We start from the raw sequence: 461,373 nt of genomic DNA, 5'->3' as shown, positions 1-461,373 counted from the left end.
TAGTACTTATTTTTGCTGCTGATACTCCTATCCCACTATCTATCACTTCAAATACAATATCGTGTCCAATATCCGTAACGAAGAAAGAAACACTCTTTTCCTCTCGTTCACTCACCGCATCAAATGCATTGTCGATTATGTTGCCAAGGATTGTAATAAGATGCGAAACTTTTATATGATCTGGTAACGGATGAAGCGCACTATCTCCTTCAATATGAAAATCAATTTTCTTCTCAGATGCTGTTCCGATTTTCCCTAATAAAATAGCTTGTACTTTCGCATCATGAATTTGATGGAATAAAATGTGGTTTTGGCTTTGATGAATGTTAGATTCTTGCTGAATAAATTCAATCGCTTCTTTGTAATGTCCTAACTGAAGTAATCCTGATAAAACGAAAAGCTTATTTGTAAATTCATGTGTTTGAGCGCGTAAATCCTCAGAATACTTTCTTACCTCAGATATTGTGTTCACAAGGTTTTGCAGTTCTGTTTTATCTCTAAAACTACATACAACTCCTACCGTACTGTTATTTTCGAGTATCGGTGTCATGTTTAAAATAAACACTTTATCTTGAAACGCGATTTCTTGATCGTTTTCTAGCACTCTCTCCATATTAAATTCCGGTAAAACATTTGAAATGTGCCGCTGCATATAATCGCCATTTACATGAAGCATTTCCTCTGCTGATGTGTTCATCATCGTAATAAAACCGTTTTGATCAATAGCGATAATCCCTTCTTTTATAGATAGTAGTATTGCGCTTCGTTCCCGGTATAACGCTGCGATTTCATTCGGCTCTAAACCGAGTGTATCTTTACGAATGCTACGTGCTAAAAGAATTCCACCAACAATTCCAGCTAGTAATACAGCTAAGGAAAAGAGTATAATTTCTTTCGTTCTGCTCAATATGTTAGATTCAATACCTTTTATTAAAAACTCTACTGTCACAACGCCTACTACTTGATCGTAATCTCCGTTATGAACAATAATAGGTGCCTTCGCCATTAAAGCCGGACCACTTTCACCATTTCCTTCCAGCGTATAATAGCCACCAAGAGTGAGTGCTTCATAGTTATATGGATTGTTACTCTTTGTACCAATTAACTCAGAATTAGAATGGGAATACATAACCCCATAACGATCTTCTATAATGACATAATCTGCACCAGCTTGCTCACGAACTTGTTCCGCAATGGATTGAATCGTACTTTTATGCTCGTTGTATTGAAAAGCATCTTTTATAGCTGGCATAAAAGAAAGGGATTTAGCCGTTTGCAGTGCTAGCTGCTCTACTTGGCGCTTCGTATCAACGGACTGAATGTAAACAAATATTCCCGCTAACAGAAGAACGACAAATAAAATTAATGTAATAATTAAGCTTACTATTTTCGTTTGTAATGACACTTTGCGTGATTTCTTCATACTCCATATCCTTTGATAAAATATTCAAAACTATCAATCTCCTTTTTCTATTATTATGACAAAACTAATAATGAAGCAACTATTAAAACTCTCCATGTACATAAAGTACAAAAAGAATAAAATTGTCGTAATATTGAGATTTCATCCCGAAGACAGTACAATTCAACTACAATGAACACGCTTTCATATATACCTTTTATTACTAAGCAAGAGGAGGAATGATTATGGCTCAAGCAAAATCTAATCGAGTCGCCGGCAATATTTTCAAAGGTTCTGTCGGTAATTTAATTGAATGGTACGACTGGTATGTTTACTCTGCTTTCGCTGTTTATTTTTCAGCAGAGTTCTTTCCTAAAGGTGATCCAACGAGTCAGTTACTGAACACTGCGGCTATTTTCGCAGTTGGGTTTTTAATGCGCCCTATCGGAAGTTTATTAATGGGACGCTATGCAGATCGGCACGGACGCCGAGCAGCATTAACGCTTTCGATTACAGTTATGGCCGGTGGTTCTTTAATTATCGCCTGTACACCTAGTTACGAAAGCATCGGTATTATGGCACCCATTATTTTAGTTCTTGCCCGTTTACTGCAAGGATTATCACTCGGCGGAGAGTACGGAACTTCCGCAACGTATTTATCTGAAATGGCTAGTAGTGGTCGCCGAGGCTTTTATTCAAGCTTCCAATATGTCACGCTCGTCGCTGGACAAATGGTTGCGTTAGGCGTTCAAATTGTTCTTCAGCAATTGCTAAGCGAACCCGATATGAAAGCTTGGGGTTGGCGCATTCCATTCATTATTGGAGCGATGGGCGCAGTAGCTGTATTATGGCTTCGCCGCACGATGGATGAATCAGAGCAGTTCGCAAACATAAAATCACAAAAACGCGAAAGCGCAGGAACCGTTCGCGCGCTTATGAAACACCCGAAAGCAGTATTAACAGTAGTCGGCCTAACATTAGGAGGTACTGTCGCATTCTATACGTACACAACATATTTACAAAAGTTCATGGTAAACACAGTCGGTCTTCCGAAAGAAGTTGTAAGCTGGATTAACTTTGTCGCACTACTTATTTTCGTCGTACTTCAACCAATTGCGGGGCTACTATCCGATAAAATTGGACGCCGCCCACTATTAATGGCTTTCGGTATTCTCGGGACATTACTCACAGCACCAATTTTCTTCTTCATGGAAAAAACGACAGAACCAATGGTAGCATTCTTACTTATGATGGTCGGTCTCATTATCGTTACTGGTTACACTTCCATTAACGCAATTGTAAAAGCCGAACTCTTCCCAACTGAAATTCGCGCACTAGGCGTAGGTTTACCATATGCACTAACTGTTGCGATATTTGGCGGAACAGCCGAGTTCATCGCATTGTGGCTAAAAAGTATCGGAATGGAATCACTATTCTACTTCTACGTAGCTGGATGTATCGCGATAAGCTTCATTACGTATCGGCGTATGGATGAGTCATCGAAGACTTCGCAGATTGAGGCGGAGCTTGGTGGTGGAGATAAACTAGCTAATAATAAATCTAGTTAAAATTACGTATTCTATGTTCTTCGTTTACCCGAACTCGATTTGCTTTATCTAAAAAAACATAATTCATTAATATACACTTTAAAAACCTCTACTTATATGTAGAGGTTTTTGTATGACGAAAAAACTCGTAGTTCCATTGTTATTTTACAGCCCCAAAATTCTTCCTCATCTTAAAGTGGAACAAATTTATTACTTAGAGTGTCTAATAAGTGTATTTCTAATATTAGTTGTCCAGATTGGATACAACGTATCTCGTTTGACATCTATTTTTATGTATTACAAAAAAAGAAAGGACTTATTATTCCCAAAAGCAAAAAATATGTATTGTAATACTTTCACAGGTGAACCATTACAAGTGGAAACAAAAAAGAAACAGCCCAAACCGTGACTTATCAATCATATAAACGTTTTGGATATCCTTTAACCTGTGAAAATTTAGCTGCAGTAGTTTACCCTATGCCATCTTTAATTGCATTGGTATTTAGAATACCTAGACAAAATCCATATATTCTTGAAAGAGGTTGAAAATTTATGTTCGTTTTAAACAAGTTCTGTAACATTTTACATTACACAAAGATTGTACCTGTAGTATTACTTTCATGTGTATCACTTATAGGCTGTTCCAATAGTAATGCTCAATCTGAACCACCTAAACAAACGAATCAAGCTAATCAAATTAAACAAGAAAATACAGTTAATCAATCTTTCGCTAAACTTGAAAAAGAATATGATGCTAAGCTTGGTATTTATGCAATGGACACAGGTACGAATCAAACTGTTGCTTATCATTCAGATGATCGTTTTGCATTTGCATCTACATCTAAATCATTAGCTGTGGGCGCTCTTTTACGCAAGAACTCATTAGAAGCTCTTGATCAAAGAATTACGTATACTCATGAAGATCTTTCTAATTATAATCCAATTACTGAAAAGCATGTTGATACAGGAATGACGTTAAAAGAACTTGCAGATGCTTCAGTTCGATATAGTGACAGCACAGCACATAATTTGATTCTTAAACAGTTAGGAGGTCCCTCTGAATTTGAAAAAATCTTGAGAGAAATGGGAGATACTGTTACTACTTCAGAACGATTTGAACCTGAATTAAATGAAGTGCATCCAGGAGAAACACATGATACCAGTACACCAGAAGCAATAGCTAAGACGCTTCAATCATTTACATTAGGGACTGCACTTCCAATAGAAAAACGTGAACTATTAGTAGATTGGATGAAGAGAAATACAACTGGAGATAAATTGATTCGTGCGGGCGTACCAAAAGGATGGGAAGTAGCTGATAAAACTGGCGCGGGATCTTACGGAACAAGAAATGATATCGCAATTATTTGGCCACCAAATAAAAAGCCGATTGTTCTTGCTATACTTTCTAATCATGATAAAGAAGATGCTAAATATGACGATAAACTTATTGCAGACGCAACCAAAGTCGTGTTAAATACCTTAAAGAGGGTGTTGCAAAACTAAAATAAATATGCAATGTTATGAATCAGAAAAACTAGCTGAACATGTAATAAATAGCGATTTTGACCATACCAACGTGGCTGTTCCAGCCCTTTATCTTTGAGATGACCAAACTGTTGTTCAATTTTCCCACGCTCTTTCATCAACTGTTTGCCAAAGATGGTTTGTGCAAAATGAGATAATACACGGCGATGTGTACTTTTGCTTTGTTCGCCATTACGTGGGTTAATTGGATTCACCGCAAAAATATCACATGTTTTTGCAATTTCATAAATGCGCTGACTATCATAAGCAGCATCTGCAATGGAAAATAACACATTTTGATTTTGTATATCTTGAAGCAATACAGGAGCCATTTTGCTATCATGTACGTTCGCTGTTGTAAATGCATACGACAATACAACACCTTCTGGTGTAGAACAGACATGAGCTTTATATCCCTTATACCAACCATAACGAGTAGATTTCCCCCATTTTGCTTGGGAATCATATAAACTACTCCGTAAGGCAGTGCTATCAATTAAAACACACGGAATTAATCCTAAATTCATTTCTTCAAGAGTTTGTTTATGAATCAACGGAATACCTTCATTGCGAAACCAAGTTCCTACACGTGAGAAAGTGGATATATGAGGAACAAAGGAAAGACCACAAGATACACGAAATGAAGGATATTGATGCAAAAAGCGAGTTAACTTACGTAATGAATTGATTTGGAATACCGTTTTCACAAAAAAACATTTGAGTAAAGCTTTTCTACAGATAGGTGGGCGGCCTGTAATAGGCGGAACGCCTCCAATGGTTAAACTGTCTACGTAGGCAAATAAAATGTGTAAAATGGATTGATTGTGATCAAAATTGGTTATCATACTAGTAAATCCGTCCTTTCTGGAGATAGTTTAGGGTACTATCATTCTTCCAGGAAAACGGATTTTTTTATGCATTTATTTTTGAATATTTATGAGTTTTGCAACACCCTCCTTAAAAGCTACGGAATAGAGGATAATAGGTTAAAAGTTTTCTATTTTAGGCGGTGTTTTCTCTAGTAGGAGTTGCACCGTATTTTCATCAACTAAAAATTTAATAGTGCCCCAAAAATGAAATTTGGTGTTCCCCCTAAAACATCTGGACTGTAATAGCCAATTAAAAAAATGCAAACAAAACGACCCTTAATCAGTCGTTTTGTTTGCATTTCCTTTTTCTAAAACCACAGAAAAGATAAGTACTATAGTTAACAGCATAATAAACCTTACTTCACTTCCGTCACTTACAAAAAATGAATACAAAGTATATATTAAAATTAATATTCCATAAATAATTTTGTGCAATGTACTCCCTCCTTTTTGCCCTATATATTTTAGTATAAAAGTTTGATTCAAGTCCTATATCCAAATGAAAATACTTTTCTCTTGTTAATTTACCTATTTTCTTTTTATAACTCAAACTTCTTCGAATCGTACTTTTCTAGAGTTTGCTGCAATTCATCTTGTTCATATGGAATATGCTTATCTGTCTGTATATCTTCAACATTTGCTCCACCTGCTAATAATCTCCTGTACATAAAAGAGTGCCCTGTTAATACTGTTTTAATCATTTTGTATCGCCCTCCTTTTGTTTGATTACTTGTATCATAAAACAAGTATCTGAAGTTGATATGTAGTCTATCTAGAGTGTATGTAAATTTAGAAAATCTCTAATAAAATGTTTGTATTGTAACGTTACCACCAAAACTATTGCCCTAAACACCATGATTTGAAGAGATAGGCCCCCATGTTCTAGTCTCAATTCCTCCTACAGTTCTATATTCAGTAAAACTGGTTAATCCCTATAATATAAAAAGAGCACCACTTTTTGGATGCTCCTCGTTATAACTATATATTATTTAATTTCCTTCTTTTGCTGGTACCATTTTTCCTTCTTGAGAGTCTGTACCCTCTGTTCTTTCAACAGTTTTTGCATGTTCTGGTTTTTCAGGGGCTCCCATTTCAAATCCAGATTGAGAATCTGTACCTTCTTTTGCTGGTACCATTTTTCCTTCTTGAGAACCTGTACCTTCCGTTCTTTCAACAGTTTTTGCATGTTCTGGTTTTTCAGGGGCTCCCATTTCAAATCCAGGCTGAGAATCTGTACCTTCTTTTGTTGGTACCATTTTTCCTTCTTGAGAACCTGTACCTTCTGTTCTTTCAACAGTTTTTGCGTCTCCTTTAGGAGTTGCTGGCACTGCATCTTTAGGTAAATCAAAGTTTTGTGAGAAAGACGTTGTTCCATCTGCACTTTGTGTAATTACTTGATTTGAACTATTTTCATTTGACTTTAAATTGTCCATTTTCGCATCATCTGCACCTACTGCACCTACTGCACCTCCCGCTACCAATCCTGTACTTAAAAGTGCTCCTGCTAATAATGTTTTAATCATTTTTCATTACCTCCTGTTTATTTGTAATATTCATCAAAAAAGTATCTAGAGTTAATGTTTTAGTCATTATCTTTATCTACTTGCTTTTTGATTACATTTAGCATAAGACAAGAATCTATAGTTGATATGGACTGTATCTGGAGATTATGTAAAGAAAAATAGATGATCAATTGTATATCCTAATGGATGCTTAGACAAAATTGAAACTTTATATGAGTTTGAACAATTGAGTTCCCCTTTGTTTTTGGGTGTGAGGTTTTTAGCTGGAGTGGAGTGAGGGACTAACCTTTTCTAATTTGAAAGCAAACTTTTTATTATTAGTTTACATTCATATTTTCAACTCTTTTATTTTTCTATAATAAAAATAAAAGAGTAATCGCAAAGATTACTCTTGTTTCTTTTTCTTCTCTTCTTTTTGAATTTCAGATACTGATTTTTCAGGATTTTTTATAAGTTTCCCTAATTTCCCAGAACGCGTAAATTTGTCTTCAAAGTTTTCAGTTGTACTTATACTTGCTATAAAATCTAATTCTTTATTATTATTTATATAACCTTTTATACGAGGAACTCCCATTGGACTTATCTTATTTTCTGTAAATGTAATAGATTTTACATCCTGAATATTATAACGAATATACTTTTCTACTCGTACTTCTTGTACTTTCCAAAACTTTTCCTCTTCTTCTTTTTGTTTTAAGTATTCCATAGTAAAATAACCTCCTGCCATGAGCATCACAGCAGATACAACCAAAATCATTACTTTCTTCATTCGAAATCCCCTTATATTCAAGGCTAGTTAACATATGCTCTTTCTAAAATAGGGTACAGAAACCAAGAGTAGTTGCAAGAACTACTCTTGGTTTTTTGCTTTCTCTTCTTTTTCAATTTTAGATACCGATTTTGCTGGTTTTTTCATGTAGTTATCATATAGTTCTCCAGAACATCCAAAATGATCTTCAAAATTCTCTGTGGTACTAATACTTGCTACAAACCACAATTCTTGATCACCATTTATATATCCTTTTATAGTAGGGATTCCCATCGGATTCAACTCTTGTTTTGTAAACGTAATAGATTTCACATCTTTAATATTGTAATGAATATATTTTTCTACTCTTGTTTTTTGTGTTTTCCAAAACTTTTCTTCTTTTTCTTTTTGTTTTAAGTATTCCATTGTAAAATACCCTCCTGCTATGAGCACTATAGCAGATACAATCAAAATGACTATTTTCTTCATGGAAAATCCCCTTACAAAAAACGTAACTACTCAGCCACCTTTTGGTGTCTTTTTTTATTTTACTTGTTTCATATGCCTCCCATTTGTAAATACTGAGTATATCAAACAGGGAGGTGAATAGGATGATCCATCGAAAAATCATTTTAGATGCATATAAAAAAGGACCTGAAGCTGTTATTTCTTTATTTGAAGAAACATTTTCTAAGTTAGAAAAACGTATACAAGAACTAGAAAATGCTTCAAAAAAAAACTCCAAAAATAGTCATAATCCACCTTCTACAGATGGTTTGGGTAAGCCCGTTACAAAAAGTTTGCGCAAACCGTCTCATCGTCAAACCGGTGGCCAGTTGGGCCACAAAGGACATACGCTTTATTTGACAACGACTCCGGACCATACGATTACCTATTCTCCTACACATTGTACTTGTTGTAACACTTCCTTACACCAAGAACCTGTAAAAGGATACCGCATTCGCCAAGTGTATGATTTACCACCTATCCAGATAGAAGTGACAGAACATAAAGTGTCACAAAAAGAATGCCCACATTGCCATTCTATCCAAGAATCACAATTTCCTTCTACTGTCTCTCGTCCTGTTCAATATGGTCCAAATATAAAAAGACTGATTCCCTATTTAACGCATTATCAGTGTCTTTCTTTGAAACGAACGAAAGAATTCTTTCAAGATTATTTTGGGCATTCGATTAGTGAAGGAACGTTAGTCAATCATACAAACAGTTTTTCGGCTCAATTGCAGCCCTTTCTTCAAGAAGTAAAAGACAAGATCCTTCAGTCTTCTGTTGTCCATTTTGATGAAACCGGTATGCGAGTAAAAAATAAAACACAATGGTTACATACCGCTAGTACACCGGAGGTGACCTTGCAACATATTCATCAAAAACGCGGAAAAGAAGCAATGGATGCAGGCGGAATTTTACCGTCTTTTTCTGGAATTGCGATGCATGATGGTTGGAAATCGTATGATGCGTATACAGATTGTCGACATGTATTATGCAATGCCCATCTCTTACGAGATTTGCAAGGAATTATAGATAGTACGGGGCAAAAATGGGCTCAACAGATGCAGAAATTTCTCACGCAAGCTTTAACGCTGAAAAAACAATACAAAGGAAGTCTGCCAAAAGCAAAGCAACAGAATCTGTTTACTGTCTATCAAGCCATATTGAAAGAACAACCAGTCTTTTCTGCAAAATTAAAAAAGAAAGGAAAGCAGACGCCTGCTCAAAATTTATGGAATCGCTTCGTCAAATATGCTGATAGAATTCTAGCATTCTTGGAACATCCAGACATTCCATTTGACAATAATCAAGCGGAACGGGATATTCGAATGACGAAAGTCAAACAGAAAGTGTCTGGGACTTTTCGAAGTAAGAAAGGCGCAGAATCCTTTTGTCAGATACGAAGCTTTATAACTACCATGAAAAAACAAAAACAATCTGTCTTACGAGCAATAGGCCAGGTTATAGAAACCGGAACGGTTCCTTTGAATCGCACAACTTCATAAGAGAAATTCTCTATTTGATCTAGATTCTTTCTCTTATTGGAGTATTTTCTTTTCATGTTTTCGAATCGGAAACATGTATTTGGCCTGTTTTTTTATTTGAAGAAGCTGAGTAGTTACCAAAAAACTTACCAATGCATTCTTCTTAAAATGAGACGGAGAAGAAAATAGTAGTACAAAGACTACTCTTGTTTCTTTTCCTTCTCTTCTTTTTCAATTTCAGATACCGACTTTTCAGGGTCTTTTATAAGTTTTCCAAGTTCTCCAGAACGTGTGAAATCATCTTCAAAATTTTCTGTAGTACTAATATAAGCTATAAAATCCAATTCTTCATTATTATTTATATAACCTTTTAATCTGGGAACACCCATTGGACTTACACTGTGTTCTTTAAATGTAATCGATTTTACATCTTGAATATTGTAATGAATATACTTTTCTACTCTTGCCTCTTGTGCCTTCCAAAACTTTTCTTCTTTTTCTTTTTGTTTTAAGTATTCCATAGTAAAATATCCTCCTGCTATGAGCACCACAGCAGATACAATCAAAATGACTATTTTCTTCATGGAAAATCCCCTTATAAAAAACTTACCAATGCATTCTTCTTAAAATAGGATACAGAAGACAAGAGTAGTGCAAAGACTACTCTTCATGTTTTTCTTCTTTTTCGATTTCAGATACTGATTTTGCTGGTTTTTTCATGTAGTTATCATATAGTTCTCCAGAACATCCAAAATCATCTTCAAAGTCTTTCGTTGTACTGATACTAGCGCCGAACCATAATTCTTGATCACCATTTATATATCCTTTTATAGTAGGGATTCCCATCGGATTTACCTCATGTTTTGTAAACGTAATAGATTTCACATCTTTAATATTGTAATGAATATATTTTTCTACTCTTGTTTCTTGTGTTTTCCAAAACTTTTCTTCTTTTTCTTTTTCTTTTAAGTATTCCATTGTAAAATACCCTCCTGCTATAATACAAATAATGGATATGAAAATTACCAACTTCTTCTTCATAAGAAATCCCCTTATATTTCAATATAGTTAAAATATACCATGAAATGAGTTGAAAAATATGAGTGAATTTAAAAAGAATACCATTGCGACAGATGAAGATTTTTTCAAACTATCAAGTCGTGTTTATGACGATGAATATCTTCACAAAGGTGCCTCAATAGAAGGGGTTAATGGTCAAACCTGGAGGGTCATAGAATCAATAGATGCAGATTGCCAAAAAGTAAAAAATGGATTAGAAGCTATCGCGGTAGTACCAGCAGACAAATATGATAAAAATGCAACACATTATGATGAGATAATCCTAGCATTTCGTGGAACAGAGCCTAACCAATTAGCAGATTTCGAAACAGATATCGATCAGATTACGTTTGGAATTAAAACACATTCTAAAGTAATTACTCCAAGTAACAGTCAAACTATAAAACCTGATTCAGAAACATCATTTAATACTGGATTAAAATGGGCAAAAAATGACATCGTAGCAAAATATAACCCTTCTTCTCTTCATACCACTGGACATAGTAAAGGTGGTGCAGAAGCGGCCCTTATTGCTGCAGAATTAGATTGTTATACAACTACATATGCTGCACCGAATCCCTATGGTTTACTAAGTTCTGAAGCAAAAAAACGAGTAAATGAAGGGAAAATGGAAAATAAAGGAATTGATTATACACATGAAAATGACCCAATTGGTAACCACACTCAATTCGGTGCACCTCTAATTGGTAAGCAATACACGATGAAACAGAACGATACAGAACAAGGATTTCTTACACGTTTAACTATGGACGGACACGGCAGAGATACATTTATGGGATCCTTTCATTCAAATGGAAGTCCCATATTAAAATTAGAACCTGAAGACATTATAAGACAAGCAGAAAAAATTCAAACACTCAGCAATCGATTATCAGATATCGCAAAAAATATAGAAGAGTTTCAAAGAAACGAAGCTGAAGCAGTTCAAAAGTTAAAAAATCAATTAAAACATGAAACAGGGCCAGGTGGAAGATATCATTTATTAGAAGAACACGAAGTAGATGAAGCCATCTCACAAATTGCTAAAATTAGAAAAGGTGGAAATGACTATTTTCATGACGCAAACCTAGCAGAAGAATTAATCCATCTTTTAAAAAAAGAACAAAAGAGTTTAAGCCGATTCGGAGATGATATTAGTGATGCAGCAAATTCACTAAGAGATAAAGACAACCAATTAGCATCAAATTTTCAAATTAAATAAGGGGATAATTATATGATCGATTTTATGGGAGAAATTAAAAAGATAGAAAAACAAATCGAAAATGCTGCAGGAGATTTAGCAAATCAGGTTGTTGATGAATTACAAGCTGCTAAAAAACAAATTGAAAAAGAAATGCAGCGTATGATGTTAAAAACAGAGGTAGAGTTTAAATCAATAGATATTATAAAAGAAGATACATATGCTCTTCAAAAAAACATAGGGATATTTCACGATTTACAAACAAATACAAGAGATATAGCATCAGAACTAGAGAAAAGTTTCGAAAGTAAAACTGGTAGTAAAATAAATGAAACATTAAAAAAATATGAAAAACAAATTAACAACAAAATTTTTAATGAGCATGTTCACTTGGCAAACAGTTGCGGAAAAAAATAAGGGAAATAGAAAAAAAGTCCTCTTAATACAGGACTCTTTTTTTGTTATTCCTGAAAGTAAAACATATTAGTTTACTTTCAAACCCCTGAAAACATTAACTTTTCTCCAATTCTCCTGATATCCTCAAAATACACAATAAAAGTATACATTCAAAACACTATTAATAAAGAGGTCAAAAATCCATGAACAAAAAACAACATCTCATTGATGTCCAACCCATCCGTAGCAAAGAACAAATTGAAGATATGAAATGGGCTCTTAAACGTCATTGTTCTGAACGAGACTATATTCTGTTTCTTATCGGCATCCATACCGGATTACGTGTGAGCGATCTACTTCAACTTGAAACACAAACCATATTGAAATTAAAACGCAAAAAAAGAAAAGAATTCAAAATCAAAGAAGGAAAAACGAAGAAAGAACGTATGATTAACCTTACTTCTATTTTTGACGAAGTATACTCTTATAGCCAAATACTAGAAAGTACCTGGTTATTCCCTTCTCGAAAAGGAGATCAACCAATTAGTAAAATCCAGGCTTATCGACAATTGCAAAAAGCCGGAGATTTTGCCGATGTAGAATCCATTGGTACCCACACCATGCGAAAAACCTTCGGCTATTGGTTCTATAAACAAACAAAAGATGTTGCTATGTTACAAGAAATTCTTAACCATAGCACACCACACATCACCCTGAAATATATTGGAATTAATAAAGAAGAAAAAGATAATATTCTTGATATATTTCAAATTTAATTTATTTAGAATTACTATTTTTTTAATTATATTTTCGAAAAAACGTTAGATTATACATTTTTTCTTTGTTATATTTAAAGAATAATTGGAGTATTAAAATCAACTGATAGAGGTGTTTGCGTGGAATTATTTGAGTATTATAAAAAAAAGGGGAAGTTTAAGTGTTTAATTGGAACTGGGCTTTTTCTTTATGGATTAATTGGTATGTATAATACTTGGGGTAATATTAATTGGGGACCAGTAATCTTAATTATTATAGCTTCTATTGTATTTTTTAGTATTGGATTTTGGCAATTAAGAAAAGGAAATTTACTAGAAAAAAATATAGTTAAAAATGATTTAAAATTTTGGGATATTGATACTTATGTTTTGTTAGAATTACCCGGCAATAATAAACATTTAGGTTTATATACTCCTGATGGAAGATATGTAGCAGGAACAAAGATGATTTCTTCAACATTACCTATTTTAAAAAATAAAGAAGTTTTTGGATTAGAAGCAAGTGATGGAGAAATTCTTGCATACTTTCATAGTGAAATTGAAAATTATGATTGGGCTATTTATGATTCAAATTATAATTGTGTAGGCATGTTTAAAGAAAATATTATACAGGGATTTGGAATGGTACGTGGTTCTTTAATAAATGAAAAAGAGATAAAACTTTCTGAGATAGAAGTTGAATTTGATTTTTTTGAAACATCTTTTCGTACAATAGATGATCGTATATTAATAAACTGTAAAAAAGGATATATGCCTTTAGAATGGAGTGAAAAATTCGGATTAAATGTACCTATTATTAAATTAGGTAATAATATTTCTAATGCTGAAAAAATATTTGGTTTAGGTATTCTTCTTTATATTTTAGAAACAATTAAAGTAAGAAAAAGTAGGATTGTTAATGATTAGAATTAAATATTTATATTATGAAATTTATTAAATCTTTTATTAGAGATTACATCGCCGAAAGTGAAATATTGTATATTTTAGAATTACTTTACGTTCACTTCTTAAAATTGATGAGCATTTGTTATGCCAGAACCAACTGGAAATGGAAACGGCAAGCGAGTATGCTCCGCTTGCCGTTTTTTCATAGCTTCGTATGTATTTGAATTCCTTTCGCTTTCTCTTCTTTACCCTTCACGCGTACAATTAAATCATATGATCCGGGTTTTGGCGCTTCAAAAGAAAGCAAACCTTCTTTTTGAGAAGTGACTTCTTCTTCATAAATGACCTTATCATCTTTTGTGACTTGCAATAAAATCGTACCTTCTTCAACTGCTGCCTCATAAGGAATTTCCACATTTCCTTTTTCAGCTTTAAGCGTTTGTACATCGTAATACCCCTGCAAAGAACCAATTGTTAAAGTCGTTTCGCCATTTTTTTGAACCTTTGTGACTTTTGTTGCTGTATTACATGCACTTAACAATACAACAAGAGTGAAAATCAGAAATAAACGCAGTAATTTCATAGAGATCCCCCTTTCTTTAAATATATACGTATTAAGATTCATTCTTTAACTATTTCAAAAACGCCAACAGCTTAAAAGAATCACTGCTTTTCTTCAACTTCTTTTTTAAATAATTTTTGAAACTCTAATTCTGTTTCATTAATAAAACCAATATGTAAAACATTGGAAATATCTTCATGGTTCAAAAAGAAATTGTACTCCGAAGAAATATTACCATGAGGAAAATAACAACATACATAATCCCATGTTTTTTTTGTTTCAGAATCCATCTGTCTTCTTCCATAAACCATTAATGGATGTTCCCAATCTTTAAACATTACAACAGAACCTATTGGAAGTAATTCTAACTCTAAATTTTGTCCCATCTTATTTTCCCCTTCTTAAAATAGCTTTTTTTACAATAAAATAAATAATAGAGAATAGTAAACAAGCTCCAATTGTACCGAAGGTTGCAACTGAAATTTTCCCTGCTAGTGATTCATTTGGATCTAATGCATTAGGTAAAACTGTACCGAAAATTGCAATGCAAGCTAATATAATCATAAAATATTTTAAAATTTTAACTTTCTTAGTCATACTAATTTTCTCCTTTATTCTTTAATAACAAATTCTCCACCAAATCCCCATAAACCTACACCAGGACCAAATGGTACATGGAATTTCACTCCGCTTTTTCCAGCTTCTAAAGATCCTCCGACTGTCCCAAGCGATGCTGATCCCCCAATTTGTAATTTTTTATTAGAAAATGGAAGAGGGATTTTTATAGCACTCTCATATTTTACTAGAGTAGCTTCAGCTCCTATATGTAAATTTCCATTTTCCACATGAGCACCTAACTCTGCAGTAGCAAGAGCTACTTTAGCCTCAGCTCCTATTCCAAATCCTTTAATATTCTCTTGTTCTATTCCGGCTTGGGCTACTGTAAAACCAACCATAGGTCCATAGGTTTGTTCTCTCTTTTCTTTATCTTTTACATCAAATCTATCATAAGTACGAGAACTTACAAATGGCTCTGCTTCAAGTGTAAGACCTTTAATAAATATACCACCATATCCCTTTTCCTCAGTAAATGATTTTTCATACTTTTTACCATTTATTATACTACCAATTCCTTTTACAACTACTCCAGTAACTGTGGCTACTCCATTAGCTGTTTCCTCAGCTTTTTCCTTTACCTCTTTTGAATCCATCAAAAACCAATCATTTTTAACAGCTGATTTTTCAATTTGAACAGCATGAACTTTATCTGCTGATTTTTTTTGAATAGCTACTGTCCATTCCATATTTAATTCTTTCACACTAAATATCCCTGTTAAAGCATTAAAACCTTTTCCACTTTGGACTTCCGCAAGACCTGCAGCAATGCTAGTTGCTAATTGAATTGCCGTACTATAATTATTACTAGAGGTCTGATTGAATTGATACAAATGATCCAGCTTTTCTTGCAGTTTTTGCCTCATAACAATAAAAAGATTTACCATGGCATCCATACCCGGCATTGGCATAGCTTGATTGACAGCTTCCATACTTGCTTTCATTCGGTCAATTTCTCGAATTTGTTCTAATATTTCTTGTTCAATAACATCAGTTGAAGCTACCTGTGACTGAAATTGACTTGGAAAGGCATTGTTTTGACGGATTAGCTCTTCACATAAGTAAATAATTCCTTGCGCTAAAGGACGAAAGGTTTGTACAAAAAATGCTTTTGCACTGCTATATGTTTGCCCCTGTAACACAGTATCCGTTGCAAAAGCATCAATCGACTGAATTGCTTGTTCCATACCTTGAATGGTGGCCGCACATACAGCATTCATACTTTGAGTTTGGTTCTGTACTTCTCCCAAATACATATTTAAACTCATGAATTAGCCTCCTTTACTAATTGTTGTTGCTGATATGAAAGATCATTTTCTAATTCACTAAGATCTCGTTTCTCTTTAAACAATGTTTCTTTTTGGCTTTCCAATTCAAATGTAAGTTTTCGTTCGATGTATTGTGCTTCTTGACGCATATCCATAAAAAACAATGACATTTCTCTATCTTTATGCCAAGTTCCTAAAATACGATCAAACAAACGATGGTTTTGATTCTTCCATACATGAAAATCTTCTTCTACTTTTTCCTGTTTTTGAATCGCAGATTGATTTCGGTCCTGTTCTTCAAATACATTTCGTAACTTTAGATTTAACTCTTTCATTTTGTTTTCAATATCTCGACCCATCTTTTTCCTCCTACTATTTTACTTTACGTAGGTTGTCACATTAGCGAAAAGTGTTGTGAAGTTCGTTATCTATTCTCTCAAACTCGTTAGCTACCGAATGAATATTATCAACCGCTTGCTGGAAGGCAGCGGAAAATTGTTTCGTCAAGTCTAAGACTTGCTGATTCGCTTCTTGTGCTTTGAAATTAACAGACAACGTTGTACGCGTCGCCTTTGTTATAGAACGACTGGTTGCACTTTGAATCCTATTAGAGGCTGATTCCATTTTCGTAGCAATTTGCGCTGCTGTTTGTAAATTACTTTGAAATTGTCCCATTCTTTCAAACCCTTTCTATAAGTTTTCCAAACGCATCAAAGAAATCTCATAAAATATATATCCCTATCAATATCACTCGCTCTAGGCATGCAATCAAATGAGCCATACAATATAAGCTGTATGGCTCATTTGAAATGCTTGTTATATAGAGCATGACAATTTTTATTTCAAACCGAAATTACGTGATAATTCTTCATCATGAGAAGCAACAGCCTCTGCAGTTTTATTCAGCTGCATATTAATTTCTTGCAATAGCTGTGCAAAGTTTTGTACTTTTGGCTTTAATTCATTGAACTGTTGATCAAAACCTTCGAAAGCACGACCTTCCCATTCTCCTCTTAATTCATTTTGTAAGTTTTGTAATTGACTTAAAATATCCTCAATTTGATTTGCACCTTGTCCATATCGAGTCGCTTTTGATTTAAGCTCCTCTGGTGACATACGAATTTGTCCAGCCATTTTCATTTCCCCTTTAATACATAATAAGCAAAATATGTTTTGGTTAATTTTACTAAATATATTATAATGTATTATTTTGAACTTTTAAACATTTTATCTTTCTATTGAATATTAGAATATTAATATTCTACTTTTTCTTGCTTTACAAGATTTTATGCAAAAAAGACCACCAAAAGGCAGTCTCTCAGAACGAAATTCTGTGTTAACTTATAACAAAAAAAGAGGAGCCATCTCCTCTTCATAAATAAACACTATTTAATTTGTTCCTTATACTCATGGTTAACAACTACATACCATTTTCCTGTATCAAATTTTTCTTTATTAATCACGTAAACTTTACTTTCTCTCCTTACCTCCCCTGGTTTTAATTCCTTAATAATACTAGAGGTCTCACCTTTTTCAACATCATAACTACTAGCTGCCCACACATCACTTTGGTAAGCATTATCATTTTCATCCACTAAATCCACTGATGGTAAAACGGCTAATTTCATCGATTCGTTTGTGATATTTTTTCCTTCTGCTTCTACAACAATAAAGACATGTCCATCTTCAGGTTTTTGGAATCCTATACTCTCTTTACCAACCTTATCTCTTTCTACAACTCTTTTTACAGTTACATCAAATTTAGGTGTATGAAAATCCTTGTTTACAGCATACTCTTTTTCTTTTATTTTTGATTTCTCTTTTGTTTGTTCTGTATTTTTCTGCTTTGTATTCTCTTTCGTTTTCGCCTCATCATTTGTTTGCACTTTCTTTTCTTCTTGTTTAGAATTGGTTTCTTTAGATTCTGAAGAAGTTTTTTCGGATGCATTGCCGCAACCAGATAAATTGAATACTAAAGCGCCACCTAAAATACATGTAGTAAATTTTTTCAACATCTCTTTTTATCCCCCAATAACACGATATGTAAATTCCTTACTTATCATAGCAAAAAATACAATCTTAAATTGTTGCATCTTGTCGAATGATTAAGAATGATCAATTGTTTTTATTGCATATAAAAAACATGATTTTGATGTAGTACGAAGATCATGTTTTACGTTGATGTTATTTATCAAACACTTTATTCACATTATACTTCGCTTGAAATTCGTTAATCATATATGTTTCGTAAATTCCTCTTTCCATCGGATTTTCTACAATACATACATCAATACGATACACTTCATCACGATGATTTTTAATACGTTGTCTTACTTTACGTGCTTTCCCAACAAAAAGAAGTTCGTCATTCAAATTATAGTTAAACAATAAGGAAAATTATATGACAGGAGATGCAAATATAGACAGTCGCTGATCATTAGTCTACAACCAATCCCACTCTTTACAAAAATATATCAACGATTATTCAATTATATCGATCGTAACTCCGAATATATCGACGATTCGACACAACATATCGACTTACCGACAAATTTCGTGAAAACTATAACCAAAACCACCAACCAATCCCACACCGGCACCCACGCTCCCTACAAAAGAAAGAAACACCTTCAATTTGTCGTTTACATCTACATACTACAGACTGGATGTTCTATCCTTGTCTCACTTTATTGGGTCACTCCAAAGTATGCCAATTCAATCGGTGCATTCTTACTCATGATGATCGGTGCTACACTTCCATTAACGCAATTGTAAAAGCAGAACTCTTCCCAACTGAAATTCGCGCACTTGGCGTAGGTTTACCATATGCGCTAACCGTTGCGATATTCGGTGGAACAGCTGAGTTCATCGCATTATGGCTAAAGAGTATCGGAATGGAGTCACTATTCTACTTCTATGTAGCTGGATGTATCGCGATAAGCTTTATTTCGTATTGGCGTATGGATGAGTCATCGAAGAATTCGCAGATTGAGGCAGAGCTTGGTGGTGGAGATAAACTAGCTAATAATAAGTCTAGTTAAAATTATGTATTCTATTATCTTCGTTTATCTGAACTCGATTTGCTTTATCTAAAAAAGCATAATTCATTCATATATAATTTAAAAACCTCTACTTATATGTAGAGGTTTTTGTATGACGAAAAAACACGTAGTTTCATTTTTAATTTACTTAAAATTGCTATTTCAATCATCATAAAAAAGACCTTTTATTTTAAAATAAAAGGTCTTTTTTATGAACATATATGTATTAAGATTTATATTTTTTTACTGTACAAGGAATAGTTACAATGTACAAATCTATAGCATAGATTGTAACCCAGATACCTTTACCTTCAGCTTCTAACTTTTTATCTAGTTGAGACAAATGCTCTGAAACTTTTCTTTTTCCCCATCTTCTAGGAAACCATTGAAAAACCTTAGGAACATTATATTTTTTATTATACCAAGTATTCAATCTCCAAAAAATGAAAAAAACCAAAACAATAATTATGATACGAAAAATATCAGAATATGAAATTCCTAAAACCATATTATATTTTCTCCATTCCCACCACAACTCAGATAATTTACTTCTTAATTCTAATTCATCCTCTGTTTCGAAACCCTTAAATAATAAATGAATTATTTGATTATGATTAAAAAACACATTATATTCTTTTGATAAATTACCATGAGGATATGGACAAGAAACATAATCCCATAATTTATTATCAGCTTGTTGTTGCTTTCTTCCATAAATCATAAGAGGTTGATTAATTTCTTCTATAAGAGCTACAGAACCAATTGGTAATAATTAGCCTCCAATTGGAAAATAAGGGACAAACAAAGACAATCTACTCAGATCCCCTAAGGTTTTAATGGTTTAATATTTTGATTTTCAAGTTTGCCTTCACAAATTCCTGTTAACACTGATAATAAGAAAAACAGGCCGTAAAACGGGCGATCAATTTGGTCATAAAGGTCATACGCTTCGCCAAGTGGAACATCCGAATCATGTGGTTGTTCACCCTATAACAATTACTAACAGCGCGTAGAAAACGTTTGGATAAATACGAAGCAAATAAATTATTAAAGGGTTGTAACCCCTACTATAAGAAATACTATTATTACCAAAGGAAGAATGATAATCATAAAGGACACTATTATTGTTAATAATGCTTTCCATGCTGAAAATTGGTGTGCTTCTCCTAAACATTTTAAGGAAATAATGATTGTCCAAATTCCAATAACTATATCAATTATGGCAAAAATAAGAAACAAAATCGTTAAAGTTATGCTACTATCCATTTCCGGTGTCTCACTCGTAAAGTTTTCTATCCCAAACAAGAAAAATGAAGGCATCCAAACTAATATAAGAGAATAAACGTAAGGGATATAAGAATAGGCAACTGAGTAACGTGTTTTTTCAAAGGTACCTTGTCCACCAAGTTTTTTTGCCACCCAATTAAATAACGCTGGTAGCAAAAAATAATAAATTAAGAAAGCAACGAAGGTACCGAATATAACCATTGAGATTATTGAAAATGGACTACTTATTGAATCCGCCATATTTTTAGAAGATGCTCGATCTAAAGTCTGTACGAATGAGCCTAATAAAATGAGTAAAAACACATTCTTAGGTTTGGATATAAAAATTTCTTTCATTGTATCACGTGGTTTTGTCCAAATGGAGAACCAAGGATTAAGTGCACGTTTAAATTGATTTTCTGGAGTTTCCATAAAAAAACATTCCCCTTCCTTAAAACATATCAAATACAAATCCCTAATTATCCCAGTTAAGTATATAAAAATATTAAAGCATAAATAGTCAATTATTTAAATATAAATATTCAATTATTTAATTTCATCTGAAATTTAGGGGGAGTGCTTCTTAGCAATTCCCTCTATATTGTCTTGCATTTTTAACTATGGGCTGAGTAGTTACTTTCATTTTTGAGTACCTCACATTCTTTAATACATTGGATAAACAGTTATAATCTTATCATTAATAAGAACAAACCTAATTTCCATTCCTTCAGATGTTTTACTAGAATATAATCTTCCACTTATACATCTTTTATTGCTATAAGTCTCGTGAATGGCTTCCATAAGAAGAATGCGATTATATACTTGAAATGCAACAAATCCTCTTTAAAAGCCTATACGTATTTTTCCTCCATCTTCTATATGCTTCCGTAAATAATAATACTTATGGAGTTCTATAATCATATAAAACAAACCAAACGAAAACACTGTGCATGCACACATAAATACAATTGCCCCCATCTGTTGTGTTGCAATGCTAAGAATTATATTAGCAATTAACTGCCCCGATCCCGCTGCAATAGCTGCTACTTTTACACCACCAGTTCCTTTCGATGATTTTGATTTTTTTCTTGGTTCCTGAAGTTTTTCAATATGATTTTTATAAAAATAATACAAAGCAAAACCATACAAACCAAATGAAAGAATAAAATAGATGGGAGTTTGTAATTGTAACACTTCATAAGCATATTTTTGAGTTATAACCAATAATCCGACTGAACATATGATGCCATATACTCCTCGAAATAGAGTGTATTGTAATTGTCGTTTCCGAGGATTGATAGCAATCCATATCGCCCACAAATTTAAAAAAATAACTGGAGGAGTTACTATATATACATAGAGTAATTGAAAAGGATTCGCAAAGGCAGGCAAAAGAACGAACACGTCTGCCCCCAAAAGGACAAGACCAATTACGTGGACTCTTATTTCATTTACAGGATAAAGAGCCATATAATGTGCAAAAGCTTTCTTATTAAAATCTATACTTTTTTTCATGTTAATTAAACCACCCCGCTATTGTTGACCAAGTTTGTTTCATTTCCCCTTTACTACTATCATCTTCACCATCACCATCTAAATCAACATCCCATTTTACACCTTCTGTGAAATATCATTCCCTTCTCGAAAAGAAGATCAACCCATTAATAAGGTCTAGGCTTATCAAAAAATTCAAAAAGCCGTAGAGTTTGCTGGTATCGAATCTATTGGGACTCACACTATGCGCAAAACCTTCGGCTATTGGTTCTATAAATAAACAAAATATTTCACTATGTTGTAAGAAATACTCAATCATAGCACCTCATAAATTACACTTAAATATATTGGCATCAATAAGGAAGAAAAAGAAAAAGATAATATACTAGATAATTTCTATATCTAATCATATATGATCAACATAAAGAAAAATTTGATATACAATCAGATTTAAAAACATTACTTAATAATTCTTTGAATTAAATTAGAGCTGATTCTCTACTTAAAAAACATGATTACTATATATTTCACCAGAATACAGATTCAAAACTATTTAATCCAAAAACTATTTTTCTTTTTTCCATGATATTCGAAATTCCCCACCATGTTCTTCCGTTTTAATTTTAACCTTATATGTATCATCCTTAGGCACTTTAATATTTTTTTCGCCTTCGCCACTATTAAACTCTAGTATTGTATTATCATTTGAATCCACAACATAAGCAATTATAGTTCCTTGTTTAGTTTTATCATCAAAAGAAAAAATCCAATTCTCACCTTTTTTAACTTTCCTATCTTGAGTTGCAGATCCATTAAATTTTCTATAATCTCCAGATATACTACCTGATACACTATCTGAAGAACCATGAACTTTACCACCAACAATAGTTCCCTCTCTTGTAAAACAACCACTAAGAATTACTAAACACAAAACAAATAAAATTGTATTTTTAAAAATTTTCACCATCATTACCCCTTCTATTCCCAATAAAATTTTCACCATTAAACTTATAAAAATAACTATAATAAAAAATTATATCCATTAAGACATATATATTTTATTATAGTTATAAATTTCAAATTATTATTTCAACTCTTCACACAACTTAATTTCATCCTCATTTATGTAACCAGTAAAAATAACTTCTGATATGTATTCATGGTTAAAAAACATATTATATTCAGTTGAAACATTTCCAATAGGAATATTATTCAGTTGATTATCATTTGCGCCTTGGTATCCTTGTAAAGGTACATAGAAATCATGCAGTTCAATTCCTGGTATAACAGGATTTAATTCAAAATCATAACCTAAATAATTACCTCCTAAGTCTAAAAACCAATAAGAATCATAATATTCTTTAATTGAATTATATAATTGTATCCCCAAATCTTTTTCTATATTAGAAAAATCATGAATTATATTTTTTCTAAAGGTTTCCAGAATACGTACCCCTCTGTATCTGGTTCTCCTTCATAGATAAAAGCCTCTGCTTCTTCTATCCATAAAGATTTTGGCAATGAATTATTACAATTTTGCCACTCTCTAATTATTTTATCAAAACAATTTTTCATTTTTTATTTTTTATTTACCTCCTAATTTATGATGTTCAATAAATTTCTGAAGCATTTCTGCATATTCTGCATCTTTTCCCCATGCTCTAATCGCTTTTTCTGCGTTATGAATCCCTCCAAAACCAGGATGTAGTGGCATCGGAACACCAACAGCTTAACCACTACCAATATGGTAATGGACTAATTTAGTTCCACGTAATCCGGTAAAATCATATTGTGGAAATTCCCCTCTAAATCCTTAATGATTTATTCATATTTTGAATTCCCCTATCACATATGTAATATCATTTCTTATCAAATTTACTGTGTATCAGTTCAAAGAATTTATTTGCACCAAATGAAATTGCGCCAATAATAAGAACACCAATAATAAAATAAATCTTTTTAAATAAGTTGTAAGGAGATAAAATAGCAACTACAAGAAGTATTATAATTGCAACCAATGTGACTAATCTTCCAACTTTAAATGCTTGCATATCAGCTTTCCTCCTTCTGGATAAAAACAGCCAATATAGTCATACATCACAGGTTCTTTAACCATAAGTTTTTGTTTCCTTCCATAAATCACAATACTTAAAATTCAATAAACCTCTTTAAAAGGTTTCATGTGTTCTACCCCCATCTTCTATATGCTTCCTTAAATAATAATACCTATGGAGTTCCATAATGAAATGAAACAACATAAACGAAAGCATGGAGTATACACACATTAATACAATTGCTACCATCTTTTGTGTTGCAAAACCAAGGCTGATATTAGCAATGAGTTGACCCAATCCTACAAAAGCCAATACTCCGAAACCAGAGTTTTTTTTCGATGACTTTGATTTTTTGATTGGTCCCTGAAGTTTTTTAATATGATTTTTATAATAATGATTCAAAGCAAAAATATACAAACCAACTGAAAAAACAAAATAGATGGGAGTTTGTAATCCTAACATTCCATATGCAAACTTTTGGGTTATAACTAATAATCCTACTGAACATACGATGCCAAATCCCCCACGAAATAGAGTGTATTGTAATTGCCGTTTCCTAGGATTTATAACAATCCATATTGCCCATACATTTAAAAAAGCAACTGGTGGAACTATTATGTACATATATATCGGTTGAACAGGATTCGCAAAAGCAGGCAAAAGCACAAATATATCTGCTATCCCAATGACAAGAGTAATTATAGTTGATCTTATATCATTTGCAGCATAAAGAGCCATATAATATTCAAAAGCTTTTTTATTAAAATCTGTATTCCTTTTCATGTTAATTAAACCACCCCGCTACCGTTGACCAAGCTTTTTTCATTTCCCCTTTAATACATAATGAGTAAAGTATGCATTGGTTAATTTTACTAAATATATTATAATACTTTATTGTGAATTTTTAAACATTTCGTCTTTCTATTGAATATTAGCATATAATCAATTCTAATCATGAAACATTCTACTTTCCTTTGTTTTAATTATTTATAAAATACTGAAAATAACCCCTAAATCAAATATTTTTCAGCGTTAGAGATATTATTCCCGAATTTAATAATAGGTGCATTTAATCCAAATCTTTCATTCCATTAATTAATCTTAATACCCAATCACCCTTTAAATATATTAAGAACGGAATATACAATCTAACATGTCATTAAAAAAGCTTATGCAAGTTATACATAAGCCTTTTTACTCATGATTAGATATTTTTCAAATGCTACACCTTAAAGCAAGTCTTAAAAAGATTAAATATAATAGTCAGGATTTTCATCCATTTTAATTAAAAATTCTTCTAAAGAATCCGCTATTTTCTCATCCTCAGAGTAAATAGGACATTGACCTAATTCATTTCCCTCTTTAAATTTAATGGTTAAAAAGTTAAGTTCTGTTACTTCAAAAAACACTAATGATTCATCATCATCTACATCATCTACATCATCTAGGTTTGGATTATATTCATAAATATCTTGCCTTAAACGGAAATCTGCAACTGAAATCGGGTCCATAAATCTGTTGAAAAACGTTCTTTTATCAGACTTTAAAAACCCACAACCTATTTCTTGATAAAAGCGTTTCAGTTCTTTTGGAAGTTCCATTTGTAATAAGCTTTCTGCCTCATCTATCTCATCTTGATATATAGGATAGAAAATAGGTTTTTGTTTAGAACGGACACTTCTGTCTGCTACAACATATTCTTTCAAAAAATTAAACATAATTTTTACTACCTCCTATTAAAGAAGGGCTGTTTTCAATGCTTCCTCAAGCATTGTGTTGCAATCATTATATGTACTCATCACTGTACCTGATGGTTTATCAAGTTCTAAATAAGTACCGTCTGATAAGCTTTTACAAAACCACGCAATATTTGAATCGCCAAAGAAAAGATACTCTTTTTGAAATTCATTTTCATACCAAATCTCATTGGTTTCTATAAGCCCGCAAATTGATTCGTCCCTTTCTGTATCTAACAAATAAGAGTCAACTCCATAAAGTACTAGCCCGTTAAAATCTAATCCATTTACAGTTTTAAGAAACTCCTCATATTCACTCGGTAGGTCAACATTAAAACTCTTTTTCATGCGTTCTCTTAATTTCTTAACTTCACTATCTGTTGCTGGTGTATTCAGTTTATCATTAAAACTTTTCTCTATTTTTTCAATTTCTAAAATCAAATTTTTCCACATATAAAAAACTTCTTTCTAAGAGTATTTATTCACCTTTAGGATAGGTATTATATTTGGGTATAGACCAAGTTATATCTGCACTATCTCCATCTTGTAAGTGTCTAGTTAATGTAAACCATTGCTTCAACTTCTATCAGTTATTTTAGGACTTTCTTTTACATATTTGCCTCTGAATCCCATACCTCTACAAATTCAAAACCCTCTAAATCACTCTCTAAAACTACATTTCTAAATTCGTCAGACACAAAAACAGCAGTAGGATGAATCCTTTTATTTACATATACTTTAAAAATCACTTCATTTTGAATAACATTAGGAGTAAATGCAAATTTTTCACACCCTATTATTAAACCTGTAATTAGTTTTTTAAAAATTGCTTTATCACTATCAATTGCATCTAATACATTTAAAACATGAACTACATAATATACTTCACCTGTTGTATTGTTAATAAGTGGAAGAAACTCAACGTTAGCACCTATTAAAGGTTCTAATAATTTTTTCGCTTGTTCACTAACCATTGGTGCACCAGTTTCCCCAAAAAAATAAGGAAAATCACTATGATTTCCTTCTTCTAGACATTCAATAAATATTTCTCCCCATGAATCTAGTAAAATTGTAGTGGAGTTGAATTTTCCTTCAAAATATTTCTTATCCTTTTTATAATTTAATAGTTGGAAAGACTCATAGTTATTAGATGAGCTCTTCAATTCCCAAATTTTCATTTTCCTTCTCCTTTATATTTAATCTATTCATAAATTATTTCGGGCTATTTAATTTTAAGCTGCCATCTAATAAACGTGTTCTTATGTCATGTAAAGCTGCAACAGCGTCTGCTTGAGTACCACCATATTCTTTAACTTCTTTTAGTACCTTAGTTACCTCTTTCATATAATCCGTACCATGGTTACCTATATGTAACACTTCAGTAGTCACATATTCATTTACTTTATACGGTAAAAATACTCCATTAGCAGCAGAATCATGGTGTATTCCAAATTCTTTTAATAATTCTTGTGCTTCAATAGCCCTTTTATCATTCCAAGGTGTTAGGTGATGTGCTGCATTAGAATATGGGGGTGGTTCAATCCCTGCATCCTTAAGTTCTTCACATAATATTTTAGATGTTGTATACGAATCAGGTTTTAATGAAGTATACTCTTATGCCCAAACACTAGAAAGTACCTGGTTATTCCCTTCTCGAAAAGGAGAGCAACCCATTAGTAAAATCCAGGCTTATCGACAATTGCAAAAAGCCGGAGATTTTGCCGGTGTAGAATCCATTGGTACTCATACCATGCGCAAAACCTTCGGTTATTGGTTCTATAAACAAACAAAAGATGTAGCCATGTTACAAGAAATTTCGAATCACAGCACACCACAAATTACACTTAAATACATTGGTATCAATAAAGAAGAAAAGGATGATATCCTTGATACATTTCTCCTTTAATTTCTTTTAAAATATATATCAACCTATTAAAAAGCAAATAGTAGTCTTCTTTTTCTAATTAAAATATTAAAAACCAAAAAACTAGCTTTTTTGTGACCAATTAGCACAAAATCTCGTTCTGGGGGTACAATAAAATTTTAGCTTGATGGCAATGTGGCGGTAACCCTTTTATAATGATTTTGGGTAAGTTATAAATATTCTCTACCTATTAATATTGTATAATTCAATAAATTTGTTAAGACTGTCTTCTAATCTCTTAATTGTGTTTGGATACTTTTTTGAATAATCCTCACACATTTTTTTTAAATAATGATAAAGTGTTTGATAATCAATTATTACCTCATCACCACTGTATAATGCAAATTCTACACCTTCAAATGAATCTCCATTGGCAATATCATACTCATCCAAATCTCCTGGAAAAGTACATGCGCCATATTCCTCTCCAAATCCTACTCCTTCACAAACTGAATTGATTACCTTTAAAAATCTTTCATCATCTACCATATTAAACACTGCTTGTATAGGGAAATGAGTTAAATCTAGTAAATCCTCATCTTTTAATCTAAATTCTCTTTGCATACATATCTCTCCTCGTATATCTTTAATTTATTCTGGAAAAAAAGAAGAAATTTCTCCATCTTTATGGTATCCTCTCCAAGTTATCTCTTTACTGTCAATACCTGTCCATTCTCTTGAAAGAACTCCATCACTAGTTTTTAATTTAGCGTCATTAGCTGCTTCAATTCCACGGTTAATAAATTCCTTATCACTTATAATTTTAGGATCATAAATGGTTTTTGTGAATACTTTATTTCCATACTCTCCTGTAGGAGTGCCATCCATATTTAACTTAGGCATATTGTATTCTACTGTTTTTACACCTGGAATTTTTGAACGTGATTCACTGACTATTTTTATATCGTTTTTAAAGAACTCTTCACTGTTGTGTGCTCCACCATTTAGAGCCTGATCATAGCTTTTCAGCGTTTTAGTCGATAAGTTTTTACTTGAACAGTACAGCATAAAATTACCTAGCTGTAATTCAAATTCAGTCAAAACAAAAAACACCGCCTCTCATTAGTTTGATTTACAAACCAATAAAAGACGGTGTTTATTAAAATGCATTAACATTATTTGTTGGTACGAAAAGAAATTTGTTGGTAACTTTACATTACCGCTAAACAATCAAAAACACTGTTATATCAGCGTTTACGAAGCCTTACATTCAAGTCTCAGCTTATCCTCAACCATTGCGATGAACTCAGAATTCGTAAGTTTTTCTTTTGACATGGATACTGTATAACCATCACTATATCAAGGCATTGTATATTTCATAACAATTATTAAAAACTTCTATTTATTGGTTAGAAGTATAAAGTTTATTGCTTACCTAAATTTGATCGAATCATCTATTCAAAGTACTTTCAATTAAAAAAGTAATGGACATTACAAAAGCTTATGCAAGGTTATACATAAGCCTTTTTACTCATGATTAGATATTTTTCAAATCCTACACCTTAAAACAAGTCTTAAAAAGATTAAATATAATAGTCAGGATTTTCATCCATTTTTATTAAAAATTCTTCTAAAGAATCCGCTATTTTCGTTGAACCATAATATATAGGACATTGACCCAATTCATTTTCCTGCTTAAATTTAATTGTTAAAAAGCTAATCTCTGATACTTCAAAAAATACTAGTGATTCTTCATCATCGACATCGTCCAAATTAGGATTATATTCATAAATATCTTGTCTTAAACGAAAATCTACAACAGAAAATTGGTCCATGAATCTGTTAATAAGAGTCTTATTAGTCTTTAAAAATCCATAGCCAATTTCCTCATAGAAACGCTTTAGTTCTTTTGGAAACTGCATTTTCAACAAATCTTCTGCTTCTGCTATCTCTTCTTTTGGTAAGGGATAAAAAATAGGTGTTTGATTAGATTTAACACTCTTGTCTGCCACAACATATTCTTTCAAAAAGTTAAACATAATTTTTACTACCTCCTTACTAAAGAAGAGTTGGTTTCAATGCTTCCTCAAGCATTGTATTGAAATCATTATATGTTTCCATCACTGTACCAGATGGTTTATCAAGTTCTAAGTAAGTACCTTCGGATATGTTTTTACAAAACCATGCTATATCTGAATCTCCAAGGAAAAGGTACTCTTGTTGCCACTCATTCTCATACCAAATCTTATTATTTTCTAAAAGTCCATAAACTGTTTCATCTCTTTCTGTTTCTAGTAAAGAAGGGTCAACTCCATAAATTATCAGACCATCAAATTCGAAGCCATTTACAGTTCTAAGAAATTCCTCATACTCATTAGGTAAATCAATATTAAAGCTTTCTTTAACAAGTTCTCTTAATCTTTGAACTTCAGTATCTTTTGCTGGTTTATTCAGTTTGAGGTTAAAACTTTTCATTGTTTTTTCAACTTCTAAAAGCGTATCTTTCCACATATAAAAACCTTCTTTCTCAATTTATTCCCCTTTAGGATAAATATTATATTTTGGAATAGGCCAATCTATATCAATACTATCTCCATGAGTTAAGTCTTTAGTTAGTGTTTTTTGTGTATTAGTAATAGCCTTATGATATGGATGATTTTGTATTAAAGTTAAATTTTCAAAGTCATTTGTCCCCCCATCATCTAAGGGGAGGTTATGATGTACTTGCCACCCTGATGGATTTTTTCCTTTTTTCATATTTTCTATTTCAAAATCTGGTATACCCGCTTTCTTAAGTTCAAGAATCTTCTCAGGATTAGTTGCCAAACTGTAAAGGAATTCCTTTTTTACAGTATTTTAAAAAACCTTTCTAAGTTTTGCAGCTTCTTCTCGAGTTCTCTTAGAGTAAGTAATTTCATCAACTTTAACATCTTTAAGAATTACATCTTCTCCATATAATTTACCAACAAAAATGTCACCATCCGTAGTCCTTTTAGTATATTGATAAGGTGATAGCTTATCCTTAGCTGTTTGATAAGTATCAATAAAGCTAGATTTTAAAGAACTTCCCCCAATACCAGCATAAGCAAAACGGTTTCCAATGTTTAAATTAAAATTATTTAATACGTTTATTGCATTTCTATATGTAGCAGAATTAGTTACTCTGGACATACCTTTTGTTAGATTTGCAGTAGTTGCTACCTTCGATACTTTACTTAATCCTTTATCACCAATAGATTTTCAGGTAGCTTACCACACATTTCACCTTCTTCAATTGAATTGGCAGTTTGTCGTGCCCTCTCTTCTCCAATAGCTTGAATAGAAGTTGTCCACTCCATATTCAACCCTTGCGTACTAAATGTACCACTTGCAGGACTAAAACCTTTTCCACTTTGTACCTCTGCTAAACCTTGTGCGATACTAGCAGCTAGTTGAAGAGCCGTACTATAGTTATTACTGGATGTATATTCAAATTCATGTAAATGCTCTACTTTTTCTTGCTTTACAAGATTTTACGCAAAAAAAGACCACCAAAAGGCAGTCTCTCAAAACTCAATCCTATTCCCCACTCCGCGCTCCACCGCTTTCTCATACAAATACTTTGCAACGATAATATCGACTACCGCCAAACCAACCGATTTAAAAACAGTAATCTCTTCATCGTTCTCTCTACCAGCTCTTTCACCACTTATAATTTGACCAAGCTCGGCGTAAATGTTGCTTGCCTCAAATAGACCTTCTTGCACTGGAACTTGAAGGTCACCTGTTTCTTCTAATGCTGCTTCTTTTGACTCGACTACTACTTTGTTAGCACCCGCGATAGCGTGAGATGGTAATTCTTGCATGTTTGGCCTGAATGAGCCAACGGCGTTTACGTGGACGCCCTTTTGTAGTTTTTCTGAGAAGACTGGTGTGGATGCGTTCGTAGCTGTGACAATAATGTCAGCTTCGCTTATTGCTTCATTTGCATTTGTGTGAACATATGCAGGTTTATTGAATCTTTCTTGTATATATTGCGCAAATGCATACGCTTTTTCTTCTGTTCGATTGTATAAAATGACTTTGTCGATATCTCTTACCGCAAATACAGCTTCAGCAATTCCCTTCGCCTGTTCTCCGGTCCCGATTATGCATAAAGTTTTTGCGTTATGACGAGCTAAATGTTTTGTCGCTACTCCTGATAGAGCCCCTGTTCGAATCATCGTTAAGTAGGATCCTTCTAAAAGTGCGAGCGGTTCTCCCGTTTGAAAGTCTGATAGCATCACAATCCCGTTTATCGTTTTCTTTCCTATCTTTTTGTTCTCGGGGACTACTGTTACTACTTTTAAGCCAAGTGCCTCAAGTCCTTCCGCTACTGAAGGCATAATTAATGCAGTGTTTTGCTCGTTCGCAAATGGTAATGAGCTGCGAATTGGTGTAATCGTTCTTTCTGCGGAAAATTCTTTTAAAGCAAGCGCTGCGTATTCAATGACTTCGTTCATATTTACTAAGTTTCTTTGTTCGTTCGCGCTTATGACTAACATATCTTTCCACCTCCTCCTCTTATCCTAACAAAAATCCCCGATTCAAATCATCTCTCGGATCTATAACGAACTGATGAAACCCTGTAATAAATGCATGCCCCGTTACTTTCGGAACGACAGCTTCATATGTATGTACCGCTGTTACCGACAATACTTCTCCTTCGAATTTCCCGTCAGTAATGCATTCGTGGACGAAAAGTTCTCCCTTTTGTAAAGCATCTTTTTCAAAAAGAGTTGCGATTCTTGCGGAAGTTCCTGTGCCACAAGGAGAACGATCTACTTGCCCATCAGCAAAAATCGTTACATTTCGTAAAGTTGCGCCTTTCCCTTTCGGTTCATCTGAGAAAATAACGCCGTATATTCCTTTTAATCCTTCTTCAAGTGGGTGCTTTACCTCCATTTGGCTCTCGATGTAGTGCTTAATTTTACCGCCCCACGTTTGAATAGCAGATAAGTCTTTGAAATCGACTTTCAAACCAAGTTCTTTACTATCTACTACCGCATAAAAAGCTCCGCCAAACGCGATATCTACTTGAAATTTATAGTTATCTATTTTAATAGGAACATCTTTCTTATATACAAATGAAGGAACGTTTTCAAATGATACAGACTCTACTTCGCTCCCGTTATATTTTGCGTACGCAATCACTTCCCCAGCAGGGCTATCAATAATGAATTTTTGTTCCTCACCTGTCACTTCAAACATACCTGTTTCAATTCCGACTGTAATAACAGCAATAATGCCATGACCACACATCGTACTCCAGCCTTCATTGTGCATAAATAATACACCAAAATCAGCGTGAGCACTTGCAGGTGGAGTAATGATACAACCGTACATACCGTGATGTCCTCTCGGTTCATACATAAGAACTTCGCGAAGATGGTCCAAATTCTCCATACAGTACGCGCGTCTTTCTAGCTGCGTTTCTCCTTTTATTTCTGGCACGCCGCCTGTAATAATTCGAAGCGGTTCCCCAGCTACGTGAGCATCAATTGTCGTGTACACTTTACTAACCTTCATTTCTATCTCTCCCCTATATGTTGATACTATTTTTATTGCAAATATCATGCCAACGCATAGGGGGATAAATTTGTATACATTGTGTAAAAAAGCATACACTACTGTCTATTTTTTTATACATGGACCGGACGCTATGTTATGGAACACCTTGGTACAACCAGGCTTATTATTTTCAATGGAAAGTTACTTCCATCCCCAACATATACTGTTCAAAAGCAAAAAGGAAGTGATCCAATGTATTACGGAACAAAGGGTTGGTACGTAGCTGAATTAAAAAAATTAGGCGTGCGCTATCATGAAGGACGAAAACTAGAAAGTTACCGCGGACACGTCTTACGCAATTTATTACTTGCACAACAAGAGAAATTAAAAGAACAGTAATATACTAATGTAACGATATATACGATTCTCGGAATATATCAGCGATTCAACACAATATATCGGCGATTTTTTAAATTTATCGACGATTCGCCATGGAATATCGACTTACCGACAAATTTCGCTAATTCATCTATCTAAACTACCAACCAATCACACATCAATATCAAACAAAAAAAGGTCACCCAAACGGGTGACCTTCTTTTCTTATTCACAAACAAGAATTTGTCTAGAAAATGATCCTTTTCTTGTAATACAGCGATCTGTAATTTCAAATCCTGCTTCATGGATCATGTCGTCCATTGTTTCCATCGTTACAACGACTACCTTTTTAGCGATGCGGCGCGCACTTGAAAGAATAGAGAACTGGTCTTCTGGTGTTGCATGCGTAAATAAGTCGTACGGCATATCGATAATTGCAACATCGTAGTTCTCAGTAATTTCCTCGATTGGACCTTTTGTTACTGTTCCTTCAAACCCGAAATGTGCAATGTTTTTTCTCGTTCCAAGAACTACAAGTGGGTTTATATCTCTACCAACGATGTTAATTCCCATAGAAAGTGCTTCTACTACTACTGTTCCAATACCACAGCACGGGTCAATTGCTCGTACTCCCTCTGGATTTGGTACAGCGATATTTGCAACCGATCTCGCAACACGTGTGCTAAGAGATGTCGAATAACTATGCGGTTTTTTTATGTGATGATACCAAACTGGTTCACTTTCTACATAATGTCCGAAGTACCAGCGTCCTCCAAGAGGAACAATCCCGAATACACGCTCTGGATTACGAACATCCGCTTCTCCTTCAATATGCATACCGAGGTCGCGTTCAATGAGACGTCTTTCCCCATATTCAATTTTATTTTCTCCAACCAGGTCATTGATTTTAACGAAGATAACTTTAAACGACGCTCCCGCCAAATCAATTTGTTCCACTTGTTTTAAAATACTTTCTAAGTCGTCTCCTTCATACATAACCTCAACGCGCTCTTTAATAAATGCACTTCTACTCGGGTCAATTTTGACATCACTTTTCAAAATATTAACGTGAGACTCCATTCCAAAGAACGAGCGCATTTCCAAATAACATAAAGCACGCTCCTCCTCACGAAATGCATACGTATATATACATGCAGGTGTTGTACTATGATTACTCAATCTATTATCATCCTTTATCGTTTAAAATTATTATGATTACAATTATTCGAATATCTTTTTTACGTAAAATTAAATGATATCACATGCCGGAAATAAAGAGAAACGTTAATAAATAAAAGAGACTGCCTATTGGCAATCTCTTTTGATTTATTAGCGGAAAGAAGATACTTTATTACCCTTTGCTTCGTAATAATCTAAAATCCCTTGATAAATTGCTTCTGCTGCACTTTGTTTCTGTGCTGCTGTAGCGAGTTTATTTGCATCATTCTTATTATCTACAAATGCTAATTCTGTTAGTACAGCTGGCATTGTATTATATTTTATTACGTACCAAATATCCTTTTTCACACCACGGTCATATGTCCCAAGTGCTACTACAAGGCGTTTTTGAATTTTGTCTGCTAATAAGCGACTGTCTTCCGAATGTGGATTCGTTGATCTTGTCGGTGCTGCTGAATAATAGAATGTTTCTGTACCGTGTCCATTTTTTTCATCCGAACCGTTACCGTGAATACTTACGAAAATATCACCCTTATTTTCATTAGCAAATTCTACTCTTTTTCTTAAAGAATCACTAGAATCTACTCCTGGGCGTGTATCGTTCGTACGTGTTAACTTAACAGTAAATGTTGTCTTTTTCTCAAATATTTTTTTTAATCGTAAAGATGTGTCTAATACGATATGAATTTCTTTCTCATAATAACCAACATTACCCGAGTCAATTCCACCGTGACCTGGATCAATAATAATTGCTTTACCTTCTAAGAAGTTTTCTTGTTTTACTGGGTTTAATTGATTTGTATCCACCCATTGGAAGCCACTATTTGTACGGATACGAATCCAGCTATCTTTTTCTTCAATAACTACTACTTTTGGCGCATACGTATCACTTGTCATACCGCTAATTACATCTCGATCTACTAAATAGTAAATTGCGTCTTTTGCAAATGAGTCGTCTCGAACATCTGAAAACTTCTTCGTTTCTGCTAAACTACTAACTGGATAAGCTAGTAAACTTGCTGCTAACATACCAGCAGCTATTGCCTTGTACTTCATAAAAATAATATTTAAAATATTAACTGGTAAATAACTCCTATAATAGTTTATAACATTCTATCACTGTAATAAATACGTTTTCTACCTATATTATTAAAAATAAATATATAAGGAATGATAAATATAAATACATTTCAAAAAGCGATTAATTACCCATCAAATGAAAAGCTGATTAAAAATAATATTTTTAATCAGCCCTCTCTATTTTCTATGAAATTATTCTTCAATTAAATGAGACATTACATATGCATATACTAACGCTTCTGTATGTGCAATCGAACTTTCATGTGTACGCTCAAATGCATGAGAAGAATCAATACCCGCCCCAATTAATGCATGTTTCACATCAAATCCAGCGTGAATCGCAGCTGATGCATCCGATCCATAGTAAGGATAAATATCTACTTTATATTCAATATTGTTCGTTTTCGCAAGCTCTACTAAATGTTTACGCAGTGCATAATGATACGGACCGCTAGAGTCTTTTGCACAAATAGATACTGTATATTCGTCAGATGCTTGACCATCACCTAACGCTCCCATATCAACCGCTAAATACTCAACCGTTTCTTCTGGAATGTTAGAGTTACCACCGTATCCAATCTCTTCATTATTAGAAATTAAGAAATGCGTTGTATATGGTAATGTTACGTTTTCGTCTTGTAATCTCTTAATTAATTTTAATAAAATCGCAACACTTACTTTGTCATCTAAATGACGTGATTTTATGTATCCACTCTCTGTAATTTGAACGCGCGGATCGAATGAAACGAAGTCTCCTACTTCAATTCCTAATTCACGTACTTCATCAGCTGAAAAGACACGCTCATCAATACGAACCTCAATATTTTTCTCGTCGCGTTTCGCTTCACCTGCATCTTTATATACATGCACAGATGTTTGATGCATTAAAATCGTTCCTGTATAAGTCTTACCGCTTGATGTTTCAATTTCGCAATATTCCCCCTCTACAGAGTTCCAGCGAAATCCGCCAATCATAGAAAGACTTAGACGACCGTCAGGCTTAATTTCTTTCACCATCGCCCCTAACGTATCAACGTGTGCCGTTAATAAACGGTGCTGTGCATCATTTTTCCCTTTTACCGTTAAAATAAGAGCGCCTTTATTGTTACGCTTCGTTTCTACGTTCCACTCACTTACATAGTTTTCAATAAAACGAATGATTTTCTCTGTATTTCCAGACGGACTCGGAATAGAGACAAGCTCCTTAATAAGTTCCATCGTTTCTTTCGTATGATGTGCCATTGTCGTTTCCTCCTCATTTTCTCTACTATTCAGTATACCGAATTTACTATAAATCCTCTACTCATATAGCTTAATTTTCTAAATTGTATTAAAATTCACTTTAACAAAAAAACATAGCGTTATTCATAAACACTATGCTTTCTATCAAACTATTCTTCTGACACATCTAATAAATAAATGCCTCTTTCAAACCCACCGCGCTCTATTTCTTTTTGCTTTCGTAGACGTTCTACATCTTCAATTGTTGCACCTTCTGCACGCGCTAAAGAGATAATTACTTCCAGTGCATCCGCAAGTGAATCTAGCGCATGTTCACGTTCTTTCATAGAAGTGAATTCACGAATTTCTTCCGTTCCAATTTTCGCTAAAGCTTGTATGTATGCTTGTCCTGTTAATTTTTGTGCTGTATATGTTTTTCCAGACCTTAAAATCTTCTCTGGAACACGATCTCTTACTAACTTGTTATATGCTGACATCATTCAACCTCCTATATTTAATAACATCCGAGCTCTGCTTTATAGAAAAACCATTTTTTATTCACGCACGCACTAAGCATATCAATTCCTGACCCATGTGCCCTTACGTGAGGAAAGAAATAGTGTTCTGATTCTTCTTCCTTACTATATAAAGTTTGGTACTCAGCTGGAATTGCTTCTTTTTTCACATCTTTTTCTTTCGTCACCTCGCCAGAAAACGCAACGCTTGGATGTCCTTCAAAAAACAAAGCAGTTCGCACCGCCATAGATGGTGTACTATGTAAAGCATAATATGCTATTACAACCATGCCGATAACACCAATAATTTTCTTCATACATTACTCCTAAAAAAAAGTGCTAACACAATTATACTAAAATGTGTTAGCACTTTCTCCCCTTTACCTTAAATTAACCGGCAGTAAAACTACCATTAATTCAAATTTCACTTTATTCCCCTTTAAATGCAGGCAAACGTTTTTCTAAAAATGCAGCAATGCCTTCTTTATGATCCGCTGTTTGTCTCATCGCATATTGGCCGCGCTTTTCAAGTTGCAATGTTTGTTCTAAATTAGAACGATTTACTTCACATAAAATTTGCTTCGTTTGAATCATCGCTTTAATCGGCTTTTGTGACCATTCACTAATTTTTTGCTTCACAGCCGTTTGGAAATCCTCACCGATTACTTCATCAATTAAACCGATATCAAGCGCTTCTGTTGCTGATAATTTCTTTCCTTCCCAAATAATTTGCTTCGTCATATTTTCACCGACGCGCTTTTGAAGGAAGAAATGGCCGCCACCATCTGGAATTAAAGCGATTCCAATAAAGTTCATCGCAATAACGGATGATATATCTGCCATCACATAGTCAGCTGTTAACGCAATACTTAACCCAAGACCAGCAGTTGGTCCATGAATCGCACTAATAACAAGCTTCGGCATCGTATATAAAGTTACAACAACTTCAGAAATGGTATTCATAATGCCATCAAACTTGCTTTCATCATTACTTGAAAGCATCGATTTAATATCTCCACCCGCAGAAAAACCGCGGCCGTTCCCGCATAGCACCACAATATGCGCTGAACTCTCCGCAACTTCTTTCAGTTTTTGTAATAGCTCTTTTAACGTTGGTTCATCTAATGCATTTAACACCTCTGGGCGATTGACCATAACCGTTGCAACGTGCCCTTCATATTTCACAATGACAGATTCTGTTTTACTTGTTACTTCCATTATATATACCCCTCTTTTCTACATAAAGATTATACTTATATAATTATAGAAAGCAGGTGAAAAACCCTTCTTTTTTCTTAATTTTCTGTCTAATAATCTCGTAATTTGTAAATAGCCTCGTATAAAACATACAATTCCGTTAAAAAATATAGCAATTAAAGTCGGTTTATCCATACTTTCCATCTATTTACCATTTATATATAGAAGTGCTGAAATAAAGGAATGTAGAAATGGAGGCACATATGGTTACTAAGTTAAAACAGATGGATAACTACTTCCCGCATTTCCTCCCTACTCTCCTCCTTAGTTATATCACTTCTCTTATCTCAAAATTACTAACTCCTATAAAGCATTCAAATACCTTCTTTCCATTATATTAAAAGAAGATATGGATCTATCTTCTTGGAAAGCTTTCGTACCGCAAGACTAATAATAAAGAGAGGCTGCTTTGGAAGCAGCCTCTCTCATTCTTCATACAAAAATTCTGTTCAAAAAGATGGTCATCACACCTCTTTGGACAGGATTTTTCTTTATGTAAAATTTATTTCGTTACTAATAAACGTTCAATATAATATTCAGCTTCTAATTTGCACATGTCATCTACATGCTTCACTTTATTTCTCTTTAATTGCTCTACTTGCTCTTCGCTCGGTTTTTCATTCATACATTCTTTAATTTTTCCATTTACTTCCATTGTTAATGCTTGATGGAAATCTGGATGTCCTTTCAACTCATCATCTACTTTATTGATCCAAGTTGATTTTGTGTATAAATACTGTTTCCACTCCGTGTGGTAACTGTTGTACATCAATTATTCCCCTCCAGCTTAAAGCTTTTCCTTCTGAAAAAAGGAATTCTCAAAATTCATATACATTTTTATAATATCAAGTTCCTAATCTAGAATGTTACTATAATGCTAAGATTAACAAACTTCAATAACCGCAAAACATTGTGATATAAAGATGTTGAATACAATAAAAAAACACTCTCATTGAAGTGAACCCGAATAGTGGTACATGAAAAAAACACCTCCTGAATTCGCATACTAAGTATGCAAATTCAATGGAGGTGTTTTTTCGTATGACGACAAGAGTTCATTACCCAGAAGAAACAAAGTGGAAAGTAATTGAAATGAAGAAAGATGGTTATTCAAATCGTACAATTATGGAGAAACTCGGAATTAAAAATGTTTCCCAAATTAAGACATGGATGAAATGGTATCGTACAGATCAAACGTATCGTTTTCAACAACCTATAGGAAAACAATATTCTTATGGAAAAGGACCAAAAGAGCTCAGTGAATTAGAACAACTACGTTTAGAAAATAAGCATCTAAAAACAAAATTACTTGTATGGGGAAAGTATCTGGAAATCGAAAGGGGCTGAAACCAGAAACTGTAGTTACTTTATGGAAAAATGTAAAAACAAAAATAACGATAAAAGAATTGTGTAACGTATTAGAATTACCCCGTTCCACATTTTATCGCTGGTTACAACGAACGGAAGATCGGAAAGATGATATAGAAGAGAAAGTAAAGGACGTCTGTCTTAGGCATAAATTTCGGTATGGATATCGAAGAGTGACGGCTACTCTTCAAAAAATGGGACTGTGTGTTAATCATAAAAAAGTATTACGAATCATGAGACAAAATCACATTCTTTCAAAAGTACGTCGAAAGAAAAAGAAATATATCAATGGTGCGGAACCAATGGTAGCCCCTCATCGATTGGAGCGTGAATTCGATGCATCCAGACCAAATGACAAGTGGTTTACAGATGTGACGTATCTCTTATTTGGAGAGCGTACCTTGTATTTATCAACGATCATGGATGCCTTTAATCGTGAAATTATTAGTTGTGTCATCAGCGAATCACAAACACTGGCATTAGCGATGAAGACATTGAAACAAGCAATGAGAGGGCGAAGAGTAAAAGATGTCCTTCTTCACTCGGATCAAGGAAGTATTTATACAGCAAAAGAATTTCAAGCGTATGCCAAAGAAAACGGCATTATCACCAGCATGTCCCGGAGAGGAAATTGCCATGATAATGCCGTCATGGAAAGCTTCTTTGGTCATTTGAAAAGTGAAGCTTTCTATTCACAAGAGATAACAAAAGTATCCAACACAACTGTGCGAAAGATTGTGCTAGAATACATTCATTACTACAATTGTGTGCGAATTCAAGAAAAATTAAACCACCTATCCCCTAAAGAATTTAGGGAACAAGTGGTTTAGGTGTTTTGATTGGTGTCCCGTTTTCGGGGTTCACTTCACATACGAGGGTGTTTTTTATATAGCCTCAGCTTTTACAAACTGTAATTTATCTTTCTGCTCATTACTCGCCATCGTTACTAACGTATTTTCAATATGAGCAGGCACTTGTTCTAGCGTCACACTCGCACCTACTTTATCCGATTGCTCAACAAAGTTTAACAATGCCATCGCTCCTGATACATCCATATAGCGCACATCTTTCATACGTAAAACAACTGGAGACTTTACGTCTTGTAAAGTATGAAAAACACGATCCACTGTTAGGAAAGAAAGTGGACCTTTAATTTTATACGTCGCTTCCTTTTCTTTTACAATAAAAGCTTTACGTTCTTTACATTTCACCATGTATATAATGAACGAAAGAATAATACCGAATGCAACAGCGATCATTAAATCAAACTTCACTGTGACAACCATCGTTACAAGCATAACAATGACATCACCTTTTGGTGCTACATGCATCTTCTTCATGCTTTCCCAATCAAACATGCCAATACCAGTTAAAATTAAAATACCTGACAATACAGCAAGCGGAATGTATTGTACGACCGATCCAAGTCCCATAATGAAAATAAATAATATAACACTATGCATACTTGCTGAAAGCGCCGTTTTACCGCCACTTCTTATATTAACGATAGACCGTACAGTCGCCCCTGCCCCTGCTAATCCACCAAACAATCCGCTCACCATATTACCGATACCTTGTCCGACCAGTTCTTTATTACTTTTATGACGTGTACCCGTCACATTATCCATTACGACCGATGTTAACAACGAGTCAATCGATCCTAATAAAGCAATACTAAGCGCTGGTAAAATAAGTTCTGCGATGCCTGTTCCACTTAAAGATGGAATATGAAGCGTCGGCATCGCTTCTGGAATCGTCCCAATCTTCTCAATCATCTTATTTAATGATAAGTTTCCGATAATCGGCAACTTCACTGTAAGCCCTTCTAACGCAGAAGAAAATAAAGGAAGCAAAGCCGTCACACCAACTAATGCAACTAAACTAGATGGAATGGCTTTAATCCATTTTCCAGAAACAATCATTACAATAATCGTTAATACTACGAGTAGAAAACTATTTTGCACATGCTTTATTTCACCTAAAATAATAATTAATGCGATACCGTTCATAAATCCTGAAACGACAGGATACGGAATATATCGCACGTAAGAGCCAAGCTTACATACACCGAATAAAATTTGAAACAGTCCCGCCATCATAAATGCTATAAAACTCGCCTCTAACCCGTGCGTCGCAATTACCCCTGTCGCAATTACCGTAATCGGTCCAGTTGGCCCGGTAACCTGCCCCGGTGTCCCGCCAAATAAAGCCGCAAATAAACCTGCAAAAATCGCACCATACAATCCGACTAGTGCTCCCTCAGACGTTCCTGTTGCAGCAATACCAAATGCAATGGCAAGTGGCAACGCAACAATCGCAACCGTAAAACCCGCTAAACATTCCTTTGCTATTTTTTGAAACATATAATAACCACCTTCATATAAAGTCCATTTTCCATTGTACACCTAAAAGAATACATTCGTTAGCCCACTTTTTACAGTATCGTGACGTAAACGCATTCAATTGTAAGCTCACACCGCATCTTTGGAAACTATTATAACTATGCTATAATAGATAAATTAAATCTTTTATTATATATTTGGAGGCACTATGCTAACTTTTGAAGAAAAATTATCGATTATTGAATCTTTCCCTGAATTAGAAAGAAAGAACGTATCATTAAAACGCGTGAACTTTCACTTTGAAGAAAGTCGTTTAGATAAAAAGAACGTTGTATATCATTTACATCCAAATGGAAACGGCTTTGTATATGCAAACTTCATTAAAGGTTATAAAACAGATGATAAAGGCATGATTAATATCCGTGAGTTTTCAGAAGAAGAACTGCGTTCATTAATTGAAAAAGTAATTGAACGTCTATCACAGGAGCCAGAAGAAATTGTTACACCAATGGAACCTGCTGCAGAAGAAGAATGGAAGAACGAAGACGGCCACATCCTAACTCTTATTCAAGAGGATGATATGTGGAACGTGTACGCTGGTGTAAACTTAGACGGTACATTCAACTCTTATCCAGAAGCTGCAGAATACCTTGATGAAGAAGGATTTTCACGTAAGTAAAAGTAGAAAATGGGCATCCCAACATGACCATCAAACAATGTTGCGAACCCCATTTAATTCAACGATTTTTATAACAGTAAAAACCCCTCAAGCATTCATATGCTTGAGGGGTTTTCAATTAAAAGATAGAACAGCTAAAATTCCTTATATTAAGAACAAAGTGGAATTATTCCTAGACCAATTAATAGAGCTGCAGCAGCCGCTGGAATTGGTACAGGAATCTGGATACCTTCTACAAATAAGAAATATTGACCACTTACTATTTTAAAACAAACTAATTGTATGGCTATTCCTCCCTTCTGTTAGATTAATACATTATATTAATTAACCTTATTATTAATATAACTAAATTATTTGTTTTTCAAAAAGTTACTATGTTACAATCTCTCCAATCAAAGAAAGCATCTTAAAGTTTCTTTTTTGGCTATATAAACTCCTTCCTCACACTATCTCTAGTAATTTTCATAAAATGATTTAGAGGAGGATTAAAAATGAATACAACTGCTAGATTAGTAAATTGGAAAGAACATGGGGATATGATTATTTTGGAATGTGAATCCAATGGAAAACGCTTCGAGATATCAACATATAAACAACGAATATATAATGCCCACCTTTTGTCAGATGACGTATATGTTCGTTTAGATTCATCTGATAATATAATTGGAATAGATATCTATAAGAAGTAAGAAAAGCCCTCTATTTTTTGTAGGCGGGCTTTATCTTTATTACAAAATACCAAAGTATACTCTCTTTTTCTCATGAAGTTTATGTAATTATACATATTCACAAAAAATAAACTAAATGAATATTACATGTAGTAAAATATAACTTGTGGACACGTTCTATAAAGCAGATTCTTTTAAAAGGCGTAACATATCAATCATTATAGGGGATGTGGCGTTACTCCGATACTGATCTCAGATCTCTTATATTTTGTGAACTAATAATCTAGTGTATATAGACGATTCTGTTTTATAGTATGTGTTTACACTTATAACAAAGGGGTAATACGGATAGATTCGTATGAAATGAAAATGGTTCAAGTCGGAGAGAGGCACCTTAGGGTGTCTTTTCTTTTATACATTACATCCCTTTTGTTCTTTCACCTTACTTCAAATACACGAATCACTCTTCATTAAGAAAAAACGAGAATTAAGTGAAGATCAATTGACCTTCACTTAATTCCCCACCTCTACAAAAGAGCAAAGATATTGCTTCGTCTATTTAATCGCTTACAGACAAACAGGCGGAAATCATGTAGGCATCCCACACTTTCTATTTTTTCGCACCTTTCAAAGACTCTCTAAGCACAAACTTCTGTAATTTTCCACTCGCATTACGAGGCAGTTCATCCACAAATAAGTAATGACGTGGACGTTTATAATCTGCTAATTCATCACTTTCTTTACAATATACTTCTAAATCTTCTTCTGTAATCGCTTCATCTTTCATTACAACAACAGCCACAACACGTTCTCCCCATAATTCATCTGGCTCACCAAGCACCGCAACATCTAATACACCAGGATGACTATGAAGGAAATCTTCAATCTCACGTGGATAAATATTAACGCCTCCGCTAATTACCATATCATCCACACGATCTGCGACGAATAAATAGCCATCTTTATCGAAGTAACCTAAATCACCAGAGTGATACCATCCTTTATACATCGATTTTGCATTTGCTTCTTCTCGGTTATGATAACCAGCCATCATAGTTGGGCCGCGCAAAATAATCTCCCCAACTTCATAAGGCGGCAATACATCATCTGGCTCTGCTGGTGCATCATCGCTTGGTTTTACAATGCGAATTTCATGACTAAAGCATGGTGTTCCCGCTGAACCTGCTTTCGTAATTTGATCTTCTTCTACGAGAAATGCAACAACTGGCCCCATTTCTGTCATTCCGTAAATTTGTACAAGATCAATATAAAGACGTTCTTTACATTCCTTCACTAATGCTGGCGCCATCGCCGCTCCACCATATATACCAATCTTCATCGACGTTAAATCGTACTGTGTTAAATCTTTTTGCAGTAACATATTCCACATCGTCGGTGCTGCAAAAAACGTCGTAATCTTCTCTTCTTGAATCGTATGTAATACTCTATCCGTATCAAAATGATGCAAAATAACATTCTTTCCGCCAACTTGAATGCGCGGAATGATTCCAGCATTTAACTCGCCGCAATGATATAAAGGTGCTACAACAAGTCCGGCACTATCTCTATTATATTTTAAGAAATACGTACAAATCATACTATGCTCAGTCATTTCACGATGACGATGCAATACGCCTTTCGGATGACCTGTCGTACCGCTCGTATATAACATAGAACAATAATCCATTTCATCAATTTCGATATGTACTTTGTCAGAAGATGCCGCATTAACTTTTTCATGGTAAGAACTAGCATAGGAAGGTGTATCGTCTTCTACATACCAAAAAGACGAATTTGGAAAATCTCGTTCAATGATAGCAACAGTTGATTCAACCGCTTTTTCAAAGATTACTACTTTCGAGGCTGCATCTTGAAGGATATACGATAATTCTTTTGCTTTTAAACGGAAGTTAATCGGGTTAAAGATCGCCCCAATTTTCGCACAAGCTAAGTAAACGTTTACAAATTCACGGCAATTATATAAGTAAACAGATACAGTATCTCCCTTTCTTACCCCTTCTTTCAACAGAGCTTGCGCCGTTTTATTTATTTGCTCATCCCACTGTTTATATGTCCAGCGAATATTTTTTTCCGGCTCTACTAACGCCTCTTTATTCGGATACTTACCAACCGCTAAATCAAATATTCTCCCTATCGTCATGTACATGCCAACAATTTCCCCCTTTTCTCTTTCATAAATCTATCATTTCGTCCATAAGTAGACATTGTCCTCTAATGATTTGACTAATTTTTCTGATTATTATCGACATAGTTTTACAAACAGTGTGGTTTCTTGGTAAATGAAATTATAGCAACTTACTCACAACAATATAAAAAGAGGCTGTTCCAAATGGAACAACCTCTTTCTTCTTATACAAATAGCTCTTCTAAAATTTTCAGTTTGTCTTCTGTATATTTTACGAAGCCATCGTTATATGATTTTGGATCTTTCGGATTTGCGAAGTGCGTAATTGCACCTGTCTTCGGATGAACAAATTTACTTGATGCACCACAACCAAGTCCGATAATTGATTGAACTTCTTCCATAATAACAATGTTATAAATACTTTCTTGCGTCGGCATTGCATAACCAACGTTCTCTAAGTTACCTAAAATATTTTTTTGACGATATAGGTAATATGGTACGTAATTATGCTTTTGCGTCCACTCTTCTGCTTCATGCATCATCGCTGTAATTTCTTCGCGACCTGCAACTTTATATTTACGTTTGTTTTGCGTCATTTCAGAAGCACGTTTGAATGATAACGTATGAACTGTTAACGATTCTGGCATTAACTTTTCTGTTTCATCTAACGTATGCTTGAAAATATCTAGCCCTTCACCAGGAAGACCAATAATTAAGTCCATATTAATATTGTTCATTCCCATTTCACGAGCTAAGTGATACTTCTCAATTGTTTCTTCTACAGTATGGTGACGTCCAATTGCTTTTAGTGTCTCTTGATGGTATGACTGCGGATTAATACTAATACGGTCAATGTTCCATTTATTTAACACTTCTAGTTTTGCTGGCGTAATTGTATCTGGGCGACCTGCCTCAACTGTTACTTCACGCACATTTTTCACATCTGGGAACGCTTCATACATTTCTTCATACAGCATATCCATCTCTTCTGCTGTAATACTTGTCGGTGTACCGCCGCCGTAATAAATCGTCGTAACTGTTACACCTTTTTCTTTTAAAAACTTACCAATTTCACGAACTTCATAATGTAAACCACCTAAGAATGAATCAACAGAGCCTTGGCGTCCGTTAATTGCATACGCCGGGAATGTACAATATGCACATTTTGTTGGGCAGAATGGAATACCGATATAAATACTTACTTCCTCTTTCAAACGGTATAAATCCGGAACTACCGCTAATTGGCAATCCACAATACGCTGAAGAAGTTCAATTTTCTCTTCATGAATTAAATAGCTTTCACGAAGTTCTTGGTGTGCTTCTTCTTTTGACATACCACTTTGAAGCATTTTATGAAGGAGTTTCGTCGGACGAACTCCTGTTAAAATGCCCCAACTTTGTTCAAGACCAGTTAACTGCTGAAGAACAGAAAGATATACATAAGAAACAACGTGCTTCACTTGCTTCATACGCTCTTTTTCATCTGTGAAAGCAGATAAATCTTTTGCGAAAGTTTCTTCATACACATTTCCAGTAGCAACATCTGTTAAACGAGCAAATGCTTTCACATTCTCTTCAATGTGTATATCAACAATAAGATTTGCTTCCTCTTGTTCAAATCCAATCGTACTATCTTCAAAAAATAAGCCGCCAATATTTTGCAGCGGACGTAAAAAACGATCATCTTGTAGCGTTTTAATTGAAATTAACAACATTATCACCTTTTCATTTGCAAACTCTCTTTAGTTTACTTGAAGGGCGTTTGCAGGTCAATACAGAAGGTTTTACCTTATTTCTTCTATTTAAAAACTTAAAGGCAGAAGAGATGACATTTCTCTTCTGCCTTTTATAAATCTATTAGCTATTTTTAGTCATAAATCTTAAACGCATTCCTAATAACACAAGAATTACACCTATAAATGGAAGGTAATTTGTATTATGCCCTGTAGCTGGAAGTTTTTGATCATTGGAACTGCCTTGCTCTTTTTCTGGTAAGTTAGGCTTTCCTACTTCTTCACCCGGCTTCTCTGTTTCTTCACCTGGTTTTTCTGTTTCTTCACCTGGCTTCTCTGTTTCTTCACCTGGTTTTTCTGTCTCTTCACCTGGCTTCTCTGTTTCTTCACCTGGTTTTTCTGTCTCTTCACCTGGTTTCTCTGTTTCTTCACCTGGTTTTTCTGTTTCTTCACCTGGTTTCTCTGTTTCTTCACCTGGTTTTTCTGTCTCTTCACCTGGTGTTCCTGTTTCTTCACCTGGTTTCTCTGTTTCTTCACCTGGTTTTTCTGTCTCTTCACCTGGTGTTCCTGTTTCTTCACCTGGCTTTTCTGTTTCTTCGCCTGGTTTTTCTGGACCTTTTTCTTGTTCTTTTTCATTTGTAATTTCAAGATTTTTAACTTCTACTTTTTCATTAGAAATCTTAAATTTAATTTCCTTATCAGATAATTTATATCCTTCTGGTGCATGAACTTCTTTTAAAATGTAATCTCCAGGTTCTAACTTCTTAGAAATTGCTTTACCATTCTTATTTGTTGTTAATGTGTCTATTTTTGTTCCATCTTTCCAAATTTCAAACACTGCGCCAGCTAATGTTTTACCTGTATCATTAGCATCTACTTTTGTAATTTCTAATTGACCTGTAATTTCTTCTTTCACTTTTTCATTCAATACTTCTCGTTTCGCTACTTCATTTGCTACAACGTTTACTTCTACTGTAACTTCTATCGCTTTGTAGCCTTCTGGCGCTCTCGTTTCTTCTAACGTATACTTACCTGGCTCTAAGTTTTCGAATTTCACAATGCCGTCTTTATTCGTTGTTTTCGCCTCTCCAACTACTTGACCAGTTTCATTCTTCAGCTTAAATTCTGCACCTTCTAGAACTTTTCCACTCTCTGCATCCTTTTTGATTACTTGTAAGCTTCCTAGTTCTTTTGCGTTTTCTACTTGTACTTGTACTACTTTGTTTGCTTCCACAACGACTTCAATTTCTTCTTTTAATAATGTATATCCTTGTGGTGCTTTCGTTTCTTTTAATGTGTATGTTCCTGGCTCTAATTTCTTAGAGGTTACTTTACCTGTTTTATCTGTTCGTAACGTCTCTACTTTTTTACCATCTTTGTACACTTCAAATTCTGCATCTGATAATACTTTCGCTTTATCTTCTGCATCCACTTTTACGATTTCAAATTGACCTGTAGCTTTTTCAACAATTTTTTTATTCAACACATCTACAGTCACTGTTTTATTAGCAGCTACATCAACATGAACTAAACTAGATGTTAGTTCGTAACCTTTTGGTGCTTCAACTTCTTTTAATGTATATGTTCCAACTGGAAGTTGTTTTGATAAAGCCTCACCTTTACCATCTGTAATAATTGTTTCGATAACGTTCCCATCTTTATCTATAACATCAAATTTTGCACCTGGTAAAAGTTGACCAGATTCACTATCTTTTTTCAATAATTTAAATTGACCATTCTCTACTTTTTTCGTATTCTTCATAACAAATTCAATTATGTTTGTATTATCAATTGTTACTTTTACTGGTGTATCAACTTTTATATATCCTTCTGGTGCACTAATTTCTTTTACAAAATAATCACCAAATGGTAAATCTTTAACTTCCGCAATACCCTTTTCGTTTGTTGTAACAGTAGCCACAACATTATTATCTTTGTCTATAACATCAAATTTTGCATCTTTTAAAACAATGTTTTCATCGTTTTCATCAACTTTTTTAATTTGTAAATTTCCTTTTTCAGCAGCCGGCTTTTTCCACTTTGGCCAGTTAAATTTAAAATTATGAACCTCAAATCCATCTCTTTGGTGTAACCCACCAACAAAGGCTTGTCCGTTAATAGAGCCACCTTTTGTCTCTACAACTGCATTAGGCGCAAATACACTTCCTACTACACCATATCCTTTAGTTGTTATCTTTGTAGCATTAGGGAACACCCAAATGACTTTACTAGCTAACTCGGTAAAAAAGGAATTAGGATCATATGCTTGAGATGTATTAACTAATGTGAACCCGCCCTTATCTGTTGTATCATACAAGATTGCACCGCCACCAAAACTCACTTCTTCTGCATCTGAATGAATAACAATAAAGTCTTTATTACTTACATTCGGAAGATAAACATCACTTACATTAAATGTTTTCTTTCCATTTTGGCCTGAAGAAACATAAATATTAGGGTTATTTACATCTTCACCGATTCCAAAAGTCATACCAGGTTTTGGTTTATCAGTATGTAATTGGCCCGCATCCTCAATTACACTATCAACGTCTTTTCTAAACTCTTTAAATTTAGCATCAATCTCCGCTTGCTCTTTATATGAGATACGGTCATATGATGATTTCATTGCACCTTCTGGATCACCATCTTTTGTCATCGCCACTGTTCCATCTTGAATAATTACTTGTCCTGTTCCCGCTTTCGTAAATTGACCACCTAGTAATAATGATGGATATCCTTCCTCTACCCATGTTGCTCCAGCTAAGTTATGTGCTCCTGTTGCAGCCGCTAAGACTGTATAACTTGATGCGTTCATATTTTTTTGAATAGCCATCGCACCCTCAATATCCGCACTCGTTGCACTATGATCTCCAAAAATGATTGCATTGTAATAAGATACATCACCTAAACCTTTTAACTCTGTTGTAGCTGCCTCTGCTTTATCTGGTAAATGGATTAAAAAATTCATACATACTAGTAACATAACTATAAAACTACTACTTAATTTTTTTATTTTTTGATTAAATGATTTCCTCAAAAAAATCATTCCCCCTTTTATGATTCCTAAATTTATGAAAAGAAGCTCATTTCATATGTACCAAGTCTTACTCACATTAACTTAAAATAATCCATTTAAATAAACCAAAGAAACTCTACAACGAATTAATAACATTACTACAATTCATTTTTGAAATAATACGTGAACTAAACTAACATGCGGAAATGTTTTTACTTATGGGAGCTCAATACAATTAATCTGAAGAATATTTCATGTGGTGTAAATTTTTGGCAACATCATCCACTTTACAACAGTTTTCTAAAGGATTCAAGTAAATTGTATAGATTTCAGACACAATTAACTCGAATAAAACGCTTTCAACCTTAGGATAAAACCAAAAGAAAAACGTAGCAAAAAGCTACGTTTTTCTTTTATCGTTTCGGTGTATTTTTATGATTTTTCAAAAACGGAAGCGGGAATTGCTTACGGAAATGTTCTTTAATCATATACTCTACACCGTTCTCGCTATTTGAACGTGTAATCCAGTCTGCTGCTTGTTTTAACTCTACAGGTGCGTTCCCCATCGCTACCCCGAGCCCTACATTTTCAATTACTTCTAGATCTTCTAAACTATCTCCAATCGCAACCATTTCGTTTAGCGAAATATTTAAATGCTCTCCAAGCAATTGTAATCCGCGTAATTTTGATACATTTTGCGGCAAGATTTCTATTCGTTTTGAATCACACTCAACATACTCTATATCTTGGAATGCTTTTCGTAATGTATTTAGCCCTCGTTCTTTTTCACCTTTACTTTGGAAAATCACATCAATTTTCGGAGCAGCTACTGGATGATCCCGAAGCGCATCACCTAACGAGTCTACAAACTGAACCGGATAAAATAACGGATCTGCGCTTGATAATACAGTACGCGCAATTAAGTTTGGTGTATTTCTCTCACGATTTCCGATTGAAAACCGTTCATGAGAAATGCGGACGTTACAATCGAAGTGCTCTAACACTTGCACAATGTTAAACGTCTTCTCTTCAGATAATCTTTTTTGAACGTACGGCTTATCTAACGTTGCTGAAACGAAAGCACCACCGTGTGTCACTAATATAGAATCTAATTTTAACGCCTTTGCTACTTTATGAGCAGACTGAAAATTACGGCTCGTAAATAATGTAACGTATACGTCTTTTCTTTTCACAAATTCAATTGTTTCTCTTAATCCTTTTGCAATTTTTCCGTTGTTGTATAGTAGTGTCCCATCTATGTTAAGAGCTAGTAAGCGATAAATCATGTCGCACTCCCCCTCTTCGCTGTTGTACTCTATCCATAATTTATGAAATAAATGTAGCAAATAGAACGAGTTAGAATTACTACTGAAAATTTGGTTTACTATATACATATACACTCAGTAAAGGAGATAGTACAATGCAGGCACCTCCTTCCTTTTATGAAGGCGATACGTTAGAAATAGCAAAGAAATTAATTGGGCAGAAGCTTGTTCATATTGTAGACGGAATAAAACGAAGCGGAATCATTGTAGAAGTAGAAGCATACAAAGGTCCCGATGATAAGGCCGCACATAGTTACGGCGGGAGACGAACAGATCGCACAGAAGTCATGTTTGGCGAACCAGGTCATGCTTACGTATATTTGATTTATGGTATGTATCATTGTTTTAACGTCATTACAGCGCCAGTTGGCACCCCACAAGGTGTTCTCATTCGAGCCCTTGAGCCAGTAGACGGGATTGAAGAAATAAAACTAGCGCGCTTCAACAAAACCGACATTACAAAAGCGCAGTATAAAAATTTAACGAACGGCCCTGGCAAACTATGCCGTGCCCTCGGAATTACTTTAGAAGAACGAGGTGTATCCTTACAAAGTGATACATTACATATTGAACTCGTTCCAGAAGAAGAACACATGTCATCACAATATAAAATAACAGCAGGACCTCGTATTAACATCGATTACGCAGAAGAAGCTGTGCATTATCCGTGGCGTTTTTATTATGAGGGGCATCCGTTTGTTTCAAGGAAATAAACGATATTAACGATTTTCCGAATATATCTATCGTAACTTACAATATATCAACGATTTTTCAAATATATCTATCATAACTCAAAATATATCAACGATTCGACAAGGAATATTAATAAAAGAAGACTGTTCCACAATGGAACAGTCTCTCCTTTTTACTCCGCGCCTTCCGCAGTCGCTATATTATCCTCTAAGTTTTCTCTCGATAATTCAGCTGCCATAAAATCAGCTGTTTCTGGAAGTGCTAAATGCATATGAGCTTTTTGACAAATTTGGATCGTACAGTTTTCTACAACATAATCGAAAACATGTCCGCCTCCGCTTCTTGCATCGTCAATGTAATGTAAGTGGAAACCAGCTACACCAATACCTTGCGCGTAATCTGGTGTCCAAAATCCAGCAAGCGTACCTTCTGTATGTTTAAATGAAAAGATTGGTTGTGATTTCGTCACTTCAACGAGCGGTGTATACGGTTTTTCTTGTCTTGGAACAGTTCTCGTTCTTACTTCACGGAATGTACCGTCCATTCGAATCGCGTAAAATAAGTTTTTACTTGGCATTAATTCATGTAATAATGCCTCAATTTCTTCACGATTCATCGAGCGCTCTACTGTATAACTCATTTCTTTTTCAAAAAACGTTACAGTCGCAAACGGTGTTGTTTCTTCCGGTTCTACTTTTTCTGCTGAACCGTCTGAACGTAAATGATAAAACTCATTATCGAATGCAATCATTTCACCATCTAATTGATCAAATGTACCTATGCCGAAATCACCACGTTCTTTCAATTCCTCAAAGCTAATTACACCATCATATATACCATCTAATAGCGCAAGCATTGTAGATGTTTGATATACTTCATTACTCATTTTCGTTCTTTTTGCATCAATATCAATTAATTGTGCAACAGTCATCTCAATCATGCCTCCATCAGTTTAATTGGTTTGGTAATAATTTTTCACTTAATTTAATGTTATCACGGTAATCAATTGGAACATCAATAATGACAGGACCATCTGCTGCTAGTGCTTCTTTTAATACACCTTCTAATTCATCAGGCGTGTTAACGCGAAGACCTTTTGCACCGAAGCTTTCTGCATATTTCACAAGATCGACATCGCCAAACTCTGTAGCTGATGTTCTACCGTATTTCATCATTTGTTGGAACGCAACCATATCATACGTACCGTCTCTCCATACAAGATGTACGATCGGTGCGTTTAAACGTACCGCTGTTTCTAATTCCATTGAAGAGAATAAGAAACCACCATCACCTGACACGGAAACAACTTTCTTGCCCGGTTCAACTAAAGTAGCAGCAATTGCCCAAGGAAGTGCAACACCTAACGTTTGCATACCGTTACTAAATAATAATCTACGTGGTTCATAAGAACGGAAACATCTTGCCATCCAAATAGAATGTGAACCGATGTCACATGTAACGGTTGTATCGTCACTAATTAAAGAACGAAGTGTACGAATCACTTGAAGCGGATGCGTAACACCTTCTGAAGCACGGTTTGGAACTTCTGCTTGTTCTGATAATTTCGCGCGTAATCGTTCTAACACTGCTTCTGATTTCGTACTTAATACAAGTTTCGGTAATTTTTCTGCAATGCTATTTACTGTTAAAGCGATATCGCCAATTAATTCACGCTCTGGTTGGTAATCATGGTCGATATCCGCTTGATGGTCATCAAGATGAATGATCGTTCTGTCTCCAAGTTTATTCCAGAATTTCGGATCATACTCAATTGGGTCATAACCGATTGAAATAACAAGATCTGCTTCTTCTAGTAAAATATCACCTGGTTGGTTACGGAATAATCCAACGCGGCCGAAGAAATGATCTTCTAACTCACGCGAAATTGCACCAGCTGCTTGATATGTTTCAACGACAGGAAGTTCTGTATCCGCAATTAATTCACGAACGGCTTTCGTCACTTCATTTGTGCTCGCTCTCATACCGAGTAAAATAACTGGTAATTTCGCCGATTTTATTTTTTCTACTACATATGTAATTTCATGTGTGGGAGCGATTCCAAGCTGTGGCTTAGAAAGCGCACCGATAGACTCTACAGTCGTTTCCGCAGTCATAACGTCTTGCGGAAGACTTACTAAAGTAGCTCCTGGATTAGTGGAAGTCGCACTTCGGAATGCATTTGATAGTGCTTCTGGCACATTATCAGGATGTTCTACTTCTACGCTATATTTTGTGATTGGTTCGAATAGTGCAGCATTATCCATAGATTGATGCGTACGTTTTAATCGATCCGTACGTGGAACTGCACCAGCTAAAGCAACAACGGGATCACTCTCCGCATTCGCAGTAACAAGACCTGTTGCTAAATTCGATGTCCCTGGTCCTGAAGTTACAAGACATACGCCCGGTTTCCCTGTTAATCTACCAATAGCAGCTGCCATAAATGCTGCGTTTTGTTCATGACGACAAACAATTAACTCTGGTCCTCTTTCTTGCAGTACATCAAATACAGAGTCAATCTTCGCTCCTGGAATACCGAAAACATGTGTAACACCTTGTTTAATTAAACAATCAACAACAAGATCTGCTCCTTTTGTTTTTGTCTTCACGTCGTTTGCTTTTACACCTGTACTCAAACTAATCATTCCTTTATTTCATAATGTGTGTAATAAAGATTTTTAATTTCACCTAGTTAATTAATGTGGTGAAGTATTATTTATCATTATATTACAAATGCATTATTTTTCCAACAATATGAATTTGACATTATTTTGACAACTGCTAAGGAATACGCTTACAACCCTTTGTTTATCCTAAAATAATATTTTTATATCTTCTCTAAAAATGTACAAAAAAACTTTCATCTCATCACAGTATTAATAAGATTATAGTACCTTGCAAAGAACACTACTAAATGATATATTTGTAAATATTGGAATGCCCAATAATTGGAACATACTTTTTAATTCGTATCCCCCTTTTCAAAAGATAGGATTCTCAGCTGTAATTCATCATTTTATAAAGGAAAGTGATTGTTATGAACAAAAGTGAATTTTTGGAACAACTTAGTTCTGCTCTGCGAAATATGCCTAATGTAGAAAAGAAAGATATTCTTTCAGAGTACGAAACTCATTTTATCAGTGGTAAACAAGATGGGAAATGTGAAGAAGAAATTTCTAGAAAACTAGGAAACCCTAAAACGATCGCTAAAGAACTTAATGTTTCCTATGCAATAAGCAATGCTGACAAGAAACGCAGCTTTAAAAATATGATAACTGCACTATTTTCTGTTATGAGCTTAAGTATTTTAAACTTTGCCTTTATCATTATCGCCTTTTTCGTACTACTCTTTTTATTACCTATTATTCTAGCACTGATCATTGCCACTCCATTATTAATAATTTCACCTATTTTATTAATAGGATTAGGATTTTTTAAAGGGTTTCAGCAAATTAGTTATTCCGATGTTTATAATGTGTTCATCGCTTTTTGCGTCGGTTTACTCATATCCGTCATATGTTACCAAATGGTAAAACATCTATACGCTACTTTAGTAAAGTATTTGAAATGGAATGTGGCTATTTTACAAAGACACTAATGAATGTAAAAGGAGATTAATATGAAAAAGTATATTTTATACCTACTCACGTTACTTACAATTTTATTTCTATCAGCTTGTTCAAACAGTGCACAACCTAAGGAAGAAGACGATGTACAATCTATTAAAGATGTTACGATTAAAATTCCGGAAACTATATTCACTTCCTCAAAAAAGAATGAAACGATTAACGAAGACGAAATGAAACAAAATATAAAAACGTATTTAAATTATAGCGGAGAGTTATACGAAAACATCGTTCCACTTTCGTCAGCTATATCTGACGAGAATGTCACGGAATCCAATCGGAAGAAATTAAAACAACTAGTAGATTTAGCACAACAAAACGATACGAACTTCCATAATTTTATTAGTAACAATACGATCCCTGATGATTACAAACAGCCTTCGAAGGAAATTCATGATTACATTTCAGCATCTACGGCACTTTCAGTAGAACTAGATCAAGAACTAGAAAAACTCGCTGAAGATGGTAACTTATTCAAAACTGATTTTTCTTTTACAAAGCGCTTTGAGAAAGTTAATGGTAGGAAGCAAAAAGAAATTGAAAAGTTTTTGAAGGAAAAGAAGATTGAGACTGAGTATTTCAAGAAGTAACAAATAAAAAAGACGCCCCTATACAGGGGCGTCTTCCACTATTACGCTTGTTGTTGCGCGTTATATAATTCTTCAAGTGGCTGCATGATAATTTTGTTAACGTCAGTGATAACGATGTTTAAACGTTGCTCAGTTTCCATTAACTTTGTGATTTTAGCATCTTGTTGAATGCGAGCTACAACTTCTTGTGCTTTTTGGTTATCTTCTTCAGTGATTTCTTGACCTTGCATCATTTTTTGTTGTAAGCCAAGTTGCATTGTACGGAACTCATCGAATAAGTTCTTTGAATTTGCATCACCTTGTACTGCTGCGTAGCTTGCTTTTAATGTTTGGAAATCTTCGTTTTCAGCGATTGCTTTTTGTAATTCATATGCAACATCATGAATGTTTTTTGTCATTTTATTTTTCCTCCTTTAGAAGGCTAGCGCTTTTCGCTCACACTGCCTTTTAAGTGCATTTACATACGCACCTCTTCTTACCATATCAAACTATGCAAGAGATGTGAAGAAATTTCACTTTTATTTCTATGTACTTATCTTTACTACATAAGGAACAACAGTAATAGCCCTTGCACGAGTCCAATCATTCCGCCTAATAAGGCACCTAAATACGTAATCATTTTTAGCTCATTTTTTGTAATGGACAGAACTAAATCTTCTAGTCTCTCTGTTGAAAATGTGGATACTTCTTGCTGGACAATTTCTGCAAGATGAAGATTGTTTAATATACTCGCTACGTTTTCTGTCCCCCACTTCAAGCCTTTCGTTACTGCACTTGGAACTACCTTTTCCATAATTATTTCTCGAACGGGCTCACATACTTGCTGCACAGATTGATTTAAAAATTTACTCACTGTTTCTTCAACTTTAACCGCTGACAATATGGAGCTTACAATCATTTCTTTTTCTACAAACGTTTCTACTTCTTTTACATCTCTTCCTTTTAACTTTTCCCACTCTTTTTGCAGTACGTCAGTTAAAAGTTGCTTTGTTCCATCTTGCCCTAAAAACTTAATGACTTCTGGTTGCACACGATCCACTACACTTACATTCCCTAAAAACATTCCGACTAAGTTAAGCAGCGTTCCCCTAGAAGCAAAGAAATCATCAATCATTTTTGAAAGACGTGCTTTTCCTTCTTCACTTTCAAAAAAATGAATTCCTCGCTCTAAAATAAATGCCGAGACATTTGGGATCGTATTCTCTATTTTTTCATGAACAGAATGAGGTAAAGCCTGTTCCCATGTATATGTATAGTACTCTGCTAAAAATGCCTCTATTTTTTCTGTAATCACATGTTCGATTTTCCCGGTCGCTTCTTTTTCTACATACGCTACATTCCATTTTTCTAACATATGTCGTAACGACTGTTCATTCGTAATTACTTTATCCACTTCTACTTGTGTCCATTGAATTAAACCTTTTTGAAACTCTTCATTTGTTAGCTTCTTTCCGATTCCTTCTGGTGTTAACAAATGCTCGACAACCATTTTTCCTAATTGAACAGCAAGCTCATCGCGGCGCTTCGGAATTAACCCTGGTGTAAATGGAACTTGAAACTTCCCAATATAAATAGGACGATGAGGACGAAATAACATTTTTATCGCTAAATGATTTGTGAATCCTCCAATAATCGCTCCGAGCCCTGTCGTCGTTAACATACTTAACCATATATTCATTACAATCAACCTTTCGCTTCTCCAAAACTATAGCATATCATCATACGGACAAAAGTATAATGGTATAAAAAAGTATTTGCAATATATAGCTATGCCTATTATGCCAACATTTTGTTAGTAAAGGAGTGATTTCGTTGGTTCTCGGTATTTTAACTTCTCACCCTCATTATGAGCAAATGTATTACACCGAAATCGCTAAACGCGCTCGGCTTTATCATAATGTCGTGGCCCAGTTTACGCCATTTGGTATTGATCCTAAAACAGACCTTTTCTCTGGTCTTATTTATGATACAGATACAGGAAAATGGAAAGAGCAAATATTCCCTATTCCTTCTTATATTTACGATCGTTCTTCTTTTAACGAGGAAACAGACTTCGACAAAGCAAAATCAATTATTCACTCATTACACAACCGTCCTACCACTACCTTTTTAAATAACACACTTATTGACTTAAGCGAACTTCATGATTTATTTCTCACGAATAAAAAATTATCTCCTTATATACCAAAATTTGAAATAGCAACGATACAAAACATTTTCAAACTGTTATTAAAAACAAAAGATATTATTATACGGCCTACTAACACACATTCCAATGAAAGTCTGTACCGGATCACTTATAAAAGCAAAACGTTTCATATCGATACGATAAATGATGACTATCATACTTCTACTCCAATCAAACGGACAGATGAATTTATATCTTGGTACAAATCTAACATACGATCAGCACGTTACATCACCCATACAATGCTGCAACCACCAAATCAATTAACATACCCACTCCATATTCGAACCATTTTGCAAAAAAATAAAGAACAGAAGTGGACTGCTATCGGCCAATTTATACAAAAAAGCTCATTTCCGAATCAACTTTTACTTTCGGCAACGGACGATTCCTCGCTGCATTCATTTTCAAAAGTTAAATACGTATTATCTAGTACCGGTGTACAATTATTACAAGACGCTTTACATGACATTATAAATGAAGTGTTTCAAACATTAGATGAATCTTATTCTTCGTTATTCGAGCTAGAGCTTTCCACCATTATGGATCAAAAAGGGGCAATTTGGCTTATGTATGTCAACACGATTCCCCCGTATGAACATTACATTCGTCATAGTGATGCACTTGCCAAAAAAATATATCACGGACCACTAAAGTTTAGTCGCTTCACACCATAATGAAAGGAGGTAACACCATTTTGAAAGAGCACATATATACATTAAATATTTCAGATGAGCATCCAAATAGTATTACTTTACCTTATATTTTTTCCATTACACCACCAATTGCATCTCTTTCCTTCGGCGTACGCCATGTTGCAAGTGAAGAGGTGAAAATTCATTATTCCTTTACTCGCGAAATCATTATTGGAAAACAAATTGCAGAGAAACTTTTACTTCCTCATTCCACTACCATTCATGCATTCACACAAAATGAAACCATTATTTTCGGACCATTAATCGGGATTTTTACAACTGGTTTTAACGATGACTCTTCTAATCCTTTAGGAAACCGTTCAACTTCTCTTGGCGAGTTACTAACGCCACCATTCACCTTGCGACCATTTGTATTCGTTTTTGGTGTGCAACATATAAACTGGGAAGACGAAACAATTGAAGGATATTTCTTTCAAGAGGAACAGTGGATAAAGAAAAAAGTCCCTTTACCGAATGTCATTTACGATCGATTACCAAATCGTAAAGCCGAAAATTATAAACCGATCGTAAGAGCAAAAAGAAAGTTAGAGCATGACTACTCCATTCCGTGGTTTAACCCAGGCTTTTTCAATAAATGGGAAGTGCATCAACTTCTTATGAAAGATGAATCCATTATGCCTTTATTACCAAACACAGAAACATTTCAACACTTCGAACAAGTAGAACGATTTCTCGGTACGTATAAATCTGTTTACATGAAACCGATTCACGGCAGCTTCGGTAGAAATATTCATCAACTATTTTATTCTCAAACAGAGAATTGCTACTACTGTCGTTATCGCGAAAATGAAGAAAATAAACTAAGAAAGTACCAATCGTTAGAAACACTTCTGAACCATGTGTTAAAAGGACATGATTTAAAAAAATTTATCGTACAACAAGGTATTTCCTTACTTCGCTTCGATGGGCAACCTGTTGATTTTCGCATTCATACAAATAAAAATCATTTTGGCCAATGGATGGTCAGTGCAATCGTTGCAAAAATTGCTGGCAAAGGTAGCTTAACAACGCATGTAAATAGCGGTGGCGATACAAAATTACTGCAAGAACTTTTTCCAGATTCAACGAAACAAGTTCAAATTGAAAATAAATTAAAACATACAGCCTTACAAATCAGTTACGCGCTCGATGAACAAGTAACCGGAAATATTGGAGAAATTGGTTTTGATATCGGTTTAGACACGCAGGAAAACCCGTGGCTCTTTGAAGCAAACTCTAAACCTGGGCGAACTGTATTCCAAGATGAAAAGTTAAAAGAACAAAGTGAACTGACGCGCCAATTATTTTACGAATATGCCATCTACTTAACTGAACATTCTTTGCGCGATGCAAAAGAAAAAATGTCTCAAATAAAATCCGGAACTCCATCAAACACCGAACATATCCCATCCCCTATGATTCACTCACAAATACAAAAACAAAAACTTCCACCTCATTCATAAGGTGGAAGTTTTCTATTTACACAAGTTTCACTACAACCTCTGTTTCCACATTACACATCCCGCAATAAAAAATATGATTGCAGTACTCTTGTGAATTACTATGTGTTAAACCATCTACTGCACTTAATAATTCTTGATCCATATACGCACTATAATCGTCTATGTAATCTACAGTTTTTCCATAATCTTGGAGTATACCTTGGCAATTTTGACAAGAATATGTTTGTAATTCTAATGCGTTGCAAAGCGGGCAAATTCCCATCACGATTCCTCCATACGTTATCATTTACAAGCAGATTGAAGAGAGCATCTAGCCGTGCATAGGAGCGTCCTGTCCCCCCTACTTAAAATAGAACTATAAAGTTGCTGCCGATTTAATTTTAGTAAGTCATAAATAAGAAGTTAATGATTTGCCCCACAATAGCGGGATACAAAAAGAAAAACATATTTCATATCGCTCTTAGTTTAGCCTTCTTTCTAAAAAATACAACGATTACTCTTATTTCATAATTTACGAAATCACTAAGATTTTTTTACAAAATTTACAAATTATTATTTCGTATATCTTTCTAGGTAACATCCATACTATGAGTACAAACTTAATTACCGATGGATTAGCGCCAAACGGGGCGATAATCTGGTTCAAATCCAGCTAGTCCAACCAAAAAAAATTTTTATAACTCTAAGGAGGATATATTCCTATGGCAAACCAAAATTCTTCAAATCAATTAGTAGTACCAGGAGCAACAGCTGCAATCGACCAAATGAAGTACGAAATCGCTCAAGAATTTGGTGTACAATTAGGAGCAGATTCTACGGCTCGTGCTAACGGTTCTGTTGGTGGAGAAATTACAAAACGTCTAGTTGCAATGGCTGAGCAAAGCCTTGGCGGATTCCAAAAATAAATATATATGGCAAAAAGGTCTCAAGGCATATGCCTTGAGACCTTCCTTCATTTATTGCAACATTTGTAAAAACTTCTTCGTACGTTCTTCTTTTGGATTTGTAAATACATCTTCTGGTGTACCTTGTTCGACAACGACACCGCCATCCATAAAAATAACACGGTTCGCAATTTGATGTGCAAAGCGCATTTCGTGCGTTACAATAACCATCGTCATGCCTTCTTTAGCAAGTTCTTTCATTACTTTCAGAACTTCTTGAACGAGTTCAGGATCAAGTGCTGACGTCGGTTCATCAAATAGTAATACTTCCGGCTCCATCGCAAGCGCGCGAGCAATTCCAACGCGCTGTTGTTGTCCGCCTGATAATTGGAACGGATATAAGTCTACTTTATCCGCAAGTCCAACTTTTTCAAGGAAATAGTTTGCTTTTTTCTTCGCTTCTTCTTTCCCCATCTTTTTCACTGTAACGAGCCCTTCCATTACATTTTGAAGTGCTGTTAAATGAGGGAATAGATTATGTTGCTGGAATACCATACCTGTTTGCGTACGAAGATTGACAATATCTTTCTTCGATACTTTTTGAGAGAAGTCGAGCTCTTTATTACCGATGCGAATATTACCAGCGTTCGGCGTTTCTAACACGTTGAGACAACGCAGGAATGTCGTTTTACCAGATCCCGATGGCCCGATAATAACAACAACCTCCCCCTTCTCAACTGATAAATCTATATGTTTTAGTACGGTATTATCTCCGAAACTTTTTTGTAAATGTTGAATTGAAATCATAAAAACAAAAACTCCTTTTATGAAAGGGTTATTTTAGAGTGTAACGTTCTGAACGTTTTTCTAATATTTGTTGCACAATAGATAATAAGAAGCAAATTGCCCAATAAATTAGACCTGCTTCGAAATAAACAATTAAAAACTCATAGTTCATTGCCGCAATTTCCTGCGCTTTTCGGAACATTTCTGTTACTAAAATTAACGATGCTAATGAAGTATCCTTCACTAAACTAATAAATGTATTCGAAAGCGGCGGAATAGATACACGCGTTGCTTGCGGTAAAATAACACGTTTTAACGCTTGCGGGTATGTCATCCCAATTGTGTAAGCTGCTTCCCACTGCCCTTTCGGAATGGAAAGGATAGAAGCACGAATAATTTCAGATGCATACGCACCAACATTTAACGAAAATCCAATAACTGCTGCTGTATATGGCTCAACTTCAATATTAAGAGTTGGAAGACCATAGAAAATAATAAATAACTGTACAAGAAGTGGCGTTCCGCGAATGATAGATACATAGATACGAGCAATCCATTGTAAAATACGACTACCTGAAATACGTGCAAGCGCCGTTAACGTCGCAAGTATAATCCCGATAATAAATGTAATAAGCGTTAATGGAATTGTCGTAAACACAGCTTCCTTCAGCATAGGCATGAAGGAAGACTGCATAATATCTATCCAAGTAGACAATCGATCTGAAACCAACGCACTACTTAGATACATTTTCACCGAACCATTTTTTCGCTATTTTATCGTACGTACCATCTTTTTTCATATCTTCTAACGCTTTATTTACTTCTTGTACTACCTTGTCGCTACCTTTACGGAATAAGAATCCACTTTGTGACGCTTCTTTTTCTGTATCTACAATTTTAATTTTTGCATCTTTTTTCGTTTCTAAGTAGTTTAATACTGATAATTTATCATTAATTGTGAAATCAACGCGTCCAGTATTTAATAATTCTGCTGCTTGGCTAAATCCTTCTACATTCGTGATTTCCGCACCATTTTTCTTAGCAATATCTGCATAGTTACTTGTTAAAGATTGTGCTGCTTTTAATCCTTTTACATCAGCAAATGTAGCAGGTTTATCTTTATCCTTCGCAATAACTAATACCGCTGAAGATGAAACATATGGGCTAGAGAAGTCATATTTCTTTTGACGATCTTCACGAATACCAACTTCATTCGCAACCATGTCGAAACGTTTTGCATCTAGACCAGCAAGTAAGCTATCCCATTGTGTTTCTTTAAATACAGGTTTTACTCCTAAACGTTTTGCAACTTCTTCTGCTAATTCAACGTCAAATCCAGTTAATTTATTACTTGAATCGTGGAATGTGAACGGTGGATATGTACCTTCTGTTCCAATTACAAGTTCACCACTTTGTTTTATCTTTTGTAACGCATCTTGATTAGCTGTATCTTTTTTCTCTTCTTTACCGCAGCCCGCTACAATCCCGATTGCTAATGTAGTTACTGCAAGTACTGAAAATAATTTTTTCATAATGGTAATCCTCCAAGTATTCTGATAGGAATTTAAAAACTATATTGATTGTATGCAATCTTGAACAATTTTTCAATGAAAATGTTCTTATTTAGTTTATCCTTTTTCTTCATAATCAAACAAAAGGGGAAAATAACGCTACATACAAAAAATAAGTAACATTTTTTAATATAGCATTTATAAAGAAAAAGGTAAAACAATACTTCTTATTTAACTTTCGCGATTCACTAAAAAAGAACTTGTGAAAATCACAAGTTCTCCTCCATACATATTAAGCGCTCTGATTACCTTCCATTTGCGTTTTGTACATATCGTAATAACGCCCGCGCTTTTTCATTAGTTCATCATGAGAGCCTTTTTCTAAAATTGTTCCTCTATCAAGTACAATAATTTGATCTGCGCTTTTAATTGTTGAAAGACGGTGAGCGATAATAAATGTCGTTCTACCTTTTTTCACAACTTCTAGCGCTTGTTGAATCATCGCCTCTGTTTCTGTATCAATACTAGACGTTGCTTCATCTAAAATTAAAATGGCTGGGTCAAAAGCGAGTGCCCTAGCAAACGAAATAAGCTGACGTTCTCCGGTTGAAAGTGTGCTTCCTTTCTCCGTAATTTCTTCATCTATATTGTTCGCAAACCGTTCAGCACCAACATCACGCAATGCTTTTACAATGCGCTCTTTTGAAATTTTTTCGTTCTCTAAGCTTACATTAGAAGCGACCGTCCCGCTAAATAAAAACGGATCTTGCAGTACGATTCCCATATGTTCACGTGTTGCTTGTTTCGGCATCGCTTTTACATCGTGACCATCAATCGTAAGCTTCCCTTTTTCAAACTCATAAAACTGGAAGAGTACATTCATAATGGAACTTTTTCCTGATCCAGTATGACCGACAAGTGCCACTGTCTCTCCTTGTTTCGCTTCAAAAGAAATATTTTTTAGTACTTCATCTTTTCCATTATAAGAAAACGACACATTATCAAACTTTACATTTCCTTGTAAGCGAGGCATACGTTCCTCTTCTACTGCTTCCCCTTTTTCCTCTAACAATTCAAAAACACGTTCTGATGCAACACGCGATTGTTCTAAGTTAGCAAGTTGATTTACCATATTTGTAATTGGTGAGAACAATCGTGTTAAATAATCAACGAATGCATACAATATCCCTAGAGAAATGACGCCTGAAGCACTTAATGAAGCACCACCGAAGTACCAAATCACACCTGTAAAAGCGATATTTCTCAATACAGACACTAAATTATGCGAAGTTGCTGCATTTAAATTCAAAATTTTATTTTGATATTTAAAATAATCACCATTTAATTCTTCAAACTCTTTCTTCGTTTCACGCTCTTGACGAAACGCTTGAATAATTGGCATACCTTGAATAGATTCATTCACTGTCCCATTAATATCAGATAAACGTGAACGCATTTTATGATTGTATACAGACGCATACTTTCTATAAAGAATTGCCCAAACAATTAAAATCGGGATGATAAGTAAACATAACGTCGCCAATTTTACATCGAGTAAAAATAGCGCAGCGAATATCCCGATAATATAAATGATACTAGAAACGAATGTCGCCAGTACCGTTACGTATAAATCACGAATGGCTTCCGTATCATTCGTTACACGCGATACAATTTTCCCTGCTGGTAAATGATCGAAATAACGAATCGGCAACGTTTGAATATGAGAAAAGACATCTTCCCTCATAATTTGAATAATTTTGTTCGCTGCTTTCTGTAAGAAAAATTGCTTTCCATATGCAAATAATGAGACAACTACTAATAAAGCGAAATAACCACCACCAAGTAATAATAGGGGGTTTATTTCTGGTTTATAAAACGCAAACACTTCTTCTTTCGTTAATGCTTTCGCTTTATACACTTGCACTGCCTTACCATTTTGGACGGTAATCATATCATCTTTTACAGTACGTGATCCTTCAGCATTCACTTTATTCGGTACAAAATAATATTGAAAACCGACTTGCATCACGCGTACTTCTTTTCCTTTTTTCTCACCTTCCTGGAAGCGATCACTTCGCTTATAAAAGGCGCCATTATACGAAACAGCCTCTTCACTCTTTTCTGTTTCATACCACGGTTTCTCTATCCCGACGATATGATCGTCAATCATCGTTTTCGCGACGAAAGGACCAGCAAGCTCTGCGATGACGAAAATAAATAACATTAGCATCGCTGCAAAAATTGTCCCTTTTACTTTCATCGCATATTGGAACAATCGTTTTGATACACTCATATTTTCACCCCACTATCCGCACTTTCATTTTCCCCTTGTTGTCTTTCAAACTGCTCCGCATACCAGCCTCCGCTTTGAATAAGCTGTTCATGCGTCCCCTCTTCCATTACTTCACCTTCATCCATAACGAGAATCCAATCCGCATGTTGTACGGCAGATAAACGGTGCGTCGTAATAATCGTCGTTTTTCCGCTTCTTTCTGTTCTTATATTTTCAATGATTGCTGCTTCCGTACGAGCATCAACAGCTGATAACGAATCGTCTAAAATTAAAATTTCTGGATTTTGAATGACAGCTCGCGCAATCGAAATCCTTTGCTTTTGTCCTCCTGATAAAGAAACACCTTTCTCTCCAACGAGCGTTTCTAACCCCTCTGGTAAAAACTCTAAATCCTTTTTAAACGCCGCGATTTCAATCGCTTTCTCAAGTTCTTCTTCCGTCGCTTCTCGGTTTCCGAATAAAATATTTTCCCTCGCTGTTTTTGAGAACAAAATATGTTCCTGAGGTACATACCCAATCCATCCGAGTACATTTTCATTCGTTATGTTATCTAACGTCACATCAGAGACTGCAATATCCCCATCTCCAAGCGGATATTGACGAAGAAGCTGACGTACGAGCGTCGTTTTTCCGCTTCCTGTTTTTCCAACAACCCCAAGCGTTTCCCCTTGTTTTAATGTAAACGAAACCTTTTTCAAATTTTCTCCAGTCGATGAAGGATATGAAAAGGAAACATCCTCAAACTGAATATAATCTGGCTCTTGTACAAGCTTTGGATTTTTCGGGTCCTTGACATCTGGTTCATACGCTAACGTTTCATTCACACGGTCTAACGAAGCGTTTCCTCTTTGCATAACATTAATTAATTCGCCAATTGCAAACATCGGCCAAATCATCATCCCTAAATACACGTTAAATGAAACAAGTTCCCCAAGTGTTACCTTTGATTGAAATACAAGATATGCGCCGTACACTAAACCAATTAAATAACTAAGACCGACAAGCATTTTCACAGTCGGCTGGAATAATGCATCAATTCTCGCTACTTTCATATTTTTTTCGTAGACGTCATCTCCTAAATGATGAAACCTTTCCTCATCTGCATTCTCTTGTACGTATGCACGAATAACGCGCACGCCAGCAATCGATTCAAGTACTTTATCATTCATATCTCCGAACGCATCTTGCGCAACTGTAAATCTTTCATGCAATTTCTTTCCATATATGTTCATCGCATACGCCATAATCGGAAGCGGTATAAGCGCCGCAAATGTAAGCTCCCAACTGATTGTAAATCCCATCATAAAGACAATCGTAAGCATATATAAACTCGAATCCACGAGCGTTAATATACCGAAACCAGCTGTCATAGCAATTGCTTTTAGATCATTTGTCGCTCTCGCCATTAAATCACCAGTACGATTTTTATGATAAAACGTCGGTGTCATCTTAAGTAAATGCCCCATAAATTTAGAGCGCATCGTCCTCTCCAGTACGAATGCACCACCAAACAGCTGATGTTGCCAAACGAAAGTAAGACCATATCCAATTACCGTAACCCCTATTAAAATGAGAATAAATTGCATAATCGCTGCATTCGTTAACGTTCCTGTTTTTATATTATCAATCGTAACCCCTAACACCTTCGGGGGAATAACTTCAACTATATTCACAATTAAAAGAGCTCCAATGGCGATACTATATCTCTTCCAATGCTCTTTAAAAAACCATTTTAACTTAAGTAATACTGATAACAATGTAACCTCTCCCTTCTCGTTCTCGTTTCACTCCCAATTCTTTACCCACTATCCAGATCCATCACATTTACATTTCGTAACCCATACAATCTCATCACATTTTTCCACCTTCCAAATTTTTATATAGTAACGTGGAAAATAAACAAAAAAAAGCATACCGCCGCTTGACGATATGCACAAAAATGCATAAAAGCGTACGTTACGATATACGCAACGTACGCTTTTTATAAGACAAAGGTGCCCTATATATCCGCACGGGTTGCGTAATGATATGAATGTTTTCTGCCATTTGACAGAGCTAAGCCCATTACATTTACGATTACAATCATTACGCACACCCCCTTCATTTATTTTCCATTTATAATCTTACAACTTTATTGAGTATTCTGTCAATTGTTTTTTTACACACCGAATAAAAATATACGCTACATCATTTTGAAATAAGGGAATCTTCTGTAAGAAAGGGCATACAAAATAAAAAAAGAATAAGAAATCGTTTTCACAAACATTTCATTTGAAAAATGTTATCAAACCCCCTACAATCACCTTATACTCACTCTTACAAGTTGCTATTTTAGGAGGACTAATCATGACAACTAGCAATACGTACAAATTTTATTTAAACGGAGAATGGAGAGAAACCTCTTCAGGAGAAACAATCGAAATTCCATCTCCATACTTACACGAAGTAATTGGACAAGTACAAGCAATTACTCGCGGAGAAGTAGATGAAGCAATTGCATCTGCAAAAGAAGCTCAAAAATCATGGGCGGAAGCTTCTCTACAAGATCGCGCAAAATATTTATATAAATGGGCTGATGAGCTCGTAAATATGCAAGATGAAATTGCCGATATTATTATGAAAGAAGTCGGTAAAGGATATAAAGATGCGAAGAAAGAAGTTGTTCGTACAGCTGATTTCATTCGTTACACAATTGAAGAAGCTCTTCATATGCACGGAGAAAGCATGATGGGCGATAGCTTCCCTGGCGGAACGAAATCTAAACTTGCGATCATCCAACGCGCACCACTTGGTGTTGTATTAGCAATCGCACCATTTAACTACCCAGTAAACTTATCTGCTGCAAAACTTGCACCAGCATTAATTATGGGTAACGCTGTTATTTTCAAACCAGCAACTCAAGGTGCAATTAGTGGTATTAAAATGGTTGAAGCACTACATAAAGCTGGCCTTCCAAAAGGTCTTGTAAACGTGGCTACAGGACGTGGTTCTGTAATTGGTGACTACTTAGTAGAACACGAAGGCATCAATATGGTATCGTTCACAGGTGGTACAAATACAGGTAAACATTTAGCGAAAAAAGCTGCAATGATTCCACTTGTATTAGAACTTGGTGGTAAAGACCCTGGTATCGTTCGTGAAGATGCTGACTTACAAGATGCTGCAAACCATATCGTAAGCGGTGCATTCTCTTACTCTGGTCAACGTTGTACAGCTATTAAACGTGTACTTGTACACGAAAACGTAGCGGACGAGCTTGTTGGCTTATTAAAAGCGCAAGTAGCCGAACTATCAGTTGGATCTCCAGAACAAGACAGCACAATCGTTCCATTAATCGACGACAAGTCTGCTGATTTCGTTCAAGGCTTAGTTGACGATGCTGTTGAAAAAGGTGCAACAATCGTTATCGGTAATAAACGTGAGCGTAACTTAATTTACCCAACATTAATCGACCACGTAACAGAAGAAATGAAAGTTGCTTGGGAAGAGCCATTCGGCCCAATCCTTCCAATCATCCGTGTTTCTTCAGATGAACAAGCAATTGAAATTGCTAACAAATCAGAGTTCGGTCTACAAGCAAGTGTCTTCACAAAAGACATTAACAAAGCATTTGCAATTGCTAACAAAATCGAAACTGGTTCTGTTCAAATTAACGGACGCACAGAGCGCGGCCCTGACCACTTCCCATTCATCGGTGTAAAAGGTTCAGGTATGGGCGCACAAGGTATTCGTAAGAGCCTTGAGTCTATGACACGTGAAAAAGTAACTGTATTAAACTTCGTTTAATCTTATATGTAGAAGCTGATCTAGTTTTAGATCAGCTTCTTTTTATATCAAATAATTATTCATTCCTAATAACAAACTCTTCTCTATAATCTGATTATTACTATATCCATTGACGTATAAAAATACATTTGTTACTCTTAACTACGTTAATTTAATATTTAAATCCTCATTCGTATCTCGGTGAGGTAGAGGTTGCAATCATTAAGAGTATCGTTTCAGGAGATGTAGTGGCATTGATGAAGGAATGAGAAAGGAATGATTGCCGAAGTAAGTCGTGTCCACCATGCACACTTGCTGGGTCTGCATTTAATAAGTGCAGAACTGTCACAAACGAAACGTTTCGTTTGTGGAGAGCTATCGAGAGGTATGTCGTGGGTTTCTTATAAGATAGAAAGCATGTAGCGGCAAATTACGTGCTTTTTTTGTTTTGTTTGGGACTTCTCTTCTCTACTAAGAAGACATACATATCTCCTCGCTTGACTTGGTTATACTAACTTTGGAGGTATTTTCTATGCAACAAAAAAAATGGGGCTTTTGGGTACTAACAGCTTTCGTTGTCGGTAACATGGTTGGCGCTGGGATTTTCATGGTGCCAAGTACGTTGGCACAAACAGCAAGCCCTCTCGGTGTCACTTTAGCTTGGTTAACAACAGGGTTTGGTGTTTTAATGCTAGCTCTTGTTTTCGGTAATTTAGCAATTCGTCGTCCTGATTTAACGACAGGACCACAAAGTCATGCATATGCTTTATTCTCATCACCAAAAAAGAAAAAAATGGCTGGTTTCAGTATGGTATGGGGATATTGGGTTGCAAACTGGGCAAGTAACGTTGCCATCATTACGTCTTTCGCGGGATATTTATCACTCTTCTTCCCAATCATGAAAGATACACGACTACTATTTTCAATCGGTTCTTTTAACATAGAAGTCGGAAAACTAATTACATTTACTATTTGTTCCATCTTACTTTGGGGAACTCATATTATATTAACAAACGGTGTAAGCGGAGCTGGAAAGCTAAACTTCTTAGCAACAACAACGAAAGTAACTGGATTCCTTTTATTCATCGTCGTTACGTTATTTGCATTCGAGGCTTCTAAGTTTGGACAATGGTACACACCGATGATCGATAAATCAGGTGTATCACATGGCCTTCTTTCACAAGTAAATTTAGCCGCTCTTACAACGCTTTGGGCATTTATCGGAATTGAATCAGCAGTACTTTTATCAAATCGTGCTACCTCTCCTAAAACAGTAAAACGCGCAACGGTTGCTGGATTACTTATTACAGTTGCGATTTACTTAGGAATTACAATTTTAACAATGGGTGTACTTCACGTTGATAAATTACAAGCTTCTGAACGTCCATTAGCAGACGCATTAAACGCTGCAATGGGGCATGGTGGCGGGAAACTGATGGCATTACTTGCTCTTACTTCCCTATTCGGTTCTATATTAGGATGGATTTTATTAAGCTCAGAAGTGCCGTATCAAGCAGCAAAAGAAGGTTTCTTCCCTTCCTTCTTCACGAAAACAAATAAAAAAGGAAGTCCAATTTATTCATTACGATTAACAAACATTATGTCGCAAGTGTTCTTATTCTCAACATTATCAGGAACCATTGCGGAAGCTTATACATTCGTTATTACCGTATCAACACTAGCCTACCTCATTCCATATCTCGTTTCACCAATCTTCCAGTTAAAACTAGTCGCAACTGGTGAAACATATAAAAATGAAATGCGGGCAAGAATTACAGATGGTATAGTCGCAGTAATCGCACTTTGCTACGCACTATGGGTTATTAAAACCGGCGCAGCCGATATCAAAACGTTCCTTCTCGGAATTGGTTTATTCGTAATCGGATTTGCTTTCTATCCATTAATGAATCGTGATGAGAAAAAAAATAACAAAAAGAAAAACGGGCAAGTTGCATAACGCAATTTGCTCGTTTTTTCTTTTATAAAACATATATAATAGAACAAAGAGGTGAAAAACATGTCAATTGAATCACTATGGAGCAGCCGCTTCCAACAACATATGCAAAATATCATTACATACTTTGCACGTATGATTAACGGTTTACTATATAGCTTTATCTTCGTTGCCTGTATAGGTGCTTACTATTACGCAAAGTTTCTTAAGACAGCTCCTTCTAAAGGACTATCTTTATTACTTATTACAATCGTCCTAACAGCGATTATAACGAGATGCCCTATCCGTACATTTATTCAAAAACCTGATGCTGTCTATTTGCTTGCATTAGAAGAGAAACTAACATCTTATTTTAAAAAATCTCTTCTATATAATTACATCATTCAGCTTTTCCCATTATTATTTACGTTCCTTATTCTCGTTCCACTTGCCCTGCAATCATTACAATTAACTGTACCTTTTTTATGTACAATCTTTATCGTTTTAATGATTACGAAAGCTTGGAATATATACACACATTGGATGTGGCGTGATGGTCATGAAAAAAACATATGGTTAATTATTCGTATTGCTTGTAACGCCTTAATCATTTACATGCTGTTTTACTCAGCAAATGTTCTCATATTGGGCGGATTACTCTTACTACTTGCTTTCCTGCTTCTATATACGAAAAAACAGCCTACAAAACGAATACCGTGGGATTACATAATTGAACAAGAAGAAAAAATGGACGTTCGTTTTTATCAATTTGCTAGCATTTTCACCGATGTTCCGCAACTGAATAAGCAAGTAAATAAAAGAAAATGGCTTACAAATTGGATTGAACCTTTATTACATAAAAAAGGAGCAACTTTCTTCTATTTACATACACTAGCATTTTTACGCGGGAATGATTATTTCGGTATATATATTCGTTTAGGGTTGATCGGTGCCTTCGCCTTATATTTTATACCAAACATATACGTAAAAGGTGCTATCGTTTACATCGTCCTATATATGATCTCTATGCAGCTCCGTTCCCTGTGGAAATATTTTTCGGGAAATATTATCGTAGCATTATATCCAATTGATACTGAAAAACGAATGAATCAATTTCTTCGTTTAATCTTTATATTGCTAATCATTCAACTCATTGTATTTTCAATTGTTATACTCATTGCTACGGGACAATTTTTACATAGCCTTATCATTATGATTATCGGGTTACTCTGGATCAAATTTGTTATTGTACCAAAAACGAAGCAACGCGTTTCTTCATTTTAACGAAAAAAATCATCTTAAAAGCCAAGGAGAAAATAAAGTATCTCCTTGGCTTTTTTATTTTTCTTCCTCAAACAAGAATCACTGAAACAACCGATATTTTTGATTTTTACATACAAAAACGATAATACATGTTTACATCCTAATAAAAAGGGTATGTATTAAATTAACAGGGCAAAGGAACTGGAGGGAATGAAAAAACATGAATTAAAGTTTCACTTTATAAAAGGCATTGCTCAAAGATGATTCTGGAACCGATACTATAATGTAAGGAGCTGACTGCAATGAGTAAAAAAATTGCTATTTTAATAACGGATTATTTCGAGGATACAGAATACACAGAGCCAGTAGAGGCTTTTAATCAAAAGGGATATGAATTAACAACTATTGAAATGGAAAAAGGTAAAACGGTACACGGTAAACAAGAAAAAAGTGAAGTCGTAATTGATAAAAGTATTGATGATGTTTCTCCAGAGAACTTTGATGCCCTCTTCATACCAGGCGGATTTTCCCCAGATATACTTCGTGCAGATGAGCGTTTTGTTCGCTTTAGTAAAGCATTTATGGATGCGAAAAAACCTGTCTTTGCTATTTGTCACGGACCACAGCTACTTATCACTGCACAAACACTTGAAGGACGCGATGTGACTGGATATAAATCTATTGAGGTCGATTTGAAAAATGCCGGTGGAAATTTTCATAACAAAGAAGTAGTCGTATGCCAAAATCAGTTAATCACAAGTAGACAACCGGAAGACATTCCCGCGTTTATTAAAGAATCGTTGCGTATATTAGGATAGTTATTATAGATTAACCAAAGTAGCTAAATGGCTACTTTGGTTAATCTTTTTTATTTGTATGAAAAACAAGATTCACACCATATAAGACATTTTTTCATCCATATAAAAGTAAATAAGAAGAGCGCATCTCCAAATTTCTAATCACTCTTTATAGGCAACTCTCATATAGTGAAAATGACTATATAATTCTTATCCATAAGCTAAATAATGATTTCACACATATATAAATAAAAAAGATGGGAGCCTTATTATGAACAACACTCCACCTTCAATGCCCCCAACGCCAACGGCAACGAATAAGCGTGAAATAACCTTACAAACGTTACGTGTCGTTGGACTTATTGTACTTATTAGTGGCTACATATTAGTCGCTCTTTCTGAAGTCGGTACATTAAAAAATCTTTTGCTACAACCTAGCACTACTCCAAATTTAGCTGCAGTTGATCCGTTTTAAACTTGAAATACCAATTATTTTATTTTCAGTTTCCCTTTTGTTCTTCTTGAATAGTACCAGCACCATAATCAAAATAATAATCCATTACTTGTGCTAACCATGTATCTTCCTCTTCTGTAAATGGAGATGGAGGCATTTCACCTGTCTCTTCTCCCTCTATCTCTTTCAGCTCTTTAACCATTCCTTCATCCATAAGTGACAATGTAGAACAAACAGCTTCATTAGCCTTTTCCATCCACCATGCAACCAACTCCTGCACTTCTAAATCATCAACTGGTCTCCCAGCTAATTTCTTCACTCTTTTTACATAGTGAAGAAATTCTTTATCACCTTGTACTACAGTTTCTTCCGAATGATCAAATAGAAGGCTCACTATTTCTTCTGGAATATGTTTTTCAAGTCTTTTCCGCTCTAGGTTCTCTACTTCTATACTTCTAATTAAATATATTAAAACTGTACTATCTATTTCCGCTTCGTCTTCTAATAATACCTGTATACGATGAATAGCACCCAATACAAGCTCAATATGCTCTTTTTTATTCTTCAAAGCTTTTTGTTGTAATTTCAGGCTTTCACGAAAACTTAAATCTACAGTAGATTTATCCATCATCTCACTTATTTCATCTAAACTGTAGCCTAAAAATTTAAAGGTCACAATTCTTTGTAACGTTTGTACATCACATTCTGTATATAACCGATGACCTGAACGAGGATTTTTCTCGGGATTAAGTAGACCTATTTCATCATAATAATGTAACGTCCGAATAGATATTCCTGTTTTTTTTGAAAATTCTCCAATGGAAAAGTACTTTTTTTCATTCATCTTATATTACTCCTTACATTATCTTGTTGCCCTTCTGTGTCTTCATCATAATACCTCACGTAACTGTAGATTCAAGGAGAATTTATTACAATAAATCCTCTTATTATTTCCCGAAATAATTATTTATATAATTTTTAACCAATATGAGAAATATCATCTCTCTCATACCCCTTCTCTTTCCCTATCGCCTTCATAAATAATAAAATACTGCTCATACCAACGATAAAGTACAGAGCACTCATGCCCCAAGATGCAATAAATGAACCTAGCATAACACCTAATGCCCCGTTCATTTTTGCCACTTGAAAGACCATTCCGTTAATCGCCATATATGAACCTCTCGCCTCATTTGGCACCATATCTGCCATAATAGATTGACGTACTGGCACATACATCATCTCTCCGACCGTTTGGAAAAGCCCTGCAAATAATAAAATCCATAAACTATTGCTCGTTCCGAGTATTGTAAATCCAATTGTGTAAATGAATAAGCCTACATATAAAATTTTCAAATCGTTGAAGCTTTTTAGCATTTTAATAAGAAGTGCTGAACATAACACAACTAAAATTGTATTCTCTGCTGAAATCCAGCTCAGCATACGAATACCTGTTAAATCAAACGTAAAACCATTCCCGAAGAAAAAGTGCACCGTTTCAAATTCCTTCTGCAAACGTACTTTGAAACTCTAACGATAATGTACATATACTCGCTGCACAAAAAATTAAAAATGCTCTATCTTTCATCACGACTTTATAACTATCTGCCATATCTTTTAATACATTTTTCTTCTCTACTGTTTTTCGTACTACATACACCTCTTCCATATATACAGCCATCACATATAAAGTAATAACGGCAATAACTGTTAATCCGATAAACAATTGCAATCTATAGTTCTCAAATAGTAATCCGCCAAATATCGCTCCAATTGCAATTGATAAATTAATTGTCCAGTAGTTAATGCTGTACATCACCTTTCGATTCTCAGGTGTACTCACATCAATTAACATCGCCTCTGTCGCAGGATTCATAAGTCCAGACCCTAAACTATTCACTAACATAAACACAAATGTTAGCAACGGTGAATCTACGTAATCCGAATTCGCAACTCCCATACAAGCAATGGAAATGACTTGTATACTTTGACCGATAATCATTACCTTTTTACGTCCAAGTCGATCTCCAACATATCCACCGTATAAGCCAATTACTAATGAAGCTATGACATTAATGAGTAGTAACGCACCAGCCATCGCACTACCTAACTTTATTGAAAAATAAATCGCCATAAATGGAAAAATCATCGTAGACACAGTACGTGTTAAAAATGAAGTTATAATTCTAATCTTTATATTTCGATGCATACTCCAAAATCCCATTGTTTCCCCCTCCTTATGCTTACTTATTTTACTTTGAAAAAGAGGAAGAAAAAGGTTAGAATATTCTAAAGAGTTTCCCCTTTTATTATAGAAGGAAGTGTATATATGAAAATTATGGACTATTACATTCGGTTAAGATTACATGCACAAGATCAACATCATATCCGAAATAGCTTACAAGAATTAGCGGATGTTTTATATTGCAGTACAAAAAACGTAAAGATTTTATTAAAGAAAATGAGCGAGGAGCAATTAATTAGCTGGACTCCAGGGCGAGGACGCGGAAATAAAACAGAAATTCTATTTTCACATAATTTCGTAGAAGCAATTGAATCCTATACAGATGAACTGTTAGCGCAAGAAAAATTAAAGGACGTTTTTCTTCTTTTAAAAGAACCCCTACCCCTTGCACTTCAAAAAAAGATAGAAAATAAACTACATCATCATTTTGGATACGAACCTTCAAATGATATGTACGACATATTAAAGATTCCTATATCGAGAAAGATATTCCCCTTAGATCCGGCTTTTGTGGCTGTAACTACAGAAAGCCATCTTACGAGTCAAATTTTTGATATGTTAGTCGTTTATAACGATGTTACGGAAAAAATGGAACCACACATTGCGCATACGTGGGAATTAAGTGAAGACGGGCTTACGTGGACTTTTTATTTACGAAAGGACATTCATTTTCATAACGAAACAGTTTTAACTTCTAAAGATGTACAATTTTCATTTGAAAGACTAAAAGAAGTCCATTCCCCTTTCGAATGGTTAACAGAAGAAATTGTTCAAATTGAAACACCATCACCACTGCAAATACGGTTCCATTTAGCAAAACCCAACCTTTTCTTCTTACACTATGTAAGTTCCATACAACTAGCAATTTTACCGCGTGATGTGAGTATCGAAAATCATCATTATATAGGTACGGGACCTTTCAAACTTGCTCATTACTCTGAAGATAATATCGTACTCGAAGCATTCACTCATTATTTTAAAGAGCGCGCATTATTAGACCGTATTGAATTTTGGGGTATTCCTGATCATGTACAAATCGATGCTGATTATGAACTACCAAATGAAGAAGAAAATGAAAGACATAATATACAAATAGAAGAAATAGGTTGTATTTATGCTGGCTTCAACTTTACAAAACCTGGTCCTCATCACGATATTTACTTTCGAAAAGCTTGGAGAGAACTATATGATGTTGAAATGATACTTCGTAACATAGAAGGAAGACGAACAATTGCTGCATCAAGCTTTTTCCCTGAAAGAAGTCGCCAAGCTTCTAAAAGGTCTTACTCTTTAGAAAAAGCGAAAGAGTATTTAAAAAAGAGCACTTATAATGGAGAGACGATACATATTTACTTCTTCGCATTTAAAGATAGTGCAAATGATGCATATTTCCTAAAAGAACGATGTGAAAGTTTAGGTATACAAGTAGAGCTTCACCCATTTCTCGTTTCAGATTATATGGATCGTTCTATTGATCAACATGCCGATATTATTTTCATGGGAGAAGTATTTGCTGCCGATCATGAACTTGCATTCTTAAATGTATTTAAAAATAAAAGCTGCTTCGTAAGCCGGTTCATGGACCCGCACTATGAAAAACAAATTAACTGTTTGTTAGATACATTTTTATTAGAAGAAAATAAAGAGAAACGCTATGAGCTCATGTATGAGATAGAAGAATTTTTACAAACAGAACACATCATTTTATTTAACTATCACGTTTTAAAAAGAAAAACATATCCTTCTTCTTTAAAAAACGTAACGATTGATTCATTCGGTTGGGCAAATTTTGCGAAGTTGTGGATACAACCATCCACGTATTAAAATGTGAGTCATTACAAAAGGAGAAGAACCATGAAACGCACCCTAGAAAAAAGACTTTCCTATCTATACACAGGTGAGTTATTTTCAGTCATTACTTTTATTTTCACAAGTTACTTACTTAATTATGCTTATCCTACGTTACATTTATATTCTCTATATTCTTTTTGGGTCTCATTTCTTCTTTTAGAGTTTATCTTATTACAAGGAGTAATTTACTGGTACGTAAAGTGGAAACGACTAAAAAAAGAGAAAACATCTGTTACCCCTATTAGGGTGGTTCAATATTTAAAAATACTTCAAAAGATAAATATAGCATTAATTATCACGGGATTTGTTACGTTTACTATTGATTTTGTAATTTGGTATCCCCACTTACCTTTAGGCGGACTATCATTCACTCTATTTATTTATATTTTTGCATTACTTGAGTACATTAACTATTATCATACTCAGCTTTCATACGATAACATCTCTGATATTAAACATTTAATCAAATCAAAAAAACTAAAACAGTCCTGTATAAGTAAAGATTTTCAACGTATTTCACAACATGAAACTTAATTAGTGAGAGTTTTGTTCATCCCACTAATTATTCACCCCCCACAAATAGCAGGATAAAACAAAAACCCCTTACCATCGTAAGGGGTTTTATTACTTCGCAAAACTTTCAGCTAGCTGTTTCTCTCTCCACATAAATGTAATGCCGAGACCAACTATTAAAACAACTCCTGAAAATGCATATGGATAATGAATATTTATATCAAATAATATTCCGCCCATCGCTGGTCCTGCTATATTTCCTAAACTCGTATAAGTTGAGTTCATACCAGCAACGAATCCTTGCTCTTTTCCAGCTGCTTTTGATAAAAACGTCGTTAAAGCCGGACGCAGTAAATCAAATGCAAGGAAAATAAAGCAAGTAACGAGAAGTACAATCCAATAATTAAAGACTACAGTTGAAACGAACGCTAATACTGCACCTACAATTAAACATATTTGAATTAATACTTTTTCACCAAACATGTCAACTAATTTTCCAAACATAAATACTTGCACAACTACCCCAAAGATTGAACTAATTGTAATAATTGCCGCAATATCTTTCGGTGTGAATCCAAACTTATGATCAGAAAACAGACTAAACACAGTTTCATACGCTGATAATCCGAATGCAAGTACAAATACGATAATAAATGCGATTGCATACATTGGATGTAATGATTTCTTTAAATCTCCAATAAAGCTTGATTCTTTCGTATTAGAAGAAATCTCTGCAAGCTCTTCTTTCGTTAACGGTTCTTTTAAAATAAAGATCGAAATCACACATGCCACAAAGGCAATTACTGCTGCTACAAAGAACGGCACACGTATACCGTATTCTGCAATAAATCCGCCAATTCCAGGCCCTATAATAAATCCGGTACTAATTGCTGCAGACAAGTATCCCATCGCCTTTGGACGTTCCTGCATAGATGTAATATCAGCAACATATGCCGTAACACCAGGCATAATAAACGCAGCACTAATTCCGCCTAACAGCCTCGCTGCATAGAGCATCCATACATCTGTTCCTAATCCAAAAAGAAGCTCTGAAACACCAAAAATAAATAAGCCAATGATTATCATTTTCTTCCTACCATAAAGGTCGACCCACCGGCCTGTGATAGGTGAAGCAATAAGCTGAGCCATTGCAAACACTGCAACGAGATAACCCATCGTCTTACCTGTTAAATTCATGTCATTCATAAAGGACGGCATAACCGGAATGATTAATCCAATCCCTAAAAAAGCGATAAATATATTACTCAAAAGAATGACCAATACCATCTTTTGTTCTTTTATCGGTTTCTTCACTTTTTAACACCTCTTCCCGAAAATTCCTCTCAAAAAATAATGCCCAAGAAGCTTTTTATTTATCCTGCTCCTTGTGAGCTAATAATGAGTGGAGATGCCCCACTCATTAGAATTTCACTCTATCCTTCCACACATACATAAGTATTAGGTGAATGACTATCATTCATTTTTCCTCAAAAATGAACCTACCTTCTCAGACAGGTTCATCTTACTACTTCTTTATATGTAGTGCATGTGTTAAAAAATCTAGTACTTCTGCCTTTTGTAGCTCGACTTGCTCATCATCTTTATGATCATATAAATAAACTTGTTCCGCTGCTGATTCAACAAGGTCGATAAATAACTTCGCTGTTCGCTCTGCATGAACCGAATCACGAATTTCACCAGCTTCTTTCGCCTCATTTAAAAATTCACTTAGCCACATATAAAGAGGCTCATACACAGCTTCCCATTCTTTTATATGTTCTGTAGATGCAAGACCTGCATACATTAAAGCTTGTATTTCACGATATTCAGCTATGAAGTTAAACACCGCATCTATCACTTGCGTAACCTTACTTGAGAAAGGCGCATCATTTTGCACTTTTTCTTTCACTGCAAGTATCATCTTTTCAACCATCACTTCTGCTATTGCAGGCATAACAGATAACTTAGAAGGAAAATATAAATAGAAGGTTCCTTGTGCAATGCCAGCCAATTTCACGATATCAGAAATCTTCGTTTTTTCAACGCCCTTTTCCTGAAACACTTCAATAGCTGCATAGACAATTTTCTCTTTTTTATTCATCATCTAAACCCTTTCACACGCGTATTGAATGACTGTCACTCATTTTATAAAATAATTAGCTGTACTGTCAATTATCGTGCACTTTTTATAATAAAAATCTCCTAACGACTTGTTAGGAGATACAGTGTATCTTTACGAAAGAGCCTTTAATCCTGTCACACCACATACAATAAGAGCCACACTGATCAAACGTGCCTTACTTTTCGATTCACCAAACAGGAACATATTTAATAAAACGGCACCGGCTGTTCCAATACCAATCCAAACTGCATACGCAACACTGACTTGTAAAAATAAGAAAGATGTATACAAGAATGCGAAGGATGTAGCAAATCCACCTATATAAAGCGCTCCATTTGCTAATGTTTTATCTTTACTATACATTTTTAAACCGATTACACCGACTATTTCACTAATTGCAGCACAAAATACGAAAAACCAACCCATCTTTAAGCAGCTCCTTCCACAGTTTCTTCTTTATTATCAGCTAGCTTTAAACCGATAACGCCAGCTACAACCATCACGATAAAGAATAGTTTCCCTACACTGAAACTTCCACCGAAAAGGAATACATCCATTAAGAAAGTACCTACCGTACCAGCTCCGGCAAAAATGGCATATACAGTTCCTGTCGCGAGATGTTCACAAGCTTTAGAAAGGAAGTGAAAATCAACAGCGATAACTCCTAAAATAATAATCCAATGCCACCAAGTATCAGCGGTATTAACACCAAACACCCAAAAAATTTCAAAAATACATGTTAATATGACATATAACCAAGCTCTATTCTTCATACCTCTCACCTCTTATGACTGACTATCAGTCATTTTTGTTTTAAAAAAATATTCCCTTTCATCACTACTATATATAAACAACTATCATCCTCATTTACCATTATATTTGTGCCATTTCTAAGCTAACTACATCCTGTTACACAAAATGACTGAATGTCATTCATAAATATTGTACATGAATATTTTAAGAACTGTCAATACCGAAAGATTATTTAAAATTTCTTTCCTCTTATTTGTATATTTCCTAATAATCTGCCAATACTGCTAGTAACATAATATTTTCTCCACTCCCCCTTGGAGAGATCCCTTTAATAGAGCAGTTAGCTTTTGCTAGCTGCTCTTTTTTACTTTTGTTTCACCCAACATACCGAATCATCGCCACCTCATCACAATAATCAACCTTTGGACAATGTCTACAATCAATCCATACTTTCTCTGGTAACGCCTCTCTATTCACAAAATCAAAACCGCACTTTTGAAAAAATTCCGTTTCATATGTTAAAGAAATGACTCTACTCACTTTTATTTTCGCTGCCTCATTTATTACATGGTTCACTAACATACGCCCGATTCCTTTTCCTGCATATGTATGCGAAACGACTAATGACCGGACTTCTGCAAGGTCCTCCCCTAACACATGTAAACCAGCAACTCCAACAATGTTCTCTCCTTCTTTCATGACATATAAGCACTGTAAATATTGATAGAGAGATAAAAGAGAACGTGGTAAAACCACTCCCTCTTTTGCGTAAATTTCAATGAGGCTATAAATTTCTTTCACATCACTCGTAACCGCATTACAGATTTTCATATGGTATCCCCTTGCCCCCAATATTAATATTTATAACTTATAATGAATTTTAATACATAATTTTATATAATAATACATCTCTCTTTTCTTCCCGTCAATCACTTTATACAACAAAAAACCAAGCAATCTAATCGATGCTTGGTTCCTCATTTCGTATCGGTAATACTGTCGAATATTTAATTTCACGAAGTGCTAAACTCGTCTGTATCCGTGTAATCCCAAGCTTATTTAGCTTTCTAATAAACTGCTCCAGCTCTTTACGATCACGATTTGCAACCTTCAATAAATAATCATACTCTCCTGTTAAACAGTGACATTCTAACACTTCCGGCATCGCTTCTAACTCTTTCTCCAACACGTCAAGTTTATCCGATTGATGAATATTTGTACTCATAAAAATGAAGCATAACAAATCAAAACCAAGTTTTTCTTGATTTAAAATGGCTACTTGCTTATCAATGAACCCTTCCCCATCTAATCTTTTTATTCTCGCATGCATCGCAGCTGGTGATAAATTAACGCGTCTTGCAAGCTCTGCATTACTTACTTGTGATTCCTTCTGCAATATATCTAAAATTTGTACGTCTAAATCATCTAACACTTTAATAACTGATGACTCCATCAAAATTCCCCCTTTTTATTACCGATGATTATTCGAAAAAACACACCTTAACCTATATAAAACTGAACCTTTTATTATGAAATACATCTATAACGAAATATTTTATTGATTTTTAACCATTATACAAAAGAATATATTACATAATAAAGAAAAATGCTAAAATTATTTACAATTCACATTGATTACAACAAAGGGGATTTTAATATGCCTTATTTTTATGTCTTTTTACTATTATTAACGAGCTTATTATGGGGAGGAAATTTCGTCGTTGGAAAATCGCTCGTTAATCACGCGTCTCCGATGACACTTACAAGTTTAAGATGGATGATTGCGATCGTTTGTTTATTACCGATCGTATGGTTTAAAGAAAAGAAAATCATTCCACCTCGTGCCGCAATACTTCCGTTAATACTAATGGGGATCTCAGGGGTCGCTCTTTTTAACATCTTTCAATTTTTAGCACTAGAAAAAACATCCGCAACGAATGTAGGGCTTATTTCTACATTAAATGCGATTTCAATTGCATTATTTTCTGTTTTATTTCTAAAAGAAAAAGTAAATACACTTCAAATCCTATCCATGGTTCTTTCATTCTTTGGGGTTATTCTTGTCCTATTAAAAGGTAACTTTGCACTTTTATTTTCACTACATTTTAATAGCGGCGATTTATGGATGATTGCGGCTGTTTGTATTTGGGGAATCTATTCTGTTTGTAGTAAATGGGCAACAAAAACAACGACACCACTCATGGCAACATTATACTCAGGAATTTTCGGCGTTATTCTATTACTGCCCTTTAACATAGGGAGCTTCACTGTTACAAACATAAATACTTCTTTCCTAACATCACTTTTATATACTGGGCTTATTTCCACAGTTCTTTGTATGGTGTTCTGGAATATTGGCGTGCAAAAATTAGGGGCTACGACATCCGGTATTTTTCTAAACTTCAATCCAATTTTCACAGCTATTTTAGCATTCCTTTTCCTCGGAGAAGAACTAACGTGGATACAAATTTTCGGGACAATGATCGTTGTGACGGGATGTTATTTATTTTCTCATTTCAAAACGGTTACTGTTCAGCCAACTAGAGCTTTAATGCGAAAACATTCTTAATGAAAAAACATCGTCATCTGAGTTGGCGATGTTTTTATTTATTCTTCATTTCTTTTATATACTGCTTTTCCTCTTCTGGTGATAAACGTTCAGTTGCCTTGCCAGTATCTCCACCTTGAAGTCTCCATAAAAAGTTGTGCTCCTCAACAGTTTGAGAAAAATCTCCTTTTTCCCATCTATTTATAATAGAAAATAACTTCATTTTATATTGAAAACCTGTACTATTTTCAATATCTCTTTTTACATTAGAAATTTCCTTTTTTGTCATCTCTACAAATCCCCATTTTTCAGAGGATTTTACCTTTTGGTGTACCATTTTGTGCATAGTAGAAATAATTTCACCTTCACTAACTTGTGGAAATTCTTCTGCAACTTTCTTCTCTTTTTCGTTTGCCACTTGCTGGGTTTGAATATTTTTATTTTCTTTTTCCACATATGCAAGCAATTTCTTTCCGCCAACTATAGACGAGAAAATTACTATAATTGTAATGCATATACCTACGATCCATTTAAAAAGCATTAGCTCTTCATCGCTTCCCTAACAAGATGACTATCTACATACTGCTTAAACTTCACAATTTTTCCGTTCTTAAGTTGCCATACATGAACAAACTCTGCTTCAAATGATTTTCCCGTTTCTTTATAAACCCCTGAATAAACACCTTCAGCAATAATTACATCTTTTTCGTTTACTTCATGGTACGTATTTACACTCGCTTTATAATCACCCCATTCTGATCCTAATCGGCTAAATACATTTTCCATTATTGCTTCTACACCTATATAAGTTCCCCCGTATGGAAATCCTTCTGCCTCTGTCCATTCTACTTTTTCAGAGAGGGCTTCTACTAAATGTTTTGCATTTGAAGAAGCTGACCCTTCATACGTGCTTCGAATAATTTCTAAATTTGATTTAGGCATATTACTTCCTCCCGTTTTATTTATTTTTCACACAAGATGTAACCAATAATGTTACATCTTGTGTGAAAAAATATTTAAATTGTTTTATTCTTAATCTACTAGTTGTAATTATTATAGTTACAACAATGGTTCAAGTCAACAATTTATAAATAAGTTTACTTCGCTTTCATTACTTTCTCTTTTACGAAACGATCTACATATCCTTCTGCTTTTACAACAAATAAATACGCACCCATTGCTAATAATGCAAGATCTAATTCATATCCTGGATTCTTTCCATCTCCTAATAAACCTGCTGCTCCATTTACCTTTACGATAGCTCCAGCTAAAATAAGAGCGAATAACAATCCTACATATCTTACGCCTAAACCGATAATTAATAATATACCACCAACTAATTCAACTGTTGCTACGCCATATGCAAGACCACCTGGTAAGCCGATGCTTGTAAACCATCCTGCTACGTTATCGATACCTGATTGAAACTTCGCTAAACCGTGTGCAAAGAACGTTACTCCTAACACAATACGAATAATTAAATTCCCAATATATTGGTTCATTTTAAACTCTCCTTTTTGTTTTGTTATGGTGAACTTTTATTTACAAGTCAAAACAATACGGTATTTCATTTCATTCGTCAAATACTTTTTTTAAGAAAACAAAAAACATTATCCCTTTTACGGATAATGTTTTCTTACAAAGTAGCGCTAATTCAAGCTTTTACTCTATCGCACAAAAAAGTTGAAACATTTTTCCAGCGCTAACATACGGCAATAAAGACAAGTCTTCTTCCACAACCATTCCAACAACGTTCACTTTCTCATCTGCAGGTAAATCATGTGTGGCAACTTGCATCTCTCCTGCATATCTACCGTACAATTCATTATCAATTGTAATGCTGCCTTTCTTTCTTGAAATGGTAGACACCGGCTGTAACACGACTTTATTTTCTTCTCGCGATTCTACAGAACGAATGACATCACGAGCTGGATCTAGTCTATTTGTATGCACTCGTTCCACCACTTTTAATGCTTCCTTATCAGATATAAACGATTTGTACCGCAGCGGAATAATTCCTCTGCTCGCACTCGCGATCTCTTGTACACTTTCTAGACTTCCGCTTATATCCCCAATTAACACCTTATCGACACCACAACCTTGTACAAGTTCTAAGTACGCTTCAAGCGGGCGCATATTGCGGTGCTTTTCTAACGTTGGTAAGCCTTCATATAACGGACCTCGTTTTTCACCATCTCCCGGAATAAATGCCATCGTTTTTATTCCGCACTCATGTAAGTATTCGTTTTGTTTTTGTAAAAAGGACTTTGCTAGTCCTGTTTCTGGACGCGGATAAAAATTATGCCAAGCTTCCACATTCTCTACTTTTATATTTTCTATGATTAACTCTTTCCAAAATGAATCTGTAATCGTACTCGCATTTAAAGCTACTTTCATTTTATGAGATACGCGTGCGATTTCTTTCGGCGTGATGCCGTAGTCCATTCGTAAACCAGTAATGCCCCAGTCTACTAACTCTTCGACATTTTCGTACGTCATTCCTAAATGGTGTAACGATTTTGGAGAAACATCGACCATTAATTCCATTTCATTTTCAAGAGCCTGTTTCCCAAGTATTTGAATTAACTCTTTATACGTACCAGGATCATCCTCTGGTATATGAAGTGATGTGAAAATAGATGAAAACCCGTTTTCCTTCGCCACTTTTAGCCACTCTTCTTGCTTCTTAACTCGTTCTTTTGCAAGATAAATTGAAACTCCTATCATATAAATCTCCCTTTCTATGAATAGAAAAAGAGAAAGGAATCCCTTTCTCTATATGTTTTCTGCCATTTCTTCTTTGAATCCGAAGAAGTACGTAAAGATGAATCCGAACGTATATGCCACTACTAATCCAAGGAAATATAATAAATAGTAACTACTCAGCTTCCTCACGGAGGCTTTTTTCATTTACTAGTCTGATATGTACTTTTTGTGTGAATACTAGATATATCATACAAGGAGGTGGTATTTATGTTGAAAAAACAAGAAATTCTAGCTGTCTATCAAAAGGGACCTCAAGCTATTTGCGATTTTGTTCATCAATTAGAAAGTCAAATACAGAATTTAAAAGAGCGTATAGAAGAATTAGAAAATCGTTCAAAAAAAAACTCTACAAATAGTCATAAACCACCCTCTACAGATGGTTTTCGTAAGCCTATTACAAAAAGTTTGCGAAAATCATCCCAGCGTCAAACCGGTGGCCAGTTGGGCCACAAAGGACATACTCTTGGTTTGACAGCGACTCCAGACCATACAATTACATATTCTCCTACCTATTGTACTTGTTGCTATACTTCTTTAGACCATGAGCCTGTAAAAGGATACCGCATTCGCCAAGTGTATGATTTACCACCTATCCAGATAGAAGTGACGGAACATAAAGTGGAACAAAAAGAATGCCCACATTGCCATTCTATTCAAGAATCCCAGTTTCCTTCTACTGTCTCTCGTCCTGTTCAATATGGTCCAAATATAAAAAGACTAATCCCCTATTTAACGCATTATCAGTGTCTTTCTTTAAAAAGAACAAAAGAATTCTTTCAAGATTGTTTTGGACATTCTATCAGTGAAGGAACGTTAGTCAATCATACAAACAGTTTTTCGGCTCAATTGCAGCCTTTTCTCCAAGAAGTAAAAGACCAGATCCTTCAGTCTTCTGTTGTCCATTTTGATGAAACCAGTATGCGTGTAGAAAATAAAACACAATGGTTACATACTGCCAGTACACCGGAGGTGACATTGCAACATATTCATCAAAAACGCGGAAAAGAAGCAATGGATGCTGGAGAAATCTTGCCGTCTTTTTCTGGAATCGCGATGCATGATGGTTGGAAATCATATGATGCGTATACAGATTGTCGTCACGTATTATGTAATGCCCACCTCTTACGAGATTTACAAGGAATTATAGATAGTACCGGAGAAAAATGGGCACAACAGATGCAGGAGTTTTTAACGCAAGCCTTAACGCTAAAAAAACAATACAAAGGACTCCTGCCAAAAGCAGAGCAAGAGAATCTGTCGACTGCCTATCAAGCTATATTAAAAGAAAAACAAGTATTTTCTTCAGAACCAAAAAAGAAAGGAAAACAGACGCCTGCTCAAAATTTATGGAATCGCTTCGTCAAATATGCTGACAGAATTCTAGCATTTTTAGAACATCCAGACATTCCATTTGATAACAATCAAGCAGAACGGGATATTCGAATGACGAAAGTCAAACAGAAAGTGTCTGGAACGTTTCGAAGTAAGAAAGGCGCAGAATCTTTTTGTCAGATACGAAGCTTTATAAGCACCATGAAAAAACAAAAACAATCTGTCTTACAAGCGATAGGTCAGGTTATAGAAACCGGAACGGTTCCTTGGAATTGCACGATTTCATAAGAGAAATTCTCGATTCGATCTAGATTCTTTCTCTTATGGGCATATTTTTTTTCATGTTTTCGAATTGGAAACATGTATTTAGCATGCTTTTTTGTCTGAGGAAGCTGAGTAGTTACAATAAATATTTATTATCAGCAATTAACGGAATTAATGATAATCCTGATACACCGATTCCGAGTGCGGCTGTTTTCATAACTGCTTGGAATGCACCGCCAACTGCTGCACCTAAACAAGCTGTAAGAAACGGTTTCCCAAGTGGTAATGTAACCCCGTATAATAACGGTTCGCCAATTCCTAAAAATCCAACTGGTAATGCACCTTTAATTACGTTACGAAGTCGTTTGTTTTTTGTTTTTACAAAAATCGCAATCGCTGCTCCTACTTGCCCAGCCCCAGCCATTGCTAGTACTGGTAATAAAGGTGTTACGTGCGTTTGATTAATAAACTCCATATGAATTGGTGTTAAACCGTGATGTAATCCGACCATAACGAGAGGTAAAAATGTTCCAGCAAGCACTGCTCCAGCAAATGCGCCGCCAATACTTAAAATACCATTAATTCCGCTTGTAATTCCTTCAGATAAGAAACCTGCTACCGGCTGAATGGCTAACATCGTTACGATACTCACCACTAACACAGTAATAAGCGGCGTTACAATAATATCAACTGCATTTGGCACTGCTTTTCGAACTTGTCTTTCTACTACAACCATAAGCCATGCTGCAAAAATAACTGCAAACAATCCGCCCCGTCCGGGTACGAGCGCTTCACCGAATAATTTTACGTTCGCCATCGCTGGGTTAAAAATTAAAATACCAGCAATCGCCCCAAGAACTGGTGTCCCGCCAAACTCTTTCGCTGTATTCCAGCCGACCAAAATTCCTAAGAATGTAAAGATACCGCCGCCAATAAGTAATAGCATTTGTAGCCACGTTGCATTCGGATCAGCACCTGCGTTTTTCGCAAAGTTAGCGACCCCGTTTATAATACCTGACGCCACAAGACCAGGAATTAACGGAATGAAAATACTTCCTATTTTTCTTAAAAAGTTTTTCACTGGTGTATTATTTTTCTTCTTAATCTCTGACTTCATTTCTTGCCCAAGGTCTTCAAGGTGATGATCTGCCACCTCACCAATTCGCAGTCCTGTTAAGCCTTCCATTTCGGCTGCTACTTTATTTACTGTCCCTGGGCCAACAACAACTTGAAGCGTCTCATCTTCAATAACGCCCATAACCCCTTCAACCTTTTTTAAAAGGTCCATATTCACTTTACTTTCATCATGAAGCGTTAATCGCAGTCTCGTCATACAATGAGCAATGCCACGAATATTTTTTACTCCCCCCAAGTTGCTCTGATATTTCTTTGGCCATTCTCTCTTCTTTCTTCATAATAGAATCCCCCTCCCTATTATTTTATAGTGCCTTCTTCACAAACCCTTTCGCTTCTTTTAATTTCTCCAGTGCTTCCCCATACTCACACTGTAGTAACACCATAACAATCGCAGCTTTCACATTACGTTCTGCCTTTTCATAATACTCTGCTGCTACTTCATAACTAACCCCTGTTGCTTCCATAATAATTCGCTTTGATCGTTCTACTAACTTTTCATTTGTAGATTGAACATCTACCATTAAGTTTTTATATACTTTCCCCACACCAATCATAGAAGCTGTTGAAATCATATTAAGTACTAATTTTTGCGCTGTACCAGCCTTCAAACGCGTTGAGCCTGTTAAAATTTCTGCGCCTGTTTCTACTTCCACATTTAGTTTTGCATATTTACTTATTTCAGCATTTTTATTACAAGAAATACTCGCCGTGCTCGCTCCGACGCTAGCCGCGTACTTCAAACCGCCAATGACATAAGGAGTTCGACCACTTGCCGCAATTCCAATCACTGTATCTTTCTCGTTTAATCCAATACTTTTTAAATCTTCTTCTGCTAACCCTTCGCGGTCTTCTGCACCTTCTACCGCCTTAGTAAACGCTTTCGATCCACCTGCTATAAACCCTTGCACCATTTTATTATCTGTGCCAAATGTCGGCGGACATTCCACCGCATCTAAAATACCTAAACGGCCACTCGTACCAGCCCCAATGTAAATTAAGCGGCCCTCATCTTCAAAGGATTTAATAACAACACCTACAACCTTTTCAATTTCTTCTATTTCATTTTCAACTGCTAACGCAACAGTTCGATCTTCTTCATTCATACTTTGCAGAACTTCTTTTATGCTCATCTCATCTAAATTCGTCGTCTTCTCATTACGATGTTCTGTCGATAAATTTTCTAACATATTATCACCCACTTTGAAATTTAATTTCATACTTTCATTATAACTTCAAGAAATTTAAAATCAACACTACTTTATTATTTTATGAAATTTTATTTCTCTTCATGACGAATTTATCCCACTTTAACTGGCAGTAAGATCCCCATCTCAAATTCAGCGAAAGCAAAGAAGATAGGTGGGGGATCAACTGCCTGTAAAAGTCCGATTGGTGAGGGCTGATAATAAGTGGGGGATGAACACCCCCACTTATTAAAGTTTCACTTTATGGCAGTATACAAAAAAAGATGGGTTTCCCCATCTTCTCATTTTAACTTCCGTAACCGCAAAGCTTCTTCTCTTGTCTCCATAAATTGATCCAACACTTTATTCCCAATACGATTAAAAGTAATCACATATAGAGCATCTATCATGTTCAATTGCGTCATTCTTGAAGCAATACTTGCAATACGATGATCTTGCTCTACATCTGGCATACAAAGACGAATATCGCCCTCTTTATATAACGGTGATGATTGATCGAGCTTTGTAATCGCAATAACAGTTGCACCTTGTCTCTTCGCATATTGCGCCATTTCAAGCACATCTTTCGTTCGACCAGATGTTGAAATCGCCACAAATATATCGCCCTCTTTTAAATTCGTCACAAGCGGCAACATCATATGAAAATCAGATAGCGTCATCGCTGTAAATCCGAGCCTTGTAAATTTATAAGCCCCGTCCATCGCCGGAGTAGCTGATCCGCCTACTCCGTAAAATATAATTTTATCTGCATTTACAATACGATCTGCAGCTTTCTCAAGTTCCTTTTTATCTATTGCAGTAACGCTCGCCTCAATTGCAGCTTTATTCACATATGTAACTTTATTAAACAAATCATACGGGCCATCTTCCGTATTCATCACTGAAAAATCGTTAATATTATAATCAGCAATCGTTAATTCACGAACGAGCGCTATCTTAAATGCTTTAAAACTCCCAATCCCAATCGATTTACAAAAGCGAACAACACTCGCCTCACTTGCGCCTGCATTCGTTGACACTTCTTTCGTCGTTAAGTTTGGAACAATCTCTGCATTCTCCATTATATACATGGCAACCTTCTTTTCAGCTGGTGAAAATTGATCCATATTATTTTCAATTTTAAATAGTAACGTTGAAGCTTTCACTATTTAACCTCCACTTCTTACGGTTGCGTATATTCTCTAATATCATTTGTATCATATAGATAAAAACCATCATTACCAGGTGGATGGTGAACAATTACAGTTCGATCCCCTTTTTTATATGACGTTATTTCACCTTCAGATCGCTGTTTTTCCCATCCATGTATCCAAATTGCAAAGTCAGGTACAAAAGCAGTGTACTTATAATCTTTCGGGTTTTCGTCTTCTACATAGGAAGAAAAAATAGACACAGGAAAGTCTTTCACTTTTGACTCTTTCCATGCAGTAAATGGTATACATAGCGCAATAAGTATCATTACACCGATAACCTTCCCCTTTGTAATCCTCACACTTTTTCTCCCCTCGACTTATCATATACGTAGATTTTACCATAATTACAACCTATTCACGCTATACGACTATTGCTTTTTCCAATAAAAAAAGAGCTTACCTACATCAGATAAGCTCTTCCTCACTATACAAAATATTTTTTCAAAAGCGGCGGCGTAATAATCGTCGTTAATATAACAACAATAACTATCGCTGTGAAATTTTCTTTCGCTAATAAATTCGCCGCAAGTCCATTCGCTGCGATGATAAGCGCCACTTCTCCACGCGAAACCATCCCCGCACCGATACTAATAGAAGATTGCAGGTTGAATCCTGTCAATCTTGCACCTAAACCTGATCCGATTAATTTTGTGAATATCGCAATAAGAGTCATGATGATAATGAACCAAATCTGGCTTCCGATACCTTGAAATGTAATTTCCATTCCAATACTTACGAAGAACACCGGTACAAATATCGCATAAGCAATCGGTTCAATTTTATGTTCTACTTCATGCTTGTACTCTGTTTGAGAAATGGCAATCCCTGCTGCAAAAGCCCCAATAATACCTGCAATCCCCATCATTTCACTGTAATACGAAAAAGAAAAACAAATAATAAGAGCCGCACTAATTAACGCTTCTGTTACGCGAAGTGGTACGAGCATTTTCATAATCCATGGAACAACTTTCCAAGAGATGAAAACGATACTTACAAAAAAGATAATTTTCTTTGCAATGACAAGCGTTACATTTACATCTTGTGTACCTAAAAAACTCATCACAAATGCTAATAAAATAACAACAATTACATCATCAAATACAGCTGCCCCTAAAATCGTCGTACTTTCTCTCGTATTCATTTTCCCTAAATCTCTTAGTGTTTGAACAGAAATACTAACGGAAGTGGCACAAAGTAATAATCCTAAAAAGATCGCATGCGACTGTAACATGCCAAACGCAAGTCCTGCCAAATACCCACCAAGGAATGGGAAAATAATTCCTCCCATCGCTACTGCGAATGCAGATTTTAAATTCCGATTTAACTCTTCTAAATCTGTTTCAAGCCCTGCCATAAACATAAGTAGTAAAACACCAATTTCACTCAGTTCATCAATCAATTCAGAACTATTAATAATACCAAGCACAGCAGGACCGATAATAATACCGACAATTAATTTACCAAGTACAGAAGGCTGGCCAAGTCTCACGCTAATATCACCAGCTAATTTCGTACAAAGTAAAATGACGACAAGTTCAAAATAAAATAACATAACATCTTCTCCTACTTTATAAAGTGAAACTTTAATGAGTGGTTTTATCACTCCGTTAACCCTCGTCCATTCCTGCCAGTAGTTTCCCCTATTCATTCGCATTTTATTTGTCACATTTTTATTTGACAAAATATTCTGAATTATATTAAGATTAATCCAGCAATTTTAAAAACTAGACACCATAACTGTACCTCCATTTACTTACATACTCTTTTCTAGTGGGCTCATACTATATTCGCAGTTATGGAAATGAAAAACGGGGGGAGAGTCCAAAGTGAAGTCATTATTACGAAAAAAACCGCTTAGTACTGAATCACCACGGCAGTTAGATAGAACATTAACGGCACTTGATTTAACTTTCTTAGGAATTGGCGCCGTAATTGGGACAGGGATTTTTGTATTAACAGGTATTGTCGCAGCGAAACATTCTGGTCCTGGTATTATGCTATCATTCCTTATTGCTGCATTTACTTGTGCTTGTGTAGCCTTTTGTTATGCCGAATTTGCTTCTTCTATTCCTGTCTCAGGAAGTGTGTATACTTACGCATACATGACAGTCGGAGAAGTCGTCGCTTTTATCGTTGGCTGGTGTTTAATGCTCGAATATTTACTTGCAGTCGCGGCAGTAGCTGTCGGTTGGTCTGGTTATTTACAATCTTTACTACAAGGATTTAACATCCATCTGCCCACCATAATCGCCTCGGCCCCTGGCGTAGGAAAAGGCGGCATTATCGATTTACCGGCTGTTTGTATTTTACTACTCATTACGGGACTTTTAAGTTTCGGTATACGCGAAAGCGCACGCATTAATAATATTATGGTTCTTATCAAGCTGGCTGTTATTATCGCCTTTATCGTAGCAGGCGCAAAATATGTAAAACCTGAAAATTGGACACCGTTCATTCCGTTCGGATACGACGGTATCATTACTGGAGCTGCCACTGTATTCTTCGCCTTCTTAGGCTTTGATGCAATCGCAACCGCTGCGGAAGAAACGAAAAAACCACAGCGCGATTTACCAATCGGCATTATCGGTTCCCTTCTTATTTGTACTGTTTTATATATGATCGTATCTTTCGTTTTAACAGGTATGGTTCCTTATACACAATTAGATGTTTCTGATCCAGTTGCGTTTGCCTTACATTTCGTTGGTGAAGATACCATTGCAGGACTACTTGCTGTTGGTGCGATGACTGGAATGACAACCGTCCTCTTAGTCGTTATGTATGGACAAGTTCGCGTGTCATATGCGATGAGCCGTGACGGTTTACTTCCAAAAGCGTTAGCACGTGTAAATAAAAAAGTAAAAGTCCCTTTATTAAACACATGGATCACTGGTGTTGTTGCCGCTTTATTAGCAGGACTTTTAGACTTACATTTACTAGCGAATTTAGTAAACATCGGTACGCTAACAGCCTTTACATTCGTTTGCTGCGCAGTACTCATTTTACGAAAAACACATCCTGATTTAAAACGTGGATTCCGCGCACCTTTCGTACCTGTATTACCAGTTGTTGCAATTCTTTGCTGTTTATATTTGATGATCAATTTGTCTAAAACGACATGGATAAGCTTTGCAGTTTGGCTTCTAGTCGGCTTATGCTTCTATTTCTTCTACTCTAGAAAACATAGCCATTTAGCTACTGAAAGAACAAATGATGAAGAGAAAAAAGCATAACAAAATAGCTCGCCGATAAAACGGTGAGCTATCTTTCTGTATTATTATATTTTTTCGTTAACGATTGTAAAATGAAAAATATGCCGATGCAAGCTGTAAACGATGCCCAATTTCCTATCGGTGTAGCATATTTAAAAACGCCAATACCTACAAGCAATAGGAAAATAATCACCTGATATATAAGCTTCCACTTTTGCATATATTCCCTCCTTTACTTCGTTCCCTTCTTTTTCTTCTTCCATGCATTTAAACTATCAAAGAAGAAATTAATAAATAACGTGCCTAAACCCGCTAATAAAAACGTCATTAAAAATAGAACCCATATACTTTTCTCTTTTAAGAAATAATATCCTACAAGGAGCACAACCGCGATCCATACATATTCAAGAATTCTTTTTAGCTTTTTCTCTTCCAAATTATTCGCTCCTTCATTCTATACTATTTTTAGTATAACAAAAAAGAAGCCTATCATGATAAGCTTCTTTTTCTTCTCTCTTATTTGTTTATGCTTTTTTCAACGAGTGAAATCACATATTCCACCGTACGATTCATCGTTTCTACTTGTGCATCTTTTACTTTCGCATCTTTTAATACAGCTTCTGCCACTGTAATTTTTTGACTCAATGATTTCACTGAACCATCCGTTACATTTGCAGCTTGCGCTTTTTTCACCACTGCTTTTGCAGTTTCAATATTGATTTGTAATTTTTCTTTCGGTGTTTTCGGTTGTTCTTCTGCTACTTTAGATTGTATAAATGTTACATTAGCTGTTTTTAATTCGTTATACGCTTGAACGATTTGCTCTCCAGTACTTCCTACATTTTCAAATGCTTGCTTTGCAGTGTTATAGCTTTTCTCTAATGCTTGAAATGCTTCCTTTGAATATTGACCTGGTTTGTCACCAAACTCATACGTACCAGCTAACACTTCTTTTACTTTTCCAAGCTCTTCATATAACGCGTTTACTTGCTCTAATTTTGTACGATTAGAAAACTCATTATACGCTGCTAATACTTCTGAAGAACTTAACGCTTTACTATATAATTTCGCAAGCGCAATTTGTCCATTTAACGGAATACCACCATTCCCGTTGCTATCTGGATCTGCACCAAGTGCAAATGGTACGTTCGGGTGATATACTTTCCCTGTAGCTGGTTGGCTATTTACTTTTTTACCATCTACGTAAATGGCTACTTCACTTCCATTATACGTTCCAGTTAAATGGTACGTTTTATTTGCCTCTAATTGAACGCCAACACGCTTATAGCTACCGCCAATATGAGCCCATAATTCTACATAACCACTTCCTGTAGATTCAAAGCCAATTCCGCCGCTCTCTGTATTTTGTAAAATACCTTGCCCACGGATTTCATTCATTGAAAACACAGTTTCTAACGTAAACGTATTTGCTACTTTCTCTTTTTGTGCTGCTGAAAATGGAAGGTATCCAAATGTATTTGCTTTTCCGTTTAGCTTCATAACATTCTTTTTCAATGCTTTATCATATTCAATAGTCACATTACCCTTAACATCACCTTTTGTACCAAATGATGAATTGTCTTTAAATGTACCATCTGCAAAGTTCACATCAAAAACATCCGCCTTTGGTACTTTCACATTCGGGTCAATATTATCTTTTTTCGTAGTAATTTCTGCCGTTAATGGTTGTACACTTTCATTGCCGAATGAATCAATCGCAACGACTTCCAGTGTATATGTTTTCCCACCATCTAGTCCTGCAAGCGTAAATGTCAGTTCTTTCGGCACTGGATCACGATAAAACTCTGAGAATGCTAACAATTTATTCTTTATTTCTCCCGTTTGCTTATCTCTCGCTTGTACACGGTAAGAATGAACAAGAAGGTTGTCCAATGCTTGCATAAATGTTACTGTTGCTGCATTTTCTGTTACATTGGATACCGATAACTTCGCATCTTTTGCAAAGTATGGCTTCTCTTTATCACGATCTTCTACATGTGTAAATGTGTCTTTCTTTGATGGTAATTTAATTTTCCAAGGCTCGCCTGTCCAAGAATTTGTATGGAAATCACGGCGATTAATTGTTACTTCTTTATCATCTACTTCTACTAATAAACCTTGGCTTAATGTACTAGCTCCTGGCGGTATATTCCCTTGTACTTTACCACCTTCAACTTCCATATAACTTACAGAAGATGTACCAACTGATGTAAAGTCTTTTTGATGAATCGACCTTGGATCATCTAACGGATAATGCGAATGACCTGAAAACGTAATAGCTTGCGGATATTCTTTTAATACCGCATTAATTTTTGCGCTATCTTTTGTTCCCCATTCATGACTACCGTAAACTGTCTCTTTAATGTGTTGGTGTAAAAATACGAAAATTGGTTTTTCTGGATCATCTTTTTGTGCTTTTGCCATTTCTTCTTTTAACCAATTAATTTGCTTGTCTGAATAATATCCATGAGTTGTCCCGTCCTCTGGAGACATAACAAGGAAGTGATACCCTTTCACCACTTTATGATAATAAATTGATTCCATTCCTGTCTTTTCTAAGAAACGCTTCTGTGCTCCTTCTACAGATAAACCGTTCCAATAATCATGGTTTCCTAGAGAATTCATTCGTACTGCATCTTTGTTTGCATTTTCATTATATACTTGCATGAAACGATCGTATTGTTGTACCGATCCTGAATCAGTAAAATCTCCCACAATTACGAACGCATCTTGTTTAGGTGCAAGTGTATTGAGTTGCTCGATTGCTCGTTTCCAGCGAAACGTATCATCCGTTCCACTATTTTTAATATGTACATCACTTACAACTGGAAAAACTATCTTCTTTTCACTTGGTGCCTTTTCTTGCTTCTTCTCTTCTGCTTTGACTGATGTACTCCACGGAAATGATACGAATGCTAATACAAAAACCATTAATAATCCAATAAGACCTCTTACTTTTCGTAAAGCTGTTCTTTCCACGTGAATCCTCCTCATAATAATTGATTCATTACAAGGGCTATTTTATCTAAAACATGTTAATGTCGTTTAAATAACAAATGAATTTTATTGGATTTTTGTAAATATATAGTTAATTAAAAATGAAGTCCAACATTCCTTGTATTATCTTATACAACCACTTTTTGTCTAAAAGAGTCTGAGCATTCTTTTCACATGTCTATTCACATATAATCTTTTCTATAACATGAATAATAATTTAAGCTTTAAGCCTATTAGACAATCTTAATTTTTAACATTTTCTTCTTTTTTTAACACATCGGCCATGCTTCTACATTTAATAGTAGTAAAAGACTACTTAAAAAGGAGGGGGTTGTATTGAAGAATAAAAAAAACATTGGCTGTTTTGCTCCTTTGTCTATCATTTGCCCAGACCCTTGTCCACCGACCCCTCCTCCAAATCCAAATTGCGAGCGAGTAATCAATGAATTTGCAGGAAATTTCCTCATAACGAATAACACCATTCCCTCTGCCAAAGGTGCATCACAATCGATGATACTGTGGCAGAGTGATGGGATACTACTTATATCAGGCACTGTCTCGGTTTACAATAGTACTAGCAGCACAGAAGCAATTACAATTGAAATCGTTGGAGCAGTAACCAATATTTTCACTGTGTTTCCTGGTAATACAATATCGTACACAGGAAAAAATTTACAGTCAGTCAGTATTACTAATATACAAAATAATCCTTCACTATATTTAGAAGGCAAGTACTGTTGCCAGTTTACATGTTGCTTATAGAATACCAATTTCATTACTTTCTTAATTAAAAAAGCATACCATTTACGGTATGCTTTTTTATGAAATCGGATAACGTACTGTAATACAAAACTCGCCTTGATTAACAGTTGTTCCTGTTGTAGTAATTCGAACAGTCGTAAAATAACGTACAGTGAAAGTACCACTACTTTGTGGTTGTACAGTAATTGTGTCAACTACTGTAGCACCTACTAAAAAATCAACTGTAATCGGAGCCGCACCTACATCATATTTCACGTAACCTGAACCATATACTTCTTGCGTAATATTATTCGTATATACAATTTGAGTACCAGCACCTGTAATAGACCAGTCTGTACATACTTGATCTTGCACAAGTGTTTTATTAGAACAACAAGACAAACCGGAACTTCTCATTCCCATTTCGATCCTCTCCTATTCTGCTATGAAAGCGGATAACGTGTTGTAATACAAAATTCTCCTTGATACGTTCCAGCAGGTGTCGCAGGTAACACAACTTGTATACTATCAAAGCGGCGATACGTAAAAGCAATACTCGTTCCTGGGTTTAATGTTTGTGTATCAATTACAGTACCAGTAGAATCAAGTGCTTCTACAGTAATTGGACCTGGTCCAACATCATATTTAACAAAACCAGTCCCAATTACGTTTTGGTTAATATTATTTGTATAGAGAACATTATCAATTGCTGTTGCAACTACAGTAGCAGACCACGGACTACACACTTTATCTTGTACATAATTTTTATCTGGACAACAAGTTAATGCTGACCCTGAGCACTCACAAGACATAGTTGTTTCCCCTCTCTCTTTTATATTCCCTATATGTGTATGTCCTTCAGAGTCTTTTGCCTGTACTATTCATCTATTTTCAAAAAATATGCAAATTTCAGTACCAATGACTAGATAGATTCAGTTTTATTTCGTTTTTTCATAAATTTATAGATAAAGATACTAGCTACGATAAGCAGAACGCCTCCTAATATCGGTAGCATATATTGCCCAACAACATCCGCCGCTTTTTCCCAATGCGGACCTAATTTCATCCCAAAATAAATATACAACGTCGTTAACGGGAACATTGCTACAAATGTATATATGCTAAATTTCCATATGTTCATTTTCGCCATACCACATGGAACGGAAATAAGTGTTCGAACTCCTGGAACGAAGCGTCCAACAAATGCTACAACCGGTCCGTATTTCTCAAAGAAATCATCTGCTTTTTGAATTTGTTCTTCTTTAATAAAGAAGTATTTTCCGTATTTTATTAATAGAGGACGACCACCGTAATAACCGAGGGCATATAGCGTTAATGGTCCTGTCGTTCCCCCCAGTGTTCCAGCTAATACAGCTAGCCAAAAATTCATATCACCCTCGTATACCCAATATCCAACCATGGGCAAAACTACTTCTGCTGGAATAAATTCAAACGTTAATGCTAACACAACTCCAAAATAAGAAAACTGCTTTAAAAACTCGATTATATCTAAAATAATTTGCTCCATATTTTTAACTCCTATCCTACGTTTACATTATGCTTTTCTTGTAATTGAACTGGCGCCATCTTTACAATTCGGTTCAAAATGAATAACACAATTCCAATATCATCTAAAATACCGATAAACGGCAGGAAGTCTGGAATTAAATCAAACGGCATCGCAACATACCCAACTAAAAAAGCAACAGATAAAATTTTCTTCTTTATTGAAACCTCTTTTGAAGTAAAAAAGTCAAATAAAAATGGAACGAAACGGCGAACATGAAATACAACTCTTAATCTACTAATAAGTTTTTTCATTTTTATTTCTCCTCTCTTTGTATACAAAAAGGACCCTACCAAATATGGTAAGGGTCCTAAAAAAGACAATAAGGGGCCTTTACCAGTGCCGGTAAAGGTCTCACTAACAACGAAACGTTGCCAATAAAGCCGAGGGTTTCTCCCTGTAATGACGACTTTACTGTAATAAGTTACTCCCCTTTATATACACAATTTTATACAATCACATTAAAATATTTTGGAGGGCTTGTCAATATAATTTATATCCCAATCCCTCCTGCTTACCCTTCCGTAAAAACAAAAAACGTATAGGAAATTTCTTACTACCTCATAATATACATACTCATTCTTTTAAATGAAAGGAGGAATTTCATGTGCATACCGTATGGAAAGGTGCACTTTCACTTGGACTATTAAATATAGGAATTAAACTATATAGCGCCGTAGAAGAAAACGATATAAAGTTTTTAAGTCTCCATAAAGAATGCTTAACACCTATTAAATACAAAAAATTTGCTCCTGATTGTACGGATGAAGAAATTGATGATAAAGATATTGTAAAAGCCTATGAATACGCACCTCATAAATACATCATTATTGATGAAAAAGAATTAGCTGCGTTGCAAAAAGCTCACGAACCACGATCCATTCGGATTATATCTTTTGTTCAAAATAACGAAATCGATTCTGTTCTTTATGACCGCTCTTATTTTATAGGCCCTACCCCAGGACATGAAAAATCATATTTATTATTAAAAGAAGCTCTTGAACGTACAAATAAACTTGGGCTTATTCATATTTCTATTAGAAAAAAACAACACTTAGCTATTATCCGTAACTTTGAAGATGGACTTATGTTACAAACCATCCACTACCCTAATGAAATTCGCGATATAACAAATACACCTAACTTACCAAGTAACGAAAATTATCCTATCCAAAAACAAGAACTCACCGCAGCAATTAATTTAATCCACCATCTTACAAATCCTTTTGAACAAGAAATGTATACAGATGAGTATAAAGAAGCTCTTACCGAATTAATCGAAGATAAAATTGAACAACAGGAAAAAACTGAAACAATCTCTCCAGCTCCAAACATCATTAATATTATGGAGACATTACAGGCAAGTATTGAACAAGCAAAAATAAAAAGAGAAAATAAAAAAGAACAAGAGGCCAAATAAAATTGACCTCTTGTTCTTTAAAGCGGATTACATTTCGGCATTTCCAGTCCAGCTGATTGAGCTAATTTTAATAAATAATAACATTCTTCTCTTGCCATATGATCTGCCATTCTAGCTGATAATACACTTAATACTTCATTTGATAACTCCAGTTCTTCAACTTCATGTAAAAAATGCGAAAATAATTTCAATTCAAGTGAAACATCTTTTGTAAACTTCTTTAATGCAGGAAAATGATGAAGCTCTGTTCTTAAATACCCTGTCATTTCAACTGCCTTCAAATAAAATTGTTCAAAGTGCTTCGTAAATTCTTCACTCTTCTCTTTCAATCTTTTTTCAACGAGATCTAACCCACCAGAAATAGAGCCCGCATGACCAGCTGCATCCGTTAACCAAACGAGATGATAATGCAATTCATGAAAAACAGGTGGAACTTCCCCTTTCTTCAAAAACTCTAAAACCGTTATATACTCTTCCACTTCGTTTACCATATGATTAATAAAAGTTGGCGTAAAATGAATGGTAATTTTCCCTTCCAACTGCTTCTGTATAACATTTAATTTAAACGTCCGAATTTCCTTAGCAGCTTGTTCTGCCTCTTTTGAGAATGCCATCAGATTCACATTCTGAACTTTATTTAACAAATTCTTAAATGTTTCAACAAAGTAAGTAGCTTTTTTTATATCCTCTTTTTCCTTTGGAGCTAACGCATCAAGTAAAAATTGCGAGTGATCACTTAGCACTTTTAGCCAAAATTGATGCTCAAATAACGCACTTTCTTCATAATTCCTCTCCACTAAATCCCCTCCGTTTATTCATCCTTTTCTATTACTTCAAGTTTATATCCATCGGGATCTTGTACTACAATACTCTTCTCACGTTTATTTTCTGTATATAAAATTTCATAAAATGCTAGCTTCTTTTTTAACTTCTCTATGTTAGAAATCGAAAATGTTATAACCTCACATGAATTCATAACACTCTTCTCCTGTCCACCCAACATGCGATTCATAACAAAACTAATTCTCGCTGAATCAGCATCATACCAAACCCCTGTTACATCTATTTGTGGTCTTTCTAAACTAGGTTTGATTCCTAAAATCCCTTCGTAAAAATACAAAGTTTCCTTTAAGTTTTTCACTTCCAATACAATGAACTGTTTCACAGTCTCCACATTCATTCCCCCCGTACCTATTACTTTTTTATATGTGTCATAAATGCTCATTATGTCTGAATACAATACGTAGTAATGAACATTTAAGGAGGTTTATTCATGAATAAATATATGCGATCATTCGTGCCCTATCATAGTCCTCTTGATCCTTGCCCTCCTATCGGAAAAAAATATTATTCTACTCCTCCTAATTTATTTTTAGGTTTTCAACCGCCAAACTTACCGCAATTCACGCCAAAAGAAGCGCTCCAAAAAGGGACTTTATGGCCTGTTTTTTATGATTATTATGAAAATCCTTATAAAAAAGGGCGGTGACTACTGACGTGACTCAATCGCTACCAGAAGAATACTATCAACTTTTACTGGAGCTTCAAGAACTTGACTTTGTACTAGTCGAACTCACTCTTTATTTAGATACACATCCAGACGACACTGCTGCTATTAATCAATTTAATGACTTTTCCTATAAGCGGAGAGTATTAAAACAAAAGATAGAAGAAAAATACGGGCCACTCCAACAGTTTGGAAACAGCTACTCTAATGCACCTTGGGAATGGAGCAAAGGTCCTTGGCCATGGCAAATATAAAGGAGAGAAACTATGTGGATTTATGAAAAGAAATTACAATACCCCGTTAAAGTGGGAACTTGCAATCCAGCACTAGCAAAATTATTAATTGAGCAATACGGCGGTGCAGATGGAGAACTAGCTGCTGCGCTACGTTACTTAAATCAACGTTATACAATTCCTGATAAAGTCATTGGCCTCCTTACCGATATTGGTACAGAAGAATTTGCTCACCTTGAAATGATTGCTACAATGGTTTATAAGCTGACGAAAGATGCAACTCCTGAACAGATGAAGGCAGCTGGACTTGACCCTCATTATGTTGATCATGATAGTGCACTTCATTACCATAATGCTGCCGGCGTTCCATTTACTGCAACCTATATACAGGCTAAAGGCGATCCAATTGCCGATCTATACGAAGATATTGCGGCTGAAGAAAAAGCACGTGCAACATATCAATGGCTCATTAACTTATCAGATGATCCAGATATAAATGACAGCCTGCGTTTCTTACGTGAACGAGAAATTGTCCATTCACAACGTTTTCGAGAAGCAGTTGAAATTTTAAAAGAAGAACGTGATAAAAAAATTTTTTTTTAAAACACGTATCCTAGCGATATGTGTTTTTTATGTTAAAGGTTAAATCCTTCTTATTAAACATACAAATAGTATATTTATTCGATTTAATGCATTATTTTTTAATATTTTCAAAATTCCCTATTGCTTTCTAGTCATCAGACCTTTAAAATAGTAACAGTTACTCGACAAATTATTTGAATTTTCGACAAAAACACTCATTAGGAGGATTTTCTTTATATGCGTACAACTTTAAAACCAGCGCAAATACTTTCGATTAGTTTATTACTATTCGCAGTTTTCTTCGGTGCTGGTAATATGATTTTCCCGCCCCTTCTCGGTCTTTCTTCCGGAGAAAATATGTGGATTTCCATTACAGGGTTCATTATCACAGACGTCGGTTTATCTTTACTAGCTATCGTCGCTGTTGCCCTTGCTGGTGGTAGTTTCAACACTTTAGCAAGCCGTGTTCATCCAAAGTTCGCAGCAATATTCGCTATCATTATTTATCTTTCAATCGGCCCACTATTTGTTATTCCACGAACTGGATCTGTATCTTACGAAATTGGGATTGCACCACTTTTCCCGGACCAATGGTACTCTATGTTAGTCTTTAGTGCGATTTTCTTTACAGTCGTCTACTTCTTATCATTAAATCCATCAAAATTAGTAGATCACATTGGAAAAATATTAACGCCAATTTTACTAGCAATTATTGCAATTATGGCAACAAAAGCGATTCTTTCACCAGGAACGTTTGCAGAACCTGTTGGTGACTATAAAGAAATTCCATTTTTCAAAGGATTTCTTGAAGGATTTTTAACGTTAGATGCAATTGGAGCACTTGTATTATCAACGATTGTTGTAAATGCAATTCGCCAAAACGGTATACAAGAGAAAAAATCGATTGCAAAATATACAATTATTTGCGGAAGCATTGCAGCCCTATTCTTAACAATTGTTTATTTCTTACTCGGTTATATCGGTGCTTCAAACGGAAACTTAGGACAATTCGAAAACGGTGGTCAGCTATTAGCTACTGTTATGTATCAATTCTTTGGGACAAGCGGTAATATTTTATTAAGTATCGCCATTATCTTCGCTTGTTTAACGACAGCAATCGGCGTTGTAAGTGCATTCGCCAACTATTTCGCAACAGTATTAACAAACGTTTCCTACAAAAAGCTCGTACTATACGTTTGTATCTTTAGCTTCGTTATTTCAAACTTAGGATTAAGTTTATTAATCGAAATTACATTACCTGTGTTAATTATTTTATATCCAATTACAATCATTTTAATTTTCGTATCATTTATTGATAAATATACGAAACGTAAACCTTCTGTCTACATCGGAGCAATGATCGCAGCATTCCTTATTAGCTGTATTCATGCACTTGATAATGTGGGAATGATACCAAGCTTTATTGCTAATATCGTACACACCATTCCTTTTTATAACTTAGGAATTGGCTGGATTGTTCCAGCAATAATCGGCGGTATAATCGGATACTTTATTCCGCAAACAGAAGCTGAAGGTGAAGTTTCTACAAAATAAAGAAAAGAAGCAAGCATGAAATCCGTGCTTGCTTCTTTTTCTCTTCACATCGTATGTTTAAACGTAAACAGCTCTTCTTTTGACTGCACAGCAGATTGTTCCTCTTCTACAACATCCTTCTTTAACTCTCCTCCTAACCTTACTTTCATCATCGCCTCTTCGATACTTTTTACAATCATATTTCCTGAAAAAATAGTAAGTCCAAAAAATGTAATTGGAGCGAGCGGAATCCACGGATTCACTGTTAATGATCTAAAATAGACTCCAATTAAGCCTGACCATTCATGTGTGTATGATTCTATTTCTTCTATCGGTCCTAAAAACTGAACTGTTCCACCAAAGAATATTTCCAGCAACCCTAAGTGCAGTAAAATAGTAAGAGTTTGCGTAAACTGCTGAAAAAACACAAGTATAAACGTCATATAAAGATGCGGAAAAATATGTTTTATAACAATATGCCTTCTCGATCCACCTAATATTCGCGCGGCATCAACAAATTCTTCGGTTCGCAATTTACGAACTTCCTTCGCAACATACAGTGCAATAACTGGCATCACAAGCATTACAAGTAATAAAACTTGAAACGAAGCCCTTTCAAAAAAGGTTGTTGTTTCCTCTCCACTCCCAAATGCATTTGCAGATTGAAGAAAAAAATACGCAATCATAACTGTTGGAATAACTGTAAAACTATCAAAAAAAGCCTCAATCTTCGAAAAGCCTCTTTTTATATACGTTCCGAGCACAACACCGAAAAACACACCTATTACCATTCTAAGTCCCGCAATTAAAATAGATATACCAATCGTCCACTTCGCGCCCTCAATGACTAAATGTAACAGGTCATATCCTTTCCGGTCTGTCCCAAGTAAAAATTGTAATGAAGGTGAAAACGGTGGCACTTGTGGATTTTCATCCGCATCATATTGCAATGTAACTTGTCTAATATGCCCATCATTCCATAACGTATTTCCAATGCTCAAAAGAACTAATAGGAGAAGAAACCCAATGCTTATCCAAAATCTTTTATCACGTTTTATATACGTCCACATATTATAGCCTCTCCTTCATCGCAGCTGGAATGAGATAATGAAACAATTTAAACAAAATAAAAATCGGAATATAAATAAGTAGCACACTAACGATGAAAACCTCAATCCTAATACCTTCATACGATTTCAAAAACATAAAAATACCACCCGTATTAAAAATCCATTCTATAATATATAAATTAGATAACATAAAAAAGATATTCGTTTTCGCAAAGAATAATGTACTAAGCAACACATTTCTTAAAATATGACGATTTAAAATATGAAAACGATCCAGCCCTTTCGCCTTAGCAAATAGTACATAATCTTTTTCTAGTTCATTTTCAAAACGAAGCACTACCATTTTTACAAACATAATCGTAGTCGGGATGCTCAAACACAATATTGGCAACCCCCTAATCGACTCGCCTCCAATTGAAGCAATTTGAAAAGGTAAAAAACCTGTTCTTTTAAAAAACCATACAACTAAAATTTGTGATACTAAAATAAGAAGAATATCTGGAATGGATTCTAGGAAGATAAGAAATGATTTAATTCGATGTTGTATACGAGGTGAACTACTCATAATCACATAAACAATACAAAATGCTACAAATAATGAAATGAAAAAAGCAGCTAAAAATATAACAATTGTTTCTTTATAATGGACAAACAACTGCGGAAATAAAAATTTATCTCCCACATATTTAAAATTGGAGATGTCCATTAAATTCACAAACACTTCTTGTAAACTCTTTATGTACTGTGATGCATGCAGCTCAAATCCGTAAAATAACTTTGGCAGTGCCCCTAAACAAATAATACCCAAAATCGAAATAATAAATTGAACCGTCACTTCCATCCCATTCAGAAAAACTTTTTTGACCACGTTTTCCCTTCTCTCTTTATATAATTTACCCCTTAATTTTATTCCCAATTTTCTGAATTGTAAATATTCAAACAAAAAAATCACTAAGTTATGATCCTAGTGATTCTTTATGCGCATGCCCTTCTCTTTTCGCAAACGGCATATACAAAATAAAACATCCAATAAGCGCAGCTATTTCTAATGAAATAATATAGTAAGGGTGTGGCCCTAACATATCGAGTAATGAAGCAGTTTCTGGCTTACGAGCTAAAAACATATAATTGCCACCCGTTTTGTAATTCACAAACGAAACAATTGGAATCAATATGTTTAAAAATATCATCGTGCGTTTAATAGATTGTAATGTTGGACGATATCCTTCCACCCAAGTCATAAAGAGTGGTGCCCAAATGAGCAATATATGTGCGATAAAATATTCAATGAAACGAAAATGCGGAAAAGCATACTGCAAGTTTGGCGTTAACATAGCTTGTGAGGCACCAATAATTCCCGTAAAAAATACAATCTCATATATGCGGTAACTTTTCGTTACAATCATAATCGATGCTAACAATAAACTAATCGTACATAATTCAAATGGTAATGAAGTGCCTAGCTCAAAAATCCCCGCTTTCCATTCCCACATATGAAGTCCAATTTCACTTCCTATAAATAGAAATGCAATCGCATATCGAACCGTTATATTCCACTCACTTTGCCGTAATACATCTTGGTATTGATATAGAAAAAATATCCCCACCAACATAATAAATAATATAAGGACGTGTTGCCTTGAGTATGGAATAAATGGTTTTAATGGATGCGCACTAAAATAAGCTTCCATCTTCCCTCCTCCTCTCCTTCATACAATATTATTGTAAGAAAGAAACGGCGAGTCAATTCATTTGCTTACAATAGGACAAGCTCTACCTTACATTTACATATTCATACCTTACAAAACTGTAAGGTTATTGTAAGCTAAAACGATTTGTCAGATTCTTCACCTCTTCTATACTTAATGTAGATACTAAAACGAACGAAAAGGTGATAAATAGATGAAGAAGAAAAATAAAGTGTTAATTACTAGTGTAGTAGCAATCGGTATTGCAGCTGGATCATATTTTGCATTTGCTGGCGGCGGTTCAGAAGTAGCAATGGCATATAGCGGATATAAAGTAACAGAAAAACAAATTGAAAACGCGCAAAAATTTGGCGGTGAAGTCATTCCAAACGGCATCGAAACAATTTCATTTGATCCAACAAAAGGTATGTATGAATTAGCTGTAAAAAAAGGTGATGAAGTAAAAAAAGGTCAACTCCTTTTTAAATATAATGACCCTACTGCGAAACAAGGTGTAACAGAAGCAGAAATGCAAAAGAAAATCGCACAAAAAGAAGTAACATTGTTCCAAAAGCAAATTGATGCAGCGAAACAAAAATTACAAAAAGATAAAAATGCAGGCCTTCCCGCTGAAGCATTAAAAGCATCGGAAGTCGAAGTGCAACAATTAGAATCGCAACTTGAAATGAAAAAGTTTGAAGTTGAAAAATCTGATGAAATGATTAAAGCAGCAAAAGAGAAAGTAAACACACTTTCTGTAACAAGTCCTGCTGATGGCGTAATTGATGATATCGTGAAAACTGCTGATGAAAAAACAGGTATGAGCGGCATTACACTTCGCCACGCTGGGCCATTTAAAGTAAAAGGTCAACTTTCTGAATATGAGCTTGCTAGTATGAAAGTCGGGCAAGAAGTAACTGTTTCCTCAAAAACTGTCGCTGGTAAGACTTGGACAGGAAAAGTAACAGAAATCGGTTCTACACCATTAAAGAGCATGGATGAAAACAAAACAGTTTCTAACTATCAATTCACTGTCACATTAGATAATAGTGAAGAATTACAAAACGGCTTCCACGTTTACGTAACAAGTAAATCTGGCGAAGCAACTGGTACGATTGTTCCGAAAAGCAGCATCGTGAAAAAAGGTGACAAAAATATTGTCTTCGTTGTAAAAGACGGTAAAGCGAAAGAACAAGCGGTTACTGTTGAATTCGAAACAGATAGCGAAGCGAAAGTTTCTGGAGTGAAAAAAGGAGAGCAAATTATCTCTAAACCTGAAAAAGACTTAAAAGATGGTATGGAGGTTGTCGTTGAATGATTAACTTAAAAGGCATCACGAAATCATTCCAAAATGGTGCAGAATCCGTTCAAATATTACACGGCATTGACTTAACACTGAACCAGGGAGAATTCACTTCTATTATGGGACCATCTGGTTCTGGTAAATCAACATTAATGAACATTATCGGGTGCTTAGATAAGCCAACGACAGGTGCGTATGAACTAGCTGGTCAAAATATTTCAAACATGTCTGAGACAGAACTTGCACGCGTTCGTAATAAAGAGATTGGGTTCGTATTCCAAAACTTCATGTTATTACCGAGACTCACAGCACTTCAAAATGTAGAGCTACCTCTTATTTACGCTGGAGTTGATAAAAAAGAAAGACGTGAGCGCTCATTAGCTGCTTTAACAAAAGTCGGTTTAGCTGATCGCGCTACTCACCTACCGAACGAATTATCAGGTGGTCAAAAGCAGCGTGTCGCAGTCGCACGTGCAATCGTAAATAATCCAAAGTTCATTTTAGCCGATGAACCGACGGGGGCACTTGATACGAAAACAAGTACACAAATTATGGACCTCTTTTATGAATTAAACAAACAAGGCTCAACAATCATTATGATTACACACGATCGTGAAATTGGGGAAGCCGCAGCACGTCAAATTGTAATTCGTGACGGAAATATCGTCCAAGATTGGAGAGGTTAATTGTGAACACGAGTGAAAATATACGCATGGCCCTTTCCTCTATCTTTGCCCACAAAATGCGTTCTATCTTAACGATGCTAGGAATTATTATCGGTATTAGTGCCATTATTACTATCATTTCAATGGGTGATGGTACAAATGCAAAGTTTAAAGAAGAATTAGGCCAAGGAAAAGATAATGAAGTAACGATTTACTACAACAATCCTGATTATGGAACAGATAGTGCCAAAATCACACCCGATATGCTAAACCGTCTTCAAACCGTACCAGGCGTTAAAGATGTGTATCCAGATGTAAGTATGAAAGTAAAAGCATCTGCTGGTTCAAAAGATGTAAATCTTGATTTAAAAGGTGGAACAGGCGCCTTTATGACAGATTCGAAAATAAAATTAGTTCACGGTCGTGAATTAAACGACAGCGAATTAAACCAAGCAATCCCTGCTGTTATATTAAATGAAGAAGCTTTCAACAAATTATTTAATGGTTGGGAATCAAATCAATACACAGATATAAAAGGAAAGCCGTATAAAATAGTCGGTGTATACGAAACGAAAAACGAATTTGGAATGGCTATGCCTGAAGGTTACACATCACTTGAAAACGCGCCTGTCATTTCAGGAGTAAATGAGTATGACTCTGTAAGATTAACGATGACCTCTCCGACAGAACGTAAAAGTGTAGAAAAACAAGCCGTTTCTGTTTTAAACGAAATGAAAGCTCCGAAATTTGAGCACAAATTCGAAGCACAAGACTTAGGTGAATTTACGAAGCAATTAGACGAATCCATTGGTATGATGAAAATGGTATTCGGTGGTATTGCCGCTATCTCATTACTTGTTGGTGGTATCGGCGTAATGAACATCATGCTTGTATCTGTAACAGAACGTACACGTGAGATTGGTATTCGTAAAGCACTTGGTGCAACACGTGGTAAAGTATTAACACAATTCTTAATTGAATCTTGTATTTTAACAGGACTCGGTGGTTTCATCGGATTCATGCTCGGTATCTTCTTCGCTTGGATCGTCTCAATCTTTGCTGGATGGCCACTCGTTGTCTCAAAAGAACTTGGACTTCTTGCAGTAGGTATCTCCATGTTAATCGGTATTATATTCGGTTTACTTCCAGCTAACAAAGCTGCAAAACTGGATCCAATTGAATGTTTACGATATGAATAAACAAAAGCGTAGGAGTTTACACTCCTACGCTTTTTATTTATCTATTAAATCGTGTTTCTTCTATTATATATGTTTCATGCTATACATACCTTTAACTATTTCAACCTACTAAAGCTATTATAGAATCCTATTATTGCAAAAATACTATGTGACAGACCAAAATCAAGGCGTAATTTTTTCCATACCTCGACTTATTTTGTAACAATTATAGCGATATTTTATTAAATTTCACCTCATTTCTATTTCTCCACAACTGAAATAGTTATTTTTGCATAACTACTTTTCTGTTCCGACAGCAAAATACGCTATTTTTGTAACACTTAAGAAACAATTACGTAATATAACCGAAACATTATTAACCCATTAGAAATTGAAATACTCCTCTTTTTATGTATCATATGCTCTAACATCCCCTAAAAACTATATGAAAGCGCTTTTAGGATATTACTGGAATTATTACAGAATATTAACGCCCCGTTACGAAAGCTTTGTAATTCTATGTTTTTCGCAAATAAGAAAATAATGGTTGCTATAATGAGGTCAACGAAAACAAATGCAATGGAGGCTATTATGAAAAAATTTATGGGTATAGCAACAGCAGCGGTTTTTGGTCTTGGGATTTTCACAACATCTGCTAAAGCAGAAACAATCGTAACGACTGATGTACTAAATGTACGAGAAAACCCAACTACTGAATCAAAAGTTGTAGGAAAATTATTAGATGGATATAAAGTAAATGTTTTACATACAGAAAACGGATGGTCAAAAGTGAAATTGAATAGCGGTAAAGAAGCTTTCATTAGCGCTGACTATACAAAAGACACTTACTACGTAACAGCTAACGTATTAAACGTACGTGCTGGTGCAAACACAGACTCAGAAATTCTTGGTAAATTGAAACAAGATGATGTAATTGAAACAACACACCAAGTTGAAAATGATTGGATCCAATTTGAATATAACGGAAAAACAGCTTATGTTCATGTTCCTTACTTAACAGGTAAAGCTCCAGTTAAAGTTCAGCCAGCAGTTAAAGTTGAAAAAACAACTAAAGTTCAAGATACAGCTAAAGTTCGTGAAGCAGTTAAAGCCGGTGAGGTAGCTGAAACTCAAGCAAAAGCTAAAGCACAAGAAGCAACTAAAGCTCGTGAAGCAGCTGAGGCTCAAGCAGAAGCTAAAGCACAAGAAGCGGCTAAAGCTCGTGAAGCAGCTAAAGCTCGTGAAGCAGCTAAAGCTCAGGCAGAAGCTAAAGCTCAGGCAGAAGCTGAGGCTCAAGCAGAAGCTAAGGCCGGGGAAGCAGCTAAAGCTCGTGAAGCAGCTAAAGCCGAGGCAGCAGCTGAAGCTCAAGCAGCGGCTAAAGCTCAAGAAGCAGCTAAAGCTCGTGAAGCAGCTAAAGCCGAGGCAGCAGCTGAAGCTCAAGCAGCGGCTAAAGCTCAAGAGGCAGCTAAAGCTCAAGAGGCAGCTAAAGCTCGTGAAGCGGCTAAAGCTCAAAAACCAGCTACACAACAACCTGTTGCAAAAGAAACTGAAACAAGTGCACCATCATCTTCTCGTGAGTTACGTGTTGTAGCAACAGCTTACACAGCAGATCCACTTGAAAATGGTTATAAAGCAGGCGACCAAGTAAAATCAGCTTTAGGTCACAACTTAACAGCTAACCCAAACATGAAACTAATCGCAGTTGATCCAAGTGTCATTCCATTAGGTTCAAAAGTATGGGTTGAAGGTTACGGAGTAGCAATCGCTGGTGATACTGGTGGAGCTATTAAAGGAAATAAAATCGACGTTTTAATGCCAGACAAAGGTACATCAAGTAACTGGGGACGTAAAACAGTTACAGTTAAAGTATTAAACTAATTCGTATAAAAAAAGTCAGTCTCATCGTTGAGGCTGGCTCTTTTTTATGTTTCTTACATGCTTGCTTCTCTCCCGTCTAAATTAAATCTATCCTTTTGAATTCTATCTACATTAAATATACCTTTCAATTCATAAAGTGATAGACTAATTTCTCTAATATTTGCTATAACTACAATCAACTTCCCCTTAATGATCTTAAAGTTTCTTCTCTCTTATAACTTCTAAATTTTAATCTGCAACGATAGATCCTTTTCCGACAATGGAATAGATATAGTCCACCCTCTCTTAATTCCTCGTAAGCACGTTTTATCTTTATAAAACTAATTTGTAAATTCTTTACGAGATTACGCATGCAATGAATTCCTTTCCCCGCCTATAAGTTCTCCTGCTAAAATAGATACTTTAATTTGATTGGTAATTTGTTCATAAATCAACACCTTTGAACTGTTAGAAATAATTATTTTCATACCACTCACTCTTCTTCACTTTTTTAAAAGTTTATATGAAATAATGTCATGTACTGCTAGTATGAACATAGCAATAACGTGAATTGTCATAAGCATATTAAAAAATGGGTAAGAATAAGGGGCAATCCATTCATTAAAGAACTTTGATTCCAAAACCCAACTACCTATCCTAGGAATTAAGTCCCCACTATCGTTCATCTTTGGCTCCAGGGAAGTACCATCAACAGCTATAAATATCAATTGAACACTTAAAAATATACCAATTGTGATTATCCAGCGTCTAGCTAAATTAATATTATGAGTTTTTTTTGTGCCTCCCATTTAAACATGTCTCCTCTCATGCTTCATCATTTTGAGTATTTACAAACTTTAAACTTTCTTATAGTAGAAGTACAGTGGTTATTATCCTTGGATTCCATAAGCATATAACAAACTGTAAAATACCCTTAATTGACCAAAAGACCTAACAACCCCATATTTTACGATAAATGAAAGCATCTATATAAAAGTTGGGTTCAAACTATTAATTATTCAGCTGTACCTTCAGTAGGTTGCCCATTTTTTATTCTAAAGAGGAAAAAGGTTATTTTTGGAATGATTTAATCTTTCATACTTCGTGCCAATACGCATGACTTCAATTTTATCATTCGTGACCTCATCCTTTTGTAGATTTAATATACGGTATTAAACAATTTTATTTTTACTGCATACCAACTTCATTAACCTATTTATTAATTTTATATTTTCTAGTTACTTTAGACAGAAAAAACACCCCTGTAGATAATCTTATTCAACGGGGTGAAATGGTTCAATTTTTTAAAGCGGTTAAACTTTGTTTCACAGTCACATCGAAAGTGTTAGAAATTGTTTGTTGGTCGACTAATTTTTGATATAACTGATTTGTTTTATATAGTTCATGATGCGGGCCATAACCAGATACTTTACCATCTTGTATAACAACGATGCAATCTGCGTCCATAACCGTTGAAAGACGATGTGCAATAATTATTGTAGTTCTATCTTTCATTAAATTATTTAAGGCTTCTTGAACAAGTGCCTCAGATTGAACATCCAAATGAGCAGTAGCTTCATCTAATAGTAGAATTTCTGGATCTCGTATAATAGCCCTAGCTATTGCAATTCTTTGTTTTTGCCCACCTGATAAACGAATCCCTCTTTCACCAACTTCCGTATCTAGGCCTTGAGGTAGTGATGAAACAAAAGAATCTAGATTGGACTTTTTTAGAGCATCAAAAATATTGAACTCACTTATATCCCTCTTTACTCCATATACTAAATTCCTCCTAATACTCCCCTCCATAATAGGTGAATCCTGACTAACATATGCAATTTTTTCTCTCCATTCATTGAGCTGATAGGAATATATGGACTTCCCATTGTGATGAATATCCCCATTTGCAACATTATAAAATCTTTCAAGTAAAGAAAATAAAGTCGTTTTTCCTGCTCCACTTCCGCCTACAATTGCCGTTTTTTGACATCCTTTAGCTATAAAGCTAACATTATTTAATATTTCTCTTTTATCACTATATGAAAACGCAACATTAGAAAATGTAATTCCAACTTCATTTTCTTTATTTGCATTATCCTTGTTTGTTATAATACCTCCTTCAAGTTCCTCCTCTAATAATGAATTAACACGTTCTGTTGCTCCCATTGCTCTTTGAGAGTGAGTAAAAAATTGAGCCATTGATGTTACTGGAGCCATAATCTGAAATAGGTAAAACACAATAGCTACTAGTTCTCCTGTTGACAAAGAACCCATTGCAACTTTATAGCCTCCATAACCAAATATACAAACCAATACCATAAGAATTGTTGTTGTAATAAGAGGGAGTACCATCGCCATTATCTTTCCAGATTTTAAACCATACCTATACAATCTTCTTGCACGTTTCCCACCTTGAGCTGCTTCTTCATTTTCAGCAACTGAAAGCTTTACTAAACGAATATCACTTAACACTCTACCAAGATCTCCTTGGAATGATGCAGTTTCATTTTGTAAATTTTTTGAAACACTATACATCCTTTTACCCAGTGGGCTTAAAACCAAAAATGCTAAGGGAAAAACAAGTAGAAAAATAAGCGCAATTGTCCAATCTATAAGAAAAAGAATGATCAAAGAACCTACAATAGTAATCAATCCAGTAAAAAATGGAATCAAGTGATCTACGAAAAAACTTTTCATTACATTAGTATCATTCGTAATTCTACTCATAATTTCACCTGAATTATTTGCATCATAAAATTTTACTGGAAACCTTACTATCCTGCTCCACAAATCTTCTCTTAGACGTACAATTATTTTTTCACCAATATACATCATCATATAAAGAGAAATACCAGAAAGTGAAACTTGTAAAATAAAAACAAGTATTAAGCCCAATATAATAAGCACATTAAATTCATTAACAACTAATATATCAATAAGTTCCTTAGAAATTAATGGAACCACAAGTGATAAACCAGTTTGAATTATTGATAGTATAAACGCTATGCTGAGTAGCCACTTAGAAGGTCTGTATCTATTTAAAATATCTATGAATTGCTTAACAGATAGTGTTTTCATATTTGAATTATCCTTTTCTTCACAGTTTTTTTATGCAGCTTATTAAACACTTATAATATATATGTAAAATTTATATTTTCATAGGATACTAATACCTTTTTACTTTAGGATTCAGTGTTAGCATAAGCATTGCATTATTCATCTATTATGGCTAACACTGGATTCTAACGATTCTTAACCATTAAATGCACTCGTTTTAGATATAAATGTAATATCGAAAGTCCTATTTAAAATTCTAGTTGAGAAAAATACATATTCTATACCCTTGTAATTAACTGATAATTTTCACTTTTTTCATTTCTTCTTTAAAACTACCGCAAAGGACTCGCTATCGATTACGTAATCTCCCCCATTAACATCTGCATACACCTTTTGAAGAGTAAATCCAGCATCATTCACTTCTTTTTCTAGACTTTCAATACTGAAATGTTGATTCCAATAATTATAATTCACTATCTCGCCATCACCAAAAGCTAGAACATTTTTTGCCAAAGTAACGTTATTAGGGTATTTAAATGCAGCGTATAAAGTTAAATGTTTCCTATCCGAAAATAAATTATCTTTTCTAGATAGAGACCACATTAAATTCTCTTGGAAGTTTTCATAACCAGCATCTGATAACACATCTAAAAGAACTAACCCACCAGGTTTTAAACCACGATAGATATTGCTAAGAATTTTTTTCCTATCCTCTGGACTAAAGACACTATAAATCTGATAAATAAGTAGAGCAAGATCAAACTCATTTTGACTCTCAATGTTAGTAATATTTTCAATCCTATAATCTATAGTTAAACCCTTCTTTCTCGCATCACTAATTGCATATTCAATTGATTTTTCATTAAAATCTACACCAACAACGTCGTACCCTTGTATTGCTAACCTTTGAGAATAGAGTCCTGGGCCACAACCTAAGTCAATAACCTTTTTAAACTTCTCTACTGGTGCAATCTTATTAATAAAATCAACAGTTCCATCAATAAAACTGCTCTCCCTACTCCCACCAGGAATATTCTCATCAAAATGAGACTTCAAAACAAGGTCAGCTCTATCTGGATCAAGCCAAATTTCTTGCGTTCCTTTCTCAAATGGTTCAGGGTTTTTTGCTATTTCTAATAACTTTTCCATCTCGTTCACCTTCTATTGATTTTTTTATAGTTTATAAGTATAGTAAAAGAAATCATTGTTTGCTTAGCTGGGGGTCAACTAAGCAAACAAGGGGTAATTAGTAATTGTTATTTTGAGTTAGTCTCAAATAACAATTACTGTATTCATCTTTTTCATCTCAGTTGAATTATATGTAATTAACTGAATACTCATTTAACAATGATTACTTACTGTTGAAGCCCAAATACTAGTTGATGTTACTGTCACTGTAGTGATCGTCGCATCCGCCGCTTGACCTTTTCCGTCTGTGTCATTCGCTAATTTTTGTAATTCTAATACTGCGTTCATCTTGTTCACCTCCTTTATTTGATTAAAGGCATTTATTAAATTTGTCCGCTAGTTACTGATAATTCCTTAGCTTTTGTTCTCGCTAAAAATTCATCTGAATTTATCAAAGGTAACCAATAGATTGGATTATCTTTGACTACTCCCATTAATGCTAAAATTATTCCTGAACTACCTGTATAAACATCATCGGATAATCTATAAGAAAATTGCCCTGGATATACATAATAACCTTTTTTCTCAATTAAAAAGAGATTAAGTAAATTCAATACCTCATTAAGGATCATCTTACGTTCTTTATCGGTTTTAACCATAACAGGAAGTAACATGAAGCTACCTGCGCCATCAAATAAGCCACCACTAATTGTGCAACGTGTCTTTGATAATTTTAAAATCGCATCCATCTCTTCTCTATAAAGGTCTTGTCCACTCACATGGTTTAAAAACCAAATTGAAATAGCAACTCCAATAGAGCCTCCAGAAAGGTATGGCAATAGGCGATTTTTATTATCGACTGTTTGTAATACACCCGTTACATCATCTTTTTTTGTCGATTCTAAATCTTTTTTTAGTAATGCCTCAGCCTTTTCTTGATACTTTTTATTATGGGTAGCCGAATAAAGTGCTGAATAAAACAGGGATACACCAGATAGTCCATCAATTAAGCCTATATCAACCGCCATCCAATCATTAACTCTTAGGGGTTCATTTTTAACTCTGTTTATTTCAATTAAACTACCTAACTCTTCTGCTAAATTTAAAAATTCAGTATTTTTAGTTTCCAAGTATAAGCTAATAATGAATATACCTATCCCAGAAAGGCCTGATCGCAAAGAAATATCACTTTTGTTACTATTATCCTTTAAATTATTCAACTCGTTTATGACAACTTCTTTATAACCTCTGTCGTAAAGTAAAGCCAATATGCCTGTTTTCCCAGTAAATAATCCAGTTTCTTTAATTAGAGAAAGATTATTCAACAAAACACTTTGAATCCATTTATCTATTTCTGTACTGCTAGAGCTATTTTTAGTTAGTGCAAAGGCAGCTCCACTTCCTCCTGTTAAAAAATTAAATTTCCCTCCATTCATCTCAAACTGACGAATATCACCATTAATAAACCTTTCATCATTTGTTAAATTATTCTCAACACCTATTAATAACTTATTAATAATAGAAGTTAAATCAAAATCACTTATCTGATCACTTAGGTTAATTTCTTTAGGATTATATGTTTGATAATCCTGTATTCTCTTATCACATTGCTCTTGTAAATTCAAAATAAAACTATAAAATTCTTCTCCATAATTCTCCTTTATCCAATTAAGGTGATTATATTGTAAATAACCCTCTAAATCTTCTGAAGACAGTAACGGAAGCGCTAAATACCTTATCAATTTCTTAAATCCAAACCAATCTCTTGCACCACTAACCTTCATTTCCTGTGAAACAAATCCAATTGCTGCCAGAGTAGGTCTATCTTCAGATTTTACAGGCATAGCAGTTTCAAAATCTATTATCCTAACAGTTAATTCCTCAGTTACCATTATATTTGCTGGTTGTAAATCACCCATAGCAATCCCATTATTATGCATGCCATCTATTAGAGTGAACAGTTGTAACAGTATTTTTTTTACATTTTCAGCATGATTACTCATACTATTACTATCTCTAAAGAACGGAAAATCTTGGGCAATCCATTGTCTTAAGTCTCGCCCTTCAATAAATTCCTCTACGAGAAAATAATGTTCCCATTCCTGAAAATAATCAATCAAGTTAACAACACCAGGCACATCTTTAAGCTTTTTCAAAGCATCATACTCAATTTTTTGCCTTGCTAAAGCGTCTTGAGCCGCCCCATCTAAACCGGCGCTCGGTCTCGCCTCCTTAATAATTACCTTCAAGTTATCTTTCTTTCGAGTCGCAAGGTATACCCCACCAGCATTACTAAAGCTAAGTGCTGTTTCAATCTTATATTGCTCAAGTCTACTCTCACCTTGGGTTTCCAAATCTCCAGAATTATTAATTGTATTCAGATAATCATCAAAGTCTTTCACAAATTCAGGCACTTGGTAAAAGGGGTTTCTTTGATCCTTAATTAAATTACCTTTCTCATCCCTAATACAATGCTCTCCATGTTTATTAATGATACCTTTAAATCCTCCATATCTATAGAATACATTGCTATTTTTCCATCTCTTATCGTTAAGAATATAAGGTCCTTTTTTAAAATCTTGGATTTCTGAAGAAATCATTTCTAACAATTCAACAAAGACTTCGTTATTTTTAGGGTATATTGTTATAAACTTCCCAGAAGAAGCACGATTAGCATTTTTCGAATTCATCTTCATAAAACTATCTTTATTCTTAAGATGCTTGAACTCAATCTTCTTATCTATGCATAACCTTGCTACCTTATCTAGTACACTCTTTGAATCTTCTAATGATGAAGTTACATGAATTTTCCACCCCTGTTCTGGGAGTATTGAGCCCTTAACATGATAGTGCTTCCAAACTGAGTCATTGTTTAATATAACAGCATATGTATCAGGAATGTCATTTAGTTCGTATATAGAATCCTGTTCTCTCTCACTCATTTTACCGTAATATTCAGAATTCGGTTTTAAGTAGCGATGATAAAGCATATTACCTTCCATAAAAAGACCTCCATTTAGCTATCTATAATTATTGTTTAGCTTCTGCAAAAGATGATCATAAATGATATCTTGGCTGTAAAACTAAAAAATTCAACCATATTAAGAGAAAATCCGCTAAAACACTCTGATTTTACTAGCACGTTATTTAATTTTAATTAACATATTTATTTTTCAATTTATTATAAATAATCCATTATTATCGTAAGTGCTATAGCTAAAATTATATTAGTTATAGCACCTTCACACCAATACTTGATTTCTCTTCTGACTAAGTATCTACTTACAACCAATGCCACTTCAATAAGAGTAAATATATTTTGTTTACATATTAAAATTCTTTCTTATGATATATAAGTATAGAAATAAGAAAAGAAAGAATATATATGATAACACCAAATATTGTATATAGAATTGAAATATATATAACTGGACTTAAGTTTGATAGTGGTAATTGTTCTATTAGATATCCAATCACGCCCTGCAATCCAAAATATGCTAGAAGGCCCCCACATGCACTTCCAATTGTAATAGCATCAGATTTTTCTGCACCGAAAACATAGAGGAGTGGATAAGATATTGCACCTGCATTAAGGATTATGAAAATCCCCAAAGAAATGCCCTTAAATATACTATCATCGATTGTTGCACCTGAAATTAAACCATATACATAAAATATGCCACATGATAATAAAGTACCAATAATTACAACTAAAAAATAGAAAAAGTAGTGACTTTGTACAATATTACCCCTAGTAACCGGTAAAGTAAGTACGTATTTATCATAACCAGACTTACTCTCATGTTTAACAACTTCAAGTGCAGGAATCGCCGCAAATAATATAGTGCATACAGCAATCAAATTGTACATTGAAGCATCTCCAAAATAAAAAATTAATCCAGACCCCAATATAGCTACTGCCATGAACATTAAAAAAGTTCGATAAATTAGGTAATAGCTTGTCAATAATAAACCTCTCACTTATTTTCACTCCTTGTTAATAAAACACTAATTTCTTCCATTGAGACATTTCTAAAAACAAAATCATTTGGTAATGTATTTACATCTGATACAAGTACACTAAAATAAGATCCATAGTTTCTTTTCGCCACAATGATGTCTTTGTTGATTAAGGATAGTTGTTTTCCCTCAATATCTACAATCGCATAGCTTTTCAAAACCTTATCTTTCTCTTCATTTAATATAATTTCTCCATCTTTTATAATGACAAGATGAGTAGCTATTTTCTCTACATCACTCATAATATGAGAAGAAAGTAATATACCACAGTTATTCTTACTCGCAAAACTTTTTAATTCATCTAGCACTTCTTCCCTTGATGCGGCATCAAGCCCTCCCGTCGCTTCATCTAAAATTAATAATTTTGCATTATGCGACAACGCAACAGCTATAGACAATTTCATTGACATCCCACGTGAGAATTTATCTACCTTTTTATCTATAGGTAAAGAAAAAGAATTAACTAATCTATAAAAATTATCTTGGTCCCAAGATTCAAACATTTTTTCAAAAACTTTACTTAATTGTTTTATTGTAAGATGAGCCGGTAGATTCATAGCATCAAATACGACCCCAATCTCTTCCTTAATCTTGGCATGTTTATTTATATTTTCTTCTCCTAATATTTTAACTGTACCGCCATCTTTAGAAATTAATCCTAGTACTGTTTTAAATGTTGTTGATTTACCTGCCCCGTTATTACCGATGAATCCAACAATTGATCCTGAAGGCACATTGAATGTAATATTTTTTAGGACAACTTTATCGTCATAAGATTTTTGAATGTTTTTAATTTCTAAAAGGTTTGACATCGTTTCACTCCTGTCATAATAAATAGATTGCTTCAAAAAAAATTCGAGTTGATTTGAAATCTTTTTTTATAATTTATCCAAGTTAGCATTGTAGCTTCCTCATCTATAAATATGATTGTTTTATCCCATATTTATTTGATAGGAAATTCTAGGTGAATTTTATCTATTATTTATATTGTCTATTGGAGCACCTTCTTTCAAGATATACGATTAAAAATTAAAAACTGGCCAAGGATAAGGAGCACTCTAGTATTTGACTCTGTTATTTTTACAAAGTGCTTATACCTTCTCCTAGAACCAAAAACCTACAAGTTTGTATCAAAATGCCGCTTTTTTCTTTAAGTAAACTTTAGTTTAGAGCAAACCTGCCCGGTTCATTATTGAATGTTTAACCAACTGGTTGCGATGCTATAACAGAAATAAATGTGCTACTCTAGATGGACTAATAAAACTGAAGGTTATTGAGTTTATCACAAAATGCTTGTTGTTCATTTTATGAAGCGGGATGGAATCTACCTCCTCAATTTTTCTATTTCTAATGTAATAACTATAGTATCGCTATCAGGGAAAACTAAAGCCTAAGCCATTAATACAATATGTAATATGAAGCGATAAAAAATCAAAATGTCATGGGAATAAAACACCAAATTAATTTCCAATTTACCAATTCTATGGGATTTACATATCACTATCTGTTTTTTACAAATAGTAAAAAACTGGAGTTTGCATCGCCTTTCTTTGTATATTGTATATATATATTATATATAATAATATGAATTCCAGCTTATTTCAATATTTTTACTGAATTTTACAATATTTTTTTAAAATGAGTCTGAAAAATCAAGCTATATACTTACTTTCACTTTCCTTGAAGAAATTTATGAATATTTCTATCATGTTTTAATTAAAAAGAATTTATTATCCCCCTTATATTTCGATGGACCGAAAATAAGAAACAGTTATTATCCAAAATCTCAATAAAACCAATTATTATAATATTGTATATTTATATTTTTATTGTTAGTTTTAGATGTCTAACAATTTGCCACTCACTTACTCGACTAATACGTAAGCGGATTCAATTTTAGTACTGAGTACTTGGTTAGATTCTGAACCTATCTATAACTTGTATTAATACAAGAATTTTCTTGTAATTTATTTTATTCCCCTTTTACAATTAGCGTTGTTCTTGATTCATCAGAAAAATGTAAATGTAGTACTTCTTCAAGATCTTTTTCGGTTAGATTTTCAAGCATTGGCAAAACGTCAAATAAATCCATATCATTAAAACGATAGCGTGTAAATTGATTAGCGATAAATTGAGGAGAGTTAATAGCACTTAAGAAGTTGCCAATCTCTTTCTTAATTACACGTTGTGCATCTTCTTTCTTTATTGATTCCTTCTTAAACTCAAAGATAGTTTCATTGACAATTTTTATAATTTCTTCAGGCTCTTGGCTACCTCCACCAATTACCGAAAAACCAAAATACTTTTCATTTGTATAATCAAAAGTAAACGATTCATCCAAATAACCATTATCATACATCTTCTCGTACGCTTTAGAGCCCTTACCAAACATTAGCTCCAATAAAACATTTAGAGATAGCTCATATTTAAGCAACTCTTTACCTTGTCTCATAGGATTAGCTTCCTTATATCCAATAAAAACTTTAGGTATTTGAACTGGAAGTTTCATAATACTTGACCTTCTATTCACTTTTGCATCTTCATTAGGGAATATGCGTTGAATCTCTTCAGGGTCTGGAAATGTTTTTCTCCCTTGATTTTCCCGAATGAGCTTTATTACTTCTTCAGGAACTACAGGTCCGATAATAAAAAGTAACATATTGTTAGGATGATAGAAAGTATTATAGCAAGAGTATAAATTCTCTTTAGTGATTTGATTAATAGAATCTATTGTTCCCGCTATATCAATTTTCACAGGATGACTCTTATACATATTTTCTAAGATTCCAAATCGGGCACGCCAATTCGGATTATCATCATACATTTTTATTTCCTGTTCAATGATGCCTCTTTCCTTTTCAACCGTTTCATCTGTAAAATATGGATCTTGAACAAAGTCTAGAAGAGTTATAAGATTTTTGTTTATTTCAGACGTAGCTGATACTGTATAGGCCGTACGAGTAAAATTTGTAAAAGCATTAACAGAAGCTCCTTGCTTTGCAAATGTATGAAAAACATCACCCTTTTCACTTTCAAACATTTTATGTTCTAAGAAATGTGCTATTCCATCTGGAACTTGAGTGGAACATTCTTTCCCTAGAGATGAGAATTTGTTATCTATTGAACCATATTTTGTTGTGAATGTCGCAAATGTTTTATGAAACTCTTTCTTAGGAAGTATGAAAACTTCAAGACCATTGGCGAGCTTTTCTTGATATATTGTCTCTCCTAATTTCTTATAAATTATTGAATTCATTTTATTTATCCCTTTCTATTTAAGAAGTAGATAGTATCTAGTTCCCATTTATTAGCAGCTCGAATAACATCGCTTTTTGATACCATACGAATTCTTTTAATCTGATCATTTATTTTATTAGATAATCCACTATCAACCGATTGAATAGATATATCCATAATTCCTAGAGGAGTATCGTATGCTTCTAGGAATAGATTAATCAACATCGCTTTACCTTGTTCAACTTCAGCATCAGTAAAGTCCCCCTCTTTCATCGCATACTCTTGTTTTCTCATAATTTCAATTGCACGTTCATAATTATCAAAATCAATTCCAGCCATCGTTGTTAATATTCCTTTATTGCTTTCTATTTGTGAAAGTACAAAATAAGCAAGGCTTTCCTTTTCACGTAAATTAACGAATAATTTAGAAGATGGAAACCTACCAAAAATTGCGTTCGCTACCCTTGTAGCTTCATAATCCTCATCTTGTATTGTCGAAAAAGTTCTATAGCCTAAAAGAAGTCTCCCTTGCTTCACATCCATTTTATCTTGAATAATCTTGACACCATTTACAGCTTTCCTATCTGAAGAAATCGTCTTTATAAGTTTGGTGTCATGTTGTTCAGAAAAAACATCTTGTACCATTAATTTAATCTCATTCTCATTCAAGGTACCAACGATGAATAAATCAAAACAAGCGTTTTGAAGTAGTTCTTCATATACTTGATAAATAGATGCAGCATTAAGTGAAGCAATATCTTCTTCTCTCCCAAATACAGACAGTTGATACGGTTCATCTTTAAACATCTCTTCTATCAAACGAATATTGGCGTATAGCATTTTCTCATTATACACTGAAGCAAGTCGGTGCTTTAATGAACGTTTCTCTTGTTCAACAATTGCGGAATTAAATACTCCATTTTCAAGCAGTGGACTGTAAACAACCTCGTGCAATAAATCTAAAGTAACTACTCAGCTTCCTCACGGAGGCTTTTTTCATTTACTAGTCTGATATGTACTTTTTGTGTGAATACTAGATATATCATACAAGGAGGTGGTATTTATGTTGAAAAAACAAGAAATTCTAGCTGTCTATCAAAAGGGACCTCAAGCTATTTGCGATTTTGTTCATCAATTAGAAAGTCAAATACAGAATTTAAAAGAGCGTATAGAAGAATTAGAAAATCGTTCAAAAAAAAACTCTACAAATAGTCATAAACCACCCTCTACAGATGGTTTTCGTAAGCCTATTACAAAAAGTTTGCGAAAATCATCCCAGCGTCAAACCGGTGGCCAGTTGGGCCACAAAGGACATACTCTTGGTTTGACAGCGACTCCAGACCATACAATTACATATTCTCCTACCTATTGTACTTGTTGCTATACTTCTTTAGACCATGAGCCTGTAAAAGGATACCGCATTCGCCAAGTGTATGATTTACCACCTATCCAGATAGAAGTAACAGAACATAAAGTGGAACAAAAAGAGTGCCCACATTGCCATTCTATTCAAGAATCCCAGTTTCCTTCTACTGTCTCTCGTCCTGTTCAATATGGTCCAAATATAAAAAGACTAATCCCCTATTTAACGCATTATCAGTGTCTTTCTTTAAAAAGAACAAAAGAATTCTTTCAAGATTGTTTTGGACATTCTATCAGTGAAGGAACGTTAGTCAATCATACAAACAGTTTTTCGGCTCAATTGCAGCCTTTTCTCCAAGAAGTAAAAGACCAGATCCTTCAGTCTTCTGTTGTCCATTTTGATGAAACCGGTATGCGTGTAGAAAATAAAACACAATGGTTACATACTGCCAGTACACCGGAGGTGACATTGCAACATATTCATCAAAAACGCGGAAAAGAAGCAATGGATGCTGGAGAAATCTTGCCGTCTTTTTCTGGAATCGCGATGCATGATGGTTGGAAATCATATGATGCGTATACAGATTGTCGTCACGTATTATGTAATGCCCACCTCTTACGAGATTTACAAGGAATTATAGATAGTACCGGAGAAAAATGGGCACAACAGATGCAGGAGTTTTTAACGCAAGCCTTAACGCTAAAAAAACAATACAAAGGACTCCTGCCAAAAGCAGAGCAAGAGAATCTGTCGACTGCCTATCAAGCTATATTAAAAGAAAAACAAGTATTTTCTTCAGAACCAAAAAAGAAAGGAAAACAGACGCCTGCTCAAAATTTATGGAATCGCTTCGTCAAATATGCTGACAGAATTCTAGCATTTTTAGAACATCCAGACATTCCATTTGATAACAATCAAGCAGAACGGGATATTCGAATGACGAAAGTCAAACAGAAAGTGTCTGGAACGTTTCGAAGTAAGAAAGGCGCAGAATCTTTTTGTCAGATACGAAGCTTTATAAGCACCATGAAAAAACAAAAACAATCTGTCTTACAAGCGATAGGTCAGGTTATAGAAACCGGAACGGTTCCTTGGAATTGCACGATTTCATAAGAGAAATTCTCGATTCGATCTAGATTCTTTCTCTTATGGGCATATTTTTTTTCATGTTTTCGAATTGGAAACATGTATTTAGCATGCTTTTTTGTCTGAGGAAGCTGAGTAGTTACAATCTAAAGATGATTTTAACAAAGGGTTAGATACATTAAGAAATTTATCTGCAGGTAGCTCCATTCTAAAAGCAATAATTTGATTCTCACCCTTTTTTAGGACATCTGTTGAAAGAGTGGCTCCATACATCTCATCAAGTTTTTGTTTTAATAGCTTACGATTTGGGTAATTTATTGATCCTCCATTCAGAATATAAGGAATTAATGCTCTTGCGGTAGTTAAATCCTCTTGAAGAGGTGCTTTTATCATCAACATTATACTAATTGTCTTAAATTTATCTGTGTTACATAGGTGTAGCTGTAACCCGTTTTGTTCACTGGAACTTATATGTATATCTTCCATCTTTCATATCCCTCTCCTCATATATTATTACTTTAATTTGGTTATTATTACGCCCATTCTGTATACCCCTAAAAATATATTAAGTAAACTTCTACTTTTATTGTTAGAATCTCTGTATTGAACAAGAAATATATACTAATCTTAAACTCAGGTTTTGTATATTATCATATTTTAATGTGAAATATTAAGGAGACACATATATTTATAGAATTCCCTTAATATATAAGGTATTTACATTTAAACAATTTTCATACACTATCCAATACAACGTCTTTAAAACTACTGCAATAAAAGAAAAGCAATCAAAAGGGCAATCCAGTAATAAAATTCGTCATTTTCCTCTAGTAACAGGCTGTTAAGCTTCCTGATCAAAGTATTTAATACATAATAAGCAATAAAATATCCCTACTTATCCCCACATTTAATGGTATCTAAAAATTAACATGTAGATAGTGATAAAACGCATATATGTAATAAACCTCCCTTCAATGTATAGCGCCTTAAATAAAATCCGTTACGGAATTTATTTTATTTAAAAATTTTAACTTTATACAATTTTACAATAACTTAACCTGGTAATATAAGTCAAATGAAATTCATTTCGTTTTAAATTCGATAAAAATTCATGTTTCCTACTTGTTTTTATTTCTTTTAAATAAATTGAACAACCTTATTGGATATATCTTGAATCTTTAACTATAGCTTTATAATTCACACCTCTTCTGAAACCCAACCTTGTTTAATCTACTTTTCAATTTCAGATGTTCTTTTTCTTTTAGATATAAAAACACCCCTCTCAACAAAAATGCCTAAAGGGGTAAAATAGTACTATTTTCTTTTAAATCCACAATAATATTATTAATGTTCTTCCTTCTACTGTAAATCTTTCCAGAGCATAGTCTCCCTTTTTCTATACAATCAAACATCTACAATTAAAAGCACAAGCTCTACACCTTTTGGTGCGATGGGAGAATTCTTAAATGGCTTTGCGTTCGCATCCCATTTTTGTTTTGAATAGCCTCAAGATAAGAGGGCTCATTCCTCCTCAGATAAGGAACTTACAACATCTTTTGATTAAGTTATTTCCACTTTTATATTTATCTTGCTATTACATATTTATTTTAATCAAGGTACGTATCGATAGGTGTACGAAAATGATGACTTTCCCCGTAATAAATCGCAATTCAAAGATTATACATACAATTTCTTGCCTCATTCAAGAATATACTTGAATAAAAGAAGACACCACCTTACTTAAGAATGGCGTACTTTTCTTGAATAACATTATTTCTAATGTTTAAGTATTATATTAAAATTCAATATCTAAGATGCGTTACACCAGAGGCCCCAATCAGTATCTAGCCCAGCAGCATATATAAAAACTCCATCGAAACCCGTGTAGGACCAACCTCCAGAAAAATTGATTCAAAGTTTACTTCTCCCTGTCGACCAATGATTATTAAAGGACCATTATTACACTTTCAGTCATATAACTTTATATCCCAAAAAAGAATATTGCTGCTTCTTGCATCATACATCTAATCGAATTTCACTTGAATTTTTCAGTTGGTACAAAGAACCCACTTAGAACGCTTTTCGCTGGTACATAGCTGTGGTAATCCCCCAAGAAATAACATAGACTCCCACAATAACAAGTGTCGCTAACGTATATAAAGCCGGGATAGATAAATTGACAGTAAAATCAGTTATTACTGTTGAGTGTTCAGTTATAAACGATGCAATAGGCCGTGCTATCCATGTTAAAATAATAAAGCTTATGAGAACAACTGTTGTAATATAGCCTGGTTTAAATATATAAAATAATGGGAAGGTAAACGCAACAAATAATAAAAATAAGCCGCTGCCAATCGCAATATCAGTAATCGTAAAAGGTTCATTGAAAGTAAATAATACTAAACTTGTCACCCCAATGGATAGAATCATATATACGATAGCGCCAATATAGCGTGATGCGATAATTTCCCTACGTGTGTAAGGTAAGGAATTTAATAATATATTTGTCTCTACTTTTTCATCGTAAGCATATGTATTAAAGGGAATAAAAATACTGGCAACCAGAAAAATCAAAACTGGAGGTACGCCCAAAATGATAAAGATTACGATAAAGGGAATAAAGATTAATAGCTGTTTCTTCTGTAGTATGACATCACGTCTGATTAAATTAAACATGGGGTCTGCCTCCCTTTAAAGTAATACATGATATCTTCCAGAGAGGCGCGTTCAATGACAACTGTATCCCCGAAAGTACTTTTCACTTCTTTAATATTATCCGTTAATGCTTCAAACCCTGTTGGAGCACGATGAACATAAACAAATGCCCTTTCAGTGTCTCTATCTAGCAGATCCAATCCTCCTTTAACGAGCGCATAGTTTTCAACTACATCGTGAATGGACTGATTAAATACTAATTTCCCATTCTGCATAAAAGTAATATAATCTGCGATGCGATCTAAATCTGTTGTAATATGTGTAGAGAAGAAAATGGTACGATTACCATCAATCATTGATTCCTGTAAAAGATCCAACAGCTCTCGTCTAAATATGGGGTCTAGGCCTGCTGTCGGCTCGTCCATAATAATTAGCTCTGCATGATGTGATAGTGCTATCGCCAATGAAGTCTTCATTTGCATCCCTTTTGAGAAAGTTTTTATCGCTTTATTTAGCGGTAATTCGAATTTTTCAACATATTGATAAAATAATGTATCATCCCAGTGTTTGTAAGCTGGTGCAACAATACGTTTTATATCTTTTAAGTCCAGCCCTTCAAAAAATACATTCTCATCGTATACAAACCCAATGCGTTCCTTGATCGCCTTCTCATGCGTCTTGTAGTCCAATCCGAAAAGCTTAACTTCTCCGAAATCCGGTTTTAATAGATTCATCATCATTTTTATGATTGTAGACTTACCGGCCCCATTTGCTCCAATAAATCCCGTTACAAAGCCTTGCTTCACTTGTAAATCAATATTTTCAACGGAAAAATCTTTGAATTTCTTCGTTACATTTTTTAATTCAACCACATTTCCCATTCATTTCACTCCTCATATAAAATCTTCAATAATTGCTGTATTTCATCAAGTGGTATCCCAATTTCTTTACTATTCGTTATGACCGCACTCAATTGTTCTTCAATGACCTTCAGCTTCTTCTCTCTCATGACCTCTAGATTTTGCTCTGCGATAAAAGAACCTTTTCCTACAATGGAATAAATAAAGCCCGCCTTTTCCAATTCCTCATAGGCACGTTTCGTCGTAATTACACTAACTTGTAAATCCTTTGCAAGATTACGCATGGAAGGTATTGCTGTCCCCTCCTGTAGTTCACCTGCTAAAATATACGATTTGATTTGATTCGTAATTTGTTCATAAATCGGCTCCTTTGAACTGTTCGAAATAATTATTTGCATACCAATACCTCTTTTGTATTTTTTTGTAAGAACATTTGAAATAATGTCCTGTACTGTGGCTTCAGGAAAATGCCCTCAACGCAATATAAATCAATTATATAATTAAAAATATAACAAGGGGAATCATCTAGCAATTTGCATAACTAATATAGTATCACTTTATTGTTCCTGACATCTGAAAATCTCTCCACTCACACTTCATCATTTTGAGTAGTTACTAATTTCAAATTCTCTATAAAATATTAGTAATGGTCACCCCTCCATTTATTATCATCGAAAACTTATTTCAATATAATTCCTCATATAGTTTATATACATTATATAAACTATATGAGGAATTATATACACACTTAAAACATCGTGCAACTACTTTTATTTGAATAGAAAGAAAGTTATATACCAACCTTGAAGCAATAGAACAGAAGCTTAGTACAAGAACGTTTACATTAAAATTGGATAATAAATTAAATGAATTATTATAAATCATTCTAAAAAAGGGAGATTCTCCATCTTTAAACATTGAAAATACGTAAATAAGCTAACTAAATAATTATATATTATTCACCTCTAAATATTTGATTAAATTAGCACCATCAGTTTTGATAAATAAACATGCTCTTATTAGATGTACAATATTATTATTAGCCATTTTCTTAATTTAAAATTCTAGTTGTGTTAACTTGGATTGGTTTAAAACAATCCTTTACAGACTTTATTTCAAAGCCACACCACATCCAACCCTTAAACCAAAAGATATATTGTTAGCAGCAATAAACTACAACAGAAAAAAGAGGATGCCATAGCATCCTCTCCTGCCCTTCCCTATTCCACACAAGTAAACTGCGTCCAAGCTCCTACATAATCTAGTAAGAATAACTCTTCTTCTGCAATTGTACCGACAATATTTTTCCGTTCATCTATCGGCATCTCTTTTAGAATGATTTGCAGTTCACCTTTATACTTACCAAATGAGTTGTTCCCAATTACAACTTGCCCTCTTTCCTGTAATACACTTTCGCGCACTGGGAAGTCATAGTCTTTATACTTTTTACGTACTTCTGTAGAACGTACCATATATTCTGTTATGTCGCCGCGTCTTACGTGTAATTCTTGCAGTGTCGCTTTCTTCTCTACTTCCGTCGCTTCGTCTACAAAGTGTACCTTTAGCTGTAACATGTAACGATTTAAGTTTCCTAGTTTCTCTAACTCTTCTTCACTCGCATAAGCATTTCCGATAATAACATCATCAATAAGCCCTGTTGCCCATAAATGTTTCGCTTGTACTTCAATCGGTAAGTTACGATGTTGTTCTAACGTACATAATCCGTCATTAATATCCCATGGACCAATGTCGGCTACATGTGACGTAATAAATGCTGCCGTGCGAATACCGTGTTTTTTAAAGCGTTCACTACAGCGAATGAAATAATCATACGGAAGTCCAGTAAATTTTTGCGGATAGAAGTTATGACAACCAATTAAAGCTGGTTTATTCGCCTGATGCGAAAGAATATTTTCTAAGTATGCAATATCGTTACTTACGTTCAGTTCAATTTTTAAGCCATACGGATTATTCGTCATTTTCGCTTCTGTTAATCCATCAAAACCTAAATCTAAACGAATACCATCTGCACCTAACTCTGCAAAGAATGATAGATCGCTATAGCTAATACCGAGTTGATCGAATACTGCCGGAGCTACATCTAAAATAACTTCCATATTGTTATCTTTTGCATGATTAATAATTTCTTTAAATTCAGCTACAATTTCTTCTTTTGGACGATTCACAGATAATAGACATGTGAATATTCTTGAAAAACCGTGGCGTGCCGCTGCCGAAATGTATGCCATATCTTGTTCTTTCGTTGAATGCTCTGGATAAAGTGAAATTCCTAATTTACGCTCCATGCTTTTGCATCTCCTTCACACGTTGTATTAATGCCATGCTCGTAAATCTATATTTTGCAGATAAACATGTGGCACATAAAATCGTTGGTACAATAATTACGTACGGTGATTGTAAGCTTAGCATTACATATGCACCCATTGAACTACCGATAAATAAAATTGATATGAGTAGTAACACTAATAAAGATTTACTTTGTACCCATTTTGAATAATGTGCAATACACTGCCCCGCTACGAATGTAATTAAGATGATAATTGCTCCGAGCATTCTGTTTTCTCCTCTCCTGCTAATTGCTGTTTCTCATACATTTTGAAGAATGGATAGTAAATAACGAATGAGATCACAAAGTTAACAAGTACAAGTACACCAGCCATAATTGTCCAGTCTGTACTAATAATCGCTGCAATTGGTGCTAACATCGTAAATGGCAACTTCGCCATCATGAGCGGAATCATGCCTGAAACAACTGCGAAATATGATACTGTCGTTGTCACTAACGGTGTAATAACGAATGGAATAATTAAAATTGGGTTCATTACAATTGGTGCCCCGAAAATAATCGGTTCGTTAATATTGAATAAACCTGGCACGAATGATAATCTACCTAACTCTTTTAGGAATTTAGATTTAGAGAACATAAACATAATAACTAAAGCTAATGTTGAGCCTGATCCACCGATCCATACGAACCATTGAATAAATTGCTCTGTAAATAAGTTTGGCAATTGATGTGCATTTCCTGTAGCTGTGAATACTTCCATATTTTCAAGAATTGCTGAATCCCACATCGGACGAATAATTGGTCCTAAAATCGCTGGGCCATGTATACCGAATGACCAGAAGAACACGATTAAGAATACTGTTAATAAACCGCCGAATAAATTATTTCCTACTAATACTGATTTTAGTGGTGCGATTAAATATGTGATTGTTGTATTTACATCAAATTTTAAACCGTAACGAATACCCCAGAATAAAAGAATAACGACTAAAGTTGGAATTAATGCTGCAAACGAGTTTGCAACTGCTGGTGGTACACTATCTGGTAATTTAATCGAGATATTATGCTTAATCATAAAATGATAAATTTCTACTGCAATTAAAGCTGTAACAATTGCGCCGAATAAAGACGTTGCACTTAATGTTCCTACTGAAATATATCTTCCCGCATCAATAACACCTGGTACAGCTTTCGTAATTTGAATTGGTTCAACTGATGCTAGTAAAAAGGCGAGTACAGATAACAATCCTGCACTTAACTGATTGAGCTGATAAAAGTTTGCGAGTGAAGCTCCTACCCCAAATGCTGCGTATAACGCCATTAAACCTACTGTGAATCGGAATGGAATATCTAAAATATGGCGAAATGGTGCAATCCACTCCATATACGCATCAATTGGTAAATTTAAAAAGATAACGAAAAATGATCCGACAATCGTTAACGGCAATGTAGAAATAACTCCGTTTCGAATTGCTAATAAATGTCGTTGTCCTGCAATCTTTTGCGTTGTTGGCATAATCTTTTGTTCCATAAAACTCATAAAACCATTCATCAATATCCCTCCTCTTTCTCTTCACTACGAAAGAACAAAATAAAGTTATAACATTATAATGTTTATATTTAAAAAAATATAATTATGCTAAAACTAATTGTTCTGCTTGTTTCAGTACTTTTAAACCGTCACACATCCCATAATCTCGTTGTTCTATTATTGCAACCGGTATATCGTATGATTTCGCAAGAAACTGTACCGCTGGAAACAAATACTTCACCTGTGGCCCGATTAAAACAACATCAGCATTTTTTATTTCCAGTTTCACAAGTTCTGAATCAACTGCTTTAATTTTATAATCCTTCCCTTGTTCCATTGCCTCTTCTTGCATTTTTCTTACAACCATACTCGTTGACATGCCTGCTGCACAACATAATAAAATGTACATCTTATACTGTCACTTTCTCTTCTACTCGTTTATGAAGAGTGATAAATTCTTCAGCAAGTTCTTTCACTGTAATTGCATTCATTAAATGATCTTGTGCATGCACTAACAGTAAACTGATTTCTGCATGATTTCCTCTTGCTTCTTCTTGAATTAAGTCTGTTTGAATGCGATGAACTGCTGAAATCTCTTCACTAGCAAGTTTCATCTTTTCACTCGCATTCTCAAAATCTCCTTGTCTTGCAAAAGCAATTGCTTCAAGCGCCGCGCTTCTCGCATTGCCACCATGTAAAATTAACGCAAATGGAGTTTGCATATCAGGCATTTTAAATTCCCCCAAGCTATCTTTTTTCTATATTGTTATTTTATTATGAAAACGCATACAATTAAACATAAAAAACTTCCGTTGTGTAACGGAAGTTTTTATATACTTTTTCAAAACGATAGTAAAATCTCTTGAAATTCTTCAATCATTCCAGCCTGAGTTAATTTCTCTATCGCACTTTGACTAGACATAATATCATATAAAAAATCATAAAGCTTTTGTAAATCTTCATTATTATTGCGCTTTACACTAAATAAAATAATAACTTGTACTTTCTTATCTCCCCAGTCAACCGCTTTATTAAGTGTACAAAACATCAAAAATGTTTTCTCACTTAATAACTGCATCGGATGTGGAATTGCAACTAAATTCCCAACGGCTGTAGGAGATGTATTTTCTCTTTCCATAACAGAATCATAAAAGTTTTCTGGTACATAGTTTTTCTCAGCAGCTTTCTCACATAAAAACTGAATAACCTCTTCCTTCGTAGAAGCGCTATGATTTAAAAAGATTAAATCTTCCTTTATATACTGCTGCACACTAATATTCACATGCGTAAACAACTGCTGACCTATTGACTTAATCTCTTTATCATCAAATATTGAGTTCACTTTTATAACAGGCACAGGCAAACCACTCGGTATATGAATCGTACTAATAATACAATCTATTTTATCTTTATAAATGTCTTCTACTTTCAATTGATAATAACCTGTAATACCTACAATCTCTAATTTATCTCGGAACTGTGATAAAATTTTATATTTCAATAGCTGAGCGCTTCCTTGACCAGTCGCACAAACTAGTAAACATCTTTTCTTTTGATTCTGTTCCTGTAAACGACTCATCGCTCCGCCGAAGTGAATCGCAATATAACCAATTTCACTTTCCGGAATCGATTCTCCCGTATATTCACCAATTATATCTCCTACAAGAACTGCAATTTCAAAAGCATACGGATAATTCTTTTTCACTTCTGCCAATAGAGGATTTCTCGTATTTAACTTATACTTCAAACGGTTTAATAACGTTTTTAAATGAACACCAAATCCAAATAATAATTCTTCATCATAATAAAAAATAAGATTCCGTTCTTCCGCTACTTTAAAAAGAATATGTTGCATAAATGCATATAGATCTTTCCCTAATAGCTCTTCCACATTTTCATAACGATCTTTCGCTGTAACAGCAGTACTTAATAAATGCATCGTCACATATAAAACTTCTTCTTCTGGAAATGAAAGATGCAACTCTTTCTCTAAATCCCCTACAATCTGTTTCGCAATTGTATATTCTTTCTTTATGATAAGTTCTGATTGCTCCGCATTCAGTCCTTTCATATAATGTTGATCTTCACAACGCCTTAATGCAATTGCAATATGAATGACTAAATTATCAATTTCAATATCTGATAAATATATCGTACCTCCCTCGATATACTTTAAGATAACCGAACGGATAAATGGGATATGAGGTAACGATAAATATGTATCCCTCTGCTCAAATTGCTCATGAAACGGAGTATGATCATAGCGCGGTAAAGCATATTGTGATAAACAAGAACGAATATGAAACTCCTCTCCCACAATACGTATACCATAATACGGTCTCTTTTCAATTTGTAATTGATAGCGACCACATATATCTGTCACATCTTTCATAATTAAATTTACAGTCGATTTACTCACATAAATCTCCTCTGCTAACTGTGAAAGCTTCACATACCCCTCTGACGTTACAATACGTTGCAGGATATACGCTATCCTTTCTTCATAAGAAGTTGGGATCTTTTCTGTCTGTTTTTGAAATAAACTCACGCAAAACTCTTCAAACTTCTTCTTTTGTATAATTTCTAATTCGTATCCAGTTCCTCTTTGCGATTCAATTTTCGCCCCGTTTTCTTCCAATATATCATTTAATAATTTTATATCCTTTTGAATCGTCTTCGTTGATACATGTAAACGGCTCGCTAAAAAAGCTCGATTTAACATCGATTTCTCTTCTAAAAACTCCTCTAAAATAGAAATTAATCGCTGATGCACTTTTGTCATAGCTCTTCCTCTCACAATTTATATATAAAAAGGAAAAAGCTGCTGAAGTCAGTAGTTTTTTCCTTTTTCATTTTATCTATTTCTTTAATGTAAATCCGAATTTATCCCATGCTTGTAAATAATCTAATAAGAAAATTTCTTCTTCCACAATTCGGCCAACTACATTTGTTTTTCCTGTGTTCACCATATCTTTTAACGCAATTTGCAATTCACCTTTATATTGACCATACTGTTCATTATCAATTAAAAGATCACCGCGTTTAATTTCGCGTGTATTATGCGGTTTGAACTCTTCTTTCTTATATTTCACACGACTTTGTGTCGAGCGAATCATATATTCAGATACATCTCCACGGTAAAAATGAGGCTCGTCTAATACGATAATTTTTTCTAGTTCTGTTGTTGTATCATATAATCCTATATCAAATGTTTGTTTCTCTTTATTTAATGCACCTAGTGCTTGTAATTCTTTTTCTGATGCATACGCGTTCGCAATAATGACATCATCAATTAATTCTGTCGCAAATAAATGCTTCGTCTGTGTTGTCATCGGTAATTCACGATGCTGCTCTAACGTACATAACCCTTCTGTTACTGGCCAAGGTCCGTACGTTGCATCAAATGATGAAATAAAAGCAGCCGTTCTCATACCGTAGTCTTTAAATTGTTTCGAGCATTTAATGAAATGATCGTATGATAATCCTGAATAACGATGCGGATAAAAATTATGGCAACCAATTAAATTTTCACGATTTGGTCTATGGCTCATAATGTTATCTACATATTTCGTGCCGTTACTCATATTAATTTCAATTTTTAAGCCGTATGGATTGTAAGTCATAATCGATTCTTCTAAACCAGAGAATCCGACATCTAGACGAATACCGTACGCTCCTAGCTCATGGAAGAAAGATAAATCATTATATGAAATACCTAATTGTGTAAAAACAGACGGACTAATATCAACTAATACTTGGAACCCTAATGCATTTGCATGAGAGATTGTTTCTTTAAACTCTTCTATAATTTTCTCTTTTTCTCCATCTACAGACAATAAGCATGTGAATACACGTGTAAATCCGTATTTACTTGCTAATGTTAAATATTCCTTATCTTTCTCTACTGTTGAATGTTCTGGATAAATAGAAATACCTAATCGTCTCATATGTACACGCCTCTTTCTTCATTGTTTTGTAAACCTTTTCAAATATATGTAGTGAAAAAGTATATATCCCCTTCTCATTCACTACTTTTTGAATCCGCTTTCTTTAAAGAAAAAACAATTTCTATCATTCATAACAACTACAAGTCTATACATCTATACTTTACAACTTTTTTTCATAGTTGTGTAGCTTTTACACAAATTTGTCAGTTTTTCCACCTCGAAAATTGTTATACGTTTTCAAGGCACCTTCCTTGACTGTTACATTGACCAATACATATACTCGAAAGAAAAGAGAAAATTTTATATAGGGGATGAATATATGGGAGAAGCAATACTCGTAAAACGAGAATCGTTATGGACGAAAGAGTTTGTCGCTTTAATTTTTGCAAACTTATGTATGTTTTTAGGGTTTCAAATGTTAATTCCTACTTTACCTGTTTATGTGAAAGAAATTGGCGGCACAAGTTCTAATATCGGGTTTGTTGTAGGCATGTTTACCGTGGCGGCACTTTTTGTTCGACCACTAACTGGAAACGCCTTGCAAAAATTCAATAAAAAAATCATTTTAATGATCGGTACTGCTATTTGTTTACTCGCTATGGGTAGTTATCTTTTCGCTTCAACCGTCTTCCTATTGCTTGCCGTGCGAATTTTACACGGAGCTGGCTTTGGTATTACAACGACTACATATGGAACTGTCGTTTCAGATTTAATTCCGCAAGCTCGCCGCGGCGAAGGCATGGGATATTTCGGCCTTTCTGGAACGATTGCAATGGCGCTCGGTCCACTTATCGGGCTTTGGCTTATGCAAACATATAACTTCACGATTCTTTTTTTATGTGCACTTTCATGTACAATTGTTTCATTAATATTAACGAAACTACTTCAAATCAAAAAATCGCCGCAACCACCACAGCAAACATCTGGTACTTTTCTCGATGGATTTATTGAACGCAAAGCTTTACTTCCTTCATTATTAATATTATGTATTACATTAATGTACGGCGGAATCGGGAGCTTTATTACATTATTTGCTACGGAAGTCGGAATTGCTGATATAAGCCTCTTCTTCTTATTTAATGCACTTGCAATCGCTGTCACTCGTCCGTTTTCTGGAAAGTTATACGATGCGAAAGGTCATGCATTCGTTATTATTCCAGGGGTTATCATTACATTTACAGGTATTATTTTATTGTCGTATACAACTACCATTCCGAATTTAATTATTGCAGCAGCATGCTACGGAAGTGGTTTTGGAGCGATTCAACCTGCACTACAAGCATGGATGATCGACCGAGTAGCACCGCACCGACGAGGAGTCGCAACAGCTACATTCTTCTCAGCATTTGACCTCGGCATTGGCGCTGGCGCAATTATATTTGGATTCATTGCACATTTTACAAACTACGCAACTGTATATCGTTATTCCTCTCTACTACTTATTGCTTTCCTATTCATTTACATTACAAGTATAAGAAAGCAAAAGCATGGAGATAAAAACAGAGAAAAAGCTGCTGGATAATTCAGTAGCTTTTTTTATGCACAAAAACGGTATGAGTAACGAGAAATAAATTAATACAATCATTTTCCTACATATTTTCTTAACTTTCATCAAAAAATATACGATGAACTCGCAGACGCTTTCCTTCATATTCAACTAAACAATACTATTCTAAAAAGTGTGATTTCTTCACAAAAAACACTTTTTATATAGGGATAAAACCAATTAAATCCAGCTGTTTCTTTAAAGATTTGTAAACTTTTTATCCCTTTGTAAATTTAGTGTAAATTTTACTAGTAAACCGTTTACAGTACCTTGAGGTTTAGTTAATAATTACATCGTACATGAAATTTAAGGAGTGGAATGCGTGGAATACAATATTCAAGATATGATCTTCCAGTTCATTGGTGGATTAGGTATTTTCTTATTCGGAATTAAATACATGGGCGATGGACTGCAACAAGCAGCTGGAGATCGTCTTCGCGATATTCTAGATCGTTTTACAACAAACCCACTTATGGGTGTACTAGCAGGTATGCTAGTTACTGTATTAATTCAATCAAGTTCAGGAACAACAGCTTTAACAGTCGGACTTGTAAGTGCCGGATTTATGACATTAAGACAAGCAATCGGTGTTATTATGGGTGCGAACATCGGTACGACAGTTACTGCATTTATTATCGGAATTAAGATCGGAGAATACGCTCTCCCAATTATGGCAGTTGGAGCTATCTTATTATTCTTCTTTAAAAATAAAAAAGTACATTCTTTCGGACAAGTTATATTCGGTTTTGGTATGTTATTCTTCGGTTTAGAATTAATGAGCACAGGTATGAAACCTCTTCGCTCTTTAGAATCATTCCAAGAATTAATGGTTAGCATGAGTGACAATCCAATTTTAGGTATTGTGGTCGGTACAGTTTTCACTTTAATTGTACAAAGTTCAAGCGCAACAATCGGTATTTTACAAGAACTATTCGGTCAAGGCGCAATCGATTTAAAAGCTTCGCTTCCTGTATTGTTCGGTGATAACATCGGTACGACAATTACAGCTGTATTAGCTGCAATCGGTACTTCAATTGCCGCAAGACGTGCCGCATTAGTTCACGTTATCTTTAATATCGTCGGTACAATTATCTTTACGATTTTATTAGTACCATTTACAAGCTTAATTCAATATTTCCAAACGTCCTTAAACTTAAATCCAGAAATGACAATTGCATTTGCACACGGAACGTTTAACGTAACGAATACAATCATTCAGTTCCCATTCATTGCAGTATTAGCCTGGATTGTAACAAAAATCATTCGTGGTGAAGATTCATCTATTAACTTCAAACCGCAACATTTAAATCCAATCTTTATTGAACAATCTCCAGCCATTGCTTTAACAGAAGCTCAAAAAGAAATTATCCGTATGGCTGAGTTTTCATTAGATGGACTAAAAGAAGCAAACCAATTTTTAAACACACAAGATAAAAAACATGCTGACATGGCCACTCAATTAGAAGGAGCTATTAACAATTTAGATAAAAAAATTACCGAGTATTTAGTTTTACTATCAGAAAAACCACTTTCACCTACAGATTCTGAAAAACATTCCGTTTTAGCAGGTGTTGTTGGGGATATTGAACGTGTCGGTGATCATGTAGAAAACCTTGTAGAACTTGTAGATTTCCAAATTTCAAACCGTGTTTCACTATCAGACGAAGCACTAGCTGAATTAAATGAAATGCTTGAGTTAACAATTTCAACATTACAAGATGCAATCAATGCTTTAACAAACTTCGACACTGAACTAGCTCAAACGGTTATTGCAAAAGAACGTAAAATCGACCAAATGGAACGTGTTCTTCGTAAACGTCACGTATTACGTCTGAACGAACGTAGCTGTTCAGGTGATGCAAGTATCATCTACGTTGATATGGTAAGTAACTTAGAGCGTATCGGTGATCACGCTGTAAATATCGCTGATGGTGTTTTAGGTGAACAAGGTAAAATCAATTTAAAACAATCATTATAATAGGAAAGAGACGCTCAAGTCAGCGTCTCTTTTTTTCATTTCATATTTACAACAGTTCTTCCTTTTAACTTTCCTTGCAATATAAGTGTAAACTTCTCATCTAACTCTTCCAATGTACATTCTTCTGTATAAGATAGTAACTCATTATTTTCCCATTCACTTGCTAAGAGCGTCCACACATCTCTTCTCACATCCACTGGGCATTGCACAGAATCTATTCCTAAAAGACTTATGCCTCGCAAAATGAACGGATATACCGTTGTTTGTAATTCCTGCCCTGCCACATTACCGCATGTCGTTACACAACCACCATACTTTACCGTTTTTAAAGCGGTTTCTAGCATATGTCCACCTACAGTATCGATAACCCCGGCGTATATCCCTTTTAACATTGGTCTTCCTGATTCATCATTCAACTCCGTGCGATGAATCACTTGTTTCGCTCCTAGACGTAGTAGCATCTCTTCCTCTTCCATTTTCCCTGTCGCTCCTACTACGTTAAATCCTAGCTTACTTAAAATACTAACAGCTACACTCCCTACGCCGCCTGTGGCACCCGTTACTAAAACATCTCCCATACTAGGTGTTATGCCTGCTCCAATAAGCTTATATACTGATAAAGCAGCTGTAAAACCTGCTGTCCCGTACATCATACTTTCCTTTAATGACATGCCCTCTGGTAAAGGGATGATCCAAGATGCTGGCACGCGAATATATTCTCCGAAACCACCAGAAGTATTCATACCTAAATCATAACCCGTTACAATGACTTGATCGCCTACCTTAATGGTTGCATCTTCACTACTCACAACTTCTCCTGCAGCATCAATTCCTGGCGTATGAGGATATGTCCTCGTAACCCCTTTATTACCCGTGGCTGAAAGCGCATCTTTATAATTTAATGAAGAATAATGAACCTGTATTAATACGTCCCCCTCAGGTAAACTACTTACTTCTCTCTCTACAACGTTTCTTACAAACTGCTTGCTTTCTGTTTCGTTCACCACGATTGCTCGGAATGATATATGATTCATTATGCTCTCTCCTTTATCCATAAATTTCTTCTTTATTATATAGAAGAAATAAGTAAACCTACTCATTCCTTCTTGGCTATATTTCAACAAATCTTACTTCTCTATTACTTTCTCACAATACATATTTTCATTTCTACTAAAACAACTTATACTTATTCTACATCTTAAAAATAAAATATAGAAAATCTAACTTTTTATAAATAAATTGAATTTTTACGAAATGTAAATGATTTGTAATGTTTTTTTTCGCTAAATTTCATTATAATAAGTGGATATGAGTGTCGTATTTCAATCCAAATGAAGGAGTACAGTAAATGGAGCAAAACCCATCTCTACAAGAAAATACACGCAGTAAGCCGAAAAAAAGTAAGAAAAAAACAAAAATTATTATAAGCGTTATTCTATTCTTTTTAATAATAGGTGGCGGTTATACTTGGTTTTTAGTAAATAAAGCATCTTCTGCTGTTCGAAATGCCGCACACGATTTAGCACGCGGTGATAAATCTGATTTACGTGATAAAGCTGTAAAACCTATCGCAAATAATGTCTCTGTCTTAGTTATGGGTGTTGATGAAAGCGATGTCCGCGGGAAAGAATATGGTGAAGCTATAAGAACGGATGCACTATTACTTGCAACGTTTAATAAAGATAGCAAAACTGTAAAACTATTAAGCATTCCACGAGATACATATACTTATATTCCAGTGGAAAAGAAAAAAGATAAAATTACACACGCTCATGCATACGGTTCTACTAAAAACGGAAAAGATGGTGGACCACAAGCAAGTATTGATGCAGTTGAAAAATTAATGAATGTTCCTGTTGATTACTTTGTAAAGTTTAACTTCAAATCATTTATGAAAATTGTCGACGATTTAGGTGGTATTGAAGTCGATGTACCAGTTGAATTTACTGAACAAGATAGTAATGATACTGCTGATGCGATTCACCTGAAGAAAGGTGTTCAAAAGCTAAATAGTGAAGAAGCTCTTGCCCTTGCTAGAACGCGCCACATCGATAGTGATGCAATGCGTGGACAACGCCAACAGCTCGTTATTGAAGCTATTTTAAAGAAACTAACAAGCGTTGGATCTGTAACAAAAGTTGGTAACATCATTGATGATATTAACGGCCAATTCGTTACGAACTTAACATTCGATGATATGCTTTCATTCTATAAGTACGGATCGGATTCGGAAATTGAGAAATTACAAATTCAAGGTGAAGACTGCTATATGGAAAAAGGTGACGATACATGTAGCAAATCTGCTGGTGGCGGCCGAACATATTACTACAATCCAGATAAAAAAGAATTAGCAACTGTTACAAACGAACTTCGTACTCACCTTGGATTACCTGCATATACAAAAACAGACTCTGATTCAAAGAAAACAAGCACAGAGAAAACAAAAGAATCTAAGTCGGAAAATTCAAGTGAACGTGAATCAAGTAACAATGAATCTAAAAATAAGAATAAAAATAGCAGTGAAGATACAGAAACATCATCTAACGACAATGAATAAAAAAGAAGCAGTTCTCTATGGAGGTAGAGTGCTGCTTCTTTTTATTTCTTCGGAATCAAAAATCAGAACTTTCTAACTATCTTTTTTAATATTTTTAAATTATAATAAATAGTAGCAATCTATTCCAATTATCAGGGGGCTCATACATATGAAAGCTGCAGTAAAACATAACATCTCAGATTTTAAAGACTACTTAAAATCCAACGATATATACATGGAAGAAAATATAGATGAAAATGACGGTTCTGTTCATTTTTCGGTAGGATTAGAGACCGAAGCCGGCGCAAAAATTCAACTTATCGCTGCATTCCAAAACGAACATCCTACTGTGGATATATACTGCTTCAATGTTGCTCACGTACCTGATGCAACATCAACAAATGATATTTTGCATGTCATCAATGAATTAAACACATCTTACCGATTTGCAAAATTCACATTAAACAAGCAAAATGCAATTGATATTTCAGCATCACTTGCATTCTCAGAACCAAATTTCAATCCAGCACTTGTCTTTGAACATACGAGAATGCTATATAAATTAGCAAATGACGAATATAAAAACTTAATGAAAGTTATTTGGGCATAAATAAAAGGATGGGCTGCAAGCAGCGCCATCCTTTTATTTCGATAACATATCAATCCACATCTTAACAGCAGTGCCTACAATCAAAATCGATAACATATATTGCAATGCTTTTTGATTGATCCTCTTCCCAACTCGTGCTCCAAGCGGCGCAGCAAAGATACTTGCAATCGCAATAATAAGAGCTGGAATTACAACTACTTGCCCAGTTATCACTTTTCCAGTCGTAATCCCTATTGAGGAAATAAACGTAATAGCGATAGATGTTGCTATTGTTGTACGTATCGGCAATTTTAAAATAACTAGCATAATAGGAACTAATAAGAAAGAACCTCCAGCACCTATAATGCCTGATGCGCCTCCTACAATAAACGCTAACAAGCTTGCTAACCATTTATTATATGTCACTTCACCACTATTATTTCGTTTCGGTACGAACATCATAATAGCAGCTATTGTTGCTAGCGCTGCATAAACAACATTGACCGTATGTTCCGTTAATACGTTAGCACCAAAACTCCCTATGAAACTTCCTATTAATATACTAGCTCCCATATACACAACTAGCGTTTTATCCATATCATTACTTTTCCGATAGGCCCATGCCCCTGCAAAAGTTGCAAAGAATACTTGAACCGCTGTAATACCACTTACTTCATGTGACGTATAATTAGTAAATCCTATCAATACCGGAATGTATAGGATCATTGGATAATTAATAATCGCACCGCCAATTCCAACCATTCCTGATATAAACGATCCTATAAATCCAATTATAAAAAGTAATACGACTAAGCTCATCTTACATCCCCTCCCTTCTAAAAAGAAGGTGAATTAAATAAATAAGTTTACATTCCCATCCGAAGCATCTGCTAAATAAGCTCCTACTCCTGCAAACTCTACCCCTTCCATAATCTCTTCCTCTTTTAACCCTAATAAATCTACTGTCATTTGACAAGCTACAAGTTTAATCCCCTGTTCTTTCGCCAAATCGATTAAATCTGGTAAAGGCATAGCATTATGTTTTTTCATAATACCTTTAATCATCTTTGGTCCCATACCCGCAAAATTCATTTTCGATAATCCCATCTTGTCTGCACCACGCGGCATCATTTTTCCAAATACTTTTTCTATGAAATTTTTCTTCACCTTCACATGCTCATCTTTCCTTAAAGCATTTAATCCCCAAAAAGTATGAAAAATAGTTACCTCTTGATCATACGCCGCTGCACCATTTGCAATAATATAAGCAGCCATCGCTTTATCATAATCTCCGCTAAATAAAACGATTGTTGTTTTCTTCTGTTGTTCCATGTTGTTCTCCCTCCGATTACCTATAGGGGTATTTTGTCATTTGTAAAAAGGCTCAAATCATTTATATCTGTACTATACGATTTTACCTTCCCACGCTAACATACCACCTACCATATTGATTGCTTGAAAACCGTAGCTCTCTAAAAACTGAACTGCTCGTGCACTTCTTCCGCCAGAACGACAAACGATAATATATTCTTTGTTTTTATCCAACTCATGCATTCGAAACTCTAATAGTCCTAGTGGAATGTTACTTGCTTCTGGAATTTTCCCCTCGGCTACTTCTTCTACTTCACGTACGTCTACGATATTTACTGCTTCTTTACGTAACAATTTTTCTTCTAATTCTTTTACTGTCATTACTTTCATTTTTAATTCCCTCCTCACAAACCATTCATACCACCTGAAACATTGATAACGTGCTGAAACCCTAATTTCTTTAATACCTTTGCTGCTTGCTTACTCCTCATCCCGCTCTGACAAATAACGATTACTTCCTTATTTTTATCTAATTAATTTGCTTTACTAGCTAACTCATTTAATGGGATATTCTGAAACCCTTTCATATGATTTCCTCTATATTCACCTACTGTACGAACATCGATAAATTGCTTCCCTTTTTTTCCCGCTATACTCTTTAATTCTTTTCCACTTATATTTTGAACACCTTTTACCGGTAAAAAACGTGAAATAACAAATCCTGCAGCCAGTACAATGAAGAGCGTACTTAATATTGTATTCATATAACCAACCTCTCTACATTTATGAAACTACTACGCCTTCTTAATCCAAAACTTCAGCACATCAGCTTCTTCTACATGCTTTACGATGTCATGACCACCTTTATTTGCCCACGCTGGAATATCCTTAACTGACCCTTTATCCGTTACATGTACCTCTAACACTTCCCCAGTTTGTAAAGTATCCATCGCTTTCTTCGTTCTTACAATCGGCATCGGACATGCTAAACCTGTCGCATCTAATACTTGTTTTACATCCATCATCTATTCCTCCATTTTTTATTTATTTTATTATTCATGAACTGCACAACGATTTGGACCAATTTCCATTTCACGCTCTTCATCTACACTCGGATGAATCTTCCCCATATTCGTTTGACGAATTTCTTCGTAAGCATTCGGCTGAGGTGGTAAATTCTCCGTTACAACTTTACGAAACTCTCCCTCATCCTCAATATTTAGTCCTGCATTATACGCAAATAAATCTTTTAACTTTGCGCTCACAACACCATTCTCATCCATTTCACTTATTTTTGAATAATGAGCTGGTAACACAATTAAACTTTGAGATAGCTCTTTATATCGGCTATATAAAGTATTACGTAAATCACTTACCCAATCTTCAGCCTTTCCAGCAAGATCTGGACGCCCAATTGAATCTACAAATAAAATATCGCCTGATAATAAATAGAAATCATCTACAATAAATGATGTACTTCCAATCGTATGCCCGGGTGAGTATAATGCATCAATTTCAATTTTAGTACCCCCCACCGTAATGACGGATCCTTCAACGAGCGGTTTATATGAGAAAACAACTTCCTCTGCATCTTTTGGCGGTAACCAATACGTGCCACCTACTTTTTCAGCTAACTTACGTCCGCCAGAAATGTGGTCTGCATGTAAATGTGTATCCATTACATTCGTAATCGTAACGCCATGCTCTTTCGCAAACTCTTCATATGCTTCAACTGTTCTTACTGCATCAATAACTGCTGCTTCACCATTTGAAACGACCATATAAGATAAACAGCCTTTTCCAAGGCGGTTAAATTGATATATACTCCCGCCATTTTTTAAATCTCCAACTTTTATAGGCTTTACATATTCACTCCATGCCTTCATACCACCAGCTAAATAATAAATATTTTCTAATCCAGCCTCTGTTAATTGCTCTGCCACAAATATAGAAGACCCTTCTTTTGCACACACTACTAAAACATCTTTATCTTTAGGTAATTCACTTACAATATGATCTACACCATCTAACAAATCAAAATACGGTTTATTTATAGAAGAAACTTGTTTCCCTTCAATTTTCCAATCTTCATAATCCGTCTCATTTCGAACATCTAAAATAAACAACTCTCCGAATAAAACTTTCTCTGCAACATCTTTTGCTTGTAACGATTTAACGTTCATCTTCTTACCCCCTGAGGTATATTTTCGTTTAAAAAAATTTAATTCTCTATATCCCCTTGCCACTCTAACATACCTGGAATGACATTTGTCACATTTGAATACCCTTTATCTTTCAACATTTGGCAAGCTACATCACTACGGTTACCAGTTCGGCAAACAACATAAATTTGCTTCGCCTGATCTAATGCTGCTCTGTCTAATTCTCCTAACGGCACCGAAATGGCTGAGGGAATATGACCAAAAGCGAATTCCGCCGCTTCACGAACATCTACTACAATACAATCTTCACCACTTAATAATATCTCTTCCAATTCCGAATTCGTAATCGTATGAGGATATTTCACTACTTCATTCACTTCATGCTCGTGTGCTTTTCTAACGTAATGCATCAATAGATCTCCTTCGTGTTTCGTCCCGATGTACTGATGACCTACTTTACTCGCCCAACTTTGTATATCTACAGTAGACCCTTTATCTGTTGCCTGAACTTCAATCACTTGCCCTGATGTCAAACCTTCCATCGCCTTCTTCGTCTTCACAATCGGCATCGGACAGACCAAACCTTTACAATCTAAACTCATATCCACTTTTATACTCATAGTCGATTCCTCCATAATTTATATACATATACCTGTAGGGGTATATTGAAATGTTTTTGAAAATCTGTCAACACTTATGTTTGACAGATTATCGGCTTTTTACAAGTAATTGAACAGCTTCTTTAATTAACTCTTCATTTGAACCATTACCGCTTTCAAACTGCTCACGCAAACATTGCTCTAAATTTGTTCCCACAACAAGTCCAATTGTACGATCAAGTGCGGAACGAGATGCCGTTAACTGTGTAATAACCTCTCGGCAATCTTTTCCTTCTTCCATCATACGAAGTACACCACGAACTTGCCCTTCAATACGTTTCAATCTATTTTTCATATCTTGATTATATTCCATTGTATAATCACCTCATTAACATTATGTCACCATTTATAACTTATGACAATATACTATACCCTATAGGGTATTTTGTAAACCTCTATTTTTAATATTTATCTTATGAGTTTGCAATGCAAGCAGTTAAACATTAATGTTTAGCCTTTCATCTTCCACCGAATTTTGAAGTGGAAGATGAAAAAATATCAATATACAACACGTTCTGGTAATACTGTCCCATACAATTTAAAGCCACCATCTACATTCTTTACCTTATATCCTTTTTCCATTAACATGCGCGCTGCAACATAACCTCTCATACCAAGTTGACAAGTAATATATATTTCTTTATCTACCGGTACTTCATCCAAACGATCACGTAACTCATCTAAGGGGATATTAATAGAACCTTTAATCATTCCTTGTTTGAGTTCATTAGGCTCTCGAACATCAATAAGATATCCACCATTTTCAACAATACGATCTATCTCATGCCATTGTACTGTGTACACAAAACCATCTACTATATTACTTGCCGCATACCCTACCATGTTTACTGGGTCTTTTGCAGAAGAATAGGGCGGAGCATATGATAATTCTAAATCTGGCAAATCAATTACAGTTAAATTTGCTTTTATTGCCGTTGCGATAACATCGATACGCTTATTTACACCGTCACGTCCTAACGCCTGCGCTCCATAAATTTTTCCACTATCTTTATTAAAAATTAATTTTATTAGCACTGGCGTAGCATTCGGATAGTATCCCGCATGCGAATTTGCCTGTACATGTACTACCTCATAGGGTATATTTAATCGTTTTAATATTTTCTCATTTACTCCCGTCGAAGCAACTGTTAAATCAAAAACTTTAGCTATAGAAGTTCCCATCGTACCTTTATATAAAGAATCTGTATGACCATGAATAATATCTGCTAACATACGACCTTGACGATTAGCCGGCCACGCTAAAGGAATCATCGTTTCTGTTTCAGTAACAAAATCTTTCACTTCAATCGCATCACCAATTGCATATATATGTGGATCCGATGTTTGAAATTTTTCATTTACTTTTATCGTTCCTCTAACTCCTAACGCTAATCCTGCATCTTTCGCTAAACTACTCTCTGGTTGTACACCAATTGCTAAAATAATCATATCTGTCTCTATGATTGAACCACTTTTTAAACGTACAACAGTCCCGCTCTTTTCTAATGCATCTACACCATCTTCAAAAACAAGCTCAACATTATGATTTTTCATATGCTCATGCACATATGCCGCCATTTCATAATCGATTGGCGGCATCACTTGATTCGCCATCTCTACAAGAGTAACATCAATTCCTCGTTCTCTTAAGTTTTCAAGCATTTCCACTCCAATAAACCCGCCACCAATAACCGTCGCATGACATGGTTTCTTCTCATCAATATACGCTTTAATACGATCAGTATCCGGTACATTTCGTAACGTAAACAGCGCCTTCGCTTCTTCAATACCTGGAATAGATGGAACAATTGGTTTTGCCCCTGGTGAAAGAATTAACACATCATATTCCTCGTTATATGTTTCATTTGTCGTTTCATTCTTTATAGTAATTGTTTTCTCTTCTTTATTAATCTGTACGACTTCGCTCAATACACGTATATCTAAATTAAAACGCTTAGACATCTTTTCAACAGTTTGTACTAATAATTTTTGTCTATCTATAATGACACCGCCAATATAGTATGGTAACCCACAATTTGCAAATGAAATATACTCACCACGCTCCACCATAATAATTTCATCTTCTTCACTTAAACGACGAAGCCTTGCAGCCACTGATGCTCCGCCCGCAACTCCGCCTACTACAACTATTTTTCTAGACATATTTCAAACCTCCATATTATTTATTATTGAATTCCCTCATGTATCACATACACAAATCATATACCCGCATGGGTATATGATAGAGTATAAAAAATTTAATTTCAATCAATATGTCTTTCTTTCACAAATTTGAAACAAATAAAGTGAAACTTTAATCAGTGGGGGTTTTGTTCATCTCCCACTGATTATTAGTTGAACCAATCGGACTTTTACGGACAGTTGATCCCCCACCTAACTTCTTTGCTTCCGCTGAATTTTGAGGTGGGGGTCTTACTGCCCGTTAAAGCGGGATAAAAAAGAACTTAGACATCTCCAAGTTCTTTACAAATGAAGCAACCCATCGTTCCATTGCCATACTTCCTATAATCTCTTTGTAAAACTATAATCCATGTTCCCGCCTAGCGCTGCCGCTGTATCACCAGTTTCTCTAAAATCATGTGTATATATTTTTTCAAATGAACCGAAATCTACTTGCTTATAAAATTCAAAACAAGGGAAACCATCATGCTCTCCTTGAACATCAATACTGCCGTCCTTTTTCACACATACATGTAATACATAATCCACAGGAGGTGCATATACATTTAATGGATTACTTGCACTCGCACTCATTTTGAATTGCACACCGTCAGAATTCCATGTGATATTAGTACACACAATATTTTCTGTACTTGCTTTCCCTGTTCTTTTACTCACAGAACCATCTGGACTTGTAACCTTCTCGGTCGTAATACCCGTGTTCGCATATGAAAACACTTCTTCTTTATAGAAATCAACTACTACCTCTTGCTCAACTCTAGAGCGCATCGTATTTACCGCATGTGGTGTAAATTCACGCGAATCACCTTCGAATTGAATTATTTTTCCTGTTTCCATATCCTTCTTAGCTTCTGTCCAAGAAATTGGAATAAAGACACTGGCTCTAATTTTTACGATATTAGTCATAAAAAACACCTCTATAATTTTATTTTAGATACTGAATACTATTGAATAAAACAAACCATAATTTCAATCCTAAAACCAATAGATTTCTCTTTTACTTTTCTACTTCCTTCTAAAAAATAGTGCTATATTTACGTTTAAACTGTCATTTTAAAGCTATATTCCATCTCTCCAGCTAGTGCTGCTGGAGTATCATTTGTTTCTCTAAAATCATGTGTATATATTAATTCAAACGAACCAAAATCTACTTGTTTATAAAATTCATAGCAAGGGAAACCATCATGTACACCTTCAACATGCACAGTACCATTTTTATTAACTCATATAGCCAACAAATAATCAGCTGCAGGTGCTGCCGCATTTAACGGATTACTTGCACTTGCTCTCATTTCAAATGAAACTTCATCCTCGCCCCATACGATATTAGTACATACAATGTTTTCTGTACTTGTTTCTCCTCTTTGATACTCAGTTGATCCATCTGGATTTGTAATCTTCACTGTGACGATACAAGCATCTGCACACGTGCATCTCCAGCATATTCAAACGATCTTCCTGTTGCAGGATCCTTAATAGGTTCCAGCGATGCATATGGTGCAAAGACACTCCCTCTAACTTTTACGATATTGACCATATGAAACCTCCATTGATTCTATATTATATAAATCATTCTTTGTTCTACCAACATAACATAGTCAATTTGATTGACTATGTTGCATATAGTACAATAAGTATTATATATAGTCAACTTAATTGACTACAAGTGCGGAGGTTATATACATGAATCAAACATTTAACGAGTTAGATCTTACTTCACTTTTATCATTATCCTTTAGTACATTAATTACTGAGCTACATGACAGATTAAGTGAATTGGGATTTGAAGATATTAGACCAGCACATGGTTTTATGTTCAAACGCATCCTTCCTAATGGAGCAACTGGTATAGAGCTAGCTGAATATTTAGGGATTTCCAAACAAGCTGTAAGTAAAATGGTGGATTCTCTTGAGAATAGTGGCTACGTTACACGTAAAATACACCCTACTGATAAAAGGGGTAAAATCATTATTTTAACCGAACGTGGTTTAGCCGTAATGAAAGCAAAAGAAGAAATAGTAGCTGAAATAGAGCAGCGATGGATTAAAAATATAGGTGCAGCAAGAATGCAAATGCTTAAAGAAGATTTAACGACATTCGTCACTAAAGAAAATACAGAGAAATTATCATCAAATATACGACCTGTCTGGTAAACAAAAAACGAAGCCATTTTAATTCATCTTCTTCAAAATGGCTTCGCTTTTCTATAGCTGTATTAAAAATCATTAATTTCTTTAAATTTTTATTCTACTAAATATATTTTTTACGCGTTATATAATTCCATAACTCTCTTCACAACCAACTCCGCAGTATTCTCCCCCGGTGGCATCAATAAATTCGTAACCGGTCCATACACAACAGGGCTTAATTCCACTTCATATCCACCATATTCAAACTCTTCCCTTGTCGGTAAGTAACCAATATATCCATTCATATATCCACCAAAGAAAGCTAGTTCATTTTGAAGACGCTCTTTCATTTCTAACGCAGTCTCTGAAAAAGGTTCCATCGGTATACCAGAGAACATACCATCATTAACTTGGAACAGTTGAACTTCTAAATCAATACGTAACTGCCGAATACCTTGCTTATATTTCTCTAAAACGATAGTAAGCCATTCATCCGTATTCACGCCCCACTGCTTCTCGGCGAACCGAGCCATTCTTCTTATCTCATCAATTTCAGGGATATCCTTCAACTTCATTTGCATCGTACTTGAAATAGTTCTTAATTTTACAATCGGGCTATAAGAAACTGCTGGCAACATCGTTAATACATGTCCACTAAGCATGTAAGCCATTTGTATTAATGCTTCCCTTGAACCACGATACTTCGCATTTACATTACCAGCAGCACCTTGCACAATAATAATAGGGCAGTTTACTATTCTCTCAAGAATCTCTCGCGCCATCCCGGGATAATCTGCTGATAATACATCACTATCACCTTTTAAAACATTCGGATGCGCCGTACAAAACACTATAATCCCAGATAACTCTTTCGTTTCAGCATCTCTTATTGCCAACATCCCAATCCGTTTATCTACAACACCCTCTATATTTATTCCCATCTTTGCTCTTCCATCAGATGTTCTCTCTCTTCTGTTTACCCCAATACCACCTGTCGTAACACCCCAGCCAACTTCACATCGCTTCAAGTTTTTATTCGCAGTAACAGCACCATGCACTACATTATTTACTAAAATCGTTTTATACGATTGCACTAGCGGATCATCACCGACTGTCTCTGGACCGGAGTGCGTATGAGTATAAACAACCGTTATTCGCTCAAATGGTACATGAAGCTCACTCGCTACTCGCTCACGAATCATATTCGTATCTTCTACTAACATCCCAATATTATCAATGCTTATAAATACAGTTTTCATTTCACCTTTTTCAAATACAAAAACCGTCCCATAAATACGCTCTTCAATATTATTTATTCCTGTCTCTCTATGATATCCGACAAAATCAATACCTATAGGCGGCGTAATATCCACCTTACATACCCCTACTTTGCTCATTTGAACCTCTCCATTTCTCTATGTAACTCCCTTTTTCAAGAATAGCATATTTGACCTTGTTCCAAATAAAAAAGAACGAACATAGCATTCTATGTCCGTTCTTTCCTTCACACATACTTCCGATGTACCATCTTCCCATCATAAGAAAACACAACGCCCTTACTCTCCACAATTGACTCCATATGCACCGTTCTTCCCCACAGCTGATGAAGATATGGTAATACCTTTTCTAAGTATTTTAAATCAAGCTCGATTCCTTCGTAACTATGTTTAATGTATAATTCTCCGTTCTTTAAGTAATCTCCGTCTTCTACTACTAAGTACGGGAAGCCGCCATTTGTACGCATATTTACGAGTTGATCACGCACATGTTCCCACTCTTTATCTATTACTTTATACTCTTTTCCTTGGCGCTGGAATAAGTACATATCTTCTCGCATTACGAGGTCTTTATTTAAATAGTTTCTTAAGAACGATACATCCCATTCAATTTCGCGTACTTCAAAGATTTTGTCACGACCAGACCCTGGTTTTACACCACGGCGTTTCATTTCTTCTGTCGGGTTGTTATAGCGTTCTTCAATATCTTCGAACATTTTAATACCGAGGTAGTATGGGTTAATGCTTGTTTTTGATGGTTGAACTACACCTGCATTAAGCTTTGCGAATTCAATCGCTTCAGAAGATGTTAAGTCCATTTCACGGAGTATGCGTTGATGCCAGAAGGAAGCCCAGCCTTCATTCATAATCTTCGTTTCAAGCTGTGGCCAGAAATATAACATTTCCTCGCGCATCATCGTTAATATGTCGCGCTGCCACTCTTCTAGCTCACGGCTATATTCTTCAATAAAGAGGAGTAAATCTTTTTCTGGCTGCGGTGGGATTTTCTTCTTTTTATGCATATTAGGTCGTTCCCTCTTTTTGTTTCGATCATCTAAATTCCATAAATCATCGTACTGTGATATCTTTTTCTTTTCTACATCCTCTTCTAAATCTCCAATACTCCAAGCAAGTTTCGGACGCATAAGCGATGGATCAATATGTTCTTGAATGGCAAGTACTGCATCCAAGAACGTTTCTACCTCTTCTCTTCCATACTTATGTTCATATGCCTTCACACGATCTGCTGTCGCTGCCATACTCTCCACCATATCGCGTTTCGTATTAGAGAAACGAATATTATTTTTGAAGAAATCACAGTGTGCTAAAACGTGCGCCACGATTAATTTATTTTGAATTAAAGAATTCGTATCTAATAAAAAGGCGTAACATGGATTAGAGTTAATAACGAGTTCATAAATTTTACTAAGTCCTAAATCGTATTGTAATTTCATTCTGAAAAATTGCTTTCCAAAACTCCAATGCGAAAACCTCGTCGGCATCCCATATGCACCAAATGTATAAATAATTTCCGCTGGACATACTTCATAACGCATCGGATAAAAATCAAGCCCAAATCCAGTCGCAATTTCCGTAATTTCCGCAATCGCATATTGCAGCGCTTTATCTTCACTTGCTCTCATTATTTTCCCTCCTTACACTTTCCCTTAAGAAAGTGTATGATGAAGAACAAGCTTTCATGAGGATTGATTGCATAATAAAAAGACATCCTCATAAAAACGAGAATGTCTCATCTATTAACCTTCAATAATCTCCATCTTCTCCGTAATCGGTGTACGAGCTTTTCCTTCTGGTGCTTTATCGAAATAGCCAAGGTGAAGAATTCCAACGATGCGTTGGCCTCTTGTTAAACCGAGTCCTTCTATAAATAATGGATTGTAGTTTAATCCGCCTGATTTCCAAACACACCCTAATCCGCGCTCCCAAGCAAGTAGTTGGAAGTTTTGCATAAATGCACATGTTGCAGCGTAATCTTCGTCGCGTTGAATTTGACGTGGATCTTCATTAATATAAACAACAATTTGTGCAGGCGTGCTTAAGAAACGATCTGATAAAATTTTACCGCGTTTCGCTCTTTCTTCTTCTATGAAAGAGTTTAATACTGCGTCTACTAATTTTTGACGGCCTTCTCCAATGTATAATTTACAATTCCATGGTTCACGGTGTTTATGATTCGGTGCCCACGTTGCGTCGTTTAATAATTCAATTAATAATTCTTTATCTACTGCTTTATCTGTAAATGTACGAACAGAACGTCTTTCTTTAATCACATTTGCGATGGAAGTATATGTAGTCATATTTTTCTCTCCCTTATTTTTATCTATATGTATAAGTTTATTTTTATTATTGATATTGATTTTCAATTTCGATTATACCCTAGTTTTTTACTATTAATCAATGTTTTATGTTGGAAAACTTCCAAAAACGTCATTTTATACTGTGAATAAAAAAACTTAGCTTGTTCACAAGTTTTTCACATTTTATGGAAATGATATGTGTACAGTTTTCCACATTATCTATCTAGGAGGAATTTACATGTACAAAAAAATCGCAGTAAGTATGACTATGGCAGCATTATTATGCGGGATATCTACCTTCCCTGCTTCCGCTGCCACGCCAAAAGAAGTAACATTCCATCATCATAAACCAATTTCAGAAGAAGAAATGCAGTCGCTCGAAAAACTCGGCTATAACAAACATGAAATTTGGAAAGCTGCCCACATTGCAAAAATGAGTAAAAAAGAAATGAAAGATGTTTTAGCTTACTATAAACAAAATAAATCTTGGGAGACAACAGCCGAGCATTTCGGTGTAGATCCAAGTAAGTTGAAAAAGCATCATATGAATAAAGAAACAAAAAAAGCACTACTGCAAGAATTAGCAAATATGCAAAAATCTACACCCGACGGACTAAAACAAAAAATGAAAGATTATAATATCGGATTACGTCAGCTCACGGTATTAACAATCATCTCTCAAAAAAGTAATACTCCCCTTGATGATGTGCTAAAAATGAAAAAAGACGGAATGGATATGAAACAAATTGCAGAAAAATTAAATGTAAAAAAAGAAGATATACGAGCTGAAATGATTAAATTAGTGAAGTCTATTAAAGAAATGAAAACAAATTAACATGCCAAAAAGGAAGAGATTTTCAATACTCTTCCTTTTCTTTATGAACTTTCAATTTTCAAGTATAAATTCCCGCCTTTCCCAAAAACTAACACAAGTAAATGATATATGTTAGGGGGTGGGAAAATGTTCGGTTTATCATCTAAGAAATCCAAAAAGACTAACACAAAAACACTTTGTTCTATTCCAGAATTTGTACAAACCATGAAAGAATCTAGCGATTTTGTCTCTTATAACGTACTTGAAGATGAAACGTTATGCTTGTTTTATTATAAATCTGTCGTGGAAGCACTTATTATTAAACAATTTATTTTAACTCCTATAAAAAAGGAATCGGAACAAATCCAAAACATCTCTGATTTATGTAATATCGTCTCTATTGAAGATATTATTACCTCCCCTTCTATTGATGATATTCGTGAGAAATTATTAGGTGGATATATTTTAATACGCTTAAAAAACAATTTGAGTCCCGATCAATATGCTTTAATTCGTGCCGAGAGTACTGTTTTAGGAACACGATTATATAACGATACAGAAAATGAGTATAGCGTAATCGGACCTAAAATCGGTTTCGTTGAAAACCTTGATACAAATATACACTTATTACGCCGAAACATTGTAACTGAGCAACTCATTTTTAAAGAAGTTACCGTGGGGTCTATGTCAAAAACGAAAGTAGCAGTTGCTTATATAGACGGAGTTACAAATGAACAATTTATCAATACTGCAATACAACGGCTAGAGGACATTGACTTTGATGTCCCATTTGATGCAACTATGATTGAGCAATTTATTAGTGATAATAGCAATTCACCTTTCCCTGTTCTATTACCTACAGAACGATTAGATCGAGCTGTATTTGCTTTAATTAACGGAGAAGTTTTAATTTTAACAGATGGCTCTCCATATGCTTTATCAGGACCAACAACATTACTGGATTTTTTCATTTCACCAGAAGATTATTATTTACCGTGGATGATTGGATCTTTCTTTCGTATTATTCGTTTTTTCGGAGCTATATTTTCTCTTTTTTCCTCCGCTATTTATACAGCGGCTTTAACATATCATTATCAAATGATTCCTGCCGATTTACTAGGTCCTATTATTTTCTCGAGGGCTAACGTACCTTTCCCTCCTATTCTAGAAGCACTCTTTTTAGAAATTACAATCGAATTGCTTCGTGAAGCGGGAGCGCGTTTACCGACAAAAGTCGGACAAACAATTGGGATTGTTGGTGGGATTGTAATTGGACAAGCATCTGTTGAAGCAGCTTTAACGAGTACAATTCTATTAATTGCAGTTGCTTTATCCGCCCTTGCATCTTTCACAACACCGACTGTGAAGATGTCTTCTACTATCCGTTTGTTACGCTTTCCGCTTATTCTTTTAGCTGGCGCATTCGGAGGATTAGGCCTTATTGTCGGATTTGTATTTATTTTAGCTCATTTAATTAAATTAAAATCACTTGGATCACCTTATTTATTACCTTTATATCCATTTCGTGGTTTAGGTACAGCAGAAGGTTTTCTTCGATTACCATTTAGTCAAACGGCACAAAGACCTTCTTTCCTTAGACCAAAATCAAAATGGCGTTATAATCCGAATAAAGCAAAACAGAAACGTGATGGTGATAATGAATGAAAAAACTTTTATTGTACCTTATTATTATCTTTTTCATTCTACAAACTGGCTGTACACAAACGTATATAGTGGATGCACAGCGTATTATTCATATTGTTGGATTCGACATCACAAAAAACAAAAGATTCCAAGGGACTATCTTATTCCCAGAGTACACACATGGTGTAAAGTCTAAACCAGAAACTCAATCAACATCTGCCCGTTCACTTGAGACGATCGCCTCACGACTAAATGCGAAATCTCCTCACAATGTTGTTGTAGGTCAAATGCGTGTCGTCCTATTTGGAAAGGCTCTAGGAGAACGCGGAATGGGAGAAATTATTACTAACTTACAACGTGACCCAAATATCGGGCGTGATGTACAACTAGCAATTGTAGATGGATCGGCTGAAGAACTTTTAAATTACGGAAAAAAAAATGGATCGTTATATATTGCTGATTTACTCGAGCAAAATATAAGAAATGAGAACATTCCACAAACCTCATTAAACATTTTTTTATATAATTACTACTCTTCTGTATGTGATGCCTACGTCCCCTATATTAGAATGGGCGATAATCATTCTGTTGCTGTCAAAGGACTTGCTTTTTTAAAAGGCGATAAAGTCGTTATGTATACGGATAAAAGACATTCTGTTTTAGCAAAATTACTTATTAATCCTACGAAAAATGGACGTTACGAGGCAGCGATAACAAAGGATAAATATAAAGGTATGGTTGTTATACAAAACTTAGCTGGGAAAAATAAATATGATATAGATCAAACTGGCGACATACCAAAGGTAAAAATCCATTTAAAATTAAATGGATTAATTAAAAACTCTCCTGATTGGATTGATTTAAGAAAAAAAACAAATATCAATTATATAAAAAAACAAATTGAACGAAATGTTGAAAAAGACTGCGAAGATTTAATAAAACAATTTCAAGAAAAGGAAATTGATCCTTTAGGAATACGAGATGAAATTAGAAGCCATACGAGAAAATGGAATATAAAACAAATTCGAAATATGTATAAAAATGTAGCAGTGGATATAAATTTAGATCTTAATATTGTACAATCTGGAATCGGGGAATAGTGAGGTGAAATAAGCAATGAATACAATGAGTAAAGCAAAGACAGTCTCTCCATACTTTGCATTTATCTTATTACATTCTCTTCAAATCGGAATAGGAGTTCTCGGATATCAACGTGTAATTTTAAAAAACGCTGGTTATGATGCCTGGATTTCTCTCATTATTGCGGGAATTGCAACTCATATTGTGCTGTTTTGTATGTTAAAAATGTTAGAAAAAGATGGAGATTTAATTAGCATTCACACAACAACTTTTGGAAAATGGATTGGTTCTATATTTTCCATAATTTTTACTCTTTATTGCTTATTATTCTGCCTTACTGTTCTTCGTACATATATGGAAGTAATACAAGTTTGGATTTTCCCTACTATTAAATTATGGAAACTTACACTTATGTTTTTATTAGTCACTTACTACATTATAAAAGGCGGCTTCCGCTCTGTGACAGGGATATGCTTTTGGGGTATTGTACTTCCTATTTTCGTTGTATTCTTTTTAATCTATCCAATGAAATATGCTCATTTTCGTAATATTTTACCTATTTTTACACATTCACCTGTTGACATACTTATATCTGCAAAACAATCTGCATTAGAGTTTCTTGGCTTTGAAACAATTCTTATCTTCTATCCACTTATTGAAAAAGGAAAATCTTTAAAAAGATGGGCTCATGCAGGAATTGTTTTTAGCACTTTAATTTATGTAGTTTTAGCTATTGTATCTTTTATGTATTATAGTGAAGGACAATTAAATCATACTATTTGGCCTACTTTAACAATGTTGAAAATAATTAAAGTTCCTTTCATTCAACGGTTTGAATATATTATTATTTTTGTTTGGTTTTTAATTATTTTGCCGAACCTTTGTTTAACTATTTGGTCATCATGTCAAACGATGAAGCGTTCATTTCATATTTCATTTAAATTTACATTACCGTTTTTTATTTTCATCGTTTTTATAGCTTCTTTATTTTTTAAAAACCGTGAAAGTATAAACACATTAAATACAATACTATCTCAAGCTGGCTTATATATTGTATACGCTTATATCCCGATTTTATTTCTATTCCATTCACTACGATGGCATTTCAAAAATCGGTCAAAAAAATCTTCACCCGACACACCATAATCTCTGATACAATTTAATTAATACATTTGTAAAGGGGACAAGCGTATGAAGAAATATGTATTTTCTTTACTTGCAGTACTGAGTTTAATTCTTGCTGGATGCGGAAGCAGTGGTACAAATGAAAAAAAATCATCTGAATCAAAAGAAGAGCACGACCATGCATCGCACACTCAGCAAGCTGACATTCAAGAGAAAACAAAAGGAGTCGACACACTTCCTACCTTCCTAGACAAGCTTGATCCACAAATGAAAGATATCTACACTGTCGCTGGGCAAAATGCAGAGCTATTAGATTGGATTCCATGTTACTGCGGTTGCGGTGAGAGTGTAGGACATAAAAATAATAAAAATTGCTTTATTCGTGAAATTAAAAAGAATGGTGAAGTTGTTTGGGATTCCCATGCAACGACTTGCGTCAATTGCCTAGAAATCGCAGTTGAATCTGCTTCCATGAAACAAAAAGGAAAATCAACGCTGGAAATTCGCAACTATATTGACAATAAGTATAAAGAAGGATACGGAAAACCAACACCTACGCCAATGCCAAAAGCTTAAAAACGAGGATACACCTCGTTTTTTCGTTTCATTCACTTTTTTTCTTAACAAATTCTTTCAAGTGTATTTCTCCTTACTTGTCACACACTATATATAACTCCTCAGTAAGGAGGGTACACAGTGCAAACATATAACGACTATGACAAAGCTCTCTATTACACATATAGCTGTAATTGGGATAAATTACTCGTTCTTATGGTTCAAACGAACGATCAACTATTTTCTAAGCGTATTGAACATTTTTTACACGCTTATCAATACAGTAAAGAAATGCCAGAAGTTGATAAACAATTGCAGCTCCTATTTCAATATATTGACCACGCATCCCAAAAGTCACATATAGAAGAAGTAGAGCAAATTCAAATGTAAAATATAGCGCTATTCTCTTCAGGAGAATGGCGCTTTTTTAAATATCGATATCAATAAAAGTTTTTCCTTATAAAACTTTTATTGATAAACATATTTTTTCTTTCTTTTCTGTGCCACTTCATACTATAATTTAGTATGTAACTATTATAAGAGAGGTATAAAATATGGGACGAGAAAAAAAGCAAGAATATGCTTTACTTACCGCATGGGGAGCTTCTTTTATCGCTACACTAGGAAGTCTTTATTTTTCCGAAATCATGAAATTTGAGCCTTGTGTACTTTGTTGGTATCAACGTATTATTATGTATCCATTCGTTTTATGGCTTGGTATCGCTGTAGCAAAGAAAGATTATCGCATCGCAAGTTATTCTTTACCAATTGCAAGTATTGGTGCTTGTATTTCTTTATATCACTATGCAATTCAAAAAGTCGCTGCATTTTCAGCAGCTGGGGCAGCTTGCGGCCGTGTACCTTGCACCGGAGAATTCATAAACTGGTTTGGTTTTATTACAATCCCGTTTTTAGCACTTATCGGCTTTATTACAATCGCTGTTTGTAGTTTTATTGTAATAAAAAACAAATAAGGAGATGAACAAATGAAAAAAATGCTTATATTTGGTGGTATTATTATCGCCTTGTTTGTAGCAATTTTCGCTGTCACACAAATGGAAGAAAAAAACGCTACTAGCCAAAAAATTGATAATCCTACTGATAGTAAGACCAATGGCCCTGACTACTACACAAATAAAATCTCTCTTTCAGATCTTCAAAAGAATTTAAAAGAGAAAAAAGAAGAAACAGTATACTTTTATCAAACATCTTGCGTTCATTGTCAAAAGCTATCTCCTGTCGTAGTACCAATGGCTAAAGACTTGAACGTCGATATGAAAGTTATGGATATTGAAAAACTAGATGTTCCTTGGGATGAATATAAAATTAAAGGAACTCCAACAATCATTCACTTTAAAGATGGCAAAGAAGTAAGCCGTATTAGTGGTGAACAGCCGAAAGACAAATTAAAAGAATGGCTTGAGCAAACGAAGAAATAACGAGAAAAGGAAACTCCTTCTACACATGAAATGGGCGTAAAGTCCCAAACTAATGTATAAGGAGGGGGTTTTATGCCAGAAGTGAAATGCTCTGTTTCCAATTGCTCATTTTGGGGACAAGGTAACTTTTGTCAAGCTAGTGCAATCATTGTTCAACCAGATGCACAAGAAACTGGTTCGGATACAAATGATTCATATACAAGCGCGGTTGTAACAAACGAGACGCTAGAAAGTTCTGTAACAACGAGTGTAGAGACTTGTTGTCATACATTTAAGCCAAAATATTAAACAAAAAAAGCATACGAGTACTCGTATGCTTTTTTACATTCCTCTCCAAAAATCATGCATGATAAAAAAGTACAAAATAACGAGAACAACTGTCCCACATAAGGTAATGCGCCGATATATACTCTTCTCTCCTTCTCTTGCTTTCACAAATGCCCAAATAAATCCGAAGAACAATATTAAATCAACATATGGAACATAAAAAGAAAAAACGAGAAACGCATACAAATACACGATAAATAAACAGGTCGTTACTAAGAAAATTTTAAAAGCAAATTCACTTTTCATAATGTAACCGTCCCCCTATCTGTACTGTATTATATTCAGCAAAATACAATAGTTGCAGTTAAACTCGAAGTAGAAATAAGCTACCGTCTATAATACGGTAGCCTATAACGGAACATTATATTTCCGTTTATATATATTACTTAAAACCGAAGAAGGAATTTGCTCATAACGAATTTTTTCTCCTGTTTCATCCACAATATACAAATTGTTTCCTATATAATATATTCCATCTTTTCGTTTTGAATACACTGGATATCTTTCGTTTGGCAATACCGTTTTCACTTTTGTTAACTGCCCATTTGGTTCTTGCCAATATATATCGGCACGGTCTACTAACGTAAGCATGCCAATTTGCTCTTCTTCTACTTTACGACCATTCCAGCTCACGACGCGGTAACCAAGCTTATTCGCTTCATATTCGGGGCTCGTATGAAAGCGAGAAATGATCACTTTTGTTTGCAATTGGACTCGGTCATATAACCATTGTATATCCCTGTCATGCATGCGAATACAGCCATTCGATTCTCGGCTTCCAATCGTCCATTCCCGATTTGTTCCATGAATCGCGTACTCCTTTTTATCCAAACCTAACCAACGCGTACCGAGAGGATTATTCGGTGCACCCCCAGCTATTTTTTTTCGATGATATTCTTTATTTTTAAATTTAGTTATAATACAAAAACTACCTTCAGGCGTAGGTGTACGGTCTCTTCCAGTTGTTACGGGGAATGTCTTTGTATAATTTCCATTTTCAAAAAAAGATAATTGGTTTGTCGTAAGATTCACTAATATTAGATGATCTGTATCAGCAAAAGCACTAACCGGTAGGATGAAAAATAATAGTATGACGAAACATAATTTTTTCATCTATATCCCTCCCCTAGCGCTCAATATAATAAGTGGAATTAGCTTTACTTTGCTCTTATAAATGAAAACTATCCATTTACAATAACGCCCCCATTTACATGTATCATTTGTCCGGTAACATAGGATGAATCGCCAGACGCTAAGTATACGTATGCTGGCGCTAATTCATATGGTTGACCAGGTCTTTGCATCGGGACATTGCTTCCAAACTGAGAGACTTTCTTCTCATCAAAGCTTGACGGGATAAGTGGTGTCCAAATTGGTCCCGGCGCAACACCATTTACACGAATTCCTCTTTGCACTAACGACTGAGAAAGTGATCTTGTAAAAGCTACGATTGCTCCTTTCGTTGCCGAGTAATCAATTAACGTTTCATTTCCTTCATATGCAACGATAGACGCCGTGTTTATAATGACATCGCCTTGCTTTAAATGAGAAAGTGCTGCTTTCGTAACGTGAAAATAAGAAAAAATATTAATACGAAAAGTCTTTTCTAGCTGTTCTGCTGTAATATACTCTAATCCTTGCTGCGGATATTGCTGCGCGACATTATTTACTAAGACATTCAAACTACCTAGCTGCCGAACGGTCTCTTCTACAATATCTTTACAATGCTGTTCATTACTTAAATCACCCGGCAACAACACACACTTTACCCCTTCTTGTTCTACATGTTGTTTCGTCTCATTTGCATCTCCATCTTCATCTAAATAAGCAATCGCGATATTTGCTCCCTCTTTTGCAAAAGCGATGGAAACAGCTCTTCCAATCCCACTGTCTCCTCCTGTAATTAATATATTTTTTCCTTTTAACTTTTCACTTCCTTTATAATTTGAATCTTCAAACTGCGGAAGTGGATTCATTAATGATTCAATACCAGGCTGTTTATTTTGATGTTGCGCAGGCATTGTTACAAAGTTTTTTTGCTGTGGCATAGCTTCTTTCAACTCCTTTTCCTTATAATGCGCACAATAAAAACTGAAATTCGCACATCAGTTTACGATTAATATTCGAATTTAAGACACAAAATATGAATTGTTATAAACTTTTTATGCAAAACTATTGCAAAATAGTTAAAAAACGAATATTATATATAACTGTTGTGAAAATTATTCGTAAACAGAAAGGATGTTTATATGTTTAACCTTTCAAAACATAAAACTTCTATTAAAACTGAAATTATGGCAGGTATTATTACCTTCTTAACAATGGCATATATCATTGTCGTAAACCCTGTCATCCTTGGAGATGCAGGAGTTCCATTTGAACAAGCATTTACAGCAACAATTATCGCTGCTGTTGTCGGAACATTATTTATGGCGATCTTTACAAACTTACCAATCGCAATTGCACCAGGTATGGGATTAAATGCTTACTTCTCTTACTCTGTTGTAAAAGCTCATGAAGGCATGACTTTCGCAATTGCATTCTCTGCTGTATTCGTAGCAGGTATGATTTTAATTTTGTTATCATTCACATCTTTCCGTACAAAATTAATGGAAGCAATTCCTGAAAACTTAAAACATGCAATTACTGCTGGTATCGGTCTTTTCATCGCCTTTATCGGTTTACGTTTAACAGGTATCGTTACAAAAAATGAAGCAAACTTAGTTGGACTTGGTGATCTTCACTCTGCTCCAGTACTACTAGCATTAGCTGGACTTGGAATTACAATTGTCCTTATGTCTTTAAATGTAAATGGTGCACTATTTATTGGAATGCTATTAACTGGTATTATCGCTTACTTCACAGGACAATTAACATTCTCAAACGGCGTTACATCAATGCCTGGATTACCAGAAGGAATCATCGTTTCCAATCCAATTACTGCTGTATCTGATGTAATTAACTACGGATTATACGGCGTTGTATTTTCATTCTTCCTTGTTACATTATTCGATACAACAGGTACATTACTTGGCGTTGCTCAACAAGGTGGATTTATGAAAGACGGAAAGCTTCCAAAAGCTGGACGAGCTCTTCTATCTGACTCATTCTCAGCAACAATCGGTTCTATGTTCGGAACAACACCATCAACAGCTTACATTGAATCATCTGCTGGTGTTGCAGCTGGTGGTCGTACTGGTTTAACCACTGTTACAGTAGCTGTTTTATTCGCACTAGCAGCATTCTTCGGACCATTAGTAAGTGCTGTTTCTGGTGTATCAGCTATTACTGCACCATCATTAATTATCGTTGGTAGTCTTATGATGGGATCAGTTCGCCACATTGATTGGGATGCATTTGATGAAGCATTCCCAGCATTCTTAGTAATATTAAGCATGCCACTTACATCAAGTATCGCAACAGGTATCGCACTTGGATTTATTTCATACCCACTTATGAAAGTCGCAAAAGGTAAATTCCGTTCTGTTCACCCACTTGTGTATGTATTCGGAATCTTGTTCGCTTATCAATTAGTTTTCTTACCACATTAAAATCCCTCATAAAGAGGGATTTTTTCATAAATAAAAAAGTAGAGCATCGAATTCGATGCTCTACTTTCCTTTTGCAACAATCATACAAAAGTCTTCTCCACAGCCTAATTATTATCGTTGCAAGAACGCCTGTAAATCTACAAATTGTCTCTTTGCATCTTCATAGCCTTGCTCATATAAATTTTGTAGTTTTGCTGTATCTTTTTCCATACGATCTACTTGAAGCGGCACTTCCGGACGAATAACAAATAAATTCCCAGCTTGTTCTTCTTTTTCAATGTAGTGAAGTGTTTCATTATACACTTCATAACGATTCAACATCGTGTTAACAAGGTTCGGATATTTTTTATAAGCTTTCGATGCAATCCAGCCAAATTTTGATTTTTTCTTCGCATAACCATGGTTTCTCGTCAAGATAACGACTGATTTTTTAAACCCATCTTCCTGTGCTTTACGAACTGGAATCGGATCAGAAATCCCGCCATCTAACAATTGCTTACCTCGGTAATTTACTACTGGTGCAATGAAAGGTAATGAACTAGATGCTTGTAATAAATTTAGTGCATCATCATTCGTTCCTTCTTTTTCAAAATAAATAGACCTTCCTGTTTCACAATCCGTCGTCCCTACAAGGAAACGCTCTGGGCTATTAAAGTATGTTTCAAAATCAAACGGTACATGCTTTTCTGGAATCTCATGAAAAATGAAATCCATATCAAATAGCTGACGTTTTCTCCATAAGTTTTTATATGATAAATATTGTGGGTGTGATGCATAATCAATATTGACCGTTTTATTTCTATTTCTTTGTCTGGAAAGATACGACGCTGCATGACAAGCACCAGCTGATACACCGATTACATATGGAAAATATAAATCTTGTTCCATAAAGTATTCTAATATCCCGCCCGTATATACACCACGCTTCTATAATCTATGTAAACGAACAAATGAATTTTAACAAGAAACGTTGATATATAAGCATTTTGCACTACATTAAAAAAGTACAATAAGTACATTATTTTACTTTTTTGTGACCAAATCGTTACCGCGATATTAAATCAATTAAAAACAAATAAAAGAGCACAGCGTGTTAATAAAGTGTACCACCACTTCATTAACCGTCCGCCTAATCACACTAGGCAAACACTTGCTGTAACTCTCTATGTACCTTATTTTATCGTACATAAGGGTTCCTCCGCAACAGTTTGCTTACATTTTGTGGCATACTGTTGCTTTTTTATTTTCGGAGGAGACGAGCCCTTATGAAAAAAATCACAGCCTATAATAAAGATATTCAAAAATACATGCAGCAAAACAGATTAAGCTCTCACAAGAAAAACGAAATAATTGACGCTATTAGAAATCGTGTCAACGATGCAAATCAAAGTTTTGAAAGTTTATTTCCTGCGCGCTCTAAGCGAAAAGAAGTTATGGATTATATTTTATTTATGCTTTCAGGGAATGGTATATGCAAAATCTCTTCTGAAACACTAGCATCCAAAAACAAATGCTCTGTAAGAACCGTTCATACGACTGTCCGTGCATTAAAAGAAACGGGTGAAATCGTAGTGGCTGGATTAGCTGATGGCAAAAATAAATATGTATTTGTATTAAAAATGCACCCTAATTTTCCAGTTATCATGAAAGAAGTATTTTATATAGATACAGAACAAATTGCAGAACTAAATGCAGGACAGGTTGCAGAACAGAAAAACACTAAAACCATTGAAGCTGTAGGGCTAGAGACCGAAAAAACGAGTTCTAACTATAATAACTCTATTAACTCTTTTAATTCTTTAAAACAAGAAAAAAATAATGATAGAGTATCCTTAATGGAATCAATTGAAAATGAATTAGAAGAAGCTCAAAATGATATACAAAAAGAGTTCGAAAGAGTCCATACGTACTATGTGAATGAATTTCAAGAAATGATGTACCATACAATTAAATCTGGTACTTATCACAATAATTTAAAAATAAATGCATCTATTATCGGTTTACGTGTGGGTAGCAATTGTGATAAGAATTTATTTTGTCTTGCATTAAATGCGCTAAGTAAAGTTGATAGATTCCTAAAATACAACGGCACTCTTACAGACACTGTACAAGCTTTATTTTCAAAGATATACAGCGATAACATTAAAATATCTAAAATACCAAAAAAAGCTAACACAAGTAATTCTGATGCGTCAAAACCACATACCAAATTGCTTTTTTATAATTGGTTAGAAGAGGATAAGTCCAAGGAACCTTCTACAAAAACCTATACAACGAGGCACACTTTCATTCCCGAAAATGAGCTAAAAATATCTAAAGAAGAAGCTGATGAAATGGGCTTGTATTAAATACTGAAGATTATTAGGGTAGGTTTATAGTTTGTATATCCCAATTAAATTTCAAATTATTTAATTGTTTATCATTTCAGGTATTGTATAATAATTTTAAGAAGGGAATTTATGAAACATACTGCTGTATTGACACCGGATTCTATTTTCGCGAGCCTTTCTTTTCATTTATTCTACTAATCCTTAAAGCCCATGTTTATTAACCTTCCATTGAGAAGAGCAGAAAGGAGAATGGTATGCAAAAATTCAAAGAATACGACTTGGCCTACATTTGCTATTATTCAGAGAGAATAGAGCTACCAGCTATTGCTGCTGGCTTTTCACAACCGATTACAACTACTGTGATAGATCATACCCTTCAAGAATTAAATAATCAGGGACTATTTGATTTTTATAAGAACACCTATAGAGAAATGTTGGAAGAACAAGGAGATTAGATATATATGCTTACAAAACGGGAGTTTGAACGTTTTGCATCTGATAAAAAATGTATTGAACGTGCTTTAGTAATGTGGAAGGAATGGATGAGTAAGAAAAAGGCTTATACCGACGATCTTGCCGCTCAAGGTACGATGTACGTTGTCAATCATATGAAATTACGAGATCATCAAGTTTCTCTAATCTTCGATTTTTTTGATGAGTACTTAACTTTGTTAACTCACGGGGAAGACCAAGCTGAAGCTTTTTATAAAACCATCATGAGAATGTAATAATCATTCCCACACAGCATATAATGAAACAGACACCGAGAGAAATTTATATAAACCGGACGCTTTCCTAAAGGAGGCGTCTTTTTATTTTACAGTTATATAATATTTTCCCATGCATATATTAAGAATGTCATCGGAGAATCCACAAAGGAAAAGACACTTTCAACAAGGAGAGTGTCTTTTTCTCATATTCCAGCATGTTACTACATAAAAATGAAATAAACACGTTTCTCTCATATGTTAATCATCCCATGTGACCAGAGCACTCCACAAGAGCGCTCTGGTTTTTATTATTCATTTTAATAAAACTATTCTTTTGTAAAAATATATTTAACATATACATTTATCGGTCAATAATAAGTTCTATCCTTCACTAATATTGGATATATTATTTATACATCTAGAGAATCACCACATGAGGCACCTTCAGCTGGGGAAGGTGCCTTTTTATTTTGATGGAACATTACGTACTTTAGAAGCATATATTAAATTGCTCCTGGCATGATGCCTTTCTATATACAGAAAAAGCAATCCGGCCTCACCACCCTGGATTGCTTTTTCTCATATTTCAACATGTTGCTGCATACAATGCAATTAACACGTTCCCTTTTTATATAGCATCCTATGTAACCAGAGCACCCCACAAGAGTACTCTGGTTTTTATTATTCATTGTAATAAAATTATTCTTTTGTATAGTAATACTTTAATCCTTTAGCATCCAACCACGCTGTTGCTTTATCTAGCTCGCTACCTTGACGATAATCCGACTCGAAATAAACAAGCCCCTGACGATCTCCGCGGGAAACAATTTTTGAAGTGTATCCAAGCTTATCCATCATTTGAATCATTTCAGGAATTAAATTTACACCAAATTCATAAGTAACCACCTTATTATGTTTGTTCACGATAATCTCCACTCCTTCTTCTTTATACGATTTATTTGTAAACCAATCTAACGACTTGCTTCCAATTAATTCATTCAAATCACACTTTCCAATACCAGGTACATTTCCTGTTTCAGTGTATTGCCAGATATCACATGGATAAGCTGGTCTATTTCCGCCATATCGAGGAATCCATACAAAGTCAGATTTTACATTTGCCATTCCGAATGGAGCATACATATGGTGGCCAACATATAAACCAACTTTTTGAGCACCCAATCGACGTAATTCATCGATAAAAGCCTGTGTACCTGCTCGCATATCATCCATTGTTTTCACTTCTACATCAGCCACCCAGACTGTTGCGCTCTTATCTCCGCGATTCCAGAAGTCTCGAGCTTCTACACGTGCGTCATTCTCAGAAACGAAACGACAGAATGCGTAGTTACCAAAAGGAATACCATGTTGCTTCATGGATTGTACATATCCTTTATATAATGGATCTACATAATTCGAACCATCTTGTACACGAGCGATGATGAAATCAATGTATTGTTTTGCCACAGGCCAGTTAATATCACCATTCCATTTTGAAATATCTACAATGTGTCTCATTATTGAACATCTCCTTTTTTCTCTTCTTGTTTTTGTTTGCCACCTAAAATTTCAACTGCATTTGTTAATGGTTGCGGGAGTGGGATACCCATTCGTCCAGCGTTTTCTAAAAGTGAAAGCAATTCATTCCCCATGAAAAAAAAGATTGTCGCTTCACGAATTGCATTGTTACTTCCAAGTACTGTATCGAGCTGGGCGGCCGCACCGACCAAAATAAAAAGCACCACCTTTTTGGCGATGCCTTTGAAACCAACTTTGCTTTTTAATTCTCCGTTATAACCTGCTGCAATCATGCCAGTTAAATAATCAATAACTGCCATCGTCACTAAGACTTTCAATGTTGCATCCCATCCTCCCAAGAAATACCCACAGAAGCCACCAAATGTAGCTATAAATGTTTTCAATAGTACATCAATACGATCCATCTTTCCCTCTCCTTTTTAAGCTGCAAAGCAACTTGGGTCCATTCCAAATATCTCTGCAATATCTTCCTCACTTCTATCTTTTAGATAAGATTCAGTTGTGGAAATATCAGAATGGTTAGCGAGTGATTTTAGTTTTTCAAGTGGTACTCCTTGTACTTTCAAATTATCTAGTCTGCTATGTCGGAAACAGTGTGGATTCATTTTAAATTCCTTCCCTTCCTTTTCGTTCAGCATCTTAGCAAATATGTCGCACCAATAATTAAATACACTTTTGTTCAATCTTTTTCTCTCACCATTCTTATAAACACGCACAAACAAATCTGGAATAGTATCCTTACCTCGTTGATTTATATATAAACGAATGCATTTCTGCACCCGGTGATTGTAATATAATCTAAACTTCTTACCGCGTTTTCCTCTTACCACATTTGTATAATATTGTTCTGTCAGCCCTTCTTTTTGAACCTGGTATACCTCATTCTTTCTAGCTGCACTGTAATAAGAAAGTGCTAAATACGTTGCTAACATATATTTTTCTTGCTCAAGTAATTCATCAATTAACCAATTAATCTGATCCTCAGTAATAAATGTAATTTCTCTAATCGGGTTCTTAGGTAAACCACGTACCCGTGAACCTACATTAAATTCATAATCATAGTCATCATCATCCGCACAAAACTCAAGTGCTGAACGTAAAGCGCTCATCAATCCATTTACACGCGCATTAGACATTCCCATCTCTTGAAAAATAATAGATAAATTTCGAATATCTTTACGTGTTAATTCAACCAGATTTTTATTTTCAAAGTGTTGATGTATTAGAAACAAAATAATTCGCAAATCCCAATTGTATTGCTGTAAAGTGCTTGCCGCTTTCCCTTGTGATTTCTTTTCAATGAGAAAATCTTTGACTAGGTTTTTATTTTCTTGGCTAACATGCTTTTCATAAATTACTTGGTCTACTATTCGTTTCACACTGATCATCTCCTCAAAATAAAAAGAGAAGTGAAATCACTCCTCTTGATTGATGAATTGAATCAAAGCCCTATTTTGTACAAAATAAAAAAGACCAGCTATTGCTGCTCCTGCACTATTTTTGTTTATTCTTCATTTTGTATTTTCCAATATTCAATAGCTTGTGATAAATAATGAAAATGTGTTTCTTTTAAAGGTTTATTATTGTTTTGTGATTTAATTTTTTCTAGGATTTTATGCGCTAATGTATACATTTCATTCAATTCTTTTTTATCACTCACAGAATAATAATTAGATTTCACAAGATATACACCTCTTTTTCGTAAATAAAAAACAGTCTATAGATCCTTCTCTATTTGTATTGCGTTTTCGTTCGCTGGTGGTTCTTGAGATGGGTAATTCCCTGTAAGTGATGTATAACACTCTAAACAAATATTCTTTTTCGCAAATCCCATATCTAGTGGGTACAAACGCGCTCCGCGTTTACATATTTCACACAGCGTAGCAATTCGAAACTTTACTGTCCCATCCATCTCTCTCCATACTTCAACCCTGCTAACACCGTTTAGAAGACCTGCATTATTTAACATATCAGCAGGTATTTGAACAAAAACCCCTGTATCTGTACGCTCTGCATCCACCAGCCTCCCCATAAAAGGGAAGCTTTCACCTGCTTGTAGTGGCATCATTTGATTTTCATTCATTCTTATTTCTCCTTTCTATCCAAGTGCATTAAATTTCCAACCACTTGGAGTACTCGCATAAAAACCTGATCCCATATTACCGTCTGTAAAACGAATATGACCCCATTGTTGGAATCCACCGCCACCTAAGTTAATCCCTTGCATTGCTCGTATACTCCTAAAGATTTTCACTTCTTTTTCAGTACTTATATCAAACGTTTGTCCGTCTGGTGATGGAGTTATATTATTATTCACACCACCTACAGCAAGTGCGTTAAACGGCTGAATACCATCTGCTCTTTCTGCTGCAGCACGATCCCAATTATACATAGATGCATATTTGCCACTGTATAACGTTACACCACTTACACAAAGTGCTGTACCTTGTCTCATGTCAGCATTTCCAGAACAAACTTTAATAATCAATGCGTGTTGTTGCGGAATATAGTTTGTCGGCACTTTGAAAGTGAAAGAATATCTTCTGATTTCTCCATAATAGGTAGACGGTTCAGGAAAGTCCATTTTTTGTTCATTCCATATATCGTAACTTACATTGTCTCGGAATGTAACGCAGCATACTTGTAAACGTGGTTTCCCTGTTTTACGTACACCATTTATCATGGACGTTCTAAAGTGCGCAGAAACTGTATATTCGTTACCAGGATGTATTCCATTATTCACGACTGTTTCTGGATAGTTATACATATCTACCCTTGCAGCATTTACCATTTGCTCGTAATCAAATATATGTGTATTCTTTTCTATCACTACATTTCCCCATGACCTCCAAGTAAGACCGTATCCACCTTCAAACCCATAATAATCTGAATGTCCAATGTTTTTCTTTGTAACACTAGAAAAATCTGGATCTGCTATTAGGTTTCGTCTTGATACCGCAGTTGTCTTTGTGCCCCATTCATCTTGGAATAGGAAGTCTAGCATTTTAACAGTTACACCATCTTTATCAATGGTCACCTTGTCACCGTCAATTCGAATAAGATTCGTATCAATACCTTTTGCCGTTAACCATTTGACCATTGTATCTGCATTAATATCTAGTTTTGCAGCATTGATTGTAATTTTCCCAGGAGACATATTGAGAGCAGTAACAATACCATCCTTTAAAATTTGTGCTAGGATACCGTCGTCTAGTACCTGTAACTTAGAGCCCATCTCTTTGACATAACCTTTATCAGCAAATTTTTCTCCTGCTTCTGTTTTTGAATATGTCTCCCTTTTTATAGACTCAATTACAATTCCTTCTGTATCTTGTTTGATAGTTCGTGTTAAGTCAGTAATTTTTTGATTAAATTCTTCGGTAGCAATTCTATCTCCCAATTCTTCTAGTATTTTATCTTTATCGACAATATCAACAGGATTCTCCTGAAATGAAGAAGGTTTATCACCGATCTGTAACATCGGTTGCGCTGCCCACAGTCTCCCATTTCTACGCAGCCAGTATTGTACTTGTACTTTTTTCGTTCCTTCTACAAGTAGACCAAACACATGATGTCTTACCCACATTCCTTGTGTTAAAGCAATCTCTTGTCCGTATTGCTTTAACACATTTCCATTTGCATCTAAACATTTCAGTTCCATTCTCGCGCCACTATCGATACTAGATTTATTATCAGTATAAAAATATGCTGAGAAAACGTAATTCCAACCAGGTCCGGCATTTATAACTTCATGTGTTGCACCTCTGTATACGTCTGTTGTATTTCCTGCTGAGATTGTACGAAGGGTATTACAACCCTTATATAAAATAGTTGTATCTCTTGTTGTGCCTGATTGAAGTATCCAATATTTTGTATCATTTTTCCAAAGAACATTCCGTAATACAGTTTGATTCCCTATACCACCTACATAATCCTCAACATCTTTCATTTTTAACTGCATTTCCAATGCTTTACTATGTTGTTCTATCTTTGAATTAGCCTCACTAAGCGTTTTCCCTTGCTGAGTTTGTATTTCTTGCACCTGACCTACGTTTTGCGAAATACTATCCGCGGTTTTCTCTACCTTTGTTACACGTTTATCAAATCCACTCTGATTATTTTCTACATCTGTTATGGTTTCTTTGATTCCCTTCACACTTTGCTCAATCTCGGTTGTTTTTTTCGTGAATGCTACTTTAGAAGTAACTTCTTCATTGGAAAGATGCCATGTAGTTCGAATATTTCCTTCTTCAAATTTCGCATGATGAGAGTTTAAATTCCCGTCAATATTACGCCCCGAGTAGTAAAATCTAACTTGAGTTACGTCCTTATCTTTTGTTTTAAATGTAATTGATAGCGGTTCATCTTTATAATCCACATTTACCTTTAATTTCGAGTCTACGCGTATGGACTTCCATTCTTGCTCTCCATCTGTATACGTTATCGCTGTTTCCACACCAAACCAAGGATTTGTATTGAATTTTGTCATTTTTCCAGTGAATAAGAAGGACATCGTAAATGTTTTGTTTCTGTAATTAATCTTATCGGAAAGAGTCATTTGCTTACTCTCTGACCATGTTCCAGTCATATTCTGTTTGTTTAACCCTGTTTCCGAATCGCTTGCTAGATTAATTGATCCTACAGAAATGTTACTCATATCGGTTTGTAATTGTTCAATGGTCTGCTTATTTGAAGTGGCCGTATTCTTTATTTCATTTGTTGTTTTTGTTAAATCGTTTGTTGTTTGTTTCACATCAGCAATAATTTGTTTTGTACCTTCAACTGTATCCTCCACTATATTTAGTTTATTATTGATTTCACCACTTTCTCGTGTTAATGCCTCAATAGATTTAGTGAACCTTTCGTTAGTCTGCTGTAAGCTAGTCACTTTTTTATCTATATCATCCTGTGAATTTTGTACAGAAGAAATAGTTCTCGTAACTTCTTGAAGGCCTTCTGTTACTTTGTTGTATTTTCCAGTTGTCTCTTTTTGAGCTTCTTCCACTTTCTTATCTAATTCTTCTTTTGTGAGTTTGATATCCTTATTAACCTGCTCCAGTGTATCTTTCTTAACTGACTCCACATCAGGAATAAGAAGCTCCCACCCTTTAACATTCCACACTTTTAAAATACCAGGTTTACCGTTACTAATATCTTTCCATATTGTTTTACCAATTTGAAGATTCGCTGTAGGTGGCTGCTTAGATTCAATGATATTAACAGTATTATTCTTCAAGTTTTCTTGAACTTTTTCTGCTAATTTTTTTGTTGCTTGCGAATCTTTCTGTACTTCATTTACTTTTCTATCAGTCTCTTGTACAAGTTCTTCTAATCTATCTAACAATTCTTTATTCGCTTTATTCCCTAAAGTAGCACGGATCCTATTGTACATTTTTCTTAACTCTTCGTTCGCATCAGTAATTTCACGATAATCGCCAAACACGTATTCATCCTGTGAAGGGTCCGTAAATGATTCATCACCAGCGATAACGCGCGCTTCTAAATACAGTTTAGGTGTAAATCCAGTATCTTTAATACGAATTGTATCACCTTCATTAATTAACTCGTGAGCTAGTCCAAATACACGCCCTATACTCTGTGCTTGAACCTCGTAAGAAACAGAAGATACCCGTTTGGCTAACTCTGTTTTCATAAGAGTCAGTAAACGTTCCGGTGTAATATTCTCTTCTGTTTCTGGTGTATAGAAACCAAATTTATGCTTTCCGTGCTCATTCCACCTTTGGAACGCATCATTATCAATAATGTAAGGAAGTCCATTATTGATGCTTTCGATTGTGATAAGTTTATCACCTTCGTCTCGTACAAAACCGACAAGTGCTGTACAAATATCTCTGGAATGCTCAATACGTCTCACACCAATTAAATCTTTCCCTAACACGACTTCTTTTCCTATATCTCGGCCACGTTTCTTTACCATATCGACATACCAACCCGTAATTTGAGAACCTACTACTTCGACACGATATTGGATTTCTAACTCAAACAAAGTAGCGATTTTCTTTAAAAAAGTGAGCGGATCTATAAATTCATCAATAGTCATCGTACGGAATGAAGAATAATCTGTTTTTCCCCGTTGCCATTTTGAATCCGCGAGAGCCATATCAATAAATGTATTAACTGTTTCGCTCTCTATACGTTGTGGTTTAATGAACCCATCCTTGGCTATTTGAACCCAAGCGCCAGCAGCATGTATAGTAATCGTTCTATCATTAGATTCTTTTTCTACTTCATTATGGATAATATACGGAACAATCCGACCATCACGTACTTCCTTTAATACTACGTTCTGTTGTTGTAAGGTAACTGCATGTGGAGTGCCATCAAAAGTTTTAAATTCTAACATATCAATGTTGTTTTTGATTTCCCAATGGCGTTTATCCTCACAATAGTCCTTAGATTGAATAGCTGATACAATCTGATCTGTTTTGAAATCAACAACATGAAGCATCCCATTTGGTGTTCTCATCTAAATCGCTCCCTATATGTAACCTTGGCTGTTCCTATATCGGAAGGCATGATTTCAAGTTTATTCTTACCTTTATTGATAACAGGAAAATTACTAAAAATATCTTTTATGTTAATAGCGTTTTTCCCTTCAATGCTGACATGACTATTTTCTGTATCAATCACGACTTTGTCACCAACATCAACTATATAAGGCGGTGTATTTTGATTATTTAAATTCACTTTCCAAAATTTCAAATCAGAAACTGTCATCGCTTCTACTGGCGGAACATCTTGCCACTGCATGATACTAATCTGTATTTGAGCTGCTTTTTCCATATGTTTATTGTCTTTATCGGTCCATCTTGCAAAGCGCTCTGCATCATCTTTTTCTGTTCCAGGAAGAAACTTTGAAATATACGCTTCCCAATCATTGCCCGTTCTAGCAATCCACAACCTACCATAATACTGATTCCACGTATTGGGATAATCACCACTCTCATAAATTAAACCTGTTTTTCCAGGCTTATTATCATATCCAATTACCATTGTCCCAAAATTTTGTTCAGCTTGCCAGTAGAGGTCGTTCATAGCAATCTTTGAAAGAACCTTGCTGTTTTCATCAAGTATCGCTATCTCAACTCGTCCCATTTCATTGATTTTTTTACTTTTACATGTAACGTGGGCTTGCATAATAAAATCTTCTACTGGCCCACCAGGGATACTCTTTTTAACCGCTGCCCCATGCCATCCATTACCCGAGCCATAGTCCGAACAATAGAATTGATAACTATCTGTTTTCATGTCACCAACTGGATTACCGTCTTCCATAGAACTAACCTTACTCCACCCTACAGTTGTAGACATGTCATCCCATATAAGACGTTGATTTCTTTCTACAGGCAATTGCTCCATTTTTAATGGAAATCCAATACGGAAATAATCCGGCTCTTTTGAATATTTATCTTCAAACCATACATCTAAAAAAGTATTTGGTTTTGTAATATCAATTTCAATAATCGGATTTGAATGCACAGATCCTTTGTTTTGGACATTGGCAATTAATCCTCGGCCATCATCTTCAAAATCAACCGTTTGCTCATTTCCTAACTTATACGGCATGGGACAAATAAATTTCAAAGTGCCTTGTCCGATATCCACAAATTTATCAATATCAAAATCTTCATCTATAACGGCCATATATGTTCTATCAGGCATTACATCAAAAATCAGTTCTGCTGGATTTTCAGTAATAAGCCACTCCGTTATTTCTTCTTTTACTGTTTCTAAATCTGTTTCATTTGGCACAATAATCCCCACAGGGACGAAAAGAGGTCGAGGTTCAGTATCTGTACTTAATAACCTTGCACCTGGATATCCGGGGGTTTTCAGGAAATTCCTCCTTAAAGGCGCCCACGTTGGAGGATTCCACCCTCTTTGAATGTAAATATAACTTTTTCGTTCTCCATTAAATTCAAAGGAACTCATTGTTTACCTTACCTCCTTTTACACAAAAGAAAAGAAACCCAAATCTAAAAGACTGAGTTTCTTGCTTGTGCTCTATTTTGATATTCAGTTACATACGGATGGCTCACACGTGCTATTTCCCTTCCTTCCAGTATGACGGGAATTTCTATATATGTTGGTCCTGACTTTGTATATGGTTGCTTATCCGGATTATCATTGTCAGGTCTATATTGAATAACATTAGGATTATCAGATAACACTTCTCTCCATCTGGAAAGACTCCCCACATCTTGACTTGAAAGTCCCTCGAATCGTTCCATTTGACGTCCAATTTCTCTTACCATATCACGCATATTTTCTGGAATATGTGTAATCCAATCGTTTTGCCAATCTCCATCGACAAAGATCGCATTAAAATACTTTGTTAATGGATCATCACCTTGGAAACTAAATATTTCTTCTGGTTTTATAGAACGAATACTATCCATAGCTCCTGTTACTGTATCTTGCAATGCATCTCGCACAACAGAATATTGGCTTTTAATACCTATCGCAATTCCCTGTGCCATACGAACACCAGAGAATCTCAACTTATTGGATTCACTATTTAATTTCAATTCATTTACCAGAGCTGCATTTGCTTTGTTACCCATTTCTTTACTTTCTTTTTCAGCCATAGGAGCCGACTTTTGAATACCTAATGCAAAACCTTCACCAAATGGCATACCACCTTTATCCCTTGTAAGCTTAGATGGTGAGTTTACATTAAGCGTAGCAGTTAACGCGTTAAATGCTGTATTGGCTAACGATGCTGCCTTCGCCCTCACTTGGTTAAACGCCCCATCCATACCAATTGCGAAACCTTGTGCGAATGCAAGCCCCACGGAATTGGCAATAATGGACCCGAGTCCATTCAAACCTCCACCAGCAACATTCGCTCCACTCCCTTGTGCCGCTCCACGTTTCGATCCTAAATCATCAACAAACTTATTACCAGCTTTCGAACCGCCCCCACCATCGGTTGCACTTCCTAACATCCCCTCTACACCTAATTTAACATTACTAGCTGCTCCGACTACATTTCCTTTATTCCCGTTAATGAGTCGTTGCATAAGAAGAGTAGAAGATGCGCCGCCATTTCCGTCTGTGGTTGATCCTAAAGTATTTTCTACACTTTGTTTCACCCCTAATGCCGCTCCATTGACATTACCCTTATTATTCATAATGTTATTGAACATCATAGAAGTTGAGTTATTACCACCATTATTATCAGTTGTGCTTCCTAATTGTTGCTCTACGCCTTGTTTGATTCCACTAGCTTCTCCGACAATTCCAGGCTTATTTTGAGCCATGAATTGCCTCATAAGCAAGGTAGACATTGCTCCACCGTTTCCATCTGTTGTAGATCCCAGCGTTTGCTCCACACCTTGCTTAACTTCCTCTGCGGCTTGAACAGGTTGACCTCCATTTTGACGAATTCCATCTGCGGTACTTTGCGGAATAGCTGCCCCTTGCTGAGTTGTATCAATGTTTGTTTTTTGTACAACCATTTGTCTAATAACTTCAAGCGCCTGATCTATATTAAACTTCCCATTGTGTAAACCTTGAACAAGAGACGCGATTGTCACTTCTCCATTTGGCCCTAAGTTGTACTTAGTCTTATCTTCAATATTAACTCCCAATGTATTGAGCACGTCTTGTACATTAATAAATCCTGTTTCCATACCAGTTTTTAACGTAGCCATGATACGAGTGCCGTCTTGCGCTAAATCTGCTGCTGTTAATTTAGATAACTGTTGTTGAAAAAAAATAAACACAGCGTCAATACCTACTGTGCCCTCGTGTAATCCATTTACAAATTGTGTAGTCTTCATTTTTCCAAGTGGTCCTAAATCTATATCAAGGTTTTTCTTTAAATCTAAGTTTAACTTAGATGCGACCTCCCCAATATTCATCTGTTTAAAACCATCAGTAAATGAAGTCATGACTTTAATACCTTCTGGTGTCAATGGTTTATTACCCATTTCTGACCTCATAGTGTTTATGATTGCAATGGCTACATCTTGGACCTTGTACTTACCAGATTTAATTCCATCAACGAATTCTTCTACTGCAACCCAACCTTGCTCGCCTAAATCAATCGTTTTACTTCCATCTTCAAATGTTTTTGCGATATCATTTGCAACTTCAATAGATTTTTCACGAGTTGACTGGAAAAGATTATCATAAACGATATTGGAATTTGCAATTAATGACTCTCCATATGTTTTTACTTCATCAGCACTTTTCTTTCTCAGATCAGCTTCTTTTGAAGCTCTATCTTGAAGTCGCTTGAACAGATTCTCATTTTTGCTTTCAATGATTTTGGAATTCTTAACATACTCTCCGAATCCTCGGCCCTGAATTTTAATTTTCTCAGTTTCAGCCTTCGTAATACCTGTTGTTAAATCCATCTCAACACCTTTGGATTCTAACACTTTTTGCGCTTGTTGAAGTTGTTGCTCATACCCTTTTGTTATAAGGACGGACTGTTCAGAGTATTTTTTATTGATTTGAGCAATTGTTACTTTTTGGTCTTCAGAATCTTTAATGTGACTTTTAGCGAATTCAATTTCTTTTTGTCTTGCTTTATCTAAATCATTTGTAAGTTTTGTATACTCCGAACCTAATTCTTTTACTTTGCCTTTAATGGTTTCAACGGACGTATTTTTGTTAAAATTATCCATAGCTTTTCCGATTTTTTGAATTTCATCCACACTTTTAGCTGCTGATTTTCCTACTTCAGCATCAATTGCTTTCAAAGCCGTAAGAAACACTTCTTTGTCCGCTGCACTCATTTTATAAATTTGGCCATTGTATTGTTTAAGTAAATTTTGAATCTTCTCATTCGCCTTAATAACAGCTTCTTCTTGCGCCTTATACACTTCCATTTGGTTATTTAAAATTTTCTCTTTTGCACGTTGTACAGCGGGATCGGTTTCGCCAGAAAACCAACTATCTAAATGAGCTTGAAATTTACCTTTATCTTTATTTATTGCTTGAATCGCTTCGTCAGCTAATTTCCCGAACTCATCATGAGCACGTTGTACAGCTTCTTTTGCTTTATCTCCAGTAAGTACTGGGATTTCGTCTAATGTTTTAAAAGCTTTTTCTTTTAAGTTTACGTAGCCTTCAATTGCTTTTTTTGTACCTTCGCTTACACCCTCACCAAATTTCCGGCTGTCTTCTTCTGCTTTTTGCGCTTTTTTACCGGCATCTGCGAAAGCAAAACCTAAAGCACCAAGTCCAATTACAACTCCGCCAATTGTGGCTACAATCGGATTTGCTATAATTGCACCAATACCAAAAGAAAGGAACCCAAGCGCACTTACTACTCCCATAACTGCTGGGGCTAGTAACAAAGCTGTTCCATATACTTTTTTAGAGCTATCATCTAACCCGTTGAACCAATCCGCGACGCCTTTTATAGATTCTTTTAATTCTGGTATAGCTTGCTTAGCAATATCTAAAATAACTTTACCAAGTGGTTCCAAAGCAATTTGTAGTTCTCTAGTTACAGATTTCCATTGCTTTGCGCTTGTATCGTAACCGTCAACCATTTTATTCATGGCACCACTATAGTTTCCTAAACCCGTTTCCATATTATTTAGTGATAACATAGTAGTAGCTTCAAGGTCTTCCCATTTCACGCCGAAAAGTGCAACGCCTAACTGATTCACTTTCATTTGATCATCCGTTGTTCGTAACTCATTTAAAACAGCATTAAAAACATCTTTGGAAGTCGCTTTTCCTTCTAGCATCGCTTTCCAAACTTTTTGCGTTTCTTTACTCATTTGACCCATTGCTTCTGTTGTGGACTTACTACCATCTTTTACACGGATACCAAATTCTTTTACAACGTCATTCACATAATCCAAGTTATATGCGCCATTTTTCGAACCGTTAATGAGAATTGTGAACATTTCATCTGCACTAAATCCCATTTCATGGAACAAAGGACCATACTCACTTAAATTATCAAATAGCTCATTTGAGTAGTTTAAACCCTTTACAGAACCTTGTGCTAATAAATCAAATGCTTGTTGGCCAGATAAACCAAAGCGTCCCATTAATTGGGCTGCACCACGAGTTACCTCGTTTACATCTGATTCCATTGTTTCTGCTAAGATTTCACTATCACGAGTTACTTGTTTTAAAGTATCATCATCATTAATATCCTTAATATTGCGCTTTACTTTAACTAAAGAATCACTGACACTAGCTAAATCTTCCCCATAGCCTTCGCGCCATACTTCTTTGGCTACAGCACTAACCTTTAAACTTTCTTCCCTTGTTAATCCTAGACCAGATTGTACCTTCTTGTTTGCTTCTTCAAATTGACTTGCATTTGCGACTAAAGCTCCAACTCCAGCCGCCACGCCAACTGCTGCTGCACCAAACCCTTGGCTCACTTTCGTACCAGTTTCTTGCATACTGTTTCCAACTTCGTTCATACGCTCACGTAATCTTCCAGAAACATTACCCAATCGCTCTATTCTTTCTTCTGTATCACCTAGCTCATTACGATAGCGATGTAAAGCTGCTGAAGCGTTATGAAAAGCAGTATCATTTCTAGAAACTTGAGCGGTTAATCTTTGTAAAGCCTGTGTACCTTGCTTATATTCTTGCTGTAATTGATTATATTGAGCTTGCAAATCTTTTGTTTCTTGAGCATTTTTCCCGTATGCCTGAGTACTTTGCTGTATCTCTTGTTCTAATTGTTGCATAGATGTAGCTAACTGCTCACATTTTTGGCGCATTTCTTGTTGTTTTTGTTGCGAAGTCCTCAAAGCTTGCTCATAATGCTTCATTTTTTGCGTTTGCGCTTCAATCTTTTGATTTAGATGGTTTGACTTATTTTGCAATTGATCCATCTCAGAACCAACGCCACGTAACTGCTCAGACGTGTTACGAAATTCAGCATCTATTCTTTTCAGACTTCTATTAATGCCCGCAATCCCATTTTCGAATTGATCTGTATCCAAACGGACACGACCACCAATTGTATTATCTCCTAGTGCCATTCAAATTCTCACCTACCTTTACAACCACATTGGTACTTTATCTGCTGTTGTCACTCGATTTGCTTTTTGTTTTCTCGCTAAACAGGTAAAGTAAAACGCAATATCCATTTCATTGATTTGATTTTGTGTCATACCTGCATCCATCAATATGTTATAAATATCAATTACAGCTTCGCTATATTTGATTTTTCCTCCGTCGGTTTCATTTCTAGTTGTGCCATTAACTTTTTTTTCGCATCTTCTACCGTTTCCATTACCTTAATCGCATCATTTAAGCGTCCCATAATTGTTAAACAAACCGAATGAATAGTAAGACTTAAAAACCAGACATGAGTGCCATCCACAAATTCCTGTGCTGTAAATTGATTTCCGTACACACTGGCAACAAAATTAGCGGCTCTTTCAATTGTTTCTTTTGGTACTAACTCTGCTTGTAATTCATCAGCTAATGTTGACGCTTCAAAAGTAGCTGAACCTGGAATAAATTGTGGTAAATAGAAATCTTTTTTACCTTCTGCATTTTGTAATGTGATTTTCATAATCTGTTTCCTCCTTAATAAAAATAGGGACGGCATTTCGCCATCCCTTTTCTTAATTACTTCCCACTTGGTGGAGCCGTTTCTATTGGTGGAGCTGGTACTTCTTTAAACCACTTCGCTGCAACTGCTGCATCGTGTCCTTCTTCCTCTTCATCTAATCGATGTCTCCAGTTACCGTCCGAACGTTGAATCGCCTTACCTTTAATTTTTGCGCTTTGGAATGTTGGTTTGTCTTCTGCTGTTTTATGTTCATCACTTGGAAGTTCAAACTTCATTTTGTAATAACATACATATAGATTTTTTCCGTTGTCGTATGGTAAACGATATAGCAATGCTACATAAGGAGGAACATCACTTGTATTATCTACAACTTGACCTTTTACAACCTTTTTACCTAACAATTCGGCATAAACAGATAAAGGTAATGTATCAACTTCTAATTCAATTTCTGTTCCGCCAAATGCACTAGCTGTTGCTGCTGGTCCACCTTCAGCATAAAAAGTTACTGATTCCGCTTTAGGTGATGCTTTACCACTAACTGTTTTACCGATTCGTTTTGGTGCAGAATAATTAAATTTGCCATCTGATGTTTCATTTAAAACCGCATAATGTAAATCTCTAAAATCTATTGTCATTGCCATATTTCATTTTCCTCCTTAATTAATAATTTCCGTTACAAAACGAAAACCATATCGATAAATTTTTGTATCCATTTCATAATCTGGATACGTGCTTAAACGCTGAAAAGACAGCTTTTTCATAGCTGCCTGAACTGCACTTTTTAATTGTGTTTTGATTGGTGCCATTGACCATATATCAACCTGATACATAACGTTAGTGGTTTTTTCCTCATTCTCTGCATATAGCCCAGGAGAACTATTTAACTCTGAAAATGTAATCCATATATCTGTTTTGTCATTTCCTTTGACAAATTGATATATGAATTCTCCACCTAACTCAGATTTAATAACTACATCTGTACGTAAAACATCAAATATTTCCTTATTAAAATTTTTCATCAGCCTGTAATCCTCTGCATAAATTCTCTTTCCATTTCTTTTAAGGCTTCTTTTTCACTTTGGATTAAAGTTTTCTCAGCAAACCCTTTGTGTGGTGGGTTTGGATTTTTACTTGTTCCCCAGTTTTGAAATTTCATATAATAATGCGGCGAATTATCTGCTTTGTCCCATCCAATTTCAATTGAATAGGAACTACCTTTCTTTACAACTTTCCCTATATGAATAGCATCCTTAGCATGTTTTCCATCTCGCCATGATTGTTTTGGAGTTGGTTTTTGTACCTCCGGACCGACAGGAGAATTTCTTTCTAAGTTCTTTTTGAATACCTTTGCTCCAGCTTGTAACGATTGTTTTGTGATTAGAGGAACATCTTGTCCTAATTGTTCTAAATCCCTAATCCATTCCTCAATGCCGAAAACTTCTAATTCTGCCAATTCAATCGCTCCTCACAAATAAGGCACATTTCCTTATGTTGTTCGTCGATATCAATAACTGATTTAATCTCGTATAACTTCTCATCATACCTTACACGCATTGCTGAATGAATACCTTCTCGATATCGAATTGTAAAATTTATTAATTTAATAACAAACTCTGCATTTCCTTGAAATATTTCTGACCTAAAACCTGTACCAAATGGTGTTTTAGGTTCTGCCCAAACTTTAGCAAACTCTTTCCATCCGGATGGAAGTGCATTCCCCTCTTCATCCTTCGTTTCTGCTTTCTGTTCAAGTGTAATTCGTTTATTTAACTTTGCTGCATTCAATGGTTTTTTATATCTAAACGGTTGCATATTAATCACCGCCCAGTTTAATCTCTTCTAAAGCTTTATCAATGCTTAAACTATTAATCTGACTTAAAAAATTCTTGTCAAAATACTCTAAGGCATCGTTATAGACATAACGAGATCGTTCAAAGACCAATTCCTTGAACTCCTCGTTAGTATTTAAATCATAATCCCCACAAACCCTAAGTAATGCCTTGTTAGACATAGAAAGGATACGCTTTAGGTTCTCGTCTTCCTCATTACCTAAGCGCATCCTATCTTTAAATTGTTGTAGTATTACATTTGGAATTACTGTTTCCATTCACATCATTCCTTATTTAGTTGCTGCTGGTGTTTCTTCCAGTTTCAATGTATAAACTTGAGATGTATATTTATCTTTCGGCTTACCTGTCGCATATTGTTTCGCAATATAAACTGTCGCGTCTTCTAAAGCTAAAGTCTCCTCATACTTCTTGATTGGCTCTGTTCCGCCCATTGCTGCAACATATTGACCTTTGACAAAGAATAATACTTTCCCTTGAGGTACAAATACCGATTCTGTAAGGATTGGATTGAATGGTAAACTTGTCACATATACCCCAGCTGCATTTTGAATTGTCGCGTTTGCTTGAATATCAAACGTATCAAACGGGTTTGTTACCATAACTACTTTTCCTGCAATGTTTTTTGGTCTATCTGCATCTGAACCATCAGCGTTTAATTTTTTAGCTAGTAATTTTACTACGCCTTTTAATTCATTGATCGTTTTACGTCCTGGTTCAAACGTTAAAGTGCCTACCGGCTTTTTATCAGGATATACGCCATCCACAACGCTACCACTTGGATCTTTTAGTAACCCAATAGGTTCATTTTTACCCGTACCAGCTACAAATCCACGTTCTAAACCTACTTTCATGGCCTCTGTAATCATTGTACGAACATAACGTTCTACCCATACAGGTCCAAGTTTCAACATGTCATTTGCTAATGGAATAAATGCCGTTAATTTAAGTTGTGAGATGCTATCTTTACGGAATGTAGCATTTAATTGCCCTTTAATACCATCAAATAACGGTCCCCATACCGCTGCCCCTTCTGGATCTCCATAAATAAATTCTGTTACAGCCCCTAAATTCTCTAAACCAATATGTTGTAAGAAAGGATGATCTTCAACTAAATCATCAAAGATTCGTTCCTGAGTCGTTTTTGGTAATGTTTCAGTAGACTTAAAGCCGCCTTCCTCCACAACTGCATTAAAGAACTTCATTTCTTCACTTGTTAGCACATTCGCACCGCGAGATTGCATAATAGAACGATCTACCATTGATTCATTCACTTGATTTAAAATATCTGCTCGTACATCTGTAGCAAGTGCTTCAATCATAGAATTCAATGCTACCGATTGCTCTTCTGCTGTACCTTCCTGAGTCGCTTTTGCAAAAGCTAATTTTTTCTCTTCGAAATTATTAAACTTAATAACCATATTTTATTTTCCTCCTAAAGATAAAAAGAGCGTACCCAAATTCTGTTTCGGTTTAACAGGAACTTGAATAGGCTCTTTTGGATTTGTATTCATTTGTAAATCATTCAGAATTTCATTTTTCAACCCTGATAAAGCTACGTTTAAATCTTCTTTTGTAATTCCTTTTGATTTATCCTTGCTCAGTGTTCCGTTTCTAAAACCATCGATTACTTTTTGCGGAATCATGGAAGAGTTGGCACTTGAAGCTGTCATTTTAACTGTATTCTCCATAAACATGATTTCATCCGCAAAGTTATTTTCTAATGCTTGTTGTGGACCCATCCAAGTTTCTTCAGCCATCATATTAAGTAGTTCTTCTTCTGATTTACCACTTTTAATGACGTAGGCATTCACAATTGCTCGATCTGTTATTTTCAACATCTCGGCCGCCTTTTCCATGTCACGATGATCTCCACCATGCCACTTAGCGGCGTTGTGAATCATAATTTTTGCTGTTGGAGAAATTCGAACTTTATCACCAGCCATAGCAATTACAGAAGCCGCACTTGCTGCTAAACCGACAATTTGAACTTCCACATGCCCAGAATAATTTTTTAATGCCGTGTAAATTTCTGAACCTTCATCTACGTAACCACCTGGGCTATTAATTGAGACAATTAAACTCTCACCATTCGCATTATCAAGTTCTTTTGAAATCTTACCTGGGCTTGTAGCATCCATTTCAAACCAATCATAAATCCAAGCCTCGTCATTAGAAATAATGGGGCCTTTCACGTCAATTTTCACCGTCATTTTCTTTCTCACCTCCTTCGGATTCATCTAATTTTTTGTAGTTCTTCGTAATATGATGGATATTAAGATTTGGATCATCTGAGTATTCATATCCCACTTCTAATCGAATCTCATTTCCAGTAAATGCACTTGAGGAAACGAGTTTGTCGATACTTGTTGCAAGATCAAAAATACTTTGATAAGAAACGGCCTTCACTTCAATTTTTTGTCCTTCAAGATACTCTCTCATTTCGAAAAACTTCACGTTTGCTTCATCTGAAATCTTTTTTAACAAAGGTTTCACTGTAAAGAGCATGTAATTTTTTGTTTGCTTCTCCACATCAGCCATTTCTCCATATAACAAAGCTGTTGAAATTCCGATAGCCATTGCGACTTGATTTAAAAAACCATTTGTTACTTTATTGATTTCTTCCACACTTTGCCCAGAACTTACACCACCAGAAGACGTCTCACTGAATTTAAAACCAGGTTGTTGAGGCACAATTGCAATATCTTTTTCTCCAAATGATTTATACATTTTCTCAACGAACTTTTGCAATTTTCCTCGACCTTCTTCGCACTTTGCCGTCTGAGCCTCTATATCTACTACACCACGAATTTGATTTTTACGTTTTTGAGAACTTAATATCCGCCCAAATAAATCGCCATAATCAGTGAACAAGCCATCAATTAGAGGCGACAGCTTATCATTTCGATATTTCAAATGAATTACTTCACTTTGTTTAAATGAACGCTTAAACTCATAATCTTTTACTACTACATTTGTAAAATTATCTTCAAATACGGCGAACTCATTATGTTGAAAATAATCAGCAATAAGTAAGTCGCTATCATCAGATTGAATGACTAAACACTCATTTTCATAAATTAATTTGCGAATTAACTTTTCCCAGAAAGTGCTTGCTGTCATATTCTTATTGGGTCTAACATTCAATCGATAATACAGTTCATCTTTTAAAAATTCATCACCATTTTTAACTCTGAACTCCGATTGACTAATTGTTCTCCCTAAAAAAGATACACATGTTTCTACAGCTAATCGCTTCATATGAACCCTATTTGAAGTTTCTGAAACTATATCATCATCGTACATATAATCTAATTCTTTATTCTTGTTAAACACATTATCAAGCCAGCCAATTGCAATCACCCCCTTAAAAATCTATTTCATGTAGCATAAACTCAACTTCTTCTTCAAGAATGTTGTCAGCTTGCCATAATGCGTGAATAAAGGCTTGGAACCCATCCGTTTTCCGCTTAAATTCATCTTTTTTCAAGTACTCTTTGTTGCCATCTTTTTTTATATGAACGTAAACGTTGTTGGTATACCAACGCATTAATGGATTATCACCAAAGATAATTTGTCCATTTGCAAATAAGGTTTCAACTCTTGGAGCTAATAAAGAATGAATCGCTTTTGGGTTACGAATATATAACAATGTAAACCCTTCTGCTTCGAGTGCTGTTTTAACAAGATCCAAACGGAATGTATCTGCAACAATCGTATTCACGCCATACATTTCACGCATTTTTACAAACCAATCAACTATGTGAGAAATATTAATAACAGGTTCGTCCACAATAGTTAGCAACCCATTTTCAGACCATTCATAAATAGGAGCTTTTAACTTTACTTTATCTAAGAAGCCTTTACGTACAAAGGAGTGAGTTTTCCATATATAATTTTCCCTATGTTTAAAAAGGAGTCCCACAGATGCAAAGTCTTTAATACTAGCGTAGTCTAGACCGCCTACAGCAACTTTATGTGCTAGATCCGGGATTTCCCTCAATGTTTCTCCATCTTCTTCATAACCTGTTCGCCATATTTCTTGCCATGAAGCTACAGACTTCGTTAAGTCTGTTTCAGGATAATTCATACGTTTGGTCATGAATTCCTCACGATTCGATGGATTATTTACTAACTGTTTATATTGAGTTAATACCTTTTTAAATAGCCCTTTCGCATAAACGCTTCTTGGTTCACTAAACATTGGATTCGCTTTTTCCCACATCTCAGGATTATCAATTTCTTCTGGTTCATCAATTTTGCAAATAAACGGAAATAAAGGATCGTCTAACTCTTCACCTTTCAAAATATTCATTGCTCTTTCTTTCGTCTTGTCCAAGAATCCATCTCGAACAAAACCATCTGTACCAATAAAAAATTCTCTAGCATTTGGTACTTTCCCAAGTCCACTAGAGAATACATTTACAACATCAAAATTTTCATATTGATGTATTTCATCATAAATAACGCAACCGTCACGAAGACCATCTTTTGAACTTGCATTAGATGTGTGGTATTGCATAATGCTTTGCGTATCGTTACTCAGTATCTCTACCTTCGTTCGATAAAACATATCTTCTAATATTTCTTTCCCTTTAATCGCATCATACACTTCACGAAATGATACCTTTGCTTGTTTCTCATTGTTGGCTACAATCGAAACATTGTACCGATCTATTCCATGCAATGGGCTAATAAAGAAATGACATAGAGATGAAATTAAGCCATTTTTCCCACCACCACGAGCCATCATAATAAGAAATTGCTCATAAAAAACAGAATTATCTTCCTTATAAAGTAAGAAATTAAAAGCTGTTAAAAACTTTTGGAATGGTTGCAACTCAAAATACCATTTCTCTGTAAACTTGATATAATCCTCATGCATCTCATTATCAAAATACAAATCATCACGTATTAAGATATATTTCTCCAGGTACTCCATTAGCATTATGCGCTCTTTATTCAGCTTAATTTTCCCTTGTCGATACATTTCGATGTATTCACTAACATATTGATTTTGAATCATGTCAGGTCTTTCACAGAGCGCTTAGGTTTTGAAGGTGTCTTATCTTCTTCAGCCGATGCTTCCAAGCCAAGTGCATCTAAAATCTTTATCATTCGATCATTCGTTTTATGTAAATCAGTAATAGAAGGATTGGATTTTGGACCGTGCATACCAGAAACTTTAATTCCTATTTCTTCAATATCATCAAAAAGAACACACTTTAAATCCCATAAGGATAAATAGTCTTGAATTAAGTCTACATAATGATTACCTACAATCTTTTTTTCTTTTAATTGATTGTTTAAATCCTTTTCAATCCTTTTTCTCATTGTTTCGCGCTTCACTCTAGCCACAACATCCCCTCCCTTCTGATTTACATCGTTTTCCAATTTAATATAACGCGCGAATTTGCTTATAAATTTAAAAAATCGAGCCCCTCCCCGGTGCCCGGTGCCCCAAAAAAGATTGAAATATTTTAAGGGGGGATTGTTTCTGAATCAGTTTCACCACTTTTCATCGTTTTCCCATTTATTCGGTTTCTTTTTGAATGTTCTACCGTGTTCTTTATTGTGGCAATCCACACAAACTGTTTCAAGATGGTCCATTTCTAATGCAAGTTCCGGATGATGTTCTAGTTCTTTTATATGATGGACAACGAGTTGTATCTTCTTACGCTTTGCGCTCTCACTGTATTCATTCGTGTCTGTTTGAACGCGACCATTACGCTTGCACTCTTGGCATTCATAGTTGTCACGTTTCTTTACTTGTTCACGCATCCTCTTCCACTCACCACTGTCATAGAACTTACGCTTTTGTTGTTTCGTTTTATATTCTTTCATCCCTTATTTACCTTTCCTTTTACATTTGCAAAAGGTCATCTTTATGATTTTATGTTTGTATGCTTCTTGTTATAGTAAAAGTATCCTAACATTCCGAACACCCACTATGGTTATAACGGATTTTTTCTTACCCTTTCTTTGCACAGCTACTTGTCTTCACAGATGATGTAACTGTGTATTTTTTCGTCTATACTAACTTATCGTTTTTTACTCTTGAAAAAGGTCATTTTTATCATTCTCTGCATCTTCATGTTCTGTTATAGTAAAAATGAGTTAAACCTCTCTTGCTATCAGACTAAAACATAGTTGGCTTTATCCTTTATTTATGTATCTCTACTCTACCCTTAGCACAGTTGCATCATCTACCTCAGCAAATGATGCAACTGTGCTTATTTAATTACTCCTCCATAATAGGATGATTGTACTGTATGGTCTTTATATTAAAACACTTCTTGCTATCTTCTACATGTTCAATATGAATATAAGAGCCAAATTTACAGCCATCGTTTGTCTTCCAATCAAAGCTAATTCTTATCCTTTGTTTTATCTCTTCACCGTTATAAATAACAATAGGAACAGCACTGATATCTGAGAGTCCGATTTGTAGTAAAGACTCTACTCCCTTATTAGATTGTTTGTACTTCTCTAACTTCCACATATCTACAAACGCACCATTACATTTCGGACAAACAGTTACTTCTTGATACTTATCTTTTGGTGATTGATACATTTTAATTCGATAGTCACAAACTAAACAACATCTAGAAATTTTACTCATCTATCCTCACTCCTTATCAAACGCAACACGTTTGTACTTACCTTTCCTTAACAACAAACAAGACACCACTTGTTTGATTAATCATTGAACATGGGTTATATCAGCTTTCGTTGCTAACGTTTCTTCTAGCATATTAATCCTTCTACCATCGTTGAAACATCAATTAATGTTTGTTTTAGACCATCTTTATCTCTTTGTAAATGGTTAATTCTTTTTTCAAAATCAGCAATTATTTCTGTTATAGATTCCATCCCTCATCCTCCTCCAAAATAAAAAACACCCGAATGGATGCTTTATCATCATTTGCTATTCATTTTTAATTACGGTATGTGAAGTTTTATTCTTCTTCCAACCACCTAATATCGATACATTTATCTGCTCCATCAACATTAAGTAACTGAAAGAAGAGCAAAAGCTCTCCTTAATAACGGTACCATTCAATCAGTACCATCTGCTGGTTTCGGATTTTATGTGCCGTCATTATGAAACCGTTTAAACATCATATATTATAAAGAAATTTTATGAGTTGTGTTTTCCGCCACTTCTCACAATACAAATATAACATGCTTTTATAAAAAACATCGGCCTTTTTCCTGCCAAAAAGCGGTCACAACTCTGCCAATTATTTCATTTCTTAATATGCCTAACTACTTTGTTAATTTCCCCTTCAACTATAGCCCTATTAAACTATTACCTAAGAATACGTTTAATTATGAACATAAGTTTCTTTAGTTATTCATCTTAAGCCTTGTGAGATAATTAATTATTCCCTTTGCATTTATAAGCATTTCAAGTCTTAACACGTTCTTATAAAACTCATGAGTCTTTGGTATCCCTTTTTTTATAAGATAAGATTGTACAGCTTCAAACAATAAAGAAGCTAATTTTTTACTAGCAGTTACCGAATTTTTCTCTACAGCAAGGATAGCTTCACCTTTTTCAATAAAAAGTGATAGCCAATTTTCCAACTGAGTATATACCTCTGAAACATTTGCAGAAGCACCGTAATGCCCAAAATAAATATAGTCAACTTTTAAATTCTTAATTCTTTCTTTCGATGCAAGCATCGCTTCTGGATTAAATTGAGTTGGAGATGTAGAGGGTAAATATAATTCTACTCCCAATTCAATTAGTTCACGATAGTAGATTCCAATTGTATCTCCCGTGAATATCCCATTAGTTAAAGAATCATGTATACTAATATGATGTTTTGCATGCCCTGGTGTGTCATAAAATGCAAGTGTTCGGTTTGCTGAAATTTGTAAAGTATCACTGTCTTCTACAATACAGATTCTTTCTTTTGGGATTGGAAGAATGGGATTAAAGAAGATATCAAATGATTCCCCATACACTGCCCTTGTTCCACGTACTAATTGAGTTGGATCAATCATATGAGATGCCCCACGAGAATGTACAAATAACTTGGCATTAGGACATTCCCTCATAAGAAGCCCTGCTGCACCAGCATGATCTAGGTGTACATGTGTCACTATTATATTCTTAATTGCAGTAAGTGAAATATTTAATTCCCGTAAACCATTTAGTATATATGGTAGAGAAGGACTGGCACACGTTTCAATTAACGTAATGTCGTCACCTAACAAAACATAAGTGCCTGTCCGTTGTGCCCGCTGAAAATCATAATCGTCTATTATATATAATTGTGAAGATAATCGCTCCACATATCGCATTTTTAATCTCCCCTTAATATAAATCTTGTTAGTCGAAAATTTATTGATAATGTCTCTCTATATTTACTATTGCGAACGACATTTTTCAAATACAAAACAGCAATTAAATTCACATTCTATTTAGCTCCAACGCTTCCAAACTAAGATTGGTGTATTACTTTGAGGTGTATTATTTAATTCCATGGGAAGAGTGGTTAAAATTAATTCATTTTCTCTAAAATGGTAAAAGCGAGTAAATTGAATGTCCGTCGCATTCTTCATTGGGATGACTTGTACATTATGAATTACTGCTTTTTTTTGAACATCTACTTTAAATGTTCCACTATAAGCAACATGATTAAGGTTTAGAAATATTTTATCCTCATCACTTAGTTTGTTGAATACATCCACTGGCAATTGTTCCAGCGGTAGATTTCCTTGTGTAATAATAACATTCATATAATTATCGACATTATACATAATCAAACCATTTACATCTTCACCTAATGGATAAAATTTGACCCCATTATCATTTTGTATATATAAATTATCCAATTTCCATACCCCTATAAATTGTTCTTTTAATTGCATTAATATCCCACCATGCTTTCTTCACTTGATAATATACCTCTTTTCCTATATATAATATGTCTCTCCTCCAAAATGGTGCATTTACATTTAAAAGTTTAATTCTTCAAACGTGATTTAACTATCATTCCATGCCTATTCTTATTTCACCATTTTCTCCAGACTTATCAGTTACCCATATCTTATATTGTGTGTAACTGAGTCTATCACTGAATCCCTTGCTATCATTGATTTCATTTCACTTTCTCTTTTGAGTTACACAGTACGAAATTTATGAGTAACTGTATAGATTTAAAAGAAAAAAGCAATGATTAGATTTTAAACCTAGTCATTGCTCTATCCATTGCATCTTGGTTTACACCTATATAACGTAACGTGACCTTCTCTGACGAATGATTGAATATCTCCATGAGTAATGCTATGTTTTTCGTTTGCATGTACATATGATACCCGTACGTCTTTCTCAGTGTATGTGTTCCTATTTCATCTAGCCCAAACTCTGCCGCTGCTATACTTAATATCTTATATGCCATGCTACGACCAATTGGACGATTCTTTCCTTGTCTACTTTGTAATAAATACTCATGGTCTTCTCTTTCTTCAATAAACCATTTCAATTCTCTTTTCAATGCTGCAGTAATTTGTATTCGTTTCTGTTTCCCAGTTTTCTTTTCTCTCATAGATATATGACTACCTTTGACATCTCCTACCTTCAATTTCAAAATGTCCGAGATTCTCAGGCCCGTATTGATTCCCATAATGAAGAGAATGTAATTACGTAAGCTCTTTTCCTTAAAATAATCTTTTAGCTGCTGTATTTGCTCTTGATCACGTATGGGCTGAACAAAATTCATAAGTCATCACCCCCATATTGCTTCTCTGTCTCATAAACTTCTAATCTAAGAGCAAAGGCCAATTTATAAAACGCTCTCGCTTTCACACGTCGATACGTACGTTCACTCATGCCAATTTCGTTATACACCATATAATCGCACACATCTTCGTCTTCTAAATACCGTTTAACTATAATGTCCCTCTGATTTTTTCCAGCTGTACTGTTTCCGAATCGACTTAATGCTTGTTCAACTCGAAATGCCATTTTCTCTAACCATTCTTCACGCTTGCTTTGTTGAATATTAGAGATTGCTACATCTTCTAACGGTTTGCCAACTGCATGTGTAGGACCTTGCTCTCTCCTTTCATAAGAAGGAGTGACTTTCATTTCCTTACGCATCATTCCAAATTGCTTATATATACGTACACTTTCCAGAATACCCTCTAATTTCTCTTGTGTTGCTGCTCTATCTATTTTCGGTAAGAAAGATAATTGCTTAGTCATTCCAGACCACTCCTTTTATTTTTTATTACTTTTGTCTTAATGCTCCACGTCTACGCTCATAACAAGGTCTATGCATCCCCATTAAATCCTCAATTTCACGAGTGCTAAAATTCTCTTTTGTTTTTTTCTTTTTTGTTTGTTTCGTTTGTTTTTCCCATTCACGTAATTGATCTCTTAGTGCTTTCATTTTTTCCACCCCCCTCACAAAATAAGAAAGAGGACACCATTTCTTAAAACAGCTTAATTGCTGCTCTAAAAATTGGTGTCCTCTAGTTTTCTAGCCGGACCCTATTCAATTTCTTTTCACTTCAAAATACCAGCCTGCAAAAAAATATTTCTCCAAGCTTTTTTAACCCTTTCTTTCTCAGCACCTTCTATAATTTTCGAACGACGCGCAATTGCTTTTTTCACTTTCCTTTTCTTTATACTCGCCAATTCTCTCACCCCTTCATTTAAATGCCTCTCTTTTCCATCCTGAAGCATTTTAACACTTTTAATACCATTACATTCAAAAATAATCTAAACGTGAATTGTCCCTGTTTTTTAAGCTCTTTTCTCCATCAAAGGATTATTTTGTTCAGTTTTGCTCATTAATTCCCTTAATCGTGATACCTAATATATCAAGTGCATCTTCTATTCCTACGTAATGCCCTATATGCCAAGATGTATCAACCTCTTCGTTATCTTTTGATGTCTTAGCTATACCTTTGCTCCATTGATAACGATTTAATAACTTATCTTCTTGAATCTCATATCCAAACTCAATAGCAGATGCTAATTTAACAAGATTCCCTTCTCCTCTTAACCATTCATAAGTTGAATTGTTATTTATGTCGCACATTTCAAGCATCATGTATGCTGATTCTTCTCTCCCGTACTTCTCAGCCTTTTTTGATAGCTCTTCAGCAACTGCTCTAGGAATCATGATTTTCTTATCCATTCCTCTTCCTCCTCTGAATAAAACTCAATATTCCGTCAATAATGTAGACAACCCATTAAGTTACTTTCTCCTTGTTCCCCCTTGGAGATGAGCAGTTAGCTTTTGCTAGCTGCTCTTTTAAGTTCCTCATCATATTCCATCCGTTTCAAACTAACTAATACATCATCTAGCGTTCTTTTATCTCCTAATGCGTCTCTATTCACTTCAATGTGCCAAATTATGTTTGATAATTGCGTTCTTATATCCATTTCCATTCCCCTTTACTACAAAATGAAATTTTTATTGTAATTACTCACCCATAGTTTTATATTTTTCAAACATTCCATTCTTCCGGAGAGTATTTACTAGCTGCCTTATCGTTAATTACGTTCTTCCTAATGCTAAAGCAATTCCCTTCACCTTTCCGAATCCATAATACTTACATATGTAGGCTAATTCTTTCGTTGTATACGGCTTCTTATGATTCGGATCGTAATCAGGATGATACTTCATTCGGCCCTGCGCATCATATTGAACTTCCACCCTGATCACTTTCCTTTCAAATGAAGTTTTTGTTTGAATTACCCTTGATATTTTTTAAATAACTCGGCCATTGTCATATTGTTGTATTTTGCTAAATCTTTAGCTACCGCACATACATTTGTGAAAGCTGTGCACCCCATTTCAATTTCAAGGTATTCTAATAAATCCACATGCCAGTCATTCCGATACGTCTCTTCACCAACTTCTATCGGTTCCACCCAGCATGCTAATTCTTTATGTTTTACAGTCGCCTTATCAGTCGGTATAGGTTGATTACTTCCTTTACACCAACGCCATCCGCCATTTTGCCAATGTTCATCATTATCATCTTCGTTCATGCATAGGACACTAAGTTTCTCAAATTCTTTATCGGTCAATTCATATACTTGATAATGTGTTTCTTCATTTCCGTATGTTCTCGTAGCATTAACCCCTAATCTTTTTAAATCTTCATTTATGAATCCTTGCACTAAGATCTCTTCCATTTTCATTCTCCTTTTCTAATAAAATAGCGTTTTTATTAAGATCTAAATCCCTCTACGCAAATATCACTTTTAACATGTACTCCATATTTATCTTCAATCGCTTTTTTAATTAGCTCATTTGAATCCTTTATACTAATATCCCGTGGATGTATACTTTTCACATTGATATCCACGCTATAGGTAACTATTGCTGTTCCATAAACCTTCATTTCCATTCTCCCTTTCTACTCAAATAACGATTTTGTTAAAATTCCCACTGGCCTTTTTTCTTTAATGACATGCTCCATACTTCCAAGTGATGCATACAATATTAAAAATTTACTCGTAAAAATCTGATTACGATTCTTTAAATTTTTTGTATCTCATGAAACATTCACCTACCTTACTAAGAGTGCATATAAGAATGCGCTCTTTTTATTTGTTGCTAAATAAAGATTTTATTAAATTCCGTCACCACTAGGTAAAAGTCACATATATTATTTATGGATTGTTATTCATAATATTGGGCGGAGCACCCTGGTCAGGTGCTCTTTTTTAATACATATCAAATAAGAATTTTGTTTAAATTACTTATACCAACATTCGTTTATATACCAAGCTCTATGCCACTCATCATCCAAGCTTTCTACAGCTTTGTTATGGTCGTTAGGGTCAACTGATAAACAATATATTTTTGAATTATCTGGATCACTTTCTTCATCTTCAATTTCGATTTGGGTAACTTTTAAATGAAATTCCTCGATACCATTACTAAAAACGTCACCTACAGCAATATGCCAACCGCTCGTTTCTAACTCTTCAACATATTTCATCTTTCATTCTCCCTTTCTATTCAAATAACGCTTTGGTTAAAATTTTTGATTCTGCCATTCAGTAATACAAGCTGGTTCAATTTCTTCAAATTCTTGTGTTTCTACATCAAGATCAATGACAGAATAGCTAGGTACTACTAAAAATTCTTTTCCGCAAACGTTACAAGTAGGATCATCAAGTGCATAAACTCCTTTAATTGTGTCAGGATTTTGCAAATCAAAATCAGCATTTTCAAAAACTACAAGACCATTACATCCTTTAACGTTACATTTATGTGCTTCAATAGCCATTTCTCATTCCCCATTTCTTAATAAAATTCAAATTTTATGTCCTTCCGGTTTACTATCATTTGAAAAATCGGAAATATTTACTCGATGTTTTTTCTGAATACTCATGCTACTATGTAGTTGCTGATGTTCACCATCCCGTGTACTCAGTAGCTGCATCCACAGGCTCTACTCTCGCCCTTTTGAGAGTAGAGCTTTTATTTACCGGATTACCTTTGAATCGCATGATTTTATTTGAACTTCTTCGTAATCGTTGTTTGTGTATGAGACAACTTTCCATTTACCCAATATAAAACTTGTTGTCCATAGCCGCTTTCTGGTGGTTCTACAAAAATGATTTTCCCATCCTCTACAATGTAGATTCCCTTAGTCTTTATATCTATTTCTCTTTTCATTTACACGTGTTCTCCTTTGCATATAAGAGCTCTCTTGATGAAAAACACCTTTAGTCCAGCTCCATAATTTCTTTCAATGTTCGATTGGACACATATACTTTAATGATTTGAATTCTCCCGTATGTTTCTTCTGCTTTTTCTTTTGCTTCAGCCTCTGTATTCACTTCAAACCAACGTAACTTCTGTTTTTCATCTCGGTCAAAAAATTCTACTGCGTAAGTTGGTGTAACCAAATGATTGGAAAGGAATTGTTCAGCAGTACTGTGTGCGGCATAATCCATGGTTCCTACAACATCTTCAAAGGTTAATTGTTTCATGCCCCTAACCCCAACGTCCGTTTTCCAATCGCACCTTTTCTTGCTAAATCCATAATAAGAAGAGTAACTTCGTCCGGATCTCTTTGTAATTTTTCACCTATCGCAAACACACTCTCGTTGTTTTTCCAAGCATTCTTTACCCGTAATACGTCATCTTCATCCCAAAACATGTCCAGTTCTTCTAAAGCGATATACAAGTTACGTCGCTCGTGCTTCATGTACTTTCTCTGCTGTAACGCCATTGTGTAATTTTCCTTTTCCAAATCCGTTCCAAGTCTTGGCATCTCATTTCCTCCTTAGAATCCGATATCTAAATTTAAAATCCGTTTATCCGTTGTATTTTGGAATACTATCGTTTCTTCTTTTGACACACCATTTAGCAATCGACTTGCTAGTTTCGGATCATACTTAACAAATAATTGTTGGCTTGATAAATTAGATGTTGTAATTGTCGTCTTATTTGCGCCTTGTCGCCCATTCGCAACACCGTAAAGTATTTTATGAACAAAATCACTCGCTTCTCCATTTCTATTCATAGAACCACTTTCAGCACCTAAATCATCAATAACCAAAAAATCCGCTTCGACCATCAAACTAATGCAATAATCCATCGTGTATTTCGACTCTTTATTTCGGAACGAGTCTTGTATTAGACGAATTAATTTTTCTATCTCCACAAACAAACAACTTTTCATTTCCTTAAATGCGAATTCATCATTAAGAGCTTCACCATCAGAGATTGTCCAGTAATGTTTTACTAGTTCGTATAGCATTGCATAAGCTAAATGACTTTTTCCTACCCCTTGAATTCCTGCAATATAAACGTTTAGAGTTTCGCCCTTTTTGATACGCTCCAAAATTTCTATGGCCTTTTTCTTATTTGCTTTGGTTTCTGGACAATCCGTTTCATAGGATTCTAACCTTGATTCTGTAATTGATTGATTTTCAATAACACTATGCTTAAAGAGAAGATTTTTCTGCCGTTCTCGATTGATCTTCTTGTAGTAATTGTTGGCTTGCTGGAATAGGATTGAATCCTGCTGTTCTACTTTGCATCTTGGACAATAAATCGAACCATCATTTTTATCAATCATCATTCTTACTGGCTTTACAGTTACTTGCCCACTTTTACTGAATGTATGATTTTCGCAATATTCATCCGCAAACTTTAAGGATGGAAGCTTTTCAAATGATTTCTGCATTTTTTGCAATTCTGTTCACCTCTTTAAAATGGCATTTTCCCTTTAAATCCCGGAATTATGTTATCACCGTATTGTTGTTGGTTATTAGGTGATTTAGTATTTCTGTTATTTTCATTTAAATAACCCTCAAATTTAGTTCCGAATAACGTTTCTGGTCGCAAGTACTGGTTCATGTGAGGGTCGTTTAACCATTGTGCTGCTTTAATATCAATAATTTGTTTGAAATCATCTATAGTAAAACCTTCTTTAAATCTAGCTTTGATTAATGACCTAGTTTTCGCTGTTTTATGTTTAAAAGATTTACCTACTTTTTCATTCAGATAAGAAACAATATCCTCATAAGGGATGCTGTCTTTTGACCGCTCTTTTTGGTCAGAAGACATATTATCTTTTAATGTAGTAATCTCTGTAGTAGTCTTTGTAGTAATCTCTGTTAAAGAATTTACCCTTTCGGTAAGTTGAATTTCGCCCAAAGGTGCATTTGGAACTTCCCCAAAGGTCAAAATGCATTTTACCCTTTCAGTAACTTCGAAAATGTTTAATTTTATATGATGAGTCGGAGCACCATTAAATTTAAATTTTTGAACTTCTACAAACTTTTTCTCAATTAAAATTTTAATTGCCCGATCGTACTGCTTTGGAGTAATTCGAATTTCCTCTCTCCAATCTTCACGACTTTTAGCAAGCCAAAATTCTCCATTCTTCTTCACTTTCAGTTTGCTCTTTCCTTGTTCGTTAGGCATGTACCAGTAAACAATTTGCCCTAACAAGATTCCTGCGATCAAATCCTCTGTAATATCCACATAAGCAAGTCGTACCGTATAACCATTTCTCGCAAAGGTTTCTAATTGAAATATATTACTACTCATCTAATTCACCTGAGCCCTTTCACAAATTGCCATACCATTTTCTATTTTCAAAATCCGATAACCTCGATAACGAATTGGCACACGTGTCAGATAAATATGTGCATTGCTAATTATCTCTTGTTCTGTTTTTGTGCCTTCATATATCCAAGATGGGAGGACGATTTTAGTTACGATATTCGCTGCGAGCATAGGCTTCTTCTCCTTTACAAGCAAATCTCCACATGATACAATTTCCGCACCTTAATCTTGCGATTTTCCCCACAACACCCTATATCCAATAGGATGTTATTTATTTCTCAACAAAATAAATTAAATATTCTTTCTTTTCATCTATCACTTTTCATATTTTCCTGTTAAAGTATGATTAAATCGTATTCTTTCATGAAATGCCCTTTCTCTTGACCTGTGAAAACAGGTCTTTTTTGCATCTTTTACGTAACATGTGTTATGATGAACAACACATATGTTTTTATTAGATCACCAGCCCCAACTGGTGGTTTCTCTTTATCATTCTTTTCCCTAAGAAAAAGGATTTTTGTTTTAGTGGCTTATAATCTGAATTCATCTTTAGAAATGCCCGTGTCTTTCTTGTTTGAACAGTAGATTTCTTCATCTCTAATTTCACAGCAATTTCTCTTGTGGTATACCCTTCACCGACGTGCAGAATAATTGACTTTTCTTTTTCTTCAAGTACACTCGTCATTTCTTCAAATTCAATGGATAATATCGCTTCTTGTTCCACATCGATAGGAGACACTGCATAAAATTCGTTTACTGTTTCCCCATCTCGATGCAAATCAATCGAATGAATATTCATTTTATTCCTTTCCTCATGACTAACTCGTCTGCTTATCTTAAAAGACGTTCCTTTCAAGTGAAGCTCATCACTCATTGCCCATTTCATACCTTTCATCACGTATGCATTGAATGTATCTATTCTCTCTGGATCATAATTCACACAATGCTCCCATAAATACAGATGACCAACTTGCATTAAATCATCCAAATCCATATTGTTTATTTCTGCAATCTGTCCAGCTCTTGCAATACTTCCAAATTGTTGTTTGATCGCTGCAATCACTAAATATTTCTTTTCTTCAAATAATTCTTCTGCTGTCATTTTCTTTTACCATCCCTTCTTGTTTTTAAATATAATAGTTTGCTATACTATAAGAGCATTCCGGTTACTTAACTCACTCCTGTTAGGTATACTGTTCTAGACTGATATTGCCGATGAGAAGACCTAATTTTAGGTCTTTTCGTCATTCTGGAAGCATTTACATGAAGATAATTCAGAATATATCTGATATACTATTTATGATGAATGTCAGTGCACGAAACAAGTAGTATGACCTATGTACAGAAGAAGTCCTATTTTAATAGGGCTTTTTTACTTTTAACAGCACTCCTCAGAAAGCGTACTACAATGCACCCTCTCCACGACTGAAGCATTAATTCCTCTACTTCTTAAATGTGCTACAATCCCCAAAATGCTTTTACGATCCTGCTCAAGTTGGTTATCATATTTTTCTTTCTCACGGTATAACGCTATAAGCTCCCTTCGAGCCAATCTTGCTTCTTTAATCCAAGTACAAAGTAACAATGGATCATTCTTTTGAATCGCCTCTATTTGCTTCTTTTCACAATGCTGTAAAAATTCATCTAGTATTTGTTTTTTCTTTACATCTTTCTTTAAAACTGATAACGTCATAGCGCTTTCTCCCCTCAAATTCATTCCACATCTTTTGTAAATTCTTTAATTGGTTTATCTAGTGCATAAACAACAAGTAGCAGCCCACAAATCAGAAACCCAGTGATACATACTGAAAAAACACTTTCTTCCATCATGGTTATTTCCTCCTTCCAACTTTTTTTACATCTCAGAGAACTTAATTTGAGAGTTTACTATATTAATTTTCTCACTCAGCACAATAGGTAACGTATACGCTCCAACAATCTTTGTTGCGAGTGCCAAATGACCACGTTTAATTGCTTTATGACTTGTTACTCCAAATTCACGGTACAGCTGGTTATAGATATCCCGGTAGACTTTACCTCTAATCCCCGCATGTTGGTACGCATTAGATTGTTTACCACCTAATAGTGCAACGCCATGACGCTTGACTGCATTTGATATTTCATCGCATTCTACAGCAAATAACGGAGCATTTTCTCTTAAGTCTTTGACATCTGATTTGATGTGCTGGAGTTCTTGCTTTTGCCCTTCTAGCGCTCCAAAAGTAAGCTTTAAAATACTCATGGGATCTGTAGGAACTTGTTGCTCCTCTCTCATATTGAAATAGCCATCAACAAATTGATCGTATATTTCCCAGGCTATGTCATCTTCAAGTATTTTTAATAGTTTTGCATATCCTCGTTCAGATAATAGATATATGTTATTAGATTTTGCGATTTGCATATTTGAGAAACCAAGATTTAATAATTGTGGTGAGTTAAAAGCACCACTTTTTAAATCGACAATATCAATTTCGTCCATAAAACGGCTACGATTTTCATTGATACGACGATTAATTTCTTTTATTGGCTTATTATGAATAATGGCAATCTCCTTAACTAACATTGCTTTCTTACCTGCGCCAAATCCACCCTCAATTCCAGTGAACTGATAACCCGCGATATATTGTTGTCCTAAGATGTTTAACTCGTTTGCTACTGTTAAGTGATCCATATAAACCCCTCCTCAATCTTAATAATGCTTGTCCACCCTATGCACTTGGAATGACTCGTATTGAGTTTGTATGACGATGCACTAAATGTAACTCACCATCTACTTTCTTAAAAATCAACCAGTCATCTGCATTTAAATTGTATGCATTGATATGTATCTTCTCTCGTTTAGTTGGCCTTTTACCATTTTTCATGAGTCTTTCTCCCCCCTTTTCCGTTTATTTCGCAAACAGTTCGTCCACTGTTGTTTTAAAATATTTTGCTAGTTTCTGAGCTTCCTTCAGGGTAAAATCTTTTTTACCACATTCTTTTAGGTAATAGGTCTGTCGGTGCATATTCACTATTTTTCCAACATCCTCTTGAGTCATGCGTTGCTCTTTTCTAGTGATGAATAAGTTTTTGTGCATGGTAATCATCCTTTTAAAAAATTTCATTTTTTCCTTAGCAACACTTTATTTCCCTAGGGGAATTTTAATTACAAAAAAATAAGTCACTCTTCAAACAAGTCGACAATATTCCTTTTAAAAACACCTGCTATTTGAGAAGCCAGACTATAGTAGACGTTTTTTTTGTATTTATCATTATTAATAATTTTATAACAATAACTGCTTGAAATTCCTAAAATTCCAGCTAGTTCTTGATAAGTGTATCCTGAATCTTTAAATGCTTGTTTTAACTGTGTACTTTCTATATTAGAAGAATTCATATATTAACTCCTTTCTTCACCTACAATAAAATTATAACATTCCCTAAGGGAAAATTCAATTAGTTTTATAATTTTTTCAAATTATTGTTTTTCCCTCAAGGAAATATTATAATAGATTATGCAGAAATACTTTATACGAGGTGGTTATATGGAATTGAAAGAGCGGATTCGCTTTCTAAGAAAAGAGCGAAATTTAAAACAAGACGAACTTGGAAAAGCAATAGGTGTAAACGCTGCTAGTGTATCTAAATTCGAAACAGGTCTCAAATCGCCTTCTCGCGAAACGCTTCAACGCATGGCAGATTTTTTTAATGTTACAGCTGATTATTTATTAGGAAGATCCAACAACCGTCAATTAAACGAGATGCTCGACCAAAAATACAATGTTTTAAAAAACAGATTAGATCAATTGCCTGAAGAACACCAAGAAATTTTACTACAAAATATGATAACAATGATGGAAAGTTTCGAAAAAATAAACAATTTAAAAAAATAATAACAAACTCATATTCCCTTCTCTATATCCATCAATTTAACGTTTTCCAATACGCAATCAATATGCTTATCTATTTGTTGTTCATTATCTGTAATCTTTTCTAAATACTTAACAAATTCTCTCAAAATTTCATATTTATCCATTGAAAAGCTCACCTCTTATAAATTTTTACCATAATTATAACATTTCCTCCAAGGCATATTTCTAAAGTATCTAAACTTGTATTTTTTCATTTTTAGATACTAAAAAAGGAACGAGCTGAACTCATTCCTTTTTTGGGTTGTTTCAACCACCCGGTTTAATTGTCTCTTGTGCTTGAACAATATTATTAATTGGTTGCTTGAAATTGTCTTGCTTTGTTACAAACACCCCACTCACCATTATGAATGCCATTGATACTATAAATACCATAGGAACTAATTTCTTCAATGTTCAACACTTCCTTTCCCACATCTCCATTAATATCAATCATAGTTTTCACTAACTCATATTCCTCTCCACGATCGAATAATGCTCTAGCCGTCAAACTTGCGAAAAAATAATTTGATTGTGAAAGAAACTTGCGAAAAATATTATGTAAATCCTTACGAAGCTCACTTGCCACTCCTGTATAGTATATCAAAAAATCTTCCTCTATCCCATCATATAGTACTTCTTTTAACTTAGAAATATGCTCAACACAAGGATTTTTTTGGAACTCAATTAGATTTGGATCAGAATCATTATCTAATTGAACCCCAAAGTAAACCTTAGCTAAATCTAAATTGTATCTGGATTCTCTTTGCATTTGTTCATCATTTATGTTTTTCATTAAATCATGGCTAGCTTGAAAATAAAATAAGCTTTTGTCTTGATCTTCAGTTAAATGACACATACCTAAAATATAATAAGCATCAGATATCGTCTTTTTACTTACATTCGCATCAATTATTGCATTTGCAAATTTCTCGGCATAATCTAAGCGATTATAGTGTAAATATACTGGTGCTAAAACTTCAATGACTCTGTATACATAACATGCTTTAATATAAAATTTCCTCTCACTCTCTATAGCAATTACTTGTTTTTCAATTTCTTGTATTAACTCTAACATCATATGATATTTCTTTAAATGAAAATAGTTATAACATTTCATTATATCTACTAAAATACTCAAAACCTTATCTTTAGGCTGTCCTACTGTTTTTAATTCATCAATAATTTTTGTACCATGCAGTTCATTAGTAGTATATCTGTATAAAACGTTGTAAATGATAGCATATTCACGTACTGTCCCAGTTTCCCCCTTGTATTTTAAAATTAATTCATCCAACAATTTCACATTTCTAGTTAAGGCCGCATATTCAAAAGCCTGTTTAATTGCTTCCGCTGTATCTAACTGCAAACACCATTCTGCCATCGTTTCAGCAGGGCTTTTGTGAGAATCATTTAATACATATGACAGTTTTACCAAATGACAAAAGCTAATAGTTCCTTGGTTTTTAAATTTAGACATATATTGCAAAGGAACACAAATTTTATCAGCTACAATTTTTGGAGATAAATCCTCCCTATCTTCAATTAAATCAAATATTTTTTGATGAAAACGCATCTAAAATGTTCCCCCCTTTAAACAAAAAATATTACTTGTAATTTTCTACCTAGAAATTGCTTTATAACAATTGAACACTTGTAATACTATGGTGGATTCGTAGGAAGCGCTTATTTCTTAAGTTCCTTTAGGAAACGTGGTATGATGTTTTGTGGGTTCATTTTATACAAACAATCTTAAACTCTTTTATTTATTTTTGTAATTATTCAGATATTTTTTGAATTTAATCGATATGATTATATCATAATTAACTCCCCTTCAAATCTGAAAATTATATTTCTCAACCTTCCCATAATAAAACATGTAGAATAAAATCCCTATTTACTTATAGTTGATTTTATTCCTAAATGGAAGTATTGGAAACCAGCCATTTTTATATATTTTGACCCAGCCAATCTGAATTTAGTAAAAAAACTTTCTCAAAAAATGTAGAGTATTTACATTATAATTATCTATAAGAATCCCCAAAAAATGTATTGTTTAAAATAATATGGTTCAGATCTAAAAAACGCTCGCAAGAGCGCCTTTCTTTTAACAGTAAACAATGTTATAATCTGCGCAATTAATAGAATTATCAATCTTTATACTTTACAGGAGGCTTTTCTATGGTAATCTACAAGGATGAAAAGAGAGGGACTTATTATTTTGTTGTTCGAATCCGACAGTTTGATGGAACACTAAAGCAGGTTAAACGTCGTGGGTTTAAAACAAAAAAAGAGGCACGTGAAGCGGAAGCGAAAATGTTAGTTGAAAAAGAGACTAATTCAAGTTTAACTTTTTCGCAAGTTGCAGATAGTTACTTTACTTGGTATTCCCAAAGGAGAAAGCAAACTTCCATAAAAGTTATAAAAAATGTGATATATAATCACCTACTAAAGGAATTTAGTAAAATAAAAATTGACCAAATCACAGCTAAACATGTAATGGACTATCAAAATAAAATTATAGGCAACTACTCGGCTGACACTTTAAAAAAAATCCATGCTGTATTATCCTCCATCTTCAATTTTGCAATAAAATTCCATGGATTAACTAATAACCCTGCACGTATCGCTGGAAACTTTGAACTTGAATCAAACAAGCGAATGGACTATTGGGAATTTGATGAGTTTCAAAAATTTATCAATGTCGTAGATAGTCTACTTTATGATGCATTTTTTTCGACACTTTATTACAGTGGTGCTAGAAAAGGCGAGTTGTTGGCTTTAACATGGGACGATATTGATTTTATAGAAAAAACAATACGTATTAACAAAACTGAGTACAATCGCCAAGTTACTAAACCAAAGACAAAAGCATCTAATAGAATTATTTTATTGCCCACTCTTGTCATAGACTTATTGAAAAAATTAAAAGAACATGCTACATTAACAGCACCAGTTAAAAAAGATTATGTAGTTTTTGGTGAATTTTATAATAGCATTGCAACAACAACACTAGATGAACGATATAATAAATATATTGCAGTTGCTGGTGTAAAAAGAATCTTACTGCATGGATTTAGGCATTCTCATGCATCATATCTAATTAACAAAGGTGTCAGCCCTCTTGTTGTGGCTCAACGTCTAGGTCATTCAGATGTAGCTACAACTTTAAATACTTATAGTCATTTATATCCATCCAAACAAGCGGAAGCGCTTGCCTTTATGGAAGAGGATTTATCGCAAAGGTTACCAAAACGTTACCAAGGTATTTAGATACCTTGGTATAATCACTTCAGTATATACACCACGCATACCGCCGCCTTCTAATACTAACCCCGTATTTTCAAGCATGTTATTCTCTCCTCTTTATATATTGACTCTTTAATTATTCACCATGTTAAGTATCTTTTTCTATTATATATGAGTTCTTTTAGAAATTATATTCAAAAGTCTTGAAATGAAGGAGTTTTTTCTTCCAATTATATTTCCAAATGACCGGAGACATCCTTTATAAACCTTTGAATAAAATCTTGCTCTTCTTTCGTATATCCATCTAAAAGTAACAGCCACTTTTCTTCAGCTTGTTTATGCAATTTATCATGAGCTTTATATATTTCATTTCCGCTTTCCGTTAAGCGGAAGAAAATTTCTTTTTGATTATCTAACATTTGCATCTTCTCAATGAATTGCTTTTGAAACAACTTTGTACAAATTTTAGAGATTGCACCCTTTGTCATCCCCATTTCTGTCGTAATAGCAGTTACATTCATCAGAGCATTTTTTCCGATACACTCGATCACATGTAGTTCAGATAAAGACATACCACTTATACCTGTTTCACGAAGAAACTTCTCATTTTGCCCTTTCAAATGTTCTTCTTTTTTATGCAAAAGTGTACGAATGTCCGAAAGTATTTCCACTTGTTTCATTGTACGTTCCAATCCGTTCGCCCCCCTAGGTTTCCAAAGAAACAATTTAACTATATACCATTTTAAAATCATTTTTTCATATTTACAAGTGAGAAAATTATGTTAAAATAAATTTAGTTTCCAAGGAAACTAAATTGCAAGGAGGTTAACATGATGAAAAAATCCAAACTACATTTCATTTTATACGTTGTCTGTATGAGTGCCTTACTCGGTTCCTTCGCTCAAAATATTTACACACCTATTTTGCCTATGATTCAAGATTCTTTTCACACTTCTCTTTATCTTATAAATTTAACAGTTTCACTTTTCACATTCGTTCTTGCAATTATGCAGCTCATATATGGACCTTTAATTGATACAAAAGGGAGAAAATCTATCCTTATCCCTAGTTTAATCATTAGTACAATTGGTTCAATCGGATGTGCTTTTTCGGCGAACATTTATTTATTTCTATTTTTTAGAACTGTTCAAGCTATAGGAATAGCGGCTATACCTGTAGTCGCAGCAACAATTATAGGCGATTTATTTGAAGGAAAAGAACGTGGAGAAGCAATGAGCCTTTATCAAATGTTACTTGCTCTCGCACCTGCGATTGGCCCTCTCATCGGTGGTTATCTCGGCAGTATAAATGGGCACGTATCCGTATTTCTGTTTTTATCTACACTTGGCATTCTCTTATTAATTATAAACATTTCACTACTTCCAGAAACAAAACCAACTGTAATTAAGCAACCGCAAGCAAAAAAGAAGTACTGGTTTATCTTAAAAAATAAAACTGGATTTTCTATTACTCTTATTGGCTTTATTCAATTTTGTATTTACTTTTGCTTCCTCGTTTTTTTACCGAGTATTTTAACAAATTTATTTCACTTAACTATAAGTAAAATTGGTCTTATATTTGTACCAATGTCCCTTTCCATCATGTTAGGAAGTTATTGCTACAAGTTTTTGCAAAAACGCCTCACGACAAAGCAAGCTTTATTCATCACTAGTTTCTTCAATATTATATGTGTCACTTTATTCTCTTTCACATATAGCATCAATATCTCATTCATCATTATCGTTACATCTTTATACGGTTTTAGTATGGGACTTTCTATGCCAACTCACACTACTTTATTAACGGAGGAATTCGTACAAGAACGCGCAACAGCCATCGGTATGTACAACTTCATCCGCTATCTCGGTATGGGCACAGGGCCACTTGTAGGTGGATTTCTTGTATTTAATCAAAATTACTTTTGGATTTTCTTCCTAGGTGCAATTACATTTCTATTTATCATTTTATGCGCAATAAAAATGCTACGTTTTCAGGCTGTACAAAAAGCAAAATAGAGACCTATAGATGGTCTCTATTCTAAACTCTTTGATCTGCAACGATATGAATATCAATATACTTCGTTTCTCTCATAATTTCATTTACAATTGAACCTTTTCGTATTTCTTCCCAACGTGTTCTTGCCGATTGTCCGAGTAAAATTTGTGTTACTTGTAGTCTTTTCGCGACTTCAATAATAACATCCGCTGGCTTTCTTCCTTTTGCCTCTTCTAAAACAAAACTCGCATCAAATTGATTCGTTAGCAACTTCCACTCTTCAATCGTTTGCTTTTTCCCTGCTGAAAGGGACTCTATATTTTCTCTTTCAACATTTAATACATACAATTCAGCGTTTAACCGATCCGCCATGCGCCATCCCCGTCTTATTAATTTCTCCGCTGTTGAACTGTATTGTACGCAAACGAGAATTTTTTCTTTCACACCAATCGGTTCTATAACGGTTTGACTAATTTTCTCTTCCATATCATCTGCCACTTCACGAAGCGATAATTCTCTTAGTGCCCCTAAATTATTAAGTGTAAAGAAATTTTGTAAGCTTTGTTGAATTTTTTCCTCTTTATATATTTTCCCGTCTATTAATCTCTTCCTTAATACTTCCGGCGTTGCATCGACGAGCTGAATTTCATTTGCTTTTTGTAAAATAAAATCTGGAATACGTTCTCTTACTTTTACATTCGTAATTTGAGCTACAATATCGTGAACACTTTCTAAATGTTGAATATTAAACGCTGATAATACGGATATACCAGCCTCTAGTAATTCCTGTATATCCATATAACGTTTCTTATTTTTAGATCCAGGAATATTACTATGCGCAAGTTCATCCACAACAACTACTTGTGGTGCACGTTTTATAATTCCTTCTACATCGAGTTCATAAAATACTTTCCCTTTATAATCTATTTCTTTTAAAGGAACTTTTTCTAAATCAGCAATTGCTTCTTCTGTCTCTTTTCTTCCATGCGTTTCAATTAAACCAATTACAATATCCATACCGTCCTTTTTCATCTCTCTTGCATCAAAGAGCATTTTATAACTTTTCCCTACTCCTGGAGCTGCTCCTACATATAGCTTTAACTTCCCGCGGTTTTGCTGACGAATATATTCTAAATATTCCTCTGGCGTTCGTCTTTGAAACGTCGGTTTATAGTCATCCGCATACAACACACTCACAACCTCTCTTTCGAAACAACACTACCTCAATCCGTTAGATTGAGGTAGCACTGTTACTATTTCATTAGTTTCTTTAATTCTAAATTTAACTTTAAGACGTTCACGCGGTTTTCTCCAAATAAGCCAAGTGCCGCACCTTCTGTTTGATTCTTAATCAACTGATTTAGCGTTTCTTTCGGAATATTCGTTAATTTAGAGATACGATCCACCTGCACAGAAGCTGCCTCTGGACTAATATCAGGATCTAGCCCTGAACCTGAATTCGTCACTAGATCGATCGGCACTTCTGTAACTGGAACGGCCCGGTTTTGTTTCTTCCACTCTTCAATACTTGTCTCTACTCGTTTCCCTAAATCTGGATTAGACGGTGCATAGTTATTTGAACCAGATGCTTCTGCCTTATATTCAATACTAGAAACACGCCCATGAAAATAACGTGGATCTGTGACGTTTTGACCGATTAATTTAGAACCAATCACTTCATTTTTATCATTATATATTAAACTTCCATCCGCATTATCCTTCATTACCGCTTGTGCAATACCAGTAACAATAAGCGGGTATACAAGGCCGCACAACACTAAAAATGTAAAAGTAATGCGGACAATTGGTGATAGTATACTTTGTTTCTTCGCCATCTTTTTCCCCTCTTCCTTATATGAACAAGCCGACAATTATATCAATTACTTTAATTCCAATGAACGGTACAATAACCCCACCAAGTCCATAAATAAGTAGGTTTCGGCCAAGTAGTGCATTCGAACTCATCGGTTTATATGCGATACCTTTCATCGCCAATGGAATGAGTAATGGAATAATAACTGCATTAAATATTAATGCTGATAAGATTGCTGAAAGTGGTGATGTTAATTTCATAATGTTTAATGCTTCCATTTGCGGAATTGCAAGTGTAAACATCGCTGGAATGATAGCGAAATATTTCGCTATATCATTCGCAATACTAAACGTCGTTAACGCACCGCGTGTCATTAACAATTGCTTACCAATCCCTACTACCTCAATAATCTTCGTTGGATTCGAATCTAGGTCAATCATATTTGCTGCTTCTTTCGCAGCTGTCGTACCACTATTCATCGCTAATCCAACGTCCGCCTGCGCTAATGCCGGAGCATCATTTGTACCATCACCTGTCATCGCTACAAGTTTCCCTTTATCTTGCTCTGCTTTAATAACCGCAATTTTATCTTCTGGCTTACACTCAGCAACAAACTCATCTACTCCTGCTTCTTTTGCAATCGTTGCTGCTGTTAACGGGTTATCCCCTGTACACATAACCGTTTTAATCCCCATTTGGCGCAGCTGTTCAAAACGATCACGCATACCTGGCTTTACTGTATCCTTTAAATAAATTAAACCGTAATTACGATTATTCACTGCAACTACAAGTGGTGTTCCACCCTCTTTTGAAATGAAATCCGCTTTTTGATTTACATCTTTTGGAATTATCCCACCTTGTGATTGAACCCATTCAATCACGCTACCTACAGCACCTTTTCTCACTTTCGTTCCGTCCTGTAAATCGACACCACTCATTCTCGTTTCTGCTTTAAACGGAACAAACTCACCTTGTTCTGCAATTTCTCGATTATATGATATAGATTTCATTTTTACATATTCTATAACTGATCGACCTTCTGGTGTTTCATCTAAGACTGAACTAATCGCAGCCCATTTCCCTACTTGCTCAATCGTCTCATTTCCTACAGGAAGCAATGTATGTGCCATTCGGTTCCCGAAAGTAATCGTACCTGTTTTATCTAAAATGATTGTATTAATATCACCCGCAGCTTCTACTGCTTTACCCGACATCGCTAACACATTGAACTTTGTCACGCGGTCCATCCCGGCAATACCAATTGCTGATAATAAACCACCAATTGTCGTTGGAATTAAACAAACTAACAACGCTACAAGTACAGCTGTATCAATTTGAAACCCTAAATAGTTTGTAAAAATCGGCAACGTCACAACAACGATTAAGAAAATAAGTGTTAAACTCGTTAATACTGTATTTAAAGCAATCTCATTCGGCGTTTTTTGACGAGCAGCTCCTTCTACTAACGAAATCATTTTATCAATAAATGATTCACCAGGATTACTCGTAATGACAATTGTAATCTCATCACTTACGACCATCGTCCCGCCTGTTACGGAACAAAAATCGCCGCCCGCTTCTTTTATTACAGGAGCTGATTCCCCTGTAATCGCAGATTCATCAACAGACGCTAATCCTTTAATTACTTCCCCATCACTCGGAATCATTTCTCCTTGTTTTACAATAACAACGTCATCTTTTCTCAGATCAGTTGCTGAAACTTGAACAATGTCTCCATTTTCTTTTACAACATTTGCAAACACATCTTTCTTCGACTGTTTTAAAGAATCGGCTTGCGCTTTCCCCCGTCCTTCCGCTAACGCTTCTGCAAAGTTAGCAAATAAAACTGTAAATAATAGAATGAGAGAAACTGTTATATTAAACCATCCTGGTACACTACTAGAATGACTTGGAAGAAACGATAAAATGAACGTAATGATAAATCCAATTTCTACAACGAACATAATCGGATTCTTTATCATGACTTTCGGATTCAATTTCGCAAAGGATTGTTTCATCGCATGTGTCACGATATCACGATCCATCGTCTTCGCTTGTCTAACTTCATCTTCTACAGCATGTATTTGTGACTGATTTACTTGTTTTTCTTTTACTACTACCGGTCTCATCATTTACCCTCCATTACTTCAATGTAAGAAATTCTGCAATTGGGCCAAGTACTAACATCGGGAAAAATGTTAACGCACCGACAATTACAATCGTTCCGATGAAGATACCTCCAAATAAACTATTATCTGTACGAAACGTTCCGACTGTTTCTGGTACTACCGTCTTCTCTTTCAACGAAGCTGCCACAGCTAACATCGTAATTAAACTGAAATAGCGCCCTAAAAACATAACTAAGCCAGTTGTAATATTCCAAAACGGTGTATTATCTGCTAACCCTTCAAATCCAGATCCGTTATTCGCAGCTGACGATGTGTATTCATATACCACTTGCGTTAAACCGTGGAAACTAGAATGAGAAATGGCATCCGTTCCTAAACTTGTTGAAAGAGCTAATGCTGAAAACCCTAAAATAAGCAGTGGATGAAATAGTATCGTTACCGCAATTAATTTCATTTCCTTGCCTTCAATTTTCTTACCTAAAAACTCGGGTGTCCGTCCAACCATCAATCCAGATATAAAGACTGCGATAATCGCATACATAATAATGTTCACAAAACCTGCCCCAACGCCGCCATACACTGTATTTAACATCATATTTACGAGTGGTACTAACCCGCCAATTGGTGTTAACGTATCATGCATCGTATTAACGGCTCCTGTTTCAGCAGCTGTCGTCACTGTTGCGTATAGGGAAGAAAATACTGTTCCAAATCGTACTTCTTTTCCTTCTGTACTCCCTTGTACATGTTCGATGCCCATTCCATTTAACACTGGATTCCCATGTAATTCAGATGTAGTAATCGTTATAAACCCTAGTAAAAACACCATGAATAGTGATACGAAAAGGATACGACCTTGTTTTTTATTTCCTACCATTCGTCCGTAAGTAAATGGAAGTGCTGTTGGCAATAACATCATAAGCATCATTTGTAAAATATTACTCATTTGCCCTGGATTTTCGAAAGGATGTGTAGAGTTTGCTCCGAAAAATCCACCGCCGTTATTTCCGAGTTCCTTAATGGACACGAATGATGCAACAGGCCCACGTAATATACTTTGCTTTGCCCCATCGATTGTTTGTGCTGTAACTGCCCCGTCTAACGTTTGTGGTACACCAAGTGCGACAAAGACTAGTGCCGCAATAAATGCGATAGGAAGAAATACTCTCGTTAGTGCTCTCGTAAAATCAAAGAAAAAGTTACCGAGTTCCTTCCCAGCAAGCCCCCTTATAAACGCCATTACAAGTGCTAAAGTCGTTGCTGGTGCTGCAAACATTAAAAATGTAATTCCGATTAATTGTGATAAATAAGATAAACCATTTTCACCGCTATAATGCTGTAAGTTTGTATCAGCCATAAAACTAATCGCTGTATTAAAAGCAAGCGTAGGCTCCATCCCTTCAATGTGTGCTGGATTTAATGGCAATACTCCTTGTAGTCTGAAAATGAAATATACGACAACAATCATAAATCCATTTAATAAAACTAATGACAATGCGTACTGTTTCCACGTTTGATTGTATTCTTTTACACCCGTAATTTTAAAAATAAGTTTTTCAAAAGGCCCGAATACTTTATCTAACTTTTTACTACCTTGAAAGGCTTTCTCTAAATAAATCCCCATTGGCTTTGCCACAACAATAAACAACAGCATGGTAATAACAACTGCGACCCAAATCATAATGAATGATTCCCCCTAATTAAAACTTTTCTGGATTTAATAATGCATACACTAAGTACACCGTAATTGCTGCAACAATAACCGATAAGGCAGCCGTCATGATTGCTTCCCTTCTTTCACAACTTTATCTGACCAACTTGCAAGGCTTACCATCGATGCGACTAACACAACAAAAATCCCGATCATTACAAAATCTAACATAGCTACCCCTCTTTTCTGTAAAAATTTACCATTTAGTTATCAAAAAAAGAACACTAAGCTCTACTTAGTGTTCGAAATGAACAACACAAAGTAAACCTCCTCTCTAAACGCTTACGAGGTTAGCTGTCGGATTCGGGCCTAAAGAGTAGCCCTACTTTCAAAACTGAAAGATTCACCCCAAGTGACGATGCACAAAATTGGTTCCCCCGCTCCATTTCTGGAACTCAGCGATTTTAGGTTTTTTTGGAAATTTTATGAATGATTTATGAGAGTAAATATACTCCTCTATATTTAACTTGTAAAGAGCCAAATTACTGAAAATAAGAAAATATCCATCTATTTAAACGCTTACATTGAGTGTTATTAATATGATTTCATCTGTTTTCTCGTCTTTTCTTTCTTTTTCACAGAAATGATCTTTTAAATACGAAATAAAAAGAGCGAATGACATGAAGTGCATAGCTTGTTGTACTCAGCATTCGCTCTTTTTTTCACTATTTATTCTCCACGCAAAAACGCGCGCAAATTTCTCCCGCGAATATAAACTTGTGACAATTCTGCATGTAGCTGCTCATATTCGATAACATCTGTTTTTAAATATAAAGCTTCTTTCGATGGCAATATGATATAGGGCCTTGGAAAAATAGGATCAAGCACCACCAATTCTTGAACTCGCTCTACTGATACCGCCCAACGATTCGCTATATCTCCTAGTAACAACACCTTCATCTTTTTTCCCCCGCCCTATTCAAAAAATAAAAAAGAAATATTATTACAATTCGTAAACACGACAAATGTAGCTCCAATTGTTTCATAGAGCCTCGCTGGATATCGTTTATTCCTTGTAACAACAGTAATAGGTGCTTGAAAAGAAAAGCGAATGTGTTCTGTGAAGAAACTAATGATTGGAAGCTCATCCCCTAGTAAAATCACCTTCTTAATACACTCACAAATACTAGTAAAATCTTGCGCCTTACTACAGCTATAAGTCCAATCAAACCCACAATTCCTAACTTCAGCAGCTATCTCTTCATTTGCTGTAAAAATAATTAACTCATGTTGAAACGCTACTAAATCTCTTAAACTATTTACCTTGCTTTCTTCCCCAACACAAATAAGTGTTAATTCCATGTACCTCATCCTCCTTAGCATAAAAGAACTCAAACATAGATTGATATTCCCCTATACTAATCAGATCGATGAAGTGATGTATCCATCATGGCACCGTCCTCTCTCAAGACGCTTACGAAGTTAGCTGTCGGATTCGGACTTTGAGAGTAGCCCTACTTTCAAAATTGAAAGATTCACCCCGAGTGACAATGCACAAATTGGTTCCTCCGCTCCATACAATTGGACTCAGCGTATTACAAAAAATGTATTCTGGCTGATATATTACTCCTGTAATTGGAAAAAGTAAACAGAAAAAAGCCAGTTACAAAACTGACTTTCCCCTTACTTATACACGCGTTTTATTCACTTTATATGCAAAATGATTCGTCGGCCCATGACCACTTCCAATATTCAAAGGCTCTTCAATTGCTATACTAATAAATCGTTTAGCTTCTTGAACTGCCTCTTCAATCGAGTATCCTTTCGCAAGTCCTGCTGTAACCGCTGAAGCAAATGTACACCCGCTTCCGTGCGTTTGCTTTGAAGGAATTCGTTCACTTCTAAATTCGATAAACGTTTTCCCATCAAAGAGTAAATCAATTACTTCATTACCTTGATACTCTGCATGGCCGCCCTTCATAAGCACGTATTTCGCACCTAATTCATGCAGTACTTTCGCAGCTTCCTTACTATCTTCAACATTATGAATTTCCATCCCAGTTAACACTTCTGCTTCAGGAACATTCGGCGTTACAACTGTTGCTACTGGTAATAAATATTCCTTTAATGCTTGTACTGCTTCTTGTTGTAATAATGATGCACCGCCCTTAGCAATCATAACAGGATCTAGTACAATATTATTCCACCCAAATTTATTAATATGTTCTGCTACAATTTGAATAATTTCACTGCTAAATAACATTCCTAGTTTCACAGCATCTGGTGTTAAATCCGTACCAATTGAATTCAGCTGTTCCGTAATACCTTCTAACGGAACTGGATATACCCCTTGAACGCCAAGCGTATTTTGAGCAGTAATTGCCGTAATAGCCGTCATACCATACACACCAAGCTCTTGGAATGTTTTTAAATCTGCTTGAATGCCGGCACCGCCTCCACTATCAGATCCTGCAATTGTTAAAGCTTTATTTACTTTCATCCCACTCATCCTTTTCTATCCAAAATAGCGATGATAAATTGTTTTTGCTTTGCTTATATCTTTCGTTCCATGTACGAGTACACGTCCATCTTTGAAAGCAACTAATCTCTTTTCTTCAACTGAAAATGATAATAAATATGGATTTACATTTAAATCATTTACGCGATCTTTCAGCAGCTCTTTGTATCGTTCAAAATCCATTTCTTCTTTATGAGGTGGCCTAATTTGAACTGTATTTCTCCCGCATAAAACTGCTATTTTCGATGTGTTTTCTTTATTTAAATACGGGTATATCGCATTCTCTCCGCACGAAGGACAATTATGCTTACGAAGCTTTTTCACATTCATACATGAATATTCATTCTTCCACACATCAAACGACACAAGTCCATCTCGAAGTGATTCATAATCTTCCACTAACAATTTAAGAGCTTCCGTTACTTGATGAGAAACGACGAGAGATACAGCAGGTGATATAATGCCCGCTGTATCACATGTCGCCCCGCCAAGCGGAATCGATTGTAATAAACAAGATAAACATGGCGTTTTACTAGGAAGAATTGTGTAAGAAAGGCCGTAACTCCCTACACATGCTCCGTAAATCCATGGAATAGAATGTTTTTGCGCTATATCATTCACAATAAAACGTGTTTCGAAATTATCAGTTGCATCAATCATTACATCTACGTTTGTAACAAGCTCTTCTAATTCCTCAGCTGTTACATCTTGAACGAGAGCCTCTACTCTTACTTCACGATTGATCTCTGCTAGACGTTTTTTTGCCGCTACAGCCTTCGGAAGATTATTTTCTACATCACTCTCTGCGTACAATTGTTGCCTTTGTAAATTACTCCAATCGACATAATCTCGGTCAACAATCGTTACTGTGCCAACACCTGCTCTTACAAACATCTCTGCATTTGCACTACCTAATGCACCTGCACCGATAATGAGTACATGCTTTTCTCTTATCTTTCGTTGCCCCTCTTCTCCAATTGGAGAAAATAATTCTTGGCGAGAATATCGATTATTCAACTACGCTCATTCCTTCTAAAGGACTGCTTGCTGTTGCACAACGTTTACGTGCAATACGCCCCGCTTCAAATCCTAATCGTCCTGCTTCAATACTTAATTTCATCGCTTGTGCCATTTTTATTGGATCTTTTGCTCCCGATACAGCCGTATTTAATAACACACCATCCGCTCCTAATTCCATCGCAAATGCCGCATCAGCCGGGCTACCGATACCAGCGTCAACGATAACTGGCACTGTCGCTTGTTCAATAATGAAACTTAAATTTAATGGATTTACAATACCAAGCCCTGAACCGATTGGTGATGCTCCTGGCATAATTGCATGCACACCTAGTTCTTGTAATTTACGTGCTAATACAACATCATCAGATGTATACGGAAGAACGATAAATCCTTCTTCTAGTAACATTTCAGATGCCTTTAACGTTTCTACTGGATCAGGTAATAACGTTCTATCATCACCAATAACTTCTACTTTGATCATATCGCAAAGCCCCGAAGCTTTTGCTAATTTTGCAATACGAACAGCTTCTTCAGCATTTTTTGCTCCAGCTGTATTCGGTAATAACTTATATTTTTTCACATCAAGTTTCTCTAATAAATTAGGCTGCTTTGCATCAAATATATCCATACGACGTACTGCGAACGTTAAAACCTCAGCCTCAGATACATCAATTGCCTTTTGCTGTACATCAAAATCAGGGAATTTCCCTGTTCCTAATAAAAGTCTAGAATGAAATGAAAATGGTCCAATGTTTAACATAATCAACCGCCTCCTACGAAAGTTACAATCTCAATTTGGTCTCCATCAAAAACAGATGTATCTGTATGATCATCTTTTTGTAAAATATCTTTATTACGCTCTACTACTACAATTCTGTTATCTAACTCTAAATGTGTAAGTAGCTCAGCCACTGTTTTTACACTCTCTGGCACTTCCATTTGATTACCATTAATTTTTAAATTCAAACTTCCATCCCCTTTCTAAACCGGTTTAGAAAGCAATGAATCTAGCAAGTGATTCTCCTGCTTTCCTTCTATTAAATCAGCCATATACTGACCAGAAACCGGGCTTAATAAAATGCCATTTCGATAATGTCCAGTACAAGCATATAAACCTTTTATTTCTTCATGCTCTCCCATATAAGGAGCTTCGTGATTTGATTGTGGCCTTAATCCTGCCCATGTGCTTTCCCACTCTGCTTCTTTTAAAGCTGGCAATATTGTATAAGCACGCTCTAATATAGAAGTAATACTTTCTGGTTGCACTGTTTTATTAAACGTATGAGGCTTCATCGTTGCTCCAATTACGTAACGTCCACCACGCTTTGGGGCAATATAAAATCTTTCTTGGAAAATAGGCGCCTTTAAAAGTGGCTTTCTACTTCTTACCGCTACTACTTCTCCTTTAACTGGATATGTACCCCATTCGCGGTGAAAATAACCTAGTAACTTCGTGCTCCATGAACCACCCGCAATCACAACCTTCTCGCACGCGATAATACCTTCGCTTGTAACAATCCCAGTCACTTTATTATTTTCAATACGAATATCAAACACTTCTGTCTGTTCATATATATCAGCACCCGAGAATGATGCGGAATGTGCGAATGCTTTCGTAAGCTCTGGTGCAATAACATGACCGTCTTTTGGATAATATACAGCACCTATAATTGACTCAGATAGAAACGGCTCTTTCTCTCGTAAAAGGTCGCCTGTTAGAAAATAAGAATCTTCACCTGTTTTCTGCTGCCAATCCATAATGTGAAGAATTCTTTCCTTCTCATCTTCATTTTGGGCAATGCGATAAATGCCTTTCTCTTCATACCCAATATCGATGCCTGTTTTTTCACGTAAAACTTCTGCAAGTTGCGGAAATATAGCACGGCTTTCTCTAGCAAGTTCAAATAGTGGGTCATACGCATCCCATTCTGCCTGAACCCCAAGTAAACCAGCGGCTGCTTTCGAGGCTTCAGATGCAATTCTTTGCTTCTCTACAATCGCTACTTTATGTCCTCTTTCTGCTAGAAAATGTGCAACTGAACTACCAATTACACCTCCGCCAATAATCGCTACATCATACTTCTTACACATGTTTTTCCGCCCACTTTCTTATTGATTCCTTATAAGATTTTGCTTTGCTATATGGATTACTACTACTTATAATCCCAGACATAACAGCAATACCACTGACACCGTTAGTAAGAACATCCCCTGTGTTTTCCGTGGTGATTCCTCCAATTGCTGTAATCGGTATGGATAAACACTTTGCAATGTCTGAAACTTCTTCAAGCCCTCTCGCTGGCACACCTTTTTTACAATCTGTCGGAAATACATGACCATAGACGAGTGAATCCGCTCCATTCTTAAATGCATCGATTGCCTCTTCTAAGGAATGCACAGAATAACCGACATGCAAATAAGAAAACTTTTCTTTCACTGACCTTACATCTGCGCTTCGATATCCTAGCTGCACGCGCGGAATGTTTAATAAAATAGCAATATCAATTCGATCATTTATCACTATTTTCGATGCCGGAAAGCCTTTCTTCAAAAGACTTTCCACACCTTCATACAATTCCTTCGTACTTTTCTCACGTTCACGAATATGCAAATAGTCAATCTCACTTTCAATTTGCATCGCTACATTCACTAACTCTTCGAATGACATGTGACCATTTGAGATTACATGAAGCTCATTTTTCATATTCATTCGCCTACTTTAAAATGTTTTCGAATAGTTCCTCAGCCGGAACGATTTCTTTCGTCATTCCTTTATCTTTTAGCCATTTATTTTGTTTCTCCCATGACTCTTTTGAATCTGATAAAAATGGCTCATCTTTCGTTTCCATCTTCTCTAATAAAATTTTCATACTTTCTTTTTCAACTTCTGGTACAAGCGGGAAGTTTTCTTTTTCTTGATGATTTAATAAAATATTTAATGCTTCATCTGGATTTTTCTTCATGAAATCATAGCCTTTTTTCGTACCACGTAAGAAGGCTTGTAACGCTTCTTTATCTTTTTTCAACGTTTTATCACCTGTTACAAATACAAGCTCATGATAATTCGGTACACCGTAATCAGCTGGATTAAAGTACGCTGGTTCGTGACCTTCATGACGCATAACAGGTACTTCATGGTTAATGTACGCCCCTGTTACCGCATCCACTTTCTTCGTAATTAATGCTGGTACTAGATCAAAGCCAACATCGACTACTTTCACTGTATCTGGATTACCACCAGCTTCTTTTACCATCGTTTTTAAATACATCTCACTTAAAGGTGTTCCAGAATATCCAACTGTTTTCCCCTCTAAATCTTTTGGCGATTGAATGCCTGCTGATTTCAGCGATACAACATGATTTAATGGTGAACGTACGACAGCTCCAATTGATTTCACTGGAATTTGTTCATTTGCTTTTGCCATGACAACATCTGGCTGATAATATAAGCCAACCGTTACTTTTCCTGCAGCTGCTAAAGTTAATGGATCAGTCGGATTAGAAGGAAATTTTATATTCACCTTTACTCCTTCTTCTTTAAAATAGCCTTTTTCAATTGCTGCATAAATAAAGCTATGTACCGCATTTGGGTACCAATCAAGCATCACCGTTATTTCTTTTTCCTTTTTACCCTTATCTGACGCTGGATTACTAGAACATCCAGTAATCATTGCAACTAATAATGTCAACACAAAGATGCGTTTTAATAATTTCATGAATACTTCCTCCAACTAATAAATTTCTTTTCTAAAATCGAAATAAGTATGACGAAGAAAATAGCTAATAATGATAACAATACAATGGGTGCAAATACACCTGCTCCGTCTAACTGCGTCATCATTCTTTTACTGAAATATCCCAGCCCAGCTTGTGCACCGAGCCATTCACCGATTGCTGCCCCAATTACACTAAGCGGAACTGCAATTTTTAAAGCTGAGAAAAAATAAGGAAGAGCAGACGGCAATTTTAATTTAAGAAAAACATCTTTTTTCGTTGCCCCATACGTAACTAATAGCTCCTCCCATTCTTTTTTCGTACTGCGTAGTCCATCATACGTATTGACCGCAATTGGGAAAAACGTAATTAAAACAGTAACAACAACCTTACTCCAGATCGTATATCCAAACCATAAAACAAAGAGCGGAGCAAGCGCTGTAATCGGAATCGTTTGTGAGGCAACTAATAGTGGATAAAATGCTCTCTCCATCCAATTACTCGCATTCATTAACATCGCTAGCCCTACCCCAAGTACGATAGAAATAGCCACCCCTATTAAAACGACGGATAAGGTTGCCGGCAAATGAACCGTAAATAATATATCTTTTAGTTTCCAGATCTTCATCACAATTGCAGACGGTGATGGTAAAATGTACATTTCGTCTACGATTCTTGCGCCTACTTCCCAAAAGGCAAGTAAAATACTAGTAAGTGTAAGGGCAGGTAATAGCTCCTTCAACCGGTTCATCATACGAGTACCTGCCTTTGTAACATACTAAGAAGCTCATCTTTAAGCGCTAACACTTCAGGCTTACATAAATCTTTTCTTGTTCGATTACGATCAAGTGGTACCACCCTCTCGGTTAAAGTAGTTATCGGTTGCTGCTCTACTACTAAAATTCGATTAGAAAGAAACAACGCTTCTTCCACATCATGAGTGATAAATAAAATTGTTTTTTCCCACTCTTTCCATTGTTCAAACAGCCATTCTTGCAAAGATGCCTTCGTTAAAGCGTCCAACGCGCTAAACGGTTCATCTAACAACAATATCTCCCCGCCTGTTAATAAAGTTCGAATAAAAGATACGCGTTGTCTCATACCACCAGATAAATCTTTCGGATATTTTGTCTCATACCCTTGTAAGCCAAATTTATGTAACAGTTCCTTTGCCTTTATTTGTGCTTCTTTCTTCTGTACACCTTGGCACTCTAGCGGTAGGGCAGCATTCTCAATAATCGTTCTCCATGGCAGGAGCATATCTTTTTGGGGCATATACCCTACAGGATGGCTCTTTATTTCTGTCAGCTCTATCTGTCCCGTACTTGCTTCTTCTAAACCTGTAATAAGGCGAAATAGAGTACTTTTGCCGCATCCACTCGGTCCGATAATACTTACAAACTCTTTATCTTGTATAGAAGCATTTAATTCATTGATGATTGGTTTCTCATCATAATGAAAAGAAACATTATGAAACTGTAGTATGTTCTTGCTCCTCAAATCCCCACATCTCCTTACGATAGGACATATCCCAGAATAAATATTCAAATCGACTGGAATATAGGAATATCTCCTCTAATCGATCTAGCTCTCTGTCAGACTTTCCAACTGCCATTTCATTTAATAAATCGATTAACCAAATACAAAGGCTACCGTATTCTTCCGAACTATATCCTTGAATCCACTCACCAAAGAACTCATGATCTCTTGCTCCAGGAATATCGTTTAAACGCTTTCCAATTTCCCAGTAGCTCCACATACATGGAAGAAGTGCTGCTATTAATTCCGCAAGTGTGCCATTTTGAGATACAGACATCATGTAATTTGTATAGGCTAAATTTTTAGCAGATGGTTTTGCAGATTCTATCTCCTCTATAGAAATACCAAGTCTTTTTGCATATTGTTTATGGATTGTCATTTCTCCATTTAATATGCCATCAATTTGTTCAGCAAATTTCCCCATTACTTGTGGATTCGTTGCTTTTACAACACCAATCGCATATAGCTTTGCATAATCTAACAAATATAAATAATCTTGAATAATATAATACTGAAACTTACCTTTTTCTAATGTGCCATCTCCCATACCTACTACAAACGGGTGATTATGACTCATCTCCCAAACTGGTTGTACAGTTTCTAATAATCTATCGCAAAATTTCATTTCTCTATCCCCTTTCAATTTATATATCTAAATAAAAAACCACTTCTAAATAAGAAGTGGTTACAGCAAATAAAATTATAATTTATTCGTTGCTCCACTTCCCTTCGCTAGTATTACCTAGATCAGGTCTGTAAGGGTTAAGGATTATTCCTCTCTCAGCACAACAAGCACCCCTAGTGGTTTCAATATGAAATTTTCAAACAAAAAAGCCCCGTTTCTATACGCAAAGAAACGGGGACTCATTATTAGTGTCCGTATTGCTTCCCTACGCTAGCATAATCTAGATCAGGTAATGAAAAGGATCAAAGGCTTACGGCCTACTCTCAGCTGGCAACACCAGCTCTCCTAGCAAACTATGAAATTAACACTGTCAGTATAACACCGTAATAAGACATCATCAACTATTTTAATTTTCTCAATTGTCAACAAAATAACAAAACTATATAATACTTATATTCTATGTTAGAAATTATTATCCTAATTAATTGGATAAAAAGGAATCATTATCCTCAAAAAATTTATTTTTATATTGATTTCATATTACATTTATGTGAATACACCCACTATATTATATCTTTATACTATAATAAAATTACAACTATACAACTAGAGGAGGTCTCTATTATATGAATATGAAAGCTACTGCTTTAACAGCAACTACTGTCGCAATTGCCTCTTTACTTCCTTCTATGGGAGAAACAAATGTACAAACAGCCAACGCTGAACAATTATCTAATGTGAAAACTGGATATGTCAAAGTCGATCAAGTAGCCTTACATACAAAAGATAACGCAAATAGCTCATCAATTGATACAATTCGCTTTAATACGAAAGTAAACATACTTGAAACAACTAATGGCTGGTATAAAGTATCTGTTAATAATAAAGTAGGTTACGTACAAAAAGATGCTATTCTACTAAAAAACAAACTTCAATCTAATAATCAATACATCGTTAATGCCAATGCATTAAACGTTCGTTCTGAACCTAATTTAGAATCTTCAATTTTAGATGTATTACCAAATGGAAAATTCGTTACCATTCAAGAAGAACAAGGCGAGTGGTATAAAATTTTACATAATGGCAAAACAGGTTACGTACAAAAAGCATTCGTATCTAATGGTTCACAGCCTTTAGTAAAAGGCATCACAGTTCAAAATAATACGAAATACACAGTTGCAACACCTAAACTTAATGTACGTGGCAACGCTAGTACAAGTAGTGCACTACTTGGTTCATTACAAAATGGTACACAAATACAAGTAGTGGAAACTGTAGGAACTTGGTATAAAATTCGTTTTGGCACAGGATACGGATACGTAGCAAAACATTATGTGATGCAAAATCAATCACAAGCTCAAACGGCTCAACCTACTTCCATTCCAGCAGTTTTCAAATTCCCTACTCAAGGAAGAATTAGCTCAACCTTTGATATACGCTGGGAACAAATGCATTATGGTATAGATATTGCAGCTCAAGGTAATGTCTCTATCCAGGCGGCGGCTGCAGGTAAAGTTGTGAAATCATATTATTCAGCTAGCTACGGCAATGTTGTGTTCATCGCCCATCAAATAAACGGGAAATTATATACGACAGTCTATGCTCACATGAAAGATCGCACTGTACAAGCTGGTGATCAAGTACAAGCTGGACAATTAGTAGGTCATATGGGCAACACAGGTCATTCATACGGGCAACATCTTCATTTTGAGTTACACAATGGAGAATGGAATTTTGAAAAAACAAATGCAGTAAACCCACTGCCATATTTAGTTAGGTAAATTGTATGCAACGCAATATCAATATACCTCTCTTAATTGAATACTTAGCCTTTTTAGGTTTAATCTTTTGTTTAATCATTTACAATACAAACACTGTATTTTTATCTATTATCATTGCTTTTGTGGCTTTAGAAATTATGATGGAATCCTTTCAAGTACAACTAAAACAAAAAATTGCCCATATATATAATGCCATCTTTCTATTAAGTGCCCTAATAACAAATATTATTAGTAATGGTTTTTATTTATCTACCGTGTTTCCTGTATTCTTTATGGCTGTTTTATTATTCATAGCTAGATACATTCATGTTCCTAATACCAAAAAACACGAACAAGAAGCTTAGAAAGAGGAGACACTGTGTATCAATCTTTCAAAGATAATCCGCTAAAATATATATTGAATTTATACACCAAAATAAATACTTTTTTTGGTATACAAGGAAGTAATACGGCACAATTTCTCCTTTATGGAATGTTATTTCTCGTCTTAATTGCGTTCTCCTTGCTTTACTAATAAAAAAAGGATCTCACATAAACTTGAGATCCTTTTTAATTTATATAAATTTTTTATATAGAAAATGCTTTTTATCCACAAGCATATTTTTCATAAATAAAGCTAAGATTATATTTTTTCTCTAAGCTCATTCTTTGTTCATCATCACACCAATAGAACAGAATATCATGAATTGTTGCATAACGCTTATTTTTAAGAAATAGTTTAAAGAATGATGGTAAACAATCATGTAATTGTATAAATATATAATTGCGTAATATTTCTTCTTTATATTCAATGCCCTTACAAATATACAGCAATTCTTCACAATAATATGCATGTTGTGGAACTTGAATCATTTCGAAAAATGGCACATATGATAATAACTTCCCGATAAAATGATCATATCGATCCATTATTCCTATCGTCATATGCTCCATCATTTCTTTCATTACATATAAATAATCATCTACATGAGTAGTTTTCAATGGGTCTAATCGATCTGAAATTTGAGAAAGTACAGCTCTTTGACAAGCTAACACCGCTTGACTAGGTCCATAATATGATAGGAAGTCTGTACACTTACGATATTTTCGTAATAAGTCATGTGTGTATAAGTCATACACAAACGTATTACAATACATCGCTAGACTCATCATATCACTATTTAATTGCTCTTTTGATAGTAATTTAGCTCTCTTACACATATAAAAGAATGTAAATTCTAATACTTCTTTATGAGATAATAGATGTTTACAATCCGTTATACATTGCTCATTAAATTTAACCCTATCCCAAATTTCTACATCCCCATCAGTCAATTCACCAATACGATATTTAATAATTAAATAGTTTAAAGCAACCGCTTGCGTCAACAGATCCCACGTTTCATATTCCAATGAAGTGTGAACAAACTCAGCTAGTCCTTGAGTTATCATAAAAGTATTTGCTTCTTCATACCAACCAATCTCTTGGCATAAGCGAAGAATACGTACTAGAGTTGGAATTTCATCTTTATGAAACTGCGGCAAATTCTTTACTTTATCCATTCCATATACGATAAATGCCGCTAAATTTTCTTCTTTATAAAATTCTTTTTCTTTCCACACTAATATAGTTCGTTCTTTCCCTTCGCCTTTTGGATGACAAGGTACAAGCAAAGAAAATAATTCAGCGAAATTATTTGGTTCTATATATGTATCTGTAACCAAATTCCAATTTGGATCGCGCTGTACAGCCCTCATATAATTCCCCTTCCCTTTTGTCTACATAGGAAATATTAATCCATTATCACATCATTAACGATGAATATTGTTATATTCAAAATCTTTCATAATGCTTATATCTATCAGTATATCATTTTTTCTCTTATTAAAAATTAAGAATGACAAATTTAAAAAAAACTGTCGAAATTACTAACCATATATTTATTATATAATGTCTCAGATACATCATGCTAACATATTAGTTTAATCCATATATACTAAAATAATGCATCTGATTTTTATACGTAACTTATCCCACTAATTAAAATCTCTCTTCATTCCGTATGCTCCGAGATTTCACTTAAAGCGAATCCCGCTTGATCATCTGCCAATTCTCTTATAGCTAAATCACCTAGTGCTAGCATCCCAACGAGTTGACCACCCTCAACTACTGGTAATCGTCTAATTTGATACTGTGCCATTAACTCTGTAGCTTTTTCAATAGAATCATCTGGAGAAACTGAAACAATGTTTGTTGTCATTACATTTGTAATTTTATTAGATCCAGGATGTTTCTCAGCAATCCCACGAACAACTAAATCTCGGTCCGTAACAAGCCCAACAACTTGCTCATTTTCAACAACTGGAATCAATCCAATCGATTCTTCTTTCATCTTTACAGCAGCCTCATATACATTGTCTAGCGGTGTGCAATGTACAACATGAGTACTCATAAAGTCTCTCACTCGTGTCATTTTTGTCTCCTCCTTTTTTATACATACCATAGCTTTTCCTAAATCCCTTTATTTATTTCAGGAAAATCAGTTGATAAAGGAGGATTCCACAAAATAAAAAAGAGCCAGCATATTGCTGACTCTTTTTTTTATGACCCGTACGGGATTCGAACCCGTGTTACCGCCGTGAAAGGGCGGTGTCTTAACCACTTGACCAACGGGCCATGGCTCCGCAGGTAGGACTCGAACCTACGACCGATCGGTTAACAGCCGATAGCTCTACCACTGAGCTACTGCGGAATAATATATGGTGGGCCTAAATGGACTCGAACCATCGACCTCACGCTTATCAGGCGTGCGCTCTAACCAGCTGAGCTATAGGCCCATACACTTTTACAGGGGCAGTAGGAATCGAACCCACACTGGAGGTTTTGGAGACCTCAGTTCTACCTTTAAACTATGCCCCTAAAGGATGCCGACTAGAGGACTTGAACCCCCAACCTACTGATTACAAGTCAGTTGCTCTACCAATTGAGCTAAGTCGGCATAAAAAAATGGTGGCTCGGGACGGAATCGAACCGCCGACACGAGGATTTTCAGTCCTCTGCTCTACCGACTGAGCTACCGAGCCAACATAAATGGCGGTCCCGACCGGGGTCGAACCGGCGATCTCCTGCGTGACAGGCAGGCATGTTAACCACTACACCACGGGACCATTTGGTTGCGGGGACAGGATTTGAACCTGCGACCTTCGGGTTATGAGCCCGACGAGCTACCGTGCTGCTCCACCCCGCGACAATATAATGTTTTTTTAAAAAATGGAGGAGGTAGAGGGATTCGAACCCCCGCGCGACTCTCGCCGCCTGTCGGTTTTCAAGACCGATCCCTTCAGCCGAACTTGGGTATACCTCCATGAAGGAAAAATAAAAATTTTATTATTATATGTATCTAAACCATTTAAAAAGAAAATGGAGGAGGTAGAGGGATTCGAACCCCCGCGCGATTCTCACCGCCTGTCGGTTTTCAAGACCGATCCCTTCAGCCGAACTTGGGTATACCTCCGAGACATATAATAAATAAAGTGGAGCCTAGCGGGATCGAACCGCTGACCTCCTGCGTGCAAGGCAGGCGCTCTCCCAGCTGAGCTAAGGCCCCATGTTTTTGGGAATATCGGGAAGACAGGATTTGAACCTGCGACCCCCTGGTCCCAAACCAGGTGCTCTACCAAGCTGAGCCACTTCCCGTTAATAAAAGCGCGCCCGAGAGGAGTCGAACCCCTAACCTCTTGATCCGTAGTCAAACGCTCTATCCAATTGAGCTACGGGCGCATATGGTGCCGAGGGCGGGGGTCGAACCCGCACGGTGGTCACCCACCGCAGGATTTTAAGTCCTGTGCGTCTGCCTGTTCCGCCACCCCGGCATGTCATATTGAAAATTGGAGCGGAAGACGGGATTCGAACCCGCGACCCCAACCTTGGCAAGGTTGTATTCTACCACTGAACTACTTCCGCAAGACATGTTTGAGTTATTTTATTAAAAGTGCGGGTGAAGGGAGTCGAACCCCCACGCCAAAGGCGCTAGATCCTAAGTCTAGTGCGTCTGCCAATTCCGCCACACCCGCATATTTTGTTAAAATGGTGAGCCATGAAGGATTCGAACCTTCGACCCTCTGATTAAAAGTCAGATGCTCTACCAACTGAGCTAATGGCTCTTAATGGCTGGGCTAGCTGGATTCGAACCAGCGCATGACGGAGTCAAAGTCCGTTGCCTTACCGCTTGGCTATAGCCCATTAATTAAGAATGGTGGAGGGGGGCAGATTCGAACTGCCGAACCCGAAGGAGCGGATTTACAGTCCGCCGCGTTTAGCCACTTCGCTACCCCTCCGACATATATGGTGGAGGATGACGGGATCGAACCGCCGACCCCCTGCTTGTAAGGCAGGTGCTCTCCCAGCTGAGCTAATCCTCCATTTTGCCTGGCAACGTCCTACTCTCACAGGGACAAGGTCCCAACTACCATCGGCGCTAGAGAGCTTAACTTCCGTGTTCGGTATGGGAACGGGTGTGACCTCTCTGCCATCATTACCAGACTATATTCATTTAAGACAAGAATTATTTTAACTCATTTAACTTTTAAAGTCAACAAGTTTTTTATATTCTTTCAAAACTAGATAACATTGCTTCATATTATATGGTTAAGTCCTCGATCTATTAGTATTCGTCAGCTCCACATGTCACCATGCTTCCACCTCGAACCTATCAACCTGATCATCTTTCAGGGATCTTACTAGCTTACGCTATGGGAAATCTCATCTTGAGGGGTGCTTCATGCTTAGATGCTTTCAGCACTTATCCCTTCCGCACATAGCTACCCAGCTATGCCCTTGGCAGAACAACTGGTACACCAGCGGTGCGTCCATCCCGGTCCTCTCGTACTAAGGACAGCTCCTCTCAAATTTCCTACGCCCACGACGGATAGGGACCGAACTGTCTCACGACGTTCTGAACCCAGCTCGCGTACCGCTTTAATGGGCGAACAGCCCAACCCTTGGGACCGACTACAGCCCCAGGATGCGATGAGCCGACATCGAGGTGCCAAACCTCCCCGTCGATGTGGACTCTTGGGGGAGATAAGCCTGTTATCCCCGGGGTAGCTTTTATCCGTTGAGCGATGGCCCTTCCATGCGGAACCACCGGATCACTAAGCCCGACTTTCGTCCCTGCTCGACTTGTAGGTCTCGCAGTCAAGCTCCCTTATGCCTTTGCACTCTACGAATGATTTCCAACCATTCTGAGGGAACCTTTGGGCGCCTCCGTTACACTTTAGGAGGCGACCGCCCCAGTCAAACTGCCCACCTGACACTGTCTCCCGGGTCGATAAGACCCGTAGGTTAGAATTTCAATACAGTCAGGGCGGTATCCCACCAGCGCCTCCACCGAAGCTAGCGCTCCGGTTTCAATGGCTCCCGCCTATCCTGTACAAACTGTACCAAAATTCAATATCAGGCTACAGTAAAGCTCCACGGGGTCTTTCCGTCCTGTCGCGGGTAACCTGCATCTTCACAGGTACTATAATTTCACCGAGTCTCTGGTTGAGACAGTGCCCAAATCGTTACACCTTTCGTGCGGGTCGGAACTTACCCGACAAGGAATTTCGCTACCTTAGGACCGTTATAGTTACGGCCGCCGTTTACTGGGGCTTCAGTTCAGAGCTTCGCTTACGCTAACCCCTCTCCTTAACCTTCCAGCACCGGGCAGGTGTCAGCCCCTATACTTCGCCTTACGGCTTCGCAGAGACCTGTGTTTTTGCTAAACAGTCGCTTGGGCCTATTCACTGCGGCTTTCCGTTAAGAAAGCACCCCTTCTCCCGAAGTTACGGGGTCATTTTGCCGAGTTCCTTAACCAGAGTTCTCTCGCACACCTTAGGATTCTCTCCTCGCCTACCTGTGTCGGTTTGCGGTACAGGCACCTTTTATCTCGCTAGAAGCTTTTCTTGGCAGCGGGGAATCAAAGACTTCGCTCCATAAGGAGCTTCCCCATTACAGCTCAGCATACGCGATAAGCGGATTTGCCTACTTATCAGCCTAACTGCTTGGACGTGCACAACCAATCGCACGCTTCTTCTATCCTTCTGCGTCCCTCCATTGCTCAAACGATAAAGAGGTGGTACAGGAATATCAACCTGTTGTCCATCGCCTACGCCTGTCGGCCTCGGCTTAGGTCCTGACTAACCCTGAGCGGACGAGCCTTCCTCAGGAAACCTTAGGCATTCGGTGGACGGGATTCTCACCCGTCTTTCGCTACTCATACCGGCATTCTCACTTCTAAGCGCTCCACCAGTCCTTCCGGTCTGACTTCACTGCACTTAGAACGCTCCCCTACCACTGATACCATTGGTATCAATTCGCAGCTTCGGTGGTGTATTTAGCCCCGGTACATTTTCGGCGCAGAGTCACTCGACTAGTGAGCTATTACGCACTCTTTAAATGGTGGCTGCTTCTAAGCCAACATCCTAGTTGTCTAAGCAACTCCACATCCTTTTCCACTTAATACACACTTTGGGACCTTAGCTGGCGATCTGGGCTGTTTCCCTCTTGACTACGGATCTTATCACTCGCAGTCTGACTCCTAAGGATAAGTCATTGGCATTCGGAGTTTGACTGAATTCGGTAATCCGATGAGGACCCCTAGTTCAATCAGTGCTCTACCTCCAAGACTCTTACACTTAAGGCTAGCCCTAAAGCTATTTCGGGGAGAACCAGCTATCTCCAGGTTCGATTGGAATTTCTCCGCTACCCACACCTCATCCCCGCACTTTTCAACGTGCGTGGGTTCGGGCCTCCATTCAGTGTTACCTGAACTTCACCCTGGACATGGGTAGATCACCTGGTTTCGGGTCTACGACCACGTACTAAACGCCCTATTCAGACTCGCTTTCGCTGCGGCTCCGCCTCTTCAGCTTAACCTCGCACGGGATCGTAACTCGCCGGTTCATTCTACAAAAGGCACGCCATCACCCATTAACGGGCTCTGACTATTTGTAGGCACACGGTTTCAGGATCTCTTTCACTCCCCTTCCGGGGTGCTTTTCACCTTTCCCTCACGGTACTGGTTCACTATCGATCACTAGGGAGTATTTAGCCTTGGGAGATGGTCCTCCCAGATTCCGACGGAATTTCACGTGTTCCGCCGTACTCAGGATACATTCAAGAGAGAACGAAGTTTCGACTACGGGGTTGTTACCCTCTACGACGGACCTTTCCAGGTCGCTTCGTCTACCTCGTTCCTTTGTAACTCCGTATAGAATGTCCTACAACCCCAAGAGGCAAGCCTCTTGGTTTGGGCTATGTTCCGTTTCGCTCGCCGCTACTCAGGAAATCGCATTTGCTTTCTCTTCCTCCAGGTACTTAGATGTTTCAGTTCCCTGGGTCTGTCTTCCTTACCCTATGTATTCAGGTAAGGATACCATACCATTACGTATGGTGGGTTTCCCCATTCGGAAATCTTCGGATCAAAGCTTACTTACAGCTCCCCGAAGCATATCGGCGTTAGTCCCGTCCTTCATCGACTCCTAGTGTCAAGGCATCCACCGTGCGCCCTTTCTAACTTAACCAAACTAAAATTAAAAAAATATGAGCTACACTGTTATCTAGTTTTCAAAGAACATACATTTATATATGAGAGATAGTTCTCTCAAAACTGAACAAAACGAAACACGGAAACTTATATTGATGAACAGCGTTCATCAATTCTCCATAGAAAGGAGGTGATCCAGCCGCACCTTCCGATACGGCTACCTTGTTACGACTTCACCCCAATCATCTGTCCCACCTTAGGCGGCTGGCTCCATAAAGGTTACCCCACCGACTTCGGGTGTTACAAACTCTCGTGGTGTGACGGGCGGTGTGTACAAGGCCCGGGAACGTATTCACCGCGGCATGCTGATCCGCGATTACTAGCGATTCCAGCTTCATGTAGGCGAGTTGCAGCCTACAATCCGAACTGAGAACGGTTTTATGAGATTAGCTCCACCTCGCGGTCTTGCAGCTCTTTGTACCGTCCATTGTAGCACGTGTGTAGCCCAGGTCATAAGGGGCATGATGATTTGACGTCATCCCCACCTTCCTCCGGTTTGTCACCGGCAGTCACCTTAGAGTGCCCAACTTAATGATGGCAACTAAGATCAAGGGTTGCGCTCGTTGCGGGACTTAACCCAACATCTCACGACACGAGCTGACGACAACCATGCACCACCTGTCACTCTGCTCCCGAAGGAGAAGCCCTATCTCTAGGGTTTTCAGAGGATGTCAAGACCTGGTAAGGTTCTTCGCGTTGCTTCGAATTAAACCACATGCTCCACCGCTTGTGCGGGCCCCCGTCAATTCCTTTGAGTTTCAGCCTTGCGGCCGTACTCCCCAGGCGGAGTGCTTAATGCGTTAACTTCAGCACTAAAGGGCGGAAACCCTCTAACACTTAGCACTCATCGTTTACGGCGTGGACTACCAGGGTATCTAATCCTGTTTGCTCCCCACGCTTTCGCGCCTCAGTGTCAGTTACAGACCAGAAAGTCGCCTTCGCCACTGGTGTTCCTCCATATCTCTACGCATTTCACCGCTACACATGGAATTCCACTTTCCTCTTCTGCACTCAAGTCTCCCAGTTTCCAATGACCCTCCACGGTTGAGCCGTGGGCTTTCACATCAGACTTAAGAAACCACCTGCGCGCGCTTTACGCCCAATAATTCCGGATAACGCTTGCCACCTACGTATTACCGCGGCTGCTGGCACGTAGTTAGCCGTGGCTTTCTGGTTAGGTACCGTCAAGGTGCCAGCTTATTCAACTAGCACTTGTTCTTCCCTAACAACAGAGTTTTACGACCCGAAAGCCTTCATCACTCACGCGGCGTTGCTCCGTCAGACTTTCGTCCATTGCGGAAGATTCCCTACTGCTGCCTCCCGTAGGAGTCTGGGCCGTGTCTCAGTCCCAGTGTGGCCGATCACCCTCTCAGGTCGGCTACGCATCGTTGCCTTGGTGAGCCGTTACCTCACCAACTAGCTAATGCGACGCGGGTCCATCCATAAGTGACAGCCGAAGCCGCCTTTCAATTTCGAACCATGCAGTTCAAAATATTATCCGGTATTAGCCCCGGTTTCCCGGGGTTATCCCAGTCTTATGGGCAGGTTACCCACGTGTTACTCACCCGTCCGCCGCTAACTTCATAAGAGCAAGCTCTTAATCCATTCGCTCGACTTGCATGTATTAGGCACGCCGCCAGCGTTCATCCTGAGCCAGGATCAAACTCTCCAATAAAGTTAGTTTGTCTAGCATCTAAAAATAAAAATTGACGTTTCACGTTGTTTGTTTCGTTCAGTTTTCAAAGAACTTGTCTGCCGCTTCAGAAGCGACTTCATCATATTAACATCTTCATTTTTCGATGTCAACTACGTTTTAAAATTTCTTTTTTGTCGTTTTCTGCGTATCCGCATCAGCGACGTTTATTAATATACCATCATGATTTTTAAATAACAAGTGTTTTTTTAAAAAAACACAAAAAAATATCCATCCTACTTTCTTCTATATAGAGACACCTCATCCCATCTATGGAAAACAGCTATTTAAATTGTATACCAATACACTCTAGTTAACCAAACTGTATTTCATAACCCCTTCCTAGATTTTCATTCTCTTCTATATTAAAGCCCTGATCATTTAATTCTCTATAGACTAACAATATAAAAAAACAAATCACTCCAAACTAAAAAAATAGATTCACCACTCCCTACATAAAGCAAACATGCCGATTTTTAGTTTTGTTCCTCCACACAAACTATTAATTGAACGAATCGGTTGTTTACAGACAGCTCGATTAGGTAATAGTCTTATCGCTCGGCGAATAGCGGAATAAATAACGAAATCCCAACAAAAACATTAACTTAAGATTATTGTTAGAATTTTTTTACATTTAATTAATGAAAAATATCCATTTTTTGTTATATAGTAAGAAAGTGCCCACAAAACTATAAATACTAATGGAGGAATTATCTTATGGATAGGTTAACAAAGTTTTCATTAAAAAACCGAGCCGCTATTATTATCATGGTTTTTCTCATTTCCATACTCGGCGTTTATTCTGGTTCTAAATTGCCGATGGAGTTTTTGCCAAGCATCGATAATCCCGCAATAACTGTCACGACATTATCTCAAGGGCTTGATGCTGAAACGATGACCAAGGAAGTAACTGATCCCCTCGAAAAACAATTTCGTAATTTAGAACATATTGATGGCATCACTTCCTCCACACACGAAGGATTATCACGTATCGACATTACATATACATCCAAAGCAAATATGAAAGACGCAGCACGTGAAGTCGAAAAAACCATTAATACAATTAAATTACCTAAAGATGCAACGAAACCCGTAGTTAGCCAACTAAATACTTCTATGATTCCACTCGCTCAAATTGCTATCCAGAAGCAAAACGGATTTTCAAAAGCAGATGAAAAACAAATTGAAAAAGAAATCGTACCACAACTCGAAAGCATTGATGGTGTTGCCAACGTTATGTTTTTCGGAAAATCAGCCTCTGAATTATCTATCATACTAGACCCAAACCAATTAAAAGATAAAAACGTAACAACAGAACAAATATTAAAGGTTTTACAAGGAAAGGAAACTTCCACTCCAGCTGGAGCAATTACCGTTAATAAAGAAGAATATAACCTTCGTGTCATTGGGGATATAAAAAATGTAGATGATATTAAAAACATAACCGTTGCACCTCAAGTAAAATTACAAGATGTTGCTCAAATTGAACTTAAACAACACTACGATACAATCTCACATATAAACGGAGAAGAAGGAACCGGATTAATCATCATGAAAGAGCCAAGTAAAAATGCAGTTGCAATCGGAAAGGAAATCGATAAGAAAATCAAAGATATAAGTAAACAATATAAAGATCAGTTTTCTATTAAACTTTTAGCCTCAACTCATGAGCAAGTTGAAAATGCTGTTACTAGTATGGGCAAAGAAGTAATTCTTGGAGCAATTGCTGCAACTCTAATTATCTTAATCTTTTTGCGTAACTTCCGAACGACACTCATCGCCGTTGTCAGTATTCCATTATCTATTTTATTAACACTCTTTTTACTACACCAATCTAACATCACACTTAACACCTTAACGCTTGGTGGTTTAGCAGTTGCAGTTGGACGTCTCGTCGATGATAGTATCGTTGTCATCGAGAATATTTTCCGTCGTTTACAAAAAGAATCTTTCTCTAAAGATATTATTCTCGATGCAACGAAAGAGGTCGCCGTCGCAATTACTTCTTCTACTTTAACAACAGTCGCTGTTTTCTTACCTATCGGCCTCGTATCAGGAGTAATCGGAAAATTAATGTTACCTATGGTATTAGCAGTTGTATATTCTATACTATCATCCTTAATCGTTGCACTAACAGTTGTTCCACTTATGGCGTTTTTACTACTCAAAAAAACAAAACACAAAAAGCCAAGTTCTTCACCACGATATGTCGCTACATTAAAGTGGGCTCTTTCGCATAAATTCATTATTCTACTTACCGCCTTTTTATTATTCGCAGGATCAATTGCAGCCTATGTATTACTACCGAAAGCGAACATAAAATCTGAAGACAACACAATGTTATCTATTAATATGACTTTCCCAGCTGATTACGCTCCTGAAACGCAAAAACAAAAAGCCTTCGATTTCGAAAAGAAATTACTTTCTAATTCGGATGTAACAGATGTTATTTTACGAATGGGATCTAGCGCAGAAGATGCACAATGGGGACAAACGACAAAAAATAATCTTGCCAGTATATTTGTAGTCTTCAAGAAAGGCTCTGATATTGATCAATATATTAAAGAGTTAAAGAAAGAACATAAAGCTTTTGAGCCTGCTGAACTAGATTATATAAAAACAAGTTATTCAAGCTCTGGTGGTGGCAACATTTTGCAATTTAACGTAACAGCAACTAACGAAACGAATTTAAAAGAGGCTGCCACTATCGCCGAAACAAAACTAAAAGATATGGCTGCTCTCTCTAAAGTAAAAACAAATTTAGAAGACTCTAAGAAAGAATGGCAAATCCATGTTGATCAAACAAAGGCCGAACAACTAGGCTTAACACCAGAATTAGCAGCACAACAAGTAGCATTCCTTATGAAGAAATCACCTATTGGTGAAGTTTCAATTAATAATGAAAAAACAACTATTATAATAGAACACAAAAAAGAAAACATTACTAAACAAGAAGACATTTTAAACACAAACATACTATCACCTATCAATGGACCAATTCCTTTAAAAGACATTGCAACTATTTCAGAAAAGCAACTTCAAACAGAAGTCTTCCATAAAGACGGAAAAGAAACGATTCAAATTACTGCCGAGGCCTCAAATGAAGATTTAAGTAAAGTAAGCGCAGAAGTAAACGAAACGCTAGCTAACTTAGACTTACCTAGCGGCGCAAAAGTAACTATTGCAGGTGCAACTGAATCTATGCAAGAGAACTTCACAGATTTATTCAAAATTATGGGGATTGCAATCGGGATTGTATATTTAATTATGGTTATCACCTTCGGACAGGCGCGGGCTCCTTTTGCAATTTTGTTCTCCCTGCCATTAGCTGCTGTTGGCGGTATTTTAGGATTAATCATTTCAGGAACACCCGTTGATGTAAATTCCTTGATCGGCGCATTAATGTTAATCGGGATTGTCGTTACAAACGCTATTGTATTAATAGAAAGAGTGCAACAAAATCGGGAACATGGAATGGAAACAAGAGATGCCTTACTAGAAGCAGGATCCACTAGATTACGTCCAATTATTATGACAGCTATAACGACAATCGTCGCTATGCTACCACTCCTATTCGGCCAATCCCAAGCAGGAAGTATGGTATCAAAAAGTTTGGCAGTTGTTGTCATCGGTGGTTTAGCAGTCTCAACCGTTCTTACATTAGTAGTCGTTCCAGTTATGTATGAATTATTAGATAAAATCGGGAGAAAAAGACGCTCTCGCAGAAAAATAAACACCTCTACAGAAACACCTGATATTTAAAAGAAAAGCGTTATCTTCACGAATGAAGATAACGCTTTTTTCTCTACCTACACATATAATCCATCATTTTTTCCGCATATTGCTCTAGAGGTTTACTAGAATCCACAATACAAATTCAACAATCATTACATCCATTCCTTCTATATTAAAATACAAAAAGAACTCCCTACTTATAAATAGAGAGTTCCTCTTTATAATTTATGCTGCTTTTACTTTCTTCGTCGTTTTACTTTTTCTTTTCGTTCCTGTAAAACGTTTGTGTAATACAGATGCTATCAAGCGTGAAATAACATTAAATAGTAATACCATAATAATTAATACAGCTGCAGATTTTGTCGCAATCAACTTTGCATCCGGAATAACTCCTTCAGAATTTAACTTCCAAATGTGAACCGCTAACGTTTCAGCTGGTCTAAATGGATTTAAAGGATGCGCAGGACTTGAGAAGTCCGCCGCTGAATTTAAAATCGGGGATGTTAAACCCGCTGTGTAAATTAACGCTGCCGCTTCACCAAATATACGACCCGCCGCTAAAATAATACCTGTAATAATTTGCGGTAATGACGACGGAATAATAATACGAGCGATTGTTTGCCATTTCGTTGCACCTAATCCAAGACTCGCCTCTTTTACATTATGAGGCACTTCTGAAATCGCATTTTCACAAACACGTGTTAAACCTGGTAAGTTTAAAATAGTTAAAGCAAGAGCACCGCCCATTACTGTGTATCCCCAACCTGTCATTGTAACGAACACTAACAAACCGAATAAACCAACAACAATCGAAGGTAACGACGCCATTGTCTCAATACATAAACGAACAAAATTTAAAAAACGCCCTTGTTTTGCGTACTCTGCTAAATATATTCCAGCACCTAACCCAAGAGGAATAGATATAACAAGCGTTATAACAAGCATGTAGAAGGAATTGAATAACTGTGGACCAATCCCACCACCAGCTCTTGTATTACTTGGTTCTCCAAACAAGAAATCAGGATCCCAAAATCCCCATCCCTTTTGCAGAATTTCAAACACTAAGAATACTAGCAGAGCTACAACTAAAGCTGCAACTGCATAAAAGATACCTGTCCAAACTTTATTTACCGTTCTTGCATTCATTATTATCGCTCACCTCTTTGCCCAATCGCTCGAATTACTAAAATAAACAGGAATGAAATAACAAGTAAAATCATCGCTAAAGTCCATAGCGCATTATTCCAAGCAGTTCCGTTTAATGTATTTGTCATGTCCATTGTCAAAATACCAGTTAACGTCGCTGTCGGACTATATATTCCTTCTGGTAATTTAATTGTGTTCCCGATTACCATTTGAACCGCTAATGCTTCACCAAAAGCACGCGCTAAACCTAAAACAACACCTGTTAAAATCCCTTTTTTCGCAGCAGGAACAATCACTCGGCTAACCGCTTGCCATTTCGTTGATCCTAGACCATAAGAAGCTTCTAAATAATCAAATGGAACAGAGCGTATTGCATCAGAAGCGATACTAGCAATAGTAGGTAAAATCATAATACTTAATACAACAATACCCGCAATTAGACTAAATCCCACTCCCCCGAACGAATCACGTAATAGCGGCACTAAAATCGTAACCCCTAATAATCCGTATACAACCGAAGGAATACCAACTAATAATTCTAAAACGGGCTTCAATACTTTATTTCCAAACTTCGGCGAAATTAAATTCATGAATATAGCAAGAGCTATAGCAATTGGCGCACTAATAATAACCGCACCTAACGAAACCACTGTTGAACCTACAATAAAAATCAAAGCCCCGAAGGTTCCTTCGTCAGCATTTGGATTCCATTTTGTCGATGTTAACATCTCAGTAAATGAGATACCGCTTTGTGTAAAAGATTGAATACCTTTACCGCAAATAAACGCAATAATAGCTAATGTAATTAAAACAATAAAAATACCACAAAACGTAACAAGCGATCTTCCTATATATTCACTTTTTACGTAATTAATTTGTTTTTTCCCCTTCATCACAGGTCAGACCCCACTTCATAGATTGAAATGAACAGGACTGGCCTTGCAGCCAGCCCCATAAAAATTTATTACTTATTTAATTTAGACATCGGGATGTAACCCATATCTTCTACTTGCTTTTCAAAGTCTTTGCCTTTTACATAATCAATGTAAGCTTTCGTTGCTTCTTTCGCTTCACCTTTTGTTACCATGTACTCGTAAGACCAGAATGGATATTTACCAGACGAAATGTTTTCAACTTTTGGTTCAGAACCATCAATTTTCACTGTTTGTAGCGCACCTTTTTTATCGCCAACCATGTAAGACATTGCTAAATAACTTACTGAACCTGGAGTAGAATTGATCGCTTGCTCTACTGCACCGTTAGAATCTTGTGTTGTACCAGTTCCATCATTAATTTTCGCTTCTTTCATAACTGTCTTTTCAAATGTAGCACGTGTACCAGATGAAGCTGGACGGTTAATTACGTTGATTTTTTCATCTTTCCCGCCTACCTCTTTCCAGTTTGTTACTTTCCCAGTGAAGATATCTTGTACTTGTTGCACTGTTAAGTTATCAACTTTTACATCTTTATTTACGACAAGTGCGAATGCAATACCCGCAACCTTGTTATCTACTAATTCTTTCGCTTTTTCAGCATCTTTTATTTTATCTCCCGACGGAACATCTGAATTACCAATTTGTACCGCACCCGATGCTACTTGGTTAATCCCAGTTCCACTACCGCCACCTTGAACTTGAATAGAAACTTTTGAATTTTTCTCCATGAATTTCTTTCCAGCTTCCTCCGCAAGAGGTAGAAGAGCTGTAGAACCAGCCGCCGCAATCGTACCTGATAATTCTTGTTTTGTATTATCGCTTCCTTTAGCAGTTTCTTTACTAGCTGTATCTTCTGCTTTCCCACATCCAACTAACGCTCCTGCTACCACTAAAGCCGCTAAAGAAAATTTAATACCTTTTTTCATAACCATGTCTTGTACCCCCATTTGGATTATCGCTTTTCGAATTCATTTTCTTTCGAACACAAATTCATTGTAGGACAACAATATTATGTGAGTGTTAAGCAATTTTTAATTTTAAGTAAATGACGATAATAACCCTTAAAAGCTAGGAATCCCAACATTTATAGTTAAAGAATCCAACAAAATCCACACTAATTAAGTTGTAATGTAAATTTATTCTTAACAATGTAAATTCAATGTAAATATTTTTCGCTCTTTTCCCCTTTTAGTTAAAGATACATTTACAAATCCATTGTATTTTTTAACTTTTACACTCTTACTTTATTTACATTAAACAGAATTTCAGTAATATTTTTTAGTCCAACTAAATAAATTGGAACAATTCTAAAAATAAATGAATATTTTTAAAGTACCAATTGACAGCATCATCCAATGTAGTCTACTATATTACTAACAAAAAGTTTACCTAAGGAAACTTTTTAAACTCAAACTAACAATATAGAGATGAGGTAACTTTTATGGTATCGGCTAATACAAAACCACTTTCCGAATTTAAGACAGGAGAGTTCGTACAAATTGAGAAGATACAATTAGAAGGAACTATGAAACGGCGGTTATTAGACTTAGGATTTATTCCTGGGGCAACAATTAAAGTATTACAGCGCAGTCCTCTCGGAGATCCGGTCGCTTATCAAGTAAGCAACACAACTATTGCACTACGCAAGGAAGAAAGTTCCCTTATTTTCGGGGTATTAATAGGAGATGATTTCAGATGAGCAAACATCGCATTGCTTTAGCTGGCAACCCGAATACCGGGAAAAGTACATTATTTAATACTTTAACAGGCTTAAAACAACATACTGGAAACTGGACGGGAAAAACTGTTTTAAAAGCTGAAGGGGAATATGAACATAACGGCAGTAAATATACATTAATAGATTTACCTGGAACTTACTCACTATATTCAAATTCTGCGGATGAAGAAGTAGCAAGAGATTATATTATATTTGAAAAACCAGAGGTAACTGTAGTTGTTATAGATGCAACTGCTATGGAGAGAAATTTAAATTTAGCACTCCAAGTGATGGAAATGACGAGCAACGTAGTCATTTGTATTAATTTAATTGATGAAGCGGAGAAAAAAGGCATCGTTATTGATGAAAAGAAATTAGCAAAATCGCTCGGTGTACCTGTAGTTAAGATTTCTGCTCGTAACCGAGTAGGTATTGGACATTTGCTAAGTGTTATCGCTAAAGTAGCCAATAAAAAATTAATTCCAACACCAATTAAAATTTCTTACAGTGAAAAAATCGAAAATATGATTCAGGAATTAGAACCACAAATTTATAAAGTGTTCGGTGATACGTATCCAGCACGTTGGATTGCGTTACGTATATTAGATGGAGATAAAAACTTCTTAACTACACTTCAAAAACACCATGATGAACCACTTGTAAGGGAGGTCGTAATGAATGGAATCTCACTCAGCCAGTAAAGCTCTTCCATTAGACTATATTATTCAACATGCACAAACACTATCAAAAGAAGATATACGAGATGATATTGTCGGAGATATTTACCGAACATCTGCAAGCATATGTAAAGAATCTGTTCAATATACAAATACTGATAAATTGTATCGTTCTGAAAAACTAGATAAAATTTTCACATCTCCCATCTGGGGATTCCCAATTATGCTCGGTATTTTATCTATTATTTTTTATCTTACAATTGCAGGCGCTAACGTACCGTCTGATATGATTGCTGAATTTTTCGGATGGACCGAAGGATATTTAACATCTTGGTTCCAAGCGGCGCATGCACCTGAATGGTTACATGGCATTTTAATACTTGGTTTATTCCGTGGTATCGGTGCTGTTATTAGCGTTATGTTACCACCTATGGCCATCTTTTTCCCTATGTTCGCACTATTAGAAAACTACGGATACTTACCACGCGTGGCGTTTAATATGGACCGCTTATTCAAACGCTCCGGTGCACATGGCAAACAATCTTTAACAATGGCAATGGGCTTTGGTTGTAATGCAGCAGCCATCATGTCAACACGTATTATTGAATCACCACGTGAACGTATGCTTGCAATCTTAACGAACAACTTCGTTCCTTGTAACGGTCGCTGGCCTATGTTAATTTTAATGGCTTCACTATTTATGGCCGCTGGTTATACAGGTAGTATGCAAACATTAGTTACCGCTGGCGTTGTAGTTGGAATGGTTGTAATTGGTGTTATTATGACATTAACCGTTTCTTGGGTACTATCAAAGACAGCTTTAAAAGGTGTACCAACTCACTACACACTTGAGTTACCGCCGTACCGTAAGCCAAAAGTTTGGAATACAATTGTACGTGCAACACTCGATAAATCAGTCTATGTTTTAAAACGAGCTGTCGTTGTAGCTGCTCCTGCGGCTGCATTAACTTGGTTACTTGCTAACATTTTCATCGGTGACACAAGCTTACTTATGTATTTTGTAAACTTCCTAGATCCATTTGCTAAAATGTTAGGACTTGATGGTTTTATTTTAGCTGCATTCATTCTTGGACTGCCAGCTAATGAAATTGTTATCCCGATTTTATTAATGGCTTATTTATCAACTGGAGCTTTAACTGAAATAGATGATTTTAATCAAATTAAAAACCTATTCTTAGAAAATGGTTGGACTTGGTTAACAGCGTTAAACACAATGTTGTTCTCACTTCTTCATTTCCCATGCGGAACAACACTGGTTAACATATATAAAGAAACAAAAAGTGCAAAATGGACATTCTTATCGTTTGCAATCCCTACCGTTATCGCCGTTGTTGTGACATTCCTCTCTACACAATTGGTACATTGGTTAGGGCTTGTATAAAAACAAAGCATATGTGCGAAAGAAACCTGAAAATCATTCAGGTTTCTTTTTTTGTATATCAGTATTCCAAGGCTGTGCTCCATACGTTGTGATTTTTTTATGAATGTAGTATATGGCTCCTGGAAGAACCGCCATTAATATCGTGCAACTAATCCCCAATCCAGTAAACAACTTCCATCACCTTATTTCACTCTCTTCGGTAAGGCCGAACCTGAATGTTCAATTGTTGGATCAATATGAACATGAATTTCGGCATCACTAAAGTAATTTTCGCCTTGATCCCAATTCTTACTTATCTTTTTCCACTCTTTATAATTATGTCGCTTATATACTTCCCCTAACTCTAATACATCTACCTTATATTTTTTTTGAATAAGTTTAATTGATTTTTGGATACGCTTCTCCATTTCCATCGAAATATCTTTCTTTAAACGCTTTTCATTCATAACTTGTTTATGATCACTAAAATGCAACTCCGCCAAAGTTCCTTCTAATGATAAATAAATATCAAACTTCGGTTTTACAGCATTTTTCGTAGATACTTTAATCTTTCGGCGCATCTTATGTATTTCATATGTAATAAGCTGATCCTTTTTACGTATAGTAAAAAAACCACCAATTTTTTTACCTATTATATAATTCATCCCTAATGTTTCTTCCCCGTTCAAACTGCCTATACACTTATTATCCTTCCCACGAAACAACGCTGCCCCATTCATTTGTACCCCTTGTTTTGTCAGTTCGAGAATAGGTAATACGAAACTTCGGTTCGAAATCATCTTTTCCTGGACTTCACCAATTCTTGCAGCCTCAACCATTTGAGCATTTTTAGGAGGATGTTCAGCTAACATATCAATATATTGCGCCGGTAAATTTTCAGGCTTCGCACTCTGCTTCAAAATAGCTTCTGCATCTTTCTCAGAAACAAACAAACGAATATTTCGTCTCATCTCATGATCACGAATATATACATCTAACGTATTTTGTAAAACATATGGATTCGCTAATAAATCTTTAGAAAAAATTATCACTTGTATATGCGGAAAGAATAATGAGCGACTAATTTTTTTGGCGATAATTCGTATTTGTTCAAAGACACTATCTGCTTTCGCACTAACATTAATATAATTTTCACTATCTCCACCACCTTGTCCACCTTGTTGCGCTAACTTACTGGGAAGCACCATCTGATACGTCCCTTTCATAATTGGATTTGATTTCTTTTTCTTCACAATATCGTACGCCGCGCCTACTACAAATCCCCTTTCTTCTATTTCTACTAGTTCAGAGCACCCACTTATAGATCCAGCTAAAACCATAATCATTATAATTTTAAGAAGGTGTTTCATTTTTACCATTCCTTCTTTTTATTTTATATACAATAAAAACTAACAAAGGCGCTAGCACGACAAACCCCATATCAACCCAGGCTAAATAAGTTCCATAATGTGATAATGACTCTAAATTACTCGGTATCATATTCAGCATAAAAATAATAGGAGCACTTACGAAAATAAAAATATGTTTCTTCACTTTCGGAAACATAGCACAAAATAATAAAGATGCGACATCATAGTACATTGCTGTCGTGTTATAAATAGTAATAATCCAAGTAGTAAAAAAAATCGCATCAAACCTTTCTAAAAAACCCCCACCAATTTCAATTTCTTTCCCTAATTCAATTGTTGGATATGTCAATCCACGCGTTGTCATATACGTAAAAACACTAATACAAGTTACATAAATTAAAATGTATGACAACACGTTTACCATCACCGCTTTTGCAACTGCCATTGGAGCTTTTTTCGCTGTCTTATCGTTTAACAACACCGCATAAAATAAAGCTACCTCAAATCCAATAAATGTAAAAATAGAATTTTTAACGCCAACTGCATATTGACTGACATTCGTTTGAAAAGCTGGTAGTAAATTCTTTATTTCCATTAAATTTATATTCAATAAGGAAAGAAGCACTATCGCAATTAAAACAATAGGTAAGAATAGAACATTTAACCTTATTAAAGCTGCTCTCGATCCTGCTATTCCATAGATAACAACTAATAAAAAGAAGAAAGACAGTAGTTGTACTGGCGTATCGCTAAATAAATACGTTTGTGAAATAATTGCAATCATTCGTGATTCATATGCTGTCAAAGCAGCAAACGTTAATACTAAAATCATACTAATCGTGTATGCCACCGGCTTCGTCAAATGCGCACTCGTATATTGAACAAAGTTTTGTTTCGGGAATAAAATAGCTACCCTCGTTACAAACCACCCTAAAACCGCACATATCAATCCACCCAAAAGCAAAATAATCCAACCGTCTGAAAATAAAGTTTGATCAGCAATATCCCTTGGCATAGACAGTGCACCTATACCAATAATGGTTGACGATACTGCAAATCCAATTTCCCGAGATCCAATTTCTTCATCGCCATACTCAAATGGTTTCAATTATTCTCGCTCCTTTGGACGTATTGTAGAATCCTTTGTTTGCAAGTACTCCGGTCTCTCTTTCAACATTGATTTTGGTAAACGGATAATTTCTTCTTTCCAATCTTTATAAAACGCAGGAGCGATTGGAGCTGTATACGGTACACCAACACTTGTTAAATTCGTAATATGAACAGCAAGTGCGATAAGAGCTAAAATAATTCCATACAAACCAAAAGCAGTCGCTGCTAACACAAAGACAAAAAGTAAAATCCGAAACGTAATCGTAATGCTATATACAGGGAGAGAAAAGGTAGCAATTGCAGTAACTGCAATAATAATTACTAAAAACGGATTTACAATTCCTGCGTTTACCGCTGCTTCTCCAATTACAAGGCCACCTACAATCCCAATTGTTTGCCCCATCGGTTTCGGCAACCTAATTCCTGCTTCTCGTATTAACTCCATCGTTAATGCCATCATTAATGTTTCTATATATGCAGGAAACGGAACACCTTCCCTTGCCCCAGCAATTGAATACGCCAATTTAGAAGGAATAAGTCCTTGATGATATGAGACGAGCGCTACATACATCGCTGGCATTAAAATCGCAATTATCCCAGAAACCATCCGCAAAATTCTTAATAAAGTCCCAATTACCCAACGCTCGTAGTGATCTTCCACAGATTGAAAAATATCAACAAATACTAGCGGAGCTATAAGGGCAAACGGTGATCCATCCACCAAAATAGCTGCCTTTCCTTTCGTTAATGAGGCCACAATATTATCAGGCCTTTCTGTATTCAAAAACTGCGGAAACGGTGACAAATTATTATCTTGAATTAATTGCTCAATCGTACCCGTCTCAAAAACGACATCTGTCTCTATTGATTGAAGACGCCGATCTAGCTCTTTTACAATGTAAGGATTAATAATGTCTTCTATATATACTAAAGTCACCTCTTTTTGAGATCTCTTCCCCATAATATAAGATTGAAATCTCAGCTTTGGGTCACGTAAACTACGGCGAATTAACATTTTATTCACGTTAATATCTTCATTTAATCCGATCCTCGGTCCACGTATTAAATCTTCTGTTACCGACGGTTCTAAACTTCTTTTTTCCCAAGCCCTACTATTAATCACGATAGCGGTTTGAACATTATCAATTAATATAACTGTATCTCCCGCTAAAATCGCATTTATAATATCCGGAAACGTTGTCTTCTTACCGACTTCCGCAATAGAAATAAAACGATCCAATAATATTTGAACAACAGTTTCTTCTTTTTGCACTTCTTCATATTGAAGTGTACGAACTACATATTTATAAACATTATCCTTATCTGTTAACCCACATAAAAAAATAACAGCACAGCGTGTAAAACTATCAGCAAGGGTAACTTCCCTAATTGTTAAATCATTAGGCGAACCTAACTCATCCCTAATTTCTTTCATAATTTCAAATAAGTTACCTTTTAACTCTAACAATTCCCCCACCTAACTTCCTTTTCAACAAGTTTTTAGTTAGATTCCGCTAATAGAAGGAAATATATACAAAAAAGAGCTATCTCTTTTCAAAGATAGCTCTAACACACGGATTACTTTTCTACTATTATATTGTCTGTCTTTATAGACACATTTTTCGTGAACCCGCTAACGATAAACATCACAATCATATTCATTAACAATGCGACTATACCTACATTTAAATCTTTTATATATTGAGGGAAACCCGGAAACATCGTAGCTATAGTTGAACCAGATAAAGTAATATATGCGACCACTAACAGCCCAATCCCCATTCCTGCAATTGCCCCTTGCTTCGTAATAACTTGGCGAGGAAACAAACTACATACAAGTGCAGGGAAAAGTTGTGTCACTATACTGTATCCCATTAAAAGAAGAGCCCCTATCGTTTCTCCTCCTTTAAATGTAAACAATACTGCAACAAGCGTTACTACAGGCACAAATAATTTTGCAGCTTTAGCAACTTGTCTATCTGAAGCAGATGGGACCATTGTTCGGTAAATGTTTTTTGCTAACAATGTAGATGCCGCCATAACAAGCATGGAACCTGGAACTAATGCTGTTAATACTCCTGCACTACCAATAATCCCAATAAACCATGGATCAAATGTTTGAAGAGCGAGACGGAATAACGAAAGGTCTACATCCCCTCCCTTTAACCCTGGAACTTGCAGTATAGCAGCAAAACCTGCAAAGAATACGAAAAGCAATACTAAAGAATAAAGGGGCATGATCGCCGCGTTTTTCCTAAATACTTTTTCATTTTTTGCAGAGAAAGCAGAAGCAAATGTATGGGGCCACATATAGAAACCGAGAGCTGTTAATACAATAGTAGAAACAAACCAAGAAATGCTCATCCCTTCATCAGGTAAAGATAAAAATCCTGGTTTCGCTGCTTCTACCGCTTCAAACATCGGCTGAAATCCTCCATAATAATGGTACGGTAAATATATACCTAAAAACATAACGATAAACAGTATCATAATATCCTTCAAAGCGGCTGTCCAAGCAGAGCCGTGTATACCTGAAACCATTACATATATCGTTATAACAATCGCACCAATCCACACTGCAATAACTGGTGATACCCTTCCGTAAGATGCTTCCGAAACGATAATTCCTAATCCTTTTAACTGTAAAACAAGGTATGGAATAATCGAAATAACCCCAATGACAGAAACGATAATGCCAAGTGTCTGACTCTTATATTTCTTCACAAAAAAATCTGGCTGCGAAACAAGATTATGCTCTTTCGCATACTTCCAAACTGGCGGCAATAAAAAGTAAGATAAAATATAAGCTAGTGCACCATAACCTAAAATATAGAAAGTAGGTGCTCCTTTACTATACGCCCATCCACTTCCACCTAAAAATGTGAACGTCGTATAAATTTCACCTGCCATCAGAAGAAAAACAAAAATAGTGCCAAATCCTCTTCCACCAACTGACCATTGCTCTAAATTCATATGTTTTCCATGTTGTGCCCGAATTCCTAAAAATAGTGCGAGAAACAAAAATAATATAATGATAAGTAATGCGGTCATTTCACATCCCCCTTATTAGCAGGATCAAATACGTACACAAGTCCCATACAAAGAGACGTAATGAGCACCGATAATAATACCCAAAACAATAAAAACGGCATCCCTAATACGTAAGGAGTAACTGAATTAGCAAATACGGGTCCAACAACTAAACAAAAAACTGGAATAAGCGCTAATACGTGTATTTTCTTCATCTCATTCTCCTTTACTTATAAAATTCATAATGGATGATACAAAGACTTCCACTCCAATCGGTAATGCATCTTCATCAATCGTAAAACGAGGATGATGGTGAGGATATATAATTCCTTTCTCTTTATTTCCCGCTCCGATAAAAAAGAATGTCCCTGGCGCCTTTTGTAAAAACGCTGAGAAATCTTCCCCGGCCATCGTTGGCTGTAAACGAGTAACTTGTTCCCTTCCATAAAGCTGTAACGCTGTTTGCTCAATAATCTCTGTAACTTCATAATCATTTACTACTGGTCGATATCCATATTCATAAGAAAATGTATATTTCGCTCCGTAAGATTCCGTCACATGCTTCACAATCCGTTCAATCCTTTTCTCTGTTTCTTCTCGCAACTCATGCCTTAAACTTCGTACTGTCCCTTCAATTTCCGCTTGTTCTGGAATCACATTATGGGTTGTCCCAGCGTGAAATTGCGTAACAGATAATACAAGGGAATCTAACGGATTCGTGAGGCGAGATACAATGTGCTGAAGTTGCGAAACAACTTGTGTACCGATTGCAATACTATCAACCGTTTCATGAGGAATTCCAGCATGTCCACCTTTTCCTTCTATCGTAATTTTAAAAACATCTGGGGCTGCCATTGCAGGACCATAAATTACACCTATTTTACCAACCTCTAACGATGCCCAAAGGTGAGCACCAATAATATAATCCACACATTCCATTACACCCGCTGCAACCATTTCCTCTGCACCGCCAGGAAAGTTTTCTTCTGCATGTTGGAAGAGAAAACGAATCTCCCCTTTAATCTTCTCTCTTTTTTCTACTAACTTATGTACGACCCCAAGTAATATCGCTATATGTCCATCATGGCCACATGCATGCATCACACCTGGATGTGTAGAAATAAAATCAAACTCATTTTCTTCATGAATAGGAAGAGCATCCATGTCAGCACGAACCGCGATGGTTTTACCAGGTTGTTTACCAATTAACCTTGCCATTACACTATATTTAGTAGGTCTTGACACTTCTAAATATGGGATTTTTCGAAGTATATCGAATACAAACTGTGATGTTTTTTCTTCTTGAAAAGATAACTCTGGATACTTATGAAAATGCCTTCTCCACTCAATTAATTGATTTTTCGATAAAACCAGTTCCTTTGCAACATCCATTTCTCTTCGCCCCTTCTTCACCAAGTTAAATGTTATTATAGCGTGAATCGTTATCTTTTAAAAGAATCTTCTGAATTTTCGGTTATAATAACTTAAAAATAAAAAGCCATCAAAAAGATGACTTTTTCATTATTATAAAATAGTAATCGCTTGTTTCCCCATTTGCTCCCAAGCTTTCTCAAACTCTGCTCGTGGAACAGCAAAACGCGGATTATTTTTAAGTGGATCATTTACATATACAAAGTTTTGATCATACCCAACTATTACTACACTATGTTCATAATATGTAATTTTCACTTCGCCAGAGCTTGTATTCCATGTTTCAAAACTACTCTCGGCTAGTGGCTTAAACGTTGTATTAATAATGACCCATACTGGCGAACCGGAACTAACTACTTTATACATATCTTGCACGTCTCTACCTGTTAAATTAACTACTTTTTCAGGAGCATATTTTTCTGCTAAATTAAAAACGGGTTGATTATATACACCATATCCTGGCTCTGCCTTCGTATAAATATTTCCAACGAACCCCTCATAAGGATTTCCACGTAAACCATTTTGTTCAAATGGAACACGATGAATTTCGCTAGCAAGTTGCATCTTATCTACTTGTATACCTTTGTATTGTAGCAACATAGCCAAACTTGTAACTTCACATCCACGAGGTAATTCTGGTAACTGCTTTATAAACGGAACATTTTCAATCATAGTCGCTTCTTTCATTTCAGATAGAAACTCTAAACGGAACACTTGCGCCTTTTGTATAATTTTATCTTTCCCTATAAAAAACGCAGCAGCACATATAATTCCAAAAACAAAAAGATATTTTAACTTTTTCATTTTAAACAAAACTCCATTAATTATTATTTTACAGACATACCTCTTATCATTGTACCTTTCTTCTTACTAGTTTGCTAGAAAGATTCTGTGAATTATTGTTCACACTTTTATCGTTATAAATTTCTAATTATTTTTAATAAAAAGAAAAAACAACATACTTTTCTGAATCATTTTGCTGAAACCAAAATGATTCACATATCATCCCATTAACAAAAAGCACACTTAGAGCATTTAATCATAGTTCGTATTTTTACATACTCCATTCATTTCATAATAAATAAGCCAAGTATGTGTCACATCCCCCACTAATGTTTAAAAACTCGGAATAAAAATCAGTTCATACATACAAGAAAATAACGGGGGAGGGACATATGAATCAACAAGTAGAACAAAATGATTTAAATTACCGCTACCATTTTATCCAATCGTAGTATTCTCACTCAATTTCATTACATTTGTTAGTTTAGCTTTCATTCCAGATCAGAGAATTGCTCTTTATTGGGGTATTCCATTTATGATTTTTTGTTACATTTTATACCAATTAAAATATAAAAAAGTTGTCACATTTGAACAACAAATAAATCTAAAAAAGAAGTAAACTAAATATACTAAATATTCAGCTATCTTTCTTATCATAAGATAGCTTTTTTCTATTTCTTGGATATCTTGGTATAACTTTATTTATCTTAAAATTTCCACAATCACGTTTTTTACTGGAAAATGGTTTACAATGTTATCAAGTTACAAATGATATTCACCTTAAAAAGTGTGCATTTGTGTCTATTTTTTAACAATATCACAAAAACTATTGCCATCTATAAATTAATAGGTTTATATTGTTTTATTGGCATAGTTTCAATCCAAGGAGAAAGGAGATTTTCAATCGTGCAACTAAAGAAAACGTTTTGGAAGCTGGCTTCGCTTCTTCCGTTATCATTACTTCTGTTCCTCGGCGGCTGTGATAAGAAACTCGCAGTATTAAATCCGCAAGGACCTGTTGCAAAAGCACAGTATGATTTAATTGTTTGGTCATTCTTGCTTATGTCATTAATTATCGCAATTGTATTCATCTTGTTTACAGTCATCTTGATTCGTTATCGTGAAAAACCAGAGAATATGGACTACGAGCCACCTGAACAACACGGTAACACATTATTAGAAATTATTTGGACGCTTGTTCCTGTTATTATCGTTATCGCATTATCGATTCCAACAGTAAAAGCAACGTATGCTTCGGAAGAGGTTCCGGCAGAGTCCAAACATATTAAACCAGTTGAGATTTATGTTACATCTGCAAACTGGAAATGGTTATTCAGTTACCCAGAGGAAAAAATTGAAACCGTTAACTATTTAAACATCCCAGCTGGTGTACCAATTCAATTCAAACTGACTTCTGTCGGTCCAATGAATGCGTTCTGGGTACCAGAACTTGGTGGTATGAAGTACACTATGGATGGCATGATTATGGATCTTTATTTACAAGCTGATAAGCCTGGTTCTTACCTAGGCCGTAGTGCGAACTTCTCTGGTGAAGGATTCACACATATGGAGTTCGAAGTTGAAGCAAAAACTAAAGAGAAATATGACAAGTGGGTTAAAGAAGTACAACAAACTGCTCCTAAACTAACAGAAGATAAGTACAACGAAATTGTTAAACCTGGTGTAGTTGGTCGTATGACATTCTCTAGTCACCACTTAAGTTATGTAGATCCAAAATCACTTGAATATTGTGATTACAACTACTACAAAAACAAAAAATAATAGCTATTATTCCAACAGATTGGAGTGAACACAGTGAAGCTTGATGAATTCTTTGTCACAGGTGACCCGATTATTTACGGTGCAGACGCTTCTATCGTTCTTGTGACATTAGCAATCATTTTCGTACTAACAAAGTATAAAAAATGGAAATGGCTTTGGGACGAATGGTTAACAACTGTTGACCATAAAAAGATTGGGGCCATGTATATTATTTCTGCGGTTATCATGTTATTCCGTGGTGGTATGGACGGTTTAATGATCCGTGCACAGTTAACATTCCCAGAAACAACTTATTTAAACGCTGAACACTATAACGGAATCTTCACAACACATGGTACAGTTATGATTCTTTTCATGGCGATGCCATTCGTTATGGGATTAATGAACCTTGTAGTACCATTACAAATTGGTGCTCGTGACGTTGCATATCCGTTCTTAAATGCTTTAAGTTTCTGGTTATTCTTTGTCGGAGCAATGTTATTCAACATCGCTTTCGTAATCGGTGGTTCTCCAGACGCTGGGTGGACTTCTTACTTCCCAATGGCAGGTACAGAGTTTACTTCTGGTGTAGGAAATAACTACTACGCAATTGCATTACAGATTTCAGGTCTCGGTACGCTAATGACCGGTATTAACTTCCTTGTTACTATCTTAAAAATGCGTACACCTGGTATGACTTTAATGAGAATGCCAATGTTTACTTGGTCAATCTTAATTACAACAGTTATCATTATTTTCGCTTTCCCAGTATTAACAGTTGCTCTTGCATTAATGACATTTGACCGTCTATTCGATGCCCACTTCTTTACGATGGCGAGCGGCGGTATGCCAATGTTATGGGCCAACCTATTCTGGGTATGGGGTCACCCTGAAGTATATATCGTTATTTTACCGGCATTCGGTATTTTCTCTGAAATCATTAGTACATTCTCACGTAAACGTCTATTCGGTTACAGTGCGATGGTATACTCAATGGTTGCAATTTCTTTACTAAGTTTCGTCGTATGGCTTCACCACTTCTTCACGATGGGTGCAGGTCCAGCGGTTAACTCATTCTTCTCGATTTCGACAATGGCGATTTCGATTCCAACCGGGGTTAAGATCTTTAACTGGTTGTTTACACTGTATAAAGGACGTATTCGTTTTACAGTACCAATGCTTTGGTCATTGGCATTTATTCCAAACTTCGTAGTCGGTGGGGTTACAGGGGTTATGCTTGGTATGGCAGCAGCTGATTATCAGTACCATAACAGCTACTTCCTAATTGCTCACTTCCACTACGTATTAATCGCAGGTACAGTATTCGCTATGCTTGCTGGATTCACATTCTGGTATCCAAAAATGACTGGTCATATGTTAAATGAACGCCTAGGTAAATGGACATTCTGGATCTTTATGAGCGGATTCAACATCTGTTTCTTCCCAATGTACTTCTTAGGTTTAGACGGTATGACTCGTCGTATGTACACTTACTCTGAAAGTCTTGGATGGGGATGGCTAAACCAAATCGCATCTGTTGGTGCGGTAATGATGGGTATTGGCTTCCTAATTCTTTGTTACAACGTAATTTGGAGTGCTCGTCACGGTGAACGTGACACAACTGGAGACCCATGGGATGGCCGTACACTTGAATGGGCAACTCAATCTCCTGTACAACATTACAACTTCGCGAAACTTCCTGAAATCAAAGAAGCTGATGCTTTCTGGTACATGAAAAAACGCGGAGAAACAGTTACACCAGCAGCAGAAGATATCAAACCAATTCACATGCCAAGTAACTCTGGTGTGCCTATTATTGCGTCTTTATTCTTCGGTCTTGCAGGTTTCGCATTAGTATTTAGCTGGTTCTGGCTTGCAGCAATCGGCGGCGTTGGTATTTTAGCTTGCTTAATCTATCGTTCATTCGACTATGATGATGGCTACTACGTAAGCGTTGATGAAATTAAAGAAACAGAACATATAGCATGAGAGGTGAAATGATATGGCGGCTTTAGATAAAAGCTTACCTTTGGAATATCAATCCGAGCAAAGCAGATTGAATATCCTAGGATTTTGGATTTTTCTTGGGGCTGAAATTATGCTGTTCGCAACACTTTTCGCCTCTTATCTAGTACTTGCTGGTCGTACGGCAGATGGCCCAACTCCAGCGCAACTGTTTGAACTTAAAACGCTTTTAATTCAAACATTATTACTTTTAACAAGTAGTTTCACATGTGGTATCGTAATTCACGAAATGCGTAAGCACAACCAAAAAGCAATGCTTGGATGGTTCATCCTTACATTACTTTTAGGTGCAGGTTTCCTATTCTTTGAAATCGAAGAGTTCATTATGTACATCGGTGAAGGCGCAACAATTCAAACAAGTGCTTTCCTATCTGCATTCTTCGTTCTTCTTGGAACGCACGGAGCCCACGTAACAGGCGGTATCATTTGGGCAATTTGTGTTATTATCCAAATTTTAAAACGAGGTTTAACACCAGTTACAGCTCGTAAAGTATTTATTATCAGCTTATACTGGCATTTCCTTGATCTTGTTTGGGTCTTTATTTACACACTAGTTTACTTGAACGGGATGGTGGCGTAAATGGGTCAAAATAACAACCAGGCAAACGGGCATGCGCATAGCGGATTCCCTTGGTCACACGTTTTCGGATTTATTTTATCGCTTGCACTAACGTTTCTAGCGTTATACGTGGCACTTTATACAAACCTGCCACTTTCAACAATCTTAACAACTATTATCGTAATGGCTGTTGCGCAAGCGTTGTTACAATTAATTATGTTCATGCATTTAAAAGAAGGAGAAGGAAGAGTTCAAATTCTTACTATGATATACAGTTTCTTCGTTGCAACTGCAACAGTTGGTTTAACTGTATGGATCTTCTTCTCAATGTAATGTACATGAAAAAGACTGCTGAGATTCCTCAGCAGTCTTTTTTTATCCCTCATTAATGAGCAGTAAGACCCCAGGGGGATCAACTGCCCGTAAAAGCCTTCACTTTATCCCCTATTACATCCACATTACGGAATTAACAACAGAATCATGAAAAATATACTTATTATGACAAATCTTAAGAAAACTCTTTCTTTATGAAATCGAATCCATATGCGTTGCTTTTCTACCTATTATATGGCTAAATAGGTACTATATTTATTTGAAGGGAGAGAACGCAATGGAACATCATACTTCTGTTCTATCACTTATGGTTGTCGTTGCAATCGCGTTTTTCGTTCCCCTTTTGTTACAACGCTTTAAATTAAAAGCACTTCCTGTCGTTGTTGCAGAAATCATCGCAGGAATCTTTGTAGGTAAAAGTGGGTTTAATATTATTGAGCCAGATATGTGGCTTCAAGTCTTATCGACACTAGGATTTATCTTCTTAATGTTCTTAAGCGGTTTAGAAATTGATTTTTCTATCTTTAAACAAAAAGGGAAAAAGAATACAACAAACGAACCAAACACATTCCAGGCAGCAAGCATTATCTTTTTATTTATTTTTATCTTATCTTATGCCCTATCATTACTATTCGTATGGCTAGGATTCGTAGATAATGCAATGTTTATGACTTTAATTATTTCCACTATTTCTTTAGGTGTTGTTGTACCAACATTAAAAGAAAATAACTTAGGAAAAACGGCAATCGGCCAAATCATTTTATTAGTCGCTGTTATTGCAGATTTAGTTACAATGATTTTACTCGCTGTATTTGTCGGATTAAATTCCGAAAGCGGTCAAAGCATGTGGCTCCTTCTTCTTCTATTCGGCGCTGGTATTGTTATTTACTTCGTTGCAAAACGCTTTAAAAACATTCCATACTTAGATAGCTTAAAAGCTGGTAGTGTACAAATTGATACACGAGCTGTTTTTGCACTCATCTTAATATTAGTTGGGTTATCTGAATCTGTTGGAGCTGAAAATATTTTAGGTGCCTTCTTAGCAGGGGTACTCGTATCGTTATTATCACCAAATGAAGATATGGTGGAAAAGCTGGATTCCATCGGATATGGTTTCTTCATTCCTATTTTCTTCGTGATGGTTGGTGTAAACTTAGAGGTTTGGTCTATTTTTAAAGAACCTTCTAGCATGCTAATGATCCCAATTTTAATTGTAGGACTCTTTATTTCAAAGCTGTTACCATCACTCGTCTTACGAAAATGGTATCCACGTAATATCGTACTAGGAAGTGCCATCTTATTAACATCGACACTTTCTTTAGTTATTGCAGCTGCACAAATTGGTGAAAAACTAGGAATCATCAGTCCAAGTTTATCTGCTTCCCTTATTTTAAGCGCAGTTATTACTTGTATTTTTGCACCTATATTATTTAAAAAAATGTTCCCAAAAGTAGAAACATCAAAACCAAAAGTTTCTATTATTGGCGCAAGCAGAATTACCCTTCCGTTATCACTTGATTTAAAACGAGAAGATTATGACGTAACACTATATATGATGCGTCAAAATAAAATAAATGATGAAGAAGCAAAATCACATGACTTCCCTATCGTGAAATTAGATGACATCACAATCGCATCATTAACTGAACAAACAGCATTTCATGCAGATCGTGTTGTTGTTGCAACAAGTGATGATGAACAAAACTTATTATTAGCAGAACACGCAAAAGATCTAGGTGTTGAACATGTTATTGCAAGTGTAGAAGATCCACTTCTACAAGAAAAAGCAACGCAAGAACATATCGCCGTATTCTCAACAATTAACTCTACACGTATTCTGTTACGTGCACTAATTGATAAACCGAGTCTCGTTCGCTTAATTACAACAGCAAATGAAACAGTTCGTGAAGTTGAACTACGTAGCAATACATATAACGGTGTTGCACTACGTCGCCTTCCGTTTTTAGGGGATGTACTCGTCATTCAAATTTACCGCGGTAATAAAGCATTAATCCCGCATGGTGATACGAGACTACAACATGGTTATACATTGCTTGTCACAGGTTCAAAAGAACATATTGATACGTTGAAAAACATATTAGAATAAAAAATGCCCCTTACATAATTGAGGGGCATTTTTTTCCATTCCATATGGTAAAATGTTACTATCACATATTATGAGGATGGGTCACATTATGTCTATTGTAACTTTAGCTCTTTTATTATTGGCGGAAATACTCGTTGCCATTATTCTCATCGGTGTTAGCATTGAAATTTGTAGTTACGGATGGAAAAAATCGAATGGAATAAAATACTCTTGCCTCTTACTTTCACTCCTTCTCGGAATTGCTAGCATACTCGGACTTTTCGCCGCACCTGCCTATTTCTTTATACAACTAACAGAAAACGCCTTATAAGAAAGGATGTTAATATGATTACCGTGAAAAATATTGAGGGATCTGAAACTTACGTATTACGTCAAAAAATTTTACGCCCGAATCAAACATTAGCGGATTGTAAATACTCTTCCGACTATGAAACAGACACCTTTCACTTAGGCGCATTTATAAACGATGAACTAATTAGTATCGCTTCCTTCTCAAAAGAGATATACCCTGACTTACTAGCAGGTGTTCATTATCGTCTACGAGGAATGGCCACATTACCTGAATTTCGAAACAAACGTGCTGGAAGTTCCTTAATTCAGAAGGCGGAGCAAGTCTTGCAAGAACGTAAAGCAAATATATTATGGTGTAATGGCCGAATTACTGTAGCTGACTATTACAAGCGCTTAGGCTTTCAGGAACATGGTGAAATCTTTGAAATTGAACCGATTGGCCTTCATAAAGTACTGTATAAAAGAATATAAGAAAAGCTTTCCGCAATATGGGAAAGCTTTTCTTATATTTCAATCTTCACTTTTTATTTTTCTCATATATATGTATATAAACAAACTAGGAACTAAAAAACAAGCAAACATAATAAGTCCTGTCATACTAATTTCCTTTATAGCAATATCTGGTGTTACAATAATACAAATAGCTAAAATTCCAATAACAATACCTACTGGAATAAATAATAATTTCATAAAATAGCTGCGTGATACTCCACCTGTATGCTCATATGCCTCTACAGAATGTTTTAAATTTAAGAAGTTAATGACTACGATCCCGCCCATAAATACCATTAATAAATCCGAAACACTTTCATATCCTGCACCTTGCAAAACGTAGCGATAAAAAACGATACCTAGTATGACGATATTTTGTAAGATGAAAACGAGTCTAATATGTTTTAGCCCCTCAATCATTAAACGTTCATCTTTCACAATCCTCACTCCTCTTCCTCCCAAAATAAATCATTCAATGTTTTGTCTACCGCATAACAAATTTTCAAACATAAATCTAAAGACGGGTTGTATTTCCCCTTCTCAATTAAACTAATCGTTTGCCTTGTAACGCCTACTTTTTCTGCTAATTGTTGCTGTGTTAAATCTAACTGAACACGCGCGACTTTTATTTTACTTACAGCCATTCATGTTCCTCCTCTGCCTTTATTGTAACATATATATTCCATTAGGTAATTTATATTTTACTAAAATCGTTTGATTTTTACTTTATTATACACAAAAAAAGAGCCTCCCATAAGAAGCTCCCTCTTCTATATCTATATTATAAGAATAAATGACATCCAAATAAAATTGTAAATAAGTATAGTAACGGATGTACTTCCATCCCTTTCCCTTTCACAATCTTTAAGACTGGATACACTAAAAATCCAATTGCAATTCCATTCGCAATGCTAGACGTTAACGGAATACCAATAAAAATTAAAAATGCTGGTAATGCATCTTCAAATTCATTCCAATTAATATCACGAAGACTTTGCGCCATTAGACTACCTACAATAATTAATGAAGGAGCTGTAATAGCGGCTACACTTGATAAAGAAGCAATCACAGGGCTGAAGAATGCCGTTATAATCGTTAGACCGACAACTACAATACCCGTTAATCCTGTTTTACCACCTGCAGCAATACCAGCTGATGATTCAATCGTCGCTGCTGTTGGGCTTGTTCCAAAGATAGAACCTGTAGTCCCACCAATTGCATCTGCAATAAACGCTTTACCAAAACGTTTCTCTGTATTATCTGTAATTAAACCCGCTTGTTTAATTAAACCAAGTAATGCACCTGTTGTATCAAATAACAGTACAAGTAAAAATGAAAATACAACACCATATAATCCGTATTCAATTACATCTGAAAAGGCATTGATTGGGTTTGAAACGATAATTCCCTCTGGTAAATGAGGCATCGCAACAATTTTATCCGTAAACTTCAGTTGCCCTGTAAAGAAGGCGATAACTCCTGTCACAATCATACTAATAAATAATGCACCGCTCACACGTAATGCCATTAATACCGCCGCTAATATTAAACCAATTAAAGTTAAAATAACGGCTGGAGAATGAAAATCACCAATCGTAACTAAATTAGATGGATGATCAACGATAATTCCAGAAAGGCGTAATCCAATAAAAGCAATAAATAGTCCAATTCCACCTGCAATTGCATGTTTTAAACTATCAGGAATTGCGACAATTAGCTTTTGCCTAAATGAAGTGAAAGATAATAAAAGAAAAATGATACCTGTTACAAATACTGCTGAAAACGCAATGACATATGTAATCCCCTCTGCCTGTTGAACAACAGAATAAGCAAAATACGCATTCATTCCCATAGCTGGAGCAATAACAATTGGATAGTTAGCTAAAAACGCCATACATAGCGTCCCTATAACAGTCGCAATAATAGTTGCCGTAAAAGCTTGATCAAATGGTACACCTGCATCAGATAATATTTTCGGATTGATGACAAGAATATACGCAAATGTAAAAAAAGTTGTGATGCCAGCTAAAAGCTCTTGCTTCACAGAAGTGTTATATTTTTGTAATTGAAACATGGTTATGTACCCTTCCTACATCTGAATTATTATCACATATTCTTTTCTTACTAGTATGTGAGAAAATATAATACTTAATCTTAACAATCAATAAAAAGAAGAGTCAATATATTCACTAATAGTTCGAATTTTAAGTTTAAGTCTGACAAGTACAGATGTAGTACAGTTAATCATGTTTATTTTTGTAGCATAACAGATAGAAATGTTTTATAATTTGAAATAGTTAAATATTTAATAAACGCATTCAAATATCGTTCACTCTACAAGGAGGATTCTTCTTATGCAGCACACAAACAAATCTGAAACTTTAAATCGAGGTTTAAAAGAACGACATATTACTTTAATGTCACTCGGTTCAGCTATTGGCGTTGGACTATTTTTAGGATCCGCTTCTGCTATTAAACTAGCTGGTCCTTCCATCTTACTAGGTTATATGATCGCTGGACTCGTTATTTTCTTCATTATGCGAGCGCTCGGAGAAATGGCAATTGAACAACCGGTTGCCGGTTCTTTTAGTAAATACGCTAATGATTATATCGGCCCACTTGCTGGCTATATTACTGGTTGGAACTACTGGTTCTTATGGGTTGTTACTTGTATGGCTGAAATTACGGCGGCTGGCATTTACATGCAGTACTGGTTCCCAGATATCCCGCGCTGGACTTGGGCACTACTCGCTCTATTATTAATGAGCGCTTTCAACTTCTTATCAGTAAAAGTATTTGGAGAACTTGAGTTTTGGTTTGCTCTCATTAAAATTGTCACAATTATCTGTATGATAGTAGTTGGAGCTGGCATTATTTTATTCGGATTCGGAAATGGTGGTATCGCTACTGGTATTTCAAATCTTTGGTCACATGGTGGCTGGTTCCCAAATGGATTTTCCGGATTACTACTCTCCTTACAAATGGTATTATTCGCTTATTTAGGCGTTGAACTAATTGGTGTTACAGCTGGTGAAGCTCAAAATCCGAAGAAAACACTCGCAAAAGCTATCGATAACGTATTTTGGAGAATCCTAATCTTTTACGTCGGGGCATTATTCGTTATGATGGCAATTTATCCATGGAACGAACTTGGTGAAAAAGGAAGTCCATTCGTATTAACATTCCAGCAAATCGGTATCGCAAAAGCAGCAGGGATTATTAACTTTGTCGTATTAACAGCAGCTCTTTCTTCTTGTAATGGTGGTTTATTTAGTACAGGCCGTATGCTATTTACATTGGCACAACAAAAGAAAGCTCCTGAATGATTCGGTCGTTTAAATAAAAACGGTATTCCGAGTCAAGGAATCATAGCAACGGCTATCGTTTTACTTGTTGGTGTTATATTAAACTACCTTGTGCCTGCAAAGGTGTTTACATGGTTAACTAGTATTTCAACTTTCGGGGCAATTTGGACTTGGGGGATTATATTAGTCGCTCAAATTAAATTCCGTAAAGGATTATCAACTGCGAAAAAAGACAAGCTAACGTATAAAATGCCTTTACATCCATTAAGCTCTTACTTCTCACTTGGCTTCCTTGCACTTGTACTATGTATAATGGCGTATTCAGAAGATACACGAATTGCATTAATCGTTGGCCCAATTTGGCTTATTGGCTTAGCTATCGTGTATTATATGAAAGGATTTCATAAGATTGATGAAACACCTAATTCAAAGATTAGTTAAACAAGCTATCCCTTCCTTATTAATTGGAAGGGATTTTTTATTGTCTATATAAATATTTCTCAACAAAATTCACGGTATTTTTACAATTTTTTAATATTTTTTACGTTTTCCGTCTTTATTTTTTCAGAAAAATAAATTACATTATTAAAGCACATATATTTATTATTAGGGGGATTCTTCTATGAAGAATAAAAAATGGATTACATTTTCTTTAGCAACAGCAATTACACTTAGTATGGGGAGTTCGTTCATACCGTCTACTTATGCCGAAAGCTCTGTAGACCCAGCTCCTGAAATTGCTGCAAAGGTTGTAAATCAAAACAATGGGAAGAAAGTATTATTTGATAATACGCACGGTCAAACTGCAGGGACAGCTGACTGGGTTATTGATGGCGGCTTTTCTGATTTCGGAAACGGCATTGCCCAAAATGGATATCATGTAAAAGAACTTCGTAAATCAACACCTATTACATACGACGATTTAAAAAATTACAACGTGTTTATCGTTCCAGAGGCAAATATTCCTTACAAAAAATCTGAACAAGATGCAATGTTACAATATGTAAAAAATGGCGGCAGTATCTTCTTCATTGCCGATCATTATAATGCAGATCGTAATAAAAATCGCTGGGATTCTTCTGAAGTATTTAATGGATATAGACGCGGTGCTTGGGAAAATCCCGCAAAAGGAATGTCTAACGAAGAAGCAAACTCACAAGCTATGCAAGGAGTAGAAAGTTCCGATTGGCTATCTAATAATTTCGGTATTCGCTTCCGTTACAATGCACTTGGTGATGTTTCAGCTAAAAACATTGTTTCGCCTGAACAATCATTCGGAATTACAAAAGGTGTTTCATCGGTAGCAATGCATGCTGGTTCTACTCTAGCAATTACAAATCCAAAACTAGCAAAAGGACTTGTTTATCTTCCAGAAAATCCGTCAAAATGGAATAACGCTGTTGATAGTGGTGTTTATAACGGCGGTGGCGTTGCAGAGGGTCCATATGCTGCAATCGCAAAAGTAGGACTTGGAAAAGCTGCCTTTATTGGTGACTCTTCTCCTGTTGAAGATGCGACGCCAAAATACGTTCGTGAAGATTCTGGCCAAACAAAGAAAACTTACGATGGTTATAAAGAAGAAAACGATGCTGTTTTACTAGAAAATATCGTAAATTGGCTATCGAAACAAGAGACGTTTACAAGCTTAGATCAAGTAAACGGTTTACAACTTGATTTACCTACTGCTTTACAAACATTTGAACAACCAAGCTTATCAACAGAGCCACAACCAGAACCTTGGAGTGCACCAAACGCTGGTTACCAATGGTTTAATACAAATACATTTAAATCTGGTTCATACGGATATAACGGCGCCGTAACAGCAAACGATTATGTGATTACACGCCCTAGCATTCTACCAAACAATGAAGTGTTCCAAATAAAGATTCAAGTAAACAACTTATTACCTAATACAACTTATAATAACTATTCTTTAGGTATCTTCACGACTGGTGGAACACAATTAGCAAAAGTCCAAAATACAAACGGCACTTGGCCATCTACTTTCGGATATAGTAGCGCCTTCTCATTCACAACAAACAGCTTTGGTTCTGCTGAAAAAATTGTGAACGTACAACTTGATTCAAATACAACTGGACAAGCAACACTTCGTCTACGCCAAAATACAACTGCTAAATATAATGAAGCTGTAACGATTAATAAAAAGTAAAAGAAAAGGCAATCCACATGCGGATTGCCTTCTTCTCATTTCTCTTCTTTTGAGAAAAACATTCTGGAAATGACGATACCTATACTACCTACGATTAAGAATAACACTGCCCTGATCATCATTGAAACTTCTGGTAAGTCTAGAAGGAATAACTTTCCTATCGTTACTACTAAAACGACTAAGCCAGCATACAATATTTCATTCATATTTTTATTCCGTCCAAGCCAAACTGCAAATAATGCATATACCATCCATAATAACGATACTGATACGCTTATTATACTTCCATCTGTAGAAAGAACTTCACCAACTCTAGTAATTGTAATAAATACAATGACCATGAACCAATAGAGAGCTATAGAATAAACATATTTTCCAAAACTCGTTAATACATCTTTCGCTCGTTTCATGCAGTAATAAAATGTACCTATTAAAATAATATGAGCAACAAACCCAGCTGAAAGGAAATAATCAAATGGGCTAAAAATAGTCTGTATCATTCCAATCGCATAAATCGTCGCACTAACATATAATTTTATTTGTTGTTTTACTTTAATAGCAGTCACCATACCGAGGAAACCTTGTAATAATAATACAATCGCTGCATTCACTAAACTATACTCATATAAAATCGCTAAACTAAATGCACCCATTGCGAAACCAAATAAAAGATTTGTAAATGTAGAGTATCTATTCTTCCTATACTCAAACACGAACATCGTAGCGTGAACGAGTGCACCAATCATTAATCCCCATGTTGTAAATTCAGGTATTTTTGAAATGGCTAATATAAAGAAAACTGCATTCGCACTAAATATCGCCAAGCGTGGCTCTAATATAAAGCTTCTCTCCGTAAACATATGCCAAAATAATAGTAAGTGAATCAAACCATAAACAACTGTTAACTGTACTTGCAAATCCTCTACTAACATTGACATAATAGCAAAGAAAACAAAAAGGACAATAGCAGCAACAGCATAAGAAATCATATATAAATACTGATAACGATTTTTCAACGCATACCATAACAAGCTAAGTGTTAGTATCGTCTCATATCCAAAGAAAATATATGGATTAGGAGTCGTACTATTTAATAAGAATGGCACGAAGAAAGCTCCTACGGCTACGAATATTGTAAGATATTCCGATTGATACCTCTTCGCTACATAAATACCTAAAATGACCCATGCAATATTACATACAAACGCAACACTTGCTGGAATAAACCCATATAAATAATGCGCCGCAAATGTTGTTAAAACTATACCCGTAATACTTCCTCCTGCTAATACTAAACCCAACGCTTGCCGCTCTCGTTTAATTTGAATATCACCTATATAATAAAAACCGATTGATAGGACAATACCAAACACAATTCGTATTGCAGGTGTTAATAACCCAGCATCTACCCCTGCTTTAAATAACCAGATTACTCCAAGTAACATAATGCCAACAAATATGCGTGGTAACCAAGTTTGGCAAAACTTAATAATATTAAATGGTTCTGGTTTAAAAGCAGATATATCCACTTGTTTTATCTCACGTTCTTGCACAGGCTCTTTTATTGTAACGACTTCTTCTTTTTGTTTTTCCTCCATCACCGTTTCAATATATTCTTTCTTTTCCTTCCTCACATGTTGCTGAGCATTTTCTACTTCTATTTCTCTTTGTTTTGCTTTCAATTCAAAAAGAGCTTCTTGCATCGTTTCAATTGTCGTTTCGAGTGCTTCTATTTTCTTATTTAAATCTTCCTTCATACACTCCCCCCTCATCACCCATTCAAAATCTATATATTACCAATTATCTTTATCATACTCTTAGTCTATTCATTTTCAATACTATTTTTCCAAAAAAAGAAAGGTGTTTTCCAAAATAGGAAAACACCTCTTACTTATTTCTTCTTATTTAAAACAATACTCACGATAACACCAATACAAGCACCTATAATAGCCGGAACAATCCATCCTACACCTTCTGTATAAAACGGAATGTATTTCAATACTAGTGTCCACTGATTCATCATCACATTTTTATTGAAAATATCGATTGCACTAAATACCGCTACAATCCCAACTGTTACTGCATATACGTATGCATACTTTCCAATATACTTATGAAATAACCCTAAAATAATAAGCGTTAATGCAACTGGATAAATAAATCCAAGAATCGGTACTGATACTTTTAAAATTTGCGTTAATCCTAAATTCGCTAAAATCATACTAGCAAAACTTAATATAAATGCCCAAACTTTATACGCTACTTTCGGAAATGCACTTGCAAAAAATTGACTACAAGATGTAACAAGCCCGATTGAAACGCATAAACACGCGATCGTAAAAATAAGACCTAATAAAACGACCCCGCCTTGTCCAAATAACGTAGTCATAACTTGCGCTAACACGTTCGCCCCATTATCAAATGTACCTAACGAACCGCTAATTGAACCAACATATCCAAGTATGATGTAAATAATAGATAATAAAAGTCCTGCACCAATTCCAGCAATACTCATATATTTCGCTAAACCTTTATCATCTTCAACACCTTTTGCACGAAGAGCATTTGCAATAACAATCCCAAAAATTAAAGCGGCTAGCGCATCCATTGTTAAATATCCATCTAAAAAGCCTTGGAACATAGGAGCTTGTCCATAGTTTCCAGCAGCCTCTTTCACACTGCCTACTGATGTAAACATACTCTTTATAAAAATAAGGGCAATCATACCTAATAATAACGGTGTTAAAACTTTTCCGAACAACCCCATTAATTTAGACGGTGATAAACTTAACCAGTACACAATACTAAAGAAAATAACCGTGTAACATAATAAAACTACACTTCCTAATTCTGTGAAGAACTGACCTGGTCCCATTTCAAAAGCTAAACTTCCTGCACGTGGTATACCAAGACCTGGTCCAATAAATAAATACACGATACAGGGGAAAATAATGGCGAATGAAGAATGAACCCTACCCGCTAACGTTTGAAAGCTTCCCGCTTTCGCAATAGCGATAACACCCAATATAGGAAGACCTGTTGCTGATATAATGAATCCTATTAATGAAATCCACACATGTTCTCCTGCTTCATACCCAAGGAAAGGTGGGAATATAAGATTCCCTGCTCCAAAGAACATCGAGAATAACATAAGGCTAATCAGTAAAATTTCTTTTTTCTGTAACAATTTCATTTGTTTCTCCTTCTTTAATTTCATCTTTTATGAAATCAATTTCACATATAAAAAAGTGCAATAATCCGCTTCCTAACAAAGAAAACATAGTCCATAGTCTAACATAAAAGAAACACCCATTCTATAGCTATCCCTCTTTTCCAATTTCTTCTGAAAAATCAACCTTTATTGACTTATAATAGTTAATAAGGTAAAATATTAAATGTACAAAATTATTAACTTTGTTTTTGTTTGTGTCAGGAGGAAAATAACATGGAATCAACGATACAACTAGAAAGAGAACAACAAAGAAAAAAGAAACATCCTCCAGGTTTATACTTACTCTTCTTTACAGAAATGTGGGAAAGATTTAGTTACTATGGATTACGAGGATTATTAACATTATATTTAACGACAGCTTTAGTAAGCGGTGGTCTTGGGTTTAGTCCTGCGTGGGCACTCTCCATTTACGGATTTTACACTGGAGCCTGTTATTTCACACCAATGATTGGTGGATACTTAACAGACCGGTTCCTAGGTAGACGAAAAGCGATCACAATTGGTGGTATAACAATGGCAATCGGTAACCTTACACTATTTGCCATGCAAAACCAAGTCGGCCTATACCTCGGATTAGCGCTTATTATTATCGGTAACGGATTCTTCAAACCGAACATCTCTACACTGGTTGGGGAATTATACGAAGAGAACGATCCAAAACGTGATAGTGCATTTACGATTTTCTATATGGGTATTAACGTCGGTTCATTTTTAGCTCCACTCGTTTGCGGATTTTTATCAGAAAATTTATTCAAAACAACAGTGGATGGCGTTGTTCACTTTGGATTCCGTTACGGTTTCTTAGCCGCTTCAATCGGAATGATCATTGGACAAATTTTATTTACAACATTATCAAATCGCTTCCTTGGTGATATCGGTAAAAAACCAACTCGTGATTTGCAAACAACAGATGGACAACCATCAGTAGGAGATACACCGTTAACAAAAAAAGAAAAACAGCGTACCGCAGTTATCGTCATTTTAACATGCTTCGTTGTCTTCTTCTGGGCTGGCTTTGAACAAGCTGGTAGCTCTTTAACACTATATACAAACAAATTTGTAGACCGCTCTGTGTTCGGATGGGAAGTTCCAACATCTTGGTTCCAATCGGTCAATCCATTATTTATTATTTTACTTGCTCCAGTCATTTCAGCATTATGGGCAAAACTTGCAACTCGCAAGCGCGGAGATTTAAAAATCCCAACAAAAATGGGACTTGGTATGATCTTGCTCGGTATCGGTTATATCATTCTCGTTATCGCTACATTAAAAACAGGTAGTGATGAACATAACATCACAGAAAAAGCAAACTTACTATTTATCGTCTTTACGTATCTTTTCCATACGTTAGGTGAGCTATTCTTATCACCTGTTGGACTATCAATGGTTAGTTCTCTCGCTCCAGTAAAACTAGCATCTTTACTAATGGGCGTATGGTTAGCAAGCTCAGGAATCGCCAACATTTTAGGTGGACAACTTGCAAGCTTCACAACTTCACTTGGATATGCTGAAGTATTTACAGTTATTGGCGCTGTAGCAATCGTTTTAGGTTGTGTTTTATTACTAATTTCCAAAAAATTAGTGAAGTGGATGGATTAAAAAAAGATGAGGGAAATCCCTCATCTTTTTTTATGCATTCTTGCCTTTTTCTATCGCTTGTTCGTACAGCTCTTTATGTTCTTTATATTCACTTGGCACAAAATTCTTATAGAAGAATGCAAGCCAACTGTCTCCTTTTTTATATCCTTCTTCTCTAATTTCTGCTGCTTTTTTATTTGATTTAAATCCTTCAATAAACCATTTCTTTAACGATTCATTTTTTTCATACTTAGCAGGAACTTTCAAATCATAGTTTTCAAATGCATACTTATAGCCAGCCTTTTCTACTGCTTTTTTAGTAGACTTATAGCCCTTTTCATAAGCTGTTTCATACACCTTCACGTACACATCTTTCTCTCTATTTCCAGGGTTCTTTCCAGCTAGTTCCTTACCTGCCTTTTCCCCTAGTTCAGCTTGCTCTTTTTCAATGTTTTCTGTTCTTTCTTTATTCCCTACTTGGAAACTCTCTGCAAAGTTCGGCTTAAACTCCGGAGCAATTTGACTATCTTCCATCGTCTCTTGTGCTAAACCTTGCTCTTTTCCTTTTTCAAAATGCGTTTTCTTCTGCTCTTCTAAAGACCAAGATGCAGCATATGCAGTTTTGAATGCTTCTTTATATGTATCTGATTTTCCAGCTAAATGTGATTCCATATCATTTTTCCCTGCTTTAAAATCAGTCTCTCCACTTTTTTGTCCCTCAAGCTGCCCTTTTTCCATATCAGCTTGACGCTGTGCTTCCTCTCGCTTACGTGCCTCTTCTGCTTTTCTTTGCTCTTCAGCTACACGTTGTCTCTCTTCCTCTGCTTTTCTTTGTTCCTCCGCTACACGTTGTCTTTCTTCTTCAACTTTACGCTGCGCCTCTGCGGCACGTTGTTTTTCAGCCTCAGCATTGCGCTGCGCTTCTACTTGTCTTTCAGCTTCTACAGCACCATTATTATTTGGGCTAGGAGCTGGATTCGTTGCACCACTACTAGAAGCTGGCTTATTGTGATAATGATATTCCCCGTACTGTAATCCCCATTTTTCACAATTTGTCCGACACGTATGTCCCCCATTAGCATCTGTACGCCCTGGATGCGCATAGGCTGAAATTGGAGCTACCAATAACGCTACACTTGTTGTTAAAAGAAGTTTCTTCACCTGTTGTTTCACTCTTGTTCCTCCCAAAATCTTGAATTCTAACTTTATTATACATAAATAGAAAAATACTTAAATACCAACTAAAATATTCTATTATTTCTCAACATTAGTAAAAAAGAAGGTCAACTCTTTAAAGAGTTGACCTTCTTTTTTACTTCTTCGCCTTCGTTCCTACTAAATCACCAGCAACAACGTAACGTTTAGAATTATCTTTCACAGATACACATGTAATAAGCGTTATCTCATCTTTCCCATGATCCTCTACAACTTCCCATTTATCAGGAGTTACTTCAGATACACCAGTAACTGCATATTCATATTCGTTTTCATTATCATACAAATACATTTTATCGCCTTTTTTTAAAGAGGCTACATCACTAAATAAAACACCTTTTTTAGACATGTTATGTCCTGCTAATGCATAATTCCCTTTTCCCATTACTTGATTTTCTTTTACTGTTGCTGCACCTGATAATAGGTTTTTCTCAGTAGAAGATTTTAAAACAGGAAGTTCTAATGAAACACTCGGGATCGAAATACGACCAATTACTTGTTTCTTATCTAATGATGCACTCGCTACTTCTGCCAAGTCTGGTTGATCAATTTTCGAAGCATCTACAAATTCCGTCTCATGTTTTTCATAATCCATCTTTTGAACAGCCTGTACATTTTTAGTCTGTTTCTTTTCAGCCTGATATCCATCATAAAATGGCTTTCCGATTAACACACCACCTACAACAAATAGAAGGATTGCTACTATACTATAAATTCTTTGCTTATTCATATACAATTCCTTTCCCTTACAAAATCTTACTCTATATAAAATGATAAGATAATATTGCTATATGTACAAGTGTAAGCTAAAAAGAAACCTTCTTGCACGTGCAAGAAGGTTTCTTTTTAAGCTAATTTATTTCTGTATAGTGATACGTGGAATACTGTCATTTGAATAAAGAAAATAGAAAATATAATATACAATGGGTATCCAGGAAGATATTCATTAATAATAGGCGAAAAAGTTAAAAATCCAACTGCACAAGGTAACACAAACCATAACGATACAAATGTTGTTCGACAAGCTTTATCCGTAATCGCTTTTTCACGTTCATCTTCTAGTGGAAACAATAATGGATACATCCAAAAAGATAAATTCTTGTATTTTTTCTTTTGAATTCTATAAAAAATTGTAACTATAATAGCTCCAATAAATAATAAAATGAATGGTACTCCATTAAACCATACTTCAAATGGGAATTTCTCATTTTTAATTATATCTGCTAACTCTGTAATAACACTATAAAATTCAACAAATGTCCAGCATGCTAAAGCCGTATAAAGCACGTTTACGATATAAGAAAAAACAATCCTACTCATCCTCTTCCCCCTCCTTATTTAAAACAAACACATCTTCCATCTTTAACTCGAATACATCACAAATCGTAAGTGCTAATAACAATGAAGGAACATAATCACCTTTTTCAATTGCAGCGATTGTTTGTCTCGTCACTCCAACCTTTTCTGCTAATACACTTTGGGAAAAATTAAAGCGAGCTCTTAACTCCTTCACTCTATTTAAAATGGTCAATTTTACCACCTCTCAATTTCATTGTATACTTTCCTTAACAAAATGTAAACTTAACTTAACATTATTTTTATAAAAAAATCCAACTTTACGTATTGTAAAGTTGGATTACGTGTTAGTTTAAAATTGTAAGCTTAACATTTTTTCTGCCCCACTTACTAGAAGAAGCTTTATCTGGCATTAAAACATCAATTTTATGACCTTTAATCGCACCACCAGTATCTGCTGCAATTGCTTCTCCGTATCCTTCAACATATACGCGAGAACCTAATGGAATAACAGATGGATCTACCGCAATTAATTTCATTCCTGGGTTTGCAGTTAAATTATAGCCTCCCCATGCAGAATATACTTGTTGACCTGGTCCATAACCATTTTCAGCTGGGTCTGCTGTATACGCTGTTGCATGTACATAAAGTTCTTTTCCGCCAGCAGTTGGCTTAGAAGGTTGTGCAGGTTGTGCAGGTTCTACATTTGAATTATTATTTTTAGATTGAGCTGGCTTACTAGCTTGTTCTTGCTTTTGCTTTTGCTTTTCAGCAACATCTGCCTGTGCCTTAGCTAAAGCTTCTTGCTCAGCCTTTGCAGCTGCTTCTGCTTTTGCACGCTCTTCTGCAGCAATTCTTGCTGCTTCTTGCTCACGAGCAATTGTTTCTTGAACTGCTTTCATATTTGATTCGATTTTAGCTTTTTCGTCTGCTGCTAAATTAAGTTGGCTTGCAACCGCATTATATTTAGCTTGAACTGTTTGTAAGTTATCTTGACGCTTTTTCAAGTTATCTTGCAACTCAGCTTGTGCTTTTGCTAATTTTTGTTTGTCTACTACTAAAGATGCTTCTTTTTCATCAATTGTTTTCTTATCTTCTTCAATTTGACGAAGATCTTGTTCTTGTAGACGTAAAATTTCTTTATCTGCTTCTAGAATAGTAGAAACTGCGTTCATACGTTGTAAGAAATCTGCAAAGTTTTTTGACTCTACTACAACTTCTACTACTAAACTTGTATTTGAACTGTTTTGAACAGAAACCATACGTTTTCTCATAATATCCTTACGAGCAAGGACTTTATCCTCTAAAACGACAATTTCATTCTTTTTTTGCTCAATCTGCTTATGTGTTTCATCGATTTTACGTTGAATAGCAGCTTGATCCTCTTTATTTTTTGCAATTGTATTATTTAAATTATGTAGTTCGTTTTCGATACCTTGAATTTCTTTACTAACAGCTTGCTTCTCTTGCTCTTTCTTTTGCATATCTGCATCATTTTGCTGCAATTGCTGTTGCATGTTGTTAAGTTTCTCGTCGTTTGACTCTGCTTTTACAGCGACTGTACTAGAAAGACCGATAATGCCTGCTAATACTAGACTACTGATTCGCTTAAAATAGTTCATAATCCGACTCCCTTCTTATACAGTTATACATGATTTATTTTACAGTTTGTTTACAATACCATTAAATACAGTTTATTTTTCATGACGAAAAAAAGGGAATTATGCATAAAATGTAATAGATTCTTAAATATTTAACAATTCCTATATTTAAAAATTATAAAAGATGCTAAAATCCAAATATAGAGAAAATATAACTTCTAAAGGCGGTTGAAATAAATATATGTTTACTCAAAAGAAATCACTCCAACATAAAATTGATCAATTAGAAAATCGTATACAGGAATTAGAAGCAGAATTAAAACAAAAAGATATTGAAAAACAAGAAATCATTTCTTCTATTCACGACCGTGTGCAAAGCGTCGTTCAAGAGCATCAACTTGTAAATAATCAACACCATACACTTCAAAATTTAGTTCAACAATTAAACTCATGTTTCGAAAATGTTTCAACTCGTACTACACATTCCAATGAATTGAATAACGAAATGTTACAAAAAGAACAAAACTTAATTCAATCTATTGAAGAAATTATTGACTGTTCTAATGAAGGAAAAGAATCTGTTCATCGCTTACTTATAGTAATTAACAAATTAGGTGAACAATCGCAGCGTACGTCTAACAGTATGAATCATTTAAGCGAACGCTCAAAAGAAATCGAGCAAATTGTAGAAGTCATCCAAAACATTGCAGCACAAACAAATTTACTTGCTTTAAATGCGAGTATTGAAGCTGCGCGTGCTGGAGAACACGGTAAAGGATTCGCTGTCGTTGCCAATGAAGTAAGAAAACTAGCAGAAAGCACGGCAGAAAGTACAAAAAACATCGGAAACTTAACGAAAAAAATTCAAGAAGAAATTGAAAAAGCATATGATAACACGAAAGATAATTTACATTTAGTTGATGAAGGTGTAGAAATGAGTGCCGACACAAACGCTAGAATTGAAAATATTTTAATTATGATTCAAACGTTACAAAATGGTGCTACAAATGTTATTAAAGCTATCGAAAACCAAAAATCTTGTAATGATGATATATTACGTGAATTCGCTAATACACAACAAATGTTCCAAAAATTAAATACTACTATTATGAACCATATTCATGATGCCGAAAAAGTCGATGTTCAATTGACTAAAGGTCTTCAAGAAACAGCGGCTTCTCATTAATAATAAAAACCCCTTATAGCGCTATAAGGGGTTTTTATTATATTTCGAATTTTTATTTCCTTTCAATATTCATCCATATCTTTGTTATAATGGAAAAGTTGTTTCTTTCGACTAATAAACAAGGAGGTTATTATGGAACAATTTTACTACATTTTAAAATATTTAATTCTTGGTCTGTTCCAAGGACTAACAGAACCAATTCCGATTTCTTCAAGTGGTCACCTCGTTTTAGCACAACATTTGCTAGGACTAAAAATAGAAGGGTTTAGCTTCGAACTACTTGTTAATTCAGCTTCATTATTAGCTGTATTACTTATTTATAGAAATGATTTAATTCGTCTAACGAAGAATGGTCTATCTTATATATTTACAAGAGCGGAGGGCGCAAAATCAGATTTCTTCTTTATTATTTACCTTGTTATTGCGACCATTCCAGCAGGTGTTATTGGTGTTTTATTTAAAGATTACATCGACCAGTACTTAAAAGGCGTGAAGATGGTTGGGATTTCCCTTCTTATTACTGCTGTCGGTCTTTGGATTATTAGAAACCTACGTGGACGTAAAAATGATGGTGATCTTTCTATGAAAGATGCAATCATCGTCGGATTAGCACAAGCTTGCGCACTAATTCCCGGAATAAGCCGATCAGGTGCAACAATCGTAGCAGCGATGTTACTTGGTATGAAGCAAGAAACAGCTCTTCGTTTCTCATTCTTACTATATATCCCTGTTAGCTTAGGTGGTTTATTACTAAGTATTACAGACATTGCAAAAGATCCAAATCTAGACACATTATTCGTACCATATGTCGTTTCATTTATCGCAACATTTATCATGACGTATATTTCGTTAAAATGGTTTATGAACATTATGGCAAAAGGAAATTTAAAATATTTCTCTTTCTATTGCATTGTCGTAGGTGTACTTACTCTTATTTTCTTATAAAGTGAAACTTACAAATCGAAAAGCGAGTCATTCTATTAAACTAGGATGACTCGCTTTTTTTATATCTTTATAACAATAAAGCCCCTCTTACCTTTTTGTACAGTAAGAGGGGCCCCTTTTATGCGTATACTTTCTTTTCTTGACAATACAAACGAATAACATGTTTATTTTGTTGAAATACATCATGCGTTAGGCGGATAATAATAAAACTTCGTTTTGTTTGATCATCATGAACAAAAATCTGTTCTCCCTCCTGAAAACGCCATGTACTTTCAAAAGTTGTAATATGATCCCCACTTACAGAAAAAAGCTCATATCGCATATCTTGTACCCTCTCTCAACTTATAATAATCACAATATCCTTATATTAAATTTAGTATAACTTAACCCCATTTAAATTTGAAATTTTTTCTATTTCGAAATATTTTAATTTTGTTTTAAGGTTCTTTTAACGTTATAATGATAAACGAAATTTCGTAACTACTCAGCTTCCTCAGACAAAAAAGCATGCTAAATACATGTTTCCAATTCGAAAACATGAAAAAAAATATGCCCATAAGAGAAAGAATCTAGATCGAATCGAGAATTTCTCTTATGAAATCGTGCAATTCCAAGGAACCGTTCCGGTTTCTATAACCTGACCTATCGCTTGTAAGACAGATTGTTTTTGTTTTTTCATGGTGCTTATAAAGCTTCGTATCTGACAAAAAGATTCTGCGCCTTTCTTACTTCGAAACGTTCCAGACACTTTCTGTTTGACTTTCGTCATTCGAATATCCCGTTCTGCTTGATTGTTATCAAATGGAATGTCTGGATGTTCTAAAAATGCTAGAATTCTGTCAGCATATTTGACGAAGCGATTCCATAAATTTTGAGCAGGCGTCTGTTTTCCTTTCTTTTTTGGTTCTGAAGAAAATACTTGTTTTTCTTTTAATATAGCTTGATAGGCAGTCGACAGATTCTCTTGCTCTGCTTTTGGCAGGAGTCCTTTGTATTGTTTTTTTAGCGTTAAGGCTTGCGTTAAAAACTCCTGCATCTGTTGTGCCCATTTTTCTCCGGTACTATCTATAATTCCTTGTAAATCTCGTAAGAGGTGGGCATTACATAATACGTGACGACAATCTGTATACGCATCATATGATTTCCAACCATCATGCATCGCGATTCCAGAAAAAGACGGCAAGATTTCTCCAGCATCCATTGCTTCTTTTCCGCGTTTTTGATGAATATGTTGCAATGTCACCTCCGGTGTACTGGCAGTATGTAACCATTGTGTTTTATTTTCTACACGCATACCGGTTTCATCAAAATGGACAACAGAAGACTGAAGGATCTGGTCTTTTACTTCTTGGAGAAAAGGCTGCAATTGAGCCGAAAAACTGTTTGTATGATTGACTAACGTTCCTTCACTGATAGAATGTCCAAAACAATCTTGAAAGAATTCTTTTGTTCTTTTTAAAGAAAGACACTGATAATGCGTTAAATAGGGGATTAGTCTTTTTATATTTGGACCATATTGAACAGGACGAGAGACAGTAGAAGGAAACTGGGATTCTTGAATAGAATGGCAATGTGGGCACTCTTTTTGTTCCACTTTATGTTCTGTTACTTCTATCTGGATAGGTGGTAAATCATACACTTGGCGAATGCGGTATCCTTTTACAGGCTCATGGTCTAAAGAAGTATAGCAACAAGTACAATAGGTAGGAGAATATGTAATTGTATGGTCTGGAGTCGCTGTCAAACCAAGAGTATGTCCTTTGTGGCCCAACTGGCCACCGGTTTGACGCTGGGATGATTTTCGCAAACTTTTTGTAATAGGCTTACGAAAACCATCTGTAGAGGGTGGTTTATGACTATTTGTAGAGTTTTTTTTTGAACGATTTTCTAATTCTTCTATACGCTCTTTTAAATTCTGTATTTGACTTTCTAATTGATGAACAAAATCGCAAATAGCTTGAGGTCCCTTTTGATAGACAGCTAGAATTTCTTGTTTTTTCAACATAAATACCACCTCCTTGTATGATATATCTAGTATTCACACAAAAAGTACATATCAGACTAGTAAATGAAAAAAGCCTCCGTGAGGAAGCTGAGTAGTTACGAAATTTCATTGAAAGGAGCTTCATTTTGACTGCATATTTATTTCCAATAAAAACAGCATTTATTTTATTTCCTATTTTAGCAATGTTTCTATTAATCCCTTTTTTAATATTTAATTACCGCAAATACGGTTATTTGAATAAATGGCGTTCATTTATTTTATATTCATTATTACTTTACTTATTAAATGCCTATTTTCTTGTGATTTTGCCGTTACCACAAACGTATGATACTTGTAGCCTACAACCGGCTAATACGCAACATATGCAACTCTCGCCATTTTATTTCATACAAGAGATTAGTAATCATACCTCGGCGATTTTAACGAAGCCAGCTACCTACTTCTATTTATTAAAGGAATCTGCGTTTTTACAAGTTGCTTTTAACGTTCTACTAACCGTTCCGTTCGGTATGTACTTACGTTATTACTTCCGACGTAGCTTCTTACAAACAGTGTGCATTTCTTTTTGCCTTTCACTGTTCTTTGAGTTAACACAAGTAACTGGATTATATGGTATTTATAATTGTGCCTATCGCTTATTTGATATTGACGATTTGTTTTTAAACACGCTAGGCGGCGTAATTGGTTTTATCGTTGCACCAATATTTACGTACTTCCTTCCGAAAACAAGCGAATTAGATATTCATATTGATTTAGAAACGAAACCAGTTGGATTTATTCGTCGTCTCATCGCTATGCAAATTGATTGGATTTTCTTATCTATCGTTGTACCTTTCATTAAAAATAAAGGAAATTCACTATTTATTGCTAACATCCAATCTTATACAAATGTATACGAACTCCTTTTCATTACATGTTCAATCTTAATTTACTTTATTATCATTCCATACTTTACGAATGGAAGAACAATAGGAAAATCGTTGCTTCGGATTTACATTAAAGGCCAAGCAGAGCGTATTACACTAAAAGAATTATTCATCCGCTACGGTATATTCTATTTCATTTTAGGTGGAATCAATTATATTCTTTCGAGTAGCTCTATCTTAAATCTTAAAGAGCCTTTAGTATTAGTAGTTATATTATTATTCCAATTTGTAATTAACGGTCTATTTATTATTCATGTTTTATTGCATGTATTTAGTCGTGATAAATTACTATTTTACGAGCGTATTAGTCAAACAAGAAATGCGATCATACTAAAAAAAGCTGACAAGTAATACTTTGTCAGCTTTTTTTCATAATCGTAAATAATTTTTCTGTGTAAGGGTTTGAAAACATTTCTGCTTCATCTAGTAACTTCCTCGCCTTTAGAAACGAATGCATTTCTGGATATATATTTTGTAATTTTTCGTACGTTAACGTATGCATTTTCCCCCAATGCGGGCGCCCTTCATACTTTAGAAAAATTTTCTCCACCTCACCAAAATAAGCAGCATACTTCATACCTTTATACATATGAACGGCAATATACGCTGAATCCCTTCCGTACGCTGGACTGAGCCATATATCATCACTTTTCACATAACGGCATTCAATTGGGAAGTGTACTTTATACTTTTTCTTTTCAATAAGGTCTGAAATCTCTTCTACAACGGCCCGCATATATTTTGAAGGAACACTATACTCCATTTCATAAAATGGAACCGCACGCGACGTAGCAAATACTTCATAACTCGGACCAACTATCTTTGTATTCGGTACAGCTTTAGCTGATAATCGACTTACTCCTTTACTTATAGAAGGAAACCATTTACATCCTTTAGATAACAAAGAGAACATCTTATTTTCAAGCAACTCTACCTTTAGTTTATGCCATTTCAAATCACTTTTTTTACCCGTCGTTTCATTTGTAAATTTCACTTGTACTTCATCTGAATAAGGAAAAACGAAAAATTCAAAATGGCGATTTTTTTTATATTCTTCTAGCTTGTTCATTACAGTAGATAATGACTGTTTTTCACTTTTATAAACGAGTGAATAGGCTGGAATAACCTTCAATTTTATTTTTACAATGATACCTAACATTCCAAGCGATAACTGAAAGGCTCTCCAATATTCCACATTCTCAGTTTCCGAACAAACTATACTCTCACCTGTAGATAAAACTGCGGTAATCTCTATAACTTGTGTTGATAAACTTCCAAAGGTAATACCCGTCCCATGAGTCCCTGTACTAATCGCTCCTGCAATAGATTGTAAATCAATATCCCCTAAATTTTCTTGCGCATAACCTTTTTCTGCAAGTAACTTCCCTAAATCATGTAGCTTTGTTCCTGCCCATACTTCGGCAACCATCTTCTCTTCATCAATATTCACAATACCTTTCAGTTCGTCTAAAGAAATTAAAATTTCTTCCGTTTGCACAAGAGGTGTAAACGAGTGTCCTGAACCGACAACACGAATTTTCTTCCCTTTTTTTCGAGCAAGCTCTACAACTTCTACTACATCTTGTATACTTTCTGGATACATCGTATAATGCGGCGTTCCTTCTACATTCCCTGTCCAATTTCTCCATTTTTGTCCCTTTATAGAAAGCATTGGCCATCCCCCCGATATGTTGAATACTCCCCAACAATCTCTCCTTCTTTCACACGATATAAAAAAGGAAAACGCTCACATAACTCTCCAGCTTTACTATGGCGAAACAAGATAGAATCTCCTATCTCTACTCGTTCCTCACCGTTATAAAAAATCGGTGTTTGCACTTCGCCAGCGCCTTCTAAAGCTAATAGTTTGGCACCATTTGGTCTCCAAATCTCAGGTTCTTTATCTTTCCCGATTGCACCTGAGGCAATATATCCACCACCTAAACAAGTGTAAATAAACGGGGCTGGTTTACGCACAACTGGTAAAGCGAATCCGACAGCTGGATGAAATTGCACCTCTTTATAATAATCGAACAGCTTCGGGGCATAAAAAGCAGAACCTATTGTAATCTCTGAAACTGAATTATCTTGCCCAGTTGTTTTTATACTTCCTGTGCCTCCCCCATTTACAAACCTTAGTTCAATACCTAGATTTTGTATTTCTTTTACGATATGTCCTCTTCTTTCTTTAACTTCTAACACTGACTTCTTCTTTAAATACGAAATTACTTTACTTTTCACTCTTTGTTTAGGTATGTGATCTCCTACCCCAGCAATTTGGGCTTCATATCCCATTACACCATCTAGTATTAAACATGATGATTCTTTTACCCTTCTCACTATTTTCAAAGTACTTTGCACATCTTTTACTGGTGATCTTTTGACCCCAAAATGAAATTGAAAAAAATGACTACTCATATCAATATCCAAACAAACACGAAAACACCCTTTAGACTCCTCAGCAATTTTTTCTAAATAAACAATATGGTCTTCACAATCCACCATACAAGTTATAATGAGGCCTTGCTTTGTTAGCAAACTTATTTCATGTAAAGCCCTTTTATCATAAGCAGGATATCCGAGCAATAAATCATTGAATCCTTGTTCAATTAAAAACAAAGCTTCTCTAGGTGAAAAACACATAATACCTTGAAATCGATCATTTGCTGCTAAAATCTTTTGCATAACCGGAACGGAACGTAACGATTTACTCGCTATACGAATCTTCTTATTCCCACTTAATTCTATAATCGATTGAATATTTCTATCTAAAGCCACTTCATCCAAAAATGCACACGGTAATGGAACCTCTTTAAAAATTCCTCGATCCACATTTTTCTCTCCTCTTTTCAATATGTCTTATACATATTGGAAAGAAAGTTGAAATTTCCTCTACAAAATAAAAAAGTTTCTTCCTATTAAGAAGAAACTTTTTTAGGACTATTTCATAGAAATAGTTGCCTCTACTGGATAATGATCAGAGTAATCATTATATGTATATTTTTTAAGCCATGATGTAACAGTCCACTGTGGAGATTTCGGTTGTAATACTTTATTCTCTATAAATGACGGATTCGCATGGTCTTTACTTGCGATAATATAATCTAAATACTCGGCAGGGCTATCAGGGAAATTATATTTTGCTATACTGTTTGTCGTCGCATCCCAAGTTGCTGTATGTCCTGTATAAGATGGAATAGAAGCGTGCAATGTTTTGAACATGGATGCGTACTCTGAGTCACTATTGTTCTCTGCATTTATTTTATTCACGTTCATATCACCACCAAATAGGACGTACTCGTCATTTGGTATATTCTTATTTTTAATAAAGTCTTGAATTTCTTTTAACTGATTTGTACGTACAGATGCAGGTGAAGTTTTCCCGCACATACTATCTTCAGCCTGCAAATGCGTCCCGATTACATGAACGAAACGATCATTTTTCTTAATTTTCGTGTATACAAATCCTTTATTCGATAAATTATCTGGCCCGCATCCTTTTGCAAATACATATTGAATCTTTTCAACGATCGGCCATTTACTCACGATTGCAACGCCCCCATCTTCAGGAGTTGAAGATGAATAGCTACCTAACGTTTTATCCCATTCATTTCCGTTACTACGACCTAATACCGCTGTTTGATTTGGATATTCTTTCTTCAAATTCCCTAACAAACGATCTGATGCGCTATTATCAAACACTTCATTTAATATAACAACGTCTTGATTCTTTATATAATCTGCCGCCCCAATTAAATCAGCACGCTCACTTTGTCCCCAGTTCGGATATAAATTTGTTGATAGCATGTACACGTTATGCGTCATCACTTTCAAAGTATTATTTTGATTTGTAGACGTTTCTGCTTGAGCTGAAGATCCTCCGTATAAAACTCCTAAACCAATCCCAAAGCTAAGTACACCTTTTAGCAATTTTCCTTTCACGTTTCATACCTCCATGTATTAGTTATAAAAAGGCCAAATACTCTATTGTGAGATTTGACCTTTTTTTAATACTTAACGATCTCCGTACGTATCAAACCAAAGCTGAATGTATCCGGCAGTAACACGTTGTGCATCCATTAATCGCTTACCTGTCATTGGTGTAACTTCAGCGCGCCATTTATCTGCATATTCTTGTGATACAGCTGCTTTTACGAACCAATCTTTCGTATTATCATTTACAATGCCAGCGTAATCTTGTTTCGCTGCTACTGCCGCTCCGTGAATCCACTCTTCTGGATTTGTACCTTTCCAGTTCCAATATCCATTTCCATCCGTTACTTTATAATTATCTTTTATCGTATCTACAAAGTTTTCATATTTAGAATGGAATCCTTGTGGGTACGAAAGATTTGTAAAGTTTGCCGCATGCATCGGTTGGTTTACATCTCCTAAATAATGAAGAGATAATCCTAAATAGAAGAATGCTTGTTTCATATCTTTATTTTTATATGATTCACCAGCTAATTTAAAATATTTAGCGCCAGTTTCTTTTGCCTGCTTTGCAAATGGAATATATGTTTTTCCATTGTCTGGATCATAGAAATGTGAAGCAAATGTGCTATTATCATAATAAGGATTTTCATAGTCAGCAGCATAAATACCATTTTCTAATTCCGTACGCCATTCATTTAATTGTGCAACTCGATCTTGTTTTACAAGTGTTGTATTGCGAGACATAATATCAATGGCGCGGTTTACAATCCATAAATGAGAGTTTACGCCTTCTTTATGTTTATCTTCAGCAGACCAACGATGAACTATTTTTATTTTACTTCCCCCATCGTTTTCATGAGCAAATGCAACACTTTGTAACGGCGCTACTAATGTAATAGCTGCTGCTAAAGCAAGTACTTTCTTTTTCATCTGAAATCCTCCATTTTATAATTGAATTATTGTAAACTTTTTGTTAGGATCCTATGATATCGTCCGGTTAACCTATGACTAGAATATCCCACCTTTCATGAAATTTCTATCAATAAATTAAAATATACAAATGTTCATATCATTATAACTTTATACATAGTGAATATAATGAATGAATGCACTTATATTGTAATAAAGTATTGTTAAGCTACTACGAATGATTGTCTAAACTAATGTAAAAAAAGAGTAAAGCATCCACATGCTTTACTCTTTTTTTCTATTCGATAATATACTTGGCAGTTGTACATTAACTGCCAACTTATGAATAAATCCAAACACTAATCCAATCCCAATAAAGATATATAAGATTGTAAATACCTTTCCGAAATCAGTTTGCGGACTAAAATTCCCATCACCGACAGTCGTCAACGTGACCACACTAAAATATAAAGCGTCAAGAGGACGTAATCCTTCAACTGTACTATAAAAAATCGTACCAGATGTTAATGTTAAAAATGTTAATACGAATAATACTTGAAATTCTTTATCTTTCCACGCTCGTAAACAAGCTTTTAGCATTCGTTTCAATGTCAACATAAATGAAAGCATTAGACTTCCCCTTCCAAACAAAATACCTGTAGTTAAAGGAAAGTCTATCACCTTTCTGTATAGAAAAAAAGTAGCCCTCTTCTATTTCTAGAAAAGAGCTACTTTTTACTATTCTCTGTTATTTAGGTGAAACAAGAATTTTCACTTGCGTTTTATCTTTTACAAGTGCTTCAAATCCTTCTTCAACAACTTGATCCACTGTGATTTTTTTCGTAATTAATTTCTCTGCTTGAATTTGGCCAGAGCTAATTAATTTAATAACAGCTGGGAAGATATGACGGTATCCAAGAATACCGATAACTTCTTTTTCTTTTAGTACAAGGTTGTTTGGCGTAATTGTCGCATCTTTTTCCCACACACTAACAATTACAGTTTGTCCTTCAAAGCTTGTACTTTCAATCGCTTGACGAAGTACTACTTCGACACCTGTTACTTCAAAGCTCACATTTACACCTAAACCATTTGTTAAGTTACGAATTTCTGCTAGTACATCTTGAGTAGCTGGATTTAATACATAATCCGCACCTGCTAATTTTGCTAACTCTTGACGTTCTTTAGAAAGTTCTACTGCAATCACAGGAGTTGCTCCTGCTGCTTTAGCTGCTTGAATGACAAGAAGTCCAATTGGACCACAACCAAATACTGCTACAGCTTCCCCTTCTTTTAATTTACTTTGACGTACTGCATGAACTGCTACAGCTGCTGGTTCTACAAGTGCCCCTTGTTCATACGTCATTTCATCAGGAATATGGTGGACCATATCTTCTGGTACTACTGTATATTCAGAGAAACCGCCGCCGTCTCCGCCAAGACCGTGGAAAACAAGTTGTTCACAAACATTGTAATGTCCATGTTTACAAGCTTCACATTTACCACAAGAATAAATTGGTTCTACAACGACGCGATCTCCCACTTTATGAGAAGTAACGCCTTCACCGATTTCAACTACCTCACCACTAAACTCATGACCTAAAATAACCGGTGCTTTTACGTGTGTTAATGGGTGCTCTTCTGTTGGAATAAAAATAGGTCCTGCTAAATATTCATGCAAGTCTGTTCCGCAGATACCACACCATTTCACTTTAATCTTAACTGCTCCTGGTCTTACAGTTGGTTCTGGTACTTCTTCTACTCGTACATCGCGTTGATTATGCCAAAGTAATGCTTTCATTTTATACATCCCTCTCTACGTATATACTTAACCTGGTGAAGTTTACAAATCTATTATAATACTTCTATCCATATATTTCAAAAAAACAATCTCATTTCCACTAAATTTTAACAAATAACGTTCAATATTTTGTCACTTTGTACTTTTTTCCACATCTGTGAATGCTAATTTCATTGCGGTTGAAATTAGCATTATGCCATAATAGCATAGGAGAGGTGAATATCGCTTGAAATATTTTATTTACTTTATTGTTATCGTAGCGTTTCTAGATACATTTTCACAATTACCTATTATGAGTACGTTCGCTCAAAGTCTTGGAGGATCTCCCCTTATTATTGGGCTAGTTGTCGGTATGTACTCATTCGCTAATATGATCGGTAATATTATTGCTGGCGCTGCTGTCGATAAATTTGGTGCAAAAAAAATACTTTATATAAGCATGGGACTTACGAGTTTCATAGTCTTGTTATACACCGTTGTTCAAAGTGGTGAACAACTATTAGTTGTGCGCTTTATGCACGGCTTTAGTGACGGATTTTTAATTCCTGCTGCCTTTACGTTTTTATCAAAACAAACAAATTCAGCAAGACAAGGTAAGGCAATGGCTCTATCTGGTGCTGCTGTTGGAACAGCGGCAATTGTAGGACCGGCTTTCAGTGGAATTATGAAAGCAACTGCTGGTATAGAGTGGGTGTTCATTACCATTTCTATTTTAATGGTCCTTGGTACAATCGTATCTCTATTCTTCTTACCAAATAACGTATCAAGAAAAGATACTTCAAGAACACAAATGATGAACAAAGAGGATATGATTGAACTATTGAAATCAGAACCGTTATTGCAAGCATATATTGGTGCTTTCACGCTAATGTTTTCACAAGGAATTGTCACTTATATGCTACCAGTGAAAGTTGAGGCATTAGCACTTAAAGCATCTACAACAGGCATGATGTTAAGTGTATTTGGCATTACCGCCATCCTCTTCTTCTTGCTGCCAACAAACCGTATTTATGATCGATTTAATCGTTCAAAACTCATGCTAATTGGTATTGCAGTAATGGCATTCGCGTTATCTTTACTTGGATTATTCGCAACAAAAGGTATGCTCTTTATCGTTATGATGATTTATGGCATTGGATTCGCTATCCTTTTCCCATCGATAAATGCATTACTTGTTGAAAATACGACAGATGATAAGCGCGGAAAAGCATTCGGATTGTTTTATGCTTTCTTCTCATTAGGAGTTGTTGCTGGATCCTTTACAGTTGGTGCAATCGGGGCATCCCCTAGCGTCAGCTTCGTTATCGGAACTGCATTCTTATTAACATTCGCTGGAATGATTTATGTAAGAAGCAAAATAAAAAGTAAAGAAAAAAGCAAAGTAAAAAAGACAATGATGGGTTAATTCCATCATTGTCTTTCTATGTATAGCCTTTTAATTTATAATTTCAACATATGCTGGATTCGCAGTTATATAATTTCCAGATTTTAATTTATACATTTTCGAACCATTCACAGTTAATGTTTCTACAACAGTAAACACATCTCCCTGTTTCACAGTCCCTGCTTTTGCATTCCAATCAGGTTGGTTATAATAGTATAATTCAGGTGCCTTTACACGAAGTAAGAATGTTTTCTTTTGTAAATTAAATGATTTTACTAATCCATTTACATGTCCTCTTGCAAGCTGCTCTCTGAAATCCGCATTGGCAAGCTTTGCAGCATCCTCAGCTCGATCAATAAATCCATTTTCAGTCAATATTGCAGGCATATTTGTCTCTCTTAACACATGAAAATTACTTGTTTTCATTCCTCGATCAACAAAATCAGTTGTTTTCATAATTTCTTGATGAATCAATTGGTGATACGTTGTAGTAGGAGCACCTACATTCGGATAACTGTAATCCTCATAGCCTGTTCCTCCACCACTATTAATATGCACAGATAAGAAGAAGTTTGCTCCCCACTGATTAGCATCATTGGTTCTTTGTGCTAATGTAGGATACACATCACTTGTACGGCTCATTCTAATCTCATGACCTGTATACTCAGAATTTAAAATATTACGAATTCGCAAAGCAATATCTAATGTTAAATCCTTCTCTTTCAAACCATTTCCAATAGCACCTGTATCTGTTCCCCCATGACCTGGATCTAGATAAATTTTAACTGTTTCTGCACTCGCATTTGTACTTGGCACAATAAAAAACATACAAGTTAAACATAATAAAAAGATACTACTTTTCATAACAAACGATACATTTTTCCATGCTTTCAATTACTTTACTCTCCCTTTACTTACAAATTAAAAATTTACTACGTGTTACTTTTCTTTTTCCGAAAGAATATTACATTAAACTACTAAACTATTATCTTATTAATTCCCTATGAATTTTACTTAAAACAAAAACTAAAAGCAATATATAATTTTATTTTTTAAAAATAATTAAATTTCGACACCTTAAATTAGTAAAACCTTGAAAAATATGTATTTACTTTTTTTCAATTAGAACATTTACCATATTAAAATAATTAATTCCCATCCGATATACTGAAAGTTCTTCGAGTCAATTCTCATAAAAAACAAAGAAATCCTTTCGACAATTTCCTCGGAAATACTTCTTTTCCCCACATAATTTGATACACTACACATAGATAAATTAATACCTTAATGTACAAAGAAAAAGCACATCCTTCGAATGAAGAATGTGCTTTTATTTTATCTCGCTATTTGCGGACAGTAAGAATCCCTCCTCGAAATTCGACGAATACGAGGAAGTGTGTGCTAATAATCATTGGGGATGAACACCTCCGACTGATTAAAGTTCCATTTTATTAACGCTTAATCCAAACAGCACCTGCAGACTTATCATCCGCTTGTCCAACAACTTGGAATTTAAGTCCAAGGTTTGGAACTTTTCTTCCTGCATCTGCAATTTGTTTGTTACTATATACTTTTGAATCATCAAATGTTGTAACACCTTGTAATCCAGAATAGTTAAACTGTCCACGTGTTAATGAATTTGCACTCCATGCTGGTGTTTGATCCAATGAAAATGCAGCATCTGCAATTTGCATACCTGTATTACCGTAAGTTGGTCTTCCGTTTAAATTGCCAACAAATGCCTCTGGATGCGAATCCACAACACCAAGGAATCCTTCACCTGGATGCACCCCAACCCAGTTATCTTTGAAGCTATCATCTGCATACCAAACGACAAGACCTGTATTATACACTGGACCTTTTCCTGCTTTTAATCCATTATCTGATCCCGCATAGTTTCTCCACTCTAAGTAGTAATAATGAGCTTTCTTTTCTGTCCCATCAGAAACAACAAAACCATTTAAATTCATTTTAGCCTGTCCTTCTGTATCATCAGAAAATACAACTTGTCCATCAACAGTTACATTTACATTATCCATCGCGAAACCTTTATATGTTACAGCTGGATCTGTAATATAATCGAATTGCAGTTTCACTTTTTTCCCTTTAAATTGACTTAAATCATATGATTTATCCATCCATTTTCCATCTGTTGTATCTTTATCTTCTTGGACTACTTTTTCTCCAAGTCTATCAATTAATGTTTTCGTTCCATCTTCTGTTACTGCATGCACTTCGACAAAATCGCACTCTGCTTCTAACTCATAATTTGCTTTATAATCGAATTTTGCATTTGTTCCTTTTGTTAAATCAAAGAATGGTGTCTCTAGTGTTGTATGCATATCATCTCCTCTTGTACTATAATATGCATGCTTTCCAAACTCCGGTTTAATCGTTTCAACACTTTTACCTGGTAAGTTAACACGTACAACGCCTGGACGATTGGATTTCGTAACACTTTGATCAATATATGTAGGAACTCCTACTCCACGCTTAATTTTATCGTAATCTACTTCTAAAATTTTTGCCCAGTTGCCACCCATATTCTTTTGTAAGAAGTCTTTATTTTGTGGTGAGAAACTAGTTGGCTCTGCTCCTGCAATTTTCCCTGTCCAACTACCTCCACTCATTAATGACCACGCTTCGACAGGTGAACCAGTTCCAGTATATTTCGTATCATATTCATCTGGTAAGCCAAGATCATGTCCAAATTCATGCGCAAATACACCTACTGCTCCATCTTCTGGTTCAATTGTATAATCATGCGCTGCTACTTTTCCACCAAAGTAATCTACCTTTGATTTTGTACCTTCAACCGCTACTGGATCTATTGCTAATTTTGAACGATGTGACCAAATTGCATCATCGCCTAATTTACCACCACCAGCTTCTTGACCGACACCAGCATGGATTACCATTAAATGATCAATTACACCATCAGGTTCATTTTGATTTCCATCACCATTTGTATCATATCTATCAAATTGATCAAATTGAGATAAATCTAACCCTTTCTCAGCGGCTGCATGTAAAGCTTCTTTCACTAAATCACGTGCCCCTTTTGGTCCTTTATTATCGTGACCACTACTACCATCAGCACCGTAGTCAGACGCTTTTCCTGGAACAGTTAGCCATTCCGTTACATATCCATCTGTCGTATAACTACCGCCAGATTGCTCTTCATAATATTGTTTAAATGTTTTTACTTTCGAACCATCAAATAACGTGTACGGTTCATTACCAAATAACATGTTTTGATAATGCTCTCTACTAAAGTCATTCGAATACATATACCCTGGTGTTTGATCAATATTATTATGTTTATAATCACTAAATTCAACGAGTAATACTAATACTTTATCAGTTCGAATAGATCCCTTATAAGGCGCTTGCTTTGCTTTAGAAGTTGGGACTTGTCCATTCAATTGCTTTTTATTTGGTTCTGGTTTTTGCTCAGGACTCACATTTTTTTCAGGTTTCTTTACTTTCTCCTTTTCCTCCATTTTCTTCTCTTTTACTTTTTTCACGAAATCAGATGCCTCTTTAGCAGTATCCGCTGGAAGAATTTCTTTATTTGCCTGATCGCCTTGTTTCTTTTCAATATACTTTTCTACAGCTTTTTTCGTTTCTTCTTTAGAAGATGCTGGATTTATTGTTCCTCTTTCCTTCAGCGCTTCCGCTAAACGATCTTCTTGAATTAAATTGTAATCAATTGGTGTTGTAGATACATTGTCTTTCTCTTTTGCTGTCGTTTCTGCGTATGCTAGCGGAGCACTCATTACAGATGTGCATCCGATAATTGCCGCAATTGCTAATGATGATAACACTTTAAATGGCGCTTTTCTTCTCATTCTATTTCTCTCCTTTTATATAACTTAAAATTCAGATAAATAAGTGCATTTAAATCAAAAGCTCTCCTTTCTGCCCTCCCTATATACAGTTCAACTAATAATCAGTGGGGAGTTTGTCCATCCCCACTGATTATTAGCCCACACCAATCGGGCATTTACGGGCAGTTGATTTCCCACCTAACTTCTTTGCTCTAGCTAAATTTTGAGGTGGGAATCTTACTGACCGTTAATGCGGGACAAAAAGGCATAATTCTATAAACGTTAAACCTTCTGTTATAGAATCATGCCCTCCAGTTTTCTGGTCAGACCCTCTATCTTCTTATATCAAAATATGAAAAATAAAGAGTGATTTGTATATATTAAATAGTTTATATAACAAATTTAAAAGACAATATGCAAAATTGCATGAAAATTCTTTTAAATAAAAAAGAACCCTAGTCAATTAAACTAGGGTTCTTGATTTTCTATTATTTCTCTTGTGTTTTTTCCCAATCAGCTAAGAACTTCTCAATTCCTTGATCTGTTAATGGGTGCTTCACTAATGAAGCAATTACGTTTGCTGGGATTGTTGCAATATGTGAACCGTTTAATGCCGCTTCTGTTACGTGAACACTGTGACGTACAGATGCTGCAATGATTTCTGTTTCAATGCCGTGAATTGCAAAGATTTCTGCGATTTGGCGAATTAGGTCCATACCGTTATGACCGATATCGTCTAAGCGACCTAAGAATGGTGAAACGTATGTGGCACCAGCACGAGCTGCAAGTAATGCTTGAACTGCTGAGAATACTAATGTAACGTTTGTACGAATTCCTAAGTCAGAGAATGCTTTTACTGCTTTTAAACCTTCTGTTGTCATTGGAACTTTTACAACAACGTTTGGAGCAATCTTCGCTAATTCTTTCCCTTCTTCAATCATTTTATCAGCTTCTAAGCTAATTACTTCTGCGCTTACAGGTCCTTCTATAAAGCTGCAAATTTCACGAATACGCTCATGAAAATCTACGCCTTCTTTTGCTACAAGTGATGGGTTTGTCGTTACTCCAGCTACTACGCCTAATGCATTTGCCTCTTTAATTTCGTTAATGTTTGCTGTATCAATAAAGAATTTCATTTGTTATTCTTCCTTCCTAATTTTCATTTTATATTTATTTGTTTTTCTTAATAAGCTCTAATTCAATCGGAATAGATTTGTCCACTTTTTTACCTTGCGTGATCTCTTTTGCTGTTTGCATCGCCTTCTCCCCGATTAATTCCGGTTTTTGAGCAACTGTTGCAGCCATACGCCCATCGTTAACCGCTTTTACAGCATCTTCTGTTGCATCAAAACCAACAACGACTACATCTGTTTTTCCAGCAGACTTCAATGCTTCAAGTGCCCCTAATGCCATTTCATCGTTATGCGCAAACACAGCTTTAATATCACCATTTGCTTGCAAAATGTTTTCCATAACAGATAATCCTTTTGCTCTATCAAAATCAGCTGCTTGTTTGGCAACTACTTTTAAAGACTTATCCGCTACGTTATGGAATCCTTTCCCGCGCTCACGAGCAGCAGAAGAGCCAGGGATTCCTTCTAATTCAGCAACATTTGCTCCCCCGCCAACTAATTCACGAATGTAATCACTAGCCATTTTACCACCTTCAATATTATTAGAGGCAATGTGAGAAACAACTTTACCTGAATTTGCAACGCGGTCTACAGTAATAACAGGGACATTCGCTGCATTTGCCGCACTTACTGCTGAAGCAACAGCATCTGAATCGGTTGGATTAATAACAACTACATCGACACCTTTTTGAATTAAATCTTCAACATCATTGGTTTGCTTTGCTGCATCATTTTGTGCATCAACAGCAATCAATTCAATGCCGCTTTCTTTCGCTTTCTTTTCTGCCCCTTTTTTCAAAGTCACAAAAAATGGATTGTTTAAAGTTGAAACAGAGAATCCAACTTTAATAGTTTTATTTCGACCTTTATCGCTAGAATCCTTTGCCCATTCTGGTGGTTCCATTGAACAACCAGCAGTAATGACCATAATACATGCAACAAGTATAAGTAACCATTTCTTCATGAACTGTCCCTCCATTACGCTTCTTTTCGACGATCAATTAATACAGCTAGTAAGATTACAAGTCCTTTTACAACTTGTTGGAAGAAAGAAGATACACCTAATAAATTTAAACCGTTATTTAGTACACCGATAATAAGTACACCGATGAATGTACCAACAATCCAACCTCTTCCCCCAGAAAGACTTGTTCCACCTAATACAACTGCTGCAATTGCATCTAGTTCGTAAGAAGTACCTGCAGTCGGCTGTGCAGAATCTAGTCGTGATGTTAAGACAATACCTGCAAGCGCTGCTAAAATTCCGGAAAGACCATAAATCATTACTTTAATTCTCGTAACATTAATACCTGATAATGCTGCTGCTTCTTCATTTCCACCAATTGCAAATGTACGGCGACCAAATGTCGTTTTCTTCAAAATGAAGTACAGTACTGCGAAAGCGATCATCATTGTAACAGCTGGTACCGGAATACCGAGAAAATAACCGCGGCCAAACATTTGGAACATTAAATGATCACCAAGACCAGTGATCGGACGTCCGTCCATATAAACAAGCGTCAACCCGCGAAAAATAGTCATTGTTGCTAAAGTTGCAATAAATGGAGCTACTTTTCCCTTCGCTATGATGATACCGTTTACAATTCCCATTACAAGACCAGCTAATAATCCAACTGCCATCGCAAGGAACGGGTCCATACCACTTGCCATCATTCCAGCAACAAGTGCACTTGATAATGCTAAAATAGAACCTACCGATAAGTCAATACCCCCTGTTAAAATTACAAAGGTCATTCCGAATGCAATAAGCGCATTAATCGATACTTGACGCAGTATATTAAATAAATTTGGAATCTCAATAAATGCTGGATTTAAAGCTGTAATTACGACGATAATTAATACTAAACCGATTAAAGAACCGAGTTGTTGTAATACATTCCCCTTCTTAGCCATCCTTACTCTCCCCCTGTAGCTAGTGCCATAATAGACTCTTGTGATGCCTCACCTTTCTCTAAAATGCCGCCGACCTTTCCTTCATGAATAACAAGAACGCGATCACTCATTCCTAAAACTTCTGGAAGCTCAGATGATACCATAATAACGGCATCGCCTTGCTCAGTAAGCTTATTCATAATAGAGTAAATTTCTTTTTTCGCTCCAACATCTACACCCCTTGTTGGCTCATCTAAAATGAGTAACTGCGGGTGGATACCTAGCCATTTTGCAATAACAACCTTTTGCTGATTTCCACCAGAAAGAGATTTCACTGCTTGCTCTCCACTAGATGCTTTCACATTAAGTAGCTTCATCATATCCGCTGTAAACTGTTGTTCTAGTTCGTTACTAAGGACACTTCCCTTTGAAAGACTTTCTAAATTCGGTAAAGCTAAATTTTCTCGAATTGAGAAATCTAAAACTAACCCTTCAGATTTTCTATCCTCTGTAATGAAAGCTATTCTTTGTCTAATCGCATCTATCGGACTATCAATCTTTACTTCTTGTCCATTTATAAAAATTTGGCCAGAATCTAAAGGTTCGTATCCAAATATCGCTTTCATAATATCTGTACGGCCAGCTCCCATCAAGCCAGCAACACCAAGAATTTCACCTTTTCTCACTTGAAACGAAACATTTTCAAACTTCCCTTTTTTCGTTCCGTTACGCATCTCAAAAATGACATCGCCAATTTGACTATTTCGCTCTGGGTAACGTTCACCAATGCTGCGCCCCACCATCATACTCACTACTTCATCAAATGATGTTTCCGGAATAAGTCTCTTTCCTACGTATTCCCCATCACGTAAAATCGTAATGGCATCACATATTGAAAAAATTTCTTCCATTCGGTGTGAGATATAAACGAACGAAACGCCTTCTTTACGTAATTTATTAATGACAATAAACAACGTTTCAATTTCACGATCTGTTAATGCAGCTGTAGGTTCATCCATAATAATAACGCTCGCGTTTGTCATTAACGCTTTCGCAATTTCGATAATTTGCTGTTGTCCAACCGATAACTCTCCTGCCAACATAGCACCTTTTACATGTAATCCTAACTCCGCTAGTTGCTGCTGTGCAATCGCGTTCATTTGACGCGTACGTAAAATACCTGTCTTTCCATACATTAACTCTTTACCGAGAAACATATTTTCAGCTACTGTTAAATTCGATAATATGTTCAATTCTTGATGTATAAATGCAATACCGTACTCTTCTGCTTCTTTCGCATTTTTAAAAGTTCGTTCTTGTCCATCAATCGTGATTGTTCCACCATCTTTTTTGTATACACCTGTTAAAATTTTCATGAGCGTTGATTTGCCCGCTCCATTTTCCCCCATCAATGCATGGACTTCCCCTGTTTCAATCATAAACTGTGCATTCTTCAAAACAGGATTACCATTGAACGCCTTTGAAATATTTTTCATTTCAATACGCATTCCCATCACTTCCTTTTATTAAAAAATCACGCCCGCATGTAAAATTACATTGGCATAAGGAGTAGCCTCTCCTGTACGAATAATCGCCTTCGCTTTCTTCGTGTGCTCTTTAAATTGTTCATGCGATACATATTCAAACGCTGGCTCTATTAATTTCAGCTCGATTTCTTTATTTACTTCCGCATTATTGTTAATGACTTCTTCTGCTAACGTTACTTTTTCAATTGCCATATCATCAGCTACCACTTGCAATACGTCTAAAAAGCTAGGTTTTCCAATCTCAACAGCTAAATCAATTCGTTTTACTCCGTCAGGAATTGGTAGCCCACAGTCTGCGATTACAATCGTATCTGTATGTCCAAGTGAAGCAAGGACTGATGCAATCTCACTGTTTAATACACCGTGCTTTTTCATCCGACAATCACCTGCACTTCACGTACTCTATCTCTCGTTGGCATACCGCCCTGTGCTCCAAGTTTCGTTACAGAAAGGCCACCAGCAATATTCGCAAAACGAATTGCTTTTTGAAGTGTTTCTCCTTCAGAAAGCGCAACTGCTAATGCACCATTGAATGTATCACCAGCTCCAGTCGTATCTACTACATCAACAGCTATGCTAGGAACATGTACAATCTCCGTACCATTATGGAAACGAACACCTTTAGAACCTTCTGTCATCAATAGTTTATTTGGATATTTAGCCAGTAAATCTTCAATTGGTGATGTGAAATCATCTAATACGATGCGGCACTCATGTTCATTTGGTGTAATATAAGTTGCTTTTTCTAAAATATCTTCTGATAACACTTGTGCTGGCGCTGGATTTAACATAACCGGGATTTTGTGTTCCTCACAAATAGCTAATACGTATTTTACTGTTTCAAGTGGAATCTCTAGTTGAAGAACAACCATATCTGCTTTTATAAGAAGATCTTTTGAACGATCTACAACCGACTCATTGACAAGAGCATTCGCCCCTTGTACAACAACAATACTGTTATCCTCTTCTGCTAAAACGATATGAGCAATTCCTGTCGCCGTATCTGTAACCGGTACCACATAGTCGATAAAAACGCGTTCGTTCTCTAAATTGTTCCTAACTACAGTTCCATAATTATCGTTTCCAACCGCTCCAACCATCGCTACATTTGCGCCTAATCTAGCTGCAGCAACTGCCTGGTTGGCTCCTTTCCCTCCTGGGATTGTATGAAATGCTTCACCAATTACTGTTTCTCCTGCTTTCGGACGTTTTTTTGAAACAGCCACTAAGTCCATTGAAATGCTACCTACCACTGCAATATTTGGCATCTGTTTCATCTCCTTACTTCGTTGTATTTCGTTCTATAATTTCAATCGGTAAACGATAGTGTTTCTCTTCTAATACGTTTCCTTCCATCTGCTCTAATAACAGCTCTGTTGCAATTTTCCCCATTTCATAAATTGGCTGTGCAACAGTTGTAATAGATGGATACATCATTTCTGTTAAAGAAATTCCATCGAATCCGATAATTTGTAAATCATCTGGAATAGAAATCCCCTTTTGGAGTGCAGCCTTTACAATACCTATTGCGATTAAATCATTTCCAGCAACAATTCCATCAATATGTGGGTATTCTTCTAATAATTCCACTGCTACACGCTCACTATTAGCTGGATCAAATGTACTCTCTGCAATCATATAAGAAAGATTATTTTGCGTAATAACGTCTACAAAACCTTCAAAACGTTCATTAGCCGTGCTTACGTCACGCGGCCCGCGAATATGCGCAATATGTTTACAGCCTTTATCTATTAATAGATTTGTCGCTGCCTGACTCCCTGCATAGTTATCTGCATATACAGTAGGGATACGCTCATTAAACATACGGTCAATTGCAACAACTGGAACAGACAACTTCATGTAATTAACACTATTTTGTGGATTTGTTGCTACAATAAATCCATCCACATTATTTTGCCTAAGTACATCAATATATTGCTTTTCTTTCTCTAAACTCTCATCAGAGTTACAAAGGACAACTGTGTATCCTTGCTTATGCGCTACATCTTCTACGGCACGTGCAACTTCTGGAAAGAATGGATTCACGATATTTGGAACAACTAAGCCAATTAAACGAGATTTTTTATTATACAGTGAACGCGCTACTGTACTAGGTTTATAATCTAGCATCTCAATTGCTCGCTCTACTTTCTTTAATGTATCTTCATGAACATATCCATTTTTATTTAACACTCTGGAAACGGTCGCAACTGATACTCCCGCTAATTTTGCAACGTCTTTAATCGTACTCATTCTCTTTCCTCTCCATTTCATGTAACCGTTTACAGAAAATAATATAACGTATTTCTAGAAATACGTCAATCATTTCTTACGAAAAAGCTTTTAAGGTTATACTCAAAAAAAAAGCACCGCCATAAGGCGATGCTTCTTCATTACGAATATGATACAGTTTGTTCCTTTTCTTCTGCAGCTGGCTCTTCAGCAGCCTTTTTACGATCTGACAGTTTAATCTTCTGTAAGAAAATCGTAAAGATAGCGCCTACTACGATAAATACTAATCCTGTTAAGAATACAGTATGAAGTGAGTCTACTAAAGAGTTTTTCAAAATTGGTACAATGCTGTTAGCGAATGCTTCTGGCATCTGCTTTAATGCCTCTGGACTAAATAGCATCGAATATAAACCTTGTGGGTCTGTATGAATCATATCTTTAAATTTCGTTACCATTTGTCCCGCTTCTTTCGGGAATGTATCTAATACAGGTACTAAATTCTTTGTTAAGGTTGTACCTGAAGTGTTATTCATGATTGACCCTAAAATTGTAATACCAAATGTTCCACCGATTTGACGGAAGAACTGACTTGATGATGTTACGACTCCAAGGTCTTTTTTCGGGAAACTTTCTTGTAACGCTAATGTTAATGTCGGCATAACAAGACCCATTCCTAAACCGATAATACTCATATAGAAAGTAGCAGTAAGTTTAGTCGTGTGCATATCCATCGTTGTTAATAACCAGAAACCACCAGCCATAATAAGCATCCCTGTAATAATTTGTGGTTTCACACCAACTTTTAATACAAGTTGACCACCGATAATACTCATAACAATCATTGTAATCATCATTGGTGTCATAATTGTTCCTGATTCAGCAGCACTTACTCCTACAATTCCTTGCATGAAGAATGGTACGAACATAATCGCACCGAACATTCCGATACTCATAAAGAAACCAATCGCATTCAGTATTGTAAACGTGCGATTTTTAAAGAAATGCATCGGTAAAATTGGTTCTTCTGCTTTCGTTTCAACGATAACAAAGCTAACAATACCAATTAGAGCTAATGCAAATAAACCGATAATTTGCCAAGAATCCCATGGATAATCTTTTCCGCCAAACGTTAATGCAAGTAATAAACTTACAACACCGAGAATCATCGTAAAGATTCCAGCAATATCAATTTTGATCGGTCCTGTTTGTTTATGTGACTTTAATCCCATTGCAATAAAGATTGTTGCTAAAATACCAACTGGTAAGTTAATGTAGAATACCCATCTCCAGTTCACTGCGTCTACAATCCAGCCACCCACTTGTGGTCCAATTACAGAAGCAAGACCGTATAACGCACCAAAAATACCTTGCCATTTCGCACGTTCTTTTCCCGTAAACATATCTCCGATAATAATCATAGCCATTGGCATCATAATACCGCCACCAAGACCTTGAATACCACGGAAAATAATTAATTCTGTCATACCATTTGCCATACCACATAACGCCGAACCAACCATAAAGATAACTAGTCCTGTAATATAAACGTTACGACGGCCAAGTAAATCCGCTAATTTACCTGCAATTGGTACAACTGTCGTTGATGTTAACATATAAGCTGTTGTTAACCATGTCATTAAACTTAATCCGCCTAGTTCACCGACGATACGCGGCATTGCTGTGCCAACGATTGTTCCATCTAATGCAGCAAATAGCATCGCGATTATTAAACCGATTAACAGCAACTTTCTATTTATATTTTCTTGTTGCTCCATGTAATCTCCTCAATTCCTCTTAGTTATTCTCTTTTTTCTCTTGTGTCCCGCAAATAATTGTTTCTAACTTCTCAAAGAGACGTAACAAATCTTCTCTTTCTTGTAATTCTAAATGTGAGAAATATTTTGCAATATGCTCATTACGAGCGGTCATTGCCTCTTCCACCCTAGCTTTCCCCTTTTTTGTTAGCTCAATGATGACAACACGACGGTCATCTTTGTCGTGATAGCGCTCTACCAGCTCTTGATCAATTAAGCGATCAATCATCACTGTAATTGCACTAGGCTTTACATACATCTTTTTTGCTAATTTTGTCGCTCTTGAAGCACCGTAATGATCTAAAATCTTTAAAATATAAAACTGCGGTGGTGTAAGTCCTGTTGCTTGCATTTGTTCTAATAACTCCGTCTGCATTTTCTTTCCAATCGAAAAGGCAAGAGCTTGAATTTTATCGATATGCGTCATATCATTTGGCATGTTATCCACCTCTTATTTAAGCAATAAAATATTTAATGTATTTAAATATTAATACCACGAACAAAATCCGTCAACACTTTTTATTTATAAAAACGTTTACATTTCTGTCACAAAGTTGTATAATTTTCGACGAAGTTAATATTGACAGTCACGGAGAATCGGAGTATACGGCTATGAATCATAAAAAAGGAAACTTTTTTATATTTCATGGCCTTTTTATATTCTCTCTGACTTACAACATTTCGAATTCATTAGGGGAGGATTTTCATTTTATGTTTTTCACACAATTATTTAAGCCTGCGCCCCACGCGGAACGCTTACCAGCTGATCGCGTTGATAGCGAATACCGTAAATTACGTTTACAAGTATTCTTAGGTATCTTCATCGGCTACGCAGGTTACTACTTTGTTCGAAAAAACTTTTCACTAGCGATGCCATACTTAATCGAACAAGGCTTTAGTAAAGGGGAACTTGGGGTTATCCTTTCAGCAGTATCTATCGCTTACGGATTAAGTAAATTTCTTATGGGTATCGTATCCGACCGTTGTAATCCTCGCTACTTTTTAGCAGCTGGGCTATTTTTATCAGGTATCATTAATATTATTTTCGGCTCATTTTCTTTCATTACAACGAGCATTATACTTATGTTTGTCCTTCAGTTTTTAAATGGATGGGTACAAGGTATGGGATGGCCTCCTTGTGGTCGTACGATGGTTCACTGGTTCTCTATTAGTGAACGTGGTACAAAAATGTCTATTTGGAACGTTGCTCATAATGTCGGTGGCGCACTTATGCCTTCTCTTGTGACATTAGGCTTATACTTCTTCGCAAATGACTGGAAGAGTATTTTTTACTTCCCAGGTATTCTTTCAATTTTAGTTGGTATTTATGTATTAATTACGATGAGAGATACACCTCAATCTTGTGGATTACCTTCTATCGAAGAACATACTGGAGAATATCCATCAGATGAAAAAGTAAAAGATCGAGAACGCGAACTTTCAGTAAAAGAAATTTTATTTAAATACGTACTAAACAATAAATTTTTATGGTACATCGCTATCGCGAACGTTTTCGTTTACTTCGTACGTTACGGCGTTGTAGACTGGGCTCCTACTTATTTAGTAGAGGAAAAAAGTTTCACTCATAGTAGCTCTCGTACAGCTTACGCTCTATATGAATGGGCTGGTATTCCAGGTACACTTCTTTGCGGATGGATGAGTGATAAACTATTTAAAGGGCGCCGCGCACCTGCTGGTATTTTATTTATGGTTGGTGTATTTATCGCCGTTCTTGTTTACTGGCTAAATCCTCCTGGTAATCCAATGGTTGATAGTATCGCACTTGTCGCAATTGGATTTTTAATTTATGGACCTGTTATGTTAATCGGCCTACACGCATTAGACTTAGCACCAAAAAAAGCTGCTGGAACTGCCGCTGGTTTAACTGGGTTCTTCGGTTACCTAGGTGGAGCTACTTTTGCTAGCGCAGCTATGGGCTTTATCGTTGATGCATTCGGATGGGATGGCGGATTCATCTTATTACTTGTATCTTGTGTACTTGCAATGTTCTTCCTTGCTCTTACTTTAAACACAGGATCTGCAAAACAAAAACAAGCTTAAGTACTAATATTATTCTTATCAAAAAAAGAGAGGCTGTTCTTTCCAGAACACCTCTCTTTTTTCTACATATAAATCTTTTTTCTTACAAAAGATTTATTCTCCTTTTTTTATATGTTAGCGTTTTCAACTAACTTCAATCCCTTATACAACAGCATTCAATCTCTGTATAAAAAGATTTTTGAATATTTTCTCAACTTATGCTTGTCAAACATTGTCAATTTATATTAAAATAACAACAACATACAAAATATTTAGTCTTTTCAGAAAAGATGGAGGGATAGCCATGAAGAATCCACTTCTTCGCATTGAAAACTTACAGACTTCCTTTCGCATACAAGATCAATATCATGCAGCAGTTGATAACGTTTCGTTAACTGTCCATGAAAATGAGATTGTCGCGATAGTTGGTGAATCAGGTTGCGGAAAAAGTGCACTTGCCCTTTCTATTATGCGATTGCATAATGAAGCAAATACAAAATTACAAGGGCAGCTTAACTATAGAGATAAGGATTTACTAACTATGTCGACCGCAGAAATGAATAAAGTACGCGGATCAAACATCGGTATGATTTTCCAAGAACCTCTTACAGCACTCGATCCTCTTATGACAGTTGGAAAACAAATCGAAGAAAACTTAGACTACCACACAAGCCTTTCAAAAGTTGAAAAAAAAGAACGCACCTTAGAACTACTTCATCAAGTTGGTATTCCAAAACCAGAACTTACATATAAACAATACCCACACGAATTATCTGGCGGAATGAGACAAAGAATTGTTATCGCAATTGCAATTGCTTGTAACCCAGCACTCATTATTGCGGATGAGCCAACAACGGCTCTTGACGTAACCATCCAAGCACAAATTTTAGACTTACTAAAATCTATTCAAGAACAAACGAAAATGGGCATCATTTTAATTACTCATGATTTAAGTGTTGTCGCAGAAACAGCCGATCGTATCGTCGTTATGTACGCCGGACAAGTTGTAGAGACAGGAAAAGTTGAAGAGATTTTTAATAATCCTCTTCACCCATATACTCGTTCTCTATTAAACTCCATTCCATCTGCGTATGGTGAAAAAGAAAAATTGCATGTAATTCAAGGGGTCGTTCCTTCGTTAGCGAAGCTTCCTCGCACAGGCTGTCGTTTCCAAGCTCGAATTCCATGGATTAGACCTGATCAGCACGAGGAAAATCCAATTTTACATGAAGTAAAACCAGACCATTGGGTACGTTGTACTTGCTACAAGCATTTCAACTTCCAAGATAAGAAAGGAGATGACGTAACTCATGGCACTGCTTAAAGTAGAAGATTTAAAAGTACATTTCCCAATTAAAGGTGGTTTCTTCGGCCGCACATTAGATTACGTGCGTGCTGTCGATGGTGTAAGTTTTGAATTACAACCGGGTGAAACATACGGGATCGTTGGTGAATCAGGAAGTGGCAAATCAACAACTGGTAAAGCAATTATGCATTTAACGAAAGCAACAGAGGGTAGTATTCATTTTAATAATAGAGATTTAACAAAATTAAGTCGCTCTGAGCTACGTGAACAACGAAAAGATATTCAAATGATTTTCCAAGATCCTTATTCATCATTAAATCCGAAGAAACGTGTTCTCGACATTATTGCTGAGCCTCTTCGAAATTTTGAGAAGCTCTCACCTGATGAAGAACGTAGAGCAGTTCAAGAATATCTTGATAAAGTTGGTCTAAATCCAGAGTCAATTTATAAATATCCACATGAATTTTCCGGTGGACAAAGGCAGCGGATTGGTATTGCACGCGCTCTTACATTAAAACCGAAGCTTATTATTGCGGATGAACCAGTATCTGCGCTTGACGTCTCTGTACAGGCACAAGTGTTAAACTTCTTGCAAGATTTACAAGCTGAACTCGGACTAACATACTTATTCATTAGTCATGATTTAGGTGTCATTCGTCATATGTGTGACCGCATCGGTGTTATGTATCGCGGACGCATTGTCGAAGAAGCAACTAGTACAGAAATTTATAATAATCCGCAACATATTTATACGAAGCGCCTAATATCAGCGATTCCTGATATTCGTCCTGAAAACAGAGAACAACAACGTAAGCTCCGTCAACAAGTAAGCTCTGAGTACGAGAAATCATACGAAAATTATTTCAATGAAAACGGTCGGGCTTATGACTTAAAAGCAATCTCGCCAACGCACCGGGTGGCATTACCATAAGGGAGTGATAAAACATGTGGAAGTTTATATTACGGAGATTTTTAGTGATGATCCCGCAATTATTCGTGTTAAGTATACTTGTCTTTCTACTAGCTAAAGCAATGCCAGGCGATGCCTTAACCGGCAGAGCAGTAAATAATCCGAAGGCAGATCCAAAAGTCATTGAAGAGCAACGCGAAAAGTTAGGTTTAAATGATCCCGTTACAACACAATATGTTCGCTGGGTCAAAAACGCAGTACAAGGTGACTTTGGTATTTCTTACGCACATAAAATGAAAGTAACTGATTTAATCGGTGAACGCCTTGGAAATACAATTTGGTTAGCAATTCTTGTCCTTGTTCTTACTTACGTGATTGCAATTCCACTCGGTGTCATAAGTGGACGTTGGACTGATACATGGGCAGATCGACTCATTACACTGTATAACTATTTAGGACTTGCTACACCACTATTTATATTTGCATTAATTATGCTCTTCCTATTTGGATTTAAGCTTGCAATATTCCCAACCGGCGGTAGCGTAGATCCTCAAGTTGCAACAGGTACATTCGCTTACTATTTAAGTAAATTGAATCACATGATATTACCAGCTTTATCTGGTGCATTAATTGCAACAGTGGGTACAATCCAATATTTACGAAGTGAAATTATCGATACGAAACATAAAGATTTTGTACGCACAGTAAAAGCAAAAGGTGTTCCAGAATCAAAGGTCTATTCTAGACATATTTTACGTAATTCATTTTTACCAATCGCAGCTTTCTTAGGATATGAAATTACAAGCGTGGTTGCTGGATCAATTTTTCTAGAAAGTATCTTTAGTTATCCTGGCATTGGTCAATTATTTATGCAGTCTATTTCTCAACGTGATTTTAGTGTCGTAACTGCACTTGTTTTATTTACTGGATTCGCAACGCTACTCGGGACTCTTCTTTCCGATATTATTCTAAGCATCGTTGATCCACGTATTCGTATTGATTAATGGAGGTGAAGAAACGTTATGTTAGCAAATCCCGAAAAACAAACTGAAGTCGTTCATTACGAAAAAAGTCCTTCTGGCTTTTCTGTCATGTGGCGTGAATTTCGTAAAGATAAATTAGCAATGTTGTCACTTTTCTTATTGGCAATTATACTGATAGCCGTTTACACAACTTCCTTCATCATGAAGCAGGAGGATATTGTAAAAGTTGATTTGTTTTCTATTTACTCTCCACCATCTGGTGAACATTGGTTAGGAACAGATTACGGTGGGAGAGATATTTTTGGACAACTTATTATTGGAACGAGAAATTCATTTACGATTGGACTTGTAATCACTATCCTCTCATGTTTGATTGGTCTTTCTATCGGACTAATCGCTGGTTACTTTGGTGGAGCTGTTGATAACATCATTATGCGTATTATTGATTTCAAACTTATTTTACCTTTCCTAATGCTTGTTATCGTACTTATCACAATTGTTCCAGTCTTTAATGTCACTGTATTTATTTTGATCATGAGTATCTTCCTATGGACAGGAAAGGCCAGGTTGATTCGTTCAAAAGTATTGACCGAAAAAGAATTGGATTATGTATCTGCTTCCAAAACATTAGGCACACCAAACTGGAAGATTATGATGTTCCAAGTATTACCTAACTTAAGTTCTATTATTATCGTAAGCGTTACATTAAATCTTGCTGGAAATATTGGCATAGAATCTGGACTAACTTTCTTAGGTTTTGGTCTACCAGAGAGTACACCGAGCCTTGGAACACTTGTTAGTTATGCAACAAATCCTGATGTTCTGCAAGAAAAATGGTGGATCTGGTTACCTGCATCACTCATGATTTTAGTGTTGATGCTGTGTATAAATTTTATCGGTCAAGCGCTACGTCGCTCAGCTGATGCTAGACAAAGAAAAGGTTAAGGGGTGGAGACAATGACAAACAAACCAAAATTTCTTAAAGTATTAAGTACACTTGCGGCTTCAACATTACTACTTTCAGCTTGTGGGGGCAGCGGAGGTAGTGAAAAAACGAGCAGCACAAAAAAGGTAGACACTAACAAATTTAATGAAGTCGTTAAAAACGATAAAAAAGAAATTAAAGATGGCTCATTGACATATGGGCTTGTTTCTAACACACCATTTGAAGGACTTTTAAACTTCGCTGTATATGAAGGTGATCCTGACAACCAAGTCATTACTTTCTTTGATGAAGCATTATTAGACAATGATAAAAACTGGGAATACAATAACGAAGGTGCCGCTACTTATGAAATATCAGCAGATAAAAAAACAATTACATTAAAAATTAAAGATAACGTAAAGTGGCATGACGGAAACCCTGTAACAGCTGAAGATTTAGAGTATTCTTACCTTGTAATTGGTAGTAAGCTGTATGCTGGATCTCGCTATGACACTCAAATGCAAATGATTGAAGGAATGACTGATTATCACGATGGAAAAACTGACAAAATTTCCGGTGTAAAAGTAATTGATCAAAAAACAATTTCATTTACATTTAAGGAGCCAAATCCTTCTGTGAAAACTGGACTTTGGACATACCCTCTTCATAAAAAATACTTAGCAGATGTGCCAATTGATAAATTAGCAGAATCTGATAAAATCCGTAAAAATCCAATTGGTTTCGGACCATTTAAAGTTAAGAAAATCGTTCCTGGAGAATCTGTTGAATTTGAACGTTTCGATGATTATTGGGGCGGAAAACCAAAACTTAAAAATGTAGTTTTAAAAGTTGTAAACCCATCTATCGTTAATGCTTCATTGAAAAATGGTGACATTGATATCGCGGAAGTAAGTGCAGATCAATATCCGAACGTAAGTAAATTAAAGAATGCACAACTAGTTGGAAGAACAGATTTATACTACAGCTACATCGGCTTTAAATTTGGACACATGGATAAAGAAAAACGTGAAATGGTAATGGATAAAGATACATTCAAAGATGTTCGTTTACGTCAAGCGATGGCTTATGCAATTGATCGAAAAGAAATCGGTGAAAAACTATATCACGGTTTACGTTATCCAGCTAACTCACCAATCTCACCAGCTTCACCTAAGTTCCACAATAATAAAGTAGGTTCTTATGATAAAGATGTTGAGAAAGCGAAAAAATTGTTAGACGAAGCTGGATATAAAGATAAAAACGGTGATGGTTTCCGTGAAGACCCTAATGGCAAGGAAGTTAAACTTAACTTCTTATCAATGAGTGGTAGTGATGTAAGTGAACCTCTTGCAAAATTCTTTATTCAATCTTGGAAAGAAATTGGCATTAAAGTTGAACTTCTTGATGGTCGCTTACATGAATTTAACTCGTTCTATGATAAGCTGAAAAAAGATGATCCTGCAGTCGATTTATACGCTGGTGCTTTCGGTACTGGTTCTGATCCAGATCCCTCTGGCCTTTGGGGACCTGATGCAAGCTTTAACTATCAAAGATGGTCAAACCCTAAAAATACTGAATTATTAAAAGAAGGTCTTTCTCCAAAAGCTGCTGACGATAAATATCGTACAGAAGTATATGATAAATGGCAAAAACTAATCCATGATGAAGTACCAATGATTCCACTTCATTATAAGTTCGATCTAAAGGGTATCAATAACCGAGTAAAAGATTATAAATATACACCAGAGGATCAATATAAGTGGGGTAAAGTTAGCGTAACAAGCGATAAAGCAGAAACAGAGAAATAAGAAAATAGCTCCTAGCATCTACATACATGCTAGGAGCTATTTTTCATTTATAGTCCTTCTCTTGCTATTAATAACAATCAATTCCTTCCCTACTCCAATATTAAAAGATTTGATGAATCATTTTTATTAAAACAGCTAACGTAACAGATGCAGCAAATCCTCCTAAACAAATTAAGCTTACCCCTTGACTATATGATAAATTTTGAAATGATTTCATCGCTTCCATCCTCCCTATCTCCCCTTTGATACTCTTATTTTACCAATGGGAAAATTTTCATAACATCGATTTTCCTAACAACAAACTTACAAATTTGTAAGTTAATAATTTCCCTTTATACTTATATATCTAGTATGTCCAAGCTCTCTCCCTTTATACGTCAAAAAAGACCTCGAATTATATCAAGGTCTTGCTTACACTACAAAATTTCTCACTCATATTATTTTATAATCATTACCGGGCATTTCACTCGTTTTGCTATTTTATGGCTTACACTACCAAGCACCATTTCTTGTAATGTATTTAACCCTCTACTGCCAGCGATAACAAGATCTATATCCCCTGTATTCACATATTGAACGAGCGTATCTCCAGGATCGCCATGTAATATCGTAATTTTGTAGGAAATGTTCTCTTTCTTTAATAAACTTTCAATCTCTTTTAATTTATCTTTTCGACTAGCCGATATTGTTTCTAAATCTGTTTGACCTTGTATAATATCTGATTTTGCCGTTCTATTATCTACTACGTACACAACTTCAACATTTGTTTCTTCGCTACATTTCGCAATATATGTTGCATGTTCCGCTGCTCGAAGTGCATGTTCAGAACCGTCACATGCTAATATAATTTGTTTGTACATATGCTGAATCCCCTTTTCGTTATCCTACCCGTATTATATAATAAAGCCCCCTAAAAAGGAGGCTTCTAACTAGCAATTCTTTTATTATAAGTAGCTAAGTTTGAAATAATCTTCGAGCTTCGTTCATTTAATCCCGTTATACTTACTTTCACGCCACTTTGTTCATACTTCATGATAACTTTATCAATTGCTGCTACCGCTGAATCATCCCATACGTGTGCGTGAGTAAAATTCAACTCAATTTCTTTTATATCTTCCTCAAATGCAAAATTATTTATAAAGTCTGCTGTAGATGCAAAGAAAAGTTGACCATGAATTTCGTATATTTTCTTATTTTCAATATATAAATGTTTCACGTGAATCTTTGCCATATTGAATGCAAATAAAACCGCACTAATTACTGTTCCGATAATTACACCTAATGCTAAATTATGTGTAATTAGGACAATCACAACTGTTACGATCATAACAAATGCGTTTCCTTTTGGTACTTTATGAATCGTTGTTACAGAGTTCCAATCAAATGTTCCAATTGAAACCATGATCATAACTGCAACTAAAGCTGCCATCGGAATATGAACAACATAATCACCTAAAACGAATAGTAATACGATTAAAAACCCGCCTGCTACAAATGTCGATAAACGACCTCGTCCACCTGATTTAATATTAATAACAGATTGTCCAATCATTGCACATCCTGCCATTCCTCCGAAGAAACCAGCGACAATGTTTGCAATACCTTGTCCACGTGCTTCTTTATGTTTATTACTTTCCGTATGCGTCATATCATCTAAAACTGAAGCTGTTAATAATGACTCTAGTAAACCGATAATTGCAAGCATAACTGCGTACGGTAAAATGATCCCTAATGTCTCAAGTGTAAACGGTACATTAGGAATGCTAAAGAACGGTAATTCTTTCGGTAAACTTCCCATATCCCCGACTGTTTTTAACTGTAATCCGCTCATAAGTGCAATACTTGTCACAATAATAATGGAAATAAGTGTAGACGGTACAGCCGTCGTAATACGTGGAAATACATATATAATTACAAGTCCTAATGCGACAAGTGCATACATTTGCCAAGTTGCATTTTTAAAATGTGGCAATTGCGCTGTAAAAACTAAAATTCCAAGTGAATTTAAAAAACCACTCATAACAGATTTAGGAACAAACTTCATAAATGAGCTCAGTTTGAACACGCCAAAAATAATTTGGACAATACCTGTTAATATTGTTGTAGCAAATAAGTATTGCAAACCATGATCCTTAACGAGCGTCACCATTAATAATGCCATTGCACCTGTTGCAGCTGAAATCATCCCAGTTCTTCCACCAACAAATGCAATGGTAACCGCAATACAAAAGGCTGCGTATAACCCAACGGTCGGATCCACGCCTGCAATAACAGAGAAAGCAATCGCTTCAGGAATTAACGCTAAAGCAACGACAATTCCCGATAGCACATCCCCTCTCACATTGGAGAACCAATCATTTTTTATCGTTTGAAACAAAATACCACTCCTCTACTCTTTTATCATTTGATTTTCTCCATAAGAAAATCTAAGCCGACTGCACGAAGGCTATTATATAACGAGTAGAGAGATTTTTGCTATGTAAAAGTTTCCTACAGAAAAAGGCGCTACCTTCGCAGCGCCTTTGCTCATTTTATTAATGTTCACCGTGCCCTTGACCAATTTCCTGAACAATCTCTAACCTCTCATCCAATATACCTTGTGTTTCAAATGAAATATCACTCGTACTTCCTAATAAGAAGCCGTGGTTATAAGGCCCAAGTGTTGGGTTATCTTTAAACTTCGGTTGAATACTAGCGAGGAAGTCATACACTGGTTGTGAAGCTTTACCTTCTTCTAACAATACAACAGGTGCGTGTTTACCCATATGTGAAAATGGTGCTCCTGCAACTGCTAAGTCTGGTGTTTTGCTTGAAACAAATGATAAACCGTGACCTGGTTTTGTGAACCCCCAGCCAAATTTCGTTTTTTCATCTTTAAACTTCGCAAATGCAACCGAATTTTCTGTTGGAGTCTCCCCACTAATACGCGTTACTTTCCCGTATTTACTTAACTCTTTTTCTACTGCTTTTGAAATGATTTTTTCTGGTCCTAATACATATATATTCGCTTTATCTTTTCTCATTTTTAATGCCTCTATCGTCGCTTCTGGCACCTTATCTTTTTCTGTATATAAAAGCGGTTCTGGCATATGAGAGATCCAGTTTACAGCTGGTGTTGTGTATAAACGCCCTTCTTCTTCAGACGAACCGATAATAACACTATTTGGATAACTTCCTGTTATATCGGCATATTCTTTATCCACGTCTTTAGCAAATATAGCTGGATCCGTTTCTTTTATTTGCTTTATTTTATATGCTTTTAATTGCTCAAGGATAGATGGACCTACATCCCCCATCACCATAATTTGTGTTCCATCTTTCGTTCCGAGCGGATTTAATCGTTTTATTTCTTTTAACGTCATTTCGGGTACCTTTTCTTTTTCTATAAATAAAATTGGCCCGTTATTCGGATGGTGAATAAGATCCGCACTCGCAATACCTAATTGCCACTCGTTTACTGGCACTAAAATAACAGCGCCTGGCTGATTCTCTTTATGCGTTGCTGGCCATATCGTTTGCGAAGTTAATACTGCCATTTGCAAAGGATCGTTTGTGTTTAATCTCGTTACATTTTTTAAGCTTGTCGTTAATAAATCATTCGATGCACCTTCGTTCATTTCTTTCGGCGCAGTTACCTCCTGATTCATTTTCATTTCCTTTTGCTCTGTTTTTTTCTCTTCTTTAGATTCATGATTTTTATGATCCGTGTTCGTTTGCCCACACGCCGCAAGACCAACCGCCGCAATTATTGTTATCCCAAAAATCCGGGTCATCTTTTTCACTATACCGCCTCCATATGAATCGTTTTCGGGCCAATATCATTACCTAAAATGGAATTTCAACTTTACAATAACAAGCAATTCTGAAGAAATTATGCAGACGCATGATAATCTGCACCATTTCTTCATGATTTTGACTTACAATTTAAGTAACGATTATAAAGATGGAGGGCTCTCTATGATTGATATACTGCTCGTAGACGATGAACCGAGAATGCTTGAATTATTAACACTTTACCTTACTCCAATTGGATATAACTGCATATGTGCACAATCCGGAGAAGAAGCTATTTCACATATAGAAAATCAAAACTTTAAATTTGTTTTACTCGATATTATGATGCCAAAGATGGACGGATGGGAAACGTGCAAAAGAATTCGATCCTTTAGTAACGTTCCTATCATTATGGTAACGGCTCGTGATCAAACAGTAGATGTCGTCCAAGGATTAAAAATCGGAGCTGATGATTACGTAACAAAACCTTTCCATGAGGAGGAACTTTTCGCAAGAATTGAAGCTGTTTTAAGGCGCACAAATGAACATAAACAAATCCAATATCATGGGATTCTATGGGATGAAGCAAAGCACTTCGCTTCTGTCCATAATGAAGAACTTCTTCTTACACCAATTGAATTCTCTTTACTCGGGTTATTTTTACGCCATGTAAACTACGTACTAAGCCGTGATCAGCTCATTGAACGAATTTGGGGATTAAATACAAATACAGAAGATCGCACAGTCGATTCACATATTCGTAATTTACGTGATAAATTACGCAAAGGAAATTTCCCTATCGATCATCATTTAAAAACTGTGTACGGAGTTGGTTATCGATGGGTTGATACCAAACATTAAGGAGCAAATTAATGAAACGAATCTCTATTCAATTCGGATTTTATTTTTTAATTTTCACACTTTTAATCGAAAGTGTTCTATTTGTTTTGCTCTATTATAGTCTCGTAAACACTAGAGTAAATGAAGAAATGACTGCTTTATTAAAACGTGGAAACAGCCATCGTGATGTACTTGAAAAATATTATGATGAGCAAACAATCTCTCACGTTGCACTAATGGAATCTGAAGCTGAAACAACCGTCGTTATTACAAATACAAATAAAGAAGTGCTAGCTAAATCTAACAAAATAAACACGACTATAAAAGATCACATTAGTAGAATGCAGACTCGAACAGACCATAACGGAGCGATTATAGAAAATCATTGGAAAACATCTAATTATATATGTACAGTTAGTCCCATTATAGTAGCTGGAAAACACGAAGGCTATGTGTATATGTTTCTTGGGACAGCATCCATCGAAGAGTTGGTTAATGGATTAACCAAACAATTCATTATTGCTGGTGCCATCACGTTTCTACTCACAGTCATCACCATTTTTCTTTTATCTCGGTTATTAACAAAGCCATTGTTACACATGAAACATGCTACTGAAAAAATGAGTAAAGGCGACTTATCTGTTTCATTAACAACTACTCGAAATGATGAAATTGGTGAACTAGCATCATCTATTCAAACGCTTGCTAATGATTTACATTATATGAAAGCAGAGCGAAGTGAATTTCTAGCAAGTGTTGCTCATGAATTACGAACACCGTTAACATACGTAAGAGGTTATGCTGACATTGCTTTAAAAGAAACCACATCTCCTAAGCAACGTTTGCGATATTTATCTATTATAAAAGATGAGTCTGATTATATTACGAACTTAGTTCAAGACTTATTTTCACTTGCACAAATGGAACAACATAACTTTTCTATTCAAGTAAAGGAAGTATATTTACACACCTTCCTTACTCGCATAGCCGAAAAAGTAAATGCCATGTATAAAGAAAGATACATTAAAGTTTCTTTCTCTTGTCCTTCTACACTGCTAGTAAACTTAGATGAACAGCGATTTGAACAAGTTATAGTAAACATTTTAAATAACGCTTATAGACATTCACAAAAGCATTCTCATATAAATATTTCTGTTACAGAAGAACATAAACGTATTTCCATTATAATTGAAGATGAAGGCGAAGGTATTCCGCCTGAAGACCTCCCTCACATTTTCGACCGTTTTTATCGAGTTGATAAAGCAAGATCACGAGCTACAGGCGGAACTGGTTTAGGACTATCTATCGTGAAAGAAATTGTAGAACTACACGGCGGGAATATTACTGTAACGAGTGAAGTCGATCATGGGTCTTGCTTTATCATTTCATTGCCATTTATATAGAAATACAACTATCATCAATTAACAAGTTCAGTTTTGATTTACAAAATCACATCATAATTAGCATATGAAAACGCCCAGAGTTCAAAAACTCTAGGCGTCTTTTATTGTCTTATTGAACTAAATTCTCCTTTAGCTTAAATCAAATTAAAGACAAAACTTAAACAAATTTCTAAACCTCTTAATTTTATACAATCTAGAGGGTGTTGCAAAACTAAAATAAATATGCAATGTTATGAATCAGAAAAACTAGCTGAACATGTAATAAATAGCGATTTTGACCATACCAACGTGGCTGTTCCAGCCCTTTATCTTTGAGATGACCAAACTGTTGTTCAATTTTCCCACGCTCTTTCATCAACTGTTTGCCAAAGATGGTTTGTGCAAAATGAGATAATACACGGCGATGTGTACTTTTGCTTTGTTCGCCATTACGTGGGTTAATTGGATTCACCGCAAAAATATCACATGTTTTTGCAATTTCATAAATGCGCTGACTATCATAAGCAGCATCTGCAATGGAAAATAACACATTTTGATTTTGTATATCTTGAAGCAATACAGGAGCCATTTTGCTATCATGTACGTTCGCTGTTGTAAATGCATACGACAATACAACACCTTCTGGTGTAGAACAGACATGAGCTTTATATCCCTTATACCAACCATAACGAGTAGATTTCCCCCATTTTGCTTGGGAATCATATAAACTACTCCGTAAGGCAGTGCTATCAATTAAAACACACGGAATTAATCCTAAATTCATTTCTTCAAGAGTTTGTTTATGAATCAACGGAATACCTTCATTGCGAAACCAAGTTCCTACACGTGAGAAAGTGGATATATGAGGAACAAAGGAAAGACCACAAGATACACGAAATGAAGGATATTGATGCAAAAAGCGAGTTAACTTACGTAATGAATTGATTTGGAATACCGTTTTCACAAAAAAACATTTGAGTAAAGCTTTTCTACAGATAGGTGGGCGGCCTGTAATAGGCGGAACGCCTCCAATGGTTAAACTGTCTACGTAGGCAAATAAAATGTGTAAAATGGATTGATTGTGATCAAAATTGGTTATCATACTAGTAAATCCGTCCTTTCTGGAGATAGTTTAGGGTACTATCATTCTTCCAGGAAAACGGATTTTTTTATGCATTTATTTTTGAATATTTATGAGTTTTGCAACACCCTCAATCTATTCTAAAATAAACCTTTAATTCTACTTAAAGCAACACACTTTATAATTTTAATGGTTTATAAGCCAATGCTTTATCTATAATTTCTCTGGCGGTTAATTCGTCATCGCTCCAGAAAATATAATCACCTATTTTAGGGTCAATAACAGACGATTCAACCATGTCCAACCAAATTGCCTGTTCCCATTCTTCTCCTTCCGTATCCATAAGTTTTTGAACCAAGGTAACTAACTCCTCTTTATTTAACTCACCTAATTTTATATTTTTATGATTAATAGCTCTTTTTACAATATATTCTGCACCGTAATCAGCAAAAAATAATTCTTTTGCATTTGGATAAGGAACACTATTTTCAAATACAATGAGTTTATGTTCAAAATCTTTCCCAAAATCTTGTAGCTCTTGAATTTCTAAAACTAATTTTAATAGTTTCTTTTCATCCAATTCTTCACTCCCTTTGTTCAAGACAACCTCCTTAGTAATCTAAGCACATTCCTTTATACTTTCCATGTTCATTTCAACATAAAATTACAATTTTCCTTTTGAATTATCCAAATCAATATGTTATCCCTTATACTAATTGATATGTTAAGGACAGATAAACCTCACTATAACTAAGAATACGAACAGACCAAATCAGATGTAATTTGGTCCGTTCATTAGTATGCTATTTCTTTTCCTTATAATATAAATTTACAAATTGCCCAAAACGTTTCGTATCCGTTAAAGTTAAATTGATTTCCGGGTTCTTTTCTTGAAATAACGGAACTCCAGAACCTAATATATGCGGTGTAATCGTGACAACATATTCATCAATTAGATTATTCTTAAAGAATTCTCTTAGTAGACTCCCTCCACCGACCATCCATATTTTAGATCCTTCTTGTGCTTTTAACCTTTTTATAAACTCCACTACATCTTCATTTACAAACTCCACATGTTCGTTTGAACCTTTTTCTGAGTTAGAGAAAACATAACATTTTTTATCTACATACGGGAATGTGTCCATATGCTCTACTACATAATCGTACGTTCTTTTTCCCATGATTATTGTATCAATTGTGTCATACATTTCTGTATAACCGTTATCTCCCTCTCCTTCCGTTTCCATTAACCACTGTAAATCATCATCTTCTTTCGCGATATATCCATCCAAGCTCGCCGCTATAAATAAAACTATTTCACGTGACATATCTTTTCCTCCTTGCATCTCATATTGATAACATATGATGTAAACAATATACTAACAATAAAACATGACAATTTATGTCATGTTACAAAGAAAAAAGGTGATACATTTGTCAAAAGCTAAACGCTTATTAGATATTCTTATATTTGCTTCCGCCAAAAAGACATTTACAGCTCAAGAAATAGCTGATGAATTTAATATTTCCGTTCGTACTGTCCATAGATACATAGTAGATTTAAGTGATATGGGATTACCCATCTATGCTGAACAAGGTCGTAACGGAGGCTATAAAGTATTAACGAATAGAGTCATTCCCCCTATTTTATTTACGGAAGAAGAAGCAGTCTCCATCTTTTTTGCATTTCAATCTTTAAGCTACTACAGAGACTTACCTTTTAACACAGAAATCAATTCCGTTACACATAAACTGTATAGCTCTCTACAACATGATGCGAAAACGAAAGTTGATAAAATACGTTCTTATATCACTTTTTGGAATCCGAAGAGAACGATTGATACACCTCTTTTAAACGAAGTACTAACTGCGGCTATTGAAAATAAAAATTTACACTTTCAATACGAATCTAAATCGGGGATAAAAACAAAGCATGTTCATCCTATCGGTGTATACGCTCACGACGGACTATGGTACTTACCGTCCTATGACTTCAGTAGAAAAAAAGTATTACTGTATCGCGTTGATCGTATTCTTTCTATATTATCAACAGAAGAAAATAAAGATACGTTCATGAATTTAGAAGAATGGTTTGCCTCTAGCTCTAACGTAGTGCATATTCCTACGCAGTTACACGTCTCATTAACAGCAGAAGGCGTGCGCCAATGTGAAAGCGTTCCTTACCTTGAAGAATTCGTGGTAGTAAACGAAGACGGGACAGGATATATACATTCAACAATTGATAAAGGTGAAATTAACTTTATTACTCCTTTATTTTATAGACTTGGAAAAGATGCAAGAGTTTTAGAACCGAAAGAATTGATAGATGGTTTACGTCTACGTGCGAAAGAAATTTTACATATGTATGAAGACGAAAAAAGCTGCTAAATATAAGCAGCTTTTTTCGTCCCGTTGTTCCCATTGTTTTATTATTGACGAATGTCAAACCACCAACGATTTTTCGAATTCATATTCTCAGTTCCACTAAAACCACTGTAACGGAAAGCATCCAGGAAGATTGAATCTAATTTATCCTCATCCACAAAATAACCTAATTTAACTTTTACCGTTTCTCCTGGTCGGATACTGCCAATATTGTAGAAGCTTTTCCCATCTCCGTGAGGCTCTAAATAATTAACTTCTCCCGTCATAATACGCGTTGCGTCCATTCCCTCTTCTTTAGCGTATTTCCATGCATTCCCTTCAAATTTAAGCTGCTTTATGGATGGATGCATATAGATTTCTTCTGTCGCCTGTTTACCTATATTTTTCACTGTTGTTGTCAGGTAGACAAATTTAACATTAACTAATTTTGAATCTACTAATGTATCAATTGAATCTTTACCATTCCCTAATTTATATACATCCCGTCTGTACGATAGCAATTTTCCCGTGTGATCTAAAGCCTTCTTCTTGCTTAATATCCCTAAGCCAAATTCATTAAAGTTCTCTTGTTTAAAATCTTTAATTGAATCAAAGACTTCAACTTTTTCTATCATATATTCAATTTGGCTGTTATCCATAGATATCGTTACTGGAACCTTTTGTCCTATGTGAAATAGTCGTTTACTATCTTTTTTCAAAGGAATCACCTTATTTTTTTTAGGTTCATCCGCTTCGCTAAAATACTTTTTATCATAATCTGTTATATGTGCTGCCTTTCCTTTTGACGTAGGCTCAAGTGAAATGTTCCCTAACACATCCATCATTTGTTCTTCATTTACATCTGATCCAATAAAGCTTTCTAACATAATCCCTTCTTTCTCAAAAAAGAGAAAGACCTTCCTATCAAACATTACATTGTTGTTTCCAGTTTCTTTATGAACAATTACTGCTTTCTTGCCACTTATCTCTTTTTCTTCGTAGCTTTTTGAATATAAAGTTTGAAAGTCCGCATTTTCCCCTACTCTCCAAAGAGCAAATGAAAAGCCTCCATTTGCGTCGTTATCTTTAAATGAATATTTCATAGCAGAGTCATCAATTGCCTCCATATTTTCTGGTAATTTATCGATTTTCAATTTATACCACTTGTCAGCCTTTTTCGAGTCCTTATTTGTTACTGAAACATTTACTTCGTAATTTTGTTTTTGAACAATCATATTGTAGACTTTTACTGCACCAAAAACTGTTGTCGGCATACCAATCAATAAACAAGCAGCAGCGATTAACATACGATGTTTTTTACGCTTTTTCTGTGGTTGTCCATCTTTCAGCTTCATTTCCTCCATAAACAATTTCTTTTTGCGCGTATATGTATGTGAAAATTCATGTTGTTCTTCAAGTTTATCAAAATCATCTAAAGCAATCTTTTCAGCAAGTTCATATATTTCTTTGGAGTTCTTTGAATTCGTCATGTTGTATACCTCCTATCATATTTTGGACTCGTTTTCGAGCGCGTTCAAACTGCTTGCGGACATTGACCTCCGTTATCCCCATAACACTTGAAATCTCTTGATACGTTAAGTTATAGAAGACTTTATACTTAAACACCTGTCTGTTAGATTCATTTAACTCCTTTAGCAATGTATCAATTTGAACTTCAGACATTTTACGTTTTTCCCACTCTTCAATATTTTCATCTACCGCTTCTGCTGATTCTCTTTCATATTCTTCTAAAAATGTTTCATGTCGTTTATTTTTCCGGTAACTATCAATCGCCTTGTTTTTCGCGACCCTCAAAATATAGCGTTTAAGCTCTTCAGTGCTCAAGCTATGGAGCTTTTCCAAGTTCTTATAAAGGGTAATAAACGTCTCTTGAACCGCATCTTCAGCCTGCTGAATATTATTTAAAATAGAATACGCTACATAATAAATTTTTTGTTCATACAACTCGTATAGCTCTTCCATCTTTTCATAATCGTTGTTTGTAAATTTCATCTAATTCCTCCTCTCACTCTATATAACGAATGAGCGCTATACTTTGTGACACTGTAAAATCTTTTTATATATAAAATTTAATAATAGAATAAACAAAAGCTCAATTTCTCTATTGTAACTGAGAAATTGAGCTTTTGTTTATTAGAATTTTCCTGACTGTTCCATTAAGAACATCCCACTTATGCCTTTTCAGTAAGCATTATTTGCTCTATCGCTTCTTGTAACAAATTCTGTGTCTCTTCCAAGTTATGATTCTTCTTTTCTCCTAGTTGTACCGTATAAAACTCGGCAAACGAGCGCTCTTTATATCTCGGTACGACATGCATATGGTAATGCTTTAACTCGTTAAAAATGCCACCATTTTGACAAACTGTAATTCCTTCTGGTTTATATAATGATTTAATCGCTTTTGCAATCAGCTTAGAAGCATCCATAATTGATTTCGCTATAACATCATCTAATTCGTCCACTTCTACAACATGCTGCTTTGGCACAATTAAAGTGTGTCCTGAATAGAAAGGTTCATGATCTAAAAAGCATGTTACATAGTCATCTTCATATACTTTATATATTTTTTCCTCTTCGTTTGCTAATTTACAACCTAAACATTCCATAATACTTCCCCCTCTGTTAAAAACATAAAAACGTGAGAGCCGTATTCTCACGTTTTTATGTTTCACTTTATTAGTTCAATTGTTTCCGTAACTTTTATACTATCTTTTACCGATTGAACAATCGTACAATTTTTCACTGCAAGTTGCAGTGCCTTGTCCAATTGCTCTTCTGTAATGTTTTGTGCTTTAATTTTATAGTGCAAATGAACACTTTCAACTGGTTTTGATAAAGCTTCACTTCTACCAATTTCCGTTTCGATTGTAAACGTATCATATGTAATACGTTTCTTTTCTAAAATTGTTTGAAAGACAATTGCACTACATCCTGCGATAGAAGAAACGAGTAATTGTAACGGTGAATACCCATTTTCTTTTCCAATCGCTAATGGACCATACGATAAATCTGCCTCTATATCATCATGCTTAATTTTTATTTTCATACTTCGCTTCCATCTCCACTTTCATCGGTTTCTTCCGTTTCTTACTCATATAATAATATATATAGCAGAAAATGATAAATGGAATACCACAGTATAACGCCATTCTTTGTTCTGGAATAAACGCTAAACTAATAACAACGATACTATTTGTAATTAAAGCTAAAATCGGAACAATTGGGTATAGTGGTGTTCTATACTTTAAGTCCTCTAACTTTCCTCCGCCTTTTATATACTGACTTCTAAAGCGTAGTTGCGATAAAGCAATAATGATCCAACTGGAAACAGCCGATAAACCAGCTATAGATAATAAGTACATGTATACTGTATCTTCTGCAAGGAAACTTGAGAATAAAGAAAGGCCAGCTACTGCAATCGTTACAACTAGTGCTGTAATTGGAATACCACGCTTATTTACTTTCTGGAACGATGTTGGTGCCATTCCTTCATTTGCAAGTGACCATAATATACGAGTTGCCGCATATAATCCTGAATTCGCTACAGATAGTAACGCTGTAATAATAACGAAGTTCATAATATCAGCTGCGTATGGAATACCGATTTTATCAAATACGACTACGAATGGACTTTCAATTACGCCAGCTTCTTTCCAAGAAATTAATCCTACTAAAATTGTCATTGTTAAAATGAAGAATAACATGATGCGCCATACTGTATTACGAATCGCACGTGGAATTGTTTTTTCAGGATTTTCACTTTCTCCCGCTGCAATCCCGATTAACTCTGTTCCTTGGAACGAGAAGTTAACTGTAATCATTGTAAGTAATACGGCAGCTAGTCCATTCGGGAATAATCCACCATCGCTTACAAAGTTAGAGAAAAGAGGTGCTGCTTCTTTTCCGTCATATGATATAAACCCTAGTAATGCACTACCACCAAGAACAACAAATGCAAGAATTGTAACTACTTTAATACTAGAGAACCAAAATTCTAATTCAGCATAACTTTTCGCCGAAATTGCGTTTGATGCATATAAAATAACGCCGAATACAAGACACCATACCCAAACATCAACATTCGGAAACCATCTTTTCATCATTAAACCAATTGAAGTTAACTCTAAACCTACTGTCACTGCCCAGCCAAGCCAATATAGCCAGCCAATCATAAAGCCCGTTCCCGGTCCAATAAACTTCGTCGCATACTTTTGGAAAGAACCTGAAACTGGCATTGCTACCGTTAACTCTCCAAGACAAAGCATTGTTAAATACATAATAAATCCGCCAACTAAATATGAAAGGATGGCTCCCCCTGGTCCAGCCTGATTAATGGTGTAACCTGAACCTAAGAAAAACCCAGTCCCGATTACACCACCTAGTGCGATCATAAATAAATGTCTACTCTTCATCGTACGATGTAATTTCTCATTCGTTGGTTGCTGCATCTAAATCCTCCCCCTACCGATACCCCTATATCTTGTTAAAATTTTCTGATAATAAAAATATACACGAAAGCGATTACAATTTCTATATAAAATTAAAACTTTTCTGATAAAATAATATAAAAAATCGAATTATCACGAGATTTAGATTCTAATTAGAGGAAAATAAGGATAAACAAGGAAAAACCCTTACATATATTGTAAGAGTTAACGGAGTTCTAATCTTCTCGATAAAATTGATAAACTATAGTTTACGATAAAGTACATACAAGCTACTACTATAAACGTTGGAATCATATAATTTACATTCTGTCCGCTAATGATTTGAGCATTATGCATAAGCTCTGGCAGTGATATAGCAACTGCGAGTGATGTATCTTTCAGCAATGAAATAAACTGACTGACAAGTGGCGGGACCATCCTTCTTAATGCTTGTGGCAAAATAATATGCCAAAGCGCTTGAACATACGTTAATCCTGAAGATCTTGCGGCCTCAATCTGTCCTTTTTCAATAGATAATAGACCACCTCGAACAATTTCAGATATCATTGCTGCTTCAAATATTGTTAAAGCAACAATTACAGCTGTTATAATTTCTAATTTCAAGCCTGCTTCTGGAAGTGCAAAATACGTGAAAAATATAATTAAAAGTAGTGGTAAGTTTCGAATCACTTCAACAATAATCCCTAATACTTGTGAGACAACAGGTATTTTCATGTAGCGTAATGTCCCTATTACACTACCAATAATAAAGCTAAGTACAATTGCTACGAGTGCTACCTCTAACGTTATAAGTAATCCTTTTAATAAAAACAGAATATGATCACCTGTTATTGCTCCCTTAAAATCCATTTACACCGCCTCCTTTGCCAAGCGTTTTTCTAAATAACGCACTAGCATACTGAGCGGAATTGTTAATATTAAATAAAACATCCCGACAAATATATAGACATCGAACGTAACAAACGTCTTCGTTGAAATTAAGTCCCCTTGATACATTAAATCCATACCAGCGATAATTCCGAGTATGGAAGAGTTTTTTACTAAATTGAGAAATTGATTTCCTAGAGGAGGGATTACGATTTTCATCGCTTGAGGTAAAACGACATGGTACATCGCTTGCGTATAAGTCAATCCCGAGGAACGCGCTGCTTCCATTTGACCTTTTGCGACTGATAAAATACCAGCGCGAATAACTTCCGCAATAAACGATGCAGTATATACAGTAAGCGTAACTGTCCCTGCTACAAAACCATTTAAAGTGATTCCTATTACAGGTAAAGCAAAATAGAATATAAATGCAATTAATACAAGTGGAATATTTCTTACAAACTCCACAAAAACTGATCCTATCCAATTTAAAATACGAATCGGTGCAATACGCATTACAGCCAAAATTACTCCTAAAATAAAGCTTCCTATTAATGCAATTACACTAGACATCACAGTATATTTAAAGCCTTCTAAATACATATCAATGTTATTCGTTAATATAGAAAAATCAGGCACATATTCTCCCCTCTTTCTTTACAAGAAGAGGATGAGCATCCCTCATCCTCTCACTCTTACTATTCACTAGAAATAAAGCCCCACTAATTAAAGTTTAACTTTACTTCTCTTGTTTTTGACCAATCCATTTTTCATACAATTTATCGTATTCCCCATTCGCTTTCATATCTTTTAGTAAGCTATTAATCTCTTTCGTTAAATCATCTGCCCCTTTTTGCACTGCAATTCCGTACGGTTCATCCGTAAAAATTTTCCCTACAACCTCATAATTTGAATCTTGTTTTGCCATGCCGTAAAGAATTGCGTTATCTGTCGTTAAAACATCACCTTTCCCTGCTTTTAACGCCGTAAATGCCTCACTGTAATTTTCAAATTCTAATACAGTCGCTTCTGGTGACTTTTGACGAATATTATTTGTTGATGTTGAACCTTTTACAGCTAACACTTTTACACCCTTTTTCACATCATCAATATTTTTAATATCGCTCCCTTTTTTCACAAGTAACGATTGCCCTGCTTTAAAATATACATCTGAAAAATCCACTTCTTTTTTGCGTTCTTCCGTAATTGTCATTGTTGCGATAATTGCATCGATATCACCGTTTTTCAGTAGTGGAATACGCGTTTTAGACGTTACTTCTTTTAATTCTAGTTTCTTTTCATCTCCAAGAATTTTTTTCGCAAGCGCCTTTGCAACATCAACATCAAATCCTTCTACTTGCCCTGTTGAAGGATTTTTCAATCCAAATAAGTTCGTATCATTCTTCACCCCAACTACTAGCTTCCCGCGCTTCTTAATTTGCTCAACAGCCCCGCCTTGCTTCGTATTCGTTTCCTTCGCCTCATCTTTTTTACTTCCGCACCCGGCAACGACAAGTACGAATAAACATGAGAATACAATTAAGGTAAACAACTTTTTCATTTTAAGCATGAAATTCCTCCTTTAATGGTTTAACACTCTTCTTAAAAATAGACGCGCTCTTTCTTGTTCAGGACTTGCAAAGAATTGCGCTGGTGTCGTATCCTCAATGATCTTGCCATCATCCATAAATAAAATCCGATCCGCTACTTCTCGCGCAAATCCCATTTCATGCGTGACAACGACCATCGTCATCCCTTCTTTGGCTAGCGTTTTCATAACATCAAGTACTTCCCCAATCATCTCCGGATCAAGAGCAGACGTAGGCTCATCGAATAGCATAATTTCCGGCTGCATCGCGAGTCCCCTAGCAATCGCTACCCTTTGCTGTTGTCCACCAGATAATTGATGTGGATATACACTAGCCTTCTCCGGAATTCCTACTTTCTCTAAATAAAACATCGCTGTTTTCTCAGCTTCCTCTTTTGAAACTTTATTTACTTTAATCGGTGCTAGTGTAATATTTTGAAGAACCGTTTTATGTGGATATAAATAAAAATGTTGAAAGACCATCCCAATATTTCGGCGTAATTCATTCATATCTGTTTTTGCATTGTGTACCTCCGTATTTTGTACAATTAACTCTCCATCTGTAATGGTCTCTAGCTGATTTATACACCGAAGCAACGTACTTTTTCCTGATCCTGAAGGCCCAACAACTACTACCACTTCACCTTTTTTCACTTGCACATTAATATCTTTTAAAACTTGAAAGTTACCATAATATTTATTTACATTACGAAAATCTATCAACATACTCCCCCCTTCCACTAACAAAGCATGTACATTCTTTTTATATTCAAAAATAGGTAAAAAAATAACTTCCAGCCTCATTTTTTCCATAAAAAAAGCAAAGGGATTTCCCTTTGCTTCTTCATTTCTATTCTATTAGGATACTTCTTCTTTCTTATCTTTCCCGTATTCATGCTCCCAGAAATCAGCATTTTTAATGCCTAATGGCCCTGGATCGAATACCGGATCTTTTCCTTCTTTTTTCTGCTTTTCATAATCCTTTAATGCAACTAATGCAGGTTTTTGTAATAGTAAAATCGCAATGATATTTACCCATGCCATAATTCCTACACCGATGTCACCTAAAGCCCACGCCGTTGCTGCTGTTTTTATACAACCGTAGAATACAGCTCCTAAAAATACAAATTTTAGTACCATAGACAGCCAAGGACGGTCTTTATCACGATTTAAGTATGCGATATTCGTTTCTGCAATGTAGTAATACGCCATAATTGTTGTAAATGCAAAGAATAGTAACGAGATTGCAACGAAACCGTTTCCAAATCCAGGGAAAACAGATTCTACCGCTGCCTGTGTATATCCCGGTCCCGGCTGAGCACCATTTAATTTATTTACAATAAGGTTTTTTCCGCTTGCATCAAATACGTTATACATGCCTGTAATAATCATCATAAATGCTGTTGCTGAACAAACAAATAATGTATCAATGTAAACGGAAAATGCTTGCACTAAACCTTGTTTAGCTGGATGTGATACTTCAGCTGCTGCTGCTGCATGTGGTCCAGTTCCTTGCCCTGCTTCATTGGAATAAATACCACGTTTTACTCCCCAAGAAATTGCTAAACCGATAATACCACCGAAAGCCGCCTCTAATGCAAAAGCACTTCTTATAATTAACATAAATGCTTCTGGTAATTTTTCAATATTCATAGCAACAATAACGCAAGCTACTAAAATATAACCAACTGCCATAAACGGTACAACAACTTGTGCAACGTTAACGATTCGCTTTACGCCACCGAAGATGATAATAGCTAATACAACAACTAATAAAGCCCCTGATACGGTAGTGTTAATTCCAAAAGCTGTTTCTAAACTTACGGCAATACTATTTGCTTGCACACCTGGCAATAAAAGCCCTGTTGCAATAATTGTCGCTGCAACGAATACTAATGCATACCATTTCACACCTAAACCTTTTTCAATGTAATAAGCAGGTCCACCACGAAACTGTCCTTGATGTTTCGTTTTATATATTTGCGCAAGTGTTGATTCCACATAAGCTGATCCTGCTCCTAAAAAGGCTACTGCCCACATCCAAAATACAGCTCCAGGTCCACCGAATGCAACCGCTGTTGCTACCCCAGCTATATTCCCTGTCCCAACGCGTCCTGATAACGAAAGTGCTAACGCTTGGAATGAAGAAACACCAGCCTCTGATTTTTCACCTTGAAATGTCAGCTTCACCATTTCGCCTACATGCCTTACTTGTAAAAACCTCGTTCGAATGGAAAAATATAAACCTACTCCTAAACATAAATAAACAAGTGCTGGACTCCAAACAATATTATTTAACCAATTCACGAAAGCTTCCAACATTCCCCCTCCTCCTTTATAAAGAATATTCAGAATATATATAAAATTATAAGTGTATACCGAATCTATAACAATATTATTTTAATAAAACAAACATATTTTTGTATAAAAAAACAAAGTATACATTTATTTTGTATACTTTGTTTTCACAAAAATGTATTATATATTCACAATTGCTTCTCTTTTTATAATTCTTTCATATAGCTCTTCTGATAATTCTCGGAAGTTATCTGGCATATCTTTCCCCTTAAACTTCTTTTGAAGTGTACCGTATAAACCAACATCACGTAGACGCAAAAACAACGGTAACGATTCATACCAACTATCCGCCAGTCTGTGCTCATACTCATATCCTTTTCGTAACACTTGTAGCTGTTTACGAGCAAAATTTGTCTTCTCTTCCGCTGTCCACGGTGTAAATAGAACAGAGTAATAGAGAACCATCGCTAAATCATGTATAAAGTAATTATAAGCCGCATCATCAAAATCAAAGATTGTTAGCTCTTTACCATCATAATGAAAATTACCTGGATGGATATCACCGTGCATCAGGCCGAACGTTTCTCTTTCAATGGGAAGAGCCTTTATTTCATCCATTAATACCGCAGCAATCTTTTTCACTTGATCATCTTCTAATTCATTAACAATCCCGCTCTCATCTTCTTCCCACGTATCACGATAATCTGTTTTAGGATAGTTCATTGTTAGGCGATGCAGTTGGCCAATCGCTTTTCCCCACGCTTCAAAGTAAGCATCTCCCCAATAATGCGATCCTTCGCCTTTTACTTGCTCACCTTTTGCATATGTAAATAAAGATGCAAAAAAGAAAGTGCTATCTTCCGCTCCAATTTCTTCTACAAGATTTTGAGAAGTTGAGTAAAGAGGTCCTGCTACCTTTGCCCCATTCTCCGCAACATATCGTAAAAAATCTAGTTCAGCCTCGACTTCTTTTTTAGAACGATGAGAAGAGTGCGTTAAACGTAATACGTAATCTTCATCCCTATTACCCTTCGCCTTAAAAATATAATTTTCAAAATCTCCAAGTGGCTTTTCTTCCACTGTCACATGAAATGCCTTTGCTGCTCTTGCTAAGATCTCTCTTGTAAAAACTCGTTCTACAGCTATTTCCATATGTATCCCTCCTATATATCTTCTTAATTCGACATAAATGTGAGAAGTACTGCTATGAAATTGAATAATGCGTGGGCAATCATCGCTGATAAAATAGAATTTGTTTTCTCATATAACCATGCAAACACTACCCCACTTAAAAAATTCACTGGTAATGTGTTATATGTTGGAATATGAACAACAGTAAATATTATAGAACTTATAAGCACTCCACCCCATATGCCATATCTATCACGAAAAAACGTATAAAAAACACCTCGATATAAAACCTCTTCATAGATTGGTGATATAACTGCTGCTCCAATTACCGCGATACAGAACGCATATATTGATTTATCATTTTGAACTGTTTCCGTTTTACTATTTTCAAAAGAAATACCCATTTTCTCCATTATCATTAATACAGCAATACTAACTATAATTAAAAAAATTAGCGCTACAACTGTCCATAGGAAATCTCTCCATGAAAGCTTCCGAATTCCAATGTCTTTCCACGACAATTTATATCTTTTTATACAAAAAAGATAAACTACAGTAGTAAATATCACTGCCATTATAAATCCCATTAATACTCCAGCATATAATGCGTTCCCTATTATCTCTAAAGCATAGTCATAAAAAAGAGATTCAACTGTTACTGGAACAATAATGAATACAAACATAAATAAATATAAGATTTCTTTCCATCCCCACATACTTTTCAAAATCATATACACCATCCCCCTACTCTGTGTTTCTTTAAGTATAAAAGATGACGTAACGTAACTTTCAAGCTTATTTTCCCCAAATAATTCAAGCATAATTTTCTCTCAAAACACCAAAAAGGGTTGATTCACTAAATCAACCCTTACACTATTAAAAATTCTATTTCTCAATTCTTCATCAATTGATTCTCGTATATAACATTTATTTTTATTTCTCTTCACCTTTTGTCTGCATTGAATTGAAAGTCCAATTTAATTTTAATGAATCTCCTTGAAATACATTTTGCTCTTCATCGTTATCTACAAATGTGAACATTACATAGAAAGTATCATCATCACCAGGAGCAAGTCCATTTCCTTCTCGGTCTACAACACCTTTTTGTACAAGATCAGGAATACTTCCATTTTGCGTAGCTACCTTTAATTCAGATAATGTAGTAGACCAAATTGGAACCTCGTTTTTATCCAAATTCCACAAGAAATCAACACGGATATGATCACCAAAATCAACATTTCCATTATCTCCTTTAGCATCGATTACACTGTAATCTGTCAGGAGTTTCACATCTCCTATTGCTAAGGTTCCTTTGTTTACTAATTGAAAACCACGCTCCATTTCATCACCTGGTTTAATATTGTCGACATTAATAACAACTTCAGGATTAACACTCAAATCTAAAGTACCCGCTGCAAACGTATTTTGTGATACTTCCTTATCACTAAAATACGCATATGTTCCCCCGCCAATTAAAGATAAACCAAGCGCTGCAGTTACAACACCCATACCAAGTTTTTTCTTAATACTCATTTCATAAGTCCCCCTATTTTTAAAGTTCAAACTACAAACCTTATTTCCATCCCTCAAAAAATAATTAAGCAACTACCTTGTCCCACAATGAAAGCGAACTAACTTTAAACTAGTTACTTCATGTACCCCAATGACTATTACTTTTAAAATAACCGGTAATGTTACCGTAAATTATTACCGGTTATTTGTTAGCCAATCTCATTTAATTTTATATTCATTGTCTTATTGCTTTATTTAATCTAGAAGTTTGCCCACTTATTTTTTTGGTTCTAAACCAATAGAGCGTAAAATTTTCTCTAAAGTCACTGGCCCTACATTTTCTTTTGGTTTCTGATTTTCTTTAGCATCTGGACCCTTTTTCAAGAAGTTTTTCTCGATAAAACGAATATCCGTTTCATCTACAACACCATCTTGATTTATATCTCCATCTTTTACAGATACTTTTCCTTTTCCATACGATAAAGCTGCTATCCTAGCATCTTGAATATCTACCATTTTATCGCCGTTTACATCACCTGCAAGGTTATCATCTATGTCAGCTCTAAAGTTTTGTCCCACTAATTCTCCATCCTGCACTTTTCCTATTTTCGTTGTTAATTTACTATTTAAATGACCTGGCATTTCTACGAAAATATCATATTCTTTATCGCTTACTGGAACACTATGAATTTCAAATTGTCCATTATCATTAACCGTTCCTGTATATTTCTTTCCATCCTTGCCAACTGCGTACACTTTTGCTCCTAGTTTTTTGTAATCATTCTTACCTAAATACCCCTCTTCATTCAAGAAAGCTTCCGGACCAATATATCCTGTAACTGTTGAATGTTTCGAAACAATAGCAAAAGACTTGTCTTTAAACACAGGAATCTCAATACCTTCTGATGCACCAGCTTTTGTATAAGAGAATTTATCCGTCCCAAATGCAGTTAAATTATTAAAATATTCATCGCTCGTCATTTCGAATGTAACATCTAAAAATGGTGTATCTCCATCTATTCCCTTAAATTCAGCTCCGGCTAAAGATGCGCCAACCTTTACAGTATTTTCCCAAGTTCCTTCTTCATTTATCTTCGGATCTTCTAATTTAAGATTCAGACCATGTTGTTTTACATATTCCGTAAGTGCTGGGTTTGGTTTCACATCTGTAAACTTAAACAACTGTTTGCTATAAGGAACTTCGAATGTTCCTGACATAAGTTGTTTTACATTATTGAGATTTAAAGTTAGCGTAATTTTTTCTCCTAATTTGATTTTATCGTAACTACTCAGCTTCCTCACGGAGGCTTTTTTCATTTACTAGTCTGATATGTACTTTTTGTGTGAATACTAGATATATCATACAAGGAGGTGGTATTTATGTTGAAAAAACAAGAAATTCTAGCTGTCTATCAAAAGGGACCTCAAGCTATTTGCGATTTTGTTCATCAATTAGAAAGTCAAATACAGAATTTAAAAGAGCGTATAGAAGAATTAGAAAATCGTTCAAAAAAAAACTCTACAAATAGTCATAAACCACCCTCTACAGATGGTTTTCGTAAGCCTATTACAAAAAGTTTGCGAAAATCATCCCAGCGTCAAACCGGTGGCCAGTTGGGCCACAAAGGACATACTCTTGGTTTGACAGCGACTCCAGACCATACAATTACATATTCTCCTACCTATTGTACTTGTTGCTATACTTCTTTAGACCATGAGCCTGTAAAAGGATACCGCATTCGCCAAGTGTATGATTTACCACCTATCCAGATAGAAGTAACAGAACATAAAGTGGAACAAAAAGAGTGCCCACATTGCCATTCTATTCAAGAATCCCAGTTTCCTTCTACTGTCTCTCGTCCTGTTCAATATGGTCCAAATATAAAAAGACTAATCCCCTATTTAACGCATTATCAGTGTCTTTCTTTAAAAAGAACAAAAGAATTCTTTCAAGATTGTTTTGGACATTCTATCAGTGAAGGAACGTTAGTCAATCATACAAACAGTTTTTCGGCTCAATTGCAGCCTTTTCTCCAAGAAGTAAAAGACCAGATCCTTCAGTCTTCTGTTGTCCATTTTGATGAAACCGGTATGCGTGTAGAAAATAAAACACAATGGTTACATACTGCCAGTACACCGGAGGTGACATTGCAACATATTCATCAAAAACGCGGAAAAGAAGCAATGGATGCTGGAGAAATCTTGCCGTCTTTTTCTGGAATCGCGATGCATGATGGTTGGAAATCATATGATGCGTATACAGATTGTCGTCACGTATTATGTAATGCCCACCTCTTACGAGATTTACAAGGAATTATAGATAGTACCGGAGAAAAATGGGCACAACAGATGCAGGAGTTTTTAACGCAAGCCTTAACGCTAAAAAAACAATACAAAGGACTCCTGCCAAAAGCAGAGCAAGAGAATCTGTCGACTGCCTATCAAGCTATATTAAAAGAAAAACAAGTATTTTCTTCAGAACCAAAAAAGAAAGGAAAACAGACGCCTGCTCAAAATTTATGGAATCGCTTCGTCAAATATGCTGACAGAATTCTAGCATTTTTAGAACATCCAGACATTCCATTTGATAACAATCAAGCAGAACGGGATATTCGAATGACGAAAGTCAAACAGAAAGTGTCTGGAACGTTTCGAAGTAAGAAAGGCGCAGAATCTTTTTGTCAGATACGAAGCTTTATAAGCACCATGAAAAAACAAAAACAATCTGTCTTACAAGCGATAGGTCAGGTTATAGAAACCGGAACGGTTCCTTGGAATTGCACGATTTCATAAGAGAAATTCTCGATTCGATCTAGATTCTTTCTCTTATGGGCATATTTTTTTTCATGTTTTCGAATTGGAAACATGTATTTAGCATGCTTTTTTGTCTGAGGAAGCTGAGTAGTTACAAAATTTTATTGATGTGAATCTTAACTGTTTTATCACTAATATATAGAGCTTCAGCAATTTCTTTATTACTAAGTCCTTTTACTAATTCAAAGAGAATTTCCTTTTCACGTTCCGTCAGTTCATTTTCATTTGATTCTAATTTCATTTTCTGCTGATGATATGTAATTAATTTTTTAGTCATACGCGGATGAATAACTGAATCACCTCCATATAACATTCGAATTGCTTCTATTACCTGCTCCGATGATGAGTCCTTCAATAAATAACCATCAGCACCGGCCTGAAGTGCATCCATTAAATACTCATCATGCTCATACATTGTAAACACAAGTACTCGGCAATTTGGATAATTTTTTTTTACTAACTCTGTAGCTTCAATCCCATTTTTCCCTGGAAGATTAATATCCATCAAAATACAATCCGGTCTGCATTCTTCTACTTTTTCCAAGACTCCGTCCCCAGAGCTAGCTTCTCCAACCACTTTCATATCAGATTCATCCTCTAGTATGCTCCGAATTGCGTCTCGTAAAAAAGCATGATCATCCACTACTAATATTTTAATCATTTTACGCACCCCTTGTTTGTGAATCTGGAATTAATAGTGTAATTTCTGTCCCTTTCCCTACAGAACTATCAATCTGTAAAGTAGCCCCTAATTGTTCAGCTTGTTCATTCATATGTAATATACCATAATGTGGCTCATTCTTCGTTTTAACCATAGATTCAAATAGTGAAAAGCCAACTCCATTATCCTTAACCCTTAAAAGCACGTGCTCACTTTGATAGCTGAGTAAAACATCAGTCTTTTCTGCTTTTGCATGTTTTACAATGTTTTGCAAACTCTCTTGTAATGTATCAAAAATAACTCTTTCTTTTGAAAAGCTAAGCGCACGTGCATGACCTCTTTCATGATATGTAATATCTAGTTCATATTCTTGTTTTAATGATTTTATTTTACTTGCTATCGCCTGCTTAAGCCCTAATTGTTGTGTCGGATATGGTTTTAAAGCATAAATAGAATAGCGAACTTCTCCTAGGCTTCCTCTTAAATCTTTTATACTTTTCTCTACTACTTGCTGCATATCTATTTGTTTATCATGGTATTTTTTCTGCGCGGATTCTAGTTGGAATATCACCCCGGCTAATGTTTGCGCAATACCATCGTGAATTTCTCGTGCGATTCTATTTCTTTCTTCTAAAATCATTCTTTTTTCCTGTTCAGAAATCAATATCCTTGTTTTAACTACGTTAGCTAATTGGTTAGAAAATGTAGCTAACGACTGTACATCTTCCGGAAAAAAACCTGCAGTTCTACTTTTCCCTGCAACAAACATTCCGACTAGTTCATCATTTACAATAAGAGGAAAGTATACAAGTGAGCGTATGACACTATCAAATATTTCATCTCCAGGAGCCGTACCAATTTTCCAATCATTAAATACTAAATTTTTAGAGAGTTCCTCAAACGCCTTAAACTTTTCTGAATGGTCAGAAATATCAGAGCGTACTTTCCCATCTTTTAATAGAATATTCCAGTTCCCATCATCTTTTGTCCATATTACATATGCTTGTATGCCAAAAAAACCTTTAAGTGCTTGTTTAATATGCTTCAAGTTTCCTCCGGTCAGTCCTCGACTAATTTCGGTCGTAATCAGGAATAACTCATATAATCGTTCCTTCTCCATCCTTATCCGTACAGAAAAAGAACTAATAACTGAAGTTGCTACAAGTGGAAAAAAGAAAAACAGTACTGTAATCTCGTTTACTTCCACACTATACGTACTAATTAATACATGCATCAGTGCCGCATAAGAGAAACCAAAAGTTTCGCAAAGAAATACCGTTACAGTTTTCTTATACCACTGATAGATTGAATATGGCTGCGGAAGGAGTATCATTAACAAATCGTAAAAGCGGTTGTTGAAAAAACAAAAAAACACGCAAAATAATAACAAAGATATTAAATTTTCATATAGAACTGACATATCTATCTTGTTAATTAATAAGGATGTACATTTATTTGAAAACCATTGGGCCAAGAGCAAACTAAGCGCATGCTGAGTACTATTAAATAACATTCTTTGTATCGGTGACCGACGATGTAGGTGAATAATTAGCGTTACGAGTACAATAGCAATAATAGTTATATGGATTCCAAACTGCCAACTCATAGCGTAAATTATCGGAAAGGTAAGCGAGCTAGTTCCTCTCCAAAATCGTACAGGAAAATACTCTGCAATCCCCATAAATACTAATAACAATATTAATATCGTTGGATAAGAAGGGATTTTAATTTCAAGTAAAGATATAGTTATAGTAATCAAACCAAGAAAAGAAATAAAATAAAGATAAGAACTAGCAATCTTTTCTCTCATAAAGATAGAATTTACATCCTTCAAAACAACCCCTTCTTTCTTTATAAAACTTTATTTTCTCTATTATCCAATAAAAAACCGGCACTGGCAAAATGGAAGAACCTCCACTAGCCAATCACCGGCTGTGTACTATACCTAAAAAGGCAAGACACAATACTAGTATTATAAATCGCTTTTCTTAAATTTCCTATTCATCGAATGATGTAATTATACATACCGCTAGGTTTACCCCCTTATAGTACAAAAGATATATATTAATATCGTTAATATATACGTTCTTTTCCATCCCCCTACTTTTTCTAAATAATCCAAGCATAAATTTCTCACAAACGACAAAAATTAACAGAAGTGACTTTATTCTAAAAGAGGTGGAAATTATGACTGATTACAAAGACCAACAAGAGAGTAAGAATCAAAAGCATATGTTTCCATCACTTCCGGAGAACATTAATTACATTGAAAATAAACTTTCCCATTCTGATGATATAAAAAAATTAGATCTCCCTTTTCAAAATGGAAAAGGAACGATCTTATATATCGAATCTTTAACAGACCCAAATTTAATTCACCAATTAGCTCTTGAGCCTTTATTAACCCGTTCAGATTTACCTTTGGATAAAGCTTTCGCCACATTAAATATGAAAAAAGAAACAAATTTAAATTATGGCGTACAGCTTCTATTACAAGGAAAATCATTATATTTTCATGAACAAGTCGACAGTTTTTGTATTTTTGAAACAGCTCTTTCTTTAAAGCGAGATATAACAGAACCTGATAATGAAGGCATTGTCCGTGGACCGCATACTGGTTTTGTAGAAGATTTAGCAACCAATTTAGCTTCGATTCGTAAACTCATAAAAAGTCCAAATGTCGTCGTTAAATATTTCACACTTGGTGAAGAAATGCATACAAAAGTGGCAATTGCTTATATGCAAAACATAGCGAATGACGATCTCGTTACAGAAGTGAAAAGAAGGTTAGAAACGATTAAAACGGATGCACTCATGCCTCCAGGATACATACAAGAATTTATAGAGGACACGTCTTTCTCACCCTTCCCGCAGCAATTAAATACAGAGCGTCCAGATAGAGTCGCAGCAAATTTAATGGAAGGACGAGTTGCTATTTTATCTGATGGAGATCCCACAGCGCTTATCGTTCCTGTTACGTTATTTGCTTTCTATCAATCACCAGACGATTATAATAACCGCTGGATTGTCGGTTCTTTCGTCCGAATGATTCGCTTAGTGAGTTTCTTAATTGCTTTTCTCTTACCAGCTATATATATCGCAACCGTAGCCTTTCATCCTGATGTATTGCCGCTCGAACTTGTGTATACAATTAAAGCTTCATTAGAGAAAGTACCACTTCCTCCTATTTTTGAAGCTCTCTTAATGGAATTAATCTTTGAATTATTACGGGAAGCTGGTATTCGCTTGCCAAGCCGAGTTGGACAAACAATCGGTATTGTAGGTGGCTTAGTAATTGGTGATGCAATTGTAAAGGCCGGACTTGTTTCTTACACAATGATTATCGTTGTAACTTTAACTGCAATCTCGTCTTTTCTCGTTCCATCAAACGATATGAGTTCAGCTGTTCGAATTCTTCGTTTTCCATTAATGCTCCTTGCTGCCCTATTCGGATATGTAGGCATCTCATTCGGTCTAATTATAACTTTCGTTCATTTATGCCAACTACATTCATTTCATACACCATATCTTTCTCCTGTTGCTCCGATGCGGATTAAAGATATGAAAGATTCTTTTGTAAGACTACCAATTTGGTCATTTTGGGAACGACCACATGATCCAAAACCGAAAAAAATGCAGCGCCAACATGTAACGAGAGAGGATGAGGACGGTGACAAACACGCAAAGTAAAATTTCACTTGTTCAATTTACCTTTTTCGTTATTCAATGCCAAATTGGGGTCGGTATACTATCTCTACCTAACCGTCTTCATCCGATAGCAAAAGGCGGCGGATGGATTTCTGCTCTTATCGCTGGTCTTGCAATTCAACTTATTATTTTACTTATGTGGCTTTTCTTAAAACGATTTCCTGATGCAGATATGTATGAAAGTATTTGTATGCTATTTGGTAATAAGTTTGGAAAACTATTAGGCTTTGCTTATGTTTTTTATTTTACCCTTATCGGTATGACGGTTATGTTAAATGCTTGTAATGTCATTAAAGTTTGGATATTACAAGCAACTCCTTGGTCTGCCATTCTCATCCTATTTACAATAGCTTGTTGTTATGTAGCTTATAACACGTTTAAAGTCATCGTACGATTTTATGTCATGGCCTCTATTCTCATTATTCCAATGGCCCTTTTAATTGCCCTAGGGCTTTCCCGAGCTGATTTCTCTTATATTTTTCCTATTACAGAAGCCGGGTGGTGGAATATAATTCAAGCATCCAAGGAAACAATTACAGCCATGTATGGTTTTGAAATTATTCTTATCGCTTTTCCAAAAGTAAACGGGAGTTCTGTCGCAAAACTGAAGGCCATTTCTATCGCTAATGGATTTGTAACACTTTTTTATACTTTTACTGTTTGGATTTGCTTTATCGTATTTAGTCCAAAACAAGTTGAACTTATTCCAGAACCAGTTGCTTACTTATTACGCTCCTTGCATATCGGGATTATAGATCGAACTGATTTACTATTCATACCAATTTGGATGATAACTGTTGTAGCTTCCATTGCTAGTTATTACTGTGCCGCTTCTATAGGAATTGGACATATATTCAATCTTGCTAATCATAAAAAGGCTGTTCCAATCGTTGGTATTATTGCTTTCAGTGTAGCCTTATTTATAGATACACCTGAAGAATTAAAAGTAATTTCCACTTTCACTGATAAGTTCACCTATATTTTCATCGTTGTCCTCCCTCTTTTATTTCTACTTTATTCAGTAATAAGAAAGAAGAAAGGAGAACAGTATGTTCAAAAAAAGAGCTAAATTACTTTTTATATTATGTACTAGTTCCCTCCTTTCTGGCTGTTGGGATCAAGAACCATTAAGGGAGGCAAGGTTAGCTTATAGTATTGGATCTGATATTACGGAAGAGAATAAACTTCAGCAAACAATCGAGCTCGTAAAAAGTTCAAGCGGAGAGCAATCTTCATTCGAGAATGAAATACATTCAGCAACCGGACATAACATAAGAGATACAAGCGACGCCCTAAAAAAAAATGTGACTGGAAATATTCGTTATTTCAAATATGGTGTGCAATTACTCGGAACCAAAATTCTAAAAAAAGGGATACTACCCTATTTGGATGTTAGTTTTCGAGACCCAACAAATCCAACTGCTTTAGTAAAAATTATTGCAGTAGATGGTGAAACATCGGAGATACTAGAAAAAAAGAAAGTAGGAAATTTACTAATTGGAGATTTCCTACAGAAAAAAGTGAAAAGCTTAGAAGATATGAGTGTATTTCCAAAAGAAACTTTAGAAACAGCTGCTACAAAAATGTTAGATCCCGGCAAAGACTTTACCCTCCCTTCTATAAAAATAAAAGGAAAAGAAGTAATTACAAACGGGTTAGCTTTATTTAACAATGATAAATTGACTGGGCATTTACCTTTAAAACAATCTGTTTTATTCGTATTATTAACCGGAAAAATGGGAACAAGTGCCCGTATAACCCAAAAACTTACTAGCGATGAATCAGAGAAGACATCCGATTATTTAACAATGGAAATTAGCAATCGAAAGTTAAAACGAGACTTAAAAATAACAACAGATAAAAAAGGAAATGTTTATGCTCACATTAAGCTTCACTTAAAAGTTATCGCTCTTGAAGCTCCAAGAGACAATCTTTATAAAATGGATGAAAGAAAAAAGCTAAATAAAGAATTATCTAAACAGCTGACGAAAGAAGCTAAAAAGATAACGAAAAAGTTACAAAAAGCAAATTGTGATGCTTTCGGAATTGGTAGACATCTTATCGCCTATCATCCTGACCTATGGAAGAAAAAAAATTGGAATAAAGATTATGCAAAAGTAAAATTTAAGCCTGAGGTAGAAGTAAGTATTTTGTATAGCGGTGTCTTAAAATAAAAGGTTGTATGCCACGCGGGCATACAACCTTTTTATTTCATATATCGATACACGATTGATTCATATGGTCTTAAGTTAAGTTTTGTAATATCCTTGCTGGAATCTTTATAATTCGACAGTAGTACTTCTTGTTTCATTCCATCTACTTGAACATGATCTGGTACAGAATACGTTATTTCTTCTCCATAGAAGTTATTTATAACAAGTAGCACTTCACTCTCTGTAGTACGAGTATATGCCCAAATCTTAGCATGATTTTCATCTAAAATAGCATATTCTCCTTCTGTAATTACATCATACGTTTTTCTAAGTTCTATTAACTTTTTATAATGATAAAATACAGACTCTTTATCTTCTAATGCCTTCTCTACGTTTATTTCTGTAAAGTTTTCAGCCACTGAAATCCAAGGTGTACTTGTTGTAAAACCGCTGTTTATATCTTCATTCCACTGCATCGGTGTACGAGAGTTGTCACGAGATTTTTGTTTTAAAATCCCGATAATCTCTTCTTTTGATAATCCTTCTTCTCGCTTTATATCATATATATTTAACGATTCCACATCGCGATATTGCTCAATAGACTCGAATTTAGGATTCGTCATACCGATTTCTTCGCCTTGATAAATGTAAGGTGTGCCTTGCAACATATGCATAGCTGTCGCTAACATTTTTGCAGATTCATTTCTATACTTCTCATCATTACCGAAGCGTGACACAATACGAGGCTGGTCATGATTACACCAGAATAACGCATTCCATCCGCCGCCTTTTTGCATTTCAATTTGCCAATTAGACATAATCTCTTTTAATTTAATGAAATCAAAATCCGCCTTCGTCCACTTATCCCCATTCGGGTAATCTACTTTTAAATGATGAAAACTAAATGTCATGCTCAGTTCATTACGATCAGGATTCGAATATTTAATACAATTATCAATTGTCGTAGATGACATTTCTCCAACTGTAATGACATCTTTCCCTTCAAAAACATTTTGGTTCATCTCTTGTAAATATTCATGAACACGCGGACCATCTGTATAATATTTACGGCCATCGCTTGTCGCCGTACTTCCATCATCATTTAAGAACTGTTGATCTTTTGAAATTAAATTAATAACATCTAATCGGAATCCAGTTACCCCTTTATCAAGCCAAAAACGCATCATATCATATACTTCTTCACGAAGCTTTTCATTTTCCCAATTTAAATCAGCTTGTGTCTCATCAAATAGATGTAAAAAATATTGCTCTGTCTTCTCATCATACTTCCAAGCAGATCCGCCAAACTTAGATTGCCAATTATTTTTTTCATCACGCCAAATATAGTAATTACGATATGGACTATTTTTATCTTCTTTCGCTTCTTTAAACCACTTATGCTCCGTCGAGCTATGATTTACAACGATATCTAGCATAATTTCAATGTTACGCGCTTTCGCTTCTTCTAAAAGCTCTTCAAACTCTTCCATCGTTCCGTAAGATGGATCAATGCTGTAATAATCACTTACATCGTATCCATTATCATTTTGTGGTGATTGGTATATCGGTGTTAACCAAATATAATCTACCCCGAGTTCTTTTAAGTAATCTAGTTTTTCTGTAACCCCTTTTATATCACCGGTTTCTTTATTGTAATAGCTATTAAAGCTCTTCGGATAAATTTGATAAACTACACTTTTATGCCAATCGTTCATGTTTAACTTCCTCCTACTTCTGTTTAACTCTTTTTGCAAATAACCACGTTAACGTAAACGGGATTACAACCGCAATAACCATTCCTATAATAAATATTGGAATCGATTTCGGAATGATAGAAATAAATGCTGGTAATCCACCAATTCCGATAGCAGGTGCTAATACACCATTTAACGTAATAAATATAGCTGCAATAGCCGATCCTATAATTGCTGCATAGAATGGGAATTTATTTCGTAAGTTTACACCAAACATAGCTGGCTCTGTAATACCGAAATATGCTGAAATTGCTGATGTAGATGCCATACTTTTATCATTTTGATTTTTAGAAATCCAGAACATCGCAAGCGCCGCACTACCTTGCGCAATGTTAGAAAGGGCAATCATTGGCCAAATGAATGTACCACCGTGTTGTGCAATTAATTGTAAGTCGATAGCAATAAACATATGATGCATACCTGTAATTACTAGCGGTGCATATAATGCTCCAAACAATACTGCTCCAACTACTGGTACTGTTTCATATACACCTACTAATCCAGCTGTTAATAAATCTCCAATATGACGTGTAACTGGACCAATAATTCCTAATGCTAACACACCTGTTACGACAATCGTTGTAATTGGTACAACTAATAATTGAATTGCATTTGGTACATGTTTCTTTAAGAAGATTTCTACTTTACTTAGTACGAATGCTGCTACTAAAACCGGTAGAATTTGACCTTGATACCCTACCTTTTCAATTTGAAATAATCCTAAAATATCGAAGTACTCAATCTTTTGTCCATCTAAACCAGTTGCTGCTTTACCATAATCCCACGCGTTTAATAAGGCTGGATGCACAAGCATTAATCCCATAACAATCCCTAATATCGGACTACCACCAAAACGCTTCGTTGCTGACCAACCGACAAGTGCTGGTAAGAATACGAATGCTGTATTCGCCATCATATTAATTAAATCCCAAAGCCCACTTAAGTTTGGATATACATCTAATAAATTTTTACCTTCAAAAAATAAGTCCTTCGCTCCTAATAGATTGTTAATCCCCATTAGTAAACCAGCTGTTACGATCGCTGGTAATATCGGCATAAATACATCTGAAAATACTTTTACAAACTTTTGAACTGGGTTTAACTTTTGGTTTCCAGAGTCTTTCACATCAGCTACTGTCGCTTCCTTCATACCTGCAAGCGTTATCAATTCCGCATATACTCGATCAACATCTCCTGGACCAATTACAATTTGAAATACTCCAGCGTTATGAAACGCTCCCTTCACTAATGAAACAGACTGCAATTTATCGTTATCTATTTTACTTTCATCTTTTAAAGCGATACGGAGCCTCGTTACACAGTGCGCAGCTTGTTCAATATTGTCTTTCCCACCAATATACTGCAACACTTCCTCTGCTGTTTGACGATAGTCTTTCCCCATATTCCCGTCCCTCTTTTCTTTTTTTGATACCGTTTACAATTACATATTAACTCGTATATATAAGTTAGTCAACACTCGTATATACGAGTTTGTGATTTTTTTTATAAAAAAAGAGATGAAACGTTATTTCGTTCCATCTCCTTATTTTCTCCGCGCCACATCCGAAAAATGAAAAATATCTAAACGATGGCGTGATTCTGTATATTCGAACTGACTTCCATCATAAAAATGCGTAAAGTTTTTCACAACGACAACATAGTCTGTTCCATTTAAATCTAAATACTCTCTATCGTCCTCTGTACATGGCTGCACTTCAATTACCCTCTGTGAGTAACTAATATGAAGACCTAATTCTTTCTCAATGTATTTATAAATGGATTCCGCTGCAATTTCACTCGTTAATCCAGGAATATATTCCGATACAAAATGATTAATATCCAAAATTACTTTTTCTCCATCAATATTTCGTACTCGTTTAATATGATCTATTTCTGTTTTCTCTTTCACATTTAATAGCTTCGCAACTTCTTTTGTCGCTTTTACTTTCTCCATTTCCACGACTTCTGTAATACAATGGCGTCCTAAACGTTCATTTTCTTCTTGGAAACTTACAATACCACCAAAGTTGAATTCAATGTTTTTTCGCTTTAAAACAAAAACACCTTTTCCATGTATTTTTTGAACATATCCACGCTCTTGTAATAAATCTACAGCTTTTCTCACCGTACCGCGGCTTGCTTCATACTGCTTCATTAATTCAGTTTCGGATGGGATTTTGCATCCCTCTTTTAATTGCTTATTATCAATAGACTTACTGATTTCTGTATAAATTTGTTCATACTTACTCATCATCTACAATAGCCCCTTGTCACCTTCTAATTCTATATGTATTATACCATGCTACACTCTTCTGCCAATCTCTCACTTATTTTCCAGTATAGGAAAAATACAGGTAAATATTTAATCTCTAAAACGTATTTTTATAAAAATTTTTATATTTTTCTTTTCATTCAAAAAAACATGTAGTATACTAACTTCAAAATCAGAGGAGAAAGGGAGCAAAGAACTATGCTTACTTATACAACAATTGTAGTTACATTTGCACAAAAACATCATCATCATACGTAACCCTTGAAACCTAGCGGAAAAATTACGCGTAGGTACAAGGGTTATTCCCGTTGTACCTACGTTAGGCGAAGAGCCATGTAGGTATTTTTTATCTACATGGCTCTTTTTTATTGCCAAAAAGCTAGTAAAAAATGATGTTTAAGCAAAACTTACTACAAAGGAGTTAACAAAAATGGAAACGAAAAAATGGGGATTATGGATTTTAACAGCTTTTGTAATCGGAAATATGGTTGGCGGTGGCGTATTTATGCTCCCAGCAAATTTAGCACACGTATCAGGTCCAATGGGTTCTACACTCGCATGGAGTATTACAGGCCTTGGCGTATTTATGATTGCACTCGTATTTGGAAATTTAGCAATCCGAAAACCAGAATTAAAAGCTGGACCACAAAGTTATGCTCAAGCGATGTTCCCTTCAAAAAAAGCGGGTAAAGTTGCAGGATATAGTATGGCATGGGGCTATTGGGCTGCAAACTGGGCTGCAACCGCATCTGTTATTATTTCCTTTGCTGGATATTTATCAACATTCTTTCCAGTGTTACAAAGTAAGCAAATTCTTTTTTCAACGAACGGATTTTCACTAGAACTCGGAAAAGGACTAACTTTCCTCGTATGTAGCCTTATGTTATGGGGAATTCAATATATTCTTTCTCAAAATATTGACCGAGCTGGAAATATGAATCTTCTTGCTACCATTGCAAAAATTATTGGATTTACAATGTTTATTGTAATCACATTATTCATTTTCAATGCCTCTAATTTCGGAGACGGTCAAACATTTATGAATGAAGCAGGACAATCAATTTCGTTAGGTGGACAAATCAATTCAGCTGCTATCGCAACACTTTGGGCATTTATCGGTATTGAATCTGCTGTAATGCTTTCTAACCGCGCAAAATCTCAGCGCGATGTAAAAAAAGCTACCATTTTCGGGTTGATTATCGCTCTTCTTATTTACATGTCAATTACTTTACTTACAATGGGAGCTCTCTCGCAAGATGCTTTAAAAGAATCTCAAAAACCATTAGTAGACGCATTAAATTTAGCAATTGGCAATAAAGGCGCATATATCATGGCTTTACTTGCACTTGTATCTTTATTTGGATCTACAGTTGGCTGGATCGTTGTTAGTTCAGAAGTACCTTACCAGGCAGCAAAGAATGGACTTTTCCCTAAGTTTTTTGCGAAAACAAATAAAAAAGGTAGTCCTTCAAAATCATTATTTATTACAAATGTGATGACGCAAATTTTCTTATTCTCAACGATTTCTGGTACCGTGTCAGAAGCGTATAATTTCGCTATCGTTGTAGCAACATTAGCTTATTTAATTCCATACCTTGTTTCTACGCTGTACCAATTCAAATTGGTTATTACAGGAGAAACGTATGATATAATGCCTGGCTCTCGAATAAAGGATGGGATCATTACTACATTAGCATTTGTATACTCTATTTGGGTTATCAAAACCGGAACTGCTGATTTAAAAACGTTCTTCTTAGGAATTGGATTGTTCGTATTAGGTCTTATTCTTTATCCAGTACTAATGAAAAACTCACAAAAAACGAATTAAAAAAAGAGAAGCTACCAGCTTCTCTTTTTTATTAAAAATCTGTAATTAACTTTTCTTTTAACTCTCCTACAGATAAAGGTTTCGCATAATAAAATCCTTGGACGTAATCACAGCCCATAGATTGTAATAAACTTTCTTGCTCTACTGTTTCTACTCCTTCAGCAACTACTGCTAAATTTAAGCTATGAGCAATTTCAATAACAGATTTTACAATCGTTCGCTCTGGCTGTGCGTGATCATAATGAAATTCACGAATAAAGTTGCGATCAATTTTCACTATATCCAGTGGCAATTGCTTTAAATAATATAAGGAAGAATACCCCGTTCCAAAGTCATCTAAAGCAATTAAAATACCCATATTTCTTAATTCTTGTAATGTAGCAATAATATAATCAAAATGGCGAACAGCGATACTTTCCGTTACTGCCAAAATTAAACGATTCGGTGGAAAGCCAGTTCTCCTTAAAATGCTACGTACAGATAAAATAAAACGCTTTTGCATTAATTGTTGTATGGATAAATTAAAAGATAACTTTAATCCTTCTTCGTAATCTGGCAATGTTTTAAACAAGCGACATGACTTTTCTAATACCCAGTCTCCTAATTTTATAATAAGTCCAGATTCTTCAGCTACTGGAATAAATTCGCCTGGCGAAATAGGCCCTTCTTCTGTCGAACAGCGTGCTAAAGCCTCAATACCGGTATATTTCTTCGTTTTCAAATCAATAATAGGCTGCAGTACCACATCTAATTCTTCATCACGAATTGCCTTTTGCAAAGCGAATTCAATTTTCATTCTACGATTTATTTTCGCACGTAACTCATCTGTAAAGAAACACGCGGCATTTCTGCCTTGTTCTTTCGCACTATACATGGCTAAATCCGAATTTTTCAATAGAGTTTCTACATCTTGTCCGTCTTGCGGATATGCGCACAGTCCTAGACTAGCTGAAATGTATACTTCATGACCTTCAAGCATAAATGGTGCCTGAAAACATGACAACACAGATGTTGCTAACTGCCTCATTTCATCTTGTTTATGATTTTTTGTTAACAGCACAAATTCGTCGCCCCCCAGCCTAGCCAGAACGTCTTTCTCTCCTAGCACATAATGCAACCGTGAAGCAACTTCGCTTAAAAGTAAATCCCCTATCATATGACCTAGCGTATCGTTTACTAATTTAAAACGATCCAAATCAAAGTAAATCATACCAAATTCTTTTTTTCCTGCAATCATCTCGTTTACAGTCGTTATTAGCTGCAATCGGTTCGGTAAACTCGTTAAAGCATCATGATACGCAAGCTCCCTATAACGACTTTCACTTAACCGCAACCTCTGTTCTGCTTCTTTCCTACTACTAATATCATTTCGGATCGCGATAAATTGATACGGCTCTCCTTTTTCATTTAAAAACGGAACAATTGTTGTTTTAACCCAATAATACGTCCCATCTTTTGCTTGATTTCGAATCTCACCTCTCCATACTTTTCCGCTTAAAATACGCTTCCATAGCATTTGAAAAAATGTTTTTGGGTGATATCCTGAATTTAAAATACGATGATCTTTCCCTATTAACTCTTCTCGTGTATATTTGGAGATTTCACAAAACTTATCATTTACATATGTAATAAGACCATTTCGGTCTGTAATTGCAACAATTGAAGACTCATCTAATGCTAACTTTAAATCTCGCAATGAAGAGTCATATAATGCATGACCTCTTTGTTCTAGCATGCGCATCTCTCCTTGCTTCCTATCTGACTAAAACACAACTTGTTTCTCTTCATAGAAATAGAGATATTTCATTTCTTAATAATAGCTATTTGCATTCATCACATTTTGAAATATGCCGATTAAAATAACATAATATTATTTGTAATAAAAAGCAATATAATACCGTTTCAATTATAAATAGTAGTTTCTTATCGCTATAATTAGCTTACTTTATTATACATTATTCATTCTCTTACATTCCTTTATAACTAGCTCTATACGACCATTGTTTCCTACTAATCCCGCTCACATCTAACCTCTTTACTTTACTAGCGAAATAGAATTTCGAGCACACTATACAACTATTCACGGATAATAATATAAAAGTTAAAATTAGTATATATGTTTTTGAATTACAATAACAAAATATTAACATATTACCACCTTTATTTTGGAAATATTTTATAAATACTTTATTAAACTAAAAAAAGAGGAAAGCCTCTTTTTTAGTTTAATACGGATATGGTATTTGCTGATACCCCGGATATGGAGTTGGATATGGTGCTGGATAAGTTACTGGGTACGGTGCTGGATAGTAGCCTCCACTTGCTGCACCCGTTAATGCGCCAGCTGTAAGTCCACCTAACACGCCTCCAGCAAAACTTCCTGGGAAAAATCCACCGCCCCATGAGCCGCCACCCCAGCCCCATCCACCTCCGTGATGGTGGTGATGATCATAGTGGTTGTGCCCTCCATGATGGTTATGTCCGCCATTATGATGGTGACCTCCATGGTGGTTATGCCCGCCATTATGATGGTGACCTCCATGATTATGACGATAATACAATCCGTTATTTTCTATATAATTCATTATTCCCCTCTCCTTTTCCATTTTCTCATCTTAATAGGTATTGTATGAATAGTACGGACTTTGTTAGTAACCTATATAATAAGAAGAATCCGTATAATACGAATAACCATATCCTCGGCTTCATCATGCACCTGTTACAAATCCATGATATGGTTATCCCCGTTCCTATATAAAGGACAAATGTTTTGTCCCCCCTACACTGTTTATTAACCAGCCAATAGCAGGATAATAACGTAACAATATACTGTATGTAGGACAAATGCGGAAAGCATGGGGAAAATGTCTATATTTTGTAAAAAAAACAAAACACTTTATAATAAGAATGTCGGATTATACCTTTTATATAAGAAGTCTATATTTAAGAAAGATTAGAGGAATTTTATAGAAATGAAAAAGCCTATCGTTCAATTACTATTAATATTTACAATTATATCTATCGTTCTTTTCCTATTAAATACATCGTTTATTTCTTTATATACATTTGTCGGTGCCCTATGGTCTATTACAATCGTAGGAATTTCATTCGTTATTTTCATCGAAAATAGATCTCCTCAAAGCACCTTAGCGTGGTTTTTAGTATTAGCACTTCTTCCTGTTGTAGGTGTGCTTTTATACTCTATTTTCGGTCGTAGCCGTTGGAGAAGGAAAAAACATCTACATCGTTCAGAAGAACAAAGAAAATTATTCCGTGAAATATTAGAAGGAAGACGACTAGAGTTATCACTCAAAGTCCCATTAAGTGAACGCTCTGCCCATTTAACAGAAGTCGTACAAAAATTTGAAGGCGGGCCTGCCGCAGATAGAACAACTACAAAGCTTTTAACAAACGGAGATCAAACATTCTCAGAAATTTTGCAAGCTATCGAGCAAGCAAAACATCACATACATATTCAATACTATATTTATAAATCTGATGAGATTGGTACGAAAGTTCGAGATGCTTTAATAAAAAAAGCAAAATCTGGTGTTATTGTACGCTTTCTTTATGATGGACTCGGAAGTAATACGTTAAGAAGACGCTTTTTAAAACCTATGAAAGAAGCTGGTATTGAAATTGTAGAATTTGACCCTATTTTTTCAGCTTGGTTACTTGAAACTGTCAATTATCGTAACCATCGAAAAATCGTTATTGTAGATGGAGAAATCGGTTTTACTGGTGGACTCAACGTCGGTGATGAATATCTTGGCCGTTCAAAAAAATTTCCCGTTTGGCGTGATAGTCATTTAAAAATAGAAGGAAAAGCGTTATATAAATTACAAGCAATTTTTCTAGAAGATTGGCTCTATGCCTCTAGTGGATTGAATACTTATTCTTGGGATCAATTTATGAATAGACAATACTTCCCAGGTAAAGAAATTTCAAGTGCAGAAGGTGCTGTGCAAATTGTAGCGAGCGGGCCTAGCTCAGATGATAAAAGCATTCGCAATACATTATTAGCTGTTATGGGATCTGCAAAAAAATCGATTTGGATCGCTACACCTTACTTTATTCCAGATCAAGAAACTTTAACATTATTACGTTTAAGTGCAATATCTGGCATAGATGTACGCATTTTATATCCTGGTAAAAGTGATAGTATTATTAGTGATCAAGCATCTCAGTCCTACTTCACTCCGCTTTTAAAAGCTGGTGCTTCCATTTATAGTTATAAAGATGGTTTTATGCATGCAAAAATTGTACTCGTTGATGATAAGATCGCGACAATTGGAACGGCAAATATGGACGTACGCAGCTTTGAATTAAATTATGAACTTATTAGCGTACTATATGAATCAGAAACCGTTCATGATATTAAACATGATTTTGAAGACGACTTTAAGCATTCCACTGAAATTAAATGGAACGCATTCCAAAAAAGAAGTATCAAAAAACGAATATTAGAGTCTTTCATGCGACTCATTTCTCCTTTACTGTAAGCAATCAATGTACTATTGATTGCTTTTTCTTTTCCATTTCCCCTCTCTCCTTTTCTTTGCATACCATATTAAAACAAGTTATCATAAGATGTATTACTTTATGAAAATAATGTTAGGTGGGAAATACATGTTAGAACAATTTCATATACATGCTGATTTAAAACAACAGCTCTCAACCATTCACGAAAAAAATAAACAAGAAGCTGGTGAAAATGCACATTTAATTGGAAAGAAAATATATAAAGCATCTGATAACAGCATTATTGAAGATGCTATTACAGCGCTTCTTCTTGGCAAAAACATTCTATTAAAAGGGCCGACTGGTAGTGGTAAAACAGTACTAGCTGAAACTCTTTCTTCTTTATTCCAAAAACCAATGCATAGCATTAACTGTTCTGTTGACCTAGATGTAGAAGGTATTTTAGGATACAACACACTACAAACGAAAGATGGCGCATCTGAAGTTACATTCGTTAACGGCCCTCTTATGAAAGCAATGAAGAACGGTCATTTCCTATATATTGATGAAATCAATATGGCAAAACCTGAAACGTTACCACTTCTTCACGGTGCATTAGATTACCGTAAAATGATTACAAATCCATTTACACAAGAGGTTGTATATGGCGATGACGAGTATCGTGTAATTGCAGCAATTAATGAAGGTTACGTTGGAACAAGTGAACTAAACGAAGCATTAAAAAACCGTTTCGTTATTATTGAAGTTCCATACATTCAAGGTGACACATTAAAAGAACTATTACTATCTGAATCAAAATTAAATGATGTTGCAACAATTGAAAAGTTCGTTGCATTTGCAAGCGACCTTATGCCTTTAGCTCGTGATGGACGTGTAAGTGAAGAAGCAGCAAGTATTCGTGGCATTATCGACGCATGTGATTTAGGTGTATATATTCCTGTTATGCGTGCAATTGAACGTAGTATTATCGCAAAATTAAACGATGAAACAGAACAAATGACTGTCCGTGAATTAGCAGAAAGTTATTTCTTTGAGGGATAATTCATGAGACAAATTTTTAGTGACAAAAAAATTGATGCGTCGCTGTTTCTACAAATGGAAAACTTAATGTATGCTCTTCTAAAAGAAGATGATGCCTACCTTGAGTATGGCTATAAAGCATACTACGACGAAATTGAAAAAAAGGTTGTCATTAGTCACTTTTGGGATGATCGAAAAGAAGAGGATACAGTAATCGGATTAAAAAGCGAAGTGTTTTTAAAAGCACTTGGTAATAAACATTACTCGGACATGACTTTAATTCGTTCTTATGCGATTGAATTACAAGAATCACCCTTAAAAAAGTTTTTAACACAATTATTTGTTCTATTAGAAGATTTACGTGTTGAGGAAATCGTAAAAAACTTACGCCCTGGCACAAAGCATGTTTTTAAAAGAAGAAAAGAAATGTATCGCAATTACTTTGGTTCACAAAATGAAATCAATCGTGTTCGTAACTATCACGGTGATCGTCTATTTTGTCTCTGCTATCTTTCATTAACGAGCGATAAATATGAAATGTTTAATAATGAATATTTCGAGCAAATTGAATCAATTTTACATGAAACATTCCAAGCTCGTAATACGGAAGATATTATGTATATTGTTGAGAAAATTCGCTATCGTTTAGAAGGACTTCTTGAAAGTGATATGCTTAATAATTATTTCGGACATGCACCGCTTTATTTATCTGTGATTGCAGATGAGAAAGACAGTCGCGCTGAAAAATTAGCAAATGATGATACGCAGCTCCTAGATGACGATGATAACAAAAACAAAATGGATGAAAGCTTCTCGACATGGCACCGTGAAAATAAAAACAATGAAAACGAGAACTTTTTACGCTTTGATTTAGAAAGCGGAACAAAAACAAATATGATGGGTGATACTGCTCGTGAATCAGAAGATGGTGACCAAGCACTTGGTTCTGTACAAGGTACTTCCCAAAAAAGTACACAATCTAACTTTGATGGTGCTGATACAGAGGAAGCAAGAGCGTCTCATGCTTCTAGCCAAAACGACGGTGCATACGGCAAGTATAATGTGGGAGCTTCCCATACATTTAAAGAAGCTCGCAAATCAAATTCTGATGAGAAAAAGGATTACCAAGCTATCAAATCAGTCGTTAATAAAGATGTAAAAGAATTAAAGAAAATTATCGAAAAAACGATTGAAAATAAAACGAATGCAAATAGTGATAAATATTACGGAAGACTTCGTAAGAAATTTCTTCGTATTTATACTGAAAAGCAGCCTCGCATGTTTTATAAAAAAGGACAAGAATCACAAGAGCTCGACGTTGCATTCCAACTATTAGTGGACTGCTCTGGTTCTATGTATAACAAAATGGAAGAAACGAAGAAGAGTGTCGTCCTATTCCATGAAGCATTGAAATCTTTAAAAATCCCGCACGCTATTAGCGGATTTTGGGAAGATGCTTCTAGTGCTAAGCCTGAAGATAAACCGAACGTTATCCATGAAGTTGTGACATACAAAAACTCAACGTTACCAAACGTTGGCCCCGAAATTATGCAGCTTCGCGAAGAAGAAGATAACCGCGACGGATATATCATTCGTATCGTTTCTGAAAAGCTTGCGAAAAGACCAGAAAAGCATAAATTCTTACTTGTCTTTACAGACGGTGAACCTTCTGCACTAGACTATCAACAAGACGGTATTTTAGATACGCATGAAGCTGTCAAACTTGCTCGTAAAAGTGGTATGGAAGTAATCGGGATCTTCATCGAAGAAGGCGAAGCGAAAGAAGCCACTTATCAATTAATGAAGAACATTTATAACCATCACTTCTTAGTTGCAAATCACGCTGAAGATTTACGTCTGAAGATTAAACCACTATTGAAAAAGTTATTACTGAAGACGATTGAATAGAAAAACAGGAGCCTTGCGCTCCTGTTTTTTTCTTTCAATCACTTTGTTTCTGGTTGAAACTTGTATGGAATGGCTACTTCTAATAATGCCTCGAATCCTCCATCGTAGAATGGGAATCGTTCATTTGCTATCGTTCGATCTACCCACTCTATTGCAGAAATTTCTCCTTCATCTTCTGCAATCAGTTCACCTTTTACTGCATTTGCTCGGAATGTAAACAATAGCGCATGATTCCCTGACTCTTCAAAGAATTTTTCATTGATCGCAACAAGTCCACTTGCCAGAACCGTTAAACCTGTCTCTTCTTTTACTTCCCTTACTAGAGCTTCCTCTAACGTTTCACCCTTTTCAACAGCCCCGCCTGGCAATGACCAAACGTTTTGTTCTACATTATGTACCATTAATATTTTATCTGTTTCTTCATCATGTATTAGTGCGTATACGACGTCAACTCTTTGCATGTTCCTTTTCTCCTTCAATTAACTCATCCATTGTAAATAAAGAATGTAGCTGTAAGCCATCTTCTAATAAGTTTTCTCTTCCCTCTTTTGTTCGTTCGATTACACCTAGAACATGATTCACTTTCGCACCGAGTTCTCTTAACTCTTTCGCGCTTAATAATATTTGACCGCCTGTCGTAATAACATCTTCAACAACACAAACATTTTTCCCAGCAATATCAATACCTTCTGCTAACTTACATGTACCGTACTTCTTCGCTTCTTTCCTTACAAATACAACCGGTATACCCGTTTGTAAAGATAATGCTGTTGCTACTGGAATTCCTCCCATTTCTAAACCTGCTAGCACTTCTGTTTCAGGAGGAATGAGCTCTTTCAATTGTTTGGCAATTTCTAATAACAGTACTGGATTAGATTCAAATAAGTACTTATCAAAGTATTGATTTGATACTTGTCCTGAACGAAGCTTAAATGTTCCTGTTAAACGCGATGTATTGTAAATTTCCTTTGCTAATTCCCATTTCTCCATTGTATCTCTCCCCTTTATATACAAATTAATTCATTTTATCACGCCTGTAGTTATTTGTATATTCTTAAAAATACAAATAAAAGAGCCGATTCCTAAGAATCGACCCTTCCTATTAATTCATCACTAACTCAGCTGTGAGCTTTTTTTTTAACTTAGCCAACATGTCCGTTGTCATTTTGTCTAAATCGTATTCTGCTTTAAAGCCCCACTCTTTCATTGCTGCTGTTGCATCAATAGAGTTTGGCCAGCTATCAGCGATTGTTTGACGAGCAGGATCTACAGCGTAATCCATTGTAAACGTCGGGATGTGTTTACGAATTGATGCTGCGATTTGCTCTGGCTCAAAGCTCATTGCTGTAATATTAAATGCATTTCTATGCACTAGCTTATTTGGATCAGCTTCCATTAATGAAATGATCGCTTGTAAAGCATCTGGCATATACATCATATCCATGTATGTTCCTTCTGTAATGTATGAGGTGTATGTGCCTTTTTTAATCGCCTCATAATAAATTTCAACTGCATAATCAGTTGTTCCGCCTCCTGGAGGAGCTACGTAAGAAATTAAACCTGGGAAACGTACACCGCGCGTATCAACGCCAAACTTTTGATGATAATAATCACATAGTAATTCTCCTGCTACTTTGTTTACCCCATACATTGTAGTAGGACGCTGAATTGTATCTTGTGGCGTATTATCTTTCGGCGTTGATGGACCGAATGCACCGATAGAACTTGGCGTGAAAAACTTACAGTTCAATTCACGAGCTGCTTCTAACGCATTTACAAGTCCACCCATATTTAAATTCCAAGCAAATAACGGATTTTTTTCTGCTGTTGCTGAAAGTAAAGCTGCTAAATGAATAATTGTATCTACTTCATTACGCTTTGCAATATCATGTAGTTTTTGTCCATCTGTTACATCTAACGTTTCAAATGGACCAGACGTTACTACTTCACTATCTGTTTCACGAATATCTGTTGCAATAATATTTGATGCACCGTATACATCACGAAGTTTCATTACTAGTTCAGAACCAATTTGCCCTAAAGAACCGGTTACTAGAATTTTTTTCATTTTCCCCACTCCTCATTTGCAAGCTATTCAAAAGATGTCGTTACTTAAATGATGCCCATTTCTTTCCCTACTTTTTCATACTTACGAATTGCTTCATCTAACATTTCTTTCGTATGAGCTGCTGTAGGCATATTACGAACGCGTCCTGTTCCTTTAGCTACAGTTGGGAACACGATAGATTTTGCATATACGCCTTCTTCATTTAGACGTTTACTAAATTCTTGTGTTAATACTTCGTCACCAATAATACAAGGTGTAATTGGCGTTTCACTTTCTCCAATGTTAAAGCCAAGTTCTTTTAACCCTTGTTTTAAATAGCGGCCATTTTCCCATAGACGATCATGTAACTCTGTGCTTTCCATTAAAATTTCAATTGATCTCATGCAAGCTGCCGCATCAGCTGGTGTTAATGCTGTAGAGAATAAGAATGGACGTGAACGAACTTTTAACCAGTCAATTAAGTTTTGTTTCCCTGCTACATATCCACCAATTACCCCAATTGCTTTTGATAATGTACCAATTTGGAAATCAACTTTATCAGACAGACCGAAGTGCTTTACAGTTCCTGCACCTTTACCAAGTACACCTGAACCGTGTGCATCATCTACGTATGTCATTAAATCTAATTCTTCTGCAATCTCAACAATTTCTGGTAGTTTTGCAACATCTCCATCCATTGAAAAGACACCGTCTGTAATTACCATTAATTTATTGTAAAGCCCTGATTCTTTCGCCGCGATTGCTTTTTGGCGTAAATCTTCCATATTAGAATGTTTATAAACAATAATTTTTGCTTTTGATAGACGACTACCATCAATAATAGAAGCATGGTTTAATTCGTCTGAAAGAATCGCATCATTTTTATCCATAACGGCTGAAATCGCTGCCATATTACAGTTAAATCCTGATTGGTAAGCGATTGCTGCTTCTGTATGTTTAAACTTTGCAATTGTCTCTTCTAATTTAATATGCAAATCTAAAGTACCATTAATTGTACGAACAGCTCCTGCTCCAACGCCGTACTTATGAATTGCACCAATTGCTGCTTCTTGCAAACGGCTATCTGTTGCTAATCCAAGATAGTTGTTTGAAGATAAGTTAATATATTCTTTTCCGCCAATTGTAATGATCGGTCCATTTGAACTCTCAAGCGGATCAATTACGTTATAAAGCCCCTTTGATTTTAAATCCTCTAAATTTTCTTCTAAAAATTTCGCAAGTGTTTTACTAGACATTGTGAAGCCTCCCATCGTTCATGTAAGCGAATTATTGTCTTAATAGTTCTAATAATCCCTCTACTAGCTTAACACGTTTTCAGAATTTATTATAGAAAAATAGTTTAAAGTAACCGCTTACAATTCTAGATTATATATGATTCATTACAAGAAATCTATCATTTACTTTTCATATTTGGTAGAATAAAAAAATATTTAAGGGGGCTTCAATCATGGTATTTACTGAATCTGATGTATATAATAACGAAGCATTTTTTGAACAATATATGAAACGAAGATACCGAGAAAATAGCCCAAATGAATCACTTGAAAAACCAGCCTTCTTTCAACTCATTGGTGATGTGAAAGGAAAGAAGATCCTCGATTTAGGCTGCGGTGACGCCAAGTTTGGCGAGGAATTATTAGAGAATGGCTGCCACTCTTACACTGGTATTGAAGGCTCCGAACTTATGTATGAAAAAGCTAAAAAACAACTAGAAAATAAAAATGGGGCCGTCCATTTTTTAAACTTCAAAGACTACACGTACCCTCCTGCTACTTTTGATTTAGTAACATCTAGACTCGCCTTACATTATATTGAACAGCTTCCTATCATTTTTTCAAAATGTGTATCAAACTTTAAAAACAAATGGAACCTTTATCTTTAGCGTTCAACATCCTATTATTACCTCTTCATTTGAAAGCTTACAAACGAGCGGTAAAAGAACGAGCTGGCTCATCGATGATTATTTTAAAACGGGAAAACGCATTGAACCTTGAATTGATCAAGAAGTTATTAAATATCATCGTACAATAGAAGAATATTTTACATTGTTACAACAAGCCGGATTTACAATTACATCCTTAAAAGAAGCTATACCCAATCAAACCTATTTTCAGAGTGAAGAAGAATATGAACGTCGGTTACGTATTCCCCTCTTCCTACTATTTTCTTGCAAAAAATAAAAAAAACGATGAATTACTCATCGTTTTTTTTATCTCATCGCTTGAACAGCTTCTTTACGTACACTTCTTCCTCTTCCATGCGGGATACAGAGCGGTGTTCCAAATAACGGATCAGCGCTTATTTGACACTCCATACGGAATACATCACGAACTAACTTTTGATCAACAACTTCTTCTGGTTTACCTTGCGCATATATTTGTTTATCTTGAATAGCTACAATGTTGTCTGCATAACGGCATGCCAAGTTCAAATCGTGCAATACCATAACAATAGTTCTTTGTTCTGTTTCATTTAATTCGAATAATAAATCTAACACTTCAATTTGGTGAGTCATATCTAAATATGTAGTAGGCTCATCCAGTAAAATAATATCTGTATCTTGTGCAAGTGTCATTGCAATCCAAGCACGTTGACGTTGTCCACCTGAAAGGGCATGCACATCACGCTCAGCAAATTCTGTCATACCTGTTGCCACAAGTGCTTTTTGTACCATTTCCTCATCTTTTTCTGACCATTGTTTCAGCCATGTTTGATATGGATAACGTCCTTGCTTTACAAGTTGCAATACTGTAAGCCCTTCAGGTGCTTGCGGTCCTTGCGGTAAAATTGCCATTTGACGAGCGATTTGCTTCGTTTGCATACTTTGAATCACTTGATTATCTAACAAAATGTCACCAGTTGTTGGTTTTAATAATCTAGCTAGTGAACGCAATAAAGTTGATTTCCCGCAACCGTTAGAACCAATAAAGATTGTAATTTCGCCTTTTGGAATTTCTAAATTCAACTCATCAATAATAATTGTTTCACCATAAGACAGCGTCAAACGTTTCGTCTCTAATGCTTTTTGCATATTCATCTCCCTTTATGAATTCCGACTTTTATAAAGTAAATAAATAAAATAAGGTGCACCAATTGCTGATGTAAATACCCCTGCTGGAATTTCAAGTGGGGTGAAAACTGTACGCCCAATTAAATCTGCAGTAAGTACTAAAATTGCACCAACGATAGCCGCAACTGGGAGTAATGCACCGTATAAAGAACCAACTAGTCTTCGTGAAATATGAGGTGCCATTAAACCGACAAATCCAATTCCTCCGGCGAAGGCAACTGCTCCACCAATTAAAGCTGTACTCAGTAATAACATGAATACGCGTGACTTCGTTAAAGGAACACCAAGTCCTACCGCAATATCATCCCCTAGCTCTTGCGCATTTAAATGTCTAGCAGCTATAAATGATATTACCGTTAAAATAAGAACCCACGGCGCAAGTACCATAACGTTTTGCCATGAAGACCCGTAAACAGTACCTGTAATCCATACATTTGCTTGACTCGCTTGATAAATTGGCGCTAACAACATAAACAACGTCGTTGCCGCTTTCGTTAATGCCCAAAACCCAACACCAATTAAAACAAGACTAATCGGTGATAATCCGTCATTTCTCCATGCAAATAAATATACAAAAAGCGCTACAATCGTTGCCCCAGCAAAGGCTGCTAACGGCATATAATGAATGCTTACAGTTAGCGCATTATTTTTATCACTGAATATAGCTAAAAATAATACAACTGCAACACTTGCACCACCTGTAATCCCGATGATATCAGGAGAAGCAAGTGGATTTCGAACAAGACCTTGTAAAATACATCCTGCTACAGCAAGTGCGATTCCTACAAGGATGGCAATTAAAATACGTGGCATACGAAACTTATTTACAACCATATTAGACATCGCATCGCCATTTCCAGTAATCGCTTGCCATACATCATAAGGAGCAATTTTCATGTCTCCCATACCTGCACTCGCAAAAAATAATCCTATTAAAACAACTAGTAAACTGAATAAGACGAGACAAGCTCGTTTATACATTAAAAACGAGAGCCCGCCTTTTCCTATACGAAACGGAATATACTTCTTCATTTGCTAAGCCCTCTCTTACGTGCAATATAAATAAAGAACGGTGCACCAATAAATGCTGTCATAACTCCTACTGGTACTTCTTGTGGCATAATGACATATCTTGCTGCTATATCAGCCAAGATTAGTAGTATTGCACCTAACAAGCCGCTATATGGTACTCTCCATCTGTGATCGACCCCAACAAGAAATCTGGCAAAATGCGGGATAATAATTCCAATAAATCCAATCGGACCAGCGACTGCAACTGAACCACCAGACAACAGGACAATAATAAGTAGTACGAATGATTTCATTAAAATTGTTCTTTGTCCAAGTCCTTTTGCAACGTCTTCCCCCATCATTAATGTATTTACTTTCCCTGCCATCATAAGAGATGCGATCCAACCTACTAATAAATATGGGAATACAGATTGCAAAATTTCTAACTTTCTTCCTTGCACAGATCCGGCAAGCCAAAATAATACTTCTTCAAGCGCCTTTTCATTTAAAACAAGTAATCCTTGTGTTAATGATGAAAATAATGCACTAATTGCGACCCCTGCTAAAGTTAACTTAAGAGGCGTCGTCCCTTCTTTTCCTAAAGAACTAGAAGCAAATACAAGTACAGCTGCAACTGCTGCCCCTAAAAAGGCAATCCACGTGAAAGCTGATAATGATGTCACGGAAAAAATAACAATTGCTACAACTATGAAGAAAGCAGCACCTGAATTTAATCCAATAAAATCTGGAGAAGCAAGTGGATTCTTCGTTAAAGTTTGCATAAGACAACCGGCAATGGCTAAACTAGCACCAACACTAGCTGCAATTAATGCCCTTGGTAGACGCACATTTTGAATAATAATATGTTCATTGGAACCATTAAAATGAAAAAAAGCATCTAACGCTAATTTCCAACTCGTATTTGTATATCCGAAAATAATACTTCCCCAAATACAAATAACGACTGCAATGATTCCAACAAATAATCCAATCCATTTTGCTTGATTTGTTTTTAATAACATGCAGCGTTTCCCCTTCAATGTATAATGATACGTTGTAAGTGTATTTCAACTTAATTCGCATTGTCAACGGAAATGAGAATTATTTTCAACCATATGTATTGACAATCAAAAGATAAAAGCTTAATATCATGCTTGCTATTGAAAAAACTTCTCAGTATGTAGGGGGTACATAATGAAATTCATGCAAAAGAAATCGTTTACAGTATTTGTATTTTTACTAGCCTTTTCATTACTTTTAAGTGCTTGTGGAAAGTCAAATACGAAAGAAGAATCCAAAGAAAATACGAAAAAAGAAATGATGACTGTGGAACATGCAATGGGTAAAACAGAAGTTCCTGCTAATCCAAAACGTGTAGTCATTTTAACAAATGAAGGTACTGAAGCTTTACTTGAATTAGGTGTGAAACCAGTTGGAGCTGTAAAATCTTGGACTGGTGACCCATGGTATCCACATATTAAAGATAAAATGAAAGATGTAAAAGTTGTTGGTGATGAAGGACAAGTGAACGTGGAAACAATCGCTTCTTTAAAACCAGACTTAATTATCGGTAACAAAATGCGTCACGAAAAAGTGTACGAGCAACTAACAGCAATTGCACCTACTGTGTTCTCTGAAACACTACGTGGTGAATGGAAAGATAACTTCAAATTTTATGCAAAAGCATTAAATAAAGAAAAAGAGGGGCAAAAGGTTTTAACTGATTACGATACACGTATGAAAGATTTAAAAGCCAAACTAGGCGATAAAGTAAATCAAGAAATCTCTATGGTTCGCTTCATGCCTGGTGATGTTCGTATTTATCACGGTGATACATTCTCTGGTGTTATTTTAAAAGAACTTGGATTTAAACGTCCTGGTGATCAAAATAAAGATGACTTTGCAGAGCGTAACGTATCTAAAGAACGTATTTCTGCAATGGATGGCGATGTATTATTCTACTTCACATTCGATAAAGGAAACGAGAAAAAAGGATCTGAATTAGAAAAAGAATATATCAATGATCCTCTATTTAAAAACTTAAATGCAGTGAAAAATGGTAAAGCATACAAAGTTGACGACGTTATTTGGAATACAGCTGGTGGTGTAATGGCTGCTAACCTACTATTAGATGATATGGAAAAACGATTTGTTAAATAATATTTCCGTAACTACTCAGCCACCTTTTGGTGTCTTTTTTTATTTTACTTGTTTCATATGCCTCCCATTTGTAAATACTGAGTATATCAAACAGGGAGGTGAATAGGATGATCCATCGAAAAATCATTTTAGATGCATATAAAAAAGGACCTGAAGCTGTTATTTCTTTATTTGAAGAAACATTTTCTAAGTTAGAAAAACGTATACAAGAACTAGAAAATGCTTCAAAAAAAAACTCCAAAAATAGTCATAATCCACCTTCTACAGATGGTTTGGGTAAGCCCGTTACAAAAAGTTTGCGCAAACCGTCTCATCGTCAAACCGGTGGCCAGTTGGGCCACAAAGGACATACGCTTTATTTGACAACGACTCCGGACCATACGATTACCTATTCTCCTACACATTGTACTTGTTGTAACACTTCCTTACACCAAGAACCTGTAAAAGGATACCGCATTCGCCAAGTGTATGATTTACCACCTATCCAGATAGAAGTGACAGAACATAAAGTGTCACAAAAAGAATGCCCACATTGCCATTCTATCCAAGAATCACAATTTCCTTCTACTGTCTCTCGTCCTGTTCAATATGGTCCAAATATAAAAAGACTGATTCCCTATTTAACGCATTATCAGTGTCTTTCTTTGAAACGAACGAAAGAATTCTTTCAAGATTATTTTGGGCATTCGATTAGTGAAGGAACGTTAGTCAATCATACAAACAGTTTTTCGGCTCAATTGCAGCCCTTTCTTCAAGAAGTAAAAGACAAGATCCTTCAGTCTTCTGTTGTCCATTTTGATGAAACCGGTATGCGAGTAAAAAATAAAACACAATGGTTACATACCGCTAGTACACCGGAGGTGACCTTGCAACATATTCATCAAAAACGCGGAAAAGAAGCAATGGATGCAGGCGGAATTTTACCGTCTTTTTCTGGAATTGCGATGCATGATGGTTGGAAATCGTATGATGCGTATACAGATTGTCGACATGTATTATGCAATGCCCATCTCTTACGAGATTTGCAAGGAATTATAGATAGTACGGGGCAAAAATGGGCTCAACAGATGCAGAAATTTCTCACGCAAGCTTTAACGCTGAAAAAACAATACAAAGGAAGTCTGCCAAAAGCAAAGCAACAGAATCTGTTTACTGTCTATCAAGCCATATTGAAAGAACAACCAGTCTTTTCTGCAAAATTAAAAAAGAAAGGAAAGCAGACGCCTGCTCAAAATTTATGGAATCGCTTCGTCAAATATGCTGATAGAATTCTAGCATTCTTGGAACATCCAGACATTCCATTTGACAATAATCAAGCGGAACGGGATATTCGAATGACGAAAGTCAAACAGAAAGTGTCTGGGACTTTTCGAAGTAAGAAAGGCGCAGAATCCTTTTGTCAGATACGAAGCTTTATAACTACCATGAAAAAACAAAAACAATCTGTCTTACGAGCAATAGGCCAGGTTATAGAAACCGGAACGGTTCCTTTGAATCGCACAACTTCATAAGAGAAATTCTCTATTTGATCTAGATTCTTTCTCTTATTGGAGTATTTTCTTTTCATGTTTTCGAATCGGAAACATGTATTTGGCCTGTTTTTTTATTTGAAGAAGCTGAGTAGTTACATATTTCCTTAACCAGCTCCCCTTCTATGGAGCTGGTTATTTTTCAATTCACTTAAATGTCACATTATTTCGTTTTGTATTTTTATTCCCAATATGTTATATTATAAAAGTAAATAAAATATATTTTCTCTATATCAGAATAAATATTTTAATCTAAATTTTCTGATTAATCACTATTTTATTTTCTTTTAGAATTCAATTATTACATTTGAAAACGCTTATCATCTCGTTTTCAGGGCAAAATACAGTAACGGTCGAAGAAAAATAGAACCTTTTTAGAAATTTTCTTTCTATTTCCATATAATTCTATTGACTTCTAAATATTTTGTAAATTAAAATGATTACATAAATATCCGTTATACAGGATTAGGGGGAAACAAAAATGGATGCAGCTTTAAAATTAGACAAAGCTGGAGAGCAACAATCACCAAAAAAACATCCACCAGGGTTGTACTTGTTGTTCTTAACAGAAATGTGGGAAAGATTTAGTTATTATGGAATGCGTGGCCTTTTAGTTCTTTATTTAACAACTGCTGCTGTTAGTGGTGGGTTAGGATTTGATAAGGCAGTCGCAGTGCAATTATATGGTACTTTTACAGCGGCAGTATATTTCATGCCAATTATAGGCGGATGGCTAACGGATCACTATATCACAAGACGTCATGCCATTACTCTCGGCGGAATTATTATGGCAATCGGTAACTTTGTACTATTCTCAATGAATACAAAAACAGGTCTATTCCTTGGATTAATACTATTAGTTATTGGTAATGGATTCTTCAAACCAAATATTTCTACACTGTTAGGTGAATTGTATGGTGAAAATGATTCACGTCGTGACAGTGCATTTACTATCTTCTATATGGGTATTAACGTAGGTGCTTTCTTCGCTCCACTTATTTGTGGATTTTTAGCAGAAGATTTCTTTAAAACAAGCGCTAATGGCGTTATTGTAATGGGATATAAATACGGATTCTTAGCAGCTTGTATCGGTATGATTATTGGACAAATTGTTTTCAACTTATTAGCTCCTCGTTACCTTGGTAAAGCAGGAACAACAGTTGTCGGTAAAAAGTCAAAAAATCAACCTGCAGTTGAAAAGAAACCTTTAACAAAACAAGAGAAAAATCGTACTTGGGCAATTGTAATTTTAACTTGTTTCGTAGTGTTCTTCTGGGCAGGATTTGAACAAGCTGGTAGTTCTCTAACACTTTATACAAATAAATTTGTTGATCGTACAATTTTCGGTTGGGAAGTTCCAACATCTTGGTTCCAATCAGTTAACCCAGCATTCATCGTACTACTTGCACCATTCGTATCTATGCTATGGTTAAAACTTTCTAAAACAAAACGCGGTGATTTAAAAGTACCAACAAAAATGGCATTAGGTATGATTTTACTAGGTATAGGTTACCTTGTTTTAACATTAGCAGTTCTAAAAACTGGAAGTAGTGAAGCAGATATAACTGTAAAAGCGAACTTATTATTCATCGTTATCACTTATCTCTTCCATACAATTGGTGAGTTATTCTTATCACCAATCGGTCTATCAATGGTAAGTGCAATCGCTCCTGTAAAATTAGCATCATTACTAATGGGGGTGTGGTTAGCTGGTACGGGTATGGCTAACTGGTTAGCAGGTAAACTTGCTTCCTTTACACAATCATTAGGCTACCTTGAAGTATTTGCAAGTATCGGTATTATCGTTATCGTCTTAGGACTTGTACTCCTTCTCTTCTCTAAAAAAGTTGCGAGTATGATGGAATAACACTCGAAAAGACGCTTCTAAAATTAGAAGCGTCTTTTTTATCATTTCTCCTCTAAAGCGTTCACGTTCACGTGAACGCTTTCTCCAGGATTAGATACATCATACACTTGAGCAACCCCACTCTGCTCGTCACAGCTCTCAATCCATACTGGGACGCCCTCATATGTAACGTCAATGCTACTTGAAGAAGATAAAATTTGTTTCACACGTTTTACGTCCATACTACTATTCCTCCTTTTACTTACTACACTCCTTTCTATCTTTTCTTTCCCCTTTAGAATATATTCCATATAGCAGCATTTTAATGGATAGCCTTTTCTTCCTTTCCTGCTAACATTTTCTCTCCTATTACCTTTCTGACAAATAAAAAAAGACGTATATCCCACACGTCTTTTTCCATAATATTCAAACTTTAAGAAAATAATGTTTTTACAACTTCACTTACTTTATCATTATGAATTTGATAATACACTTCTAATCCTCGTCTTTCAAAGCGCACTACTTTATTTTGTTTTAATTTCGTTAAATGTTGCGAAACTGTTGATTGCGGAATTTCTAACACTTCCTGTAATTGTGTTACATTACATGTTCCACGTTGCATTAGTTCCATTACTAGGCGTAGACGCAACGGATGCGCTAACGCTCTTAACATTTGTACATCTTCTTCTGAAATACGACATTCGAATTGATTTTGGCTCATAAAGTTCCCCTCATTTTCGTTTTTATTTTCTTTTTATTTATTTATATATCTGTTCTTATATTTCCTGTTACGACATAACTTTATCAACCTATAAAGCTGAAAATTTTTTCCATCTTAACCAACAAAGAACTCAGGAAAAATTCCTTGCTGATTTTGAATATTATACTATATGATATAACGAAAAAGCAAAACAGCGGGCTGCAAATACTTTGCTTGCAAACGTTGTTTTATCAAGCTTTTTGTTATATTTTCACCTCACTGCAACGTACAGTAATGATATTGTAAAATACCGTCTATAATTGATAACCTATCGTAACGTATTTGGGTTATATTTAACCTCTTTGTTATGCTAAAAGGAATTTTCAGCAAAAAAGATAATGTAATATTAAAAATTGACTTATTGTTGTTTTAATTCGTATTGTACTTGCTCAGACTGTTATTCAAAACTTCCTATTAAATGCATTTGCTTTCTCTTTCTTACTAGATCAACTCAGACCAGCATGTGACACCTATCAAATTTCAACATCATATATACTTAATGCAAAGACGTCATCTAACATATAAGATTAATGATATACGAACAAATAAAACAATATAGAAATAACTTCAAAAAGCAAACTCAAATCTATTTGAGTTTGCTTTTTGTCTACTTTATGAACAAAGCATTTCTTTTAATACTATTATGGAATAATTATACTTTTTTACGTTGACAATAGTGTTGAAGGAGAATATACTAAGCATGTAAGTTGATTGTGAATTGTTTCACAAATAATGTGAATTTCTTCACATAAAATAGATAGGAGTTGTCATTATTATGAGTACTTGGACACAAATTTATGACCCATTAAACAATATTTGGTTATCTGCACTAATCGCAGCACTTCCAATTTTCTGCTTCATCATTTGTTTAATGGGACTGAAAATGAAAAGTTACATGGCTGGTCTTTACAGTGTGATTGTCGCTATTATTCTTGCTATATTCGTTTATAAAATGCCAGCAACCGTAGCTGTAGCATCTGCCGGATTCGGTGTTTTATCTGGATTTTATCCAATTTGTACTATCGTTATCGCAGCAATTTTCCTTTACAAATTAACTGTTAAAACAGAGCAATTCAACATCATTCGTGATAGTATTTCAAGCATTACAAATGATCAACGTTTACAAGTATTATTAATCGCTTATTCTTTCGGTGCTTTCTTAGAAGGCGCAGCTGGTTTAGGGGTTCCAGTTGCTATTACAGCTGCATTACTTGTGGGTATGGGCTTTAATCCATTAAAAGCAGCAGGTATTTGTTTAGTAGCTAACATCGCTGGTGGTGCTATGGGTGCTATGGGTATCCCAGTTACAGTACCAGCACAATTAACTGAACTAGATGCATTAACTATCGGTCGTCAAACTGTTCTTATTTTACCTTTCATTAGTATTGTTTTACCTTTCTTACTTGTATCAATGGTTGATGGAATTAAAGGTATTAAAGAGACTTGGCAAGGTATTCTTGTAAGTGGTGTTTCTTTCGCGGTTACTCAGTTCCTTGTAACTTACTTCTTAGGTGCAGAACTTACTAATATTTTCGCAGCTGTTGTAAGTATGATCTCTCTTGCATTATTCTTACGTGTTTGGCAGCCAAAATCTTCTACTCAAGAAGAAAAACAAGAAGAAAAAGTATCTCATACATCTAATCAAATTTTATATGCTTGGTCTCCATTCGTATTCTTAACTGCATTCGTAACAATCTTTAATTTAGAACCAATTAAAGCTTTATTTGCTCCGGATGGCGCACTAGCAAACTTAGTATTTAACATCCAATTCCCTGGTCTTCATAACGCTGTTATGAAAACTACACCTATTACAAAAGCTGATACACCTTTCGCAGCTGTTTTCAAATTTGATGTATTCTCATCTACAACTACTGCAATCGTATTAGCAATTATCGTTTCACTTATCGTGTACCGCGTAAAAGGTAAAATGGTTAAAGAATTAGTAGTGGAAACAATGAAAGAACTAAAAGCTCCAGTATATACAATCTGTAGCGTTATCGCTTTAGCTTACGTAGAGAACTACTCTGGTATGTCATCTACACTTGGACTTGCATTCTCTTCTACTGGTAATGCATTCCCAGTTCTTTCTCCAATCTTAGGATGGATTGGCGTATTCATTACAGGATCAGTAGTATCAAGTGGTTCATTATTCGCACCGCTTCAAGCAGTAACTGCAGATCAATTAAACATCGTTCCTTCTACACTTGTTGCATTAAACGTAGTAGGTGGTACAATGGCAAAAATGGTTTCACCACAATCTGTAGCCGTTGCTTGTGCAGCTGTTGGACTAGTTGGTAAAGAATCTGCCTTATTTAAAACAGCGATGAAATACAGTTTAACCTTCTTAGCTATTATTAGCTTACTTCAATTAAACTCTGTATTTAATATCTTTTAAAAAAAACACCGATCCAAATGGATCGGTGTTTTTTCACATTACATCTTCTTATTCTTTAATAAAGAAGCACCAGCAATTTCAGGATGCGTCATTTCGAATGGATCCAAAATAATATCCAATTCTTCTTCTGTCAGTACACCATGTTCTAAACATAACTCCCTAACAGATTTCCCTGTTTCAATTGCTTCACGCGCAATACGAGATGCTGCTTCGTAACCAATATGAGGGTTAACTGCCGTAATAATTCCAACACTTTTCTCAACATATTGCTTCAGCAATTCTTCATTTGCTGTAATTCCTTCAATACAATATTCACGGAATACACGGAATCCGTTATTCATAATACTTATAGATTGAATTAAATTAAATACAAGCACAGGCTCCATTACATTTAACTCTAATTGTCCTGCTTCTGATGCTAAACAAATTGTATGATCATTACCAATTACTTGGAAAGCAACTTGATTAATTACTTCTGCCATAACAGGATTTACTTTACCTGGCATAATAGATGAACCTGGTTGACGAGCTGGTAATTGAATTTCCGCCAATCCAACACGTGGACCAGATGCCATAATGCGAAGATCGTTTGCAATTTTAGACATGTTCATCATACATACTTTTAATGCCGCAGATACTTCTGTGTATGCATCTGTGTTTTGCGTTGCATCAACTAAATGCTCTGCACCAATAAGTGGGAATCCGCTAAATGTACGCAAGTGTTTAACCACTTGTTCAATGTAGGTAGGGTTTGCATTTAATCCCGTACCAACAGCTGTCGCCCCCATGTTCACTTCATATAAATGTTGGCGAGACTGTTTAATTCTTTTTATATCACGCGCAAGCACTCGGCTATACGCTTCAAATTCTTGTCCAAGACGAATCGGAACAGCATCTTGTAAATGTGTACGTCCCATTTTAATGACGTGATCGAACTCTTTTGCTTTTGCACGGAAAGCAGAATGAAGTTCTTCCATTGTAATAAGAAGTTCTTCTAACATCATAAGAGTTGCAATATGAATTCCCGTTGGAAACGCATCATTCGTTGATTGAGCCATGTTCACATGCGTGTTTGGGCTAATTTTCACATACTCGCCTTTTTCATATCCCATACGTTCTAAAGCTCGATTAGCGATTACTTCATTTGTATTCATATTAATAGAAGTTCCAGCACCGCCTTGGATTGGATCCACGATAAATTGATCATGGAATTTTCCATCAACAATTTCTTGCGCTGCCTCTGCAATTTCATATCCAATGTCTTTAGCTAAGTAACCAGTATCCATATTTGCAAGGGCCGCCGCTTTTTTCACAATTGCCATTGCCGTAATGAGTGACGGATGAATGCGATATCCTGTAATCGGGAAATTTTCTACAGCACGTAATGTTTGTACCCCATAATAAGCTACACTCGGTACTTCCTTTTCACCTAAAAAATCTTTCTCTATACGTATATCCTTCGTTGCTATCATTTTCATCACCTATACTTTTCATTCTAAATCCTTATCTAAAAAATTCGCCTCTAAAAAAACGAGTATCATTCAGAAGAATTTTTCAGTATCCACCTTCACTATATAGCACCTTTTTTGAAAGCGCAAACATTTATTTTTCTATATATACCTTTTATAAAGTGAAACTTTAATCAGTGGGGGTTTTGTTGATCCCCCCCTAACTTCTTCGCTTTCGCTGAATTTTGAGTTAGGAGTCTTACTGCCTGTTAATGCGGGATAAAAATTTATAGAAAATCATTCTTCTACCTTCTTTATTTCCACTCGTTTAATTTGATGCATATCCTTTTCAAGGACTTTAAAAGAAAAGCCGTGTTTTTCAATAATATCTCCTTCAGCAACGATTTGCTTTTGTACCATAATCCAGCCACCAATTGTATCTACATCAGCAGCGATCAAGTGTATACCAAATAAATCATTTACTTCACTAATAAGCACTTTTCCCTCTACGATCTTACACCCTTCACTTATATGCTCTATAGGCGGGTGTTCATCTTCATCGTATTCATCTCGGATTTCTCCAACAATTTCTTCTAAAATATCCTCTAGTGTAACAATACCCGCTGTACCGCCATATTCATCATATAATACAGCTAATGGAATTCGTTTTCTTTGCATTTGTAATAACAAATCATGTATAGGAATATTTTCTAGCACTTCAATAACTGGCCTTGTATATGGCGTAATTGAGCACTCCTCGTCTCGATTACCGTCCATATAACGAATAAATAAATCCTTTACATTAACCATCCCAATAATTTCATCTTTATCTTCACCAAATACGGGATATCTCGTGTACTTCTCTTGTGCGATTATTTTAATATGTGTTTCAAATGATTCGTCCTCATATAAACCTACAACTTCCGTACGAGGTACCATAATTTCCTTTGCGACTCTATTATCGAATTCAAAAATATTATTTACATATTTAAATTCCCTTTGATTAATCTCTCCGCTCTCATAACTCTCGGATAAGATTAATCGTAATTCTTCCTCCGAATGAGCAACTTCATGTTCAGAAGCCGGATGTAATCCGAATAACCCTGTCACAAGCCTTGCAGAACCATTTAAAGCCCAAATAAACGGATACATTACTCGATAAAAGTAAATAATTGGCTTCGATAATAATAAGCTAACTTGCTCTGCCCTTTGTATAGCGAGCGTCTTCGGAGCAAGTTCACCAATGACAACATGTAAAAATGTAATCACTGCAAAGGCAATAATAAATGAAACTGTACTTGCAATTGCAGGAGATAAATGTAGTTTTAAAAACAACGGCTCGAGTAAATGTTTTATAGTTGGCTCTCCTAACCACCCGAGCCCTAAAGCAGTAATTGTAATACCTAACTGACACGCTGATAAATACTCATCTAAATTCGAAGTTACTTTTTTAGCTGCCAATGCTCCTCGTCGTTTTTCACTAACGAGTTGATCAATACGACTGCTACGCACCTTAATAATTGCAAACTCAACAGCTACAAAAAAACCTGTTAATGCAATAAGGATGGCTACCATCAATAATTTTATAATATCCACATATACCCTTTAGCTTTCTTAGCTAAAGTTACACCTCCTTTTAAAAAGAAGTTTCACTTTAGTTTCTTCATTTACGCAAAAGCAACCCTATATAAAATTCACCAATTTCAAACCTCATACAATTCTAAAGGTAGGCCGTCAGGGTCTTGAAAAAAGACGAATTTTTTTCCGGTTATTTCATCCATACGTATCGATTCAGTCTCAACACCACATTGATGTAAGTGTTTCACAGCCTCTCCTATATTTGTAACAGCAAATGCTAAATGTCTAAGTCCAGCCGCTTCTGGGAAACTTGGGCGCTCAGGTGGATTTGGAAATGAAAATAATTCAATTTGATACTCTTCCCCTACACATAAATCTAACTTATAAGAATCTCGTTCCTTTCTATATACTTCATTTATCGCTTTAAACCCCAATATCCGAGTATAAAAATCTTTTGATACTTCATAATTCGAACAAATAATTGCAACGTGATGCACTCTACTTATATTCATGACTTCTCTATTCCTTTCTTTACCAAAGATGCATATTCTCCCTTGAAATGAAAAACATATATAGCAGAATATCTCTTTTAGGGGGCTTACTATGAAATTTATTACTTTTTTCGTGGGACTTATCGTTGTTTTCTTCCTTGCTTATATTGCTAGCAACAATAAGAAACATATTAAATTTAAACCAATTTTCATCATGCTTATTATACAGTTAATTTTAACCTATTTATTATTAAATACAGAAATCGGCCTCATACTTATTCGGGTCATTTCCAGTCTGTTTACAAAGCTACTCGAGTACGCTGCTGATGGTATAAACTTTGTATTTGGCGGTCTTGCCAATAAAGGTGAAATGTCATTTTTCCTTACTGTCTTATTACCAATTGTCTTTATTTCCGTCTTAATTGGTATACTACAACATTTCAAAATACTACCATTTTTTATTCATTGGATCGGTTACTTCCTTAGCAAAATAAATGGTCTTGGGAAATTAGAATCTTACAACGCTATCGCCTCTGCCATTGTCGGCCAATCAGAAGTTTTTATTACAGTTAAAAAGCAATTAGCTCAAATTCCAAAACACCGTCTTTATACACTTTGTGCTTCTGCCATGTCAACCGTATCTATGTCTATCGTAGGTGCCTATATGACAATGATCGAGCCTAAATATGTAGTAACAGCACTCGTTCTCAATTTATTTAGTGGTTTTATTATCGTACTCATCATTAATCCTTACGACGTTAAAGATGACGAAGATATTTTAGAAATTAAAGGCGAAAAGCAAAGCTTTTTTGAAATGCTTGGAGAATACATTCTAGATGGCTTTCGCGTAGCCATCGTTGTCGGCGCTATGCTCATCGGATTCGTCGCATTAATTAGCTGCATTAATGACCTATTCCTCATTATATTCGGCATTACTTTCCAGCAATTAATCGGCTACGTATTTGCGCCTGTTGCATTCCTTATCGGTGTACCTAGTTCTGAAATTGTCACAGCTGGTAGCATTATGGCAACGAAGCTTGTAACGAATGAGTTTGTAGCAATGATGGACCTTAATAAAATTTCTAATAGCCTTTCTCCTCGTACAGTTGGTATTATTTCTGTTTTCCTCGTCTCTTTTGCCAACTTCTCTTCTATCGGTATTATTTCAGGTGCGGTAAAAGGATTAAACGAAGAACAAGGAAACGTCGTTGCCAGATTTGGCCTTAAATTACTATATGGAGCTACTCTCGTTAGCATTTTATCTGCAATTATCGTAAGCATTATGTTGTAATTAGGTAAAATTTTATCATTTTCTTATCCCTATCTTTTGTATACAATAACGAATAGATGTCTTATAAAGTGAAACTTTACTCAGAGGGGGCTATCCCCCTCTGAGTATTAGTTGAACCAATCGGGCTTTTACGGGCAGTTAACTCCCACCTAACTTCCTTGCATTCGCTGGACTTTGAGGTGGGAGTTTTACTGCCCGTTAATGCGGGATAAATAATCAAGACATCTATTTTTTATACATGTACAATCGCTTTTATTTAGCGTACAATATTTTTTATGTGTTTGAATGCGCTTCTAGATGTATACACTTTGATAGTTTTAAAGGAGAAAAATGATGAAATCCGATATGAACAAAGATACCCGATCCAAAAAAGGACACTCAAAGAAAAAACGCCTACTTTGGTTCCTTCTTATTCCATTACTGATTATAGCACTTGGAGCAGGAGGCTATTCCTTCCATATATACAGTAAAGCGAAATCTGTGTTAAGTAATGCCTACTCTGAACTGGGCCGCGGGGATAAATCCAGCAAACGTGAAAAAGCCGTGAAACCTATGACTGACAACATTTCTGTACTTATTATGGGTGTTGATGAAAGTGATATTAGGGACAAGAATTATGGAAAAGCAACTCGTACGGATGCGCTATTACTTGCAACAATTAATAAAAACGATAAATCTGTTAAACTTGTGAGTATTCCACGTGACTCACGTGTCTACATTAAATCACGTGATAAATACGATAAAATTACACATGCGCACGTATTCGGTGGTGTGGACAGCACAATTGATACCGTGGAGAAATTTTTAGATGTTCCAGTTGATTACTATGTAAAATTTAACTTTAAATCATTTATCAAAATTGTCGATTCTCTTGGTGGTATTACTGTCGATGTTCCAGTTGAGTTTACAGAACAAAATAGTAAAGACGAAGCAGATGCAATTCACCTCAAAAAAGGACGCCAACATTTAAATGGAGAAGAGGCATTAGCACTAGCTAGAACTCGTCATATCGATAGTGATTACATGCGCGGTCAACGACAACAGCTTGTTTTAGAAGCTATTGCTGAAAAAGCACTATCTCTTAATTCCATTAATAAAATCGGTGGTCTACTAGACGCTGTCGATAAAGACTTAAAAACAAATTTAACTTTTGATGATATGATGACAATTGCCAAAAATTCAATGGATTCCAATCTAAAAATGGACAAAATGCAAGTAGAAGGTACTGATAAATATATAGGTGGTATTTATTATTACGTTCCAAATGAAAAAAGCGTCAATAATATTTCGACAACACTACAAGAACATCTCGGTGTTACGAATAAAAATGAACATAAAAAATTATAATAAAAAGGCTGCTAGATCTTTCTAGACAGCCTTTTTATTATAATTTTCAACATATTTCTCGTACATATTGTGACAAAAAGAGACAATTGTTACAACAGTGTAACGTTTTTTATAAAAACATTACACACATAGTGGAAATAATAGTATACTAGTACGTACATAATGTTATTTTCATCATTTTTATACAAAAAATGTAATACATATATTTATACAAAAATTTCTGGGGGGAAATAAATGAAGCTAAGTAAAATACTGATCGGTTCTGCAATTACTGGAGGCATATTACTTTGTGTAGGCGGTGTTAGTGGATATCAATATGTATCCAAACTAAATAATCAATTAAATACTACTGCATTACCAAATACTACATTTGAAGGTATTTCTCTCGATGGAAAAAATAAAAAAGATATTCAAGCAATTATTAATCAAAAGGTAACTGAATTAGATCAAAAATCTCTTACCTACATATTCCAAAATGATAAACAAACGTACACATGGAAAGACTTAGGTATAAATTATAAGGAAAAAGATATTATCGACAAAATCTTTAAAGAGCAAGAAGGAAACGCAATGAATCGTTACAAAATGCGGAAGCAGGCCGAAAACGGTGAATTAAAGCGTGACTATAAATTAACAGCTCAATTAAATACAACTGCTTATGAAAGCTTTATGAAGGATAAATATAATGACACATTAAAAAATCCTGTTAATGCAGAATTAAGTGTTGAAGGCTCTACAGTAAATATTAGCCAAAGTCAAAATGGAGAAAAAATTGATAAAGGAAAATTAACTGATTTAACGCAGCAGGCCATTACTTCTGGCTCATCGGACGTTACATTACCAGTTACACTATTAAAACCTGAGCGTTCTACAGAAGATATACAGAAAATGGGGATTAAAGAAGTAATTGCTGAATATTCAACCCCAATGGCTGGTCGGAATGGAAACCAGTCCTATAACGTAAATAAGTCAGCTAATACTTTAAGTGGAGTTATTGTCGCACCTGATGAAACGTTTAGTTTTAATGGCCGTGTTGGCGTAACGGATGCTGCCCATGGTTATAAATCCGCAGCAGTATTTTCACAAGGTAAAGTTATACAAAGTGCAGGCGGAGGCGTTTGCCAAGTTAGTAGTACTTTATATAGCGCAGCTTTAAGAGCAGATTTAGGAATTGTTTCTCGAAGTAATCATTCTATGCCCGTAAATTATTTACCACTTGGGCAAGATGCAGCAGTGGCAGATTATGGTCCGGATTTAAAATTTAAAAACAATACAGGCAATCATATTTATATTCAAGCATTTTCAAACGGCGGTAGTATTACTACTCGCATTTTTGGTACAAATACTGGTAAAAATGTTGAAGTTTCTTCTCAAGTAGTTAGTAGAACTGGTGATAAAATAACAGCGGTTACGTATAAAAAAGTAACACAAAACGGTGAAGTAGTATCAAATGGACAAATTTCCAAAAGCGTATATAAAAGTGCCCCAACACAATGAGACACCATCAAATTGGCAAACAAAAAAGGCGTGATCTATTCACGCCTTTTTCTTTTGCAATAATAGTAAAAAAGCTTCAAGATGGTCTTTCGTTTCTTCTAAAGACCACATGCGATTTCCTTGCTTCGCAGCTAATACGCACGCCTCTTCCCAAGCGTTCTTTTTCTTCATATATAATAATTCATCGCGTAATTTCAAAACAATTTCTTCATCTTCTTGCTCTATAAACTCTTCCATCACGCCTACTATTTCATCCTCATGGATACTTAACGTACAATACGATTTGAGAAAATATTGTAATGTCGTATACATATTTACTCCCCCTTCTTATTTATCAGATGGATAAGAAGTAATGATCTTATATCCTAAATCTCCTGACTTATCTCTCGCCAAAACAGTAACAGTTTTTACTAACTTGTCTTTTACATTCATATTTTTCTTTATTACCGTTTTTCCAACTGGGAATGAATGAGTTGTATTTAATACGAGACGAGCCTCTTTAGAATTTTTTAACCAATCTTGAATTTCCTTATCATGCTGCTTCAAACTATCTTTTACAGCTTTCGTCGCTGTTTCCTTATCATAGTATGTACTTGCCGCAGATACTTTATCTGTCTTCAAGCGATTCTTCAAATCCTCTTCTGATTTTCCTACATGTCTTTCAATTGTATGACCATTTTTAGGTGGCCCTTCCATTTCATCTAAAATATTATCACTAATTTTTTCTACTGATGTCGATTGATTCCCTGTTTGTTTCTCTATTTTTTGTTCTTTTCCTGCACATCCACTTAAGATCAACATTAATGCCAATAAACTACTCAAGAAAAGACTACTTATTCGTTTCATCATATCACCTCTTCCATGATTATTATCGTAACTTCACTAAAAGTCAATTTCACAACGAAAAAACATATACATTTTTAAAATTCCTCATCAATTTTGCCATATTACCACCCTAATTTCATCAAACTACTATTTCGGACCCTCTCTGAAATATACCCCTATGTTTTTCTGATTATTTCCCGACTTAAATCACCGCTTAAAAACACCGAACAAACCTTTTAAATACAGGGTTTTTTCGGTATTTTCCAAACTATAATAATATACCCCCTTACTTTATATACCCAATACCTATATAAGGTATATAAGGTATTTTGTCAACAGTTTCCTACATTATGTAAATTTGCACTTGCTTACACAATAGAAATATGGTGTAATGCAAAAAAAGATAAAGGATTTTAAACAATGGCTGAAACAATTCAAAACTTCTTAACAGACTATTATTCAATCGCAATTCCACTTAGTATCTTAATTAACGTCATCATCAGTCTTTTAGGTTTTATCCCTAGTATTTTTTTGACCGCCATTAACATACAGCTCTTTGGTGTAACAAACGGAACCATTATTTCGATCGCAGGTGAGGCATTAGGGGCTATTATCTCGTTTTATATTTATCGTATAGGCCTTCAGAAATTCACTCACAACAAAGTAAATAAGTATCCAAAGGTAGAACGCCTACTTTATGTAGAAGGTAGAGAGGCCTTTCTACTCGTTCTATCGTTTCGATTCATACCTTTCATCCCGTCCAGTATCGTTACTTTATTTGCCGCTCTAGGCAAAATGTCATTACTCTCTTTCAGTATTGCCAGCACAATAGGTAAAATACCGGCTTTGTTAATCGAAGTATATTCTGCCTATCATGTCATGAATGGAACGAATGAAGCGAAGTGGATTGTAACAATCGCGGGGTGTGTTGGATTGTTTTATTTGTGGAAAAAATGGAGAAAAAAATAAAGAAGGAGCATAGGCTCCTTCTTTATTTTTGAAGTATTTTATTAATAATACTCTCTTAAACCCTTAGTTTACACCAACAGCACTAAATGATTGCTTCACTGCTGCTACTTCCGCAGAAGTCGCACCATATAAATCAGCTGCAGCTTGTACTGCACCAGCACGAGCTTGGCTAAATGTAGTAGATTGCGTGAAATATTGTGTATTTGCACGGTAATAAATTGCACCTAACTTATCTTTACCAATACCAGTTACAGTTACACCAGAATGTGTACCACCATTTGCTAATAAATAAGCTTGTTTGTTAATGATACCACTGTTCGTATGAACTCCACCATTGTCACTAGTACCAGTGTAACGCTTAGAGTAATGGTCTGGATCACCATATTTCGTTGGATCACTCATAGAGCGAAGCGCATCTCCTGCTTTACCAGGCGTATAAATATCTTCACCAATTTCCCAATCTGGGTTACGGTTATCATAATACTCTACTAATGTACCAAAAACATCTGAAATAGCTTCATTTAATGCTCCTGATTCATTTTGATAAATTAAATCTGAGCTATACTCTGTAACAGCATGCGTTAATTCGTGTCCAATTACATCAATACCACCAGATAATGAAGTGAACGTTACACCATCACCATCTCCGTATACCATTTGTGAGCCGTTCCAGAATGCATTATTATACTTACTTCCGTAATGAACTGTTGATTTTAATGGTGCTCCTGCATCATTAATAGAATTTCTATTAAAAGTAGCTTTATAATAATCGAGGGTGTTGCAAAACTCATAAATATTCAAAAATAAATGCATAAAAAAATCCGGTTTCCTGGAAGAATGATAGTACCCTAAACTATCTCCAGAAAGGACGGATTTACTAGTATGATAACCAATTTTGATCACAATCAATCCATTTTACAAATTTTATTTGCCTACGTAGACAGTTTAACCATTGGAGGCGTTCCGCCTATTACAGGCCGCCCACCTATCTGTAGAAAAGCTTTACTCAAATGTTTTTTTGTGAAAACGGTATTCCAAATCAATTCATTACGCAAGTTAACTCGCTTTTTGCATCAATATCCTTCATTTCGTGTATCTTGTGGTCTTTCCTTTGTTCCTCATATATCCACTTTCTCACGTGTAGGAACTTGGTTTCGCAATGAAGGTATTCCGTTGATTCATAAACAAACTCTTGAAGAAATGAATTTAGGATTAATTCCGTGTGTTTTAATTGATAGCACTGCCTTACGGAGTAGTTTATATGATTCCCAAGCAAAATGGGGGAAATCTACTCGTTATGGTTGGTATGGTCAAAATCGCTATTTATTACATGTTCAGCTAGTTTTTCTGATTCATAACATTGCATATTTATTTTAGTTTTGCAACACCCTCAATAATCATATGTTTTACCTGCATAGTAATGAGCATCTACTGCTGCTGCATCATACGCTGCATTGAAAACATTATCTGCATCTACCCATAAAGTTCCTGGCAACGTAGTACGATTTTTCGCATCATATGTGAAAATTGTTGCCCCGCGTGTATTATCTTGTAAGTAGTAAGATGATCCAGATAACGTTGTATTAAGCGATTTCGTATCTCCTAATACTCCTTTACCAGTTCCTACTTTATTTGTTCCTGTTACAGCTGGCTTTGCTTCCTGTTTAGGTGCCTCTTGCTTAACTGGTGACTTATCTTCATTTGCTACATGATCCAGTTTATTATATTTATTTAATACTTTACCGCTGTCTGCTTCAATGAAATAGTAGTAGTTTCCTGGGCTTGGATCTAAGAAGTTTAGGTTTACAACGTATGCATATGTTGTTTCTTCACCATTTTGATATACATATAAGTCCGCTTTTGGTTCTACCTCATATTTCGGTGTTACACCTAAATCTTGTTGTGCAATTTCAATTGCTTTTGCACCTTCGATCTTATTTTTATTTTTCAACTTGTCCTTTTTGTCTAAATCAGGCGCAACTGTTCCAGACAATACTTTTAAAGAGCCATCTTTACTTACGTGAGCTACTTGCGTAGAACCCCATACAGGTACTCCTTCATATACTTGTTGCATACGTACTACTGTTGAATCAGTTACAGCATCTTTTTTCACTTGTTTTACTTTGAAAGAATCTTGCGCACTCTTTTCCCCTAACTTATAATCACCTTTTGCTGCGTTTAAGTAATCAAACACAACAGATTCTGCTTTCTTACCAGTCGCTCCAGTTAGATCACCAGAAATAAACTCAGGTGATTTCACCGTTTCATTGTACTTCTTCGTAGAGAGCACATTTTTAGAATCCGCAAATGCAGAGCCTGTCCCTCCAAACGTTGTAACTGCCATTCCTGCCGCTAACACTAACGCTAAACTTTTCTTTTTCATGAATCTTCCCCCTAATAAATTATTTTGTAACTACTCAGCTTCCTCAGACAAAAAAGCATGCTAAATACATGTTTCCAATTCGAAAACATGAAAAAAAATATGCCCATAAGAGAAAGAATCTAGATCGAATCGAGAATTTCTCTTATGAAATCGTGCAATTCCAAGGAACCGTTCCGGTTTCTATAACCTGACCTATCGCTTGTAAGACAGATTGTTTTTGTTTTTTCATGGTGCTTATAAAGCTTCGTATCTGACAAAAAGATTCTGCGCCTTTCTTACTTCGAAACGTTCCAGACACTTTCTGTTTGACTTTCGTCATTCGAATATCCCGTTCTGCTTGATTGTTATCAAATGGAATGTCTGGATGTTCTAAAAATGCTAGAATTCTGTCAGCATATTTGACGAAGCGATTCCATAAATTTTGAGCAGGCGTCTGTTTTCCTTTCTTTTTTGGTTCTGAAGAAAATACTTGTTTTTCTTTTAATATAGCTTGATAGGCAGTCGACAGATTCTCTTGCTCTGCTTTTGGCAGGAGTCCTTTGTATTGTTTTTTTAGCGTTAAGGCTTGCGTTAAAAACTCCTGCATCTGTTGTGCCCATTTTTCTCCGGTACTATCTATAATTCCTTGTAAATCTCGTAAGAGGTGGGCATTACATAATACGTGACGACAATCTGTATACGCATCATATGATTTCCAACCATCATGCATCGCGATTCCAGAAAAAGACGGCAAGATTTCTCCAGCATCCATTGCTTCTTTTCCGCGTTTTTGATGAATATGTTGCAATGTCACCTCCGGTGTACTGGCAGTATGTAACCATTGTGTTTTATTTTCTACACGCATACCGGTTTCATCAAAATGGACAACAGAAGACTGAAGGATCTGGTCTTTTACTTCTTGGAGAAAAGGCTGCAATTGAGCCGAAAAACTGTTTGTATGATTGACTAACGTTCCTTCACTGATAGAATGTCCAAAACAATCTTGAAAGAATTCTTTTGTTCTTTTTAAAGAAAGACACTGATAATGCGTTAAATAGGGGATTAGTCTTTTTATATTTGGACCATATTGAACAGGACGAGAGACAGTAGAAGGAAACTGGGATTCTTGAATAGAATGGCAATGTGGGCATTCTTTTTGTTCCACTTTATGTTCCGTCACTTCTATCTGGATAGGTGGTAAATCATACACTTGGCGAATGCGGTATCCTTTTACAGGCTCATGGTCTAAAGAAGTATAGCAACAAGTACAATAGGTAGGAGAATATGTAATTGTATGGTCTGGAGTCGCTGTCAAACCAAGAGTATGTCCTTTGTGGCCCAACTGGCCACCGGTTTGACGCTGGGATGATTTTCGCAAACTTTTTGTAATAGGCTTACGAAAACCATCTGTAGAGGGTGGTTTATGACTATTTGTAGAGTTTTTTTTTGAACGATTTTCTAATTCTTCTATACGCTCTTTTAAATTCTGTATTTGACTTTCTAATTGATGAACAAAATCGCAAATAGCTTGAGGTCCCTTTTGATAGACAGCTAGAATTTCTTGTTTTTTCAACATAAATACCACCTCCTTGTATGATATATCTAGTATTCACACAAAAAGTACATATCAGACTAGTAAATGAAAAAAGCCTCCGTGAGGAAGCTGAGTAGTTACATTATTTTTTTGAAAAAGAGTAGTTTTATCGTAGCACTATGTTTCCACTATTAATATACTAAAAATTCAAATAATTATTTTCTCAAGTTTTGTAGGATTTTGGGGAAAAAATATTGAGAAACCCCTTTCCGATTGGAAAGGGGTTTCTCATTAAGAATTTATTACTTCTATTACTTCTTTAGCTTGACCATACATATCTCCAGTCCAAGCATATTGAGGTTCTAACACTACTAATATAGCCACTAATGCTAATGCACCAAAAATCATTTTCTTCATATTCATCTTCCTCCCTTTTCTTCTAATAAATTAATAGTTAGTCTATAATACCGATTACTTTCTCGGAATTCTAATACTTCTTCATGATATTTTGCTAATTCTAAATATACCTTTTTTAAATCTTTTTTATTTTCCTCTTGCTTAAAAAATGTTAAAGCTTCTGTTTCTAAAAACTTTTTATACACCCCCTTCTCTTCAAAATATTTATATTGAAGTATTAAAAGTGTATATAACATACTTTTATACTTCTCATCTCTTTTCGCAACTTCTATCCCTTTATTAATCCACTCTTTTACTTCTTCAAATTCCTTCAATTCAATACATTGCAATGCAATCTCATATACAGCATCAATGTAATCTAAATCTTCTTCCTTCTTGTATTGTAAACATTGTAAATAATACTCTTTCGCTTTTGCATAATCCTTTAAATGGTAATGTAAATACCCCATGTTATTTAGAGCAATCGCTGTTATGTTATCTTTATCCGCAAAAGAATTAGCCTCTCTTAAAATATTTCTATAAATTCCTAAAGCTTCGTTATATTGTTTTTTCTGTATATAACTTAAACCTATTAATAACTGGCAATTAATCACATGACGAAATTTATATTCATTCTTAAAGCCTTCCATAGCTAAATGAGCAAAATGTAAAGCCATATGTTCTATTTCTAATTCATTATAAACAAGAGCTAAATTATAATAGATTCCAGTTTCATAATAGCCTTGTTCTTTCGCCATCACTTCAGTTTGAACTAAATAATCTAAGGCCGTTTTATATTTATGCTGTAAAAAATAATATAGACCTTTACTATACGTATATAATAATTTCTGAAATGGCGAATACTTTTTGTACATCTTTTTTAATCTCTCTAATTCTTCTTCAACAGCAAGAAAATCTCGTTTCATAATTAAATAACGCGTATAAAGCAGTCTATAATAATTTATAATTTCAAAATCCAAAACATGCTTCATTTCACCTTGTAATTCTTCATATATGCGCTCTACTTGTGGCTTGTCCAAATGAACTAGTGCATTCAACCATTCATCCAGCTTCCCCTTCACATCTTCTTCTACATCTCTCAAATCCGTCACGGCAATTTCTAACCTTGTGCAGAGCAATTGTAGAATTTCTTCTGATGCCTCGATCTTTCCATTTTCGATTTTACTTAAGTATGAGACAGAACAAATGCCCTGACATAATTCTTCTTGTGTCATTTTTTGCTGTAGCCGTTTATAAAAGACTTGTTTGCCTATTTTTTCTAATGTTTGTTGCATTGTCCTCCTCCATTCTCATTACCCCCATTACTCTAATAATACATAAAATCTTGAGAAATATAAATTGATAAATGTTAATTTTCTAAAAAATATGCAATATTTCATTTTTTTCCCTCTTGACTCTACTTTCATATCCATTCTTTGCTACGAGTGATTAAAAATTGGTATACTATAACCAAATTATGGAGGTGGTTTCGCGATGACTTATTATAAAGACGATAGCTATGCCTTACATACAGATTTATATCAAATTAATATGGCTTATACATATTGGAAAGATGGTATTCATAATCGCCGCTCGGTGTTTGATTTATACTTTCGAAAGCTTCCATTCGAGAACGGTTATGCTGTTTTTGCTGGCCTTGAAAAGATTGTAGAGTACATAGAAAACTTCAGCTTTACCGAAAGCGATATCGCTTATTTAGCAGAATTACAATTTGAAGAAGAATTCCTTCATTATTTACAAAATATGGAATTCACTGGGACCGTTCGAAGTATGCAAGAAGGTGAAGTGGTATTTAATAACGAGCCTTTATTACGTGTTGACGCACCGCTCGGCGAAGCACAAATTATTGAAACTGCCCTGTTAAACATTGTGAATTACCAAACATTAATTGCAACAAAAGCTGCTCGTATGAAGCATGCTGCAAATAACGATGAACTTTTAGAATTCGGCACAAGACGTGCCCACGAGTTTGATGCTGCTCTTTGGGGCACACGCGCTGCCTTTATTGGTGGTTTCTCATCTACGAGTAACGTACGGGCGGGGAAGCGCTTCGGAATACCTGTAGCAGGCACACACGCTCACTCTTTCGTTCAAGCATATCGCGATGAATATGTCGCGTTTAAGAAATACGCTGAAACTCATAAAAAATGTGTCTTTCTCGTTGATACATACGACACTTTAAAATCAGGTGTTCCAAATGCGATTCGCGTCGCGAAAGAGTTTGGGGATCGTATCGATTTTTATGGAATTCGCCTTGATAGTGGTGATATGGCTTATTTATCTAAAAAGGCAAGAAAACTACTAGATGAAGCTGGGTTTACAAATACAAAAATTATTGCTTCTAGCGATTTAGATGAATACACAATTATGCACTTGAAATCTCAAGGCGCAAAAATTGATGTATGGGGCGTTGGAACAAAATTAATTACGTCCTTTGAACAACCAGCGTTAGGGGCTGTCTATAAACTAGTTGCGATTGAAGATACTGATGGAAAGTTAAATGATACAATTAAAATTTCATCTAACCCTGAAAAAATTACCACTCCAGGACTGAAACGAATTTATCGCATTATCAATCGAGTTAACGATCATGCAGAGGGCGATTATATTGCATTAGATTCTGAAGAGCCAGGAAAAGAAGAACGTTTAAAAATGTTTCATCCTGTTCACACGTATATAAGTAAATTTGTAACAAACTTTGAAGCACGCGAACTGCATAAAGACATTTTCATTAACGGCGAAAGAACATATGAATTACCAGATATATTAGATATTCAAAAATATAACGAACAGAGTCTCGCACTATTTTGGGAAGAATATATGCGAACTTTAAATCCCGAAGAGTACCCTGTCGATTTAAGTCAAGAATGTTGGGATCATAAAATGAATTACATTCAAACTGTTCGAGAACAAGTTGAAAAAAATATACAAAAATAAAACAGAGAAGCTTTTCCTTCTCTGTTTTTTTCAATACGATATGTATCTTTGTGGAAAATATATTAAAATAGTACGACAAATATTTTTTATTTTTAATATTACGTTATTTATTTATAAAATAATATTTGTTATTATTTTATTGAGTCAATTTCAACAAAATAACCTAAAAAAGAGGACGCAGGTTGCGTCCTCTTTTTTATAAATCTTTCACTCGTAGTACACGCATTGCATTTAACACTGCAAGTAGTGTCACACCAACATCTGAGAAGACAGCTTCCCACATTGTTGCAATACCAAAAGCACCAAGTAATAAAACTAATCCTTTTACCCCTAATGCAAAGATGATATTCTGCCATACAATGCGTCGTGTGCGTTTTGCAATATTTAAGGCTGTTGCAATTTTTGAAGGCTCATCAGTCATAATAACGATGTCTGCCGCCTCAATCGCTGCATCTGATCCTAAACCACCCATCGCAATACCAACATCTGCTCTTGCTAATACCGGTGTGTCATTAATACCATCACCAACGAAAGCAACTTTTTCTTTTCCGTTCTTCGCCGCATCAATTTTTTCAATCTCTTCGACTTTTTGTTGCGGTAATAGTTCTGCGTGAACTTCATCTAAACCTAATTCTTTACCAACAGCTTCACCAACGGATTTTGCATCACCCGTTAACATGACTGTCTTCTTAATACCTAGTTCTTTTAATTTTTGAATTGCTTGTTTTGAATCTTCTTTTACCTCATCAGAGATAACGATATAACCTGCATATTCCCCATCTACAGCAACGTGAACTAATGTACCTACCGTTTCTGGTTGCTTAAATGTAATGTTTTCTTTTTTCATTAATTTAGCATTACCTGCAAAAATTTCTTTTCCTTGTACTTTTACGACTGTACCGTGACCAGAAATTTCGCTATACTCATCGATTATTTTTTCATCAATTGATTTTCCGTATGCCTTTCGAATAGATTGTGCAATTGGATGATTAGAATACACTTCAGCAAATGTTGCATACTCTAATAATTCTTCATTTGTAATACCTTCGCTTGATTCCATTTTTGTAACTTTGAAGACACCTTTTGTTAATGTTCCTGTTTTATCAAAAACAATATATTTCACATCATTTAAAGCTTCTAAATAGTTACTTCCTTTTATTAACACACCACTTTTAGATGCACCACCAATTCCTCCAAAGAATCCAAGAGGAATAGATACAACTAACGCACATGGACAAGAGATTACTAAGAACACTAAAGCTCTATAAATCCATTCTGAGAATGTAGCTCCTTCTAAAATAAGTGGTGGAATAAACGCCATGATCGCTGCTGTAATAACTACAACTGGAGTGTAGTAACGCGCGAACTTCGTAATAAAGTTTTCTGTTGGCGCTTTTTTACTGCTTGCATTTTGAACTAAATCTAAAATTTTTGATACAGTTGATTCACCAAATTCTTTTGTCACTTCAATTGTTAATACACCATTTTGGTTCACAAAACCACTTAATACATCATTTCCAACTTCGACTTCACGTGGTACAGATTCACCAGTCAATGCTGAAGTATCTACCATTGATGTTCCTTCAACTACTTTTCCGTCTAATGGTACTTTCTCACCAGGCTTCACGATAATATAATCGCCGATTTGTACATCTTCTGGTGATACTTGTTTCGTTTCATTTCCAACCTTCACATTCGCATAATCAGGACGGATATCCATTAATGAAGTAATTGACTTTCGGGAGCGATTGACCGCAATACTTTGGAATAGTTCCCCTACTTGATAGAATAGCATTACCGCAACAGCTTCTGAATATTGTTGAATCGCAAAAGCTCCTAGTGTTGCAATTGCCATTAAGAAGTTCTCATCGAACACTTGGCCGCGAGTTATGTTTCTTACCGCTCTCCAAACGATATCTCCGCCTATTAATAAATACGCAAGGACGAATAACGGAATTGTTATCATTTGTGGTAAGCCCGCTAATGCAGCAATTGCTGTCAAAATTCCGCCGACCACTAATCGTCCTACCATCTTTTTCACATTTGCTTCACCATGGTCGTGACTATGTCCGTGGTCATGCCCACCTTTTTCTTCACGAACAACTTTTACATCTGGTTCTAACTTTTGAACGATATTTGTTATATTTGCTACAGTCGCTTCTAATTCTCTTTTATTCGCTACTTCAACTCTTAATTTCTTTGATACGAAATCAACAGTTGCTGCTGAAACAGTGGGCATTTCTTTCACTTTATTTTCAATCTTCATCGCACAGTTTGCGCAATCTAAACCTTCTAATATAAACACTTCTTTTGCTACTTTTCTGTTGTTTTCTTCTTGCACTTTAATGTGCGGTTCTAATTTTGTAACGAGTTGTTTTGCTTCTGTAACAACTTCGCTTTCTGTATTTTGTGCTGTTTCTAAAACCATTGTTTTTGTCGCGAAATTTACAGAGCAAGAATTTACTCCTTCTATATTCCCAACGCCTTTTTCAATTTTCATTGCACAGTTCGCACAATCTAAACCTTCTAACACCAGTTTCTTTTTCACTAATGCTTCAGCCATCGTTCTCCCTCCTCGCGTTCTTTTTATTCTTCCTCGTTTACGTGTTCAAACGCTTGCTCGAAGATATGAATTACGTGCTGGTCAGCTAACGAATAATAAACGACCTTTCCTTCTTTACGATTCTTTACAAGTTTCGCTTGCTTTAACACACGAAGCTGATGCGAAATAGATGATTGTGTCATTCCTAATAAATAAGCTAAATCACAAACACACATTTCAGCTTCAAATAATGCATGTAATATTCTCGTCCGTGTACGATCGCCTAATACTTTAAATAATTCTGCTACTTTACTTAAACTTTCATCAGTTGGAATTGTTTGTTTTACTTGATCAACAACTTCTTCATGAATTATCGTTTGAGAACATGTCTCTTGTGGTGTTTCTACTTTATTTACAGCCATTATAGCTCACCTCTTCATTTGAACATATGAACAATTATTCATATATCTTATACTCTTATTATATGAGCGTCCATTCATATGTGTCAATGAAATCTCATACATTTTTCCGAACATTTTGTTCACATTTTAATAAGACGTACACATATTTTCCGCATCCATTACATTCTCATACAAAAAAGGATGTACATTTTGCCCAAAAGAAAAAAGCCTTGCGCGCTCCCTAGACGCACAAGGCTTACTATACTTATATCCCTTTTAATTAGCTTGTTCTAAATTATCCTGCGAACTTCCATCGTCTTTTAAATGACTATGTTTTTTCGAATAAACAAAGTATACAACTACTCCGATTGCTAACCAAACACCGAAGTATATCCATGTTTTTAATGGTAAATTTACCATTAAGAATAGACAACATGCAACTGAAATAATCGGTAAGATCGGTACAAGTGGTACCATAAATCCACGTTGTAATTTCGGATGCGTTTTACGAAGAATGATAACAGTTACACCAACCATGGCGAATGTTAATAACGCTCCAATATTCGCTAAATTCGACAATTCTTTTAAATCGATAAATCCAGCAATTAAAGCACTACCAATTCCTGTTAACCAAACTGAAAATGTTGGCGCTTCAGTCTTCTTGTTAATTTTCGCGAAAGATTTTGGCAATAAACCGTCACGGCTCATTGCGAAGAATACACGAGTTGTTGCATAAATGTAAGCGAAAATTACAGCCATAATACCAATTACAGCTCCAATTGCGATTATACCTGCTACTTTGTCTTGTCCTACAACTTCTAACACATATGCCATAGCTTCTGGTACATCTAATTCTTTATAAGAAACCATACCTGTCATAACGAGACAAACTACAACATAAATGATTGTACAAATAACTAACGAAGCAATAATACCAATCGGTAGATCACGTTGCGGATTTTTTACTTCTTCAGCAGAAGTTGCTAATGCATCAAATCCTAAGAAAGCAAAGAATACTGCTGCTCCCCCTGCGAACACTCCACTTAAACCGTACGGTGCAAATGGTATCCAGTTTTCTGGTTTCACGTAGAATACACCAACTGCAATGAATAAAACAACAATACCAATTTTAATTAATACCATTATGTTATTCACACGCTTACTTTCTTTCGTGCCTCGTGATAATAACCAAGTTATCACTAACGTAACGATAACTGCTGGTAAGTTTACCATACCACCTTGCGATGGAATCGTTAACAAGGCTTTAGGAATTTCAAGTCCTAATCCGCTCACTAAATTATGGAAATAACCCGTCCATCCTCCGGCTACTGCGGCAGTCGTTACGACATATACGGATAACAATGTCCATCCCATTAAATGGGCAACAAACTCACCAATTGTTGCATATGAATATGTGTACACACTACCTGAAACAGGAAGTGTAGATGCAACTTCTGCGTAACATAAAGCTGCAAATCCACAAACAATTGCTGCAATCATGAATGAGAAAATAACTGCTGGACCAGCATCTCTTGCTGCTACTAATCCAGTTAATACTAGAACTCCTGTACCAATTATCGCACCAATCCCTAGCATTGTTAGGTCAAATGCCCCTAGCGTTTTTGTTAAAGTTTTACTTTTACTTTCCCCTAACAATTGCGTAACGGATTTCTTTTTAAATAGGTTGGCCACGATGTATGCCCCCTTTTGCCAAGAAGAGCTAAGAGATCTTCACTCTTAGCTCTTATCATGTTGGTTTATATATTGTTCGATTTTATTTTGTATAATGCTGCTATTAGCAAGATACTGTTTCTGCTTCTAATAATTCTTTAGCACCTTTGTACTCTACACCGTGAGCTTCTGCAACTGCTTCGAATGTTACATAGCCGTCTAATGTGTTAATACCTTTTAGTAATGCAGCGTTTCCTAGGCAAGCTTCTTTGTAGCCTTTGTTAGCAATTTGTACTGCATATGGTACTGTTACGTTTGTTAATGCAAGAGTTGATGTACGTGGAACCGCACCTGGCATGTTTGCAACTGCATAATGAACAACGCCGTGTTTTTCGTAAGTTGGGTTATCATGAGTTGTAATACGGTCAGTTGTTTCGAAAATACCACCTTGGTCAATCGCGATATCTACAACAACAGAACCTGGTTCCATTGATTGAATCATTTCTTCTGTTACAAGTTTTGGCGCTTTTGCACCTGGGATTAATACTGCACCGATTACAAGATCAGACTCTTTTACAGCTTCTGCAATATTGTAAGGATTAGACATTAAAGTTTTTACTTGGTTTCCGAAAATGTCATCTAATTGACGAAGACGTTCTGCACTTAAGTCGATGATTGTTACATCCGCACCTAGTCCAACTGCAATTTTAGCAGCATTTGTACCAGCTTGTCCACCACCGATGATTGTTACTTTACCACGTTTAACCCCTGGAACACCTGCAAGTAAAATACCTTTACCGCCTTTGTTTTTCTCAAGGAATTGTGCACCAATTTGTGCAGCCATACGACCAGCTACTTCACTCATAGGTGCAAGTAATGGTAGAGAACGGTTTTCTAATTGTACTGTTTCATATGCAATAGAAACAACTTTCTTTTCGATTAATGCTTTTGTTAATTCTGGTTCTGGAGCTAAGTGTAAGTATGTGAATAAGATTAAACCTTCGCTGAAGTGTTTGTATTCGCTTTCAACTGGTTCCTTAACTTTCATAACCATTTCCATGTTCCAAGCTTCTTCAGCTGTATCAACAATTTTTGCTCCCGCTTCAACATACTGAGCATCTGTGAAACCAGATCCTAAACCTGCACCCTTTTGAATGAATACTTCGTGATTGTTACGAATTAAATGTACAACACCTGCTGGTGTCATTGCCACACGGTTTTCGTTGTTTTTAATTTCTGCTGGTACCCCAATACGCATAATGAAATGCCCCCTTATAATTAACAGAAAAAAGAGATTCTTTTTTCTTTTTGTAATAATTAATAACTTATGTCCTTATTCTAGCATAACTTAAAAGTTATGAAAACGCTAACATACCATTTTTTTAAAGTTTATATATTTAGAATAGAGGGTGTTGCAAAACTCATAAATATTCAAAAATAAATGCATAAAAAAATCCGTTTTCCTGGAAGAATGATAGTACCCTAAACTATCTCCAGAAAGGACGGATTTACTAGTATGATAACCAATTTTGATCACAATCAATCCATTTTACACATTTTATTTGCCTACGTAGACAGTTTAACCATTGGAGGCGTTCCGCCTATTACAGGCCGCCCACCTATCTGTAGAAAAGCTTTACTCAAATGTTTTTTTGTGAAAACGGTATTCCAAATCAATTCATTACGTAAGTTAACTCGCTTTTTGCATCAATATCCTTCATTTCGTGTATCTTGTGGTCTTTCCTTTGTTCCTCATATATCCACTTTCTCACGTGTAGGAACTTGGTTTCGCAATGAAGGTATTCCGTTGATTCATAAACAAACTCTTGAAGAAATGAATTTAGGATTAATTCCGTGTGTTTTAATTGATAGCACTGCCTTACGGAGTAGTTTATATGATTCCCAAGCAAAATGGGGGAAATCTACTCGTTATGGTTGGTATAAGGGATATAAAGCTCATGTCTGTTCTACACCAGAAGGTGTTGTATTGTCGTATGCATTTACAACAGCGAACGTACATGATAGCAAAATGGCTCCTGTATTGCTTCAAGATATACAAAATCAAAATGTGTTATTTTCCATTGCAGATGCTGCTTATGATAGTCAGCGCATTTATGAAATTGCAAAAACATGTGATATTTTTGCGGTGAATCCAATTAACCCACGTAATGGCGAACAAAGCAAAAGTACACATCGCCGTGTATTATCTCATTTTGCACAAACCATCTTTGGCAAACAGTTGATGAAAGAGCGTGGGAAAATTGAACAACAGTTTGGTCATCTCAAAGATAAAGGGCTGGAACAGCCACGTTGGTATGGTCAAAATCGCTATTTATTACATGTTCAGCTAGTTTTTCTGATTCATAACATTGCATATTTATTTTAGTTTTGCAACACCCTCTAGAATAGTGTAAATATATGGAACATTGATTCTATTAGTATCTTCGTTCTATTTCATTATCTATCACTCTATTTTTATTATACGCCCTAAAAATAAGAAGCAATCATTTATTATTCGACAATAATGTAACAATGTAAGAAACCTAAGTATCGACGTATACATATACACTTATTACTGTACACAATACTTTAGAGATATATTCTTTTCCTAAAAAAACAACTGCAGGCATTTAGCCCGCAGCTGGGTAACTTATAAATAACTTGGAAAATAAATCATCTGTTGTTTCAGTAATTTTATCAAACAAATCACTTTCTTCCGCTTCTTGCTCTTTTAACATCTTAATTGTTTCACGTGCATCTTCAGGATAATCGGTAATGATACCATCTACGTTTAATTTATAATATCCCTTTAAACTTTCCATATCATTTACCGTCCATACGTAAATCGGCTTGTTTAACTTTCTTGCTTCTTTTACTAATTTCTTATTTAACATGTATTCTTCTGCTACATAAAAATCAGCTTTCACATTCTTTAAGTTAGCTCTACTTGCATACAGTATATATCCTACTTTTATATTGGGATTTGCACGTTTAAACTCTTTAATAAGCGGATAGTGTAACGTTTGAATGACACATTGCTTCTCAAATTCATTATCTTTAATCACTTTTAATACTTTGTTTACGAAATCTTTTTCGCCACCATGAAGCTTCACTTCAATATTAAGTTTGATTTTGTCCTTTGACAGCTTAATAATCTCATCAAGTGTACTTATTTGTCCTGAAAACCCATCTTGACTAAGAGTAAGCTGTCTTAACTCGTCCATCGTTAAATCTGACACATGAACATTAGCATTAGCAAGACGTTTTAGCTTCAAATCATGTATAACTGCTAGTTCACCGTCTTTCGTTTGCAGTACATCAATTTCAGCATAGTCTGCTTTCGCATCAATAGCCCCCTGCACAGCTTCTTTCGTATTCTCTACACCTTTTGAAATATAACCACGATGAGCCATAATAATTGGTTCTTTATATGTGTTTGTAATAAAGGTCACAATGAAGGCAACTACCATTCCCGCAGTAATAATTCCTACAATATATACGCCAATAAATTTCCAACGATGTTTTTGGAAGAAACATTTATCTGCTTTCGTTTTCGAATAATCTAATCCTTCTTCTAATAAAACATCTTCAACTGGAACCTTTTGTAAATACAATCGCGTAATCGCCATAATATAAAATGGTGTCACGATAAAGCTAAATAAATACAATGTACTCGTTAAAAACACAGACATCGTTGATTCCGCTAATAATGCAAATGTCCCTGCTGGGTTTGTAAATTCATATACTCCCCACAGACAAAGTAAATAAATTCCTATAAATAAAAGAAAGACAATTCCTACAGATATGAAAAAACCTAATAAAAAGAATAATACTTTAAAAAAGCTTTCTTTTACTAAGTTTGCACTTTTTCGTGCTGCGGTGCGGAACGGCTTTTCCTCTAAAACAATAATAGGTAAAACAAAGATCCAACGAAGATTTAAATAGGCAACTACAGCAAAGAAAGTATAATATCCAACTTGACCCATTGTTGTCTTAAATAGTTCGCCTGTAATAAAATTAGGAATTTGAATCTCAGGAATCAATGCAGATTTATACCCCGTACTTAATAGTGGTAATAACACAACTGCGTACAAAACAAATCCTGGTAAGCAATATGTAAAAAGGGAAGGTAAATACGTTACTGTTTTATACAAAATCGGACGTAATCTCACCTTTTGCCTTTTATGAGCAAAGTACGAAATAATAATAAGCACCGCAAATTCCGTAAAGATAAGAAACAGTGCTAACAATGATAAAATTACGATTGCCAATATGCCGTATGGCGTCTTTAAAAACGCTAATAATTCATCATTCGTCGCATTTGCATAACCACCAAAATACAATAACTTATTAAAAATGATCCCAAATAGCGGGACAAATACAATCGCTGCTAATAATTTATAAGCAAGTTGAAAGGTTAATACATTCCAAAAAGCAAATCTAACTGTTTGAAAGGAATGTCCAATTACTCCTGGTATAGATAGTCTTTTACGGTGTTGCATATATTCCTCCACATTCTAAAACGATATTTGAGATGGATTCCACATTTCCATTTCTAATCCATCTTTTTAATAATAATATATTCCGCTTAACATGAACACTCTTATACATACAATGAAAAAAGTGATGGTTACTCCCCATCACTTTTTTCATCTACTCTATTTTTTCTCTAACCCTTGTCCAAATGCTTTCAAGAAGCTAAAACCGAATGTAATGGCTCTATTGATATCTGGATCTTTTAACACTTTAAAGAAATCCATCACTTTTGTTTTTTTGCCACTATTTAATTCATCTGTTGCAAATTGTAATCCAGTGACTAAACTCGATGTGATTTGCTTCGTTACTTCTGGGTCAACTGAGGATAGTGCTTCCCCCGCTCCCATCATATTGTTAAGTGCATTTTTAACTGGTTCACGATTTAATTGCTCCACAGCGATTTTTGAAACATCTTCCTTCGCAGCAAGTAAACTAATCGCCGCATCTAATATACCAGCCTTTTGCAACTGTGCTAAAAGCTGCATTGTTTCTTCTACTGCTTCACGATTATTAGATAGCTCATTTAGAAGTTCATCTGCTACTTGCTGTTTCTGTTCTTCCTCTGTTACAACTTTCTTTTTAATTAACGTAATTTCTTTCGCCACTATCTCCGCCCCCTAGTCCACAAGTGATACGTATTGTTTTCTTTGCCACTTTTGCTCGATTTCAACACCATTTTGCGGATTACGCTTTTTATCTCGCGGGTTCGAAGATGGTAACGGGCGGTTTCCTTTTTCACGTAACACACGCATTTTCACCATCGTTTGTTTATACGCCGGTGTACACGTATAAATGTCTGTTGCCGTCCCAGTTAAAATATTAATCGCTTCTTCATTTACTGTTGCATGCATCGGTAAATATAGCTCTTTCCCCGTTACACGATCTGTAATAAGCGCTTGTACTTTAATTTTCCCAAATGGTGATGCTAATTCCACAAGACCACCATCTTTCACATTGCGCTCTATAGCAAGTTCCGGTGAAATTTCAACGAATACTTCAGATACTTTAGATAAAATACCAGCCGACTTATTCGTCATATTCCCTTCATGGAAATGCTCAAGCATGCGTCCATTATTTAAAAGTAAATCATACTCATCTGGTGCTACAACCGGTGGTACCCATTCATCTAATGATAAACGAGCAAGTTTATCCGGGAAGTTAAATCCGTCTACATATAATAGCGGTGTATCGCTACCATCATGACTACCCCAACATAAACTATTCCATCCTTCTAGACGGTCATACGTCGCTTGAGAGTATAACGGTGCAAGTGATGCGATTTCGTCCATAATTTCACTTGGACTTTCGTAATTCCAATCCCCGCCCAGTGCACGAGCAACTTTTTGCAAAATCCACCAATCTGGTTTGGAATCACCAAGCGGTTTCAATACTTCATATAATCTTTGAATACGGCGCTCTGTATTCGTAAACGTTCCTTCTTTTTCTAAGCTTGGTGCTGCCGGTAAAATAACATCAGCAAAACGAGCTGTTTTTGATAAGAACATATCTTGTACAACGAGGAAGTCTAAATTCGATAAAATATGTTGTACATGGTTCGCATTTGAATCGACTAAAGCCATTTCTTCACCCATGACATACATACCACGTAGTTTTCCTTCTTCTGCCGCAAGTAACATTGCAATATTATTTAATCCTGGCGCTTTCGGAATAGTTGTACCATATGCTTTTTCAAACTTAGCACGAAGCGTATCATCTGATACTGCTTGATAACCTGGAAGCCAGTTTGGTAATGTTGCCATATCACAAGCACCTTGTACGTTATTATGTCCTCTTAATGGATATGCACCTGCACCAGGACGACGGTAGTTACCCGTAACAAGTAGTAAATTTGAAATTGCTGCTGATGTCGTACTTCCTCCTGTATTTTGAGTTACACCCATTCCCCAAAGTATACAAGTACCATCTGCTTCATATACCATACGAGCCATTTCTTTCAGATTTTCTTTCGAAATCCCTGTAATTTTCTCTGTATAGTCCAGCGTATATTTCTCTACCATTTTGCTATATTCATCAAAATTCTTTACGTTTTCAGCTATGAACTTTTTATCATGCCAATCTTGATCAATAATATATTTCGTAATACCAGCAAGCCATACGTAATCCGTTCCTTGACTCGGATGAATAAATAAATCCGCACGCTCTGCCATTTCATGTTTACGGAGGTCTGCTACAATTAGTTTTTGCTCGTGTAATTTATGAGCACGTTTTACACGCGTCGCAAGTACAGGATGTCCTTCTGTTGGATTCGCGCCAACGATAATGACAAGTCCTGCTTCAGCTATATCTTTCACTGTTCCAGCATCCCCGCCCATACCGACAGTTTTAAATAAACCATCTGTCGCTGGCGACTGACAGTAACGAGAACAGTTGTCTACATTATTCGTTCCATATATTTGTCGAGCTAGTTTTTGCATAAGGTAATTTTCTTCATTCATTACTTTCGATGAAGAAATGAATCCAAATGCATCGCTGCCATATTCAGATTTAATATGCTGCATGTTAGAAGCAACAACTTCTAATGCTTCTTCCCATGAAGCTTCAACAAACATATCTCCTTGGCGAATTAATGGCTTCGTAATTCGATCTTCACTATTTACAAAGTCCCATCCAAATTTACCTTTTACACATGTGGAAATACCATTAACAGGTGCATCTGAAACAGGTTGTACTTTCAAAATTTGACGATCTTTCGTCCATACTTCGAATGAACAACCGACACCACAAAATGTACAAACTGTTTTTGTTTTATTAACTTTCGTCTTACGCATCGCAGCCTCTACTTCTGAAACTGCCAAAATACTACTATATCCAGGCTCTACATCCTTTACAAAATCAATCATCGGATCTAACACATCTGGTTTTAATCCTGTCATGAATCCAGCTTCACCTAACATTGATTTTTCCATTAACGCATTACATGGACATACTGTTACACATTGCCCACAACTTACACAAGATGAGTCATTTATGCTTACACCATGATCCCATATAACACGTGGACGATCTAAGTTCCAGTCTATCGATATAGTTTCATTAACCTGTAAGTTTTGACATACTTCTACACACTGTCCACAAGCAATGCATTGATTTGGATCATACCGATAAAACGGATGTGACATATCCACTTCACAAGCACTTACTTTCGGCTCATACGGATATTTCTGTTCTTCGATTCCCATCATATGTACCGTGTTATGGACTTTACAGTTACCATTATTGTTATCACAAACCGTACAATACAATAAATGATTCTCTAATATTCGATCCATTGCCTCAGTCTGTGCCTCTTTTGCACGCTGGGACTGTCTTTCGATATGCATACCGTTCTCTAATTTCGTTGAACAAGCACGTAATAACTTCCCATTTACTTCTACAATACACGTATCACAAGTTTGAATTGGATCTACTTCTGGTACATGACAAATTTGAGGATGTTCCAAATTACTCTCGTTAAATAATTGTAGTATCGTCTTTTCACCCGATGTGGAAAATTCTTTACCATCCACGGTTACACGGACTGTCTGTTCTGCCATAGTTTCCCCTCTCCTTACAACCAACTGTACAACACAATTATGAATCCGTTTTCAAAATCGCATTACTGTACATATTTTTGAAACGCTCTGCCCGAATACTTTTCTTATGAAGTCGATTCTAGATGTTATAAGGTATAACTACGAAAGCTTGAAAATATCACTATTCTACGGTTCTATTATATCGTACATATACAATAATAACCAAAATAATCTGTGATTTCCTTGCTAATAGGTGTTTTTATTTCCCCATTGTTTTATGATAAATATGGGAGAGAAATACATATAAAAGGGGAATTTAATATGGGGCCTACGCAAGAGACTTATACAATTGTACGCTATCAATCTGGTACATTTTCAAAACAACTGGATGAGATTGTTACAGAATCTCCTATTACTATTAAATTAAATGGTGAAGAATATGTAACAGTTGTATGCACACCAAATTATATTGAAGATATGGTAATTGGTTTTTTAATTTCTGAAGGAATTATTGCTTCCTATAAAGATGTTGAAGAACTATGGGTGCAAAAAGATAACGGAATTGTCCATGTAACATCATCAAAAGTAAATCCACTCTATCAAACTTTATATAATAAACGATACATCACTTCTTGCTGCGGAAAAGGTAGACAAGGTTTCATTTTCGTTAACGATGCAGCAAAAGCAAAAGATTTACATGATATACATGTAAAAATTACTCCTGAAGAATGCTTTTACTTAATGAATACTTTACAACAATCTTCCACTACCTTTCGCCAAACCGGCGGGGTTCACAATACCGCGCTATGTGATCGAAATAATATCCTCCTATCAAGAATGGATATCGGAAGACATAATGCATTAGATAAAATATATGGCCATTGTTTGCGCAACGATATATCTGTTAAAGGAAAAATCATTGCATTTAGTGGGCGTATTTCATCCGAAATTTTACTCAAAGTTTCAAAAATCGGATGTGAAATGGTTCTATCTAAATCCGCTCCAACAAAATTAGCATTACAACTCGCTCATGATTTAGGCATTACAGTCGTAGGGTTTATTAGAAACGAATCTTGCAATATTTACACACATCCACATCGAATTGATGGTTATCAATCGAATAACTAAAATAACTCCTCGGTTGAGGAGTTATTTTAGTTATAAAAATGTAATATATTAAAGACTTGAATAGTTAATAAAGTTAATATATAATTTCATTACATATTAAAAACAAAACATTGTAGCATATATCTTTTCATTCTTTTACAAATTAAAAGAGACTGCTAACAAAACGCATACACAATCTTATAGAAGTAATGGATTTATTTTATTTGAAATCGACCAAGGAGGTTATAACTATGGAAATTCGCTTATTAACGACAGAGGACGCAGAAATATATTTAAAAGTTTGTATGGAAGGTTTAACGAAGAACCCGGAAGCTTTTAGCTCTTCTTATGAAGATGTTCTTAAACATGAGGATCCTGTAGCTGCTATGGCAAAACGATTAAGCAATCCGGATAAGTATACTCTAGGGGTCTTCAAAGATAACGATTTAATCGGCATTTCTACTTTAGAAACAAAGCCTTTCATTAAACAAGAACATAAAGCAAAAATCGGTTCCGTTTTTGTTTCCCCAAAAGCGCGTGGCCTTGGAGCAGGACGAGCTCTAATTAAAGCAATTATTGAAAATGCCGATAAACTACATGTAGAACAACTTATGCTCGATGTTGTAGTTGGTAACGATGCTGCAAAAAAATTATATGAATCATTAGGTTTCCAAACTTACGGCGTACAAGAACGTTCTTTAAAACATAACGGTCAATATTGGGACGAGGAACATATGGTTCTGTTCTTAAATGATTAATACTTCAATATAGTTTTCCAAAAGCACCTTTTGATTAAAAAAGGTGCTTTTTTCATTACAACAATGTAATCTTCATGTCACCTTTATCGATCGTACCAAACCTTTCCATTCATTATACTAAAAGTATAAAGTGAAACTTTACTCAGTGGAAAGCTTTACCTCCACTGAGTATTAGCCCTCACCAATCGGGCTTTTATGGGCAGTTGATCTTCCATCTAACTTCTTCGCATCCACTAAATCTTTAGATGGAATTCTTACTGCCCATTAATGCGAGGTAAAGTGACACTTTCATTAGTGAGGTACCAATCATGAAATGAACGTATAGCATTCAATTGATATATAAAGGAGAATGTGACATGAAACAAAACAAACGAGCTATGCTTTTAATATTTACTACAGCAATTGTAACTTCTGGGTTAGCAATTTTACCTTGGTTTATTATATAAAACTATTCCCCTAACAACGAAAAAAGCTCATTGCTTCTTAAGAAGCAATGAGCTTTTATATATTATAAAATCCCCAAAATTTTATTTACACAACTTATAATAATAACCATAGATACGGCAATGCACATGACAACCGTATTACGATCTTGCTTTTCTTTTTTTGAAATTTCTTCATTTGGATTCATGTGTATGATCTCCTTTTAAAAAAAGTGTGAGATAGGAAATTTTTCTTATCCGATGCGAGGTGAATACGAAAACCCTCTCTATCTCACATACACAATAGAATGGAATTGTCATTTTATAAATAAAATGACATGACGTTATGTCGCAACATAGGGTATTTTGTGTCGCTACGTTTTCTATTATAAGAAATAGTTGTGCAAAACTAGTGCATTTTTTATGTCAATTACTCTGAGCGAAAAATAACTCTTCCACTCAATCACATAAAAAGAGTTTTTTATTATTTTCATGTAAACTATACAAGTAGAATGAACAGTTTGGGGTGCACAAGATAATGGTAAAAATTTTATTAGTAGACGATGAAGAACGTATGTTACGATTATTAGATCTTTTCTTAAGCCCTCGCGGCTATTTTTGTATGAAAGCTAATTCTGGCCTTGAAGCACTAAAGTTAATAGAACAAAAAGACTTCGATATTATTTTGTTAGATGTTATGATGCCGAATATGGATGGATGGGATACTTGCTATCAAATCCGTCAAATTTCCAACGTTCCAATCATTATGCTAACAGCTCGTAATCAAAATTACGATATGGTGAAAGGCCTCACTATGGGCGCGGATGACTATATTACAAAACCATTTGATGAGCATGTATTAGTCGCAAGAATCGAAGCTATATTACGTCGTACAAAGAAAGATGGATTTGTTAGCTTCAATGGTATCGAGTGGGATAAAACGAAACATACTGTCACAGTTTATAATGACAAAATCTCCCTGACACCTATCGAGTTTTCGTTACTTGGACTATTTTTACAAAATACAAACCGTGCTTATAGCCGAGATGATTTAATCGAAAAAATTTGGGGTTATGAAACAGACATTGAATATAGAACAATCGATTCACATATTCGTAATATCCGCGATAAATTACGTAAAAAAGGATTTCCTGTTGAAGATTACTTAGAAACTGTCTATAAAGTCGGGTATAAATGGAAAAGTGAATAATTACCTCGGTCAGTGGACAATAGTATACCACTGACCCTTTATATGAAATAAGGTATGGTGAGGAAATGAGTAAACTTTCACTTAAAATTGGGACATACTTTTTAATATTAGCTTTATGTATTGAAACAATTGCTTTTGTATCTTTTTACAAAAGCATTTCAACAATGCGCATTGAGGAAGAAACACTTGCTCTTTTAGAGAAAGGAAATCGCTATAGTAAAATTATTAAAAAACGCGCGAAGTGGGATGTATATTCTAAAGAAAAGAAACTCATGGAAAGCGCTGAACACAGTAAACGGCCTAAACGTGCTATGTACCCCGAGTTTGATATCAACACTGCGGCTGAACACTTAGTTGAATCAGAATTAATTGCTAACTCTGATATAGCTATCATTATAACGGACAATAACGGCAAAATTATTTCTACCTCAGAACCTGTAACAAAAGAAATGCAAAAACAACTTACTTGTAAAACAGAGACTATCCCAGAAGGTGGATTAATCAATGAAAAAAACTGGAAAAAATCAAAATTCATCTCAACAGTAAGCCCGCTGGAACTTCAAGGATTTCAAGGTAAGTTGTATATGTTATTAAAGACATCTTTCTTAGAAAATATGTTACTTAAACTCATGAATCAATTTCTTATCATTAGTGTTTTGACAATTATTTTAACGACTATTTCTGTCTTTGTTTTTTCTCGTGTTATTACAGAACCGCTTATAAAAATGAAGAAGGCAACAGAAAAAATGTCAAAGTTAAATAAGCCAATTCAATTAGGTATTAAACGGAATGATGAACTTGGAAGTTTAGCAAAAACGATTGAAGATTTATCTAGTGAACTGGCTTATATGAAAAAAGAACGCAATGAATTTCTCGCTAGTGTTGCCCATGAACTATTAACTCCATTAACCTATATGAAAGGTTATGCGAAGGTAGCAAAGAGAGACTCTTTAACGAAAGAAGAGCGTGGAGAATACTTACAAATCATTGAGGATGAAACAGATAGTGTAACCGATCTCGTCCAAGATTTATTTATGCTGGTGCAATTAGAACAACACCAGTTTGTTATAAAAAAACAAAAAGTGATTCTTAGGCCTTTTTTAGAACGAATGGTTGAAAAAACAAAAACAACATTAACAAATAAACAAATGCAACTCCATGTATATTGCAAAGATAATTTAGAAGTTTGCATAGACGAAAGACGTATGGAACAAGTTATGTTAAATTTATTACACAACGCTTATCAACATTCGCCAGAAAACACTACTATTACGATACGCGTACTCACAGAAACAGATTCTTTTACAATAAGTGTAGCCGATGAAGGAGAAGGTATTCCTGAAGAAGATATCCCGCATATTTTTGATCGTTTTTATCGTGTTGATAAATCGAGAACGAGAGCTACTGGAGGAAAAGGTATCGGACTAGCTGTTGCAAAAGAAATTGTAGAATTGCATAACGGCTCCATTCTAGTAACAAGCCAATTAGGAGTAGGAACAAACTTTAGAATCGAGCTACCTTTTGAATAAGATGCGTGTGAAAACACCAGTAGTAGTAAACACTACTGGTGTTATTTTGTTCATAAAATCAGCTCATATAAGCTAAGGTTTTGAAATTATTCTTATTTCAATATAAAATAAAGGTACATTTGCAAAGATTTGGAGGGTGATACAATTGGATATCCATGTATTAACAAAAGACGAAGCGGAAATTTACTTAGAACTTCGTGTAGAAGGATTAAAGCAAAACCCTGAAGCTTTCAGCTCTTCTTATGAAGATATTATTAATAAAGAGTGTGCGATTGAATATAAAGCACAAAAATTAGCACAAGATGAAAACTATACGCTAGGTGCATTTAAAGATGGACAATTAATCGGGGTTGCAACACTGGAAACGAAACCATATGTAAAACAAGAACATAAAGCTAAAATCGGTTCTGTATATGTTTCTCCAAAAGCACGCGGACTTGGAGCAGGAAAAGCACTTATTAAAGAATGTCTTGAACTTGCTAAATCTTTAGAAGTAGAACAAGTTATGCTTGATGTTGTTGTTGGCAACGATGGTGCGAAGAAACTTTATGAATCATTAGGTTTTAAAACATTCGGTGTACAAGAACGTTCACTGAAATATAACGGACAGTATTGGGACGAAGAGCATATGGTCTTATTCTTAGATGAAAATAAATAATAAAAAACATCCTCATGCCTGGAGGATGTTTTTTACTTTCTTGTATACCATGCCTTATGTAATAATTGAATCGCTTTCGCAATTTCGTCTTCTGATAAAATTGCAAACCCAAGTAAAACTACATTTTCAGGCGCAGTACCGTCTTTATAGTACGTAGAAACAGGATATATTTTAATACTATATTTTGCAGCTTCTTTAATGAGTTCTTCTTCTCGCATTCCATTATGCACTTGTAATAAAATGTGTAATCCAGAATCTTCTCCGATCACTTCAACACGATTAGAGAAATACTTCTCTATTTCAAAAACAAGTCGATCCCTCTTTTTTCGGTAAACGACACGCATTTTATGAATATGTTTTTCCCAATACCCTTCATTTAAAAACTTCCTTATCACTTCTTGGTCCATTCTTGAAACACTTTGTGTATAAAACAAATATTCCTTTTGATATTTTTTAATTACATTCTTCGGTAATACAATATAGCTCATCCGTAATGAGGGTAACAAAGCTTTTGATAGTGTCCCCATATAAATAACTTTCCCGTCTGTATCTAATCCTTGTAGTGCCGGAATTGGCTTTCCTGAATAGCGAAATTCACTATCGTAATCATCTTCAATAATATACCTGTCTTCTTCTTTCTTTGCCCATTGTAAAAGCTGCGTCCTTCTCGTAATAGGCATAATCATTCCATATGGGAACTGATGAGAAGGAGTTACAAATACAACATTTGCATCGCTATTTTCTAACTCTGCCATACAAATTCCGTCTCTATCTAAAGACAACATTTGAACCTTCTTTTCTCCCTGTTCAAAAACAACCATTTTCCTATGATAACCTGGGTTTTCAACTGCATAATTGCTTCCCTTCAACAATTGAAAAAGTAACTTCACTAATATTTGTGTTCCCGCCCCTAATACGATCTGGCTAGCTGAACAACGCACACCTCTAGATTCATACAAATAGTTCGTAATTTCCTCCCTTAAGCTCAATTCCCCTTGAGGGTGTCCAAGAAAAAGTAACTCATTATTATGTGGCTGCCATACATCATTTATAAGCTTGCGGTACGTAGTGAACGGAAAAGTGTCCGTATCAACCCCTGTTTGGGTGAAATCAAATTTATAGTTCTCCTCCCGAAACGATACTTCTTCTACTTTCGCTTCGCTTCCTTCTACATAAATCATTTGTTCAATTTTACATACGAAATAACCTTTTCTCGATGCCGATTCAATATAACCTTCTGCAAGTAATTGCTCGTAAGCCACTTCTACTGTATTCTTACTCACTTGTAAATAGCTCGCCAGCTTTCTTTTAGCAGGTAATTTTGTAAAAGCCGGAATCGTTCCATCTTTAATCTCTTTTTTTATATACTCATACAATTGCACATACAATGCTATTTTACTTTTCGTATTTAAATTAGGCGTTAATTCTAACATAATATCTGACCCCTTAATAAAACTAAAATCTGATACTTTTTACAGTACCAGAAGTTATATATAATTCCTTGTATCATGTCACACATAAAAAATCAAATACTCGAGAGGGGATGCATGATTATGAACAACAATAGACGGATTGGACTCATTATGATTATTACAGGAGCTACCTTATGGGGATTATCTGGCCCGATGATTCAGTGGCTATTTCAACATACTAACGTATCATCAATTGATTTTTTAACAATTCGCTTGTTGCTTGCGGGAATATTTATTTTATCTTTCTTGCTTATAAAGAAACAAAACATATTTCAAATTTGGAAACATCCTAGACATTCTATACAACTTATTATTTTCTCTATTCTCGGCATGCTCGGTGCGCAATATGCCTTTATCGAAACAGTTCATATTAGTAATGCGGTCACAGCGACATTATTTCAATTTCTAGGTCCTGTTCTTATTACCATTTATGTCTCATTTGGACAAAGAAAATTCCCTGCTTCTATGCAACTACTCGCAATTATAACTGCCCTAACAGGAACGTACTTTATTATTACAAACGGTTCCATTGAAAATATTGTTTTATCGAAAGAAGCCATTATTTTCGGCCTATTAACAGCAATTGGCTTTGCATTTTATACCCTTCATCCAGCTTCTCTTATTAAAGAATGCGGAACAACTGTAGTAATTGGCTGGGGGATGTTAATCGGTGGCATTGCCCTGCTTATTTGTAATCGCTCGTTTGAATGGAATCAGCTTTCACAAACTCTTACACCAAAAACTTTTTCTATGCTTATTCTTATCATCATAAGTGGCACTCTTTCTTTCCTCCTTTATATCGGTAGTCTGAAATATTTAGCAGCAACAGAAACAAGCATTTTATCTAGCATTGAACCACTTGTAGCTGCCATCGTTTCAATCGCTTGGCTGAATGAATCCTTTGGAGCCTATCAATTATTAGGCGGCGTATGTATCGTTCTTTCTGTTATTTTCTTAACGATGCCGCAAAAAGAGAATGAACCTACCTTTTCAACTGAACAAATATAAAAAATGTCAAAAGAGGTCGTACAAAACTTACGACCTCTTTTGACGTTTTAAAGGAATTGTCCCGCTTTCTAGCAAATACAATTACACTAACAATAAAAATTAGGAGTGTGACACCATGAAAAAAATTGGAACTATGCTACTTTTCTCTTTTCTCATCGCTGGATGCACACAAGCGCAACCTGATTCAGAAGCACCTAAAAAAGAAGCCATCGCCACGTCATCCACTCAAGTTAATGCACCTTCCTTCTTTCATCTTAGCGTTTTAAAAGATGTAAATTGGGAAGAAACACCCTCCTTCATACAAGAAAAAATACCTTTAAAAGGCATCGAAGAAAAAATTGCAATGGCTGATAGCCCTATTATCGTAAATGAAAAAAATGAAATGATGTGGTACTTTTTAGATCCTGAAATGCCAACTGGAAAACTATCTATTATTGCACTAAAACAAGGATCAGTAACTCCAACACCAGTACTCTTTCAACAAGAAACTTCCAAACCAACTTGGACTACTTCAAATACAATTGATTCCACTACAAACGAACTTCCTCTCACTATGTCACTACCTTCACCTGGATTATGGGTATTAAATATATATGTGAATGAAAAATATTATGATCAGTTTGTAATTACTGCTGAGTAAAGTGACAAAACTAAAACACTTTCTTACAACAATGTAATTTCTACGTCATGTACTTCGATAGTTGAAGTATCTCTCTTCTCTTATACTTAAAATAAGAAATGACACGAGGAGAGATGAGAGATGAAAAAAATGATAGAAGTGATTGTAGCAGTAACTGAGGTTTTAGTAAATGGTAAACAAGTTGCAATGGAATTAAATAAATAGTGAAAAAACATAAATAGTTTTACATTTCTTCATTATTTTGATTTCTTATCTCAAAAAAGCAGTGCCTTTTTAGGCACTGCTTTTAGCTATTAATAACTTGGTATTTTCATAATTTGCGCCACACCTGAATCAATGGCTGCTTTCGCTACAGCTTCCGCAACACTTGGAACAACTCTTTTATCTAACGGATTCGGGATTACATAATTCGCATTACGTTCTTCGTCCGTAATGATGTTAGCGATCCCATATGCTGCCGCTAATTTCATCTCTTCTGTAATATCAGTCGCGCGCACATCTAACGCACCACGGAATATCCCTGGGAACGCCAATACATTATTTACTTGATTCGCATAATCCGAGCGCCCGGTTCCTACTACAGCTGCCCCAGCCTTTAATGCATCCTCTGGGAAGATTTCTGGAATTGGATTCGCCATAGCAAACACAATTGCTTTCTCATTCATCGTTTGTACAAGTTCTTTCGTTAATACGTTAGGAGCAGATACGCCAATAAAAATATCAGCTTGATGAATCGCTTCTTTTAACGTTCCACGCACATATTCTCGATTTGTCTTTTTGGAAACTTCAATTTGTGCTTCGTTCATCCATGGTTCACCTTCACAAACAATACCTTCTAAGCTAACTAACGTAATGCGCTTTGCACCAGCCTTTAATAATAATTTTCCAATTGCAATTCCTGCCGAACCCGCACCGTTAATAACAATTTTCACATTATCCATTTGTTTGCTAACAACTTTTAATGCATTAATAACAGCTGCTAAGACGACAATAGCTGTTCCATGTTGATCATCATGGAATACAGGAATATTCGTTTCTGCTTTTAATCGCTTTTCAATTTCAAAACAGCGTGGTGCCGCAATGTCTTCTAAGTTAATTCCTGCAAACGTAGGCTCTAAATTTTTCACAAGGGTAACGATTTCATCCACATCAGTCGTACCTAAACATAATGGGAAAGCATCTACATTCGCAAATTTCTTAAATAAAATACTCTTTCCTTCCATAACAGGCATAGCTGCTTTCGGTCCAATGTTCCCTAAACCAAGTACCGCTGTTCCATCTGAGACAACTGCCACCATATTACCACGTGCTGTATAGTCATACACTGTTTCTTCATCTGCTGCAATTGCTTTGCAAGACTCCGCTACACCTGGTGTATATGTCAGGCTTAAATCATCCGCTGAATTTACTTCTACTTTACTTGTAATTTCAATTTTCCCTACTAATTCTTTATGCAATAACAATGATCTTTCATTAATTTGATTTTCTAACATACTTATATTCTCCCCTTAATTTGACAAGCTAGCTATATTCATATAGCTAGCTTGTTTGATCATGAAAACATTTTTAATAAAATTGTCGCTGTTACAACCATTGCTGCCCCGCCTAAACGTGTTGAAATTTGCGCAAACGGCATTAATTCCATACGATTTGAAGCTGATAAAATAGCAACATCTCCAGTTCCACCTAAACCACTATGACATCCAGTTACAATTGCTGATTCAACTGGATACATTTTCATCACTTTCCCTACAAGAAAACCTGATGCTACCATTGTAAGAACAACTGATGCGCACACAACAACATATCCTACTGAAAGAACTGCTGCTACGTCTTTTAGCGGAATATATAGCAATCCTAATCCAACCATTAACGGCCAAGTTAAATTCTTTGAAATAAATTTATATAAATGGAATGCTCCTTGCTCCATTTTTGCTGGCATTAATTTAAAGTATTTCACAAGTGCTGCTGAGAAAATCATAATGATTGCCCCAGGAATACCGATGAACTTAGAAGCAAATCCTCCGAAGATGAAGAACGTACATGCGATTAATAAACCTGCTCCCATTAATGAGAAATCAATTGGCTTCTCTGTATTTTGTTCTTTTAATAATTCTGCTTGATTGTCTGTTTTCACTAATACACCATTACCACTAAGCTCAGGTCTCTTCTCACCTAAACGCTTCATATACCCTGCACTCACGATTGCAAACATATTCCCAATAATAGCTGCTGGAATAAGCTGTGATACGAATGTTGCTGATGATTCATTTAAAATGTCACTGTACGCTAGTGACAATGGTAAAATCCCTTCTCCAATACCACCGCTCACAATTGGTACGATAATAAAGAAGAATGTATGCTTCATTTCAAACCCGAATAGTGAACCGACCAATAACCCTACTGCTACAGAAGCTAACGTCCCTACTACTAAAGGAATAAACATACGAACGAAACCTTGTACTAACACTTTACGGTTCATTCCTAAAATACTTCCGACTACTAAACAAGAAATATATAAATATAAAAAGTTCGATTTTTTCATTAACATAGTCGCAGCTTCCATTGAAGCTGGATTCATCCAGTTAAAAAATACAAGTAATGATGGAATAAATAATGAGAGAATTGCTGGACCACCGATATTTTTTAAAATTGGAATTCTCATTCCAATGTCGCCTAAGAAAATACCCATGATCATAATAACTGCAAAACCACCAATCATATCTGCTGGTAATTTATTATATACAGATGCCCCATAAATAATAGCAGCCAATACTACATATAACGGTAAAGGTATAACACCGATTTTAACGTTCATAATTTTAGAAGCGAAAGATTCACTTTTCAATTCATTTCCTTCAGCGAATGATACCGCTTCCACATCCTTTTGAATTCCCATATGGCACCCCCTTGTTTTCTTAATAACAATATTAAAACGCTTTCAATAGTAAAAATAGTTTTTGTAAGTTTTGTAATTGGTTTTGTAATTAAAAAAAGTATAAGCGACTTATAATAAGTCGCTTATACGTAAAAACCTATTTTATTTTGATCAATACATCTTAATTTACTTACAGGTCTTCCCACATGCTGATACACCATTTCGTTTTCTAACACTCCAATTTCAGTCAAAAACATTACATACTTTCGAATAGAAACTCTTGAAATTCCTACTAATTGTGCCATTTCATCTGTTGTAAACGCTCGTCCATTCAGCGACTCGATCTTCTGCCAAATTAATTGCAACGTTTGCTTCGTTAATCCTTTCGGGAGCTCTTTAGTTACAGTAGGCTCTCTTTTTTCTTTTTGCAAAATTAACGAATCTAATTCCGATTGACTAATTTTTTGTTGTTCTTTCATGAAAGTAAGTTTTTCTCGATATATAGTTAATGCATCTTTAAATCGTTCAAATGTAAATGGTTTAATTAAATAATCTACTACGCCATATTGTAATGCTTTTTTAATACTCCCCATATCATGTACAGCTGAAATCATCATAATATCGATTTCTTTTTCTTGGTTCCGAATATACATTAAAAGCTCAAATCCAGTTTCTTCAGGCATAAAAATATCAAGTAATACTAAATCTACTCGTGATTCCTCTAATACTTCTATCGCTTCTTTAACGGAGTTAACTGCTTGAACAAGTTCAAACCCTCCTACTTGCTCTAAATAATGCGTATTTAACATCGCTACCATCGGGTCATCTTCTACAATTAAAACTTTAATCATATTTGCCTCTCATCCCTACCTTTAGGTATTTCAATTGTTATCGTTGTTCCCTTTCCTACTAATGAATGCATATGAATTGTCCCATTTATTCGCTGTATACTTTCTTTTACAAGATACAAACCATAACCGCGGTTATCTCCCTTTGTGGAATAACCTTTCGTAAATAATACCCCTATTTCTTCTTGTATACCTTTTCCCGTATCTTGTACTGTAATGGTTAATGTATCCCCATATTGTATCTCAACTTCAACTTGCTTCTTTTCACAATTCGTCACTGCCTCTAATGCATTATCAATTAAATTTCCGACAATCGTAATCAGTTCATGAGTAATACTTTCATCATCCATTTCCGGCATGTAAGAGTCTTCACTTATGATTAATTTTATATTTTTTTCTCTAGCATAGCTAAGCTTTCCAAGTAAAAAGCCAGCAAATACTGGATTTTTTATTCTTTTCATAACCCCACCAATTTCATATTGATGCTCTGATACCATACCGCTTATATACTTCTGTAATTCTTCATACTGCTTCATATGTGTAAGCCCTAATACGACATGCATTTTATTCATAAATTCATGCGATTGTGCCCGTAATGCTTCCGCATATAGCCTAATACCAGTTAATTCTTCTGCTAATTTTCTAATCTCTGTTTTATCACGAAATGTTGCAATTGCACCAACTATTTCCCCTTTTACATATAAAGGAACACGATTCGTCACAATCGTAATTCCATAAATATTTTGTTCTTCGTTTAATTGTACCTCTCCCGTTTGTAATACTTCTTTTATACGTGAATTAGGCATATACAACTCAACATCTTTACCGATAAAATCTTCTTCAAGACCACTTTTCTTAAACAATCGTTTTGCCTCATTATTTATTAAAGTTACATTTGCTTCTTTATCTACAGCAATAATACCTTCCTTTACAGATTGTAGCATCGTATTTCTTTCTTCAAGAATTTTCGCTATCCTGTGAGGTTCAAGACCGAATAAACTTTTCTTTATATGTCTAGCTAGCAATATTGCTCCTATAATTCCGACTAGTACTCCAACTCCGACACCAATGTAAATGATATGTCTACTTTCCTTAACTCTCTCTTTTACATTATCTGCTGAAATACCAACGGCCACCGCTCCAAGTTGTTCACCTGTTTCAGAAAATACAGGTACAAACACTCGCATTGAAATACCTAAAGTTCCTTCTGCCAGCGATACATGTTCCTTTCCTTTCAATGCAGGCCCTTCATCTCCCCCAATAAAATGATGGCCTATTTTTTGAGGATTTGGATGTGATTTTCTTATTCCATTCGTGTCCATAACTACAATAAATTGAACACCTGTGTTTTTTAATATTCTATTTGTATACGTTTGGATTGCAGAAGTATCTGCCTTCCCAATCAAACCATCGATTACAATTGAATCATTCGCCACAATGTGTGCAATTGTTTTTGCTTTCTCTGCTTGGCTATCCTCCGTCGTCCGTTCTACATTATGACCAATTAATATATCTGTCACAAGTAAAGAAAAAATTACAACTGTACAAACTAATAATGTAATCGTTTTCCATAAATTCCATAGACTTTTTCTTTTTTTCATCCCGTTAATGACTCCCCTAATTGCTGAATAGAAAAATAAGTAAGGTGAAAATAATATCACCTTACTTATCTGCTGTTATTATACTTTAAATTTACTAGTCATCGCTTGTAGTTCTTCGGCCATCCCAGCTAAGTTTTGCGAAGCTGAACTAATTTCTTCCATTGAATTCACTTGTTCTTCTGTTGAAGCAGCAACACTTTGCATACTAACTGTATTTTCTTCTGCAGCCGCTGCAATTTCATCAATAGCATTTGTCACTTCATTTGCATCTCCAGCAATTCTCTTCGTTGTTTCTACCATTTGATTAACTTGAGAAACAATATGTGTAGTAGAACTTAAAATTTCCGTAAAACTTGCTTTCGTTTTTGTTACAACATCAAGGCCTTGTTGAACTTCTCCATTCACATTATCCATCGCCTTAACAGTATGTTCAATATCCGCCTTAATTTCTGCAATTAAATTTGTAATCTCTCCAGATGATTCTCCTGATTGCTCCGCTAATTTTCTAACCTCATCAGCTACAATAGCAAACCCTCGGCCCTGTTCACCTGCTCTTGCCGCTTCAATAGCCGCATTTAAAGCTAATAAGTTCGTTTGAGTAGCGATGTTTTGAATCGCTTCAGAAATAGCTCCTACCTGCTTTGATTTCTCATCAAGAAGTTTAATAATGGCATCTGACTCGGATACCGATCTAGAAATAGACTGCATTTGTTTTGCTGTTTGTTCAACCAATTCTTCCCCTTCTTCAGCTCTTTCTCTCGCATGTAATGAGGAGATAGAAATTGATTCCGCGCTTCCAGTTACATCTTGAATTGCTGTATTTACCTGTTGTAATGTAGCCGCACCTTCTTCAACACCTTGACTTTGTGACTCAGCCCCACCTGATACTTGTTCCATTGCAATTGTAATTTGATCTGTCGCATCATTTGCTTGCTGTACGCTCGCTGTTAACTCTTCAGCCGATGCAGCGACATGTTCTGCTGAAAAACTAATTTGAGTAATCACATCTTGTAAAGAGGCAGACATTTCATTAAATGAATTCCCTAATTTCCCTATATCATCCTTGGAATGGATTGTAATTTTCTCTGTCAAATCTCCCTTACTAATTTTATGTGCCGAGTCAGCTATTTTTCTTAATGGTCTTGTAATAGACTTTGTAATGAAATAAATTAATACACTACCAAATACAATAGCGATAGCAATGACAATCAAAGTCTTATAAAACACTGGATTCGCAGCTTGGGTAATTTCTTCGTCGAACATAACCCCAACTACTTTCCATCCTGTTTTCTCATTTGTTGCAAAGATTAAATTCTTTTTATCGCCTTGTTCTGTATAAGACACATTTCCTTGTTTTTCTTCATAAATTGGTTTAATCCACGGATCAGTAACTTTTGCACCTGGTTTTCTAGATGGATGACTAACAATTTGCTTATTTTGATCTAGAATAACTGCATAACCTTTTTCACCAATATTAATCATTTTGGAAATTTTTAAGATGTTATCTAAATTTAAGTTAATTCCTATAACACCTTTACCATCTTTTACTTCTTTAGCAATTGTCACTACCATATTTTTAGTAGATGCTGATTGATATGGTGCAGTAACAATTACTTTCCCTTTATTTTCATGTGCTTCTTTATACCAAGATCTATCTGTTGGATTATACCCATCAGCCATTTGGATAAATGGTTCTCTTATAAACGTTCCTGTCTGTGTTCCAATATAAATACCTTCTACTTCTGGATGAAGTTTTATATATTGCGCTAACTTCGTTCTTACTATTTCTTCTTGTCCGTTTGGATATGTATCCTCTGTTAAAATGTCTGCAAAGTACGCCGCATCAACAAATTTCTCTTCTATATTTTGAGAAATAACAGTATTTAAAACTGAAATATTTTCCTTTGCTTTACCTGTAATTTGTTGTTCAAAATTTGTTTTGGCAGTTTGATATGAAACACCACCGATAATAAGTCCTGGTATAGTTAAAATAAGAAAAAATGAAATGATTAATTTTTTCTTGATACTCATACATTTAACCCAGTTAAATATTTTTTGCATAATAATCCTCCTTTATGTAATGTGGATACTTGTGTAATTTTATACAAGTAACATATATAAAACAATATATAATGATATCATGTAATTTTTTTGTCAATTATGCATTTTTACATATTCACTACTTCTAAATATTTAATCATAAAAAATAAGAGAACTTCAGCTTATATAATAAGCTGAAGTTCTCTTATTTCTTAACAAAAAACACCCACAAAAACTCCTCTTACAGTTCCTTACATCTATTTCCTTACTAATTCATTTAGAGCTTTTCACATAACTAATCGCCTGACTCCCCATTTGCATCCATGCCTTTTCAAATGTTCCTCTCGGCACTTTTACATCTAGGCTATCCTCGAGAGGATCCCGAATATATACAAATTCTTCATCGTATCCAATCAGTACTACACAATGTTCATTATACGTAATAGAAACATCTCCGCTATTTGTTTCCCATGTAGTAAATTCATCTTCATCTAATGGCGCAAATGTTGCATTCGTAATCATAACTACTGGTTGTCCTGATTTTACACTCTTATAAAGTTCTTCTATACTCTTCCCTGTTAAGTCCACAGCTTTATTAGGTAAATACTTTTTCGCTAATTGAAAAAGTGGTCCGTGATATACACCATATCCAGATTCAGAAAAGGTATAAATATTCCCTACAAATCCTTCATTCGGATTCCCACGTACACCATCGTTCATAAAATCAACTTTCTTTATTTCATTTGCTAATTTCATCTTATCCACTGTAATGCCTGCATATTGTAACATCATCGCTAAGCTAGTCACTTCACAGCCTCTATCTAGCTCTGGTAATTGCTGAATTAAAGGTACATTCGATAAGATGACCTTTTCATCATTATTACTAAAATCTGCTTCTTTTCCGCTTTGTATATTGAAGAATGTTAACTTCTCCACATACTTTGTAATGCCATTTGTATATACATTCCATACTGCTATAGCTAGTAAAGCCATACATATATACCACTTCCATCTCCGTATCACTCTCACGCCCTTTTTAGTTCGTTAAATAAGAATAAAACGCGTCAGCATCCGTGCGAATCACCGGTACAAAATTTAGTTCTTTTCCTTTTTCAGGCTGATTTTTTTTAATTTTTTCTGCTAATTCTTGAGCGTTCATATTCGTTTTATCCATATTAAGCTCATCTGCCATTTGTAACACTTTTTGTTCATTAATTTCGCTTAATACTTGATATATATCTTTACCATACAAATCAATATGATATTTTTTTGCTTCTTCCTGCACTTTTTGTTCGTACACTTCTTGCGCTAACGTTTCTATCTCTTTTCCTTTTTGGGAAATACCTAACTTCCCTGCTTCCTCTCTTACTTTCGTTCCATAGATCTCTTCCTCAATGTCTTCTATTTCTTTTCCATTTGTCGAAATGCCTAATTTATCCGCTTCATCATTAATTTTAATCGTATTAATTTGATTAATTAAATTTACAATCGTTGTATTCTCTATAGATATGCCTAGCTTTAACGCTTCTTGCTTCACTTTTGTTTCATAGATTTCTTCTGAAAGAGTTCCAACGTCTTTTCCTTCAATCGAAATTCCTAACTGTTCAGCTTCTCTTCCTACTTCCGTCTCATGAATTTCTTTTTCTAGCGTAATTTGTTCTTTCCCTTCCGTTTCAATACCTAGATTCTCCGCCTTTTCTTCTGTATGCACCGCATGTATCTTCCCATTATTTAATTGTTCTTTACTGCGCTGCGTGTAATTTGTCTTTCCTTGTGATGTTTCAGAAGGAGAGGCACCCCCTAATATGCTTAAGCTCATTACTCCAATAGTGAATACCGTCATCATTTTCTTTTTCAAAATTAATTCCTCCCTCTTACACTTTCTTTTCCATCATTCCCTATACATAATCGAAATAACATTATGATCGATATAATCTTTTCAAATACCTTTTTATAATCACTTCTTCATAGGGCGAACTTTCTGTATATCATACATGTTATAAATAGTTTCTTAACTTTCCCTTAAAAAAAGACGACCTTGCAAAAACAAGATCGTCTTCTCACTTATATTCTTTGGTTTTTAGGGAAATTCACTTCAAAACAAGTACCCTCTCCCCATTTGCTCTCTACTAATATTTTCCCATAATGCTTTTCTACAATCCAATTTGCGATTGAAAGGCCTAATCCCGCTCCTTCTGACGCACTTCTCGCTTTATCACCTTGATAAAAACGATCAAATAATTTTGGGATGTCCTCATCTTTAACCCCTATCCCGTCATCTTTCACCCGTATACGAATTGAATTGCTCGTTTGCGTACAATCGATTTGAATATGCCCGCCCCCATTTGTATACTTCATCGCATTATCTAACAATATGACCATCATTTGATGAATTCTCTCTCTATCACCCATAAATGATATGTCATGTTCTACTTTCAATATCATCTCTTTTTCTTGATATGAAGCAATTTCCTTATATGGATCTACTATTTCTTCTAACAATTTATCCATTTCAAATGTTTTCTTATCCATCTCAATTTGATTAGAATCCGAACGTGCTAACAATAATAAATTAGTTACAAGCTTAGATAACCGTCTACACTCCTTTGAAATCGTAGAAATATCCATCGCTTTTTCTTCTATTGTCGCAGATGGTGACTGGAATAACACATCCGTTTTTGATTGAATAACCGCAAGTGGTGTCCTTAATTCATGCGATGCATCCGAAACGAATTGCTGCTGCTTTTCCCACGAATTTTGAATGGGTATGAGTGCCCTGCCGGCTAAGAAAAAGCCGATGCCTATTGCACATAAACTTCCTACACTACAACCAATAACAAGAATTAAAAATAAAGTATTTACCATTTCTTTTTCAGCTGTTATATCGCGTACAATTTGAACTATTTTTGTATCTTGTTGAAATGCAAACGTTCTAAAATATTGCCCTTGCACTTCTGTATCTTGCAAAGTTCCTAATTTCTTTGGAGAAAACTTTTCCAAATTATCTTCAAAGATAAAACGGCGTTTGCCGTTTTCAATACCTATCTCCACTGTGTTTCCAAGCCAAGTTAACTCCATTATCCTTGGATCCCCAATCGGAGGATATCCCCTGATTTTTTTAGGTAGTTTTTTATCATCTGAATTCTTTCTATGCTGAACGGATTTTCCTATCGATTTATCTACTTCATTATAAATACGATTATATGTGTATGAATAAATGATACTGCCTAATACACCTATCAAGATAATAAATACTAATGAATTCAATATAGTCAATCGAATGCGTGTTTTCTGAAACATGCTTCCCTTTTTCATTGTTCTTTTAATATATATCCAATACCTCGAACAGTTTGAATATCTTTCTGATAACCGAATGGCTCTAATTTTTTACGTAAATGATGTACATATACTTCTACAATTGCTACTGTCGTATCTGAATCAAATCCCCAAACACGATCAAAAATTTGTTCACGCATTAAAATCTTTCCGCTATTTTGAATAAGGTACTCTAAAAGCTCATATTGTTTTAATGTTAACTTCATACTTTGTCCATTTACTTGAACGTCTTTATCTTTTCCGAACAGTTCAATCCCTTTATAACGAATAGTCTGCTTTGTTGTTAAACTACCACTTCTTCGTAACAACGCACGAATTCTTGCTTTTAATTCTGGAGCCTGAAACGGCTTAACAATATAGTCATCTCCACCAAAATCTAAGCCTTTCACTCGATCTTCTAGAGAGTCTCTCGCTGTCAAAAATAGGACTGGTGTTTCAATTTTTTCATCACGTATTTTTTGAATCACTTCAAAACCGTCCATTTCTGGCATCATCACATCAAGCAAAATGGCATCATATATATTTTGTAACGCTAGAAATAATCCATCTTCTCCATTCAATGCTGTATCTACTTCAAATTCGTCGCGTAATATTTGGACAATAGACTCTAATAAAGAAGCATTATCTTCTACTACGAGTAAGCGCATATTCTCACCTTCCACCATATTGTTCAATCCTATTTATAATTACATTTTAACGTTTTTCTCAATGTAAAATTTGGAAGATTTATTATAAAAGCTCTTCCTTAAATTTAGCTTAATAAAAAATTGAAAGAAATAAGATTCCCCTTATTTCTTTCAACTTTTTACTACGTATACCTTTTTACTCGGCAATTCTAAACAATTTAACTGGCCACCATATACAGCACCGCCATCAATCCCTATAATACGATTACTCCCAAAATACACGCCGCAATTCTCACTACCATGAAGCGTTTTTGTTTCCGTATGACCAAATACAACAACCTTTTCACCACTATACCCACTATGAAACTCATTACGTATCCACATTAACGTATATGGTTCACATTCCGAAACTCGCTTCAATGGCTCAACACCGGCATGTACAAATATATACTCTTCTGCTTCAACATAATGATCTAATTCTTGAATAAACTTTACATGTTCCTCTAAAACATGCGATTGTAAAATCGGTTTTTGGAAGACTTCTTCATTAACCACAATATCTTCTTCTACAAAGCCATAGCTGTATAAAGTCTTATCTCCACCATTCCTTTTTACCCAATGATTCCATGAACGTTCCTCATCTGTCGTTAACGCTTTAATCATCATATCTTCATGATTGCCCTTTAGAACGAAGACTCCCTCTTCTTTTAACTCTTTTACCTTTTCAATTACAGCACGCGCATTTGGACCACGATCCACATAATCTCCCAGTAAAATTAATTGATCCTGTCTTACATCATATTGAGCTTCTTCCAATAACCGTTCGAACTTTTCTATTTCTCCATGAATATCACTAATAACAAGAATTCTTTTCATATTATTCCCTTCTTTCTAAGCTACTCTCTTTCTAATTATAGTTCAAAACAACAGAAATTTCTGAATCCACATTCAAAATCACATTTATTACAAATAAAACGATTGTCCTTACAACAATGTAAGTCTCTTGTCATCCAATTCGATAGTTGCAAGTGCTATATTTCCTTATACTAAAAGTAAGAAATGAAACAAAAACAAGGAGAGATGAGACATGAAAAAAGTGATGGAAGTTGTAGTAGCGGTGGCAGAGGTTTTCGTAAATGGTAAACAAGTTGCAATGGAGTTAAACAAATAATGAAAAGGACAAGATTCATTCTAGACCCTTTACTCATATAAAAGAGATAAGACTTCTTCATTTTTTTGATCCCTTATCTCCTTGAAAAAGCCGTATCCTTTTTTGAAGTGAACCCCGAAAACGGGACACCAATCAAAACACCTAAACCACTTGTTCCCTAAATTCTTTAGGGGATAGGTGGTTTAATTTTTCTTGAATTCGCACACAATTGTAGTAATGAATGTATTCTAGCACAATCTTTCGCACAGTTGTGTTGGATACTTTTGTTATCTCTTGTGAATAGAAAGCTTCACTTTTCAAATGACCAAAGAAGCTTTCCATGACGGCATTATCATGGCAATTTCCTCTCCGGGACATGCTGGTGATAATGCCGTTTTCTTTGGCATACGCTTGAAATTCTTTTGCTGTATAAATACTTCCTTGATCCGAGTGAAGAAGGACATCTTTTACTCTTCGCCCTCTCATTGCTTGTTTCAATGTCTTCATCGCTAATGCCAGTGTTTGTGATTCGCTGATGACACAACTAATAATTTCACGATTAAAGGCATCCATGATCGTTGATAAATACAAGGTACGCTCTCCAAATAAGAGATACGTCACATCTGTAAACCACTTGTCATTTGGTCTGGATGCATCGAATTCACGCTCCAATCGATGAGGGGCTACCATTGGTTCCGCACCATTGATATATTTCTTTTTCTTTCGACGTACTTTTGAAAGAATGTGATTTTGTCTCATGATTCGTAATACTTTTTTATGATTAACACACAGTCCCATTTTTTGAAGAGTAGCCGTCACTCTTCGATATCCATACCGAAATTTATGCCTAAGACAGACGTCCTTTACTTTCTCTTCTATATCATCTTTCCGATCTTCCGTTCGTTGTAACCAGCGATAAAATGTGGAACGGGGTAATTCTAATACGTTACACAATTCTTTTATCGTTATTTTTGTTTTTACATTTTTCCATAAAGTAACTACAGTTTCTGGTTTCAGCCCCTTTCGATTTCCAGATACTTTCCCCATACAAGTAATTTTGTTTTTAGATGCTTATTTTCTAAACGTAGTTGTTCTAATTCACTGAGCTCTTTTGGTCCTTTTCCATAAGAATATTGTTTTCCTATAGGTTGTTGAAAACGATACGTTTGATCTGTACGATACCATTTCATCCATGTCTTAATTTGGGAAACATTTTTAATTCCGAGTTTCTCCATAATTGTACGATTTGAATAACCATCTTTCTTCATTTCAATTACTTTCCACTTTGTTTCTTCTGGGTAATGAACTCTTGTCGTCATACGAAAAAACACCTCCATTGAATTTGCATACTTAGTATGCGAATTCAGGAGGTGTTTTTTTCATGTACCACTATTCGGGTTCACTTCATTTCGGATACGGCTTTTTCTTATTTCCATGTTTCATTTACGCACTTTATTATTCCTTTTACTATGTGTCTATACCTCCCCTCAAACAATTTTTTCAAAACAAAAATCCCATTCAAATACACATTACTGAATCCATCATACTAAATGACTTCTTCATTCTGTCTATCTAAATGAGATTATTTCGTACTTTTTATTTCTTTATCTTGTTATTCCACCGGTTGTGGCTGTACGACTTCATTCGCTCCAGCTAACCTCAACATATTTGCAATATCTTTAAAACCTCTTTTTTCAGCATATTGCAGTGGTGCTATATTTTCCTTATTGGCCATATTTACATCTGCCCCGTGGTCAATAAGCATTTGAATTACTTTCTTATGATTTTCACTACCATTTCCTAATACGATTGCTTCTACTAAAGCCGTTCCACCACGAGCATTTCTATAATTCACATCAATATCTGTATGCTCTAATAACTCTTTTACGACCTCTACATGGCCACGTTCAGATGCAGAAATGAGTGCTGTTCCACCTGATTTAGTAGTTTCTTTCGTATTAACCCCTGCATTAATTAGTAGCTTTACAATGTCTGTATATCCTTCTCTACTTGCATAAAGAAATGGATTACTTTGTTTCTCATCTTTCCTTTCAATATTAGCACCTGCACCAATTAACGCTTTAACTGTCTCTACATGATTTTGATACGTTGCTGCAAGGATAGGAGTTTCTCCGTTGTCACCTTCTACGTTTATATTGGCTCCATCTTGAATCAGCTTCATAGCTGTTTCCGTGTCTCCAAGAGTCGCAGAAAGTAGCAACTGTTTGTCCATTAAATTTATACTTTTTTCTTCTTTAGGTTCTTCCTGTTCTTTATGCTTTTCTTTTTTCTTTTCGTTTTTCACATGAACCGGTTTCGATTCTGGCTCCTCTTGCTTATCGCAAGCCACTACCGTCATTAAAAATCCTAATAACATACATAATAAAATTTTTTGTTTTCTCACAACTACAGCTCCTATGAAAGATAATGTTTTCTTAACCATTCCTCCATCACATACAATAACTCTTCTTGAGTACATTTATCCATAAGCCCTTTATATTCCTTCTTTAATCGGATTATCTTAAAACCTATACTATGTTTCTCAACCTATTGGAATGATGTGCCTGATGGCCTTATCATTAACATTATGAAGCAATTAGTTTAGCACGATTTTACCGCATTTGTATACATTTCTAAAAAGTACATAAATGATTGCTTTAGGTTACTATATTCCATTGTAACCGTTCTTCTAAAATTTTTACACCTTTTCTATATTTGCACCTGAGTAATACTAAAAAAAGACAACTTATGTAGTTGTCTTTTTTTAGTATTAATGATGACCACCGTGATTTCCCTTTTTCGGGTTCCCCATCATCTCTTTATTCATTTCCCATTTATGCTCTGCTAGCTCTTTATATGAAAGAACTTTCCCTTTATAGTTAGACACAAAACTCTCTGCATCCTTTTTATTTTCAAATGAAATGACATTATAAGCCATCGGTGTCGTTATTGTTTTATCATATACGTAAGTCGCATCTTCTAACGAAATCCATTCTTTCGAATCATAATCTCGAACAAATTTTTCTTTCGTCTTTTCACCTGGATTAATCTCCATCCATTTATACATACAACCGATATCATCAAACTTTAACGCTTTTCCATTTTCTAAAATGACTTCTGTTGCAAATTGATTATCCATTACCCCAATTTGGCAAATATCACACTTATCATGTTTCTCATCAATTGCTACAGCCTCTGCTTGTTTCTTACCACATCCTACTATTGTAAAGACAAAGAATAAGCATATAGCAAGTGTCACATACTTTGTTCTCATTTTACTTCCTCCCTAACCGTATCTTCCACAAGGAGCATATCAAAAAGTTGTGTGAGATTTGTGAAAAAATAATGTACTTTTTGTAATATAAAGACCAAAAAAGATGTGTAGCCATTTCTACACATCTCTCATCATTCACAACCTGTAATTAATAAATCGTCTTCTAACTTAACTAATAATGTATCTGTATTAATTTGCTGCCCAGCAACTACATTTACTAATCTTATATTTCCACTAATACCGACCGCAACTTTTTCAAGCTCACCGTTATTTTTTCGGATCATCATTAAATTTTCCCACTCATATACGTAAGAAGATTCATTAACAAAAATCACTTCTACTTTTCCTTCATAAGAACTATAAATCTCTTCCATTCTCGTTTTCATATAAAATCTACTCCCTATTTCACACTTCAATATTTTCATCTTATTCTACCATTCTTACGGAGAGCAGCTTACTTTTTAAAAATTCAAATTAACTACCGTGAACAAAATGACCAAAATAAAAATTATGCTTCTAATGATGTTATTTTTCAAATTATTTATCATTTGAATGAATGCTTTTATGATAAATAAAAAACACTTTTTCTGAATTTTCATCACATTTTGAAAGCGCAATCATTTTGGAGGGGGAGATTACATGTTAGCACTACTTGGATTTGCGATGGTATTTGTCTTTATGTTTTTAATTATGACGAAACGTATGTCAGCACTAGTAGCATTAATATTAATTCCAATTACTTTCGCATTAATTGGCGGTTTTTATGCAAATATGGGACCTATGATGTTAGAAGGAATTCAAAAACTAGCACCTACTGGTATTATGCTTATGTTTGCTATTTTGTATTTTGGAATTATGATTGATAGCGGTTTATTCGATCCTGTCATTAGTAGGATTTTGAAATTTGTAAAAGGAGATCCTTTAAAAATTGTTGTTGGTACAGCGATTCTTACTATTATCGTTTCATTAGATGGGGATGGAACAACAACGTATATGATTACGGTTTCCGCAATGTACCCATTATATAAACGCCTTGGAATGAATCCACTTATATTAGCTGGAGTTGTTATGTTAGGAGCAGGAGTGACAAATCTTACACCGTGGGGCGGACCGACAGCTCGGGTTATGAGTGCTCTTGGGCTAGACGCATCAGAGCTCTTTACACCACTTATACCTGGAATGATCGCTGGTGCAATTTGGGTCGTTTTCGTTGCTTACTATCTTGGCAAAAAAGAAAGAAAACGATTAGGAATTATGGATGTACAATACTTAAAACAAATGCAAACGATGGATGAGCAAGCTGCCACAGTAGAAGTTGCCGTTCATAAACGCCCTAAACTTCTATGGATTAACTTTTTATTAACTGTTACCTTGCTTGTCTGTCTCATACTAGAAGTTATGCCGTTACCTGTTTTATTTACAATCGCTTTCGCCATTGCTGTTATGCTTAACTATCCGAACTTAGAACAACAGAAAGAACGTATTGCTTCTCACGCTGGAAACGTATTAGCGGTTGTTTCTCTCGTATTTGCCGCTGGAATTTTCACTGGTATTTTATCAGGAACAAAAATGGTAGATGCAATGGCTCAAAGTGTAGTCACTCTTATACCAGACGCTCTTGGACCACAACTACCGATTATTACAGCTCTTCTTAGTATGCCGTTCACATTTTTCATGTCCAATGATGCATTTTACTTCGGAGTATTACCTATTTTAACGAAAGCTGCCGCTGCTTACGGAATTAGTGCAGCTGAAATGGGACGTGCTTCATTACTTGGGCAACCTGTTCACTTATTAAGTCCTCTTGTCGCTTCCACTTATTTATTAGTCGGAATGGCCAAAGTTGATTTTGGTGAACATCAACGCTTTACGTTACTTTGGGCTGTTGGAACGACAATGGTGATGTTAATTACGGGAATTGTAATCGGAATTATTCCAATATAAGACGTAAAAAAACAGTAGAAGAAATGTAATTCTCTACTGTTTTTTTGTTATGAAGAAACAAGAAAATACCTTCTTTCTGGTCTCCCTACACTCCCATATATAAGCTCCGCATGAACTTTCTTTCCAGATATTAAATACTCTAAATAACGCCTCGCTGTTGATCGGCTTACTCCTACCATTGTACTTAACGCTTCTGCTGTAATTCCTTCTTCATTCACTGTTAACATATGTTTTTTTATTTTTGCTAAAGTCAAAGGGTCTATTCCTTTCGGAGCGTATTCTATTTCATTTCCCTTTACACCTCTTTGAGACCATAAATGTTCTATTTGCTCTATAGATAATTGATTAGTTTTCTTTAACTGCATAATCTTTTTTTGATAACTTTCCAAACTTACCTTAAATCGATCAAACATAAGTGGCTTTACGATATAATCTGTTACTCCGCCCCGCAGGGCGTGTCTCACTACATCTGTTTCCGATGCAGCTGTAATCATAATAATATCTGTATCATGCAAATTATGCCTAATATATGTGACAAGTTCCGTTCCTTGCATATCAGGTAAGTACACGTCTAATAAAACGAGCTGTGGCTTCACAAGCTCTAGCCATTCTTTCGCTTGTTCTCCAGTCGTTGCTGTTCCAATTACTTTAAATCCCTCAATCTTTTCAGTAAAACGACGATGAATGTCCGCAATTCGAATATCATCTTCTACAATCAATACTTCAATCTCCTCACCCATTACAATTCGCCTCTCTCTTTTGGTAATGCAATAATAAATAATGCACCACCTAAATCCCCTTTTTCGATTGCAATACTTCCATTTAAATCTTCTACTAACTCTTTCACTTTTGCTAATCCATATCCTCGTTTCCCGCCTTCTTTCGTAGAGAAGCCTTTATAAAATATGCTAGTAATGACTTCATCATGAATCCCTTGTCCTGAATCTTCCACTTCAATTACTATCTCTTCTCCAATATCAGTTACAAACATCCTTACCTTCTTATCATTCTCTTCCTTTCTTTCAATTGCTTCAAATGCATTCGTAATTAAATTTCCTAAAATAGAAACGACGTAATTACTCTCAATATGCGGGCTTAATTTATCTAAGCTACTTTCTCGATCTAGCATAAAATCAATCTTCAACTCTCTTGCTCTATTATAGAATCCAATTAAAATCCCACCTAACCACGGATTTTGAATTCGCTTCATAATAAATTGAACAAAATCTTGATATACCGCTGTTTCCGTATGAATAAGCTCTAAAGCATCTTCATATAATTCTAACTGAATAAGACCTGAAAGCGTATACAATAAATTGTTATATTCATGTGTTTGCGCTCGTAATGCCTCTGTATATTGCTTCGTCTGAGATAATTCTGCTGTTAACTGATCCATTTCAGATTTCAAACGTAAGCTCGATACAACGCCAGTTACTTTATTCTTTACTTTAATAGGTAGACGATTCGCAATAACAGCCTGCCCTCTTATATTTAATTGACGATCAAACTGTTCTTCACCAGTTTGAAGTACATCTAGTATCGTTGAATTAGGAATTACATTTAAAATAAATTCTCCAACAATATTTCGTTGTTTATCTAGCGAAAGAATATCATAAGCCGCTTGATTGACTAAACTAATCATGCCATTTTGATCAATAACAATAATCCCTTCACGTACAGATTGAATCACTGTACTATGCTCTTCATATAAAGATGAAATTTCTTCTGGCTCCATCCCAAACATCATTCTTTTTATACTTCCCGCTAAATATATAGAACCAATTATCCCAATTAAAAGACCTATTATTGTAATCCAAAATACACGCTTTCCATACACTTCTACCGCTCCATGAATATCATCCATTGAAAATCCAACAGACACCACGCCTATAATTTCATTTTCCTGATTACGGATTGGAACTTTGCCACGTAATGAAGGACCTAATGATCCAGTTGCTCTCGAAACATAAGATTTCCCTTCTAATAGAACCCCTTCGTTATCTCCACCAACCATTTCTTCTCCGATTTTATCTCGCTTAGGATGTGCATATCGAATCCCCTCTTTGTTCCCAACTACAATAAAATCAGCATCTGTATCAATTCGAATTTTTTCTGCAATTGGTTGAATGATAGAAGCTGGGTTTTCTTTTTGAAAAGCTTCCTTTATTTCAGGTATAGCAGCAACTGTTTTAGCAACATGCAAAGCCCGTTTCCCAATTTGCTCTTCTACCGTTTCAGACAATATGTAATAAAATAAATAACTTGTTAACAGAAGTACGACTAGAATAAGTGTACTAATTGTTAATGTAATTCTCGGTTGTAGTTTTAACTTTTTAAATTTCAAAACCATTCCCCTAACATAATTAAAGATAGAATTTAATGAATTTACAGTCTTTTGTGATTACAACTAATCATAACACGGTTACTCTATATTTCTTTATTTTTATCTTCACAAAAAAAGAAACGAAGTACAATTACTACCTCGTTTCTTAACATTTTTTATTACACTTTAAATTTCCCAATCATCTCTTGTAATTCTTCTGCCATTTGCGATAAATGAACTGCTGCTGCATTGATTTCATCTACCGAAGCTAATTGTTCTTCTGAAGAACCAGCAATATTTTGAACGCTTGCTGCAATTTCATTAATAGATGCACTAACTTGTTTTGCATCTACTGTCATTTGTTCCGCTACTTCTACCATACTATCAATTTGTACAACTGTATCATCTGTAGACTTCAATATTTCAGCGAAGCTTTGCTTCGTTTCATTTGCAACTACAAGTCCTGATTGTACTTCTGTTCCAACTTGCTTCATAGAGCTTACTGTTTCTTTTATGTCAAATTGTATCTCTTTTACTAGTTTTCCAATTTCCGTAGAAGACTGTCCTGATTGTTCTGCTAACTTTCGCACTTCATCTGCTACAATTGCAAATCCTCTTCCTTGTTCTCCAGCTCTCGCAGCCTCAATTGCAGCATTTAATGCTAATAAATTTGTCTGCTCTGCAATATGTTGAATTACCTCAAGGATTGCTCCAATTTGTTTCGACTTATCATCTAACAAAACAATAACTTTATCTGATTGTGAAACAGACTCATGGATTAATTGCATTTGATTCACAGTTTGTTCAACTAACTTTCCACCATCTTCAGCCTTTTTCTTCGTGTACATAGATGCTGTGGATACTAATGAAGAGCTGTCTGCAACACGTTGAATTCCTTCTGTAACTTCTTCTAATAATGTTGCGCCTTCTTCGACTTCTTTCGTTTGTATTTCCGCTCCACTCGACACTTGCTCTATCGCTTGTGTAATTTGTTCCGTTGCTTCACTCGTCTGCTTCATACTAGCTGTTAATTCTTCTGAAGATGCCGCTACATGACCTGCTGAAGTATTTATATTGGAAATGACATTCTGTAATGATGCTGCCATCTCGTTAAAGCTTTCTCCTAGCTGTCCAATTTCATCTTTAGAATGAACTGCAATAGATTCTGTTAAATCGCCTTCACTAATCTTTTTCGATGATATAACAAGTTGTTTTAACGGATTAATAATAGAAGCAATTATGAAGTAAATTAAAATCCCGCCAATTATTAATGAAATACCAATAACAGTTATCGTTTTATAGAAAATAGGTTCAGCTGCTTCAATAATTTCTTTTGCAGGCATAATTCCTGCTATTTTCCATCCAGTTATCTTATTTGTTTTAAAAGTGATATGACGATCTTCACCATCTAATGTGAAATTAAAATCACCTGTTTCTTGTTTGTACAACTCTTTTTCAAGTTTCTCTTCTACCTTATCACCTGGCTTCATCGTTGGATGTGCTACCACATTTTTATCTTGATCAAAAATTGCTACATATCCACTTTTACCGATATTAACCATCTTTGAAGTGTTTACGATATCATTAATAATTAAATCAATACCAAGAACACCACTCTTATCCTCATTTTGTTTTGCTATTGTAATAACAATATTTCCTGTCGTTTTTGATTTATATGGGGCTGTAATAATTACTTCTCCACTTTTTTTCACTGCCTCTTTATACCAATCTCTTTCTGTAGGATTATATCCTTCTGGCATTTGAATAGACGGTGATTGAATAAACTGCCCATTGCTGGATCCAGTATAGATGGCTTCCAGTTCTGGATGTAACTTATTATATTCTTCTAGTTTATTTTGGATATTTTGTATTTGATCCGTTTGGTAACTTGATTGTGTAAATAGTTTCGTAAAATAAACTGCATCTACTTTTTTACTATCCAATTCTTTATTAATTACATTATCCAAAATTTTTATATTGTCTTTTGCCGATTGTGAAATCGTTTCATTAAAGTTTGTCTTCGCTTGTTGATAAGACGTCCAACCAATTACAATACTTGGAAGAATTAAAATGGTAACTACTCAGCTTCCTCAGACAAAAAAGCATGCTAAATACATGTTTCCAATTCGAAAACATGAAAAAAAATATGCCCATAAGAGAAAGAATCTAGATCGAATCGAGAATTTCTCTTATGAAATCGTGCAATTCCAAGGAACCGTTCCGGTTTCTATAACCTGACCTATCGCTTGTAAGACAGATTGTTTTTGTTTTTTCATGGTGCTTATAAAGCTTCGTATCTGACAAAAAGATTCTGCGCCTTTCTTACTTCGAAACGTTCCAGACACTTTCTGTTTGACTTTCGTCATTCGAATATCCCGTTCTGCTTGATTGTTATCAAATGGAATGTCTGGATGTTCTAAAAATGCTAGAATTCTGTCAGCATATTTGACGAAGCGATTCCATAAATTTTGAGCAGGCGTCTGTTTTCCTTTCTTTTTTGGTTCTGAAGAAAATACTTGTTTTTCTTTTAATATAGCTTGATAGGCAGTCGACAGATTCTCTTGCTCTGCTTTTGGCAGGAGTCCTTTGTATTGTTTTTTTAGCGTTAAGGCTTGCGTTAAAAACTCCTGCATCTGTTGTGCCCATTTTTCTCCGGTACTATCTATAATTCCTTGTAAATCTCGTAAGAGGTGGGCATTACATAATACGTGACGACAATCTGTATACGCATCATATGATTTCCAACCATCATGCATCGCGATTCCAGAAAAAGACGGCAAGATTTCTCCAGCATCCATTGCTTCTTTTCCGCGTTTTTGATGAATATGTTGCAATGTCACCTCCGGTGTACTGGCAGTATGTAACCATTGTGTTTTATTTTCTACACGCATACCGGTTTCATCAAAATGGACAACAGAAGACTGAAGGATCTGGTCTTTTACTTCTTGGAGAAAAGGCTGCAATTGAGCCGAAAAACTGTTTGTATGATTGACTAACGTTCCTTCACTGATAGAATGTCCAAAACAATCTTGAAAGAATTCTTTTGTTCTTTTTAAAGAAAGACACTGATAATGCGTTAAATAGGGGATTAGTCTTTTTATATTTGGACCATATTGAACAGGACGAGAGACAGTAGAAGGAAACTGGGATTCTTGAATAGAATGGCAATGTGGGCACTCTTTTTGTTCCACTTTATGTTCTGTTACTTCTATCTGGATAGGTGGTAAATCATACACTTGGCGAATGCGGTATCCTTTTACAGGCTCATGGTCTAAAGAAGTATAGCAACAAGTACAATAGGTAGGAGAATATGTAATTGTATGGTCTGGAGTCGCTGTCAAACCAAGAGTATGTCCTTTGTGGCCCAACTGGCCACCGGTTTGACGCTGGGATGATTTTCGCAAACTTTTTGTAATAGGCTTACGAAAACCATCTGTAGAGGGTGGTTTATGACTATTTGTAGAGTTTTTTTTTGAACGATTTTCTAATTCTTCTATACGCTCTTTTAAATTCTGTATTTGACTTTCTAATTGATGAACAAAATCGCAAATAGCTTGAGGTCCCTTTTGATAGACAGCTAGAATTTCTTGTTTTTTCAACATAAATACCACCTCCTTGTATGATATATCTAGTATTCACACAAAAAGTACATATCAGACTAGTAAATGAAAAAAGCCTCCGTGAGGAAGCTGAGTAGTTACTTAAAATGATAACAAATGATACAAGTAACTTTGCTTTTAAACTACTACTCCTTAATTTCCCTTGAAACATATTTCTACCCCTCCATACCGTTTTAAATGTAATTGTTTTACATTTAATTTCTTTATATAAATCAAACGATTCAAATGTATCAATGCGACTCTCTATCTCTTTCTCTATTGAAGAGTTGATACATACCTTTTTCATTCTATATAAATTAAATAATTAAAACAATATATAAAAATGTATATTATTCGAAATATTATAATTCACAGAAGAACCTCTAGTATCTCACTTACTAGAGGTTCCTCCCGCTTTACTATTCTTTATCTTTTTCTACTTCTTTTTTCGCATCTTCTACTACAGATACAACAGGTTTATCGTTTGATAATTGTTGTACCGCTCCTTTTCCAGCAAATCCTTCTAATAACTCTTTTAAATCAATGCCAGAAGAAGCTTTTAATGTTTCTTGCATCGTTGCCATTAAATCAGTCGCATAACCTGCAACTTTTCCGGCACCGCTATTTTTACCACCGCCACCTGTATCGACAACTGTAATTTTATCAATGTTGCTAAGTGGGCTTGCAATTTCTTTCGCATAACTTGGAAGCATTTTAAGCACCATATCCATAATTGCCGCTTGGCCATATAACTCAAATGCCTCTGCAATTTTTTGTTTCGCTTCTGCTTCCGCTAAACCTTTTAATCTGATAACATCTGCTTCCGCTGTACCTTGTGCTTTTTGTACTTCTGCTTTTGCTTGACCTTGCGCTTTTTCGATTTCCGCCTTCGCTAAACCTTCTACACGAACTTCTTCTGCACGCGCTCTTGCTTCCGCTTCAATTTTATATTGATCTGCATCTGCTTTTTTCATTTGTTTTACTTTTTCCGCTTCTGCTGATTGTTCAACAGCATAGCGATCTGCATCTGCCTTTTTCTTTACTTCTGCATCATATTGCTTTTCACGACGCGCAATCTCTTTTTCTTCTAATTCAATTTGCTTTTCACGCTCAATGATTTTAACGCGCATTTGCTCTTCTGTAACACCTTGTTGCGCTTTTGCTTGTTGTAATTCATAGGAAAGATCTGCATCTGCGCGAGCTTGTTCTTGGTCTCTCTTATAAGATTGTACTTTTAACTCTTTATGTTTTTCAGCTTCAGCGATTTGTGCATCACGTTGATACTCAGCTTCTTTCGCTTCTTTCTCAGCACGAGCTTTTTCAATTCGCGCCTCTTTTTCACGCTCTGCATTTGCAACTGTTGCATCACGCTTAACCATCGCAATTTGTGGCTGACCAAGTGCATCTAAGTAACCGTTCTTATCCATGATTTCTTTAATTGTAAAGGAAACGATGCGAAGTCCCATCTTCTTTAAATCTGTAGAAGCTACTTCATGTACCTTTTGAGCAAATTGCTCTCTATTACTATAGGCATCTTCTACTGTCATAGAAGATAAAATAGCACGTAGATGCCCTTCTAAAACTTCTTTTGCTTCTATTTTCAACTCTTCTGTTTCTTTTCCTAAATATTGTTCAGCTGCTGTAGAAACTTCTTCAATGGTAGATCCTACTTTAATAATAGAAACACCGTTTACTGTAATCGGTACACCTTGTTTCGTATACGTATCACGTGTTCCCACTTCTAATTTGTAGTTTAATAGACTTAAAGGCTCTGCTCTTTGCATAATCGGAACTACGAAAGTACCGCCACCACGAATAATCTTAATCTTCTTTCCATCATCAGTGGTAACTACATTTTTTCCGCCACCAAGCCAGTTTCCAGTAACAATTAATGCTTCATCTGGTCCAACTGTTCGATACTTTGTAATGAATACTAAAATGAGTAGAATTAAAATTGCGAGTAATACTCCACCGATAATTAATGGAATCGTCATGTAAATTCCCCCTTATAATTTTGGTTTCTTTAAAGAATAAGCGATGTTCTGTACAAGCAGAATACCATCTTGGACTCCCTCGATAATAACTTCAGTTCCTTGTGAAATATCTTTCTTTCCAACTGTTTTAGCTAGGATTGCATTGTTTCCAAATTGGGAGGAAATTAATACTTCACCAAACCCTTCTGTAGGAATAGTCGTAATGACCTCTCCCTTACAACCAATAAATTCATCCATACGCTGCACAGTGTTTTGTTCTGCTTCTGCAATCGGCTTTAAAATTAATATTTTCATTATGAAAACACCAATAAAGGATATAGCAAATGCAGACCCGAAAATAAGAATGCTATTAAAGGAAAATAAATATTCTCCTATATAACTAAGTCCACATAACATGGCGAAAAAACTAAGTAATAAAGTAACAACGGATACAGATCCGCCTCCAAAACTAAATATGGATTCAAATATATCTCCAAAAAAGATATAAATAACAGTGAGTATAGTAGCAATAATAAATCCGTATAAATAAATTGTTTCAAGTGGATAACCAAACAAAGCCATTTCTTATCCCCCTCTCTTAAACAATCCCTTTTTTGTTATGTGTATGCCCCACCTCTTTCAAAGATTATAGTTCTTAATTTTCAGTTATTTAACCTTTAAAGAAAAGCCTGTATGACAGGCCCCTAAAAAAGAACAGGAGAAACCTATTGTGACAGGCTCCTCCTAGTAAATAACCGATATATTATATATCTATATAATATACTATTTTCCACAAAAAGTAAAGTTAAACATACATTGGAAAAGCACTTATTTTACTGATAATTCGTACGTTCCATCGACATTATCATATTTATATACATACAAATAATACTTACCTGGTTTTGCATTAAATTTTGCCTCTATATGATTTCCATCAGCTTGACCGTAAGCGGCATAATTTTGCATATCTGATTCATGGTGAAGCACCCATGTCATCCCGATTCCATACTCATTTAAAACGGAAATATCGATATTTTTCGTTGATGCTACATTAAATGTATAAACATCGGTGTGATCTCCGCCGATAAGGCTACCTTTTATAGTAGTGTTTAGCCCGATACGATTTGCTTCCTCTGGACGATTATTTGGTTCTAATTCTGTTAAACTTCCATCTTTAATCGTAACAGTGGTTTCGTTTCTGCTCTCTTTACCTTTATCATCTTTTACTCTTAAACGCTACTTTATAAATTCCTTCTCTTTCATATGCATGTATTGGATTAACTTCTGCACTTGTGCTGCCATCTCCAAATTCCCATAAATAAGAAACAATTTTTCCATCTTCATCATTTGAGCCATCACTTTTAAATTGAATTCCTTCTTTTACAAGCCCATTATAAGGTCCATTTATATTAACCGTTGGAGCTTTATTTTCTCCATCATCTTTTGCGATACCGTGGAAAACTACATCATATTCAAATTCATTTGAACTATTCACACGATAATTGACAAAGTATGCTGTAACAGTTTTGTAGCCACTCCATTCTTTTTGCGCCAGTTGTTCTAGTGCTTCATTTACTCGTTTACTCATTTCGTTCCAGTCTTCGGATTCACCTTTTGTTACACTACCTGTAAATGTGCCTTCTAATGTAAATGTATTAAAGAATTGGGAGCTATGTTTTGTCATTTTTGCCTCTTTCATTGGCAACGTATCACTAATTTCTTTCTCTACTGCTGTTAACGATTTTGGTGCATGTTCAGCTAAATAATCATCTGCTACTTCCGGTACATTATATTTATCTTGATTATCAATTAGCTGTTGCATATACTCTTGATACTCTTTATTTAGTTTAGAATCTTTACTTAAATTCTCACGATAGGCATCATAATTTTTCACGTCATTTGCACGAATTAAATCTTGAATTTTATCAAATGTTTCAAATTGATGTGTATATAAATAAGATTGCAATGCGAACGAGTAATTATAGAAATCCCAAGAACCATATTTAGCAAATAATGTGCGCTCTGCTGTATAACGGCTTGCAGGATCAGATGATAATCCACTAATGATGCTCTTTCTCGGTACTACATTATTTGTACGAGTAGATCCTGCGAAAAATTCTGCATTTCCTTCTTGGAACCAAGTTAATCTCTCATTTTGATACATATCTCCTCTTCCAAATAAACCTGGCACTTCAAATCTCCCTTGAAGATAATGAGTAAACTCATGACGGAATAACTCTTCTAAACTATAAATACTTTGTTCTGGCGTACGCTCATATGTAAAGAATGTACCTGTTTCTTCTATATAAATGCCACCGTTGTTTGTTTCATATCCATACAGTTGTCTGTTTAACTGATATTCGTCTGGAGTATTATAGATTACTATCGTTAATACGTCGTCTGCATTACCTGGCTCTAATGCCTTGTCATTCCCAATTACACGATGATACTGTGCTTTTACTTCCTTTGCAGCCCAGTATAGTCTCTTAATTTTTTCTTCTGATACTTTATCTCCTGTTTTAAATACGATAGATCCATCGTCGAATGTATACGTTTTTGGTAAGTACTGTTCTTTTCCTTCTTTACGTATCGTCTCTAAATCTACCGTATTACCGCTATAATCTTTTCCGTTATAATTTGTCGTAATTTGTTCTACTGCAACAAAATACGGCTCACTTAAACGCGGATACATATGCATTGCTTGTGTAACAACCTCTAAACCTTTATTTGGATTACTATGAAACTTCCCTAAACGACTAGCAAAATAAATTCCATTATTAACGAGCCACTTATTTTCTGGTGTTACTTCATTTAAAAGAGCAATACGATTTATTTCATTAATAAATCCATCTATTTTCCCGTACCACATTGTATCTTTTGCCTCTTTACGAGTTTCAAATAAATAAGATTGCATATCATAATCAATACCTTGCATCATATCGTATACAGCTTGTCCTTTCATACGATCGTCTACATACGTATGAAGATTATCATTGTATTGTTTTAAAATATTCGATGCGTATTGAACCGTTTCCACATCACTTGAAGCATTACTAATTAATTTACCGTATGCAGATACGACTGCATCTTGCTCATATGTACCAAGCTTAAAGTTTGGATTGGTTGCAATTGCTTTTAAAGCGGGTAAACATTTATCCTGGAAGCTTCTCTCATTTAAATCGCTTAATTCATTATTGTAAAATGCGAGATAAAAAGCTGAACGTAACACTTCCGTAAACGTTTGAATTCCTTTTGAATCATCTTTCGTAAATGTACTACCTCGGTGAGCTAATTCATCTATAACCGCTTGCATTTTCCCTTTGTCCTTATAAAAAGCCTTTGCATCTTCATTGAACTGGAATAAGTCTGTAATTTGATTCCATTTAATACTTCCTAGCGTTTCAACCAATTCTTGATTATTCATTTTGTTTAAATCAGCCATTGAATAGCTTTCTTTAATTTGCTTTACTTCTGAGCTCTTCATAATAGATGCTGGTCGCTGTGAAAAGTCTCCTACTTTTAAACGTTCTTGAAACGATAATGTTTCCTCTGCTTTAGAGACATGTCCAATCTCATCTACTGGTTTTTCAATCCCAACTGGTTTCGAATGCAATACATTGTATGGCACCTTTTCTTCTGCTGATACATTCGTTTGAATTGCTCCTAACGATAGCGCCATTGTACTAATACTAAGCATCACTTTATTAATCTTTGATTTCTTGTTCATATCATTGCCCCCTATTTATATATTCCCTTGAAGAATTTAACATAAAATCCGGATACAACAATATAAAATGCAATATTTCATATTATTTCTTCCTATATTTTGTACATATCGTGAACAGGCTTACCTTTATCTAACCTCCAATAATTATGAATCCATAGCGATTAAACTGTCCTTTTACACAAGATAAAAATCGAATTTTTTGACAATTAATCTTTTAATTGTTATAGTTAATATAATTGTTAACTTTATTAAACAAAGGTGGGATTCTATGATAAAAAAAGAAAACAGTGTATTTTATATCTCCATCTTGCTAACAACATTATTCATCATATGGGGAGTTACCCCGGCAAGTTGGATACAAGGCTATGATTTACAAAGTGTTACATCTTCCTTAAACTCATTTATCCTCAATAAATTTGGATGGTTTTACTCTCTACTTATGACCGCAATGATTATTTTAGCCACTTATTTAGCATTTTCTAAGTACGGTTCTATTCGTCTTGGTAAAGATGGAGAAAAACCACAGTATAGTTATCCATCTTGGCTATCCATGTTGTTTGGAGCAGGAATGGGAATTGGCCTCCTCTTTTATGGAATCACTGAACCGATTTCACATTTTACAGATCCATTAACAGGAAACGCAGGTACAGAGGAAAGCGCCAAACTCGCTATGCAATATTCATTTTTCCACTGGGGACTCTTTCCTTGGTCACTATACGCAATGGTTGCTTTAACAATTGCATATTTCACATTCCGCAAACAAAAAGGTAGCACAATTGGGGCTACAGTTACTCCATTATTTAATCGATCGAAAAATTCTCCTATCGGAAAAACAGTCGATATTTTGGCTGTTTTAGCCACAGTATTCGGTATTGTGCCATCTGTTGGGATTGGTGCTCAACAAATCGCCGGAGGATTAAGCTATTTATTCCCTTCTATTCATAACACTGTACTTACACAGCTCGTACTTATCGCCATCTTCGCTGTTTTATATTTAACAAGTGCACAAACAGGCTTAGATCGTGGGATTAAATATTTGAGTAACTTAAATTTCTCTCTTGCAGGTATATTACTCGTCTCCTTTTTACTTTTAGGACCAACTGTATTTATTATGAAATATTTCACATCTACACTCGGTTCTTATATCGGAGCTTTACCTAGTATGGGATTAAATTTAGGAGCATTTAATGAAAAATCTTCTTCTTGGATTGAAAACTGGACTATTTTCTATTGGGGATGGTGGATCTCTTGGTCTCCATTCGTCGGTACATTCATCGCTCGTATTTCTAAAGGGCGCACAATAAAAGAATTTATTATTGGAGTTGTATTAGTCCCAACTCTTATCTGTACATTTTGGTTTGCAGTATTTGGCGGTACCGCTATCCATATGGAAATGTTCCAATCGATTGGCATAGCTGATGAAATCGCAAAAAATGGTACAGAGATTGGATTATTTGCTGTTATTTCACACCTACCGTTCTCTACATTTTTAACAATTATCGGATTAATTTTAGTAGCCACATTTTTCGTTACTTCTGCTGACTCGGCAACATTTGTTGTTTCAATGCAAACGAGTAACGGAAGCTTATCACCGAAAAATAGTTTAAAACTTATATGGGGATTAACAATCGCCATAATTGCTGCTATTTTATTACAAGCTGGAGGATTAAATGCACTGCAAATAGCAGCTATAATTGCTGCGCTACCATTTTCTATCGTAGTCGTTCTTATGGTCATTTCGCTCTTTAAGGAGCTTCGAAAAGAAGATGTTAATTTACAAGCAAAAGAAGTTCCGCAAAAAATAAAGAAGGTTATGTAACGATTAGCACCTCTCCTAAAGAAGAATTCTGTCCTCCGATTAGTCCTGAATCCATTATTACTGAGGGCTGCAAAATAAATTAAATAAAACCCATTCGTATGAAATATAATTTTCATACGAATGGGTTTTTACTCTATTATATAGTGTTGTAAACATGCCTTCTCCTCAAAACCTACTTTCTTGTACAACTTCATCGCACCATCATTATTCGTATTCAAACATAGTTCTATCTCTCTCATCCCTTGAAAGGAGAAAATATACTGAATTGCCCCTTGTAATAAGCGCTCTCCAACACCTTTTCTTCTACTATTTTCAGTCGTTGCAATAAATTCGATATTCGCTTCTTGAAACTCCGGATTTACTTCAACATATACGTAACCTTCTAACTTATCATTCTTCATACTTACAAATAATTTATTCGTATCACTTAAACGTTCGATAATTTCAATTCCTTCATAATATGTATTAGGAAAAACATTATTGTGTAAAGCGATAAACTGCTCAAATACTTTTGGTAAAGCTTCTTCTATATTACATATAACATGTTGTCCCGCAATATTATTTAAAATGAGAATACTATGTTGATCTTGTTCTTTAGCATGTAAATCCTTCATTAAGCGGGCACAATTATTATTTTCCACATGATAAAAACCATAAAATTTTTCAATACGAAAAGGCACCTTTTCTATAAGTTCCTTCCACATATGTAAAGCAACTTCTTCCCAATTCTCTGCAATAATAAATGGCCCCCATATTTCTGCACATTTTCTTACTTCATCCACATCAAACCCTAATACACCAATTATTTTATTCTCCTCATAAGTAACAGCAAAGGATTGTTCCCAGCCTATATCAGAAAAATCATGAAGAATTGTCTGTAACAACTCCTCTTTCTCATCTCCACAATAACCAACATGATGAGTAGCATCTTTATTCATATTTGCAATAAATGATGCAATTTCTTCACTCTTTAAAATAGAACTAATGTACATACCATCTCCTCCTTCTCTAATATATTTACACTTTTTCCATTCATATCCTTCTAACATAAAAAAGACGTTATCATAAGCACATTTCTAAATGAAATTGCTATGACAACATCTTTTTAAAAAATAATATAATAAGATAAAACGTTATTTATTTTTTAAATATTTTTTTCTAAACACAAACATACTAAGTGCAGATAAAACTAATACTAGACCACCAAATAAAGATACATTATTTTCTTGTCCACCTGTTGCCGCTAAAGTTTTTTTACTTTCTTCTTTCTTACTATTAACTTCTTTATCTGACACATCTTCTTTCGCTTCTTCCTGTGCTTGTACCGCTTCGTTCTTTTGAACAGTAGCCGTTCCTAATTCATCTGAGTCCTCTTTTTGTTTCTCAATGCTTGCTTCTATTTCCGACTTACTGGGTTCTTCATTTACTTTTTCTACTTCGTCTTTCGGCTTTTCTTTTACCTCGTCTTTCGTTTTTTCAACTTCTTTCGTTGGCTCTTTTTCTTCTTCTTTTACCTCTTCAACTTCTTTTGTTGGCTCTTTTTCTTCTTCTTTTACCTCTTCAACTTCTTTTGTTGGTTCTTTTATTTCTTCTTTTACCTCTTCAACTTCTTTTGTTGGTTCTTTTATTTCTTCTTTCTGTATTAATTTTTCTACTATATTCTGCATGACGATGCCACTATATAATATGCCAGTCTCATAATGATCTGCATCTAAATCAAATTCATATATTTTTTCTCCTAGAGTGCTCCAAATAATTCCCTCATCAGTAAGCATTCCACCTGCACTCTTTAGCGTAATCTTTTCAATTCGCTCTCCTTCTAAATCATATACAGGAATTTTTACTTCCTTATTTATTTCTGCATCATCTAAAATGACCTTTTGTCTTCTAACATCAATTGTTCCCCACTGACCTAATTGTATTAACGGCCTTACATCACGAATCTCATTTCCAGCTAATTTTAAGCTAAGTAAGTCTAGCATGGAACCAAGAACCGATACATCTTTAATATGATTTTCCGCAAGATTTAACCACTGTAGATTTTTTAATGAAGATAGTGATGTTATATCTTCAATTTGATTATGAGATACATTCACATCGTTCAACTTTTGTAAGTTCGAGATAAATTCAATATTCTTCAAACCTATTCCTTCTAAAGTCAGTTTTTCTAAGTTCGTCATGTACTCTAAACCTGTTATATCTTTTATCTCTTTTCCCTTTTCTTTAAGTATCTCTAATTTTTTAATCTGTAATAAATCTTCTTTTGTGATAGGAGCATTTAAATTCCCTCTACCTAAATTCTCTTTATTAATATGTTGTCGTAAAGTTTTATCGAGAATTACATTTTCTATTTGTTCATTCTCCTCTTTTATTGTTTCCTTTATTTCATCTAACCTTTCAACAACATTTTGAATTACTGTTCCATTAAACTTAATACGATTCTCTTCTGGCTTTATATCCAACATAAATTCGTATGTTTTTTCACCGGTAGTACCCCATTTAACAGAACCATTATTAACTATCCCATCTCCACTCTTTAATCGAATAGTATCAAGTGGCTCTCCTTGTAAATTATAGATAGGTATTTTAACTTCCTTATCTTTTTCTACATCATCTAAAAAGATTTTTTGTCTTTGAATATCGATATACATTCTCTTTCCTAACTCTTGAACCGGTCTAACATCACGAATTTCATTTGAACCTAGCTTTAAATCATATAAACCTGTTAATTGGCTAAGTGGCGTTATATCTGAAATATAGTTTTCTTCTAAATTCAGTGATTGTACAGTAGACATTCTCGATAAGGGGTCGATGTTTTCTAATTCATTTTTAGCAAGATCTAGCTCTACTAATTTTTTCATTGATGTAATATGTTCGATATTAGTAAGACCATTGTTACTTAAAGATAATTTCTTTACATTTTTTAATTGCTCAATCCCAGCAAGATTATCATTACTAATTTGATTATTTGCTACAGTCAAGGTCCTTAAAGATGTTACTGTAAATAATGGTTTAATATCTTTTATATAATTGCTACTTAAATCTAGCATTTTAATCTTCTTCATTTGACTTAATGAGCTTAAATCTGAAATTTTATTGTTTCTCAAGCTTAAACTCTCAATATGTTCTAATTCAGCCAAAGGTCCAATCTCTTTAAGTTCACCATAAGTTATACTTAATGATTTCAATTGTCTCAACTTCGAGATAAAATGTATATTTTCTAACTTAATTTCTTCCAACATTAAGTTTTCTAAGTTCGTCATATATTCCAAACCGCTTACGTCTTTTATTCCTTTACTTTTTGCCTCAACGACTATTAAAGATTTAACTTTTAGTAAATCTTCCTTAGTTATTGGAGTATTTAAATTCTCCCTATTCAAGTTATATTTATTAATATGCCTTTGTAATTGCTTATCTACAATTACATTTGCATCTTGTTGATCCACTTTATCCTCATTATTTTCCTTTTGTTCTTCTGGAACATTGTTTTCTAAATTCAATGCATGTACTTCAAACTGTACTTGATACTTATTATCATAAGCCATTGTCGGAATATAAATATGCATTTGCATATTATACCTCTTCCCTAATTCTCCTACTTCAAACTGAATCACTTTCTTTCCATTTTTCTTTTTATCTTCTGATATTACTTTTACATCATGGAACACACCTGGAGTATGAACATCCTCTGTTTTCAAGTATTGAAAGAAATCACTATCACTTAACGTGGCCGTTACAATTTTCTTTCCGTTCTCAATTGTTAATTTAGGATTTTTTATATAAACAGCTGCCATAGATTCTTCATTCGTTTTATCTTTGTATGCCTTAATAACAGCATCATATGTACCATCTTCTAAAGCATGTCCAGTTTTATTCGCCTCAATCGCTACGGCTGCTAAAGCAGGTGTTGAATAAACAGCGAACGGAAGTGATAACGCCGCCGCTATAACCATTGCATTTATATGTTTTCTTTTATTTCTTTTCAACTTTACATCTCCTCCAAAATATATAAATCAAAATGTAATCACATCTCGAGTAAATGATAATGATTTTCATTTTCAATGTCAACTAAAAAAATAAAAAGTAAACAAAAAATAACCCCTTTTTAAGGGGGTTATGCCATTTTTTCTCCGGATTCTTCTTTAAAAAAGCTCTTCATCGCATGGAATACGTCTGCTTTTTGCTTTAAAATATAATATCTAAAATTCTCATCTTTAATATTTTTATAGGCTGACATGAGGGTACTATGGCGGTTGTACTGGTTCACTTCCCCATATCCAAACATATTACACTTCTTCATTAACTCTTCGACAAGCTTTACACATCTAGCATTATCTGATGTTAAATTATCACCGTCTGAAAAATGGAATGGATAAATATTATAGCGGTCTGGTGAGTATTTATTATCAATTAGCTCGAGTGCTTTTTTATATACAGAAGAACATATCGTTCCGCCACTTTCTCCTTTTGAAAAAAACTCTTCCTCTGGAACTACTTTTGCCTCCGTATGATGGGCAATAAACTCAATATCTACTGTTTCATACTTCGTTCGTAGAAATCGTGTCATCCAGAAAAAGAAGCTACGTGCCATATATTTCTCCCATATTCCCATCGATCCACTCGTATCCATCATCGCTAATACAACAGCTTTTGAATCTGGCTTTAATACTTCATTCCAAGTACGGAACTTTAAATCTTCTTGGTGAATCGGATGAAAAGATGCTTTACCACGCATCGCATTTCGTTTATATGCGGATATCATCGTTCGTTTCTTATCGATATTTCCCCATAATCCAGTCTTTCTAATGTCATTAAATTCAACATGTTCAACCCGGTTTTCATCTATTTCTTTTCTCTTTAAATTAGGCAGCTCTAATTCTTTGAAAAACGCTTGCTCTAATTCTAAAATAGAGACTTCAGCTTCATAATAATCTTCTCCAGCCGCATCCCCTGCTCCTTGCCCTTTTCCTGGTCCTTTTTGCTTTTGACCACCTGATCCATCTCTCGCAACGACATCACCAACTTTGCTATCACCATTTCCTTGCCCAACGTGTTTGTTTTTATCATAATTGTACCTAATCTTATATTCATCTAAAGAACGAATCGGTATTTTTACAACATCCTTACCATTAGACATAACTATGCTTTCTTCTGTTACAAGATCGGGTAAATTATTCTTAATTGCCTCTTGTACTTTTTCTTGATGGCGTTGTTGGTCGTCATATCCTTTGCGATGGAGGGACCAGTTTTCCTGTGAAATCGTATAATTTGGTTGGTTTTCTTCACCCATTTCTTTCCCTCCTTACTGTAATTGTCTTCCCCTATGAACAGTAAGCTAGAAATTTTGTTTTATACTGTGCAAGCTAGAATGAAAGATAACTGCCCATCGAAATTCATCCCATAAACATATATAACGTTTTTCATATAATACTCCGAGCATCCTAAACAAAATTTTGCCACTCACATACTAGAAAGAAATATTCAGCCGTTGATAAGAAAGAAACACAATGCATAGTTGCACACATTTACACTTTGCAACATATTGTATTGTGTTGGCTTTTTTCGTATGAATGGTTGGTTACTCTATCATATGCATATTGTAAAAATAATTGACAATAAATTCATGAAATTGCATCTTAATTTATTACATTTGGACAAGGTATGACACTTTACACATATAAATGGATAATAAAACGCTGTCCCGCAAAATACAAGAGACAGCGTTTTGTTATCAAACTATCGGTTTAGCAGACTACCTACATAGCGTAATAATTCATTCGCAGATGAAGAATTATAGCCGTGCTCATCAATTAAGCGTGCAACAACATCATTGATTTTCTTAAGCTGATTTTCGTCTGGCGTTTTCGTTGATGTTGTAATTTTCACTATATCTTTTAAATCAGCAAATAGTTTTTTCTGAATCGCTTCGCGAAGACGCTCATGTGAATTATAATCAAAGCGTTTTCCTTTACGCGCATAAGCAGAAATGCGAATTAAAATTTCTTCACGGAATGCTTTCTTAGCATTTTCTGAAATTCCAATTTGCTCCTCAATTGAGCGCATTAGCTTTTCATCTGGACTCATTTCTTCACCTGTTAATGGATCACGTAATTTCGATTTATTGCAATATGCTTCAACGTTATCTAAGTAATTATCCATAAGTGTCTTCGCTGATTCTTCATATGAATACACGAATGCTTTTTGTACTTCTTTCTTCGCAATTTCATCATATTCTTTTCTCGCTAATGAGATGAAATTCATATAACGCTCTCGATCTTCATTACTAATTGACGGATGCTGATCCAACCCGTCTTTGAGCGATCTAAGTACATCTAATGCGTTAATAGATGGTACCTCTTTTCGAATAATTGTAGAGGAAATTCGGTTAATAACATAACGAGGGTCAATACCTCTCATACCCTCATCTTGATATTCACGTTGCAGCTCCTCTACATCAATCGCATTATAACCTTCTACCGTTTCTCCATCATATAAACGCATCTTTTTAATTAAATCAATATCTGGACGCTTCGGATCTTTTAAACGAGTTAAAATCGTAAACATTGCTGCAACGCGAAGTGTGTGCGGTGCAATATGCACATTGGATACATCACTTTCACGAATCATTTTTTCATAAATATGTTCTTCTTCACTCACTCGTAAATTGTATGGAACTGGCATTACAATAATTCTTGAGTGCAATGCTTCATTTTTCTTGTTTGCTATGAAGGAACGATACTCCGTTTCATTCGTATGCGCTACAATTAATTCATCTGCTGAAATAAGCGCAAATCTTCCCGCTTTGAAATTCCCTTCTTGCGTAAGCGATAATAAATGCCATAAAAACTTCTCGTCGCATTTTAGCATCTCTTGGAATTCCATCATCCCACGGTTTGCCTTATTCAATTCTCCATCGAAGCGATACGCTCGTGGATCTGATTCTGAACCATATTCTGCGATTGTTGAAAAGTCCAGACTACCTGTTAAATCGGCGATATCTTGTGATTTAGGATCAGACGGGCTAAATGTACCAATCCCTGTACGGCGATCTTCCGAGAAGAAAATACGCTCTACAACTACATCCTCAATTCTTGAACCATATTCTTGCTCTAGACGCATTACGTTTAGTGGCGATAAATTCCCTTCAATTCTAACTCCATACTCACCAAAGAAATCATCCCGTAAATGATGCGGAATTAAATGCAGTGGATCTTCATGCATTGGGCAGCCTTTAATTGCAAAAATTGCTCCTCGATCTGTTCGTGAATATGTTTCTAATCCTCGTTTCAACATCGTAACTAATGTTGATTTCCCTCCACTAACAGGACCCATTAATAATAAAATACGTTTTCTAACATCTAATCGTTTTGCAGATGGATGAAAATATTCCTCCACAAGACGTTCTAAAGCATCCTCTAATCCAAATAGCTGATTACTAAAGAAGTTATACTTTCTTCTACCATCTACTTCTTCGATTCCAGCATCTTTTATCATATTGTAAATGCGAGAGTGTGCTGTTTGAGCCACCCATGGTCTCTCCTTCACAAGCTCTAAATACTCCGCAAACGTACCTTCCCACTGTAACCGTTCTTCTGCTGCTCGATGCTGCTCAATCTTTTTTAGAATATCCATTATAGCTCCTCCCCCATCTCCTTGTTCAATCGGATTATTATAAAAGGTATGCTAGGATGTCCTTAAACATTCTTTAAATCAAAATGAAATATACAGTATTGCTATAAAATTCTCTCCAAAATTCAAAGAAAATTCTGTATAATATAGGTATTAAAGTTTTTACACCTCTATTCATTTTAAATAAATTCTTTTCTTCCAAGAACCTTACATACATTTTGATTCATATTTAAGATTCGTAAACTGAAAAATAGGAGGGATATTAGTATGAAATTATTATTAATTTTAGGTGTATCACTCACATTTCTTACAGCTATTTTCACATCTGGTTACAATGATAAACCCGGTACACATAAAAAGTGATGTGCTTCTTAGCACATCACTTTTTTTATCAATCATTTATAATACACATTTTCCACATCATATTTTGATAAAGGTCGGCTATAATAATAACCTTGCACAAACTTCACATTCTTGTCCTTCAAAAATTGTATTTGTTCCGCTTTTTCTACACCTTCTGCAATTACATTTAATTCCAAAGTATGAGCTAAATGAATAATTGCAGCTGTAATATTCGTATCACGTTCATCCACATGTATACCTTCCATAAAAGAACGATCGATTTTCAACGTATCAATTGGATACGTTTTTAAATAACTTAAAGATGAATATCCCGTCCCAAAATCATCTAAATGAATCTTTAAATTTTGTTCTTTTAATTGTAGCAATACCCTTTTCGATATGTCTTTATGCATAAGGGCTCCTTCTGTAACCTCTATCGCTAATAGATGCGCTGGTACATTGTACTTATGTAACGCCCGTGTAATCATCTCTATTAATGTAATCGAGCGAAAGTGCCTGGCTGAAATATTAACTGCAATCGGGACAACTTCATATCCTTTATTTAACCATTCACGTATTTGCCGACACACTTCATTTACTACCCATTCATCAAGCTTAATAATAAACCCTGTTCTTTCTGCTAGCGGAATAAATTGATTGGGAGAGACAAACCCCAATTCTTTATTCTCCCACCTTATTAAAGCTTCCATACTCGCTGTTTTTTTCGTTTCAATATTCATTTGTGGCTGATAATACAAGCAGAATTCATTTTTTTCTATAGCACGATGCAATTGGTTTTCTATTATAAATCTTTGTTCACGCTCACAATCTAATCCACTGCAATAAAAATGATAATGCCCTTTTCCTTTTTCTTTTGCTTTTTCCAAAGCAGCATCCACTCTTTGGAATAATATTTTTTCATCCTCTCCATCTGTTGGAGCCATTACAATTCCGATTGACGCACTTAAATAGACGTCCTCTTCTTCGATTACAAAATGTTCACTAATCTTTTTTAGTATGCTTTTTGCAACTATCTCTACACGTTCTTTTGTTATATTTTCTATTAACATAACAAATTGATCATCGTGTTCTCTAAATAAGTGCATACCGTCTATTTGAAAACTGCTTAAACATTCTGTAACTTTTTGTAATACTTTATCTCCTTCTTTATGACCAAAAGTATCATTAATAAGGTGAAATTCATCTAAATCTATAAAAACAAGCGCAAACTCTGTATTATCATTAAAAAAAACATTTAACTTATTTGCACATGAAATTCTATTCATTAATCCTGTTAATTGGTCATAATAAGCTAAATATTCTGTTCGCATTTCATTCAATACTTGCCTTGTAACATCCCTCGTAACAATATATACCCCAACAATTTCGGCGTTCACAATAATCGGAATAGTTCTCAAAGAAATATAGAGCTCGTACCCTTCTTTATGAACATATTTCTTTGAAACAATTTGTTTTGCCCTTCCTTGCAAGGCTCCTTTAAATATAATTTGAAAATCTTTTTCATATTCTTTATTAATAAATTCAAAAATAAATTTATTATGTAATTCTTCATATCGATATCCAAATATTTCATACGTTGCTGGATTTGCATATGTAATTCTACCTATAGAATCCATAGATATAATGGAGTCATTATTATATTCTAATAACGACTTAAACAACATTTGTTTTTCCTCTATCTCTGTCTTTTCCTCAATCTGAGCTGTGATATCCCTCGTAATACAAATAATAAACTGACATACTCCTTCTTCGTCGAATACAGGATTAAGCGAAGATTCATAATGTAACTCACCCTTTGGTAAACTAACTACATCACAAAAGGTATGTGCTTTCGCTTCGCTCGCTACTTTTGCATATTGCACTTGCAATATTTCCGCCGTATCTTCTGATAATACTTCAGCAAACGTTTTTCCATAACATTCTTCGCTTAGCTTCGCATAATCCATACCTATCTTATTTACATAAATATATTTAAAGGTTTCCTCATCCATAACTTTCACAATAAATACTAAATCTTGAATAGCATGTAATAGTCCTCTTCTTATTAAATCCATATCTATCATACTTAAAAAGGTATTTTGATTATTATATTGTTCCTTCATATTTATCTCAACCCGTCTAATCTATTTTTATTCATATATCCCATTCTATATGAATATGTACCCTTTTTTAAATGTATGATTACATATTATTTTTATTTTTAGAAAAAAAGTCGCCATATGGCGACTTTTAATAAACAATTTCTAAATCTAATCCCGGATAATTTTGTTGACGGAATGCTTCATAAATTAAAATAGCTGCTGTATTAGATAAATTTAATGAGCGCACTTTATCGGTCATTGGAATACGTAAACAATGATCGAAATTTTCTTCGATTACATTAGCTGGTAAGCCGTTTGTTTCTCTTCCAAATACAAAATAGTAATCCTTCTCACGTTTGCTATAATCAAATGCTGTATGAGCTTTCTCGCCATACTTTGTTAAATAGAAGAATTCACCGTCTTTATTTTTCTCATAAAATTCTTCAATTGAATCATAATACGTAACTTTCACGTGCTGCCAATAATCTAATCCTGCACGCTTTAACATTTTATCATCCGTTGAAAATCCAAGCGGTCTAATCAAATGTAATTCTGTTCCAGTTGCTGCACAAGTACGAGCAATATTCCCTGTATTTGCTGGAATTTCTGGTTGATATAAAACAACATGTACTCCCACGCGATATTCACCTCTGTTTTTTGTCTACTACGTATTATACCACTTGAGCGAAAAATCTCTACCCATTAATAATATGAAAGAATTTATACTTCATTTGTGGTGTATATTTACTAGAATCTTCATAGTTCCAATAACGCCGACGGCTATTCGCTGAATGTGCATTTACAAGTGGCATACCATCTGCGTCTTTTGCTACTACAATCGTCGTATGATTCCACCTACCATCATCCTCGAAATCATAAGCGATGACATCACCAAGAATAAGGTCCTCTGGCCTTTCTACCGCTTCAGCTCGAAGCCCTGTTGTAGCACCTGACAAATACCAATAAAAAGAGTGTGCGACAGCCCAGCTCCAACTCCACTGATTCTCCCTTTGCCACCATCCTTTGCGAATATTAGGATATCCATTCATTGGTACTTCTCCAGTATGAAGACATTGAGAAATAAAATTCGTACAATTATCAGGGAAATTACGATATACAGGGTTTCGATCATCCCACCAACGCTCTGCATATTTAACTGCCTCTAAACGGTTGTACTGATAAGAACCGTACTTCTCTTTTGTAACTTCCCTTTCTAACATCTCACTCATTCCAACTGCTTCTGGCACTTCAATAGCATAATCACCTATTACCCGGCTATTATTTAAACAAACTCTTCGTTTTAGTTGTTCCTCTTCGATATAAAATAATTCTTTATGCTTAATTAAATATTTAAAATGTATTTGATAATCAATTTCTTGATGATTGCTATTATTTAATTGTCTCATGAAAGAAACATCCGCAGTTGCTTTCACTATCTCTGCATTACGCTTTTGAAACAATTGTTTCTTTCTCTGTGCTATTTGTAATAAATCTTCAGCAATACCATCTACATTTGTTCGTTTCTCTGTTACATATGCTAAAAATTGTTGTACTTGCTTTTCAATATTTATTTTTACAACCATTTCGTCTCCCTCCCATATTACAATATGAAGAAGGGAGATATTATCTACTCTTTTTTCTGCGCTAACAATTCAAGTCCGCGATTCATTTCATGAAGAACCTCTTCATCTTTCTCACGTTGCATCGCTTTTTCAATAGCTTCGCCCACACCATCTCCACCAATTTTCCCAAGTGCCCATGCTGCTGTTCCGCGAAGTACCGGTCTTGGATCGTCTTTCATAACACCAATTAAATCTGGAATTGCTGATGCCTCTTTAAAATGCGCAAGTGCCAAAATTGCATTTCGTTGCAACGGCTTTTTACCTCTCCATGAACCAGACATAATTCCATATTTCTCTTTAAAATCACGATTGCTAATTGTTAAAAGTGGTGTTAATAACGGCTTAACTAACTCAGGATCTGGTTCCATCTCAGGATGATTATGAAAATCCATTCCTTTATTTTTCGGACAAACAGTCTGACATGTATCACATCCATAAATACGATTTCCTATTTTGTCACGGTATTCTTCCGGTAGGAATCCTTTCGTCTGTGTTAAAAATGCAATACATTTCTTCGAATCTAACTGTCCTCCTTGTATTAAAGCGCCTGTAGGACAAACATCAATACATTTTGTACAACTTCCACATTGATCTTCTATCGGCTGATCTGGTGGGAAGGGAACGTTTGTAATTATTTCTCCTAAATATACATACGAACCAAATTCAGGTGTAATAATAGCGCAATTCTTACCACTCCATCCAATACCGGCACGCTCCGAAACAGCTCGATCACTTAATTCACCCGTATCAACCATTGACTTAACTTCTATATCGGGAAGTTTTTCGATTAAATATGCTTCTAATTTTTGCAAACGATCTCGTAAAACAAGATGATAATCTTGTCCCCAAGAGGCACGACAAAAAATACCGCGGCGTTCTCCGCGCTTACTTAATGGTGCATTTTTTAATTTTGAAGGATACGCTAATGCAATCGCAATAATTGATTTTGCACCAGGTAGTAGAAGCTGTGGGTTCGTTCTCTTTTCTATATCAGACTCTTCAAATCCCGATTGATAATTTAATTGTTGTTGCTGGATTAACCTCTGCTTTAATTCCTCAAATGGTGAGGCACTAGCAAAGCCGATTTTATCTATACCAATTGTTTTACTATACGCAATGACATCTTGCTTTAATTGTTCAAAATCCATTCCTAATCGCCTCCTCAGATGAATCCACCCTTTATGTAACGTCTATATTAGTTAGCAATTCACTTTTGGAATACTATTCTTTACTTCTATTTTCGCATACAATTATCTTTTTCAAACATTAAAAAACGCAATGCCTCGTTTATCTTAGAAACGAAACACTGCGTTGATCACAATTTATAGAAAAACATTTAATAAAATTTGGAGCGGGTGAAGAGAATCGAACTCTCGACCAGAGCTTGGAAGGCTCTTGTTTTACCACTAAACTACACCCGCAAATATGAAATACATATAAGATATTAGAATAACTTATGTAAAGTAGTATAGCATGTAAAAAAAACGGAAGCAAGAATTTTATCGAAAAAAGTCGAAAAAGTGATGAGTATCTCATCACTTTTTCAATTCTTTATCAATTGCCTTCTTCATACTATCGAAATCAGGGTTTGCAAGATTTCCATTTATATATACTGAAGGAGCACCTTGAACTTTTAATTTTTGAGCACGATCTGAATCTTTACGTACTTTTTCTTTCATTTCTTTACTGTGTAAATCCTTCTTAAATTGTTCTACATCAACTTTCGGAAGCTTTTCTTTCACAATGTTAAGAAGTAATCCTTCTGTAATCCATTCTTCTGTGTCTTTCTTTTGACTTTGATAAATCTCATCATAGAAAATCCAGAATGAATCTTGATCTTGTTTATAAATTGCTTCACCAGCTGCTGCACCTAAATCAGAGTCTTTTCCGATAAATGGGAAGTTAATAAAATATAACTGCACTTTACCTTTATCAATATACTCTTCTTTTAATCGTGGTAATACTGTTACATCCCAAGTACGACAAGCCGGACATTTGAAGTCTCCAAATTCAACTACCTTAACCGGAGCATCATCTTTCCCTAAAGATTGTTGCGTGGAATAAGCAAACATCTCATTCCCTTTATCTTTTTTGTCATTTATGATGCTATACGCAATCGTTCCAATTACAATCAATACTGCAATGGAAAAAACTATACCAAGAGCCATGAGTTTGTTCGATGATTTCATATACATTCCTCTTTAAATTCATATTCTGTATACAGCATTGTACACAATACACATAATATCAATACTTACATATGCCACGCAATGAACACGCTCACATAAATTACAAAAACACAACAATTGTGACGATATTGTGTCACAATTTGTCACAATTTATTCAAAAAAGAAGCTCCTATGTAGGAACTTCCTTTAGCTTACTGCTTTTTCACGCGCATTATTTAACATCGACCGCTCTGTTTTTATATCATGACGAATTACTAATTTCTCACTAACAGCTTGCACATACTCATCATGATTGATATAGCCTTCTTTTTCCATTAATCTCAAAACTACATTCCGTCTCTCAACTGCTTTATCGTAATTTTGTGCTGGTGAGTAATAAGCGGGTGCCTTTACTACAGCAGCCATCATTGCACTTTCAGCCAACGTTAATTGGCTCACCTTTTTACCGAAGTAAAGGTTTGCTGCTTTTTCAATTCCCCATGCTCCTTCTCCGTAATAAATATTACTTACATACAATTTAAAAATTTCATCCTTCGTAAATGTACGTTCAATTTTTTTCGTATAGAAAATCTCTTTCCACTTACGAGAAAATGTACGTTCATTTGTTAAAAAAGCATTTTTGGATAACTGCTGTGTAATTGTGCTTCCACCTTGCACAACACCACCAGCCTTTATATTCTCAACAGACGCTCTGACAATCGCTATATAATCTAAACCATTATGATGATAAAACCTTTTATCTTCTGTCGCAATAAATGCATGTGTTAATGATTCTGGCACCTCTAACTTAGCCGGTACATGTAATTTACTAATATCACTTTGCTCGATCATTACATTTCCAATGAATAATAACGTACAACTTAACAATAATAATAAAATAATGGCTTTATAAAAGAATTTAGTCATTGGATTTAATGCAACTTTTTGATGATAGTTCACCCTAGATAATACTCGTTCTTTCATCTTGAACACCTCTTTTCCACACAGCGTATAACTCTTACTTTAAGAATACCTTGTTGTAAAAAAACATCCCATCGATTTCTCTTACACGTACCTTACATCATTGTAAGGTATAAAAAAGTATTGTATCACAGTCTTTTTTTATCTACTATTCATCTGAAATATTGAATATAGATTATGCTAAACCAATAGCAGAGTATACCTTAAGCCTATACTTCCCTATTAAAACACCCTATTTTCATTATATCATCTACAAATATATATATTTGTAAGTATCTAGTAATCTAAATGTATACAATATATCATACATTATACAGAACAAACGTTCTAAAAATCAACACTAGCACTATTATTATTTTGACCTTTTTCTTAAACAGTATACAAAAAAGAGTAGTGATTTGATTGTATCTCAAACCGCTACTCTTTTCTTTACAATCTACCTATTAAATTATATGGCTGCACTTCCCACGTTTCGTACGGAATACAATGTGTTGCTCTCATCGCATCAAGCGTTCTGGATTTCATATGAGGACGCGTTATGTACTCATCTATGTTCTCTTCATTTAAAGCAACAAATTTAGCCTCTTGTATTTCTTCAGGCTGAATTTGTATTTCACCGCTCACGTATGCCACTTTAAAAAACAACACCTAGAATGTGCATGGAAGCATTATAATAAACTCCTGTAATACCGATAGGCTTCACCGTTAATCCTGTTTCCTCTTTTATTTCCCTACAAACAGCTTGATCGAGCGCTTCTCCTTCTTCCACCTGTCCTCCCGGCAACTCCCACGTATCCGATCGCCAATGTACTTTAGCTAATAACACTTCGTCTTTTTCATTTGTTAAATAACCTGCTACAGCAACGATATGCTTTGGTGTTTTATGTTCCATATTAAGCCTCCTAGCAATAATGAATATTTCACATATCCCTATAAGCATCTTCCCTATCTAAAACAAAATACCTTTACTAATTCATCCTCTTAATTAACTTCATGAAAAAAAGCCCCTATCCGTTAAATGAACAGGGGCTTCTATCGTATTATTCTCCTAAGTCTACGTTGTGGTAAACTTGTTGCACATCTTCTAGATCTTCTAATGCATCAACCATTTTTTCAAATTGTACTTGAGCATCTTCAGGAAGTTCTACATCACTTTGTGCAAGCATTGTTAATTCTGCAACTGTGAATTCTTCAACACCAGCATCTTTAAGTGCAGATTGTACGGAATGGAATTGATCAGGTTCAGCATACACGATAACAGAATCTTCTTCTTCTAGAATGTCACGTGCATCAACATCTGCTTCCATTAAAATTTCAAGAACTTCATCTGATGTTTTACCTTCAAGACCGATAACAGCTGTCGCATCAAACATGTAAGATACAGAACCGTTTACACCCATGTTACCACTGTTTTTGCTAAATGCAGCTCGTACATCTGCTGCAGTACGGTTTACGTTATTTGTAAGTGTATCTACAATTACCATAGATCCGTTTGGTCCGAATCCTTCATAACGAAGCTCATCATAATTTTCTTCTGAACCGCCTTTTGCCTTTTCAACTGCACGATCAATAATTGTTCTTGGCACGTTGTATGTTTTCGCACGTTCTAATGCAACTCTAAGCGCTTGGTTTGATTCTGGATCTGGCTCGCCTTGTTTTGCTGCCACATAAATCTCACGTCCAAATTTCGCGTATATACGGCTTGTATTTGCATCTTTTGATGCTTTTTTTTCTTTAATATTATTCCATTTACGACCCATACTTTCCACTCTCTTTCCCGTTTTAAATCTACATAAAAATATTAATATGAAATATAATGTGTATTCAACACATTTTTAAAAGAAATATAAAAAGTTCATTTTTGATTCATATTACAGACATAATATAAATTACTATCATTTTGTTCTTTCGACAAGTTATATTATACATGAATTTCTACATTTATTACGAATTTTAGAAGCACATAGTATAATTTAACAAAAAAGACTCTAACAGAAATGTTAGAGTCTTTTTATATCGCCAATACATATTCCCATAATATTCCATAACCACTTTCTATTGTTGTATAATAAAACAGGAAAAAACTTGAAGAAAGATGGAGGGAGAATTATGACACATTCACATGAGAAAAAAGCACATGGTCTGAAAGGAATAGGAGAGAAGTTAAACCCAACTATCTATTAAGTGAGATTCATGAAATTAGATGAACCAATTCAATTTGAGTCGTTTCCTGAATTAAAGGAATTAGGAGGTTGGTTGAGTACTTCAACGCACATGTGGGCGTGCCACTCAACTATGTACAAGTACAACAAAGAAGAGTTTGAAAAGAGGTTTTTAGAAATTACAAACTTAACCGTTAATAATGTACTAATATCTACTGGTGCTGTCGGATTTAACTTCATGTCACCGGGGTGGAGAAATTCTCTCTAGATTGCTCGAAGGGAATATTGTATATACAATATTTTGCTGGAATTTTATAGAATACCACAATTAAAAGGATAAAAATGAATGTTTGTTTTTATCCTTTTAATGTTTCGCAGTTTACTCACCGTACACTTTTTGTGCTTATTTTGTCATGTAATGAAAAGAAAACACAAAAAAACTCTATACTAATTGTATAGAGTTTTTTACGCCGTTCATGATACCGATGGTCGGGGTCGAACCGACACTCCCGAAGGAACACGATTTTGAGTCGTGCGCGTCTGCCAATTCCGCCACATCGGCACAAAAGAAAGGCGGCAACCGGATTTGAACCGGTGGTAAAGGTTTTGCAGACCTCTGCCTTACCACTTGGCTATGCCGCCATGTTAAATTTTATTGGAGCGGAAGACGGGATTCGAACCCGCGACCCCAACCTTGGCAAGGTTGTATTCTACCACTGAACTACTTCCGCAAAAATGGCTGGGCTAGCTGGATTCGAACCAGCGCATGACGGAGTCAAAGTCCGTTGCCTTACCGCTTGGCTATAGCCCATCGAATTCTTACTTAATTATATGTAAGTATCAATTAGATTATTTGTAATTTTAAAAATAAAAATGGGGCGACTGATGGGAATCGAACCCACGAATGCCGGAGCCACAATCCGGTGCGTTAACCACTTCGCCACAACCGCCATGTTGTGTAAATATATTTGGCAGGGGCAGTAGGAATCGAACCCACACTGGAGGTTTTGGAGACCTCAGTTCTACCTTTAAACTATGCCCCTATGTAAATGGTGGAGGGGGGCAGATTCGAACTGCCGAACCCGAAGGAGCGGATTTACAGTCCGCCGCGTTTAGCCACTTCGCTACCCCTCCGAAACTTACATGGTGCCGGCTAGAGGACTTGAACCCCCAACCTACTGATTACAAGTCAGTTGCTCTACCAATTGAGCTAAGCCGGCGTATATTATTAAGATAAATGGTGGCTCGGGACGGAATCGAACCGCCGACACGAGGATTTTCAGTCCTCTGCTCTACCGACTGAGCTACCGAGCCTTATTAAAATGGCGGTCCCGACCGGGGTCGAACCGGCGATCTCCTGCGTGACAGGCAGGCATGTTAACCACTACACCACGGGACCATTTGGTTGCGGGGACAGGATTTGAACCTGCGACCTTCGGGTTATGAGCCCGACGAGCTACCGTGCTGCTCCACCCCGCGATAATACTATTCATATAATTTATATGGTGGAGGATGACGGGATCGAACCGCCGACCCCCTGCTTGTAAGGCAGGTGCTCTCCCAGCTGAGCTAATCCTCCAAAAGTGGTGACCCGTACGGGATTCGAACCCGTGTTACCGCCGTGAAAGGGCGGTGTCTTAACCACTTGACCAACGGGCCAAATATGATAAATCCTATGGCGGAGAGCAAGGGATTCGAACCCTTGATACGCTTGTGACGTATACACGATTTCCAATCGTGCTCCTTCGGCCAACTCGGACAGCTCTCCAATGGCTCCGCAGGTAGGAATCGAACCTACGACCGATCGGTTAACAGCCGATAGCTCTACCGCTGAGCTACTGCGGAATAATATTGCCTGGCAACGTCCTACTCTCACAGGGACAAGGTCCCAACTACCATCGGCGCTAGAGAGCTTAACTTCCGTGTTCGGTATGGGAACGGGTGTGACCTCTCTGCCATCATTACCAGACATTATTCTTTTGAGACAATCATTATTATAACTTATTTACTTTAAAAGTCAACAAGTTTTTTATGTTCTCTCAAAACTAGATAACATTTGCTACATATTATATGGTTAAATCCTCGATCTATTAGTATTCGTCAGCTCCACATGTCACCATGCTTCCACCTCGAACCTATCAACCTGATCATCTTTCAGGGATCTTACTAGCTTACGCTATGGGAAATCTCATCTTGAGGGGGGCTTCATGCTTAGATGCTTTCAGCACTTATCCCTTCCGCACATAGCTACCCAGCTATGCCCTTGGCAGAACAACTGGTACACCAGCGGTGCGTCCATCCCGGTCCTCTCGTACTAAGGACAGCTCCTCTCAAATTTCCTACGCCCACGACGGATAGGGACCGAACTGTCTCACGACGTTCTGAACCCAGCTCGCGTACCGCTTTAATGGGCGAACAGCCCAACCCTTGGGACCGACTACAGCCCCAGGATGCGATGAGCCGACATCGAGGTGCCAAACCTCCCCGTCGATGTGGACTCTTGGGGGAGATAAGCCTGTTATCCCCGGGGTAGCTTTTATCCGTTGAGCGATGGCCCTTCCATGCGGAACCACCGGATCACTAAGCCCGACTTTCGTCCCTGCTCGACTTGTAGGTCTCGCAGTCAAGCTCCCTTATGCCTTTGCACTCTACGAATGATTTCCAACCATTCTGAGGGAACCTTTGGGCGCCTCCGTTACACTTTAGGAGGCGACCGCCCCAGTCAAACTGCCCACCTGACACTGTCTCCCGGGTCGATAAGACCCGTAGGTTAGAATTTCAATACAGTCAGGGCGGTATCCCACCAGCGCCTCCACCGAAGCTAGCGCTCCGGTTTCAATGGCTCCCGCCTATCCTGTACAAACTGTACCAAAATTCAATATCAGGCTACAGTAAAGCTCCACGGGGTCTTTCCGTCCTGTCGCGGGTAACCTGCATCTTCACAGGTACTATAATTTCACCGAGTCTCTGGTTGAGACAGTGCCCAAATCGTTACACCTTTCGTGCGGGTCGGAACTTACCCGACAAGGAATTTCGCTACCTTAGGACCGTTATAGTTACGGCCGCCGTTTACTGGGGCTTCAGTTCAGAGCTTCGCTTACGCTAACCCCTCTCCTTAACCTTCCAGCACCGGGCAGGTGTCAGCCCCTATACTTCGCCTTACGGCTTCGCAGAGACCTGT

Annotated in this window: 428 protein-coding genes, 36 tRNA genes, 5 rRNA genes, 29 pseudogenes and 5 riboswitches (2 of these 503 running past the window's edge); of the genes and pseudogenes, 123 read left to right on the top strand and 375 right to left on the bottom strand. The window is 35.4% G+C overall.

Annotated elements, in window-relative coordinates; translation table 11 throughout:
* On the bottom strand, positions 1-1,423 hold the 5' portion of the coding sequence (locus QCI41_RS23080) for an ATP-binding protein (protein ID WP_353836572.1). The gene continues 167 nt to the left of window position 1, outside the view; the window shows 1,423 of its 1,590 coding nt (coding positions 1-1,423); its start codon is at positions 1,421-1,423; its stop codon lies off the left edge, out of view.
* A 224-nt stretch (positions 1,424-1,647) separates the two neighbouring features.
* On the opposite strand from QCI41_RS23080, the gene QCI41_RS23075 reads away from it, so the two are divergent.
* The 3 genes from QCI41_RS23075 (at position 1,648) to blaIII (ending at position 4,455) form a co-directional block, all read left to right on the top strand.
* A complete protein-coding gene (locus QCI41_RS23075; protein ID WP_353836573.1) occupies positions 1,648-2,970 on the top strand; it encodes an MFS transporter in 1,323 nt (440 codons plus the stop codon).
* 112 nt (positions 2,971-3,082) lie between these two features.
* Entirely contained in the window at positions 3,083-3,358 is a 276-nt protein-coding gene (locus QCI41_RS23070; RefSeq protein ID WP_353836574.1) for a hypothetical protein, read from the top strand.
* A 143-nt stretch (positions 3,359-3,501) separates the two neighbouring features.
* A complete protein-coding gene (gene blaIII / locus QCI41_RS23065) occupies positions 3,502-4,455 on the top strand; it encodes a class A beta-lactamase BlaIII (protein WP_353836575.1) in 954 nt (317 codons plus the stop codon).
* On the opposite strand, the gene QCI41_RS23060 is transcribed toward blaIII, so the two are convergent.
* The 6 genes from QCI41_RS23060 to QCI41_RS23035 all read right to left on the bottom strand — a co-directional run bounded on the left by QCI41_RS23060 (position 4,452) and on the right by QCI41_RS23035 (position 8,105).
* Complete coding sequence (locus QCI41_RS23060; protein ID WP_353836336.1) at positions 4,452-5,321, bottom strand: transposase; 870 nt, start codon at positions 5,319-5,321, stop codon at positions 4,452-4,454. The two genes, blaIII and QCI41_RS23060, sit on opposite strands and share 4 nt — an antisense overlap.
* Before the next feature lie 300 nt (positions 5,322-5,621).
* Positions 5,622-5,780 (bottom strand): hypothetical protein, encoded by a 159-nt coding sequence (locus QCI41_RS23055; protein ID WP_000548946.1) that lies wholly within the window; start codon positions 5,778-5,780, stop codon positions 5,622-5,624.
* A 104-nt stretch (positions 5,781-5,884) separates the two neighbouring features.
* Positions 5,885-6,046, bottom strand: coding sequence for a hypothetical protein (locus tag QCI41_RS23050; protein WP_016513667.1), 162 nt, complete (start codon positions 6,044-6,046; stop codon positions 5,885-5,887).
* A 288-nt stretch (positions 6,047-6,334) separates the two neighbouring features.
* Positions 6,335-6,868 (bottom strand): hypothetical protein, encoded by a 534-nt coding sequence (locus tag QCI41_RS23045; RefSeq protein WP_353836576.1) that lies wholly within the window; start codon positions 6,866-6,868, stop codon positions 6,335-6,337.
* A gap of 385 nt (positions 6,869-7,253) precedes the next feature.
* Entirely contained in the window at positions 7,254-7,637 is a 384-nt protein-coding gene (locus QCI41_RS23040; protein ID WP_353836577.1) for a DUF1433 domain-containing protein, read from the bottom strand.
* 81 nt (positions 7,638-7,718) lie between these two features.
* The gene (locus tag QCI41_RS23035) at positions 7,719-8,105 is read right to left on the bottom strand and encodes a DUF1433 domain-containing protein (protein ID WP_353836578.1); all 387 of its coding nucleotides are present in this window, start codon (positions 8,103-8,105) and stop codon (positions 7,719-7,721) included.
* A 122-nt stretch (positions 8,106-8,227) separates the two neighbouring features.
* Between QCI41_RS23035 and tnpC (QCI41_RS23030) the strand changes: the two genes are divergently transcribed.
* Positions 8,228-9,631, top strand: coding sequence for an IS66 family transposase (gene tnpC, locus QCI41_RS23030; protein WP_353836579.1), 1,404 nt, complete (start codon positions 8,228-8,230; stop codon positions 9,629-9,631).
* Between the two features lie 179 nt (positions 9,632-9,810).
* Here the strand turns inward: tnpC (QCI41_RS23030) and QCI41_RS23025 are convergent, their stop codons facing one another.
* A complete protein-coding gene (locus QCI41_RS23025) occupies positions 9,811-10,194 on the bottom strand; it encodes a DUF1433 domain-containing protein (RefSeq protein ID WP_353836580.1) in 384 nt (127 codons plus the stop codon).
* A 76-nt stretch (positions 10,195-10,270) separates the two neighbouring features.
* Positions 10,271-10,651 carry a DUF1433 domain-containing protein gene (locus tag QCI41_RS23020; RefSeq protein ID WP_353836581.1) on the bottom strand — a complete coding sequence of 127 codons (381 nt, stop codon included), beginning with the start codon at positions 10,649-10,651 and terminating at the stop codon, positions 10,271-10,273.
* 58 nt (positions 10,652-10,709) lie between these two features.
* Between QCI41_RS23020 and QCI41_RS23015 the strand changes: the two genes are divergently transcribed.
* The 4 genes from QCI41_RS23015 (at position 10,710) to QCI41_RS23000 (ending at position 13,948) form a co-directional block, all read left to right on the top strand.
* A complete protein-coding gene (locus tag QCI41_RS23015) occupies positions 10,710-11,891 on the top strand; it encodes a coiled-coil domain-containing protein (protein ID WP_353836582.1) in 1,182 nt (393 codons plus the stop codon).
* Positions 11,892-11,903: 12 nt separating this feature from the next.
* On the top strand, positions 11,904-12,287 hold the full coding sequence (locus QCI41_RS23010; protein ID WP_000564897.1) for a hypothetical protein: 384 nt from the start codon (positions 11,904-11,906) through the stop codon (positions 12,285-12,287).
* Positions 12,288-12,469: 182 nt separating this feature from the next.
* Positions 12,470-13,042: a tyrosine-type recombinase/integrase gene (locus QCI41_RS23005; RefSeq protein ID WP_353836583.1), complete on the top strand. Its 573-nt coding sequence runs from the start codon at positions 12,470-12,472 to the stop codon at positions 13,040-13,042.
* A gap of 120 nt (positions 13,043-13,162) precedes the next feature.
* Complete coding sequence (locus tag QCI41_RS23000; RefSeq protein WP_353836584.1) at positions 13,163-13,948, top strand: ABC transporter ATP-binding protein; 786 nt, start codon at positions 13,163-13,165, stop codon at positions 13,946-13,948.
* Between the two features lie 181 nt (positions 13,949-14,129).
* On the opposite strand, the gene QCI41_RS22995 is transcribed toward QCI41_RS23000, so the two are convergent.
* The 9 genes and pseudogenes from QCI41_RS22995 to QCI41_RS22955 form a co-directional block, all read right to left on the bottom strand.
* Complete coding sequence (locus QCI41_RS22995; protein WP_353836585.1) at positions 14,130-14,510, bottom strand: BA_1872 family lipoprotein; 381 nt, start codon at positions 14,508-14,510, stop codon at positions 14,130-14,132.
* Positions 14,511-14,590: 80 nt separating this feature from the next.
* Positions 14,591-14,875 carry a DUF4176 domain-containing protein gene (locus tag QCI41_RS22990; RefSeq protein WP_353836586.1) on the bottom strand — a complete coding sequence of 95 codons (285 nt, stop codon included), beginning with the start codon at positions 14,873-14,875 and terminating at the stop codon, positions 14,591-14,593.
* A 1-nt stretch (position 14,876) separates the two neighbouring features.
* Positions 14,877-15,086, bottom strand: coding sequence for a hypothetical protein (locus QCI41_RS22985; protein ID WP_353836587.1), 210 nt, complete (start codon positions 15,084-15,086; stop codon positions 14,877-14,879).
* A 14-nt stretch (positions 15,087-15,100) separates the two neighbouring features.
* A complete protein-coding gene (locus QCI41_RS22980; RefSeq protein WP_353836588.1) occupies positions 15,101-16,372 on the bottom strand; it encodes a T7SS effector LXG polymorphic toxin in 1,272 nt (423 codons plus the stop codon).
* Positions 16,369-16,731, bottom strand: a complete 363-nt coding sequence (locus QCI41_RS22975; protein ID WP_353836589.1) for a DUF3958 family protein — start codon at positions 16,729-16,731, stop codon at positions 16,369-16,371. The genes QCI41_RS22980 and QCI41_RS22975 overlap by 4 nt, the downstream gene beginning before the upstream one ends.
* Before the next feature lie 40 nt (positions 16,732-16,771).
* The gene (locus tag QCI41_RS22970; RefSeq protein WP_353836590.1) at positions 16,772-17,047 is read right to left on the bottom strand and encodes a TIGR04197 family type VII secretion effector; all 276 of its coding nucleotides are present in this window, start codon (positions 17,045-17,047) and stop codon (positions 16,772-16,774) included.
* A 162-nt stretch (positions 17,048-17,209) separates the two neighbouring features.
* A complete protein-coding gene (locus tag QCI41_RS22965; RefSeq protein WP_000918602.1) occupies positions 17,210-17,506 on the bottom strand; it encodes a WXG100 family type VII secretion target in 297 nt (98 codons plus the stop codon).
* A gap of 251 nt (positions 17,507-17,757) precedes the next feature.
* The gene (locus tag QCI41_RS22960; protein WP_353836591.1) at positions 17,758-18,387 is read right to left on the bottom strand and encodes a hypothetical protein; all 630 of its coding nucleotides are present in this window, start codon (positions 18,385-18,387) and stop codon (positions 17,758-17,760) included.
* 169 nt (positions 18,388-18,556) lie between these two features.
* Positions 18,557-18,751, bottom strand: a pseudogene (locus QCI41_RS22955) (GIY-YIG nuclease family protein); the annotation flags it as partial.
* 339 nt (positions 18,752-19,090) lie between these two features.
* Between QCI41_RS22955 and QCI41_RS22950 the strand changes: the two are divergent.
* A pseudogene (locus tag QCI41_RS22950) lies at positions 19,091-19,413 on the top strand (alpha-ketoglutarate transporter); the annotation flags it as partial.
* A 226-nt stretch (positions 19,414-19,639) separates the two neighbouring features.
* Here QCI41_RS22950 and QCI41_RS22945 read toward each other — a convergent pair.
* The 4 genes and pseudogenes from QCI41_RS22945 to QCI41_RS22930 all read right to left on the bottom strand — a co-directional run bounded on the left by QCI41_RS22945 (position 19,640) and on the right by QCI41_RS22930 (position 22,194).
* Positions 19,640-19,921: a hypothetical protein gene (locus QCI41_RS22945; protein WP_000242739.1), complete on the bottom strand. Its 282-nt coding sequence runs from the start codon at positions 19,919-19,921 to the stop codon at positions 19,640-19,642.
* Positions 19,922-19,948: 27 nt separating this feature from the next.
* Positions 19,949-20,134, bottom strand: a pseudogene (locus QCI41_RS22940) (DUF4176 domain-containing protein); the annotation flags it as partial.
* Between the two features lie 326 nt (positions 20,135-20,460).
* Positions 20,461-21,111, bottom strand: a complete 651-nt coding sequence (locus tag QCI41_RS22935) for a Yip1 family protein (RefSeq protein WP_353836592.1) — start codon at positions 21,109-21,111, stop codon at positions 20,461-20,463.
* A 411-nt stretch (positions 21,112-21,522) separates the two neighbouring features.
* Positions 21,523-22,194, bottom strand: coding sequence for a hypothetical protein (locus QCI41_RS22930; protein ID WP_353836593.1), 672 nt, complete (start codon positions 22,192-22,194; stop codon positions 21,523-21,525).
* A gap of 118 nt (positions 22,195-22,312) precedes the next feature.
* Here QCI41_RS22930 and QCI41_RS22925 point away from each other — a divergent pair.
* Positions 22,313-22,579: pseudogene (locus tag QCI41_RS22925) on the top strand (tyrosine-type recombinase/integrase); the annotation flags it as partial.
* Positions 22,580-22,738: 159 nt separating this feature from the next.
* On the opposite strand, the gene QCI41_RS22920 reads toward QCI41_RS22925, so the two are convergent.
* The 10 genes and pseudogenes from QCI41_RS22920 to QCI41_RS22875 form a co-directional block, all read right to left on the bottom strand.
* The gene (locus tag QCI41_RS22920; protein ID WP_215562724.1) at positions 22,739-23,140 is read right to left on the bottom strand and encodes a hypothetical protein; all 402 of its coding nucleotides are present in this window, start codon (positions 23,138-23,140) and stop codon (positions 22,739-22,741) included.
* Between the two features lie 117 nt (positions 23,141-23,257).
* Positions 23,258-23,563, bottom strand: coding sequence for a DUF4176 domain-containing protein (locus QCI41_RS22915; RefSeq protein ID WP_353836594.1), 306 nt, complete (start codon positions 23,561-23,563; stop codon positions 23,258-23,260).
* Between the two features lie 195 nt (positions 23,564-23,758).
* A complete protein-coding gene (locus QCI41_RS22910) occupies positions 23,759-23,887 on the bottom strand; it encodes a hypothetical protein (RefSeq protein WP_353836595.1) in 129 nt (42 codons plus the stop codon).
* 145 nt (positions 23,888-24,032) lie between these two features.
* A complete protein-coding gene (locus tag QCI41_RS22905) occupies positions 24,033-24,224 on the bottom strand; it encodes a hypothetical protein (protein WP_353836596.1) in 192 nt (63 codons plus the stop codon).
* An 11-nt stretch (positions 24,225-24,235) separates the two neighbouring features.
* Positions 24,236-24,328, bottom strand: a pseudogene (locus QCI41_RS22900) (DUF4176 domain-containing protein); the annotation flags it as partial.
* A gap of 13 nt (positions 24,329-24,341) precedes the next feature.
* Complete coding sequence (locus tag QCI41_RS22895) at positions 24,342-25,010, bottom strand: hypothetical protein (RefSeq protein ID WP_353836597.1); 669 nt, start codon at positions 25,008-25,010, stop codon at positions 24,342-24,344.
* A gap of 467 nt (positions 25,011-25,477) precedes the next feature.
* A complete protein-coding gene (locus QCI41_RS22890; protein WP_353836598.1) occupies positions 25,478-25,945 on the bottom strand; it encodes an SMI1/KNR4 family protein in 468 nt (155 codons plus the stop codon).
* 18 nt (positions 25,946-25,963) lie between these two features.
* Entirely contained in the window at positions 25,964-26,416 is a 453-nt protein-coding gene (locus QCI41_RS22885; RefSeq protein WP_353836599.1) for a YrhA family protein, read from the bottom strand.
* A 155-nt stretch (positions 26,417-26,571) separates the two neighbouring features.
* Positions 26,572-27,141, bottom strand: coding sequence for an imm11 family protein (locus QCI41_RS22880; RefSeq protein ID WP_149293622.1), 570 nt, complete (start codon positions 27,139-27,141; stop codon positions 26,572-26,574).
* A gap of 34 nt (positions 27,142-27,175) precedes the next feature.
* Positions 27,176-27,535: an AHH domain-containing protein gene (locus QCI41_RS22875; protein WP_353838810.1), complete on the bottom strand. Its 360-nt coding sequence runs from the start codon at positions 27,533-27,535 to the stop codon at positions 27,176-27,178.
* A gap of 25 nt (positions 27,536-27,560) precedes the next feature.
* On the opposite strand from QCI41_RS22875, the pseudogene QCI41_RS22870 reads away from it, so the two are divergent.
* A pseudogene (locus QCI41_RS22870) lies at positions 27,561-27,869 on the top strand (tyrosine-type recombinase/integrase); the annotation flags it as partial.
* A 201-nt stretch (positions 27,870-28,070) separates the two neighbouring features.
* Here the strand turns inward: QCI41_RS22870 and cdiI are convergent.
* From cdiI to QCI41_RS22830, 10 genes and pseudogenes are all read right to left on the bottom strand, one after another.
* The gene (cdiI, locus tag QCI41_RS22865; protein WP_086389951.1) at positions 28,071-28,451 is read right to left on the bottom strand and encodes a ribonuclease toxin immunity protein CdiI; all 381 of its coding nucleotides are present in this window, start codon (positions 28,449-28,451) and stop codon (positions 28,071-28,073) included.
* 27 nt (positions 28,452-28,478) lie between these two features.
* Positions 28,479-28,928: a CdiA family toxin C-terminal domain-containing protein gene (locus QCI41_RS22860; RefSeq protein ID WP_353836600.1), complete on the bottom strand. Its 450-nt coding sequence runs from the start codon at positions 28,926-28,928 to the stop codon at positions 28,479-28,481.
* 153 nt (positions 28,929-29,081) lie between these two features.
* Positions 29,082-29,177: pseudogene (locus QCI41_RS22855) on the bottom strand (sporulation transcription factor Spo0A); the annotation flags it as partial.
* Positions 29,178-29,410: 233 nt separating this feature from the next.
* Positions 29,411-29,866 carry an SMI1/KNR4 family protein gene (locus tag QCI41_RS22850; RefSeq protein ID WP_215562718.1) on the bottom strand — a complete coding sequence of 152 codons (456 nt, stop codon included), beginning with the start codon at positions 29,864-29,866 and terminating at the stop codon, positions 29,411-29,413.
* Positions 29,867-29,885: 19 nt separating this feature from the next.
* Positions 29,886-30,338, bottom strand: a complete 453-nt coding sequence (locus tag QCI41_RS22845; protein WP_215562717.1) for a YrhA family protein — start codon at positions 30,336-30,338, stop codon at positions 29,886-29,888.
* A 21-nt stretch (positions 30,339-30,359) separates the two neighbouring features.
* Positions 30,360-30,653: an HNH endonuclease signature motif containing protein gene (locus QCI41_RS30750; protein WP_098209337.1), complete on the bottom strand. Its 294-nt coding sequence runs from the start codon at positions 30,651-30,653 to the stop codon at positions 30,360-30,362.
* A 30-nt stretch (positions 30,654-30,683) separates the two neighbouring features.
* Positions 30,684-30,998, bottom strand: coding sequence for a hypothetical protein (locus tag QCI41_RS30745; protein WP_483299043.1), 315 nt, complete (start codon positions 30,996-30,998; stop codon positions 30,684-30,686).
* 68 nt (positions 30,999-31,066) lie between these two features.
* Positions 31,067-31,327 (bottom strand): annotated as a pseudogene (locus QCI41_RS30740) (cytoplasmic protein); the annotation flags it as partial.
* A gap of 45 nt (positions 31,328-31,372) precedes the next feature.
* Positions 31,373-32,350 carry an ornithine cyclodeaminase family protein gene (locus QCI41_RS22835; protein WP_353836601.1) on the bottom strand — a complete coding sequence of 326 codons (978 nt, stop codon included), beginning with the start codon at positions 32,348-32,350 and terminating at the stop codon, positions 31,373-31,375.
* A gap of 19 nt (positions 32,351-32,369) precedes the next feature.
* Positions 32,370-33,422: a proline racemase family protein gene (locus tag QCI41_RS22830; RefSeq protein ID WP_353836602.1), complete on the bottom strand. Its 1,053-nt coding sequence runs from the start codon at positions 33,420-33,422 to the stop codon at positions 32,370-32,372.
* A gap of 90 nt (positions 33,423-33,512) precedes the next feature.
* On the opposite strand from QCI41_RS22830, the gene QCI41_RS22825 reads away from it, so the two are divergent.
* Complete coding sequence (locus QCI41_RS22825; RefSeq protein ID WP_353836603.1) at positions 33,513-33,755, top strand: YflJ family protein; 243 nt, start codon at positions 33,513-33,515, stop codon at positions 33,753-33,755.
* A 204-nt stretch (positions 33,756-33,959) separates the two neighbouring features.
* On the opposite strand, the gene QCI41_RS22820 is transcribed toward QCI41_RS22825, so the two are convergent.
* From QCI41_RS22820 to QCI41_RS22790, 7 genes and pseudogenes are all read right to left on the bottom strand, one after another.
* The gene (locus QCI41_RS22820) at positions 33,960-34,913 is read right to left on the bottom strand and encodes a TRM11 family SAM-dependent methyltransferase (RefSeq protein WP_064470980.1); all 954 of its coding nucleotides are present in this window, start codon (positions 34,911-34,913) and stop codon (positions 33,960-33,962) included.
* 150 nt (positions 34,914-35,063) lie between these two features.
* A complete protein-coding gene (locus tag QCI41_RS22815; RefSeq protein ID WP_353836604.1) occupies positions 35,064-35,969 on the bottom strand; it encodes an N-acetylmuramoyl-L-alanine amidase in 906 nt (301 codons plus the stop codon).
* A gap of 216 nt (positions 35,970-36,185) precedes the next feature.
* Positions 36,186-37,235: a M42 family metallopeptidase gene (locus QCI41_RS22810; protein ID WP_048545609.1), complete on the bottom strand. Its 1,050-nt coding sequence runs from the start codon at positions 37,233-37,235 to the stop codon at positions 36,186-36,188.
* A gap of 149 nt (positions 37,236-37,384) precedes the next feature.
* On the bottom strand, positions 37,385-37,711 hold the full coding sequence (locus QCI41_RS22805) for a nucleoside triphosphate pyrophosphohydrolase (RefSeq protein ID WP_046957211.1): 327 nt from the start codon (positions 37,709-37,711) through the stop codon (positions 37,385-37,387).
* 17 nt (positions 37,712-37,728) lie between these two features.
* The gene (locus QCI41_RS22800; RefSeq protein WP_353836605.1) at positions 37,729-38,046 is read right to left on the bottom strand and encodes a hypothetical protein; all 318 of its coding nucleotides are present in this window, start codon (positions 38,044-38,046) and stop codon (positions 37,729-37,731) included.
* A gap of 112 nt (positions 38,047-38,158) precedes the next feature.
* Positions 38,159-38,947, bottom strand: a complete 789-nt coding sequence (locus QCI41_RS22795) for an enoyl-CoA hydratase (protein WP_000454176.1) — start codon at positions 38,945-38,947, stop codon at positions 38,159-38,161.
* A gap of 541 nt (positions 38,948-39,488) precedes the next feature.
* Positions 39,489-39,734, bottom strand: a pseudogene (locus QCI41_RS22790) (hypothetical protein); the annotation flags it as partial.
* A gap of 293 nt (positions 39,735-40,027) precedes the next feature.
* Between QCI41_RS22790 and QCI41_RS22785 the strand changes: the two are divergent.
* Positions 40,028-41,184 (top strand): IS3 family transposase gene (locus tag QCI41_RS22785; RefSeq protein WP_353836606.1). Its coding sequence is split into 2 segments (ribosomal slippage): positions 40,028-40,280 and positions 40,280-41,184, totalling 1,158 coding nucleotides; the frame shifts between segments, so codons are not numbered across the junction.
* 54 nt (positions 41,185-41,238) lie between these two features.
* On the opposite strand, the gene QCI41_RS22780 is transcribed toward QCI41_RS22785, so the two are convergent.
* A complete protein-coding gene (locus QCI41_RS22780) occupies positions 41,239-42,717 on the bottom strand; it encodes a SulP family inorganic anion transporter (RefSeq protein ID WP_353836607.1) in 1,479 nt (492 codons plus the stop codon).
* A 187-nt stretch (positions 42,718-42,904) separates the two neighbouring features.
* On the opposite strand from QCI41_RS22780, the gene QCI41_RS22775 reads away from it, so the two are divergent.
* Together QCI41_RS22775 and QCI41_RS22770 are read left to right on the top strand one after the other, a co-directional pair.
* On the top strand, positions 42,905-43,375 hold the full coding sequence (locus QCI41_RS22775) for a hypothetical protein (RefSeq protein WP_000955002.1): 471 nt from the start codon (positions 42,905-42,907) through the stop codon (positions 43,373-43,375).
* Positions 43,376-43,866: 491 nt separating this feature from the next.
* Positions 43,867-44,064 carry a hypothetical protein gene (locus tag QCI41_RS22770; RefSeq protein ID WP_001098286.1) on the top strand — a complete coding sequence of 66 codons (198 nt, stop codon included), beginning with the start codon at positions 43,867-43,869 and terminating at the stop codon, positions 44,062-44,064.
* A 589-nt stretch (positions 44,065-44,653) separates the two neighbouring features.
* Here the strand turns inward: QCI41_RS22770 and QCI41_RS22765 are convergent.
* From QCI41_RS22765 to QCI41_RS22750, 4 genes are all read right to left on the bottom strand, one after another.
* A complete protein-coding gene (locus QCI41_RS22765) occupies positions 44,654-46,210 on the bottom strand; it encodes a fatty acid--CoA ligase (protein ID WP_353836608.1) in 1,557 nt (518 codons plus the stop codon).
* A gap of 203 nt (positions 46,211-46,413) precedes the next feature.
* Positions 46,414-47,904 (bottom strand): coproporphyrinogen III oxidase, encoded by a 1,491-nt coding sequence (locus tag QCI41_RS22760; RefSeq protein WP_353836609.1) that lies wholly within the window; start codon positions 47,902-47,904, stop codon positions 46,414-46,416.
* A gap of 142 nt (positions 47,905-48,046) precedes the next feature.
* On the bottom strand, positions 48,047-50,959 hold the full coding sequence (locus tag QCI41_RS22755; protein WP_353836610.1) for a SpaA isopeptide-forming pilin-related protein: 2,913 nt from the start codon (positions 50,957-50,959) through the stop codon (positions 48,047-48,049).
* A gap of 392 nt (positions 50,960-51,351) precedes the next feature.
* Entirely contained in the window at positions 51,352-52,224 is an 873-nt protein-coding gene (locus QCI41_RS22750) for a Cof-type HAD-IIB family hydrolase (RefSeq protein ID WP_000640410.1), read from the bottom strand.
* 134 nt (positions 52,225-52,358) lie between these two features.
* On the opposite strand from QCI41_RS22750, the gene QCI41_RS22745 reads away from it, so the two are divergent.
* Complete coding sequence (locus QCI41_RS22745) at positions 52,359-52,976, top strand: DNA-3-methyladenine glycosylase (RefSeq protein WP_353836611.1); 618 nt, start codon at positions 52,359-52,361, stop codon at positions 52,974-52,976.
* Between the two features lie 152 nt (positions 52,977-53,128).
* On the opposite strand, the gene alsD is transcribed toward QCI41_RS22745, so the two are convergent.
* Positions 53,129-53,887 carry an alpha-acetolactate decarboxylase gene (gene alsD, locus QCI41_RS22740; protein ID WP_046956672.1) on the bottom strand — a complete coding sequence of 253 codons (759 nt, stop codon included), beginning with the start codon at positions 53,885-53,887 and terminating at the stop codon, positions 53,129-53,131.
* Between the two features lie 16 nt (positions 53,888-53,903).
* Positions 53,904-55,592 (bottom strand): acetolactate synthase AlsS, encoded by a 1,689-nt coding sequence (alsS, locus tag QCI41_RS22735; RefSeq protein ID WP_240588729.1) that lies wholly within the window; start codon positions 55,590-55,592, stop codon positions 53,904-53,906.
* A gap of 401 nt (positions 55,593-55,993) precedes the next feature.
* On the opposite strand from alsS, the gene QCI41_RS22730 reads away from it, so the two are divergent.
* Positions 55,994-56,554, top strand: a complete 561-nt coding sequence (locus QCI41_RS22730; protein ID WP_353836612.1) for an HAAS signaling domain-containing protein — start codon at positions 55,994-55,996, stop codon at positions 56,552-56,554.
* A gap of 21 nt (positions 56,555-56,575) precedes the next feature.
* Positions 56,576-57,172: an NDxxF motif lipoprotein gene (locus QCI41_RS22725; protein WP_353836613.1), complete on the top strand. Its 597-nt coding sequence runs from the start codon at positions 56,576-56,578 to the stop codon at positions 57,170-57,172.
* A gap of 41 nt (positions 57,173-57,213) precedes the next feature.
* Here QCI41_RS22725 and QCI41_RS22720 read toward each other — a convergent pair whose 3' ends face one another.
* Both QCI41_RS22720 and QCI41_RS22715 read right to left on the bottom strand, forming a co-directional pair.
* Entirely contained in the window at positions 57,214-57,570 is a 357-nt protein-coding gene (locus QCI41_RS22720; protein WP_048545636.1) for a YlbF/YmcA family competence regulator, read from the bottom strand.
* Positions 57,571-57,713: 143 nt separating this feature from the next.
* The gene (locus tag QCI41_RS22715) at positions 57,714-58,850 is read right to left on the bottom strand and encodes a DUF445 domain-containing protein (protein WP_353836614.1); all 1,137 of its coding nucleotides are present in this window, start codon (positions 58,848-58,850) and stop codon (positions 57,714-57,716) included.
* 134 nt (positions 58,851-58,984) lie between these two features.
* Here QCI41_RS22715 and QCI41_RS22710 point away from each other — a divergent pair, with 134 nt between their 5' ends.
* Positions 58,985-60,037, top strand: a complete 1,053-nt coding sequence (locus tag QCI41_RS22710; RefSeq protein WP_353836615.1) for a YheC/YheD family protein — start codon at positions 58,985-58,987, stop codon at positions 60,035-60,037.
* A 20-nt stretch (positions 60,038-60,057) separates the two neighbouring features.
* Positions 60,058-61,518: a YheC/YheD family endospore coat-associated protein gene (locus QCI41_RS22705; protein WP_353836616.1), complete on the top strand. Its 1,461-nt coding sequence runs from the start codon at positions 60,058-60,060 to the stop codon at positions 61,516-61,518.
* Between the two features lie 16 nt (positions 61,519-61,534).
* Here QCI41_RS22705 and QCI41_RS22700 read toward each other — a convergent pair whose 3' ends face one another.
* Positions 61,535-61,780, bottom strand: a complete 246-nt coding sequence (locus tag QCI41_RS22700; RefSeq protein WP_353836617.1) for a hypothetical protein — start codon at positions 61,778-61,780, stop codon at positions 61,535-61,537.
* Between the two features lie 439 nt (positions 61,781-62,219).
* On the opposite strand from QCI41_RS22700, the gene sasP reads away from it, so the two are divergent.
* The gene (sasP, locus tag QCI41_RS22695) at positions 62,220-62,423 is read left to right on the top strand and encodes a small acid-soluble spore protein, SasP family (RefSeq protein ID WP_000013339.1); all 204 of its coding nucleotides are present in this window, start codon (positions 62,220-62,222) and stop codon (positions 62,421-62,423) included.
* Positions 62,424-62,474: 51 nt separating this feature from the next.
* Here the strand turns inward: sasP and QCI41_RS22690 are convergent, their stop codons facing one another.
* From QCI41_RS22690 to QCI41_RS22670, 5 genes are all read right to left on the bottom strand, one after another.
* Entirely contained in the window at positions 62,475-63,209 is a 735-nt protein-coding gene (locus tag QCI41_RS22690) for an amino acid ABC transporter ATP-binding protein (protein WP_353836618.1), read from the bottom strand.
* A gap of 28 nt (positions 63,210-63,237) precedes the next feature.
* A complete protein-coding gene (locus QCI41_RS22685) occupies positions 63,238-63,936 on the bottom strand; it encodes an amino acid ABC transporter permease (protein WP_033657688.1) in 699 nt (232 codons plus the stop codon).
* Complete coding sequence (locus QCI41_RS22680) at positions 63,923-64,720, bottom strand: amino acid ABC transporter substrate-binding protein (protein ID WP_046957228.1); 798 nt, start codon at positions 64,718-64,720, stop codon at positions 63,923-63,925. Before QCI41_RS22680 ends, QCI41_RS22685 begins: the two co-directional genes overlap by 14 nt.
* A 271-nt stretch (positions 64,721-64,991) precedes the next feature.
* The gene (locus QCI41_RS22675; RefSeq protein WP_353836619.1) at positions 64,992-66,992 is read right to left on the bottom strand and encodes an ABC transporter ATP-binding protein; all 2,001 of its coding nucleotides are present in this window, start codon (positions 66,990-66,992) and stop codon (positions 64,992-64,994) included.
* A complete protein-coding gene (locus QCI41_RS22670) occupies positions 66,989-68,749 on the bottom strand; it encodes an ABC transporter ATP-binding protein (protein ID WP_353836620.1) in 1,761 nt (586 codons plus the stop codon). Before QCI41_RS22670 ends, QCI41_RS22675 begins: the two co-directional genes overlap by 4 nt.
* Before the next feature lie 589 nt (positions 68,750-69,338).
* On the opposite strand from QCI41_RS22670, the gene gapN reads away from it, so the two are divergent.
* The 5 genes from gapN (at position 69,339) to QCI41_RS22645 (ending at position 75,225) form a co-directional block, all read left to right on the top strand.
* Positions 69,339-70,778, top strand: coding sequence for an NADP-dependent glyceraldehyde-3-phosphate dehydrogenase (gene gapN, locus QCI41_RS22665; protein ID WP_046956681.1), 1,440 nt, complete (start codon positions 69,339-69,341; stop codon positions 70,776-70,778).
* A 178-nt stretch (positions 70,779-70,956) separates the two neighbouring features.
* Positions 70,957-71,143, top strand: a riboswitch (Lysine riboswitch).
* A 146-nt stretch (positions 71,144-71,289) separates the two neighbouring features.
* Positions 71,290-72,714 carry an amino acid permease gene (locus QCI41_RS22660; protein ID WP_353836621.1) on the top strand — a complete coding sequence of 475 codons (1,425 nt, stop codon included), beginning with the start codon at positions 71,290-71,292 and terminating at the stop codon, positions 72,712-72,714.
* A gap of 60 nt (positions 72,715-72,774) precedes the next feature.
* A complete protein-coding gene (locus QCI41_RS22655) occupies positions 72,775-73,974 on the top strand; it encodes an ABC transporter permease (protein ID WP_353836622.1) in 1,200 nt (399 codons plus the stop codon).
* 281 nt (positions 73,975-74,255) lie between these two features.
* Positions 74,256-74,771 (top strand): type 1 glutamine amidotransferase domain-containing protein, encoded by a 516-nt coding sequence (locus QCI41_RS22650; RefSeq protein ID WP_353836623.1) that lies wholly within the window; start codon positions 74,256-74,258, stop codon positions 74,769-74,771.
* Positions 74,772-75,021: 250 nt separating this feature from the next.
* Complete coding sequence (locus QCI41_RS22645; protein ID WP_353836624.1) at positions 75,022-75,225, top strand: hypothetical protein; 204 nt, start codon at positions 75,022-75,024, stop codon at positions 75,223-75,225.
* Positions 75,226-75,250: 25 nt separating this feature from the next.
* On the opposite strand, the gene QCI41_RS22640 is transcribed toward QCI41_RS22645, so the two are convergent.
* Complete coding sequence (locus QCI41_RS22640; RefSeq protein ID WP_353836625.1) at positions 75,251-76,048, bottom strand: MerR family transcriptional regulator; 798 nt, start codon at positions 76,046-76,048, stop codon at positions 75,251-75,253.
* Between the two features lie 134 nt (positions 76,049-76,182).
* Positions 76,183-77,428: pseudogene (locus QCI41_RS22635) on the bottom strand (MDR family MFS transporter).
* A gap of 105 nt (positions 77,429-77,533) precedes the next feature.
* Between QCI41_RS22635 and QCI41_RS22630 the strand changes: the two are divergent.
* Positions 77,534-79,273 carry an SgrR family transcriptional regulator gene (locus tag QCI41_RS22630; protein WP_353836626.1) on the top strand — a complete coding sequence of 580 codons (1,740 nt, stop codon included), beginning with the start codon at positions 77,534-77,536 and terminating at the stop codon, positions 79,271-79,273.
* 30 nt (positions 79,274-79,303) lie between these two features.
* The gene (locus QCI41_RS22625; protein WP_353836627.1) at positions 79,304-79,834 is read left to right on the top strand and encodes a general stress protein; all 531 of its coding nucleotides are present in this window, start codon (positions 79,304-79,306) and stop codon (positions 79,832-79,834) included.
* Positions 79,835-79,924: 90 nt separating this feature from the next.
* On the opposite strand, the gene QCI41_RS22620 is transcribed toward QCI41_RS22625, so the two are convergent.
* The 6 genes from QCI41_RS22620 to QCI41_RS22595 form a co-directional block, all read right to left on the bottom strand.
* Positions 79,925-81,127 carry an MFS transporter gene (locus QCI41_RS22620; protein ID WP_353836628.1) on the bottom strand — a complete coding sequence of 401 codons (1,203 nt, stop codon included), beginning with the start codon at positions 81,125-81,127 and terminating at the stop codon, positions 79,925-79,927.
* Positions 81,128-81,338: 211 nt separating this feature from the next.
* Complete coding sequence (locus QCI41_RS22615) at positions 81,339-81,917, bottom strand: TetR/AcrR family transcriptional regulator (protein ID WP_353836629.1); 579 nt, start codon at positions 81,915-81,917, stop codon at positions 81,339-81,341.
* Positions 81,918-82,046: 129 nt separating this feature from the next.
* Positions 82,047-82,361: a DMT family transporter gene (locus QCI41_RS22610; RefSeq protein WP_088095282.1), complete on the bottom strand. Its 315-nt coding sequence runs from the start codon at positions 82,359-82,361 to the stop codon at positions 82,047-82,049.
* Positions 82,362-82,363: 2 nt separating this feature from the next.
* Positions 82,364-82,708 carry a DMT family transporter gene (locus tag QCI41_RS22605; protein ID WP_353836630.1) on the bottom strand — a complete coding sequence of 115 codons (345 nt, stop codon included), beginning with the start codon at positions 82,706-82,708 and terminating at the stop codon, positions 82,364-82,366.
* Positions 82,709-83,063: 355 nt separating this feature from the next.
* Entirely contained in the window at positions 83,064-83,519 is a 456-nt protein-coding gene (locus QCI41_RS22600) for an N-acetyltransferase (RefSeq protein ID WP_353836631.1), read from the bottom strand.
* Positions 83,520-83,646: 127 nt separating this feature from the next.
* On the bottom strand, positions 83,647-84,141 hold the full coding sequence (locus QCI41_RS22595; RefSeq protein ID WP_000446100.1) for an Lrp/AsnC family transcriptional regulator: 495 nt from the start codon (positions 84,139-84,141) through the stop codon (positions 83,647-83,649).
* A 204-nt stretch (positions 84,142-84,345) separates the two neighbouring features.
* Here QCI41_RS22595 and QCI41_RS22590 point away from each other — a divergent pair, with 204 nt between their 5' ends.
* A complete protein-coding gene (locus tag QCI41_RS22590) occupies positions 84,346-85,257 on the top strand; it encodes a DMT family transporter (RefSeq protein WP_353836632.1) in 912 nt (303 codons plus the stop codon).
* 34 nt (positions 85,258-85,291) lie between these two features.
* Here QCI41_RS22590 and QCI41_RS22585 read toward each other — a convergent pair whose 3' ends face one another.
* The 4 genes from QCI41_RS22585 to QCI41_RS22570 all read right to left on the bottom strand — a co-directional run bounded on the left by QCI41_RS22585 (position 85,292) and on the right by QCI41_RS22570 (position 87,963).
* Complete coding sequence (locus QCI41_RS22585; RefSeq protein WP_353836633.1) at positions 85,292-85,777, bottom strand: PRK06770 family protein; 486 nt, start codon at positions 85,775-85,777, stop codon at positions 85,292-85,294.
* Positions 85,777-86,178: a nuclear transport factor 2 family protein gene (locus tag QCI41_RS22580; RefSeq protein ID WP_353836634.1), complete on the bottom strand. Its 402-nt coding sequence runs from the start codon at positions 86,176-86,178 to the stop codon at positions 85,777-85,779. The genes QCI41_RS22585 and QCI41_RS22580 overlap by 1 nt, the downstream gene beginning before the upstream one ends.
* 155 nt (positions 86,179-86,333) lie before the next feature.
* Positions 86,334-86,738 carry a DoxX family protein gene (locus QCI41_RS22575; RefSeq protein WP_001077749.1) on the bottom strand — a complete coding sequence of 135 codons (405 nt, stop codon included), beginning with the start codon at positions 86,736-86,738 and terminating at the stop codon, positions 86,334-86,336.
* Positions 86,739-86,898: 160 nt separating this feature from the next.
* Positions 86,899-87,963 carry a DUF871 domain-containing protein gene (locus QCI41_RS22570; RefSeq protein WP_353836635.1) on the bottom strand — a complete coding sequence of 355 codons (1,065 nt, stop codon included), beginning with the start codon at positions 87,961-87,963 and terminating at the stop codon, positions 86,899-86,901.
* A 246-nt stretch (positions 87,964-88,209) separates the two neighbouring features.
* Here QCI41_RS22570 and tnpC (QCI41_RS22565) point away from each other — a divergent pair, with 246 nt between their 5' ends.
* Entirely contained in the window at positions 88,210-89,622 is a 1,413-nt protein-coding gene (tnpC, locus tag QCI41_RS22565) for an IS66 family transposase (protein WP_353836036.1), read from the top strand.
* Positions 89,623-89,737: 115 nt separating this feature from the next.
* On the opposite strand, the pseudogene QCI41_RS22560 reads toward tnpC (QCI41_RS22565), so the two are convergent.
* The 5 genes and pseudogenes from QCI41_RS22560 to QCI41_RS22540 all read right to left on the bottom strand — a co-directional run.
* Positions 89,738-91,013: pseudogene (locus QCI41_RS22560) on the bottom strand (PTS transporter subunit EIIC); the annotation flags it as partial.
* Between the two features lie 24 nt (positions 91,014-91,037).
* A complete protein-coding gene (gene murQ / locus QCI41_RS22555; protein WP_353836636.1) occupies positions 91,038-91,922 on the bottom strand; it encodes an N-acetylmuramic acid 6-phosphate etherase in 885 nt (294 codons plus the stop codon).
* 299 nt (positions 91,923-92,221) lie between these two features.
* Positions 92,222-93,085, bottom strand: coding sequence for a MurR/RpiR family transcriptional regulator (locus QCI41_RS22550; protein WP_353836637.1), 864 nt, complete (start codon positions 93,083-93,085; stop codon positions 92,222-92,224).
* 17 nt (positions 93,086-93,102) lie between these two features.
* Positions 93,103-93,432 carry an outer surface protein gene (locus tag QCI41_RS22545; protein WP_353836638.1) on the bottom strand — a complete coding sequence of 110 codons (330 nt, stop codon included), beginning with the start codon at positions 93,430-93,432 and terminating at the stop codon, positions 93,103-93,105.
* A 125-nt stretch (positions 93,433-93,557) separates the two neighbouring features.
* Positions 93,558-94,781: a cation:proton antiporter gene (locus tag QCI41_RS22540; RefSeq protein WP_353838811.1), complete on the bottom strand. Its 1,224-nt coding sequence runs from the start codon at positions 94,779-94,781 to the stop codon at positions 93,558-93,560.
* Between the two features lie 178 nt (positions 94,782-94,959).
* Here QCI41_RS22540 and bcaP point away from each other — a divergent pair, with 178 nt between their 5' ends.
* Positions 94,960-96,363 (top strand): branched-chain amino acid transporter BcaP, encoded by a 1,404-nt coding sequence (gene bcaP, locus QCI41_RS22535; RefSeq protein ID WP_353836639.1) that lies wholly within the window; start codon positions 94,960-94,962, stop codon positions 96,361-96,363.
* Positions 96,364-96,391: 28 nt separating this feature from the next.
* Here the strand turns inward: bcaP and QCI41_RS22530 are convergent, their stop codons facing one another.
* The 4 genes from QCI41_RS22530 to QCI41_RS22515 all read right to left on the bottom strand — a co-directional run bounded on the left by QCI41_RS22530 (position 96,392) and on the right by QCI41_RS22515 (position 99,806).
* Positions 96,392-96,562, bottom strand: a complete 171-nt coding sequence (locus tag QCI41_RS22530; protein WP_001174844.1) for a hypothetical protein — start codon at positions 96,560-96,562, stop codon at positions 96,392-96,394.
* A 12-nt stretch (positions 96,563-96,574) separates the two neighbouring features.
* Positions 96,575-96,778, bottom strand: a complete 204-nt coding sequence (locus QCI41_RS22525) for a hypothetical protein (protein WP_000391504.1) — start codon at positions 96,776-96,778, stop codon at positions 96,575-96,577.
* An 80-nt stretch (positions 96,779-96,858) separates the two neighbouring features.
* Positions 96,859-99,321: a LamG-like jellyroll fold domain-containing protein gene (locus QCI41_RS22520; protein WP_353836640.1), complete on the bottom strand. Its 2,463-nt coding sequence runs from the start codon at positions 99,319-99,321 to the stop codon at positions 96,859-96,861.
* Between the two features lie 287 nt (positions 99,322-99,608).
* Entirely contained in the window at positions 99,609-99,806 is a 198-nt protein-coding gene (locus QCI41_RS22515) for a hypothetical protein (RefSeq protein WP_353836641.1), read from the bottom strand.
* Here QCI41_RS22515 and QCI41_RS22510 point away from each other — a divergent pair.
* A complete protein-coding gene (locus QCI41_RS22510; protein WP_353836642.1) occupies positions 99,712-100,101 on the top strand; it encodes an S-Ena type endospore appendage in 390 nt (129 codons plus the stop codon). The two genes, QCI41_RS22515 and QCI41_RS22510, sit on opposite strands and share 95 nt — an antisense overlap.
* A 57-nt stretch (positions 100,102-100,158) precedes the next feature.
* Here the strand turns inward: QCI41_RS22510 and QCI41_RS22505 are convergent, their stop codons facing one another.
* From QCI41_RS22505 to QCI41_RS22490, 4 genes are all read right to left on the bottom strand, one after another.
* The gene (locus QCI41_RS22505; RefSeq protein ID WP_000525802.1) at positions 100,159-100,503 is read right to left on the bottom strand and encodes a DUF3992 domain-containing protein; all 345 of its coding nucleotides are present in this window, start codon (positions 100,501-100,503) and stop codon (positions 100,159-100,161) included.
* Between the two features lie 20 nt (positions 100,504-100,523).
* A complete protein-coding gene (locus QCI41_RS22500) occupies positions 100,524-100,892 on the bottom strand; it encodes a DUF3992 domain-containing protein (RefSeq protein WP_353836643.1) in 369 nt (122 codons plus the stop codon).
* A 110-nt stretch (positions 100,893-101,002) separates the two neighbouring features.
* Entirely contained in the window at positions 101,003-101,608 is a 606-nt protein-coding gene (locus QCI41_RS22495; RefSeq protein WP_097844526.1) for a DedA family protein, read from the bottom strand.
* A gap of 11 nt (positions 101,609-101,619) precedes the next feature.
* A complete protein-coding gene (locus QCI41_RS22490; protein WP_016117206.1) occupies positions 101,620-101,901 on the bottom strand; it encodes a YkvA family protein in 282 nt (93 codons plus the stop codon).
* Between the two features lie 353 nt (positions 101,902-102,254).
* Here QCI41_RS22490 and ku point away from each other — a divergent pair, with 353 nt between their 5' ends.
* Positions 102,255-103,067 carry a non-homologous end joining protein Ku gene (gene ku / locus QCI41_RS22485; protein WP_353836644.1) on the top strand — a complete coding sequence of 271 codons (813 nt, stop codon included), beginning with the start codon at positions 102,255-102,257 and terminating at the stop codon, positions 103,065-103,067.
* A 17-nt stretch (positions 103,068-103,084) separates the two neighbouring features.
* Here the strand turns inward: ku and QCI41_RS22480 are convergent, their stop codons facing one another.
* Both QCI41_RS22480 and QCI41_RS22475 read right to left on the bottom strand, forming a co-directional pair.
* Complete coding sequence (locus QCI41_RS22480; RefSeq protein ID WP_353836645.1) at positions 103,085-103,864, bottom strand: DUF2935 domain-containing protein; 780 nt, start codon at positions 103,862-103,864, stop codon at positions 103,085-103,087.
* 14 nt (positions 103,865-103,878) lie between these two features.
* Positions 103,879-104,292 carry a VOC family protein gene (locus tag QCI41_RS22475; RefSeq protein ID WP_353836646.1) on the bottom strand — a complete coding sequence of 138 codons (414 nt, stop codon included), beginning with the start codon at positions 104,290-104,292 and terminating at the stop codon, positions 103,879-103,881.
* 48 nt (positions 104,293-104,340) lie between these two features.
* On the opposite strand from QCI41_RS22475, the gene QCI41_RS22470 reads away from it, so the two are divergent.
* The 4 genes from QCI41_RS22470 (at position 104,341) to brnQ2 (ending at position 106,943) form a co-directional block, all read left to right on the top strand.
* The gene (locus QCI41_RS22470; RefSeq protein WP_001046257.1) at positions 104,341-104,556 is read left to right on the top strand and encodes a spore coat associated protein CotJA; all 216 of its coding nucleotides are present in this window, start codon (positions 104,341-104,343) and stop codon (positions 104,554-104,556) included.
* A gap of 8 nt (positions 104,557-104,564) precedes the next feature.
* Complete coding sequence (locus tag QCI41_RS22465) at positions 104,565-104,828, top strand: spore coat protein CotJB (RefSeq protein ID WP_141539209.1); 264 nt, start codon at positions 104,565-104,567, stop codon at positions 104,826-104,828.
* Between the two features lie 12 nt (positions 104,829-104,840).
* Positions 104,841-105,410: a spore coat protein CotJC gene (gene cotJC, locus QCI41_RS22460; RefSeq protein WP_000265275.1), complete on the top strand. Its 570-nt coding sequence runs from the start codon at positions 104,841-104,843 to the stop codon at positions 105,408-105,410.
* A 216-nt stretch (positions 105,411-105,626) separates the two neighbouring features.
* Complete coding sequence (brnQ2, locus tag QCI41_RS22455; RefSeq protein WP_353836647.1) at positions 105,627-106,943, top strand: branched-chain amino acid transport system II carrier protein BrnQ2; 1,317 nt, start codon at positions 105,627-105,629, stop codon at positions 106,941-106,943.
* 44 nt (positions 106,944-106,987) lie between these two features.
* Here the strand turns inward: brnQ2 and QCI41_RS22450 are convergent, their stop codons facing one another.
* The 3 genes from QCI41_RS22450 to QCI41_RS22440 form a co-directional block, all read right to left on the bottom strand.
* A complete protein-coding gene (locus QCI41_RS22450) occupies positions 106,988-107,992 on the bottom strand; it encodes an ABC transporter permease (protein ID WP_353836648.1) in 1,005 nt (334 codons plus the stop codon).
* A gap of 1 nt (position 107,993) precedes the next feature.
* The gene (locus QCI41_RS22445; RefSeq protein ID WP_353836649.1) at positions 107,994-108,860 is read right to left on the bottom strand and encodes an ABC transporter permease subunit; all 867 of its coding nucleotides are present in this window, start codon (positions 108,858-108,860) and stop codon (positions 107,994-107,996) included.
* A gap of 88 nt (positions 108,861-108,948) precedes the next feature.
* Entirely contained in the window at positions 108,949-109,683 is a 735-nt protein-coding gene (locus QCI41_RS22440) for a YwaF family protein (protein WP_353836650.1), read from the bottom strand.
* A 211-nt stretch (positions 109,684-109,894) separates the two neighbouring features.
* Here QCI41_RS22440 and QCI41_RS22435 point away from each other — a divergent pair, with 211 nt between their 5' ends.
* From QCI41_RS22435 to entC, 4 genes are all read left to right on the top strand, one after another.
* The gene (locus QCI41_RS22435) at positions 109,895-110,998 is read left to right on the top strand and encodes an efflux RND transporter periplasmic adaptor subunit (RefSeq protein WP_353836651.1); all 1,104 of its coding nucleotides are present in this window, start codon (positions 109,895-109,897) and stop codon (positions 110,996-110,998) included.
* A complete protein-coding gene (locus QCI41_RS22430; protein WP_353836652.1) occupies positions 110,995-111,669 on the top strand; it encodes an ABC transporter ATP-binding protein in 675 nt (224 codons plus the stop codon). The genes QCI41_RS22435 and QCI41_RS22430 overlap by 4 nt, the downstream gene beginning before the upstream one ends.
* Positions 111,670-111,695: 26 nt before the next feature.
* On the top strand, positions 111,696-112,847 hold the full coding sequence (locus QCI41_RS22425; protein ID WP_431072600.1) for an ABC transporter permease: 1,152 nt from the start codon (positions 111,696-111,698) through the stop codon (positions 112,845-112,847).
* 447 nt (positions 112,848-113,294) lie between these two features.
* Positions 113,295-114,704 carry a cell wall-binding protein EntC gene (gene entC / locus QCI41_RS22420; RefSeq protein ID WP_353838812.1) on the top strand — a complete coding sequence of 470 codons (1,410 nt, stop codon included), beginning with the start codon at positions 113,295-113,297 and terminating at the stop codon, positions 114,702-114,704.
* A gap of 53 nt (positions 114,705-114,757) precedes the next feature.
* Here entC and QCI41_RS22415 read toward each other — a convergent pair.
* The 10 genes and pseudogenes from QCI41_RS22415 to yfmF all read right to left on the bottom strand — a co-directional run bounded on the left by QCI41_RS22415 (position 114,758) and on the right by yfmF (position 127,079).
* Positions 114,758-115,171: pseudogene (locus QCI41_RS22415) on the bottom strand (GntR family transcriptional regulator).
* A 15-nt stretch (positions 115,172-115,186) separates the two neighbouring features.
* Entirely contained in the window at positions 115,187-115,492 is a 306-nt protein-coding gene (locus QCI41_RS22410; RefSeq protein WP_101168344.1) for a YfzA family protein, read from the bottom strand.
* A 487-nt stretch (positions 115,493-115,979) separates the two neighbouring features.
* Complete coding sequence (locus QCI41_RS22405; protein WP_353836653.1) at positions 115,980-117,761, bottom strand: ABC transporter ATP-binding protein; 1,782 nt, start codon at positions 117,759-117,761, stop codon at positions 115,980-115,982.
* A gap of 294 nt (positions 117,762-118,055) precedes the next feature.
* Entirely contained in the window at positions 118,056-118,889 is an 834-nt protein-coding gene (locus QCI41_RS22400; RefSeq protein ID WP_098225451.1) for a class I SAM-dependent methyltransferase, read from the bottom strand.
* 192 nt (positions 118,890-119,081) lie between these two features.
* Positions 119,082-119,216, bottom strand: coding sequence for a class III lanthipeptide (locus QCI41_RS22395; protein WP_170924637.1), 135 nt, complete (start codon positions 119,214-119,216; stop codon positions 119,082-119,084).
* Between the two features lie 35 nt (positions 119,217-119,251).
* Positions 119,252-121,870, bottom strand: a complete 2,619-nt coding sequence (gene lanKC / locus QCI41_RS22390) for a class III lanthionine synthetase LanKC (protein WP_353836654.1) — start codon at positions 121,868-121,870, stop codon at positions 119,252-119,254.
* A gap of 328 nt (positions 121,871-122,198) precedes the next feature.
* Entirely contained in the window at positions 122,199-122,849 is a 651-nt protein-coding gene (locus QCI41_RS22385; protein ID WP_098225447.1) for an ABC-2 transporter permease, read from the bottom strand.
* Positions 122,846-123,700 (bottom strand): ABC transporter ATP-binding protein, encoded by an 855-nt coding sequence (locus QCI41_RS22380; protein ID WP_101169204.1) that lies wholly within the window; start codon positions 123,698-123,700, stop codon positions 122,846-122,848. Before QCI41_RS22380 ends, QCI41_RS22385 begins: the two co-directional genes overlap by 4 nt.
* Before the next feature lie 1,160 nt (positions 123,701-124,860).
* Entirely contained in the window at positions 124,861-126,144 is a 1,284-nt protein-coding gene (gene yfmH, locus QCI41_RS22375) for an EF-P 5-aminopentanol modification-associated protein YfmH (protein WP_353836655.1), read from the bottom strand.
* A gap of 5 nt (positions 126,145-126,149) precedes the next feature.
* Positions 126,150-127,079, bottom strand: a complete 930-nt coding sequence (gene yfmF / locus QCI41_RS22370) for an EF-P 5-aminopentanol modification-associated protein YfmF (protein WP_353836656.1) — start codon at positions 127,077-127,079, stop codon at positions 126,150-126,152.
* A 109-nt stretch (positions 127,080-127,188) separates the two neighbouring features.
* On the opposite strand from yfmF, the gene tnpC (QCI41_RS22365) reads away from it, so the two are divergent.
* A complete protein-coding gene (tnpC, locus tag QCI41_RS22365; RefSeq protein ID WP_353836078.1) occupies positions 127,189-128,601 on the top strand; it encodes an IS66 family transposase in 1,413 nt (470 codons plus the stop codon).
* A gap of 78 nt (positions 128,602-128,679) precedes the next feature.
* Here tnpC (QCI41_RS22365) and QCI41_RS22360 read toward each other — a convergent pair whose 3' ends face one another.
* The 11 genes from QCI41_RS22360 to QCI41_RS22310 all read right to left on the bottom strand — a co-directional run bounded on the left by QCI41_RS22360 (position 128,680) and on the right by QCI41_RS22310 (position 139,875).
* Entirely contained in the window at positions 128,680-129,060 is a 381-nt protein-coding gene (locus QCI41_RS22360; protein ID WP_353836657.1) for a hypothetical protein, read from the bottom strand.
* A gap of 1,584 nt (positions 129,061-130,644) precedes the next feature.
* The gene (locus tag QCI41_RS22355; RefSeq protein ID WP_098225441.1) at positions 130,645-131,250 is read right to left on the bottom strand and encodes an ABC-2 transporter permease; all 606 of its coding nucleotides are present in this window, start codon (positions 131,248-131,250) and stop codon (positions 130,645-130,647) included.
* Positions 131,238-132,110, bottom strand: coding sequence for an ABC transporter ATP-binding protein (locus QCI41_RS22350; protein ID WP_075396496.1), 873 nt, complete (start codon positions 132,108-132,110; stop codon positions 131,238-131,240). The genes QCI41_RS22355 and QCI41_RS22350 overlap by 13 nt, the downstream gene beginning before the upstream one ends.
* Before the next feature lie 5 nt (positions 132,111-132,115).
* A complete protein-coding gene (locus tag QCI41_RS22345) occupies positions 132,116-132,487 on the bottom strand; it encodes a GntR family transcriptional regulator (protein WP_075396495.1) in 372 nt (123 codons plus the stop codon).
* An 822-nt stretch (positions 132,488-133,309) separates the two neighbouring features.
* Entirely contained in the window at positions 133,310-134,395 is a 1,086-nt protein-coding gene (locus QCI41_RS22340) for a DUF871 domain-containing protein (RefSeq protein ID WP_000440088.1), read from the bottom strand.
* The gene (locus QCI41_RS22335; protein ID WP_000900028.1) at positions 134,385-134,663 is read right to left on the bottom strand and encodes a hypothetical protein; all 279 of its coding nucleotides are present in this window, start codon (positions 134,661-134,663) and stop codon (positions 134,385-134,387) included. Before QCI41_RS22335 ends, QCI41_RS22340 begins: the two co-directional genes overlap by 11 nt.
* Positions 134,639-135,949: a PTS sugar transporter subunit IIC gene (locus QCI41_RS22330; RefSeq protein ID WP_001013048.1), complete on the bottom strand. Its 1,311-nt coding sequence runs from the start codon at positions 135,947-135,949 to the stop codon at positions 134,639-134,641. The genes QCI41_RS22335 and QCI41_RS22330 overlap by 25 nt, the downstream gene beginning before the upstream one ends.
* 82 nt (positions 135,950-136,031) lie before the next feature.
* Positions 136,032-136,337, bottom strand: a complete 306-nt coding sequence (locus QCI41_RS22325) for a PTS sugar transporter subunit IIB (protein ID WP_353836658.1) — start codon at positions 136,335-136,337, stop codon at positions 136,032-136,034.
* Between the two features lies 1 nt (position 136,338).
* The gene (locus QCI41_RS22320; protein ID WP_353836659.1) at positions 136,339-136,659 is read right to left on the bottom strand and encodes a PTS lactose/cellobiose transporter subunit IIA; all 321 of its coding nucleotides are present in this window, start codon (positions 136,657-136,659) and stop codon (positions 136,339-136,341) included.
* A 110-nt stretch (positions 136,660-136,769) separates the two neighbouring features.
* Positions 136,770-138,710, bottom strand: a complete 1,941-nt coding sequence (locus tag QCI41_RS22315; RefSeq protein ID WP_353836660.1) for a BglG family transcription antiterminator — start codon at positions 138,708-138,710, stop codon at positions 136,770-136,772.
* Between the two features lie 76 nt (positions 138,711-138,786).
* On the bottom strand, positions 138,787-139,875 hold the full coding sequence (locus QCI41_RS22310) for a DUF871 domain-containing protein (RefSeq protein ID WP_353836661.1): 1,089 nt from the start codon (positions 139,873-139,875) through the stop codon (positions 138,787-138,789).
* Between the two features lie 319 nt (positions 139,876-140,194).
* Here QCI41_RS22310 and QCI41_RS22305 point away from each other — a divergent pair, with 319 nt between their 5' ends.
* Together QCI41_RS22305 and QCI41_RS22300 are read left to right on the top strand one after the other, a co-directional pair.
* Positions 140,195-141,397, top strand: a complete 1,203-nt coding sequence (locus QCI41_RS22305; protein WP_046957276.1) for an MFS transporter — start codon at positions 140,195-140,197, stop codon at positions 141,395-141,397.
* A gap of 346 nt (positions 141,398-141,743) precedes the next feature.
* Positions 141,744-143,399: a Na/Pi cotransporter family protein gene (locus QCI41_RS22300; protein ID WP_353836662.1), complete on the top strand. Its 1,656-nt coding sequence runs from the start codon at positions 141,744-141,746 to the stop codon at positions 143,397-143,399.
* Positions 143,400-143,434: 35 nt separating this feature from the next.
* Here QCI41_RS22300 and QCI41_RS22295 read toward each other — a convergent pair whose 3' ends face one another.
* Positions 143,435-144,433, bottom strand: a complete 999-nt coding sequence (locus tag QCI41_RS22295) for a YhdH/YhfP family quinone oxidoreductase (RefSeq protein ID WP_353836663.1) — start codon at positions 144,431-144,433, stop codon at positions 143,435-143,437.
* 314 nt (positions 144,434-144,747) lie between these two features.
* Here QCI41_RS22295 and QCI41_RS22290 point away from each other — a divergent pair, with 314 nt between their 5' ends.
* Both QCI41_RS22290 and QCI41_RS22285 read left to right on the top strand, forming a co-directional pair.
* Entirely contained in the window at positions 144,748-145,956 is a 1,209-nt protein-coding gene (locus QCI41_RS22290) for an LCP family protein (protein ID WP_353836664.1), read from the top strand.
* A gap of 148 nt (positions 145,957-146,104) precedes the next feature.
* Complete coding sequence (locus tag QCI41_RS22285; RefSeq protein ID WP_000642361.1) at positions 146,105-146,545, top strand: hypothetical protein; 441 nt, start codon at positions 146,105-146,107, stop codon at positions 146,543-146,545.
* A 33-nt stretch (positions 146,546-146,578) separates the two neighbouring features.
* Here QCI41_RS22285 and QCI41_RS22280 read toward each other — a convergent pair whose 3' ends face one another.
* The 11 genes and pseudogenes from QCI41_RS22280 to QCI41_RS22230 form a co-directional block, all read right to left on the bottom strand.
* Complete coding sequence (locus tag QCI41_RS22280; protein WP_353836665.1) at positions 146,579-147,343, bottom strand: sulfite exporter TauE/SafE family protein; 765 nt, start codon at positions 147,341-147,343, stop codon at positions 146,579-146,581.
* Between the two features lie 33 nt (positions 147,344-147,376).
* Positions 147,377-147,856, bottom strand: a complete 480-nt coding sequence (locus tag QCI41_RS22275) for a DsrE/DsrF/DrsH-like family protein (protein ID WP_353836666.1) — start codon at positions 147,854-147,856, stop codon at positions 147,377-147,379.
* Positions 147,857-147,928: 72 nt separating this feature from the next.
* Complete coding sequence (locus QCI41_RS22270; protein ID WP_353836667.1) at positions 147,929-148,225, bottom strand: rhodanese-like domain-containing protein; 297 nt, start codon at positions 148,223-148,225, stop codon at positions 147,929-147,931.
* A 14-nt stretch (positions 148,226-148,239) separates the two neighbouring features.
* Positions 148,240-148,599 (bottom strand): annotated as a pseudogene (locus QCI41_RS22265) (rhodanese-like domain-containing protein).
* 30 nt (positions 148,600-148,629) lie between these two features.
* Complete coding sequence (locus QCI41_RS22260) at positions 148,630-148,860, bottom strand: sulfurtransferase TusA family protein (RefSeq protein WP_046960279.1); 231 nt, start codon at positions 148,858-148,860, stop codon at positions 148,630-148,632.
* A 27-nt stretch (positions 148,861-148,887) separates the two neighbouring features.
* Positions 148,888-150,018, bottom strand: a complete 1,131-nt coding sequence (locus QCI41_RS22255; protein ID WP_353836668.1) for an MBL fold metallo-hydrolase — start codon at positions 150,016-150,018, stop codon at positions 148,888-148,890.
* A gap of 38 nt (positions 150,019-150,056) precedes the next feature.
* A complete protein-coding gene (locus QCI41_RS22250; RefSeq protein WP_353836669.1) occupies positions 150,057-150,632 on the bottom strand; it encodes a sulfurtransferase TusA family protein in 576 nt (191 codons plus the stop codon).
* 73 nt (positions 150,633-150,705) lie between these two features.
* Complete coding sequence (locus QCI41_RS22245) at positions 150,706-150,969, bottom strand: metal-sensitive transcriptional regulator (protein ID WP_000456206.1); 264 nt, start codon at positions 150,967-150,969, stop codon at positions 150,706-150,708.
* A gap of 185 nt (positions 150,970-151,154) precedes the next feature.
* Entirely contained in the window at positions 151,155-152,819 is a 1,665-nt protein-coding gene (gene cdr / locus QCI41_RS22240; protein WP_353836670.1) for a CoA-disulfide reductase, read from the bottom strand.
* Positions 152,820-153,179: 360 nt separating this feature from the next.
* Entirely contained in the window at positions 153,180-153,764 is a 585-nt protein-coding gene (locus tag QCI41_RS22235; RefSeq protein ID WP_087985809.1) for a DUF3238 domain-containing protein, read from the bottom strand.
* 134 nt (positions 153,765-153,898) lie between these two features.
* Positions 153,899-154,395, bottom strand: a pseudogene (locus QCI41_RS22230) (DUF3238 domain-containing protein).
* 146 nt (positions 154,396-154,541) lie between these two features.
* Here QCI41_RS22230 and QCI41_RS22225 point away from each other — a divergent pair.
* A complete protein-coding gene (locus QCI41_RS22225) occupies positions 154,542-155,012 on the top strand; it encodes a MarR family winged helix-turn-helix transcriptional regulator (RefSeq protein ID WP_353836671.1) in 471 nt (156 codons plus the stop codon).
* 110 nt (positions 155,013-155,122) lie between these two features.
* Here the strand turns inward: QCI41_RS22225 and QCI41_RS22220 are convergent, their stop codons facing one another.
* The 3 genes from QCI41_RS22220 to QCI41_RS22210 all read right to left on the bottom strand — a co-directional run bounded on the left by QCI41_RS22220 (position 155,123) and on the right by QCI41_RS22210 (position 158,583).
* The gene (locus QCI41_RS22220) at positions 155,123-156,385 is read right to left on the bottom strand and encodes a neutral/alkaline non-lysosomal ceramidase N-terminal domain-containing protein (RefSeq protein WP_353836672.1); all 1,263 of its coding nucleotides are present in this window, start codon (positions 156,383-156,385) and stop codon (positions 155,123-155,125) included.
* A 107-nt stretch (positions 156,386-156,492) separates the two neighbouring features.
* Positions 156,493-157,908 (bottom strand): stage V sporulation protein SpoVR, encoded by a 1,416-nt coding sequence (gene spoVR / locus QCI41_RS22215; protein WP_001202728.1) that lies wholly within the window; start codon positions 157,906-157,908, stop codon positions 156,493-156,495.
* 114 nt (positions 157,909-158,022) lie between these two features.
* Entirely contained in the window at positions 158,023-158,583 is a 561-nt protein-coding gene (locus QCI41_RS22210) for a nitroreductase family protein (protein ID WP_353836673.1), read from the bottom strand.
* Between the two features lie 238 nt (positions 158,584-158,821).
* Between QCI41_RS22210 and QCI41_RS22205 the strand changes: the two genes are divergently transcribed.
* The 9 genes from QCI41_RS22205 to QCI41_RS22165 all read left to right on the top strand — a co-directional run bounded on the left by QCI41_RS22205 (position 158,822) and on the right by QCI41_RS22165 (position 165,528).
* Positions 158,822-159,418, top strand: a complete 597-nt coding sequence (locus QCI41_RS22205) for a hypothetical protein (protein ID WP_353836674.1) — start codon at positions 158,822-158,824, stop codon at positions 159,416-159,418.
* A 126-nt stretch (positions 159,419-159,544) separates the two neighbouring features.
* On the top strand, positions 159,545-161,062 hold the full coding sequence (locus tag QCI41_RS22200) for a spore germination protein (RefSeq protein WP_353836675.1): 1,518 nt from the start codon (positions 159,545-159,547) through the stop codon (positions 161,060-161,062).
* Positions 161,059-162,141: a Ger(x)C family spore germination protein gene (locus QCI41_RS22195; protein ID WP_353836676.1), complete on the top strand. Its 1,083-nt coding sequence runs from the start codon at positions 161,059-161,061 to the stop codon at positions 162,139-162,141. Before QCI41_RS22200 ends, QCI41_RS22195 begins: the two co-directional genes overlap by 4 nt.
* A gap of 16 nt (positions 162,142-162,157) precedes the next feature.
* Complete coding sequence (locus QCI41_RS22190; RefSeq protein ID WP_353836677.1) at positions 162,158-163,267, top strand: GerAB/ArcD/ProY family transporter; 1,110 nt, start codon at positions 162,158-162,160, stop codon at positions 163,265-163,267.
* A gap of 45 nt (positions 163,268-163,312) precedes the next feature.
* Positions 163,313-163,822: a PCYCGC domain-containing protein gene (locus QCI41_RS22185; RefSeq protein ID WP_000761021.1), complete on the top strand. Its 510-nt coding sequence runs from the start codon at positions 163,313-163,315 to the stop codon at positions 163,820-163,822.
* 120 nt (positions 163,823-163,942) lie between these two features.
* On the top strand, positions 163,943-164,191 hold the full coding sequence (locus QCI41_RS22180; RefSeq protein WP_001195461.1) for a YhdB family protein: 249 nt from the start codon (positions 163,943-163,945) through the stop codon (positions 164,189-164,191).
* A 164-nt stretch (positions 164,192-164,355) separates the two neighbouring features.
* A complete protein-coding gene (locus QCI41_RS22175; RefSeq protein WP_000532270.1) occupies positions 164,356-164,775 on the top strand; it encodes a disulfide formation protein C in 420 nt (139 codons plus the stop codon).
* 12 nt (positions 164,776-164,787) lie between these two features.
* Positions 164,788-165,240, top strand: coding sequence for a thioredoxin family protein (locus QCI41_RS22170; RefSeq protein WP_088121333.1), 453 nt, complete (start codon positions 164,788-164,790; stop codon positions 165,238-165,240).
* Positions 165,241-165,312: 72 nt separating this feature from the next.
* A complete protein-coding gene (locus QCI41_RS22165; protein ID WP_353836678.1) occupies positions 165,313-165,528 on the top strand; it encodes a DUF1540 domain-containing protein in 216 nt (71 codons plus the stop codon).
* Positions 165,529-165,561: 33 nt separating this feature from the next.
* On the opposite strand, the gene QCI41_RS22160 is transcribed toward QCI41_RS22165, so the two are convergent.
* From QCI41_RS22160 to QCI41_RS22150, 3 genes are all read right to left on the bottom strand, one after another.
* Complete coding sequence (locus QCI41_RS22160) at positions 165,562-165,813, bottom strand: hypothetical protein (protein WP_000834190.1); 252 nt, start codon at positions 165,811-165,813, stop codon at positions 165,562-165,564.
* 102 nt (positions 165,814-165,915) lie between these two features.
* On the bottom strand, positions 165,916-166,680 hold the full coding sequence (locus tag QCI41_RS22155; protein ID WP_046960268.1) for a L,D-transpeptidase: 765 nt from the start codon (positions 166,678-166,680) through the stop codon (positions 165,916-165,918).
* Positions 166,681-166,748: 68 nt separating this feature from the next.
* The gene (locus QCI41_RS22150) at positions 166,749-167,615 is read right to left on the bottom strand and encodes an SDR family oxidoreductase (RefSeq protein WP_353836679.1); all 867 of its coding nucleotides are present in this window, start codon (positions 167,613-167,615) and stop codon (positions 166,749-166,751) included.
* Between the two features lie 201 nt (positions 167,616-167,816).
* Between QCI41_RS22150 and QCI41_RS22145 the strand changes: the two genes are divergently transcribed.
* A complete protein-coding gene (locus QCI41_RS22145; RefSeq protein ID WP_000482733.1) occupies positions 167,817-169,118 on the top strand; it encodes an NCS2 family permease in 1,302 nt (433 codons plus the stop codon).
* 111 nt (positions 169,119-169,229) lie between these two features.
* Here the strand turns inward: QCI41_RS22145 and QCI41_RS22140 are convergent.
* Positions 169,230-170,042 (bottom strand): annotated as a pseudogene (locus tag QCI41_RS22140) (patatin-like phospholipase family protein); the annotation flags it as partial.
* Between the two features lie 341 nt (positions 170,043-170,383).
* On the opposite strand from QCI41_RS22140, the gene QCI41_RS22135 reads away from it, so the two are divergent.
* The 3 genes from QCI41_RS22135 to QCI41_RS22125 all read left to right on the top strand — a co-directional run bounded on the left by QCI41_RS22135 (position 170,384) and on the right by QCI41_RS22125 (position 172,176).
* Positions 170,384-171,466, top strand: a complete 1,083-nt coding sequence (locus QCI41_RS22135; RefSeq protein WP_098223083.1) for an HTH domain-containing protein — start codon at positions 170,384-170,386, stop codon at positions 171,464-171,466.
* A 236-nt stretch (positions 171,467-171,702) separates the two neighbouring features.
* Positions 171,703-171,903, top strand: coding sequence for a hypothetical protein (locus tag QCI41_RS22130; RefSeq protein ID WP_098223082.1), 201 nt, complete (start codon positions 171,703-171,705; stop codon positions 171,901-171,903).
* 6 nt (positions 171,904-171,909) lie between these two features.
* Positions 171,910-172,176, top strand: a complete 267-nt coding sequence (locus tag QCI41_RS22125; RefSeq protein WP_016109846.1) for a hypothetical protein — start codon at positions 171,910-171,912, stop codon at positions 172,174-172,176.
* Between the two features lie 681 nt (positions 172,177-172,857).
* On the opposite strand, the gene QCI41_RS22120 is transcribed toward QCI41_RS22125, so the two are convergent.
* The 47 genes and pseudogenes from QCI41_RS22120 to QCI41_RS21890 all read right to left on the bottom strand — a co-directional run bounded on the left by QCI41_RS22120 (position 172,858) and on the right by QCI41_RS21890 (position 208,521).
* The gene (locus QCI41_RS22120) at positions 172,858-173,676 is read right to left on the bottom strand and encodes a GH25 family lysozyme (RefSeq protein WP_353836680.1); all 819 of its coding nucleotides are present in this window, start codon (positions 173,674-173,676) and stop codon (positions 172,858-172,860) included.
* Positions 173,676-174,101 carry a phage holin family protein gene (locus tag QCI41_RS22115; RefSeq protein WP_000373895.1) on the bottom strand — a complete coding sequence of 142 codons (426 nt, stop codon included), beginning with the start codon at positions 174,099-174,101 and terminating at the stop codon, positions 173,676-173,678. The genes QCI41_RS22120 and QCI41_RS22115 overlap by 1 nt, the downstream gene beginning before the upstream one ends.
* Before the next feature lie 15 nt (positions 174,102-174,116).
* Positions 174,117-175,076: a tyrosine-type recombinase/integrase gene (locus QCI41_RS22110; protein ID WP_144489264.1), complete on the bottom strand. Its 960-nt coding sequence runs from the start codon at positions 175,074-175,076 to the stop codon at positions 174,117-174,119.
* 125 nt (positions 175,077-175,201) lie between these two features.
* Positions 175,202-175,378, bottom strand: a complete 177-nt coding sequence (locus tag QCI41_RS22105; RefSeq protein ID WP_353836681.1) for a hypothetical protein — start codon at positions 175,376-175,378, stop codon at positions 175,202-175,204.
* A 36-nt stretch (positions 175,379-175,414) separates the two neighbouring features.
* On the bottom strand, positions 175,415-175,780 hold the full coding sequence (locus QCI41_RS22100) for a hypothetical protein (protein ID WP_353836682.1): 366 nt from the start codon (positions 175,778-175,780) through the stop codon (positions 175,415-175,417).
* Positions 175,781-175,795: 15 nt separating this feature from the next.
* On the bottom strand, positions 175,796-180,184 hold the full coding sequence (locus QCI41_RS22095; protein WP_353836683.1) for a phage tail spike protein: 4,389 nt from the start codon (positions 180,182-180,184) through the stop codon (positions 175,796-175,798).
* Positions 180,181-181,650 carry a distal tail protein Dit gene (locus QCI41_RS22090; RefSeq protein WP_353836684.1) on the bottom strand — a complete coding sequence of 490 codons (1,470 nt, stop codon included), beginning with the start codon at positions 181,648-181,650 and terminating at the stop codon, positions 180,181-180,183. Before QCI41_RS22090 ends, QCI41_RS22095 begins: the two co-directional genes overlap by 4 nt.
* A gap of 44 nt (positions 181,651-181,694) precedes the next feature.
* Positions 181,695-186,692, bottom strand: coding sequence for a phage tail tape measure protein (locus tag QCI41_RS22085; RefSeq protein WP_353836685.1), 4,998 nt, complete (start codon positions 186,690-186,692; stop codon positions 181,695-181,697).
* A gap of 164 nt (positions 186,693-186,856) precedes the next feature.
* On the bottom strand, positions 186,857-187,231 hold the full coding sequence (gpG, locus tag QCI41_RS22080) for a phage tail assembly chaperone G (RefSeq protein ID WP_000705181.1): 375 nt from the start codon (positions 187,229-187,231) through the stop codon (positions 186,857-186,859).
* A gap of 56 nt (positions 187,232-187,287) precedes the next feature.
* A complete protein-coding gene (locus tag QCI41_RS22075; protein WP_001251819.1) occupies positions 187,288-187,872 on the bottom strand; it encodes a major tail protein in 585 nt (194 codons plus the stop codon).
* A gap of 15 nt (positions 187,873-187,887) precedes the next feature.
* A complete protein-coding gene (gp17, locus tag QCI41_RS22070; protein ID WP_000787877.1) occupies positions 187,888-188,250 on the bottom strand; it encodes a tail completion protein gp17 in 363 nt (120 codons plus the stop codon).
* Entirely contained in the window at positions 188,250-188,684 is a 435-nt protein-coding gene (locus QCI41_RS22065) for an HK97-gp10 family putative phage morphogenesis protein (RefSeq protein ID WP_353836686.1), read from the bottom strand. The genes gp17 and QCI41_RS22065 overlap by 1 nt, the downstream gene beginning before the upstream one ends.
* Positions 188,672-189,043 carry a phage head closure protein gene (locus tag QCI41_RS22060; RefSeq protein WP_243168886.1) on the bottom strand — a complete coding sequence of 124 codons (372 nt, stop codon included), beginning with the start codon at positions 189,041-189,043 and terminating at the stop codon, positions 188,672-188,674. The genes QCI41_RS22065 and QCI41_RS22060 overlap by 13 nt, the downstream gene beginning before the upstream one ends.
* A 1-nt stretch (position 189,044) precedes the next feature.
* Positions 189,045-189,338 (bottom strand): hypothetical protein, encoded by a 294-nt coding sequence (locus QCI41_RS22055; protein WP_353836687.1) that lies wholly within the window; start codon positions 189,336-189,338, stop codon positions 189,045-189,047.
* 12 nt (positions 189,339-189,350) lie between these two features.
* Positions 189,351-190,499, bottom strand: a complete 1,149-nt coding sequence (locus tag QCI41_RS22050) for a phage major capsid protein (RefSeq protein ID WP_353836688.1) — start codon at positions 190,497-190,499, stop codon at positions 189,351-189,353.
* A gap of 3 nt (positions 190,500-190,502) precedes the next feature.
* Positions 190,503-191,291 carry a head maturation protease, ClpP-related gene (locus tag QCI41_RS22045; RefSeq protein ID WP_353836689.1) on the bottom strand — a complete coding sequence of 263 codons (789 nt, stop codon included), beginning with the start codon at positions 191,289-191,291 and terminating at the stop codon, positions 190,503-190,505.
* On the bottom strand, positions 191,275-192,441 hold the full coding sequence (locus QCI41_RS22040) for a phage portal protein (protein WP_353836690.1): 1,167 nt from the start codon (positions 192,439-192,441) through the stop codon (positions 191,275-191,277). Before QCI41_RS22040 ends, QCI41_RS22045 begins: the two co-directional genes overlap by 17 nt.
* 4 nt (positions 192,442-192,445) lie before the next feature.
* Complete coding sequence (locus tag QCI41_RS22035; protein WP_322217325.1) at positions 192,446-194,104, bottom strand: terminase TerL endonuclease subunit; 1,659 nt, start codon at positions 194,102-194,104, stop codon at positions 192,446-192,448.
* Positions 194,101-194,436 carry a P27 family phage terminase small subunit gene (locus tag QCI41_RS22030; RefSeq protein ID WP_322217329.1) on the bottom strand — a complete coding sequence of 112 codons (336 nt, stop codon included), beginning with the start codon at positions 194,434-194,436 and terminating at the stop codon, positions 194,101-194,103. Before QCI41_RS22030 ends, QCI41_RS22035 begins: the two co-directional genes overlap by 4 nt.
* A gap of 150 nt (positions 194,437-194,586) precedes the next feature.
* Entirely contained in the window at positions 194,587-194,922 is a 336-nt protein-coding gene (locus QCI41_RS22025) for an HNH endonuclease (protein WP_199665041.1), read from the bottom strand.
* Between the two features lie 397 nt (positions 194,923-195,319).
* Entirely contained in the window at positions 195,320-195,700 is a 381-nt protein-coding gene (locus QCI41_RS22020; protein WP_353836691.1) for a hypothetical protein, read from the bottom strand.
* 125 nt (positions 195,701-195,825) lie between these two features.
* Positions 195,826-195,951 (bottom strand): hypothetical protein, encoded by a 126-nt coding sequence (locus QCI41_RS22015; RefSeq protein ID WP_353838893.1) that lies wholly within the window; start codon positions 195,949-195,951, stop codon positions 195,826-195,828.
* A gap of 477 nt (positions 195,952-196,428) precedes the next feature.
* Positions 196,429-197,391, bottom strand: coding sequence for an MBL fold metallo-hydrolase (locus QCI41_RS22010; RefSeq protein ID WP_199665042.1), 963 nt, complete (start codon positions 197,389-197,391; stop codon positions 196,429-196,431).
* Between the two features lie 120 nt (positions 197,392-197,511).
* Complete coding sequence (locus QCI41_RS22005) at positions 197,512-197,961, bottom strand: lipocalin-like domain-containing protein (RefSeq protein WP_353836692.1); 450 nt, start codon at positions 197,959-197,961, stop codon at positions 197,512-197,514.
* A 308-nt stretch (positions 197,962-198,269) separates the two neighbouring features.
* Positions 198,270-198,812 (bottom strand): site-specific integrase, encoded by a 543-nt coding sequence (locus QCI41_RS22000; RefSeq protein ID WP_353836693.1) that lies wholly within the window; start codon positions 198,810-198,812, stop codon positions 198,270-198,272.
* Entirely contained in the window at positions 198,809-199,297 is a 489-nt protein-coding gene (locus tag QCI41_RS21995; RefSeq protein ID WP_199665045.1) for an ArpU family phage packaging/lysis transcriptional regulator, read from the bottom strand. Before QCI41_RS21995 ends, QCI41_RS22000 begins: the two co-directional genes overlap by 4 nt.
* A gap of 25 nt (positions 199,298-199,322) precedes the next feature.
* A complete protein-coding gene (locus tag QCI41_RS21990) occupies positions 199,323-199,484 on the bottom strand; it encodes a hypothetical protein (protein WP_000645943.1) in 162 nt (53 codons plus the stop codon).
* A 116-nt stretch (positions 199,485-199,600) separates the two neighbouring features.
* Positions 199,601-199,732: a DUF3983 domain-containing protein gene (locus QCI41_RS21985; protein WP_033691069.1), complete on the bottom strand. Its 132-nt coding sequence runs from the start codon at positions 199,730-199,732 to the stop codon at positions 199,601-199,603.
* Between the two features lie 142 nt (positions 199,733-199,874).
* Entirely contained in the window at positions 199,875-200,237 is a 363-nt protein-coding gene (locus QCI41_RS21980) for a hypothetical protein (protein WP_098223127.1), read from the bottom strand.
* 95 nt (positions 200,238-200,332) lie between these two features.
* The gene (locus tag QCI41_RS21975; protein ID WP_165375041.1) at positions 200,333-200,485 is read right to left on the bottom strand and encodes a hypothetical protein; all 153 of its coding nucleotides are present in this window, start codon (positions 200,483-200,485) and stop codon (positions 200,333-200,335) included.
* 40 nt (positions 200,486-200,525) lie between these two features.
* Positions 200,526-200,759, bottom strand: a pseudogene (locus QCI41_RS21970) (DNA-entry nuclease).
* A 38-nt stretch (positions 200,760-200,797) separates the two neighbouring features.
* Positions 200,798-201,244 (bottom strand): hypothetical protein, encoded by a 447-nt coding sequence (locus tag QCI41_RS21965; RefSeq protein WP_353836694.1) that lies wholly within the window; start codon positions 201,242-201,244, stop codon positions 200,798-200,800.
* A gap of 35 nt (positions 201,245-201,279) precedes the next feature.
* Positions 201,280-201,453, bottom strand: coding sequence for a hypothetical protein (locus tag QCI41_RS21960; protein ID WP_353836695.1), 174 nt, complete (start codon positions 201,451-201,453; stop codon positions 201,280-201,282).
* A gap of 357 nt (positions 201,454-201,810) precedes the next feature.
* Positions 201,811-202,056 (bottom strand): hypothetical protein, encoded by a 246-nt coding sequence (locus QCI41_RS21955; RefSeq protein ID WP_353836696.1) that lies wholly within the window; start codon positions 202,054-202,056, stop codon positions 201,811-201,813.
* 36 nt (positions 202,057-202,092) lie between these two features.
* Positions 202,093-202,347, bottom strand: coding sequence for a hypothetical protein (locus tag QCI41_RS21950; protein WP_000963458.1), 255 nt, complete (start codon positions 202,345-202,347; stop codon positions 202,093-202,095).
* Positions 202,348-202,574: 227 nt separating this feature from the next.
* Positions 202,575-202,739, bottom strand: coding sequence for a DUF3954 domain-containing protein (locus QCI41_RS21945; RefSeq protein WP_000817805.1), 165 nt, complete (start codon positions 202,737-202,739; stop codon positions 202,575-202,577).
* A gap of 50 nt (positions 202,740-202,789) precedes the next feature.
* The gene (locus QCI41_RS21940; RefSeq protein WP_000811788.1) at positions 202,790-203,056 is read right to left on the bottom strand and encodes a hypothetical protein; all 267 of its coding nucleotides are present in this window, start codon (positions 203,054-203,056) and stop codon (positions 202,790-202,792) included.
* Entirely contained in the window at positions 203,053-203,340 is a 288-nt protein-coding gene (locus QCI41_RS21935; RefSeq protein WP_001137594.1) for a hypothetical protein, read from the bottom strand. The genes QCI41_RS21940 and QCI41_RS21935 overlap by 4 nt, the downstream gene beginning before the upstream one ends.
* A 12-nt stretch (positions 203,341-203,352) precedes the next feature.
* A complete protein-coding gene (locus QCI41_RS21930; RefSeq protein ID WP_098223137.1) occupies positions 203,353-204,267 on the bottom strand; it encodes a P-loop NTPase family protein in 915 nt (304 codons plus the stop codon).
* 14 nt (positions 204,268-204,281) lie between these two features.
* On the bottom strand, positions 204,282-205,127 hold the full coding sequence (locus tag QCI41_RS21925) for a conserved phage C-terminal domain-containing protein (RefSeq protein WP_353836697.1): 846 nt from the start codon (positions 205,125-205,127) through the stop codon (positions 204,282-204,284).
* Positions 205,128-205,316, bottom strand: coding sequence for a hypothetical protein (locus tag QCI41_RS21920; protein ID WP_088114643.1), 189 nt, complete (start codon positions 205,314-205,316; stop codon positions 205,128-205,130).
* A gap of 283 nt (positions 205,317-205,599) precedes the next feature.
* Positions 205,600-206,247 (bottom strand): sigma-70 family RNA polymerase sigma factor, encoded by a 648-nt coding sequence (locus QCI41_RS21915; RefSeq protein ID WP_353836698.1) that lies wholly within the window; start codon positions 206,245-206,247, stop codon positions 205,600-205,602.
* Positions 206,248-206,523: 276 nt separating this feature from the next.
* On the bottom strand, positions 206,524-206,838 hold the full coding sequence (locus tag QCI41_RS21910; RefSeq protein ID WP_098223139.1) for a hypothetical protein: 315 nt from the start codon (positions 206,836-206,838) through the stop codon (positions 206,524-206,526).
* 162 nt (positions 206,839-207,000) lie between these two features.
* Entirely contained in the window at positions 207,001-207,816 is an 816-nt protein-coding gene (locus tag QCI41_RS21905) for an ORF6C domain-containing protein (RefSeq protein ID WP_098223140.1), read from the bottom strand.
* A 37-nt stretch (positions 207,817-207,853) separates the two neighbouring features.
* The gene (locus QCI41_RS21900; protein WP_170959367.1) at positions 207,854-208,009 is read right to left on the bottom strand and encodes a DUF6906 family protein; all 156 of its coding nucleotides are present in this window, start codon (positions 208,007-208,009) and stop codon (positions 207,854-207,856) included.
* 24 nt (positions 208,010-208,033) lie between these two features.
* Positions 208,034-208,222, bottom strand: a complete 189-nt coding sequence (locus QCI41_RS21895; protein ID WP_098223141.1) for a helix-turn-helix transcriptional regulator — start codon at positions 208,220-208,222, stop codon at positions 208,034-208,036.
* 83 nt (positions 208,223-208,305) lie between these two features.
* A complete protein-coding gene (locus QCI41_RS21890) occupies positions 208,306-208,521 on the bottom strand; it encodes a helix-turn-helix domain-containing protein (protein WP_098223142.1) in 216 nt (71 codons plus the stop codon).
* Positions 208,522-208,669: 148 nt separating this feature from the next.
* Here QCI41_RS21890 and QCI41_RS21885 point away from each other — a divergent pair, with 148 nt between their 5' ends.
* Entirely contained in the window at positions 208,670-209,017 is a 348-nt protein-coding gene (locus QCI41_RS21885) for a helix-turn-helix domain-containing protein (RefSeq protein ID WP_085309209.1), read from the top strand.
* Positions 209,018-209,025: 8 nt separating this feature from the next.
* Here QCI41_RS21885 and QCI41_RS21880 read toward each other — a convergent pair whose 3' ends face one another.
* On the bottom strand, positions 209,026-209,160 hold the full coding sequence (locus tag QCI41_RS21880) for a hypothetical protein (RefSeq protein WP_016097732.1): 135 nt from the start codon (positions 209,158-209,160) through the stop codon (positions 209,026-209,028).
* 185 nt (positions 209,161-209,345) lie between these two features.
* A complete protein-coding gene (locus QCI41_RS21875; protein WP_353836699.1) occupies positions 209,346-210,608 on the bottom strand; it encodes an AimR family lysis-lysogeny pheromone receptor in 1,263 nt (420 codons plus the stop codon).
* Positions 210,609-211,213: 605 nt separating this feature from the next.
* On the opposite strand from QCI41_RS21875, the gene QCI41_RS21870 reads away from it, so the two are divergent.
* Positions 211,214-212,305 carry a tyrosine-type recombinase/integrase gene (locus QCI41_RS21870; RefSeq protein WP_353836700.1) on the top strand — a complete coding sequence of 364 codons (1,092 nt, stop codon included), beginning with the start codon at positions 211,214-211,216 and terminating at the stop codon, positions 212,303-212,305.
* 206 nt (positions 212,306-212,511) lie between these two features.
* On the opposite strand, the gene QCI41_RS21865 is transcribed toward QCI41_RS21870, so the two are convergent.
* Entirely contained in the window at positions 212,512-212,961 is a 450-nt protein-coding gene (locus QCI41_RS21865; protein ID WP_483299062.1) for a MarR family transcriptional regulator, read from the bottom strand.
* A 153-nt stretch (positions 212,962-213,114) separates the two neighbouring features.
* Between QCI41_RS21865 and QCI41_RS21860 the strand changes: the two genes are divergently transcribed.
* The gene (locus QCI41_RS21860) at positions 213,115-214,296 is read left to right on the top strand and encodes an MFS transporter (RefSeq protein WP_353836702.1); all 1,182 of its coding nucleotides are present in this window, start codon (positions 213,115-213,117) and stop codon (positions 214,294-214,296) included.
* Positions 214,297-214,318: 22 nt separating this feature from the next.
* Here QCI41_RS21860 and kdpDN read toward each other — a convergent pair whose 3' ends face one another.
* From kdpDN to tenA, 18 genes are all read right to left on the bottom strand, one after another.
* Complete coding sequence (gene kdpDN / locus QCI41_RS21855) at positions 214,319-215,473, bottom strand: KdpD-like non-kinase potassium sensor (protein WP_353836703.1); 1,155 nt, start codon at positions 215,471-215,473, stop codon at positions 214,319-214,321.
* Between the two features lie 56 nt (positions 215,474-215,529).
* Entirely contained in the window at positions 215,530-216,111 is a 582-nt protein-coding gene (gene kdpC / locus QCI41_RS21850) for a K(+)-transporting ATPase subunit C (RefSeq protein WP_353836704.1), read from the bottom strand.
* 16 nt (positions 216,112-216,127) lie between these two features.
* Positions 216,128-218,218, bottom strand: coding sequence for a potassium-transporting ATPase subunit KdpB (kdpB, locus tag QCI41_RS21845; RefSeq protein ID WP_353836705.1), 2,091 nt, complete (start codon positions 218,216-218,218; stop codon positions 216,128-216,130).
* A 13-nt stretch (positions 218,219-218,231) separates the two neighbouring features.
* Positions 218,232-219,899: a potassium-transporting ATPase subunit KdpA gene (gene kdpA, locus QCI41_RS21840; RefSeq protein ID WP_353836706.1), complete on the bottom strand. Its 1,668-nt coding sequence runs from the start codon at positions 219,897-219,899 to the stop codon at positions 218,232-218,234.
* A gap of 19 nt (positions 219,900-219,918) precedes the next feature.
* On the bottom strand, positions 219,919-219,999 hold the full coding sequence (gene kdpF / locus QCI41_RS21835; protein ID WP_046960258.1) for a K(+)-transporting ATPase subunit F: 81 nt from the start codon (positions 219,997-219,999) through the stop codon (positions 219,919-219,921).
* On the bottom strand, positions 219,996-220,100 hold the full coding sequence (locus QCI41_RS21830; protein ID WP_046960257.1) for a SipW-dependent-type signal peptide-containing protein: 105 nt from the start codon (positions 220,098-220,100) through the stop codon (positions 219,996-219,998). Before QCI41_RS21830 ends, kdpF begins: the two co-directional genes overlap by 4 nt.
* A 94-nt stretch (positions 220,101-220,194) precedes the next feature.
* A riboswitch (cyclic di-AMP (ydaO/yuaA leader) is annotated at positions 220,195-220,340 on the bottom strand.
* Positions 220,341-220,598: 258 nt separating this feature from the next.
* Entirely contained in the window at positions 220,599-220,829 is a 231-nt protein-coding gene (locus QCI41_RS21825) for a hypothetical protein (RefSeq protein WP_046960256.1), read from the bottom strand.
* 15 nt (positions 220,830-220,844) lie between these two features.
* Complete coding sequence (locus tag QCI41_RS21820; RefSeq protein ID WP_046960255.1) at positions 220,845-221,231, bottom strand: hypothetical protein; 387 nt, start codon at positions 221,229-221,231, stop codon at positions 220,845-220,847.
* Between the two features lie 93 nt (positions 221,232-221,324).
* A riboswitch (cyclic di-AMP (ydaO/yuaA leader) is annotated at positions 221,325-221,472 on the bottom strand.
* Between the two features lie 84 nt (positions 221,473-221,556).
* Positions 221,557-222,378, bottom strand: a complete 822-nt coding sequence (gene thiD, locus QCI41_RS21815; protein WP_097857500.1) for a bifunctional hydroxymethylpyrimidine kinase/phosphomethylpyrimidine kinase — start codon at positions 222,376-222,378, stop codon at positions 221,557-221,559.
* Between the two features lie 6 nt (positions 222,379-222,384).
* Complete coding sequence (thiF, locus tag QCI41_RS21810; protein ID WP_353836707.1) at positions 222,385-223,404, bottom strand: thiazole biosynthesis adenylyltransferase ThiF; 1,020 nt, start codon at positions 223,402-223,404, stop codon at positions 222,385-222,387.
* Positions 223,397-224,167 (bottom strand): thiazole synthase, encoded by a 771-nt coding sequence (gene thiG / locus QCI41_RS21805; RefSeq protein WP_000931990.1) that lies wholly within the window; start codon positions 224,165-224,167, stop codon positions 223,397-223,399. Before thiG ends, thiF begins: the two co-directional genes overlap by 8 nt.
* Positions 224,168-224,169: 2 nt before the next feature.
* A complete protein-coding gene (gene thiS / locus QCI41_RS21800; protein WP_001049512.1) occupies positions 224,170-224,373 on the bottom strand; it encodes a sulfur carrier protein ThiS in 204 nt (67 codons plus the stop codon).
* Positions 224,374-224,388: 15 nt separating this feature from the next.
* The gene (thiO, locus tag QCI41_RS21795) at positions 224,389-225,498 is read right to left on the bottom strand and encodes a glycine oxidase ThiO (protein WP_046960252.1); all 1,110 of its coding nucleotides are present in this window, start codon (positions 225,496-225,498) and stop codon (positions 224,389-224,391) included.
* A complete protein-coding gene (tenI, locus tag QCI41_RS21790; RefSeq protein ID WP_046956748.1) occupies positions 225,491-226,111 on the bottom strand; it encodes a thiazole tautomerase TenI in 621 nt (206 codons plus the stop codon). The genes thiO and tenI overlap by 8 nt, the downstream gene beginning before the upstream one ends.
* A 10-nt stretch (positions 226,112-226,121) precedes the next feature.
* Positions 226,122-227,123, bottom strand: a complete 1,002-nt coding sequence (locus QCI41_RS21785; protein ID WP_353836708.1) for an ABC transporter substrate-binding protein — start codon at positions 227,121-227,123, stop codon at positions 226,122-226,124.
* Positions 227,120-227,872: an ABC transporter permease gene (locus tag QCI41_RS21780; RefSeq protein WP_088062351.1), complete on the bottom strand. Its 753-nt coding sequence runs from the start codon at positions 227,870-227,872 to the stop codon at positions 227,120-227,122. The genes QCI41_RS21785 and QCI41_RS21780 overlap by 4 nt, the downstream gene beginning before the upstream one ends.
* The gene (locus QCI41_RS21775; protein ID WP_353836709.1) at positions 227,872-228,621 is read right to left on the bottom strand and encodes an ABC transporter ATP-binding protein; all 750 of its coding nucleotides are present in this window, start codon (positions 228,619-228,621) and stop codon (positions 227,872-227,874) included. Before QCI41_RS21775 ends, QCI41_RS21780 begins: the two co-directional genes overlap by 1 nt.
* Positions 228,590-229,285 (bottom strand): thiaminase II, encoded by a 696-nt coding sequence (gene tenA / locus QCI41_RS21770; protein WP_353836710.1) that lies wholly within the window; start codon positions 229,283-229,285, stop codon positions 228,590-228,592. The genes QCI41_RS21775 and tenA overlap by 32 nt, the downstream gene beginning before the upstream one ends.
* An 82-nt stretch (positions 229,286-229,367) precedes the next feature.
* Positions 229,368-229,470, bottom strand: a riboswitch (TPP riboswitch).
* Between the two features lie 60 nt (positions 229,471-229,530).
* A riboswitch (TPP riboswitch) is annotated at positions 229,531-229,642 on the bottom strand.
* Between the two features lie 269 nt (positions 229,643-229,911).
* Between tenA and QCI41_RS21765 the strand changes: the two genes are divergently transcribed.
* Both QCI41_RS21765 and QCI41_RS21760 read left to right on the top strand, forming a co-directional pair.
* Positions 229,912-231,066: an SH3 domain-containing protein gene (locus QCI41_RS21765; RefSeq protein ID WP_046960248.1), complete on the top strand. Its 1,155-nt coding sequence runs from the start codon at positions 229,912-229,914 to the stop codon at positions 231,064-231,066.
* A gap of 5 nt (positions 231,067-231,071) precedes the next feature.
* Positions 231,072-231,410, top strand: coding sequence for a hypothetical protein (locus QCI41_RS21760; RefSeq protein ID WP_353836711.1), 339 nt, complete (start codon positions 231,072-231,074; stop codon positions 231,408-231,410).
* Between the two features lie 241 nt (positions 231,411-231,651).
* Here the strand turns inward: QCI41_RS21760 and QCI41_RS21755 are convergent, their stop codons facing one another.
* From QCI41_RS21755 to QCI41_RS21635, 25 genes are all read right to left on the bottom strand, one after another.
* Positions 231,652-232,803 (bottom strand): DUF3965 domain-containing protein, encoded by a 1,152-nt coding sequence (locus QCI41_RS21755; RefSeq protein WP_353836712.1) that lies wholly within the window; start codon positions 232,801-232,803, stop codon positions 231,652-231,654.
* Between the two features lie 296 nt (positions 232,804-233,099).
* Positions 233,100-233,519, bottom strand: a complete 420-nt coding sequence (locus QCI41_RS21750; protein WP_000199000.1) for a CBS domain-containing protein — start codon at positions 233,517-233,519, stop codon at positions 233,100-233,102.
* Positions 233,520-233,650: 131 nt separating this feature from the next.
* Positions 233,651-233,722 (bottom strand) — tRNA-Glu (locus tag QCI41_RS21745).
* Between the two features lies 1 nt (position 233,723).
* Positions 233,724-233,798, bottom strand: a tRNA-Asn gene (locus tag QCI41_RS21740).
* An 8-nt stretch (positions 233,799-233,806) separates the two neighbouring features.
* Positions 233,807-233,883: transfer RNA gene (locus QCI41_RS21735), tRNA-Ile, on the bottom strand.
* Positions 233,884-233,894: 11 nt separating this feature from the next.
* Positions 233,895-233,965 (bottom strand) — tRNA-Trp (locus QCI41_RS21730).
* 6 nt (positions 233,966-233,971) lie between these two features.
* Positions 233,972-234,044 (bottom strand) — tRNA-Thr (locus QCI41_RS21725).
* 9 nt (positions 234,045-234,053) lie between these two features.
* A tRNA-Phe gene (locus QCI41_RS21720) sits at positions 234,054-234,129 on the bottom strand.
* Positions 234,130-234,137: 8 nt separating this feature from the next.
* Positions 234,138-234,213 (bottom strand) — tRNA-Asp (locus tag QCI41_RS21715).
* A gap of 3 nt (positions 234,214-234,216) precedes the next feature.
* Positions 234,217-234,293 (bottom strand) — tRNA-Met (locus QCI41_RS21710).
* Positions 234,294-234,317: 24 nt separating this feature from the next.
* Positions 234,318-234,410: transfer RNA gene (locus QCI41_RS21705), tRNA-Ser, on the bottom strand.
* A gap of 57 nt (positions 234,411-234,467) precedes the next feature.
* Positions 234,468-234,560: transfer RNA gene (locus tag QCI41_RS21700), tRNA-Ser, on the bottom strand.
* Positions 234,561-234,580: 20 nt separating this feature from the next.
* A tRNA-Ala gene (locus QCI41_RS21695) sits at positions 234,581-234,653 on the bottom strand.
* Between the two features lie 15 nt (positions 234,654-234,668).
* A tRNA-Pro gene (locus tag QCI41_RS21690) sits at positions 234,669-234,742 on the bottom strand.
* 10 nt (positions 234,743-234,752) lie between these two features.
* Positions 234,753-234,826: transfer RNA gene (locus QCI41_RS21685), tRNA-Arg, on the bottom strand.
* A gap of 3 nt (positions 234,827-234,829) precedes the next feature.
* Positions 234,830-234,918 (bottom strand) — tRNA-Leu (locus QCI41_RS21680).
* A gap of 16 nt (positions 234,919-234,934) precedes the next feature.
* Positions 234,935-235,009, bottom strand: a tRNA-Gly gene (locus QCI41_RS21675).
* A 29-nt stretch (positions 235,010-235,038) separates the two neighbouring features.
* Positions 235,039-235,119, bottom strand: a tRNA-Leu gene (locus tag QCI41_RS21670).
* Between the two features lie 14 nt (positions 235,120-235,133).
* Positions 235,134-235,209, bottom strand: a tRNA-Lys gene (locus tag QCI41_RS21665).
* Positions 235,210-235,213: 4 nt separating this feature from the next.
* Positions 235,214-235,288: transfer RNA gene (locus QCI41_RS21660), tRNA-Gln, on the bottom strand.
* Positions 235,289-235,299: 11 nt separating this feature from the next.
* Positions 235,300-235,383, bottom strand: a tRNA-Tyr gene (locus tag QCI41_RS21655).
* Between the two features lie 8 nt (positions 235,384-235,391).
* Positions 235,392-235,467: transfer RNA gene (locus QCI41_RS21650), tRNA-Val, on the bottom strand.
* 5 nt (positions 235,468-235,472) lie between these two features.
* A 5S ribosomal RNA gene (gene rrf / locus QCI41_RS21645) occupies positions 235,473-235,588 on the bottom strand.
* 101 nt (positions 235,589-235,689) lie between these two features.
* Positions 235,690-238,611: ribosomal RNA gene (locus QCI41_RS21640) — 23S ribosomal RNA — on the bottom strand.
* Between the two features lie 146 nt (positions 238,612-238,757).
* Positions 238,758-240,309, bottom strand: a 16S ribosomal RNA gene (locus QCI41_RS21635).
* The 16S, 23S and 5S rRNA genes sit together here with 20 tRNA genes alongside, the layout of an rRNA operon.
* Positions 240,310-241,044: 735 nt before the next feature.
* Between QCI41_RS21635 and QCI41_RS21630 the strand changes: the two genes are divergently transcribed.
* Positions 241,045-244,089 (top strand): efflux RND transporter permease subunit, encoded by a 3,045-nt coding sequence (locus tag QCI41_RS21630; RefSeq protein WP_353836713.1) that lies wholly within the window; start codon positions 241,045-241,047, stop codon positions 244,087-244,089.
* A 198-nt stretch (positions 244,090-244,287) separates the two neighbouring features.
* On the opposite strand, the gene pstA is transcribed toward QCI41_RS21630, so the two are convergent.
* The 3 genes from pstA to QCI41_RS21615 all read right to left on the bottom strand — a co-directional run bounded on the left by pstA (position 244,288) and on the right by QCI41_RS21615 (position 247,075).
* Positions 244,288-245,208, bottom strand: a complete 921-nt coding sequence (gene pstA, locus QCI41_RS21625) for a phosphate ABC transporter permease PstA (RefSeq protein ID WP_353836714.1) — start codon at positions 245,206-245,208, stop codon at positions 244,288-244,290.
* A 2-nt stretch (positions 245,209-245,210) separates the two neighbouring features.
* Positions 245,211-246,101, bottom strand: a complete 891-nt coding sequence (pstC, locus tag QCI41_RS21620) for a phosphate ABC transporter permease subunit PstC (protein WP_000676675.1) — start codon at positions 246,099-246,101, stop codon at positions 245,211-245,213.
* 71 nt (positions 246,102-246,172) lie between these two features.
* Positions 246,173-247,075, bottom strand: coding sequence for a phosphate ABC transporter substrate-binding protein PstS family protein (locus tag QCI41_RS21615; protein WP_000245106.1), 903 nt, complete (start codon positions 247,073-247,075; stop codon positions 246,173-246,175).
* 509 nt (positions 247,076-247,584) lie between these two features.
* Here QCI41_RS21615 and QCI41_RS21610 point away from each other — a divergent pair.
* The 3 genes from QCI41_RS21610 to QCI41_RS21600 are packed head-to-tail and all read left to right on the top strand — an operon-like array spanning position 247,585 to position 249,939.
* Positions 247,585-247,842, top strand: coding sequence for a FeoA family protein (locus tag QCI41_RS21610; protein WP_000252989.1), 258 nt, complete (start codon positions 247,585-247,587; stop codon positions 247,840-247,842).
* Positions 247,839-248,561, top strand: a complete 723-nt coding sequence (locus QCI41_RS21605; RefSeq protein WP_353836715.1) for a FeoB small GTPase domain-containing protein — start codon at positions 247,839-247,841, stop codon at positions 248,559-248,561. The genes QCI41_RS21610 and QCI41_RS21605 overlap by 4 nt, the downstream gene beginning before the upstream one ends.
* A complete protein-coding gene (locus QCI41_RS21600) occupies positions 248,539-249,939 on the top strand; it encodes a nucleoside recognition domain-containing protein (protein WP_353836716.1) in 1,401 nt (466 codons plus the stop codon). Before QCI41_RS21605 ends, QCI41_RS21600 begins: the two co-directional genes overlap by 23 nt.
* Positions 249,940-249,972: 33 nt before the next feature.
* Here the strand turns inward: QCI41_RS21600 and QCI41_RS21595 are convergent, their stop codons facing one another.
* The 8 genes from QCI41_RS21595 to QCI41_RS21560 form a co-directional block, all read right to left on the bottom strand.
* Complete coding sequence (locus tag QCI41_RS21595) at positions 249,973-250,110, bottom strand: hypothetical protein (protein WP_000493994.1); 138 nt, start codon at positions 250,108-250,110, stop codon at positions 249,973-249,975.
* A gap of 11 nt (positions 250,111-250,121) precedes the next feature.
* Positions 250,122-251,288 (bottom strand): Ger(x)C family spore germination protein, encoded by a 1,167-nt coding sequence (locus QCI41_RS21590; RefSeq protein ID WP_353836717.1) that lies wholly within the window; start codon positions 251,286-251,288, stop codon positions 250,122-250,124.
* Entirely contained in the window at positions 251,272-252,396 is a 1,125-nt protein-coding gene (gene gerLB, locus QCI41_RS21585; protein WP_353836718.1) for a spore germination protein GerLB, read from the bottom strand. Before gerLB ends, QCI41_RS21590 begins: the two co-directional genes overlap by 17 nt.
* Positions 252,397-253,875, bottom strand: coding sequence for a spore germination protein (locus QCI41_RS21580; protein ID WP_353836719.1), 1,479 nt, complete (start codon positions 253,873-253,875; stop codon positions 252,397-252,399). It abuts the gene before it with no gap.
* A gap of 101 nt (positions 253,876-253,976) precedes the next feature.
* On the bottom strand, positions 253,977-255,449 hold the full coding sequence (locus QCI41_RS21575) for a sodium:solute symporter family protein (RefSeq protein WP_353836720.1): 1,473 nt from the start codon (positions 255,447-255,449) through the stop codon (positions 253,977-253,979).
* A complete protein-coding gene (locus tag QCI41_RS21570; RefSeq protein WP_000719861.1) occupies positions 255,446-255,643 on the bottom strand; it encodes a DUF3311 domain-containing protein in 198 nt (65 codons plus the stop codon). The genes QCI41_RS21575 and QCI41_RS21570 overlap by 4 nt, the downstream gene beginning before the upstream one ends.
* A gap of 1 nt (position 255,644) precedes the next feature.
* Positions 255,645-256,820 carry an amidohydrolase gene (locus QCI41_RS21565; RefSeq protein WP_353836721.1) on the bottom strand — a complete coding sequence of 392 codons (1,176 nt, stop codon included), beginning with the start codon at positions 256,818-256,820 and terminating at the stop codon, positions 255,645-255,647.
* Between the two features lie 132 nt (positions 256,821-256,952).
* Positions 256,953-257,663: a C39 family peptidase gene (locus tag QCI41_RS21560; RefSeq protein ID WP_353836722.1), complete on the bottom strand. Its 711-nt coding sequence runs from the start codon at positions 257,661-257,663 to the stop codon at positions 256,953-256,955.
* A 397-nt stretch (positions 257,664-258,060) separates the two neighbouring features.
* Here QCI41_RS21560 and QCI41_RS21555 point away from each other — a divergent pair.
* The 8 genes and pseudogenes from QCI41_RS21555 to QCI41_RS21520 form a co-directional block, all read left to right on the top strand.
* Positions 258,061-258,261 (top strand): annotated as a pseudogene (locus QCI41_RS21555) (amino acid permease); the annotation flags it as partial.
* Between the two features lie 287 nt (positions 258,262-258,548).
* On the top strand, positions 258,549-259,424 hold the full coding sequence (locus QCI41_RS21550; RefSeq protein WP_046957295.1) for a cytochrome aa3 quinol oxidase subunit II: 876 nt from the start codon (positions 258,549-258,551) through the stop codon (positions 259,422-259,424).
* A 33-nt stretch (positions 259,425-259,457) separates the two neighbouring features.
* Entirely contained in the window at positions 259,458-261,392 is a 1,935-nt protein-coding gene (qoxB, locus tag QCI41_RS21545) for a cytochrome aa3 quinol oxidase subunit I (protein WP_000762383.1), read from the top strand.
* A gap of 13 nt (positions 261,393-261,405) precedes the next feature.
* Positions 261,406-262,008 (top strand): cytochrome aa3 quinol oxidase subunit III, encoded by a 603-nt coding sequence (qoxC, locus tag QCI41_RS21540; RefSeq protein ID WP_000729313.1) that lies wholly within the window; start codon positions 261,406-261,408, stop codon positions 262,006-262,008.
* Entirely contained in the window at positions 262,009-262,320 is a 312-nt protein-coding gene (gene qoxD / locus QCI41_RS21535) for a cytochrome aa3 quinol oxidase subunit IV (protein ID WP_000531382.1), read from the top strand. It abuts the gene before it with no gap.
* Positions 262,321-262,597: 277 nt separating this feature from the next.
* Complete coding sequence (locus QCI41_RS21530) at positions 262,598-264,427, top strand: monovalent cation:proton antiporter family protein (RefSeq protein ID WP_353836723.1); 1,830 nt, start codon at positions 262,598-262,600, stop codon at positions 264,425-264,427.
* A gap of 52 nt (positions 264,428-264,479) precedes the next feature.
* Positions 264,480-264,737: a DUF4022 family protein gene (locus tag QCI41_RS21525; RefSeq protein WP_353836724.1), complete on the top strand. Its 258-nt coding sequence runs from the start codon at positions 264,480-264,482 to the stop codon at positions 264,735-264,737.
* Positions 264,738-264,751: 14 nt separating this feature from the next.
* Positions 264,752-265,189 (top strand): GNAT family N-acetyltransferase, encoded by a 438-nt coding sequence (locus QCI41_RS21520; protein WP_000633772.1) that lies wholly within the window; start codon positions 264,752-264,754, stop codon positions 265,187-265,189.
* Between the two features lie 39 nt (positions 265,190-265,228).
* Here QCI41_RS21520 and QCI41_RS21515 read toward each other — a convergent pair whose 3' ends face one another.
* From QCI41_RS21515 to QCI41_RS21505, 3 genes are all read right to left on the bottom strand, one after another.
* Positions 265,229-265,657 (bottom strand): hypothetical protein, encoded by a 429-nt coding sequence (locus tag QCI41_RS21515; RefSeq protein ID WP_088608991.1) that lies wholly within the window; start codon positions 265,655-265,657, stop codon positions 265,229-265,231.
* Positions 265,654-265,854 carry a helix-turn-helix transcriptional regulator gene (locus tag QCI41_RS21510; protein ID WP_000301181.1) on the bottom strand — a complete coding sequence of 67 codons (201 nt, stop codon included), beginning with the start codon at positions 265,852-265,854 and terminating at the stop codon, positions 265,654-265,656. Before QCI41_RS21510 ends, QCI41_RS21515 begins: the two co-directional genes overlap by 4 nt.
* Before the next feature lie 137 nt (positions 265,855-265,991).
* Positions 265,992-267,284: an NCS2 family permease gene (locus tag QCI41_RS21505; RefSeq protein WP_000487200.1), complete on the bottom strand. Its 1,293-nt coding sequence runs from the start codon at positions 267,282-267,284 to the stop codon at positions 265,992-265,994.
* A gap of 280 nt (positions 267,285-267,564) precedes the next feature.
* Between QCI41_RS21505 and QCI41_RS21500 the strand changes: the two are divergent.
* Together QCI41_RS21500 and QCI41_RS21495 are read left to right on the top strand one after the other, a co-directional pair.
* Positions 267,565-268,956 (top strand): annotated as a pseudogene (locus QCI41_RS21500) (amino acid permease).
* 181 nt (positions 268,957-269,137) lie between these two features.
* Positions 269,138-270,685 carry a DNA-binding protein gene (locus QCI41_RS21495; protein WP_353836725.1) on the top strand — a complete coding sequence of 516 codons (1,548 nt, stop codon included), beginning with the start codon at positions 269,138-269,140 and terminating at the stop codon, positions 270,683-270,685.
* Positions 270,686-270,720: 35 nt separating this feature from the next.
* Here the strand turns inward: QCI41_RS21495 and QCI41_RS21490 are convergent, their stop codons facing one another.
* Entirely contained in the window at positions 270,721-272,442 is a 1,722-nt protein-coding gene (locus QCI41_RS21490; RefSeq protein ID WP_353836726.1) for a DUF2339 domain-containing protein, read from the bottom strand.
* Between the two features lie 134 nt (positions 272,443-272,576).
* Positions 272,577-273,878, bottom strand: a complete 1,302-nt coding sequence (gene brnQ1 / locus QCI41_RS21485) for a branched-chain amino acid transport system II carrier protein BrnQ1 (RefSeq protein WP_353836727.1) — start codon at positions 273,876-273,878, stop codon at positions 272,577-272,579.
* A gap of 252 nt (positions 273,879-274,130) precedes the next feature.
* On the opposite strand from brnQ1, the gene QCI41_RS21480 reads away from it, so the two are divergent.
* Positions 274,131-275,516, top strand: a complete 1,386-nt coding sequence (locus QCI41_RS21480) for a peptide MFS transporter (protein ID WP_060486971.1) — start codon at positions 274,131-274,133, stop codon at positions 275,514-275,516.
* 30 nt (positions 275,517-275,546) lie between these two features.
* Here the strand turns inward: QCI41_RS21480 and QCI41_RS21475 are convergent, their stop codons facing one another.
* The 5 genes from QCI41_RS21475 to QCI41_RS21455 form a co-directional block, all read right to left on the bottom strand.
* Complete coding sequence (locus QCI41_RS21475; RefSeq protein WP_353836728.1) at positions 275,547-276,668, bottom strand: YHYH domain-containing protein; 1,122 nt, start codon at positions 276,666-276,668, stop codon at positions 275,547-275,549.
* A gap of 139 nt (positions 276,669-276,807) precedes the next feature.
* The gene (locus tag QCI41_RS21470; protein ID WP_137051876.1) at positions 276,808-277,440 is read right to left on the bottom strand and encodes a class A sortase; all 633 of its coding nucleotides are present in this window, start codon (positions 277,438-277,440) and stop codon (positions 276,808-276,810) included.
* Positions 277,441-277,556: 116 nt separating this feature from the next.
* The gene (locus QCI41_RS21465; RefSeq protein ID WP_064057353.1) at positions 277,557-278,030 is read right to left on the bottom strand and encodes a DUF2178 domain-containing protein; all 474 of its coding nucleotides are present in this window, start codon (positions 278,028-278,030) and stop codon (positions 277,557-277,559) included.
* Complete coding sequence (locus QCI41_RS21460; RefSeq protein ID WP_000154009.1) at positions 278,023-278,241, bottom strand: helix-turn-helix transcriptional regulator; 219 nt, start codon at positions 278,239-278,241, stop codon at positions 278,023-278,025. Before QCI41_RS21460 ends, QCI41_RS21465 begins: the two co-directional genes overlap by 8 nt.
* Before the next feature lie 112 nt (positions 278,242-278,353).
* On the bottom strand, positions 278,354-279,628 hold the full coding sequence (locus QCI41_RS21455; protein ID WP_353836729.1) for a 3D domain-containing protein: 1,275 nt from the start codon (positions 279,626-279,628) through the stop codon (positions 278,354-278,356).
* 220 nt (positions 279,629-279,848) lie between these two features.
* On the opposite strand from QCI41_RS21455, the gene QCI41_RS21450 reads away from it, so the two are divergent.
* Together QCI41_RS21450 and QCI41_RS21445 are read left to right on the top strand one after the other, a co-directional pair.
* Positions 279,849-280,793 carry a methyl-accepting chemotaxis protein gene (locus QCI41_RS21450; RefSeq protein WP_353836730.1) on the top strand — a complete coding sequence of 315 codons (945 nt, stop codon included), beginning with the start codon at positions 279,849-279,851 and terminating at the stop codon, positions 280,791-280,793.
* Positions 280,794-280,925: 132 nt separating this feature from the next.
* Complete coding sequence (locus tag QCI41_RS21445) at positions 280,926-281,738, top strand: undecaprenyl-diphosphate phosphatase (protein ID WP_353836731.1); 813 nt, start codon at positions 280,926-280,928, stop codon at positions 281,736-281,738.
* Positions 281,739-281,856: 118 nt separating this feature from the next.
* On the opposite strand, the gene QCI41_RS21440 is transcribed toward QCI41_RS21445, so the two are convergent.
* Positions 281,857-282,060 carry a hypothetical protein gene (locus QCI41_RS21440; protein WP_353836732.1) on the bottom strand — a complete coding sequence of 68 codons (204 nt, stop codon included), beginning with the start codon at positions 282,058-282,060 and terminating at the stop codon, positions 281,857-281,859.
* Between the two features lie 270 nt (positions 282,061-282,330).
* Positions 282,331-283,743 carry an IS66 family transposase gene (gene tnpC / locus QCI41_RS21435; protein ID WP_353836078.1) on the bottom strand — a complete coding sequence of 471 codons (1,413 nt, stop codon included), beginning with the start codon at positions 283,741-283,743 and terminating at the stop codon, positions 282,331-282,333.
* Positions 283,744-283,868: 125 nt separating this feature from the next.
* Here tnpC (QCI41_RS21435) and QCI41_RS21430 point away from each other — a divergent pair, with 125 nt between their 5' ends.
* The gene (locus tag QCI41_RS21430; protein ID WP_353836733.1) at positions 283,869-285,020 is read left to right on the top strand and encodes a VanZ family protein; all 1,152 of its coding nucleotides are present in this window, start codon (positions 283,869-283,871) and stop codon (positions 285,018-285,020) included.
* A gap of 7 nt (positions 285,021-285,027) precedes the next feature.
* On the opposite strand, the gene QCI41_RS21425 is transcribed toward QCI41_RS21430, so the two are convergent.
* The 6 genes from QCI41_RS21425 to bdhA all read right to left on the bottom strand — a co-directional run bounded on the left by QCI41_RS21425 (position 285,028) and on the right by bdhA (position 291,315).
* Positions 285,028-286,341: a D-arabinono-1,4-lactone oxidase gene (locus QCI41_RS21425; protein WP_097858399.1), complete on the bottom strand. Its 1,314-nt coding sequence runs from the start codon at positions 286,339-286,341 to the stop codon at positions 285,028-285,030.
* The gene (locus tag QCI41_RS21420) at positions 286,329-287,501 is read right to left on the bottom strand and encodes an amino acid deaminase/aldolase (protein ID WP_353836734.1); all 1,173 of its coding nucleotides are present in this window, start codon (positions 287,499-287,501) and stop codon (positions 286,329-286,331) included. The genes QCI41_RS21425 and QCI41_RS21420 overlap by 13 nt, the downstream gene beginning before the upstream one ends.
* Positions 287,502-287,609: 108 nt before the next feature.
* A complete protein-coding gene (gene sph, locus QCI41_RS21415) occupies positions 287,610-288,611 on the bottom strand; it encodes a sphingomyelinase C (protein WP_000676775.1) in 1,002 nt (333 codons plus the stop codon).
* Between the two features lie 72 nt (positions 288,612-288,683).
* Positions 288,684-289,535, bottom strand: coding sequence for a phospholipase CerA (gene cerA, locus QCI41_RS21410; protein WP_000731008.1), 852 nt, complete (start codon positions 289,533-289,535; stop codon positions 288,684-288,686).
* A gap of 264 nt (positions 289,536-289,799) precedes the next feature.
* Complete coding sequence (locus tag QCI41_RS21405; protein WP_000948239.1) at positions 289,800-290,144, bottom strand: potassium channel family protein; 345 nt, start codon at positions 290,142-290,144, stop codon at positions 289,800-289,802.
* Positions 290,145-290,262: 118 nt separating this feature from the next.
* On the bottom strand, positions 290,263-291,315 hold the full coding sequence (gene bdhA, locus QCI41_RS21400; protein WP_000645832.1) for a (R,R)-butanediol dehydrogenase: 1,053 nt from the start codon (positions 291,313-291,315) through the stop codon (positions 290,263-290,265).
* 226 nt (positions 291,316-291,541) lie between these two features.
* Here bdhA and QCI41_RS21395 point away from each other — a divergent pair, with 226 nt between their 5' ends.
* Positions 291,542-292,720 carry an MFS transporter gene (locus QCI41_RS21395; RefSeq protein WP_046957312.1) on the top strand — a complete coding sequence of 393 codons (1,179 nt, stop codon included), beginning with the start codon at positions 291,542-291,544 and terminating at the stop codon, positions 292,718-292,720.
* A 30-nt stretch (positions 292,721-292,750) separates the two neighbouring features.
* Here QCI41_RS21395 and QCI41_RS21390 read toward each other — a convergent pair whose 3' ends face one another.
* The 11 genes from QCI41_RS21390 to QCI41_RS21340 form a co-directional block, all read right to left on the bottom strand.
* Positions 292,751-293,527, bottom strand: coding sequence for an N-acetylmuramoyl-L-alanine amidase (locus QCI41_RS21390; protein WP_048567124.1), 777 nt, complete (start codon positions 293,525-293,527; stop codon positions 292,751-292,753).
* A gap of 623 nt (positions 293,528-294,150) precedes the next feature.
* On the bottom strand, positions 294,151-296,550 hold the full coding sequence (gene inhA2, locus QCI41_RS21385) for a M6 family metalloprotease immune inhibitor InhA2 (protein WP_353836735.1): 2,400 nt from the start codon (positions 296,548-296,550) through the stop codon (positions 294,151-294,153).
* Positions 296,551-297,017: 467 nt separating this feature from the next.
* Positions 297,018-297,665 (bottom strand): fructose-6-phosphate aldolase, encoded by a 648-nt coding sequence (gene fsa / locus QCI41_RS21380; RefSeq protein ID WP_000667669.1) that lies wholly within the window; start codon positions 297,663-297,665, stop codon positions 297,018-297,020.
* Between the two features lie 34 nt (positions 297,666-297,699).
* Positions 297,700-298,626 (bottom strand): ribose ABC transporter substrate-binding protein RbsB, encoded by a 927-nt coding sequence (rbsB, locus tag QCI41_RS21375; RefSeq protein ID WP_353836736.1) that lies wholly within the window; start codon positions 298,624-298,626, stop codon positions 297,700-297,702.
* A gap of 14 nt (positions 298,627-298,640) precedes the next feature.
* Positions 298,641-299,576: an ABC transporter permease subunit gene (locus QCI41_RS21370; RefSeq protein WP_001074641.1), complete on the bottom strand. Its 936-nt coding sequence runs from the start codon at positions 299,574-299,576 to the stop codon at positions 298,641-298,643.
* A 2-nt stretch (positions 299,577-299,578) separates the two neighbouring features.
* Complete coding sequence (rbsA, locus tag QCI41_RS21365) at positions 299,579-301,063, bottom strand: ribose ABC transporter ATP-binding protein RbsA (protein ID WP_353836737.1); 1,485 nt, start codon at positions 301,061-301,063, stop codon at positions 299,579-299,581.
* 18 nt (positions 301,064-301,081) lie between these two features.
* Entirely contained in the window at positions 301,082-301,477 is a 396-nt protein-coding gene (gene rbsD, locus QCI41_RS21360; protein ID WP_000716160.1) for a D-ribose pyranase, read from the bottom strand.
* Positions 301,474-302,370: a ribokinase gene (gene rbsK, locus QCI41_RS21355; protein ID WP_088080409.1), complete on the bottom strand. Its 897-nt coding sequence runs from the start codon at positions 302,368-302,370 to the stop codon at positions 301,474-301,476. The genes rbsD and rbsK overlap by 4 nt, the downstream gene beginning before the upstream one ends.
* A 13-nt stretch (positions 302,371-302,383) precedes the next feature.
* On the bottom strand, positions 302,384-303,355 hold the full coding sequence (rbsR, locus tag QCI41_RS21350) for a ribose operon transcriptional repressor RbsR (RefSeq protein ID WP_000104030.1): 972 nt from the start codon (positions 303,353-303,355) through the stop codon (positions 302,384-302,386).
* Between the two features lie 140 nt (positions 303,356-303,495).
* Entirely contained in the window at positions 303,496-305,109 is a 1,614-nt protein-coding gene (locus QCI41_RS21345) for an MDR family MFS transporter (RefSeq protein WP_137052767.1), read from the bottom strand.
* A 19-nt stretch (positions 305,110-305,128) separates the two neighbouring features.
* Positions 305,129-305,587, bottom strand: coding sequence for a MarR family winged helix-turn-helix transcriptional regulator (locus tag QCI41_RS21340; protein ID WP_001132358.1), 459 nt, complete (start codon positions 305,585-305,587; stop codon positions 305,129-305,131).
* A 272-nt stretch (positions 305,588-305,859) separates the two neighbouring features.
* Between QCI41_RS21340 and glpT the strand changes: the two genes are divergently transcribed.
* The 6 genes from glpT (at position 305,860) to opp4A (ending at position 313,120) form a co-directional block, all read left to right on the top strand.
* On the top strand, positions 305,860-307,209 hold the full coding sequence (gene glpT, locus QCI41_RS21335; protein ID WP_000466391.1) for a glycerol-3-phosphate transporter: 1,350 nt from the start codon (positions 305,860-305,862) through the stop codon (positions 307,207-307,209).
* Positions 307,210-307,492: 283 nt separating this feature from the next.
* Positions 307,493-308,512 (top strand): ABC transporter ATP-binding protein, encoded by a 1,020-nt coding sequence (locus QCI41_RS21330; RefSeq protein WP_353836738.1) that lies wholly within the window; start codon positions 307,493-307,495, stop codon positions 308,510-308,512.
* Positions 308,499-309,425 carry an ABC transporter ATP-binding protein gene (locus QCI41_RS21325; protein WP_098986089.1) on the top strand — a complete coding sequence of 309 codons (927 nt, stop codon included), beginning with the start codon at positions 308,499-308,501 and terminating at the stop codon, positions 309,423-309,425. The genes QCI41_RS21330 and QCI41_RS21325 overlap by 14 nt, the downstream gene beginning before the upstream one ends.
* 14 nt (positions 309,426-309,439) lie before the next feature.
* Positions 309,440-310,408 (top strand): oligopeptide ABC transporter permease, encoded by a 969-nt coding sequence (gene opp4B / locus QCI41_RS21320; RefSeq protein ID WP_060629545.1) that lies wholly within the window; start codon positions 309,440-309,442, stop codon positions 310,406-310,408.
* Between the two features lie 18 nt (positions 310,409-310,426).
* The gene (locus tag QCI41_RS21315; protein ID WP_087983343.1) at positions 310,427-311,332 is read left to right on the top strand and encodes an ABC transporter permease; all 906 of its coding nucleotides are present in this window, start codon (positions 310,427-310,429) and stop codon (positions 311,330-311,332) included.
* A 12-nt stretch (positions 311,333-311,344) separates the two neighbouring features.
* Positions 311,345-313,120, top strand: a complete 1,776-nt coding sequence (opp4A, locus tag QCI41_RS21310; RefSeq protein WP_098110431.1) for an oligopeptide ABC transporter substrate-binding protein — start codon at positions 311,345-311,347, stop codon at positions 313,118-313,120.
* 100 nt (positions 313,121-313,220) lie between these two features.
* On the opposite strand, the gene QCI41_RS21305 is transcribed toward opp4A, so the two are convergent.
* The 4 genes from QCI41_RS21305 to QCI41_RS21290 all read right to left on the bottom strand — a co-directional run bounded on the left by QCI41_RS21305 (position 313,221) and on the right by QCI41_RS21290 (position 316,902).
* Entirely contained in the window at positions 313,221-313,346 is a 126-nt protein-coding gene (locus QCI41_RS21305) for a DUF4027 family protein (protein WP_000387883.1), read from the bottom strand.
* A 211-nt stretch (positions 313,347-313,557) separates the two neighbouring features.
* Positions 313,558-313,980, bottom strand: a complete 423-nt coding sequence (locus tag QCI41_RS21300) for a universal stress protein (RefSeq protein WP_048567094.1) — start codon at positions 313,978-313,980, stop codon at positions 313,558-313,560.
* 65 nt (positions 313,981-314,045) lie between these two features.
* Positions 314,046-315,497, bottom strand: coding sequence for a SulP family inorganic anion transporter (locus QCI41_RS21295; RefSeq protein WP_353836739.1), 1,452 nt, complete (start codon positions 315,495-315,497; stop codon positions 314,046-314,048).
* A gap of 157 nt (positions 315,498-315,654) precedes the next feature.
* Complete coding sequence (locus QCI41_RS21290; protein WP_353836740.1) at positions 315,655-316,902, bottom strand: cell wall-binding repeat-containing protein; 1,248 nt, start codon at positions 316,900-316,902, stop codon at positions 315,655-315,657.
* A gap of 124 nt (positions 316,903-317,026) precedes the next feature.
* On the opposite strand from QCI41_RS21290, the gene QCI41_RS21285 reads away from it, so the two are divergent.
* A complete protein-coding gene (locus tag QCI41_RS21285) occupies positions 317,027-317,755 on the top strand; it encodes a response regulator transcription factor (protein ID WP_116892196.1) in 729 nt (242 codons plus the stop codon).
* A gap of 11 nt (positions 317,756-317,766) precedes the next feature.
* Positions 317,767-319,137: a HAMP domain-containing sensor histidine kinase gene (locus QCI41_RS21280; RefSeq protein ID WP_353836741.1), complete on the top strand. Its 1,371-nt coding sequence runs from the start codon at positions 317,767-317,769 to the stop codon at positions 319,135-319,137.
* Positions 319,138-319,348: 211 nt separating this feature from the next.
* Here the strand turns inward: QCI41_RS21280 and QCI41_RS21275 are convergent, their stop codons facing one another.
* From QCI41_RS21275 to QCI41_RS21265, 3 genes are all read right to left on the bottom strand, one after another.
* Positions 319,349-320,218 carry a transposase gene (locus QCI41_RS21275; protein WP_353836336.1) on the bottom strand — a complete coding sequence of 290 codons (870 nt, stop codon included), beginning with the start codon at positions 320,216-320,218 and terminating at the stop codon, positions 319,349-319,351.
* Positions 320,219-320,375: 157 nt separating this feature from the next.
* Positions 320,376-320,798, bottom strand: coding sequence for an e9imm peptide (locus QCI41_RS21270; protein ID WP_353836742.1), 423 nt, complete (start codon positions 320,796-320,798; stop codon positions 320,376-320,378).
* A gap of 202 nt (positions 320,799-321,000) precedes the next feature.
* Positions 321,001-321,525 (bottom strand): dihydrofolate reductase family protein, encoded by a 525-nt coding sequence (locus QCI41_RS21265; protein WP_353836743.1) that lies wholly within the window; start codon positions 321,523-321,525, stop codon positions 321,001-321,003.
* 64 nt (positions 321,526-321,589) lie between these two features.
* On the opposite strand from QCI41_RS21265, the gene QCI41_RS21260 reads away from it, so the two are divergent.
* Positions 321,590-322,585 (top strand): helix-turn-helix transcriptional regulator, encoded by a 996-nt coding sequence (locus tag QCI41_RS21260; protein WP_353836744.1) that lies wholly within the window; start codon positions 321,590-321,592, stop codon positions 322,583-322,585.
* A gap of 41 nt (positions 322,586-322,626) precedes the next feature.
* Here the strand turns inward: QCI41_RS21260 and QCI41_RS21255 are convergent, their stop codons facing one another.
* The 14 genes and pseudogenes from QCI41_RS21255 to QCI41_RS21190 all read right to left on the bottom strand — a co-directional run.
* Positions 322,627-324,051 carry a DUF4367 domain-containing protein gene (locus QCI41_RS21255; RefSeq protein WP_353836745.1) on the bottom strand — a complete coding sequence of 475 codons (1,425 nt, stop codon included), beginning with the start codon at positions 324,049-324,051 and terminating at the stop codon, positions 322,627-322,629.
* On the bottom strand, positions 324,017-324,574 hold the full coding sequence (locus tag QCI41_RS21250; protein ID WP_353836746.1) for an RNA polymerase sigma factor: 558 nt from the start codon (positions 324,572-324,574) through the stop codon (positions 324,017-324,019). The genes QCI41_RS21255 and QCI41_RS21250 overlap by 35 nt, the downstream gene beginning before the upstream one ends.
* Positions 324,575-324,753: 179 nt before the next feature.
* Entirely contained in the window at positions 324,754-325,239 is a 486-nt protein-coding gene (locus tag QCI41_RS21245; protein WP_353836747.1) for an HIT family protein, read from the bottom strand.
* Between the two features lie 11 nt (positions 325,240-325,250).
* A complete protein-coding gene (locus QCI41_RS21240; protein ID WP_044444486.1) occupies positions 325,251-325,628 on the bottom strand; it encodes an OsmC family protein in 378 nt (125 codons plus the stop codon).
* Complete coding sequence (locus tag QCI41_RS21235) at positions 325,612-327,030, bottom strand: amino acid permease (protein ID WP_353836748.1); 1,419 nt, start codon at positions 327,028-327,030, stop codon at positions 325,612-325,614. Before QCI41_RS21235 ends, QCI41_RS21240 begins: the two co-directional genes overlap by 17 nt.
* Before the next feature lie 204 nt (positions 327,031-327,234).
* Positions 327,235-327,879 carry an amino acid ABC transporter permease gene (locus QCI41_RS21230; protein WP_283884130.1) on the bottom strand — a complete coding sequence of 215 codons (645 nt, stop codon included), beginning with the start codon at positions 327,877-327,879 and terminating at the stop codon, positions 327,235-327,237.
* Positions 327,880-328,536, bottom strand: a complete 657-nt coding sequence (locus QCI41_RS21225; RefSeq protein WP_353836749.1) for an amino acid ABC transporter permease — start codon at positions 328,534-328,536, stop codon at positions 327,880-327,882.
* 100 nt (positions 328,537-328,636) lie between these two features.
* Positions 328,637-329,467, bottom strand: coding sequence for a glutamine ABC transporter substrate-binding protein GlnH (glnH, locus tag QCI41_RS21220; RefSeq protein ID WP_353836750.1), 831 nt, complete (start codon positions 329,465-329,467; stop codon positions 328,637-328,639).
* A 12-nt stretch (positions 329,468-329,479) separates the two neighbouring features.
* Entirely contained in the window at positions 329,480-330,298 is an 819-nt protein-coding gene (locus tag QCI41_RS21215; RefSeq protein ID WP_353836751.1) for an amino acid ABC transporter ATP-binding protein, read from the bottom strand.
* A gap of 45 nt (positions 330,299-330,343) precedes the next feature.
* Positions 330,344-331,804, bottom strand: a complete 1,461-nt coding sequence (locus QCI41_RS21210; protein ID WP_353838813.1) for an alanine/glycine:cation symporter family protein — start codon at positions 331,802-331,804, stop codon at positions 330,344-330,346.
* Between the two features lie 159 nt (positions 331,805-331,963).
* Positions 331,964-332,935: a phosphotransferase enzyme family protein gene (locus tag QCI41_RS21205; protein ID WP_353836752.1), complete on the bottom strand. Its 972-nt coding sequence runs from the start codon at positions 332,933-332,935 to the stop codon at positions 331,964-331,966.
* A gap of 23 nt (positions 332,936-332,958) precedes the next feature.
* Entirely contained in the window at positions 332,959-333,645 is a 687-nt protein-coding gene (locus tag QCI41_RS21200; protein ID WP_353836753.1) for a CPBP family intramembrane glutamic endopeptidase, read from the bottom strand.
* 202 nt (positions 333,646-333,847) lie between these two features.
* Positions 333,848-334,447, bottom strand: coding sequence for a TasA family protein (locus QCI41_RS21195; protein WP_353836754.1), 600 nt, complete (start codon positions 334,445-334,447; stop codon positions 333,848-333,850).
* 255 nt (positions 334,448-334,702) lie between these two features.
* A pseudogene (locus QCI41_RS21190) lies at positions 334,703-335,713 on the bottom strand (S8 family serine peptidase); the annotation flags it as partial.
* Positions 335,714-335,806: 93 nt separating this feature from the next.
* Between QCI41_RS21190 and tnpC (QCI41_RS21185) the strand changes: the two are divergent.
* On the top strand, positions 335,807-337,219 hold the full coding sequence (gene tnpC / locus QCI41_RS21185) for an IS66 family transposase (RefSeq protein WP_353836078.1): 1,413 nt from the start codon (positions 335,807-335,809) through the stop codon (positions 337,217-337,219).
* Positions 337,220-337,337: 118 nt separating this feature from the next.
* Here the strand turns inward: tnpC (QCI41_RS21185) and QCI41_RS21180 are convergent.
* Positions 337,338-337,901 (bottom strand): annotated as a pseudogene (locus tag QCI41_RS21180) (response regulator); the annotation flags it as partial.
* 1 nt (position 337,902) lies between these two features.
* The gene (locus tag QCI41_RS21175; protein WP_353836755.1) at positions 337,903-339,735 is read right to left on the bottom strand and encodes a GAF domain-containing sensor histidine kinase; all 1,833 of its coding nucleotides are present in this window, start codon (positions 339,733-339,735) and stop codon (positions 337,903-337,905) included.
* Between the two features lie 353 nt (positions 339,736-340,088).
* Between QCI41_RS21175 and gerKA the strand changes: the two genes are divergently transcribed.
* The 3 genes from gerKA to gerKC are packed head-to-tail and all read left to right on the top strand — an operon-like array spanning position 340,089 to position 343,783.
* On the top strand, positions 340,089-341,591 hold the full coding sequence (gene gerKA / locus QCI41_RS21170) for a spore germination protein GerKA (RefSeq protein WP_353836756.1): 1,503 nt from the start codon (positions 340,089-340,091) through the stop codon (positions 341,589-341,591).
* A complete protein-coding gene (locus tag QCI41_RS21165; protein ID WP_353836757.1) occupies positions 341,572-342,678 on the top strand; it encodes a GerAB/ArcD/ProY family transporter in 1,107 nt (368 codons plus the stop codon). The genes gerKA and QCI41_RS21165 overlap by 20 nt, the downstream gene beginning before the upstream one ends.
* Complete coding sequence (gene gerKC, locus QCI41_RS21160) at positions 342,659-343,783, top strand: spore germination protein GerKC (protein WP_353836758.1); 1,125 nt, start codon at positions 342,659-342,661, stop codon at positions 343,781-343,783. Before QCI41_RS21165 ends, gerKC begins: the two co-directional genes overlap by 20 nt.
* 32 nt (positions 343,784-343,815) lie before the next feature.
* Here the strand turns inward: gerKC and treC are convergent, their stop codons facing one another.
* The 3 genes from treC to treR all read right to left on the bottom strand — a co-directional run bounded on the left by treC (position 343,816) and on the right by treR (position 347,770).
* Positions 343,816-345,477, bottom strand: a complete 1,662-nt coding sequence (gene treC / locus QCI41_RS21155) for an alpha,alpha-phosphotrehalase (RefSeq protein ID WP_353836759.1) — start codon at positions 345,475-345,477, stop codon at positions 343,816-343,818.
* Positions 345,478-345,490: 13 nt separating this feature from the next.
* Positions 345,491-346,918, bottom strand: a complete 1,428-nt coding sequence (gene treP / locus QCI41_RS21150) for a PTS system trehalose-specific EIIBC component (RefSeq protein ID WP_353836760.1) — start codon at positions 346,916-346,918, stop codon at positions 345,491-345,493.
* A gap of 141 nt (positions 346,919-347,059) precedes the next feature.
* Complete coding sequence (gene treR / locus QCI41_RS21145) at positions 347,060-347,770, bottom strand: trehalose operon repressor (protein ID WP_097917718.1); 711 nt, start codon at positions 347,768-347,770, stop codon at positions 347,060-347,062.
* 448 nt (positions 347,771-348,218) lie between these two features.
* Between treR and QCI41_RS21140 the strand changes: the two genes are divergently transcribed.
* Complete coding sequence (locus QCI41_RS21140; RefSeq protein WP_000448430.1) at positions 348,219-349,616, top strand: amino acid permease; 1,398 nt, start codon at positions 348,219-348,221, stop codon at positions 349,614-349,616.
* 31 nt (positions 349,617-349,647) lie between these two features.
* Here the strand turns inward: QCI41_RS21140 and QCI41_RS21135 are convergent, their stop codons facing one another.
* Positions 349,648-351,351, bottom strand: coding sequence for a putative bifunctional diguanylate cyclase/phosphodiesterase (locus QCI41_RS21135; RefSeq protein ID WP_353836761.1), 1,704 nt, complete (start codon positions 351,349-351,351; stop codon positions 349,648-349,650).
* Positions 351,352-351,841: 490 nt separating this feature from the next.
* A complete protein-coding gene (locus QCI41_RS21130; RefSeq protein WP_075310695.1) occupies positions 351,842-352,201 on the bottom strand; it encodes a cobalt transporter in 360 nt (119 codons plus the stop codon).
* Between the two features lie 387 nt (positions 352,202-352,588).
* Here QCI41_RS21130 and QCI41_RS21125 point away from each other — a divergent pair, with 387 nt between their 5' ends.
* The 3 genes from QCI41_RS21125 to QCI41_RS21115 all read left to right on the top strand — a co-directional run bounded on the left by QCI41_RS21125 (position 352,589) and on the right by QCI41_RS21115 (position 357,026).
* Positions 352,589-354,118, top strand: a complete 1,530-nt coding sequence (locus QCI41_RS21125; RefSeq protein ID WP_353836762.1) for a cardiolipin synthase — start codon at positions 352,589-352,591, stop codon at positions 354,116-354,118.
* 127 nt (positions 354,119-354,245) lie between these two features.
* A complete protein-coding gene (locus QCI41_RS21120) occupies positions 354,246-355,139 on the top strand; it encodes an ATP-binding protein (RefSeq protein ID WP_000892965.1) in 894 nt (297 codons plus the stop codon).
* Between the two features lie 3 nt (positions 355,140-355,142).
* Positions 355,143-357,026 (top strand): vWA domain-containing protein, encoded by a 1,884-nt coding sequence (locus QCI41_RS21115; RefSeq protein ID WP_353836763.1) that lies wholly within the window; start codon positions 355,143-355,145, stop codon positions 357,024-357,026.
* Positions 357,027-357,064: 38 nt separating this feature from the next.
* Here QCI41_RS21115 and QCI41_RS21110 read toward each other — a convergent pair whose 3' ends face one another.
* The 4 genes from QCI41_RS21110 to QCI41_RS21095 all read right to left on the bottom strand — a co-directional run bounded on the left by QCI41_RS21110 (position 357,065) and on the right by QCI41_RS21095 (position 360,329).
* Complete coding sequence (locus tag QCI41_RS21110; RefSeq protein ID WP_353836764.1) at positions 357,065-357,487, bottom strand: NUDIX hydrolase; 423 nt, start codon at positions 357,485-357,487, stop codon at positions 357,065-357,067.
* Complete coding sequence (gene pyrE / locus QCI41_RS21105) at positions 357,474-358,016, bottom strand: orotate phosphoribosyltransferase (protein ID WP_353836765.1); 543 nt, start codon at positions 358,014-358,016, stop codon at positions 357,474-357,476. The genes QCI41_RS21110 and pyrE overlap by 14 nt, the downstream gene beginning before the upstream one ends.
* A gap of 112 nt (positions 358,017-358,128) precedes the next feature.
* On the bottom strand, positions 358,129-359,094 hold the full coding sequence (locus QCI41_RS21100; protein WP_353836766.1) for an L-threonine 3-dehydrogenase: 966 nt from the start codon (positions 359,092-359,094) through the stop codon (positions 358,129-358,131).
* A gap of 44 nt (positions 359,095-359,138) precedes the next feature.
* Positions 359,139-360,329, bottom strand: a complete 1,191-nt coding sequence (locus QCI41_RS21095; protein ID WP_353836767.1) for a glycine C-acetyltransferase — start codon at positions 360,327-360,329, stop codon at positions 359,139-359,141.
* A gap of 212 nt (positions 360,330-360,541) precedes the next feature.
* Between QCI41_RS21095 and QCI41_RS21090 the strand changes: the two are divergent.
* Positions 360,542-361,274, top strand: a pseudogene (locus tag QCI41_RS21090) (class I SAM-dependent methyltransferase).
* A gap of 29 nt (positions 361,275-361,303) precedes the next feature.
* Here QCI41_RS21090 and QCI41_RS21085 read toward each other — a convergent pair.
* From QCI41_RS21085 to QCI41_RS21075, 3 genes are read right to left on the bottom strand one after another with little or no spacing between them, the layout of a single operon-like run.
* Positions 361,304-362,125, bottom strand: a complete 822-nt coding sequence (locus tag QCI41_RS21085; RefSeq protein WP_353836768.1) for an ABC transporter ATP-binding protein — start codon at positions 362,123-362,125, stop codon at positions 361,304-361,306.
* Positions 362,126-362,137: 12 nt separating this feature from the next.
* Entirely contained in the window at positions 362,138-363,196 is a 1,059-nt protein-coding gene (locus QCI41_RS21080) for a FecCD family ABC transporter permease (protein ID WP_353836769.1), read from the bottom strand.
* A complete protein-coding gene (locus tag QCI41_RS21075; RefSeq protein ID WP_353836770.1) occupies positions 363,193-364,197 on the bottom strand; it encodes a FecCD family ABC transporter permease in 1,005 nt (334 codons plus the stop codon). The genes QCI41_RS21080 and QCI41_RS21075 overlap by 4 nt, the downstream gene beginning before the upstream one ends.
* A gap of 172 nt (positions 364,198-364,369) precedes the next feature.
* On the opposite strand from QCI41_RS21075, the gene QCI41_RS21070 reads away from it, so the two are divergent.
* The 3 genes from QCI41_RS21070 (at position 364,370) to QCI41_RS21060 (ending at position 368,731) form a co-directional block, all read left to right on the top strand.
* Positions 364,370-365,335 (top strand): ABC transporter substrate-binding protein, encoded by a 966-nt coding sequence (locus QCI41_RS21070; RefSeq protein WP_353836771.1) that lies wholly within the window; start codon positions 364,370-364,372, stop codon positions 365,333-365,335.
* Positions 365,336-365,442: 107 nt separating this feature from the next.
* On the top strand, positions 365,443-366,846 hold the full coding sequence (gene tnpC, locus QCI41_RS21065; protein ID WP_353836579.1) for an IS66 family transposase: 1,404 nt from the start codon (positions 365,443-365,445) through the stop codon (positions 366,844-366,846).
* Positions 366,847-367,345: 499 nt separating this feature from the next.
* Positions 367,346-368,731: a peptide MFS transporter gene (locus QCI41_RS21060; RefSeq protein ID WP_097820153.1), complete on the top strand. Its 1,386-nt coding sequence runs from the start codon at positions 367,346-367,348 to the stop codon at positions 368,729-368,731.
* 41 nt (positions 368,732-368,772) lie between these two features.
* Here the strand turns inward: QCI41_RS21060 and QCI41_RS21055 are convergent, their stop codons facing one another.
* Positions 368,773-368,952, bottom strand: coding sequence for an acid-soluble spore protein H (locus QCI41_RS21055; protein WP_098324222.1), 180 nt, complete (start codon positions 368,950-368,952; stop codon positions 368,773-368,775).
* A 191-nt stretch (positions 368,953-369,143) separates the two neighbouring features.
* A complete protein-coding gene (locus QCI41_RS21050; protein ID WP_000081429.1) occupies positions 369,144-369,431 on the bottom strand; it encodes an ArsR/SmtB family transcription factor in 288 nt (95 codons plus the stop codon).
* Positions 369,432-370,245: 814 nt separating this feature from the next.
* Here QCI41_RS21050 and QCI41_RS21045 point away from each other — a divergent pair.
* Entirely contained in the window at positions 370,246-371,865 is a 1,620-nt protein-coding gene (locus QCI41_RS21045) for an L-lactate permease (RefSeq protein WP_353836772.1), read from the top strand.
* 38 nt (positions 371,866-371,903) lie between these two features.
* Here QCI41_RS21045 and aspA read toward each other — a convergent pair whose 3' ends face one another.
* The 3 genes from aspA to gloA2 all read right to left on the bottom strand — a co-directional run bounded on the left by aspA (position 371,904) and on the right by gloA2 (position 375,403).
* Positions 371,904-373,337 (bottom strand): aspartate ammonia-lyase, encoded by a 1,434-nt coding sequence (gene aspA / locus QCI41_RS21040; protein WP_353836773.1) that lies wholly within the window; start codon positions 373,335-373,337, stop codon positions 371,904-371,906.
* Between the two features lie 273 nt (positions 373,338-373,610).
* Positions 373,611-374,909 (bottom strand): hemolysin family protein, encoded by a 1,299-nt coding sequence (locus QCI41_RS21035; RefSeq protein WP_353836774.1) that lies wholly within the window; start codon positions 374,907-374,909, stop codon positions 373,611-373,613.
* A 107-nt stretch (positions 374,910-375,016) separates the two neighbouring features.
* Complete coding sequence (gene gloA2 / locus QCI41_RS21030; protein WP_353836775.1) at positions 375,017-375,403, bottom strand: SMU1112c/YaeR family gloxylase I-like metalloprotein; 387 nt, start codon at positions 375,401-375,403, stop codon at positions 375,017-375,019.
* Between the two features lie 91 nt (positions 375,404-375,494).
* Here gloA2 and QCI41_RS21025 point away from each other — a divergent pair, with 91 nt between their 5' ends.
* The 3 genes from QCI41_RS21025 to QCI41_RS21015 all read left to right on the top strand — a co-directional run bounded on the left by QCI41_RS21025 (position 375,495) and on the right by QCI41_RS21015 (position 379,517).
* Positions 375,495-376,673 carry a NupC/NupG family nucleoside CNT transporter gene (locus QCI41_RS21025; RefSeq protein WP_098275199.1) on the top strand — a complete coding sequence of 393 codons (1,179 nt, stop codon included), beginning with the start codon at positions 375,495-375,497 and terminating at the stop codon, positions 376,671-376,673.
* Positions 376,674-377,003: 330 nt separating this feature from the next.
* A complete protein-coding gene (locus QCI41_RS21020; RefSeq protein ID WP_353836776.1) occupies positions 377,004-378,020 on the top strand; it encodes an LCP family protein in 1,017 nt (338 codons plus the stop codon).
* Between the two features lie 234 nt (positions 378,021-378,254).
* A complete protein-coding gene (locus QCI41_RS21015; protein ID WP_353836777.1) occupies positions 378,255-379,517 on the top strand; it encodes a VanW family protein in 1,263 nt (420 codons plus the stop codon).
* 39 nt (positions 379,518-379,556) lie between these two features.
* On the opposite strand, the gene QCI41_RS21010 is transcribed toward QCI41_RS21015, so the two are convergent.
* Positions 379,557-379,829, bottom strand: coding sequence for a hypothetical protein (locus QCI41_RS21010; protein ID WP_000288799.1), 273 nt, complete (start codon positions 379,827-379,829; stop codon positions 379,557-379,559).
* A gap of 15 nt (positions 379,830-379,844) precedes the next feature.
* The gene (locus QCI41_RS21005; protein WP_353836778.1) at positions 379,845-380,363 is read right to left on the bottom strand and encodes an RNase A-like domain-containing lipoprotein; all 519 of its coding nucleotides are present in this window, start codon (positions 380,361-380,363) and stop codon (positions 379,845-379,847) included.
* Between the two features lie 399 nt (positions 380,364-380,762).
* Between QCI41_RS21005 and QCI41_RS21000 the strand changes: the two genes are divergently transcribed.
* Positions 380,763-381,311 (top strand): TVP38/TMEM64 family protein, encoded by a 549-nt coding sequence (locus QCI41_RS21000; RefSeq protein WP_046953834.1) that lies wholly within the window; start codon positions 380,763-380,765, stop codon positions 381,309-381,311.
* Between the two features lie 63 nt (positions 381,312-381,374).
* On the opposite strand, the pseudogene QCI41_RS20995 reads toward QCI41_RS21000, so the two are convergent.
* Positions 381,375-382,088 (bottom strand): annotated as a pseudogene (locus QCI41_RS20995) (M4 family metallopeptidase); the annotation flags it as partial.
* Between the two features lie 105 nt (positions 382,089-382,193).
* On the opposite strand from QCI41_RS20995, the pseudogene QCI41_RS20990 reads away from it, so the two are divergent.
* Positions 382,194-382,646: pseudogene (locus QCI41_RS20990) on the top strand (transposase); the annotation flags it as partial.
* Positions 382,647-382,704: 58 nt separating this feature from the next.
* Here QCI41_RS20990 and QCI41_RS20985 read toward each other — a convergent pair.
* From QCI41_RS20985 to QCI41_RS20970, 4 genes and pseudogenes are all read right to left on the bottom strand, one after another.
* A pseudogene (locus QCI41_RS20985) lies at positions 382,705-383,694 on the bottom strand (PepSY domain-containing protein); the annotation flags it as partial.
* A gap of 142 nt (positions 383,695-383,836) precedes the next feature.
* The gene (tnpC, locus tag QCI41_RS20980; RefSeq protein ID WP_353836078.1) at positions 383,837-385,249 is read right to left on the bottom strand and encodes an IS66 family transposase; all 1,413 of its coding nucleotides are present in this window, start codon (positions 385,247-385,249) and stop codon (positions 383,837-383,839) included.
* Between the two features lie 249 nt (positions 385,250-385,498).
* On the bottom strand, positions 385,499-385,624 hold the full coding sequence (locus tag QCI41_RS20975; protein ID WP_000738188.1) for an NprX family peptide pheromone: 126 nt from the start codon (positions 385,622-385,624) through the stop codon (positions 385,499-385,501).
* Positions 385,625-385,626: 2 nt separating this feature from the next.
* The gene (locus tag QCI41_RS20970; protein WP_088082553.1) at positions 385,627-386,898 is read right to left on the bottom strand and encodes a helix-turn-helix domain-containing protein; all 1,272 of its coding nucleotides are present in this window, start codon (positions 386,896-386,898) and stop codon (positions 385,627-385,629) included.
* A gap of 199 nt (positions 386,899-387,097) precedes the next feature.
* Here QCI41_RS20970 and QCI41_RS20965 point away from each other — a divergent pair, with 199 nt between their 5' ends.
* On the top strand, positions 387,098-388,561 hold the full coding sequence (locus QCI41_RS20965; protein WP_353836779.1) for a nicotinate phosphoribosyltransferase: 1,464 nt from the start codon (positions 387,098-387,100) through the stop codon (positions 388,559-388,561).
* A gap of 196 nt (positions 388,562-388,757) precedes the next feature.
* On the opposite strand, the gene QCI41_RS20960 is transcribed toward QCI41_RS20965, so the two are convergent.
* The 4 genes from QCI41_RS20960 to ald form a co-directional block, all read right to left on the bottom strand.
* Positions 388,758-391,124 carry a heavy metal translocating P-type ATPase gene (locus QCI41_RS20960; protein WP_353836780.1) on the bottom strand — a complete coding sequence of 789 codons (2,367 nt, stop codon included), beginning with the start codon at positions 391,122-391,124 and terminating at the stop codon, positions 388,758-388,760.
* Between the two features lie 23 nt (positions 391,125-391,147).
* Positions 391,148-391,525: an ArsR/SmtB family transcription factor gene (locus tag QCI41_RS20955; protein ID WP_000290207.1), complete on the bottom strand. Its 378-nt coding sequence runs from the start codon at positions 391,523-391,525 to the stop codon at positions 391,148-391,150.
* 255 nt (positions 391,526-391,780) lie between these two features.
* Entirely contained in the window at positions 391,781-393,196 is a 1,416-nt protein-coding gene (locus QCI41_RS20950; protein ID WP_001284892.1) for an amino acid permease, read from the bottom strand.
* 103 nt (positions 393,197-393,299) lie between these two features.
* Positions 393,300-394,433, bottom strand: coding sequence for an alanine dehydrogenase (gene ald / locus QCI41_RS20945; protein ID WP_001219752.1), 1,134 nt, complete (start codon positions 394,431-394,433; stop codon positions 393,300-393,302).
* A 258-nt stretch (positions 394,434-394,691) separates the two neighbouring features.
* Here ald and QCI41_RS20940 point away from each other — a divergent pair, with 258 nt between their 5' ends.
* Entirely contained in the window at positions 394,692-395,561 is an 870-nt protein-coding gene (locus QCI41_RS20940; protein WP_353836336.1) for a transposase, read from the top strand.
* 244 nt (positions 395,562-395,805) lie between these two features.
* Here the strand turns inward: QCI41_RS20940 and QCI41_RS20935 are convergent, their stop codons facing one another.
* The 3 genes from QCI41_RS20935 to fdhF all read right to left on the bottom strand — a co-directional run bounded on the left by QCI41_RS20935 (position 395,806) and on the right by fdhF (position 401,265).
* Positions 395,806-397,677, bottom strand: coding sequence for a glycerophosphoryl diester phosphodiesterase membrane domain-containing protein (locus QCI41_RS20935; RefSeq protein WP_353836781.1), 1,872 nt, complete (start codon positions 397,675-397,677; stop codon positions 395,806-395,808).
* Positions 397,678-397,833: 156 nt separating this feature from the next.
* The gene (locus tag QCI41_RS20930) at positions 397,834-398,316 is read right to left on the bottom strand and encodes a helical membrane plugin domain-containing protein (RefSeq protein WP_001040529.1); all 483 of its coding nucleotides are present in this window, start codon (positions 398,314-398,316) and stop codon (positions 397,834-397,836) included.
* A gap of 12 nt (positions 398,317-398,328) precedes the next feature.
* Entirely contained in the window at positions 398,329-401,265 is a 2,937-nt protein-coding gene (gene fdhF, locus QCI41_RS20925) for a formate dehydrogenase subunit alpha (RefSeq protein ID WP_353836782.1), read from the bottom strand.
* A 300-nt stretch (positions 401,266-401,565) separates the two neighbouring features.
* On the opposite strand from fdhF, the gene fdhD reads away from it, so the two are divergent.
* Both fdhD and QCI41_RS20915 read left to right on the top strand, forming a co-directional pair.
* A complete protein-coding gene (gene fdhD / locus QCI41_RS20920) occupies positions 401,566-402,372 on the top strand; it encodes a formate dehydrogenase accessory sulfurtransferase FdhD (protein ID WP_000529227.1) in 807 nt (268 codons plus the stop codon).
* Between the two features lie 230 nt (positions 402,373-402,602).
* Positions 402,603-403,109, top strand: a complete 507-nt coding sequence (locus QCI41_RS20915; RefSeq protein ID WP_000405878.1) for a GNAT family N-acetyltransferase — start codon at positions 402,603-402,605, stop codon at positions 403,107-403,109.
* A gap of 508 nt (positions 403,110-403,617) precedes the next feature.
* Here QCI41_RS20915 and QCI41_RS20910 read toward each other — a convergent pair.
* A complete protein-coding gene (locus QCI41_RS20910; RefSeq protein ID WP_001069013.1) occupies positions 403,618-403,740 on the bottom strand; it encodes a hypothetical protein in 123 nt (40 codons plus the stop codon).
* Positions 403,741-404,069: 329 nt separating this feature from the next.
* Here QCI41_RS20910 and QCI41_RS20905 point away from each other — a divergent pair, with 329 nt between their 5' ends.
* The 3 genes from QCI41_RS20905 to QCI41_RS20895 all read left to right on the top strand — a co-directional run bounded on the left by QCI41_RS20905 (position 404,070) and on the right by QCI41_RS20895 (position 406,928).
* Positions 404,070-404,741: a response regulator transcription factor gene (locus tag QCI41_RS20905; protein ID WP_000238944.1), complete on the top strand. Its 672-nt coding sequence runs from the start codon at positions 404,070-404,072 to the stop codon at positions 404,739-404,741.
* A 65-nt stretch (positions 404,742-404,806) separates the two neighbouring features.
* The gene (locus tag QCI41_RS20900; RefSeq protein ID WP_327974846.1) at positions 404,807-406,270 is read left to right on the top strand and encodes a HAMP domain-containing sensor histidine kinase; all 1,464 of its coding nucleotides are present in this window, start codon (positions 404,807-404,809) and stop codon (positions 406,268-406,270) included.
* 145 nt (positions 406,271-406,415) lie between these two features.
* Positions 406,416-406,928, top strand: coding sequence for a GNAT family N-acetyltransferase (locus QCI41_RS20895; protein ID WP_000351216.1), 513 nt, complete (start codon positions 406,416-406,418; stop codon positions 406,926-406,928).
* 32 nt (positions 406,929-406,960) lie between these two features.
* Here QCI41_RS20895 and pdxR read toward each other — a convergent pair whose 3' ends face one another.
* Positions 406,961-408,361 (bottom strand): MocR-like pyridoxine biosynthesis transcription factor PdxR, encoded by a 1,401-nt coding sequence (gene pdxR / locus QCI41_RS20890; protein ID WP_353836783.1) that lies wholly within the window; start codon positions 408,359-408,361, stop codon positions 406,961-406,963.
* A 120-nt stretch (positions 408,362-408,481) separates the two neighbouring features.
* Between pdxR and QCI41_RS20885 the strand changes: the two genes are divergently transcribed.
* Together QCI41_RS20885 and QCI41_RS20880 are read left to right on the top strand one after the other, a co-directional pair.
* Positions 408,482-409,408 carry a DMT family transporter gene (locus tag QCI41_RS20885; RefSeq protein ID WP_353836784.1) on the top strand — a complete coding sequence of 309 codons (927 nt, stop codon included), beginning with the start codon at positions 408,482-408,484 and terminating at the stop codon, positions 409,406-409,408.
* A gap of 115 nt (positions 409,409-409,523) precedes the next feature.
* A complete protein-coding gene (locus QCI41_RS20880) occupies positions 409,524-410,048 on the top strand; it encodes a DUF4871 domain-containing protein (RefSeq protein WP_046953842.1) in 525 nt (174 codons plus the stop codon).
* Between the two features lie 293 nt (positions 410,049-410,341).
* On the opposite strand, the gene QCI41_RS20875 is transcribed toward QCI41_RS20880, so the two are convergent.
* The 15 genes and pseudogenes from QCI41_RS20875 to QCI41_RS20810 form a co-directional block, all read right to left on the bottom strand.
* On the bottom strand, positions 410,342-411,541 hold the full coding sequence (locus tag QCI41_RS20875) for an NAD(P)-dependent malic enzyme (RefSeq protein WP_098815734.1): 1,200 nt from the start codon (positions 411,539-411,541) through the stop codon (positions 410,342-410,344).
* A gap of 59 nt (positions 411,542-411,600) precedes the next feature.
* On the bottom strand, positions 411,601-412,947 hold the full coding sequence (locus QCI41_RS20870; RefSeq protein WP_353836785.1) for a 2-hydroxycarboxylate transporter family protein: 1,347 nt from the start codon (positions 412,945-412,947) through the stop codon (positions 411,601-411,603).
* A 122-nt stretch (positions 412,948-413,069) separates the two neighbouring features.
* Positions 413,070-413,777, bottom strand: coding sequence for a response regulator (locus tag QCI41_RS20865; RefSeq protein WP_353836786.1), 708 nt, complete (start codon positions 413,775-413,777; stop codon positions 413,070-413,072).
* Positions 413,774-415,375 carry a sensor histidine kinase gene (locus QCI41_RS20860; protein WP_353836787.1) on the bottom strand — a complete coding sequence of 534 codons (1,602 nt, stop codon included), beginning with the start codon at positions 415,373-415,375 and terminating at the stop codon, positions 413,774-413,776. Before QCI41_RS20860 ends, QCI41_RS20865 begins: the two co-directional genes overlap by 4 nt.
* Before the next feature lie 78 nt (positions 415,376-415,453).
* Positions 415,454-416,272 (bottom strand): methyl-accepting chemotaxis protein, encoded by an 819-nt coding sequence (locus QCI41_RS30735; RefSeq protein ID WP_483299551.1) that lies wholly within the window; start codon positions 416,270-416,272, stop codon positions 415,454-415,456.
* Positions 416,273-416,392: 120 nt separating this feature from the next.
* A pseudogene (locus QCI41_RS30730) lies at positions 416,393-417,406 on the bottom strand (HAMP domain-containing protein); the annotation flags it as partial.
* 282 nt (positions 417,407-417,688) lie between these two features.
* Positions 417,689-418,438, bottom strand: coding sequence for a C39 family peptidase (locus tag QCI41_RS20850; protein ID WP_142343581.1), 750 nt, complete (start codon positions 418,436-418,438; stop codon positions 417,689-417,691).
* Between the two features lie 13 nt (positions 418,439-418,451).
* Entirely contained in the window at positions 418,452-419,273 is an 822-nt protein-coding gene (locus QCI41_RS20845; RefSeq protein WP_353836789.1) for a transporter, read from the bottom strand.
* Between the two features lie 206 nt (positions 419,274-419,479).
* Positions 419,480-420,730 carry a sensor histidine kinase gene (locus QCI41_RS20840; protein ID WP_483299044.1) on the bottom strand — a complete coding sequence of 417 codons (1,251 nt, stop codon included), beginning with the start codon at positions 420,728-420,730 and terminating at the stop codon, positions 419,480-419,482.
* Positions 420,727-421,398, bottom strand: coding sequence for a response regulator transcription factor (locus QCI41_RS20835; protein WP_353836791.1), 672 nt, complete (start codon positions 421,396-421,398; stop codon positions 420,727-420,729). The genes QCI41_RS20840 and QCI41_RS20835 overlap by 4 nt, the downstream gene beginning before the upstream one ends.
* A gap of 150 nt (positions 421,399-421,548) precedes the next feature.
* Positions 421,549-422,253 carry a metallophosphoesterase family protein gene (locus QCI41_RS20830; RefSeq protein WP_353836792.1) on the bottom strand — a complete coding sequence of 235 codons (705 nt, stop codon included), beginning with the start codon at positions 422,251-422,253 and terminating at the stop codon, positions 421,549-421,551.
* Between the two features lie 436 nt (positions 422,254-422,689).
* Positions 422,690-423,846 (bottom strand): IS3 family transposase gene (locus QCI41_RS20825; protein WP_353836606.1). Its coding sequence is split into 2 segments (ribosomal slippage): positions 422,690-423,594 and positions 423,594-423,846, totalling 1,158 coding nucleotides; the frame shifts between segments, so codons are not numbered across the junction.
* 293 nt (positions 423,847-424,139) lie between these two features.
* Complete coding sequence (locus QCI41_RS20820; RefSeq protein ID WP_353836793.1) at positions 424,140-425,006, bottom strand: ankyrin repeat domain-containing protein; 867 nt, start codon at positions 425,004-425,006, stop codon at positions 424,140-424,142.
* A gap of 291 nt (positions 425,007-425,297) precedes the next feature.
* Positions 425,298-425,801: a nitrous oxide reductase accessory protein NosL gene (locus QCI41_RS20815; protein WP_046956759.1), complete on the bottom strand. Its 504-nt coding sequence runs from the start codon at positions 425,799-425,801 to the stop codon at positions 425,298-425,300.
* Positions 425,802-425,932: 131 nt separating this feature from the next.
* Complete coding sequence (locus QCI41_RS20810; RefSeq protein ID WP_353836794.1) at positions 425,933-426,187, bottom strand: hypothetical protein; 255 nt, start codon at positions 426,185-426,187, stop codon at positions 425,933-425,935.
* 253 nt (positions 426,188-426,440) lie between these two features.
* On the opposite strand from QCI41_RS20810, the gene QCI41_RS20805 reads away from it, so the two are divergent.
* A complete protein-coding gene (locus tag QCI41_RS20805) occupies positions 426,441-427,745 on the top strand; it encodes a CitMHS family transporter (RefSeq protein ID WP_353836795.1) in 1,305 nt (434 codons plus the stop codon).
* Between the two features lie 47 nt (positions 427,746-427,792).
* Here QCI41_RS20805 and QCI41_RS20800 read toward each other — a convergent pair whose 3' ends face one another.
* The 7 genes and pseudogenes from QCI41_RS20800 to colA all read right to left on the bottom strand — a co-directional run bounded on the left by QCI41_RS20800 (position 427,793) and on the right by colA (position 439,367).
* A complete protein-coding gene (locus tag QCI41_RS20800; protein ID WP_353836796.1) occupies positions 427,793-428,485 on the bottom strand; it encodes a response regulator in 693 nt (230 codons plus the stop codon).
* The gene (locus tag QCI41_RS20795) at positions 428,485-430,095 is read right to left on the bottom strand and encodes an ATP-binding protein (protein WP_483299045.1); all 1,611 of its coding nucleotides are present in this window, start codon (positions 430,093-430,095) and stop codon (positions 428,485-428,487) included. The genes QCI41_RS20800 and QCI41_RS20795 overlap by 1 nt, the downstream gene beginning before the upstream one ends.
* Positions 430,096-430,247: 152 nt before the next feature.
* A pseudogene (locus QCI41_RS20790) lies at positions 430,248-432,146 on the bottom strand (methyl-accepting chemotaxis protein); the annotation flags it as partial.
* Between the two features lie 111 nt (positions 432,147-432,257).
* A complete protein-coding gene (gene tnpC, locus QCI41_RS20785) occupies positions 432,258-433,670 on the bottom strand; it encodes an IS66 family transposase (protein ID WP_353836078.1) in 1,413 nt (470 codons plus the stop codon).
* Positions 433,671-434,086: 416 nt separating this feature from the next.
* A complete protein-coding gene (locus QCI41_RS20780; protein WP_353836798.1) occupies positions 434,087-435,661 on the bottom strand; it encodes a flotillin lipid rafts scaffold protein FloT in 1,575 nt (524 codons plus the stop codon).
* 12 nt (positions 435,662-435,673) lie between these two features.
* Entirely contained in the window at positions 435,674-436,222 is a 549-nt protein-coding gene (locus tag QCI41_RS20775; protein ID WP_353836799.1) for an NfeD family protein, read from the bottom strand.
* Between the two features lie 246 nt (positions 436,223-436,468).
* Positions 436,469-439,367 (bottom strand): annotated as a pseudogene (gene colA / locus QCI41_RS20770) (collagenase ColA).
* 268 nt (positions 439,368-439,635) lie between these two features.
* Here colA and opuD point away from each other — a divergent pair.
* Positions 439,636-441,186, top strand: a complete 1,551-nt coding sequence (gene opuD, locus QCI41_RS20765; protein ID WP_353836800.1) for a glycine betaine transporter OpuD — start codon at positions 439,636-439,638, stop codon at positions 441,184-441,186.
* A gap of 128 nt (positions 441,187-441,314) precedes the next feature.
* On the opposite strand, the gene QCI41_RS20760 is transcribed toward opuD, so the two are convergent.
* The 13 genes and pseudogenes from QCI41_RS20760 to QCI41_RS20700 all read right to left on the bottom strand — a co-directional run bounded on the left by QCI41_RS20760 (position 441,315) and on the right by QCI41_RS20700 (position 457,790).
* Complete coding sequence (locus QCI41_RS20760) at positions 441,315-442,178, bottom strand: GNAT family N-acetyltransferase (RefSeq protein WP_353836801.1); 864 nt, start codon at positions 442,176-442,178, stop codon at positions 441,315-441,317.
* Positions 442,179-442,319: 141 nt separating this feature from the next.
* Entirely contained in the window at positions 442,320-445,172 is a 2,853-nt protein-coding gene (locus tag QCI41_RS20755; RefSeq protein ID WP_353836802.1) for a leucine-rich repeat domain-containing protein, read from the bottom strand.
* 128 nt (positions 445,173-445,300) lie between these two features.
* Positions 445,301-446,476, bottom strand: a complete 1,176-nt coding sequence (gene yhbH, locus QCI41_RS20750; RefSeq protein WP_353836803.1) for a sporulation protein YhbH — start codon at positions 446,474-446,476, stop codon at positions 445,301-445,303.
* A 446-nt stretch (positions 446,477-446,922) separates the two neighbouring features.
* Positions 446,923-448,818, bottom strand: coding sequence for a PrkA family serine protein kinase (locus QCI41_RS20745; RefSeq protein ID WP_000353275.1), 1,896 nt, complete (start codon positions 448,816-448,818; stop codon positions 446,923-446,925).
* A gap of 392 nt (positions 448,819-449,210) precedes the next feature.
* Positions 449,211-451,280 (bottom strand): sensor domain-containing protein, encoded by a 2,070-nt coding sequence (locus QCI41_RS20740; RefSeq protein ID WP_353836804.1) that lies wholly within the window; start codon positions 451,278-451,280, stop codon positions 449,211-449,213.
* 127 nt (positions 451,281-451,407) lie between these two features.
* Positions 451,408-451,896 (bottom strand): tRNA (uridine(34)/cytosine(34)/5-carboxymethylaminomethyluridine(34)-2'-O)-methyltransferase TrmL, encoded by a 489-nt coding sequence (trmL, locus tag QCI41_RS20735; protein ID WP_000538149.1) that lies wholly within the window; start codon positions 451,894-451,896, stop codon positions 451,408-451,410.
* 58 nt (positions 451,897-451,954) lie between these two features.
* Positions 451,955-452,842: an amidase domain-containing protein gene (locus QCI41_RS20730; protein ID WP_353836805.1), complete on the bottom strand. Its 888-nt coding sequence runs from the start codon at positions 452,840-452,842 to the stop codon at positions 451,955-451,957.
* 44 nt (positions 452,843-452,886) lie between these two features.
* Positions 452,887-454,029: a tRNA epoxyqueuosine(34) reductase QueG gene (queG, locus tag QCI41_RS20725; protein WP_048541846.1), complete on the bottom strand. Its 1,143-nt coding sequence runs from the start codon at positions 454,027-454,029 to the stop codon at positions 452,887-452,889.
* Positions 454,030-454,228: 199 nt separating this feature from the next.
* Positions 454,229-454,302 (bottom strand) — tRNA-Gly (locus tag QCI41_RS20720).
* Between the two features lie 114 nt (positions 454,303-454,416).
* On the bottom strand, positions 454,417-455,070 hold the full coding sequence (locus QCI41_RS20715) for a DsbA family protein (RefSeq protein WP_353836806.1): 654 nt from the start codon (positions 455,068-455,070) through the stop codon (positions 454,417-454,419).
* 186 nt (positions 455,071-455,256) lie between these two features.
* Positions 455,257-456,033 carry a transglycosylase domain-containing protein gene (locus QCI41_RS20710; protein WP_000664698.1) on the bottom strand — a complete coding sequence of 259 codons (777 nt, stop codon included), beginning with the start codon at positions 456,031-456,033 and terminating at the stop codon, positions 455,257-455,259.
* A 426-nt stretch (positions 456,034-456,459) separates the two neighbouring features.
* Positions 456,460-456,922: pseudogene (locus QCI41_RS20705) on the bottom strand (NUDIX hydrolase).
* A 148-nt stretch (positions 456,923-457,070) separates the two neighbouring features.
* Positions 457,071-457,790 (bottom strand): YebC/PmpR family DNA-binding transcriptional regulator, encoded by a 720-nt coding sequence (locus QCI41_RS20700; protein ID WP_353836807.1) that lies wholly within the window; start codon positions 457,788-457,790, stop codon positions 457,071-457,073.
* A gap of 349 nt (positions 457,791-458,139) precedes the next feature.
* On the opposite strand from QCI41_RS20700, the pseudogene QCI41_RS20695 reads away from it, so the two are divergent.
* Positions 458,140-458,460 (top strand): annotated as a pseudogene (locus tag QCI41_RS20695) (DUF3884 family protein).
* Positions 458,461-458,672: 212 nt separating this feature from the next.
* Here QCI41_RS20695 and QCI41_RS20690 read toward each other — a convergent pair.
* The 17 genes from QCI41_RS20690 to QCI41_RS20610 form a co-directional block, all read right to left on the bottom strand.
* Positions 458,673-458,754: transfer RNA gene (locus QCI41_RS20690), tRNA-Leu, on the bottom strand.
* A 9-nt stretch (positions 458,755-458,763) separates the two neighbouring features.
* Positions 458,764-458,834: transfer RNA gene (locus QCI41_RS20685), tRNA-Cys, on the bottom strand.
* A 14-nt stretch (positions 458,835-458,848) separates the two neighbouring features.
* Positions 458,849-458,923: transfer RNA gene (locus tag QCI41_RS20680), tRNA-Gly, on the bottom strand.
* Positions 458,924-458,928: 5 nt separating this feature from the next.
* Positions 458,929-459,003, bottom strand: a tRNA-Gln gene (locus QCI41_RS20675).
* 63 nt (positions 459,004-459,066) lie between these two features.
* A tRNA-His gene (locus tag QCI41_RS20670) sits at positions 459,067-459,142 on the bottom strand.
* A gap of 19 nt (positions 459,143-459,161) precedes the next feature.
* Positions 459,162-459,235 (bottom strand) — tRNA-Trp (locus tag QCI41_RS20665).
* 7 nt (positions 459,236-459,242) lie between these two features.
* Positions 459,243-459,326: transfer RNA gene (locus tag QCI41_RS20660), tRNA-Tyr, on the bottom strand.
* A gap of 10 nt (positions 459,327-459,336) precedes the next feature.
* Positions 459,337-459,412, bottom strand: a tRNA-Thr gene (locus QCI41_RS20655).
* An 18-nt stretch (positions 459,413-459,430) separates the two neighbouring features.
* Positions 459,431-459,506: transfer RNA gene (locus QCI41_RS20650), tRNA-Phe, on the bottom strand.
* Positions 459,507-459,515: 9 nt separating this feature from the next.
* A tRNA-Asp gene (locus QCI41_RS20645) sits at positions 459,516-459,591 on the bottom strand.
* A gap of 3 nt (positions 459,592-459,594) precedes the next feature.
* A tRNA-Met gene (locus QCI41_RS20640) sits at positions 459,595-459,671 on the bottom strand.
* 24 nt (positions 459,672-459,695) lie between these two features.
* A tRNA-Val gene (locus QCI41_RS20635) sits at positions 459,696-459,771 on the bottom strand.
* A gap of 5 nt (positions 459,772-459,776) precedes the next feature.
* Positions 459,777-459,851 (bottom strand) — tRNA-Glu (locus QCI41_RS20630).
* Between the two features lie 17 nt (positions 459,852-459,868).
* Positions 459,869-459,960 (bottom strand) — tRNA-Ser (locus tag QCI41_RS20625).
* 2 nt (positions 459,961-459,962) lie between these two features.
* Positions 459,963-460,037: transfer RNA gene (locus QCI41_RS20620), tRNA-Asn, on the bottom strand.
* Positions 460,038-460,045: 8 nt separating this feature from the next.
* Positions 460,046-460,161: ribosomal RNA gene (gene rrf, locus QCI41_RS20615) — 5S ribosomal RNA — on the bottom strand.
* A gap of 101 nt (positions 460,162-460,262) precedes the next feature.
* Positions 460,263-461,373 (bottom strand): 23S ribosomal RNA (locus QCI41_RS20610); it runs 1,811 nt beyond the window's last position.

This window comes from Bacillus cereus group sp. MG4 (assembly GCF_040460055.1).
Classification (GTDB): domain Bacteria; phylum Bacillota; class Bacilli; order Bacillales; family Bacillaceae_G; genus Bacillus_A; species Bacillus_A wiedmannii.
The sequence above is the reverse complement of the archived record's forward strand: the minus strand, read 5'-3'. Positions and strand labels throughout refer to the sequence as shown.

Excerpts from the sequence above, each read along its gene's own strand:
- QCI41_RS23075 (WP_353836573.1), top strand. The coding sequence starts at position 1,648 with ATGGCTCAAGCAAAATCTAATCGAGTCGCCGGCAATATTTTCAAAGGT.
- QCI41_RS23070 (WP_353836574.1), top strand. The coding sequence starts at position 3,083 with ATGACGAAAAAACTCGTAGTTCCATTGTTATTTTACAGCCCCAAAATT.
- blaIII (WP_353836575.1), top strand. The coding sequence starts at position 3,502 with ATGTTCGTTTTAAACAAGTTCTGTAACATTTTACATTACACAAAGATT.
- QCI41_RS23060 (WP_353836336.1), bottom strand. The coding sequence starts at position 5,321 with ATGATAACCAATTTTGATCACAATCAATCCATTTTACACATTTTATTT.
- QCI41_RS23050 (WP_016513667.1), bottom strand. The coding sequence starts at position 6,046 with ATGATTAAAACAGTATTAACAGGGCACTCTTTTATGTACAGGAGATTA.
- QCI41_RS23045 (WP_353836576.1), bottom strand. The coding sequence starts at position 6,868 with ATGATTAAAACATTATTAGCAGGAGCACTTTTAAGTACAGGATTGGTA.
- QCI41_RS23040 (WP_353836577.1), bottom strand. The coding sequence starts at position 7,637 with ATGAAGAAAGTAATGATTTTGGTTGTATCTGCTGTGATGCTCATGGCA.
- QCI41_RS23035 (WP_353836578.1), bottom strand. The coding sequence starts at position 8,105 with ATGAAGAAAATAGTCATTTTGATTGTATCTGCTATAGTGCTCATAGCA.
- tnpC (WP_353836579.1), top strand. The coding sequence starts at position 8,228 with ATGATCCATCGAAAAATCATTTTAGATGCATATAAAAAAGGACCTGAA.
- QCI41_RS23025 (WP_353836580.1), bottom strand. The coding sequence starts at position 10,194 with ATGAAGAAAATAGTCATTTTGATTGTATCTGCTGTGGTGCTCATAGCA.
- QCI41_RS23020 (WP_353836581.1), bottom strand. The coding sequence starts at position 10,651 with ATGAAGAAGAAGTTGGTAATTTTCATATCCATTATTTGTATTATAGCA.
- QCI41_RS23015 (WP_353836582.1), top strand. The coding sequence starts at position 10,710 with ATGAGTGAATTTAAAAAGAATACCATTGCGACAGATGAAGATTTTTTC.
- QCI41_RS23010 (WP_000564897.1), top strand. The coding sequence starts at position 11,904 with ATGATCGATTTTATGGGAGAAATTAAAAAGATAGAAAAACAAATCGAA.
- QCI41_RS23005 (WP_353836583.1), top strand. The coding sequence starts at position 12,470 with ATGAACAAAAAACAACATCTCATTGATGTCCAACCCATCCGTAGCAAA.
- QCI41_RS22995 (WP_353836585.1), bottom strand. The coding sequence starts at position 14,510 with ATGAAATTACTGCGTTTATTTCTGATTTTCACTCTTGTTGTATTGTTA.
- QCI41_RS22990 (WP_353836586.1), bottom strand. The coding sequence starts at position 14,875 with ATGGGACAAAATTTAGAGTTAGAATTACTTCCAATAGGTTCTGTTGTA.
- QCI41_RS22985 (WP_353836587.1), bottom strand. The coding sequence starts at position 15,086 with ATGACTAAGAAAGTTAAAATTTTAAAATATTTTATGATTATATTAGCT.
- QCI41_RS22980 (WP_353836588.1), bottom strand. The coding sequence starts at position 16,372 with ATGAGTTTAAATATGTATTTGGGAGAAGTACAGAACCAAACTCAAAGT.
- QCI41_RS22975 (WP_353836589.1), bottom strand. The coding sequence starts at position 16,731 with ATGGGTCGAGATATTGAAAACAAAATGAAAGAGTTAAATCTAAAGTTA.
- QCI41_RS22970 (WP_353836590.1), bottom strand. The coding sequence starts at position 17,047 with ATGGGACAATTTCAAAGTAATTTACAAACAGCAGCGCAAATTGCTACG.
- QCI41_RS22965 (WP_000918602.1), bottom strand. The coding sequence starts at position 17,506 with ATGGCTGGACAAATTCGTATGTCACCAGAGGAGCTTAAATCAAAAGCG.
- QCI41_RS22960 (WP_353836591.1), bottom strand. The coding sequence starts at position 18,387 with ATGTTGAAAAAATTTACTACATGTATTTTAGGTGGCGCTTTAGTATTC.
- QCI41_RS22945 (WP_000242739.1), bottom strand. The coding sequence starts at position 19,921 with ATGGTTTTAGGAATTTCATATTCTGATATTTTTCGTATCATAATTATT.
- QCI41_RS22935 (WP_353836592.1), bottom strand. The coding sequence starts at position 21,111 with ATGGAAACTCCAGAAAATCAATTTAAACGTGCACTTAATCCTTGGTTC.
- QCI41_RS22930 (WP_353836593.1), bottom strand. The coding sequence starts at position 22,194 with ATGAAAAAAAGTATAGATTTTAATAAGAAAGCTTTTGCACATTATATG.
- QCI41_RS22920 (WP_215562724.1), bottom strand. The coding sequence starts at position 23,140 with ATGGTGAAAATTTTTAAAAATACAATTTTATTTGTTTTGTGTTTAGTA.
- QCI41_RS22910 (WP_353836595.1), bottom strand. The coding sequence starts at position 23,887 with ATGCCACTACATCCTGGTTTTGGAGGGATTCATAACGCAGAAAAAGCG.
- QCI41_RS22905 (WP_353836596.1), bottom strand. The coding sequence starts at position 24,224 with ATGCAAGCATTTAAAGTTGGAAGATTAGTCACATTGGTTGCAATTATA.
- QCI41_RS22895 (WP_353836597.1), bottom strand. The coding sequence starts at position 25,010 with ATGAAAAGGAATACAGATTTTAATAAAAAAGCTTTTGAATATTATATG.
- QCI41_RS22890 (WP_353836598.1), bottom strand. The coding sequence starts at position 25,945 with ATGTTTAATTTTTTGAAAGAATATGTTGTAGCAGACAGAAGTGTCCGT.
- QCI41_RS22885 (WP_353836599.1), bottom strand. The coding sequence starts at position 26,416 with ATGTGGAAAAATTTGATTTTAGAAATTGAAAAAATAGAGAAAAGTTTT.
- QCI41_RS22880 (WP_149293622.1), bottom strand. The coding sequence starts at position 27,141 with ATGAAAATTTGGGAATTGAAGAGCTCATCTAATAACTATGAGTCTTTC.
- cdiI (WP_086389951.1), bottom strand. The coding sequence starts at position 28,451 with ATGCAAAGAGAATTTAGATTAAAAGATGAGGATTTACTAGATTTAACT.
- QCI41_RS22850 (WP_215562718.1), bottom strand. The coding sequence starts at position 29,866 with ATGTTTAACTTTTTGAAAGAATATGTTGTGGCAGACAAGAGTGTTAAA.
- QCI41_RS22845 (WP_215562717.1), bottom strand. The coding sequence starts at position 30,338 with ATGTGGAAAGATACGCTTTTAGAAGTTGAAAAAACAATGAAAAGTTTT.
- QCI41_RS30745 (WP_483299043.1), bottom strand. The coding sequence starts at position 30,998 with ATGTCCAGAGTAACTAATTCTGCTACATATAGAAATGCAATAAACGTA.
- QCI41_RS22835 (WP_353836601.1), bottom strand. The coding sequence starts at position 32,350 with ATGTTAGTCATAAGCGCGAACGAACAAAGAAACTTAGTAAATATGAAC.
- QCI41_RS22830 (WP_353836602.1), bottom strand. The coding sequence starts at position 33,422 with ATGATATTTGCAATAAAAATAGTATCAACATATAGGGGAGAGATAGAA.
- QCI41_RS22825 (WP_353836603.1), top strand. The coding sequence starts at position 33,513 with ATGGAACACCTTGGTACAACCAGGCTTATTATTTTCAATGGAAAGTTA.
- QCI41_RS22815 (WP_353836604.1), bottom strand. The coding sequence starts at position 35,969 with ATGAAGTACAAGGCAATAGCTGCTGGTATGTTAGCAGCAAGTTTACTA.
- QCI41_RS22810 (WP_048545609.1), bottom strand. The coding sequence starts at position 37,235 with ATGGCACATCATACGAAAGAAACGATGGAACTTATTAAGGAGCTTGTC.
- QCI41_RS22805 (WP_046957211.1), bottom strand. The coding sequence starts at position 37,711 with ATGTCAGCATATAACAAGTTAGTAAGAGATCGTGTTCCAGAGAAGATT.
- QCI41_RS22800 (WP_353836605.1), bottom strand. The coding sequence starts at position 38,046 with ATGAAGAAAATTATTGGTGTTATCGGCATGGTTGTAATAGCATATTAT.
- QCI41_RS22795 (WP_000454176.1), bottom strand. The coding sequence starts at position 38,947 with ATGGAAGTAACAAGTAAAACAGAATCTGTCATTGTGAAATATGAAGGG.
- QCI41_RS22780 (WP_353836607.1), bottom strand. The coding sequence starts at position 42,717 with ATGTTTCAAAAAATAGCAAAGGAATGTTTAGCGGGTTTTACGGTTGCG.
- QCI41_RS22775 (WP_000955002.1), top strand. The coding sequence starts at position 42,905 with ATGCTAACTTTTGAAGAAAAATTATCGATTATTGAATCTTTCCCTGAA.
- QCI41_RS22770 (WP_001098286.1), top strand. The coding sequence starts at position 43,867 with ATGAATACAACTGCTAGATTAGTAAATTGGAAAGAACATGGGGATATG.
- QCI41_RS22765 (WP_353836608.1), bottom strand. The coding sequence starts at position 46,210 with ATGTACATGACGATAGGGAGAATATTTGATTTAGCGGTTGGTAAGTAT.
- QCI41_RS22760 (WP_353836609.1), bottom strand. The coding sequence starts at position 47,904 with ATGTTGTTAATTTCAATTAAAACGCTACAAGATGATCGTTTTTTACGT.
- QCI41_RS22750 (WP_000640410.1), bottom strand. The coding sequence starts at position 52,224 with ATGATTTATCGCTTACTAGCTCTTAACATAGATGGGACACTACTATAC.
- QCI41_RS22745 (WP_353836611.1), top strand. The coding sequence starts at position 52,359 with ATGCAGGCACCTCCTTCCTTTTATGAAGGCGATACGTTAGAAATAGCA.
- alsD (WP_046956672.1), bottom strand. The coding sequence starts at position 53,887 with ATGACTGTTGCACAATTAATTGATATTGATGCAAAAAGAACGAAAATG.
- QCI41_RS22730 (WP_353836612.1), top strand. The coding sequence starts at position 55,994 with ATGAACAAAAGTGAATTTTTGGAACAACTTAGTTCTGCTCTGCGAAAT.
- QCI41_RS22725 (WP_353836613.1), top strand. The coding sequence starts at position 56,576 with ATGAAAAAGTATATTTTATACCTACTCACGTTACTTACAATTTTATTT.
- QCI41_RS22720 (WP_048545636.1), bottom strand. The coding sequence starts at position 57,570 with ATGACAAAAAACATTCATGATGTTGCATATGAATTACAAAAAGCAATC.
- QCI41_RS22715 (WP_353836614.1), bottom strand. The coding sequence starts at position 58,850 with ATGAATATATGGTTAAGTATGTTAACGACGACAGGGCTCGGAGCGATT.
- QCI41_RS22700 (WP_353836617.1), bottom strand. The coding sequence starts at position 61,780 with ATGGGAATTTGCCCGCTTTGCAACGCATTAGAATTACAAACATATTCT.
- sasP (WP_000013339.1), top strand. The coding sequence starts at position 62,220 with ATGGCAAACCAAAATTCTTCAAATCAATTAGTAGTACCAGGAGCAACA.
- QCI41_RS22690 (WP_353836618.1), bottom strand. The coding sequence starts at position 63,209 with ATGATTTCAATTCAACATTTACAAAAAAGTTTCGGAGATAATACCGTA.
- QCI41_RS22685 (WP_033657688.1), bottom strand. The coding sequence starts at position 63,936 with ATGTATCTAAGTAGTGCGTTGGTTTCAGATCGATTGTCTACTTGGATA.
- QCI41_RS22680 (WP_046957228.1), bottom strand. The coding sequence starts at position 64,720 with ATGAAAAAATTATTTTCAGTACTTGCAGTAACTACATTAGCAATCGGG.
- QCI41_RS22675 (WP_353836619.1), bottom strand. The coding sequence starts at position 66,992 with ATGAGTGTATCAAAACGATTGTTCCAATATGCGATGAAAGTAAAAGGG.
- gapN (WP_046956681.1), top strand. The coding sequence starts at position 69,339 with ATGACAACTAGCAATACGTACAAATTTTATTTAAACGGAGAATGGAGA.
- QCI41_RS22660 (WP_353836621.1), top strand. The coding sequence starts at position 71,290 with ATGCAACAAAAAAAATGGGGCTTTTGGGTACTAACAGCTTTCGTTGTC.
- QCI41_RS22655 (WP_353836622.1), top strand. The coding sequence starts at position 72,775 with ATGTCAATTGAATCACTATGGAGCAGCCGCTTCCAACAACATATGCAA.
- QCI41_RS22650 (WP_353836623.1), top strand. The coding sequence starts at position 74,256 with ATGAGTAAAAAAATTGCTATTTTAATAACGGATTATTTCGAGGATACA.
- QCI41_RS22645 (WP_353836624.1), top strand. The coding sequence starts at position 75,022 with ATGAACAACACTCCACCTTCAATGCCCCCAACGCCAACGGCAACGAAT.
- QCI41_RS22640 (WP_353836625.1), bottom strand. The coding sequence starts at position 76,048 with ATGAATGAAAAAAAGTACTTTTCCATTGGAGAATTTTCAAAAAAAACA.
- QCI41_RS22630 (WP_353836626.1), top strand. The coding sequence starts at position 77,534 with ATGAAAATTATGGACTATTACATTCGGTTAAGATTACATGCACAAGAT.
- QCI41_RS22625 (WP_353836627.1), top strand. The coding sequence starts at position 79,304 with ATGAAACGCACCCTAGAAAAAAGACTTTCCTATCTATACACAGGTGAG.
- QCI41_RS22615 (WP_353836629.1), bottom strand. The coding sequence starts at position 81,917 with ATGATGAATAAAAAAGAGAAAATTGTCTATGCAGCTATTGAAGTGTTT.
- QCI41_RS22610 (WP_088095282.1), bottom strand. The coding sequence starts at position 82,361 with ATGGGTTGGTTTTTCGTATTTTGTGCTGCAATTAGTGAAATAGTCGGT.
- QCI41_RS22605 (WP_353836630.1), bottom strand. The coding sequence starts at position 82,708 with ATGAAGAATAGAGCTTGGTTATATGTCATATTAACATGTATTTTTGAA.
- QCI41_RS22600 (WP_353836631.1), bottom strand. The coding sequence starts at position 83,519 with ATGAAAATCTGTAATGCGGTTACGAGTGATGTGAAAGAAATTTATAGC.
- QCI41_RS22595 (WP_000446100.1), bottom strand. The coding sequence starts at position 84,141 with ATGGAGTCATCAGTTATTAAAGTGTTAGATGATTTAGACGTACAAATT.
- QCI41_RS22590 (WP_353836632.1), top strand. The coding sequence starts at position 84,346 with ATGCCTTATTTTTATGTCTTTTTACTATTATTAACGAGCTTATTATGG.
- QCI41_RS22585 (WP_353836633.1), bottom strand. The coding sequence starts at position 85,777 with ATGCTTTTTAAATGGATCGTAGGTATATGCATTACAATTATAGTAATT.
- QCI41_RS22580 (WP_353836634.1), bottom strand. The coding sequence starts at position 86,178 with ATGCCTAAATCAAATTTAGAAATTATTCGAAGCACGTATGAAGGGTCA.
- QCI41_RS22575 (WP_001077749.1), bottom strand. The coding sequence starts at position 86,738 with ATGAACCAATATATTGGGAATTTAATTATTCGTATTGTGTTAGGAGTA.
- QCI41_RS22570 (WP_353836635.1), bottom strand. The coding sequence starts at position 87,963 with ATGATAGGAGTTTCAATTTATCTTGCAAAAGAACGAGTTAAGAAGCAA.
- tnpC (WP_353836036.1), top strand. The coding sequence starts at position 88,210 with ATGTTGAAAAAACAAGAAATTCTAGCTGTCTATCAAAAGGGACCTCAA.
- murQ (WP_353836636.1), bottom strand. The coding sequence starts at position 91,922 with ATGTTAGAAAATTTATCGACAGAACATCGTAATGAGAAGACGACGAAT.
- QCI41_RS22540 (WP_353838811.1), bottom strand. The coding sequence starts at position 94,781 with ATGAATAGGGGAAACTACTGGCAGGAATGGACGAGGGTTAACGGAGTG.
- QCI41_RS22530 (WP_001174844.1), bottom strand. The coding sequence starts at position 96,562 with ATGCAAAAGTGGAAGCTTATATATCAGGTGATTATTTTCCTATTGCTT.
- QCI41_RS22515 (WP_353836641.1), bottom strand. The coding sequence starts at position 99,806 with ATGAGGAAATTTCCTGCAAATTCATTGATTACTCGCTCGCAATTTGGA.
- QCI41_RS22505 (WP_000525802.1), bottom strand. The coding sequence starts at position 100,503 with ATGGGAATGAGAAGTTCCGGTTTGTCTTGTTGTTCTAATAAAACACTT.
- QCI41_RS22500 (WP_353836643.1), bottom strand. The coding sequence starts at position 100,892 with ATGTCTTGTGAGTGCTCAGGGTCAGCATTAACTTGTTGTCCAGATAAA.
- QCI41_RS22495 (WP_097844526.1), bottom strand. The coding sequence starts at position 101,608 with ATGGAGCAAATTATTTTAGATATAATCGAGTTTTTAAAGCAGTTTTCT.
- QCI41_RS22490 (WP_016117206.1), bottom strand. The coding sequence starts at position 101,901 with ATGAAAAAACTTATTAGTAGATTAAGAGTTGTATTTCATGTTCGCCGT.
- QCI41_RS22475 (WP_353836646.1), bottom strand. The coding sequence starts at position 104,292 with ATGAGCATTTATGACACATATAAAAAAGTAATAGGTACGGGGGGAATG.
- QCI41_RS22470 (WP_001046257.1), top strand. The coding sequence starts at position 104,341 with ATGAATAAATATATGCGATCATTCGTGCCCTATCATAGTCCTCTTGAT.
- cotJC (WP_000265275.1), top strand. The coding sequence starts at position 104,841 with ATGTGGATTTATGAAAAGAAATTACAATACCCCGTTAAAGTGGGAACT.
- brnQ2 (WP_353836647.1), top strand. The coding sequence starts at position 105,627 with ATGCGTACAACTTTAAAACCAGCGCAAATACTTTCGATTAGTTTATTA.
- QCI41_RS22450 (WP_353836648.1), bottom strand. The coding sequence starts at position 107,992 with ATGTGGACGTATATAAAACGTGATAAAAGATTTTGGATAAGCATTGGG.
- QCI41_RS22440 (WP_353836650.1), bottom strand. The coding sequence starts at position 109,683 with ATGGAAGCTTATTTTAGTGCGCATCCATTAAAACCATTTATTCCATAC.
- QCI41_RS22435 (WP_353836651.1), top strand. The coding sequence starts at position 109,895 with ATGAAGAAGAAAAATAAAGTGTTAATTACTAGTGTAGTAGCAATCGGT.
- QCI41_RS22430 (WP_353836652.1), top strand. The coding sequence starts at position 110,995 with ATGATTAACTTAAAAGGCATCACGAAATCATTCCAAAATGGTGCAGAA.
- QCI41_RS22425 (WP_431072600.1), top strand. The coding sequence starts at position 111,696 with ATGGCCCTTTCCTCTATCTTTGCCCACAAAATGCGTTCTATCTTAACG.
- QCI41_RS22410 (WP_101168344.1), bottom strand. The coding sequence starts at position 115,492 with ATGGGAGGCACAAAAAAAACTCATAATATTAATTTAGCTAGACGCTGG.
- QCI41_RS22405 (WP_353836653.1), bottom strand. The coding sequence starts at position 117,761 with ATGAAAACACTATCTGTTAAGCAATTCATAGATATTTTAAATAGATAC.
- QCI41_RS22400 (WP_098225451.1), bottom strand. The coding sequence starts at position 118,889 with ATGGAAAAGTTATTAGAAATAGCAAAAAACCCTGAACCATTTGAGAAA.
- QCI41_RS22395 (WP_170924637.1), bottom strand. The coding sequence starts at position 119,216 with ATGAACGCAGTATTAGAATTACAAAAATTAGCGAATGACACAGACGGA.
- lanKC (WP_353836654.1), bottom strand. The coding sequence starts at position 121,870 with ATGGAAGGTAATATGCTTTATCATCGCTACTTAAAACCGAATTCTGAA.
- QCI41_RS22380 (WP_101169204.1), bottom strand. The coding sequence starts at position 123,700 with ATGTCAAACCTTTTAGAAATTAAAAACATTCAAAAATCTTATGACGAT.
- yfmH (WP_353836655.1), bottom strand. The coding sequence starts at position 126,144 with ATGAATTCAATAATTTATAAGAAATTAGGAGAGACAATATATCAAGAA.
- tnpC (WP_353836078.1), top strand. The coding sequence starts at position 127,189 with ATGTTGAAAAAACAAGAAATTCTAGCTGTCTATCAAAAGGGACCTCAA.
- QCI41_RS22360 (WP_353836657.1), bottom strand. The coding sequence starts at position 129,060 with ATGGAAGATATACATATAAGTTCCAGTGAACAAAACGGGTTACAGCTA.
- QCI41_RS22355 (WP_098225441.1), bottom strand. The coding sequence starts at position 131,250 with ATGTTTAATTTAATCAGACGTGATGTCATACTACAGAAGAAACAGCTA.
- QCI41_RS22350 (WP_075396496.1), bottom strand. The coding sequence starts at position 132,110 with ATGGGAAATGTGGTTGAATTAAAAAATGTAACGAAGAAATTCAAAGAT.
- QCI41_RS22345 (WP_075396495.1), bottom strand. The coding sequence starts at position 132,487 with ATGCAAATAATTATTTCGAACAGTTCAAAGGAGCCGATTTATGAACAA.
- QCI41_RS22340 (WP_000440088.1), bottom strand. The coding sequence starts at position 134,395 with ATGGAGCGTAAATTAGGAATTTCACTTTATCCAGAGCATTCAACGAAA.
- QCI41_RS22335 (WP_000900028.1), bottom strand. The coding sequence starts at position 134,663 with ATGCTCGGAGCAATTATCATCTTAATTACATTCGTAGCGGGGCAGTGT.
- QCI41_RS22330 (WP_001013048.1), bottom strand. The coding sequence starts at position 135,949 with ATGAATGGTTTTATGAGTTTTATGGAACAAAAGATTATGCCAACAACG.
- QCI41_RS22325 (WP_353836658.1), bottom strand. The coding sequence starts at position 136,337 with ATGTACATTTTATTATGTTGTGCAGCAGGCATGTCAACGAGTATGGTT.
- QCI41_RS22320 (WP_353836659.1), bottom strand. The coding sequence starts at position 136,659 with ATGCCTGATATGCAAACTCCATTTGCGTTAATTTTACATGGTGGCAAT.
- QCI41_RS22315 (WP_353836660.1), bottom strand. The coding sequence starts at position 138,710 with ATGACAAAAGTGCATCAGCGATTAATTTCTATTTTAGAGGAGTTTTTA.
- QCI41_RS22310 (WP_353836661.1), bottom strand. The coding sequence starts at position 139,875 with ATGAGACGATTAGGTATTTCTATTTATCCAGAACATTCAACAGTAGAG.
- QCI41_RS22305 (WP_046957276.1), top strand. The coding sequence starts at position 140,195 with ATGGGAGAAGCAATACTCGTAAAACGAGAATCGTTATGGACGAAAGAG.
- QCI41_RS22295 (WP_353836663.1), bottom strand. The coding sequence starts at position 144,433 with ATGAATCATATATCATTCCGAGCAATCGTGGTGAACGAAACAGAAAGC.
- QCI41_RS22290 (WP_353836664.1), top strand. The coding sequence starts at position 144,748 with ATGGAGCAAAACCCATCTCTACAAGAAAATACACGCAGTAAGCCGAAA.
- QCI41_RS22285 (WP_000642361.1), top strand. The coding sequence starts at position 146,105 with ATGAAAGCTGCAGTAAAACATAACATCTCAGATTTTAAAGACTACTTA.
- QCI41_RS22280 (WP_353836665.1), bottom strand. The coding sequence starts at position 147,343 with ATGAGCTTAGTCGTATTACTTTTTATAATTGGATTTATAGGATCGTTT.
- QCI41_RS22275 (WP_353836666.1), bottom strand. The coding sequence starts at position 147,856 with ATGGAACAACAGAAGAAAACAACAATCGTTTTATTTAGCGGAGATTAT.
- QCI41_RS22270 (WP_353836667.1), bottom strand. The coding sequence starts at position 148,225 with ATGAAAGTAATGACAGTAAAAGAATTAGAAGAAAAATTGTTACGTAAA.
- QCI41_RS22260 (WP_046960279.1), bottom strand. The coding sequence starts at position 148,860 with ATGATGGATGTAAAACAAGTATTAGATGCGACAGGTTTAGCATGTCCG.
- QCI41_RS22255 (WP_353836668.1), bottom strand. The coding sequence starts at position 150,018 with ATGAACGTTAAATCGTTACAAGCAAAAGATGTTGCAGAGAAAGTTTTA.
- QCI41_RS22250 (WP_353836669.1), bottom strand. The coding sequence starts at position 150,632 with ATGGAGGAATCGACTATGAGTATAAAAGTGGATATGAGTTTAGATTGT.
- QCI41_RS22245 (WP_000456206.1), bottom strand. The coding sequence starts at position 150,969 with ATGGAATATAATCAAGATATGAAAAATAGATTGAAACGTATTGAAGGG.
- cdr (WP_353836670.1), bottom strand. The coding sequence starts at position 152,819 with ATGTCTAGAAAAATAGTTGTAGTAGGCGGAGTTGCGGGCGGAGCATCA.
- QCI41_RS22235 (WP_087985809.1), bottom strand. The coding sequence starts at position 153,764 with ATGACTAATATCGTAAAAATTAGAGCCAGTGTCTTTATTCCAATTTCT.
- QCI41_RS22225 (WP_353836671.1), top strand. The coding sequence starts at position 154,542 with ATGAATCAAACATTTAACGAGTTAGATCTTACTTCACTTTTATCATTA.
- QCI41_RS22220 (WP_353836672.1), bottom strand. The coding sequence starts at position 156,385 with ATGAGCAAAGTAGGGGTATGTAAGGTGGATATTACGCCGCCTATAGGT.
- spoVR (WP_001202728.1), bottom strand. The coding sequence starts at position 157,908 with ATGAGAGCAAGTGAAGATAAAGCGCTGCAATATGCGATTGCGGAAATT.
- QCI41_RS22210 (WP_353836673.1), bottom strand. The coding sequence starts at position 158,583 with ATGACTACATATACTTCCATCGCAAATGTGATTAAAGAAAGACGTTCT.
- QCI41_RS22205 (WP_353836674.1), top strand. The coding sequence starts at position 158,822 with ATGTACAAAAAAATCGCAGTAAGTATGACTATGGCAGCATTATTATGC.
- QCI41_RS22200 (WP_353836675.1), top strand. The coding sequence starts at position 159,545 with ATGTTCGGTTTATCATCTAAGAAATCCAAAAAGACTAACACAAAAACA.
- QCI41_RS22195 (WP_353836676.1), top strand. The coding sequence starts at position 161,059 with ATGAAAAAACTTTTATTGTACCTTATTATTATCTTTTTCATTCTACAA.
- QCI41_RS22190 (WP_353836677.1), top strand. The coding sequence starts at position 162,158 with ATGAATACAATGAGTAAAGCAAAGACAGTCTCTCCATACTTTGCATTT.
- QCI41_RS22185 (WP_000761021.1), top strand. The coding sequence starts at position 163,313 with ATGAAGAAATATGTATTTTCTTTACTTGCAGTACTGAGTTTAATTCTT.
- QCI41_RS22175 (WP_000532270.1), top strand. The coding sequence starts at position 164,356 with ATGGGACGAGAAAAAAAGCAAGAATATGCTTTACTTACCGCATGGGGA.
- QCI41_RS22170 (WP_088121333.1), top strand. The coding sequence starts at position 164,788 with ATGAAAAAAATGCTTATATTTGGTGGTATTATTATCGCCTTGTTTGTA.
- QCI41_RS22165 (WP_353836678.1), top strand. The coding sequence starts at position 165,313 with ATGCCAGAAGTGAAATGCTCTGTTTCCAATTGCTCATTTTGGGGACAA.
- QCI41_RS22160 (WP_000834190.1), bottom strand. The coding sequence starts at position 165,813 with ATGAAAAGTGAATTTGCTTTTAAAATTTTCTTAGTAACGACCTGTTTA.
- QCI41_RS22155 (WP_046960268.1), bottom strand. The coding sequence starts at position 166,680 with ATGAAAAAATTATGTTTCGTCATACTATTATTTTTCATCCTACCGGTT.
- QCI41_RS22150 (WP_353836679.1), bottom strand. The coding sequence starts at position 167,615 with ATGCCACAGCAAAAAAACTTTGTAACAATGCCTGCGCAACATCAAAAT.
- QCI41_RS22145 (WP_000482733.1), top strand. The coding sequence starts at position 167,817 with ATGTTTAACCTTTCAAAACATAAAACTTCTATTAAAACTGAAATTATG.
- QCI41_RS22135 (WP_098223083.1), top strand. The coding sequence starts at position 170,384 with ATGAAAAAAATCACAGCCTATAATAAAGATATTCAAAAATACATGCAG.
- QCI41_RS22130 (WP_098223082.1), top strand. The coding sequence starts at position 171,703 with ATGCAAAAATTCAAAGAATACGACTTGGCCTACATTTGCTATTATTCA.
- QCI41_RS22125 (WP_016109846.1), top strand. The coding sequence starts at position 171,910 with ATGCTTACAAAACGGGAGTTTGAACGTTTTGCATCTGATAAAAAATGT.
- QCI41_RS22120 (WP_353836680.1), bottom strand. The coding sequence starts at position 173,676 with ATGAGACACATTGTAGATATTTCAAAATGGAATGGTGATATTAACTGG.
- QCI41_RS22115 (WP_000373895.1), bottom strand. The coding sequence starts at position 174,101 with ATGGATCGTATTGATGTACTATTGAAAACATTTATAGCTACATTTGGT.
- QCI41_RS22100 (WP_353836682.1), bottom strand. The coding sequence starts at position 175,780 with ATGAATGAAAATCAAATGATGCCACTACAAGCAGGTGAAAGCTTCCCT.
- QCI41_RS22095 (WP_353836683.1), bottom strand. The coding sequence starts at position 180,184 with ATGAGAACACCAAATGGGATGCTTCATGTTGTTGATTTCAAAACAGAT.
- QCI41_RS22090 (WP_353836684.1), bottom strand. The coding sequence starts at position 181,650 with ATGAGTTCCTTTGAATTTAATGGAGAACGAAAAAGTTATATTTACATT.
- QCI41_RS22085 (WP_353836685.1), bottom strand. The coding sequence starts at position 186,692 with ATGGCACTAGGAGATAATACAATTGGTGGTCGTGTCCGTTTGGATACA.
- gpG (WP_000705181.1), bottom strand. The coding sequence starts at position 187,231 with ATGAAAATCACATTACAAAATGCAGAAGGTAAAAAAGATTTCTATTTA.
- QCI41_RS22075 (WP_001251819.1), bottom strand. The coding sequence starts at position 187,872 with ATGGCAATGACAATAGATTTTAGAGATTTACATTATGCGGTTTTAAAT.
- gp17 (WP_000787877.1), bottom strand. The coding sequence starts at position 188,250 with ATGAAAAATTTTAATAAGGAAATATTTGATGTTTTACGTACAGATGTA.
- QCI41_RS22060 (WP_243168886.1), bottom strand. The coding sequence starts at position 189,043 with ATGCAACCGTTTAGATATAAAAAACCATTGAATGCAGCAAAGTTAAAT.
- QCI41_RS22055 (WP_353836687.1), bottom strand. The coding sequence starts at position 189,338 with ATGGAAACAGTAATTCCAAATGTAATACTACAACAATTTAAAGATAGG.
- QCI41_RS22050 (WP_353836688.1), bottom strand. The coding sequence starts at position 190,499 with ATGGTTATTAAGTTTAATAATTTCGAAGAGAAAAAATTAGCTTTTGCA.
- QCI41_RS22045 (WP_353836689.1), bottom strand. The coding sequence starts at position 191,291 with ATGACGGTGAAAATTGACGTGAAAGGCCCCATTATTTCTAATGACGAG.
- QCI41_RS22035 (WP_322217325.1), bottom strand. The coding sequence starts at position 194,104 with ATGATTCAAAATCAATATGTTAGTGAATACATCGAAATGTATCGACAA.
- QCI41_RS22025 (WP_199665041.1), bottom strand. The coding sequence starts at position 194,922 with ATGAAAGAATATAAAACGAAACAACAAAAGCGTAAGTTCTATGACAGT.
- QCI41_RS22020 (WP_353836691.1), bottom strand. The coding sequence starts at position 195,700 with ATGAGTAAAATTTCTAGATGTTGTTTAGTTTGTGACTATCGAATTAAA.
- QCI41_RS22015 (WP_353838893.1), bottom strand. The coding sequence starts at position 195,951 with ATGGAATCTATAACAGAAATAATTGCTGATTTTGAAAAAAGAATTAAC.
- QCI41_RS22010 (WP_199665042.1), bottom strand. The coding sequence starts at position 197,391 with ATGCGATATGTGGAGCGATTATCTTCACAATTATATATAATAGACGAT.
- QCI41_RS22005 (WP_353836692.1), bottom strand. The coding sequence starts at position 197,961 with ATGCAATTAAAAGAACAATTTATAGGGGTATGGAAATTGGATAATTTA.
- QCI41_RS22000 (WP_353836693.1), bottom strand. The coding sequence starts at position 198,812 with ATGAATTTTGTTCAGCCCATACGTGATCAAGAGCAAATACAGCAGCTA.
- QCI41_RS21995 (WP_199665045.1), bottom strand. The coding sequence starts at position 199,297 with ATGACTAAGCAATTATCTTTCTTACCGAAAATAGATAGAGCAGCAACA.
- QCI41_RS21990 (WP_000645943.1), bottom strand. The coding sequence starts at position 199,484 with ATGAAAGCACTAAGAGATCAATTACGTGAATGGGAAAAACAAACGAAA.
- QCI41_RS21980 (WP_098223127.1), bottom strand. The coding sequence starts at position 200,237 with ATGGATAAGAAAATCATGATTCCTAGAGCAGTTGCTGAAGAGCTATCA.
- QCI41_RS21975 (WP_165375041.1), bottom strand. The coding sequence starts at position 200,485 with ATGGATATAAGAACGCAATTATCAAACATAATTTGGCACATTGAAGTG.
- QCI41_RS21965 (WP_353836694.1), bottom strand. The coding sequence starts at position 201,244 with ATGGAAGAGATCTTAGTGCAAGGATTCATAAATGAAGATTTAAAAAGA.
- QCI41_RS21960 (WP_353836695.1), bottom strand. The coding sequence starts at position 201,453 with ATGAAGGTTTATGGAACAGCAATAGTTACCTATAGCGTGGATATCAAT.
- QCI41_RS21955 (WP_353836696.1), bottom strand. The coding sequence starts at position 202,056 with ATGAAATATGTTGAAGAGTTAGAAACGAGCGGTTGGCATATTGCTGTA.
- QCI41_RS21950 (WP_000963458.1), bottom strand. The coding sequence starts at position 202,347 with ATGGCTATTGAAGCACATAAATGTAACGTTAAAGGATGTAATGGTCTT.
- QCI41_RS21945 (WP_000817805.1), bottom strand. The coding sequence starts at position 202,739 with ATGAAAAGAGAAATAGATATAAAGACTAAGGGAATCTACATTGTAGAG.
- QCI41_RS21940 (WP_000811788.1), bottom strand. The coding sequence starts at position 203,056 with ATGAAACAATTAACCTTTGAAGATGTTGTAGGAACCATGGATTATGCC.
- QCI41_RS21935 (WP_001137594.1), bottom strand. The coding sequence starts at position 203,340 with ATGCCAAGACTTGGAACGGATTTGGAAAAGGAAAATTACACAATGGCG.
- QCI41_RS21925 (WP_353836697.1), bottom strand. The coding sequence starts at position 205,127 with ATGAGTAGTAATATATTTCAATTAGAAACCTTTGCGAGAAATGGTTAT.
- QCI41_RS21920 (WP_088114643.1), bottom strand. The coding sequence starts at position 205,316 with ATGCTCGCAGCGAATATCGTAACTAAAATCGTCCTCCCATCTTGGATA.
- QCI41_RS21915 (WP_353836698.1), bottom strand. The coding sequence starts at position 206,247 with ATGACAGCAGAAGAATTATTTGAAGAAAAGAAATATTTAGTGATTGCA.
- QCI41_RS21910 (WP_098223139.1), bottom strand. The coding sequence starts at position 206,838 with ATGACGTTATCAGTTTTAAAGAAAGATGTAAAGAAAAAACAAATACTA.
- QCI41_RS21905 (WP_098223140.1), bottom strand. The coding sequence starts at position 207,816 with ATGGATCACTTAACAGTAGCAAACGAGTTAAACATCTTAGGACAACAA.
- QCI41_RS21900 (WP_170959367.1), bottom strand. The coding sequence starts at position 208,009 with ATGAAAAATGGTAAAAGGCCAACTAAACGAGAGAAGATACATATCAAT.
- QCI41_RS21895 (WP_098223141.1), bottom strand. The coding sequence starts at position 208,222 with ATGCACAAAAACTTATTCATCACTAGAAAAGAGCAACGCATGACTCAA.
- QCI41_RS21890 (WP_098223142.1), bottom strand. The coding sequence starts at position 208,521 with ATGAATTCTTCTAATATAGAAAGTACACAGTTAAAACAAGCATTTAAA.
- QCI41_RS21885 (WP_085309209.1), top strand. The coding sequence starts at position 208,670 with ATGGAATTGAAAGAGCGGATTCGCTTTCTAAGAAAAGAGCGAAATTTA.
- QCI41_RS21880 (WP_016097732.1), bottom strand. The coding sequence starts at position 209,160 with ATGGATAAATATGAAATTTTGAGAGAATTTGTTAAGTATTTAGAAAAG.
- QCI41_RS21875 (WP_353836699.1), bottom strand. The coding sequence starts at position 210,608 with ATGCGTTTTCATCAAAAAATATTTGATTTAATTGAAGATAGGGAGGAT.
- QCI41_RS21870 (WP_353836700.1), top strand. The coding sequence starts at position 211,214 with ATGGTAATCTACAAGGATGAAAAGAGAGGGACTTATTATTTTGTTGTT.
- QCI41_RS21865 (WP_483299062.1), bottom strand. The coding sequence starts at position 212,961 with ATGAAACAAGTGGAAATACTTTCGGACATTCGTACACTTTTGCATAAA.
- QCI41_RS21860 (WP_353836702.1), top strand. The coding sequence starts at position 213,115 with ATGAAAAAATCCAAACTACATTTCATTTTATACGTTGTCTGTATGAGT.
- kdpC (WP_353836704.1), bottom strand. The coding sequence starts at position 216,111 with ATGGCGAAGAAACAAAGTATACTATCACCAATTGTCCGCATTACTTTT.
- kdpB (WP_353836705.1), bottom strand. The coding sequence starts at position 218,218 with ATGAGACCGGTAGTAGTAAAAGAAAAACAAGTAAATCAGTCACAAATA.
- kdpA (WP_353836706.1), bottom strand. The coding sequence starts at position 219,899 with ATGATTTGGGTCGCAGTTGTTATTACCATGCTGTTGTTTATTGTTGTG.
- kdpF (WP_046960258.1), bottom strand. The coding sequence starts at position 219,999 with ATGACGGCTGCCTTATCGGTTATTGTTGCAGCAATTACGGTGTACTTA.
- QCI41_RS21830 (WP_046960257.1), bottom strand. The coding sequence starts at position 220,100 with ATGTTAGATTTTGTAATGATCGGGATTTTTGTTGTGTTAGTCGCATCG.
- QCI41_RS21825 (WP_046960256.1), bottom strand. The coding sequence starts at position 220,829 with ATGAAGGTGTTGTTACTAGGAGATATAGCGAATCGTTGGGCGGTATCA.
- QCI41_RS21820 (WP_046960255.1), bottom strand. The coding sequence starts at position 221,231 with ATGGAATTAACACTTATTTGTGTTGGGGAAGAAAGCAAGGTAAATAGT.
- thiD (WP_097857500.1), bottom strand. The coding sequence starts at position 222,378 with ATGAGTGGGATGAAAGTAAATAAAGCTTTAACAATTGCAGGATCTGAT.
- thiG (WP_000931990.1), bottom strand. The coding sequence starts at position 224,167 with ATGTTAAACATTGGACCATTTTCATTTCATTCTAGACTTTTATTAGGA.
- thiO (WP_046960252.1), bottom strand. The coding sequence starts at position 225,498 with ATGTGTAAGAAGTATGATGTAGCGATTATTGGCGGAGGTGTAATTGGT.
- tenI (WP_046956748.1), bottom strand. The coding sequence starts at position 226,111 with ATGAAAAATGAGCTTCATGTAATCTCAAATGGTCACATGTCATTCGAA.
- QCI41_RS21785 (WP_353836708.1), bottom strand. The coding sequence starts at position 227,123 with ATGAAATTATTAAAACGCATCTTTGTGTTGACATTATTAGTTGCAATG.
- QCI41_RS21780 (WP_088062351.1), bottom strand. The coding sequence starts at position 227,872 with ATGAACCGGTTGAAGGAGCTATTACCTGCCCTTACACTTACTAGTATT.
- tenA (WP_353836710.1), bottom strand. The coding sequence starts at position 229,285 with ATGAAATTTTGCGATAGATTATTAGAAACTGTACAACCAGTTTGGGAG.
- QCI41_RS21765 (WP_046960248.1), top strand. The coding sequence starts at position 229,912 with ATGAATATGAAAGCTACTGCTTTAACAGCAACTACTGTCGCAATTGCC.
- QCI41_RS21760 (WP_353836711.1), top strand. The coding sequence starts at position 231,072 with ATGCAACGCAATATCAATATACCTCTCTTAATTGAATACTTAGCCTTT.
- QCI41_RS21755 (WP_353836712.1), bottom strand. The coding sequence starts at position 232,803 with ATGAGGGCTGTACAGCGCGATCCAAATTGGAATTTGGTTACAGATACA.
- QCI41_RS21750 (WP_000199000.1), bottom strand. The coding sequence starts at position 233,519 with ATGACACGAGTGAGAGACTTTATGAGTACTCATGTTGTACATTGCACA.
- QCI41_RS21630 (WP_353836713.1), top strand. The coding sequence starts at position 241,045 with ATGGATAGGTTAACAAAGTTTTCATTAAAAAACCGAGCCGCTATTATT.
- pstA (WP_353836714.1), bottom strand. The coding sequence starts at position 245,208 with ATGAATGCAAGAACGGTAAATAAAGTTTGGACAGGTATCTTTTATGCA.
- pstC (WP_000676675.1), bottom strand. The coding sequence starts at position 246,101 with ATGAAGGGGAAAAAACAAATTAATTACGTAAAAAGTGAATATATAGGA.
- QCI41_RS21615 (WP_000245106.1), bottom strand. The coding sequence starts at position 247,075 with ATGGTTATGAAAAAAGGTATTAAATTTTCTTTAGCGGCTTTAGTGGTA.
- QCI41_RS21610 (WP_000252989.1), top strand. The coding sequence starts at position 247,585 with ATGGTATCGGCTAATACAAAACCACTTTCCGAATTTAAGACAGGAGAG.
- QCI41_RS21605 (WP_353836715.1), top strand. The coding sequence starts at position 247,839 with ATGAGCAAACATCGCATTGCTTTAGCTGGCAACCCGAATACCGGGAAA.
- QCI41_RS21600 (WP_353836716.1), top strand. The coding sequence starts at position 248,539 with ATGGAATCTCACTCAGCCAGTAAAGCTCTTCCATTAGACTATATTATT.
- QCI41_RS21590 (WP_353836717.1), bottom strand. The coding sequence starts at position 251,288 with ATGAAACACCTTCTTAAAATTATAATGATTATGGTTTTAGCTGGATCT.
- QCI41_RS21575 (WP_353836720.1), bottom strand. The coding sequence starts at position 255,449 with ATGACCGCATTACTTATCATTATATTATTTTTGTTTCTCGCACTATTT.
- QCI41_RS21570 (WP_000719861.1), bottom strand. The coding sequence starts at position 255,643 with ATGAAGAAAATACACGTATTAGCGCTTATTCCAGTTTTTTGTTTAGTT.
- QCI41_RS21565 (WP_353836721.1), bottom strand. The coding sequence starts at position 256,820 with ATGGATGTTGCAAAGGAACTGGTTTTATCGAAAAATCAATTAATTGAG.
- QCI41_RS21560 (WP_353836722.1), bottom strand. The coding sequence starts at position 257,663 with ATGAAAAAGTTAAAATATCTTTTTGTTTTTGGAATTATATGTGCTGCT.
- qoxC (WP_000729313.1), top strand. The coding sequence starts at position 261,406 with ATGGCGGCTTTAGATAAAAGCTTACCTTTGGAATATCAATCCGAGCAA.
- qoxD (WP_000531382.1), top strand. The coding sequence starts at position 262,009 with ATGGGTCAAAATAACAACCAGGCAAACGGGCATGCGCATAGCGGATTC.
- QCI41_RS21530 (WP_353836723.1), top strand. The coding sequence starts at position 262,598 with ATGGAACATCATACTTCTGTTCTATCACTTATGGTTGTCGTTGCAATC.
- QCI41_RS21525 (WP_353836724.1), top strand. The coding sequence starts at position 264,480 with ATGTTACTATCACATATTATGAGGATGGGTCACATTATGTCTATTGTA.
- QCI41_RS21520 (WP_000633772.1), top strand. The coding sequence starts at position 264,752 with ATGATTACCGTGAAAAATATTGAGGGATCTGAAACTTACGTATTACGT.
- QCI41_RS21510 (WP_000301181.1), bottom strand. The coding sequence starts at position 265,854 with ATGGCTGTAAGTAAAATAAAAGTCGCGCGTGTTCAGTTAGATTTAACA.
- QCI41_RS21505 (WP_000487200.1), bottom strand. The coding sequence starts at position 267,284 with ATGTTTCAATTACAAAAATATAACACTTCTGTGAAGCAAGAGCTTTTA.
- QCI41_RS21495 (WP_353836725.1), top strand. The coding sequence starts at position 269,138 with ATGAAGAATAAAAAATGGATTACATTTTCTTTAGCAACAGCAATTACA.
- QCI41_RS21490 (WP_353836726.1), bottom strand. The coding sequence starts at position 272,442 with ATGAAGGAAGATTTAAATAAGAAAATAGAAGCACTCGAAACGACAATT.
- brnQ1 (WP_353836727.1), bottom strand. The coding sequence starts at position 273,878 with ATGAAATTGTTACAGAAAAAAGAAATTTTACTGATTAGCCTTATGTTA.
- QCI41_RS21480 (WP_060486971.1), top strand. The coding sequence starts at position 274,131 with ATGGAATCAACGATACAACTAGAAAGAGAACAACAAAGAAAAAAGAAA.
- QCI41_RS21470 (WP_137051876.1), bottom strand. The coding sequence starts at position 277,440 with ATGAATAAGCAAAGAATTTATAGTATAGTAGCAATCCTTCTATTTGTT.
- QCI41_RS21465 (WP_064057353.1), bottom strand. The coding sequence starts at position 278,030 with ATGAGTAGGATTGTTTTTTCTTATATCGTAAACGTGCTTTATACGGCT.
- QCI41_RS21455 (WP_353836729.1), bottom strand. The coding sequence starts at position 279,628 with ATGAACTATTTTAAGCGAATCAGTAGTCTAGTATTAGCAGGCATTATC.
- QCI41_RS21450 (WP_353836730.1), top strand. The coding sequence starts at position 279,849 with ATGTTTACTCAAAAGAAATCACTCCAACATAAAATTGATCAATTAGAA.
- QCI41_RS21445 (WP_353836731.1), top strand. The coding sequence starts at position 280,926 with ATGGAACAATTTTACTACATTTTAAAATATTTAATTCTTGGTCTGTTC.
- QCI41_RS21440 (WP_353836732.1), bottom strand. The coding sequence starts at position 282,060 with ATGCGATATGAGCTTTTTTCTGTAAGTGGGGATCATATTACAACTTTT.
- tnpC (WP_353836078.1), bottom strand. The coding sequence starts at position 283,743 with ATGTTGAAAAAACAAGAAATTCTAGCTGTCTATCAAAAGGGACCTCAA.
- QCI41_RS21425 (WP_097858399.1), bottom strand. The coding sequence starts at position 286,341 with ATGCTTTCTATAAAGGGACAAAAATGGAGAAATTGGACAGGGAATGTA.
- cerA (WP_000731008.1), bottom strand. The coding sequence starts at position 289,535 with ATGAAAAAGAAAGTACTTGCTTTAGCAGCAGCTATTACATTAGTAGCG.
- QCI41_RS21405 (WP_000948239.1), bottom strand. The coding sequence starts at position 290,144 with ATGCTTTCATTTATGTTGACATTGAAACGAATGCTAAAAGCTTGTTTA.
- bdhA (WP_000645832.1), bottom strand. The coding sequence starts at position 291,315 with ATGAAAGCATTACTTTGGCATAATCAACGCGATGTACGAGTAGAAGAA.
- QCI41_RS21390 (WP_048567124.1), bottom strand. The coding sequence starts at position 293,527 with ATGTTTTTTATTGTGCCAAGTACAAATGCGAGTGCAGAAACAGTTAAA.
- inhA2 (WP_353836735.1), bottom strand. The coding sequence starts at position 296,550 with ATGAGAAGAAAAGCGCCATTTAAAGTGTTATCATCATTAGCAATTGCG.
- fsa (WP_000667669.1), bottom strand. The coding sequence starts at position 297,665 with ATGAAATTCTTTATTGATACAGCAAACATTAACGAAATTAAAGAGGCA.
- rbsB (WP_353836736.1), bottom strand. The coding sequence starts at position 298,626 with ATGAAGAAATGGTTACTTATACTTGTTGCATGTATTATGGTCATTACT.
- QCI41_RS21370 (WP_001074641.1), bottom strand. The coding sequence starts at position 299,576 with ATGGCTAAGAAGGGGAATGTATTACAACAACTCGGTTCTTTAATCGGT.
- rbsA (WP_353836737.1), bottom strand. The coding sequence starts at position 301,063 with ATGCGTATTGAAATGAAAAATATTTCAAAGGCGTTCAATGGTAATCCT.
- rbsD (WP_000716160.1), bottom strand. The coding sequence starts at position 301,477 with ATGAAAAAGCACGGTGTATTAAACAGTGAGATTGCATCAGTCCTTGCT.
- rbsK (WP_088080409.1), bottom strand. The coding sequence starts at position 302,370 with ATGCCAAATATTGCAGTGGTAGGTAGCATTTCAATGGACTTAGTGGCT.
- rbsR (WP_000104030.1), bottom strand. The coding sequence starts at position 303,355 with ATGAGTACGATTAAAGACGTTGCAAAATTAGCGGGAGTATCAGTTGCG.
- QCI41_RS21345 (WP_137052767.1), bottom strand. The coding sequence starts at position 305,109 with ATGGAGCAACAAGAAAATATAAATAGAAAGTTGCTGTTAATCGGTTTA.
- QCI41_RS21340 (WP_001132358.1), bottom strand. The coding sequence starts at position 305,587 with ATGCCAAATGATATGACGCATATCGATAAAATTCAAGCTCTTGCCTTT.
- glpT (WP_000466391.1), top strand. The coding sequence starts at position 305,860 with ATGTTTTTCACACAATTATTTAAGCCTGCGCCCCACGCGGAACGCTTA.
- QCI41_RS21330 (WP_353836738.1), top strand. The coding sequence starts at position 307,493 with ATGAAGAATCCACTTCTTCGCATTGAAAACTTACAGACTTCCTTTCGC.
- QCI41_RS21325 (WP_098986089.1), top strand. The coding sequence starts at position 308,499 with ATGGCACTGCTTAAAGTAGAAGATTTAAAAGTACATTTCCCAATTAAA.
- opp4B (WP_060629545.1), top strand. The coding sequence starts at position 309,440 with ATGTGGAAGTTTATATTACGGAGATTTTTAGTGATGATCCCGCAATTA.
- QCI41_RS21315 (WP_087983343.1), top strand. The coding sequence starts at position 310,427 with ATGTTAGCAAATCCCGAAAAACAAACTGAAGTCGTTCATTACGAAAAA.
- opp4A (WP_098110431.1), top strand. The coding sequence starts at position 311,345 with ATGACAAACAAACCAAAATTTCTTAAAGTATTAAGTACACTTGCGGCT.
- QCI41_RS21305 (WP_000387883.1), bottom strand. The coding sequence starts at position 313,346 with ATGGAAGCGATGAAATCATTTCAAAATTTATCATATAGTCAAGGGGTA.
- QCI41_RS21300 (WP_048567094.1), bottom strand. The coding sequence starts at position 313,980 with ATGTACAAACAAATTATATTAGCATGTGACGGTTCTGAACATGCACTT.
- QCI41_RS21285 (WP_116892196.1), top strand. The coding sequence starts at position 317,027 with ATGATTTTGACTTACAATTTAAGTAACGATTATAAAGATGGAGGGCTC.
- QCI41_RS21280 (WP_353836741.1), top strand. The coding sequence starts at position 317,767 with ATGAAACGAATCTCTATTCAATTCGGATTTTATTTTTTAATTTTCACA.
- QCI41_RS21275 (WP_353836336.1), bottom strand. The coding sequence starts at position 320,218 with ATGATAACCAATTTTGATCACAATCAATCCATTTTACACATTTTATTT.
- QCI41_RS21265 (WP_353836743.1), bottom strand. The coding sequence starts at position 321,525 with ATGTCACGTGAAATAGTTTTATTTATAGCGGCGAGCTTGGATGGATAT.
- QCI41_RS21260 (WP_353836744.1), top strand. The coding sequence starts at position 321,590 with ATGACAATTTATGTCATGTTACAAAGAAAAAAGGTGATACATTTGTCA.
- QCI41_RS21255 (WP_353836745.1), bottom strand. The coding sequence starts at position 324,051 with ATGACGAATTCAAAGAACTCCAAAGAAATATATGAACTTGCTGAAAAG.
- QCI41_RS21250 (WP_353836746.1), bottom strand. The coding sequence starts at position 324,574 with ATGAAATTTACAAACAACGATTATGAAAAGATGGAAGAGCTATACGAG.
- QCI41_RS21240 (WP_044444486.1), bottom strand. The coding sequence starts at position 325,628 with ATGAAAATAAAAATTAAGCATGATGATATAGAGGCAGATTTATCGTAT.
- QCI41_RS21235 (WP_353836748.1), bottom strand. The coding sequence starts at position 327,030 with ATGCAGCAACCAACGAATGAGAAATTACATCGTACGATGAAGAGTAGA.
- QCI41_RS21230 (WP_283884130.1), bottom strand. The coding sequence starts at position 327,879 with ATGGATTTTAAGGGAGCAATAACAGGTGATCATATTCTGTTTTTATTA.
- glnH (WP_353836750.1), bottom strand. The coding sequence starts at position 329,467 with ATGCTTAAAATGAAAAAGTTGTTTACCTTAATTGTATTCTCATGTTTA.
- QCI41_RS21215 (WP_353836751.1), bottom strand. The coding sequence starts at position 330,298 with ATGGAAAAAATGAGGCTGGAAGTTATTTTTTTACCTATTTTTGAATAT.
- QCI41_RS21205 (WP_353836752.1), bottom strand. The coding sequence starts at position 332,935 with ATGGAAATAGCTGTAGAACGAGTTTTTACAAGAGAGATCTTAGCAAGA.
- QCI41_RS21200 (WP_353836753.1), bottom strand. The coding sequence starts at position 333,645 with ATGATTTTGAAAAGTATGTGGGGATGGAAAGAAATCTTATATTTATTT.
- QCI41_RS21195 (WP_353836754.1), bottom strand. The coding sequence starts at position 334,447 with ATGAGTATTAAGAAAAAACTTGGTATGGGTGTTGTAACTGCAGCGCTT.
- tnpC (WP_353836078.1), top strand. The coding sequence starts at position 335,807 with ATGTTGAAAAAACAAGAAATTCTAGCTGTCTATCAAAAGGGACCTCAA.
- gerKA (WP_353836756.1), top strand. The coding sequence starts at position 340,089 with ATGACTGATTACAAAGACCAACAAGAGAGTAAGAATCAAAAGCATATG.
- gerKC (WP_353836758.1), top strand. The coding sequence starts at position 342,659 with ATGTTCAAAAAAAGAGCTAAATTACTTTTTATATTATGTACTAGTTCC.
- treC (WP_353836759.1), bottom strand. The coding sequence starts at position 345,477 with ATGAACGATTGGCATAAAAGTGTAGTTTATCAAATTTATCCGAAGAGC.
- treP (WP_353836760.1), bottom strand. The coding sequence starts at position 346,918 with ATGGGGAAAGACTATCGTCAAACAGCAGAGGAAGTGTTGCAGTATATT.
- treR (WP_097917718.1), bottom strand. The coding sequence starts at position 347,770 with ATGATGAGTAAGTATGAACAAATTTATACAGAAATCAGTAAGTCTATT.
- QCI41_RS21140 (WP_000448430.1), top strand. The coding sequence starts at position 348,219 with ATGGAAACGAAAAAATGGGGATTATGGATTTTAACAGCTTTTGTAATC.
- QCI41_RS21135 (WP_353836761.1), bottom strand. The coding sequence starts at position 351,351 with ATGCTAGAACAAAGAGGTCATGCATTATATGACTCTTCATTGCGAGAT.
- QCI41_RS21130 (WP_075310695.1), bottom strand. The coding sequence starts at position 352,201 with ATGAATTATATAGAAAATAACGGATTGTATTATCGTCATAATCATGGA.
- QCI41_RS21125 (WP_353836762.1), top strand. The coding sequence starts at position 352,589 with ATGAAAAAGCCTATCGTTCAATTACTATTAATATTTACAATTATATCT.
- QCI41_RS21120 (WP_000892965.1), top strand. The coding sequence starts at position 354,246 with ATGTTAGAACAATTTCATATACATGCTGATTTAAAACAACAGCTCTCA.
- QCI41_RS21115 (WP_353836763.1), top strand. The coding sequence starts at position 355,143 with ATGAGACAAATTTTTAGTGACAAAAAAATTGATGCGTCGCTGTTTCTA.
- QCI41_RS21110 (WP_353836764.1), bottom strand. The coding sequence starts at position 357,487 with ATGCAAAGAGTTGACGTCGTATACGCACTAATACATGATGAAGAAACA.
- pyrE (WP_353836765.1), bottom strand. The coding sequence starts at position 358,016 with ATGGAGAAATGGGAATTAGCAAAGGAAATTTACAATACATCGCGTTTA.
- QCI41_RS21100 (WP_353836766.1), bottom strand. The coding sequence starts at position 359,094 with ATGAAAAAAATTCTAGTAACCGGTTCTTTAGGGCAAATTGGTTCTGAA.
- QCI41_RS21095 (WP_353836767.1), bottom strand. The coding sequence starts at position 360,329 with ATGTCTAGTAAAACACTTGCGAAATTTTTAGAAGAAAATTTAGAGGAT.
- QCI41_RS21085 (WP_353836768.1), bottom strand. The coding sequence starts at position 362,125 with ATGCAAAAAGCATTAGAGACGAAACGTTTGACGCTGTCTTATGGTGAA.
- QCI41_RS21080 (WP_353836769.1), bottom strand. The coding sequence starts at position 363,196 with ATGAAGAAGTATATTCCGTTTCGTATAGGAAAAGGCGGGCTCTCGTTT.
- QCI41_RS21075 (WP_353836770.1), bottom strand. The coding sequence starts at position 364,197 with ATGTTATTAAAAACAAATCAAGCAAAATGGATTGGATTATTTGTTGGA.
- QCI41_RS21070 (WP_353836771.1), top strand. The coding sequence starts at position 364,370 with ATGAAATTCATGCAAAAGAAATCGTTTACAGTATTTGTATTTTTACTA.
- tnpC (WP_353836579.1), top strand. The coding sequence starts at position 365,443 with ATGATCCATCGAAAAATCATTTTAGATGCATATAAAAAAGGACCTGAA.
- QCI41_RS21060 (WP_097820153.1), top strand. The coding sequence starts at position 367,346 with ATGGATGCAGCTTTAAAATTAGACAAAGCTGGAGAGCAACAATCACCA.
- QCI41_RS21055 (WP_098324222.1), bottom strand. The coding sequence starts at position 368,952 with ATGGACGTAAAACGTGTGAAACAAATTTTATCTTCTTCAAGTAGCATT.
- QCI41_RS21050 (WP_000081429.1), bottom strand. The coding sequence starts at position 369,431 with ATGAGCCAAAATCAATTCGAATGTCGTATTTCAGAAGAAGATGTACAA.
- QCI41_RS21045 (WP_353836772.1), top strand. The coding sequence starts at position 370,246 with ATGAGTACTTGGACACAAATTTATGACCCATTAAACAATATTTGGTTA.
- aspA (WP_353836773.1), bottom strand. The coding sequence starts at position 373,337 with ATGATAGCAACGAAGGATATACGTATAGAGAAAGATTTTTTAGGTGAA.
- gloA2 (WP_353836775.1), bottom strand. The coding sequence starts at position 375,403 with ATGAATATAAGTAGAGTGCATCACGTTGCAATTATTTGTTCGAATTAT.
- QCI41_RS21025 (WP_098275199.1), top strand. The coding sequence starts at position 375,495 with ATGAAATTTATTACTTTTTTCGTGGGACTTATCGTTGTTTTCTTCCTT.
- QCI41_RS21020 (WP_353836776.1), top strand. The coding sequence starts at position 377,004 with ATGATGAAATCCGATATGAACAAAGATACCCGATCCAAAAAAGGACAC.
- QCI41_RS21015 (WP_353836777.1), top strand. The coding sequence starts at position 378,255 with ATGAAGCTAAGTAAAATACTGATCGGTTCTGCAATTACTGGAGGCATA.
- QCI41_RS21010 (WP_000288799.1), bottom strand. The coding sequence starts at position 379,829 with ATGTATACGACATTACAATATTTTCTCAAATCGTATTGTACGTTAAGT.
- QCI41_RS21005 (WP_353836778.1), bottom strand. The coding sequence starts at position 380,363 with ATGAAACGAATAAGTAGTCTTTTCTTGAGTAGTTTATTGGCATTAATG.
- QCI41_RS21000 (WP_046953834.1), top strand. The coding sequence starts at position 380,763 with ATGGCTGAAACAATTCAAAACTTCTTAACAGACTATTATTCAATCGCA.
- tnpC (WP_353836078.1), bottom strand. The coding sequence starts at position 385,249 with ATGTTGAAAAAACAAGAAATTCTAGCTGTCTATCAAAAGGGACCTCAA.
- QCI41_RS20975 (WP_000738188.1), bottom strand. The coding sequence starts at position 385,624 with ATGAAGAAAATGATTTTTGGTGCATTAGCATTAGTGGCTATATTAGTA.
- QCI41_RS20970 (WP_088082553.1), bottom strand. The coding sequence starts at position 386,898 with ATGCAACAAACATTAGAAAAAATAGGCAAACAAGTCTTTTATAAACGG.
- QCI41_RS20965 (WP_353836779.1), top strand. The coding sequence starts at position 387,098 with ATGACTTATTATAAAGACGATAGCTATGCCTTACATACAGATTTATAT.
- QCI41_RS20960 (WP_353836780.1), bottom strand. The coding sequence starts at position 391,124 with ATGGCTGAAGCATTAGTGAAAAAGAAACTGGTGTTAGAAGGTTTAGAT.
- QCI41_RS20955 (WP_000290207.1), bottom strand. The coding sequence starts at position 391,525 with ATGGCTGTAAATAAAGTAGAAACACCACAAGAGACATGTTCTCAAACG.
- ald (WP_001219752.1), bottom strand. The coding sequence starts at position 394,433 with ATGCGTATTGGGGTACCAGCAGAAATTAAAAACAACGAAAACCGTGTG.
- QCI41_RS20940 (WP_353836336.1), top strand. The coding sequence starts at position 394,692 with ATGATAACCAATTTTGATCACAATCAATCCATTTTACACATTTTATTT.
- QCI41_RS20935 (WP_353836781.1), bottom strand. The coding sequence starts at position 397,677 with ATGCAACACCGTAAAAGACTATCTATACCAGGAGTAATTGGACATTCC.
- fdhF (WP_353836782.1), bottom strand. The coding sequence starts at position 401,265 with ATGGCAGAACAGACAGTCCGTGTAACCGTGGATGGTAAAGAATTTTCC.
- fdhD (WP_000529227.1), top strand. The coding sequence starts at position 401,566 with ATGGGGCCTACGCAAGAGACTTATACAATTGTACGCTATCAATCTGGT.
- QCI41_RS20915 (WP_000405878.1), top strand. The coding sequence starts at position 402,603 with ATGGAAATTCGCTTATTAACGACAGAGGACGCAGAAATATATTTAAAA.
- QCI41_RS20910 (WP_001069013.1), bottom strand. The coding sequence starts at position 403,740 with ATGAATCCAAATGAAGAAATTTCAAAAAAAGAAAAGCAAGATCGTAAT.
- QCI41_RS20905 (WP_000238944.1), top strand. The coding sequence starts at position 404,070 with ATGGTAAAAATTTTATTAGTAGACGATGAAGAACGTATGTTACGATTA.
- QCI41_RS20900 (WP_327974846.1), top strand. The coding sequence starts at position 404,807 with ATGAGTAAACTTTCACTTAAAATTGGGACATACTTTTTAATATTAGCT.
- pdxR (WP_353836783.1), bottom strand. The coding sequence starts at position 408,361 with ATGTTAGAATTAACGCCTAATTTAAATACGAAAAGTAAAATAGCATTG.
- QCI41_RS20885 (WP_353836784.1), top strand. The coding sequence starts at position 408,482 with ATGAACAACAATAGACGGATTGGACTCATTATGATTATTACAGGAGCT.
- QCI41_RS20880 (WP_046953842.1), top strand. The coding sequence starts at position 409,524 with ATGAAAAAAATTGGAACTATGCTACTTTTCTCTTTTCTCATCGCTGGA.
- QCI41_RS20875 (WP_098815734.1), bottom strand. The coding sequence starts at position 411,541 with ATGTTAGAAAATCAAATTAATGAAAGATCATTGTTATTGCATAAAGAA.
- QCI41_RS20870 (WP_353836785.1), bottom strand. The coding sequence starts at position 412,947 with ATGGGAATTCAAAAGGATGTGGAAGCGGTATCATTCGCTGAAGGAAAT.
- QCI41_RS20865 (WP_353836786.1), bottom strand. The coding sequence starts at position 413,777 with ATGATTAAAGTTTTAATTGTAGAAGATGACCCGATGGTAGCGATGTTA.
- QCI41_RS20860 (WP_353836787.1), bottom strand. The coding sequence starts at position 415,375 with ATGAAAAAAAGAAAAAGTCTATGGAATTTATGGAAAACGATTACATTA.
- QCI41_RS30735 (WP_483299551.1), bottom strand. The coding sequence starts at position 416,272 with ATGGAACAAGTATCAGGTGGGGCTGAGTCACAAAGTCAAGGTGTTGAA.
- QCI41_RS20840 (WP_483299044.1), bottom strand. The coding sequence starts at position 420,730 with ATGAAAAAGGGAAGCATGTTTCAGAAAACACGCATTCGATTGACTATA.
- QCI41_RS20835 (WP_353836791.1), bottom strand. The coding sequence starts at position 421,398 with ATGCGCTTACTCGTAGTAGAAGATAATGCTTCTTTATTAGAGTCTATT.
- QCI41_RS20830 (WP_353836792.1), bottom strand. The coding sequence starts at position 422,253 with ATGAAAAGAATTCTTGTTATTAGTGATATTCATGGAGAAATAGAAAAG.
- QCI41_RS20820 (WP_353836793.1), bottom strand. The coding sequence starts at position 425,006 with ATGTACTCAAGAAGAGTTATTGTATGTGATGGAGGAATGGTTAAGAAA.
- QCI41_RS20815 (WP_046956759.1), bottom strand. The coding sequence starts at position 425,801 with ATGAGAACAAAGTATGTGACACTTGCTATATGCTTATTCTTTGTCTTT.
- QCI41_RS20810 (WP_353836794.1), bottom strand. The coding sequence starts at position 426,187 with ATGAAAACGAGAATGGAAGAGATTTATAGTTCTTATGAAGGAAAAGTA.
- QCI41_RS20805 (WP_353836795.1), top strand. The coding sequence starts at position 426,441 with ATGTTAGCACTACTTGGATTTGCGATGGTATTTGTCTTTATGTTTTTA.
- QCI41_RS20800 (WP_353836796.1), bottom strand. The coding sequence starts at position 428,485 with ATGGGTGAGGAGATTGAAGTATTGATTGTAGAAGATGATATTCGAATT.
- QCI41_RS20795 (WP_483299045.1), bottom strand. The coding sequence starts at position 430,095 with ATGGTTTTGAAATTTAAAAAGTTAAAACTACAACCGAGAATTACATTA.
- tnpC (WP_353836078.1), bottom strand. The coding sequence starts at position 433,670 with ATGTTGAAAAAACAAGAAATTCTAGCTGTCTATCAAAAGGGACCTCAA.
- QCI41_RS20780 (WP_353836798.1), bottom strand. The coding sequence starts at position 435,661 with ATGACGATTCCATTAATTATCGGTGGAGTATTACTCGCAATTTTAATT.
- QCI41_RS20775 (WP_353836799.1), bottom strand. The coding sequence starts at position 436,222 with ATGGCTTTGTTTGGTTATCCACTTGAAACAATTTATTTATACGGATTT.
- opuD (WP_353836800.1), top strand. The coding sequence starts at position 439,636 with ATGATAAAAAAAGAAAACAGTGTATTTTATATCTCCATCTTGCTAACA.
- QCI41_RS20760 (WP_353836801.1), bottom strand. The coding sequence starts at position 442,178 with ATGTACATTAGTTCTATTTTAAAGAGTGAAGAAATTGCATCATTTATT.
- yhbH (WP_353836803.1), bottom strand. The coding sequence starts at position 446,476 with ATGGGTGAAGAAAACCAACCAAATTATACGATTTCACAGGAAAACTGG.
- QCI41_RS20745 (WP_000353275.1), bottom strand. The coding sequence starts at position 448,818 with ATGGATATTCTAAAAAAGATTGAGCAGCATCGAGCAGCAGAAGAACGG.
- QCI41_RS20740 (WP_353836804.1), bottom strand. The coding sequence starts at position 451,280 with ATGAAGGAACAATATAATAATCAAAATACCTTTTTAAGTATGATAGAT.
- QCI41_RS20730 (WP_353836805.1), bottom strand. The coding sequence starts at position 452,842 with ATGGTTGTAAAAATAAATATTGAAAAGCAAGTACAACAATTTTTAGCA.
- queG (WP_048541846.1), bottom strand. The coding sequence starts at position 454,029 with ATGGATTTTGAACAATTAAAGCAAGATGTCATTGCGTATAGTAAAACA.
- QCI41_RS20715 (WP_353836806.1), bottom strand. The coding sequence starts at position 455,070 with ATGAAATCATCGAACAAACTCATGGCTCTTGGTATAGTTTTTTCCATT.
- QCI41_RS20710 (WP_000664698.1), bottom strand. The coding sequence starts at position 456,033 with ATGAAAGAACGAGTATTATCTAGGGTGAACTATCATCAAAAAGTTGCA.
- QCI41_RS20700 (WP_353836807.1), bottom strand. The coding sequence starts at position 457,790 with ATGGGTCGTAAATGGAATAATATTAAAGAAAAAAAAGCATCAAAAGAT.